This window comes from Corynebacterium felinum, assembly GCF_030408755.1.
GTDB classification, from domain to species: domain Bacteria; phylum Actinomycetota; class Actinomycetes; order Mycobacteriales; family Mycobacteriaceae; genus Corynebacterium; species Corynebacterium felinum.
Genome location: NZ_CP047209.1, coordinates 749,188 through 1,210,560, shown reverse-complemented (window position 1 = coordinate 1,210,560; position 461,373 = coordinate 749,188). Strand labels below are relative to the sequence as shown.

The following is a 461,373-nucleotide window of genomic DNA, read 5'->3' as shown; positions in this document are numbered from 1 at the left end:
ATCTAAGTTCTGCAGCATGTCACGAATCGCCTCAGTATCCACACCAGTAGGAACCTGCTCCAGCAGCACCCGCAACGATTCCCACGCCAACTTCAACGAACGCGGCAAAATAAGCGCAGCAATCACCAGCGACGCAACCGTGTCAGCCCACGGCACGGAGAAACGCAGCATCGCCAAGGCCGCCACGATAACCGCAACGGAACCAAAAAGATCCACCAGCACGTGCAGATACGCACCACGAATATTCATGTTGTCATGGCTATGCCCATGCAATTTGATCGCACCAAAAATATTGGCGACCAATCCGATACCACCAACAATGAGCATCATGGTGGCATTAATTTCCTCCCCCTGGTTCAGGCGCATAATAGCCTCCACCACAATCCAGATGGAAATCACGGACACACTCGCCGCATTCAGTAATGCCGCCACCACTTCAATGCGGCGGTAGCCGAATGTTGCCTGCGCACTGGCTGCCTTGCGGGCGAACATGATGGCAATAGCCGCGACGAATAGTCCGGTGGAATCGGACAGCATGTGCATCGCATCGGAGATCAACGCCAAGGAGCCGGATAAGTACCCGCCCACAAGTTCGGCGACGAAAATGGTGGCGGTAAACCCGAGCACTACAAACAGTGCTTTGAGGGAATCAGGGGCGTCGTGGCTGTGATCATGCCCGTGACTGTGTTTATGCCCGTGACTGTGTTTATGCCCATGATCGTGGTCGTGCGAGTGGTCGTGAACATGCGTATGGTCATGGTCATGGTCATGATCGTGATTGTGGTTGTGGGGGTTGGTGTTTTTCGTGAACTCAATTCGGTTGCCCATGAGATCCCACTCTCCTTCGAGTGTTCGGCGCCGCCTTTTCGCAACACTATCGGCCCGGTTAAGCCGCGCTTGAAGTTGGGTATCAATCGCGTGCTGCGCTTCCATAGTTCTAACCTAGCCCCTATTTTCAATTAAGTCCACTTATTGAAAACGTGTGCTTGCTACACATTTTCCGCACACGTTCATTCTTGCCCTAGAACCATAGGCGCTCATGGAAGCAATTTTCAGCAACCGGCTAGGCGTATTGGAAAAAAGTTTTCAATTAGTTGAACTTCAAAGTTTAAAGGAACTTAGCCTCTGCCCTGCACACAACCCCCAACCCACACACTTGTGCCCGCATATAAACAACTACTACTGACGTTCAGCTGCGCTGATTCCCCGCAACATTCGCCTCAATCTTGTGCCACATCTCATCAAAAGAACGTGCAATAAGCACCTCTTCATCGCACTCATGATCCACGCACACCAACGCACCCATCGGATAATGAGGATTGCTAAGATTCAGCAAAATCGGGGTATGAATCTCCCCTTCTGCTAATCCCACAAGAAACCCCCATCCAGGCATCTCCCACCGTTGCATCAAATCCACTGCCTCATCATCAAGGCTGAGATTACTGATTCTTCCCGTCGGCGTTCCATTGCCATACAACTTATTGAGACTACAACCCAATTCATGATCATCACGTAGCCGACCAGCGCGTTCGTACAATGATCCACCGCCACATGCTCGGATTACTTCCTGATACTTCGCTGGAAGCTCAAACCCGATCCGCGCTTGAATCTCCTCAATCCGTACTTGATCACACGGCTACCCCTGCACAATAAAAATGTCATCCCACATAACTCAACCCTTGAAAATCCATCTGACCTACTCATGAATCTTCATCGCTGGAATTGTCGGCGATATTCGCTTCGATTCTCTGCCAGAGCTCATCAAAAGAATGAGCGATAAGCACTTCCTCATCGCATTCAAGATCCACGCACACCAGCGCACCCATCGGATAATTGGGATTAGTGAGATTCAGCAAAATCGGGGTGTGAATCTCCCCTTCTGCTAATCCCACAAGAAACCCCCATCCAGGCATCTGCCACCGTTGCATCAATTCCATCGCATAGCCATCAAGATCGAAACCAGTGATTCTCCCTTCCGGAGTTCCATTGCCGTATAACAAATAAAGACGACAACCCAATTCATGATCATCACGCAGCTTGCCAGCGCGTTCGTATAGTGCACCACCGCCACATGCCCGGATTACTTCCTGATACTTTGATGGAAGCTCAAACCCGATCCGTGCTTGAATTTCCTCAATCCGTACTTGATCACACGGCCGCCCCTGCACAATAAAAATGTCATCCCACATAACTCAACCCTTGAAAAATCCAGCTGAACCACTCATGAGGCTTATTCTTTCGATTTTTCAGCGACATTCGCTTCGACTTTCTTCCAGAGCTCATCAAAAGAACGAGCGATAAGCACTTCCTCATCGCATTCAAGATCCACACACACCAACGCACCCATCGGATAATTGGGATTAGTGAGATTCAACAAAATCGGAGTATGAATCTCCCCCTCATCGAGCCCAACAAGAAATCCCCACTGAGGCATCTCCCACAGTTCCATCAAATCCATCGCGTAGCCATCAAGATCGAAACCAGTGAGAGCTCCTTCTGGTGTACCATTGCCAAACAACATGTAAAGACGACAACCTAACTCATGATCATCGCGAAGACGATCAATATCAGAGTTCAATACCCCACCGCCATAGGCGCGAATAACTTCCTGATACTTTGATGGAAGCTCAAACCCGATCCGTGCTTGAATTTCCTCAATCCGTGCCTGATCACACGGCTGCCCCTGCACGGCAAAAATGTCATTCCACATCGCTCACCCCTTGAGAAAACCAGTTGAACCGCTCATGAGTCTTATTCTGTCGATTTTTCAGCGATATTCGCTTCGATTTTCTGCCAGAGCTCATCAAAAGAATGAGCGATAAGCACTTCCTCATCACATTCAAGATCCACACACACCAACGCACCCATCGGATAATGAGGATTGGTAAGATTCAACAAAATCGGAGTATGAATCTCCCCTTCAGCTTCACCAATAAAAAATCCCCACTGAGGCATCTCCCACAGTTTCATCAAATCCATCACATGACCATCAAGATTGATATTTGTGAGTCTTCCAGCCAATTGTCCATTGCCATACAAACTATGAAGGCGACAACCTAGCTCGTCATCATCGCGCAGCTGACCAGCACGTGAATAAAGTGTTCCACCGCCACATGCCCGGATTACTTCCTGATACTTGGCAGGAAGCTCAATCCCGATCCGCTCTTGAATCTCCTCAATCCGCGCCTGATCACACGGCTGACTGTGTTTAATAAAAATGTCATTCCACATTTCCCAAACCCCTAAAAACTACATGCCACTTATGAGACTCAACTGCTCGTATTACCAGCGATATTTGCTTCGATTTTCTGCCAGAGCTCATCAAAAGAATGAGCGATAAGCACTTCTTCATCACATTCAAGATCCACGCACACCAGCGCACCCATCGGATAATTGGGATTGGTGAGATTCAGCAAAATCGGGGTGTGAATCTCTCCTTCAGCTTCGCCAATATAAAATCCCCACCCAGGCATCTCCCACAGTTTCATCAAATCCATCACGTGACCATCAAGATCGTAACCAGTGACGCTCCCATGCGGTGTTCCGTTGCCGTACAAAAATTCAAGACTACAACCTAGTTCATCATCATCACGCAACTTGCCAGCGCGTTCGTACAGTGCCCCACCGCCACATGCTCGGATTACTTCCTGATACTTCGCTGGAAGCTCAAACCCGATCCGTGCTTGGATTTCCTCAATCCGCGCTTGATCACACGGCTGCCCCTGCACAATAAAAATGTCATTCCACATATTCCAAACCTTCCTTAGTTTTATTTCGTACTTCAGCCCCAAATGGAAAAGCCGCCTGTATGCCTCGCGAAATCATGGAGATCCCTAGGTACGAGTTGCATCCGCCCTACATCTTGGTGGTGATGCCAAGTTAATTTATGATCACGACGATACTCTTTAGTAATACCTACTTGCTTGTCACAGTAACTGAAATGACTGCTACGTGTGGTTCCAGCGTACTGCAGATCCATCACCAAATCAGCGGGCCTACCATTAATTTCATGCACAAAATCATCAAAAATAGGGAATCCTTCATCCGTGAACCGAATTGTTTCACCATAGGCTTTATGTAAGTGATCTGGAAGCCTCAACGTTTCACCAGCCGCCCTGTAATTTATTGGGAGCCTACCATTAATACGCTGAACCGTTTCTTTGATCGGGCAGCTCGCTAAACCAAAGAAATCAATCCACGTATTAGGGTTGTGGACATAGCCTTGAGTGGTAGCAATTTTGGGCGTGACGCCGAGGGGGTCTTGGGCGTTGTATACCCCTGAGTCTGGTTGGTAGTAGCGGAATCGGTTGTAGACCCATCCGGATTCTTCGTCGCGGTACTGCCCGGCAAAAAGCAGTGGGCTGTGGATATCACCGCGCCATGTTCGCACGCCGAATAGGGTTTGATCTGCTATCCCCGCGATAGCACCGGTCTTTGGGTCAATGATCTCTTGCGGGGCTCCAGCAAGATTTGTGATGATGGCATAAAACTCAGCATCAATTTTCTCCTGCGACCACCGAGCAGCAGGGTTCTCGTAGTTGTGTGTTCCCTTTAAATGGGCTTGGGCTAAAACCTGCCCAGTGCGGGGATCATGAACCCACATGCGGCTGCTGTGGGTATCGGAGGTGATTTCATGCTCACCTGTGAGTTGGCTGCCGATGTGGCCAAAAAGCACGGTGGTGATTATTTCACCAGTGTGGGTATTAATAGTTTCTTTCGCCACGCGCCGGCCAAGCCCATCGTAGCGGTAACGATACCCCACCGAAGGGGTATCGGAACTATGAAAACCAACCGGTTGGGTTGAACTACCGGCATAGTAGAACGTACGCACCAACGGTTTTTTCGAGATCCGTTTCGTAATGGTGGTCACTACCCTGCCGAAACGATCATACTGATACTGTGTACGCCCGACTCTGGTGGGCATCGTGCCGGAAAATTCCATCGCTTCAGCATGATCACGGGATAGCGGGATTTGGCTTGCCGAGTCCGCGACATTATGCCCACTGAGCATACCGGCAGCGGAATACTGGTATTTCTCACGGCTATGCGCTACCGGGTGGGTTGCTGGTGTGAGGTTTTTGCGCACCCCCACAACCTGCCCGAAAGCATCAAGATCAAAACCAATCCCACCACGCAGCAGATCATCAATACCTGTGAGCGCGTTATCCGCCCGCCAGCAATACCGCCTTGCCGTGACCTGGCGCATATGCCCCTCAGCAAAAGAATCCAGCACCTGCGTGTGATCAGCAATCACCCTGCCACGGGAGTCAAAACCAAACTCACGCAGCACCGAATCAATTACCACTCGGTTACGACGACCAGCCTGGTCACTGCCTAACTGACAAACCCCCACCACTGAGGCAAAATCATCGCCGGTATCTAACTGGACTTGATTAATCTCACCTATCTCATCGCGCTGATAGCGGGTAGATACCACCGCACCGGTCGGAAGAACATGCGAAATCGCCGCCACCGTACGTTCAGGGCTATAGGAAAACACAGTGTCAAGCACCTGACCACCAGCACAGGTAGTGGTTTCTTGCACCAACCGGCCAAACTCATCGTAGGTGTAGGCAAGACGGGCATCGCCATTAACAATCGAAGAAACCCGCCCTTGTGGATCATACGAATACGTTGTTACCCGCCCAGCATCAGAAATTTGCTGAATAACCCCATACGCATCCATATGCACCTGATACTCACCAGCCGCAGTACTTGTAATCGCGGTGCGCCCATCGGCACTCGTGCGATAACTAGTCACCCGCTGGTTATAGTCACACTGCTGCGCCATCACCCCATCGCGGTCGTAGTGGAAGCTCCACAGATTCTGATCCGCGTTTAGCAGCCTAATAGGCTCCATTTGGGTGTTGTATTCCACGGTTGTTTTCGCACCGTTTTCATCGATGATCTCAACCGGCCGGTCAAAAACCGTATACCGGATCTTCTTCGTCTCACCGATCTCGTTGGTTCGACTTACAAGGTTTCCTTCACCGTCATAGCTAAACACAACACTGCTGTGATCAGGATGAACAATCTCAACCGGCCACCCCGCGGGGGTATAGCGCATAGTAGTCATCGCCCCATGAGGGTCAGTAAAACTCACCGGATGCCCACAAGCATCTAACACCCACGAATACTTACGCCCTACTGGGTCAATAACCTCGCGTTTTCTGCCCGCATCATCACAGATGACAACAGTTTTCTGCCCACGCTGGTCAACCACGGCACTTGGCACAATACCGGTTACCCGCAGATCATACTCAAACCGTGTCACCGCCCCATCAGGCGCACTAACCTGCGTGATACAACCACACTCATCAAGCTGATACTGCGTAACCAAACCTGCAGTATCAACCACTTCCACCGGCACACCCCAAGCCCCTGGGCGGATAAGCTCACAACGCCCATCGTCATAACGCACCGCAGTTTGAACCCCATCAGCATTAAACTCAGTGGTTGTCACCGCCCCAGTACTACTGGTGTGCGAGATCACCTGGTGATAATCGTTGTACGCAAAATCCTCAACGAAACCCTCAGCAGAAACAATCCGCTACACATCACCATCAGCAGTCGAACGAATCACCACAGGACGCAACTGCCCTAAAAACTCATCTTCCAACCACTGCTGCGGAATCGCCCACGAATGATCATCCCGCGGCCCACACCGGCCCGCACCAACCACACCAGCAGCCTCTAAACCATGCGCACACACCGCCTGATACAACGGCAAAGACAATAACCGATCAAAATACTGCTCAATCATCGCCTCATCAGCAACCAACGGGTCACACTGAAACTCACCAGCAGCCTGAATACCCACAGCAACCACCCCACCAGCAGGCGCATCCACCCCCGTATCCTCACACCAAGCAATCACATTGGGCATCAACCCGCCCGAACCTACCTGAGCACACACCCGCCCCTGAGCATCGAAACGATACAAATACCGCACCCCATTACGATCCGACCAACCACACACCCGCCCCTGAGCATCGTAGTCATAACTCAACACCCCCTGATGCGAATTTATCACCCGAATCAACTGCCCATGCTGGTTATATTCATAACGAATCAGCACCTGCGCATCCTGACCAGGCGCACTCACCGCTAACTGGCTAATCAACCCAATAACCGGATCGTAAGCACAATCAACCCTAGTGCCATCACTGCGCACCAACCCCGTACACCACCCCGTAGACTGATCCCACTCATACTCAACCCAATGCCCCAAATGATGCACAACCGCCGAAAGACCAATCTCAACCCCCAGGTCAAAAACCTCCGCCACACTAGACGGCGGCGCATCACGACCAACCATCGAACCCGACGTCGGCGCTGCAGCATCAATAACCCCAACACGACAACTACGCCCCATCAGATGCGCATAATCCCCCTCATCAGGCCGATCCCCCTCAACGCACTCATAAACACGAAAAACATAACACACCCCCTTTTCCACATCCCGCACCCGATACGCACCATCACCAAACGACAACAACCACCCCCGCCCATCAGCACGCACCTCCGAACCATCAACCGGCGCAGCAGGAAACTCCAACACCGCCCCATCCGGAGCAAGCATCGCCACCGAATCAACCCCCACCTCTAAACGAGTATCCAAACACGACACCCACCGACGCCCCAACTCATGAGACGAAAACGCATGCCGATCCACCACAAGCGGCAACACCCCATCAACAAACACATCCACCGCATAATCAACCATCGCACCAGTAGCCACATCCACCGGATCAAACATCGTCTTCACCCGATCCACACCCCGACTAATATGCGCCCCCACCTTCGACGACACATTCGCCGCCACACTACTTGCACGATTAGCCAACCCCGCAGCCTTCGAACCAAACCGACCCGCCCGCGCTAACTTCGCCAACCCCCCAACAGCACCACACGTAGCAAGATCAAAGAAAAACTCACCCCAACCAGCCTTACCCGAAGCCGCCAACAACCCCTTCAAACCAACACCCACCCCCACCAACACAGCCCCCACCACATTCAACCCCGGAATAAACAACAAAATCCCACCAATAAGCTGCAACGCATCAGAAATCAGGCTCAGAATTTTAGAGTTGTCCCGAACAAAATCTTTAATATTTTCCCACTGCTCCCCCAACCAGCTGGGATTTTCCTCAAAACGCTTCCGCGCCTGCTGTTCAATGGCAGCAACTTGGGCACGCACCCCCGCACCCAGCACATCTTTAATGGCTTGTGCCTCAGCCTTTTTTGCCTCCCACACTGATAACGCTGACTGATACGTTGCTTGTGCGCGTGCTAAATTCGCCTGCGCAAGCGCCTGAGTTTCCGGAGTAACCGCCGCCGCACAAGCAGCCTCAGCATTATTCACATCCACCACAGCCGCATTCACCGCACCATGGGCAGTCATCGCCGCACCCCGGAGCGTGCTCATGGCAATCTTTTGCTCAGTCAAAAGGGAGCTATACCTACTCAATGCCTCAGCAACACCCACATGCGCTTCACCCGTTATGGTGAGATGATCAGGGAAATCGGAATTAATCAACTTCCGATACTCATCACCCTCAGTGCCAACAAAACCCCCATCATTAATCCCGCGTAATTGCTCCGCCGTGTTTAAGGCTGATTCGCCAAAAGTTCTCCACTTGAGTGCCGATGCTCCCACAAGCCCTGGGCTACCCCCGAGATGAAAAATAGGACGAACGAAAGTAGAAAAAGGAGGCAGCAATGGGACGGGCATGGTCTTTCCTTGAGTAAATCCGAACGAAAAGAAGCACTGCAGAAATTGTGAATAGTCATTTCTTGCTGCCACACATAGTAAACCGAAAATAGCGATCTACCACCGCTAAAATACATAAAAAATGTTAATAATATTTGCCCAATTTTAGGGTTGGAATTTTAGAAAAACCACCCAGGATGCGAACTCGCTTTCAAAAATTTCGGATATGGCCTGCACACTGCAGGTGGTAGACACTTAGGAAAAATATCAAGAAAATTGAATGTTTAGTCAACAAATCAAAAAATCTCCCTAGCGAAGTGTTGATCACTGGGGAGATTTTTTAGGGGCTTCTTTTAAGCAGTGGCATCCAATGGGTTCTTCACCCACGACATCAAATCGCGCAGTTTGGTGCCCACCTCTTCGATCTGGTGGTTAGCATACGAAGCGCGCAGGGTCTCCAGCTCCTTGTTGCCACCCTCAACGTTGGCGATCAGGCGCTTGGTAAAGGTGCCATCCTGGATATCCTTGAGGATCTCCTTCATGCGCTCCTTCGCACCCGCATCAATCACGCGAGGACCAGACAGGTAGCCACCGAACTCAGCGGTGTCAGACACCGAGTAGTTCATGTTGGCAATGCCACCCTCGAACATCAGGTCCACGATGAGCTTCAGCTCGTGCAGGCACTCAAAGTATGCCATCTCAGGCTCGTAGCCAGCCTCAACGAGAACCTCGAAGCCAACCTTCACCAGCTCTTCTGCGCCACCGCACAGAACTGCCTGCTCACCGAACAGGTCGGTCACAGTCTCAGCTTCGAAAGTGGTAGGAATAACGCCGGCGCGAGCACCACCGATAGCAGCAGCGTAAGACAGGCACAGGTCGCGAGCTTCACCCTTAGGGTCCTGGGCAACAGCGATCAAGCAAGGAACACCCTTGCCATCAACGAACTGGCGACGAACCAAGTGGCCTGGGCCCTTCGGGGCAACCATGCCAACAGTGATGTTGTCTGCTGGCTCAATCAGGCCGAAGTGGATGTTCAGGCCATGGCCGAACAGGACCGCGTCGCCGTCTTTGAGGTTTGGTGCGATATCTTCCTTGTACACCTGAGCCTGGGTGGTGTCAGGAACAAGGATCATGATGACATCAGCCCACGCTGCAGCCTCAGCGTTGGACTTGACCTCAAAGCCAGCCTCCTGCGCCTTCGCTGCAGACTTGGAGCCTTCGCGCAAGCCGACAACAACCTCAACGCCAGAATCGCGCAGGTTCTGAGCGTGCGCATGACCCTGGGAACCATAGCCCAAGACAGCAACCTTGCGGCCCTGGATCAGGGAGAGATCAGCGTCAGCATCATAAAGCAGTTCGATAGCCATGAAAGAAATGGGACCTTTCTCAAAAGGAAATGTTACAGATATTCAATATACCACAGAATGAGACAGAAAAAGCCAATTGTCTCATTCTGTAAGATTTTTAGCGGTTTTGGGGTGCCATGGTCTTCGGACCACGATGCAACGCAATCTGACCCGAAGAAATCAGCTCACGGATCCCAAACGGCTCCAACACATCAAGCAAAGCACGCAGCTTACCCTGAGTACCAGTAGCTTCAATCACCACCGACTCCGGGGCGACATCGACCACGCGAGCACGGAAAATATTAGCCGCATCCACCACCTGCGGACGGTTAGAGGCATCCGCAGAGACCTTCACCATCATCAACGCACGCGCAATAGTGGTCTCCTCAGCCAAACGCACCACCTTGAGCACCGGAATCAACTTATTCAGTTGCTTTGTGATCTGCTCGATCGCAACCTCATCCGCATCCACCACAATGGTAATACGGTTAATCCCCTCAGTTTCGGTCGTACCCGAAACCAAAGACACCAAGTTAAAACCACGGCGGGTGAACATCGCAGCAACACGCGAGATGATGCCGTCAATGTCCTCAACCAACACACTCAAGATATGGCGGGAAAAGTCAGTCTGTGCCATCGTAAATCAGCGTCCTTCTCGTTAGATCTGCTCGGTCAGTTCTTTTTCGATCACGCAAGGATCAGCCTCAAAGAAAGGCCGCAGACCACGGGCGTACTCGATATCGGAATTGGAATGCCCTGCAGCAACCATCGGCCACACCTGAGCATCCTGGCCCACAATGAAGTCAATCACCACAGGACGATCATTGATAGCACGCGCCTTCTCAATAACCTCCTCCAGCTCTTCCTCCTTAGTCACACGGAACGCTGCACAGCCCTGCGCCTGAGCCAAACCAACGAAATCAGGCATGTACTCGTTCTGTTCGCGCAGCTTGGTATTGGAATAGTGTCCGTCGTAGAACAGAGTCTGCCACTGGCGCACCATACCAAGGTTGCCGTTGTTGATCAGCGCCACCTTGATGGGGAAACCTTCCACAGCGGCAGTGGTCAATTCCTGGTTGGTCATCTGGAAGCAGCCATCGCCGTCGATAGCCCACACTTCTTTTTCAGGAGCTGCCGCCTTTGCACCTAATGCTGCCGGAACCGAGTAGCCCATGGTTCCCAAGCCGCCAGAGTTTAGCCACGTACGTGGCTTCTCGAAATCAACAAACTGTGCAGACCACATTTGGTGCTGGCCCACACCTGCGCAATAAATGGCGTCAGGGCCGACGAGACGCGACAGGGTTTCAATCACATGTTGCGGTTCCAACAAGCCGTCATCGGTGCGGGCATAGCCCCGAGGGAAACGGCTCTGGAGGTCCTTCAAATGAGCCATCCATTCGGAAATGTCGAAACCATCAGCGCCAACAACAACCTTCTTGGAGAATTCCTTCAGCAGCGCGTCGAGTACTTCGCGGGCGTCGCCCACGATGGGGACATCAACGGCGCGAATCTTGCCGATTTCGGCGGGGTCGATATCGGCGTGAATCACCTTAGCCATCGGCGCGAAGGACTTTGTGCAGCCGGTGACACGGTCGTCGAAACGCGTGCCGATGGCGATCAACAGGTCACTGCCCTGCATTGCGCCCACAGCAGGAACCGTACCGTGCATACCCGGCATGCCCATGTGCAGCTCATGCGAATCAGGGAAAGCACCCAAAGCCATCAGCGTGGTCACAACCGGAATGCCGGTGTGCTCAGCGAAAGCCATCAATTCAGCGGAAGCATCAGCCTTAATCACGCCGCCGCCAATATAAAGGACTGGGCGTTTGGACTCCGCAATCAGCTTGACTGCTTGCTCAATCGGGCGCGAATGCGGGGTGGTCACCGGGCGATAACCCGGCAGGCTCATCTTGGGCGGCCACACAAAGTCAAGCTCAGCAGCTTGAATATCCTTAGGAATATCCACCAACACCGGGCCTGGGCGACCAGTGCTTGCCAAATGGAAAGCCTCAGCGATCATCTGCGGAATCTCTTCCGGCTCCGACACAATGAAATTGTGCTTGGTCACAGGCATAGTGATACCGCGAATATCCGCCTCTTGGAACGCATCGGTGCCCAGCATGTGACGACCCACCTGACCGGTGATCGCAACCAGCGGCACCGAATCAAGATAAGCATCGGCAATAGGGGTGACCAAGTTGGTTGCACCCGGGCCGGAGGTAGCAACGCACACACCAACTTTTCCGGATACTTGGGCATAGCCGGTAGCGGCATGACCTGCACCTTGCTCATGGCGCACCAAAACATGGCGCAGCTTAGTGGATTTATACAGGGCTTCATACAGCGGAAGAACCGCACCACCGGGCAGACCAAAGACAAGGTCGGTGCCCAGCAGTTCGAGTGTGCGCACGATCGCGTCGGCGCCGTTCATACGCTCCGGCTGTGCTGCCCGGTTGCGTCCAGCAACCGAAGCAGGGGTGGGATGAGAGGAAGCTGCCACGACTTCTGTACTCCTTGCTCAGGGAAGATCAAAGATTTATCAAAGTTTTCAAAACGAGATCGAAGCGGAAAGTCACCCCAAGGTGGGTGTGAGTGGGTGGGCGGTCGCTTACTGAACTCCAGAATGGGTGAGGATGAGCCATTACAACAAAAACCCCCGTCCTAGCACTTGTGGTGCTGTGGTAACGAGGGCGTTTGATTACGTGACTTGGACTTTAGCAAGCCGCATCGGCAAACGCCGCGTCGGTTACCACGAGTACAAGTCGAATAATGTTCATAGGGTCACATAGTACAAGCAGTTTCCCCACACACCACATTTTACCCCCTTGGTGGAATTAATTTCGCAGGTCAGATAAGTAAATACCCCACCCCCTCATATGCACAGTATGCTGGGGCATCATGCTGCTTATTTCCTATATTGCGCACTCCATTTGGTCCTGGATCGTTGATCCAGGCTTAAGCCTCGCCTTCCTCATTTTATGCATGTTCCTCATACCCCGTGCGGGGAGGTTGGCGATGTACATCATCACCAACAAGGTGGTCGATGGGCAGGAGGCGGAGCAAAAGTCGCAGCTCGCCTTTGCTGGCGTGGCGGTCTATGTCGCCCAGATTATTTGCTATTTCCTGATTTTTGTTGCGATGTTGCAGCAATTGGGCTTCTCCCTAGCCGGTGCCGCTATCCCCGCAACCGCTGCCTCAGCTGCGATTGGTTTGGGCGCCCAGTCGATTATTGCGGACTTCCTTGCCGGCTTCTTCATCTTGTCGGAGAAACAATACGGTGTCGGCGACTGGGTTCGTTTCGAGGGTGGCGCTACAAATATTGAAGGCACAGTCATTCAGATCACGATGCGTGCAACGCGGATTCGCACGCTTGCTGAAGAAACAGTCATCATCCCGAATTCTAAAGCTGGGGTGTCCATCAACAACTCAAATCACTGGTCTTCAGCAGTGGTGATCATGCCACTTCCCCTGCTGCAGGAAGCAAACATGGAAGAGACGTTGAGCAGGGCAACTGACGCAGCACAGCGGGCGTTGCACAAAGAGGGCGTTGCTGATGTGATTCTCGGTCCGCTTGCGGTGCATCCCGCAGTGGGGATTAATCCGCCCAATACGCTGGGGTTGCCGTGGACAGTCAATGTGCGTTTCCTCGCTCAGGTGAAACCAGGCTCGCAGTGGCTGGTGGAGCGCGCAATTCGAGTGAGCATTATTGATGAATTCTGGCCCGAATATGCCACCTTCACTATCAGCGACGTGGCGAAGCAGGGACAGGTTGATGCTGACGTCGCTACGCTTGTCGACGCCGATCACCGCCATGTACTCACGCAGGCGCACGCCGTATCGACGTCGTCACCGCAAACTCCCGTTCCCGTCACCGCACCCGCGGGCACGCTCAGCCCAGAGCAAGCCGCCAAGGTGACTGAACGAGGGTTGCTCACTGCCCATGACCCCGCGGTGCCGAATCGGAATGCGGAAGACAAGACCTTCGATGCTGGCCCAACCCTCGGGGATGCGCGTGATGGCCACGACGACGATACAACACAGAACAACTCAGGATCGAACAGCGCCGAACGAAACAGCACGGACTCTAACAACCACATGGAGCCGCGTGTGAAAGGGTGGGAACGTTTCTTCTCCGTGGGCGGACGCACGAGGGTGTCGACAACAATTCTGATTGTGATAGGCATTGCCATCCTCACTCTCAAAGTGCTGACGTTTAGCTCGGAAGGGGAAGAAAACCCCAATGGGTGGTTGGCGCCGAAATCTTTCACCTTCCCCACCCCCACCACTGTTGCACCCACGCCCGTAGTTCCGCAGAGCGAAACCCTCCCCAATGTTTCGGATACGCCCAGCTTAACGCCGATGTTTAAGCCCGACTCGACTGCCACGAACGTCCCCGCCCCTGACCCAGGCGCGCCGGAATCGTTACAGCCTGCCCCTGCTGCCCCAACTGCCGCAGATGGGAGCGCTTCCGCCGTGCCGAACCCTGCGGGGGAAGAAAACTCACCCCCATCTATTAGTATGAATCCTCATGAGCAGGAAACGCGCTAATACCCCAGACCCGCACGATACCCCGGATTCATCAATCACAACGTTTGCCCCCGACCGCACACACTTGCTGGCGGCGGCGATCATGGTGGGCATCCTGCTGTTGGTTATTGGCGCAGATCCCCTCAAGTTATTCTGGTTGCTGATCATTCCTATTCTTTTCATTGTGTGGGTGCTGCGTTCGCGCACTACCGTCGATGAACACGGCATTACCGCCACCTACGCTTTCGCCCGACCACGCACCGTGAAGTGGGAGGAGTGCCAGGGCGTAGGTTTTGCTGGCTCCAAAGCTGTTGCCCACACCCTTAGTGGTGAAACCTTCAGCCTGCCAGGTGTGAGCTTCAATTCTTTGCCACAGCTAGAGGAAGCTTCCAAGGGCCGCATCCCAGACGCCCTTACTCAGGCACGTACGGCTGCCGATGACAAAGTTGTGATCGTGCATAAAGATGGCCGTCAAGTGCTGATGAACAAAGAAGACTACGAAGCACAAAACAAGGACGAAAAATAATATGTTTCCCCTGCGTTCACGCGTGACCACTGTCGGCCGCAACGCCTCCGGCGCCCGCGCTTTGTGGCGAGCGACCGGCACCAAGGAGCACGAGTTCGGCAAGCCCATTGTTGCCATTGTGAATTCCTACACCCAGTTTGTACCAGGGCATGTGCATTTGAAGAATGTTGGCGATATTGTCGCTGATGCAGTGCGCAAGGCTGGGGGTGTTCCCAAAGAGTTCAACACAATCGCTGTTGATGATGGTATCGCCATGGGACATGGGGGCATGTTGTATTCCCTGCCGTCGCGTGAAATTATTGCCGACTCGGTGGAGTACATGGTTAACGCGCATACTGCGGATGCCATGGTCTGTATCTCCAACTGTGACAAGATCACCCCGGGCATGCTCAATGCTGCGCTGCGTTTGAATATTCCGGCCATCTTTGTCTCCGGTGGCCCCATGGAGGCAGGGAAGGTTGTGGCGGTTGATGGTGTCGCCCACGCCCCCACCGATCTGATTACTGCGATTACCGCCTCGGCTAACTTAGATGTTTCTGACGCGGATTTGGCCACTATTGAAGAATCAGCCTGCCCCACCTGTGGTTCTTGTTCCGGCATGTTTACCGCGAATTCGATGAACTGTCTGACTGAGGCATTGGGCCTTTCCTTGCCGGGAAATGGCACGACTTTGGCTACTCATGTCGCCCGCAAGGCCCTGTTTGAGCAGGCTGGTGAGATGATTGTGGATATGTGTCAGCGCTACTACGGCGAAGAGGATACCTCGGTGCTCCCACGCAATGTGGCGACCAAAGCGGCGTTTAGAAACGCTATGGCATTGGACATGGCCATGGGTGGTTCCACGAACACGATCTTGCACACCTTGGCTGCAGCCCAGGAAGGTGAGGTCGATTTCGATTTGAGCGATATTGATGAGCTCTCTCACCGCATTCCTTGCATTTCCAAGGTGGCACCGAACGGTAATTACCACATTGAGGATGTGCACCGCGCGGGTGGCATTCCTGCAATTTTGGGTGAGCTGCGTCGTGCTGGCTTGTTGGATGAGTCGGTGCATACGGTTGCTTATGACACCGTTGATGGTTGGTTGAACGATTGGGATATCCGTGGGGGTAAGGCGATTGATCGCGCGATCGAGCTGTTCCACGCCGCCCCAGGTGGGGTGCGCACCACGGAGCCGTTTAGCCAGAACACTCGCTGGGAGTCGCTGGATATGGATGTGGAAAATGGCTGCATTCACGATATTGAGCACGCGTATTCCCAAAACGGCGGTCTGGTAATTCTGCGGGGCAATATTTCCCCTGATGGTTCTGTGCTCAAGACTGCTGGTGTGGACGAGGAACTGTGGGAGTTTACTGGTCCTGCGCGGGTCTGTGAATCCCAAGAGGATGCAGTATCGACCATTTTGAAGCGGGAAGTCCAGCCCGGTGAGGTTGTGGTGATCCGCTACGAGGGACCGTCGGGTGGTCCTGGTATGCAGGAGATGCTGCACCCTACCTCCTTCCTTAAGGGCGCTGGTTTGGGCAAGGTCTGTGCGTTGATTACTGATGGGCGTTTTTCTGGCGGTACGTCGGGGCTTTCGATTGGCCACGTCTCCCCTGAGGCAGCGCATAAGGGTGTGATTGGTTTGATTGAAAATGGTGATTCGATCACTATTTCGGTCAAAGATCGCATTCTGCAGCTCAATGTTGATGCAGATGAGCTTGAGCGGCGCCGTGTTGCGCAGGAGCAGCGGGATAATCCGTGGACTCCGATGCAGCGTGATCGCGTGGTGTCGAAGGCACTGCAGGCGTACGCGAAGATGGCAACCAGCGCTGATAAGGGCGCTGTGCGCAACATCTAGTTATCCCCCTGCCATTTTCTTATTTTTCAAGGTGCGGTTTTTCCCACGTGAAGCGTGTCCTCGATGTGCTTGTGGGAAGTGTCAGCATCGGTGCCCCTGGCGTGTGCTTGTCGACGTCGGGGGCTTTGCCCGTGTGTGGTGGCCGAACTACTGCCCACTCGCGTGGGGGTACTAAGGTGAAGGGGAAGAAAAAGGGCGTTCGAATTGCTTCCATCTGTTCAGGGGCATGTATCAAAGTTCTAAGGACTGTTGTTGAAAACCAAGATTGTGACACTTGTTGGCTTTGTGTGTTCGATTGCGATCATGCTGTATCAGACTTTTGGTCACACTGGCCATATCGACATGATTGTCTATCGTGCTGGTGCTCATGCTTATCTTGATGGTCTGAGTCTCTACGATGAGCCTTTCGATGCTTATGATTTGAAGCTGCCGTTTATCTACCCGCCGTTTGCTGCGTTGTTACTGAGCCCTTTCACCGTGATGAGTGAGGCTGTGGCGGGTTATACCATGGTGGGTTTGTCCGCCCTGCTGCTTTTAGTATGCGTGTGGTTTGTGGCCAAGCATGTGTTCCCTCAGCATGCGTTGCTGGTGACTTCGTGGGCGTGGGGTTTGGGTTTGATGTTGGAGCCGGTGCGCCATAATGCTGGTTTTGGCCAGATTAATATGTGGCTTTTGGCTTTGGTGTTGCTTGATATTGTTCCGCGTAAACGGGTGATTCCTCAAGGCTGGTTGATTGGTGTTGCGGCGGCGATCAAGCTCACCCCTGTGGTGATGTTGTTTGTGTTCCTCATTAAGAAGGATGTTCGGGCGCTAGTGTCGGCGGCTGTGGGTTTTGTGCTGGCCACCGCAGCGGGAATGGTGCACAATCCGAAGCAAACGTGGGATTTTTATACCCACGCCCTTTTTGTGATGAATGATAATTCCAAAATTGGGGTCAATATTGCCTATATTTCCAACCAGTCGATCAAGGGTGTACTCACGAGGCTGTGGCCATCTAATGAAGCTGCTTCTTTAGCAAGCTCGACTATTTCGTTGTTGTGGCTGATTGCTTCCCTGATTGCGGTTGGGGTGTTCTTTTTCCTCATCCGCGCGTTGCTGCGCCAGGGGAAATTTTTTGAGGCGGCTTTGGCCAACAGTGCGCTCATGCTGTTGATTTCCCCGATTTCCTGGTCGCACCATTGGGTGTGGTGGCCGGTGTGGCTGATGGTGATTTTCTCCTATGCGTGGACATTAAAAAATCAGGGCTTGAGAAACTTTGCCCTGATTATTACCTTCCTGATGCTCACCCTCCCACCGCACTGGTGGTTGGGTGACCCGACTGGGGATCAGGATTTCCAGCAGACGTTGTACATGAAGTTGTTCATGGATGACTATTTCTTCTGGAGCATTGCGCTAACGGCGGTGTTAATTAAATGGGTTCGTGGCCGCACCGAACCACCACAAGGCGCAGGCACCACCGATGCCGATGAGAGCGAAGATCCAGCTGCTGATAAGCGGGCGCTTGACCCAGCTGCGTGAGATATCGAAGGAGAATACACCTGGCCCTGTAAATTGCAGGGCCAGTGCGATGACAACCAGCATGAAACCTAAGATCATGGTGTCGGGCAGGTTAGTCCAGTTGATGTTTTCGACACGGTTGGTTTCGTGCAGCGCCATGAAGGTGGTGGAAACTGTAGCGATGGCTGCCGCTACTGGGGTGACCAGGCCGAAGAGCAGGAATACGCCGGCGAACAGTTCCATTGCGGGGATGGCAACGCTTAAAAGGTCGGGGGTGGCGTAGCCGGAAAATTCTTGGGCAAGTTCTTTGACTCCCCCATTGAGGAAAAACGCGCGGATGGCATCGCCGATGAGGAATGTGGCAAAACCGATCCGTAGTACGAGAAGGCCTAGGTCAATGGTGCCGCGTTTATCTTTCGGCTCCACCGCGACTGCTTCGACCACCACTGGTTCTTCTTCAACCACAACCACTGGTTCTTCTTGAGGTTCGGGGACGGGCGCCACAGGAACCATGGGCTTTGCAAAATCCGCGTCATCGTAGGCGGTCACGGGCGCATCGGAAATGAGTGTATCGCCGGGGTTGGTGAGCTGTTCCGGCGGGCTTTGGGGGAATACTTCCGTGGCAGCATCTATTTCAGCGTTGGTGAAGTCTTCAGGCGTGATCCGCTTCGGGGCGGCACGCCCGGCGCGGGCGTAGACGTCGGTTGTGGCGTCGCCACTGACCGCTGGGCTTTGGGCTTGCGGGTCGTAGGTGGGTACGTCGTCGTCGAGTTCGGTGGCCCGGTCTGGCTTCATATTTTCGCTCATACCTATCAATAGTATGTGAAATTACTGAACCTGTGTCGGTGGCGCGCATGTGCTGAGCGCGGTTGCGAGGGCATTTTTCTCCGCATTCGTTATGGCTAATCCATACACTTTTTTGATTTCTACCTGCCTGCGTGCGTATTCGCAGTGATAGGAATTATTAGGTGGTAGCCATGTTGCTGCGGTTTGTGCCAGCTTGGAGTTGTTTGCTTCCCGCAGTGTTGTTTGGAGGTTAATGGGGTCGTTGGCGAAGTCGCGTCGTTTGTTTTCGTCCCATGTCCATGCGCCGGCGTACCAGGCGTCGCCGAGTGCCACGACGTGGTCGATGGGTACGAGGTCGCTGGTGCCTTGCCCGCGTTGGAAGGTGTGGTGTTGGCCAGTGTAGGGGTCGGTGAAGTGTCCGGAGATGACAACGCAGTCGCGGGTGCCGGGTTTGTAGCGTACCTCTTCGAGGTCGCGGGCAAGAATATCGTTGCGGGTATCGCAGCCGTTGTGTCCCCCGCCGACGGTGACGTCGTCGCTCCAGCGTTGTCCGAAAAGTGCCCGGTCGTAGCGTGGTGCTTCAGGGTCGAAGTCGCGCACTGTCAGGGATTCGAGGTCGGCGAAAGCGGGATCTGTTCCCACTGGTGGCACTTCGGGAGTGTCTGGGAGTGGTGGTGGGGGTTGAATGTCGGCGCCGTGGTTGTTGCTGAAGGGCCGATCCTCGATGGGCAGGTGCGAGTATTGGCAACTGGCGAGCACCAGTGCCCCGATCAGAACCGCGGGCCAGGCGGAGAGGATCACAGATTTTTTCACCGCCTCATTCTATCATATGTTCGAATACATGTTCGCAGCCGCTTGTTGGACGGATTCCGTGAGTCGTTCAAGCGAGGGGGATTCAAGCCGCCAGCGCTGCCAGTAGAGGGGAACTTCGAGAACTCGATCGTCGAGCAGGACTATTTCCCCAGCTTCGAGGAGGGGTTTGGCGTCTTGGATGGGCAGCAGTGACCAGCCCAGCCCGACGCGCGTGGCTTCAACGAAGGCTTCTGCGGAGGGGATTTGGGAGATTCGGCGGGTATTGGGAAGTTGTTCGACTCGCCCGCGAAGGTCTGTGGTTTGCAGCTGATCGCGGGGCCCGAATCTTAAGGCGGGCATTTTTTCCCAATCCACTACCCCGTTGTTGGTATAGCGGTCGAGTAGCCAGGGGTTGGATACGCTAACGTAGCGCATGGAGCCTAATTCAATGGAGTCGCAGCCTGAGACGGGTGTTTTTTCTTTGGTCACGGCACCGAGCGCGTCGCCGCGGCGTAGGAGGTTCAGTGAGTGCGATTCGTCTTCGATGCGCAGTTGCAGGGTTGCTTGGTCCCAGCTGGCGACGTCGGCAAGCACGGGCTTAAACCAGGTTGCCAGCGAGTCGGCATTGACGACCACACTCAGCGGCACTTTCGCGATGCGTCCGCGTAGTGCGGCCAGCGTTTCTGCTTCGAGTAGAGCCATTTGTCGGGCTGCTTGAACGAGTACTTCCCCAGCGGGTGTGGCGGTGACGGGGGTGCTGCGGCGCAGGAGTACTCGTCCTGCTTCTTTTTCGAGTGCTTTGATGCGTTGACTGACTGCGCTGGGGCTGATGCCGAGGACGGCTGCGGCGATCTCGAAGCTGCCTTCGTCGACGATGGTGAGGAGGGTGTGCAGACGAATCGGATTCATGAAGCAATTCTAAACCAAGTTTAAAAGATGTAATTTTACTTAACCTCGTTGTGGGGTGAAGACTGTACTCCATGAGCATTATTGTCGCTGGTTTTCTGTTGGGACTTTCCCTCATTGTCGCTATTGGACCCCAAAATGCCCTCATTATTCGCCAGGGCATTAAACGGCATGCCGTTATCCCCGTTCTTTTAGTGTGCATGACCAGCGATATCTTCTTAATCCTCGGCGGCACCGCCGGGGTGGGCGCATTGATCGAAAAAGCACCGATCGCGCTGGTGATTTTGAAGTATTTGGGCGCTGCTTATCTTGCCTGGTTCGGCTTCTCCTGCTTCCGCGATGCTTTCAGCCGCCGCGGTTCGAGCATGGTTGTCGATCACAGCGATGAGATCGAGAGTTCTACCTCGATTGATTCTGATCTTCCAACTACCGGCGGTGGCAGCGTTGCTGTGCAGACACGCACGCAGACCCGCACCTGGGTCAAGCCGGTGCTGGCGGCGCTTGCTTTTACCTGGCTTAATCCGGCCGCATATATTGATGCGCTGATCATGCTCGGTGGTATGGCGAATCAGCATGGTGAGACTGGGCGTTGGTATTTCGCTTTCGGCGCGCTGCTTGCCTCTGCTACCTGGTTCCCGCTGCTCGGTTTTGGTTCAAGCTACTTCTCTGATGTCTTAGCTCGCCCGAAGGCGTGGCGGATCATTAATTTCACGATCGGCTGCATCATGGTTGTCATGTGCGCCCGCGTTCTCATGCACTAAACGCCCCACGCTCCCCCCCACCCTGCTACTAGCTGCGAAGATCTGTTCTTCGCAGCTTTTGCCTATCGACGTCGCCACGACGATCACCAGAACACGGCACCGTTTGCCCCTGCCGCCTAAGGTTGGGGGCAGAAAGCACAATGCCTGGTGTGCAGCAAAACCACTGTGGTTTTGTTACACACCAGGCGCAAAGTGTATGACGTCAACGATGTTAAGAGTTGAGCTTCTTGGCGATCAGCTGATTCACCTGACCGGGATCAGCCTTGCCGCGAGTAGCTTTCATCACCTGGCCGACAATCGCACCAACAACCTTGGTGTTGCCTGCCTTGTACTTCTCCACAATGTCAGGGTTGGCCGCCAGCGCTTCATCGACAGCAGCCTCGATGGCGCCGTCGTCACGCACAACCTCCAAGCCCCGCTTGGCGATCACCTCATCAACATCGCCCTCATCGGCCAGCACACCATCAACAGCCTGGCGAGCCAGCTTATTAGTCAGCTTGCCCTCGTTGATCAACGCAACAACTCGGGCAACCTGAGCTGGGGTGATATGCAAAGCCTCAAGCTCCACACCAGCCTCATTCGCCTTCTGGGCGAGGTAAGAAACCCACCACGAACGCGCCTCACCAGAAGTGGTGCCCTGTTCAACAGTGGCAATGATCAGCTCAAGCGCACCGGCGTTGACAAGGTCGCGCATTTCGGCGTCGGAAAGCTTCCACTCCTCCTGGATGCGAGCCTTACGCACCCACGGCAGCTCAGGAAGGGTGGCGCGAATCTCTTCAACCCACTCGCGAGGAGCAATCACAGGCGGCAGATCAGGATCGTTGAAGTAGCGATAATCCTCCGCCGTTTCCTTGATACGACCCGAGGTGGTCGAACCGTCAGCCTCCTGGTAGTGGCGGGTCTCCTGAATAATCTCCCCGCCTGCCTCGATCACAGCAGCTTGGCGCATCATCTCGTAGCGCACAGCCTGCTCAACGGACTTCAGCGAGTTAATATTCTTCGTTTCGGTGCGGGTACCGAACTCGGTCTCTCCAATGCGGTTCAGCGAGACGTTTGAATCCACACGCATCGACCCCTGATCCATACGCGCATCGGAAACACCCAATGCCTTCACGAGGTCACGCAGCGCAGAAACATAGGCCTTCGCAACCTCTGGAGCACGCTTACCTGCACCAATGATGGGCTTTGTCACGATCTCAATCAGTGGGATACCCGCACGGTTGCAGTCGACGAGGGAGGAAGTGGCGCCGTGGATACGTCCGTCTGCGCCACCGAGGTGGGTGAGCTTGCCGGTGTCTTCTTCCATGTGGGCGCGTTCGATTTCCACGCGCCACTCAGTGCCGTCTTCAAGGACGACGTCAAGGTACCCGTTGTAAGCGATAGGCTCGTCATACTGGGAGATTTGGTAGTTTTTAGGCTGGTCTGGGTAGAAGTAGTTTTTGCGCGCGAAGCGGGAAGACTCAGCGATTTCGCAGTTGAGTGCGAGACCGATCTTGATGGCCCATTCAACGCCTTTGGCGTTGACCACGGGCAGTGCGCCGGGCAGGCCGAGGGAGACGGGGTCTACGTTGGAGTTGGGTTCCGCGCCGAAATGTGCGGAGGAGGCGGAGAACATTTTTGTTTCAGTGGCGAGCTCGACATGGACTTCCATGCCCATTACTGGCTCGAATTTCTCCAGGACTTCGTCGTAGTCCATCAATTCGTCATAAGCTGCAGTCATAACGAATAACTATACCCTGTTGCGCACCCTATTCTTATAGTGGTGTGTCCTTGGGTTTGTTTATCTGTACCCACCTACAGCAGTGAAGGCGTGAAATGATGGTTGGTTCGTGTGTTACTCGTGAGCAGGCGACTGTGTTGCTCAAGCAGATCGCATCGGATTCTGCCCAGTTGCGTGACGATCAATGGTTCGCAATTGATGCTTTAGTCAATCAGCGCTCCAGGTTGGTGGTGGTCCAGCGCACGGGCTGGGGAAAGTCCGCAGTGTATTTCATTGCGGCGAAGTTGTTGCGCTCCCAAGGGTGCGGGACAACGGTCATTGTGTCGCCGTTGTTGGCATTGATGCGCAATCAGGTTCAGGCGGCATCACGAGCAGGTATTGTGGCTGCCACAATCAATAGTGCGAACGTTGAGCAGTGGGAATCCATTCAGTCTCAGGTGGAAGCTGGCGTGGTGAATGTGCTGTTAATCTCGCCGGAGCGGTTGAATCATCCTGAGTTTCGTGCGCGCATGCTGCCGCGTTTAGCTTCATCGGCGGGGATGGTTGTGGTGGATGAGGCGCACTGCATTTCGGATTGGGGGCATGATTTCCGCCCTGATTATCGTCGCATTCGCGATGTATTAGCAGTGTTAGATCCTCGTACACCGGTGCTGGCGACGACTGCGACGGCGAATGATCGAGTGGTGGCGGATGTGCGCGCCCAGCTGGGTGAAAATACCCCTGTGTTGCGTGGGGGTTTGGGGCGCGAGTCGTTGTTTTTGTCTGTGGTTGAAGTGGATGATCGCACGACCTGGATTGCCTCCCACCTGGGGGATTTTGCCGGTTCGGGCATCATTTATTGCTTGACGGTGGCCGCGGCTGAGGATCTGGCACGTGCTCTTTCCGCTGCGGGGTTTCAGGTGGGCTGTTATACGGGGCGCACTGAGGCCGGTGAGCGGGTGGAATTAGAGGCGAAGCTGCTATCCAATGAGGTCAAGGCATTGGTGGCAACCTCGGCACTGGGCATGGGTTTTGATAAGCCGGATTTAGGTTTTGTGATTCATCACGGCTGCCCAAGTTCACCCGTTTCCTACTATCAGCATATTGGTCGCGCGGGCCGTGGCACGGCGCATGCACAGGTGGTTTTGCTACCGGGGCGGGAGGATCGTGAGATTTGGGAGTTTTTCGATCACGCGTCGTTTCCTGATGAGGATACTGTTCGAAAGTTGTTGGCTACGTTGGAGAGTGCTTCCGCACCACTGTCGACTCCGGCGGTGGAAAAGCATGTTGATTTAAGTCGAGGCAGGCTGGAGCAGGCTTTAAAGGTGCTCGATGTTGAGGGGGCGGTTTCTCGGGTTGCGCAAGGGTGGGTGCGGGATGAAAGCTTTCCGCCGTTTTTCTACGATAGTGCCCGTTTTGCGCAGTTACAGGCGATGCGACGCCTAGAGCAGCAGGCGATGATGGAGTATGTTCATCTTACTTCTTGCCGTGAGCTGTTTTTGCGCCAGCAGCTTGACGACGCCACCGCAACGTCTCCGTGTGGTCGCTGTGATAATTGTCGCCAGGTATTTTTTGATAGTTCCATTGATCCGTCGATGCGTGCGCTCATTGATACGCACCGTCACACCCCTGGTGTGGAGATTGCGGTACGCAAGCGGTGGCCGGAACGTTCAGGGGCGCTACAAGCGCTGCGTGGAATTCGGGTGTTGTGTCGTATCACCGACCTTGGTTTGGGACCCAAAATTCGTGAGATTTTCCGCGAGCACCAGTGGGAACCAGTTTCCCCGTGGGCGAAAGACCCGGTGCTTTCCGCCACGGTAAATGTGCTGAAAAATTGGAATTGGGACACCCGCCCGAGCGTGGTGGTGGGTCTGAGTTGCGCTGACGGTGCACGCGATCAGTTGGTGGATCGTTTTGCCAGCCAGGTAGCACACATTGGCCGTTTGCCTTATCTAGGGCTTCTCCCCTTAAGCACGGCCGCAACGCCAGTGGTCGCGCAAAATTCGGTGTTTCGGGTGCGCGGTTTAGAGCGATTGTGGGATTCTGCTGCCCTCTCCACCTTCATTCCCGAGGATATTCCCCTTGGCCCTATTCTTTTAATCACCGATCAGGTGGATTCTGGCTGGTCGCTTACCGTGGCTAGTGAATTACTGCACGAACACACTTCTCGTGAGATTCTGGGTCTCGGTTTAGCGGCCAGCCATTAGCCCCACTAGAGGGTTACTTGCGGGCAGGTGATTTCCCCGTTGTGGGTGTTGAGTCCACGGGCGAGGTGGGGGTCGTCGGCAAGCGCTTGCTCCCACCCCTTGTTGGCGATGGTGAGAACGAAAGGCAAGGTGGCGTTCGTCAGCGCTTCGGTGGAGGTGCGCGGTACTGCGCCTGGCATGTTGGACACACAGTACATGCGCTTGCCTGCGAGATCGAACACAGGATCGTCGTGGGTGGTGGGGTGCGAACCTTCGAAGCAGCCACCTTGGTCGATTGCAATATCCACCAGCACGGAACCGTCGCGCATGGTCTCAATCATTTCTTTGGTCACGAGTTTCGGTGCGGCCGCACCGGGGATGAGGACGGAACCGATGACAAGATCCGCGTCGCGTACGGCGGTGGCAATATTGAGCTCATTGGAGGCGAGTGTTTTCAGCTGGGAACCATACTGCGATGTCAGCTGGCGCAGGCGTTGAAGATTGATATCCACAATGGTGACTTTCGCCCCCATACCAAGGGCCACTTTCGCGGCGTTTTCGCCAGCGATTCCAGCGCCAATGACCACAACGTTAGCCGGCAGTGTGCCAGGCACCCCACCCATGAGGATGCCAGATCCCCCAATCGGGCTCATCAGGTGATACGCGCCGACTTGGGTAGCGAGTTTTCCTGCGACCTCACTCATCGGTGCAAGCAGTGGCAGACCGTGGTCGCTGGTAACAGTTTCATAGGCGATGGCGGTGATGTTGCGCTCCAGCAGTGCGCGAGTCACCTCCGGTTCGGCGGCGAGATGCAGATAGGTGAAAAGGATCAGCCCTGGGCGCATCAGTGGAAATTCGGATTCTTGGGGTTCTTTGACCTTGACGATCATCTCGGATTGTTCCCACACTTGCTTCGCTGAATCAACAAGGGTGGCTCCAGCGTTTTCATAGGCTGTGTCATCAAATCCGGAGGCAACTCCCGCCCCCGACTGGACAAGGACGGTGTGCCCTTTTTTCTTCAGCTCGCGTGCGCCTGCTGGGGTAAGGGCGACGCGGGCTTCATTGGTTTTTACTTCCGTGGGGCATCCAACGATCATGGTGCGAACAATCTCCTCGCTGCTTGGTGTAGCTATACGGTGTCTAGCCACGATCCTAACCACAGATAAGTGCGCTACGCCACAATTTAATAGATCTTTTCTCTAGACCACAGCAATGCGCACACCATGCAATTATGCTTCATTCCTACCGCTCACACCCCTTATACTGCCTTTTCTCACGCTACTGAAACACCTACCACTCACATAAGGAGGGGTAACTTTTTTTCTACCCTCACTCCCCTGCCCTCAAACACCAGCGCGTGCATTCGAGTCGTACTATGATCACCTTTCATGAGCGATGCCGTGTGTTGCGCCTTTACCGATCGTGCTAGTACTAGCGCTGGCGATTCTTATCGCCTCTCCCAAATCCCCCTTGGTTCCCTGACAATCACCTCAGGTGCGATTCGTGCCTGCGACCCCTTTGTCGATATCGAGTCATCGCTTCAATTCCCCGCTCCGAATGGGACTTTCGAGGTGATTGTAACCATCGCGCATATCACTGAGGGTAAAAAACCGCATCTGCGGGAGGCGTACCTCAGTCTCATTTTTGATCCTGCCCCCGCCACTCGTTTTACTGCCGCCACCCCACTTGGTATCCACAATGACCCCACCAAAACAGGTGGCTACTATTGTGTTGCTGTCGACGCAGGCACGATCGCCTTTGTCGACGCGCACGCGGCTATCCTCATGATCGAGCGCGTCGAAGCCCAAGGGCTGGATTTGTGTGACGATATCCTCGACTCCAATCAACCTGATTCGTGGTTTAACCTTTTGTTCAATCCCGATCATTACTGTAAAGGGAGTGCCAATATTCCACTGCCCTTCTTTTCCGGCGGAGAAAATATTGTCCTGTGTAGCTCAGGGTGGGGTGACGGCTATTACCCTGTTCTTGCGGGATTCGATGCGCAAGGAAAACTCCTCAGCTACCACATTGATCTCCAAGTGGTGAACACTCCCGCTTAAGTCATAAAAAATCGCCCTCCCCCTTTTTTCAAGGAGAAGGGCGATAAACACGACACTCCTAGCAACTAGTTTTTCAAGGAGTTTTCACAAGCCGTCGCAGCCACCCCTGCAACCTTCAACGTTTCCGTGTGGGTTGAGGAGAAAAATGGGATTGCCGAACCTGGGCTTAGTGTAGGCAACAGCGAACGGGTGACCGTCATAGTCGCTTCCACCTCACCGAAACCGACGTCCCCAACGGGCATGTCCATATAGAAACCGGACTTGTGGAAAGTCTTCGACCCCTGTGCGCCCGTGGCGGTATTCTTCCACTGCACCGTCGCAGAATTGAAGGGGAACAGCTTATTGGGGTCGATGAAAAAACGAGCAGTTGAGCTTTGGACATTCAAGTCGCGAATACCAAAAGTTGCTACTTGCGTAGCCTTGCCGGAATCATCTGCACGTCCGCACCATGAATTACCAAAGAACTTGATGGTATGAACCCCACCAGTGGGGTGTGCCATCGGCACTTCCGTAGATACTTCTTGCGCAGTCGCCACAGACTGGGACGCAAAGACCACGCCGGCAGCAATCAACACTGCCGAGACTTTGTGCTTCATTGTCATCGCATCTTTCCTTTCGTTTGAAAACCAGCACAAAGAAATTAGGGCTGGGGCTTACACGTCGCTGGGTCAGGGTTGATCATGATTGTCTCGTTATGAGTCACCGACAACCACGGCAGCGAAGAATTCGAAAACACAATAGGCAGCAGCGAACGAGTCACCGTGAAATTCACTTCCACAGGGCCAAAGGAAGAACGCATTCCCTTCACTTCAATCTCCGAACCCATCGATCGCACTGACACATCCTCAGTTCCACCGGTGTTAATCCCCCGCCAACTTACAACTGCGGAATTAAAGGGGAAAATGCCGCTGAGAAGGGAGGAAATTCCACCTTGTGTTTTCGCGTCTTTATCCACAGCTTTCACACTGAAAATCTGGTAAGCACCATAGATTGTGTTTCCATCACGCTTTTGCTGAAAACACTCCACATTATGTGTGAACTCCACCGTATGCGTCCCCCCGAGCGGGTAGGGCATCGGCACTTCTTTAGCCATCGCCGAAGGCTGCGCAAGAGTACACAGCCCAATGACAGCAGCCATGGCCAGCGTTTGAATACGACGTAGATTCATCCAACGCTCCTCTCTGAAGAAATAGGTTTCATTAATTATTTCGCCTATTACACAGATAGTGTTACTCAACAAAAATATCCCCCTGTCGAGCACAATGCCCTTCAGAGGGATTACAAAAAACGACGTCGAAACGCTTAACCAAATAATGCCTGCGCAGTGCGGTAACGGCCAGCCGAAACAGTCTTGAGCTGACCCACAGCTTCTTGCAGATCAATCAGCTCAATGTGCTCGCCACGCAAAGCCACACACTTGCCAAAATTGTCGTTGTGGCACGCACGGGCAGCGTGCACACCATAACGAGTTGCCAGCACGCGATCGAAAGACGTTGGAGTTCCGCCACGCTGAATATGACCCAATACCGTGGTGCGCACATCGTGACCTAGACGCTTCTTGATTTCGTCACCAATAACCTGACCAATCCCGTTGAAGGTCTGGTGACCAAACTGGTCCACCCCACCCTCAGCGAAATCCATCGTCCCAGGCTTGGGCAAAGCACCCTCAGCAACCACGATGATGCCGTATTTCTCACCCATCTGGAAGCGACGCTCCATAGCCTTACAAATCTCGGCGATATCAAATGGGGCTTCAGGGATCACAATGTAGTGAGCACCGCCAGCCATACCGGCATGCAGCGCAATCCAACCAACGTGACGGCCCATAACCTCAACAATCATCACTCGGTTATGCGACTCCGCAGTGGTGTGCAAACGGTCGATAGCGTCAGTGGCTACCGATACTGCGGTATCAAAACCGAAGGTGTAGTCGGTACCATTGACGTCATTATCAATAGTCTTAGGGACACCCACAACCGGAATGCCATTATCTGACAGCCACTTCGCGCCTTTGAGCGTACCCTCACCGCCGATCGGGATCAGGGCATCAATTCCAGCATCCTCCAAATTCTCCTTGATCTGCTCAAGGCCATTTTTGAATTTCTCTGGGTGCAGGCGACCAGTACCCAAAATGGTGCCGCCGCGAAGAAGGATTCGGTCAATGCTTTCGTCGTCGTACAACTGCACGCGACGATCCTCCATCAATCCGACCCATCCATCCTGATAGCCAACAACAGTAGAACCGTATTCGGTAGCGGTACGCACAATACCGCGGATAACAGCATTCAAACCGGGGCAGTCGCCGCCGGAAGTCAGAGTGGCAATACGCATGACTTCAATCCTAGACGATCCGCCCCAAAATGTCCGATCGGTAATTTAGCTTTGAGCAGGAGTTTTAACAGGATGTGAATTTTCTCGCACAATGGCTTGGTTTCTAAACTGCGAAACCGCCGCCAAACCCATCACTAGTACTACCACCGCCGGGATCAGCGATTGGCCCATCGCTGTAGTAATTGCCTGTGAGCTGGCAATACCGTGTTGCATCGCGGCGCCGATCACTGCGGTGCCCATGACGGAACCGATCTGGCGTGTGGTGTTGTACACACCTGAAGCGGCACCTACTTGAGTGATAGGTAAATCACGCAAGCTTGTCGCCGAATTCGGCGACCAAACAAAACCGTTACCAAACCCAAGTAAAACAACAGGAAGCAAGATCCACCAGAAGCTTATGCCCTCCCGCATGACCACGACCAACGCCACCGATGCAGCCAACATGAAACTAAAACCTGCCACCGACAACACGCGAGGATCCAAGCGATCCGAAAGCTTGCCCACAAAAGGCGCACACACGCCGGACAGCACAGCCATTGGCACCAGCATAAAACCAGCCTGCTGCGCTGAAAGCCCATGACCCTCCTGCAGGAAAATCATAATAGGCAGCATAATTCCGGCCACCACAAAGCTCATCATGGAAATAGAGAAGGAACCAAGAGAAAAGTTGCGGTTGCTAAAAATAGCCAGGGGAACCAGTGCATCAGCGCCACGGGAGGATTGCAGTTTCACAAATACCACAACCAGCACCAGCCCAAGCACCAGCAGCGCCCAGATCCATGCGGGCCACGACAATTCCGGCCCCTGTTGGATGGCAAAAATCAATGCGCTCATGGCCACGATCGATACAATAATGCTGCCGAAATCAATTGACCGTGCCATCTGTGGCATCGTGGGAACCCACATCGATACCAGCACGAGTGACACGACACCAATAGGCACGTTAATGAAGAAGATCCACTCCCAGCCGACCTGAGCTACAAGCACACCACCTAAAATTGGGCCGATCAAGGTAGCCAAACCAGCCACCGCGCCCCACATACCCATGGCAGCGCCGCGCTTTTCGCGTGGGAAAATACGGTTGATCACGCTCATGGTTTGTGGGGTCATAATTGCCGCGCCCAAGCCTTGGACTGCGCGGGCCACAATCAGCCATTCCACGCTTGGGGCTAAACCACAGGCTAAAGAACTTAAAGTAAAAATCACCATGCCCACCAGATACACGGTGCGCTGGCCAAATCGGTCGCCCATTCGGCCGGTCACCAGCAATGGGACAGCAAAAAATAGAAGATAAATGCTTGAAACCCACACCACCTGGTTTAAGGAGGCGCCGAGTTCAGTTTGAAATTGCGGGGTCGCTACCGCCACAACAGTCTGGTCCAACAAAATCATGAAGAACCCAATGCACAATGCGGCAAGCGCTTTCCACGCTTGTTTCTCAGAAACCTGAGTTTGTTGTTTATTCACCGCGACAATCTTACACCCCCAACCCTTTCACCCCAGCCAAGCGTAACCTAGCCTCACTACCCCGATCGAACCATTGCCAGGGGCACAAGCACACCCCACACCAGCCCCATAAATTCTCCTAATCCTACTCACGCAGATGGAGCCGACGTCGTGACGCGATTCGCAGTGCGCTGGCAACTGAGCCAAAAGTCAAGATCAAAGCAAGCCGTGACCGTGACTACAACACGCGCTTGCCCTCCACGCTGGCCCAGAGCGCACCGCTTGCCCACAGTACTGCGCACACAACAGCAAGGCTGTAAATGCTGGCAAAGCCCAAGGCCACAGTCGCAGCAGCAAGACCCACCGGTTGGGCTAGAAGATTAATTGCCCCCATGAGTGAGAACGCACGCCCGCGCAGCTGCTCCGGCACAGATTCGGTAATAAACACATTTTGCAACGGCGTAACAAAACCACTGCCCAACCCCGCAAGCACCATGCCAACAATCACAATCCAGGTGACATGCAGCACCGCCATCCCGGCGAAGGCAAGCGTGTACAAACCCATGCCGATCCACCAGCGCTGCAGCGGCGACAGTGAATCCATTTTCGCACTGATCACACCACCGACCATCAGCCCCACCGCAAAGCCCGACATGGTTGCACCCAAGCTGGCGGGGGCATTAATGGATTCGAAGTGGGCGGGTAAGAAAATCAACAAATACGGAATAACAAGAATTTCCGCGATGCCGTTAATGATCGCCATCATCCGCACCGGTGCGCTTTTGAGCACCGCTGTCCACGCCCGCCAACCGGAGAATACTTGCTGCTCTTCCTCCTCGCTACTACCGGTTGCCGTTAAGCGCAGCGCGAATGTCAGCACCGCCGCAAAAAGCGAACACCCCGCCGTAATCCACAACACAGAGGTCAGAGGCAGGCTTGCCATCAAAATGCCGCCCAACGCTGGGCCGAGCAAAAAACTCACGCCCGTGATCGCCTGCATAATGCCGGCCACCCACTCAAGGCTTTTGCCTGACGACGCCGCCACATCACCCATCAACGCGTTACGCGCCGCAAAACCCGGGATGTCCCCCACCGCGCCATAGATACCAATGATCACCAGCCACCACAGGTTCAAATCCCAATACTGGTCCACCGCGATGACCGCCACAATACTAGAGGCAGAAATAACATCGGAGATCACACTCATAGGTTTGCGGCCGACAGTATCAATCAAGTGTCCACCCACAATCGCCACCACAACTGTGGGGATACCAATGAGTGTGGCCACCAAACCCGCAGCAGCGGGATCGCCGGTGCGCTGCAGCACCAACCACGGCCACACTAACGTGGCTACAGCATTGCCGAAATTAGAAAACGCAGCTGAAGCCAAATACAGCCACGCGGTGGCAGGGAAGGTTGTGCTTTTCATCAACGCAAAAACTCCAGTGAACACAGGTAAATAAAAATGCTCCACACAGCATAACCGTGTGAAGCATTTTTACCACACTGAATATCACCTATTCAGATTGGTTTTAGCCAATGAAGTGCTCCTGGCCAGGAACAGAATCAGGAAGCTTCAAACCAGGGGTGATCTCAGACGCTGGAACCAAACCGAACTTCTCCAAGCCCTTGCGCACATGCTCAGCACCGTCAATGTTCAGCGGACCAGAGGTCCACATAGCATAAGGCAGGTTGATAAAGCGGTTTTCCTTCACAGCCGGAAGATCCTTGGTGGCTGGGTGCTCCTTGAGCATCTTCACCTTCTCCTCAAACTCCTGGCCTGGGTACTCAACAAACACGAACACATCAGGGGTGTTGGAGGTCAAGTGCTCCCAACCAACAGTGGTCCAGGTGTCTTCAACATCCTCAGCTGCATTCTTGGCACCAGCAGCCTCCAAGATAGCCTGTGGCGCACCAAACTTACCGGAGGTGAAGATGGTGTCCGAACCGGAGTCGAAGAGGAATGCAACAGGTGCCTTCTCAGGCTGATCCGCATCCTTGAGGGCCTGGAGGCGAGCGTCCTGATCCTCAATAACTTTCTGAGCGGTATCCTCGTTACCGGTGATCTTGCCGATGTTCTCCAAGTCGGTGGTCACAGCGGTCCAAGGGTCGACAATGCCACGCTTGGTGGTGCCTTCCTGGCGGCAGGACTCCGTAAGCAGGTAGGAATCAATGCCCTGCTCCTTCAAGGTATCTGGGGTGAGGTTCTTGCCCTCGTTGAAACCATAGTTCCAACCAGCAACGTAAATATCAGGCTGCTTGGACACGATTTCTTCCAGGGAAGGGTATTCCTTGGCTACGTCGTTGAGATCTTCTGCATCCTTGCCGTACTTAGCCTTGAGAATATCAAGGTCGCGCTGCACGGAGGAGACGTACTTGATCTTGTCGCGGGCACCTGTCGCCAGCACAATGGAGATGATGTTACCGTCGTTGACAAAAAGGTTGTCAGCCTTGGTGAAGGTCACTTCTTCACCACAGTTGGTCACTGTAATGCCCTCGGATGCAGCCTGAGTGGTAGCGGTCGATGCGTTATCGGCGGCATTCGAGCAGCCCGCCAACAACAGGGAAGAAATACCGAGGACTACGAGAGTCTTTTTCATAATGAAAAGTGAATCTTTCTTTCTAGAGCGAATCAACGATGATGTGCGTTTTGCCCGCTACTGTGAGCAAATGCGCCTCAACATCGAAAACTTTTCGCACATTGTCAGAGGTCAACACGTCGGATGGATTTCCCGCGGCCAGCATGGCCCCCTCATGGAGGACGACCACCTGGTCAAAGTGGGCTACGGCTAAATCCAGATCGTGGATAGTAGCTAAGATGGTGCGGCCGGATTCCCGCAACACCTTCAGTAAGTGCAACTGATGATGCACATCAAGATGGTTCGTCGGCTCGTCCAACATCACCATATCGGTGCCTTGGGCAAAACCGCGAGCAAGAAGCGCTCGACGCCGCTGGCCACCCGAAAGCTGATCGCACGGACGCTCAGCTAAATCAGACAAACCAACCAGTGCGAGTGCATCGGCAACAATTTTCTGTTCCCTCTTGCCACCAATCTCCCAACTTTTCAGGTGTGGGAGACGACCCAGTGCCACCATTTCGGAAACTGTCAGATCTCCCGGTGGGCTTTCTTCTTGGCCAACCAAGGTGAGTTGGCGGGCACGCTGGCGCGGGCGCATCGAATGCACCGACACGCCGTCGTAAAGCACCTGCCCAGCAAGAGCCGGGGAAATGCCTGCAATCGCTCGCAACAACGTCGACTTACCAGCACCATTAACACCCACAAGGGCAGTCATAGTGCCTGGTTCAACGGTGAAGCTAACATTAGTAAGGAGCGGAATTTTATTAAACCCCGCTGCGACGGAACAAATGTCAAGTCGGCTCATGACGCACTCCCAAACTTGTATCGTCCACGACCCATCAGCAGCAGGAACAACGGTGCACCAAGCACACCAGTGACTACGCCCAGCGGAATTTCTTGCGGCGGCGCCGAAATGCGGGCAATCACATCAACCCACAACAAAAACAGCGAACCCGACACCATGGCAATCGGCAACAACCTGCGATGCAGCGAACCGACCAACATGCGAGCCAAATGCGGGATAACCAGGCCAACAAAGCCGATACCACCAGCAACCGCAACCATCGCACCCACAAGGAGCGCTTGAATGAAAAACAACACTTGACGCAAAACAGCCACATTCACACCCAACGCTGCGGCCGTATCAGGACCAGCAGCCAAGGCATCAAGGCTATTAGCAAGGAACATCAACACAACAAACGCCAGGAGCACCACCAGCGCAGGAAGTAAAAGTTTGTTCCATTGCCCACCTGCTACTGAACCCAGCATCCAAAACATCACGCCTTGCGCCGCTCGTGCATCAGGACCTTTGAACACAAGAAAGCTCGCGAGAGCAGAAAACGCTGAGGAGAGAACAACACCGGTCAAGATCAGGCGCAGCGGTGTCAGCCCGCCCTGCGCAACAGTGATCGCATAGACCGCGGCCGTCGCCCCCAAAGCACCCAACAAGGCGCCAACGGAGAGCGAATACAGGCCGAAAGAGGAGAAAACTCCCAAAGTGATCACGGCAGTGGCACCAACCGATGCGCCCGAAGACACACCAAGAAGATACGGATCAGCCAAGGGGTTACGCACCAACGTTTGCATCGCAACACCAGCAAGCGCCAAACCGGCGCCCACAATGATTGCCAGCAAACCACGTGGGGCACGAAGCTCCCACACAACGGAATCAATAGCCTGGTCAGGACCTTTTCCGCCACTCAGATGCGCAGCAACCACCTGCCACACTTCAGTTCGGGAGTAGTCGACAGAGCCAAACGTTAAGGAAATGACGAAACTTAAAGCCACCAAAGCTGCCAGCACAACAAACAGTGCCGGAGTAGCAAGCCGCCTTCCAAGGGTGCTCAACGTGAGAAACTCCTTCTGTGGATATTTTTTGGTCCAGCTTTAGAACCAAATTTCAATTATCCCCCATTTCGCAGATGAAGTTCAACCTTCCGAACACCTTTGTTAAACACCACCACTTGTGGAGCCTGAAAGAAGAAACCCTCTGGCAGAACACGATGTTTCTTCTCTTTCAGGATTTTTCTTTTTCTTTACCCTTTTCACATGACAAAGCAGGTAGCCTTGGGTGCATGACGTACGCATTGAAAAAGGCCGATGAGGTCAATACAGCAGCAGTGGTAACTACGGGTCTTATTGGGGGTTGGCTTACTGCCCGCGAAACAGGAATCCGCCCGTTAGGTGGTGTAATTCTTGCCGCCGCGGGTGGTTGGGCTGCACGTTCGTGGGCAGCAAAGGGCGGCGTTCCACTTGCCGCAGGTTTGACCACAGCCTATGTGGCTGCTTTCGGCCTTTCCCACCCACTGGCTAAAAAGATCGGCGCGTGGCCTGCGGTAATCACTGTAACTGCCGCTGCAGCTGGTGCCGCCTATATCCTGTCTGACGTCAAGGAATAATCCACTTTTTCTTCACTCCGCGCACGTGTAGTGCGCGGATTTTTATTCTCTCCCCCGCATCATGTGTTCTCTTAGTTCGCGTGGTTGATCAGCCCATAGTGCCACTTCTGTCACGAATGACCAGCGTTGTTTGTTCCACCACCAGCGTTCATGCGGGACACGGATGGGGGTGTTGAGGCGAAGAAGGAAATTGGTGCCTTCGCTCGTTCCTAGGTTCAGCCGCGTATCGACGATCCCTCGACGTTGATCATCATGCCCACGCACATACCCACACCAAATAATAGTGTTGAGTGGAATAGTTCCAAGAAGAATACCACCCTGCCTCAGTACACACTCTTGCTGAGTGAGATAACTAGGCCGTATGCAATGTTGCGCCACGTAGGCCCAAAAAATAATAACCCCGTACACAGAAAGCAGGAAAAGGATGAGGCGTAACTTTGGGTTAGTGAGCATGAGTTCGATAACGACAATCTCAATGGCACTCGCCACTGTAATCGCAATGGGGAGTGTCAATTCTCTCCCCTGCCGTGACACAACCAGTGCACCTTGAGGTACAAGAATGTGCCCGCGTATCCAACGAACAAGATCACTCAGAAGTCGCAGTTCTTTCACAAGCAGTCGGACTGCTGGATGTGTGGCAAGAACCTTCACAAGTACATTCATTGCCACTGCCCTAAGAATTGTGACAGTACCTGCTCCACCCGCGGTTCTAGTTGCATATCGGGCAGGGAGATATCGACGCTCCCTTCGACGAGTGTCTCAGCCACCCCGCGCATCCAACCCTGCTCATAAGCAACGCGGAATTCTTCTACCATCTGATCAATATCGACTGACGGCTCTTGCATCAGTGTCGCCCACGCCTGAAGAAAGCGGGTCGTGCTTTGTTGGATCTGCGGATGTGCAAGATTCTCACGCAGTACCTGCCATGTCGCTGGAGTTGTCATTCCACTCAGCGCCATCACTTCTAGAGCTGTAATTTCCTGATCATAGAGATGCTCATCCGTGATAAGGGCGCGAAGGCTCTCCCGTACATCACTGGGAATCCCAACCGTATGAGAACTGAGGCGCTCGAGGAATTTTTGCTGCTGAACAAGCTGTTGGATGCGTGATTGGATGAGTTCACGCGCCTGATCCAACGCAGTGTCACTCGTGACCAAAGAAAGCGGAACTCCCGCCTGCACTAAGGCACGAATGCGTAAAAGTTCAGCGAGATCCGCTATCCCATAGTTACGGTACCCATTACTGTCACGCGGCGGTTCATCCAATACACCTTTATGGTGATAGTGGCGAATAGTGCGCACAGTACAGTGGGCTGCACGTGCAAGCTCGGAAATCCTCATACCACTCATTGTGAACTATGACGTTAGGTCAAGGTCAAGAGGGCAAAAAAAAATTTGGGAAAACAGGAAAGCCTTTAAACTTTGACCGCTACCGCCCCAATAACAGCATGTGGCATCTGAGTCCGGATGGAAGAAAACAACCGCGCTGAGGCTAAAAGGGAGTGGGAAAAACCCCACCACGGTTAGCGCTTTCTTCCGCCACACACCACCATTGAAGGCAGTATTAAAGGCTTCCTGCTTCCCAAAAAATACCCCGCCACGGTTTCATTGACTCACCTCACACTCAAAAATGTGCGTAAAGGCCACAACGATCGTGGACCCAGGACGCAGGCTGACAGAAACTGCGCCCCGCTGACATTGATCCACTTTGTGCAGTTGGGTGCTACATCCCTTACACATTGATCATTTTTGAATAGTTCACCGTGGTGGCGTAGCACGCAGTAGCATCTTCCCTCTGACTAAAGAAAGATAGACCTGCTGATGCGTTGAGTATCAGTGTTGCGCCTAAATCGCGAGGCCCACACTAAAGGTCACGAGCTGGTCGGTCTTCGGACTCGGTGGATCTACCCCATGTTCCCTTGAACCTTCCCAGCCTATGGAAAAGACCAGTGGTTTCTAAAAAATGAGAACATGAGTCCCCACTCACCGCTGCGCGCCAGTCCCCGGGCTTTCACCGGGCGTTCCCAGGGGCAAAAATACACACAATTTTTACCCCACCAGCTCACTTCTGAGTGCAGTTAGACATTTTAGCAACAACGTTCACCACACTGAGTGAAATCACCCCCGCCTTGGGCTTTGTCAACTCGTCGCAAAGCAAGAAAACACCATATCCCACACAGCCTTGACAGGTGCCGACTGGAGCACATGCGGCAACGCCTCAACACAAACACTGCGCGATAGTCCCGCAACAGGTACCACCTCAACCCGATCATCCCGAAATGCCCGCAACGCCAACTCCGGCAACAGAGTCACCCCCAGCCCGGCAGCAATCAGCGCTTGAACCGCAACGAAATCATCGCTTGCATAACCCAGCCGTGGATTCACCCCCACCCCCGAAAGCACTCCCAACATATGACTTGTGCACTGCTGACAACCAGTCAGCCACGTAGCCGAAGCCACATCGCGAACGTCCTTCACCCCCTGACCCACCCCACGTGGTGTGACAAGCATCAAGTTTTCCTCAAACAAAACCTGCGCCTTCGCCCCCTCCTCTTCGGGATATCGAAACGTCAACGCTATATCCACCTCCCGCCGTTCCAACATGCGCCGAGCCTGCTCAGGTTCTGCATCAACCACATCGAGTTGAATGTGCGGCATCGCCACAATCAACTCCGGCACCAACACTGCCATGGCGGAAGGAAAGGCAGCCAGTCGCACCAGCCCAGTATCCGCCCTGCCCACAGCACGTAACTGAGTTTCAGTGTGGGCTAACTCAGCAAGAATGCGCGCGCCCCGCTCAGCTAACAGTTGCCCCTCTTGAGTCAGTTCTAGGCTGCGCCCATTTTTTACCAACAGCCGCACCCCGCACTCTTTGCTGAGCTGTTTGAGGTGGTGGGACACGGTGGGCTGAGAAATCCCGAGCTCATCGGCGGTTGCTTGGACATTGCGTTCGCGGGCGAAGGCGACGAAGACTTTGAGGCGCTCAACATCAATCACATCGACTAAATTAATGCGTTTAAAAGAAAATATCCATTAGACCTATCTTTTGGCGCAGGTCACACTAGGAATATGGCCAACAGCACACACATTTCCCTCGACCTCATCCACGCCGCACATGAGGAATACCTCCGCCACCTGCCACCCACCTGCTGTTTTAGCTACCCCATGCTCAACAAGCACACTGGGCGCACCATGGTGCTCAAGCACGAAAACACCCAACCCACCGGTGCCTTCAAAATCCGCGGCGGCATCGCACTGTTCGCACTCCGCGGACCCAACCAACTCGGCGACGGGGTCATCAGCGCCTCCACCGGAAACCACGCCCAATCGATCGCGTATGCTGCACAGATGCACAATACGGACTGCACCATTGTGGTACCCGAATCCACCCCCACCGAACGCATTGAGGGCATCGAACTTCTCGGATCGAAAGTTATTGCCCACGGGGCGGATATGGCCGAATCTATCGCTTATGCGAAGCAAACTGCGCTGCGAGAATCGCTGAGCTTCATCGCCCCCACTGAACCTGAAATTATTGCCGGTCACGCCGGTGTCTATCTTGAACTATTCGCTGAACACCCCGACTGCGATGCCGTGTATATTCCCATCGGTTCCGGCTCCGGCGCAGCAGGTGCTTGCCTCGTACGCGACGGGCTTGGGCTCTCCACTGCCGTGATCGGTGTACAATCCGCCCTCGCACCTGCCGCCCACATCTCCTGGCGCACAGGTGAGATGAGCACCGCCCCCTCCCGCACCCGTGCGCTTGGGCTTGCCACCACCTCCTCATGTCCGCGTACGCAAGCTATTATGCGCGCAGGTTTGCACGACTTTGTGCTTGTCGACGACCACGCAATCGACCAGGCACGCGCACTGCTTGCTACCTGCGCACATACCCTCGCAGAAGGGGCGGGCGCAGCAGCACTCGCCGGTGCATATGAGCTCGGCGTTGGTGAAAAAGTCGGAATCGTTATAAGCGGAGGCAACGCCACAGCACAGGAACTCGCAACCCTCCCCCAATGGGGGTAGATGATTGACTATTCCGCGCCGGAGATATTAATTCTTGAAAAGCACCGTCACCGTCAATTTTTCTCGAAAGGAGTAGCCATGTTGAATCAGACAATCAAACGCCAGTATTCCCAAGAACCTACTTCTTTCGCGGTGCTTTCTCTGCGCTAATTTTTCACTACTGTGCGCCGCGAACCTTTACGTGTTCAGCGGCGCTTTTTGCTTGAGTGCCTCACTTTTTTAGCCGCTGATCACTCAACGTCTAAGAAAGGATTAGTTTTTCAATGTCTCGAAAGAGCTTTGATCGTCATCTCAAGCCACACAAGCCGCAGGTTGTTAGCTTTGCATCACTGGTGGAGGACTCCACGCTCGAGCAGGCTCAGCAATTAGCCGCGTTGCCTTTCGTGCATGAGCATGTTGCGCTGATGCCGGACGCACACACGGGGCTTGGTTCCTCTGTGGGTACGGTTTTCGGCACCATCGATGCCGTGATTCCTGCAGCAGTTGGTGTCGATATTGGGTGTGGCATGATCGCAGCTTTGACCCAATTTACTGCCGCCGATCTTGAGGGGAAGGATCTCACCGTCTTGCGCCAGGCGCTTATCGACGCCATCCCCATGTCGGCGGGCAACTACAACGACTGGGAGTTACAGCCCACTGCTAAAAAGCGATGCAGTGAGCTCGCTGAGCTGGCCGAGAAGGATAATGTGGATCTTTCCCATTCGAAGAACTGGCGCCAACAGTTGGGCACTTTGGGTGGTGGAAACCACTTCATTGAGCTGTGTCTTGATGAATTAGATCGTGTGTGGATGTTCCTCCACTCAGGTTCCCGAGGAGTCGGCAACAAGATTGCACGCAAGCATATTGCCAAGGCGCAGAAGCTCATGCACCAATGGTGGATTCCACTGACCACCAACGATCTTGCCTATTTCGTTGCTGGGACCGAGGAGTTCAATGAGTACATCAAGGAGCTTAACTGGGCACAACGCTTTGCGCTTCTAAACCGCGAGGAGATGATTGATCGCTTCACCGATTGTCTTGCCACGTTTATGGGGGCAGATGTGGAGATTATCCAGCGGATTAACTGCCACCACAACTACACCACTCGCGAGCAACACTTCAACCGCACGGTGTGGCTGACGCGAAAGGGTGCGGTTCGCGCAGATCAAGGGCGTCTTGCGTTGATCCCAGGCTCCATGGGTACCGCCAGCTACGTGGTTGAGGGTAAGGGCAATGCTGCCTCAATGAATTCCGCACCCCATGGGGCGGGCCGGAGGTTCTCACGGAACGAGGCGCGGCGCCGTTTTACTCTTCAGGATTTGGAGAAGCGAATGGAAGGCATTGTCTACCGCCCAGGTTCGGAGTGGATCGACGAGATTCCCGACGCCTACAAGGATATCGATCAGGTGATGGAAGACTCCAAAGACCTGGTGGAAATCAAGCACAAGTTGCGCCAAATTCTAAACGTCAAGGGAACTTAATTTTCGTTACCATCGGTAATAGGCCAATGGTAACGAGGATGAGCCACCATGATTGAATTTGTTATTTGGGTAATCCCTTCCTTTATCTACGCTTTCGTGCAAAAGCGAAAGCGTGAGTGGGAAAGTATCCTGCATAGCCTCGGCGCCACATGGGGTGATAAGAAAAGCCACGCCATTGGGCTTGGGATTTTCCTCCTCGTCTGTGTACTCAGTGCTATTGTTTTCCAGCTCATGCCAGAAGACGTGTTTGGAAGTTTGGGCGATTCATTTACTCGCGTGACAAGTATCGGCGCGGGCATTGTTATCGCATTGCGAGCATTTGGGGAGGAAGTCTTCTTCCGAGGATTCTTAGGCGGGTTCTTGATGCGCCGCCTCGGCTTTCTCGCAGGTAATACCCTCCAAGCGGTTATATTCCTACTCCCCCACCTCTCACTGCTCATTCTTAACACAGGACTATGTCCAATTGTTGTGTTGCAGTTCTTCCTGGGGTGGGTTCTTGGCTGGTTACGCCATTACTCAGGGTCTTTCCTCCCCGGCGCGGTCGCCCACATGGCTACGAATATAGCTGTCACCTTTTTGGTATGAGTTTTATATTTGGGCCATGGATTGGGACGAGTACGAAGATTTTCTTGAACGAGATCACAAGGTACCCGAGCCTTATCGCAGGATTGTAGTTGATGGTGTTTTCCACGATGGGTTTTAGCCCTTGGCTATGATTTCCGCATTGTTTCCCCTGATTTTATGAAGGAATTAGCAGACAAACGTTTTGCCGACTGGTTAACTGTAAAACCTACGATTGTGTGCTTTACCTCGATGCCTCGTTTGCGTACTTTATTTTTTACGTGTTTCGAAAGGTATAACCGCCCCATCTGTGTGGATATGTGGGGCCAGAGGATGAGGGTGAAATAAGAAAATCTTGGTTCGTAGATAGTAAAAGGTCCATTGCTTGAAAGCAGTGGACCTTTTACGTTCGAGTTTTTTTACTTTTGCCCAGCTTCAAAAGCTGCGCCCACCTTGTACAGGCGGTCGTCAGCAAAGGCAGGGGCCATGATCTGCAAACCAACAGGCAGGTTGGTATCAGGGGCCAAGCCTGCAGGCAGGGACATACCGCACAGGCCGGCGAGGTTCAACGGCAGGGTGCACAGGTCGAAGTTGTACATTGCCAGCGGGTCGGAGATCTTCTCCCCCAGCTTGAAAGCGGTGGTTGGGGTGGTTGGGGACACCAACACGTCACACTTTTCATAGGCTGCGGCGAAATCCTGGGCGATCAGGGTGCGCACGCGCTGCGCCTGCAGGTAGTACGCGTCGTAGTAGCCCACCGACAGTGCGTAGGTGCCCAAGATGATGCGGCGTTTGACCTCAGGGCCGAAACCTGCGGCGCGGGTCAAAGCCATGACCTCTTCCGCAGAGCGGGTTCCATCGTCGCCCACGCGCAGGCCGTAACGCATGCCGTCGAAACGCGCAAGGTTGGAGGACACCTCACAGGGAAGGATCAGGTAGTAGGCAGCCAACGCATCATCGAAGTGCGGACAGTCAACCTCTACTACTTCTGCACCCTGGGCCTGCATCTGTGCCACAGCTTTGTGGAACTGCTCCAGCACACCAGGCTGGTAGCCTTCGCGGTCGAATTGCTTAACCACGCCGACGCGCACGCCGCGCAGATCGCCGTTAGCGCCTTCACGAGCTGCCGCCACTACTGGGGCGACCGGGCGGTTCACGCTGGTGGCGTCGAAACGATCGTGGCCTGCAATGACCTCGTGCAGTAATGCCGTATCTAACACGGTGCGTGCCGTAGGGCCACCTTGGTCGAGGGAGGATGCGCACGCAACAAGGCCGTAACGAGAAACGGTGCCGTAGGTAGGCTTCACACCCACCGTGTTGGTCAGTGCGGCTGGCTGGCGGATCGAACCACCGGTGTCAGTACCGATAGCAAGCGGTGCTTCACCGGAGGCTAGTGCTGCGGAAGAACCGCCGCCGGAACCACCGGCAGTGCGCTCAACATCCCACGGGTTGTGGGTTGGGCCAAAGGCGGAGTTTTCGGTGGAAGAACCCATAGCAAACTCGTCCATGTTGGTCTTACCCAAAATGGGGATGCCAGCCTCACGGATTTTGCGGGTAACAGTCGCATCATAGGGGGCAATGTAGCCCTCAAGAATTTTAGATGCGCAGGTAGTTGGCGCATCCGTGGTGGTGAACACGTCTTTGAGTGCTAGTGGGACACCAGCCAGCGGGGATGCTGGGGCTTCACCGGCATCGAGAGAGGCGTCGACACGCTGTGCTGCCGCGAGTGCTTCCTCAGAGCCGACGTGTAGGAATGCGTGAATGTCAGCATCAATGTCCGCGATGCGGTCGAGGTGCGCTTGGGTGACCTCAACTGCAGATACTTCGCGCGTATGAATTTTCGCAGCCAGGTCAGCGGCGGTCATGGATGTCAGTTCGTTGGAGCCTGGTGCCCCAACCAAGTATTTGTTGCTCATGAAAAGTTACTCCCCCAAAATCTGTGGTACGACGAAACGTTGCTCAGCCACGTCAGGTGCCTGATCAAGGGCCTGCTCGGCGGTGAGGGTCTTTTCCACCACATCCTCACGCATAGTGGTTTGGATCGAGTGGGGGTGACTCATTGGCTCAACGCCCAGGGCGGCAACTTTTTGCACCGCCGAAACGTTTGAGATGATCCCGTCGATCTGCTCAGCAAACCGATCAAGCTCCTCATCGCTTAACGCTAGGCGTGCGAGTTTTGCCAAGTGGGCGACTTCGTCGCGCGAAATCTCAGGCACTTTTAGTCTTGTCCTTACTTTCGAGGGGGTGTTGAAACATTTTCGCAGGCATCATCCAGCCGATACAAGCTTATAGGATACCCCAGTAAAAAATTCAAAACTCCCACGCCACCAAAAGGCGAGCATAAGCTGACAATCTTTGCACCAACTCACCCCCTTGAACACACACGTAGGCTTAAATGTTCGTAGAATGTGCCCTTGATACTTCTCGTTCAGATGAAAGGCTGTGATATTCGGTGATGTACCTCATCCGAGTGCTGCTACCCGATACTCCGGGTAGTTTGGGACTGCTAGCCGAAGCGATTGGTGCCGCAGGTGGCGATATCCGTTCCGTGGATGTTGTCGAAGCATTCCTCGACGGCACGGCCATGGATGACATGGTGGTCAATCTCCCCGCAGGCACCATGGCTGATGTGCTTATTTCCGCAGCCCATACCGTCGAAGGTGTAGAAGTGGATTCCATTCGCCCCTTCTCCGGCACTGTGGATCGGCGCGGTCAGATCGAAATGCTTGCCGACGTCGCCGGCGCCTCCACACACTCCGATGCGATCGCAGCATTAGTGGATAAGGTCCCCCAAGCGTTGACATCCAACTGGGCGATTTTGCTTCAAGACGGCAACCCCGTTGCCCGTGTCACCGCTTCTGAGGCTGCCCCCGAGGATGATGGTTCGCGCCCCTCCCAAATCGGTATCGAGCGCGCCCGCATTTTGAACCCCGATTCTGATTTCTGGGTTCCTGCTACGTGGTGGTTGCTGGATTCCTCCCTCGCGGCCGCACCGTTGGGCAAGTCGGGGTTGGTACTGATTGTTGGCCGTGTTGGTGGCCCCGATTTCCTCCCCAGTGAGGTGGAGCACATGGGCCACTTCGGCACAATTTTGCACCGTATGCTGCGGGACTAGCCAAGTAGTTCCACAAATTGTTCTTCGTTGAGGATGACAAGGCCCAGTTCGCGGGCCTTTGTCTCCTTCGAACCTGCGTTTTCACCGACCACCACGTAGTCGGTTTTTTTCGACACTGATCCGCTGGCTTTACCCCCGCGGGCAATGATGGCTTCTTTGGCGGAGTCGCGGCTGAAGTTTTCCAGCGTTCCGGTGACCACGATGGTCTTTCCGGCGAGTGTTTGCTCAAGCTGTTCGGTTTCTTCTTCCTCCATGGTCACCCCTGCTTTCGCCCATTGGTCGACGATGCCTTGGTGCCAGTCCACCTCGAACCATTGCTTGAAGCTGGTGGCGATCACAAGCCCAACGCCTTCGGTTTCCGCAATGTCGTCGACGGCGGCTTCCCGCATTGCTTTCAGTGAGCGGTAGCGGGTGGCGAGTGCGCGTGCGGCGATGGGGCCGACGTGGCGGATAGATAGTGCCACGAGCACTCGCCACAGGTCGGTGTTTTTCGCTGTGTCGAGGTTTTTCAGCAGCTTTTTCCCGGTCGCGTTCAGCGTTCCTTTTTTCGTGGTAAAAACGCTGGTGCGCAGCAAATCTTCTTCTCTTAAGTCGAACAGTGCGCCCTCGTCGATAAGCACTTCGGACTCGATGAGGTCGATCGCAGCTTTCTCGCCCAACGCTTCGATGTCGAACGCTCCCCTGCTTGCAACATAGGCAAGGCGGGCGGAAAGCTGGGCTTTGCAGGAGCGAGTGTTGGGGCAGCGCCAGTCGAGGTCGTCTTCTTTTTGTGGCGCCAGCGTTGCCCCGCAGCTCGGGCAGGTGGCGGGGAATACGAATTCTTTTTCCTCGCCTGTTCGCTTTTCGACGACCGGGCCGAGGACCTCCGGAATGATCTCGCCAGCTTTACGGATCACCACCGTATCCCCAATCAGCACGCCTTTACGCTTGACTTCTGTCTGATTGTGCAGCGTAGCCATCGCTACGGTGGAGCCTGCCACGTAGACCGGTTCCATGACCGCAAACGGAGTCACACGTCCAGTGCGGCCGACGCCGACTTGGATGTCGAGAAGTTTTGTCATGACTTCTTCTGGCGGGTATTTGTAGGCAATCGCCCAACGCGGGGCACGCGAGGTAGCACCCAATCCACGCTGTTCGGCGCGGGAGTTGACCTTCACCACAAGACCGTCCATCTCAAAGATGGCTTCGCCACGCTTCTTTTCCCACTTCTCAACAGTTGCTTTTACCTGATTCGCAGTCGTGACAACCTCGGTATACGGGCTAACTGGTAGACCCCACGCCGCGAGAGCTTCATATGCTTGCGACTGGGATGTTGGCGAAAACCCCTCCGCGTGCCCAATACCGTGGCAAATCATGCGCAGCTTGCGTCGGCGCACCGCCTCTACATCTTTTTGCCGCAACGACCCCGCTGCCGCGTTTCGTGGGTTCGCGAAAGGCTTCCCCCCTTCGAGTTGGCGCTGTTCATTAACCAACCCGAAATCCTCTACGGCGATAAACACTTCGCCACGGACTTCCACCACCTTAGGGATGGCAAACTCTGGGTGCTGCGTCAATGTATGTGGGATATCAACGATCACCTTCGCGTTTTCCGTCACATCCTCACCTACTCGCCCATCACCGCGTGTGGCGGCGCGCACTAAGGTGCCGGATTCATAGACCAATGACAGTGACAATCCATCGATTTTGAGCTCAGTAATGTATTCCTGAGCTGGGGTGCGTTCCAGCCACTGGGTGAGTTCCTCCTCGTTGAACACATTATCGAGGCTCATCATGCGTTCGAGATGCTCAACATTTGCGAAGGAGGACCCAACGGGGGCACCTACTTGCTGGGTGGGGCTTGAAGGAGTGGCTAGTTCTGGGTGCTCTTTTTCCAGTTTTTCCAGCTGCGCATATATTTCGTCGAATTCCGCATCGGTGATTTCGGGGGTTTGGTTGTAATAAAGTTCACGGTGGCGGATAACTTCAGCTGCAAGTTTTTGCCATTTTTCTTGCACCTGTACCTCAACATTAGTCATGGTGTACAAGTCTAGTGTCTGCCATGTTATGTTTCGCAGTTACTCTTGTATCCATGAGTTCTTTCGACCCTTTGAAAGTTTTGAGCTTCGATCTCGAAACCACCTCCGCCAACCCTTTTGAAGCACGTATCGTCACCTCCGCTCTTGTGCGCATTGATTCTTCCGGATCGCATCCCTATGAAATGTTGGCCGATCCTGGTGTGGAAATTCCTGAACAGGCGAGCAAGGTGCACGGTATTAGTACCGAGTATGCCCGGGAACACGGTCGCCCCCACGATGATGTTGTGCAGGAGACGATTTCTACCATTGAAAAAGCGTGGGCTGATGGATACACGTTGGTTGTGTTTAACGCCCCCTATGATCTGACTGTTTTGCATCGGTTGGAGCCGAAGTTTTTGGTGCGTGGTCCCGTTTATGATCCGTTCGTGATGGATAAGATTTGTGATCGTTACCGCAAAGGCCCCCGCACGTTGACCGCGTTGAGTGAGCACTATGGGGTCAAGCTTGATAATGCCCATGAAGCAACTGCTGATGCGTTGGCGGCGGCGCGTATTGCATGGATGCAGGCGAAGCGGAACTATGCCACGGAGATTAGCTCTCGCAGTGTGGAAGAGCTGATGGAGTTTCAGGCGGTGGGCTACCACGAGGTGCAAACCGGTTTTGCTAAGCATTTGGCGGGCAAAGGTAAAGATGCGAGTACTGTTAATACTTCCTGGCCTATGCAGTCGTTCGAACACAGGAACAATTAATCAAAAATTTAGCAGGTTTTCTCTTGAAAATATAGAACAAGCGTTTGTACAATAGTGGTAGTTGGAAGTAGTTTTTCTACCAGTATTTACACGGTTAGGTTCTTATATTTTCAAAAGGAGGAGTAATGGAACCCTGCTACTCCTGCTTGAATCCTTCGCATGAGGTTTCAGCACTGACTGCCGAAGTGAATCGAATGAATTTTCTCCGCTGGGAGCCGTTGAGTCATGATCTTTTAGATAAAGATGTAGATGCCTATTCGCGGCTTTTGGCGGCACGCACGGGCGTGTCTGCCCGGATGGCATGTAATTACGTCATGGCTTTTCATACGCTTCGTCAGTTCCCTCTTGTCTTGGGGTTGCAAAGGCAGATGTGGCTGCTGGATTTGCCCCGAATTTCGCTGGTGTTTAATCACTTATGCAGCGTGGATGAGCGCCATTATGAGGTTATTGATGCGTGCTTGTATCACTTTTTGTGTCCCACAAAATATGATCAGGAGCTTCCATCCGCACGTGAGATTATTAAGCATGTGAATGCGATTCTGGCTGATCTGTTCGGGGTGGACAATCTTGATGGGGTTGTCGCTCGTGAGCCGAAGGGTGTTCGACTTTCAGATGTCTCGGAAGGGCGCAGCAGCCTTGAGATCACAACTGATTCGGTGACGGGTCGGGCGATGTGGGCGGCGTTGAAGTCAGTGGCGAAGCGTTTTTCAGTGAGTCTGGAGGAGGCTGCACGCAAGATTTTCTTTGACGGTCGCGATATCGATGTAAAAGTTGTTGTGCATGCACATCGATTGGAAGGCACTGATGATCTTTATGTTCCCGGTGCTGGTTTTCTCAGCACTGAGGATCGGTCGCGGTGGGTTCCGATTCAGCGCAGCATGGATGGTGTTGAGGATAAGGTTTCGTGTGCTTATCACACCCCGGACGATATGAAAGCGTTCATGGATATGCGTGATGGTCAGTGCCGTGGCCCTAGTTGTTCACGAAGGGTTGAGGATACGGATCGGGATCATTGGCACAATTTCACTGGCGCCAATACGCAGGTGTCGAATCTGGTTTCTTTATGTAGACGATGCCATAACTTAAAGTCAGCCGGTACATTGAGCTACGCCCTGAGGGCTGATGGTGCGGTGTCGTGGACGTTGCCGGATGGTTCTACGTCCACAAACCTTGCTGTGCCGCGATCACGCTTGTTTGGGCAGACTTTTGCCCAGCGTATCGAGTCGCGGGCTGAAAACCTTCGCACTTTCGTCCAGCTGCTTAGAAGTCACGCGCTAGAGTCTCATCCACCTGACGAATAGCAGCAAGCATGCGGGCGGTGTCAAGGAGGTTGCTGCGCGTGCTGGCGTTGGTCAGATCGAGGGCACGGGGTTCGATGCTCAAGCAGTCAAACAGACGGGAGATTGTAGAAACGGTACAGGTGGGTTCGACAGCCAGCACCGCATCCATTCCTGAGGAATAGAGTTCGCCAAATAGGTCAAGTTTTTCGGTTCCTGTCAACTCAGCGAGTGGGAAAACGAGTGTGTGGGGTTGGGCTATGCGTGCCACGTGAAGGTGGTTGGTTGCTAGTTGCTTAATTCCAGCGAGCCTTTCGCCAAGCACTGTGGCAGGCACCGGTGCGATGACGTCGAAATCGCTGGTGCCTGGAATTTGCCCTGCCTCAAGTTCGCTAAGGAGGGGTTCTTCGTATTGGCTGGCCAAAGATTCAGCAAGCACTTCGGTGATATCCCTCAGCGCTCCTTTGTCGGTGACAGCAAGATGCCCATTGGGCAGTTCTACCTGTGCGGCTAGGCTCCACGGGCCGAGCGCGGACACAAAAAGGTTCGTCGTGCCCCAGAGTTCTTCGAGTCGGTCGAGTTTCCGGTCGAAACTATCCCAGAGGCGGTGGTTGGGTGAATGGCTCAGTCGCCAGCCTCGTGGCCCGCGTTCGACGGGTAGTTCGCGAAGCATGGAGCAGGTGAAGGCGACGAAGTCTTCGCCACGGGGAATGGTGCGGAGTGTGGTTTCGGAGGCGATGACGTCTGCGGCTTCGTCGAAGGTTCCAGAAAGTGCACCGGTGTGGAAGATCACGATGCTGTTCCGCAAATGGTGCCGGAGCCGACCACAATGTCGCCGTCGGGGTCGGGAAGGTAGATCACGGCAGCTTGTCCCCTCGCCACACCACTGAGTGGCGTACGTAGTTCGATGGTCATCTTATCGCCGTCGATGCGGACAGCGCAGGGGGCAACGGAGCCGTGGGCGCGAACCTGGACTTCGGCGTCGAAACGCCCAGTCATGGCGGGGTGGAGATACTTGAGACGATCGGCGTAGATAGTGTTGACGACAAGATCTTCTTTCGCCCCCACGACCACGGTGCCGGTTTCGGCGTCGATGTCGGTGACGTAGCGGGGTTTGCCGTCGGTGGCTGGTTGCTTGATGTCAAGCCCTTTGCGCTGACCGATGGTGAAGTTCCACGCACCGTCGTGTTCTTTGAGTTTGCGCCCTTCGGTGTCCACGATCATTCCCGGTCGCAGCCCGATGTGGCGCCCGAGGAAGGCTTGGGTGTTGCCGTCGGGGATGAAGCAGATGTCGTAGGAGTCGGGCTTGGAGGCGACTGAAAAGCCGAGGGCTTTAGCTTCTTCGCGGATTTGTGGTTTTTCGGTGTCGCCGACGGGGAACATGCAGTGTGCGATTTCGTGTGCCCCTAACACGCCCAGCACGTAGGACTGGTCTTTGTTGGGGTCGATGCCGCGGCGCAGGTAGCCGTCCTCCCCAAGGCGGGCGTAGTGCCCGGTGACTACTGCGTCGAAGCCGAGTGCGATGCCACGCTCAAGCAGGGCTTCGAACTTGATTTTTTCGTTGCAGCGCAGGCAGGGGTTCGGGGTTTCACCACGGGTGTAGGAGTCGACGAAATCATCGATGACGTCAGCTTTGAAGCGGTCTGAGAAGTCCCATACGTAGAACGGGATTCCAAGCTTGTCGCACACGCGGCGGGCGTCTGCTGAGTCTTCCAGCGAGCAGCAGCCGCGGGATGATTCGCGCACGGCTTGCGGGTCGCGGCTGAGTGCTAGGTGCACGCCGACAACCTCGTGTCCGGCCTGGAGTGCGCGTGCGGCGGCGACGGCGGAATCGACGCCACCGCTCATTGCTGCAAGTACTCTCATTGTTCTCCTCTTATGTCATCGGGACTTATCTACTTTAGTATTGACTTCTCGTGGGTAGAAAACGAGAAACTATTGCAGGGACGTATCAAACCTCAACGGGCGAGGTTGAGGTGCGGGTTGATCCGCACGGGGGCTATGAAATTTTTGTCAACCACGTGCCAAGTTCGCACATTAGTGACGATCCTTTAAGGCTTGAGTACGAGTACATGCGTTGGATTGTTGCGTTGTGCCCACTCATCGAGCAGCGTTTCGACGTCGACAAGCTGCGTGTCACGCATTTGGGCGGTGGGGCGTGTTCCCTCCCCCGCTATTTCGTGGCGAAATATCCGCGCTCCCGCAACTCTGTTGTTGAGCTCGACAGTGAGCTCACCCAGCTAGTGCGGCAATGGTTCCAGCTCCCGGCAGCACCGCAGTTGAAAATTCGTGCGGGCGAGGCGAGAGCAGTTGCCGATACTTTTGTTCCGCAGTCGCGCGACGTCGTGATTCGTGATGTGTTCGCCCAGGCTGTCACCCCCGATAATTTGTGCGAGCTGGCATTTTACCGCCAAATTCATGCATCATTGTCCGACGGCGGACTCTACATCGCAAACTGTGGCGATCATAAGGACCTCAAGGGTGCCAAAGCAGAGCTACGGGGCATGGCGGAAGTTTTTGCTCACCTTGCCGTCATTGCAGATCCTTCGATGTTGAAGGGACGCCGCTACGGCAATATTATTCTGGTTGGTTCCGATAAACCTGTGCCTGTTCTGCCGGAAATTACGCGCGAACTGCTGCAAGGTGGGGTTCCTGCGCAGATGAAAAACGATGAGTGGGTCCGTGCATTCATGGTAGGGTGATGAGAAAGGGGACATTATTTTTTCAAGCTGTTGAGGAGACGTATGCGTCGGATTGCTTCCACCCTAGTTCTTATAAGCTGCTTGGCGGGAGCTCCTGTCGCCTCGGCTTCGCCCATGCTCATCACTAAATCCGACCGCCCCGAAAAGGGCGAATTTAATGATGACAAGTGGCGGGCACGCATCGACAGCCTCAACCGAATCCATAACGATGAGCGGATTGCTGAATACTCTATAAAGTCCCCTTCCATGTTGGGCCGTGAAATCCCAGTGGTGGTTCTCAAGGCGAAAGATCCGAACCGCCCTGTGATTTATCTCCTCAATGGTGCCGGCGGTGGGGAGCAGTCTGTGTCGTGGGTGACTCACACTGAGGCGCTCGATTTCTACTGGAAGAAGAATGTCAACGTTGTTATTCCTATGCGTGGGGCGTTTACCTACTATGTGGACTGGGTTCGCGACGCCCAAGGCACTGAGTACGCCAAGGGCCCACAAAAATGGGAAACGTTTCTCACCAAGGAGCTTCCTTCAGAGATTGAGCCTGAAATTCAGGCTGACCCGAACAACCGTGGCATCGTCGGCATGAGCATGTCGGCCACCTCTTCCCTACTGCTGGCTGAACGCAATGAGGATTTCTACAATGTGGTCGGATCATATTCCGGTTGCGCAGCCACCTCGAAAGCTTTCCCTTCCCTGTTCGCCAATTTCACCATGGAACGTGACGGGGAGACCCCAGAATCGATTTGGGGTCCACTGGGCTCCGATACCAATATTGAACACGATGCGCTGATTCAGGCTGAGGGCCTGCGCGGAAAAACAATCTACGTATCCAATGGCTCGGGTCTGATCTCTGACCGCGAGTTCTACGACAACATCAAGATCAAGGGCGAAAAGTGGATTGAGACCCTCGCCTCCTCTTCCGAAGTCACGGTCGTCGGTGGGATTATCGAGGCCGCAACAAATGCATGCACTCATGATTTGAAAGCCAAGCTCAACCAGCTCGATATCCCCGCCACCTTCAAGTTCCGCAATACCGGTGTGCACACCTGGTATTACTGGGAAAAAGACATGAAGGATTCTTGGCCGGTGTACGCCAAAGGCTTCGGAATTGACGCTGAAGATGACGAGCCAACCACCGCTGGGGCTAAGGTTCCTCTCAAGGTAAAAGACAACCTACCTTTCGAGGACCCCTCTCAGGCTGAAGAAAACTCCCAGAAAGACTAGGCCATGCCCGCTTGGCGGGCAATGGCGACCGCCTTCGGTAACGCTTCGATCAGCTGGGCTACCTCATCTTCAGTGGTGGTGTAGCCCAAACTGATCCTTAGCGTACCGCGGGCGGTTTTTTCATCAACGCCTTGGGCCAAAAGCACCCGCGAGGCCCGATTCACACCATTAGCGCAGGCAGAACCGGTCGCGAGTGCGAAACCTTGAGAATCTAACAGCATGATCAAACTATCGCCCTCAGCACCAGGAAACGACACATTAACATGCGTTGCCAACGAATGCTTCGGGGTGTTGAGAATAGAATCCTCAGGTAATGCAGCAATGATCATGTCTTTAAGCGCCGCTAAGCGCTGCTGTTCTTCATCCATGGTGGCAACAACCTCAGTCAATGCTGCGGCAAAACCACACGCGCCAGCGACATCCACTGTTCCGGAACGAATACCGCGCTCCTGCCCACCGCCATGAAACAGTGGGGCGGGTGCTGGACTGCGCTTGGCAAGCAACACCCCCACCCCACGTGGGCCACCGAATTTATGCCCACTCATCGCGAGGCTGGCGGCACCTAAAGCATGGAAATTAATGGGAACTTTTCCCACCGCTTGAACCGCGTCAACGTGCACTGGTGCATCGGTAGCAGCGATGATCTGCTCTATTGGCTGGATGGCGCCTGTTTCATTGTTGGCCCACATGCAGCTGACTACCGCCGCTGGCTGTGCCAGTATGTTGTGGGGATCGTGGACGAAACCTTCCCTAGTGACGGGAAGCAAGTCCACATCACCAAGGAATTGGGCAGTTTCGTACACTGCGGAATGCTCAATGGCACTGATCACAACTTTTGAATGCGGACTGATCGCGTAGAAGCCTTTCAGCGCAATATTGACCGATTCAGTGCCACTGGCGGTGAAAATTACTTCGATCGGGTCGCAGCCAAATACTTTCGCCACCGTTTCGCGGGCGTCGTCAAGCAAGCTTCGCGCTCGACGCCCCAGCGCGTACTGCCCAGATGGGTTCAGCGCCGAGCTTGCCTCAAGCCACGCATCTTTCGCACTTTCACGCATCGGAGTAGTGGCTGCATGATCGAAGTACAACACCGCGTCTAGCCCCGCTTCTTCAATTCCTCAATCACACGAGGAACAACCTCATGCACGTCGCCCACAACACCCAAATCAGCGATCTGGAAGAAAGGCGCATCTTCATCATTGTTGATCACAACAATCTTGCGGGCAGTCTGCATACCAGAGGTGTGCTGGATTGCACCGGAAATACCCAAACCAATGTACAAATCTGGGCTGACTGTCACACCAGTCTGGCCAACCTGGAATTGTGGGCCATACCAGCCCAAGTCCACCGCATCGCGAGTCGCGCCAACAGCAGCATCCAACACATCAGCCAAAGGCTCAGCAACGTTGCTAAAGCCCTCCGCAGAATCAAGGCCACGGCCACCCGCAACCACGACCTTCGCCTGCGCCAAATCAGGGCGATCACCCTTCGGCGCTGGGGTGAATTTGGTCACGGTCACATCCTTCACCGTGGCAGCTGGTAGCGCGAAAGTGCTCACCACCCCAGCACCAGGGGTCGGCTTCGGCTCAACCGCACCAGGGCGCAGAGTGTAAATCGGGCTGTTACCGCCAACTACTGCGGTGACTTCAATGGAATCACCAAAAATGCTCATCTGTGCGGAGCGATCCGCATTAATGCCCACAACATCGCACAACACACCCGAAGCCAAACGGGCAGCGAGGCGACCAGCAATCTCATTGCCGTGCGCGCCAGCGTCAATAATGATGGGAGCAGGAGCACTCGCGGCCAGCATCGACAGCGCATCCGTTTCCGGCAGCACGATTCGAGACGCCACATCAGCGCCCTCAGCTGCCACAATCTGATCCGCACCCAACGCAGCAAGCGTATCGACGAGCGGAAGATGCGCCCCTTCAGTACCCACCACCACGGCGGTGACCGCCCCGAAAACCTTCGCTGCAGTAATCAATTCCGCAGTCGCAGCTGCGACCTGATCCCCAGTGTATTCCACCAAAACATAAGCATTAGACATGTTCAAACTCCTCAAGGCTTGAAAAAAGTATTAAGAATTCTTAATGAAATCGACGATCTTTTCTGCCTGAGTCTGAGCATCGCCATAAATCATCTCACCCTGGCTGCGCGTAGGACGTGGCACCGCCGTCGATACGCGAGTTGCAGCACGCTCCAAGCCCACATTCTCAGCCGACACCCCAATTGCAGCCAAGTCCCACACCCGAATCTCAGCCTTCTTCGCCGCCATAATTCCCTTAAAGTTCGGGTAACGGGGCTTATCAGCCTTATCAGTAACAGTCACGATTGCGGGCATAGCAGCCTCGATAGCGAAATCACCATCGCGAGTCTCACGGACGGCCTTGACCTGGCCGTCGGCAAGTTCAACCGACTTGCAAGATGTTAAGGCAGGCTGGTTACGGTACTCGGCAAGAATGCCCGGCAGCGCACCCATCGCACCATCAGACGATGCAACACCGGCAACAATCAAAGCCACGTCAGGGATTTGATTCAGCGCATTCGTCAACGCCCACGCAGTACCCAACACATCAGAACCAGCGAGCGCATCATCAACAACCTGCACAGCGGAATCCGCACCCATAGCCAATGCCTTGCGCAGTGCCTCTTCCCCCGTACCAGCAGACAATGCCACAACCTCGTAGCCTGCATGTGCTTCCTTCAACCGCAAAGCCTGCTCAACTGCAAACTCATTAATCTCATCAAGCACATTATCCACGCTGTTACGGTCCAACGTGAAGTCAGCTTCCAAGCTCTTCACCGACCACGTATCTGGAACACTTTTGACCAACACAACAATCGCTGGCATCATCGCCCTTTCTCAATAATTCGTACTAAAGAAGACAGTTTAGCCCGCAACCTCGCTCACGGCAGCATGACGAAACTCACGTGCCCGACACACCAACGCCACACCCTGAGTTCCAATGCGTGTAAGCACCACCGTCATTGGGGTCTTCCCCTTCAACGCCAACTTTTTGCGCAACGTATCCGGATCACAATCAACACCACGGACCAAAATTTCAATAGTCCCAGCGTCATGGGCCTTTAAAGCCGCTTTGAGTTTCTTCATCGGGACAGTCTCAATGTATTCGAATCCACTCCGCCCCAGTGGAATTTCATCCCCCGTGAGATACGCAATCCGCTCATCCAACATCCACAAACCCTCACGATGCGCATAATGACGCACCAACCCGGCGCGCACCACAGCACCATCGGGATCAAGAATATATTTCCCTGGTTCGCCCGCGCCGACGTCGTCAGGCAATGCATCAGTCACCGTATCAACGCCGGAATTGGTGATCATCACAGCTTCGCGGCGATGCCCTTCAGACAGTGCGCCGCTATACAGGCATGCCTCTTTCACTCCCGTGGTCGTACTGACCACGCTAACAAGGCCATCCCATTCGGAAAAATCAATGCCCGGTGCGCATTTGATCGCTAACAGCGCCTGAGGGTGCGCGTTGATCAGGTCTGGGAGCGGCGGAAGGAGATCCTCGGGTTTGAAAATCCTGCGCCCTTTCGCTCGGCGCGCAGGATCAGCGATCACAATATCCGCACGCATAGCTGGTTGCAGTGCATCCGCGATATGGAAGGGAGCGGAAACATTATGCTGCGCCATGAGGATGCGCGAAAGATCTAAATCTGAACCATAATAGTTCAGTTTTTCCTCTACACACGCGTGCGCTTCGGTACCGATAGAGCAGGTCACGTCATGAACAAGCGCATCGGGGAAAAGACGGGCAATGCGACGGGCTCGCACCTGTGCCACAGCAGGTGGGGTTGCCTGTTGCATCGACTCGTGGCACATCAGCCAGGAATCGGGAAGTTTATGTGCGCTACGCGCTTTCGCTAATTCAAAGGCAGCGCGGCCGAATTTGCCGAAAGCGCGACGGAAAAACTCTGCGTCTTCAATGGCTGAACGCGCGGATAGTTCGCGGTCACTAGGGATCTCGCAGGTGCGTAAAAATCGAACTTCGTCTGGGCTTAAACTCATACATTCAACCGATTCGGAGGGGTGTAATTAAAAAATTCTGCATAGCGGGGATCATCCACCGGATTGCCCAACACAGGTTCAATCACAGGGTTTTCTAATGCTGCTAACAAGGATGCAACCGTATCATGCTGGCTTAACAACAACAGGTGCGCCCAGGTAGGGATCACAAGGCGCAGCAATCCAGCCCGCCACCCATCAAGAATCAAGGAAGGACTAAACCACCCCGTTGATGCTGCTTCCCGTGTGCAACCATCAGGTTCTTGTCCATCCGGTAATTGTGCGATAAAGGAATACATGTCGAATTTGACTGCATCTTCTTCTGGGCTCACCCAGCGTGAACAGGGGTGAAGGAGGTCTGAGCGGGCCACCAGATCATTGCGCTTGAGCACCTGCGAAAATGACAAGCGGTGCGATTCTAAAGCAAGACGCTGCGAGTGGTACGGGGTGGCATCGGCAATCAGTGAACCATCAAGATGTGACGCGAGCAGCGTTCCCGATTCTTCAAAAAGCTCTCGACCTGCGGCCATCACTAACGCGCGAGCTTTTCGACGATCCGTGCCCAGTACTTGCGACCATTGGTCGGGGGTTGGCCCGAACCAAATAGATTCGTCATCGGTAGCGTCCACATCACGGCTGTCCACCCCACCTCCAGGAAACACTGTGGCATTGGGAAAAGTGGGCATCGAAGACACACGCTCCTGGACATACACCTCAAGACCGTGCTCAGTATCGCGCACCATCACCACGGTGACAGCAAGCTTTGCGCCCTCGTATCCCACAACCGCCTCAGACATGAGACTCTAACTCCCCTAGCTGCTTAAACCATCAGTGCTGCGTCGGGCAAAGAACCGGCCATCAATCCTATCGACCTTAATTGGTTGATGGAAGGCTCGACTCAGATGTTCACTGGTCAGCACATCATCAATCAAGCCCTGAGCCACCACGTGGCCGGCGTCGAGGATCATGGCGTGAGTAAATCCGAAAGGAATCTCCTCCACGTGGTGGGTGATCATCACCATGGCTGGGGCGTCCGCATCTAATGCAAGCTCGCCGAGATAACCTACGAGGTCTTCGCGTCCGCCCAAATCCATGCCGGCACCTGGCTCGTCGAGAAGCAATAGTTCGGGGTTGGCCATCAGTGCACGCGCAACCAAAACTCGCTTACGCTCACCTTCACTTAAGGTGCCCCAGGTGCGGTCGGACAGGTGTGCGGCACCAACCTGTTCTAAAATTTCGTCAGCGCGGGACACATCAAACTCTTCGTATTCTTCACGCCACCGCCCCAAAATAGCGTATCCTGCGGAAATAACGAGGTCGCCTACTTTTTCGTCCACCGGAATGCGGTTAGCCAACGCGGCAGAGGATAGGCCGATCATGCTGCGCAGGTCACGCATATCTGTGCGACCAATTTTTTCACCCATAATCCAGGCCATACCCTTTGATGGGTATTCTTCGGCGGCGGCAAGGCGCATCAATGTGGTTTTACCTGCACCGTTCGGGCCAATAATGACCCACCGTTCATCCAGTTCGACCTGCCACGTCACTGGCCCGAGTAGTGTTTTACCGTCGCGGATAAAATGGACGTCTTCAAAATCGAGGAGGAGGTCAGGATTGCGCAGGTCAGAATTTGTCATAAGCACCATTGTGTCTTAAATCCTTAAACTCGTGTGGAATTGACACAGCATGACTACGCTTGGAAGAAAGATTTGAGTTTCAACTTCTTAAGAAAGTGATGTTCACTATGACTGGAAGACTTGCGATCGAGGATGTCCGCCCCCTCATCTCCGGCCGAGCATACCCGTCGAAAGCTGTGGTCGGCGAGCTCATCCCTATCAGCGCTCAGGTGTGGCGGGAGGGCCATGACGCTATTTCTGCAACGCTGACCGTACAGGGCCCAGCATCATCTCATATTGCCGCTTCGCCGATGAAGATAACGATGCGCCAAGACCCTCACAATGTTGATCTGGTTCACGCTTTCTTCATCCCCGATGTCACGGGTGACTGGTCTTTCCATGTTGAAGCGTGGAGCGACCCCATGAAAACGTGGCGCCATGCCGTCACCACGAAGATTGAAGCGGGACAATCTGTCACTGAACTAGCTAATGATCTGGAATATGGTGCACAGCTGTTCGAGCGTGCTGCGGCTGGTTTGAGCGAAAACCTTCAACGCAGTGCGTTGCTCGCTGTGGCCAAAGAGCTGCGCGACGAGACCGCACCCCTGCGCACCCGTGTGGCCCCTGGCTTATCGGTTGAAGTGACGGAAATTTTGAGCGAAAATCCTCTGCGCTTGCTGGTAACTAGTGGGGATACGCACAAAGTGCTGGTGGAGCGTCGCGATGCGCTGGTCAACTCGTGGTACGAGCTGTTCCCCCGCTCTACTGGTGGCTGGGATGATGAAGGCAAGCCGATCCATGGCACCTTTGATACCACTGCTGCGGCGCTCGATCGGGTCGCTCGCATGGGCTTTGATACTGTCTACTTCCCCCCTATTCACCCCATTGGGGAGGTCAACAGGAAAGGCCGCAACAACACCTTGACGCCGGAGCGTGACGACGTCGGCTCGCCGTGGGCGATCGGTTCCGCGTACGGCGGGCATGATGCCACCCACCCCGAATTGGGCACCGTGGAGGATTTTCAGCGCCTTCTTGCCTACGCCAAGAGCTTGAATCTTGAGATCGCGCTTGATCTTGCGCTTCAGGCTGCCCCTGATCACCCGTGGGCGAAAACCCATGAGGAGTTTTTCACAGTGCTTCCTGACAGCACGATTGCCTATGCTGAAAATCCCCCGAAGAAGTATCAGGATATTTACCCACTGAACTTTGACAATGATCGCCATGCAATTTATAACGAGATTTATCGTGTGGTGAAGTTCTGGGTGGACTTGGGCGTGCGCACATTCCGTGTGGACAATCCGCATACTAAGCCTGCAGATTTCTGGGAATGGCTGATTAAGAAGATCCACAAGACCCACCCTGAGGTCATTTTCCTTGCCGAAGCCTTTACCCGACCAGCCCGGTTGTATGGCTTGGCCAAGATTGGTTTCTCCCAGTCTTATACCTACTTCACATGGAAGGTCAGTAAGCATGAGTTGAAAGAATTCGCTCTCGAAATCGCACGCATGGCGGATGTGAGCCGACCACACCTGTTTGTGAACACTCCCGATATTTTGCACGAGTCTTTGCAATATGGGGGCCGGGCAATGTTTGCTATTCGTGCCACTCTCGCTGCTACGATGTCTCCGCTGTGGGGCATGTATTCCGGTTTCGAGCTCTACGAAGGAACTGCGGTTGCCCCCGGCTCGGAAGAATACCTCGATAGCGAAAAATATGAGCTCAAACCGAGGAATTTCGATGTTGAGGATACCCTCGAACCGTATATCACAGCGCTCAACCGCATTCGACGTCAATGCCCTGCCCTGCAGCAGCTGCGTCAGATTCATTTCCACCACACCGCCAACGACCAAGTTCTCGCCTACACCAAGGTCGATCCGGTCACCGGCGATGCCGTATTAGTTGTGATCAACCTCGATCCACTCAACCCACAAGAAACAACGGTGGAATTGGACATGGATAAGATCGGGCTTCCCCGCAACGCTGCATTTACCGCCCATGATCTCATCAGTGATCAGCAATTCCCGTGGGCTCAAAGCACCTATGTGCGCCTTGACCCTACAAAGGACGTCGCCCATATTCTTGCATTGCCGCAAGTAACCGGTGATGCATTAAGCAGCATCCGTAGGCGGGAAGCTGACGACTACCGCCCGTAGTTTATTCCTCTGCACAAATCCTCCCCAAACAGTAGTGTGGGGAGGATTTATTCATGTCAACCCTGTCACAGCAATACCGGCATGATTTTCACAACCATTAAGAAAAAGCGCGTCGATTTTTTGAAAATTGTGCACAATACACGGTAAAACTGCTCCATTTGGCAGGTTTGCTACCCGAGGAAGTAGATTTCATTAAGATTTTTCTAAGCTTGACTGCGCCATAAAGTTGCAGGTTATTGAAGATCGTGCCCAGTGGTTGATTGGCAGATAAATTAAAGATAAGAGTATATTAAGAACTATTAGTTCAATAAAGCAAAGCTATGAAATTCCAGTTTTGCTCTCAACCGATTGGTTCTTAATGTTGTACCCCAGCCGTATGCGCACCCTCAGCGCAGCAGTGTTCATCTCCCTCGGAATGTGTGCCACCACTACCCTTTCCGCAGCGCCTGCTTTCGCATTCGCCCCCCTGATCGCCGGTTCCTCCCACTCCAGCAGCAACCCAAGTATTCCTGTTGCTCTCCCTGGTGTTCACCGTGAGATGCCCGCAAATCACGACACCACTCACGCCGAACAGGAAACCATTCGCCTGCTGAATGAAGAACGCGTCCGACGTGGAATGCGACCTCTGCAAAGCACCGGCTTTCACGCCGACCTTGCCCACCAGCACTCTGGCTTCATGGCAGGTTCTGGCGAATTCCACCACAGCACCCTTCCTGAGCGCTACTATGTGGGCGAGAATATCCTCATGGCTAACTACTTGCGCTGGGATTCTTGCTTCAAGCTGTGGCTGAATTCCCCTTCGCACCGCGACAATATGCTCAATCCCGCTTTCACCAAGATTGGGGTTTCAATTGTCCCTTCGCTGGATGGCAATTACTACGCCACGATGATCTTAGGGTACTAAGCAAAGAAGCTTCTCAGCGCCTGTGGGTTGGGAAAAATTGTGATTTTTCCCAACCCACAGGCGCTTTCCTGCATTTTTTCTTCATGAGCAGCGGTGAGTCGGGTGCAATAACAAGCGAAATAAATCTGCTACCACTGTAGGGTTAAAAGTGTAGATCTGACCATCATTTTCGAGAAAAGAGCGTGCAATGGGGTTTCAGCCTGTCTCACATACTGCTATTGACGATCACGACCGCACTCTTCTAACGCAGTGTCGCCACCATGACCCGCACAGTATTTATGGCTGCCACCCTGACGAGCAGGGCAATTTTGTTGTTCGCACTCGTCAGCTTGGTGCGCACAAAGTTGAGATTCTCGTGGGCACGAAAACACCCAAGGTTGTTGAATGTCAACCAATTGGTGACGATATCTTCGTAGCGGTTATTGATTCCCCCGAGTATCAGCTTCGTGTCACCTGGTCAGAGGAAAACACCGTCGTTGTGGACGATCCGTACCGCTTCCTGCCCACCTTGGGTGAGCTGGATATCCACTTGCTCCGAGAAGGTCGCCATGAACGCTTGTGGGAGGTTTTGGGCTCTCGCGTTCGCACTGTTGATGGGGTGAGCGGCGTGTCTTTCGCGGTGTGGGCTCCGAATGCAGTGGGTGTTGCTGTGATTGGTGATTTCTGCGGATGGAATCCCAATCAGTTCCCTATGCGTTCTATGGGCGAGTCGGGTATTTGGGAGATTTTCATCCCTGGTATCACTGCGGGTGCGGTGTATAAGTACGCCATCCATACTGGCGAAGGCTGGCGTTTGGATAAGGCAGATCCAGTTGCGCGCGCAACGGAGGAGCCGCCTCGGACGGGTTCGGTGGTCACGGAATCTTCCTATGTGTGGAAGGACTCCGAGTGGATGTCGCAGCGTGCCACCATCGATTACATGTCTACCCCGATGAGCGTCTATGAAGTTCACCTAGGTTCGTGGCGCCAGGGCTTGGGTTATCGTGAGCTCGCGACTGAGTTGGTGGCCTATGTGAAGGAGATGGGCTATACCCACGTGGAGTTCATGCCGGTGGCGGAGCATCCTTTTGGCGGCTCGTGGGGTTATCAGGTGTCCGGTTATTATGCGCCGACGGCGCGTTGGGGTACCCCAGATGAGTTGAAGTTGTTGATTGATGCGTTCCACGCTGAGGGCATTGGTGTGATTATGGACTGGGTTCCTGCACACTTCCCGAAGGATGATTTCGCTTTGGGCCGTTTCGATGGTCAGCCGTTGTATGAGCACCCTGATTGGCGCCGCGGTGAGCAGCAGGATTGGGGCACCTACGTTTTCAATTTCGGGCGCAACGAAGTCCGCAACTTCCTTGTCGCCAATGCTTTGTATTGGCTGGAGGAGTTCCACATTGATGGTTTGCGTGTCGACGCCGTGGCATCGATGCTGTATCTCGACTACTCGCGCAAGGAAGGTGAATGGTTGCCAAACGAGTTTGGCGGTCGTGAAAATCTTGAGGCTGTGCAGTTCTTACAGGAGATGAACGCAACAGTTCATAAGAATCATGCAGGTGTGTTGACCATCGCTGAGGAGTCTACTTCGTGGCCGGGTGTGACTACGCCTACTGATTTCAATGGTTTGGGCTTCAATTTGAAGTGGAATATGGGCTGGATGAACGATACTCTGGTTTACTTCAAGCTCGACCCGATTCATCGTTCGTGGCATCATAACGACATTACTTTCTCTTTGGTGTACGCATTCTCTGAGAACTATTGTTTGCCGTTTAGCCATGATGAAGTTGTGCATGGTAAGGGCTCATTGTGGGCTCGCATGCCCGGTGATGCGTGGAATAAGGCTGCGGGGTTACGTACCTTATTTGCTTATATGTACGCTCACCCTGGTAAGAAGCTTCTTTTCCAGGGCCAGGAATTTGGCCAGGTGTTGGAGTGGAGTGAGGCTCGTTCGTTGAGCTGGGATGACATGGTTGGCTGGGAAGGCGAATACCATGAGACTTTGCAGCAGTTATCGAAAGATCTGAATCGTCTGTATTCCACTTCCCCAGCGTTGCATACGCAGGATCACTCCCCTGCTGGTTTTAGTTGGGTGAAGTCTGACGATGCGGCGAACAATATTCTCGCTTTTGTCCGCTATGGTCTTGATGGCGAGAAGATGTTGTGCGTGTTTAACTTTGGTGGAACCTCGATTGACAACTACAAGTTTGGTGTTCCTGAGTCCGGTAACTGGCAGTGTGTGTTGAACACGGATGCTGGTGTGTATGTGGGTACGAATGCGATTCTGGAGCAAAATGTTGCTGCATGGGATACCGGTTGGGATGGATACGATCATTCGATCACTGTGAACATTCCGGCGATGAGTGCCCAGTACTATCGATGGACTGAGCTATAACCAAAGAAACCCCAACTATAGTGACTAGTTGGGGTTTCTTTTATGTTAGTTCTTAGGAATTGCCTTTCCGCCTGGTGCTACGCCTTGCACGTTCTGCTCTTCTTGCTTCGGTGCAGGTTTTGCCCCTGGAATAAGGTTTCCAAAGTGTGGCAGCTTGAACACGTTAGCCAACAGCCCGATGATGCCGGCGAGTGCTGGTACGAGAAGCAGCAACCACAACCACTTATTATCGGATGACGAGGAGGACCCTGGGTTTCCTGGCAGCACTGGGGTCTCGTTTGCGGTGTTGGTCAAGGTCACCTTCACGTTGTTTTCGCTACGGATGGTCACCTCAGCACGCTTGCCGTTGTCGAGAATCTTGACTTTGCTGGTGTCTTCACCGTCAGCTGCTGCGAACTTCGGGGTTCCGAAAGTAACGCCATCAACGGTCGGAAGGTTGATCTCTTCCAAAGTCACCACGGTGTCGCGTGGCAGAGTGATCGAACCAGCCTTAGTGTCACCCAGTGGGATTGTGAGTTCTTCAGTCTTGGATTCGCCACCGAGAGTATACGAAGCCTTCACGGTGAAGTTTGCATCCTTCAGCTTCTTGCGAATCTCTTCGGTTCCGTTGAAGTCCTTGGTTACTTCGAAGGAGCCGCGCTTCACACCCTCAATAGTGCCGTCGACACGCTGCTCACGCCACACGCGGGATTCGTAATCTTTGCCAATACTCAGGCGAATGTGGTTCGAGGTGATCTTGGTGTTCATGTCGCCTGCTGGAGCAATGTTTCCATCGGCGGTTTCCGACTGGTAGTACATGCGGTAGAACTTATCGGCACGCCATCCGCCCGCTGGTGGGACCAGCTTGAAGGTGAGAGTGCGACCGTCGGCAGAAATTGTCTCATCAGTGAAGACATTCTCTACGTATTCATCGTTGTCGAGGTTGCAATAACCAGGAAGCTGACCGTTAGGGTTGCAGTCCGACGCACGCATACGCAGGGTACCTGGCTTGAATTTGTGTGGAACTTCACCGGTAAGCTGGTCGGTTACTTCAATTGGCCCGGTTTGTCCATGCAAATCCTGACCTGGCAGATTGATGTTCCATTGTGCGGTTTTACCATCCCAGGTGTACCAACCGAACTTCTGGAAATTCAGTGCTTGATTGCGATCCTGTGGCCCCACACCAGTCCCGCCTGGCAAGGTTGGTTGAAGCTTGATCTTACGATCGCCTTCCACAACAACATCAACCTTATTATCATCCAATTCGGAATCAACTTGCAGTGCACTGCCTAGGGTTCCATGGACATCGTCGTGGTTCTCGAAAGTCTTGTCAAAGGTGCACAAAATATAATGTGCGGTTGCTTCGTCCACAGGCACTGTATCGCTGTGAACCTCACAGGTGCCACCATTAACTCCGTTTGCACCCTTCAATGGGAACGTGTCGTTGTTGTACATCCGGAAGAAGGGTGGATACGAGACTTTGAACTTCTGTCCTGCTTTCACACCTTCTGGGGCACTCCATTTGACGTCAAAAGTGGCAATCCCCCATTGGCGCAACGGCTGATCGCCTTCAGGATTGGTGACCTTAACGCTATCAATGTTGATTTTTGCACCATCCGGCAATTGTGCAGATGCTTGAGGCACCGCAAAAGAACCGAAGGCAACAGCACACACTACAAGGGGTGTAAAAATACTGCGCTTCATAATCCCTTCCCAAGGTAGAAATCACATACTTCAACTATCAATCAACTACGTAGACTAATACCTCGAAAAAAGTTGTTGATTTGCACTTATTGTTTTTTACCCCCATAACGTACAAAACAGAAAAAACGTCTTATATGAAACACTATATAATCTAAGGTTTCTTAATTTTCAACCTGCATTTATAAGAAGGTAAGTTGCCATAAGATAGCTTCATAATTTTTTCCCTTGAGTTTGACTCACAGCCCCAGAATTACCCCCATTCGCAGGCGGGAGGAATCAGTGAAGCTTCAAGCAACGCCCAGAGCAGGTATATAGGGACTATTTCTTCTTTATTTGTGCATAATCTGGGTAACCTGACCATACAGGTGAGACCGGCTCAACGGTATCACCATAGGCGGTGCGGGCAGTACGAACAAATACCGGAATGGCAGGTAAGTCCTCCGCAAGGCGCTGTTGAGCTAACTTGAGATAGCCTGGATCCGATGAACGAATCGCTTTATCCACCATGTCATCAACATACGCACTGGAATATCCCGTGTCATTTCCCCACCCTTGAGTGCTGTAATTCATGGCAATGAAATTGCTCATCGAGGGCGTGTTAAAAGTCCACCCTGTAACATATGCCCCGTACATGGTTTTTTCATGATAATGGTACCGGTATGTGGCAAAATCTGGCCATGGCGCGGCTACTGCCTCAATGCCTAGGGTGGAGTTGAGCTGTTTCACGGCTGCCTCAACCCAGCCTTTTGCATCCGAATCCCAGGAGTAATTAATAGGGAAAGCACCAGTAAACTTTCCGTAGGTCGCATCGGCTTGGTTCCACAAGGCTTGCGCCTGTTGGGCATTGTGGCTCAGAATTCCTGGTTTCGAAACCTGATAGCCGGGCATTGATGGCGAGCCGAAGCCAGTGGCTGGCACCGCAGCATTCTTCAGGGCAAAGGTGCTCAGCGCCTTTCGGTCGAGCGCGAGGGAGAGTGCTTGGCGGCGCAGTTTACCTTCCTCCCCTGACATGTGTGGCATATCGGCGCGGATGGAAAGTTCAATGAAGCCAGCAGCAGGCGAGACTTCAACTGTTGGTAGATCTTTGACGAGTTTGACTGGAATATCGTCGAATACATCGATCTGACCATTATTCAGCGCATCGCGTGCGAACTCTGCCCGCGGGAAGAACGTGAAGTGAAGACCCGTGTTACGCAGTTCCTGTTGCCGTGCAGGATTAGCTTTCAATTTCAGGTTTTTCGTCCGATTGTATCCTTCAACGATATAGCGACCGTTCGCTTGAGGTGCTCGGGCAAATTCCTCCATGTCACGAAAAGCACTGTCGGGAAGTGGCATGAAAGGCGCCAAGCCTAAGTTTTGAGGGAATAGACGATCGGGTTTCTTCAGATCAATCTGGATTGTGTAGTCATCGATCTTACGAAGCCCGCGTAAGCTCTGAGCGCCTTCTTCAAATCCGTCGATAGCGTGAAAAGCTTGGGCGTTTTCTTGACGCTCGCGCACAACATAGTTCCATGCGTCAATGAAGTTGTGTGCTTTGATCTCACTGCCGTCGAAAAATCGTTGGTTCTTCTTCAGTGTGATGACATAGCGCCGGTCACCTTCGAAGCTAATCTTCTCAGCGACCGCATTTTTCACAGTCCCGTTAGCAGCGTATTCAACTAAACCGGTGTAGAGAAGTGATGCGTATGGTCCACGGGTCAGCTCACCGGGCAGAAGTTTTGATGCCGGTGGTTGCGCACCCACAGTGATGATGTGTGGGTCAGTAGTGGGGCTTGATGCACAGCCTGCTACAACACTAGCTGTAAGCAGAAGGGCAAGAATACGCATGTGAAATGTCCTCATTGTCGATGCTGCATGGGGAAGGAAAGAAACACGAGTGTGTTTTAATACAGTGCCGAAGCCATTTTGCTGCGGGCTTCGACAACGATGGGATCTGTGGGGTCAAAGAGCGCAAAAAGTTCCACGAGTCGCCTCCGGACTGTTTCTTTGTCGAGAGCGAGCACGTTAATGAGTCGATCGAAGGCTGCTGTAGGTGCCCCTGCTGCAATTTCAGCGTCAGCTGCGGCAAATTGTGCGTCGATATCTGTCGGGTTTGCTGCTGCATTGGCAATGGGATCTACGTCTGATTCTGCTTGCTGTAGGCGATGGAGAAGTCGCGCATTATCGCGTGCTTGGGCAGCCATGAGGTTTTTGGGTTCTTGGGCCAAAATTTCTTCATAGACGTCAATGGCTGCTTGGAAGTCTCCCCTATTCAAGGCGTCGGTTGCGGGCGCAAAACGAGGGTCTTCGGGTTGTTCTTCTTTTGCGCCGAGAAGCTGGTCGCCTACTGCGTTAATGACTGCTTCGCTCCACTGTTGGAGGGCTTCGAGTGGCTGTCCACCTTCAAAGTTGGCGATCGGTTGCCCCGATGCGAGTGCGACTACTGTGGGTAAGCCTTGAATGCCGAACATGCGTGCCACGTCGGGTGTTTCGTCGGCGTTGATATAAGCGAAGACGAAGCGTCGCTGGGCTTTATGCGCAAGCTGTTCGAAGTCAGCTTTGAGTTGCTCTGAATCGGGGCTGCGTGGGGTTCCGATGAGCACGATGACGGGGACTTGTGCGGATCGTTTGATGAGTTCTTCTTCCACATTGTCCATGGTCAGTGTCACGGTTGTGGGAATAGAAGAGGTGTTGGCAGCGGTGCGGCGTAGTTCGGCTTGTGCTTTTACTTCGCCGAGGTCGATGGCACCGGCGAGAAATCGGTGAGGGGTAGTCATAATAGGGTGTGATTCTGCGCTTTCCTAAAGTGTGGGGGTGGTGAGGTGGCGTTCGAGAGATTCGATTTTGCCTGTCAGTTGCCCGGTGTAGCCTGGGCGGATGTCCGCTTTGAGTACAAGTCCGACGCGAGGTGATACTGCAAGCACTGCTTCTGTTGCTTGCTTGACGACGCCCATGACCTCGTCCCATTCCCCTTCGATGAGCGTGAACATGGCGTTGGTTTCATTGGGTAGGCCTGATTCTCGCACGACTTTGACGGCAGCGGCCACCGCTTCACTCATTTCCGCTTGGGCGTTGGGAACTTCGGTGGGGGCTACAGAAAAGGCAACAATCATGGCAATATTCTACATTCTTTCTAGTAACTTCCCCGTTTGCGTGTGACGCCGTGTATCTCAAACATGAATCGGTTGCTGGGACAAATCTCACATGCAGGGGTAGCAGGCGAAGCAGGACACTAAAATAACAAGGTATGAGTCCAGATTTTCACGCAATTGATATTCCCCACGAGCTCGTTGTCTGCCTTGACCACGTAGGCATCGCGGTTGCTGATCTTGATGCAGCTGTTGAGTTTTACCGCAGTGCTTTTGGTTGGGTCAATCACCATCAGGAAACCAATGAAGAACAGGGTGTTGTTGAAGCCATGGTTGGCCCGAAGGGTCTGAAAGAGACCGACGGCATGATTCAGCTTTTGGCTCCACTGAATGAGGAGTCCACCATTGCGAAGTTCATTGACAAGAAGGGGCCAGGGCTGCAGCAGATGTGCCTGCGCACCACCGATATTGAGGCATTGTCTGAGCACTTGCGTCAGCAGGGTGTTCGTCTGCTGTACCCAGAACCAAAGAAGGGCACCGGTGGGGCAAAGATTAATTTCGTACACCCTAAGGATGCCGGTGGTGTGTTGCTTGAGCTTACTGAGCCTGTCTCTAGCGAATAAGGTTTCGTTCAGTCCCCTCACCGTGTGAGGGGACTATCGGCGTTCCCAACAGGGCTTATGCCAGTGGCGTCGATCGTCGCCACGACCTTCTGGCCACGCAACAACATGGGTGATTCCTGGGGGAATGTTTTGGTTGCAGCCAGGGCAAATATAGAATTTTTTTGCGGTGTTACTGCCCATAATCCGCATGTGGTATTGCTCCCCGTTAGTCCACCGTGGACCGTCGACTAGCCGCGTGCCGAAAATGACTGCACCGTGTGCGGGAAGTTCGCGTGCTGGGGTGATGTTTGTTCTGCGATTTTTACGGCCCATGGTTACTTAGAACAGTCGGAGTTCAGTGGATTCAATTCCGCGCAGAGTGTCGTAGTCAAGAGTGACGCAACGAATCCCGCGATCCTCAGCCAACGTACGTGCCTGTGGTTTGATTTCTTGAGCTGCGAAAACACCCATCACAGGGGCCAGCAGTAAGTCGCGGTTAAGCAGATCAAGGTAGCGGCTAAGCTGTTCCACGCCGTCGATACCGCCACGGCGTTTGACTTCCACAGCCACGGTTGTGCCATCAGCATCGTTGCACAGAATATCCACCGGACCAATAGGTGTCGGATACTCACGACGGACTAACGAATAACCCTCCCCCAGCGTTTCAATATGCTCAGCTAAAAGCTCCTGTAGGTGCGCCTCCACGCCGTCTTTAACCAATCCGGGGTCCACGCCAAGTTCGTAAGAAAGATCGGAATGGATAGCTTCGAGGGTAATACGCAGCTGTTCCCCTTTTTTGTTTTCCACCACCCAATAGGCGGCGATGTCGGCTGCGTCTTCCGTTGCGCCTTCAGGCTTGTCTAGCTCAGTTAACGTGCACGGCGGGGTCATCCAGTTCAGCGGTTTATATGCGCGGTCGTCCGCATGGATCGAAACGGAACCATCAGCTTTGACCATCAGCAGACGATCAGCAGAGGGAAGATGGGCCTCAAGGCGTCCCACATAATCAACAGAGCAACGAGCAATAACTAGGCGCATGAATAATTACCCTAGTCGAAAAGCTCAGATTAGTGCTTATTTCGCATCCGACGGCGTAGTTCGCGTGGGCTCATCTTGTCGGTGCGTGCATCGGGTGCAGACTCGATCCACGCAACAAAAGCCATCCGCCCGTGCGCTGACATTTGTGCTTCATAAGCCACGGCGTCGTGAGTGAATTCAAAAATAGGTTCATTAAACGGCAAAAACGACGCCTCTTCTCGTGTGGCTTCACGTTGACCTGTCAGTTCAACGGAAAAACGATTAAAGACGCCGTCTGGGAATGGGCTTAAGGATCGAAGCTGATAGAATTTCAACTCTTTACCTTCATATCGTACGAGACCATGTCGCCAGCCATGATTACCGGTAGCAGGAAGTCGGCGAATAATAGCGGAAGTACCCGAGGAGCGCAGGGTGAAAAAACGCCACGCCGCTAGTGCTCCAGCCGCGAAGAAGACAAGCAAAAGTAGCCACATCAAAATTTGGGGAATGATAGACGACATGATGATCTCTTTCGTCGAAAGTGGAAGTACACATCGGGGCGCCGACTCAACAGCACGGATTGATAAAAGATTCTACGACGAAGTCCCCCCAAAAGAAACTTTGGGGGGACTTCAAAGGTTTGAGGGAGCAGTACGTCCAGTATAAATACTAGGACTCTGCGCTACGGCGTACTGCCTTCAGCTCGGCCTCAGCACGTGCCTTGGTAAGGGAATCACTATCGCCCAGCGCAGCCTCGGCGCGAGAGGTATCAACCTCATCAGCCCAAATTGCGTAATCGGCGAGAATGGTCACCTTATCCTTAGATACGGAGAGGAAACCACCCTGAACCGCAGCAACAAGCTTGTTGCCTTCGGTCGGACGGATGGTCACGACACCATTCTCGACCAGTTGGCCGAGCATGGGTTCGTGGCCGGGCAGCACGCCGATCTCACCTTCAGTGGTCTGCGCGGTAACGATGCTCGCGGTACCTTTCCACAGCATGCGCTCCACGGAAACCAGTTCTACGGTGACATCAGCCATGTGCTTTGCCTCCCTCTTACTTCGCGGTGAGCTTCTTGTATGCAGCCTCGACGTCGTCCAAGCCACCCAAGCCGTTGAAGGCCTGCTCTGGGTAGTGGTCGAAGTCGCCGTTGCAGATGCGCTCGAAGGCGTCGATCGTGTGGGACAGTGGCACGTAAGAACCTGGGATACCAGTGAACTTCTCTGCGACGAAGAAGTTCTGGCCCAAGAAGCGCTCGAGGCGGCGTGCGCGCTGAACGGTGATCTTGTCCTCTTCAGACAGCTCGTCCATACCGAGGATGGCGATGATGTCCTGGAGTTCCTTGTTCTTCTGCAGAATGTTGATCACGCGCTGCGCAACTGCGTAGTGGCGCTCACCAACGATGCTTGGCTCAAGGATACGAGAGGTCGAGGTCAGTGGGTTCACTGCAGGGTAGATACCCTTCGAAGCGATACCACGGTCGAGCTCGGTGGTTGCATCCAAGTGAGCGAAGGTGGTTGCAGGGGCTGGGTCGGTGTAGTCGTCAGCAGGCACGTAAACGGCCTGAAGAGAGGTAATCGACTTACCCTTGGTGGAGGTAATGCGCTCCTGCAGGATACCCATTTCGTCAGCCAAGGTTGGCTGGTAGCCCACGGCGGAAGGCATACGACCCAGAAGGGTCGAAACCTCAGAACCAGCCTGGGTAAAACGGAAGATGTTGTCGATGAACAAAAGCACGTCCTGGTGCTGAACATCGCGGAAGTACTCCGCCATGGTCAGGCCGGACAGCGCCACGCGCATACGGACTCCTGGAGGCTCATCCATCTGACCGAACACCAAAGCGGTGTCCTGCAGAACGCCCATCTCTTCCATTTCCAGGAAGAGGTCGGTGCCCTCACGGGTACGCTCACCAACACCTGCGAAGACGGAGGTACCGGAGAACTCGCGTGCGATACGAGTAATCATCTCCTGGATAAGAACGGTCTTACCCACACCTGCGCCACCGAACAGACCAATCTTGCCGCCCTTAACGTAAGGGGTCAAAAGGTCAATAACCTTGATGCCGGTTTCGAGGATTTCGGTCTTACCTTCGAGCTGGTCGAATGGCGGTGGATCGCGGTGGATACCCCACTGCTCACCGTCGCGGCCGAGGCCTGGCTCGTCAAGGCAGTCGCCCAGTGCGTTGAAGACGTGGCCCTTGACGACGTCACCAACAGGCACCGAGATTGGCTTGCCGGAGTCTACGACGGCTGCACCACGGACGAGGCCGTCGGTAGGAGCCATAGAAATGGTACGAACGAGGTTGTCACCCAAGTGCTGGGCAACCTCAAGCGTAATGGTCTTGGCGACTGCTTCGAGGGTGACCTCGACAGTCAGCGCGTTGTACAGTGCCGGTAGCTCGCCACGCGGGAATTCCACGTCGACGACCGGACCGATGACGCGCACGACGCGGCCGGCGGTTGCCGCCTGCTGCGTGTTCTGCTCTGTAAGAGCTGTGGTCATAATCTAGTCACTTTCTCCGCTTTCGGCGAGCGCGCCAGCGCCACCGACGATCTCTGTGATTTCCTGAGTGATCTGAGCCTGACGAGCCTGGTTTGCGATACGGGAAAGATCCTTGACCAACGCGGTAGCGTTATCGGTTGCGGACTTCATCGCATTGCGACGGGATGCCGACTCGGAAGCAGACGCTTCCAAGAACATGGCATACAGGCTACGGGACACATACTGAGGCAATAAAGCCTCAAGCAAAGTGTCGGCGTCAGGTTCGAATTCGTAATCTGGTTCTGGCTGGCCAGCGTCGTCCAGAATACCCTCGCCGTGTGGGATCTCCTCAGTGACAATCACTGGCTCGATCGGCAGCAGCTGGTGTGCGCGCGCAGTCTGGGTCAGCATGGATTCAAACTCGGTGTACACAACGTGCACAGAGTCGAAGCCTTGAATCTCAGCCCCTTCTTCGCTGTTTAGACCCTCACGGTACTTAGCGGTGCCCTCAGAACCGGCCAAGAAGCCGTCAACGAGGTGCTGGCGAACATCGTGGGTTGCATCCCAAGAAGGATCTTGGGAGAAGCCAGTCCACGCGCCAGCATAATCGCCGCCACGGAAGTTGTAGTAGCCAACGCCCTTGTTACCGGTGATATAGCGAACGACTTCGTAACCACGGTCTTCAAGAAGCTTCTGCAGTTCGGCAGTCTTCTTGAAGACGTTGTAGTTGTAGCCGCCACACATACCACGGTCGGAGGAAACAACGAGAATAGCGGCACGTTTGCCGTTCTCGCGCTCACGCAGCATCGGGTGGTCGAGGGAGCTAGCTGAGGCCAGACGTTCCATCACGTTGTGGATTTCGGTGGCGTATGGCTGCGAAGCTGCCACCTTAGCCTGAGCCTTCGTGATGCGCGATGTCGCGATCAGCTCCTGGGCCTTGGTGATCTTCTTAGTCGAATTGACCGAACGAATTCGGTTGCGTAGTTCGCGAAGACTTGCCATTGGTTAAACGCCTCCCTTCTTTTCCTTGATGATTGTCATGAAATAAGAGCCTTGCCCTTACTTCTTAACCGTCAGCTGATTCTTCTTGACCTGTTCTGCTGGCAAAGCATCCACCTCAGCTTCGTTGATCACTGGGGTGCCATCGGTGGTCTGGAAACCACGCTTGAATGCTTCAGTCTGTGCAACCAGGGTGTTCTGAGACTCCTCGGACAGCGCAGCGCCACCAGCGATTTGCTCAAACACCTCAGGGGCTGCAGAGTGCAGGTGATCGTGAAGCTCTGCCTCGAAGCGACGGATATCAACGACGGGAACGTTGTCGAAGTGGCCTTCGCCAGCGAGCCAGATGGAAACGATCTGGTGCTCAACAGACTGTGGGGAGTTCTCGGCCTGCTTCAGCAGCTCGACCAGGCGTGCGCCACGGTCCAGCTGAGCCTTGGATGCAGGATCCAGGTCAGAAGCGAAGGTTGCGAATGCTTCCAGGTCACGGTATGCGGCCAGATCCAGACGCAAGGAGCCGGAAACCTTCTTCATACCCTTGGTCTGCGCAGCACCACCCACGCGGGAAACGGAAACACCCACGTTAATAGCTGGGCGAACGCCCTGGTTGAACAGGTCGGACTCCAAGAATACCTGACCGTCGGTGATGGAAATCACGTTGGTAGGGATGAAGGCAGACACGTCGTTAGCCTTGGTTTCAATGATCGGCAGAGCGGTCATCGAACCTGCACCCATGTCGTCGGAAAGCTTTGCAGCACGCTCCAACAGGCGAGAGTGGAGGTAGAAGACGTCACCTGGGTAGGCCTCGCGGCCCGGTGGGCGACGCAGCAGCAGGGAGATAGCACGGTAAGCCTCAGCCTGCTTGGTCAGATCATCGTAAATCACCAAAACGTGGTAGCCCTGGTACATCCAGTGCTGGCCCAAAGCTGCACCAGCGAAAGGTGCCAGCCACTTGAAGCCTGCAGAATCGGATGCAGGAGCTGCAACGATGGTGGTGTACTCCAGTGCGCCGTGCTCTTCCAGAGTCTTACGCACTGCGGCAATGGTCGAGCCCTTCTGACCGATAGCCACGTAGATGCATCGCACCTGCTTGGTCTTATCGCCGGACTCCCAGTTTGCCTTCTGGTTCAAAATGGTGTCGATGCAGACTGCGGTCTTACCGGTCTTACGGTCACCAATGATCAACTGACGCTGACCACGACCGATTGGGGTCATGGCGTCAATAGCCTTGATGCCGGTCTGCATTGGCTCACCAACGGGCTGGCGCTGCAGCACGGAAGGTGCCTGCAGTTCGAGGACGCGGTCCTCTTCAGCCTCGATGGCACCAAGGCCGTCGATGGGCTGACCCAGCGGGTTGATGACGCGGCCGAGGAACTTATCGCCGACCGGGATGGAGAGGACGTCGCCAGTCCTCTTTACTTCATCGCCTTCTTTAAGTGTCTCGTAGTTACCCAGAACCACAACACCAACACGGTCGGTGTCAAGGTTCTGCGCGACGCCGATGACGCCGCCTGGGAACTCGAGGAGCTCATTTGCCATTACAGATGGGAGGCCAGATACCTGGGCAATACCATCAGCGGTGGAAATGACCACGCCGACCTCCTCACGGGAGGCCTCCGCGGAGTAGCTCGAGGTGTAGTTCGCAATCGCGCTACGGATCTCATCGGAGGAGATCGTAAGCTCCGCCATGTTCTTCCTGCTCTCGGTAGTTTCTTCCAGCAATTTCTTCAAAATCTTCTTCGTCGTGTTTTAGACGAGGTTCACGCGCAGACGCTCGAGCTTACCCGAGGTGCTGCCATCGATTACTTCGTCGCCAACGCGGATAATCATGCCACCGAGGAGGCTGGGATCAACCTCAGAGTGGATGCTCATCGCACGACCGTAAATGTGCTCTAGCTTGCTTGCCAGTGCCTGGTTCTGCGAGTCATTCAACGGCGCTGCCGAAACAACGTATGCGACTTCGCGGCCCCACAGGGAGGCGGCGAACTTCGACACAGCGTCGATGTCGTCAATAGCGTTTCGCTCTGGGCGGCCAATGACTTGGAGTGCAAGGGCTTCAGTTACTGCAGTAACCTTGCCGTACAACACCTTCGCCAAAAGATCGCGCTTAGCGGCGCGGTCTGCACTGCGGTCGTCGAGACGCAAAGTCAGCTGGGCTTCCTTATCGAGGATGCGCGACAGGCGGAAGAGTTCATCCTCAACCTGCAACAACTGACCCTGCTTATCAGCAGAGCGCAACAGTGCTTGGCGTCCCAATTGGACCAAACCAGCGCGGAATTCGCGAGGGGTGGACCACACCTGGCGAGCTGCAGTAATCAACAGCTCTAGGGTTGCTTGGGAAACCTTTCCGGCGAACACAGCAGAAACCAGACCAGTGCGCTGCTCTGCCGTCAACGAAGCATCAGCAACAGCGATGCGCAGTGCGCGATCACCGTCGAGCGCATCGACGACGTCGAAAAGCTCAGCGCCAGTCTGAGCGGCAACAGCTACGGCATTGTCTGCCTCTTCGATAACAGTATCGAGATAGGAGGAGACGACTGCCAATGCGTCGCGGCTTGCTGCGTGCATAAAGGGTGCCTACTTTCCTGCCGGGGAGACGGTGTCGAGTTCAGCCAAGAAGCGATCAATGGTGCCGGAACGCTTAACGTCCTCGGACAGCTGCTCACCCATCAGGCGCTCAGCAAGGTTGATAGCATTCTGACCCATCTCGCGGCGAAGCTCAGCAACAACCAGCTCACGCTGTGCTGCCAGCTGCTTCTCACCAGACTCGATGATTCGGTTACTCTCCTCGGTAGCCTTTGCTTTCATATCAGCTTCAATCTGCTTGCCCCTTTGGCGGGCTTCTTCGCGGATTTCTGCTGCTTCGGCACGGGCTTCGGCGAGCTGAGCATTGTACTTCTCAAGAGCGGCCTTGGCTTCAGCCTGTGCGGTTTCCGCGCGCTGAATGCCACCCTTGATCCGGTCCTCACGCTCGGTCAGGACTTCCTGGAACTTCGGGAGAACGAGCTTCCAGAAAAGAAGCCCAACAACAACGAGCACTACGGAAGACCAGAAGATGTCATAGTTCGCTGGGAGCAGAACGCTGTTGGAGGACTCCAAAGGGAGCCCCTCGCCCGCAGCCCAAATATAAGAGGCGTTCGTCATGAATCTCTAGCTTTCGTGTGTCGTTGGGTTATTAGAGGATGAAGCCGGCTGCAAGACCAATCAGAGCCAGGGCCTCAACGAAAGCGATACCCAGGAACATGGTGGTGCGGAGCTGGCCAGCCATCTCAGGCTGACGTGCCATGCCCTCGAGAGCCTTGCCCACGAGGATACCGATGCCCAGACCTGGGCCGATGGTTGCCAGGCCGTAGCCGACGGTAGCGATGGAGCCGGTGATGCCAGCAGCTTCCTGAGCCAGGATGACTTCGTTCATGAGAGTGTCGTTCCCTTTCTAGTTACCCAGCGTGTTGTGTGCTGGGCGTGGAATTGTGATTTTTAAGACTTGCGGTGATCCAGTTGGATGCACTATTTGGGTCAGTGTTCGTCAGCGTGCAGCGACAGTTCGATGTAGACCGCAACCAGCAGAGCGAAGATATACGCCTGAAGGAAGATGACCAACATTTCGAACAAGCTGAACGCAACGCCTGCAACGATCGTGAATGCAGACAGAGCAGTCCAACCATTCAACTGCCAGAAGAAGAAGTTGGTGGCAGAGAAAAGCAGAACCAGAATGATGTGTCCAACCAACATATTTGCCATCAGACGGACAGTCAGAGTGGCAGGGCGCAGGATGAAGGTGGAGAGAATCTCCAGCGGAATAACCAAGATGTGCAGTGGCAGTGGCAGGTTAGGAATAACTACCGAGCTCTTCACATACTTGAAAAAGCCATACTTCTTAGCACCTGCATAGATGAAGGCCAAGTAACCGAATACTGCCAGAACCAGAGGCATACCAATGCGTGCGTTCGGGGAAATATTCAGGAATGGAATGACCGATGGCACATTCATGAACAAAACCACGAAGAAGATGGTGGCCAGAACCGGAAGGAATCGGCGCCCCTCCTTCTTACCGAGGATTTCTTCTGCGATGTGGATTCGGACAAAATCCAGCATGATTTCGCCAACGTTTTGCAGACCCTTAGGAACAAGCTTCGGGTTACGCATAGCAACGAGGAAGAAAATTGCTAGAACCGCTGCCATCAGCAGGCGGACGAACATCAGACGGTCGATTGTGAACCAGCCGTTCGCCACATCGGCGAACCAAATGGCATCCGGGAAAAATTCGTGCTCCAAGGAGGGTGCATGGAATTCACCCTTCATGGACAGTAATGTAACGCTCAGCGTTCTCTCCCGTGTTCGGGCCGCGTGATCTTTAGTGTATGAAAAGACCCGCGGTGCGATGGACGTCTATAAACTCTCTGTGGCCACCATGGACTCCGTCGCACATCAGCATGGCAACCACAGGGGAATTGTGGTGGAATATCGCCACAAGGCACAAATATTCCATATAAACCCAACGATTAGAGTAGCAGCCTGAACCCCAGTTTTCCCACATGTCTCTCCATCCGTTTTACCCCCGCTGGTCAGAATCCCTCATCTGTGCCCCTTAGCTGCATTTACATTGCAATTGTAAGCTCCATCACAACAGTCGACGGGGGTAGTTTTCTTTTGCCCCTTTTGGTCTGACGAGATCAAAGTTGATCAACAATCTTTCAACAGCCCCCGCATTTCGTCACCCCCAATAAATAACCCCTTCCTTGCACCTTGCTTCTCGTGAGATAAACAAAAAATCACGAAAAAACAACGATCACAAGAAAGGGGAATACAAGCATTCGTGCAGTATCGATTACACGCGCACCGTTAGCTCACATAAGTAACCTTTGAGGTGATGACACCGTAGACTTCACAGGCAAGCACGACTACCAAAGCGGCCACAACAGTGACAAATAACGCGATGTTGTCATAGAACGTGAGGTCGCGAATGAAGAAAAATACCGCGAAGACCAAAACAATCTTCAGCAACCAGCCACCAAGCACGACAGCACCCGTGGTGGACGCATTCGTACCGGAGGTCACGAGAACACTGAAGACGGTCATCAATACGAATCCGCCGCCAATGGCAGCCCCGATGAGCACACCGTAGATACCTGGCAGATCCCGAAGCCAGCCCCAAAGACCAAGGGAGGCCACGGTGATGATGACGAGCGCGATTGAGCCAAATTTCAAGGCCCGTACAAGAGGACGACGCTGATCGTCATACTCGCTGAGCTCAGGGGTGCGTGCAGGGCTGTTTTGCTGGGTATTTTCAGTCACAATGCCACAATCGTATTAGGTTTACCCCCCTTTATCAACTGTATGTTTGCGCGTTCGTTCGGCGCTCCAATTGAGCGCGCCGAACTGGCGCCCAGGTAATTGTGAGAGCCACGAGAATCGCAGCGCTAATGCCCAGACCTGCTGCCAAGGGGGGCACGATGGAGAAGGCAACTGCACCGAAGGCCACAACTGAGACCCAGAGGTAGAGCACTAAAACCACGCGGCGGTGGGTGTGCCCGAGTGACAGTAGTCGGTGGTGGAGGTGCATTTTGTCGGGAGCAAACGGTGAGCGCCCTTGCAGTGTTCGGCGTACCACTGCCATGACAAGGTCGAGCAATGGGACCAAAACGGCGGCGAATACCACGATTATCGGCGACATCAAGGCCACCACATCCACTGCCCCATACAGGCTCATGTTGATTTTCCCTGAGGCGGATGTGGACGCTGCCGCGAGCAAAAGCCCGATGAGCATGGAACCTGAATCGCCCATAAAAATGCGGCTGGGTTCAAAGTTGTGGGGCAGAAATCCTAGGCAAATGCCTACCAGTGAGGCGGCGATGATGGCCGGAGGATAGGCCGAGACCATGCCTCCTTGGTCGTGGAGGATGGTCAGGGAGAAGACGAGGATCGCTCCCCCACCGATCATTCCTAGCCCTGCTGCTAGTCCGTCGAGTCCATCAACGAAGTTAATGGCGTTGATCAGCGTAACAGTGAATAGGACGGTGATAATCGTTGAGGAGAATGTGTCCAGTAGAACTGTGGTGCCATCCCCGAAGGGGACGTAGGCTAAGGTCCAGCTCACGCCCAGCAAACTCATGATGATAGCGGCGAAAAATTGCCCCAAAAGTTTGGTGATCGCGTCGAGTTCGAGTAGGTCGTCAAGAACACCGACTATGACGATAGCGAATCCGGACCAGACCACCGCACTCATTTCTGGGGTGATCGGCTGAAACCCTCTAGTCAAGGCTGGGAGCTGGTCTGCGAGGAAAACTGCGCAGATAAATCCGGTAAACATGGCCACTCCCCCGAGCCTGGGCTTCGGCATGGTGTGGACGTCACGTTCACGAATTTCTCCCATCACGCCACTGCGAACCATGACATTTCTGATGATTCCAGTGGTGAGATAGGTCAGTGCCGCCGCGACAAGGATGACCAGTCCCAGTTCGCGTAGCGGTACTCCAGCTACTCCCGATCCCATTTAGCGCAGGCTTTCCGCTTCGACTCCGAGGACTTCGGCGATTCGTTCTGCCGAGATTCCGCCTTCGCGCAGCAGGCGTGGGCGTTCGCCGGACAGGTCAATGATGGAGGATGCCACTCCGACGGAACATTCTCCACCGTCGAGGTAGACATTCACAGCGGTTCCGAGTTGTTCCTTAGCGGCCTGCGCGGTGGTCGATGGGGCGTGACCAGAGATGTTTGCACTGGAAACGGCCATTGGGCCAGTTTCGCGCAGCAGTTCGATGGCTACCGGATGCAACGGCATGCGCAGCATGACGGTACCGCGGGTGTCGCCGAGGTTCCACACCAGGGATGGGGCTTGCGGTACGACGATGCTGAGCGCACCTGGCCAGAATGCTTCGATGAGGGTGCGCAGGCGTTCGTCGTAGGAGTGTACGAGGCCGCGGGCGGTTTCCCAGCTTCCGACGAGGACTGGTACTGGCATGTCGGGGCCGCGGCCTTTGGTTGCGAGGAGTCGTTCCACTGCGGCGATGTCGAAGGCGTCGCAGCCGAGACCATAGAGGGTGTCGGTGGGAAGGACGACGAGGCGGCCGGATTTAACCGCGCTGACTGCTGCTTTAATTCCAATGGCACGGTTGTCGGCCGAGCCGCAGTCATAGATTCTGCTCACTGTTTTTCTTTCTGTTCTATTATCTCGTGTGTGACCTATCCACGTGCACTGTGTGTTGTTGCAGCGTAGTTACGATCAGGTGCACTGGTGCAGAGTTTACTGTGTTGGAGGGTTAGGTGCTTATTCCTTGCGGCCTTTTTAGGTTGCTGGGGAATAAACGGCACTGACAAAGCGTGGTTTATCTGCGTAGTCGCGGTGTCCGGTGATGTTGCTCATTGCGTGCTGCGCCAACACGTCTTTGACGGCTTCTTGGGTGGAGTCGTCGTGTTCGATCATGATCACGCCGTTGCTTCTAAGGCTGGGTATTACTGCTGCGACCATTGTGGGGATAAGGTCCATGCCGTTAGCGCCACTGAATACTGCCATGTGCGGGTCGGCGTAGACTTCTTGCTCAAGGTCGAGTGTTTCGGGCACGTAGGGCGGGTTGCTGACGATCATGTCCATGCCGCGGAGCATCGTTGTACTGACATCCCCGCGCACGAGGCTGATGTTGCTGTAGGGTGCCACGTTGGTGCGGGTATAGGGCAATGCGTCTTCGGAGAGTTCGATGGCGACGACGTGTACTTTCTCCCCGAGCGCGTGGGCAATATAGGCTGCTAGCGCTCCTGATCCGGTGCACAGGTCTGCGACTAATAGTTGCCGTCGGTGCTTTTGATAGAGTTTTTTAAGCGTGTCGACGGCGTATTCTGCAAGCAGTTCCGTTTCCGGTCGCGGGATGAATACGCCTGGCCCAACGCGCAGCTCGAGGGGGCCGAAAAAGGCGCTCTGGCAAATGTGTTGGAGTGGTTCGCGCGTGGCTCTACGCTGGATCAGCTGGAAGTAGTCGGGGGCGAAGGTGTCGACGTCGACACGCTGAAAGCTAAGTTCAAGCGGTGTGCAGCCTAAAAGGTGTGCGGCGATGAGTCGGGCGTCGACGCGTGGCGAAGCCACCCCTGCATTTGCAAGGGTGGCTTCGGCTTGTGCAAGGATTTCGCGCACGTTACTCCGCTTCGAGTCGCGCCGCCCGCTCCGCTGCACGCAAGGCGGTGAAGAGATCGTCCATGTCACCGTTGAGGACAGAGTCAAGGTTGTTTGCCTTGAAGCCAATGCGGTGATCGGAGATTCGATTCTCCGGCCAGTTGTAGGTGCGGATGCGTTCGGAGCGGTCGAGGGTGCGGATCTGTGCCGCGCGTCCTTCCGCTGCTTCCGCGTCAGCTTGCTCTTCGGCGAGTGCTTGGAGTCGTGCTGCCAGCACCTGCATGGCGCGTGCCTTGTTTTGGATCTGGGAGCGTTCCTTCTGACAGGTCACCACGATGCCGGTGGGCAGGTGGGTGATGCGCACTGCGGAGTCAGTGGTGTTCACTCCCTGGCCGCCCTTACCGGAGGAGCGGTAGACGTCGATGCGCAGATCCTTGTCATCGATTTCAACCTCGCCTACTTCGTCGGGTTCTGGGTAGACCAGAACACCGGCAGCGGAGGTTTGGATGCGGCCTTGAGATTCGGTCACAGGCACGCGCTGAACGCGGTGTACGCCGCCTTCGAACTTGAATACGCTCCATGCACCATCGCGAGATGGCTGCTTCGAACGGATAGACAAGGTCATGTCCTTGACTCCGCCGAGGTCGGATTCGGAAAGATCCAGCACTTCGGTGGCAAAGCCGTGCTTTTCGGCGTAGCGCTGGTACATGCGTACCAGTTCGCCAGCGAACAGTGCAGCTTCTTCGCCACCGGCGCCAGCCTTGACTTCCATGACGATATCGTCGCCGTCGTGGGGGTCGCGAGGAGCCAGCAGGTCGGCGAGTTGTTCTTCCAGCTCGACGATTTCGGCGGCTAGGCGTTCGGCTTCCGCTTTGAATTCGGAATCTTCGTAGGCCATTTCTACGGCGGCTTCGTGATCCTCGCGGGCTTGAACCAACTTGTTGTTGACGTTCATGATGGGCTGCAGTTCAGAGTAGCGCTTGGAGAGCTTCCTAAACAGTGCCTGATCACCCATGGTTTCAGGGTCCGCCATTTGGGCTTCGATGCCCTGGTATTCGGAGACGATATCGTCTACGGCAGATACGTGTGCAGCCACTAATTACTCCTCCTCGGCGTCTGCGGCCATGATGGACGACGATGCGACCTGAACCATGAATTCACGGTTGTTCTTGGTCTTCTTCAGCTGCTTGATCAGCAAATCAATGGCCTGCTGGTTGTCGAGGGCAGAGAGGATTCGGCGCAGCTTGTGCATGATGCGGGCTTCTTCAGGAGCCAGCAGCAGTTCGTCCTTGCGGGTGCCGGAAGGATTGACGTCGACCGCTGGGAAGACGCGGCGCTCTGCGATCTTGCGGTCAAGCTTGAGCTCGGCGTTGCCGGTGCCCTTGAACTCTTCGAAGATCACGGTATCGCCTGCAGAGCCGGTTTCGACCATGGCGGTGGCGATGATGGTCAGCGAGCCGCCATCTTCGATGTTGCGGGCAGCACCCAGGAATCGCTTGGGCGGGTACAGCGCGTTGGAATCCACACCGCCGGAAAGGATACGGCCAGAAGCTGGCGAGGAGTTGTTGTAGGCGCGACCCAAGCGGGTAATCGAGTCGAGAAGAACGACAACATCTTGGCCCTGTTCCACGAGACGCTTGGCACGTTCGATGGCCAGTTCTGCAACTGCGGTGTGCTCTCCTGGTGGGCGGTCGAAGGTGGAGGAGATGACTTCACCCTTGACGCTGCGCTGCATGTCGGTGACTTCTTCGGGGCGTTCGTCGACAAGCACAACCATCAGGTAGCACTCTGGGTTATTCGTCGCGATTGCGTTGGCAATGTTTTGCAAGATGGTGGTCTTGCCGGCCTTTGGTGGGGAAACGATCAGCGCGCGCTGGCCCTTACCGATGGGCATGATCAGGTCGATCACACGGGTGGTGAGGATCTTCGGATCAGTTTCGAGGCGCAGACGCTGGTTCGGGTACAGCGGGGTGAGCTTGTTGAAGTCCGGGCGTGCCTTTGCTTCTTCAACGGTCATGGAATTAACGCTGTCGACGCGCACCAGTGGGTTGTATTTTTGACGGTTGCGGCCACGGTTGTAGTGTCCGCGCTGTTCGCCGCCGTCGTTCATGCGAACGGCACCGACGATGTGGTCGCCGGCACGCAGGCCTAGGCGGCGAATCATTTGATTGTTGACGTACACGTCTGCAGGGCCAGCGTGGTAGCCGGAGGTACGTACGAATGCGACGTTGCTATCGACGATGTCGAGGATACCTGCGACATCTTGGAGGTTTTCTTCGCGCTCGTCGCGGTTGTCGCGGAAATCGCGATCTTCGTTGTCACGATCGCGCCCACGGCGGTTACGGCGGTTGCGACGCTCGTAGCGATCAAAACGATCCCCTCGCTCGCCACGTCCGTGGCGCTCACCGCGTTCTGCACGCTCAGTGCGCTCGGTGCGTTCGGTGCGCTCGGTGGCAACCGCAGCTGGTTCAGTGGTGGTCGCGGTAGCGTCAACGACAGTAGCGTTAGCGACCTCGGTGACGTTTTCTTCGTCTTTCACTGGTCGATCGTGGCGACGTCGTGCTTCACGCTCTTCACGACGCGCACGGTTGCGACGAGCCCGGCGCGCTGCGGAGCGGGACTCGTACTTCGTTTCAGCGGTCTCGCCCTGATTCTCAGTGCTTTCTGCTTCGTCGCGGGCAGCTGGTGCCTCGCTGAGGGCGGTTTCAGCTGGCTCGACGGTGCTGGTGGGGGAAGTCTTGGTTACCCGACGACGCCGTGGGCGTGAGTCTTCAGCTTCCTGGTTGTCGTGGGCTGGGGTGTGTGCAGCTTCGGCAACATTTTTTGTTACTCGACGCCGTGGCTTGGATTCTTGAGCCACTTCCTGTGATGGTGCGTCGGCGTCGCCAGCTGGGGTACTCGCCTGAGTTGTGGTGGCGCGCTTCTGGGTTGTTTTTTTCGCAGGAGCAGCCTCGGCTGATCCTGTAGTGGCACCGCTGATTGCGGTAATCAGGTCGCCCTTACGCAGGGCGGAAACACCTTTGAGCCCCAGATCTGCAGCCATTTTACGCAGTTCTGGTAGGCGCATTGCAGCGAGATTACGCGGTGCGCCGGTATCTGTTGTGGTCACAGATTTCCTTTCAGTTTCGCTTTCCGTCCACCTACTGCACAGCCTTTTCTATAAGGTGCACGCAGGTGCTTTCAAGCGGAAAGCTCCCAAATGAGGTAAGAGTCCAACCCCTGTCGTTCACGCAGCTTCACACGCAAAACTGATGCGTGCGTATAAGGCCGCGGCTTTGAGGGGCTTCGACAGTATTCACAGTCACGTTGTTGTGTGAAGTAGTGGAGGCGAACAAATTTCACAATCTCAAAATAAGGTTCAAGCAGCCTCACCCTCACGCTCTCATCAAAAAACACACCGAGTATTTTTCTCGGGCATCTGCGGCGTTAAAGGGGGCTTGTTTCAAAGATTGGACTGTTCACCAATCAGTGTAGCGCACGTAAGGATTCTTGGGAAAAGCTGGCGCGAAGTTTTTATTAAAAAAATTTTTTTATCGTTGTTCAATCACACTCCTCCCACTCCCCATTCCCTCAAAGGGAACTGAGTTTTTCCTGCGCCTTACTCTTCTCCCTTGTCTCCTGCACACAGTAAGTGGGCGACGTCGATACGCGTGATATGTTCGCGCACAAGCAGAACGTTGTCGGTTTTCGCAGCAAGGCGCACAGCAGCGCTTGACGTTCGCGCAACCGAATTCCTTGGTGTTAAAGGTTGCTAAGGTGAAATCATGTTCTCAACTATGCAAGATTTACCCTTGAATCTCTCGCGCATCCTCACTCACGGCGCTACTGCTTTCGGACACACGAAAGTAACCACGTGGGAAGCCGATAAATTACACGAAACAACCTATTCCGAAATTGCCGCCCGCGCAGCAGCCTTAGCGCACGCGCTGCGCGATGAATTAGGTATTACCGCCGACCAGCGCGTAGGCACGTTCATGCACAACTGTGCAGAGCACCTTGAATCCTTATTTGCGGTTGCGTGCATGGGTGCGGTGTTTAACCCTTTAAATAAGCAGTTGATGAACGATCAGATTGCCCACATTATCAACCACGCCGAAGACGAGGTTATTATCGCTGACCAGCGACTAGCCAAGCAGCTTGGGGTTATCCTTGAGCGGGGTTGCCCGACTGTGCGCGCTGTGGTTTTTATCGGCAGGGCTGATTATTCCCCTGCCGCGCGTTTCATCCCCGAGCACATTAAGTGTTACTCCTACGAGGCGCTTCTCGACGGCCGATCCACCACCTACCATTGGCCAGTGTTGCCCGAAAATACCGCAGCAGCACTGTGCTATTCGACTGGCACCACCGGAGCACCCAAAGGAGTGGTGTATTCACACCGCTCAATGTATTTGCAGTCCCTTTCGCTGCGCACCACCGACTCTCTGTCGATTTCGCATGGCCAGTCTTTCCTCTGCTGTGTTCCGATCTACCATGTTCTATCCTGGGGCGTGCCCATTGCCGCATTCATGTCCGGTACCCCGTTAGTTTTCCCCGGCGCTGACATGTCGCCGGAATCCTTAGCGCAGCTGATTGCCACAACGCATCCACGAGTGGCCAACGGTGTGCCCACGGTATGGATCCAGCTGATGGTGTACTACATGAATAACCCGCCTGCACGTATGAGTTTGCAGGAAATCTTTTCCGGCGGTTCGGCTGTGCCACCGATTCTGATGCACATGTGGGAAGAACGCTACGGCGTGGATGTCATCCAAGTGTGGGGCATGACTGAAACCTCCTCGATCTGCTCTGTCGCCCGCCCACCCACAGGAGTTTCTGGTGAGGCACGCGAAGCGTATCGGATTAGCCAGGGCCGCTTCCCCGCTTCTGTCGAATATCGTGTTGTCAACGACGGTGAAGTCGTTCCTACAACGGACAGAAACCACGGCGAAATTCAAGTGCGGGGCAATTGGGTTACTGGCTCTTACTACCACTCCCCTTCAGAAGAAAGTGGCGGATCGGCACACACATTCCGCAATCACGCGGTTGATGATGCGCCTGGCCAATTTACCGCCGATGGTTGGTTACGAACAGGTGATGTGGGATCGGTAACCTCTGATGCTTATTTGACCATTCACGATCGTGCGCGCGACGTTATTCGTTCGGGCGGCGAATGGATCTACTCCACCCTGCTTGAAAACGAAATCATGGGCTCGACAGAAGTAGTCGAATGCGCGGTGATCGGATATCCCGATACCAAGTGGGGCGAACGCCCCTTGGCAGTCACGGTTGTCACCGAAGGCGTTGAACGCACGAAGGAAACCGCGGAGCGATTGCGCGCTGAGTTGAAGGATTCATTCCCTTCGTGGATGCTGCCGGAGTATTGGGCGTTTGTGGATGCAATCGATAAAACCAGTGTGGGTAAGTTCGACAAGATTGATCTGCGCGAGCATGTGGCTAAGAATGAATTTGACGTCATTGCTTTGCGTGGCCCTGGGCGTCGCCTCGGTGAAGAAGTGTTGGATTCCGACCCACATTCTACCCCCTCAGATACCCCCAATCCCACGCCCATGTGATTATGACTCCCATTAAGGTGTGATACAAATCTCCCTTTTGAGCTGCGCTTACTGCTGTTAAAAATATTCACCTCCCCCGTAATGGGGTAGAACCTTGTGCCACACACTATTAAAAATGGAAAAACATGGTTTTATCACACAAAGGAACTGGACTAAGCTTTGAAAAACACTGCTTAGCCCCCGGAAGAACTACCTTCGGGCAGTCCTTCCCCTTGTGAGAGTCTTTTACCTATGACAAATAACGGCCAGCTCAAGCCCGCTACCGACCTCTTCCCGGAGGCCTTCCGGCTGAGTCACAAGCAACGCATCGTGCTCGATGTGCTTGCAACTTACCGTGAGGGCGCACGGGTCACAGATATTGCGGACCATCTGGGCATGCACATTAATACCGCCCGCAGACACCTCGACGAGCTTGTAGAAAAAGGCGCGGTGCACACCATGTCCGCCCCCAGCAGCGGTCGCGGTCGACCATCGCTGATCTATAAAGCGCGCGTGCCCGACAATCGTATTGTTGCCAACGAATACTTGTCCCTGATCCAGGTTCTTGGTCAGCATTTGGATGCTACCGATTCTGAAACTATCCAGAATTTGGGTCAACAGTGGGCAAAGAAAATGGCTGCCTCGTATTCTTCCGGCCTGGAAGGTGTCAGCGAAGGCGAAGAGTACGAATTTGAAGATCTTGTCGCCAATCTCACCCGCATGGGCTTCGACCCTGAGGTGTGCACCGGCGCCAATGGTGAAGTGAGTGTCTGTATGCACTCCTGCCCATTCATCGACGATTCCGGCTCGCCAGGCGAAGCAATCTGCGATTTGCACCGCGGCATGATGTTGTACCACACCAGCCGTTCTGGCCTTGAGGCACGCCTGCTTCCGCTGAAAACCGGCGGCTCCTGCGTGCTCGAAATTCACCAGCCAGATCCACACACCACAGTGGCAGATCACGCACTCTACGACATCGACACTGAATGTGAAAACGCCAGCTAGTTCACCACCGAACTAGCTGGCGCTAGTATTTTTAGCTACTCACTCGCACCCACGCATGGGTGGCGGAGTCTTGCTGTAAGTACAGAATTTCATCAGGGGCAATAGTCACACTTCCCTGCGCCCCCAGCGCAGGCGGGCTGCCTTGACTACTACCGGATTCCTCTATCTCTGCACACAGGTTAATCACCGAGTGTTTTAAAGTGTATTCTTTCGTATCCCCGTGGGCATTGACGGCAAGGATACTGCGGTTTTCATCACCCAGTTCCTCCCGCGAATTCGGGCACCACAACGTGAAACTATCAGCTTCGGGGAATATCTGCCCCAAGGTGATTTGGGTGTGCTCGACTTTTCCTGCAAGATGTTTTTCCACTGGGGATCGCCCAACCATCACCCAGCTTATACCGACGATCACCACCGCCACGATCAGAAGCACACCAATGACTATTCCCGTTGCTGTCTTTTTCATAGCCTCCACCCTAGCCAACCGGTGACCGCCACGGCAGACAAGTCAGAACATTCCAAGCCTTTTCACACCTTTTACCCATCCCACACCCACCAGGCAAGCGGAATTCAGACACGCGCATACTTGCAGGGGTAAAGCACGAAACCCGCCTAGTCTCACCACAGTGATCAAGGCGGGCGTGAAAAAGTTAGAAGTTTAGGCGTCGACTTTTACTTCAACAGGGCCTGCAACCTCCAAGTTGAATACTCGCAAACCAGCGTCGCGAGCTTCCTGCAGAATCTTTTCCTCCACCGGCTCAGTGGACAAAATCATACACGTCGGACCTGCACCAGACAGGTAGGCTGCGTACCCACGGTTACGCAAACGATTCACCCACTCGGCGGTCACAGGAAGCACGTCGGCGCGATAAGGCTGGTGCAGCCGATCCCTCGTGCCTTCCCACAGCAATTCAGGATGGTGCTGCAATGCAACAGTCATCACAGCGCAGCGCGACACATTAAAACGCGCATCCACGTGAGTTACATCCGAAGGCAAAACCCGACGTACAGCCTCAGTGGATGCATGGAAATCAGGAACCAACGCAGTAGCAATGATCTTCTCATGCACCGGCACCGTCACTGCCTTATACTGTGGCTCCGTGCGCCCATCAACTGGCACCTCAGTCCACGACACCACCGCATTACCCAACACAGAGGCAGCGGCATTATCAGGATGACCTTCAAAAGCAGAAGCCAGCTGCACCACCTGTGCCGCGGAAAGTGGGAAACCAGCCAGCCCATTTCCAGCAGCAACACCCGCAACAGCAGCAGCGGCCGACGAACCCAACCCACGCGACTGCGGAATCGTGTTATGGCAGACCACACGCAAACCAGGAGCATGAACATCAGCCGCCTTCAAGGCGCAGCGAATAGCCTTCACCACCAAATGGGAGCCATCAAGCGGGAGCTCGCCTTGACCTTCACCAAAAACCTCAACAACAAGGCCAGAATCAGTCACTTCAACTTCAACGGTGTCGTAAATCGACACGGCCATACCCAAGGTATCAAAACCGGGACCGAGGTTCGCAGAGGAACCAGGAACAGTCACAGTGACTTTTTTCCCTACTGGAAGTTCACTCGCCATCGTGACTCTACTCCCCTGCCAAACGCAACACAGAATTCACAGCCAACACCGCATCGGTTGCCGCCAACGCCTCAACCGTCCGAGCCAAATCAGCCTCGCGGGCAGCATGGGTGACCAAAATCAGGCGAGCGTGCTCACCCTTTTCCTCCTGACGCACAGTGCGCAACGAAATCTGATGTTCAGCAAAAATCTTGGTCAGCTCAGCCAACACGCCGGTACGATCCACCACATCCATATCGATGTGGTAGCGGGTTGGAACATCACCGAAATCAGCAATCGGCAGATTCGCGTAGGTGGATTCACCCGGTGCACGGCCACCAAAAACCTTATTGCGGGCAGCACCAACAATATCGCCCAACACCGCTGAAGCAGTAGGGTTACCGCCAGCACCATTGCCGTAGAACATCAGGCGGCCAGCGGCCTCAGCTTCCACGAAGATCGCGTTGAAGCTCTTAGTAACACTCGCCAACGGGTGATCGTGCGGAACCAGGGTGGGGTGCACGCGAGCAGACACGCTTTCCTTACCCTCGGCGTCGATAAGGCGCTCACAAATTGCCAACAACTTGATGGTGTAGCCAGCAGCCTTCGCCGCCGAAATATCATCAGCAGTGATCTTAGAAATGCCCTCACGGAACACATCATCGGCCGTCACACGCGTGTGGAAAGCCAAGGATGCAAGAATCGCGGCCTTCGATGCAGCATCATAGCCTTCAACATCGGCGGTAGGATCAGCCTCCGCATAACCCAGGCGGATCGACTCAGCCAAAATCTCATCGTAGGAAACACCATCGGTATCCATCGCATCAAGAATGAAGTTAGTGGTGCCATTGACGATGCCGGACACGCTCAGAATGCGATCACCTGCTAAAGAACGACGCAACGGACCAACCACAGGAATAGCAGCAGCAACCGCAGCCTCAAAATACAGATCCACGCCTGCTGCATCCGCAGCCTCAGACAATTCAGCGGAGTGCGCAGCCACCAAAGCCTTATTCGCAGTCACCACAGATTTACCGGCGCGCAAGGCCTTAAGCACCAGCTCGCGAGGATAATCAATACCACCGATCACCTCGACAACAAGATCGATATCCTCGCGCTCAATAAGCCCACGTGCATCATCGGTGAGCAACCCCAGCTCATCGGCGAGGGAACCGCGATGCTTTTCCTTATTAGACACGGCAACGCCTTTCACTTCCAGCGGGCCGCCTGCGCGATGCGCAAATTCGTCAGCATTCTCCACCATGAGACGCAGCACCTGGGAACCAACGGTTCCGTATCCCAAAATAGCGACGCCTACAGAAGATCCAGCGCCCTTTCCGGGATTGAAATGGCTGACAGCTGCGTTCTCGTTCATGAATGACTCCTTCGACGAAACATGAGTAAAAGTTCTCGGTCTAGCTGGCACAACACATAGAAACACTTCCTCTTTTTGGAAAGGAAACAGACCATGCGGTACGCATTGGTAGCATTCTACCCGACCGATTGAGTTTTACCCTCGTTAAGGTGCACACTTTTATTCACCCGCACCACCAACCAAGGTAACCCGCAAAGCGTGAGCGCCCCACCTGCCACACCAGTGTCACACGTTGAAAATCCCGCACACAACACTGCTCCCTCGTCCCACCTCTGGTGATTTCAAGGAAGCAGTGTAAAAAGTACCGCGAACTCTACACTTCGAGCGCGAGGTAATCCTCAATAGTCTCGCGACGTACCATCAAGCTGGCCTGGCCTTCTTTCACGCTGACAATCGCAGGACGCATCATCATGTTGTAGCGCGAGGACATGGAATAGCAATACGCACCCGTTGCCGCCAACGCCACCAAATCACCGGTAGCAATATCATCCGGCAACTTTTGGTCATGAATCAAAATATCGCCAGATTCGCAGTGCGAACCCACCACGCGGCTTGGAATCTCTTCGCCCTGGGTCAGGCCGTTGACTTTGCGGATGTCGTAGACGGCGTCGTAAAGCGCTGGGCGAATATTGTCGCTCATACCGCCGTTGACGGAAATGTAGCGGCGGGAGAAATTATCCTCCACCGTCACATCCTTGACCGTACCCACGCGATACATAGTGACAGTAGACGGGCCGGCAATCGCTCGGCCGGGCTCCACCTTGATCGTGGGAACCGGAACGTTGAATCGTGCCGCATGCTTTTCCACCCGGCTCAGCAAATCTTGGGCCACGCCGACCACATCCAGCGGGGTTTCTTTCTCCAAATATGCGATACCGTAGCCGCCGCCGAGATCCAAGATATGGAATTCCTCCCCCACCGACAGCTCATCCATGATGCGGCCGTAGAGCTTGAGCACACGCTCTGCCGCCAAAGAGAAACCTTCCGCGTCGAAAACCTGGGAGCCAACGTGGCAGTGCAGGCCAACCAAGCGGAGGTTCTCCAATTCCACGGCGCGCGCGGCTGCCCGAAAAGCAGAACCAGAAGCAAGTGAGAAACCAAACTTTTGATCCTCATGCGCGGTCGCGATGAACTCGTGCGTATGCGCATCAATACCAGGTTTGACTCGCACCAGCACATCTTGGACAATGCCCAAGCTACCGGCTACAGCATTTAGCTCCTCGATTTCTTGGTGGGAATCAACCACCACATGCCCGACACCGTTGCTCACCAAGGCATGCAGGAAAGCATGATCTTTATTGTTACCATGTGCAGCAATTCGCTCAGCGGGGAACCCTGCATTCAGTGCCACCAAAAACTCGCCATGCGAAGCGATATCTAGGCACAGTCCTTCTTCCGCAACCCAGCGGGCAATGCGGGACGTAAGAAACGCCTTAGAGGCATAGTGCACGTGCTCGCCACCGCCGAAAGCCACAGCCATGTCGCGGCAGCGGGAGCGGAAGTCATCTTCATCGACAACCATCACCGCGGTGCCAAACTCCTCGGCAATCGCAGGAAGGCTCACCCCAGCGATGCTGACGCTGCCGTCTTCTTCACGTCGGGCGTTTCGGGGCCAGACATGTGCTGGCAGCGCATTAAAGCTCATCGGTTTCCTTTTATGTCAATGTTTGGTCGAAGGTAGCCCCACCAACGCACATAAGCAGACAGTTCAGGCTGAACCTAGACTGTGCTTATCGTCAGCGATGGTGGGGTTCGTAAGTTACATGCGCTCTGGTGCGCTGATGCCAAGCATCTCGAGGGCGTTGCGCAGAACCTGGCGGCTCGCGAAAGCCAGCGCGAGGCGAGCTGTGTGAATAGGCTGTACTTCTTCGCCCTGCTTCGGCAGGATCTGGCAGTTGTCGTAGAAACGGTGGAAAGTACCGGCCAAGGCTTCGGCGTAGCGGGCAACGCGGTGTGGTTCGCGCAGTTGAGCAGCAGCCTTCACGATGGCTGGGAACTCACCGAGGGTGCGGATCAAATCGCCTTCACGCTCATGGGCGAGCAGGGAAAGGTCTGGGTTTTCAGCGCTCACGCCGAGTTCTTCCGCCTTGCGTGCGATCGAGCACAAGCGCGCATGCCCGTACTGGACGTAGTACACAGGGTTGTCGGAAGATTGGGAGGTCCACAGCGCAAGATCGATATCGAGGGTGGAATCGGCAGAGGAGCGAATCATTGCATAGCGGGCACCATCCACGCCGATTGCTTCCACGAGGTCGTCGAGGGTAATGACTGTTCCGGCGCGTTTGCTCATCTTGATCGCTTCACCGTCGCGCACAAGGTTGACCATCTGTCCGATGAGCACCTCAACCTGCTTCGGGTCGTATCCCATGGCGGCGGTGGCGGCACGCAGGCGGCTGATGTAACCGTGGTGGTCTGCGCCGAGCATGTAGATAGCAAGGTTGTGTCCGCGCTCGAATTTGTCGGCAACGTAGGCAATATCGCCGGCAATGTAGGCGGCATCGCCGTCAGACTTGATCACAACTCGGTCTTTGTCATCACCGTAGTCGCTCGACTTCAGCCACCATGCGCCGTCGTTGAAGTACAGGTTTCCGTTGTCCTTGAGCTTATCGACGGCGCGATCCACAGCACCGGACTCGAACAGGGAGTTTTCGTGGAAGTACACGTCGAAGTCGGTGCGGAATTCGTGTAGGGATGCCTTGATCTGTGCGAACATCATGTCCACGCCTTCGGCGCGGAAAGTCTCGCTCATCTCGGCGTCGTCAAGCTCAAGCGCATTGGGCACACGCGAAAGCACGTTCGCCGCGATTTCCTGAATATATGCTCCACCGTAGCCGTCTTCCGGGGTAGGTTCGCCCTTCGCTGCGGCGATCAGGGAATTGGTGAAGCGATCAATCTGGCGACCGTGATCGTTGAAGTAGTACTCGCGAGTGACCTTCGCACCACACGCAGTTAGGATACGACCCAGGGCATCGCCCAGCGCTGCCCAGCGGGTGCCGCCGAGGTGAATAGGACCGGTTGGGTTCGCGGAGACGAACTCGAGGTTGACCACTCGGTCAGCGAGGAAATCTTGGTGCCCGTAGGTATCGCCTTGCAAAAGGATGGTCGACACGATAGTTCCCTGCGCGCTTGCGTCGAGACGAATGTTAATAAAGCCAGGACCTGCGATTTCGGCAGTTGCAATGCCATCGGTTTCTGCGAGCGCTTCCGCGAGTGCAGTTGCTAGTTCGCGAGGATTTAAGCCGACTTTCTTCGCCACCTGAAGCGCAAGGTTGGTTGCATAATCCCCGTGCTCAGGGTTGCGGGGGCGCTCAACTACTACCTGCTCGGGCAGTGCCGCGGTATCAAGCGCGCGGGCATTGAGGACCGCAACGGCGGTGTCTTTAATCAGTGCAGAAAGATCGGCTGGAGTCATAAAGGGGAATTCTATCCCACAACTATTTCTACTACCACATGGAGTATCGCCCGCGGTGCGGAGCAAGAAGGAGAAAAAAGAAAAGCGCGTGACACAAGGTGGCACCAACACCCTTAACAAACCTTAAAAAATGTAGCCACCACCGCTGTAATCCACAGCGCCTTCAGCCAACAGCCATCGCCCGCTTGCACCTTGTCTAGCCCAGCACTCCCGCACTCCACCATGATGCTTGGGCCACAGTACGTCGATTGGGGATGGCCCACAATTGCGTGGGGGAAAGTTTTCTCCCCAACACTCTCCCCCCATGAGGCTGGTTATAAAGCATTTTGAATGTGGGCTACCTCACATTATATGCACGCCTTAGCACACATCAAACGAAAACTCTGCGAATGTTCCATTCCTGAAAACGTTCAACAATATAGTGGTCATCGCCACTTTTCCCCACTTTTGTCAGCTCCCGCACCAGAAAATCCCCATCCATAGCACATGTACTACCCTGTTTTTTCTGCTTTTTCCGATTTCCATCACACCGATTCATAGTCCAAGCTAGTGGAGGAGAAAGAAGTCTTTTCAACCGGACTATCCACCTCATACGCCTGTGGGCTACCAGCCCACTCCATACCGCAGACGTACGTGAGACGTTCGGAATCAAGTTAAAGGGCTTCTTTATAGGTGCGCCAAAAATCAGGGCCACCGACTAATTTGCACGTTCCATATAAACCAACCACAACACTCAAAGGAGTTGCAGTGAACACCTTTACCGCTGTGACCGACGCAGTGGGTGGCAGCCTTGGCCTTTCCGCCTTGGTAGCAACCATCCCACTGTTGGCGTTCTTCATCATGCTCATCGGCGTCAAAGCCCGCGCGCACACCTCTGCGGCGGTAGCGACGCTTGCGGCAATCCTCGTCGCCATTTTCGGCTTCAACATGCCCACCGATCTGGCTATCGCTTCCGCTCTTCGCGGTGGCCTGTTCGGCCTATTCCCTATCGTATGGGTGATCGTGATGGCGATCTGGTTCTACCAGATCACCGTTGCTTCCGGCCGTTTCGAAGATCTGCGCCGCACCTTTGACAAGCTTGGCGACGGCGACGTGCGCATCCAGGCAATCCTCATCGCTTTCTGCTTCGGTGGCTTGCTCGAAGCACTCGCCGGCTTCGGCGCCCCAGTGGCCATCACCGCAACCATGATTCTGGCACTGGGCGTCAAACCACTGAAGGCTGCAACCGTGGTTCTTCTGGCGAACACCGCACCTGTCGCCTTCGGTGCCGTGGCTATTCCAATTACCACCGCTGGTGAGGTTTCCGGCCGTAGCTTGGAGCAAACCCTCAACATCGCCGCTATCGTCGGCCACCAGGCACCACTGATCGCCGTGTTCGTTCCTGCTATTCTCCTGTTGATCCTTGACGGCACAAAGGGCCTGAAGGAAGCATGGATCCCAGCGTTCATCATCGGCATTTCCTTCGCTGTTGCTCAGTGGGCAACCTCGAACTTCTTCGCCTACCAGCTCACCGATGTCGTCGCGTGTATCGCGTCTTTGGGCGTTGCATTCGTCTTCCTGCGCTTCTGGACCCCACGTGGCATCGAAGAGATGCGTCAGCGCATGGATCTGCCACCTGCAGCCACCTCCGAGGAGCTGCCTGCCCGTCGCGTCTGGATGGCCCTGATGCCGTATGCTGTTGTGACCGTCATTTTCGGTATTGCCAACCTCGGCTCCACCATCCCAGCTTTGCTGAAGACCCTGAAGGTTTCCTTCGCATGGCCACTGCTGTCTGAGCGTCTGGTCACCGCCTCTGGCGAGCCAGTAAAGTCCGGCTACACCTTCTTCCTGATCCACAACCCAGGTTCTTTGCTGCTGATCTCCGGCATCATCGTCGCTATTGCTTACGCTGTCTTCAACGAGAATGGCAAATACTCGCTGACCTTCGGCCAGGTTGCCCAGGAGTTCGGCTCCGTGTGGTACCGCATGCGCTGGTCTGCTGTCACCATCATGCTGGTTCTGGGCCTGGCTTATGTCATGAACTACTCCGGCCAGACCATTGCAATTGGTCAGTACGTTGCATCGCTTGGCGCTATCTACGCATTCTTGGCACCAACCCTAGGCTGGGTGGGCACCGCCGTGACCGGCTCCGATACTTCCGCAAACGCACTGTTCGGCAAGATGCAGGTCACCGCAGCTGAGCACGCAGGGCTGAACCCTGACCTGATGCTGGCCGCCAACACCACTGGTGGTGTTGTGGGCAAGATGATCTCCCCACAGTCGCTCGCTATTGCAGCAACCGCTGTTTCCATGGAAGGTCGCGAGTCCGACATCTTCAAGGCTGTAGTTGCCTGGTCCTTCGGCTTGCTGCTCGTTGTCTGTGCTCTCGTTTACCTGCAGACCAACATCTTGAGCTTCATGGCTCCTGTGGTTCACTAAACACCACACAGGCCACGCGCACTGATAACAGTCGCAGATCACGTGGCTAAAATCCGGGCCCACCCTCCCGTTTCCTTTCACGGATACGCGAGGGTGGGCCCGTTTTCTTCTACCCCCATCGCCATACCTTGAAGCTCGACAGTTCACACGAGCGTAAAGACGACGTCGTCAAGCATCCGGCGCTCAAATAGACGTCGAAAAGCCGAGGAAACTTCATTGCGCGACGGCGCACTCAGCTAGCGCACAGCAGCTCAAATTCCCGCCTCACCCTCACAAGAGGCGAAGAAAGTGATACCCATTACCCGCCAACCAGCCTTTTGGATACCCCCGCATTTTCGGCGTCTCAGATAGACGTCCATGAAACAACCATGAACCAACATTGCCCCACATTGTGGAACATTCGGGATTTTTCCTATTTACGTAACACTAGTGTTACCTATATCGGCGCAGCTTGTGGGGTGAATTTGCTTCCTTATTCACTAGGCTTTTACCGACTTTTTCGGGTACATTGGATGTATATCTTTTCCACATCGCTGTCCGCCTTCCCATGTTTGAACCTTTTTGGTTTATCATGTCGCGCTTCTTATGAGTGGCAATGGGCTGGTCGTCGTAAAGCTAAAAGACACAAATTCCTTAAAATTTTAATCAAGGAGCTAAAGCAGATGAGAGTTGCGCTCTTCTCGACCTGCATCGGTGACACGATGTTCCCCGATGCAAACAAAGCAACCGCGCTTATTCTGTCTCGGCTGGGCTACGAGGTAGTCTTCCCGAAGTCACAGACTTGTTGCGGTCAGATGCACGTGAACACTGGCTATCAGAAGGAAGCCGTCGGCCAGATTAAGAATTATGTCGACGCATTCAATGATCCTTCGATCGATTATGTTGTCTCCCCTTCCGGTTCGTGCGTCGGCGCAGTCCGTGAGCAGCATGAGCATGTGGCGAAGCGTTATGGTTCCGCCGCACTTGCTGATGGCGCTGCCACCTGTGCGAAGAAAACTCTTGACTTGCCTGAATTCTTGATTGATGTGGCTGGTGTCGAGAATGTGGGTGCGTTCTTCCCCCATAAGGTCACCTACCACCCTTCTTGCCACGGTTTGCGCTTTTTGAAGCTGGGCGACCGCCCTTACCGTTTGCTGAAGAACGTGGAAGGCCTGGAGCTGCTGGAACTTCCTAACAAGGAAGAGTGCTGTGGTTTTGGTGGAACGTTCTCGTTGAAGAATGCTGAGACTTCTGCGGCTATGGTGTCGGATAAGTGCCGCAACATTGAAGTTACTGGCGCTGAGTATGTCACTGGTGGCGATTCTTCCTGCCTGATGAACATTGCAGGTTCTTTGTCTCGCCAGCATGTGGGTATCCGCGCTGTCCATATTGCTGAGATTCTGGCGTCCACCAAGGAGCACCCTTGGTCGCCTACCTCGGCTGCTTACTCGAAGGAGGCAATGCTGTGAGCGTTTCACTCGGAACCCCAACCATGCCGCCTCGCGCCTCGGATCTTTCGAACTTGCGCGGTGATCGTTCCTTCCCGAAGAACGCTCACGACGGCCTGAACAATGTGACCCAGCGTCGTAACCTGACCAAGGCCACCACCACTATTCGCAACAAGCGCCAAGCTGTCATTGATGAGATTGATGACTGGGAGGCGTTGCGTGAGGCTGGTTCGACCACCAAGCGCCATGTGATGGCTCACCTTCCTGAGCTGCTGGAGCAGTTCGAGGCGCAGGTTACTGCTCGTGGTGGCCATGTGCACTGGGCTCGCGACGCCGTTGAGGCTGGCAAGATTATCACCGAACTTGTGCAGGCTACTGGCGAAAAGCGGGTAGTGAAGATCAAGTCGATGGCAACCCAGGAAATTGCGCTGAATGAGCAGCTGGAAGAAGCTGGGATTTTTGCGCAGGAAACTGACTTGGCTGAGCTTATTGTTCAGCTGGGTGAGGATAAGCCTTCGCACATTCTGGTTCCTGCTATTCACCGCAACCGTGCTGAAATTCGTCGTATCTTCTTGAACAAGATGGATCACATTGACGAGTCGATCACCTCGGAGCCTGCCGAGTTGGCTGAGGCTGCTCGTGTGTACTTGCGTCAGCAGTTCATGGAGGCCAAGGTCGCTATTTCGGGCGCCAACTTTGGTATTGCTGAGACTGGCCACGTCACCATTGTGGAGTCTGAAGGCAACGGCCGTATGTGCTTGACCCTGCCTGAAACGCTGATTTCGGTGATGGGTATTGAGAAGATTTTGCCGACGTTCCGCGATTATGAGACGTTCTTGCAGCTTCTGCCTCGCTCTTCTACCGGTGAGCGCATGAATCCTTATACCTCTTTGTGGTCCGGTGTGACTGAGGGCGATGGCCCGAAGAACTTCCACGTGGTGTTGGTGGATAATGGCCGTACTGCTGCCATGGCTGACGAGTTGGGCCGTGAGGCTTTGAAGTGCATCCGTTGTTCGGCGTGTTTGAATGTCTGCCCTGTCTATGAGCGTGCCGGTGGCCATGCGTATGGTTCGACCTATCCTGGTCCTATTGGTGCGATTTTGACTCCTCAGCTGACTGGTATTGATGATTCTCACGATCCGAATGGCTACTTGCCTTACGCTTCTTCGTTGTGTGGTCGCTGTAATGAGGTCTGCCCTGTGAAGATTCCTATTGTTGAGAATCTTATTGAGCTGCGCCATAAGAAAGTCTCTGCCCATAAGCCGAAAATTGAGGCTGGCCTGATGGGTGCTATGAAGTTGACGTGGGGTTCTGCTGCTTTGTGGAATACCGCTACTCGTTTGGTGTTCATGGGTCGCGTTTTGGGCGGTTTCGATGGCAAGATTACGCATTTGCCTTCGTTCTTGTCCGGTTGGACGAATATTCGTGACACTGCGGTTCCTGCGAAGAAGTCTTTCCGCCAGTGGTTTGAGTCCCCTGAGGCTCAGGCGTTGTTGGCTGAGGCTCGTGAGCAGGGTCTTCCGCTAAATAAGCTCAGTGAGCAGAAGGAGAAGTAATCATGGATGCTAAATCTGAGATTTTGTCACGCATTCGTAATGCTCACGTTCTGTCGAACATGCCTGAGGACGTTGAGATTGTTCGTGAGTACAATCTGGACGAGACTTCGAAGTATTCGCGTGAGCAGCTGAAGGAGATCTTGATTGATCGCCTGCTCGATTATAAGGCGATTGTTCGTGAGTCTGATGAGAAGTCTTTGCCTGCAACGTTGGCTGAGATTTTGAAGGAGCGGGGCGCACAGGAGATTCGTTTCGCTGAGGGTCTAGATCCTGCTTTGTTCGCTGATTTTGCAGGCACGGCTACCGCGGATGATCATTCTGTGGATCCACGTACGTTGAACGATGTGGATGCTGTGGTGACCGATTCTCATGTGTCTTCGGCTCAGACTGGCACTATTTGCTTGGAGTCGAATGAGCTTTGTGGTCGCCGCGCGTTGACGTTGGTGCCAGATTGCCACGTGGTGATTGTGCGTATGGACAATGTTGTTTATGGTGTGCCGGAGATGATCGGCCGTTTGGGTCGTACGCGCCCGGTGACGATGATTTCAGGTCCTTCGGCTACGTCGGATATTGAGCTTAATCGTGTTGAGGGCGTTCATGGTCCTCGTACATTGATCTGTGTGATCGTGGATTAAGTCTTCGCTGTGGGGGTCTCCGCTTCGTTGTGTGAGACTCCCTCTCGCTTTGTGATTTCTGCACGTATGGTGCTAGAATTACAAAGCTGTTAGCCCTCGTAGCTCAGTGGATAGAGCATTGGTTTCCGGTACCAAAGGTCGCAGGTTCGAATCCTGTCGAGGGCACTTTTTGGTTTTTCACACTCCCCCAACTTTCACTTTCCCCTTGAAGGGATCGTAGTGAAGGTTGGGGGTTTTGCTTATGCTCACGAATGGCGTTAGTACGCATTGTCGCAATGCTCTGCCCCCTAAGCTCCGCTGTTGATTGCTTCAGCATTCACCACAAACCTCACGCAGCCACATGCTCATCCTTTCCCATGCACATACTGTTTCGCCCCACGAGGCGTACTGTCGGCAAAACGAGCTCTCATAGCGTCGCATCGGCACACACGAGCATCTCCCACGTCCCATACGCACACGGAACTCCTAGGGCACAGAACTTAGCTTGATGCACCACCCATCAATCCCCCCACGCCCGTCACGCCCCTATTCTGGCCCATGCCCCTCACAATCAACGCAGGTGCGCTCCCTGGCAGGCTGCACGAGGGCTATCTACAAGCAAGGATAGAGCTCCACGGCGCTAACAGAGTGCGTGACGACGTCGCCAACAGCGCACCTTGACGGTTTCCGCCCAGTCGCCCGCAAAGGAGTCCGTGACAGGCTACTGACCCACTGGTGATATATAGCCATATCGCAAAGCTTCCGCCTAGGAAGGTGTATCACAACGGGATATTCAGCATATATCACCCACAAAAACACCACAATCGAAAAACAATATGACCTGCAACTTTGGTCTCGTAATGAGTGAAGAACACGCCATAGAAATACATAAGAGACTTAACATATACAAACTAAATTGGAATAAGTAATACGCTTCAATATACATTCCGGCAATGCGACCGGCGTAAATCGCAAATAATGAATACCTAAAAGTCCTATAAGGTTCCTAATAAAAACCTGCCACGTTGGCCAATTGTTTTAAACAGATTTTCTAGTGTAAATTTAGCCGCACGAGTGACTAGCATATCACTTATTGAAAATAGGTGATGCAAAAAACAAATGCAAACGAAAAGTTACGAACAATAATTGCTCACGCACGCCCCATCAACGCACGATTCTTTTACCAACCCTAACCACAGCGCTACTCTTCGAAAATAGTTTATGAAACAACAAAGCCAATTTTAAAGCCCTACCCCCTATCACCCCCGCACTGAGAAGTTAAGCTCAAACTGGCTGCACAGACACTTCCCCAATCCCCCACCCCCTCATCTCGCCTCCGCAAAAAACCCACCCTTCACTGAAGGATGGGCATTTACTCTTATACACCCCAACGGTGCACTTCTGCACGCTGTTAGCGCGGCATGATCAACCAAGCCGCTAGGTATGCGATTACCTGTGGGCCAGGCAAAAAGATCGAACAGATGAACAAAACGCGCAGTAAAGTCACGTTCCAGCCGTACGTTTCCGCCACTCCGGATAACACACCGCCAAACCACTGTTGAGTGCTTGAACGGCGAAGTTCGCGACGAATCATCGGCGTAGTGTTGTTTTCCATGTCAGGGCCCTCCTAGAAAAGTAAGAAACAATGGGATCTCTTCCCACTTCTTCCATCATGGCCGAGGTTGACATGGCAGAGCATCGGGGAATCCCCTGAATAAGACCCTGATCTTTCCTTAGGAAGCCTAGCAGGAGGTCGCGCCTATATCCTTGCGCATAATGTTTTCCAGATATTCCGTCACTGGGCCCTGAAGCTCTGGGGTGATGGTGTCAAAGACCAGCTCACGCACGGATTCCACGTGGCTTGGCGCTGCTTCGATAAGGCGTCGTTTTCCTTCATCTGTCAGGTCGATCAGGATGCCGCGTGCATCTCCTGCGTAGCGGCGTTTTTCAACTAAACCTCGCTTCTCCATGCGCGTGACCTGGTGGGAGGTCCGTGAGCGGTCCCAGTCGAGCGCGGCACACAGATCGCGGAGGCGCATTTCTTCGTTCTCAGCCTCCGACAAGCTCACCAGAACCGCAAATTCACTACTGGTTAGGTTGTGTTCGATCTGCAGCACACGCTCGTTATAGTGTTGTACTTTTCGAACAGCGTTTAGCATTAAGCGCCAAAACTTCTGTTCGTCATCATTTAACCAACGGGGTGTAGTCATAAAAGACATAATAACGTGCAGGAAATGATTTTTAAAGCTCTCGCACAGCCTTGGGGCGTTGCGGAGAAATTTAGATAGGTATCTTTTTCAATAAAAAGGAAAATGGCTTAATATAATTAATTTTACATTAATATCGACATGCTATTGAAAATCTCTATCGCATAGATCATGGAAACCCGTAGCTACTTGCATGTATAAAATAACCTGCATCACATTCTTTGAAGATCCTTAATGAAATACTCCCGACTTACCCCCACTCCCTGATAGCGAACTGGGGCACACGTTAAGACAAATATTTGCTGTTTCTTAGAAAGGGAGTTGAAGACTGCGGCCATGGAATCAAGGCGCTCATCATCAGTTGAACCCAACACATCATCAAAGAAAACTGGCAAACCATGCTCAGCCACCAAACTCGACACAGCCAGTCGAATAAGGATCTCCACTTGCTCTTGGGCACCGCCCGAAAGATTCTTCTTAGAAACCCGCACCCCCTGCTGTGTCCGAGCGAGCACCTGTAAATTTTCGCTCAATTCAAAAGACACATCTTTGCCAAAGACCACACGCCCAAGCATCTGAAGTTTGTGCATGAACGGTTCCGCGTAGCGTTCCCTAGCATGGCGTTGGTGCTTGGCTAAAACATCGTAGAGCAGCGCTGCTGCGCGGGCGCGGGCGCTGAGCACCTCGTAGCGACGCTGCGCCTCTGTGCGCTCATTGCGGGCTCGATCATAGTCGGCAGCCACGCCTGTGGCTTGTTCAATGTATCCAGCCATGCGGTCGAGCTCGCGTTCCGCTGAGCGAATTTCTGCTTCACAGTTCTTCACTTTCGCCTCCGCAACCTCAACGAGCTTGCGTTTATGCTCCGGATCTAGAGTGTCCACGCAACGCTGGATTTCTTCACGTGTGCTGCGTGCTTGTGTGAATGCTGCTGTGGCGTGGAGAAGATTCTCTTCCAGTTGGGTGCTGCTGAGCGCTTTTTCTTCCTCATGCAGACTTAGTGTTTCCCGATCAAGGATTGCGCGGCTGGTCCCCAGTGCGTCTTGAAGTTGCAATACTTTGATCTGTGCTGGGGATTGCTCGAATGTTTCCAGTTCACGATCAAGCTCATCACGTTGTGTTTCAGCGTGAGTGAGTGTTTCTTCAGCTGCTGCGATCTCCGCGTTAATCTCATCGAGGCTGCGTCCGCTTGCCTCACAAGCTTCACTTGCATCGCGGGCGATTTCTTCCTCGATCTCGCTTCGCGTGCGTGACTTCAGCAAGGCTTTGATGTGGTCGTTGATGCGGGCGAGCTGGGATTCGGCGTCGACACGCTGCTTGGCGTGTTCAAGATCGTCAACATCGAGCTCAGTGCACAGTTTCTCCCACTCATCTTCAGCTTTCTCCAGTTCGTGAAGACCCAGGCCCGCTCCAGGGGTGATTCGTGCTGTCACCTTCCCGATAACGATTGACGTTTCGCTGGTGATAGGAAGCTCATACGGCTCAGCGTCGATGTGCTGAGCACTGCCGTTGAGCGTGATTGTGGTTGCATCATCGGCATAAAGCGCAAGGGTGGTTGCTTGGACGCTGACTTTGATGCGCACTTCCTTAAGCTTTTCGAAAGCTGCTTCCAGGCGGGCGTAGTGTTTTTTCGCTAGCGGTTTGCGAGCGCGTAGAGGTTCTGCTTCGTTTTCGAGCTCGTCGATGGCCTTGATCAGTGCCCGGTTTTCGGCGAGTCGATGTGTTGCCTGCGCTGCACGTTGCTCATTTTTCAGTGCGGTGAGGGTTTCGCGGGCAGCTTTTGCGTGCGCGATTGCTTCGTTGCGGGTGTCTACGACTCTCTTGCGTGCGCGTTTTTCGGCTTCAACTTTTTCTAAGGCTGGTTCGAGTTCAGCTTCATGGCTGGCAACTTGAATGCGCAGGCGCTCGATTTCTTTTTCTTTCTCGACCCGGCGCGTGTGTTCGGTGCGGGCGTGTGTGAGTGCGAGTTCAGCTTTTTCGTAGGTGTTGGTGGCGGTGGTGAGTGTGGTTTCGAGTTCGGTGATTTCGCTCAGTTCGCTGCGGTAGTTGTCGAGTCCGTGGCGTAATTCGGGCAGGCGTGTGCGGGCGAGGTCGCGTTGTTTTTCGATGCGTGTGTGTTCAGTGACGTAGTTTTCGAGTTGGTTGAGTGCTTCTAGGCAGGTGCGTTCCTGTTCGTGGGCAGTGTTGAGGCGTTCTTCGGCTTCTTTGAGTATGCCGGTGGGGCGGTTGTTTTTGGTGAAGTAGGTGAGTTTTTCTTTAAGCGCGGCGTCGATGAGGCTGTTGCCGGTGTTGGGTGTATCGATCTCCGCGTGGGTGTTTGTGCTGGTGTGGCTGCGTAGCACTTGTTCAAGCGGTTGGATTTCGGCAAGTGCAAGGTCGTGGAGCATGTTGTCTTGCCGGTTGAACATGGCTGCGTAGAGGGCGTCGTCGATGTGTTCTGTTTTCAGTTGTGCGAGTTGTTTTTCTGCTTCTTCGCCGCTGTAGGTGCGGTTGTCGATGGTGATGAGTGTTTTGGGGCTTTTGAGGTATTGCTTGTCGAGTTCGATGATGTGTCCGGCGAGTTCGATGCGCAGTTTTACTCTGGGCGGTTCATCGTGGTTGAGGGATTTGATTTCTTTGATGTGGCTGGCTTTGGAGGTTGATTTGGTGTTAAGGGCGGTGTCGATTGCTTCGAGGATGGTGGATTTGCCGGCTTCGTTGGGTCCGGAGATGACAATCAGCCCGTTGGTGGGTAGGTCGGTGAGTGTGAGGTGGGTGATTCCACGGAAGTGGAAAATTTCGATTTCGTGGATGCGCATCGTTTTTCCGTCTCGTCGGTGTTAGTGGGTTTTGGCGTTGAGTCTGAACAGGAGTTTGAGGGCGTCGGTGGCTTCGGGGGTGTTCATGGCGCGTAGTTCGTCGAAGCTGTCGCTGGCGAATCCGTGCAGGTTGAGGGTGGCGATATCGTCGTCGCTGGGTTCGATGTCGAGGTCCATGAGGCGTTCGCGGGGGTAGAGTGCTGCAAAGAGTAGTTCGCGGTTGGCTAGGCCTTCTTCGAGTTGGCGCATGGTGTCGATGTCGATGCGGCCGGTGAGTGCGTATTTGATCACGCAGCGGTCTTTGTTGGGGTGGTTATCGAGGTAGGTGAAGAAGTCGGCGAGTTCATCTGAGTTGTTGATTTCGAAGGTAGGGGCGCTAAATGTCCAGGTGCCGACTTCTTTTTCGGTGACTGTGACCGTGGTCTGGGCTGATTCAGCGGTTGACTGGGGTTGCTTGTCGACGTCGACAATGAGCACCTTGCCTGCGTTATGTTCGCCCGTCCCCGAGGGGTACTCGTAGAAATCGGTCGGTTCGGGTGCGCCGGAAAACCAGACGCGGCCGGTGGAGCCGACGGGTTCGGCGGAGTGGGTATCCCCTAATGCGAGATAGTCGATGCTGCCGTCTGAGATTTTTGATTCCACGAGCGCAAGGTCAATGAGGTCGAGTTTGTCGGCGTTACCGCGGGAATGTACTTGGCCGTGTCCGATTGCGATGCGGATTGTGTTTGTGGGCTCTAGGGGTGCAAGAGCGTGGGCAACGAGGTCGGTTTGGGCGCTTTTCGCCTTGTAGGGTGCGCCGACGATGCTCACGCCGTCGATAAGCTCACGCTCCTCGAAGCTGTCGATCACATGAATGTTCTCGTGTGCTTGTGTGTGGAAGAACACGCTGTCCGCAGTCAGCGGATCGTGGTTGCCCGGCAGTAAAACGACGGGGACAGGCAGTTGTGCGAGCGCTTCAATGGCTCGGTCACGCACCCGCGCGTGAATGCTGTTGTGTTCAAATACGTCGCCGGCGATCACGATGAACTCACACTCATTGTCTACGGCAACGTGCCCGATGCGGGCGATGACATCTTTGCGGGCTGCTTCAAAGCGTGGCTGCGCCTCAGCGGAGAGAAACCACCGAGTCATCCCGATTTGCAGATCCGAGGTATGCACGAAACGCACGTGTGTTCTTCTCACCTGAGTGAAAGTATCCTCAACCACGAGTTTGTCTCCCTTTTCTTTCCCTACACCACCGATGCTCAGAGTATGGTTTTCCTCCCTATAAGCATCGCATGGTCTTCGTGTTGTTCACCTGTGCACAAGCTTTTTAAGAATTGAGCAGATAGTCGAAGAGATCCTCCAAATCGGAAACCGCCCGTAGCTCATCGACGGGTCCGTAACTGATCATCCGCATCGCCTGATACAGCAGCGTGGTGTCGGAATCGTCCAACACTGCATGCGATTTCATGCTCGGAATAGTGGGAAGTTGCCCGCCATCCCAAAACTCTTGCGGATTAATGCCGACCTTTTCTTTCAGCAACTCCTGGGCTAGGCGATCGACCTCATCAAAGTTCAACCCCCGAAGGCGCAGCAGCAATTCCGGATCGGCAGCGATCATCTCCATGGCACTAAAAGCGGTGGCCACGGCGTGTTTACATACGTCTGTTTTATCTGGGCAGCTGCACCTACTGCGGTAATCAAACGCGCCAGATGCGAGCAGAAACTGCAGCGGTAGCGGATCGATCTCACCCGCGCGGAGATTACTCAGACCATTCGGGTTCGCCAGCAGTTGGCTAATAAAGGTTTTCTCATCATCTTTGTCTCGGTGCGGAAAAATCAAGGACACCTCGAATGGTAGGTTCTGGGAACCTTGCACCTCTGCACTGATCACACCATTTTTGAAACTGACGTTTTCCACGTGCTTTCCACGCGCATAGATCCGGCCGCGGGCAAGCCGACCAGATTCACTACGCTCCTCAATCAACCTGCGCAGCAATAACACGCCGGGTGCTTGACGAGTCGAACGAGGCAGTATCGGCTGTGCAGGCTTTTCTACTTCCTCTTGGGAAGCTACGCGCTGCTTGGCTCGGAAGTTTGCGTAAATAACGTTATCGTCGCGGACTCTTTTCCGTGGCGTCATCAGTGCCTACCTCCTAGTTTTCATCCATGCGCGTGTACTCTAACAGTTCACTGAGCTGCTGATCGCTCAACTCCGTGATCCACCCTTCGCCCTGTGTGACCATCGTGTTAGCCAGAATCGACTTGCCGGTAATAATGTGGTGGATCTTCTCCTCCAACGTACCGGCCGTAATCAACTTGTACACCTTGACATCTCGGTCTTGACCAATGCGATAGGCACGGTCCGTGGCTTGGTTTTCCACTGCCGGGTTCCACCACCGATCCACATGCACCACAATATTGGCCGCGGTGAGATTCAAACCCGTACCGCCGGCCTTCAAACTCAACACCATTGCCGGTGGGCCGTCTGCTGACTGGAAAACATCCACCATCCGATCACGCGCCGACTTCGACACCTGCCCATGCAAAAACGGAATATCGCAGCCATACACAGCCTCAAGGTGAGGCAATAAAAGATCACCAAACGCTTTGTACTGGGTAAAAATCAGCACCTTCTCGCCACTAGCTCGGGCGAGATCAATGATCGACATCAACTCCTGGACCTTGCCGGAACGGTGCTTACCTTTAATGGTGATCGCGGAACCATCACCAAGAAAATGCGCGGGGTGGTTACAAATCTGCTTAATCTTTGTCAGCGAACTTAAGATCAAACCTTTACGCTTCATGCCCTGCCGGGATTCAATCGCCTGGCGCAGTTCATTCACATAAGCCTGATACAGTGCGGTTTGCTCCTGCGTCATCTCCACGGTGACAATCTGCTCCTGCTTCTCCGGCAAATCCGAAACAATAGCCGGATCAGACTTCAACCTGCGCAAAATAAACGGCTGGGTCAGCTCTTTCAGCTTCTCCATCACCACTTCGTCTTGAGTTACCTCAATAGGCTTAGCAAAGTGATTGCGGAAAAACGACACCGACCCCAACATGCCAGGATTACAAAAATCCAAAATCGCCCGAAGCTCCAACAACCTATTCTCCACCGGGGTACCGGTCAGCGCGATCCTGTGCTTCGACACCAAAGAACGAACCGCACGCGCCACCTGCGTGGAGGAATTTTTAATATGCTGCGCCTCATCCAGACTCACTCGCTGCCAAAACACCTGGGAAAGTAGCGGAAAATCCCTCGTTGCTGTGCCATAAGATGTGACCACCAGATCGTATTCGGCAAACTCCGCTAAACGCTCAGTACTGCTAATCCGCCCTGCCCCATGATGCACCAGCACCTTGAGCGAAGGAACAAACTTCTTCGCTTCCTTCGCCCAGTTACCCACCACTGAGGTCGGCGCCACCACCAGCGAAGGACCATACGCTGGCGAGGTAATACCATCGGATTGTTCACCGCCAAGCGCGCGAAGATCTGGCACGTCAATGCTGACTTCGGCGTCTTGTTGTTCCGCTTCTTGCTTCTCCACAGCATGCAAAGCCAGCAACTGCAAAGTTTTACCTAAGCCCATATCATCGGCCAAAATCCCGCCAATATGCTGGGTGGACATCCAATACATCCAATCCACGCCACGATGCTGGTACTCGCGTAGCCTCGCATGCACAGTCGATGGGATGTCAACTGGCTGGGGTGCTGGAAACTCCGGCTGATTCCCCTGGCCTAACACGGCTAGTTGCCACTTTGGGCCACGGAATTCAAGTGGCTCAGTGGGTGAGGATTCCAAGGCAAGCTGGCGTAATTCAGCTAGGCTCAAGCGCCCGCTTAAATCCTCAGGCTGGTCAAGGGTGGCGGAAAGAGCTGCGATGCGTTGCGCTAAGTACTCTTGGTCGGCTGGCGACTTCGATAGTTCCTTCAGCGTTGAAAGACGCTTGATTTCTTGCTCAATGTTCTTGCGTTGAGTACCAGCAAATTTCGCCACATATGCTTTGACATTTCTCAACGAGTCGGGGTCGGCAATCACCCAGTTGCCACGAAGCTGAATCAGCGTCGATGAGGAGTTGACCAGCGCTCGCATTTCCTCTTCGGTCAGTTCGACGTCGCCAAGCGAAATGCGCCAGTCAAAATCAACAATGGAGTCAAAGCCGACCCTGCTCACACCCGTATCTTCAGTGGGAACGGACACATTGACTCGTGCTTTGGCTTCTTGAGTACTCCACGCTTTGGGCAAAAGCACAACAATGCCAGCATTGCGCAACCGCGCCACATTATCATTAATGAACTCAAGCAGTTCGTCAATAGTAAGGAAGACATCAAAATCACCATCGATAGCACTCGGCACCGCCGCCCGAACACCGGCGCTGTAATCGTTGCTTAAGAAGCGCGAAATGAACATTGCTTCGCGCCGAATCCCATTGACCCGAAAACGCGTGGTGGAATCGTAATCTTTCATCCGGACCGGAACAGGGGCATCAATGCCACTTTGCACCTGAACGCGCACCGGCCACAGCACATCCTCAGCACTGAGCACATCGTCTGGTTGATTATTGATGCGGCTATCGATCACCCGGGTGGGGACATCTGCTTTCAGCCGGTCGGGTTCTTCAACCTTAATCACCAATTTGATATCGACAGCAGTAATTGAATCTTTCCACTTATTCAACGCCCCCACCAACGCCGCACTGCCACGACGCAACGGTGCTGAACTGAGCAGGGCATGACTAAACTCGTGCCATTCAGTGGCACGCGGTTGTTCAAACAGTGGTCTGAGCAAGGAATTGGCAATCCAGTGCGGGAGCTCTTCAGCCATGTCTTCAGCAACATTCGTTCCGCCGTTGGCGGTCAGCACCCCTGGGGCGGCGTGTGTCATCTGCGCAAGCCATCCGCGTTCACCCAACCCGCTGGCCAGCTGCCAGGTGGGGTACCACTGGTTGTCGAAATAGTTGAGTTTAATGGTCAACCGCCCAGCTTTGACGAACTCCACCAGCCCGCGGTACATGTGCGCCAGCCATTTAAGATCAGGTGCGAGATTGGCCAGCTGGGTTGGGGTTGCGCTCAGCTCATTGATGAGCGCGACGTGGCTGAGCACGCGCACTGCCTGCTCCGGTGCGAAGGCAAGCGTGGGAATGTGCAGCTTAACTTCCCTTCCCTTCGGGGTGACAAGGGTGGTGTTGACGCTGTGGCGAAAGTTTTTGCCCCGGATGAGTGCATCGATTGCTGGCGGGAACACGTCGGGCGCTACTGAGTCTGGGGTGACTATTTTGTGCCCGTCCACTTGCTCGATCCACAAGTGAAGGCCCGAGTTCTTCAGCCACAGTCCGTGAAGCAAGTGGGTATTCATGTACATAGTTCTACCAAACGCCCCTTACACACCCAGCACTTATGCTTCGAACAATTTTTCCAATACTTCACCAAGTGTAGCTAAAGATCCTGCATATAAGCATTTCCCTCACCCATCTTCACCCCAACCTATCGCTCACCACCCTTTTTTGCCCTGCAGTAACACTGCCGCCGACAGCGCCCCCTTTGCATGACCATAAACATTCCCCGCCCAGAATCTGCAGCATAAACACTACCCCCTTCTCCCCCTGTTTCCCCAAGCGTTAGCTGTCAAGATACACAAAAGCTTCTCATATTTTCCCCATTTTGCCCCATAGCATGATCTCATCTCTGTAAGATACACCACAATAATTGAATAGCAGACCCTAACCCTGCGAGCATTTTTGCTGATCAACACCGTTTTATTTCACACATCCACAGCCGCAATATTTCATGCACTTTTATGCACATTATGCATTTTCCCTACCTCGGGCGCTACCCTTGGATGCGCGAAAGATTACGGAAATACCCTCACCTTTTCTCAAATTTTAACCCCAGTGTGATGCGGCACGTGTGAACTCAGCGGGAAGCGCGTGTTCTTACAGCCAGTTCGTGGCGGCCCTTTTCTGCAACCACCTTGTGCCTGCGGGGAGATTTTTCTGTTTTCCCACATGCCTTGTTTCTCACTTGTAGTGCACTGTGCCTGATTTGCATTGCCTGTTTTTGCTAGTCGACGCCGGTGATCGAAGGCCCAAAGCATCCAACGGTAGGCTTTCTTTCTTCGCGCGATTTTCGTGCACAACTTTTACTTCTCAACCTTTTAAGGAGGTGGATGGAATCCATGTCGGACCATACATGGTACATCTTGGCCATCATTATCTATATGGGCACTATGCTCGCGATCGGTTACTGGAGTTACCGCCAGACGAATCAGTATGACGATTACGTTCTTGCTGGCCGTGGGTTGAATCCCTTTGTGGCTGCAATGTCGGCGGGTGCTTCTGATATGTCCGGCTGGCTGTTAATGGGCTTGCCCGGCGCGTTGTTTGTCACTGGCATGTCTGAGTTATGGATTGCTGTCGGTTTGGTGGCGGGTGCGTGGGCGAACTGGAAATGGGTTGCTCCGCGTTTACGTTCCTATACTGAGGTTGCGAATGATTCGGTGACTATTCCGTCGTTCTTTGAGAACCGTTTGGGTGATAAGTCTCGTGCGCTGCGCATGGTGTCGGCAATCATTATTGTGGTTTTCTTTACCTTCTATGTCTCCTCGGGCATGGTGGCTGGTGGCCGCTATTTCGAATCGACGTTTGGTGGGGATTATCTTGACGGCATGTTGATCGTGGCGGGCATTACCGTGATGTACACCTTTATTGGTGGTTTCTTGGCTGTGGCCTATACGGATGCTGTGCAGGGCACGATTATGTTTGCGTCGTTGATTGTGGTTCCTGTGATGGCGTTGCTGTATTTGGATGATCCTTCGTCGATCTGGACGTGGGCGACGAGCAATGATTATGGTCCTTATACTTCTGGTGAGGGTAATCCTGGGTATTTCTCGATGATCACTGGGGTGTCGGCTGCTGCGATTATTGGCAATATGGCGTGGGGTTTGGGCTATTTCGGTCAGCCTCATATCATTGTGCGTTTCATGGCTTTGCGTTCGGCGAAAGATGCTCGTACAGGTAGGTTCATCGGTATTGGTTGGATGATGTTCTCGATTGCCGGTGCTACTTTTGTGGCGATTGTTGGTACGGCGTTCTTTGGGCAGAATCCTGATATTTCGATTGTGGATCAAAAGTCGTTTGAGACGATCTTCTTGGATATGGGTCGCGTGTTGTTCCATCCACTGATTGGCGGTTTGATTCTGACTGCGGTGTTGGCTGCAATTATGTCGACAATTTCGTCGCAGCTGCTGGTGTCTTCAACCTCGTTGATCGAAGATATTTATATGGTTTTTGCTAAGAGCAAGCCGAGTGAGCGGATTTTGATTAACTTGTCGCGTACTGCGGTGGTTGCGGTTGCTGTGATTGCTGGCGTGTTGTCGATCAATCCTTCTGATTCAATTCTTGGTTTGGTTGGTTTTGCGTGGGCTGGTTTCGGTGCCGCGTTTGGCCCGCTTGTACTACTGAGTTTGTACTGGAAGCGTTTGAATGCCAGTGGCGCTTTGGCGGGCATGGTCACCGGTGCGGTCACTGTGTTTGTGTGGGGTTCAACCTCATTGGGCGATCTGATTTACGAGATGGTCCCTGGTGTGATTGTCTCAACCGTTGTTACTGTTGTGGTCTCGCTGATGACGAAGGAGCCGGACGATCGCATTCAGCAAGAGTTTGCCTCAGTAGCGCAGAAAGCTTCTTAATTTCCACATTGACCCCGCTTCGGCGGGGTTTTTCTTGTGCTTGCTGCAGCAGACTTTTGCTTATCGACGTCGCCAGCATCGGCCCCAGCGAGAACACGTGGGGTTTTCGAGGGGTTTAGGCCGAGCAACCATGCTCAATAACACGCAGGAATATAGTCTCTTCAACACCGCGATGTCCACTACAGCCATGTGATCAGGAGGAGGAGGAGGAAAAATAGCCTGCCTATTAATGTGTAGGTATTGATTCAAAAATACTGATTCGACTTTCAGCACAGTTGCCAAAAATTCACCTGCGGTTTTACCTGTAGCACTTTCTCTATGTCGAATCAATATTTCCCAGAGAGTATCCCCGCACCACGTGGAGCACACACAGGAGCGTTGCTCTTGTGGCACAGCGCATGGAAACGAGCCGAGTCGACGCAAAATCAGTGGGAACGCACGGGCTGATTTTTCAGTCTTATACAGTATGAGACTTTCACCGATTCGCTACGAACCCACCGTCCCACTCGTTCCTGTTGTACTGATCAGCGTCACGGTTGTGCTGATTGTGCTTGAGATTCCCTTTGGATTCGCGCCGAAAAACCTTGACGCAGTCCCCACGGTTGAACAACGGGTGCGCATCTTAGGTTATGAACGTGAGCAGTTTGGCAACGGCTGGGACGTAACATTAGCGGGAAGCTGTGACACGCGCCGACAAGCATTGGCGCAACAATTCGGTGGCGGGAGTTGCTACGACCCTGACCAGCCACTTGCAGGCATCGACCCCTACACGGGGAAAGAAATCAGCACCGATGAACCCATCGAAGTTGACCACATCTTCCCCCTGCGTGCCGCCTGGGATCTCGGGGCGCACTCATGGAGTAGGCAACGCAGAATAGAATTCGCCAACGACCCACTAAACCTCGTTGCAGTATCCAAAGCAGCAAACCAGAAAAAATCCGATCATCTACCCTCCCGTTGGGTGCCGGAGAATACGAAAATCCATTGCGAATATTTCAACCGTTTGGTTGATATTTGCCTAAAATACCAGCTCCCGCTCCCCAAGAAGGATGTGGCGGTCATGCGCAAAGCACGCTGCGTGGGATAGGGTAAGAGATTGGTTTTTTAATTTTTATCCCACTGATGTGAAAGAGAGCGTTGAAAATCGTGGGTTCTATCATTGTTTTGCTGCATATCCTTGCCGCCGTTTTGTTCCTTGGCCCCATCACCGTTGCAGTCTCCACCTTCCAGGTACAGGCACTGAAGGCAAAAGATGGCGACGAGAAGGCAATGGGTGCCATGCAGGTTCTTCATAAGACCACCCAAACCTACGGCATGTTGTCACTGCTTGTCCCACTGCTAGGGTTTGCTGTCATGTTCACCGGCGATTTCTGGTCGGATGGTCGCTTCCACGCCTCGATTGCGCTGTCGATCATCGCGTGGGGTCTGCTGCTCTTTGTTATTTCCCCGAAGCAAAAGCAGATGATGGGCGCGCTGAAGTTGCTGCCTGCCGATGAGCAAGCTGAAGGCGAGTTCACTGTTGCCGATTGGGCAAAGGCGAAAAGCCAGCTGTCGATGTTCGGTGGCATCTTCTCCCTACTGTGGGTCATTGTCGCCATTTTGATGATGCTGCCTCGCATCACCGGCGCATTTTAGTTTCGACCAAAGCTAGGGCAGGTTCAAACTACATATCCAACAGCCGATAGATACATTCGACAACAAACCCTACCCCTTAAATGGGGTAGGGTTTGTTGTGCTTTTCTCAAGCTTTTCTCAAGTGCAAAAACACCACACAACCACCATTTTTACCCAAGAAAACCTATGAATGAAGAAAGTTTCATACGGGTTTCATAATAGCTTCACTGCAAGCAACGAAGATGGACAGTGTCGCCAAAGAGTTGGCCACACGGTCAAGGCGGCCCCCAACCACATGCGATTGCGTACTACCTTCCCAAGGTAACTCTCAGCATGTGGGTGGGGTACACCACTAATCCTCTGGGTCTCAACGTTGAAAGGAAGCTTTAATCATGCAGAGCACTCAAGCCTCATTACGCAAACGCATGGCTCTGTGGTGTATGGTAGCCGCCGGACTATCACTAGTAGCGGGGCTTCTAACCGCACGCAGCCTCTTGATGGTATCCATTAACGAAGAGGCCCATCGAGAAATTGCGCAAGAAATTTCAGAATTTCAAGCATTCGTTGCAGCTGCAGAGGGAATCGATAGTACTGAAACACTTGATCCCTCTGTCGCGGCCGAACTCCTTCCACGGTATCTCAGCAAACAGATTCCTGATGATAACCAGGCACTTGTAGGAATTATTCACGGAAAAATCGTCGGGTTAAAAAACGCTCCGAACCCTCTTAGCCCCGGATTAGTTGCTTCTTTAGACGGCGCAACAGGAGTTGCTCAAGATCCTCTCTATGGTGACATCCACTGGGCCAAAATCGAGTTGGACTCCGCCAGCCTCGTCGTAGCTCAGTTCATCGATAAACAAGTTCAGCAAATCCATTATGTTCTTGGCATCGTCCTAGCTATAGGTCTCGTCGGAGTTGCGATTTGTGGATTCTTGGCTTGGATAATCTCTGGTCAGTTTTTCCACCCGCTTGCGCAGCTACGCCAGGCCATCATCGAAGCCGATAGGGACGATTCACGACTTGATGTGGACAGCATCAGTGGATTGGAAACACAAGATCTGGCCGCAGTAGTTGATGTAGCCCTCGAACGTGCACGAATTAGAGCAAAAAATGGAGGTGAATTCTTGTGACGATGTTAATAACACCTGCCTCATCCTCACAACCAGAATTTCCGCAATTACCAACTCCGAAGCGACCTCAACCCAAATCCATCTTCATCACGATCATCGGAATCGTGTGCGTAGCCGCATTACTTTGGGCACCAAGTGCCTTAGATGGTGCCGCGCGACTAACACTAGCGGTATTCGTAGCTGCTGTATTCTTGTGGGTTTTTTCAAAAGTTCCAGACACTTATGTAGCCTTAGGCGCTGCTTGTCTTTTGGTTATTTTAGGAATCATCAATGTAGATAAGTTCTTCCAACCCCTAGGTGACGAAACAACTTGGCTTCTCATTGGGGCATTCGTAATCGCAGCAGCAGTTACGAAAACCGGTTTGGCTCCTCGTGCTACAGCATGGCTGTGTTCTGGAGTTAAAAGCCCTCGAGCTCTGGTACATTTACTCACTCTTGCAATCGTGTGTACAGCCTTTATGATTCCTGCTACCTCAGGGCGTGCTGCACTAATTCTTCCAGTCTTCTTGGCGATTGTCCCAGTATTGAAAAATACCCATAACTGGCTGATCGTAACCTTGTCTATTGTTTTGCCTAGTGTAGTTCTACTATCGGCGGTGGCGAGCTTTATTGGTGCTGGTGCTCACTTAATCACCGCGCAGATCCTCGAAGAATCTGGTTTCGGAACCATTACTTTTACGCAATGGATGCTTTACGGTTTACCACTGGCAATCGTCGCAAGCCATATCTCAGCTGAAGTAATATATCTAGCGACATCGAACAGGAAGCAACGGAAAAGCACACTTTCAATCAGCGAGTATGATTTTCCTCCACAACCTGCAAGGTCATTGCAGGAAAGCCGCACATTAATCGTACTCGGCATTGCAATAGCCCTGTGGTTGAGTGAATCCCTGCACCAAATCCCTCCCGCTTTGGTTGCGGTTATCTGTGCGCTGCTGATTACTTCTCCGCGTTTCGGAGCAGTCGAGCTGAATGAGGCAATCAAAAAAGTTCCCTGGTCTCTGTTGCTGTTCATGACAGCTACCGTCGCTATTTCACACGCATTGAAAGAATCTGGTGCTGCTGAAATTATGGCTCATGCGATTTTTGGCCGATTGCCTACCGGATCAGCCGCTCAATGGGCGTTTATTCTTGCAGTGATTGCCATCTCTTCAGCGGCGCATCTACTCATCCAGTCGCGGTCTGCACGCAGCGCAGTGTTAATTCCGATCGTTATTTCATTGGCTTTGCCGCTTGAACTTAACCCAGTAGCGGTGGCATTTATTTCCACTGCAGCTTCAGGTTTTTGTCACACGCTACCAAGTTCAGCTAAACCTCTGGTCATCTTTTATTCAGAAAACAACGAGGAATTCCCCAGCTTCACGCAAAGCCAACTCATGCGAATTTCCTTCATATTGTTTCCCTTCCATATCGCGACGATCGCACTTTTCGCATTCTGGATCTGGCCATTGATGGGACTGCATTTGACTCCATAGACAAAAACACTCCCAAATTTCATTTCCCCACATTTTCCATCGTGCACTATTTTTCTGCACACGGCCCTTAGAAAGGTTTGATTTTTATGACTATGTATCTACCCGAACGTATTTTGATCGCCCCTTCTGGCTTCAAAGAGTCCTTAACTGCTGTCGAAGTTGCAGAAGCTATTTCCTGTGGTATTCGGCGCGTCTTGCCAACAGTTCGCATCGATTCATTCCCCGTGGCAGATGGCGGCGAAGGCAGTATCGACATTCTAGCCACACGCCCGGGTACCAAGGTACACAAAATCAATGTGCAAGGTCCTGTTGGTGCTGAAGTATCGGCGCAGTGGTTGGAATTTGTTGACCATGGTATTGCCGTAGTTGAAATGGCACAGTCTGCTGGTTTATCCCTTGTTCCCCGTGATATGCGTGATCCCGGTGCCACCTGTACTTACGGTGTTGGCCAGGTCATTGCGGATGTGCTGAACAACGGTATTCGTTCAATTGTGGTTGGTTGTGGTGATTCCGGTACCTCTGATGGTGGCGCTGGTGCGTTGCGTGCTTTAGGGTTACGTATCCTCAATTCCGAGGGCAATGAAATCGCTCGCGGTGGCTCGGCTTTAGTGGCCGCAGCAGAGTTGGACGTTACCAACATACATCCGGCACTTGCTGAGTCCGAAATAGTACTGGCGTGCAATATGCATAACGTGCTCACTGGGCCCCAAGGGGTGGCACGAGTGTTTGGACCTCAGAAAGGTGCTAGTCCAGAACAGGTGGAAGTGCTCGATTGTGCGTTGGAAACATGGGCTTCACTTCTGGAACATACCTTTAACCCTTCCTCCGATCTAAGGGGAGCCGGTTCCGGAGCTTCTGGCGGTTTAGGCGCTGGTTTAATGGCAGTAGGAGCAACGGCTAAGAATCGCTTTGAGGTACTTTTAGAAGACTTGCCTGCTGGAACGAATGCAGGTTTGAGTGACTTGATTAGGCAGGCTGATTTAATTATCACTGCTGAGGGAGCGATCGATTTCCAAACACCCAAAGGTAAGGTTCCTGCCGAAATTGCCCGACGTGCGCAACTCATAGGTGTCCCAGTTTTGGGTTTGGCAGGCACGTTGGGTAAAGGTGCACCGAAGGTACATGAGGTTGGAGTCGCTGCAATCGAGTCAATTATGACTTCGCCTATGGCACTTGAAGATGCCGTGGAGAATGGCAAGGATTTGCTTATCGACGCCGCAGAAAGGTCTATGCGTATGCTTCAGCTCGGCAGTGTTCTCGCTGCTCGCAGCGAAGATCGCCAGTTTGATCGGTACAAGTCTCGCTCCGTGGCTTAGGACGTTTAAGGCTTGTTGTTAAGCCTAATTCAATCACTAGAAGCGCAAATGTGATAATTTGTGTCCCATAGTTTATTTTCTGAGAGGTCTACTATGTCTACAGCCGTGAAAAAGTTTGCTCCTTTAGCGGGTGTACTTATTTTGTTAATCATTGTGGCGTTGGCGGGTGCGGCTTTATCTTCAAATAAAAAGCCTCCCACCTTGGATCCCACTGCGTTGAGCATTCGGGTGAGCTCGACTGAAAAGACCGCTCCAACGGAGCAGCCACTGGAAACTGTTGATGCCAACGACCCCACTCCATTACCTGCAGAACCTGTGCAGCAAGTACCTGCTCCAGCTCCGGCTCCAGCTCCCCCAGCAGCTGTTCCACAGAATGTTGTTCCTCCTGTCATTCATGTGCCACAGTTACCGCCAATTCAGGTACCTCCGATTCCCCCTGCTTTTGTGCAACCTCAGGCACCATTGATGTATCAGGATGTCGATGACATGGACGACGATTGGGACGACGACGATTAAGGTGAAATTAAAGCACTTTACTGCCTCTATTCGCTGGCGCATTATGATTTGGATCATTGTTGTGGTCTTTAGTGCGCTGGCGTCAATGGTGTTTCTACAAGATACAGTTCGCCGAAGCCAAGTTCATACTTCAGCGAACGCTTCCGTTGAAAAGGCTGTTTTGGAGCTTCGATCTTTTTCTGATAATTTCGGTCAAGATTTTCCAGATTCTCGATCATTGTTGGAGAATTTCCTCCGACGTGAGATTCCCGATAGAAATGAAGTTCTAATTGGTGTCGTTGATTCGCATTTAATTCAACAGCAGGGTTTTAAGTCTTCAGAGAAACCTGCTGTTTTGTCTTTGGATGAACAATTGTTGCGATCAGTCATTGCTGATGTTAGTTATAGTGGAATTACCAGCACTCCCGAGTACAAGAATGTGCATTGGGGGAAGGTTCCGATCGGAACTGAAATGCATTCCAATCAGGAACAAAACCAGGTTTTCTACCGAACTGATTATTTGTTAGTTTTAGTTTTTACATCTGCACGTTACGATGCTGTTGCTCAAGAAACCAAGTTGTTTGCCGCTTTGGGTTTTTTAGGGCTTTTACTCTCCGCCGTGATCGCTTGGCTCGTTGCTGCTCAAGTTTTAGTCCCAGTGCGGGCATTGAGGGATGTAGCTGCCCAGATTTCTGATTCCGATTTAAAAACTCGAGTACCAGTGCATGGAGATGATGAGATTGCGCAGTTGGCTCGAACTTTTAATCGCATGTTGGATCGGATTGATTTGGCTTACGCGGCTCAACGCCAATTCGTTGATGATGCCGGCCACGAACTGCGCACTCCGATTACGGTGGTGCGGGGGCATTTGGAGTTGTTGGAATCGGGCGATGCTGCGCAGCGAACGCGGTCGATTCAGCTGTGTACTCAAGAGTTGGATCGTATGACCCGTATGGTCAATGATTTGCTCACACTTGCCATTGCAGATGCAAATGCCGCTGATTTCTTGCATTTGGCACCGTGTGATTTGTCTGAGTTGAGTATCAGTTTGGATGATAAGGCTGCGATGTTGTCTCAGGGGCGCACTGATTTAGTGGCGATTGCCGAAGGTGTGGTTCTTCTTGATGCTGAGAGGGTGACGGAGGCAGTGTTGGAGTTGGTGCGTAATGCGGTGAAGTATACGGATGAGGTAACTCCAATTTTGTTGAGTTCTTCTCTTGATGAGTCTGCGCAGACGGTGAGTTTTTCTGTGCGTGATTTTGGCCCTGGTGTGAAGCCGGAGGCTAAGGAGAATTTGTTTAAGCGGTTCCGCCGCGGGCAGCATGAGCAAAGTGATAAGGGTGTGGCGAAGAAGGGCGCTGGTTTGGGTCTTTCGATTGTTTCGGCTATTGCTCAAGCGCATGGTGGCCATGCGTGGGTGGAGTCTGTTGAGGGCCAGGGGGCTACTTTTGGTATCACTTTGCCTGTACAGTCGGCTGATGATCCATTTTTCTAGATTACTTTCCGCTAAAGATATAAGCTTTTCATTGTCTGCCTTTTAGTTACAGGCATGGGAAAGTTTGAGTATTTTTCTAGGGGACGTTGATGAGCCGTATTCTGATTGCTGAAGATGATGACGATATCGCTGAGTTTATTGCGCGTGGTTTGGAGTCGTCTGGATATAGCTGTGATGTGGCTACGACTGGCCCTGAGGCTTTTGCCACGATCTTGTCAAATGATTACCAGTTGGTGATTTTGGACTTGGGTTTGCCCAATATGGATGGCACTGATGTGTTGAGCCAGTTGCGTTCGTTGGGGGTGACTATTCCGATCATTGTGCTTACTGCCCGTACGGGTTTGGATGATCGGATTCGTACGCTGGAGGGCGGGGCGAACGATTATATGCCGAAGCCGTTTCAGTTTGCTGAGTTGTTGGCGCGTGTGCGTTTGCGTTTGAGTGATTATTCTCCGGCGAAGTCTGAGTCGGCGGCGTCGACTAGCCAGCTGACGCATAAGGGTTTGGTGTTGGATTTGCATACGCACCGGGTTCAGGTGGATGGCAAGTGGAAGGATTTGTCGCGGCGTGAGATGGGTTTGTTGGAGACTTTTATGCGCCACCCGGGGATGGTGCTGTCGCGCGCGAGTTTGCTGAGCCAGGTGTGGGGTTTGGATTTTGATCCGAGTTCGAATGTGGTTGATGTGTATATCAAGACGTTGCGGAAGAAGATTGGCCCTGAGCGTGTGGAGACTATTCGTGGTTCTGGCTACAGGTTGAAGTAGTTAATGGTGGTGGCAAAAGATGCCACCACCATTATTTTTTTAGCGTTGGTCGCGGGGTTTGAATACGTCCGCGCCGATCACGCGTGGGACTACTTTGGGTGCATCACCTAGAAGGTCACGCAAATTCCCTTCCCGCTCAGCTTGCTGCAGTATCCCTTTCACACCACCGCGTCGTGTGCGTGGTGTAGTCCGCCGACGATTCTCACGACCCCCACCACCACTGGCACCCCCAGCGCCAGCACCACCCATGGGTGCCCCACCCATCATTGTTGAGCCCCGACCTGAAGAACCAGCAGCACCAGCCCCCGACGACCCCTGCCCAACATTCGACCCTGTACCCGAACCTGAGCCTGTTCCCCCGCCACCTACGTGGCCACCCCGGCTCGAACCAGACCCCGAACCAGACCCCGACCCGGAGCCTGTTCCGGAGCCTGTTCCACCCGCGTTTCCGCGAAGCCCACCAGCATTATATGCACCACCTGCACCGGAACGAGAACCACCACCACTGTTACTGCCACCAGCTCCCACTCCGCCTGATGAGCCATGCCCACCTGCAACTGGTGCACCCCCAACACCATAGCCTGTACCTGAGCCGACTCCAGCACTGGTGCCACGACCGCCAGTACCATGCTGGTTGAACGCACCAGACTGGCTACCAGCAGTATTCACTCCACCTAGTCCACCGGCACCTGCTATGGGGTTCATTCCACCTGGTCCACCGGTATTTGGTCCCCAGCTTGTGGTGCTTGCGCCGAGGCTGTTTGCCCCACCGGGGTATTGATGCATATTCAAGGGGTTGACCACATTCGGGTCAAACCCGAGCGTGGCTTGTTGTGATGCGACAGTATCTAGCACCTGTTCTGCTAGTACGTGTGGTTCAATGCCCATCCCTGTGGCAGTCTGTGAGGTTCGCATGATTCCTCCTCCTGCATATCCTTGGCTTATTGCAGCTTGTGATTGGCCACCACCGGTACCGGCAGATGTAGGTTCCATGAGATTGCGGATTACCGGCATCGCTGCTGTGATGCTTGTTGATAGTGCTTCTTTGAACCCAATTAGATACATTTCTTCGGCTTGCTTTTTTATTAATGCACCGACTTGGGTTGTTTGCATTGCTTCAAGGGAGGCGATAGCTGCCCCGACAGCGGATGTAAATGAGGGTGCGATCATGGCAAGCTGTGATACTGACTGTGACATCAGTCCTGCGTTATGTGCGAAATTTGCACTGGCATTCGCCATTTCAATGATTCGTGGTGCAGCGGCATCAAATACCTCTCCGCGGTTTGATGCGGTCATATCAGTAGCAACCTGCCGTAACTTGGTGCTCATATCTGATAAATCAGTCGACAGGTTCGCCCATGTAGCTGCAGCATCCAACGCCCCAGCATTGTTCGTTGACATCAGCCCTGATAATAACTCCTGAAGCGATGAAGCTCGTGAGGTCACAGGCGTAGGAAAATCAAAGGCTTCAAAACCAAGCTCCGGGCGTACCGGATACCTAACCCCAGAGACCTGCGGTGTGCCACCATTTTCAACAGCATCAATCGCTTCAGCGAAAAACCGATCCATCCCAGATAACGCATCTAAATTCGCGTGAAGATTCCGCCCCAACCACTGCACCTGGCGTTTTAAGGCGGCCATCATCTCTTTTGCGCTACCAACAGAGCCTTCCAGTACCTGACCATGATAGCGGCCCATCTGATCCAAACCACTCACAGAAGAAAAACCATCAAGCAGACCAGTATCCTTAAATGCTGAACCTATTGCTGCAAAGTCGTGAATAGATCCCAACGCGTCGATACTCTCGACGAGTTGCTGAACATCAATATGTAGTGATGTCATTTGTATCCTCCTTTAACTCGAATTTTTTGTAGGACTTCAAAAGCCCTGCGGCAAAGCTCATCCCGCCCAAGTGACTCTTCCCAAGCATTGGTATAAACCACGCTCAAACGGCCATGGGTGGTACTAACCGCAGCACTGCAGTGCTTATCTTCATTGCCAATCTCATTGAAATACACCCGATCATCCGCATCTGGGAACGTCGCATCAATCATCAACCCACGGGATCTAATCCCTTCAAAAGTCACAAAATGTGTGTCGATGTTATACACACCGAATTGATGAGGGACTTGCATGCCACAATCAATCAACGACCCATCGTGACGTGTCCGACCCACTTTTTTAGCCCTAGTTCCGCGAGATCATCAGCAGTGAATTCATCGCAGGGGTTATAGAGTTTTTGTGTTCGATCCATCGGATCGAACGCTTCCACGTATTCACGATCCGGTGGAAGCGGAATCATCGACGACACTGACGCTGGCTGTGTTGTTTCAGACGGCAGCGCTGTCTGCTGTGTTTCAGGCGCAACAGTCGATGCTGCGCCAGCATCAGTGCTGACACTGTTATCCGCGCAGCCAGATGTAAACACGCACGCAGCAACAAGCACTGGGATAAAAGCTGTACGTAGATTCACGTATTCTCCTCTCCAAGTAGAAAACACTCGTCTTAGCCGAGGCGCCAACAAAACGCCTCTATTTATATGAGACTGAAAAAACACCTTTTGCGTTCCCAAACGGGGGTAGCCCCAATTGCCCCCGCTGCTGTCTCAGGGTAAAAAATCACTCGTAACCGCCCTTGACCCGCAGTTTTTGTAGTACTTCATAAGCCCTGCGGCAAAGCACGTCCCGCCCAAGTGGCGTACCCCCAATGTTGGTGTACACCACGCTCAGGCGCCCATGAGTGGTACTAACCGCAGCATTGCAGTGCTTATCTTCATTGCCAATCTCATTGAAATACACCCGATCATCCGCATCTGGGAACGTCGCGTCAATCATCAACCCACGGGATCTAATCCCTTCAAAAGTCACAAAATGTGTGTCGATGTTATACACACCGAGTTGATGAGGGTTTTTCATGCCACAATCAATCAACGACCCATCGTGACGTGTCCGACCCACTTTTTTTAGCCCTATTTCCGCGAGATCATCAGCAGTGAATTCATCGCAGGGGTTATAGAGTTTTTGTGTTCGATCCATCGGATCGAACGCTTCCACGTATTCACGATCCGGTGGAAGCGGAATCATCAACGACACTGACGCAGGCTGTGTTGTTTCAGACGGCAGCGCTGTCTGCTGTGTTTCAGGCGCAACAGTCGATGCTGCGCCAGCATCAGTGCTGACACTGTTATCCGCGCAGCCAGATGTAAACACGCACGCAGCAACAAGCACTGGGATAAAAGCTGTACGTAGATTCACGTATTCTCCTCTCCAAGTAGAAAACACTCGTCTTAGCCGAGGCGCCAACAAAACGCCTCTATTTATATGAGACTGAAAAAACACCTTTTGCGTTCCCAAACAGGGGTGTCCCCCAATTACCCCCACTGCTGCCTGTAAGAGCACTGCCTGCTGAGCGGAACTTTTCTTGATGGTTATTAGAAAAAATCGGATGAACCAATCACTACCGGGGCTGAGTCTCAAGCCCCTTGGATTACACAGTGATGGCGCACATCGTCTTGTTTGATGCGCGCCAGCAGTGATAGTGAAGGGGTGTTGTGGTGGCGTCGATACGCACCACTCCCCCTGCTCCAGTCCCCCGCAGTACTGGATATACACTCATTTCCCCGCCACTTGGTTCAGTATTGCTACTGATGTGAAGGGGTGAAAATAAGAACAAGGGCTGGGAGTGTACAACTTGATTCGTTGTATACTTCCAGCCCTTAAGCTTTAATTAGAGACTAGTCGCGCCAGCCACGGTCGCCACCGCGGTCACGGCCACGTCCGCCGCGATCGTCGCGGTCACGGCCGCCACGGAAACCGCCGCGTCCACCACGATCATCACGATCACGGCCGCCACGGAAACCACCGCGTCCGCCACGATCATCACGATCACGGCCACCGCGGAAACCGCCGCGTCCGCCACGATCACCGCGGTCGCTGCGCTCAGCACGATCCATGGAGGCACCAGTGGTGTCGCGTTCCATGGAGATCAGCTGGCCGGAGATGCGGGTGTCGCGCAGGTTGTCGAACACGGAGGATGGCAGATCCTTGGGCAGTTCCACCAAGGTGTGGTCGACAGCGATGGTGATGCGACCGAAGTCCTTATTGGACAGGCCACCCTCGTTTGCCAAAGCGCCAACGATGGCACCTGGGCGCACGTGCTGACGCTTGCCCACGGCAAGACGGTACACAGCCATGTCCTTGTCGGAGCGTGCGAAACGGTTGCCGCGCTCGCCACGGACACCGCGGTCGCCACGACGGTCGTCGCGGTCAAAGCGGTCGCGTCCACCACGACGATCGTCACGATCGAAACGGTCTCGGCCACGGTCGCCACGATCACGGTCGCGGCGCTTCTCAGCTGGCATTTCCTTCAGCAGGAATTCATCGCCGGCGCGGGCCTGGGTGGCCAGTGCAGCTGCAATATCTTCCAGCGGAACGTCATGCTCTTCAGAGTATGCCTTGACCAAGGAGCGGAAGATTGCTACCTGGGAATCTTCGAGGGATGCGGTGATGGAATCGGCGAACTTTTCCTTGCGGGATGCGTTGACTTCATCCACGGTTGGCAAGTTCATCTCTTCCAGCGGTGCGTTGGTTGCGCGCTCAATGTTGCGCAGGAAACGACGCTCACGTGGGGTGACGAACAAGATTGCTTCACCGCTGCGGCCTGCACGGCCGGTACGGCCGATGCGGTGCACATACGATTCGGTATCGGTTGGGATATCGAAGTTCAACACGTGCGAGATGCGCTCAACGTCCAGGCCACGTGCCGCGACGTCGGTAGCAACAAGGATGTCGAGACGGCCGTCCTTGAGCTGGTCGACGGTGCGCTCACGCTGTGCCTGAGCGATGTCACCGTTGATGGCGGCTGCGGAGAATCCGCGTGCGCGCAGCTTCTCAGCCAGCTCTTCAGTTTCGTGCTTGGTGCGCACGAACATGATCATGGCCTCGAACTCGGTAACTTCGAGAATGCGGGTCAGTGCGTCCAGCTTGTTGCGGTGTGCAACGTTGAGGAAGCGCTGGGTGATGTTGGTGTTGGTGCGGGTTTGCGACTTCACCTGGATTTCGCGCGGATCATTCATGTACTCGCGGGAAATGCGGCGGATGCTGTTTGGCATCGTTGCGGAGAACAGTGCAACCTGCTTGTCATCTGGGGTGTCTTCCAGAATGCGCTCAACATCTTCCTGGAAGCCCATGTTGAGCATCTCGTCTGCTTCGTCGAGCACGAGGAAGCGCAGGGCGGAGATGTCCAGGGAGCCCTTTTGCAGGTGGTCGATGATTCGACCTGGGGTGCCTACAACGATCTGCGCACCGCGGCGCAGGCCGGACAGCTGGATGCCATATGCCTGGCCACCGTAGATGGGCAGGACGGAGATGTTTTCACCGAGGTGATCGGCGAAAGATTGGAAGGAGTCTGCCACCTGTAGGGCAAGCTCGCGGGTAGGTGCCAGCACCAGTGCTTGGGGGTGGCGCGTTTTGGCGTCGATACGCGACAAGATGGGCAGTGCGAATGCTGCGGTCTTGCCGGTACCGGTCTGCGCGAGACCCAGGACGTCGTGTCCTTCTAGCAGTACTGGGATTGTTTGCGCCTGGATAGGCGATGGGGTTTCGAATCCGACCTTTGCCACAGCCTTCAGTACGGCTTTTGGCAGACCCAAATCAGCGAAAGTTGGGCCCGCTGGCACTGCTGCGGTTTCACCTTCTGAGTCACTCTGGTCTTTTTCTTCGTTGTCTACGTCTTCGGTAGAGCCGGTGGCCTCAGAAGTGTCCGCAACCCTGGCGTCATCTTCGACCAGTACCTGTTCAAGGGTGACTGGTGCGTCGACTGCCTGCGAATTTTCCTGAGATTCCGACACAATATTCTCATCCAGCTCAATCGCGCCGCTGGTAGCGTCATCGGTAATACTCATTGCTCGTCCACGTTACGCTACCAAACGCCCTCACCGCGAATTTAGTGACCAGCGTCCTACCTGCACTAATTTGCTACCCGCGCCACCACCGCCCCGCTCGCTTATCGACGCCAACTCCCCCACCGCAGTTTCGTGCCACACTACCGTGCTCAGCGTACGCTTTTCGACGCCATCCAGCCACACACTCCCCAATATCATAGAACAAAAATACGAAAAAAATAATTAAAAATACAGTTAATACATATTTTGTCCGTATTTTTATTCGCTAAGCTGGAGAAAAAGTTTCGATGGTTTTCTACTCTGATTCTGTGTGGTTGCGTTGTACTAGGAAGGGTTGAAGGTATGAGTTCTAGCGTTTTTGTTGATTCGAAGTTCAGTACTGCCTGTGGTGTTAACACTTTGCGTGGTTCTTTTGGGAAAATGGCGGGTGTGAATAGCAACGAAAACCTCCCGCTTTTGTCTTCTCTTGAGATTTGCGCTGGCGCTGGCGGTCAAGCTTTGGGCTTGGAGCGGGCTGGTTTTTCGCATGCCGCCGTTGTGGAAATTGATAATTGGGCTGCAGAAACTTTACGTTTAAACCGCGCGAAGGCCGGCCCCCACGGTCCGTGGCCTGTGTTTGAGATGGATGTGCACGATTTCGATGGTGCCGCCTATACAAACTCGATTGATCTTTTCGCCGGTGGGGTCCCTTGCCCACCGTTTTCGGTTGCCGGTAAGCAGTTAGGTGCAGAAGATGAACGCGACTTATTCCCCCGCGCGTTGGAGCTAATCTCCCAGATCAATCCTCGTGCCGTGTTGCTTGAAAATGTGAAGGGCTTGGCGCAGAAGCGTTTTGATTCTTACCGTCAGGAAATCATCAGCACACTTGACGCTCTGGGCTATTCCGTTTTCTGGCGTTTGGTCTACGCCTCCGATTTTGGTGTGCCACAGTTGCGTCCGCGCTTCATCCTCGTCGCGCTCAAGCATGAGTATGCTGACTATTTTTGCTGGCCGGAGCGTGTTAGCGACCCACCTTCGGTTGGTGAGGCTTTGGAGAAACTCATGGGTGCTAATGGTTGGCCTGGCGCAAAACTGTGGGCGCAGCAGGCAACTTCTATTGCTCCAACGCTAGTGGGTGGTTCGAAGAAGCATGGCGGACCTGATGTGGGGCCGTCGCGTGCACGGGAGGCGTGGAAGAAACTTGGGGTCAAGGGTTCTTCTATTGCTGAGGAGCCACCGCATGAGGATTTCCCTGTGGGCGATGAAGATAATTTGCCTCGACTCACGGTCCCTATGGGTGGTGTGATTCAGGGTTTTCCTGAGGATTGGCAGTGGGCTGGTGGCAAGACTGCGCAGTGGCGTCAGGTGGGTAATGCGTTTCCCCCACCGGTTGCTGCGGCAATTGGCTGCGCGATTCGCGATGCACTGCATAAAGTGGAACTTGCCCAGGATCAATGCCCTGCGGCTGCTTCTAGTATCCCGATTTTCACCTAAGGCTGTTGTGCACCATGTCTGATCTTTCATCTTCTTCTGTTCCTGCCCCAGATCCTGTTTCGTTGGAGTTGGCTCAGAAGCTGATGGATTTTGATCCTGATGGCGTGTTGTGTGCACGGGCGATTCGTAAAGCTTTGGATTTAGTTTATGACGGCCAGCATACGGGGCGTTTTTCGATTGATCAGGTGACCAAGACTGAGGCTGCCCATGTGGGTTCTTTGGTTGAGATTTATTTGCGCCGTGCTCTTGATGGGTTTCTTTCTGACGGTGTTCAGATGGATTTCGCTATTGATGGTGTGGATGTCGATTGCAAGTATTCGAAGCACCCGTTTGGCTGGATGATTCCACGGGAGGCTCTGGGGCATTTTGCCGTGGTGGTTCATGCTGATGACCGTACAAGCTACTGGCATTTGGGTTTTGTTCGGATCACTGAGTCGATTTTGACTCAGGGCAAAAATCGTGACTTGAAGCGTTCGATTACTGCAAAAGGTAGGTCTGCTATCGCTTGGTGTTGGCAGGCGAACTCTCTTCCAGAGAATATTTTGTTGAAGCTTCCTCAGGATGTGGTGGATGGAATTATGGGCCAACCGAGTGGTGCCAAGCGCGTGGATGAACTTTTTCGCCGCACGTTGGGGCGGATTGTTTCTCGCAATGTGATTGCGACGGTGGCCCAGCAGGAGGACTATATGAAGCGGGTACGCTATAACGGCGGTTCGCGTTCCCGGCTTGCACCTGAGGGGATCATCATTTTGGGTGGGGACTATCTCGCGCACCGCAAGATCGCCGAAGACCTCAACATTGTTGTGCCAAACCACGGCGAAATGGTCGCTATTCGCTTAAGCTCCAATTGCAACCCCACTACCCCGCACACAGCGATCATTAACAACACACACTGGTGTGTTGCTTCTGAAAATGATCTCATTGAGTCAGCCCCAAAAGTTCCAAATCCGTCATCCCGAAACTAGGATCTGTAAGTTTTGTACAAACAGGCTTTCCACGACGTAGAGTGCATATCATAACTGGGCGATCCTATTTCGGGGTTGTACATCCGCACTCACAAATGCTAAATCGCACCCCGCCCCCTTGAAACTTTTTTCGAACCATGCAGTCCACAAAACGACTGCGAACACGTCTCTATCCTTCCTTCAAACTAAGGTATTCTCTAAACATGTCAATTTGTGGAGTTGAGTTATTCGCTGGTGGAGGAGGCCTGTTGCTTGGGTCCTCATTAGCCGGAGTCGAACATTTGGCAGCAGTGGAGTGGAACCACTGGGCATGCCAAACTATGCGCGAAAATGCAGCAGCTCAGCATCCACTTGTAAGTGGACTCAATGTGATTGAAGCCGATATTCGCGAAGTAGATTGGGATTCCATTATCCAATCTCGCGAAGTTGACCTAGTGACCGGAGGACCTCCCTGTCAACCATTCTCGTTAGGGGGACTTGCTAGAAGCTCTGACGATTCACGAGACATGTTTCCGCCTGCAGCTAACGTCATTCAAAAGCTCCGCCCTAAAGCTTTTGTTTTCGAAAATGTTAAAGGTCTTACCCGCCCATCATTCGCCGACTATCTGGAATTTATCAAACTACGTCTTACTTACCCCGACATAGTTGCCCGTGAAGATGAAAGTTGGAGAGACCACTTCGCTCGGCTACAACGAGAACATACTTCTACTCGTTCAGAATCCAGTTACAACCTCGTGACTACACTCGTGAATGCTGCGGACTTTGGCGTACCCCAGCACAGGCATCGCCTATTTATCGTAGGTTTTCGTAATGATATCGATGCTAATTGGGCTTTTCCATCGCAAACCCATAGCGGCGGATCACTCGCTTTAGCTCAATCTACTGGAAAATATTGGGAAGAAATGGAAGTTCCAACTTCAGCACGGATCACTATTAGGCGTAAACCTGTGGATGATGGACTTTTACCGTGGGTTACAGTGAGGCAAGCACTCCAAGGACTACCCGACCCTCGATCGGCTGCAGGGAAAAAGAGTAGCAAATGGCTTGATCATGATTTTAAAGACGGTGCACGTTCCTATCCCGGACACACGGGGTCGCCACTGGACTCCCCTTCAAAGGCATTGAAAGCCGGCGTGCATGGAGTACCTGGAGGTGAAAATATGATCCTGTACCCTGACGGCTCAGTCCGCTATTACACAGTACGCGAAGCCGCCCGAATTCAGACTTTCCCTGATGACTATGCATTGCACGGAGCATGGACTGAAGCACTTCGTCAGCTAGGGAATGCTGTTCCAGTCCATCTAGCTCAAATTGTTATGTCTAGCGTGGTGTCGCACCTTGAGTCAGCAACTTCAGGAGAACGGAACTTGAAAAATTACACTCAGCATCTGAAGGTGGTCTAAATTGAAAGCATTTGATCCACTTTCTTATGAAAATTTGGAGAAGTCAATTGCCATTGCCCTTGACAACCAAAAAATCCATCGACTAGATAAATTGGAACAGTTTGAGGGAGCCGGTGTATATGCTCTCTACTACACAGGAGATTTTGAACCATATCGACTTCTTGCAGAATCCAATCGCAAACTCCTTGGATCGTGGGCAATATACATCGGCAAAGCAGAAGCAGAAAACGCTCGTAAGGGATCAGCTGACTACTTCAATGAAGCAGCAGGAACAAAGCTCTTTAAACGCATTCTAGACCACCGCAAATCCATAGCTGCTGCTACGAATCTTATTGTTCAGGATTTTTGGGTTAGGGCCCTACCTGTCATGCCGACTTGGATACCACTTGCAGAAATTATCTCTGTGCGGCTACATCAACCTCTTTGGAATAAGATAGTTGATGGTTTAGGAAACCATGATCCAGGCAGCGGTCGATATAAGGGACAACGACCCCGCTGGGACACACTCCATCCTGGAAGAAAATGGGCAACCCGATTAAACGATCGAAATGAAACCGCCTCAGAAATCTCTAGAGAAGCAGAGAAATACTTAAATGAGGTGGGAGACCCGTTTTCGAGAGTTGAAAACGAAATAGCCCATTCTTTTGAATAACCTTCATTCACAAGCAGTCTGACAACTATTGTTTTGATAGCGTTGTCGTTCAACTACATCGGTCTCCCAATAATTGTCAGACTACTTGTGAATGGTTTCTAGGAAGGATTCATGAGTATGGAAGTTCATGTTGTGGCTTCGTCGTTTACCCCCGCGCAGCAGCGTGAGATTGCGTTGCGTTATGTCAAGCTACGGCGGGGTGAGAAGACTCCTTATGCTGAAAGTTTAGGGCTGCGTCCGCATGTGATTCGGAAGTGGATTTCTGCGTTGGCTGATGGTGATCTCGACAATGAGCGTTTTCCCCGTAAGACTGGGAGTATGACAAAGCGTGATATTTCAGAGGTACAACGACTCCGAGAGCTTTTAGCCCAGCAGCAAGCCCAAGCCGAGCGGGAACAGGAAAAGTTGGTTCGTAAGCTTGCTGAACATAGCGCTCAAGCTGAGCGTGATCGGAAAGAATTTGCCCGCCAACTTGCATTAAAAGATGCTGAGGCTAGTAAGTGGGAAAAGGCTGCTGATGCGTTGGGAAAAGCTATTGCCGTCTTGCACGATCTTGGCGAGCCACACGGCAAGGCGGAAAAATCCTCACAGTAGAACAACAAGAACGTTTCGATGCGTTCGTAACCGAAGATCTTTCCTTGTTCTACGCTTTGGTTGATTTGACCATACCGAAAACACGATGCCACAAGCTTACTGGGCTTGCGCCTTCTAGCCTGCATGAACGCCTTCATCCAGGCTATCGACGCAAGCACAACCCCACCCCGCATCGGTTGCGGCGTAAAGACGTGATGCTCACAGACCAGGAACGTACACTGATCTGCAAACAACTTGATGCCACACCAGAAGTACCCATCCAACAGGTGTACTACCAGCAGTGGGATCACGGGCAGGTCTTGGCAAGTTTAAGCAGCTACTACCGTATGTCAAAGACACCTACGTGTGTCAGCCGTGGACCTAAAACCACCGCTGTGCGTGTGAGTAAAACACCGCGGACAACCCCGCCACAGCTTGTTGCGACCAAACCGTATCAAACCCTGGTGTGGGATATCACCACACTGCCACTACTTACACGAGGGCACAATACGTATCTGCACTGTGTTGTGGACCTGTATTCACGCGCCATCGTCGGATGGGGTATTGATGACCAGCCCAACACCACTGTCGCCGAAGAAATCTTCACCCAGATCATCGCCACTGCTACCAAACAAGGCCATCAGGTTGAAATGATCCATTCCGATAACGGGACTTCAATGAAATCAAGAAAAATGCAGCAATTCTGCCAAACCCATGGCATTGTTCGATCACATTCACGCCCACGCATCAGTGACGATAACCCCCACGTGGAATCATCCTTTGCCACCTTGAAAAACGATCCCACCTACCCGAAAGTTTTCGAGGATAAAAACCACGCCCGAAACTGGATACGCACCTGGGTAGACTACTACAACACCACACGCGCGCATTCAGCACTCGAGTTTTTCACCCCACACCAAATACTAACCAACACCTGGAAAGGAACCTGGGCAATACGCAACTCCGCCAAACAACGGCTCTACGAACAAAACCCCACACGATTTAGACACCAACGCCCACGCGTACGCACGCCCGAACCTGAGGTCTACTTCAATCTCACCAACACCCCCGAGCACCAAGGAAACACAACCCTCATCAACGAATTAATGCAATAACACACACCTACAAAACACCCCCAACTACCCCCAATTTTCACAAGTAATTGACAATAAGCGCCGCACCTATACACTCACCACTTGTTCTTAGGAATCAAATCCAATCTTGAAAAAGCTTGCGATGCGAAGCAGCAGGCCGTCCTTGCCGCCGTTGGCGTCAGATTTTTGTACGGCGCGGCGCATGAGGAAAGTAAGGGGGAACGTCAAAGGCTCAGGAGGGATCGGGATGGGCAGCTTATTAGCCATCTTCAACCGCGTGCGTGGCGTATCCAAGCCCTCCAAAAGATCAAGCATCGTCTCAGCACCAAACCTGGTTGCGCACACGCCCAAACCGGTATAGCCAGCGCTATAGGCAATCGTCTTCTGCTTATTCACCCAATGGAACGCCACCAATTGGGTCGACATATCAATCGCGCCACCCCACGCATGGCTAAACCGCACACCCTTAAGCGCAGGGAAGGTGGAATAAAAGTGATCAGCCAGGCGCATAAACGTCTCATAGCTTTGATCCTGCGAATCCTTCACCTGACGCCCAAAGTGATACACCGCATCCCAGCCCCCAAACAAAATCCGATTGTCTTGCGTCTTGCGGTAATAATGAAACTCCTTGCCGGAATCAGTAATGCCGTTACGCTTCGTCCAGTCGATAGACTCCAATTGCTCCTGAGTCAAGGGGTCCGTCACGAGCGCATAGTCATAGATAGGCACAGTAAACAACTGCAGTTTTTTCACCAGTGCTGGAAAAACATTAGTAGCCAACGCCACCTTCTTCGCAGTCACAACCCCCTCAGGCGTATGCACCAGAGTACATTTCGCCCCAGAATTGAAAGATTCTTCAAGCTCAGTCACCTTTGTGTTTTCGTAAATCTTCACACCCAAGCTGCTGGCGGCGTCGGCAAGCCCCCACGCCAGCTTCGCAGGATGCACAAAAGAATAACCCTCCAACTTCTTCATCGCCGCCAAATACAACGGTGACTGCCCATGACCATGCTTCGAATCAAGATCAATTAGCAATTCAGGCTTCGCAGTCACACTCGGCACCTGATGCGGCTCCGTAGCCACCACCATCACACCAGTATTCTCATATTCCGCATCAATACCGAACTGCTCAATTGTGCGCTCCAACGCAGCAAAATTTTCAGCCGCCAACTCACGAATGATATTTAATTCATCAGCAAAATGCAGACGCCCATTTTCCTCACCATGAGTAAGTTCAGCCTCGCAAAACCCACCGTTGCGCCCGCTAGCAGCCCACGCGATGCGCCTTTTCTCCAACAACACCACTTCCCACTCAGGATGCCGCTGCTTGGCAATCAGCGCAGTCCACAATCCACAAAATCCCCCACCCACCACAACAAGATCAGCCGCCAAATCAGTACTCAAACTCAACCGAGCCGCCGGACGATCTTCACTATCCAACCAAAAAGGAGTAGACGAAGCCTCAGCCAATGCCGCAGCCAACATCGCCGAATCATGCTGCAACCGCTGAGAATAAGACGTTAGCGGAGTAGGCTTTCGAAACTTTTCTATCGGGAGGACACTGAGCAGTGCGCGGACGAGGTTTTTCGACATCGTAGAAACTCTCCTAGAATCATCTCATGCAAATCTCACACCTTATTTAGGGCATTAAAACCACAGGTGGGATGTATATTTCTTGAGTACTGGGGGTGATGCATGGGGTTAAAAATCCCCAATCCCCACCACCCACCCTAGCGCAGGAATCACACCCATGTATAGGGTGGGCACCATATTCCCGTTCACAGGCAAACACACACGCAAAAATGAGAAATAAGCGCATATCACACGCGGTTTTACACAGTGTTGATCGGCTGCTGATCGGGCGTACACACTGTTCATTTCACACACCACATTTTCCAAGAGAGGTGTCCTAATGCAAACCCAGCTCTATATTGACGGAAAGTACGTTGATTCCTCCGACGGGAACACAACACCCATCACCAGCCCCGTCACCGGTGAAGTCATCGCCCAACTATCCGTACCCACCGAAGCAGACCTCAACCACGCAATCGCCGTGGCACGCAAAGGACAAGCACAATGGCGCAAGGTGGGGGTATGGCAGCGGGCAGAAATCCTGCACAAAGTTGGTGATCTCATTGCAGCCAACCGCGAAAAACTATCCCATCTGCTCACCTTGGAACAGGGAAAACCCATCACCGAATCCTATGCCGACGTTGATGAAACCGCAGTTTTGTTCCACCTGCACGCCGAAGATGCAGTGCGGTTGCACGGTGAAACCCTACCCACCCATGACACCAATAAGCGCATGTGGACCTTCTACCAAGCAGTAGGAACATGGGCAATCGTCATCCCCTGGAACTTCCCAGTGCTCATGTTCTCCGAGTTCGCAGCCCCTGGTCTTGCCACTGGCAATGCACTGGTTGTTAAACCCCCAACACATACCGCACTGACCTTGCTCACAATGGTTGAGATTTTGGAAGAAGCAGGACTTCCACCCGGTTTGGTCAATATCCTCCCCGGTGAAGGTGACTTCGGGGCGAAGCTGGTCGCCCATGAGGGTATTGATGCGATCGGATTTATTGGTTCCTCCGCAACTGCGGAGAAGATTGTCAAAACAGCCGGTTTGAAGCGGTGTATCATTGAAGCGTCCGGAAATGGGCCGGTGGTGGTTTTGGATGATGCTGATCTTGCCAAAGCCGCTCAAGCAGCCGTGGTTGGCGCATATTACAACGCGGGCCAAGTGTGCTGCGCTACCGGTCGCGTGTTGGTGCATCGGAATGTGCACAAGGAATTTGTGGAGGAAGTGAAGAAAGCCGCCGCAGAAGCCGTGCTTGGTGATCCTTTCGATGAAAAGACCACCCTTGGCCCCATGAATAACGAACGCACCGCAAGCAAGGTGGATGAGCATCTGAATCAAGCGCGTGAGTTGGGCTTCGATATTGTTGTGGGCGGCAACCGCAGCAAAGACTTCCCCACTGACCTCTACTACGAATTCACCGTGGTGGATAACGTGGATGAAAAGAGTTTGCTGAGCACGGATGAAACCTTCGGTCCTGTGGTTCCGATCATTGTGGGCGAAGACGATGAGGATCTTTTGCGCTTGGCTAATCAAGACGCACTTGGCCTGCAGGGCGCGGTGTTTACGAAAGATTTCGCCCGCGCATACTACTTTGTGGAAAACATGCGCACCGGCCAAGTGATTGTCAATGACAGCAATGGTTATTGGGATATCAACATGCCCTTCGGCGGTGTGGGCGGAACCCGCACCGGCTGGGGTCGCATTGGCGGCAAGCACACCCTGCTCGACATGAGTGATCTACGCACAGGTGTGATTGATCTCAGCTGATCAGATAATGCTCGTGGTTTTCCATAGCTTTCTGAGACAGCACACAGGGCCTGATTCCTTTTTGTCATATCGGAGTCAGGCCCTTGATTAGTGTTGCGTGTCTAGCTCACAGTTTTCGGTGGCATCGGGGCACCGGCTGGGGGCAGGATCTTCGGATACTGCTTGGAGATAGGTTGGGTGGGGGTCTGCTGCTGTTCAGAGCTGTTGGTGGGGGTGGCGATGGTCACGGCGTCGACACAGCGCTTCTGCACCGCAATTGCAGCAACGAGAATGATCGCATAAATCACGATGACTACGATCACAGCGGAAACCACGCTCAACGTGGCGGCCTGGCCAATCGCAATACCAAACCAGCCAAAATCAGCATCGCCGAACGTAGTATTCGCACCACCGAACTCACCCAACACACCCAGCAAAATGGACGGCAGGAAAGTGATCAGTAGACCGTTGGCGAACGCGCCCAGCATCGCACCGCGGCGACCACCAGTCGCATTGCCATACACGCCAGCAGCACCACCGGTAAAGAAATGGGGCACCAGACCAGGCAGGATCAAAGCAAGACCAAAGGCGGGGTTGAGCCAGAACGATAACGTGGCAAGCCCCACAAGGCCGCCGAGGAAGGAGAAAATGAAACCAATCAGCACAGCGTTTTGCGCATAAGGGAACACAATCGGGCAATCCAGTGCAGGGATAGCACCAGGCACCACCTTCGCCGCAATACCCTGGAACGCAGGCACCAGCTCACCAAGCACGGTACGCACACCGAAGAGGATGACTGCCACCGCGACACCGAATTGGAGGCCCTGAGTAAAGGACTGCACAAGGTAGTTACCGACCGAAGAAGCACCGTTATCAAACGCGGTGAACGCCTCCTGCGACCCGGCGCGCACCATGAACAAGATGGCAAGCACGATATACATCAAGGCCATGGATAGTGCGGTGGAGACCATGGAGTCGCGGAGGAAGCGGAGTCCCTCAGGCAGTTTCATGTCTTCGGTGGATTTGCTGTTTTTGCCGACTGCTTTGCCCACGCTGGCGGCGGTGATGTAGCCAAGGGTGCCGAAGTGGCCGATGGCGATGGAGTCGTTGCCGGTGATTTTGCGGGTGAAGGGGTGTGCGAAGGCGGGAAGTGAGACCATGAGGATGGCGAGTCCGATGGAGCCAAGGGTGATCGAGAGCCATGGGCGCCAGCCGGCGGTGGCGAAGATGATGGTGGCCATTGTGGCCATGAAGAGCACGTGGTGGCCGGTGAGGAAGACGTAGCGTAGTCGGGTGAACCTCGCCAGGATGAGCGAGATGCCGAAGCCGATGATCATGATCCAGGCGACTTGGGAGCCGTATTTTTCTTGGGCAATGCCGACGATTGCTTCGTTGGTGGGCACCACGCCTTGGGCGCCGGTGGCGCCGGTGATCATGGCGCCGAGGGGTTCGAGGGAGGCGACAACGAGTGAGGCGCCGGCGCCGATGAGGAGGAAGCCGAGTGTGGCTTTGATTGCGCCGCCGATGACTTGGCCGGTGGAGCGTTTCATGGCGGCAAGGCCAATGGCGGTGATGATGCCGATGAGGAAGGCGGGGACGGAGAGGATTTCGTTGACGAGGAATCCGGGGATGGCGGTGATGATGTCCATTGTGTGCTCCTATTCGACGACGTAGAGGCTGCGCATAGCCTGGTCGATTTCTGTCATGGATGTGAAGTCGCGGATGATGCGCACTGGCACGCCGACATCACCGAGTGCGTGCGCGATTGCTTCGGAGGTGAGGATGGCGTCGGCTTCTTTAGCTTTGCCTTTTGCGGAAATGGTGTCGGTTGCTTCGACGGTGAGGTGTTTGTTCCAGCCCCAGCGAACGAGCAGGTCGTCGAGGGTGTTTTTCAGAAACAGGGAGGTTCCTAGCCCGTTGCCGCACACGGTGAGGATTGTGCCTGTCGACGCCACGGCGTCGGAAGTGTCAGCTGCTGCGGTTGTGTGCGCTACCGCTGGTTTTTCTTCGGTAGCTGGCGCTGTTGGGGTGGTGTCGGCGTTGAGTGCTGCCATGAACTCATCGGTGTTGTCGGCGTCGAAAAGCGCTGCCTTGCGGGCAGGATCGCGCAAGATGCGGGCGATGTGACGCATGGCAGCTAAATGCCCGGAACTATCGGTGGCGCACAGCGCGAAAATGAGGGTGACGGGATCGTTATCAGGGTGTCCGAAGGTGACGGGCTGGGCGAGGCGAACCACAGACAGTGCTGTAGTGTTCACGGCTTCGCTGGGGCGTGCGTGTGCAAAAGCGAAACCTGGTGCGAGCACGATGTAGGGGCCTTTGTCGATCACAGTGTCGATCATGGCTTGGGTGTACTCGGCGGTGGCGAGGTTGTCTTTTTCTAAAAGCCGGCCGGATAAGGTGATGGCCTCCTGCCAGGTGTGTGCCTGGGCATCAAGAAGCACGCGTGTGGGTGCTAGGAGGGTTGAAAGTGTACTCATGTGCGCCAGTCTAGCCCAGTTATGCACGCTTTTACCCATGCTGAGCTGGGATAACAATATTCATTATCATTTATATGAATGAGATAATGCGCTACTGAAAAATCTACTAACCCAACACCCGCCTCACACCAGGAAAAACCAAAGACACCGCAGGGAAAATTCCTAGCCACCTTTAAGTGAGGACGAAGATGCAGTGCGCACAGCAAGCGTCTCCCTACCAAACAGCCACTGGAAAGCAGCCGCGAACAAAATCACAGCAGTCACACCAAACGCAGCAGCAAAACCATAAACCTGCGCGATCGAACCAACCACAATAGGGCCTAGAATCGCACCCAAATCCGCCGACATCTGATAACTCGCCAACACCTTGCCGCCATCACGATCTTGGCCGATAATGTCCGCTATCACCGCCTGCGTCGGCGGATAAAAAATACCCGAACCCACACCCGCACACACCGACAACACCACCACCGCTGCAACCGATGTAGACAAGCCCAGCAGCGCAGTAAAAATCGCACTCATGCACAACCCCGCAATAATCAGCGGCTTGCGCCCCACCCTATCTGCCCACTTACCCGAAAACTGCAACGCACACGCATTACCCACCGCATAGGTTGTCAAAATAACGCCCGAAAAATACGCGCCCTGCTCAAAAGTAGCGAACGCAAACAACGGAATAATCGCCAACCGCACCCCAAAATTCGCCCACCCATTAGCAAAAGCAGCCACCATCCCTGCACGATACGCCCGATCCGCCAACGCCTCACGCACCGTCATCACCGCACGCGAAGGCGCAGCCGCGGGCGAAAGCCCCATCGAATGCGGCAGGCGGAAATACACAACCGCCGCCGCAAGTGCCAAAAACACCCCATAAATCACAAACGGCCACCGCATACCCAACGGTGCTAACACCGAACCCAGCAACGGACCGCAAATCGAACCCAACAGAAAACCAGTCGAATATGCGCCCGAACACCGCCCCCGAATCGCAGGCGGCGACAAACGCACAATAAGCCCCATCGCCGATACCGTAAACATAGTCGAACCAAAGCCCGCAATACCGCGCAAAAGCACAACATGGACATAGTCACGCGCCACCGCCACCAGCGCCGTGGTCACAGCAACAATCAGCAAACCCCACACATAGGTCTTGCGGGAGCCAACAGTATCCACCAACTTCCCCGCCATCGGGGCAAACAACAAGCGACTACCACTAAAAATAGACACCACCACGCCAGCCGCTGCCATCCCCACCCCAAAACTGGTAACAAACTGCGGCAAGATCGGGGAAATAAAGCCAAAGCCCAAGGCGACAATGAATGCGGCAAACACGAGCGTCTTAATCGACGCCGGAATCGCATAACTAGGGTCAGCACAAGAGTTTCGTTTCGTTCGCAGCACAGCTTCATCCTATTCCGCGAAGGAGAAAAAGCCCATTAAAGCGTTCGAAAAAGTTGGCATAATCGAACACATGTTTGCTAGTGTGGGGCTTGTATGTTCGACGCTATTTCTAGGGTAGAAAACATGAAGATTCTCAACGGCCGCTTTTCGGCCCCCACCGCACAAGAAATCACCGATACTCGCGACGCGATTCGCAGCATGATCGCCCACCCCCGCTCGCTCGCGCGACCCGCCGCGAACTGGATTCCGCCCTATAAAAACCTTCACCAACGCGCACACTGTGTTTTCGTCACCCGCTACCGGGTAGGCAAAGATGCACAAAAAGCGATCGCGGAATTTCACCCCGGCCCCGCTGCCGCCTATCTAGTCACGCTGCGTTTCCGCACCTCAGGGCCCAGGATTGGGCTGGGATACGCCACCGATTGGGTTGCCAAAATTGTTGGCACCCACAATATGCACTGCGTTCACGAACTCCACGAAGGCGCCGACCCCACCTTCTGCTGGGTAGTGGACGGAAAATTCCGCCCACTGCCCTCCCCCGCGTGGCTTTTTACTCAACAACAAGCTGCGTAACCGGAACCTTCGGCAACACCACATCCTGGTGGCTGGTCATAATCACAGCCGGCACTGTGCCGGACACAGGATGTGGGGTGGAAAGATTATGCTCAATAATCTCGCACAGCTCACCTATACGGGCACCCGCCCCCACCTCCGGTTCATCCAACAACACGATATCCGGCTGCCCATAAAACGCCTTGAGCATGTGGGCAATCCGCAAATCAGCAGGTGCCAAATCTAGCGGATGCTGATCTGGGTCCAGACCATAACGGCGGGTGAGAGCATCGATCGATTCTTCCCCACACGAGGGCGCGGTTTGATTCTGCGCGCAGATAAACTCCCGCACTGTTGATTCCAGCACCTGATCCTGTGGGCGCTGCATCGCCATGTTTACTGTGAAGCCAAGCTTTGGGTGGGTTGTAAGAGTGTGCAGCAGAGTGGATTTACCCACCCCGTTTTTACCCCGCAGCCACAGAATCTCACCACGGCGCGGTTCAAAGCGCACCTTCGGGCTGGAAAAAACAATCTCAGATGATCTCAACAGCCGCTTGCGCTTATGCGTGCCCTGTATTTCGGGTAGTACAAGAAGTTCACCATGCCCGCCAGGAATATGCGAAGAGGTACTGATTGTGTGCGGGACAGGCGAATGGGAGTGGTAAAGATAGACCGTGCCGGGATAGTGTTCAAACACCTCCTGCACTCGGGTACGAGTTGGTTGGTCGAGCCCATGAAAAGGATCGCAGACAATAACAATCGGCGCCCCGATAACAAGAACGCAGGCAAGCGCCACGAGTCTGGTGTGCCCGCCGGAAAGATGTTGCGGGTTTTTACCCACAAGACTTTCCATACCCAGCCGTGACATGATCCCCATCACCGCTTCGTGCATTTCCGCGCGCGCCATGCCGCGTTGTTCAAGGGGGAAGGCAATTTCTTCTTCCACTGTGGTGCGCAGGTAGCTGATATGGCTGTGCGGATCAGGGTTGAGCAGTACCGCTGACGGTTTTTCTGCATGATAAAGCGCCACTGCATCAGCGTATATTTCAGTACCAGTACGGGTAATTAACGCCATGCCCACACCACCGCACAGGCAAGAATGAGTATCAGTGGCCGTGCAAGTTTTTCCAGCCGATGATCTGGCACGGGGCGATACACACTGCGTTGTCCTGGCTGGTCGATACCTGCCACTTCGAGAGCCAAGGTGCGTTCCGGGGCGGTGTTGAGCACGTGAATCACAGTGGGGATCAGCACGGTAGTAATCGCGTTGATGATGGTAACTTTGCGCCCCTTGATCTGGTTGGCAAGGCGCACAGTGCGGTAAATGCTGTGGCCTTGGGGCAGAAATTGGGCGCAGGAACCGATGATGAAGGAGATTTTGTGGTTGAGCCTGCTGGCTTGGAGCGCCTTGCTTAAGTCGGGAACGCTCATCAGGCACACTCCTGCCAGCATGGATGCCATGATTGCGGTGAAACGAAAACTTAAGTGTGTTGCACGCGCAAGCCCTTCAGCAGTAACCAGTGGCATCAGTGGTGTATCGCCAAAGGGGATGTGAATGATGCTGATCGAAGCTGCTACTGGTGCGATGATAGCCAGCGCGGTGATAAGAAAAGATACCCCTCTGGTTGCCGCCACGCCTGCACTTAGTGCGCTGATGGTCACGATGGCGAACACGATCGGGTTGTCGGTTCCCAGCACGACAATCCAGGCAGCGGCGATGATACTTAAGGTGGTCAGTGGGTTGAGTTTCATGCCTGTGGTCGAAGTCGGGTCGGCAGTTTGTGCAGGGTGGACCAGACGATGAAGAAGACGAGCGCCTTATCAAGCGGGTCTGAAAGTAAGGATTGGAGGGTCACTGCCTGAAGCAGGGAGCTTCCCATTTCGCGAAACAGTGCCACCATGGCACCAGTGCCCACACCGGCGGTGCCGCCGTAGACGAAAGCGGCGACGGGTGCGGCACAGCATGCTGTGATGACACCCACGGCGAGGCCGCCGAGGATGACGCGAACAATGTGGGTGCCGGTTCCGTTTTTCAGCACGAGCCCGGCCAGCAGGCCGACGAGTCCTGCGATTCCGGCGAATGGAAGGGCGGCGGGGTTAAACAGTGCCCACACCACGCAGCTCATCACACCAGTGGCAAGTCCGGCGATTGGCCCTGCGAGTGCCGCCACGAGCACCGTTCCGATGGAATCGAGGTATAAAGGAACGCCGAGTGAACCAGTCAGCTGTCCCGGAATGATGTTGAGCACGAGTGCGAGCGGGATGAGGGAGATGGTACTGGCGCGCAGTTTCGGGATGGTTGCAGCGATCAGCAGGACTGCACCTACTGTGTAGCCGATCAGGGTAATGAGTGCGGGGTTGCTGCCGGTTGTGGAGTCCCATTCCACTGGGCGGGTGAGTACGAGGTAACACCAGGTGGCGGCGATTGTACTACAGCCTAGGCTGAGCAGAATTTTGTGTGACATGTGTAGTGCCCCATTGTTGTGTGTTGCGTTTGAGCCCACGTGTTTTCGCTATGTCACCTCGCGAAAGTCACTGTGGGGGAGTTTTCACTGTTGCTGATGCTAACGCACAGTGTTGTGTTTTGCCAACACCTGTATGGCGCGCAGGAGTTCTAAGTGTGCTTGTTCGATGTTGGCGTTGGTGATTAAGCGTGCCGACGTCGGCCTACCCCAGTGGTTTTTGAAATCAGCGATCGTGGTTCCGCGGAGCAGTTCGGATTCGGCTTCGACATCGATGCTGACATCGGTGTGTTCAACCTCAATGGTGCCGAGTGCGATCATACAGGTGAGAAGGTCGTGGATTTGGGCTTGGTAGCCTTCTCCTTGGGCTTGGTGGAATTCGAAATAGAAGCGTAGTGCGTCGGGGAGGAATTCAACGGCTCGACTGGTGCCGAGTTCTGCAATAAGCGTGTCGAGTATTTCTGGGGTGATGAGCATTTGCTCGGTCACGCCTAGAGAACACACGGTGATTGGTGCGGATGCTTCGGCGGCGGCAAAGACTTCTTTGGCGGCATGGGGGTCGACCCAGCTGTTCCATTCGGCGGTCGGTGTGGTGTTGCCTGGATATAGGTATGCCCCGCCCATGAGGGTGAGGTGTGCGGGCCAGGTGCCGCCGCGCAGCCAGGTGGCAAGATTGGTGGCGGGACCTGTGACGATCAGGTGGGTAGTGTTGGTGAGGTTGTGTCGCCACAGTTCGCGCCAGTCTGGATACAGCTCAAGCCCGGCAGTTGGTGCGTGATAGTAGCCAAGGCCTGTGTCCCCGTGGGTTTCGGGGGTGGTGGTTAATTCGACGATAAGGGGGTGGGGTTGGCCTACTGCGACGGGGATTTCGGGCAGGTTAAGTAGGTTGAGGATGTGGCGGCTATTGAGTGCGCATTGGTGTGCATCAACGTTGCCTGCGGTTGTTGTGACTGCTTTGAGTGTGATTTCGCCTGCGTGGTGGAGTGCTGCGAGGTAGACAAGGGCTAGTGAGTCGTCGATGCCGGTGTCACAGTCGAGGATTACTGCTGGTGGGTGTGAGGTCATGGTTGTTTTAAGTTGCATGATCAAAGCCCCACCGCGGGTGTGTACAGGGTGGGGATTTATTAGGCGGGTGTGTTAGTTTTTCTCGTCGTCGAACTCTTCGTCTTCGTCGAAGTAGAATTCGTCGTCATCTTCGTCGTCGGCGCCGAATAGGTCGTAGAAGTCGACTTCTTCTTCGTCTTCAACGAGGCTGCTCATTTGTTCTTCCCAGGATTCCGCTTGGTCGGCTGCGAGGCTAAGTACGTCGAAGAGGCGGTCGAAGTCGGTGAAGTCGCCGAGTTCGAGTACTTCTTTGTGCCCGAGCACTAGGTATTCGAGTGTGTCGTCGACCATGAGTTGTATTTCTTCTTCGCCGAATCCGGCTTCTTGGGCGCGGTTGGCGATGTCGATGATGGCGGTGTCGACTAGTTCGTCGAATCCTGCACCCATGGTGATGAATGCGACGTGTGCGGTTGGCACGCCGTCGATGACTTCGAAGTCAACTTTGATCAGTCCGGCGTCGGTTACTGGTGCCCAGACGGAGTCTTCGTCGACTTCGTCTTGTTCGAATGTGAGGTCTTCGATGCGTTCGTCGGTGCCTTCGATGAGGTCGCGCATGACGGTGACGATTTGGTCGGTCGCGACGTAGCTGGCGACGGTTTTCACGGCGTCTTCGACTGAGAATACAACGGAGGTGAGTACGGCGTCGTAGTCGTCGTCTTCTGCGGTGGCGATGTAGACGTTTGCTGCTGGCAGGAGGGGGTCGATTTCAACGAATTGTACTTCGAGGTCCGAGGAGATTGGGACGAATAGAATGTCGTTGTTTACGCGGGACTCGATGCCTTCGGTGTCGAGTGCTGCGGCAAAATCTTCGAAAAAGCTCACGGTGTTTAACATCCTTCGCATTGCGGCATTGAGTACGAACGCTTCCAAGCCTAGCGTGTATTCCCCAAAAATTTCGCCCCCACGATGAAAACTTGGTGCTGTGTGGGGGTTGGGGGTTAGTACATTTCGGCGGCGGCGATGAGTCCGGCGTAGCGTTTTTCTTTGGGTTGCCTGGGGCATGAGGTGCAAAATTCTGCGCTGGGTGAGTGGTATATCATGCAGCAGCTTGCCCGATGGGCGATCACGTAGTCGGGTTCTTCGCCTGCTGCGATGGGTACGATTTCGCCGTCGACGATTTGGTCGAAGCGTGGTGCGGGCAGCTTTATCGACGTCGCTTGCTGTAGTCCTGCGTGCAATCTGGTGGCAACGTCGAGGGCTTTGAGTTGTTCAAAATCTTCGTTACCTGCGCCTATTGCGGGTTGGATGAGTCCGTCGGCGGCTACTGCCCACAGGGGCGCGGGCCGGATGCCGGTTAAGGTGCAGATACTTTCAATGACGGGTGCAAGAGATATCCCCATATTGTGCGCACTTGTTTCGTAATCATCAGCCAAAGCGTGAGGTCGAAAGCCAAACCAGTAGCCTTGGTCGTCGCGGCTGAATAGTTGCCCACTTCCCCACCCCAGATCGGGGATTGAATCTGTGAGCACCATGGCGGCAACGCTGGGTGATGCGACTGACCCAATGAGGGAAAACAGCCATACTTGGGCAGCATGCCCGGTATCGGGCATGTCGAAAAGGTCTTGGCTTGCATGAAACGCCTTTCCCAGTGTTTCGGGCGTGCACAACTGTGAAGTAGTCAAAACTTCATAGGCACGTTCACTATCCACACAAGGCTCGTAGCGCGGGATTGTGCGTAGCACTTGGGCTAAAGCTGCGTCAACGCTCACTGTTTTCCTTTTCTTTCACCACTGCCTGCGATGTGTCCACATCAATCCAGGTCATCAATGCCCTATCCATCTTTCCATGTTCAACCCGAACAGTAGTACCACATCCCCCGACATGAATTCCCTTGTTCTGACCATCACTATCGCGAGAAATACTATTGCCCTTCAACTTCTTACCCGATTCTTGTGCTTCGGAAGCCGTTTCTTGTTTGGGATCTGCTTCAATATTTTCTTGCGTTTCAACACTGCCAGCGCTTTCGATCACCTTTAAAACTTCCGGATCTTGCTCCCATGACGCAATGAGATCAGGTATTGCGTTAGCTAAAGTAACATCGCTTCCCCTCCGGAAGCACACGTTTCCCCGATACAGAAGCAGAATACACAATAAAGAAAAAGAAAAAGCGAAAGTAAAAAACAGAAATGCGATGTGAATATTCCAATATTCCACGGCAAATCCAAGGGGGTTGATCACACCATCAGGCCAGGTTTTATAGTCGAAGTATACCAAATACAAAAGTGGGTACGAAACACCAGACAAGACAAGTCCAATTGCAATAAAAGCATAATTCATTAATTGCCGTTTTTTAACGCCACCGTGAGAAAGTAGCAAAGATTTAAAGGGGAAAATGCTCGAACTGTCATCCAACTAATTGAAATTCCTGTTTTCGAAGAATACGCAGACAAAATAGCCTTATACACCTTTACAGCCTGCTGCTCGCTTGCCTTGAAAAATACGACAGGAGCAGCCAGCCAGAAGCAAATCACAAAGCCGGATCCTAAAAGCATTCCCAAAAACATAACCAACAATTGTCGAAGTGTAAAATCCCAATGATAGATACAGTTTCCAAAAACATACAGGACTACTACGAAGTAAAACATGACAGCACTTATTAACCGAAGGATATGACCTTTCCCAATCGAATAACGTGCCAACCCTGCGGGAATCACCCCTTCTAGCCCAAACCGTTCCCTGAACCGTTGCACACCAGGCATATTCCCTTGTCCTTGAACCGCAACCATCATAGCTTTGATTGAAAGCTCGTTGACAGACCCCATTGTTTCGGATTCTCCTCTACCACTCCGACGCTTCTCAATAAGCTCTTTGATTCGCTCCAGAACATCCCGACTAGTCAGCGAGGATAACAAGGCAATACTATGCATAAACAGGCAGAAAAGTACCAGAGCTAAAATCGGAACAAGCCCGTGATCCACGCGGTAAATTAGTGCAAAAATGTCCACAATGAAAAGTGGAGCCATAATGAAAAAGTAAAAATAGCAGTCTTTAAAAAATGTGGCTGTGACATAGCTATTGTTATAGCCGACTATGTCGAGAACTCTAGTCGGATCTTGAGCACTTTTAGCACGCATATCATTAAGTTGCCCTTGAAGAAACTCGTTCACTCGCTCTAGCTTCACATTCAAGGCAACAGCTGGTGTAAATATGATTCCAAGGATTGTTAAAAGGTCATTCCCGCTGACACCTAGGGGATTTGCTGGATAGGCATAGTGGGACAGAAATGAAATAACGATAAATACGCCAGTCTCAATAGCGAGAAAAAACCCGATATCTTCTACGCTTGGAAAGATCCTCATGGTTTCTTTGCGCGATTCTTGTTGCTTTTCTCTCTGCTTTGCCATGAGTTTTTCTCCTGAAAGTTCGTGGCTTTCTTGACAGAATTGACTCATTCAATTGTACTCAGCAGGGCGGGTGAAAATCACTGCTTTTTCTTTGATTTTTCTTTCTTCTTCTTTTTCTTAGGCTTCTTCTTCGGTGTGCTCGAAGGAGGGTTAGGGTCTGGGGTGTCAGTGGTGAGCTCGTTGGGGTCGTTGCCCCACTGCAGCATGTTGTAGTTCTCCCAGGCCACACGGCGGGCTTTGTTCGGGTCGAAGAGCAGGTAGGCGGTGGTGTCGAAGATTTTTGTGGCCCGCCCAGGGGTAGTGTCGCTGGCGGGGCGGTAGGCGGGCCAGCTTGGAGGTGCTGTGTTATTTGTGGTGTCCGCGCCATTTGGGTTGCCACTGTGGATGAACTGGGCCCAATGCTGCTGCATTGTGGTTTTCAGCTGGGTGAGATCATCCCAGCCGCCCAATTTGGCAAAAGTTGCGGCCTTAGATCCCTCCAAATCACCAAACACTGGGCTTAATTCCGCGGTGTGGGCAGCGCCCACACCCAGCCACTTTAAGGCGGCGGGGGCGAAATCGAAACGGTACATCCATGTAGGTGCGGTCAGTGCGTGCGCGGAGGCAACAATTACGCTCGGGGCCCAGAACACGCCATCGGCAATCAGCTGGGCATAATCGTTGCGCTTGGTGCAGTTGTTATAGAAGCTCATGATTGTTTCCGCAGCATCGCGGTCATAGCCTTGGAGCATTCGCCATGCCGCCTCAGTACGGGCGGTCGGGCGAAGAAACAGTGATTTTGCAAGCGATGTTTCGTCCGCGTTCGTCCCAATCATGAGCGGAACTTTGTGCTGCTCCCCGGCGCGGAAGATGGCGATGGGGTGGTCGTGGAGGAGTTGATTATCCACGGTGACTGAGTAGCAGGAGTTGAGGTTGAGTAGTTCTTTGCTGCGCCACAGCATGGATTGACCGGCATTAATGAGGTTTTCCAGTGGTAGTTCGCGTAGTTGGTCGAGTTGTGGTGGGTTGTCAGGGTCGAACCCGGCGCGGCTGATGAGTTCGTGTGCCCAGAAGTGGGATTGAGCATAGGAGTGCACGGCGGCGGCGGGGGCTGATTGGGCGATGGCGCGGTGGAAGAGTCCTTGGGCGGCGGGCACACACATGAGGGTCAGTACGGCTTGCCCGCCGGCGGATTCGCCCATGATGGTGATGTTGTTGGGGTCGCCGCCGAAGCGGGCGATGTTGTTTTTGATCCAGCGCAGGGCTAGGAGGTGATCCCAGATGGCGGGGTTGGCAACACAGTCGTCGCCGAAGTGGGTGTAGTCGAGGTAGCCGAGTGCGCCGAGCCGGAAGTTGAGGGAAACGTAGACGACGTTCATTGCTTCCACGAGGTAGTGGCCGCGGAGGACTTGTTGGTGGGAGGACCCGTAGATGAAGCTGCCGCCGTGGAAGTACACCACGACGGGGAGTGTGTCGGTGGTGTCGGGGCGCACGATGTCAAGGTTGAGGCAGTCTTCGCTGCCTTTGATTTTTTCCCCTGGGCTTAAGGTGGGTTGGGCGGCGATGGCACCGTAGTGGGTGCAGTCGCGCACCCCTGCCCAGGGTTGGGGTGGTTTGGGTGCGCGGAAGCGGTTTTTCCCGGAGGTGTCGGCACCGTAGGGCACACCCCGCCATGTGGTGACGTTGACGGGGATTTCAAGGCGTAGTCCTTGAATTTTTCCTGACGTGGTGTCCACAATCAGGTCGTCATCGCCCGTGTGCTGGGTGGTGCCGAGTGAAATTGTGGGTGGTAGTGGTGGCTGGGTGGGCAGAATGTGGTGGATGTCGCTGGTGGTTTCGTGTGGTTCCGGCTGGTTGCGGGGTACTCGTTGGGCGAGCTGGTTGAGCAGTGTTTTTGCTTTTTCTTCGGTGCGGGTTTTGGGGCTTAAGCCCCAGTCTTTTCCTAGGCTCATGCGCGTACTGGGGCGCAGGGTGGGGTGTACAGATTGTCCTGCTTTCGCTGTGTGGTGGGCGGGTGAGGGTGACGGGCGGGTTGTGGGGGCGTCGAAAAGCGCGCGGCGGAAGGTGGCAAGGCGGCGTGGGAATCGTCGTGCGTCCACGCCCACGTTGCGTCTGCGCAGGCGATTGTAGGCTTTGTCACCCATGTCCTCTACAGTAGGGGTTTATGGTCAACCGCGTCGACAAAAATACAATTTTGTGCATATCTTTAGCCGCCCGCCCCTCCAATCACGGTGTGCGTTTCCACAACTGGCTCTACGAGCGCTACCAGCTCAACTACCTGTATAAAGCGGTTGCGCCGGTCGATATCACCCAGGCTGTTGCGGGGATTCGCGGGTTGGGGATTCGCGGCGCGGGGGTATCGATGCCCTACAAGCAGGATGTGATGGCGCTGATCGATGAGATTCACCCTTCTGCAGCGCGTATCGACGCCGTCAACACCATCGTGAACACCGACGGGCATCTGGTGGGCTACAACACCGATTATGTTGCAGTAAAGCAACTTCTTCACACCCACAACGTTGAGCCCACACTCACCGTCGCAGTACGCGGATCAGGTGGCATGGCTAACGCTGTGGTGGCTGCACTCGCGGATCACGGTATGCGCGGAGTCGTCATTGCCCGCAACATTGATGCAGGCACAGCACTAGCCCAACGCTACGGCTGGCAGCACGACACCCAAGTGCCCCAGGATGCCGAGATGCTCGTCAACGTCACCCCGCTAGGGATGGCGGGGGCTGAGGAAGATGTGCTTGCCTTTAGCGAGGCGGAGATTAGCCGTGCTACCTGGATTTTTGATGTGGTGGCCTATCCTGTGCGCACCCCGCTGATTCAAGCTGCGGAAAAGTTAGGTAAAAAGATCATTCACGGCGGCGAAGTGGTGGCCTTGCAAGCAGCTGAACAATTCCGTCTCTACACCGGCATCACCCCCAGCCAGCAGGATGTGCTGGCAGCCGAAGACTACGCACAAGCCCCCTAAAGCCTGCAGTTCAACGCGCAGACATACTGCATACACCCACACTGCCACACTAGGGTGTGGACTTTGCCACCGCGATAACCCTTGTCGCAGTTTTTCAAGGCTGGTACTAAGGAAACTAAGCCACCAACAAGCGTGGGACGCTCGCATTCCCCACACCATATCCCCCTGATAAAAAAGGGGATGTGGGGTATAAGAGTATCGACTCACAATCTTTTCTGAGGTAGTAAACAATGCCCAAGATCAGCGTACGCCCAGCACAGGATGCCGACTTCCCCACCGTTGCCGAGCTGTTCCACCAATACCGCGCGTTCTACGGCTTCGAGCACACCGACACTGAGAGACTCAAAGCAGAAGAATTCCTCCGCCGACGCTTTAACCTGCACGAATCCACTGTGTTGGTTGTTGAATTCAAAGACCACATTGCCGGGTTTTGCCACTACTACCCCACTTTCGACTCCCTCGCACTGACCAGCAGCTTGGCCTTGCATGATCTTTACGTCGAACCGAAATTTCGCAACCAGGACTGCGGGATACGGATGATGGAAAAAGTCATTGCCACGGCTAAAGCCCAGCAGTGCGACCAGATTAGTGTTCAGGCTCAACCCACCAATGTCATTGCGTTGGCACTGTATTCATCCTTTGGCTTTACCCAGAAAACTCGCAGCGATGAGTTAATCACACTTACGCTCGATCTTCATTCTTAAAAACACGACGTGAACTGGTGTTTAAGCCAGAGCGCTGATACTTTTGGCGGTGTGGGACTAGTGGGAGAATCGTTCGCCTGAAGCGAATTTTCTTTTCTTGGATCTCTGTGGCACATTAAGGTGGTTTTCATGCCCAGAAGGGTTTGTTTTGGAAAAACCCTGTTTTAATTTCTTCATTTCTTTCCTCAACACCGAAAAGGTACCCACCACCATGTCAAAGCCAGCCCGCACCGACATTGTCACCGACGTCTTTCACTCCAACTCGCACGCCATCCTGGCCGAAAAAGGCCCCGTGGCCAAGGTACTGATCAACGCATTAGACAAAGCCGCCACCATGCAATCAGGCTTCATCACCAAATACGTTGACTCCCTCACCGCCAAAGACTCTAACATCGACAGCGTTCAAAAAACCCTTGACAAGCACTTCCTGCTCACCGTCACCGGTTCCGGTGCGGGCGCCGGCAGTGCTGCCGCCGTCCCCGGCATCGGTTTCCTCACAGGTTCTGCAGCCGTCAGCGCTGAAAGCCTGCTTTTCCTCGACGCCGCCGCCTTCTACGCCATCGCTTCTGCCTACCTGCGTGGCATTGACATCTCCGACCCGGAGCGTCGCAAAGCAATCCTGCTCATCGCGGTACTCGGCTCCGAAGGCACCCTCCTAGCCGATACCGCCTTCAACGGCGACTCCGCCATGAGCATCCTCAAACGCTCCAGCGGCGCAAAACTCACCGAACTCAACGGATTCCTCTTCAAAACCGCCGCCAAGAAAATCTCCAAATCCGTCCGCCTTGCCTGGCTTGGCAAACTCATGCCACTCGGCATCGGCGCCGTCCTCGGATCCATCGCCAACCGCAAAATCGGCCAGAAGGTCATCGAGCACGTCCACACCGCACTGCGCTAACACACCCACCAAAAAAACACTCATCCTCTGGGTCTTTCGCCAGCAGCTGGCACCCCCCCGGAGGATTTTTTTCTGCCCAACACCAGCCCCCTTCTACCGCACACAAAAGGGCACAGCGCAGCTGGCGACGTCGATACGCGAAGCGTGTAGGGTACCGGCAGTAAGATTGTGCCTAACCCGCACAGCCCCCTTCACACACCCTGCCCTTTAAAACACCAAGGTGCACGGAAGAAAGCCCACCGTCGATGACACACAGCCCACAGCACACCCCTGCACGCCATTCCACCTTCACAAGACTCCTACGCGAAGGATGGAAAAGCCCCCACCTTGTCATCCTCGCCCTCATCTCCACCATCTGTGTCACCGCCTTCGACGCCCTCATCCCACTGATCGCCGGAACCACCATCGACGCCGCCACAGGGGCACAAACCGCACGCACACACCCCGACACCATCACCCAACTCACCGCCTTACTCATCGCAGTAGCACTCGGCCGCTACCTCGTCCAATTCGGGCGACGCTACCTCGCCGGGGCACTCTCGCACACCCTGCACTTCCAACTACGCACACGCATCGCACACACCCTGCTACGCCTCGATGGCCCCAGCCACGACGAACTCAGCACCGGGCACATCGTTACGCGCAGCATCTCCGACCTCAACGCCGTGCAAATCATGGTCGCCATGGCCCCGCTACTTTTCGGAAACATCGTGCAGGTCATCGTCACAATCTGCATCATCTTTGTCATCTCCCCACTGCTGTGCGCCATCGCCGTTGCCATAATCCCCATACTCGTCGGACTGAGCATCTACTCCCGTAAAGTACTGTTCGCCAGCACCTGGTCCGCGCAACAAACCCTGGCTGACATGAACAGCCACATCGAAGAAACCCTCAGCGGTGTACGCGTAGTCAAAGCCTTCGCGCAAGAAGAACGCGAAACAAACACACTCACCCACAACGCCGGCAAGGTCTACCAACACATGATGCGCACCGCACGCATCTCCGCCCGCCTCAAACCCCTGATGCAGCAACTGCCCTCCATCGCACTCGTAATCACCATCGGCGCTGGCGGCTACATCACCTACACGGGAACAATCACCATCGGCACCTTCCTCGCCTTCAGCGTGTACATGACAGCACTGACCTCCGTCGTATCCATGCTGGCAGGCATGGTCGTGCAAATGCAGCTCGGGCTCGCCTCCGCCCAACGCGTCTTCGACATCATCGACATCACATCCCCCACCCAACCAGCCGCGCTGGGTGCCGCAAACACTCCGAGCATTGGCGCGCACGCTGCTTCTGTTCACGCTGCTGCACCCGACACCGTCGATGCGGGCTGGGGAATCGACATCTCCCACATCAGCTACACCAACGTTCTCACCGACCTGAGTATCACCCTTAAACCCGCCACACGCACAGCACTCGTCGGCCCACCCGGCAGCGGAAAAACACTCCTCACCTACCTACTTGGCGGGTTCTACCAGCCACAATCCGGGCAGATCACCCTCACTAACGCCGACACCCACCTCCCCTACAGCACCCTTCCGCCCGCTGAGATCCGCAAACACGTCACCTGCGTATTCGACGACCCCTTCCTGTTTTCCACCACCATCCGCGACAACCTCGACTTCGGCCGCGGCTTCAGCGACAAAAAGCTTTACGACGCCGCCCGCATCGCCTGCATCGACACCTTCATCGACTCCCTACCCAAGGGCCTCGACACCCCCATCGGCGAACGCGGACACCGACTCTCCGGCGGCCAACGCCAACGCATCGCACTCGCCCGCGCCATCCTCGCCCAACCTAAAATCCTCATCCTCGACGACACCACCTCCGCCGTCGACGCCACCACCGAAGCACAGATTTTCACAAACCTCAGCACCCATTTACCCCACACCACCATCCTCATCATCGCCCACCGCCACTCCACCTTGGAATACGCCGACCACATCGCAATACTCGACCACGGCACGATCGTCGGCAGTGGCACCCGCGAAAAAATGCGCACCAACCCCCAACTGCGCACACTGATGAACGAAAGCCTGAACACACCACTCAGCGATGCAAAAACACCAGCCCAAACAACCCCCACGACCAGCGAACCCAGCTGGGAAGAACTCTGGCCCGAGACCCCACCTACCCCATCTACCTACGACACCGCTTCGAAAGCAACTATGTCACGGGGAGTCAGTAGCAGCAAGGGCACCGTCACCGCTGGAGTAGGCACCCAAATGGCTGGAGCCATGCCGAAAAACCCACAACTTGTCGCCTTGATTGACAAACTTCCCACTTTCACAGACACCCCACCCCACGGCGGCTACGACCACTTCAGACAACCCCTCACACACGTTGACGCACGCACCCTCTTCGGATCAGTCAAACACCTCATCGCCTTCGTCATCGGCCTTTATATCATCGGAGTACTCGCCGGACTCGGACTTCCCTACCTGATCAAAATCGCCATCGACTCCGGCATCCAACAATCCAACCCCACCGTGCTCCTCACCGTCTCCCTCTACGGCCTTGGGCTCGTCACCATCGCCTGGGCCAGCATGGTCGGCACCACCATCCTCACCGCACTCACCGGCGAACGCCTCCTCTACGAACTACGCATCCGCTGCTACGCCCACCTCCAACGACTCGGCCTCGACTACTACGAATCCACCACCACAGGTGCACTCATCACCCGCATGAGCACCGACATCGACTCCCTCAACAGCTTCCTCAACAACGGGCTGAGCACCGCCATCGTCGCCGTAAGCACCTTAAGCGGCATCCTCATCCTCCTCGGTGTGACCTCCCCACTGCTTTTGAGCATCGCACTCACCGGCGTCCCCGTCATCGCAGTAGCCACCTACTACTTCAAAAAAATCTCCAGCCGACTCTACACACGAGCACGCGAAGAAGTATCCGAAGTCAACTCACTCTTCCACGAAACCATGACCGGGCTACGCACCGCCCAAATGCTCAACCAAGAACACCTCCTACTCACCCGCTTCAGCACCGCCGCCAACACGGTAAAAAAGACCCGCATCCACGCCCAAACCGCAGTCGCCGTCTACTTCCCAGGACTCAACGCCACAAGCGAAATCATCCAAGCCATCGTACTCGGCATCGGCGCACACCTCGTAGCCCACTCCACCCTCGACGTCGGCATCCTCATCGCCTTCCTGCTCTACCTCGACCGACTCTACGGACCCATCCACAACCTCTCCCAAATCTACGACTCCTACCAACAAGCCCGCGTCGGATTCACCAGAATCACAGACCTACTCTCAACCCCCGCCAGCGTCACCGACGACAACGCCGAAGCATTCGACGTCGACACGCTTGCACACGCAGCAACCCAAGCAATCAGCCTGCACAACGTGCACTTCAGCTACCCCAACCACACAACCCACACCCCGGCACTCAACAACATCAACCTCCGCATCACACCTGGCACCACCGTCGCCATCGTCGGCGAAACAGGCGCCGGAAAATCCACCATCATCAAACTCATCGAACGCTTCTACGACCCCCAACACGGGTACATCGCAGCCGACAACCACCCGCTGACCACCCTCCCCCTACAGGGGTGGCGCGCACAGGTCGGATTTGTACCCCAAGAAGCACACCTATTCAACGGAACCATCGCCGACAACATCGCCTACGCACGCCCTGACGCCAACAAAAAAGACATCGTCGACGCCGCCCGCCGCGTCGGCGCCCTGAACATCTTCGCTGGCATCGACGGCGGACTGAACGCAACCGTCGGACAACGCGGCAACGCCCTGTCATCCGGACAACGACAACTCGTCGCCCTCGCCCGCGCCGAAATACTCCAACCTGCACTTTTGCTTCTCGACGAGGCCACCGCCACCCTCGATCCAGCCACCGAAGCCGCATTCCTCACCGCTTTAGACAAAGCAACCCACAACCGAACAGCCATCGTTGTTGCACACCGGCTGGCAACCGCGCAGAAAGCCGACAGAATCCTTGTCATCCGCGATGGCTGTATCGTAGAAGATGGTACCCACACTGAATTACTTTCTTTTGGGGGTATTTATGCCACAATGTGGGCAGCAACCACTAAGAAAAACACCAGCTCACAGGAATGTTGTGAAACCGAACACAATGAATCTGAGAATTGGCCCAAATTCGATTATATGTAGCGGAATGTAACCGCTACCCTGTAGTGAGCTATTAAAGTGTGAAAAGACGTATACTCTCACAAAGAAATGAGGCGAGCACCTGCCGTGAGCAGCGCTAGTACTTTCGGCCAGAATCAGTGGCTGGTAGACGAGATGTTCCAGCAGTTCCAAAAAGATCCACAATCCGTGGATCAGGAATGGCGAGAGCTTTTTCAAAAGGGCGGCGCACCCGCATCCGCAACGACGCCTGCACCACAGGCGAAGGCCGCAAACGAGCAGCCAGCCCCCGCACCAACCAATGGTTTAGCCGGTTCCACCGGAACTCCCAACCCAGTGGCCATTGCTACCAAGGCCGACCAGCACCGCGAAGATGCTGTAACCAAGGAAGCCAAGAAGCAGGCAGCCGCTAAGAAGCTGCAAAAATCCCCACTGTCCCGCGCAGGCGACCTACCTGAAGCTGGCGAAAAGGCACTCAAGGGCATTTTCAAGGCAATTGCCAAGAACATGGACGAATCCCTCGAAGTTCCAACCGCCACCTCCGTGCGCGACATGCCAGTGAAGCTGATGTTCGAAAACCGCGCGATCATCAACGAACACCTGCAGCGCACCCATGGCGGTAAGGTTTCCTTCACCCACATCATTGGTTACGCACTGGTCAAGGCCATCATGGCCCACCCAGACATGAACAACTCCTACGATGTGATCGACGGAAAGCCAACCGTCATCACCCCGGAGCACATCAACCTGGGCCTCGCCATCGACCTGCCACAAAAAGACGGCACCCGCGCACTCGTGGTTGCTGCCATCAAAGAATGTGAGAAGCTCGACTTCGCCACCTTCGTGGAAAAGTACGAAGATATCGTCAAGCGTGGTCGCGAAGGTAAGCTCACCATGGACGACTTCAGCGGAGTCACCGTCTCTTTGACCAACCCAGGTGGTATTGGCACCCGCCACTCCGTTCCACGCCTGACCAAAGGCCAGGGCACCATCATCGGTGTTGGTTCCATGGACTACCCCGCAGAATTCGCAGGCGCGTCCCAGGACCGCCTCGCAGAGCTCGGCGTCGGCAAGCTGGTGACCATCACCTCCACCTACGATCACCGCATCATTCAGGGCGCCGAGTCCGGTGAATTCCTGCGCTCGATGAGCCAGCTGTTCGTCGACGACGCATTCTGGGATGAAGTGTTCGCCTCCGTCCAAATTCCTTACACCCCCATGCGTTGGGCACAGGATTTGCCAAACACCGGCATGGACAAGAACACCCGCGTCATGCAGCTGATCCAGGCCTACCGCTCCCGCGGCCACCTGATCGCCGACACCAACCCACTGCGCTGGGTTCAGCCAGGCATGCCAGTGCCTGACCACTCCGACTTGGAGATCGAAACCCACGGCCTGACCCTATGGGATCTCGACCGCACCTTCCACGTCGGTGGATTCTGCGGCCAGGAAACCATGACTTTGCGCGAGGTCCTCTCCCGTCTGCGCAACGCCTACACCTTAAAGGTCGGCTTCGAATACACCCATATCCTCGACCGCGACGAACGCACCTGGCTGCAAGATCGCCTCGAGAAGGGCATGCCAAAGCCAACCCGCGCTGAGCAGAAGTACATCATGCAGCAGCTCAATGCAGCTGAGGCTTTCGAAACCTTCCTGCAGACGAAGTACGTGGGCCAGAAGCGCTTCTCTTTGGAAGGCGCTGAATCCCTGATCCCGCTGATGGATTCCGCTATCGACACCGCCGCAGGCCAGGGCCTGGACGAAGTTGTCATCGGTATGCCTCACCGTGGTCGCTTGAACGTGCTATTCAACATCGTGGGCAAGCCACTGGAGACCATCTTCACCGAGTTCGAGGGACACATCGAGTCCAAGGCTGCTGGTGGTTCCGGTGACGTGAAATACCACCTTGGTGCTGAGGGCAAGCACATCCAGATGTTTGGTGAGGGCGAGATCAAGGTTTCCTTGACCGCTAACCCTTCCCACCTGGAAGCTGTCAACCCAGTGATGGAAGGTATTGCGCGCGCAAAGCAGGACTTGCTGGATAAGGGCGAAAATGGCTACACCGTCATGCCTCTGCTGCTACACGGCGATGCTGCTTTCGCTGGTCTGGGTATTGTTCCTGAGACCATTAACTTGGCGCAGCTGCGCGGCTACACCGTCGGTGGCACCGTGCACATTGTGGTCAACAACCAGATTGGCTTCACCACTACTCCTGACTCTGGTCGTTCCAGCCACTACGCTACCGATATTGCTAAGGCGTTTGGTTGCCCTGTCTTCCACGTCAATGGCGATGATCCTGAGGCTGTTGTGTGGGTTGGTCAGCTGGCTACCGAGTACCGTCGTCGCTTCGGCAAGGACGTGTTCATTGACTTGATTGCTTATCGACGTCGTGGCCACAACGAGGCTGATGATCCTTCGATGACCCAGCCTCGCATGTACGAGCTGATCGACGGCCGCAAGACCGTTCGTGACCAGTACATTGAGGATCTGCTGGGTCGTGGCGAGCTGTCTAAGGAAGATGCTGAGAAGGTTGCCCAGGACTTCCACGACCAGATGGAGTCTGTGTTCATTGAGGTAAAGGAAGCTGAGAAGAAGGCTTTCACTCAGCAAGAAGGCATTACCTCCGCGCAGGAGCTGCCTCATGGTTTGGAGACCAACATCTCCAAGGCTGATCTTCTGGAGATCGGCCAAGCCTACTCCGATAAGCCTGAGGGCTTCCAGTTCCACCAGCGTGTGGCACCTGTGGCCCAGAAGCGCTTGGAGTCTGTCACCGAGGGTGGCATTGACTGGGGCTGGGGCGAACTGATCGCATTCTCCTCCTTGGCTAATGGTGGCAAGTTGGTGCGTTTGGCTGGTGAGGATTCCCGCCGTGGTACCTTCACCCAGCGTCATGCTGTTGTATATGATCCCACTACTGGTGAGGAGTTCAACGGCCTGCACGAGCTCGCTGAGAAGAAGGGCAATGGCGGTAAGTTCCTTGTGTACAACTCCGCTTTGACCGAGTACGCGGGCATGGGCTTTGAGTACGGTTACTCTGTGGGTAACCAGGATGCTGTGGTTGCCTGGGAGGCTCAGTTCGGTGACTTCGCTAACGGCGCCCAGACCATCATCGACGAGTATGTTTCTTCCGGTGAGACTAAGTGGGGCCAGACTTCTTCTGTGATTTTGCTGCTACCTCACGGCTATGAGGGCCAGGGCCCTGACCACTCTTCTGCTCGTATCGAGCGTTACTTGCAGATGTGTGCTGAGGGTACGATGACTGTGGCTCAGCCAACCACTCCTGCGAACCACTTCCACTTGCTGCGCCGCCACGCTTTGGGTGGTTTGAAGCGTCCGTTGATTGTGTTCACCCCGAAGTCGATGCTGCGTATGAAGGCTGCTACCTCTTCGGTGGAAGAGTTCACTGAGGTGAAGAAGTTCCAGTCGGTGATTAACGATCCTCGTTTCTTCGACCGTGATGGCAATAAGCTTGCTGATACCAGCAAGGTGAAGACCATCATGTTGGTTTCCGGCAAGCTCTACTACGAGTTGGCTAAGCGTGCTCAGAAGGATAAGCGCGACGATGTCGCTATCGTCCGTATTGAGATGCTGCACCCAATTCCATTCAACCGTTTGAAGGATGCATTCGCGTGCTACCCGAATGCTCAAGAGGTGCGTTTCTGCCAGGATGAGCCTGCAAACCAGGGTCCATGGCCGTTCTTCAATGAGCACCTGCCTAACCTGATCCCAGGTATGCCACCTATGAAGCGCGTATCTCGTCGCGCTCAGGCTTCCACCGCTACCGGCCTGTCCAAGGTCCACGCTGTGGAGCAGGAAGCTTTGCTCAATGAGGCTTTCGCTGACTAAGCGATTTTCCCTTTGTTGAAAGCGGGGTGAGGAATAGTTCCTCACCCCCCTTTTTTTTTAATGCCCAGCCCTCGAGCTGACCTAGACGAACTAGTGCATGAATCTCCCTTTGGGTTGCTCGACCTTTCTGGTTTTAGACCCCGGATTTTGCGCCCATTGGAAGCAAAAGGTCGAACTGACTGTGTGCGTGGATGCCCCAGCCCCTTCCCGTGTATTGCCTCCGCTTTGGTTGCTCGACCTTTCCAGTTTCAGACCCCTGATTTTGCGCCCATAGGAAGCGAAAGGTCGAACGAGAAAACACAAAAAAAGGGGGGATTCCACCCCCACACACCCCTGCGACAATATAAGAAACTCTTACTAAAGATGCGAACCTGCTACAGGTATGTTTCCATCACAAATATGAACACCTTCTACTACACAACCATCCTCGGACTGAACGAACCAGCAATCCCCTACAACCACCTGCTCAACCTGCGCAAAAACCTAAAACTACCCCCACGCATCTTCCGCCTTGCACCCACCAGAGCAATCAACTTCCCCACCTTCAGCGCACTAAAACCCAGCACCCAAAACCTACTACGCTGCTATGCCGTAGCCTCAACGACCCGCAGCGCAGTACTCACCGGAAGAGCAGCAGCCTGCGTACTCGGCATCCCCTTTATCACCAACACCAAAACCCTACCCACCATCCACCTGACACTCCCGGGAAAAATGAAACCCCCAGCACAAAACAAACGCAACAAACACGCCACCTACACCTCACGGCTACTACCCGAAACAGACATCATCGAAGAAAACGGCATCCGCACCACCACAATCACCCGCACCTTCGTTGACCTCGTAGCCCTAGAAACCGATGAAGATATCGCCATGACCTTCATCGAAGCAGCCTTTCACACCAAACGCATCACAAAAAACCAAGCACTATACGAGCTGAAAAACATGCCAGCCATCCACGGCAAACCCCGCGCACACCAACTACTAAAAACCGCACGAACCAACAGTGAAAGCCTCTACGAAACCAAAGCACGCCGCCTCATCGAACACGCCCAACACTACATCCCAGAAATCACCAGCATCGACACCCAAGTAATAGTCAACAGCTACCGCATCGACATAGTCGTCAACGGATTCATCGCCGTCGAAATCGACGGACGGTTCAAAACCCGCAACAACCTCAACGCCCTAGAAAACGAAAGATTCAGAGAAAAACACATCCAAAACCACGGCTACATCATCATCCGCTACCACCCCGACGAAATAGACCCCAGCCTAACCAGAAACGACATCCCCAACCTCCACCTACTAGACCACCCACTAATCCGACACATCCACACAATACTGACCAACCACCACAAACGCGCAGCGTAGTCAAGGGTGAGTGGGGTGGGCTATTTGAAGGCAATTCCTTTTTCGTTGAGAAATTCCCGCACGGCATCAGATGAGGAGCCGATTTCTTTGGCGCGCTTGACCAAATCGCCGAGGTCTTTGGTGGTAATCGATCCGGACACCACGTTGAGTGTGCCGCGTTCTTTTCTGTCAAGCACTGGGACGCGATACACAGGCACGATATGCTCCGGCAGACCCGATTTTGAATGGGCACACCCAATAGCGTTGGACGGGTCAGTAGCGTTGACGTTATCTGACAGCGACTGCATTACTGCCTCATACACTTTCTCCCGCGCCTCATCCCTGTCATAATCATTCGCTTTAATTTCTAAGCGAAGCTCTTTCGCGCGAGCAGTATTCATCCTATACAGCATGTCGCCGGCGCAACTGATCACCAGATCTGCCGATCCATAAGGCAATCGGCCAGTTCCCTGTTCCGTCCCCACACGGTCAAGGCTGAGTGTAGCTTGGCGTCCGCTGCGCTCCAATCCTTGCTTATACAGTTCCCCCAGCACTACTTGTTCAAAAGAATTCGAACGCACCGAAATCACCACAACCTTGGAGGCTTCCGGATTCACATCACGATGAGGCTCAAAAACATCCAAGTAGTTCCCATTAATAAGAATCGCACCGGCGGCCATAGCCACGGCAATGCCCACACCTAAAGGCCGACCTAGCGGCAGCTTCATGCCTTAACCTCTACTTTGTTGTTTCTTCCACGCCACAAACTAACGGCATAAGTTTTTTCCTAAGTTTAACCTTTAGCGCGTCCACCTTGGGCGACGAACGCACCGATTAAATCGCGAGCCTTAGGCGCGACAGACGGCGTGCAGAGGACGTCGTAACGCGTCGCCACAATCTCCGTCGTCGAAGCAAAATCCCGCTTCCCCTGCTGCGCCGCATACTGCGCAGCCGACAACCCAGTATAAAAAACCACACCCAAGCTCATGCCCAGCAACAAAGACGACGCCCACTGGCCCGTAACAATGCCCATCATCGTGCCGAAGAACAACCCCAGCCACGCACCCGACGCCGCACCACCAATAAGCACCCGCCCCCAGGTCAAACGGCCAAGAACCTTCTCGACTTCCATCAAATCAACGCCAACAATCGTCACTTCTTTCACATCAAATTTGTTGTCGCTGAGCATATCCACAGCCGCCTGCGCCTGCTCATAGGATTGAAAAGACCCCACCGGCCACCCCTCAGGGCGCTGGCGGGCGGACGCAGACTTCGCGGGAAACATAGAAGACATGGCTGCTCGGAAACTTCCTCTCACATACACAACAACGCACCAACCATGCACTACGGTGCACACTTTTAGTGTTGGCACGAACGAAACTCCATTCTAACCAAAACCATGAACCCCCACCCAGCAGCGCACCCGCATACCCCAGCCTTACCTGCAATTAAGGGTGTGCAGTAGCAACGACTACACTTAAACTTTATGAGCGAAATTACACGAGTCTATGCAGGTCGCCTTGCAGGTATGATCGTGCGCGGCCCCGAAACTGACGTCATCGGTCGTGTACGTGACGTCGTGGTCAACATCCGCCCCTCCGGGCACACGTCCCGCGCCTTGGGCCTCGTTGTTGAAATGACAAACAAGCGCCGCATCTTCTTACCCATGCTGCGCGTGGCCAACATCGACCCCCACGAAATCATGTTGGTGTCCGGCTCTGTGTCTCTTCGCGCCTACAAGCCCCGCACCGGCGAACTCGCCATCATCGCTGATGTGATCGGCTCCAAAGTGCATATCGACGATCCCGAACTGGAAAAGCTGCACTCTAAGCCGGTGGAAGTCGCCGATATTGAGCTCGAACGCACCCGCACCCGCGACTGGGCGCTGTCTGCCGTAGCTGTGCTGGGTGAGCGTGGCGGTTTCGGGCGTCGGCCTGATCTGTATATTGTGCCGTGGAAGCATGTGCACGGCATCACCGCTGCGGGTGTCGGTATGTCAGATGCCGCTGCTGAGCTGATTGCCGAGTTCGAGGATATGCGCCCAGCCGACGTCGCCTCCGCGCTCTACGAGCTGCCTGAGACTCAGCGTGTGTCCGTTGCCAGCGAATTCGATGATGAACGCCTAGCTGACGTGTTGCAGGAAATGAGTGAGGATCGTCAGGCTGAGCTGCTTGAAACCCTCGACATTGAGCGTGCCGCCGACGTTTTGGAAGAGATGGATCCTGACGACGCCGCCGACCTGCTCTCCGAACTCGACAACGAAAAAGCCGACGTGTTGCTCGAATTGATGGACCCCGAAGAGTCCGCCCCCGTGCGTCGTTTGATGAGCTTCAACCCCGACACCGTGGGTGCACTGATGACCCCCGAACCGCTGGTGCTCACTCCCCAAACCACGGTGGCAGAAGCTTTAGCGCTTGCCCGCAACCCCGATCTTCCCACCTCGTTATCGTCGATGGCATTCGTGTGTCGCCCGCCCACAGCGACCCCAACGGGTAAGTATTTAGGTTCCGTGCATCTTCAGCGTTTGCTGCGCGAACCCCCCTCAACATTGGTGTCAGGTATTTTGGATCCGGATCTGCCGCCGTTGTATGCCGATGACTCCCAAGAAACAGCTGCTCGCTATTTCGCAACCTACAATTTGGTGTGCGGGCCTGTGATTGATGATGATAATCACTTGTTGGGTGCTGTTGCGGTCGATGACTTGATCGACCACTTGCTCCCCGATGACTGGCGCGATACCGGTATCCGCCCTGATGGTGACCCACGAAAGGAGGCCTAAAGCACGTGGCTGATCTTGATACCCCCCGCTTGATGGGCAAACGCAGTTTTTTCAAGCTTGACGACGACACCGTGGGCGCGCACGCAGAAAAAATCGCGCGTTTCTTCGGTACAGGTCGTTATTTAATGTGGCAGACCGTCTTCGTTGTCATTTGGGTACTGCTCAATCTTGGTGCTTTTTGGTGGCAGTGGGACCCCTACCCCTTCATCTTGCTCAACTTGGCCTTTTCCACCCAGGCAGCCTATGCCGCCCCGTTAATTCTTTTAGCGCAAAACCGCCAAGAGGACCGCGATCGCGTGTCCTTGAACGAAGATCGACGTCGCGCGTTTGAAACAAAGTCAAACACTGAGTTCATCACCCGCGAGCTGGCTGGTTTGCGTATCGCCATCGGCGATCTGGTCACCCGCGACTATCTGCGCCACGAGCTGGAAGATCTGCACTCGATGCTGGAACGCATTGAAGCCAAGCTTGACGACGAGGTTGCTGAGCGTACCGCGTTCCGCCACCAACAAGGTGCCGACGACGCCCACGAAGACCTCAACGACCCCATCCAAGGCCGAGGCGGCCAACGCCGCAGTTAGCCTACCGTAACCACCGCCACTATCCTTGTGCACAAGCACTTTTTACACCGCTGGTGCTCCAGAAATGTTTTTCAACGAAAGACCATAATTTTCTATGACAACGATTACTGAACAGGCAGTTCGCCAGGCGCTTTCGCGGGTTGAGGACCCCGAGATTGGCAAGCCATTGACTGAACTGGGCATGGTGAAATCAATTGCGATCACAGGCAACGATGTGCATGCCGAAATCTACCTCACCATCGCTGGCTGCCCCATGAAAAACACCCTTGTGAACAACTCTAAGGCAGCTATTGAAGACATCCCAGGGATTGGCACGGTTACCGTCACCACAGATGTGTTTAGCGATGAGCAGCGCCGTGAACTTCGCCAGAATCTTCGCGGTGGAGTTGCAGAGCCTGTCATTCCCTTTAGCCAACCTGGATCAACTACTCGTGTCTTCGCAGTATCGTCCGGTAAGGGCGGTGTGGGTAAATCCTCAATGACCGTCAACCTCGCGGCAGCTTTTGCCGCACGTGGATTGAAAGTGGGCGTATTAGATGCCGATATTTACGGCCACTCCATTCCCGGCATGCTCGGTTGCACCGAACGCCCCCATGCAATTGACGACATGATCATGCCACCAACCGCGCATGGGGTGAAACTGATTTCTATCGCACAGTTCGTGGAAGGCAACGCACCAGTGGTGTGGCGTGGCCCGATGCTGCACCGCGCTATCCAGCAGTTCTTAGGTGATGTTTTCTGGGGCGATCTGGACATTCTTCTTCTTGACCTGCCACCTGGAACTGGTGATATTGCAATCTCGGTGGCGCAGCTGCTTCCTCACGCAGAACTACTTGTGGTTACTACCCCGCAGGCCGCAGCGGCCGAAGTTGCGGAACGGGCAGGCACCATTTCGCTTCAAACACATCAAAAGGTTGCTGGTGTGATTGAGAATATGGGCGCCATGGTGCTTCCCGATGGCAGCATCATGGAGGTCTTTGGTTCCGGTGGTGGTCTTGCTGTTGCCCAGCGCATTTCGACGCTGACTGGCACGAAGCTTCCGCTCTTGGGGTCGATCCCACTTGACCCGAAGCTGCGTGAAGGTGGCGATTCTGGTGTTCCTATTGTGATTGGACAGCCAGAATCCCCCACTGCTGTAGCGATTGCCCAGGTGGTTGATCAGTTGGTTACTCGCCGAGAATCTTTGGCCGGTAAGTCCTTAGGCTTGGGCGTGACCAAGAAATAGCTCCAAAAGCTGTGCGCTGCCTGCACGCAACTCAGTGCAGAAAAAAGAGCTTTCCTTTCACCAGCATTATGCGCGGTTATCAAGGAAAGCTCTGAATTTTTTACGCCTCTAGGTAATATCATCCCAGCTAAAGTTACGATTCTGCGGCCCAGTGTGTGGGGGCTGTGGAACATTAGGCTGCGGAGGCGGCGAAACCGAAGGGGTGTGTGAGGCTTGTGGCGTACCTAGGGTTGGACGACCGCTTAAACCGGAGTCGAGCTCATCCTTGGAGAACATCTTCTTCGGATCAAAAGCATCGGCGAGTTTTTCATCACCGTCTAAGAACGCTTTCGTGAATGCAGCCTTCGGCCCCATACGTTGGAGAGACGCCAATTGCGTAATAGGGGCTCGAAGCTCTTCGAACTCGTTTCCAAATTCTCCGTTAAGCTCTGCCTTTGCATTATTAATGGCGCGGCGGGCGGCAAAAATTGCCGCGCGAACGTCTTCGATAACACCGGGGAGGCGCTCGGGGCCAATGATAATGAGGGCAAAGATCAGGATGACAAAGATCTCTGACCAACCAATGGAACTAAACACAGCAACAACCTTACCTTGATTGCGCGCTAATGCCACTTAAGTGAGCGAAGCTTTCCCATTAAGGAATCGGTGCGGTTGGGGAATATGTCGTCTGCGCAGGGCCCATCGGCGGAACAGGATTGGGCGATCTGGTGCAGGCGCGACAGTAATTCGTGGCTGACTTTCACTTCTTCACAACAAGATGCCTCTTTGAGCCGCTGTGAGGCGCGGCGTTGCTTTTCTACTTCACTGCGGCATTCCGTGCAGTGCACGAGGTGGATGCGGGCGCGGTGGGCGGCTGCTGGGGAGAGTTCGTTATCCACCAGTGCTGCTACGGCTTCGGGGTTGAGGTGGTCGACCGTGGTGAAGCTGCGTACGGTGGCCGAGATTTCAATACTGATTCGAGTTTTGGGACGTGGTGGCACTGTTGGTTCCTGCATGAGATTGCGATACCTCCTCGTCACTGTTCCCAACACCACAGAAGTAGTGCTCAGTTTTTCTTTTCGTTTATCTACTTTTCCAACGGGTAGGTGGGGTAGATAGTTCCCGTTATAGACAAAAAACTCGCCATGTGTTGTCTTCATGGCGAGCACCCCTCCCCCATGACAGAAGAAAGCCTGCATTCATAGGGTATTAAGTGTAGCTGGGCAGTAGGCGTTGCGCATCGGCGTCGATAGCTGCTTTTGCTTCGAGATTAGCGCGCAGTTGGGAGCGCCCGCGGTGGATGCGGGAACGCACCGTTCCCATTTTGACGCCGAGGGTGGCGGCGATTTCGTCATAGGTCATTCCAACAACGTCACACAAAACTACTGCGACGCGGAACTCGGGAGCGAGTTCATCGAGTGCCGCCTGGAGCGCTGGGTCGAGGTTCGCATCACTGTAGGCTTGTTCCGGTGTCATATCTGTACCGGGGACTCGCTCATAGTCTTCGGGCAGCGATTCCATGTGAATTTTTGCGCGGTGCCGTGCAACGTCGAGGAACAGGTTTGTGGTGATGCGGTGGAGCCATCCTTCGAAAGTTCCCGGTTCGTATTTGTCGAGAGATCGGAAGACTCGCATGAAGGTTTCTTGGGTAAGATCTTCAGCATCGTGCTGATTTCCACTTAAACGGAATGCTAGGCGGTAGACACTGTCTGCGTGTTCAGCTACTAGCTCCCCCCAGCTGGGCATAGCGCCGACTCCAGCATCGAACGCCGCGGTTCCTACTAGCTGCTCTGGCGCAGCAGTATCCTTGGCGAAAGAATCCGTATTCATGTGTCTGATTGTGCCCGATCGAGCTGCTTATTTCCATCAATCCAGCTGTGAGTTCCCTGTCAGTGTTTCTACACAGATGGTTTTCTTTCACATCCACCTCATTTTTCACTATGGAAACTTCTGTCACTTTTTGAGTTTTAACCCCGCATCACCCCTCATCCGACATCTATGCTTAAGGTTGTGACTGTCGAACTTCGCTCCTATATTGAATCCACCACTGCTGATGAGACTGTGCTGGCGAAGGCTTATGAAGATGCCTCAGAATTCGGCCTTGCTGTTCCCGATTTTATGACGGGCCAACTTCTGACCACTCTTGCCACTTCATGCCAGGCACAGGGCGCAATTGCTGTGACCCCTGCGGCGAACGTGGTGGGTTTGTATCTATTGAAGGGTTTGGCGTCTACTGGCATTTTGACTTGCATCGATCCTGAGCCTGAGCATCAGAAACGTGCGAAGGAAACGTTTAGGTCTGCCGGTTTCAGCCCTTCGCGGATTCGTTTTTTGCCGTCGCGTCCGCTTGATGTGATGGGTCGACTAGCTAATGAGGCTTATCAAGTTGTGTATGGGGAGGTATCCCCGATTGATTTACGTGCGTTTATCGACGCCGCCTTGCCTCTGCTTTCTGCAGGCGGTTCGTTGGTGCTTCCGGATGTGCTTTTCGACGGCACATTGGCGGATGAGACACGCAAGGATCGTGACACACAGGCAGCCCGTGAAGCTGATGAGTATGTTCGTTCTCTTTCGGGTGTGCATGTGACTCGTTTGCCTTTGGGGGCGGGCATGACGATTGTAACGAAAGCCCTGTAGCGAACTTTCAGCACGGTGGTGGCAGGATAAGCCACCACCGTGCTTTTTCACGCGTTGATCGCATGAGTGACACTTGCTCAAGGGAAAACCCAAGGCCTGTGCTCTGGCCTTGGGTTTTCGAATAAGTGGAGATTACACCACGGTGTTTTTGCCCACGACGACAACACCACCAGGGCTGATGGCGAAACGTTGCGCATCGCGCTCATGATCGACACCGATCAACGTGCCATCGGGAACAACCACATTTTTGTCCAAGATAGCGTGGCGCACCACAGCGCCCTTTCCGATGCGCACACCGGGCATGAGAACAGAACCCTCAACTGTGGCGCCTTCCTCCACCATCACATCCGTCGACAGCACCGAATTACGCACCGTAGCAGCGGAAATAATGGAGCCTTGTGCAACCATCGACGACTGAGCGATACCGCCTTGAACAAACTTGGCAGGAGGCAATTCACCCAAATCGGTGGAGCGGATCGGCCACTTTTGGTTATACAAGTTGAAGATTGGGTGCACCGAAATCAAATCCATGTGGGCTTCATAGAACGCATCGATCGTGCCCACGTCGCGCCAGTAGCCACTGTCGCGTTCGGTCGAGCCTGGCACCTTGTTGTTGGAAAAGTCGTACACGTGCGCCTGATTGCGGGCCACGAAATACGGGATGATGTCGCCACCCATATCGTGGGAAGAATCCGGATTGACTTGGTCTTCTTTCAGGGCCTGGATGAGATCTTTCGTGGTAAACACGTAGTTGCCCATCGACGCGTACGTCATGTTTGGATCGTCAGGGGTACCTGGAGGATCTTGAGGCTTTTCCAAAAACTCAGTGATGTTGCCGTGCTCATCCGACTGGATACAGCCAAAAGCCGAAGCTTCGGAGCGGGGCACCCGAATACCCGCGACAGACACCGCCTTGCCGGAGGCGATGTGTTCTTCCACCATCTGTTCCGGATCCATGCGGTAGACGTGATCGGCACCGAAGACGATCACATAGTCAGGTTTTTCATCATCAATGAGGTTCAACGATTGCAAAATCGCATCCGCTGATCCCAAATACCAGTGCTTGCCAAGACGCTGTTGCGCTGGCACGGTCGCAATATACTGGCCGGTTGGGCCCGTGAACTGCCATGCCTGCGAAATATGCCGGTCAAGAGAATGAGACTTGTACTGTGTGAGCACACAGATCTTCATGTACCCAGCGTTGACCAGATTTGACAGCACGAAATCGATAAGTCGGTAGGTGCCGCCAAAAGGCACTGCAGGCTTAGCGCGATCCTCAGTCAGAGGAAACAGCCGCTTGCCCTCGCCGCCGGCGAGCACAATTGCTAAAACGTTTATTTGATTCCTCACACTGCTAAATTTATCTGCCTTTTGGCAATCTCGCTCACTAATCCCCCAATTGCGACACACAACACCCAGCGAAACAAAGCTCAAGGGGCTAAATTTGGGTTTATGAAAGTTGCAATGATGACCAAAGAGTACCCCCCAGAGATCTACGGCGGTGCCGGCGTACACGTCACAGAACTGACACGATACATGCGCCAACTCGTCGACGTCGACGTACACTGCATGGGCGCACCGCGGGATGAAGCGAATGTGTATGTTCACGGCGTCGATAAGCAGCTAGAAGCAGCAAACCCCGCTATCCAAACCCTCTCCACGGGGCTGCGCATGGCTCATGCCGCAGCAGGGGCAGACATCGTGCACACCCACACGTGGTACACCGGTTTAGGTGGGCATTTAGCAGGCGAACTGCACGGCATTCCGCACGTGGTCACAGCCCACTCCTTGGAGCCGGATCGCCCGTGGAAGCGTGAGCAGCTCGGTGGCGGCTACGAGATTTCGAGCTGGTCAGAGCGCAATGCAATGGAATATGCGGATGCCGTGATCGCGGTGTCGGCGAAAATGAAAGACGCAGTTCTTGCCGCCTATCCGCGTATCGACGCCGACAAAGTGCACGTTGTACTCAACGGCATCGACACCGAACTGTGGCAACCCCGCCCCACCTTCGAACACGGCTCCATACTGACAGAACTTGGTGTCGACCCCACACGCCCGATCGTCGCATTCGTTGGACGCATTACCCGCCAGAAGGGTGTCGAACACTTGATTAAGGCTGCGCGCAACTTCGATGAGGATATTCAGCTCGTGTTGTGCGCGGGTGCCCCCGATACCCCCGAAATTGCCGCACAGATCACAGATTTGGTCACGCGACTGCAACAGGAACGTGACGGAATCATCTGGGTTCAGGACATGCTTGGGAAGGACAAAATTCAAGAAATCTTAAGCGCCGCGGATGCTTTTGTCTGCCCTTCCATTTACGAACCTTTGGGCATTGTGAATCTTGAAGCCATGGCCTGTGGCACTGCTGTCGTTGCTTCCGATGTCGGCGGTATCCCCGAGGTTGTTGTTGATGGGCACACTGGCACGTTGGTCCACTATGACGAGAATGACACCGCCACCTTTGAGCACGACCTTGCCCAGGCAGTCAATGCTATGGTTGCCGACCGTAAGCTCGCTCACGCCTTCGGACTTGCGGGCCGGAATCGTGTGGTGGATGAGTTTTCGTGGGCTCGTATCAGTGAGCAAACTGTGGATATTTACCGCAGCTTGATCTAAAAGCGGGGTGTTTGCTGGCGTTCTGCACGATTCGGAAAATACTACTACCCTAGGGTGGCAGTGCTCAAGAGTTTTTCTCAGCCAACCTTCAACCTCGTGTCAGCCCTGTGTTGTTTGTGGGTGTGGTACACCACCACCCCCACTGTGCGACCTTATGCCAGTGAAGCACGAGTTGGATGATGACACGGTTTTTTCAAAGATTGTGGCTGTGAAGCAACAGTGGGCACTGGCTCTAGGTGAAAAAATTTTGTGAGGAGTTTCATGACGCACCGGCCCGAACTGCATGTCACCCTAAGCGAGGGGATTCTCGACGCACCAGCGGGAGCGCTGTTTGATGGATACTCGTGGCATCTTTTTAACCAATATCGCCCCGATGCTGAATCCGGCTGCCGGTGGGCACATCAGGTTTCTCACGGCAACCCCTTCTCTTTTGAAATTTGTGACGATGTGCTCGCCCCCGAAGGCGACGAGATTTCCTTACGTGCCGGATCAGTCACCGCTGTCGGTGAAGATGTCACCTTGTATTACACCTCCGTTTCGGACAACGGCCGGTGCATTCGTATTGCACATATTCCGGAAATTACGCTCACCACGGAAACCATTGGTGAGGAAGAATTCTGCCTCGATATCCATGTGGAGAAACTGGATGAAACCGTAGGCGATTGTGAAGGTTTTGATCGTTTCCGCTCGCCGTGCGTAGTCCCGAACCTCAACAAAGAAGGCTGGCTGATGTTGGCGGTGACTGGTTCCGCCGACAACCCCACCTTAGTGATGTTGGAATCAGACGATGGCCGAAAATGGAACTTCCTCGGACCCTTAACGCTCACAGGTGATGCGGGGCTGACCGATTCCCCACTCGTTGCGCCACGAATTGTGCGGCTGAAAGATGAAGTCGATGGGGAAATCTATGATGTTTTGATTGTCACCATTGAGCATAAGGGCATTGATGTATCCGGCTATTTGGTGGGACGTTTAGAAGGAACGACCTTTGAGGTTCTTGCACCGTTTAATCGGATTGATCATGGGCACGATTTCACTCGTCCGCGTAATACTAACCGCCCTTCCTCGGCGATTGACATGGCTACGCGTTTCGACGAGGCCTACCTGTTTGGTCTGATGAATGGTGTCGGCCGGATGGATCGTGCTGAGCATCATCATTCGTTTAGTTGCGAGGGGTGGGCGAACTGTTTATCGCTTCCACGGCGTGTGAGTTTGCAAAATCGTCGCCTCTATCAAACCCCATTTCCTGGTATTTTAGCGGCCATTGAAGAATCTGATGAGGCCTCGATGTGGACGGGCATTTTTGAGGTGCCTGAAGGCGAGTCGCTGACTGCTGAGCTCATCGATTCCACTGGCCAGGTCTCCTGCACCATTACCCACTATGGGGATCGTTTGGAACTGGATCGCTCGATGAATACCCACCACCACGGTGATGTGGTTGCTATCGCACCCCTGGGCGAAGGTGACACGGATGCCGTGACTGTTATCGCCGATGGTTCCACTGTGGAAGTGTTTGCCGACGGTGGGCAAGTAGCCTTAGCTAGCCGCGTGTATTTCAATGGGATTTGCGAAGAATTCCGCATTGAACACACCGATGGGGTGACAGTGGAACGCTCTACCGTGATTGAACCTACCGGGCGCATTTCCCGTTTGATTCACGAATTAGAAGACGAAGGCGTGGTGCGCTAAGTTTTCTCGCCATGTTCAGCACCCTGAAGTACCGTGTACTTCAGGGTGCTTTTCTTCCGCCCCTCAAAAAGGTGGTGTGTTTACAGCTGGCTTAATCGAGGCATGGTAGAAAGCGCAGGGCTGAAAACACTTAACCCAGATTTTTCATGGGGTGGGTTTGGTGGTGGTGGGTTGGGGTGGTGTGTTTGTGGGGTTGGTTGGGGCACCTTCGCCTTTGGTTGTGGTTTTCAATGGCAAGGTGTACGTCCGTGTTTTTGTGGTGGGGTTTTGTGGTGGGGTGCCTGCGGTTGGCTGCCGGTGGTGGGGTCTGCTGCGTGTTGTGGTTGAGGGGGTTAGGTTTTTCGTTTTTTAAGGGGGCGTAGGAGGTTTTGGGTGTATTCCATAAGTGTCACCAGTGTGGGGGTGTGTGTGCTTTGTTGATCGAGGTGGAGGTATATGCGCCTGCTGCTTGTCGTGATTTTTGCAGAGATTGCAATAAACCTTGCTCGAATGGTTTTTGGTGCCCATGTCCACCACGGGTTGTCGGATTGATTTCGTTTCTTGTTGTTGCCGCTGTTGTGGTTGTTGTAGTGATGGTCGAGTAGTTTTGTCCAGGTGAGAAGTTGGTGGGCTAAGGTTATGATGAGACACCAGATTTGGTTAGCTTTGAACTGGCAAAACGGTAGTTTTGCAAGGCCTTGATCTTTGGCGTCTTTGATGTGTTGTTCGCATAGTGATCTTTGGCGATAGTACTGGTCAATGCGTTGAATATTGCAGTTGAGGTTTGTTGCGCATAATTGGGTGCGTATGCCGAGTTGATTGAAAATGCTGTGTTGGCACCCTGCGTGGGGGGGATTCTATCCGTGCGATCACGCGCATCGTGGTGGGGTAATCAGTAAGAAGGTTCACCAGTGGTTTGTCATCTTCTAGGTGTGCGGTTTGTAGTAGTCCGGTGATGTCTTCAAGGAAGTGTTGGTCATCAAAGCTGATATCCCCATTGCCACGCACAATTGGCACACGGGTGTTACGTAATGATCGATAATCTGTGTGACTAGTTGCTTCGTTACCGGATCTGATGTGCTCATTGAGGAGGATACTTGCTGTAGGTGAGGGTGAAAAGCCAACAACATAACCGAGGTCATGGTCGTCTAAGGAGCTAAGGAATTGTTTTGTCCCACCAGCACTGTCAGCACGGATAACAAGTCGTTTGCCCCAAGGTTTGCCATCGCTGTGATCGGGGAGAGCGGTCAGGATTTCTTTGACAAGCTGGCAATGATCATTAGCGGTGTTTGCTCCCGCGTTACCTGGGCGAAGCAGACAGGTTAAAAATTCCCCACCAGTTAACCCTACGCTGGTGTAGTCGATAAAAGCACATAATGGGTGGAAACCAAACCCCTTCTTATAGGTAGGTGCGGCTTTTTCCTTGCCAGAATGCGCACAGATCAGTGTCGCATCAATATCTACTATCAGGGGTTTGTCTACTGTAGCGAGCTTATGTGGGGCTTGATCGCCCAGCAGGTTCCATAGTGTGCTACGGGCGTATTTGATCGCGTGAAGGAATTCTTCACGTATTTTATCGCTGGTGTCTTTATGCTCTGTCAGTCGCCGCCACAGGGTTGATACCGACGGCAATGGCTGAGACGATAATGCTGTCGAAACAGAATCTAACAAGTTGATGTCTTTAACATCGTCACCACCAGCAATTAACGATAACGCTAACCCAGTACACGCATCACCAAAAGTATGTGTTAACCGTTGCCGTGAGAAAACACGATCAAGGCTGGCACCAATCCCGACTAATTGAGCTACATGAGCAAAGGGTAACACCCCCGCGCGGGAAACAAGACGGGTGCAGCTGGCCATCATAGGGGTGTATGTAGTAGTCTTCACCATGAAAGTGCTCCTTTTCTGCTTGGAATAAAGGCTTAACAACATCTCTATTCTAGCAGGTCAAGAAGCACTTTCTTTACTTTTTACACACCTTTTAAGCCCCACCCCATGAAAAATCCGGGTTAAGGCTAAAGCTAGTGCCATTACCAAAGCTTGGGATAGAAAAACCCACAAGGCTCCAACGTGTGCTAAAAGCACACCGGCGACAAAAATTCCTAGTGGTGCCAGGATCATTCCGAATACTCCGGAGGCAGAAAAGACCTTGCCCACATCCTTCTCTTCGGTGACAGCCACCGTGTAGGACGTAATCGCTGAGTTTAATGCCGGTAGGGCAAGCCCAGAAATGATGACAAGTATGCCGGCGGACCACGGGTGTGCACTACCTACAATCAAGCCGAGGGTGGTGAGTACAAACATGCTTAATGCGATGATCAGCAGTGTTGAAAGGCGCACAGTGCTGCTTAAGCGCGCAGCTAGTGGCGCACCTAGAATGACCCCCACCCCAAAGCAGGATAACAGGATGCCAATGATCCACGAATCCGTGTTCTTTTGCTGAAATACCGTCAATAATACGAAAGACATGGGTACAACCCCAAGGTTGGCGATGGAGGAAACATACATGAGGTGGCGCAGCGCAGTATCACCGAAAACAAGCCTGAACCCGTATTTGACCTCAGTAAAAAATCGTGGAGCACGTGTAGTATCTTCTGCCCCTGGTGTACACGCATCGCGTACCTGTGGAACACACAGCGCGGCTACGCAGTGTATGGCTGCCTGAATGCCCAAGGCCGCTGCCCCACCGAGGGAATACAGCGCACCACCTATCGGGTTTCCCACAAGTTGGGCTGTGGAACTGCGTGCTTCGGTAATGGAGGTGGCTGCACCTAGTTCGGCTGTGGGCATGATTCTTTTGAGCACCACAAATTCGGCTGGGCCATCAATGGTGGATATGGCTGCAACGATGATCGACAATAAAGCGATGATATAAACATTCGCCACCTGAAAATACAAGAGGAGTGCTAATGCTCCCCAGAGGAGGAATTCGGCACCAAAGCTGGCTTTGAGTAGAAGTGAAGGGTTGATCCTATCGGCAATCGCACCAGAAAAGATGGCGCTTAAGGTGCGTGCAGCAAGGCACAGGGCGCTGATCAGACCAGCAAGAAAAGGGGAATTGTACACAGTGAGAATAGTCAGCGGAATAATCACATAAGAAATGGCCAAACCCAATTCATTCAGCACATTTGCTGCTTGCAATCGCGCAAAGGCAGGATTGTTTTTCACAATATTCATCTCCGCTACCTTTCATAATCTTAAACACCCATCAATCGTGTGTTTGCAATGTATCAAAAATAGCGAATAAGCAGAGGGAAAATCTTCAAAATACCCCCTGAGAATCCACCACTCCCCTTCGCAGCTCAAAAGCCCCCATGCTGACAGCTGTCGAGCATTGGGGGCATAGAATAGCCTGCGTATCCTATTCTGGTGGCACGATGAACAACACCACCAAGGGATTTTTAGGCTTTGGTGAAACGAGTGACAGTAGCGCGGGCAGTTACCGCCATGCTGCTGGGTAAGGTGGCAATACGCTCAGCCAAAATATCGGGGTGAATGTGGCGGGCTGAGGGGCTCATCCCGATCTGGGTTGCGATCGAAGCCTGGTCGAGGTTCATCACAAACTCCACAGTCTCTGGCTCCCCCACCGGAACGAGGTGGCCGGAAGCTTGAGCGATCATGCGATCAATCTTGCCTTTTTCCACATCAATAATGCCCAGTGGTTCACGCAGTTCCGACAAGTGGCCCACGTTCGGGGTCATCACCACAACCTCGCCTTGGGGCTTGAGCACACGCGCAAATTCGCTTGCGTTGCGGGGTGCAAATACTACGGTGATGGCATCAACCGAGGAATCTTGAATGGGCAGTCGTGCCCAAGCATCAGCAACCACTGCACCTACGCGCGGGTGGCACTTTGACAGCAGCTTTGCTGCTGGGGTGGAAACATCGATGCCCACGCCGCGTGCACCTTCAATCGAATCAAGCACGTGGGAAAGATAATATCCGGTGCCTGCACCAATTTCGACGATCACGGGTTCTGCACCCTCGGGGACTTCCGCATCGTCGAGCACGTCAGCCACGGTGTGGGAGATAGCTTCCACGAAGGGCGCGAAGTGGCCGCGTGAGAGGAAGGTTTCGCGGGCGGCGATCATGTCGGAATCATCACCGCTGTAGCGCAGGCCCTTGCCCGCGGCGAGGGTGACGTAGCCTTGGCGGGCAACATCATAAGAATGACCGGACTCAGACACGAGGCGGCTGAACTGATCAACCCCAGAAAGTGGGCTGCCGTCGATGGGGTCTGCGAGTACGTCAATGACATGAGAAAGCACCGGTTGTGGCTTCCTTCCTACAACTGTGAAGGGACAAGAAAATGTGTGCGCTTCATCTTAGCGCAGTTAGGCTTAACACCGGTACAGTCCTGCACGATAGTCATTCACCAGCCCACCAAGATGCACGCGCCCTACGATTACATAACAGGTGGGAGTTCGACTATGCACACACGTGGAGGTTTCCACCCCAGCAAGTCTTGTTGCTGGGGTGGAAACCTCCACATGAGTTGTTTGTTATTGGCTGACTTGGCGCAACAGTTCGGCCAGTTCGGCAGCTTCGTCCCTGTTGAGTTCGATCACGAGGCGGCCGCCGCCATCGGTGGGGATGCGCATCACGATCTTTCGGCTTTCCTTCACCGCTTCCATCGGACCGTTTCCCGTTCGGGGCTTCATCGCAGCCATAAGTTGTTCACCAGTTTCTTTTTCAACAATTCGGCGCAGAGAATACGCTCACTTTGCCTATTATACTCCCGATTCACTCAGCTTGGCCTCAGCTGCAGCTAACTTAGCGAGGAGATCAGCGATCACAGCATCAACTTGGGCTTTATCGTATCCCTGTTTGGCTGTAGTGAATGTGAGCTGCTCAAAGTTGCCTTCGTCGATAGCGCGACGGTTGTTTTCCATGACATCAAACTCCTCTTCAACAGGTTTATTCCCACCCCCGAGAATAAGCGTGGGTTTAAAAAGTGCGTAAAAAAACCAGGCGAAAAGCACGGTGAGGATGATCATTCCAGCGCCGAGCGACACTGCCGTGATGGTTGCTGCTGAGTTCATGACCTTTCCTTTTCACAGAAGGGTGTGGAAGGGGGCGGGAAAAAGGTGTCGATGTGGTTCAGGGGTGGGCGGTAGTTCATGGTACCGATTCCCGCCTTGCTCAAGATTGTAGCTGCCACAATATCTGCCATGTCGGCGAGTTCGTGTAAAGGTCGGTTGCGATGCACCCGCGGCGGGAGTGGGACTTGGGTGGGGTTGGCGGCGTCGATAAGCAAACCCACTTCGACACCGTAGCCCGGCGCGAATTCGGCGCCCAGCGCGAAGCTGCGGCGGATGGCGTATTCGCCAGCGAGGGGTTGGTGGATGTGGGACAGGTGCGGGAATAAGTGTTTAAGCAGGGGTTTTGCGCAGAGTTCGGTGACGCGGCCCCCGCCGGTGGCCTGTCCTTGGTAGGTGCGGGTGTAGTGTGCTTTGACGAGGTCGATTGCGGGGTTGGTCAGTGGTTGTGCGAGTGCGTTGATGGATTCTGGGCTGAGCTTTTCGACGTCGGCATCGACGAAGACGATTGCTTCTGTTTGTGCTGCGTAGACGCCACGCCAGAGTGCTTCGCCTTTGCCGGGTTGGCAGGGGATGTGCGGGAGGATCTCGCGCCAGTTGTATACGCGTGCGCCGTGGTGTTGTGCGATGCTGGCGGTGTTGTCTAACGAGTCGGAGTCGATGACGATGATGTCGGTGGCCTGTGATTGGCAGGCTGCGTCAACGACGTGTGCGATGGTTTTTTCTTCGTTGAGTGCGGGGATGATGACGGTGAATTTCATGCAAGCCCTCGGGTGACGTTTTTCGGTGGGGTGTGCCCTGCGATGGCGGCGGTCATGTAGATGACGTCGGCGGTTTCTTTGACTTCGTGTGCGCGAAAGGCTGCCACGCCTTTGCTGGCGGCCCAGCAGGTGGCGGCGAGGGTGCCGGGGAGGCGTTCTTTTATCGGGCGGTTGAGTGTTTCGCCGATGAAGTCTTTGTTGCTTAATGCCATGAGTACTGGCCAGCCGGTGTTGACGATGGTGTCGATGTGGCGGAGGAGTTCGAGTCCGTGGTGGGTGTTTTTGCCGAAGTCGTGGGTGGGGTCGATGAGTATTTTGTTTTCGGGGACGCCGAGGCCAACTGCGCGTTCGGCTTGGCGGGTGGTTTCGTCGATGACTGCGACGGTGATGTCGTCGAATCTGACGCGGTAGGGGCGGGTGCGGGGTTGGACACCGCCGGTGTGGGAGCAGACGTAGCCGACGTGGTAGTGTCCGGCGACTTCGGCGAGTTCGGGGTCGTGTCCGGCCCAGGTGTCGTTGATTAAGGTTGCGCCTGCTTCGATGGCAGGTGCTGCGACTTCGGCGCGCCAGGTGTCGACGGAGATGGTGATGTGGGGGAAGGTGTGGGAGATGGTGTGGATGAGGGGGACGACGCGTTCGATTTCTTCCTCGGCGCTGACGTATTCACCGGGCCCAGCTTTGACCCCACCGATGTCGATGATGGTGGCGCCATCGTCGATGACCTGTGTGGCTCGGGCGAGTGCTAAGTCGAAGGATTCGGTGGCACCTTGGTCGTAGAAGGAGTCTGGGGTGCGGTTGATAATAGCCATCACTGCGGCACGCCCGTTGTGGGTGAACGCGCTGGTGATCATGGTTAGATAACCCCGTTGGCGGCGTGGGCGTCGCGGATGTAGTCGATGGCTTCGTCGATGGAGTCGGTGAGCAAAAACAGGTTCATGTCTTCAGCGCTGATCATGTTTTTAGCCACGAGCTGGTTTTTAAGCCAGTCGACAAGCCCAGACCAGAATTCGGTGCCGATGAGCACGATGGGAAAGTTGGTGACTTTGCCAGTTTGGACCATGCACATCACTTCAAAGAGCTCGTCTAAGGTGCCAAGTCCGCCGGGCAGGCAGACGAAGGCTTGGGAGTATTTGAGGAACATGGTTTTCCGGGCAAAGAAGTAGCGGAAGTTGAGCCCAAGGTCGATGTATTCGTTGAGCCCTTGTTCGTGGGGCAGCTCGATACCCAAGCCGACGGATAGCCCGTCTGCTTCGAATGCTCCGCGGTTGGCGGCTTCCATCAGCCCAGGCCCACCACCGGTGATCACGGCGTATCCGGCGTCGGCAAGTGCTTTGCCCATCTCGCAGCCAAGGGCGTAGAGTTCGGTGTCTTCTTTGGTGCGGGCAGATCCGAACACGGTCACGGCTTTGGGCAGGCCGTGGAGGGCGTCGAAGCCGGCGACGAATTCACTTTGGATGCGCAACACCCGCCACGGGTCGGCGTGCATCCAGTCATGGTCGGCACCGAGTTCGAGCAGCCGCTGATCGTAGGTGGATTCTTGGGGCTGCCCCGATTGACGCAGCAACACCGGACCGCGCAGCATGTGGGTGTTTTCTGCTAATTCCCGCGCCCGCTGCTTTGCTTTCTGAAGTTTTTCTGCGCTTTTGCCGTTAGTAAACATTATTTCATTCTTCTTTCGCATTAATCCCCGCCTTTGTGGCACCACCGACGTGCGCAAACTGCACACGCGGCGCTAGGCAAGGTTCACGGTGTGTTCTTTTAGCTTATCGACGCCGCCAGGATCAGCGCAGTAACTTTCACCACCGGCGAACAAAGGCGACCAACACACAGCGCTCACTTTCATGTCCGCTGCAAGCTTTCACACATCCACCGCCACCCTACTTATACTGCAGGCGGTGTGCTACCCCGAAGGTAGTCCAACAGCACCTGCGAAACTTCAGTAATCATCTCCACCGGGCACTGCTCGTCCTTCTTATGGCAAAAACTCGGATCTCCCGGGCCAAAATTCACAGCGGGGATTCCCAATTCACTAAAACGCGCCACATCAGTCCACCCATATTTTGCCCGCACCTTCCCACCGGTAGCAGCAATCAGCTCTTGGACAACTGGGCGATCCAAACCAGGGCGAGCACCCGGAACCGCATCATCAACCTCAAAACGCACACCTTCCGGAAGATCCAACACCTCCAGCATGTGCTCTAACGCCTGATCGACACTACGGTTCGGGGCGAAACGGAAATTCACAAACATCCACGCCTCATCAGGAATCGTATTCGTGGCCACCCCTGATTCGCAGTGCACAATATTCAGGCCCTCGTGGTAGAGACAATCGTCGACAAGCACTTTAGTAGCCTGATATGCCGCAATATTACTGATCACAGGGGCAAGGGCATGCATAGCATTCTTCCCCAACCAACTACGAGCCGAATGTGCCCGCACACCCGTTGCCACCACCTTCAACCGAATCGAGCCCTGACAACCCGCCTCAATCATCGACCCCGACGGCTCCCCCAACAACGCCACATCCCCCACCAACAACTCGGGGCGCTGGGTGTGCACATGCCCCAAACCGTTATATACACTCGCAACCTCCTCCCCCTCATAACATACCAACGTCAAGTCGTAACGCAACGCCGGATCAGCAGCAAGACGGGCAAACGCATTCAAATACACCGCCAGCCCCGACTTCATATCCACCGTTCCACACCCAAACAACGTATCTCGACCCTGATCATCCAACCCACGCGTGGAAGGAACATTGCCCGCAATCGGAACCGTATCGCAATGCCCCGCCAAAATCACGCGCTGACCCAAGCCCCGATCAGTACGCGCCACCACAGTATTACCCACACGATCAACCAGCACACCATCTAGCTGGCGCAACGCATGCTCAATCGCATCCGCAATCGTCTTCTCCTCATGGCTTGGACTTTCAATATCCACCAAAGCCGCAGTCAACCCCACAGGGTCACAGAAAAGATCAACAACAGGGAAAGACAGTTCAGAATTAGCCATAAAAACCAAGCTTAGCCAAAACCTCCCTCCCAAAACCTGCCATCAACCCCTCACACCCCCACACACTCAAACCCCACCCACCAACACATCAGACAACCAAAGAAATAGCTGTACTACACTAGAAAACATGACAAGCATCGGTGCCCAAGGTGTAGGAATAGCCAATATCGCCATGACAGGAGAAATCCTCGACACCTGGTATCCCACACCCGAACTCATCACCGACCCCACCATCCTCCACCACCCCCACTTCCACACTCACAGCACCCGACTCGGCGCCCAAGACCTCCCACCCAAGCTCCTAAGCCTCGTCAAACTCGACGACCAACGCCTCGTCGAACAAGTCGCGATCCGCACCACCATCCGCGACCTCAACGAACCACCCACCGACGCCCACGACGTCTACCTACGCCTGCACCTACTCTCCCACCGCCTCTGCACCCCCGGCGAGATCAACATGGATGATGCCATCGCCATCCTCAACACTGTTGTCTGGACCAACAAAGGCCCCTGCCTCCCCGACAATTTTGAACACATGCGCACCTCACTGCGCTCCCGCGGACTCATCCACGTCTACGGCATCGACCCCCTCCCCCGCATGGTCGACTACGTTGTCCCCTCCGGCGTTCAAATCTCCGAAGCTGAACGCGTCCGCCTCGGCGCCTACCTCGCGCCGGGTACTAGGGTGATGCGGGAAGGTTTCGTCTCGCACAACGCCGGTACGCTCGGCCCCTGTCGAATCGAAGGCAGAATTACTTCTGGCACTATTGTTGGTGAGCATTCCACCCTGCAACTTTCTTCTTCGCTGATTAGCTCGAAACCGGTGCAGATGCGGGTAGGGAAGAATTGTAGTTTCGGCATTTCCGCCACGGTTTTGGGCTTGAGCTTAGGCGATAATGTTCATATTGGCCACAAGGTTGTTTTAGACCCGCACACCCCCATCCGCATGGGACACAGCAATGAGGTTGCCCCCGCGCGCTTTATTGAAGGCACTTCACATCTTTCCATTGCTTACGAGTCCGGTTTTACCGAGCCAGTAGCGCGCCCGCTGAATCCGGATAATCCTGCCGTGCAGGTGACGGTATAAACCGCAGGTTTTTGTGGGAAGTTGCACACAGTCACAGGAATAAAGCGATCGTGTCATAAGCTCCTATGAGTGTTTTTCTTCTCCCCCCTTTCCTTGAGTGCTGCCATGGCGTGATGGAGGTGTATGCGCTCATTGCACTAGAAGGTGGGCAAGCACCGCAGAAGTCCACAGCCCTAACACAGCAAATGTGCGCAATTTTATTGCGGGTTTTTAGTACTTATTGGGTACTCGATGTGAGAAAACTTCCACCTTAGCGATAAGGTGTGAAGTTATGACTTCAAAGACGCAAGAAACCGGTTTGGGAACGGGGTTGAAAACTCGCCACCTGACCATGATGGGCTTAGGGTCCGCCATTGGTGCGGGCCTTTTTCTCGGCACTGGTGTGGGTATTCAGGCTGCTGGCCCCGCCGTGATTTTTGGCTACATTTTCGCTGGCGCCATCGTGGTGTTGTTCATGCAAATGCTAGGTGAGATGGCTGCCGCGCGCCCCAGCTCCGGCGCTTTTTCTGTTTATGCGGAGCAGGCGTTTGGGCACTGGGCTGGTTTTACTTCCGGCTGGTTGTACTGGTTCATGCTCACCATGGTGATGGGCGCTGAGATGACTGGTGCGGCTGCGATCATGGGGAACTGGTTTGGGGTTGATCCGTGGATCCCTGCGTTGATTTGCGTCACTATTTTCGCGGTGATCAATCTTGCCAATGTGAAAGGTTTTGGCGAGTTTGAGTTCTGGTTTGCGTTTATCAAGGTTGCTGTGATTATTGCATTCTTGGTTATTGGCGCTCTTTTGGTGTTTGGTTTGCTGCCTGGCACTGAGTTTGTGGGTACCCGCAATTTGGTGGGCAATGGGTTTATGCCGAATGGCATTTCGGGCATTGCTGCAGGTTTGTTGGCTGTGGCTTTTGCGTTTGGTGGCATTGAGATTATTACGATTGCTGCTGCTGAGTCTGAGAATCCGGCCTCCTCGATTGCTACTGCTGTGCGTTCGGTGATTTGGCGTATTTCCCTGTTCTACTTGGGTTCGGTGTTGGTGATTATTACACTGATTCCTTTTGAGTCGATTCAGGGTGCGTCGAGTGCTGCGGAGTCGCCATTTACCATTATTTTGGCGATGGCGAACATTCCGTATGTGGTGGGTTTTATGGAAGCAATTATTGTTCTGGCGTTGCTTTCGGCGTTTAATGCCCAGATTTATGGCACGTCGCGCCTGATTTTCTCTTTGGCTAAGCGTGGCGATGCCCCGAAGGTCTTTTCTTATATTTCTGGCCAGTCGGTTCCTAGGGCTGCTGTGTTGTTGTCGATGGTGTTTGCGTTCGCGTCTGTGGGTTTGCAGTATTGGAATCCACCGGGGCTGCTGACCTTCTTGCTCAATGCTGTGGGTGGCTGCTTGATTGTGTTGTGGGTGATGATTGCCGCGTCCTGGATCAAGTTGCATCCTGAGTTGGTGCGCACTGGTGAGATTACGTCTGTGCGTATGGGCGGGCATCCGTGGTCGGCTGTTGTGTGTCTGATTTTGTTGGGTGCACTTGTGGTGTTGATGCTTGTCGACGCCAACTCGCGTGGCCAGATTTATGCGGTTGCTGTGTTGTTTGTTGTGGTTGTGGGGTTGAGTTTCCTCACGAAGAAGAATAAGCATTCCACGGTTTCTTAATGTAGTTTTTGGTCAAGGGGCATGGCTGCTTTGTGTGGGTGGCCATGCCCCCTGTGTGTTCCTGATTGTGAAAAAGAAAGTAAACTATCCAACCATGACTTCTTTTACTGCTACTGGTCTGGCTACCATTCATGCCAATGGAACTGTTTTAGATGCCTGGTTCCCTTCGATTACTGCGAATGAGCAGCCTGTTTCTGCTGGTACTTCCATTATTGATGAGGCACCTGCGGAGTTCGCTGCGCTTGTGGGCACTGATGAGGCCCGTGAGACTTCTCGTGTTGTGATCACCACCAGCATCGCTTCGGTGGATGATGCTCCTGTAGATGCTTATGACGCGTATTTGCGTTTGCATTTGCTTTCGCACCGGATTGTCAAACCTCATGGTGTGAATCTTGATGGCGTGTTTGGTTTGTTGGCCAATGTGGTGTGGACGAATTTCGGCCCGTGTCTTCCTGCTGGTTTTGAGTTGACTCGCGCAAAGTTGCAGGCGCGTGGCCCTGTGACTGTGTACTCGGTGGATAAGTTCCCCCGCATGGTTGATTATGTGCTGCCGACAGGTGTGCGCATTGGTGATGCTGATCGTGTGCGTTTGGGCGCACACCTGGCTGAGGGCACCACTGTGATGCATGAGGGTTTTGTGAACTTTAATGCGGGCACCTTGGGTTCTTCCATGGTTGAGGGCCGTATTTCGGCGGGTGTTGTTGTTGCTGATGGCTCTGATATTGGTGGCGGCGCATCGATCATGGGTACCCTTTCGGGTGGCGGCAAGCAGGTTATTTCGATTGGTCAGCGTTGTTTGTTGGGTGCGAATGCCGGTGTGGGCATTTCGCTTGGCGACGACTGCGTGGTCGAGGCCGGCCTGTATGTAACCGCTGGTTCGAAGCTTGTGGTTCGCGGCGCAGTGGCTGCGGCACTGGCAGTTGAGGATGGCGCGAGCATCAAAGCTGTGGAGCTTTCGGGGGCGAATAACATTTTGTTCCGTCGCAATTCCATCACCGGCGCTGTGGAAGCAACCTCCTGGAAGTCTGAGGCTGTGGAGCTAAACTCCGCACTTCACGCTAACTAATAATTCTTCTTCCCAAGGCCTCGTGCATTGCGCACGAGGCCTTTGTGCTTGCGACACCTCTGAGCACAACTCGACCTTTTCTTCTCCCACACGCCGTTTTCACTCGATGCCACAGACAAAGGTCGAGTATTCAACCGCTGCGGTAGCGAACAAACGAAAATTGTGTTGCTCCCTTGTATCTGCTGACTTTTGCACAAACGAGGTATAGGCAACCGAATTGAAATACATTATCTTCAACAGCACTAGGCGCAGCTCTTGGCGGTGTGATGAGAATTAGCCACCCCAATCGGTTGCCGTACCCCACCGTGACATTCTATGGAAATTATCAGTTAGAGATAGAGCAAGTGCTACACACAAAACCGCAGGTCAATTTTTAGCCCATGCGCTGAAACTCTAACTATTAATTTTGAATCAATCCATACACATTTATAGGCACATCGCCTAAGGGCGATATGCCTTAACCAACACACCATTTTCCGTGTGGTAGCCCCCAGCCCAGACTTGAAAATCCAGGCAGCCTTGCCACAACTCGACCTTAAGCTACCCACACCCCGCACATTCAGCCAAAGAAACAGAAAAGGTCGAACTCCCCTTAGATGCGTTCAATCCCCAAAGCGGGTGACATTCATCCCGGCAGGCAATTAGACCCCCTTGACCCTATGTAAAAAAAATTTCACGGTGGAGCTTAAAATTTTTCACCCTCACTCCCCCACCTGAAAGCACGCAGATTGCCACAGCACACCTTTCGCACACCTTCTGCGTAGCCCTTATCACTTCTGACAATCACCCCCATCAGCACCACCCAAATACATAAGACTTTGCTATTTTACCTAAGGTAAATTTCAGCTACTTTGCGGACTATAGGCACGATCCCCACTGCCCTTTGATCACGCAATAAGCAGCCTTAGAGGAACAAGAACCAGCATGCCTTCGCACCTTAACCGGGCATTACTTTCGTTTGTGCCTCAGTACTTTCTCATGGTCTATTTCCCTTTTTAGGAGCATGTATGAAGAAAACACTTATTTCTTCCCTCACAGCCCTCATGGTTTTTAGCTTAAGTGCTGTACCTGCCTCGGCAACGATCTCCACAACGGTGGAGCGAATCGGACAAGACTGCCGCATCAACGTAACGGCCCCTGAAACCGAAGGGAAACTTGGATACTCCACTTATCTAACTCCTGAAGGCGTTGACAAAATGCTGGCGCGTTATAAAAGATTCGAAAAGGAAAATCGCTCTCCTAATCTTGAGGAAACCACAATAATCGCGGCTCTTGAGGAGTGCAAGAAACCTGCTCCTGCGGAGAAAAGCAACGCTATCAGCGGCATCATCGCCGCTGTTTCTGGCCTAGCAGGCGCAATCATTGGGGCGCTCGTGGCTGTTTTCGCATTCGTTCCGGCGCTGCGCAACATCATTAAGCTGCCGTAAAGCACAAGCGGGTATCGCCGGTTTTTCACCAACAATACCCGCTTTCACCTCTAACAACCCGCCAAAAGAGCAGCAATCTGTAAGTCGTCAACCGGCTCATCAGTGGTTGCCACCCCATGGGCTTTCGCCCACCAGGAAAGCAACTCACCTTCGGTGACTTTCTTCGATAGAACACTCATCTCCGCCCTGACAAGATCAAGCGCAACCGAACGTCCTGCGCTGTACCCACCACGACGGGTACCTAGGGAAGAATCCAGCCACACCAACTCAAACGTGTCTAGGTCAACCACAAATGGGATCGCACTGGTGGAAGGAACCGTCGGTGTTGCCGCAGTGATCACGCTGCGAGGCTCAAACAATTTCCCTTCCATGCCGGAGCCACGCACCATTGCACCAGCGAAACTATCCACCTTGCTCAACAGTCCCGCGCCGAAAGAAATCACCGAGCAAATCGCATAGCGGGCATGAGGGAACCGCTTGCGCAGCACTTTCACATCGATATCGATGAACTCGCAGCCACCGTTGGGGGCATTGACAATGTCGCCTGAGTGAACGATCGCATTCCGGAAACGTTTCTCCGAATGGTTGGTGTAGTCGACAAAGCCAATGCGGTTCTTCAACGTGGCATCCGCAAGCACCACGCCCAAATCCACATCACCGCCATACCAATGTATAAACATGCGGATGTTCCCTGAGTTCTCATCTGCACGTTCATTGTCCACATCATCCCACAGCGCGATTCTCTCGCCACGCTTGATCACTGAAAGCCCAGTTGACGTGTCACGTTTAACCAGTTCCACCGGCACATTCGACTTGCAGGCCACCGCTGCTTCCGGTGCGCTAACCAGCGCAAGGCGCGCGGTAATTGCTTCCTGAATCCGAAGATTCACCTTCGCAAGCACCATGGGAAGAACTTTGGTCGCGTCGACTTTCTGCAGCACATTACCCTTACCTGGGATTTTGACTACTTTGAAGGTGTCCTCCCGCGTGCGCAGGTGGTTCAGCACAGAAATCAGGGTGCTCAACCGCACTTTCGGCGCCGCCTGCTTCAGCGCAGCGTCCAATGCAGCAACATTGTCCTGCCAGCCCAGCGTGCGCCGCGCCCCAGCAAGGCGCATGAGGTGATCGAGTCGTCGAATCAAATTTCCGGGTTGCTTCGACAGTAATGTGCACGCGGTGATGATATCGCCGTCGACAAGCGCCTGCTCAACGAGCGCATTGGTGGTGCGAAATTTCACATTCTCGTGAATAATATCGAGCTGTGTGCGCGGCGCATTCGGCTGCGCATACGGGTGCAGCACACGCATCACTTTCCGCCACACTTTGCGACGCCGAAACAGCAAGTCCAGATCAAACTGCCGCTCACGCCGCGCCAACGCATCGAGGATTACCCGCCGCTTCGCCTGCGGCACAGACCGCAGGCGCACATCCTGCAACAGACGAGCACCAGAACCGAAGCAGCCAACAATCAGCCGCAACAAATCATCAGCATTGCGAACCTTTGTCACACCCACATCAAAAACACCTTGAACACCGATGCTCGTCAACGTCTCGCAGGCTAGTCCAAAGTTTTCACTTGAGGAAAAATCGGTCATCTCAAAAGCAACAAGCGAATCCTCCTCCAGCCACAACGCAAGATCAACAGCAAACTCCGCATCCTGCTCACTCAAGCCCACAGCCTGACCCCACAACCCCGCTAAATCAGCAACCGAAGGCTTCAGCAACCGCAGTGGCTTAAGATCAGCAAACGTGGCATTCGGGGTGCGCTCAAACTCACCGCGCAACGCCGGCAACAGCGCACCACTAGTGATGTAATGCACCAACTGGTCAAACAGCAGCTGCGCCGAGGAAGTTTCGATAACCTGCTTGGGGAAACCCGGATACATGGGAATCCACGCACGATCAGCGCCCACAACAATCGCCGCATTATAAATCAAGGTATTCAGCTCTAGTACATCAAAGCGCAGCAAATCGGTGGGATCAGCGAGAAAACCGAGATTCATCAACTCACAGGCACAAGTCACAGCCTCAGCAAGACTGCACCGTTGCTCCCCTGCACCCCCTGACGCAATAAACCCTTGACGCAGCATAGCTACCGTGCTCACAAAAATCCTCCTCACCGACTACTTGAATAATGAACGCACCGATGAAAGCATAAGCATTTTCAGGGCATGAAAAATGGGCCTTTTCATCGAAAACGCAACCGCACACTATGCGCGGCAACACCTTCTATAGGTGCGTGGACAAGCGAAAACGCTGCCTCTGCGTTCGAGAAAAGGCCCATCAAAATTAAGGAAGGGTTCCTTTAAGGAAATCGGCCCCCGTGGGGTCATATCACAAAATGAAGTAACGAGAACCTAGTCAAAAAAATGAGCCTTCAAAGAAACCCAGAAGTACAGAATAACCCCACCAGTGTTGTGCCCGCAAGGCTTTAGACATATTTTTCAAAACTTACTTGATTATCAGAAAGTCTCCATGCCGCCGTTTGCCACCCCACACACGGACATGAAACAGTTTTTGCAGCACGCTACGCACTCATGAGGGTGCTCATTGACCTAGTGAGAACCTCATTGACATCCCTTGAAATACTCAGTGGCCGATCTACCTAAGGTAAACCAGCCACCGGAATTAGCGCGGTACGTGTTTCTCAACGCCGCCACTTCACCTCCAACCATAAAGGGTAGAGTTCTACAAATCAACAGGGGACGGCGCGAGGGCACCACCTATGAGAAGAATCTACCAAAGACCAATGCCCTACAGCGGTATCTAGCGACGTTGGGTAGACACGTGACATGCCGGTGGGAGGAAGGCGCTGTCAGCTTTATGACACTGCGGATTTGGGGGATTGCATTAGCAGTCTCTGCATACCAAGGTCAAAGCTTAGAACACTGATAAGAGTACTCATGTTGCAATACAGAAGCAGCACAAGCAGGAAAATTTAAGAATCCCCAGCGAGCTTGTGAGCGTGAACGTGATATTGTGCGCAAGGTTGTCTAATGCTTTCGCGTCAAATGAGACGCTCCACACGAACTTTCCCCGTCGGAAAACCTCTGCCGGTTCCGTGTTGGTGTTCACTGAGTTTTAGACTGAGGCAATGTTAGACTCCGCCACAATCTTTGTCTTGGGCTGTTTGCGGAAAGTCCACACCTTATTAATGAAGAAATTCACTGGCATCGACACGAAAATCGCCACCACGGAAGCCCAATAGAACTTCGTTCTCAAACCAGTAGAATCATCAAAAATATGCTCCGGCAAGCCCATTGGGGACTTCGGATTCATCAGCAAAGTCAGCACAACCAGATTCACCACGAAAGCCATCACGCCCGTGAGCAAAAAAGGGAAAAAGCCGCGCAACCAGCCCATACGAGTTCCCTTGAAAGTCCACATCCGGTTGAGCTGATAATTCCACGTATTGGCCACCAAGAAAGCCAGAGTCATAAAGACGTGGTACCAGCGGACGTGAAACTGCGAACCAAGGAGATTAAAAAACGCATCATGCTCAGTAATCTTCCACGCAGCCCAACTCAACTTTTTCGCCACATACAAAACCAGAAGGTTGACAACAACGCCAGAACCGCCCACCATGCCAAACTTGATGAACTGAACCATGTTGCGCCCAAAGCGCTGTGTGCCGCTCACGAAACAGCTGTTCCTTCCTGCGATGCATTAATCAAACCCTGTACACCTTACTCTGCACGGAAGCTGCACCGTGAATCAGAAAACCGAGGCGCACAAGGATCATCAAACTCTAGCGTAGTTGCCACAAGAAGCAAAGGTTGGGAAAAATCATACAAATCACGACCCCGCACAACCGGATACGTATCATCACCACGAATCGGGGAACCAAAATGATTGCACAAAACGCGAAGCTGATGAGTATGCCCCGTCACAGGCGACAAACGTAAGTGATACGGTGAGCAACGCTCAACAAACGTCTTAGTCACCACACCATCATCATGCACACGCACCTGAGGATCACCTGCCCTTTTCATCATGGGCAGCTCAACCTCACCCACAGGACCCGACCAAGGCTGAGAAAGCTCAGCCTGATACGTTTTACGCACCAAACCTGGGGTTTGAAACAACCGCTGATACACCCCACGTGTTGTCGGATTAGTAGAACACACCACCACACCGGCAGTGAGCACATCTAAACGATGCAGCGGTGTGACATGCGGATTATCCTCCTGCACCCGAAGTCTCGTCTGCAAAGTATTCACCACCAGACGGCCATTCGACGTCGTCGGAAGAAAATGGGGCTTAAATGCCACCAAAAAATGCTCATGGCGAAACAACACCCGGTGGGAAAACGGAATCTCTTGCTCCTGCGGTACCCCAGGCCACCACCACGCAGGAATCCGACCCGGCAGCGCCACACCATTAGCCAACGGTTCTAAAGGCGCAAAGGGGCTATCCCCAGCGGCAGCAGCCACATACTCCCCCACCGCAGGAACCTGCCCCTCCAACACCACCTTGCGCCAACTAATACCCTGACGCGGGATCGGCCTAGTGTGAACCAAGGCGCGTGGCGAAGGCGTCGATACGCTCGTCAGACTCAGTCAACGCAACCCGCACAAACTGCGTACACTCAGGGCCATAAAACGCGCCAGGCGCAACCAAAATACCCCTCTGCGCAAACCAATCCACCGTCACCCAACAATCCTCACCCCTAGTCGCCCACAAATACAGGCCAGCCTCAGAATCAACAACCTCAAAACCAGCCTCAACCAACGCCCGCAACAACACAGCCCGGCGCGCAGCATAACGCAACTTCTGCGCAGCTTCCTGATCATCATCATTCAACGCCGCGGTCATAGCAGCCTGAATAGGGCCAGGAACCATAAGCCCAGCATGCTTGCGCAACTCCGTCAGCTCCGCAATCAAACCCTGGCAACCCGCCAAGAAACCGGCACGGTAACTGGCCAAGTTCGAGGTCTTCGACAAGGAATGAATAGCGATGAGATTGCGACGATTATCCCCACACACGCGCTCATCAAGCACGGACAAAGCCTCGCCTTCCCACACCAGCCCGAGATAGCACTCGTCAGAAGCCACAATGACATCATGAGCGCGCGCCCACTCCACCAGCTTCTTCAGATGCGCTTCACCCAGCACCTTACCTGTCGGGTTCGACGGCGAGTTGACGAAAACCAGATCGATATCTGCAGGGTTATCCAACTCCCACGGGCTATCACTGCGCACCGGTTGAGCACCCGCCAGCAAAGCCGCCACCTCATAGGTTGGGTAGGCAATCTCAGGAATAACCACTGTCCCACGGCACCCAAGCAAAGTTGGTAGCCAAGCAATAGCCTCCTTCGTGCCAATCACCGGCAACACACCGCGAACATCATGCGCGTTATAGCGGCGCGAAAGCGACTCGACAATAGCCTGACGCAACTCAGGAGTGCCAATAGTCTGCGGATAGCCAGGTGCGGTGGAAGCCTCCATCAGCGCCAACTGAATGCCCGGTGCCACCGGATCAACCGGCGAGCCCACCGACACATTAATAATGCCCTCGGGGTGAGCCTGAGCTTTTTCTTTCGCTGGGGCAAGCGTATTCCAAGGAAAGTCTGGGAGGGTGGAATTAAGGGCAATGCGTGCCATGATGGTGGGAAAATCCCTTCTGATGAAAAGCCAGCAAAAACAACACAAGAAAGTAGCCGAAAACGAAACGATTTCAGCGCCCGAGTGTCACTCCACTGCGAGGAAATAAGTGGTGGTGGGAAGAAAACCGCACACGGAAAAAGGATTCAGCGCACTGTTTCCCCTCGAAGTTTCATGCTAATACTTCCACCACATGGCAGGGAAGTATGCACAGCACACAACCCCCGTGCAGGGGATGAACAACACCGAGGAAAACTCGCGGAATCGTTGTGATCATCCTGCACGAGGGCTGTGCGATTGTCCGTTTCATGCTCACAAACACTCATGTAATGCCAGCAAGAAACGTGGTGAATTTATTTAGGCTTGTGGTGGCAGTGCTTCGACAAGTGGTGCATCGAAGTCTTGCGGCCCTAGTTTAGCCGCACCGCCTGGTGAGCCGAGTTCGTCAAAGAATGCGGCGTTCGCATCATTGAAGTCAATCCACTCGTCAGGAACATCGTCTTCATAGAAAATCGCTTCGACAGGGCAGGCGGGCTCGCATGCCCCGCAGTCCACGCATTCATCCGGGTGGATGTACAGCGAACGCTTGCCTTCGTAGATGCAATCCACTGGGCATTCTTCAACACACGCCTTGTCCATGACATCAACGCAAGGCTGTGCAATCGTGTACGTCATTGGTGATCCAACTTCTCCAAAAAATTTTTGTGTTTCTGGGTAGATAATCCCTGTGTTGGGCTCACGAGGGAATGGGTTAAAACAGGTGGTTTAAAAATATGATCCGACCTATTATGTCACTTCTTGCTCATCACAGGCCAACTACCCCCAGCCACTCCGGCAAAAATCAATAGAATGCTGCGGATATTTGAACCAACTAGTTGATCCCCGCTCAAACCTTCGGCCATGGTCAATAAAAAGAATCCCCCCAACCATACCCACAGCGGTATGAGTGCTAGTGCTGTTTTCTTCGTCCACAACAGTGCTGTTTTCGTCAGCACCATGGTGAAGAAAAATGCCACAGGGATGGTGTACGGCACTGCCACCCCACCAATCCACGTGCCCAGATACACCACTTCCAACAACACTGAAATGAGGGCCCCGATCGACAACCACATCAAACCAAAGGCAACTTCGGCCTTCGTATGGTGGGAATACGTGTGCTTTTCGGTAATGGTGAAATCATCAACCATACCGGTATTTCCCTCATCCCCACGCGGGGTTTGTGCTGAGTTATCCACGTGGCAGAACCTCACAAGGCTGGTTGTGCTCGCAGTGGTGATTGTCAGAATCCGGCCCGCACACTAGCGCAGCGAGTGCTTTTTTCATGCCCTGATCATAATTGCCACCAAACTGGTAGTGCTCAAAGCGCATCACAGGTTGCGCAATCATATTTGACAGGCAGAAAGTAGCCGGCGCACGTTCTGGGTCACAACAAGCAGCAAACGCCGCCTGTTCGCGGGTCTCACATGAGGAGCCATCGGCAATCCACAGTTGGGTGGGGTGTGCCTTCATGGCCGCAATTTTCGCCGCAAGATCGACATCATCAAGTCGGATTTCAAGATCACTGTGCTCAACACAGGCGATATCCCCAGGCTTTGCTGCACGCCACCCCTGTGGTGGAACAATCACCGATAACCCCTCTTCGAGGCGGGTCTTATCAGTAACTGCCCACAGCACAGGAATCTCCCCTGCTGCTTGGTGGGTGATTTCGTGGGCGCGAATATGATCAGGGTGCCCATATCCCCCATCGGGACCATAGGTAATCAACACATCAGGCTGAATGTCGGCAACGATGGTGCGCAATTGCGCTGCTGCCTGATCCCCCGAGTGAACAAACGCCCGCGGGTGGTTGTTTGCGGCATCCCCCACCATGCCCGAATCACGCCAATAGCCTGCCCCACCAAGGAAAATCCCCCGAGCATTTAACAGCGCAAGTGAAGCGTGAAGTTCGCCGATGCGGAATCCACCGAGCTGGTCCGCATGATCGGCCACAAGATGGGAGTAGGTATCGCCAATAACCTCCCCTTGTTCACCTAAAGTGCAGGTCACTACCCACACTGTGGCGCCCCTTCGACTTAAATTCGCCAGCAAACCCCCTGTCCACAACGCTTCATCGTCGGGGTGGGCGTGGACAGCAACGATCCGTGTGCCCACGAGGTCGGTGTGGTGCAGGCGATTATTCATGAATCCTCCAGGTGTGCAATGAGCTCAAGCCCTTGGGCCAATCTTCCAGTTTCGGTTCGGGGCCAACAATGCCGTGACCTAAAACTTCGAGGCGTTTATCCCGAGCAACAACGGTACGCAATGCTTGTTCTTCTTCCAACTGGCCGATCAAGGTGGCAAGTTCATCAGCACCTACTGTGCCGGCAAAGTACTCGTCAATGCTCTTTTGTAGGTCTGGATCGCAGAATCCGGACTGGTTCGAACCCAACACTCCTGTGGCGGGGCAGGCGTAGCGTTCCGCTAACAGCGCACCATTGGTAGCTACCACGACATCAACGTCGCCGTGAGGGATCTGGCTGCGCATGAGCTCATTCATGTCCGCTTGCACCAACTGTGTCACAATATTGTATTTTGCCAGCTGGTAGGAGAGAGTTTTTGCGGCGTTAAAGTCGACTTCCCGCGCCGGATCCACACCGATAATCACAGGTCGCGAAAGGGAGTAGAGGCGCAAGTTTTCAAAGCTGGGTTCGGGGTTGCGTCGAGCAACATCAATGTCCACGTCGCGGCCGAATGCGAGTCGCGAGAGCAATCCGGCGTCGATAAGCGAACGCAACTCTCGGCGCAACAGGGGGTCGAGATGGGTGTTGGCAACAACTTCGAGCGTGTACGCGTCTGGTTCGATGCGCACTTGAGTGTCGGGGATGAGATCGTAGGCTTCCCTAGATGTTTGCGTGGGGCTGACGTCAAGGAAGCTGACTTGGCCCGTTTCCAGCATTTCGACACCTTGGACGGTGCTGCGGATTTCACGGAAAGTGAGTGTTTCCACCCGCGCGGGTTCTTTGCCCCACCAGCGGTCGTTGCGGTGCAACGTGATCACGCCGCGTTGCCTATCAATGGAGCGGACTAAAAATTTGCCTGCTGCTGCGGGTATCCCTTGGGCGAGTACTTTGCTAAACGCTTCACCGCGCAGCAAATGCGCAGGTAGAAGTGATTGGAAGAGCCCTTGCCAGTCGGCGTATTCTTTCTGAAAATCGACGAATACTGTTTTGCCCGCGCCCGCTGATCGGATAGCAGAAATCGCCCGGTAACCGCTGGGGTTCAGGGTGCCGGCACTGTTGCGCATTGACGCCCACAAATATTCAAAGTCGGCGACGGTAATGGGGGTGCCGTCGCTCCACTGCGCTTCTGGGGCGATATCGTAGCGGATGGTGAACACGACGTCTTTTTGCTTCTCGACGTCGGGGGCGAGGCGTTCAGCTTTCAACAGCAAGTCATCGTTCAGCTTGCCCGCAACGAAAGCGCTCGGAAGTACGAGCGAAGCGAGTGTTTGGGTGAAGCGGGAATCGTCGACCAAAAGGTGCGGGTTGAACCCATTTTGGATTTGGTCAATGCCGATTGCTAGTTCTTTCGCTTGTTTTTTCGGCTGCGCTGGCGCGGTGGAGGTGGTGGAATTTTTTACTTGCTGGGCAAGTGGGTCTTCCACGGGGGCTGGCCCTGGTGCGGCAGAGCACCCAGCCGCACAGAAGAGGGCCAACGACACAACAACGCCCACGCGCTTTTTTCTCATGCGATTATTCTACTGAACTGATTTACTCTTGCCACGAAGCACACCACGATCACCTCACGTGATCCTCAACAACGGCGCGGCCCGTGCGGTTTCCACTTCCTTCTCCCCTGTCTCCGGCAGGCAAAGCACTGCCTCGATTTCTTGTGTGGCTCTATCCACCAAGAAGTTAGGAAAGTAGGCAGCGTGGCACCTATCGGCGAGCAGCGTGTACTTCGGATCAAAAACTTTCATTGTATTCCTCCTCACAAGACTCAACCGCACAGTGACTCAACGAAACTGTGGCTCTACACCACATACTAGGCACCAGATCTAGCGGATGAAACCCAAAGGAAAAACATTAAAGAACTTCACAACCTTCTGTTAAATACGTGTTCGAATAAGCAGTACTTAACCGGTGCTCACTCGGCGATACTCCCAGCACAGTCAACTACAAATACCTTGCACAAATCCCCATTTTCCGCGCCGCTTCCCACACAAAAATGCCTGCCACCGCAGGGGTGACTTCACAGCCACTAAGAACACAACAGGGGCGAACCACCAGTGGTGAAATGTTAATAAAACCTTATAAACTCCACCCATCTGGGGGTATATATGGGGACTTTCCTGTGATTTTTGCACAGGAAAGCATCGCTGAAGGTCATCTTATTAGCATCGACTTATAGATCTAATAGTTAAGGGGAATCGCCCCCTCCCTGAAATACAAGCCCACACCATCAAAAAAGGAATCCCCCATGAATATGCTGCCCTTTTCCACCTTCACCCCAGTGCCCCGCACACACCGTACGAGAAAACGCACGCCGTGCATCCGACGTCGATACGCATTTTCAGGCAGTCAAGCGCACTCACTTCCCCCACCTTTTCTTGCAGCATAAACACGTCACACCTACTTCGCGTACACCGCACTCACGCTTTTTCAACCATTCCCCCACATCGAAAGGAGTGTTGACCATGCACACAGCACTTTCGCGCACATTCTCGCGCACACTCATTGCACTTATCGCCGCTCTTGCGCTGATCACCGTCATCGTTCCCCACATCGCATTTGCGCAGGAGACCACCTACCCGCTGTGGGTCGGCGGAATCCAGGTCAGTGACGCAAACAAAAATGACGTGCTCGGTGATGGCACCGTTCGCTACGACTCAGACACATCCACCATGCACCTGAACAACGCGAGCATCCTCAACGACCAAAACCCCAGCGAGCCTGGCGAGCACACACGTTCAGCAGTACACACCACTGTTAAAAAGCTGACCGTCAATGCCACAGGATCCAATACGATCACAGTCATCCCTACACACCCTTCAAGCCAGGTATTCACCCAAAAATCAGGGGAGGATTCCACCCTTTCATTCACCGGCAACGGCACAATCGCGATGGAAATGAAATCGCCAGCAAAACCCTACCCCTATTTCAACATCCCCAGCTACGGGGTGTACGAAGCAGAAGGGCACACCATTTTCGCAGGCCCCGACATGTCCTTCCATGTTGCAGGGGGCACGACAAGCGCAGCTTTAGAAAGCGACAGTGGCATCACGGTGAAACAGGGAGCAATCCACGCCCACGCCGATGGCGGATATCGCGGCATCACCACTGTGCACACGAATGGTGATTTGCGTATCGACGGCGGATCACTGACCGCACTCACCGGCGACATCAGCCACAAGAGCACGCGCGTCGGTGGTGATTACAAGTCAATTTCCGTCAAGCCTGACAAACTTTTTGTTCTCAAAGGCGTGCTCATTGCGAAAACTCAAGACATCCTCTTCAGTGAGCACGTACAGATTCGCGAAAGGCAAAGAGTATTTGTCAATACCAGCCACTTAGAAGAAGGTGCCCAGCCGTGGGATCGCGTCACCATTCTTGGCGGCACTCACTCCCCCTATCGCTATATCCGCATCGAGGGTGTCAATAACATCACCCCACCGTCGACAACTGCACCGACGGCACAGCCCAGCTCCACCAGCCCCACACCGGCACCAACCAGCACAGAACCCCTACCCCCAACAAGTGCTGCGCCCACAACCGAAACCAGCAGCACAGCACCCACCACCCCTAGTGCGACTCCCCCAGCCACAACAGAGCCTGCACCAAGCACGACAGCTACGCCGAGTACTACACCTGCACCCCCAACCCCACTGGAGCAGATTCGCGCGCTGCTGCGAGCACTACTAGCATCACTGAAAAATCTTCCCCTGATCTCACTGCTTCTTCGTGTATTCAGCAGCTAAACTCAGCTGGTAAATACTGGTGCAGGTGGTGAATCTAGCACACAAGGTGCGCTACCTTCACAAAGTAAGAACCACGGTAAAAATTTTCCGTGGACACTAGCCGAGGAAAATAGCCCCGTGGCGGTGGGGAAACAGTAAACACCTACTGTTTCCCCACCGCCACGGGGCTAAAAAACTTGAAAGCACACTCACGTGCATCCAAGTACAACGGTGAGGTTTTACTTGTTGCGGTTCTTCTCGCGGGAACGTGCACGACCACGCTCAGTTGCGTTCAAAATTACCTTGCGCACGCGCAGGGACTCAGGAGTAACCTCAACACACTCGTCCTGACCACAGAATTCCATCGCCTCATCCAGGGAAAGAACGTGCGCCTTGGCCAAAGTAACGGTGGCATCAGCGTTAGCCGAACGCATGTTGGTCAGCTTCTTTTCCTTGGTGATGTTGATGTCCATATCCTCATCACGGTTATTAGCACCAACAACCATGCCTTCGTACGCTTCCATACCTGGCTCAACGAAGAAGTTGCCACGGTCAGCCAACTGCTGCAGGGCGTATGCGGTGATCTGGCCGGAACGGTCAGCAACCAGGGAGCCGGTCGCGCGATCCTTGATCTCACCAGCCCATGGGCGCAGTTCGATGGAGTAGGAGTTAGCGATACCTGCACCGCGGGTTTCGGTGAGGAAGGTGGTGCGGAAACCGATCAGGCCGCGGGCTGGAACATCAAATTCCATGCGCACCCAGTCGCCGGACAGATTCGCCATGGAGGTCATCTGGCCCTTGCGGGTCGCCATCAGCTGAGTAACAGCACCCTGGTGCTCAGATGGAGTGTCGATCACCATGTGATCGTAAGGCTCGTAGACTTTGCCGTCGATGGTTTGAGTCACAACCTGTGGCTTGCCCACGGTCAGCTCGAAGCCTTCGCGACGCATGGTCTCCACCAGCACGGACAGCGCCATTTCGCCACGACCCTGAACTTCCCACGCGTCAGGACGCTCAGTAGGCAAAACACGAATGGAGACGTTACCGATCAATTCCTGATCCAGACGAGCCTTGACCACACGAGCGGTCAGCTTGTCGCCGCCACCGCGACCAGCCAATGGGGAGGTGTTCACACCAATGGTCATGGAGATAGCTGGCTCATCCACGGTGATGCGTGGCAAAGGCACGGGGTTGTTGATATCAGCCAAGGTATCGCCAATCATGATGTTGTCGATACCGGAGATAGCAGCAATATCGCCGGCGATCATCTCTTCGTCAGTCGACTCACGGGTCACACCCACGGTCTTGAGAAGCTCAGCAACCTTCACGTTCTTCACATGCTGGTTACCTTCCTCATCGTAGTGAATCCACGCAACCTGCTGGCCCTTCTTCAACGTACCCGCGTGGATACGAACCAGCGCAATACGACCCAAGAAGGAGGAGGAGTCAAGGTTGGTCACGTGTGCCTGCAGTGGCGCATCCACGGTTGCGGAAGGCTCTGGCAGTGCGTCGTAGATAACGTCGAACAGGGCCGTGAGATCTTCCGCGTCTGGCACGTTGCCATTACCTGGGTTCTCAGTCGACGCTTTGCCTTCGCGACCAGAAGCATAAAGAACTGGAAGGTCAAGCAGCTGCTCAGCAGCTTCTGCAGCCTCATCGTCATCGAGGGAGCTTGCCAGCTCAAGCAGCAGGTCTTGAGCTTCCTCCACAACTTCGTCGATACGTGCGTCAGGGCGGTCGGTCTTGTTCACCACGATGATCACAGGCATCTTTGCGGCCAAAGCCTTGCCCAGCACAAAACGGGTCTGTGGCAGTGGACCTTCAGAGGCGTCGATAAGCAAAACAACACCGTCAACCATGGACAAACCGCGCTCGACCTCACCACCGAAATCGGCGTGGCCGGGGGTGTCAATGACGTTGATGATCAGGTCGTTGCCGTCCTTGCCCAAACCCTTGCGGCGGATCGCGGTGTTCTTGGCGAGGATGGTGATGCCCTTTTCCCTTTCAAGATCACCGGAGTCCATGACGCGGTCGGTGACTTCGCCGCGGTCGCCGAAGACGCCGGATTGCTCCAGCATGGCGTTGACAAGGGTGGTCTTGCCATGGTCGACGTGGGCGACAATGGCAACATTACGGAATTCTGGACGGCTCAAAAGAGTGCTCCTAATTATTAGGAAAGAAAATTAACGTTACAACCCTACTAAAAATAGGAGCTTCGTGCGACATTGACAGGTAGCAATAAGGCGAAAATCACAACAGGCACGCCACAGATATCTAGCAGACTTTCTCACAGTCACAACCTGTGCACTACGCAGCCACAACGCATACACAGTCGAAACCTTCATCCACCCCACACCCACCTCGACCGATCCCGCGTCTACCGCACCGGTGCGCGATGCAGCTCGCTGCCATAGCTTCGCCATGCAGCTCACACGCAAGCTGCGCCCTTCCTTCTTGTCTGCGAGCGCCCACCCCTGAACCCTTTAGCACCCCTTGACAGAGTTACAGATGTGACTATTGTTAAAAAAGTATATTTTTGTTAACAGTGGGACTTGGTGTGTGACCGCGCGTGAGTACGCGCCAGCCCCAGCCTTATGCGTGCACACTCAAGCGCACACATAACGCCTGCTTATCGACGTCGAACCGCGCCCCACAGTCACCCACCACACCCCCGCATGTAACATTTTCGCCCCGATAAAAGATGAAAAATCATATGAAAAAACCCGTAGCATTCCTCCTCAGCCTTGGCTTGTGCTTCCCCGTAGCAGCCCCTGCTGCACACGCTCAGCCCAGCCCGGCCCAGCTTTCATCTTTATCTTCGATGGGCTTAGGCCTCGATCCGGCGACGATTGAATCCTTAAACCCCCTGGACGATTTGGGCCGACCGAAGCAGCAGTACCTCGATCAGGCACGCACTTTCGCGAAAACAGCTCCCCTGCCGGAGCAGTTCCGCAATGCGATTTTAAGCGCCGTGGCCTTCTACGAGGGTGGCGGAAATGGCGGGGTGGAAGTACCGCAGACTGGCCCGAAGTTTTTTCAGTTCCACTGGCCCACTGTTGCTACCAACTGCATTGGTGGCTCTTTAGATTCCGTGGGCTCTGGAATTGCCGTTCCTGGCCCTTCCCCAATCCCAGCACCGGGTGCGAAGGATGGTGAAACGGCCTTTGTGTTTACCGCCCTTGGTACGGGTGCGGTGCGCCAATCACAGATGAAGGTGCATTGGGTGAATTTGTCTGAGTTGCGTATGGGGCAAATTTCTTTGTCTGACCATGGGCTTAACCCTCAAGGTCCTGCCACAGTGACGGGCACTGCGGTGACTGGCAAGGGCACGATTGTGGCTGTAATGGAAGGCAGCGTGGACACGATAGAGAAAGAAAGCGACGCTCGCTGTTCTTTCATTCCAACCGCTGCTGTTTTTGAGGTGAAATGATGGTAGATCTGCATCCTATTAAATGTGAGACTTTCGATCCGAAGTCGAAGACCAACGTGGATCCTAAAGGGTTCCGCCGTCAGGTTGATACCTACCGCGAAACTCCTTTTGGCCTGTACATGGCCAGGGGTGCAGATCACCCGAAGTTTGGCTATTTGGAATCGTGGTTATTGCCGGAGTTGGGGCTTCGGGCAAATATTTTCCACTATCGCGATGGTGTTGTGGATCGTGAAGATATTTATATCGATGTTGTCGATATCAATATCGAAGATGGGGTGTGGACTACTCGGGATCTGTACGTGGATCTTGTGTGGAATAGTGGCGACAGCATTGAGGTGGTGGATATTGATGAGCTTGCTGCCGCAACGTCTGCTGGTTTAATTTCTGCCGACGACGCGGAGAAAGCCATCGAGTCTACTTTGGCTGCAGTGGAGGGCATTACCCGTTATGGTGATAATCCTTCTGCATGGATGAAAGCCAAGGGTATTGATATTGATTGGGCCGATACGGTCACTCTTGTCCCCGCGCCTTAGCAACACACATATAAATTTTTAGGTAAACTTGCTCCCCATGGTCACCGTCTATCACAATCCTCGTTGTTCGAAGTCGCGCGCCGCTGTGGCGTTTGTTGTAGAACAGCTGGGCGAAGCGAATGTGACTATTGTTCGCTATTTGCAGTCCCCTCCGACTGCTGATGAGTTGCGGGAGCTTCTCCGCCGCGCGAATCTTCGCGCCCATGATGCTATTCGCACGGGTGAGGCTGTGTATGCCGAGCTTGGTTTGAATCAGTCGTGTTCGGAGGATGAGTTGATTGCGGCGATGGTGTCTCATCCTATTTTGATTGAGCGCCCTTTCGTGGTGAGCGATAAGGGTGTTGTTCTTGCACGTCCAACCGAGAAGATCGCCGAGGTTTTGTAAATGAAATTGCTGAAGAAGTTGGTTGCTGTGGTCGCTCTCAGCGCCGCGACTTTCGCGAGTGCGCCTGCTGCGCATGCGGTGATGGGTGGCCGAGTGAACACTCATGACAATGTTGCGTTGATTTTGTTGGGCGGTTCCCTGTGCACGGGCACTGTTGTGGCCCCTGACTGGGTGTTGACTGCCCGCCATTGTGTGCACCAGGGCCAGTCCTTGATCCGGATTAATAACCAGAATCATTACCCCACTCAGGCTATTTTGCACCCGAGTGATGATATTGCACTGTTGCGTTTGAATCATCCTACTCAGGTGGCTCCTGCTGTGTTGTCTGATACGCATTTGCAGCCTGGTGAGCGTGGTGAGGTTGTTGGTTATGGTTCAACCCAGGGCACGATTGCTACTGCTGCTGATGCGACGGTGCAGCGTCGTGTGCATAATCTTCCCGCCCCGTTGGATCGAGTGACGGTGATTGAGTCGCAGGTGACTCGTGGCCGTATTGTGCAGGGTGATTCCGGCGGCCCGCTTTTCGACGACGCCGGCAAGCTCGCCGCTGTGCAGTCGGGCACCACGCAGCCAGGTACGGTTGCGTTCCATACTCCTGTGGCTGAGCATGTGAACTGGATTTCTCGCCATGCTGGTTTACCCGCTGTGAGGGTGTTGGATGCTCCTGCACCGAATGTGGATGCGCGTGCCTTCCCAACGTTGATTCCTGCACCGAGAGTTCCAGTGATTGGCAACACCGTGATTGAAAGTTTGCTGAATTACAATTTCGATTTGCGGTTCATCCCACTGCCCGCTTTAATCGTGGGGTCGAGCTAAAAATTTTCACTGAATAAAGGGAAGCAGCCTGCTTAGTTGCTTCCCTTTGTGCTTGTATTCACCCTCAACAATGAAGGCCACCAGCACCGCAGCTTGCAGGAGACTAGTTTTCTACAAAATCCGCAGCACCATGGTTGTCGATATTGAAAAGCGCGTAAGAACACAAGGGTGAATGCTCTTACGCGCATTACTTTCGAACGAGTGCTAAATATTGAGCCCTAATTCGATACCCAACCCTGGGACCGAGTTGATCAAATCGCGGGTGTAGTCCTGCTTGGCATAGAGGAACAACTCATCAGTGCTGCCCTGCTCAACCACTTTGCCCTTCTGCATCACAACCACCTCATCGGCGGTCTGACGCACCACAGCAAGATCGTGAGTAATGAACAAATAGCTCAGGCTCAACTCATGCTGAAGATCGGCAAGGAGCTGCAAAATCTGATTCTGCACCAACACGTCCAACGCCGACACAGCTTCATCCAACACCACCACTTCCGGTTTCAACGCCAACGCACGCGCAACCGCAATACGCTGACGCTGACCGCCCGAAAGCTCATTAGGGAAACGGCGCATCGCCGACCGCGGCATAGCCACCATATCCAGCAGCTCCGCCACACGATTCTCACGCTCCTTGCGGTCACCCACCTTATGCACCAACAACGGCTCCTCAATACAGCGATAAATCGAGTACATCGGATCCAAAGAACCATACGGGTTTTGGAAGACCACCTGCAGCTTACGGCGCATATCAAACAGTTCTTTATCCCCCAACGTGGATAAATCCGTGCCCTTATAAAACACCTTGCCGGAGGTTGGATCGAGCAGATTCAACACCATATTCGCCACCGTGGACTTGCCGGAACCCGACTCACCCACCAGCGCCAAAGTAGTGCCCTTCTTCAAGCTGAAGTTCACATCGTCCACAGCTTTAAAATCACTGGAACCACGAACCTTAAACACCTTGGTGAGGTTTTCAACACGAATAATCTCCTCACTACTGGTCGGATGCTCAGCAGTAAGAAGCTCCGAGGACTCCAAGCCCTTCTTCTGCGCGGACTGGATACGTGCCGAAGCCAACGAAGGAGCAGCCTTCACCAAACGCTGCGTGTAAGGGTGTTGAGGATTACGCAAAATATCCAGCGACGGACCAGACTCCACCACACGACCACGGTGCATCACCACAAGATGCTCAGCACGCTCAGCGGCCAAACCAAGATCGTGAGTAATGAACAAAACCGCAGTACCCAACTCCTTGGTCAACGAACCCAAATGATCCAAAATCCGCTTTTGAACAGTCACATCCAATGCAGAAGTTGGCTCATCGGCAATAAGCAACTTCGGGCGGGCAGCCAAACCCATACCAATTAAGGCACGCTGGCGCATACCACCAGAAAACTCATGAGGGTACTGCTTGGCACGCTTAGCAGCATCCGGCAAGCCTGCTTCCTCAAGCAAAGTGGCCACACGCTCATCCATCTGCGCACTGGGCACCACATTATTAGCCCGCAGCGCCTCCTTGATCTGAGTACCCACCCGCCACACGGGGTTTAAGTTACTCATCGGATCTTGGGGCACCAAACCAATCTTCGCACCCCGGTAGCGCACCATTTCCTTCTCCGGCAGGTGCGTAATATCCGCACCGTCGAAAATGATCTGCCCACCGGTAACCTTGCCAGTACCGGGAAGCAAACCAATAATGCTCATCGCAGCCGTGGATTTACCAGAACCCGATTCACCCACAATAGCCACAGACTGACCGGGATAAATCGTCATATTGATGCCTCGAACCGCCTCCACCGTACCGGTGGTGGATTCGAAAGAAATCCGCAGATCTTTCAGTTCAAGCAGTGGCTTTAAAGTGCTATTTTCTGTCATCGCTTCTTCCGTGCCTTTGGATCGAGGGCATCGCGAACCACGTCACCCATCATGATGAAACTCAACACCGTTGCACCCAGCGCCATCGCTGGGTAGAACAGCACCATTGGCTGTGTACGCAACGAGGCCTGCGCCTTAGCAATATCCCCACCCCACGAGACAATGGTGGGAGGAAGACCAATACCAAGGAAGGACAACGTTGCCTCCGCCACAATGAAAGTACCCAAAGCCACCGTGGCATACACGATGATCGGGGCAGCCGCATTGGGCAAAATATGAGAGGTAAGAATCTTGAAATTCGACGCACCAACCGCACGAGCAGCGGTGACAAATTCCTCATTCTTCGTTGCCAACACCGCACCGCGAGTAATACGAGCAATAGAGGTCCAACCAAACAAGGTCAAAACCAACACCACCGTGAAAATGGTGCGATGCTCTTTAAACATCTGCATCACCACAATGGCAGCCAACACCAGTGGAACCGCATAGAAAATATCGGTCAAACGGGACAACAACGCATCTAAAATGCCACCGAAATAACCAGCCAATGCACCAATGATCGTGCCCAACACCACCACCGACACAGTGGTGAGAATACCCACCAAAACGGAGGCGCGGGCACCATAAACCATGCGGGAGTAAATGTCACAGCCTTGACGGTCAAAGCCGAAAGGATGATCAATCGAAGGCTTAGCCAAACTATTGGAAAGCTCACAGAACCGCGGATCGGTGGAGGTAAACAGCTGTGGGAAAAGCGCCAAGGAGACTGCAATGAGAATCAGTGCGGCCGATACCCAAAACAGTGGGCGGCGACGCAAATAGCGCCACGCCTCACCCCAGACACTCGTAGGTGCGGATTCATCAGCAACGGCGTCGACAGCGCCCAGACCAGTCTCGTCATCTTGTGCCACAAAGCGCTGCTGGCCGGGCAAAATCTTGTTCTTTTCTTCGTTATGCATAGCGGATCCTCGGGTCGAGAATGGCGTAGAGCAAGTCCACGAGCAAGTTAGCCACAATGTACACAATGACCAAAACCGTGGTAAAGGACACCACCGTGGTCGGTTCACCCTTCAAAATTGCTTGGTAGATAGCACCACCAACACCGTTAATGCCGAAAATGCCTTCAGTGACAATCGCGCCACCCATCAGCGCACCAAGATCAGCACCAAGGAAGGTCACCACTGGAATCAGCGAGTTACGAAGAACATGGCGGCGAGTTACTGTCGCACCGTCAAGGCCTTTCGCACGGGCGGTGCGCACATAATCAGCACTGAGGCTTTCGGTAACCGACTGCCGCGTTAGTCGCACAACGTATGCGAAAGAAAGCGCACCCAGCACGATGGCAGGCATGAGGAGATTCTTAAACGTTTCGTTCGGCCCCACTGTAGGCGGCAAGATACCCCATTTCACACCTACGAAGAATTGGAAGACGAAGCCGATCACGAAGGAAGGCACAGCAATCACAAACAACGAGGCCACCAACACCGTGGAGTCGAAGAAACCACCCCGGCGCATACCTGCGATCACGCCGAAAAGCAGGCCGAAGATTGCTTCAAAGGCCAAGGCCATCAGCGCCAGTTTGATGGTCACGGGGAATGCGTTAGCCATGGCTTCAGCCACGGGACGGCCGGAGAATGTGGTGCCGAAATCGAGGGTGAAAATTCCCTTGATGTACAAAAGGTACTGGATGATAAAAGGTTTATCCAGGTTGTATTCCGCCCTGATGCGATCCCGAGCGGCATCGGAAAGACCCCGATCGCCGCCCAGTGCTTCCACTGGGTCACCGGGCATTAAAAACACAAGAGCATAAAGTAGCAACGTTGCGCCAAAGAACACGGGGATCATTTGGAGCATGCGTCGACCAATGTAGCGAAGCATTGAAGTCGCGGTCCTTTCAAAGTCTCAAGCCCCGCGTGAGCACACACTACTGGGTGCTTGTCGCGGGGCTTAGAGGATCAAGGCATTAGCCCTTGGTGATGTTGTAGTACACAGGTTGGGAGTTCCAGCCGAAGACAACGTTGCTCACGCCTTCACCGTAACCACCGGTGACGTTGGAGTACCACAGTGGGATCACTGGGAGATCCTTGAGCAGGACTTCTTGCGCTTCGTTGTAGAACTTCTCACCAGCTTCTGGGCTCTCAGCAGCAGCGCCCTGCTTCAGCAGCTCATCGAATTCTGCGGAGGAGTAGTCACCATCGTTGGAGCCTGCGCCGGTGCCGTACAGTGGCCCGAGGAAGTTAGCCAAGGATGGGTAGTCGGCCTGCCAGCCGGTGCGGAATGCGCCCGAGATGGTGCGTTCGGTGACGTCCTTACGCAGCGACTTGAAGTCTGGGTAGGGGTTACCCACAGCGTCAATGCCGAGGGTGTTCTTGATCTGGTTGGTCACAGCATCAACCCATGCCTGGTGTCCGCCATCGGAGTTGTAGGAGATGGTGAAGGAGCCGGTGAACTGGCTCATTTCATCAGCCTTCGCCCACAGTTCCTTCGCCTTTTCTGGGTTGAATTCCAGAACTTCGCTGCCCTTGAGGGAATCGGTGTGACCTGGGATCACAGGGGAGGCGAAGTCGGTGGCTGGGGTGCGGGTGTCTTGGAAGATAGCCTTGGTTACTTCAGCGCGGTTAATCGCCATGGAGATCGCCTGGCGGCGCAGTACGCCTTCTTCACCGGAGAAGTGCTCCAGCTTCTCTGGGATGGTGAAGGACTGGAAGATTGCCGCTGGCTGGTTCACCGCACGATTGCCCAGCTCAGAGTTGAAGGTGGCGAATGCGGAGTCTGGGATTGCATCCAGCACATCGAGGTTGCCTGCCAACAGGTCAGCGTATGCAGAATCCTGAGATGCGTAGAAGACCAGCTTCAAGCCGTCATTCTTTGCCTTACGTGGTCCGTCGTACTTCTCGTTAGGGACCAGAACCATGTCCTGGTTATGGTTCCAGGTTTCCACCTTGTAAGGGCCGTTGCCGTTCGGGGTTTCACCGAAGGCGTCCATATCCTTGAATGCCTCATCAGGCAGTGGGTAGAAGGCGGAGTAGCCCAAACGGCTTGGGAAGTCCGATTCTGGCTGGGAAAGTTCGATGGTGAAGGTCTTGTCGTCAACAACGGTGAGGCCTTCGAGCTTCTTGCCTTCCTCATAGCCTTTGATGGGCTCGAAGAAGTAGGCGCCCAGCTGGGAGTTTTCGACAGTGTAGTTCCATGCGTCAACGAAGTTATGGGCCTTGACAGGGGTGCCGTCGGCGAAGGTGATGCCGTCCTTGAGGGTGACCTTATAGGTCTTGTCGCCTTCGAGTTCGACGGATTCAGCCATCTCGTTGTGGGTCTTGCCCTCGGCGTCGTAGTAGAACAGGCCGGAGTACACGAGATCAACGATGCGTCCGCCACCGGTTTCGTTGGTGTTACCGGGGATCAGTGGGTTTTGTGGTTCGCTGCCCCATGCAGTGACGTAGTTGGTACCACCGGATTCCTTGGATCCGGAAGAGGAGCTGTTCGATGAACCGGAGTCGTTAGAACATGCGGCGAGGCTAAAAGCCAAGGCTGCGGTTGCGCCCAGTGCCAGAGTCTTCTTCAAAGACATTAAGCAGACCTTTCGTCGATGTGGTGTATTTCGATCCGGTTTACTCACCTGCGGGTTTTGCTGGTGAATGTAGATATGGAGGATCTGATACTTGTGCTTTGAAGCACATCCTATAGGGTGACCCACATCATGTGAAGTTAAATAAGTTAGCCATTAAACATCAACACCCCCGCAGTGTCGCCCCACCACTTTGTTTCCTCATCTTGAGCGATTGCACTACCCCCGTTGATGCACCATTGTTTTCAGCTGGCACCTCGCTTGGCTCTTGTCAATCGCTGTAATTTCAAGGGTTTTGTGTCATGTGCTGAGGAACTCGATGGGATAACGTGTCGCTAATTCGCCCACTGTGGCCATGTGTATGTCTTCTTGTGCTGCCCACATGTGCCAGTACTCGGCGTAGTCGGGGTCGCGGCGAAGCGCGCGACGTTTGCGTTCATCGGCATCGAGTTCGAGCACAATCAGTCGGCAGTGGGCGCTCAGTTCTGCAGGGGACAATGCTACTGTGCCTTGGTGTTGTGTGACGTCGCGCATTTGCTTGGCGTGATGTAGGGAATAGTGGTAGGCGGCGTGAATGTTTTCTTCGGTGATCGCCCCTACTCCTTCGATCACAAAGTCAGTGCGGTGAGGAAGGGCGACCCATTCTTTACGGCAGTTATTGTCCCAGTCCCAGCGCCAAAACCCGGGGTTAATCGGATCGAGGACGTCGCGGGCAACCATGCGGCTTGCTTCGGCAAGCCCTGACCAGCCGGGGTAGATATCATCAAGGTGGATGACGTCAAGGCCTAAGGTGGACGCATACGTGGTTTTTCCGGCGCCGCTGCGCCCATCGATGAGGTAGATCATGCGCCGAGAAACTTGAAGTATCCGGTGACTACTGCCACGGTGATTGCGATGATGGAGGCGAGCAGGCAGACCACAATGAGGATAGTGTCGCGGGTATTCCAGTGGGATTGTCGTGCATAGGTTCTCCTCGGGTAGGCCCCGAAGCCGCGGGCTTCCATGGCTGTGGCGAGTTTTGCTCCCCGTCGTAAAGCTACAACAAGCAGCCCGAAGGTGAGTGTGATGAATGCGCCGGATCTGTCGATGCCGCGGGAGCGGCGAGAGCGGCGCATGGATTCCCAGTCGCGGCGAAAAAGGCTGATCAGTCGCCCGCCGGCCACTGCGGCGATGACAAAGCGGGGTGGGAGTTTGAGTTGTTGATTCAGGCTATCACCTAATTCGGTGGGGTTGATGGTGCCCAGAAGGACCACAACGGGTAATGCAACGGCGAGTACGCGCAACATGATGGCAAAGCCAAGCTGCAGGGAGTTGTCTGTGACGTGGGCGAAGAGGAAGGAGAAGTACTCTGTTCCTTCCGGTCTGCCGTACAACATCATGGAAATGCCTGCAATGGGGGTGAGCAGGAAGATTGGCCATGCTCGTGCGCCTAGTTCTTTCCAGTTCATGCCCACGAGTGGTGCACCGATGAGGGTGAGTGCGAGTGCAATGCTGGCGCTGACTGCATCCACGCTGAGTAACAGTGGGGTGGTGAAGACAAAAAGGGCGATGATCCGGGCAAGCGGGTTGAAGGTGTTGATGTTGGTCATAGTCGGATTTCCTGATCTGCCATGGCGGCGATAAACAGTTCGTCGTGGCTGACGGAAATAACAGTGGTACCGGTGTTTGTGAGCTCGCGCATCAAGCTCACGAGCTCGATGAAGGTGCTGCGGTCTTGACCGAACGTGGGTTCGTCGAAAAAGAGTAGGCCTGGCGCATTGATCAGTGCGGTGGCGACAGACAGGCGGCGTTTTTGCCCGCCCGATAAGGTAAAGGGGTTGGCCCTAGCGAGGTGCTCGAGCCGTAGGCGGTGGAGGATTTCTTCGGCTTTCGCTTCATCCTCGGGTGTGTAGGTGGCAGCGCGGAAGAGTTTTTTCTGCCGCACCCCGACCAACAATTCTTCGCGGACGGTGCGGGCAACAAATTGGTGTTCGGGGTCTTGGAAGACGTAGCCGATGCGCTGAGCAAGCTGCGCTGATTTCCACTCGTGGAGGTCCTGCCCCAGGCCTTGCGTGATGTCTGGGTGGTACTCGATGTTGCCTGCGAGTGGTTTTTTCAACCCCGCAAGTGTGAGCATGAGAGTGGTTTTTCCGGCACCGTTTGCCCCGGTGATCACGGTGGATGCCCCCAGCGGGATCGTGATCGGCGGTACTGCTTGTGGCCTGGTCCAGCCGATTTCAAGTTCGTGGGTGGTTACAGCGTTGTCGGTCGTGGCGCTGATCTTTTCAACAGGGGGGAATGTGGGGTCATGTCCTGGCATCCACACGCCCTGGTCGGCCAGCATGGCACCGTGTGTGGCGGTGACTTCCGCGACAGGTCCGTCGGCGGCGATAACGCCGTCGGCAAGCACGAGTGCACGCGTTGCCAGCTTCGCCCAGGTTTCGACGCGATGCTCAACCACGATCACGGTTGCACCACTACGCTGCGCTACCTGCGTGAGTGCGGCAACAACTTCGCGCACCCCCTGCGGGTCGAGGTTGGCGGTAGGTTCATCGAGCACAATAATATCCGCGCCCATTGCGATCACCCCGGCAAGGGCGAGGCGCTGTTTTTGCCCGCCAGACAGCTCAGCGGTGGGATGGTCAAGGGGACAGTCAAGCCCGACCGCATCGAGGGCAGCGCGCACTTTCGGCCAGATTTCTTCCCTCGGGATGCACAGATTTTCGCACCCAAACGCCACATCGTCGCCGACAGTTCCAGCAATAACCTGGGAGTCGGGGTCTTGCATCACCATGCCCACAATCCCCGTTGTCACAATCTCGCCTGTGCGTTCGCCTTCGTCTGCACCTAACACCCCAGCTAGGGCGGCAAGCAAGGTTGATTTTCCCGAACCCGACGCCCCGAGCACCAGCACCCGCTCCCCCGCCTCAACGGTGAAATGAAGATTTTTTAGCGCTTGCTTTTTCCTACTTGCATGCCGAAAGCTCAACCCACGCACCTGAATCCGCGCAGTGTTGCCACCCGCATGCACCCCCGGCTCATCCTGCCCCGCACCGTCCATCCCCATGTACCTCTCATCAAAAAATTTTTTCCAACGCTACTTGCCCCCGCACATCCTGCACGCAGAACTTATTGCGTATCGACGCCACCACCTACTCCCCCGTTATCGCACCGACGTCCACGACAACAGAAAGCAGGAAGCAACACCTCCCCACACGCACCCCGCAGCAGCCTACGCGACTGAAGAAAAATCACGCGCATGCATTTCACGACGCCTGAAAAAAACCAGCAGCCTTAAACCAGTTGCGTACGCTCACGCCCAGCAGCGAAACGATCCAACGCACCCGTTGATGCCAACGCCTTGACCACAACAAAACCAACCACACCGGCCAACACAGCGCCAGAAACAGCCAAGGAAACATAGTACGTAGCGTTAAACGCAAAGGTCTTTGCAATATTGCCGAAAAGGAAAAATTCCAACAACCACGCACCAGAAGCAGCACCAACACCCGACAGCATTGCCACCCCAGCCCCGAAACGACGATACATAAACAGAGCAAAAATCAGCTCAGCGCCCAACCCTTGGGCAAGACCGGAATAAATAGTGGTAATCCCCCACTGGTTGCCAATCGCCGCAGACACACAGGCGGCAAAAACTTCAACGAATATGGCTGCGCCGGGTTTGCGGATAATCAGGCCACCGAGCACGCCACCGAGCAGCCAGATGCCAACGGCGATGCCGCCGAAACCTGGGGTGACTGCGTTGGCAGCTTCGTACCAGGCTCCGCCGATGGAGTTCCATACCCAGAAAATCAGGCCGAGTGCGGCTCCGAGTACTGGTGCGATGACAATATCAATAGTGCGCCACTTCATAGTGGTTATCTCTCTTTCTCCCTAGCGCTGGCATTACGCACAGATCAGGTTCAAACGGTGTAATCTCAGCACCCTCGTATTCGAGGGGCACCCAGAGAGACTTAAGCCTAACCTATTCGGTGTTTAAGTGGAAAGAGCATCAAGTGCCAGCCTGTGTCCCACTGCTTCCAGCCCGACCCGCTGCGCCATGCGCACCACCGCCCCTACTTGGGCATCAAGTTCGCTTTCTTTGCCTGCCATGATGTCGCGCTGCATGGAGCTTGTCGACGCCGGGTCTTGGGCGTCGGCGAATGCGAGAACCTGGTTGACGGCGTCATCAGGCAGATCGACGTTGTGGGCACGTGCGGTGAGATAGATTTCGTGCATCAGGTTCGCAAGGGATTTTCGGTAGGTGGTGCGTACCTCGCCGAGGGGTTTGCCGGTCAGTGCCCCGAGGCTGCCGAAGGTGGTGACAAACATTGCTTTCATCCACACGTCTTTCATGATGTCCGCGCAGACCACGGAATCGATGGGGGTTCGATCAAGCAGCGCGTGGAGCTGCTCCACAACATGCTGCGTGCGCGGATCAACACTGCCGTAGGTCAGCGACTGAATATTGCCATCGTGGTGGCAGATACCTGGACCTTGATTGGTGAAAAAGCCACGAACCACCGCGGGAATCACTCGATGCGTGCCAAAACGATCGAAGGCAAGCTGAGGCATTTCCACGGAATTTTGAGTCACCATCACCACCGCATGCTCGGGTATAGAATCGGGGAGGAAAACCTCACCGATGCTCTTCGTTGCCACAATAATCAGGTCAACATCGCCAACCTCTTTCAGGCTGGCGGCAACGGGAACTGCGACTTCACGGGTTATTTCAGGGCTGAGTAGTCGCACTGGATTGCAACTGAGGTGCTCATATGTTGCCCCGCGGGCGATCAGGGTGACATCCGCTCCTTCATGAAAAAGCCACCCACCAAACCAGCAGCCCACAGCACCTGCGCCTATAATTGCAATCTTCATAGTCCCCATAACTATCACGAGTATGTGCATGTGCGCATTAAGATAGGGGAATATTTGTGTAATGAACGCGTTTGTTCGCCCCCGCCCTTTTTAGTTGAGGAGTCCTTATGCCCGGTGGCCTCGCAGCCTTGCTTGACGACGTTGCCCTGATTGCAAAAACCGCTGCTGCAAGCGTTGATGATGTGGCGGCAGCAGCTGCCAAAACCTCCACCAAAGCAGCGGGAGTGGTGATTGATGACGCCGCCGTAACCCCACGTTTCGTCCAAGGTGTCACCCCCGCCCGGGAGCTGCCCATTATTTGGCGGATCACGAAGGGGTCGTTGTTTAACAAGCTCATTATCATTTTGCCCATTGCTTTGCTGCTCAATGCGATAGCCCCGTGGCTTTTAACTCCGATCCTGATGCTCGGTGGAACATATTTGGCCTTTGAGGGTGCCGAAAAGGTGTGGGAGCATATCTCCGGCCACCACCATGGGGAGGACGATGATGGGCCGAAGGATGAAAACGCGCTGGTGCGCGGTGCAATTACCACAGACTTGATTCTGTCGGCTGAAATCATGGTGATTAGCCTTAATGAGGTTGCCGATCAAAGCATCTGGATGGAGGCTGCGGTGCTGTTTACTGTGGCTATTGCGGTGACTGTTGCGGTGTATGGCGCTGTGGGTTTTTTGGTAAAAATGGATGATCTTGGTCTGAAGATGATGGCGAAGGATTCTTCCACTGCACGGCGTTTCGGGCGGGGTCTTGTGCAGGCGATGCCAAAAATTTTGTCGGTGATTGCCTTCATTGGCATGTTGGCCATGCTGTGGGTTGGTGGCCATATTTTGTTAGTCGGCGCGGATGAGCTTGGTCTGCATGCCCCCTACCATTTTGTGCATGGTTTGGCTGAGAAAGCTCACCATCTTGGCGGGTTTGTGATGTGGCTGATTGAGACCTTCTTCTCCCTGATTACTGGCTTGATCGTGGGTGCGATCGTCGTTGTGATCATGCATCTTATTCCACGCAAGAACAAGCACTGAGCATAATTTTTTAGCAGATGGCCCTGACGTTTTTCGCCAGGGCCGTTTTTCATTCCCTCGGGTGTTGTGCAGGTATATGCAGCCTATGTGCCCCAACCCACCCAAAAAATCACACACCTATCAATACGTAAAGATTGATTCAAACTAACACTTAGAGTTTCAGCACAGATAGCAGAAATTGCCCTGCGGTTTTATGGGTATCACTTGCTCTATCTCTAACTGATATTTTCCACAGAAGCCCCCCCCCGAACCTTTACCACTTATCCACCCCAACCCACAACACACATGTACCAGCGCAAAAGCCCACACATTCCCACCCAGCACTACCGGAACCCCAAAGCGCCCATCCGTACCACAATCCCCATTTCCCAAGCCTCGACACAAAGTAGGCACAAAAGCATTAGCGGACATGACCACCAAGAAAAAGAATCCCATTAACACAGAAAAATTTAAGGAAAGCATGGTTTTTACCCCCAACTACCACCCATACCTCACACGATTCAACACACCCACACACCCGCAAGCACACAAGGATCGCCGCCACCCAAGGTTGCTGAAATGTATACATTTTTGTTCATATACGCCCGGCCCACACAAGCAACTTCGCTTATATCGAACACTAATTTTTAACAATGACCAGTGCTTTTGCACACAAAACACAGCCCCAGTTGAGGGTAACCTAAAGATCAAACCCGCCCCGCATCACAGCTGCTAAACGACACAAATGATCATTAAGAAAGCTAGGTCACACTTCAATCCAATGGAAGGCTTACCTAACGCTTGCTAGGCTCACCTTGGTTTTATTTATTTCTTAGTGAAAGGATCAGCTTTCTTATGCATGCTCCGAAATGGCGTCGTGCACTCATTGCGTCCGCAACCGGCGTTTCCATGCTGCTGGCCACCCCAGGGATGAATGCGCTGGCTCAACCTGATGTCTCCTCTCAGGACGAAACCCCTGTAAGTGATTCTTCCTCCGTTGGCGTTGAAACTGAAAACGCAGTTTCCGCTGACCCAGCTCCCGCCACCACTGGCGACGAAGAAGATGCTGAATCGGCGGAAAACTCTAACACCGAGGCTGAGGCTGCCACCAGCACAGAGAAAGCCGCCGACACTCCTGCTGCTGAAGAAGAAAACGAAGATAGCACCGCAACACTTGTTCGCGAGGCTTTTGTTCGCGTCGACGGCTCAACCGTCGTAGCTTGGTGGGCACCGGTTGAAGATGCGAACCACTACACAGTGAAACTTTTAAATGCGCAAAACAACGCTCAGGTTGGCGAAGCTTCCCACACTGTGCACAATACCGAGTACATTCACAACGTTCCAGCGGGCACCTACAAGGTTGAGGTCACCGCATGGACCAATGATTCTCAGGTCAACACCCCCTTCTATTCTCAGTCGCTGACGGTGACTAATGAACGCACCAAACCTGCTCAGCCGAACGCTCCATTTGTGGAGTTCATTGGGGGTAATCAAGCGCGGGTTCAGTGGTACCGCAATAGCAATGGCGGCTTACCAATCCTGCACAGCACGGTCACATTGACCCCAACTGATTCCACCGACCCAATCGTGGTCAAAGTCGATGGGGACGAAGAACGCGCCACCGTTTCAGGTCTGGTTGTTGGTAAAACGTACAAAGCAACAGTCGTGGCCACCAACGCAGCTGGTAGCTCTGAACCTTCGGAAGCTTCCGCCGAGATTGTCGCTTCCGAGGATCCTCGTGATCTGCAGCTCAGCGCTACACCACACTTGATCGATTCCACCGTTAATAACGAGATCACGGTAACAGGTAGCGGCTACACCGGTGGCGCGGTGAAAGACGGACTCTACATTGTTGTTTGGGATACAAATAAATGGGTCCCTGGTTCTCGCCCTTCTGCGTCTTCCTCTGCACATTCCTTGAGCTTTGAGGTCAAGCCGAATGAGATCAACAACGGCTCCTTCACTAAGACGATCACCATCCCAGCAAACACGTTGCTTCTTAACCGCGGTATCGAATACCAGATTGGTACCGTGGCTGGCGGCACTGCAGTAGCCACTGATCGTCGTGCAGATAAAGCAGTTCCGCTTTCCTTGAGGGCACAGCCAGTAACCTCCGTTCATGCCGTTCCAAGCGACAAGAATAAAGTTACAGTCACTTGGGGTCGCCCAACCGATAGCCGCGCAACAAGCTATCGCATCAAGCTTTACGACGCTTCAGTAACCCCCTATAAATATGTCGACCAAAAAGACTTGGGTTACCAGCTTGGTCGGGCTGAGTTCTTCGATGTAAAGCCAGGCAACTACATTGTTGGTGTCTCTGCAGATATTTCTACAACGTTCTGGGATTCAAAGTACTCTCAGGAAGTGTTCTCTCGGCCTTTCGTTGTTGAGAAAGAAAAGGCAATCCTCCCGAGTGTTCCGGCACGACCGCATCTTCAGGCAGGTGCAGTTCCCGGATCATTGACCGTATCCTGGGTGGATGTCAACAGTGGTCGAGCCGACCGCGCAAGCAGCTACACCATTGTTTTCTCCAATGGCACAGAAACTAGGGTTGAAAAGGCAGGACAAGAAGATTCACAGCTAACCTTCACTGGTTTCGGACCGGGTTCGTGGACTGCTACGGTGACCGCGCACAATGCTGCTGGCGCTTCGGCTCCTTCGGAGCCTACAGCTGCGGTTGTTATTGCAAAGCCTCCTGTGGTGCGCAATCTTAACCTCAAAGTTTCGCAGGATCTGATTGATACAAAGAAGGCTTCTACAGTCACTGTCACTGGTTCCGGCTACACCGATACTGACACTATCAAGCTTGCTATTGTGCCAGCTGAACTAGAAACCCCTAAGTTGCTGGAAACTGACGTTCAGGTCGTTAACGGCCAGTTCACGCACAAACTACAGATTCCAGCAAATACTCTGGATCCAACCAAGAAGTATACTGTTCTTTCCTTCAAGGGCGATGAGTATAAGGAACGTGCGCTGTTGAAGCTTGCTGACCCCGCAGTCGCAAAGCCACAGCTGATTGCTGATAACACGATTGTTTTCGCTGATCGCGAAACGAAAATCTCCGTGACCGGCTCCGGGTATGTCGGCGACGGCGCAGCCAACGGCACCTATGTTTTCGTTTACGACACCTCAACGTGGAAGCCAGGTACTCTCTTGAACACCACAACGAAACTGGCTGCCCAAGTTCATGTGAATTCTGCCCGAATCCGCGATGGCCGCTTCTCTACTGCACTGAGCATCCCAGCTGGAGCTTTGGAAAAGGGCAAGAAGTATGCGATCGGCACCTCTGCTGCACATGCCTTGTCGCAAACCGACCGTACTTTGGACTTCTCTTTGCCACTGACTGTGCAGTTCCCAGAAGTTAAGCCTTCGGTTGTGCCGAGTGCGCAGCCTTCGGTTACTCCTTCGAAGCCTGCTGAACCAAGCGCGCAGCCTTCGGTTACTCCTTCGAAGCCTGCTGAACCAAGCGCGCAGCCTTCGGCAACTCCTTCGAAACCTGCTGAACCAAGCGCGCAGGCACCAAAGCCATCGACCCCGGCGGAGCCAAAGCCAAGTGCTGAGGCACCAAAGCCAAGCGCGCAAGCACCGAAGCCTTCTGCAGCACCAAGCTCGCAAACACCGAAGCCATCGCAGGCGCCAAGCACGACGTCGCAAAAGCCTTCGACGAGCCCAAGCAGCACCAGCCAAAAGCCAGCTGAGCCTACCGAAAAGCCGTCGGCAAGCCCTTGGGTGATCGTGGCTAGTGTTCTCGGTGTGGTTGCGGCGATTGCTGCAGCACTCGGCGCTGTAGCTGCACTGTTCCCCGAAGCAGTGAACATGCTGAAGTCGCGTCTGGGATTCTAAGCCTTCGACCTCATGTGGTAGCAATGCCGCATGTGTCACAATGATGTGCCGCCCTTCCCCCTCGTACACACCAGTGTTTGCAACCTTCGAGTGCGACGACACGGTGTGCGCAAGAAGGGCGGCACTTTCTTGTTGATTCCCCCAAACTGAACCTCTCACGGTTTTATGTGAAGAGATCGTGAGTTACACAAGGAGAGTTTTCATTATGCGTGTGTTTCGCGCAATTCTTGCAAGTCTGATCACAGCGGCGTTGATCCCGCTCAGCCCCGCCTTCGCCCAAACCCCAGTCGTGAATCAAGGTGATTTGATTCTCGTGCAGGATTCGCGCGGTATTAGCTACAACTGCACCGCCGGATACGTGGATAAGAAGAATGCGCGGATCTGGACAGCTGGGCATTGCTCCCACCACGGGTCGATTGTGTACAACGAGCAGCGGGTGGCCGTCGGCACGCTCAAGCACCGCTACAACGTGAGCGAAAACGTCGATCATTTGCGCGGCGAAGAGCGCAGAAAAGCAACAGCCGACTACTTCTTCCACGACATTTCCTATGTTGACCTGATCGACCCCGCAATGGCGGGCGCAAACACCTACTCCGGGGACCGCCCTTATACCCCCACCGCAGGTGAGCAGCTGTGCAGATTCGGGGCAACCACACGCGCAGTTTACTGCGCATCCATCTTCAACGTCACCGACCACCTCATTTATGTTGCCAACCTCAACACCCAAGGTGGGGATTCAGGTGGGCCGGCCTGGGTGCCCGGCGAAGGCTACGTGGGACAGGCAGTAGGGGCATTTAACTTCACTAACCGCGAAGGCCGCAGCCTGGTCATGACTATCATTCACCGCGAAGACCTGGCACAAATCGTGCCGCAGCGCACCGCCAGCGAAGGCTTCGAGCACTACATTCCCACAGAAAACGAGCTGCTGATCAACTCCTACGCGATCCGCAACGCCAACACCGTCTTCGGACGGGACTTGCCTGACGCCGACGAATTCGCCCGCATCCTGCGCCGACACGAGCAAGAACTCAAAGCAGCCGAACAGCGAGTCGCCGACGCTGAAGCGAAACTGCGCGACGCTTCCAACGCCCATGCCCACGCCCACGAACTCGCGGCCGCGCGTGCGGAACTCGACGCACTCAAACGCAAGCTTGCCGACGCCGACACCACACAGCGCGAAAAGAACCAGCTTGCAACACAACTAGAACAGGCGCGCGCCGAAATCACCAGCCTGCGCACCCAGCTCAACCAAGCCAACGCCAGCAACACCGAACGCGCAACACTCGCCCAAGCCCTGAAAAACGCCCAAGAAGAACTCACCCGCCTCAAAGCCCAGCTTGCCGAAAGCACCACCAACAACACAGCCACAGACCCTGCAGAGCAAGACAATCAGGCGCAACTGCGCGCCGAGCTTCACGCTGCCCAAGAACAGATCGCCGCGCTCAAAGCCGAAATTGCACAACTAAGCACACGCCCTCAGAACCCTGATACCAGCGATCCTGGCAGTGCGGGCGATCGCGACAGTGCAGGCGATAGTGGCGACAGCGCTGATGCCAGCAACCGTGCGCTTGAACAACTGCAAGCCAAACATGACAAGCTCAAGAAAGAAAGCACCATCGGAATCATCGTGGCAATCGCCGCAGCCGTGTTCGGTTTGATCGCAGCATTCTTCGGCTGGTTTGGAAAAGGACTAAAAATTCCCACCTAAATCACCCCCGACCAGCACTGGGGCCTAAAAGCGCCCCTCACAAGCACTTTTTCTATCACCTATCACTAATCCCCCAAGAGTTAACTCATCCTTGGGGGATACGAGAATTTACTCAAACTTTCATACCAGTAGGCAAACCTTGCCTATAATATTAAACATTTCCAATTTCACAATGGCCCACAGCGCTGGGCACCCCCACAAAACCACAAAATTGTGTGTGAAAGAAGAACTATACCCTCATGCGTCATCCTCGCCTCACCGTTGCCGCAGCCCTCGGCACTGCCACAGCCCTTGCTAGTTCCCTCACCGAACCCGCAGTCGCCGAAACCCCCATCCCCATTGTCAACCAAGGCGAACGCATCTACATCCAAAACACAAACGGGCGCGAATTCCAATGCACAGTAGGCTACGTCGACCGCGACAACAGCCGACTCTGGACAGCCGGCCACTGCGCCCCCAACGGGTCGCAAGTATTCAACCATGAACACCAACCCATCGGCGTACTCGAACACCGCTACAACGTGAGCGAAAACGTCGAACATCTCCAAGGCGACGCACAACGCCAAGCAGTATCCGACTACTTCTTCTACGACCTTTCCTCCATCACCCTCACACACCCCGAAAGCGCCGGTGCCAACACCTACTCCGGCGACCGCACCCACATCCCAGAAGTAGGCGAAGAAGTGTGCCGCTTCGGCGCAACCAGCAACCAAATCTATTGCGCAGTCATCTTCAACGTCACCGACCACCTCGTCTACGCCGCAGACCTCAACACACAAGCCGGCGACTCCGGCGGCCCCGCCTGGGTACCTGGCCGCGGCTTCATCGGCCACGCCGTCGGCTCCTTCAAATACCGCACCAACCGCGGGCGCGAAGTCGCCATGTCGATCATCCACCGCGAAGACCTCGCCAAAATCACCCCAGAATACAACGCCGAACTCGGCTTCAACCACTACAAACCCACCGAAGACGAACTGATCAAAAACTCCTACGTACTGAAAAACAAAGTAGACAGCTTCGGCAGCAACCTGCCTAGCCCCTCAGAATTTTCCAAAATCCTGCGCCAACACGAAAAAAACATCAACGACGCCAACAACCGAGCCAACAAAGCCGAAAACGCTCACCAAGACCTCGTCAACAAAACCAACCCCGAAGCCTACGAACGAGAAATCAAAAAACTACACGAACAACAGGCACAACTACGCCAAGAATCCAACACCAACCTCATCATCGCAGTCGTAGCCGCAGTAGCCGGATTCGTCCTCGCCGCCCTCGGTTGGCTCATGCCCCGCCACTTAATCCCCGGACGTTAAAACACCCACGCATCCTCCCCCACCACTGTGTTTAAACCTGCGCACCGGACTTTGAAACACCCAGCACGAGTGAAACAAAGTTCGGTGCTTATTCTTACCCACACCTTAAAAGAACGAGCGCTCGATACACGCACCTCAGTGCCCCCGGCGTCGACACGCTAGTGTTGAAAAACTTCTCCATTTCCGACTATCACAAAAACCATGCACACACCATTTCGCCTCCCCATCCCACACACCAACGCCTGACATACCTCTATCTCAGCCTGGCAAACAAAGAATTTCGTCTCGCGCTTAGCCTCGCCGCACGCGGATACGTCACCCAGCACCGGCACCACCTTTGACGATCTCCCCAGCAACCTTGTGTGCCAAAGCATCCCCCACCCCGCAAGCACGCACCATAGAAGAAGCATACGAAACACTTCTAGCAAGGATCGCCACGCAGCACACGGCGTACTCAGAATCGCGCCTTGCCCCCGTGTACTTTGACTCCCCAGAAAAAATTGTAGCCCTCGTTGAGGAAAAGCCCTCGATGACCAACACAATTATCTCCAGAGAACTGCTGATTTGGCTTACGTTACTCGACCCAGAAAGTGGCGTGAAAGTGGGACTTGAACAAGCCTCACTTTTTCTGCACAAACCAGAACGCCGCATCTACCAACTCACCAGCAGTGTGCTGTACAACCTCGCCTTTATGGTCTTACTTCACGACCCACACAAAGAAAGCGAAGACTGTGACTTACTCGCCAGTGGTGTTGCAGGCCTGCGCAAACGCTATTCCAACCGCAGTTCCCTCAAGAGTTACCTCAATGAATACCTCTCAGACCTAGGGCTTTAGCCCCTCAGGGTTTTCCAACACCCAATGGTCACGCAGCGCAGAAACACCACCCGAGCTTGAAGATGCACCCCAGTGTTTTTATGATCGAGTAGGGTGCCGGGTTTCCCGGCAGCCCTCTCACACCACCGTACGTGCGGTTCATCGCATACGGCGGTTCCTTACACCAATACAGAGTATTGACTGTGCTTATAGTTCCAATACGCCACGGCTGATACGAGGTTCTGGTCATTCCAATACGCATTAGTAAGCGTGGTTGTAAGCACCCACGAGCCAGCGATACGCCAGTAGGACTTACTGGTATTAGCCCACTCATAGGCCTTTTGTTTATCCACACCCAAGCGGCAGAGGTTCCGTATCCGCGTTCGGATACGTTTCCACTGCTTCCATACGCACATCCGCAGTCGACGACGAAGATGCTCATCCAGCCGGTTAAGAAACACCTTCGCATCCGCCAACGCGAAATAACCAAGCCATCCACGCAAATATTTGTTTAACCGGTCAATGCGATACTCCATCGACACCGACCACGATCTTGCCGTAAGCTCTTTCACTCGGGCTAAAACCCTCACCTTCGTGGCCTTAGTAAGTCGAAACCGATACTGATCACCACGAACCAGATAGAACCCATAGCCTAAAAGCTCCGCCTTAATCGCATGACAAATAGTGGACTTCTCCTGATTAACCCGCAGCTTTAACTTCCCCTCCAGAAACTTCCCAGACTGGGCAAGCGCACGCTGCGCAGCACGCTTGGAACGAACAAAGACCCGAATATCATCAGCATAACGAACAAACTTCGTGCCCTTAGATGCAAGATAATGATCAAAATCATCCAACATGATATTGCTCAACAACGGCGATAACGGTGACCCCTGCGGAGTCCCTGCATCACTACACCGAACAACACCATCAGCCATAATCCCAGCGTTTAAATACGCCCGAATAAGCTTCAACACGCGCTTATCGTCAACCTTACGAGCCACCCTCGACATCAACATGTCGTGATTAACCGTGTCGAAATACTTCGACAAATCAACCTCAACAACCCACACATACCCCTCGTTAAGAAACCCACGTGCGGTCTTTAACGCCATATGTGCGCTACGTTGAGGCCTGAAACCAAAAGACACAGGCACAAACCCCACATCAAAGATAGGCGTAAGTACCTGCGCGATCGCCTGACAAATCACACGATCAACAACAGTCGGAACACCAAGCATACGCCAACCACCCGAAGGCTTTAGGATCATCACCTCACGAACCGGCAACGGCTTATACGTTCCCGCGTCAAGACGCTCACGAATGCCACTCCAGTGTTCGCGCAGATAAACGTCAATATCCTCAACACCTACCCCGTCCACACCAGCAGCACCCTTATTCGTCTTAACCCGCTCTAATGCAGTGCGGAGATTGCCACCTGAAAAGACTTGATTCCACAGATCAGCACCCGCACCAGTTGACACTTCCCCTACATCGGCAGACACACAACTAAGCACACCATGGCTATCGTCGGGATTCACCCTATCCTCCCCATAATGCCCACACACACGTGGTTGGCAGCTTTCACCGTTATGCATAACTACAATCCAGGTTCCATACTCAACAATGTAAAGTTCAGTCCTTCCTCGCTCACCCACCATAAGGGCTACCGCGGACCGCGGTGTCTCCCACGAGTACTATGACCTCGGCTGACTCCTACCACACCAACCCACAACAGGGCTTACCACACCTACTTGGCATAGTCTGTGACAGGCCTCCCCGATTAAGAACATGCTCTTTCCTCCTACAACCGCCACATCTACGCACTAACCACTTCGATGGAACGGGCTTCGACTTCTTCGGCAGCCTTACCCAGATCAGCGCGCCTTATATGTGATTCGTATACCTCGGTGCAGGATTTCGCTTGAAGCTTCCTCCCCACAACACCTCACGATGCTGCAGTTGCCATCAGCTACATAGTTAAACCACCTTCACTATCAGGGACTCACACCCTTAAGAACATGCCCATGTCGGGCGAACCGAAAGCGGGAGGTCTAGGTTTTCACCAAGGCCTCCCGCTTATGAGATTAAGGTGAGTTTTTCACCCCTTCTGTGCGCCAAAAAAGCTACACGTTGAACTTGAACTCCACCACGTCGCCATCGACCATGACGTAATCCTTGCCCTCCATGCGGACCTTGCCCTGGGCCTTGGCCTCAGCCATCGAACCGGCCTTATCGAGATCCTCGAAAGACACAATCTCAGCCTTAATAAAACCGCGCTCAAAATCAGTATGAATAACACCCGCCGCCTTCGGCGCAGTATCACCCTGATGAATAGTCCATGCGCGAGACTCCTTCGGACCAGCCGTCAAATAGGTCTGCAACCCAAGAGTGGCAAAACCAGCCTTCGCCAAAGAATGCAAACCAGGCTCAGTCTGCCCCACAGACTCCAAAAGTTCCAAAGCCTCATCTTCATCAAGCTCCAAAAGCTCAGTCTCCGTCTTCGCATCCAAGAACACGCAATCAGCAGGAGCCACAAGCTGACGCAACTCCTCCTTCTTCGCCTCATCAGTGAGCACACCCTCATCAGAGTTGAACACATAAAGGAAAGGCTTCGCCGTCATCAAATGCAAATCACGCACCAGAGCCAAATCAATCTCGCCGACCTTAGCCGCAGAGAACAACGTGCGACCATCTTCGAGGATTTCCTGCGCCTTCTTGGTCGCAGTCACGGCGTCGACAAGCTCCTTGTTCTTCTTCGCCTCCTTCTCAAGGCGCGGAAGAGCCTTCTCAATCGTCTGAAGATCCGCCAAAATCAGCTCAGTATTAATCACATCAATATCAGTGTTCGGATCCACCTTGCCATCAACATGGATCACATTCTCATCAGAAAACGCACGAACAACCTGACAAATCGCATCCGCCTCACGAATATTGGCAAGGAAGGCATTACCCATACCCTCACCCTCACTCGCACCCTTGACAATGCCAGCAATATCCACAAAAGACACAGTGGCAGGCAAAATACGCTCAGAACCAAAGATCTCAGCAAGGCGAGTCAAACGAGAATCCGGCAACTCCACCAAACCCACATTGGGCTCGATCGTGGCGAACGGATAGTTCGCAGCCAGAACATCATTGCGGGTCAGGGCATTAAAAAGGGTGGACTTGCCCACATTTGGCAGTCCGACAATTCCAAGAGTTAAGCTCACGGTTTTTCATAGTAGCACCTCACCCGGATTACCCCACCCCATCCCCCACTTCCCAAATAATGGGATTAGATTTCCCATTTTTGGAATGTTAGTTATACAATCTGCCGTATCGAAAGTTCTAGACCGAAGCCTTTACCAATAAGGACACCCCCTCATCGGCCAAGACACTTCACACACCAAGGCAACGTGCGCACACACCCACACCCCTGCACACGAAGCACCACTGATCACCCAACCCACCGACGATCAGAAAACCTCCACATCCGCCCCACCAACACGAAGAAAGGCGTTCTCCTCATGGCACACTCGGTAGACCCAGGCCAAAGAAGGGAAACATTCTCCACCCGCTGGGTATTCATCCTCGCAGCAATCGGCTCAGCCGTCGGTCTCGGCAACATCTGGCGCTTCCCCTACATCGCCTACGAAAACGGCGGCGGAGCCTTCCTCGTCCCCTACCTCATCGCGCTGCTCACCGCAGGCATCCCACTACTGTTCCTCGACTACGCACTCGGACACCGCTACCGCGGCTCCGACCCGCTCATCTTCCGCCGCATCAAGCGCTGGGCAGAACCTATCGGATGGTTCCAAGTAGGCATCTGCTTCTTCATCACCATCTACTATGCAGCCATCATCGCATGGGCAGCACTCTACACCGTCAAGAGTTTCAACAAGGTCTGGGGCGACGACCCCAACACCTACTTCTTTGAAACCTTCCTCCAAATGGACGCATCCCAGACCTTCTCCTTCGACTTCATTTGGGAAATCTTCATCGCACTGGCAATCGTCTGGGTAGCAGCCATCGCCGTCCTCGCCGTCGGCGTCGACTCCGGCATCGGCCGCATCTCCAAAATCTTCATGCCACTGCTGACCACCCTATTCCTCATCGTGGTCATCCGCGCCCTCTTCCTCGACGGTGCAGTCAACGGCCTCAACGCATTCTTCACCCCGAACTGGTCAGTACTTGCCGACCCCACCGTCTGGGTTGCCGCCTACGGACAGATCTTCTTCTCGCTTTCCGTATCCTTCGGCATCATGATGACCTACGCCTCCTACCTCAAGCCACGCACCAACCTCACCGGCACCGGCCTTGTCACCGCCTTCGCAAACTCCTCCTTCGAAGTTCTCGCAGGCATCGGCGTGTTTGCCGCACTCGGCTTCATGGCCCTCCAGCAAGGTGTCGGCGTCGACGAAGCAGCCAGCGGCGGCATCGGCCTGGCATTCATCGCATTCCCAACCATCATCAACCAAATGCCACTAGGCGGAATCTTCGGTGTGCTCTTCTTCGGTTCCCTGACCATCGCCGGCTTCACCTCCCTGTTCTCCTTGTTTGAGGTTGTTGTCTCCGCCGTCAAGGACAAGCTGAACCTGCCACGTAAGACCACCGCAATCTCCGTGGGTGTGCTCATGGCAGTCCTGTCGCTGACCCTGTTCTCCACCACCGCAGGTTTGGTCAACCTCGACATCATGGACAAGTTCACCAACAACGTCGGTATTGTTGCGGTCGCACTGATCATCATCATCGTCCTCGACTGGATCCTGCGCCGCATCGACGAAGTCTCCGGACACCTCAACATGGTTTCCTCCTTCCGCGTAGGAATCTGGTGGCGCATCTGCGTAGTCAACATCACCACCCTGGTTCTGGGCTTCACCCTCTTCCAAGAACTCGTATCCCTGATCAAGGAACCCTATGGGGGCTACACCACCGCGCAAGTGGCCATCTACGGTTGGGCAGTAGTCGGTGTCATCGTCGGTGCCGGATTCATCATGAGCATGCTGTCTTGGCCAAAGGGTCTGCCAATCGACGGCCCACCGGGATCCGACTTCGGTATCGAACCGGAACTCGAACGAATCCCACAAGTCCCCCGCCAATTCAACCCAAATGAGCGCCGCATTGCCGGCTTCGCCATCGAACAATACAAATAGGAAGCGAGGAAAACTCTCATGAGCGGAATTGCTCTCACAATGATGCTGTTGTTCATCGTGGTCATCTGGGGCGGCCTAGTGGCAACACTGATCCACCTGCAGCGCCACCCCGATGACATGTCGGGTCAGCTCGGCACCAACGATTTTGCCACCGACGAAGTCCTGATCGCCCAAGAAATCCGCACCAACGGTAACGGTGAGCAATCTTCGGATAATGCTGCCGAGGAAAACGTAGCAACACAAGCATAAAGTTTCAGGTTGAGATAAATTTTCCCAACTCAAGGGGGCTGTGTGGGTTCGTCCACACCGGCCCCCTTTCTTTGTGCCAAGATGGAGTTTGTGACTAAACACAGCACCACTCACACCAGTTCCCACGAACCCGATCCTGCGCACAGCACGCAAAATGAAACCACTGCGCCTGAGCGGTTTGTAGATTCTGCTGAGGCTGCCGAAGTTTTCGAACAGTTGCAGCCCGATGAAGATGCAACCGTGCACATCGACCGTGCAGAAATTATTGCGGCAGGTATCAAAACACTCGCCGCGTGGTGTTTGCGACTTTTGATTATTGCCGCAGCTGCGTTCGTCGCCTGGTACATTTTGCGCCAAGTATGGCGCGGTGCGCTGCCTATTGCTTTGGCTTTGATTGTGAGCACGGTTTTGTGGCCACCGGTCTCAGCGATGCGGAAGGTGGGTGTTCCAGCTGGCCTTGCCGCATTGGTGGCTATTCTGGGCGCTTTTGGCAGTTTCGGTTTTGTCATTTGGATGATTGCGCCTAACGTGGGCAGACAGTCACAAACCTTGTATTACCAAGCTTTTGAGGGTGTTCAGCGCCTTCAGCTGTGGCTTCAAGGGCCGCCACTGAATTTAGATTCTGATCAGCTTTCTGAGCGCATCAATGCGGCTGTGGGATGGCTGCAACAACAGGGTGGTTTGATTGCCAGCGAGATTTTCTCTGGGCTTGGTGTGGCCACGTCAGTGCTTGTCACTTTGGGTATCGTGATGGTGCTTACCTTCTTCTTCCTTAAAGATGGGGATAAGTTCCTGCCGTGGTTGCGTGGAATGGTGGGCAAACGTGCTGGCTGGCACCTGACTGAAATTTTGACCCGCAGCTGGATCACCTTGTCTGGTTTTATTCGGGCACAAGCCATCGTTTCCGCCGTTGATGCTGTGTTCATCGGTTTAGGTTTGGTTATTTTGGGTGTCCCGATGGCCTTTGCGCTTGCAGTGCTTACGTTTATTGCCGGTTTCATCCCCATCGTGGGCGCTTTTGTCGCCGGTACGCTCTCGGTACTGGTAGCGCTAGTTTCGCTGGGCCCTACCAAGGCAATCATTGCTCTGATTATTGTGTTGGTTGTGCAACAGATTGAGGGCAATGTGTTGTCCCCGTTGCTGCATTCGCGTGCGATGAATCTGCACCCTGTGATTGTTCTAGTGTCTGTGACCGTGGGTGGTTCTTTGTTCCACATTGTTGGTGCGTTTTTGGCGGTGCCTGTTGCTGCCATGATCGCTGTGTTGTTGCGCTATTTGCACGATATGACTGCGCTTCGGGCGGGTGAGAAAACTGCTGCGGAGATTGAGTTTGCAACCACTGCTGGTTCGTTGACGGGGTTGTGGGGTGAGGCGATTGGCCGTCAAATGATTGCCGATCGGTTGGCCTCGCGTAGTCACGAGAGTGATTCTTCCGATGGTTCGCGGGGTGATGAGGCGTTCTTTGATCGGCATTCGGTGCTGGAGATGATTAATGATGCGCCGAAGAAGGTGGCACGTGTCTTTAAGAAACCAAAATAATAGTAAGATTTACAAACGTGTCTACTCTTAGCCCCAAATCTCAGGCCGCACCCTTTTATGGCATTCCTCTGTGGCTTTCCCTTGCTGCGCTTGTGGCGGGTCTCAGCGCAGGGGTTGTGTTTACTACCAGCTCAGGTGTTCTGGGCTGGGCTTTCTTAGGGGTTTTCCTGGCCACTGTGGTGCTTGTGTCCCTACTTACGGAGCCACGTGCGCTGTTTTTGATGGTTGCGAGTATCCCGCTTTTGTTCAGCATTGCCATCGTGGTGTGTGGCTGGTTTTTGGTGGAGATGGGTTCTGGTAATCATGAGGGTGGCCTCAGTGCAACCCAAAAAATTACTACGATTTATCCTTTGTTGCAGCACTTCCCTGTGCTTGCGGTAGGTACGTTGGCTGCAGCTGTGATTTCGGGGTTGCGTTTGGCTTTGCATAAACATAATGCGAAAGCTGCGCATGAGCGTGAGTTGCAGTCTCGGCGTGAGGCTTCGACTCGCAATGAGCAGACGGTGGAGCAAGCAACTCGGGCACGTTCACGGGTGCGCCATGCTGCTGCTGATGATGCCCAGTCCGTGACTGTGGAGGAGTTGTTGCAGCGTAACCGGAAAGGTTCGCGTCGTAGCCGGAAACTGCAGTCGAGCGTGTCGACGCCCTCTCCTGCCGCCCCGAACGCAGAGGTTGTTGCTCCTCCACGTCCAGTTCGCAAAAAGCCGCAGGCGCAGCAGGCTACGGAGGGGCCTCGGGTGCGCCAGCAGGCTCAGCGTTCACCGCGACCTCACCCCCAGCAAAGCCAGCAAGGTCAGCAGCCTCAACGCACACCGCGTCCTGCTGCCCAGCAAGGCCAGCAGGCTCAACGTTCACAGCGGCCTAACGCCCAACAGGCTCAGCGTCGTTCTGCTACTAGTGCGCAGCCACGTACAGAAACTTTTGCGGCACGACCTCAACGGGAGGGACAGCCTGCACGCCCTGTGCGTCAGCCTCGTTCGCAGTCAGCAGCTGCTGGGTCTGCTTTGCCCCCTAAGCCTGTGGTAAAAAAGCGGGTGCCTCAGCAGTCGGCGCAACCAAAACCTGGCGTCAAAAAAGCTGTTCGGAAAAACCCTGGAACTCCAGCTCAAGGCCAGGTGCGTGCGGGACAAAAACCTCCAGTTAAGCGGGTGGTGAAGAAAACGACGCAGGCACCAAAGCGTCGTTCCCGTTTCGATGATGATTTGTACTCTGATTAGACCGTGCAGTTTTCAGTTGCGTTTCCTGACTCCCCATAGTTCATCCCTGTTCAGGTATGGGCTGTGGGGAGTCGGCGGTTTCGCAGTTTGAGTCTTTTTCCTGCAGAAGTGTTCTTGCTTCTCATGCGTTGCTTAAAATCAGCACAGTGCAACTGTGCGCACCTCATGGGAGGAAACTCTGCTGCTCCTTTAGTCGTAATAGAGCCGATTTTTTACTACATCTGTGGGGCATTGGCGGGCAGGTGGTGCTAATCCCCCACAAGGTGTGCTGATGAGTCGAATGCAGGAATGGAGGTTCGTTCCGTGTTTCTGTGTGCTTTGTGCACCTTAGCGAGGTGTTCTTCTCTTCGCACACAGTGATTTCGAAGGCAAAAGCCCCCTTGTAGCCTCAACAAGGTTTCCACGTATGTGTCAACTGTGTGCTGAAAAGGGGGCTTCATTCTCTTGAGAGTTTAGTTGCGGGGTACGCGCAGGTCGCGTGGGAGTGCGAAGGTGATCTTCTCTGCTGCGGTGCGGACTTCTTCAACCTCGGTGTAGCCGCGTTCGGCGAGGAATGCGAGCACTTCTTGCACAAGGATTTCAGGCACGGACGCGCCGGAAGAAATACCGATGGTGTTTGCGCCTTCAAGCCATGCTTCGTCGATTTGGTGCGCGAAATCCACAAGGTAGCTGGCTTTTGCTCCTGCTTGCAGTGCCACTTCCACTAGGCGCTTGGAATTGGAGGAGTTTTGGGAGCCCACCACGATCACAAGGTCAGCGTTCTCCGCGATCGCCTTCACCGCCACCTGGCGGTTTTGGGTGGCGTAACAAATGTCGTCGCTCGGTGGGTTTTGCAACTGCGGGTACTTCTTGTGCAGCAAGTCCACGATCTCCATAGTTTCGTCCACGGAGAGAGTGGTTTGGGACAGCCACACGAGCTTTTCTTCGTGCTGCAGGAACTCTGGTAGTTTGTCCACGCCTTCCACGCCGTCGACAAGATGCGTGATGTCTGGTGCTTCGCCGGCGGTGCCTTCGACTTCTTCGTGTCCTTCGTGTCCTACGAGCAGGATTTGGTAGCCGTCGCGGGCGAAGCGCTTGACTTCGTTGTGCACCTTAGTCACGAGTGGGCAGGTGGCGTCGAGGGTTTTGAGGGAGAGGCGTTCGGCTTCTTCATGCACTGCGGGGCTGACCCCGTGTGCGGAGAAAACGAGGTGCGATCCTTCTGGGACCTCGAAGGTTTCGTCGACGAAGATGGCGCCGCGTTCAGCGAGGGTGTCCACAACGTAGCGGTTGTGCACGATCTCCTTGCGAACATAGACTGGGGTGCCATACTTCTCTAGTGCACGTTCGACGGTTTCGACTGCGCGGTCGACGCCGGCGCAGTATCCTCGGGGTGCAGCAAGAAGCACTTTCTTGAAAGAAGTCATAATTTATCATCCTAATCCAAAAGGAGAACTTACCCGAAGTGGCAGCTACTACCACGCCTGAGGCGGCTTGGCCGGTTCGTGAGCTCAACTCCAAAGTGAAGGGCTGGATTGAGCGTCTGGGCCAGGTCTGGGTTGAAGGGCAAATCACCCAATATAAGGCGAATCCGAATTGGAAGCTGTCTTACCTGACGCTGCGCGACCCTGAAGTTGAGGCGAGTGTGCAGATTACATGCCCTACTCAGTTGCTTGCCGACGTCGCCGAGGGCGATCGTGTGGTCGTGCTAGGTAAGCCTTCGTTCTACGAGGGTCGGGGCAGTTTTTCTTTATGCGTCACTGAGATCCGCCAGGTGGGTTTGGGGGCGATGCTTGCGCGCATTGAAATGTTGCGCAAACAACTAGCTTCTGAGGGGCTTTTCGACGCCGACCGCAAGAAACCACTCCCCTTCCTGCCCAACACTATCGGGTTGATTACCGGCCGCGGTTCCGCTGCTGAGCGGGATGTTCTTTCGGTGGCCCATAATCGCTGGCCAGATGTGCGTTTCACGGTGATAAATACTGCGGTGCAGGGCGCTCGTGCAGTTCCGGAGATTGTTCAGGCTTTGCAGGAATTAGACGCAGATCCTTTCGTTGATGTCATCATCATTGCCCGTGGTGGCGGGTCGGTGGAAGATTTATTGCCGTTTTCGGAAGAAGCGTTGCAGCGTGCTGTTGCTGCGGCGAACACGCCTGTGGTTTCTGCGATTGGGCATGAACCCGACAATCCAATCTTGGATAATGTCGCCGATCTTCGCGCGGCTACCCCAACAGATGCGGCTAAGCGGGTGGTTCCTGATGTTGTCGCGGAGCGCGCGCTGATTGTTGAGCTGCGCGCCCGCGCCATTCAAGCGCTTCGGGGTTGGGTTTCTCGTGAGTTAGACAACCTCACAGCGTTGCGTTCCCGGCCCGTGCTGGCTGATCCCATGTTGCCGATTCAGGTGCGCCGCGAAGAGATTCAGCGCGCGATTTCTTCCTGCCGCAGGGAGATAAGCCATAGGCTTCGTGCTGAATCCACTCAGGTTGCGGCATTGCGCAATCAGGTTTCCGCGCTGGGCCCGTCCGCGACTTTAGCGCGTGGTTATGCTGTGGTGCAGGTTATTCCGCGGGATGGCACTCCACCTGAGGTTGTGATGGGTATTGATCAGTCTCCGCCCGGTTCGCAATTGCGTATTCGTGTATCGGATGGTTCGATCACCGCGGCTGCGATGCAAACGAAACCCGCGCATTAGTTTCGAGTCTTTGGTCTTGTAATTCCTAGTTGTGTCGGGCGTGGGGCGTATACGCCCGCTATAGTTGCAGTTTGATTGTTAAGGAAGTTTTTTTAGCTATGTCTACTCATGTTTTTGGTCAAGGTACCGGCGAGAATGCATTCAGCCCAGTGGAGTCGTTGAGCTATGAACAAGCACGCGATGAGCTTGTTGAAGTCGTGCGCATTTTGGAGTTGGGCCAGATGGGTTTGGATGAGTCGTTAAAGTATTGGGAACGTGGCGAAGCTCTCGCCGCCCATTGTGAAAAGCACTTAGCTGGTGCGGCGTTGCGTGTTGAGCAGGCAGTGAACGCACACAACACCACCTCTAGCACCAACGCTTAGGCTGAAGCATTTAGTTTCGTGGAGTATTTAGTTTCTTTTTTCACGCCGCTATGGCCATGGCACTGACCTTGTGAAGGTGTCGTGGCACTATTGCGACTATTCCAGTACCACGAGCTCTTGAGCTCCCCTTGAGCTGTGTGTTACTTGGTTCTTCCTCCCAACCGATCGTATCGCGATTCCTTCAAAGTGAACACTAGACGCGAAATCGTTTGCACTTGTGTGTGAGGTTTCTCGACCTTGCCGTGTGAAGGAATAGTCACGATTGCGGTTGGTTTCGGTTTAGTTGAGTATTCACGCTGAGTGAGAAATTGCGCAGTGACACAACCGAACGCAGGCGAGATATTGCTGGTACATTCGCGCGCGAAGTATTACTCGTGCATTTCACATCTGCGGCAAAATAAGCGAATCACAAAACCCTGCTACTTCACAGCAGTTTCACAAGCACTGAAGCCAAGTGCAGGGCATTTGCCTTATGGAGATCACAAGGACGAGGGCAGCGGCTGCGCCTTAATCGTGCGCGCAATAATGTCATTAAACTCCGCTTGCGTTGCAGCACCGGTGTACACAACACGAACATCACCAAGATCAATGATGCGCAGGTCACGCACGTCACGCTCATCCGAATGGAAAAGCTCAACCTTAATGCCCTCGACATCATAAGAGTCAGTGAGCTGGCGGGGATGCTCATCGAAATTCTCCACCACATCTTTCACCGATACACTCGTCTGAGTCATCTGCACATAACCGGTCTTGCCCACAACCCAACCAACGACGGGTGCAGGCTCACCTTTCACAGCTGTACGACGAGCCGAATTTGCAATCCACCCCTCAGGTGCTTCCGGCAAGCGCACGGGGAAACTCATCGCACGAGCCTCCAGCCCAAAGAAAACGGAAGCATCAACCTCCTGCACCGGGCCGAACTCTGGGTTCCCACGGCCATAGGAACACATGCCCGTAAAACCCACCGTCACCGCCATCACCACAATAATTGCTGACAAGGACAGCACGATATCGCGACCCGACTGAAAAATTCTTGGTTTCTCTTCCGCCATGGCAACCAGTATTCCACGATTTGAAGCACACACAAAGCAAAAGCCGACGTTATGGTTTCAGTCTCAGAAAACCCCAAAATCACCCCTAATTGGGGGCGAAGAATCCGGCACTACTTCGATGGGAATGCAACAATATAGGGAGCCGAACGCACACCAATGAAGGTATGCACAACGCGCAGGTAGAAAAATCCGCCCATAAATCAAGGAGGCTTAAGCTTTCCATGTCTGAACTCCACTCTGGTATCCCAGATCGCAACCTCGCTCTTGAACTCGTCCGAGTCACCGAAGCAGCCGCACTCGCATCCGGGCGCTGGGTAGGCCGAGGCAAAAAGAATGAGGGCGACGGGGCCGCAGTTGATGCCATGCGTAAGCTAATCAACTCCGTTTCCATGCACGGCGTCGTAGTTATCGGCGAAGGCGAAAAAGACGAAGCCCCAATGCTCTACAACGGTGAAGAAGTTGGCACCGGTGAAGGCGCAGAGGTCGATATCGCAGTCGACCCCATCGACGGCACCACCCTCATGGCAGAAGGTCGCCCGAACGCTATTTCCGTGCTCGCAGCAGCAGAACGTGGCACCATGTTCGACCCCTCCGCAGTGTTCTATATGAACAAGCTCGCTGTCGGCCCTGAGGCAGTCGGCATGGTCGATATCACCGCACCAGTTGCCCATAACATTCAGGCAGTGGCTAAAGCCAAGGGCATTTCCAACTCCGACGTCACCGTGGTTGTCCTTGACCGTCCTCGCCACCATGACCTGATCCGTGACATCCGCGAGGCTGGCGCGAAGGTTCGTCTCATCCGTGATGGTGACGTAGCGGGCGCTGTTGCAGCTGCCCAGGAGTCCAATTCTGTCGACATGATGATGGGCATTGGTGGCACCCCTGAGGGCATCATTACCGCGTGCGCGATGAAGTGCATGGGTGGCGAAATCCAAGGCATGCTTGCGCCAAAGGATCAGGAAGAAGCCGAAAAGGCACGTGCCGCAGGCCACGATCTTGATCGCGTGCTCGGCACCCACGATTTGGTCGCCTCCGATAACTGCTACTTTGTTGCCACCGGTGTGACCAACGGCGATATGCTGCGCGGTGTTTCCTACCGCAAGAACGGCGCAACCACCCGCTCCTTGGTCATGCGCTCCAAGTCCGGCACTGTGCGCTTCATCGAATCGGTGCACAAGCTGGCAAAGCTGCAGGAATACTCCGTTGTTGATTACACCCCTAAGGTGTAACACCCCCGCATAAATGCACGTGTACCCCCTCGTGTGTTCTCGCACGTGCACACAGTGGGGGTGCACCCTGGGAAACCTGCGTTTCCCTGTGGCACTGTGGCCATGAGCTCGCACACAATTGTCATCTCCCGCACAACTTTGTTGATGTGGCAGAAAATAGGCGCTGGCCAGCACCAAAGCCTACTGTAAAGGTGATTCATTTCACTGTGTGGAGTTTCTTTGCCCCTTTGCCACACTTGACGAGATTTTTAGTACATACTTGGATAGTGTTGGGCACACATCGCCCGCAGAAAAATTCCCCCTAACAGCACCTCCTATTCCCCCGCTTCACTTTCGTACCCCCTCTCTTTCTTGCAGTTCCCGCCAGAAAACGCCACTTCTTGAGTTGGCCTCGAGGAACACGAACGGTTGCAAAGGAATACTTGCTGCAAGGACTACCTCCTTCACGGGATTTTCCAAAGCGATGATGTACGCACACTGACAAAGCCGCACAGTTTGAGCACGCTTGCACATACACACACGTATCCCTGTACGCTTCGTGCTCTCGACAGTTTTTCAAAGGTTGGATAACGTTTATGACTGAGTACCGCATCGAACACGACACCATGGGTGAAGTCAAGGTTCCCGTCAACGCCCTCTGGCGTGCACAAACCCAGCGTGCCGTCGAGAACTTCCCCATCTCCGGCCGTGGCCTTGAAGCCGCACAGATCCGCGCCATGGGCCTGCTGAAGGCAGCCTGCGCCCAGGTGAACAAGGATCGCGGATTGCTTGATGCGAAGCAGGCCGACGCCATCATCGCAGCCGCTAAGGAAATCGCCGACGGCAAGCACAACGCTGAATTCCCGATCGACGTATTCCAGACCGGCTCTGGCACTTCCTCGAATATGAACACCAACGAGGTCATCGCATCCATCGCGAAGGCTAACGGTGTGGAGGTACACCCTAACGACCACGTCAACATGGGCCAGTCTTCCAACGACACCTTCCCGACCGCTACCCACGTTGCAGCTACTGAAGCTGCCATCAAGGATCTCATCCCAGGCCTGAAGGTTCTGCACGAGTCCTTGGCTAAGAAAGCTGAAGAGTGGAAGCACGTGGTCAAGTCCGGCCGCACCCACCTGATGGATGCTGTTCCAGTAACTCTGGGCCAGGAATTCGGTGGCTACGCACGCCAGATCGAAGCGGGCATTGAGCGTGTTGAGGCTTGCCTGCCACGTCTGGGCGAGCTGCCAATCGGCGGTACCGCTGTGGGCACCGGTCTGAACACCCCAGCTGACTTCGGCGCTAAGGTCACCGCTGAGCTGGTGAAGCTCACCGGCATTTCCGAGCTGAAGGAGTGCGTCAACCACTTCGAGGCGCAGGCTAACCGCGACGGCTTGGTCGAGTTCTCCGGTGCTATGCGCACCATTGCTGTTTCCCTGAACAAGATTGCTAACGACATCCGTTGGATGGGCTCCGGCCCTCTGACCGGTTTGGCTGAGATTCACCTGCCTGACCTGCAGCCAGGTTCGTCCATCATGCCAGGTAAGGTCAACCCAGTTCTGTGCGAAACCGCTACCCAGGTTGCAGCGCAGGTTATCGGTAACGATGCTGCTGTGGCATTCTCCGGTTCCCAGGGCCACTTCGAGCTCAACGTGTTCATCCCAGTGATGGCTCGTAACGTGCTGGAGTCCGCTTCCCTGCTTGCGAATACCGCTCGCCAGTTCGCTACCAAGCTGGTTGATGGCATCGAGCCTAACGTGGAGCGCATGAAGACTCTGGCCGAGTCTTCCCCCTCGATTGTGACCCCTCTGAACTCCGCAATTGGCTACGAGAACGCAGCCAAGGTGGCTAAGACTGCACTGAAGGAAGGCAAGACCATCCGTCAGACTGTTATCGACATGGGCTTCGTTGATGGCGAGAAGCTCACCGAGGAAGAGCTGGATAAGCGCCTCGACGTGCTGGCAATGGCCAACACCGATCGCGACTAATAACGCATAAGCGCTCAACGCCGCGCACACGAGTGTCATCGTGTGTGCGGCGCATGTATCTGTCGCATAAGCAACGCCCTCACTTTGCAGAATGGCAAGGTGGGGGCGTTGATACTTGTGGAGGTAGGTTTTCTATGCTCGATTGCTTAACAGTTTCTCCATGTTGTCTCGCGAGCCGTCGATATAGTCGCTGAGAAGATCCACAGCTTCTTCAACCTTTCCTTGCTCCAAGAGCGACAAAATGACCTGATTCTTTTTAATAAATGGCCCGTGAACGCTCTCATTTTGCCCAGACGTCATGAATACCAAGCGTGACAGAGCCAGAATGTTCTGCCCTCTGTGGAGCATCAGTTCATTTTCGAGCGATTCGAAAATAGCAAGGTGGAACCGGTTGTTGGCAATGGCCACATCGTCCCAGTCCCCCACAGCAATCGCAGTGGACGCGTGCTCACACGCTGTGCGCATGGCAGCAAGACAGCGATCGGCGGAATCGGTGCGGCTAAAAATTTCACGCAAGCAGGCTGTTTCAAAGACGCGCCGGTACTGGTAGAGGTCGTGCAGATCGTCGGGAGTGAATGATCGTACAAACACGCCCCGGTTTGGGTAGTGCACTAAGAGTCCGTCTTGAATGAGGAGACGGAATGCTTCACGAAGTGTGTTGCGTGATACTCCATGTTTCTCAGAAACCGCAATTTCAGAGAGTTGCTGGTTTGGTTTCAGTTCACCGTCAAGAATCGATCGTGAAAGATTCTGAGAAAGTGCTTCCGCTGCTGTGCGTGCGCGGGTTGTGTGGCGTTGCATTTTCAATGTCGCTTCCGTCTCCTGAGAAACCTGTAATCAACTGCAACTTTAGGCCGTTAAGCAATGTGTGCAATCTTCTTCTTACATCGCTGTAGCAACCCTTTCGTTACAGGTGTTCTTATTTTAATGCCACCATCCGCATAGTTGATACCACAACCTTAGGCCCTACCCCCACTACCCCCACCCTTTCATTTTTGTTGCAAAAGATATTCAGTAAGGGTATAGCACTACACTTGTGCACCTTTATTGCAACCTTGCTCCAAATAGCCTTCCACTATCACCATCCCCCGTGCACACGCGGAAGCACTTTTCATTCACTAGGTAACTTTTTGCACTCAGTGCACTTTTTGTGTTTTACTGGATCAGTGACCAGCAATGAACACATTCCTCTCAGGGAATTAAAACGTCGCAAGACTCTCGCAGCCATTGAATTGCATGCGACCAAACTCGTCGAAGAACGCGGTTTTAAGAACGTCACAGTCGACGATATTTGCGCCGCAGCCCAGATTTCGAAACGCACATTCTTTAACTATGTGGATTCTAAAGAAACAGCAGTCCTTGGCAGCCCCCTTGCCATGCCGGGCGAAGAGGTTCGCGAGAAGTTTAAAAACACCAAACACGATAACCTCGTGCTTGCCCTGATTGATTTCATTGTCATTGATGTCATTGCGATGGAGAAAAAGAGTTTAAGCTCTGCCGACGTCGCCGACCTGGTCGAAAGGCGCAAGCGCATTCGCCTCGCCGATAGAACTATTGGGCTCGACACCCATTACGTGCAATACGAAGTCTTTGAAGCTCTCGTCGCATTGACGGTCGATTACCTCACGGTTCACCCTGAATGCCGCAAGCTCAGCGAGGATAAGATTTTTCAGGAGGCTTTAGCCACTGTTCTCATGGCTACCTCAGCGGTTCGCCAGGGTTTCCGCTTGTGGCTCTCCCCTGATAACGACTGTGAGCTTCTTGATATGTGTCGGGAATCCCTTGAGATGCTTCGCAGCATCCTTTCTTAACTTCTCTTTCTAAGGAAACACTACGAATACGAACACTCCCGTCGCCACTATGAGTGACGACGCTACTTATACACGTCCACTTTCCCCTTCCGCCCCTATTCGTTCCGTTGGTGTGATCATCGCGGCTTTGATGCTCTCGACGTTCATGAGCTCGTTGGGGCAAATGATTTTTGCAACCGCCTTGCCCACCATTGTTGGTGAGCTCGGTGGTATCAACCACATGTCATGGGTGATCACAGCCTTCCTTTTGGGGCAGACTATTTCTTTACCCATTTTTGGCAAACTTGGCGATCTGCTTGACCGCAAGCCTTTGTTCATTGGGGCAAATGCCCTTTTCGTCCTCGGTTCTGTACTGGGCGCTTGCGCCACCAATATGAGTGTGCTGATTGCTGCTCGCGCTTTACAGGGCATTGCCGGTGGCGCGATGATGATTCTGTCGCAAGCTATCACTGCTGAAGTCACCACTCCGCGTACCCGTGGCAAGTACATGGGCATCATGGGTGCTGTTTTTGGTGTCTCCAGTGTGCTCGGCCCAGTATTGGGTGGTTGGTTCACTGATGGTCCTGGCTGGCGCTGGGGTATGTGGCTGAATCTGCCACTTGGTCTCATTGCTATTGGTGCCATCATGTACTTCCTTCATCTTCCTCGAAAAGAGCAGAAGTTCAGCCTGGACTGGATGGGTACTGCAACCATGGCTATTGCCACGACTGCGCTCGTGCTTGTGGTGACCTGGGGTGGACATGAGTATGACTGGTCCGATCCAATCATTCTGGGCCTGATTGCTGTCAGTGTTGCTTTTACTGCCTTGCTGATTGTTGTGGAGCTGCGTGTTGCCGATCCTCTGATTCCGCTGTCAATGTTTCGCTACCGCAATTTCACGCTCACGACCCTTGCGGGCATTGCTGTAGGTGTGTTGATGTTCGGCTCCATGGCTTATCTGCCAACCTACATTCAGATGGTGCATCACATGAGCCCAACAAATGCTGGTTTGATGTTGATCCCGATGATGTTGGGCATGATCGTCACCTCGATTGTTGTGGGTAACGTTGTTACTCGCACTGGTAAGTACAAGATTTTCCCCATCGTGGGTCAGATTGTTATGGCTGGTGCGTTTTTCCTTCTGGGTTCGCTGACTCCTGAGACTTCTCTTACTGTGTTCGGCTTGTATCTGGCTATTTTGGGTATGGGTTTGGGCATGAGCATGCAAATCTTGGTGCTGATTGTGCAAAATACTTTCCCACTCGCACAGGTGGGAGTTGCTACGGGTGCGAATAACTTCTTCCGCCAGGTTGCAGGCACTGTGGGTTCGGCTCTGGTCGGTTCGATGTTCATTTCGCACCTGCATGACAAGTTGGCTGTGAATGTTCCTCAGGCGTTGGCGCAGATCGGTGATCCCGCTCTTGCCCAGCAGCTAGGTGGCGGTAATAGCTTGACCCCTGGCATGGTTGATTCACTGCCTGAGCTTTTGCAGAATGCGATTGGCTTAAGCTACAACGATGCGTTGACTCCGGTCTTCGTTATGCTGGCTCCGCTGAGCTTGGTTGCGATGTTCGTGTTGCTTTTCGTGAAAGAAAACACGCTGCGCGAAACTGCGTAGTTGTCGCTTTAACCTCACACCCCCTTGTTCGTGCTCACGTGTTTTACTGTGATCATGAACAAGGGGGTGTTGTGTGCGCTGGGGGTTATGAGGTGAGTGCTGCTGCTTCTTCGTTGCTGATGTCAGGTTTGGGCAGGAGTTTTTCGTAGATGTCGGTGTCGCGCCATTGTCCTGCCATCTCCCCGTAGGTCATTTTTGCGAGGTGGCGTAGGGTTCCGACTTTTTCAAATCCGCGGGATGTGTGCAGCCTGGCTGATCCGGTGTTTTCGGGGAAGATCCACGAATGGATGGCCCATTTGCCCATGCTTTGGCAGGTGTCGATGAGGGTGTCGAGCAATGCCCCTGCGACTCCGCGTCCGCGTGCGTCGGGGTGAATGTAGATGGAGTCTTCGACGACGCCGTGGAAGACGCTGCGGGAGGAGATGGGTGCGGCTGTGATCCAGCCGAGGATTTTATTGTCGTCGGCGTTTTCGCAGGCGACGAACATGGTGCCGGGGATTTTGGAGTTTTCAAATTTTTCCCAGCTGGGTGCTTCGGTGTCGTAGGAGGCGTGGCCGGTTTCTAACCCCTGCAGATAGATGTGCTGCACTTGCCCGTAGTCGGTGCGGCGCAGTGGTCGGATGTGAAAGTCGGGGTGTGTCATGTTCCCCAGTTCTACCGAAAGATCACCGATTTTTCACTTCGCTGCCTGTGATCGTGGTCTAAATCATCACAGGCTGCGGTTGTGAATTGTGTTTAGCGCCCGCCGCGTTTGCCTCCACGCTTGGGTGTGTGTTTTCCACTACGGTGGGGCTTGGTTTTTGCGATTGCTTTGCCTGCGGTGTTTTTTGTAGTTTTGCTGGTCTTTTTCTCAGCCCCGTGTGTGGTTGTGGGTGCTGATTGTGCGCTGTTTGCTTGTCGACGTCGTTGCTTAGCGAGTGCTTTTTCCCGCGCTGTTTTCTTCGGCTGGGCTTGGCGCGAAGAATTGGGGGTTCGTCCTTTGGCGATGCCCACGAAGTCTTGGATCGCTTCGGAGTCGTTGTCTTTCTTCCACACCAATGCGATGCGTGTGGGTTGGATCTGAGAGCTGTGGAAAGGGCGGTGTTCGATCTGCTTGGCTGAAAGTGTTTTGATCAGCGGGCGGGGGGCGATGGCCACACCAACATTGGCTGCCACCACCTGAAGGTGGGTGCGCAGCTGTGCCACGTCTACGCCAGTTGTTGCGGACATGCGGCAGTGGACGATCTCTTCGGTGATGTCCTCGGGTGTGAGGGCGTCGAGAAGCGAAAGTTCGTGTTCTTTGGGCAGTGCGATTCCTGGTTGCTCTTCATAAAGTTCAACGACGTGGAAGCTGGAATCTATGCGTTGATCGGGCAGGCGCACGAGCCCGAGTTCAGCTTCGCCTGTAATGACCAGTGCGGTCGCATCGTCGCTGGCTACGGAGCTAATTTCCCCGTGTCGGGTGCGTTCGGTGAAACGATTGAACCACTTATCGGGTTCCGTACCCGTGACGAAGCTTAAACTCAACATAGTAGTTAATGGTACCGTTATGGCTGTGAATGAAGAATCTGTACGTACCCAGCCCGCGGTTTTAGCCTCGGCAACTGCCATGAAGCCTCAAACCGCCGCGAAGAAGCTTGGCATCTATTTGCCAGCCACGCCAGAGGAGTTCCAGAACAACGCCCTTGGTCATGACGAGTTCGTTGCGCTGCAAACCAACCCTCCGCAGTGGCTGCAGGAATTGCGACGCACCGGCCCACACCCACGCCCTGTTGTGGCGCAGAAGCTCGGCATCACCATTGCCGCATTGAAGCGCAATGATATGGACAAGCCTTTGACCACTGCCGAAATCAAGGAGCTGCTTGCCAACCAGCCTGAATGGTTGCGCACTGCACGCACCCAGCTTGCTCAGGCGCGCGCCGAAGGTGACTGCGAGGTTACCGAGGACTAAGTATCCTTTAAGGCAAACACTGCCCTGCTTTTCATTCCTTCCACCATCTCACAGCTAAAGTGAGGAAAGGTATGAAAGCAGGGTTTTTCTTATTCACCCCAGCGTATGCAATGTTTTTGAACATTGACCACAAACGTTCGTGGTCTCGTTCGGGTTTCTCTCGCGTGCGGGGTTCTTTGGGTTAGTCTTCCAGAAAGCTGTTAGTTGACGTCTCGTAAATCAATGCCAAAAACCATGCGCATTTGGGAGCGGAAATTTTCACTCCACCGAACATCTTCCGGGGTACAGGGCATGGTCATCCGTTTTCCCCGCTGATCGGGGTGTGTGACCGAGTAATGCTTTTTGCCTAACGCAACCACAAACCCACGGCTTTCGAGTAGCTTCTTCATTTCCTTCGGCGTGGAGGGTAACGGTCCTCGCTGGCTGGGGCCTGCTTTGAGTCTCTTCTTCCGTTGTTTGCGCACCACTTTCCGTTGCACTCGATTCGCCTTCGACTGAGCAGTGGTAGCGCTGTGCTTATCGGCGGGAAAGACTTTCAGAACCACAGTCCGGTCGATATCGACGATGAAGTCGAAGCCTTCGGCTTTATAGCGGAAGCTATCACCCTCCCGAATCCAGCTGGTGCTGTTCGCCACAGCAGATCGCAATTGGTCTTCGGTCATCCCCAAATGTTGCGCTCGATAGAGTGCACTTTCACTCAGCCTAATCTCATCGGGCTCAAAGCCTAGTTCGCTTCCATACGCTCCCATATTTTGGGCAAGCTCATGCTTGATGCTTTCCAGTTCTTCCGCACTGACGGTGGAAACGGGTTGATTCGCAGCCTCCGCGGCCCCATCTGGCGCAACGGTAGTGCCATCAACACCTTTTTCTCGTTCCGCCCCGGCGCGCGCAGGTGCGTGGTCGCTGGGCTCGGATTCAGGTGCAGAGTCGGTGGCGCTGTGTGGAGTTGGAGGGGTCGTTGTGGTGTCTGGTTCTGGGGCGAGTTGTTCGGCTGCTGCTTGGGTGGCGGCATAGATGAATTCGCGTTTTTGTTGTAATCCGAGCCGCCAGCCGAGGGCGTATCCAGCGATGATTGCGAGGGAGAGAACTAGGAAGAGCATTCTGTGGTCACTTCCTGTCCGTAGGGGTGATGCTCATAACTAGGCTGCCTTGGGGGTTGAGTTGAACTGTGACGGTGTTGAGGTGGTATTCCCATCGGTTATTGGGGAGTCGGATTGGTTCTATTGTGTCGAGTTGTGTCAGTAGTTCAGCTGGATCGATGTCGTAGTTAGGAAGTACAAGTTCAATGTCGCGCGTGTACTGTGCTTGGGAGGGTGTGTGGGGTTTGCTGTAGCCGACGCTTCTACGTTTCGGCATCGCTTTCGGGGTGGGTTTCGGTGGGCGTGCTGGCGTAGACGTGCTATCCGCAGATGGTGCTTGCCCACTGTGTGCAGGCAGGGCGCTTGTTGGTTTCTTATTGTCGGTTGCAGGGGTGTTGTCATCCAAGCTAGATGTTTCGGTGCACGTGGACTCGGGAGGAACATCCACAGCTATGCGGATTCGGCTGACGTCACCGTGGCGCAATGCCGCAAAATAGCCAGCCCCGGCAGCTATCACAAAGCACACCACAATAAGCACCGCCCCAACAGTGATCTCCATGGGTGCTCGCCCCCCTCTCATCTCCTCACCTAAAAAATTTCGACATAAACACTAAGGTGACCCCCATCTTAGAGCACTAACTGCACAAGCGAAGCACCCGTGAATTAAATCCCCCAACTGGCTGACCCCATCTGTGCGCCTGCGCCCCCTTCATACACAGGATTTTTGATGAATTCACCCGAGCAAAAACTCGCGCACCTGTGCGAGCCGATCCGGATTGGTTGGGGGAGCTAATCGACGCCCATCACTGCACACAATTTCTGTCACTGCCGTCCACGAATGCAGCGCATTGCCCACCCATACCGGGTACTGCGCTAATTGTTCCACCGACACCTCGCACTCGGTTACATCCACAAGCTGCATTGTGCGCCGCAACGTCACTGAATCCAGCACGCCCCACTGACGCGGAGCCACGCACATCTGATCGTCTTGCCACCACGCAAGCACCCCGTAGCAGGTTTCTTTCGGCAGCCTAGTGGTAGCGTCGAGAAGCAAAGCATCATCGCAACCATGCGCACGCGCGTGGGCATGAAGCACAGCAAGAGCATCCAAATCCCAGCCCTTGATCTCGGGGCGCTCACGCGGATCGTAGTCCTGCGGAACCCACAATGTTGTGGTGCTTCGACGCGGCGGCATGGAGCGTAATCGCAGGTACACCGTGTGGGTATCCACATGAAATTCTAGGCGCGGAAAACCATAACTCACATCCGCAATCGCTTCCTGTACGCAGGAAAGGCTGATGGTGCGCCCACACGCCCGCGCAAAACGCGCCACATGCAGATCCAATCTGGCAACGTGGCCGAAAGTCACGGGGAATGAATCGATGATCACCCGACCCGACACCTCATCATCAGAAGGAACAAAGCTGGTTCCATCAAAGACGAGGAGATCAATATCGTCCATTTAGATCTCCTGCCCTATCAAACGCAACAACGGTGTGGCCTTTGTGAGGGTCTCCGCGTATTCTTCCTCCGGATCAGACAACGCCACAATCGCACCCCCAACCCCGTACGTCAAACGATCCCCGTGGATAACAATGCTGCGGATCACCATCGACAAATCCATCGCACCATCGACACCGAAATACCCCACAGCACCGGAATAAATGCCGCGGGGGGCTTTCTCTAGCTCATCAATGATGTCCATGGTTCGAATCTTCGGCGCACCAGTCATCGATCCCCCAGGAAAAGTCGCCTTCAGCAGATCAACAAGGCTGTATTGTTCAGCAAGCTGGGCTCGGATGGTACTGACTAGCTGGTGCACAGTGGCAAAACTCTCCACCGCAAACAGCGGCTCAGCCTTAACCGTCCCCGGCACCGCCACACGCGACAGATCGTTGCGCACCAAATCCACAATCATCAGATTCTCCGCGCGATCCTTGGCATTCGTAGCCAAATCTAGGCGCAAACGTTCATCCTCTTCAGGTGTTGCACCCCTGGCACGAGTGCCCTTAATGGGGCGCGACTCCACCACGCCAAAGCGATCACACTTTAAAAACCGCTCTGGCGAACTCGACAATAGTGCTAAGTCCCCAAACCGCACTAGGGCCCCTAGCGGGCTTGGATTTGCTCGGCGAAATTCCCCATAGCTTGCACACACATCACACGTATCAATCTGCGCCGACAGTTGGTTTGTTAAACACACCTCATAGGATTCGCCCGCAACAATCGCCTCATGGCAGGCATGAATCAGATCAATATACTCATCCTTACTAAACCGCGCCTTGACAGGCCCCACCGACAAAGCCCCAGCGCCACGCTCAGTAACTGGCGCATCAGAGTCCATGAGCGCTACAAGCTCTTCTTTCATCTGCCTCGCCCACGCAACCTGCTGCTCAATAAGCTCAGGAGAATCCTGATCCACCAAGTACAGCACATGAGTGCGCATGTTCCTATGATCAATAGCGATCATCCGATCAGCAAAAAACAGCTGAATATTCGGTGTCGGTGCTTGGTGCGCTGCACTACCACCACACTCCGCCTTGAGCTCATAGCCCAAATATCCCACCAATCCCAGATTAAAGCCCAACCCGAGATCAGCCACAGCCGAAATATCAGCGCGCACCAGAGAGTTTTCCAGCACCGAGAAACCATCACCGCTGACAGTCGAACTCAACGGGCCACCAGCAACACCCACATAACTCATGCCACCATCAGCATGCGCATGATCGCTGGCATCCAACCAAAAAGGCGCATCCGCAGCAATACGCTGCGCATCCACACACCCCTTCAAACTCAACGCCTGCACACTCAACGAGGACGTATTCCTTAGTGTGGAAACATCGCGACCGGGATGTGCCTGGGTGCTGGTGGCGGCGTCGTCACGCACAGCACCAGTGCGTGCCCCAGCACCGCCACGATGCCGGCGATTATAGTCACGTGCCAGCGCCAAAAAATTACGCACCAACACATGCCCATCAAATCCCCCCACCGACTCAGGATGAAACTGCACACCCCAGATCGGTCGCAGCTTGTGCTCCAACGCCATCACAATGTTATCCCGCGACGTAGCCGTCACGCGGAGCTGCTGAGGAATCGGATCGGCAACCAACGAATGATAACGCACCACTTCAAGCGGCGAGGTTAGCGATGAAAACAGCCCCGAACCCTCGTGCGTAATCAGATCTGTCTGCCCGTGCACCGGCAGCGGCGCAAGCGCAGTCCCCCCGCCGAAGGCATAGCAGATCGCCTGATGCCCCAAGCACACGCCCAACAACGGAGTCGTCGTCTGAGCAATAATCGCAAGCGTCGAACCAATATCGTCCGGGTTGTCCACCCTGCCGGGGCCTGGCGAGCACACGATCGCATCAAAACTGTTCGCAAAATCCACGCTCAACGGTTCGCGGAAATCGACAACGGTCGGCGCGCTGTTCGTTTCGTCCTCAATATAAGCCACCAAATTGTAGGTGAAGGAATCACGGTGATCTATTACAAGGACTTTCACACACAAAAACCTTATTCACCCACACACCCCTTAGCAACACGACAACGCCCCTAGCTGCGCATCTGAGCAGGTAGGGGCGTGAAATCCAAAAATCAGGTCGCTGCTAGACCAGCTTCCACTCTTCCAAACCGTCGTAGAGTGGGTACTGCTGCGCAAGCTTGTCGACGCGCGCACGCAGCGCATCAATAGCCGTTGCGCCAGTCAGCGCCTCAGCGATGATATCGGCAACCTCAGTAAACGCTGCCGCATCGAAACCGCGAGTAGCCAGCGCAGGAGTACCGATACGCAGACCGGAAGTGACCATTGGTGGGCGTGGATCGAAAGGAACCGCGTTGCGGTTGACAGTAATACCCACCTCATGCAGCAAATCTTCAGCCTGCTGGCCGTCCAGCTGCGAGTTACGCAGATCCACAAGCACCAAGTGCACGTCCGTGCCACCGGTGAGTACATCCACACCGACCGCTGCGCAATCAGCGTGAGTCAAACGCTCAGCGATGATCTGCGCCCCCTCGATGGTGCGCGCCTGACGATCCTTGAACTCTTGGGTTCCAGCGATCTTCATAGCCACAGCCTTTGCCGCAACCGCATGCATCAGTGGACCACCCTGCTGGCCTGGGAATACAGCAGAGTTAATCGCCTTCGCGTACTCCTGCTTTGCCAAAATCAGACCAGAACGAGGACCACCCAAAGTCTTGTGCACGGTGGTGGACACAACATCAGCAAAAGGAACTGGGCTTGGGTGCAAGCCAGCAGCAACCAAACCAGCGAAGTGAGCCATATCGACCCACAGTTTCGCGCCCACTTCATCAGCAATAGCGCGGAAAGCAGCGAAATCCTGGTGGCGAGGGTAGGCAGACCAACCAGCGATCAGAACCTGTGGGCGCTCTTCAAGCGCCATGTCACGGACTTTGTCCATGTCGATGCGGAAGGTGTCGGGCTCAACACCATAAGCGGCAACTTCATACAGTTTGCCAGAGAAGTTCAGGTGCATACCGTGGGTCAGGTGCCCGCCGTGTGCAAGCGACAGACCCATGATTTTCTCACCGGGCTTCGCCAATGCCATCAGCACAGCAGCATTTGCCTGCGCACCAGCATGTGGCTGCACGTTGGCGAACTCTGCGCCGAACAGTTCCTTCGCACGATTACGTGCAAGGTCTTCGACAACATCGGCGTGTTCACAACCACCGTAGTAGCGGCGCCCTGGGTAGCCTTCAGCGTATTTGTTGGTGAAAACCGAACCTTGAGCCTGCAGTACTGCGCGAGGAACGAAGTTTTCGGAAGCAATCATTTCTAGGGTGTTACGTTGGCGAGAAAGCTCACCGGCAAGAGCGCCCGCGACCTCAGGGTCGAGTTCTGCAAGCGGTTGGTAACGGATGTCATTCGTCATGAAGGACACTCACACCTTTCGTTGTTGTGCATACGTGTTGAGCCCACCCTCCTGGCCATAAGTACTTCAGACACCTTTATGCGTTGAAAAGTTCCGTTGCCTACCACCGAGGAAAGTACTCACCGAAAAGCATAACCGAAAGAGTGAAAAAACTTGGGGTCAGACCCATTACCCACCAATAACCGACAGGTCAAAGCCTTAATTGGTTGAAAAATCCACTATGGGGCAACCACAAAGTACCAAGGCATAGCTATGCCACACCTCGCTTCCAACTGACCAAAGTGTGGCAATGATTAACCAGCAGACAGCTTTTTTCTCATCCAAAAGTAGTTTAACGCCAGGCTCACAGCGGTCAAGCAACAGCTTGTGAGGAAGACTTGAATGAAAGCCGAAGTACCTTTCAACTCAGGATCAAGTGCAAAGGCAGGCGAATTAAACGCAAGACTGAAAGTCATCAGCGCATAAGGCACAAAGAATCGCAAAAGTGCACCTATAGAGTTTGAAATAGCGACAAAGCTCAAGATGGACAGACCTAAGCAAACGCCAACAGATGTTGCAAACCCTCGAAAGACTAGTGCTAAGAAGTTCTGTAATGCAGCGACTGAAATCAAGGCAACAAACGCCAACACATTGCTTTGGAAAAACCCTAGCCCGGATTTTTCATGGGGTGGGGCTTAAAAGGTGTGTAAAAAGTAAAGAAAGTGCTTCTTGACCTGCTAGAATAGAGATGTTGTTAAGCCTTTATTCCAAGCAGAAAAGGAGCACTTTCATGGTGAAGACTACTACATACACCCCTATGATGGCCAGCTGCACCCGTCTTGTTTCCCGCGCGGGGGTGTTACCCTTTGCTCATGTAGCTCAATTAGTCGGGATTGGTGCCAGCCTTGATCGTGTTTTCTCACGGCAACGGTTAACACATACTTTTGGTGATGCGTGTACTGGGTTAGCGTTATCGTTAATTGCTGGTGGTGACGATGTTAAAGACATCAACTTGTTAGATTCTGTTTCGACAGCATTATCGTCTCAGCCATTGCCGTCGGTATCAACCCTGTGGCGGCGACTGACAGAGCATAAAGACACCAGCGATAAAATACGTGAAGAATTCCTTCACGCGATCAAATACGCCCGTAGCACACTATGGAACCTGCTGGGCGATCAAGCCCCACATAAGCTCGCTACAGTAGACAAACCCCTGATAGTAGATATTGATGCGACACTGATCTGTGCGCATTCTGGCAAGGAAAAAGCCGCACCTACCTATAAGAAGGGGTTTGGTTTCCACCCATTATGTGCTTTTATCGACTACACCAGCGTAGGGTTAACTGGTGGGGAATTTTTAACCTGTCTGCTTCGCCCAGGTAACGCGGGAGCAAACACCGCTAATGATCATTGCCAGCTTGTCAAAGAAATCCTGACCGCTCTCCCCGATCACAGCGATGGCAAACCTTGGGGCAAACGACTTGTTATCCGTGCTGACAGTGCTGGTGGGACAAAACAATTCCTTAGCTCCTTAGACGACCATGACCTCGGTTATGTTGTTGGCTTTTCACCCTCACCTACAGCAAGTATCCTCCTCAATGAGCACATCAGATCCGGTAACGAAGCAACTAGTCACACAGATTATCGATCATTACGTAACACCCGTGTGCCAATTGTGCGTGGCAATGGGGATATCAGCTTTGATGACCAACACTTCCTTGAAGACATCACCGGACTACTACAAACCGCACACCTAGAAGATGACAAACCACTGGTGAACCTTCTTACTGATTACCCCACCACGATGCGCGTGATCGCACGGATAGAATCCCCCCCACGCAGGGTGCCAACACAGCATTTTCAATCAACTCGGCATACGCACCCAATTATGCGCAACAAACCTCAACTGCAATATTCAACGCATTGACCAGTACTATCGCCAAAGATCACTATGCGAACAACACATCAAAGACGCCAAAGATCAAGGCCTTGCAAAACTACCGTTTTGCCAGTTCAAAGCTAACCAAATCTGGTGTCTCATCATAACCTTAGCCCACCAACTTCTCACCTGGACAAAACTACTCGACCATCACTACAACAACCACAACAGCGGCAACAACAAGAAACGAAATCAATCCGACAACCCGTGGTGGACATGGGCACCAAAAACCATTCGAGCAAGGTTTATTGCAATCTCTGCAAAAATCACGACAAGCAGCAGGCGCATATACCTCCACCTCGATCAACAAAGCACACACACCCCCACACTGGTGACACTTATGGAATACACCCAAAACCTCCTACGCCCCCTTAAAAAACGAAAAACCTAACCCCCTCAACCACAACACGCAGCAGACCCCACCACCGGCAGCCAACCGCAGGCACCCCACCACAAAACCCCACCACAAAAACACGGACGTACACCTTGCCATTGAAAACCACAACCAAAGGCGAAGGTGCCCCAACCAACCCCACAAACACACCACCCCAACCCACCACCACCAAACCCACCCCATGAAAAATCTGGGCTAGTGGATCAACCCCATTAATTGAAAGCACTACGCCAGCCAGAACAGTGAGACTGCAATAAATAATATGCATCACCGCTGCAAGAACTACCGTAGCAATCAACTTACGCACCAAGAGCAGCACCACACTCTCGTTTGAGAGTATGAGCGCATTCCAATGGCAAGGTCGCTTGTCATCATTCCAGATAGTTGCGCTAAAAACACCAACGGAAAGTGAAAAGAAGAGCAACGTGTAAAACAACCCCGTCTGCGCAGTAAAGGACTGCCAGCCATTCTCAAATTGGTCGAGATTATTCCCATAGTTGATCACACCAATGGCAACAGTCAGTATTGGCACAATGAGGCAAACCAGCCAAACGGGCGATCTCTTGATTTTGAACAATTCTATAAGCACTGAAATTTCCTCACACTTCTTTAACAAACTTCAGGATAAGAATATAGGCAATAAAGAAGGAAAACAGCACGAAGAAAAATACGTGCATCCAATTCGTTTGCACAAGCACAACACTTCCATCGACCATGCGGACGGGGGAAGTATAGGCAAAATATGCCCAAGGAAACAGATAACTCAGTGGCAAGGAAACAAGCATGAACGCTGCCGCAAGGAAGGAATTAATCATGCCAAAAACAATCGTAAACACCTGATTTTTACTTGCTATTGCCACCACGCAGGAAAACAGGTAGAAAACGATGCCCACAATCAGAATTGCGGAATAATAGAGCCACCATTCACTACCAATTGGCGCGGTAATACCACAAATTTTGCCAATCACAATGGCGCACACCAGTTGAGTAGTCGCAGCGAGGACTAAGTAACCGATCGCAACAATAACTTTTGCATTAACAGCCCGGAGTGGACTAATTCCCGACATCGCCAGTAAAAACCAACCTTTGTGGTCAAATTCGTTCTCCACCTGCTTGCTTGCAACTACGGCTGTAAACACTGGCCAGACGAGTGCGCCGAAGAATGTTATCGACAACAAAACCGAATGCCATGCAAATGGAGTAGAGAGATTATCTATGGGAATCGAACCGCTGAGTAGTGAAAAAGTAGAAAGAATTGCAATGACCAGCGCAATGGATAGCGACAGGATATACAGTCGCAGCTTTTTAGTCTTCACCACCTCAGTGACTAACAAATCAATCATCATAGTGCCTTTGCCGTGATAGCCATGAAGACATCTTCAAGGCTTTCTTGTTGTCGGGAAATTTCGTGAATTGCGACACCAGCGTTAATTAGTCGCTGACAAACATCGTTGATATCCGCGTTCATCACCGATGGAATGACCGCCCCACCCCTGACAATTTTTGAATCGACAAAAATCTCCGCCACACTTTCAGCATCGGGCGTGCGGACAAATAGTGAATTAGCATAAGAATCAATAAGCGCGCCCCGTTCACCCTGAAATACAAGTTTCCCCTGTTTGAGCACACCAAAATGGCTCGCTATTTTTTCAACCTCTGCCAAGATATGTGAAGAAACCATGATCGTCGTACCACTGTGCGCTAATTCCTGAAACAGCTGCCTAATCTCGTCAATGCCCGCCGGATCAAGACCATTAATTGGTTCATCCAGTACTAGAAGTTTTGGCTTACTAACTATTGCCAACGCGATACCCAGACGCTGTTTCATACCCAAAGAATAATGCCCAACTTTTTTATCTTTGTTTGGAATAAGTCCAACTTTGTCCAAAGCCCAATACACATTGTCAGCCGGAAGTTTCAGCAGTCGCTGTACGACTTGTAGATTTTCCACCCCTGTGAGCTGACTGTAGCCTGGGGGTTCTTCAATTAATCCGCCGATCGTTCCGATGAACTTCGCACGCGTTGCTGGATTTAAGGCTTGGCCATTGATTTTAATGTTCCCTGCAGTTGGAGCACTCAAGCCTAAGAGCATTTTCATTGACGTCGTTTTGCCTGACCCATTCGGTCCAAGAAATCCGTAAATAGACCCTCGGGGTACCCGCAGATTAAGATCATCAATAATTTTTTTACCCTTGATTACTTTACTGAGATTTTCGGTATGAATAGCAAGCGCTTCCATGTTTCTTCCTTATGCGATTGTGTCATTCTCGTATTGGCATGCAAGACGATTGAGCGCCTACTTCCCCCTCAGGACACAAGCTTTTCCCAGTAGCACTTACAGCAAATAGTGGCACTGAAGGAAGGGGGAATAGGATCAATCTTTAGTTTGGGTCTATCATAGTTATTTTTCAATCACAGCGGTAGGACTTTTCGCTTTATCCCAATGCGAAGGACCTATCGCCTTCAGTACACCTGATACCCCGTTTTTCCTTAATTTACTGGGGATATTTATCCTAACTAATTGCACCTGTTTGCTGCATGCTTCACAATTCCTCTATGAACTTCAGCATCCACTATTGTCACGTCTATGTATTCGCTGTTCGACTATCTCCGTAATTTATGGGCTTAGTATTCGCATTGATACACACAGCTAGAAGTGGTGTAGAGATTTGCTGCACTTGTACGCAGTTGGCAGAATGATATCCTATGGCTAAACCCCACGACTCCAGCCCCTACTTGGATTTCGACCGCAGCTCCTGGCGCGAGCTGCGTAAGTCTTTTCCCCAAGTACTGGCAGAAGAAGAAGTCGAACAGCTGAGGGGTTTAGGCGAAAACGTTGACCTCAACGAAGTTGCCGAAGTCTACCTCCCCCTGTCGCGTCTGATTCACCTGCAAGTTCAGGCACGCCAAGAGCTCACCGCGGCCACCGAAACCTTCCTCGGCGAACGCAGTCAACATGTGCCTTTCGTCATCGGCATTGCTGGATCAGTTGCTGTGGGCAAATCTACCACCGCCCGCCTACTACAGGTACTGCTGCAGCGCTGGCCGAGCCACCCCCACGTCGATTTGGTCACCACCGACGGTTTCCTCTACCCCGCCGCTGAGCTGAATCGGCGCGGAATCATGCGGCGCAAAGGCTACCCCGAGTCCTACGATCAGCGCGCCTTACTGCGCTTTGTTACAGATGTAAAATCCGGCAAACCCAATGTGCAAGCCCCCGTCTACTCCCATACCCTTTACGACCGAGTTCCAGGTGAGTACATCACTGTCAACCGCCCCGACATTCTCATCGTCGAAGGACTCAACGTGCTCCAAACTGGGCCGACGCTGGTGATTAGTGATCTATTCGATTTCTCAGTGTATGTCGACGCACGCACCGAAGACATTGAGCGCTGGTACATCGAACGATTCTTGCAGCTGCGTTCGACAGCCTTTCGTGCCCCCGATGCGCACTTCTCACACTATGCGGAACTGCCTGACCAAGCCGCGATCCAAGAAGCCCGCGATATTTGGCAAACAATCAACCTGCCCAATCTGGTGGAAAATATTGTTCCCACGCGCGTCCGCGCATCCTTGGTGCTGGCAAAGGGCGCAGATCACAGCGTCAAACGGGTGCGCATGCGCAAAATCTAACACCCGACACTCCTGCGCTTATCGACGTCGCCAGCACGCGTTGCCCTACAGGTGCTGGATCACCTGAAACTCCACGCAGACCACATCAGTGCCCGCCTCAAGGCGGAAATCATCACAACCAAGGGCCGTGCGAAAGTCTGTCGACTCCCAGAACTCTCGATGCGCATCGCGCCATTGCTCCACTGTTGCAAAACCCTCACCCTCCCCAATCACATGGGAGAGACTCACCTGAGCACACGGGCAAATACGCACTCCCACAACCTCAGTAATGCAAACAGGTTGTCCTGCTGAATCCACCACCACTTCCCGATCGCCCACGGCTGGAAGGGAATGCTGGAGCTGTTCATACTCAACAACAAGCGAACTTGTGGTGGTTTTCTCCCCTGCCACAATGGCTGCGACTAGGCGATCACGCAACGGGCCAGGAAAGGCATACTCCCCTCGTGGAAGCTGGGAAAAGTCAACGCAAGTATCGTCCACGATGATCCTTTCTCTTCTGTGCAGCGCTCTCCAAGGTGGGATCACCCCAAGGATTGTGTGCTTTTACTTTCCAAAACGGCGTGACCGTTTAGAGTAATCTCGCAGCGCACGCAGGAAATCGAGACGCCTGAATGCCGGCCAATAAGTATCGGTGAACCAAATTTCCGAATAAGCTGCCTGCCAGAGCATGAACCCCGACAAACGTTGCTCACCTGAGGTGCGAATCACCAAATCAGGATCTGGTTGGCCGGAGGTATACAGGTGGGAAGAGATGGATTCTGGGGTGATTTTCGCAGCCATATCCTCAGGCTTGGTGCCTTGAGCAGCTTCCGCATTAATCACTTCGCGGACTGCATCCACGATTTCTTGTCGGCCACCATAACCGACTGCCACATTCACGATCACGCCGGTGTGTCCGGAGGTTTTCTCCGCGGCTGTTTGAAGACGAGCCGACACATGCTCCGGCAAAAGATCGAGGTGTCCGACAAGACGCACACGACAATCACGCATGGGGTCGGAAAGCTCATCCACCACATCCCCGATGATATCGAGAAGCAGCTGTAATTCCTCGTGCTCGCGGCTCAAGTTTTCGGTGGACAACAGGTAGATGGTGACCAGTTCGATGTCGGTGTCTTTACACCACGAAACCATCTCACCGATTTTTTTCGCACCCACCCTATGCCCGTGGCTGACATCAATGAAGCCAGCTTCGCGAGCCCAGCGTCGATTGCCGTCGCACATAATTGCCACATGGCTGGGCTGTTTCACCCCGGAAATTTCACGGAGAAGACGCCGCTCGTATGCGGGGTACAGCAATTGCGGGAGTGAAAATTTGATCACGTTAGAACCAGTGCTTCTTCCGGCGATCCAAAACGCCAGCTTCAGCCATAGCCTTATCCAACGTCTCTGCATCGAAAAGATCCAGGCCGTGCGCTTCAGCGAAGAGGCGACGGCGGTTCATACGCGAATAGCGGCGGTGGAAAGCCCAACCAATAAAAAGCACTGCGACGACAAGTGCGATCAAAACGAACCAACCAATGGGTGAAGCTTTACCGAACTCACTACCGACAGGGCCCGCGCCCTGCTGTGCCATGAAAACGACGGTGTTGATATCCAACGGAATTCTTCTTTCACTTTCGACAACGGAAGCCACCACCCAGCCACAACCCGCTACCCCAGTCTGACCTGGATTTGCGCCCAGATCAGGCAAGCTGCAGCAGACTGCCGTGGCTAGAGAAGGCAGTAATCACACTCTTAAAACCTTGATTATATCTCTACTGCGTGCACACACCAGAGATAATCCATTCACACGCCACAACACAGCAGCACCGAGTGCTCAACGACACTACAGCCTTGAAGCATTCAACTCTGCCGATGGCGAAAGGTTAGCTCAAACCGGCGAACAGGCAATCTTCAGGGAACGTGGTGGACACGCGTGTGCGTGCTAGTTCAAATTCCTCCGTGGGCCAGTACTTTTTCTGCACCTCAATGGGGGTTCCGAAAAACGTTCCGGCCGGGTCGATTTGGGTGGCATGGGCACGCAGCGCTTCATCACGCTGTTCAAAATACTCAGAGCATTCCACTTGGGTGGTCACTCGCAGCATGATGTCACCCTTGTGTGCTTGCCAGCGTTCCAATATCTCAGAGTAAGGGCTGGGCTTACCGTCAGCAATGGCTAAATCATGGAACATTTGAAGCCGTTGGCGGATAAAGCCGTGCGTGTAGTACAACTTCTTCGGTTCAAATGCTTCACCCAGATCGGGGCGATAATCGGCTTGTCCGGCGCGTTCCCACGCAAGCATGGACACTTCGTGCACCTTGAGGTGGTCGGGATGTGGGTAGCCGCCGTTTTCGTCGTAGGTGATGATCACGTCGGGACGAAATTCACGGATGGTTGCTACTACTTTGGCCACTACTTCTTCAGTATCGGCAAGCGCGAAACAGCCTGCCGGAAGGGGTGGCAGCGGATTGCCTTGAGGCAAGCCGGAATCTTCATAGCTGAGCCATTTGTGGCTCACCCCCAGTGCAGCGACTGCGGTGGCCATTTCTTCCTTGCGCACCGCAGAGATGTTTTCTAGTACACCAGGTTTATTCATCGCGGGGTTGAGGATATCGCCGCGTTCACCACCGGTGCATGTGAGAACCATAACGTCGTGGCCTTCAGCAACGTAGCGGGCCATGGTTCCGGCGCCTTTGCTCGATTCATCATCTGGATGCGCGTGAATCGCGAGAAGTCGCATCGTTTTTATTCCTCACTCTCTTGGAAAATTCACATTGACGCTATGCCCTACGCAAAACCCCCGCAACACAAATTTTAGGGACGCATCAACGAAATTTCGACTAAGTCGTATTCAGACTAGTATAGGAATTAGCTGTGCGTAACTTTCATTCAGGTTTCCGCACCTCACCCAGCAGCGCTATGCCCCGTGCCCTGTCCGAAAATGATCATCAGTTGAGCATTTTCGAATCTCGCCTTCGGCATATCGCTTCATTCCGTTCTTACCAAAGGAGACACCTCGCGTTGTCTACTCGGCCTCATCCCCAGTCTCGTGCCCGCTATTCTGGTGCCCCGTCGGGGCAAGAATCCACCATGTCGGGAAAGCTCGTCGCCATTTTTGTTTTGGTGTTGGTGGTTGCTTTCGCGGTGGCTTTTGCTAAGTTTTTGCGCACGACGGATCAGCAGCCGGTGAATATTACCTTTGCTTCGGCCAAGCGCATCGACGATAGTTCCATCAAGGTTGTCGCCGATATTTCCCGCAAGGATACTTCTAAGCCGGCCTATTGTATTGTTACTGCGTTGAATTACGAGATGGCCGAGGTGGGTCGTCGCGAAGTGTATATCCCCGCCGGCGGGCTTGAGCTTGCGCGTTGGGAAATCGATGTTCCCACTAGGGAGCCTGCGGTCTCTGGCGGAGCGTATGGCTGCAGTGACACCATCCCGTTCTATCTCACTGAAGCAAAAGCTTCCCAATAGTTTTCTTTTCCTTCACTTGCTGCACGCATCTGGGGAATGTGGCGTGTTTTTCTCGGCATGACTGCCACGTTTTCTTTAACTGTAGATGTGGTAGAATTCGCAACAGTATTTTTCATCGGCCCCATGGTTGCAGGGGCCGCTACCATTTTTCACAGTAGAAGCAAAGGGTTTGTAAGTCATGGCAGACAACCAGAAGCAGTACATCACTCCTGAGACCAAGGCAAAGCTTGAAGAAGAGCTCAATGCACTGATCGCTCACCGCCCTGTTGTTGCGGCTGAGATTAACGAGCGTCGCGAAGAGGGCGACCTGAAGGAAAACGCTGGCTACGATGCTGCCCGCGAAATGCAGGACCAGGAAGAAGCTCGCATCAAGCAGATTTCTGAAATTCTGGCGAATTCCACCACGGAGCGTTCCGGGATTGTGGAGGGCGTTGCCAATGTTGGTTCCGTGGTTCACGTGTACTACAACGGGGATAAGGACGATAAGGAAACCTTCCTGATCGGTACCCGCGCTGCAGCTTCTGATAATAAGGATCTGGAGACTTATTCCGAACAGTCCCCTTTGGGTGCGGCGATTTTGGGTGCTCAGGAGGGTGAGACACGCGAGTACACTGCACCGAATGGCAATGTTATTACCGTGACTATTGTCTCCGCAGAGCCTTACGATTCCGTGAAGGCCGCAACCCTGCGCAACGACTAGTATCCCGCCTTGACCAGCACGAACTCTTTTCAACGGCCCCGCTTGCTCGCTGCTTGCGTGGCCGTTTCCTCAGTTTTGGTTGCCTGCAGCCCGCCGGGTGAGCAGGATTCTGCGCACAAGGTGCAGACTGCGACGCACGCTACTGCGCTTCCTTTCGCGTTGAGCACAGGGACGCATAACGCGGGCCGTGCCCACATTTCCTCGCTTATCGACGCCGCTGCCAGCTCCCCCACTCCGTCGCGGAGCAAGCCAGGCATGATTGACTGTTTGAACCCTCCTTCGGTCAAGCCACAGTTCTTCCATGTTTCGTGTTCCGATGACTCGCAAATGGTGACTCAGATTTCGTGGAAGTCGTGGTCTGATTCTTCCGCTGAAGGCACGGGGCTGTTGAACGGTCGGACTGTCGATATCGTGTTCTCTCAGCCGAGTGAGACTACTTTCGGATGGATTTTTAGCCGCATCACCATTGATGGTTCTCCACTTCTTGCCTATCAATTAAACACCCCATAACGCATTTCATAGATACACACGTGCCCTCGTCTCCTTTCACAGGAAACGAGGGCATGCGTATGCTCCGTGCACATGGAGCGCACGCTGAAAAATAAACCCCTTCATCACTGAAGGGGGTTGAAGGCTTAGATTAAGCTACTTAACGGTTTTGGAAGTAGCTGAGCAGGCGCAGGATCTCGGTGTACAGCCACACGAGGGTCACTGCCAAGCCCAGCGCCACACCCCAAGCGTTTGCAGCTGGAGCGCCCTGACGGATCATCTTTTCAGCAACATCGAAGTCCTGTAGGAAGCTCATTGCTGCCAGACCGATGCAGACGAGGGAGAAGATGATGGCGAGAGTGCCGCCGTCGCGCAGTGGGTTACCGAAGCCCAGCATGGACATCAGGAGGTTGCCCAGAACCAGAACTAACACGCCGATCATTGCGCCGGTGAGGATCTTGGTGAAACGAGGGGTGACCTTCACAGCACCTGACTTGTAGGCGTACAGCATGCCCAAGAACACGCCGACTGTTGCCAAAACAGCCTGACCGATCATCTGACCGGCGTTTGCATTGCCCACGGACCAGCCGGAGAGCAGGAGGGAAAGACCACCAACAAACAGACCCTCGAACACTGCGTAGACGATGGTCACTGGTGCGGATGCGAACTTCTTGCCGAAGGTCGCAACCAGAACGGTGATCAGACCGCCGATTGCGCCAACCATGGTCAGAAGAATTGCCAGCGGCTGGGATACATAAATGGCGATGCCGAAGTTAAGCACTGCGAAACCAACAATGATGGCGAGAGTGATACCGGTTTTGGTCACAACATCATCGACGGTCATAGGGCGCTCAGAGGTTACTGGCGTCTGAGAGTACTCACCCATCGGATTGTGCATACCTTGGTGCAGATCACCGTAGTAGTTCGTAGCCGAACGGGTGCTGGAAAGAGAGTTGAGAACCGGGTTGCTGCTACGCATTGGTAGTAACACTGTCCTTTCGCCAAAACCTAACGTTATTTTGCAGTAGTTTCCCTCACCCATAATTGCTACCGGAATCTTGAAAAGCATTACTGCTGCCAAGAATGAAAAACCGTGTGCGTTGGGTGAGGAATTTACACGGAAACTACTTCTTCAATTAGTTCAACGATAGTAGCAACTATTTAGTTCCCAATAAATTCAGCGCTCACAGGAACTAATCGTGCCCGCAGTGGCTCTTCAAGCGCAGCAAGGCTTTCTTCAACCCCTGTCAACAGTGCACGGTTGAGCGCACAAGGTTGCGTTTCATCAAAACCAACAGGCACCGGCAAGGCGATGGAACCAGCGGCAATATCGAGCCTGGTTTGAGTCCCTGCCAAAATCGTGACAGTTTCCCCTTGGCCCATAAAGCGACAATAACCAGGGGTAGTCACGGTTGCCGTACCCACAGCGATCCACAACACAAGATCGCGCTCCGCGCGGGCGAAGACTGTAAGCGGATCAATGGTCGGCACATCAATGCGCACGCTGTTAATAAACGCGGCAGGAGTGGTGCCGGTGTGGCGACGAAACGCGCGAGTCAAACTACTGGTGGCATCAAAGCCAACGCGGGTGGCCGCATCAGCGATTGTGCGTCCGCGAGCAAGCATGTCAGCCGCGCACGCCACCCTGCACGCAGCGCGCCATTCAGAAAACGGTAGGCCGGTGGATTGGAGGAATTGGCGCTGCAGTGTGCGCGCACTGACATGATAGTCCTGCGCAAATTCCATCAGTGACGCCCGCTCTGAGGGATTAGCAACCAACCGTTGCGCAACAGCACGGGCGGCAGCACCTGTGGGAAGGCTTGGCGCAGCGAATCGGGACGCATCCACGAGTGCTGACAGTGTGGGACTTAACGTCTGCTCCCCAAGTACGCTGCGGGAGTACTCGGCGATCATGCGCCGCTCCCAGTCGGGCCCGAGGCTGAGCTTACGGGTGGGGCCGATCAGGGTGGAATCAGGGAACTTCAAACTAAGGATGCTTGCTTCTGCCGAGGCTGTGACGATTGCGCCTTGAGGCGCGATGATCAGGTCGCCGGCTGCCACATGAAGAATGCGGTCGGGCGCGTTAATGACCGCTCGACCGATACGACACCACAAAAGAATAGCTGGATTAATATTGTCCACGTCCACTATTGTGGCGAAGATTCCCCATTTACGCAATACCTATGTTTCGTTATTCACCCAACTAATACCCCCACCTTCTACGCATGAACGCATCAATAAAAAGTATGAGCCGGTGGATCCCTCTCCCCGAAGGCCAAGTATGGGAGAAGAAATCCACCGGCTCCGTCGAGCACATGGAGTGTTTGCTACGCCAGCTTTGTGGCGGTGTCCGAAAGCAAGAAGGGTAAGTCCAAAAAGGAAGTGCTGTGTTTTTATGCGACAGTGCGGTGGCTGAGTCGAGCAAATTGTTCAGGGGCTTGAATTCGACCTGTTGAGTATCCACTGCGGCTGCGATGCGATTCCCGAATATAGTAGGAATGCGCTGCCTCATAAGGGTTCAGATCGCTGAGGTAGTAAACATCCGCGGTATTCAAATCCCGAGTGTTGAAAAGGTCGCCATGGATATCGGTGCTGTGAATGTCGGTGTTGCGTACTGCTGCGGTCATGATCTGCTCCCTCAAGTTGTTGTATGTTGCTGGCGTATATACGCCGTGTATTTTGTTTTCTCCCTCACCCCGCGGGATATGGTGGTCGACCGCGGAGCATGGAAGATTTTGTTGATAGTTGCGTTCTGCTTGAAGCAACTATCAACGAATCTAAAGATCAAATCTTGGCAATTGTTGCATTGATGCTGTCAAGTAGCTGTGAGTTCGTTCGAAAACTGTTGTGACCCACAAAAGTCCAGTTCACAACCTGTTCACACAGACTAAATCCCCAGGAAAAACCACCATAAACTATCGGACAAATTAATTCCATCGAACCACTAACGGTAGGAAAAAAATATTGGTCTACCAAAGCCTGAAACCGGCCCTACATAAGCAACCAAACATAGCCCGCCGCCCCTGGTAGGTATGGGATGAACATTCGATCCCCAAAAGAATCACAACCAACTACGAAGTTGAAATTATGGCAATCCCTGCCAAATCAAGATCTTGCAGCACCCCACTTGACACCAGGGTATGCGTAAAACGTTTCGTATTGATCCACAGAGCCAAGAAGAACTCTAACCATAAAGTGTTTTCGCTACACTTTCGGAACCTTGCTAACAAAAGATCCTAGCAGTGTGAGGAGGTTCACAAAGCGCTTTTTGCCCGTCACGTCCCTATGGAAGATAGGTAATTAACCTCGAAAAGACCAGGTGAGGGACGTGACGGTTAAGAAAATGAGCGAAACCTTTCTACCTGCAAAATCTTCATTCAGGCTGTGCTTAATGTTCTATCACTGCGGACTTGTTACCGCTTTAAACAGCTGTCGAAACTCAAACGAAATGTAAGCAAGGGGACGTGACGTCGCAGGTCAAACGGCATTTTCACCTGGACAACTAGTAAAAGATCGCTCATACTTGAGGCAAGTTACCTGTAAATGAAATTCGCACTTTCTAATGGAGGAAAGACTATGTTATTTACCCTTGACATCTCAGGCGAATACTTCGCTTTGCACACCAGCGCCGAACTGTTTATAAGCCTGTTTATCAGCTCGGCCGTTCTGAACCGCGACAACTCAAAATCCGATATAGCCAAATGCGACCAGTTGGCCGATGAAGGAAAGGCACAGAATGATCATGATCACAACCAAGCACTAGCGCAATCGGAAAAAGCACTCAAAGGTGCGTTTACCGTCAGGAAAGGTAGAAAATTTCGGATTGGCTTGCACACCTTACGAAATAAACATCGAAGGAGCAAAACAAATATGAACGCACAACCCGCTTATGTCTCCTACAGTCCCGTATGCGGAGCATGGCTCGGCGAAATCACCTCAGAGCAAGTACAAATATGGGGCGAGTGCATTTGGAACTGCGAGCGCGATTGGGGTCCGTGTGAATGCGAAGACTACCACTGCTATGTCGACGAGAAGATTATCGTGACAGCTCCAGGCGCTACGAATAATAAGTGGATGGAAGGCTTGACTCCCAAGTTAATAGCTAAACTCTGGGAAGATCGCGGGAACTTCAATGTACCAGTAAAGGTTTTTGGCACTGGCGAGGTTTTGAAAGCTATCACACAAACAGGGCAACCAGCCCTTGTTTTTCGAGTGCATGTTTTCCGACGAGAAGATGTCGACCATTACAGGCCACAACAGGGTCTACTCCGGATGTTTCAAAGCATCTTCAATGGCACGCGCGGAAACCGGAAATGGACACATACGGATTGACGCTAATCTTTTTCAATGTAGCAACTCTTCTTGCGCAACGCGCGTCAGCGATCTTTTGCAGGACTAGCCCGGGCGCGACCCCCGAAAAGTAGACACATTTAAGCGGTGATTGCTGAGATAGATTTTAGCGCAAATGCTTGCGCTTCAAAAGTGTTGGGGGCGCAGTATTTCAAGTAACTGTGCCGACGTGTGGTGTTGTACCTGACACACCAAGAAAACACTTCTTTTCGACATTGGAGCATGGTGTCAAAGACCTTCCGATCTTGAAGGACTTCACGTTTTAATGTGGCATTAAACGACTCTGCAAGCGCGTTATCCGCACTCGTGCCAACACCACCCATGGACTGGGTCACTCCAAGAGATTTACATTGCTGTTGGAAAACCTGTGAGGTGTACACACTTCCATGATCTGAATGGAAAATCGCACCTTTTAGTGACCCACGCTGGTCTTTTGCCATGGCGAGTGCTTCACCAATAAGATCAGTGCGCATGTGATCAGCTAACGCAAACCCGGTGAGTTTACGGGAGAAACAATCAATAACTGTGGCCAGATACATATTCCCACCACCTTTAATCGGTAGGTAGGTGATATCACCCACATACACTTTATTCGGGCGATCAGCAGTGAAATTACGCGTGACCAGATCCGGGAAAACACTGCGATCTTTCCTGGAAATAGTGGTTTTGACCTTGCGTTTTTTGCTGTACCCACGCAGATTCATCGATGCCATCAACCTAGCAACACGTTTATGATTAACAGGCTCATACTGATCGGAAATTTCAGCCGCGATACGTTTCGCCCCGTAACAGCCATTGAACTGGTTGAACACAGAAAGAATACGCACCGCCAACAACGAGTCCTCGCACGTTTTAGTGTTACGAACAGCACGAGCTTTGCGCCACTTGTAAAACGATGAGGCATTAAGTTTCAGCACCTCACACATCCGCTTGACCGAATAATCGGTTCGATGGTCTTCGACAAACTGGAAGCGGATCACCAATTTGTCTCTTCCGCGAAATATTTAACAGCCTTACGCAAAATATCACGCTCTTCAGTCATTTTACGCAGCTCACGCTCAAGCTCACGGATACGTTCAGCTTCAGAAATTGCCTGAGCTTGCCGCTTTTGCACCGCAACACGAGAACGCTTACCAGTGCCCAAATCCTGACCCACGTATGCAGAGATTGCCGATTAATCCCCAAATCAGCAGCGGCCTTCGCTAGAGACAGTTCCGAGTTCTCATAAAACGCAACAGCGTCACGCTTGAACTCATCTGAATAAAACCTTGGCATAAAACTACAGTACCTTCCTCCCACCTCATACAAGCGGGAAATCAGGTGTCTACCAAACGGGGGTCAGGTCCCCCTGCAACGCATTTTGCATATCGACGTCGCAACCAACCTTGTGATTTACGCCCCCAGAGTTGCTGATACGAAGGGGGAAGATCGAGTAGGGTGCCGGGTTTCCCGGCAGCCCTCTCACACCACCGTACGTGAGGTTCATCGCATACGGCGGTTCCTTACACCAATACAGAGTATTGACTGTGCTTATAGTTCCAATACGCCACGGCTGATACGAGGTTCTGGTCATTCCAATACGCATTAGTAAGCGTGGTTGTAAGCACCCACGAGCCAGCGATACGCCAGTAGGACTTACTGGTATTAGCCCACTCATAGGCCTTTTGTTTATCCACACCCAAGCGGCAGAGGTTCCGTATCCGCGTTCGGATACGTTTCCACTGCTTCCATACGCACATCCGCAGTCGACGACGAAGATGCTCATCCAGCCGGTTAAGAAACACCTTCGCATCCGCCAACGCGAAATAACCAAGCCATCCACGCAAATATTTGTTTAACCGGTCAATGCGATACTCCATCGACACCGACCACGATCTTGCCGTAAGCTCTTTCACTCGGGCTAAAACCCTCACCTTCGTGGCCTTAGTAAGTCGAAACCGATACTGATCACCACGAACCAGATAGAACCCATAGCCTAAAAGCTCCGCCTTAATCGCATGACAAATAGTGGACTTCTCCTGATTAACCCGCAGCTTTAACTTCCCCTCCAGAAACTTCCCAGACTGGGCAAGCGCACGCTGCGCAGCACGCTTGGAACGAACAAAGACCCGAATATCATCAGCATAACGAACAAACTTCGTGCCCTTAGATGCAAGATAATGATCAAAATCATCCAACATGATATTGCTCAACAACGGCGATAACGGTGACCCCTGCGGAGTCCCTGCATCACTACACCGAACAACACCATCAGCCATAATCCCAGCGTTTAAATACGCCCGAATAAGCTTCAACACGCGCTTATCGTCAACCTTACGAGCCACCCTCGACATCAACATGTCGTGATTAACCGTGTCGAAATACTTCGACAAATCAACCTCAACAACCCACACATACCCCTCGTTAAGAAACCCACGTGCGGTCTTTAACGCCATATGTGCGCTACGTTGAGGCCTGAAACCAAAAGACACAGGCACAAACCCCACATCAAAGATAGGCGTAAGTACCTGCGCGATCGCCTGACAAATCACACGATCAACAACAGTCGGAACACCAAGCATACGCCAACCACCCGAAGGCTTTAGGATCATCACCTCACGAACCGGCAACGGCTTATACGTTCCCGCGTCAAGACGCTCACGAATGCCACTCCAGTGTTCGCGCAGATAAACGTCAATATCCTCAACACCTACCCCGTCCACACCAGCAGCACCCTTATTCGTCTTAACCCGCTCTAATGCAGTGCGGAGATTGCCACCTGAAAAGACTTGATTCCACAGATCAGCACCCGCACCAGTTGACACTTCCCCTACATCGGCAGACACACAACTAGGCACACCATGGCTATCGTCGGGATTCACCCTATCCTCCCCATAATGCCCACACACACGTGGTTGGCAGCTTTCACCGTTATGCATAACTACAATCCAGGTTCCATACTCAACAATGTAAAGTTCAGTCCTTCCTCGCTCACCCACCATAAGGGCTACCGCGGACCGCGGTGTCTCCCACGAGTACTATGACCTCGGCTGACTCCTACCACACCAACCCACAACAGGGCTTACCACACCTACTTGGCACAGTCTGTGACAGGCCTCCCCGATTAAGAACATGCTCTTTCCTCCTACAACCGCCACATCTACACACTAACCACTTCGATGGAACGGGCTTCGACTTCTTCGGCAGCCTTACCCAGATCAGCGCGCCTTATATGTGATTCGTATACCTCGGTGCAGGATTTCGCTTGAAGCTTCCTCCCCACAACACCTCACGATGCTGCAGTTGCCATCAGCTACATAGTTAAACCACCTTCACTATCAGGGACTCACACCCTTAAGAACATGCCCATGTCGGGCGAACAGCAACGAAACCCTCGCAGTTACTGCGAGGGTTTCGTTGTATGGTGCCCCCACTGGGACTCGAACCCAGACTGAATTGATTTTAAGTCAACTGCCTCTGCCGATTGGGCTATGGGGGCAACGAGAAACTATCTTAATCCACAACACAACCAATAACTAAAAATCAGCTCCGCTACCCCTCCCCCGCCACTAATGCTGCGCATTACAGCGGTGTGGGTGGGGGCGTCGATACGCTAAAGCTCGTGAGTGGAAATCAGCTGACTAATAATACCATCCAAGATATCTTTCTCACTAATAATGATCGTAGAAATCCCAGTCTGGCGCTCAATCATATCTAAAATCCCATTCACCACCATCGCGCCACCAGCGAGCACGTCAGCGCGACCAGTGTGCACCACTGGGTTCGCACGCCGCTCCGCCGAGGTCAAAGAAATAACCTGCTTCGTAAGCACCCGCAGCGCATCGAAACGCAAATGCGCATCGTGAATCGCACGGGGATCATAAGCCTCCAACCCCAACGCCAACGCCGCAATGGTCGTAAATGTCCCAGCACAGCCCACAAAAGTTTTCGCCTGCGCAATCGGAACAATCAACTCTGTTTGCGCAATGCGCTCGGCCACAAACTCTTCAGCAATTTCCAGCTCAGTAGCCGTCGGCGGATCTGCACGCATAATGCGCTCAGTCAAGCGCACACAACCCATCTGAGCCGAATGCGCACCAAGAATCTCACCATGAGCGTCACCGACCACAAACTCAGTCGAGCCACCGCCCAAATCGATCACGCACAACGGACCTGGCTCATCAGTCAGATCCGCAACCGCACCGATAAACGACAAGCGGGCTTCCTCATCACCCGAAATAACCTCAGCAACCAAGCCCGGCTTAATTTCAGACAACAATGACGCAGTCATGCGGAAAAACACATCGCGATTCGACGCATCCCGCGTTGCCGACGTCGCCACCATGCGCGCATCGACAACCTTCTCCTGCTTCATCAGCTCCACAAAACGCGCCAACACCACACGAGTGCGCTCAATAGCCTCCGGATCTAATTGACCCGTTGCATCCACCGATTGACCCAAACGCACAATCTCCATCGTGCGCAGAACTTCCTTCGTTTCCTGACCATCAGCATCAACAATCAGCAACCGAAGCGAATTCGTACCACAATCAATCGCAGCAAAACGAGGCATAACTTTACAAACACTCTCTGTACAAACCACCGCAACCACAAACCAGTGACTCACAGCGGCGGGAAAACAACAACGACAGTTTTTTTAAGAACCCGGAACTTCAGCATGACTGAAATCAAACTGATCGATATCAATGCCCAATTCAGCACACGTTGGCCAGTCCATGGGGACTGCAGTACCACGCAAGCGACCATGCTCTGCCGCCAACGCAACAGCCTCAGTACCCAAACGGAAATGATCAGGCCCCTCAGCAAGAGCATACGCAATCAGCACATGCAAACACTTGACACGATCAGGCATCCCGCCACCGGAGAAATCAGTACCCAAATCACCCAGCGCATTACGCTTAGCCAAGAAATACTCATGGGCAGCCAAGTAATCCTTAGCCAAATCCTCATCCTCCTGCAAACGCGCTGTCATCCACCGCATCACATGCGCAACCTCCAGACGCGACGCCTCCGCAGTCAAGCGAGGGTCCGTCAAGTAGTACAACGTGGGGAAAGGAGTACCATCATCCAACCGCGGTGCGGTCATCACAACACCAGGGGCACCGTCTGGGCACCGGTAGGAAATCTCCAACACACCACGGGGCTCACGGCCCAGCTGCTGGGCTACCGCAGCACGATCTGCATCAGTTACGCTCATGGGTTGTCATTCTAGCCCATGGTCGAACAAACACCCCAGACCACACAAACCCACCAACCCCCGCACACCTTGGGCACACTACTGGGCCCCAGGTGCCGGGATATCCTCAGCAGCAGGGTTGGCATCAGGCGCTAAAGGCATATGCGTATCAGGGATTTCTTCCTCCTCAACCTCAGGAAGAACCGACACTGAATCCCACAATTTTTCATACCAACTCAATTGCTTTGCAGACTCAGTGAGAGATTCTGCAGTCTGGCGCGAGTTTTCCAAACCGGGATCAACAACACGAAACGCAATTTCACCGGGTTCAATCACACCCAGACGAATACGTGCTTGCTCACGCACATACTCATCAGACTGATACTTCTCAATTTCAAGCTGCATGCGATCTTTACGCTCGGTCAACTGCGCAATCGATGCATTCAACCGCGTGATCTCGCTACGCTGCTCCATATAGTTACGCAAAGGCACGATGATCATCACCAAAACTGCGATCACCGCCAGGAAAATCACGAAGATGGACGGCGCACTCAACTTCAACGTCGGAGCCTTCACCACTGGGGTCCGACGCTGCTTTTCGCGGCCTGCAATAGGAACCGCCCGTTTCATCCGTGCCATAGAATTCCTCATTCTAACAACGAATCCCCCTTCACCGCGCCAAGTTTCAGGCGAGTCAGCAAAAAGTGACACTCATCGCCCCCAAACCTCAAGCACAATTCCACCACAAACGCCCCCCCTTCTCGTTTCCGCAAGTAGTCACATACAGCACAAAGGCGCACCTTAGCAGGGAAGTGCCACCGCATGAAAACACGCGTCGACACTCACCCCACGGTGCGCCTTCAACAAAAGCTGCAAGTATAAGCGGCCTTAAGATGCAGGCCACTAACTTACGTTCATCTAGCCCTGAAAACGAGGGAAAGCGGAACGGCCTGCGTAGACGGCGGCGTCGCCAAGCTCCTGCTCAATACGCAGCAGCTGGTTGTACTTAGCCACGCGCTCGGAGCGGGCCGGAGCACCAGTCTTGATCTGGCCGCAGTTGAGTGCAACAGCCAGGTCAGCGATGGTGGTGTCCTCGGTCTCGCCGGAACGGTGCGACATCATGGTGCGGTAGCCGTTGCGGTGAGCAAGCTCAACAGCATCGAAAGTTTCGGTCAGAGTACCGATCTGGTTGACCTTCACCAGCAGTGCGTTCGCAGCCTTCTTCTCAATGCCTTCCTTCAGGCGAGCTGGGTTGGTGACGAAGAAGTCATCGCCAACGATCTGCACCTTGTCACCAATCTTTGCGGTCAGTGCGGTGTAGCCCTCCCAGTCATCTTCCTGCAGAGGATCCTCGATGGAAACGATGGGGTACTCAGCGATCAGCTGCTCGTACACTGCTGCCATTTCCTCAGCAGTGTGCTCGCCACCCTCGAAGTGGTACTTGCCATCCTTGAAGAACTCAGAAGAAGCAACATCCAAAGCCAAAGCAATATCAGTGCCTGGCTTCAGGCCAGCCTTCTCAATTGCCTCAACGATCAGGTCAAGAGCTGCGCGGGTGGACTCCACGGAAGGAGCGAAACCGCCCTCATCGCCCAGACCGGTGGACAGACCCTTGGACTTAATCACGGACTTCAGGGAGTGGTACACCTCAGCACCCATGCGCAGCGCCTCAGCAAAAGACTCAGCGCCGATGGGGGCAATCATGAACTCCTGAACATCCACACCGGAGTCAGCGTGTGCGCCACCGTTGACAATGTTCATCATTGGAACAGGAAGAACGTGAGCGTTAGGGCCGCCGATGTAGCGGTACAAAGGCAAATCCGCAGCGTCAGCAGCAGCGCGAGCCACAGCCATAGACACGCCCAAAATAGCGTTTGCGCCCAAGTTAGCCTTGTTTGGGGTGCCGTCCAGCTCGATCATGGTCTGGTCAATCAGACGCTGGTCGTCAGCTGGGATACCAGCAATAGCGTCAACGATCTTCTCGTTGACGTTTTCCACAGCCTTCAAAACGCCCTTACCCAAGTAGCGGTCGCCACCATCACGAAGCTCATGAGCCTCGTGGACACCGGTGGATGCACCGGAAGGAACGCCAGCGATACCGTGGGAGCCATCCTCGAGGAAAACTTCTGCCTCGACGGTGGGGTTACCGCGAGAATCCATGATTTCGCGTGCAAAAACGTGCATGATGTCAGCCACTGTCAAAACTCCTATTTGGTTGAAGATGAGATAAGGCGCCGATGACCCCCTGCATCACCACAGTGTGCTCCTTCAGCACTCTGCTGCGAGCACAACAGACAAGGCGTGGTGCATGCGGGGATTTCAGCTGTGAAATTGTTCGTGAGCACGGAAACATTGTTTTTTGTGAGAGCATTTTTGGTTAGTTGGTTTTTAATTCCACTTAACCGTGGGGCACTCACGCTACAACCGTGAACCACTCCCAATTATGCCAACTTTTTGCCCCTCACAAACCTCCACGAGGGTGAAACTTTCCACACCCACCTATGAAACAGCTCACACACCATGTGGATTCGCGCAGCTCAACACAGGTTTACCACCTGTGAAGCAAAGCAAAAACAACCAAAAATCTTGTTCGATCTCACACAGCAGGCTGGCGAAGAGCATAGGAAGCCGCCGCATTTCGCACCTTCAGCACATACTCTTGCGAGTTGTTATAGGCACGAATAGCCGCCGTCCAACCTTCCGGAGTGGACATATCCCCACGACTACACAACAGATTGGCTGCCGATAGAGCAGCATCGTCAATTTGATTCGGATCTGCGCGCCCATCCCCATTGGCATCCCGCCCATACTTCGCCCAACTAGTAGGAATGAACTGCATGGGACCTACTGCCCGATCAAATTCAGTATCCCCATCCAACTTCCCACCATCAGTATCGCGAATCAGCGCAAAACCCGGGGAACCATCAAGCGCAATACCAACGATCGGAGGATGAATAAACCCATTTTCGTCAATGGAACGGGCATTGAATAACTCACCGGAATAGGTACCGTGGCGCGTTTCCACATACCCAATACCCGCAAGCGTGGTCCACGCAATATTGCACTCCGGCCATGCATCCTTAGCAATCAACTCCGCATTGGCATAGGCCCGAACCGCAGCTGAAGAAATACCGGTATCAGCGGCAATAGGATCAGCCCAGAACTGGAGTTTGTCACTGGTACGCCCTGGTGCGTGAACATCGATAGGTGCGACGATTTCACCACGCGCCGGAGGAACATCTTCAGGAATAGGTTGCAACTGCTTAATCGGCGCACCCCCTTCAAGGAAGGACAAGCTCCACCCCACGAAGGATACGACGAGAATGACTGCGAGAATTACTCCCAATCCACATCCTGCTGCCTTGCGTAAGCCTTGACCCATGACGAGGAATTGTACCCAAACCTTCCCCACAACAGTTAGTCACACTATCCACACCAAGCCAAACCTCCCCCACCACACCACCTAAGCCCCATACCACAGCCACCACACCCTCACACTCGCCCCACAGTAGCCATCCCCCAAGACCTGACCCGGCAGGGGAAAAGCAGTCGAGACCACGAGAAAATCCCCCCAAATAGCCAACCTATTACTATGGGGCAGATTTATTCACAATAACACTTAGAGTTTCAGCACAGTAGGCAGAAATTGACCTGCGGTTTTGTGGGTAGCACATACTCTATCTCTAACTGATATTTTCCTACTATGGATTCTCAGCCGCAATTCACATACCGACAGGACCCACCACGCCTGAGATGAGGATGTAACTGCTGAGACCATCCAACTGGGCAGTTGCTACCCACTCAATGCACGAGAGCTTATGAGTGTTTACCTTGCTGCCACAGCAGCTCTTGGCGCTCAATCTCCACCATTTCATCCGTGCCATCGAACAAGTAGGGGGAGCGCTTTTTCATCTTATTGACAAAACTCAAAGCAACATCGGAAAAATCAAAACTGCCCCGGCGCGCCGCGATTTCCGCATGGAAGAGGATTTGGAGTAACACATCGCCTAGTTCGGAACACAGGTGCTCATCGCTGGCGCCATCAATAATTGCTTCGATCAGTTCGGTTGCTTCTTCTTCCATATAAGGGATCAGAGAAGCATGAGTTTGGGTACGTTCCCATTCCCCGAGCTGGAGAGCGCGTTGCATGGTAGCAACGGCCTGCCCCACGGCGTCGGCACGCGAAGGGACCTCGATGAGGGTGGCGCCGCTGGTGAGAGCTTTTTGTACTTCTTCGTGGAATTGTTGGGTGCTCACTAGCCAGCGCGCATGGCCTGGGGAGACGATATCGCCGAAATTCCAGCGCACAGTGATAGGGACTTCGTCGGTGAAGTGGATTTCCCCCGCGATTTGGGCGACGAGCTCAAACGGGAGCATGGTGGGCCAGCGGGGGTCGAGGAGTAGTACGGTATCGGAGGAAGTCCACATGCGTTTCATAGTAGAAGAAATCGCCGACAACTGAGAAAAGGCGCACAGTGGACATATGCCGCCCACCCAGTAAAAGGGCTGCTCAGGGGTAGTGTGTTGCCGGAAACATTGTCATTTAAAGCCAAGAAAAAGCTTTAAATTACATAAGTGTCATTGTGTGGCTGGGCACACACTAAAAGGTGTGAGGCACAGACGCATACACACAATCGTCAACCTCACACCTTCTTCCCTCCCCTCCCTAGCGATCACGCCCAGGGAGGTGACGCGGATATGCAGCGTAACAATCACCACGCACCCACGCTACCTGGGAAACCACAAGACATGAGGGAAAGGAAGGCATACAGCAGCAGACTAATCCACGCTTGCAGGGACCTTTCGCTGTTCCTGACCGTTATAGGCAGACAGCGGACGGATCAACGCATTCGACTCATTCTGCTCAACGATATGCGCAGTCCAACCGGTAATACGCGCCATCACAAACAGTGGCGTGAAGAACTCCACATCAAAGCCGAGCAAGTGATAGGCAGGACCAGAAGGGAAATCAAGGTTTGGCTTAATGCCGGTACGCTCATCCATAGCCGCAGCCATTTCCTCGTACATCTTCACCCACTTCTCACCGTCATGCTTGACTGCAAGCTCACGGAATGCAGCCTCCATAGTAGGAACGCGGGAATCACCCTTCTTGTACACGCGGTGGCCAAAGCCCATGATCAAATTCTTATTATCAAGGGAATTATTTACCCACTCACGAGCCTTCTTTGGATCATCAATCTCCAACATGGTGTGCATCACTGCCTCGTTCGCACCACCGTGCAGTGGTCCCTTCAGCGCACCAATTGCAGCAGTCACCGCCGAATACGTGTCACTCATCGTGGAGGAAACCACACGCGCAGTAAACGTTGAGGCATTAAAGGAGTGCTCCGCGTACAGAATCATCGACTTATCAAAAGCCTCCACATCCGCACGATCACACACACCCTCACCGAAGACCATGTCGAGGAAGTTTTCCGAGAAGCCCTTCTTGGTGGAAGGCTCAATGAAATCCAAACCGCGACGACGACGAATATCCAAGGCCACAATCGTCGGCAGCTTCGCCATCAGCTCAAGAGAGGAACGACGAATATGATCCGAATCCTTCGTATACGCCTCAGGGTCCTGGGCACCGATATAGGACACTGCCGAACGCAGCACATCCATCGGGTGGCAGCTCAACGGCATGGAACGCACCAGATCAATCAGGCCACGGTCGATACGACGCAACGCCTTCTCACGAATCGAGAAACGACGCAGCTCATCAGGGCTCGGAAGCTCCCCGTTCCACAGCAGGTACGCAACCTCCTCAAACGAGCAGTAGCGGGCCAGCTCCTGAACCGGATACCCGCGATAGGTCAGCGAGTTGGTCTCCGGAACAACCTTCGAAATAGCGGTGTAGTCAACAACAACACCATTCAAACCTTTACGAATCTCGGGTGCTTGAGTATCAGACATAGAAATTAACTCTCCTTCGAGTATGTGAACAATTTTTGGTCAAAGACATTGAAATCCTCATAGCGAAGCAACTCATACAGCCGCGCACGATGCTGCATACGATCGAGCCACTCAACCTGAGTGCCGGTTTCTGCGATATCATCTAAAGCGTTTTCCACCTGGCCCATCGCAATACGCAAGGTTGTCACCGGATAAATCACCGCGTTATAGCCAATCGACTCCAACTGCGACGCAGACAGCAGCTCAGACTTGCCAAACTCCGTCATATTCGCCAGCAGCGGGGTATCCACCGCATCGCGGAACTTCTTAAAATCGTCGGCGTCTTTCAACGCCTCGGTGAAAATCACATCCGCGCCCGCATCCGCATAGGCCTTCGCACGCTCAATCGCCGCATCAATCCCCTCAATACCAGCAGCGTCCGTACGCGCACAGATCACAAAATTCTCATCCTGACGCGCAGACACCGCAGCACCAATCCGGCGAATCATCTCATCAGCAGGCACCACAGCCTTGCCATCCAAATGCCCACAGCGCTTCGGATTCACCTGATCCTCCAAGTGGCACCCGGCGGCGCCAGCCGCCTCCAATTCCACGATGGTGCGGGCAGCGGACATCGGTTCGCCGAAGCCAGTATCGGCGTCGACAAGCACAGGCAGATTCGTCACCCGCGCAATCTGATGGGTACGGTGTGCAACCTCAGTCAACGTGGTCAAACCAATGTCCGGCAAAGCAAGATCAGCAGCAACCACAGCGCCCGAGATATACACCCCCTCAAAACCCTTCTGCTCAATCGCGCGCGCTACAAGCGGGGAAAACGCACCGGGGATGCGGCAGATCTTCTGCGCCGCAAGCGCTTCGCGGAAAGCGTGTCGACGCCGTGCTGGGGCGACAGTACTAAAGACACTCACAGCAGCCCCTCAGGTGTGGAAGGAGCCTTAGCCAGCACATCCGCTTCAAGCACAATGTTGAGCTCGCCTAAATCATCCAAGCGTTCAATATTGTCAACAGCCTTGAGGAAACGATCCTGCTCAGCCTTCGTCACCACACCCTCAGCCAACGTGCGGAACTTCTCCTCGTACTGCGGGCGGGCAAAGGGGCGAGCTCCCAGCGGATGAGCATCCGCAATCGCAAGCTCATCAACGATTACAGTGCCGTCCTTCATGCGCACCTCAGCGCGGCAACCAAAGGCCTTCTCGTTCGGATCTTCAGCATGGTAGCGGCGAGTCCACTCTGGGTCCTCCACCGTACTAATCTTGTGCCACAACTCGATCGTCTCAGGGCGATTAGCGCGCTCTGGGGCGTAGGAATGCTCGTGGTGCCAGGTACCATCCTCCAAAGCCACGGCAAAGATGTACATGATGGAGTGGTCAAGCGTCTCACGCGACGCCTTCGGATCGAACTTCTGGGGATCGTTCGAACCAGTACCAATCACATAATGGGTGTGGTGCGAGGTGTGCAGAACAATCTCCTCCACCTGGGAAAGATCGGAAATCTTCTCCCGCATGCGGCGCGCGAGATCAATCGGTGCTTGGGACTGGTACTCCGCGGAATGCTCCTTAGTAAACGTATCCAGAATTGCGCGCTTCGGCTCACCTTGGGCAGGCAGCGGAATAATATATTCGCGATCCGGACCACCCAAAAGCCACGCGATTACACCATCTTCGCCTTCCCAAATCGGGGATGGTGCGCCCTCGCCACGCATCGCGCGGTCAACTGCCTCGATACCCATCTTGCCCGCAAACGCCGGTGCGAAAGCCTTCCACGAAGAAATCTCGCCCTTGCGGGACTGGCGGGTTGCAGTCGTAGTGTGCAATGCCTGGCCAATAGCCTGATAAATCACATCAACCGGCAACTTCAGCATGGTGCCCAAACCAGCCGCTACGGAAGGGCCCAGATGAGCCACATGGTCGATCTTGAACTCGTGCAGGCACATGCCACGCACCAAATCCACCTGAATTTCATAGCCGGTAGCCAAACCGCGGATCAGATCCGTGCCGGACACCTTCTTATGCTGCGCTGCAGCAAGAATAGCTGGGATGTTATCACCTGGGTGAGAGTAGTCAGCGGCGAGGAAAGTATCGTGGAAGTCCAACTCGCGCACGGCAACACCATTGGCAAAAGCAGCCCACTCAGCAGAGTAATTTCCTTCAATGCCGAAGACCTTTGCACCCCCGGTGCTCACCTTATGCGCTTCGGCCTGACGACGCGCAACAGTCACGGGACGGCGAAGCACAGAGGCCGCCGACACCGCAGCATTATCAATAATGCGGTTGAGGATCATCTCCTTGGTGTCTTCAGGAACTGCAACAGGGTCAGCCGCAACCTGGGCGATTAAGAAAGCAAGGTGTTCCTCGCGGGGAAACTCTTCTGCTGAACGACGTGTTTTTACTACATGATTTTCCATAATCTTTAGTACCTGTCACTCCTTTGTATGAACCCCCACCTGCGGTTGTGAACAATCCGGTTGTGGGATCTTAATGGGGCATCAACGGGCCGTAATGCGCCTTTATCCCTGAATCTTTCCCACACTCTGTGTGTGCACTTGGCAGTTTCGTGATTGTCTCTGCGTGACGTCTGGCCTTGACCTAGCGCAACAGCGTGCGAATGCTGATGGCTGCGCGATGGCAAAGTGTAAGAGGTTGTAAGAGACGTTCAAGGAACTTTCTTAAAGATGCACGAGGGGAATAAATGGGGATTGTTCAGGAATTGACACTCACGACCCTCCCACCCACTTTCGTGGGTAGTAATCAAAAATTGATTAATCACTACGGTAGCGCTTCGGGGCAGGTGGCAACAGGGAAAAATCTTGCAAAAATTAGTGTCCTTTTTCTTCGCATCTGCAAATAATGCAAAAATGCGACGTGGGTCATGTTTTCACGGCACAATGGAGGCCATGGAAAAGATTTATGCGGGGGCGAAAATTCGGACACTTCGCCGCAACCTCGGGCTCACACAACACGCAATGGCGCGCGCAGCAAACCTTTCAACCAGCTACCTCAACCAACTCGAAAACGACCAACGCCCACTCACCACCACCGCAATTTCCAACCTCAGCAAGGCTTTTTCCCTCAACTCCACCTACTTCTCCCCCGAAACAAACGCCCGTTTTGTCGCAGACCTTCACGAATCCTTTTCCACAGCAGGCTTAAGCGGCGCCAACCCTGAAGATCTCCACGATCTCGCAGCCCGATACCCCGACCTTGCCCGCGGAATCGTGCACCTCGCCCGCGCACTAACCGACATGACCACTCTTGTCCACATCCAACAACGGGAAGGAAAACCCCTCCCTCCCACCCTCGGGACAGAAGATTTCGCTAATTTTGCAGAATCTGAAACCTACCCCACATCTAACCCCCAGAAACCGTACTTTCAATCCCAATCCATGGTGTACGAGGAAGTACGCGACTTCTTCTACGAACGTCGCAATCATATTTCTGAACTCGATACGTTGGCAGAAGAATTCGCCGCAAGTTTAGGCCCTGTTGGTATGCGCGTCACACGACTGACCGCAGCTTTAGATAAACGTGGAATCAGCGTGAAATACAAAGCACACGACGATGGCCCGCGGCGCATCTTTATCAACCAACAAGTCCGTCTCCGCATTGATCTCACAGAAGCTCAGCAATGCTTCGAATTAGCCATGCAGTGGTGTTACCTCGTCCACGACGCCCTCATCGATACCCTCGCCCGCGACCCTCACTTAAGCCCAGAAGCCCAGAAACTCACCCGCGTGGGCTTAGCCCAATACTTCGCCGCCGCAGTGGTCATGCCCTACTCAGAATTTTTGCGCACCGCGAAAGAAAACCACTTCGATATCGACCGTATCCGCAGCCATTTCGGCACAAGCTTCGAAACCACCTGCCACCGCCTTTCTTCACTCCAGCGCGAAAACAACGAAGGCATTCCCTTCTTCTTCATCCGCACCGACCGCGCAGGCAATATTTCAAAACGCCAATCAGCCACCAGCTTCCACTTTTCCCGCAGCGGTGGTGCCTGCCCCAAGTGGGTAATCCACCGCGCCTTCGAAACACCAGGACGCATCATCCGACAGGTTGCCCAAATGCCTGACGGGCGCACCTACCTCTGGATTGCACGCACTGTCGCTTCCACCCCACGCAGCTTCAGCATGGAACGCACCGAGTTCGCAATCGGATTGGGCTGTGATATTGAGCAGGCAAAAAATTGGGTCTATTCCAAAGGATTAGAACTCGCCCCCGAAGCCGCCACCCCTATCGGCGCTGGTTGCCGCATTTGCGAAAGGGACAATTGCCACCAGCGTGCATTTCCAGCTCTGGGGCTCCCCTTGGATATTAATGAGAATTTCTCCCCCGACTTACCGTACCGGCCACGACTATAACCCCGTAGATATTTCCTGGACGCAGCATACATCAACGTTTCGTATCAAACGTACTGCACACCATGAAAACCATGATCTGACCGCCAGATAAGGCCACATACTTATCCGCACCCCCACACTAGGTGCAGCCACACACAATGCTGGTGTACCAAGATCTGCCGCAGTTTTCACTCAGGTGGACCTGTTGGTGGCGTCGCAAAGCAAAAATGCTGCACATAAACACTACGTGCTAACCGCACCCAACAACGCTAGGGGCTGATCGTGAAACCATATGCGAGGAAACAGTGGCACGCAGTACACACTCCGAAAAAAACACCTTGTAACCCAAAAGTCCCTAGGAATGATCGTTCAAGACCATTCCTAGGGACTTACTCATTCACACTCCCCCACTGTAATGGCTGTGGGGAGTATGAAACAGAGCAATTAAGGATTGATGACCAGCAGCAAATCTCCGCCTTCAACCTTGGTTGGTTGAACCAAGACGATGCGCTCGATAGTGCCAGCGACAGGAGCAGTAATCGTCGCTTCCATCTTCATCGCTTCAATAACAGCCACAGGAGCACCTGCCTCAACGGTATCGCCCACCTTCGACGTCACCGTCACCACACCAGCAAACGGTGCTGCAACATGGCCTGGGTTCGAAGCATCAGCCTTCTCAACTGCAGCAACATTCGACTCCACCGAACGATCGCGCACACGCATCGGACGAATCTGACCATTGACGTTGAACACAATGGTGCGCATACCCTTCTCATCAGGCTCAGAGATCGCATCCAAACGAACCAGCATATGATGAGAATCGCCCAACTGAATGTGTGTTTCCTTGCCCTCAACCAAACCGTAGAAGAACTCACGGTCAGTCAACACAGAGGTATCACCGAAACGACGGCGGTGCTCAGCAAACTCCTCCGCAGGCTTCGGGAACATCAAACGGTTCAAGCACGCTCGGCGAGTAGCAGCATCCTCACTGGACAAAGCCGCAGCTTCCTCCTCCGGAACTTCCGTTACCGCACGAGCCGGTGCACGACCCTCCAGCGCCTTGCTGCGCAAAGGCTCAGGCCAACCACCAGGAGGAGTACCCAATTCACCATTGAGGAACGCAATCACGGAATCTGGAATGTCATACTTCTGAGGGTCCGCAGCGAAATCCTTCGGATCAACGCCCGCACCCACCAAGTGCAACGCCAAATCGCCCACGACCTTAGACGAAGGCGTCACCTTCGTTGGGCGACCGAGCATCTCGTTGACCGCAGCATAGTTGTCTTCAATCAGCTCGAAACGATCAGCCAAGCCCAATGCCACTGCCTGCGCACGCAGATTCGACAGCTGCCCACCTGGAATCTCATGGTGGTACACACGGCCAGTTGGGCCAGGAGTACCAGACTCGAATGGCGCATACATTTGGCGTACAGCTTCCCAGTAAGGCTCCATGTCGGAAATAGCATCCAAGCTCAAGCCGGTATCGCGTGGGGTGTTGGCAAAAGCGGCAACAATAGCCGACAAAGAAGGCTGCGAAGTCGTACCCGACAACGGAGCGGATGCACCATCGACGGCGTCGGCGCCAGCATTAGCTGCAGCCAAGTAGGTAGCCAACTGGCCGCCTGCAGTATCGTGCGTGTGCACGTGAACAGGCAGATCAAATTCCTTGCGCAATGCTGTGACCAGCTTCGTTGCGGCAGCAGGGCGAAGCAGACCAGCCATATCCTTAATAGCTAAAATATGCGCGCCGGAATCAACAATCTGCTCTGCAAGCTTCAAGTAATAATCCAGCGTGTACAGCTTCTCATTCGGATCCACCAAGTTACCGGAATACGCCATGGCAACCTCAGCAACGGTCGTGCCGGTCTCCAGCACAGCATCGATAGCTGGGCGCATCTGGGATACATCATTCAGCGCATCAAAAATACGGAAGATATCCACGCCCGTGCGTGCAGCTTCCTCCACGAAAGCCTTGCAAACAGAATCAGGATATGGGGTGTAGCCAACAGTGTTACGTCCACGCAGCAACATCTGAATATTCACATTCGGCATCACATGGCGCAGCTCAGCAAGGCGCTCCCACGGATCCTCATGCAAGAAGCGCAAAGCAACATCGTAGGTCGCGCCACCCCATGCCTCCACGCTCAACAGCTCCGGAGTCAGATGGGAGACGTGGCGGGCGGCGTCGACAAGCGCAGACGAGCGCACGCGCGTTGCCAGCAGCGACTGGTGAGCATCACGGAAAGTAGTATCCGTCACCGCAAGCGCAGACTGCCGACGCAGCGACTTAGCGAACTCCACAGGACCCAAATCGCGCAGCATATCGCGTGAACCGCGACGCAACTTACCCAAAGCAGGCAGCTTATCGACGGCGGCACCAACCGCAGGAGGCGCACCATGCGGGCGGTTAACAGTGACATCCGCCAAGTAATCAAGAATCCGACCCGCCTCATCATCGGCAGGAGGAGCAGACAACAGCCACGGGTGATCAGCAATGAACGAGGTAGCCACACGCTTCGACGTGAAATCAGGCTCACGCAGCAACGCACGCAAGAAGCCGATATTTGTCGACACACCCGACACCGTGAACTCAGCCAACGCACGCTGAGCACGGCTGACCGCAGTGGCAAAATCAGCGCCACGGCAGGTCATCTTCACCAGCATCGAGTCGAAGTGTGCCGTGATCTCACCACCCAGCTGAGCCGCGCCGTCGAGACGCACACCAGCACCACCTGGGCTACGGTACGCAGTCACCACACCAGTATCAGGACGGAAACCGTTATTCGGATCTTCAGTAGTGATGCGGCACTGCAACGCAGCACCCTCAGTGTGAATTGACTCCTGAGTCAAGCCCAGCTCTTTCAGCGTAGCGCCCGCAGCGATCTGCATCTGCGCCTTCACCAAATCGACACCAGTAACTTCCTCAGTCACAGTGTGCTCAACCTGGATACGCGGATTCATCTCGATGAACACATAATTGCCCTGCTCATCGACCAAGAACTCGACAGTACCCGCACCGGTGTAGCCGATCTCCTTACAGAACTTCACCGCATCATTACAGATCTGCTCACGCAGCTGCGGATTCAAATGCTGCGCAGGAGCGATCTCCACCACCTTCTGGTGGCGACGCTGCAACGAACAGTCACGCTCAAACAAGTGAATGACATCACCAGTGTGATCGCCCAGAATCTGCACCTCAATGTGCTGCGGATTAATCACCGCACGCTCAATGTAGACACGAGCATCGCCGAACGCCGACAACGCCTCACGGGAAGCCTCAGCAGCAAGAGCAGGAAGCTCCTCTGGGCTCGGAATGAAACGCATGCCGCGTCCACCGCCGCCGGCAACAGCCTTAATGAACAGCGGGTAGGTCTGCCCCTCAGCCTGTGCGACGAGAACATCAATATCGTCGCTCGCTTCGGACTCGTTCAAAGTTGGCAAACCTGCGCGACGAGCAGCAGACACAGCTGCGGACTTATCGCCAGTCAACTCCAGCACTTCTGGGGAAGGGCCAATGAAGGTGATGTTATGCTCAGCGCACTCGCGTGCAAGCTGCGCATTCTCAGACAAGAAGCCGTAACCTGGGTACACGGCATCAGCGCCAGCCTCATGAGCCGCGCGAAGGATCTCATCGATATCAAGGTACGCCTTAACCGGCGAACCCTCCGTACCAATGCGATAGGCCTCCGTAGCCATGGAGCGGTGGAAGGAATTGCGATCCTCAATAGGGTAGACAGCGACGGTTTTCGCGCCGATTTCGTATGCTGCACGGAATGCTCGAACTGCGATCTCGCCACGGTTGGCGACAAGAACCTTGTTAAAGCTTGCTGGTTTAGCGTTTCGGGTCATGGGATTGAAAGTGAACCTTTTCTAAAGAAACTGTAAGTGATGCTTGTCACGATTACGTTGCTTAATATAACCCGATCGCACAACAATTAATCAAGGCTTTGGAAAAAATACGCAATACATCACAAGCCGAAGCGATAAAATTCACAACTTCCACCCCCTGTCACCACCACATTTCCGCGGGTTTAGCTGCATTTCACAGTAGATTGTAGAACACACCCCTGATTACCCCCATACCGCGTTCTCTGTCATTTCTGGCATCAAAACCCAACAAATTCCGCACCCAAGAAAGTGTTTAACATACACCTTAGCCACCCCCGTTTATGATGAGCGCTGCAGCCACCACTCCCTCTCCCTCGCTCACCTTCCCCCACAAAACGCCACAACAGAACAACTAACTCGAGTTCACCCCTCGGCGCCACATCCCACTGCCCACCATGTCAACCACCAGTCTGCATCACATTCGCACGTGAAGCCGACATGGAATAAATCAACAATAAAAATCGCATTGTTCATCGCTTGGAAACAAACACAAAGAAGGCTGTAAAATTTTAACCAAAATCACGCCACCAGCACTGCATAATATTAGTTTTGTATTGAATTATGTACTAGAGTTGACGCGGTGAACGTGACTGAAACATCTTCGGCCAACCGCACCCACACAGTGCGCGTATGGACCCTCGTGGGCATCATTATCGGATCCACTATCGGCTCCGGAATCTTCGCCCTCCCCCAAAACATCGCCTCCGTAGCAGGACCCGGCGCGATGCTCATCGGTTGGGTAATCGCAGGCATCGGCATGCTCAGCGTCGCCTTTGTCTTCCACATCCTCGCCCACCGCAAACCACACCTTGATTCTGGTGTCTACTCGTATGTGCGCGCTGGTCTTGGCGACTACATCGGATTCACCGCCGGCTGGGGTTACTGGCTGGGCTCAGTCATCGCCCAGGTAGGCTATGCAACACTGTTCTTCTCAACACTGGGGCACTATGTTCCACTTTTCGACGCCGACCATAACCTCCAGCAAGCCTTCGCTGTTTCTGTTCTCACGTGGCTGATCTTCGGTGTTCTAGCCAAGGGCATTAAGCAAGCGAAGATCATGAACGCCGTGACCACCATTGCAAAACTGGTTCCAATCATGGCCTTCATTGTGCTGGTCGCATTCCTCGGCTTTAGCTGGGAGAAATTCACCTTCGATTTCTGGGCAACCGCCTCTCACGTGTCTGTTTTTGAGCAGGTTCAAGGAATCATGCTCTTTACCGTGTGGGTGTTCATCGGCGTCGAAGGCGCAAGTGTGTATTCCAAGCAGGCGCAAACCCGCTCGGATGTGGGCCGTGCAACAGTTTTTGGTTTCGTGACTGTTCTGGTTTTGCTCGTCACCGTTGCTACTTTGTCCTTCGGTGTTTTAAGCCAACAGGATCTAGCTGCACTTCCTGATAATTCCATGGCAGGTGTTCTTGAAGCGGTGGTGGGCCCGTGGGGTGGCGCTTTGATCTCGCTAGGCCTGTGTTTGTCTGTTCTCGGCGCTTATGTCTCTTGGCAGATGCTGTGTGCTGAGCCCATTGCCATGATGGCTTTTGATGGTCTTCTTCCGAAGAAGGTGGGCGCAATTTCGGTTGCAGGTGCGCCATGGGTTGCCCAGTTGATTTCCACGATTGTGATCCAGTTGTGCGTGATCATCTTCTATCTGAACGAAACCACATATGTGTCGATGGTTCAGCTTGCCACCGTTTTGTACCTGCTGCCCTACATTTTCTCTGCCCTGTACCTCATTTTGCTGTCTACCCGCGGCAAGGGCATTACCCACCCGCATGCTGGTGAGCATTTTGATGATTCCGGACCTGAGGTTTCTGGCCGCGAAAACACCCGCCATCTTCTAGTTGGCTCGGTTGCGTTTATTTACTCCATGTGGCTGATCTACGCTGCTGACCCGGTTTTCGTTCTCTTCGGCGCATTGGCCGTGTTGCCTGGCTTGATTCCGTATGTATGGACTCGCCTTTACCGCAAAGAAAAGGTGTTTAACGTCTTTGAAATGTTCGTGGTAGCTGTCATTATCGTTGCCGCGATCGTGGCGATTGTTGGCCTTTCCAACGGTTCGCTGTCGTTATAACAGTCTTTAACGCACAAACCCCCGTATGCTCTTGCTCAAAAGTGTGTCTCACCTTTTCACGAAGAACATGCGGGGGTTTTCGCCTATCCATTCACTTAGTCACGCAGCCTAAACCGCCGACGACGCTCCTCACGACGTTCATCCTCATCCATATCTGACAGACGACGTCGCTTCGTTGCCGGACGGGCATGCCCCTCCTTCACAAGGGCAGCTGAGTTCGGACGAGTCTGAGTGCGCGACTGCACCGCAGGCTTTTCCTCTACTGAAATTACAGAAGACTTCCGATCATAAGCCCCCGTGCGCACATCAACTTTCTCCAAATCCCACATATCTGCAAGGAAATCTGCACACCATTGGATCAAATCAACATCTCGAAGCTTAGGATCGGTAACCGCACGGCCTGCACGAGGCATCGAAATTTGAATGGCCTGCGCGGCAGCGCGATAGGTTGAACCTGGATACAAGCGCTTCAAACGAACCTGCTTCGAATCGCTCAGCTCGACAGGATGCACCTTAATACGAGTACCCTGAACCGCAATATCACCAACTCCCGCCTGACGTGCCACGTGACGCAATCGTGCTACCGACAACAGTCTCAAAACTTCATCAGGAAGCGGACCGAAACGGTCCATCATCTCTTCCCGAATACTCTTCAAATCATTCTCAGACTGACTTGTGGCCAGCTTTCGGTACAGCTCCAAACGCAAACGCTCAGCACTGATATAAGACTCTGGAATGTGGGCGTCGACAGGCAAATCAATCCGAATCTCCTTCGGCCCCTGTTCAGTTGCGTCAACGACCTTCCCATCTGCCAAAGCTCGATACGCTTCAACAGCCTCGCCGACAAGTCGCACGTACAAATCGAAGCCCACGCCCGCGATATGACCTGACTGCTCAGCACCCAAAATATTGCCAGCGCCACGCATTTCCAGATCCTTCATCGCCACGGCCATGCCCGCACCTAAATCATTATTTTGGGCGATTGTAGCCAAACGATCGTAGGAATTTTCCGTCAGCGTCGCACCCTTGGGGTACAAGAAGTACGCATAACCACGTTCACGAGAACGCCCCACACGCCCGCGCAGCTGATGGAGCTGCGACAAACCCATATGGTGAGCATTCTCCACAATCAACGTATTCGCGTTGGCAATATCAAGACCGGTTTCAACAATGGTGGTACAGACCAACACATCAAATTCCCGATCCCAGAACCCCTGCACGGTTTTTTCAAGAAGTTCCTCATTCATCTGTCCATGAGCAACCACAATCCGCGCCTCAGGCACGAGCTCACGAAGCTCCCGCGCCTTCTTCTCAATATCTTTCACCTTATTGTGAACATAGAAAACCTGACCATCGCGCAAAAGTTCACGACGAATAGCAGCGGCAATCTGCTTTTCTTCCTGCGCGCCCACATACGTCAAAATAGGATGACGATCCTGCGGAGGCGTAAGAATCGTCGACATTTCGCGAATCCCCGCCATGCTCATCTCTAACGTACGAGGAATCGGTGTAGCCGACATCGTCAACACATCCACGTGACTGCGCATCGCTTTAATGTGCTCTTTATGCTCCACACCAAAGCGCTGCTCTTCATCGACAACAACCAAGCCTAAGTTTTTCCACTGCACACCCGTTTGCAGCAAACGGTGAGTGCCAATCACCACATCAACACTGCCGTCGACAAGCCCCGCGAGTGTTTCCTTCGCCTCCATCGCGGAGGTAAAGCGTGAAAGATTGCGAATAGTGACCGGGAAACCCGACATACGCTCGCTAAACGTAGAAAAATGTTGCTGCGCCAACAATGTTGTCGGCACCAACACCGCAACCTGTTTGCCATCCTGGACCGCCTTAAACGCAGCACGCACCGCTACCTCAGTTTTGCCGTAACCAACATCACCAACAACCACACGGTCCATTGGAACCGGCTTTTCCATGTCCTCTTTCACAGACTCGATTGCGAGCATCTGGTCTTCAGTTTCCACATAAGGGAAATTGTCTTCCATCTCGCGCTGCCACGGGGAATCAGGCGCAAAAGCATGCCCCGGCGCGGCCTGGCGTTTCGCATAGAGCTGAACAAGCTCACCGGCGATTTCGCGCACAGCTGCGCGGGCTTTCTTCTTAGTATTCTTCCAATCCGAACCGCCCATTTTGGATAAGGTAGGTTTTTCGCCACCAACGTATTTGCTCAAAAGATCAAGCGAATCCATGGGCACGTACAACTGGTCCGCAGGCTGCCCGCGTTTAGACGACGCATATTCCAAAACGATGTACTCACGGCGAGAAGTTTCATCCCCTGTGGTGATGGTGCGTTCTGTCATCTTTAAAAACCGGCCGATGCCGTGAGTTTCATGCACCACATAGTCGCCAGTTTTCAACGCAAGCGGATCAACACGGTGACGCTTTTTTGCTTTTCGACGCTTCGCCTGTGCGATATCGCCTACTCGGTTACCCGTGAGATCAGTTTCGGTAATAACGATCAGAGGAAGCGCCGCACCATCTTTGTGTTTGCGCACCTTTGGAAACACAAGGCCGGCATGGGATAATGCTTGATACAACGTGACTTCGCCCGGAGAAGGTTCCCAACCAGGAGTGGCCACTTTCGTGCGAATCCCCTTGTCCCCGAAGCGCTCCACCATACGTTTAATTGCACCGTGCGCTGGTGCAATAAATGCAGCTCGCCCGCCATCTAAAGTGTGGGCTAACAGCATCGCCATCATGTCATTGATCTTCTCAACATCACCACGTGGCGCGGGAGCTGGATCAAACTCTAATGGAAGCGTGTCAGATTCATCAGCTTCAAACATTCCCGGTGGGGCAAAAGTCCACCAAGACTGGCCGGCATTGAGCGCCGCAATTTCCAACGATTCATACGAGCGATAATTGGATGCCGAAAGATCCACATGTTTGCTGGCAACTGGTCCGTCAGCCCCCATCGCTGCAGCTTCCCAGCTTGCCGCAAGAAACTCAGCATCCGTTGCTTGTAAATCCGCGATCCTCCTGCGAATCTTCTCCGGGCCAATGGCAATCACATGAGTGCCTTCAGGCATGAGTTCAGCTAGGGTGACAAAATCGGTATCAACTAGCGCAGGAATTAACGCTTCCATTCCATCGGCAGGCTGTTTATTCGCAATTTTTGTTAACAACTCCTGCAGAACTGGGTGCCCTGCTACTTCATGTGCAAGATGAGTCGCACGTTGCGCAATGTCATCAGTGATCGGTAATTCCCGCGCGGGGAAAATATCAATGCTGTCTAATTCCCCCTCAGAAAAAGCCCGCTGGTCAGCAACCGAGAAACTGCGGATTTCGGTGATCTCATCACCCCAGAATTCCACTCGCACAGGCTGCTCGCTCGTGGTGGGAAAAATATCAAGAATACCGCCACGGACAGCAAACTCACCTTTCTTCGCCACCAAATCAACGTGCTTATAGGCTCGAAAAACTAAAGCCTCAACCACATCGTTGAATTCTTTTTCAGCCCCTAAGTCCAAACGTAAAACTTCACGGCCAGCAACAGTGCGTGGAACAGGCTGGCACAAACCACGAGCAGCCGTGACCACAATCTTAAGCTCATCGAGCTGATTTAAAACTTTAGCGCGGGCACCAATAACATCCGCAGCAGGACTTAAACGCTCATGTGGCAAGGTCTCCCATGCAGGAAACCACGCCACCTTATCGCCATACATGGCTTTAAGCTCAGCGCACAGATCTTCAGCCTCACGCCCTGTAGCTGTAACAACAAGAACAGGAGCATGATGAGCTAAAGCCCCGATCGCCCATGGGCGCGCTTGATCAATACCTGTAATATGAAGAGACTTCTGCCCCACATGGCTTATAAGGCCTTTAAGTTTAGGGTCAGTAGCTGCAACTTTGAGCAGCCCACGCAGCATTATTCCTGCTCCTTTTTCCCGAGTGTCACTGGTGCTGCGTCGATATTACTCAACTTGGGAGACCGCTCCATACCTGCCAACCCATTCCAACACAGATTCACAATATGGGCAGCAACTTCTTCCTTGGTAGGACAATCTTCATTATCACGCTGATCCAACCACCACTGTGCCGTCATGCTCACCATTCCAACAAGAGCCTGACCATACAAAACAGCGGTTTCTGAAATGAGACCAGAGCGCTCGAAAGCACGCGCGAGAATATGGGAAACTTGGGCAACGGCGTCGTTTAGCAACGTAGAGTACGAACGGTCTGTTCCCGGCTGCATATCCCGCACCAAAATTTGAAAACCGTCTGTTTCCTCCTCCACATACGTCAACAACGCTAAAACAGCCTGTTCAATGCGAGTACGGGAACGCCCCGTTGCTAGAGATTGGGTCACAACCTGCTCCAGCCGGTTCATTTCGCGATCGACAACAACAGCATAAAGCCCCTCCTTACCCCCGAAGTGTTCATAAACCACAGGCTTAGAAACGCCGGCACGGCCTGCGATTTCTTCCACACTTGTGCCCTCAAAGCCCCGCTCAGCAAACAAAGAGCGCCCAATAGAAATAAGTTGTTCCCGGCGCTGCTTGCCGGACATACGCTGTCGAACCATACCCACTACCCTAGCCTTTCTTGCCGATTTCGCTTCATGTGACCCCAATGTTGTATAGTGTTTAAGCGTTGGTGAGCATCACTATCATCATCTACAGTTGTGGGTGATCGTTGGTGCACATAACCACATTTCCCTGTGGTGTAATTGGCAACACTCCGGTTTTTGGTACCGTCATTCAAGGTTCGAGTCCTTGCAGGGAAGCACTTTTACCCCCGCTGCGTGTTTTTCGCAGCGGGGTTATGCGTTTTTATGTTGCAACACAGCAACAACCGAAGCCCCACAACACACACTGACTGTCCCAACTAGACCAACAGTGACCAAGGCACCCAGGTGCGTCAACCACTCATATCCAGTCCCCTGCGCCAACCATGTCGCCCCCAAAGCCAACGTACCCACGGGGAAAGTCAAAGCCCACCACCCAGGGCTAAAAGGCATCCGCAAATAAAATCCACGCAGTGTCACCACTACGGCTAAGCCCACGAGTGGGATACCTACGACAAACATCAGCCACCCATACAAATTGGCCATGACATGAACCTGCCCACCGTATATTTCAGCAACAGCGCCGTCAGTTCGAAACGCAAGCGCTTGGGCGGCCGCCGTCGATTGACCCACCACCCCCAAAGGGATCCACGAGGATGCCGAGGCCGGGATCGGAATAGGGGCAATGACAAAATGCTGCTGGTACGCGCGAAAAAAGATGAGAACACCAACAAAAAATGACAAATAGAAACATGCAGTAGAAACCATGTGAATAGTCACAGCCCACTGCGGGCTAGAGACACCGCTAAGTCCCGCACCAGTCGTCGCCGACACCATCGGTGAAACAACAGCCAAACCCCACACCGGAGTAGGCGCACCCCGATCAACCCCAATCAACCGGGCTGAAAACCCCAAAGCTGTGGCCACTCCAATAATCGTGGCGCACCACCACATCACCGCATCTATCGCCCACGCTAAATCCGCATAGGCTGGCCACTGCGCAGAAACCACCAAGGCAGTAGCCGCACCAATAGACAACATGCCCATCGAAACGGTGGCTAAAAACGGCATCGTAGAAAACTCGCGCACGCTATCCCACCACACACGAATATTCCAACAACTAGCCACAACAAGGCCAAGAAAAATACTCCACGCCACAATCAACACTGCGACCGCCGCCATTGACGCACCGGGGATACGGGACTCATGCAGCTGAAGTAAGGACGCTAAGATTCCTGTCCCCATCGTGGCAGGAAACCACGCAGGACCGGCAGGTGGCAACGGAAGAGTGCGGAACTTATTCACGCACCCTATTGTGAAACCCGCGGCCCACTATATGCAAACGTGTACTTAATGTCCATGCAGGCCACGCACGTTTCGTGGATCTTGGGTATAGGCTGTATCCAACTCAGGAGATTCACCTTTATTGATCATCATGAATTGCCCCATCATTCCCTGATCCTCGTGATACAGCATGTGGCAGTGATACATGTAGGGGTAGTGACGATTACGGTATTGCCCAAACAACACACCAAGTTTTACCGTCACCCCCGGCGGAATCGTCACCGTATCCTTCCAGCCGTAGGCATCAAACTCCACATCAGTGGGACTGCTCTCCAACACTTGGAAAGCACAATTGTGCACATGGAAATTGTGAATCCAATCCGAATTGCCGTTGGTCACCCACCAAATCTCTGGATCAGAATGATCAATAGCAAAATCTATTCGATGCATGTCCATTGCCTGACCATTAATTTCAAAGGTGTTCAGCTCAAAACTTCTCTCCCTGGCTTCACTAAGATCCACAGGCGCCGCCGCCGAAGGATCTAAAACTGCGGGCACACTAGCACCATCATCATGCCTGCTTGTTGGCGAATGTGTCGTGCCACGAATTGTCACGAGCGTTGCCGTTTCCTGCAATTTGAAATCTGGCACCATCACACCTTTAGGAACCCCCAAATTGTCTGGAAAGCCTCCACTGACCAGTAATACTGTTTCTTTAGGCTGGATCTCCACCACAATTTCGTTGCGTTCACCAGGCCCTAAACGAACCGAATCCACTTTCCTCGGCGACCCCAGCAAGCCCGTATCAGAAGCAATACTGTAAAATCTGCGCCCATCCGAAAACCCAATATTATGAAAACGCATCGTCGAAGCATTAAGCAATCGAAAACGAACCTTTCGCGTGGTTGCTTGAAACTCCGGATCGACAATGCCGTTGACAAAAACCTTCTCGCCTTGCAGCCCCACAGTCAGATCAAGGTTTTCATCCAATTGGCCATCACTGGTGAAATTCGCATCCATAATGACCACGGGAATATCGTCAACACCATAGTCTCGTGGCAGATCTAGAGTATCTTCAACGTCATCATCAATGATGATCATCCCCGCCAACCCCCGATACGCCTGTACCCCAGTCCTGCCATGAATATGCGGGTGGTACCACAACGTTGCCGCTGGCTGTTCCACTCGAAACTCTGCACGCCATGTTTCATTGGGCCGAATCGGCGAATGGGGTCCACCGTCCATCGGCGCAGGAAGCAACATCCCATGACAGTGGATGGCGGTATCTTCAGGCAATCTATTTTCACACTCTATAACGCAATCCTCCCCACGCGACAAGCGAATAGTCGGGCCCAAAAACGGCCCATTAAAACCCCACGTGGTGGTATTTATATCCGGCAAAATCTGCGTTGATCCCACAGCCGCAACCAATCGATGCACACCCTGTGACGGCGTCGATACGCTCGGAATAGGCAACGGCCGCAACACCGGTGGCGCTGGCGGAAGTGACGGCGCAAAATCACCATCACCATCAGCGGGCTTTTTCGAATCGATCGTGCACGCTGCAAGCATGCCCACTGTTGAAAGCAAAAACAGGCGACGACTTATATTCGAAGAAACCCCAAACACCACTCAACCTACCTCTTTGCAAAGAAAACAGGCGCAAAACGTGCGCACTTTCGCAGTCCAGCTTATTCCACACACTAGGCTTGAGTGGATAATCATCCAGAATTTCTACTTTGAGGGAGTAACACGTGAGCGCACACAACACAGCAGTCGTCGTGCTAGCGGCAGGCGCAGGAACTCGCATGAAATCCAAGCTACAAAAAACCTTGCATTCCATCGGAGGCCGAAGCTTACTCGCGCACTCCCTCTACTCCGCCGCCGGAATCAACCCCGATTACATCATCCCTGTCATCGGGCACGGACGTGAGCAGGTTGGCCCCGCCGTTGAAGCACTCGCCGCCGAGTTCAACGCGCAACAGCACACGTCAGCACAGATCATCACCGCCATTCAGCCGGAACAAAACGGCACCGGACACGCCGTACAGTGCGCAATGAGTGCACTGGAAGGATTCGACGGCACCGTTGTTGTGACCAACGCCGATGTACCACTGTTGCGACCAGAAACTCTGCAATCGCTTGTCGACGCCCACACAGCCGTGCCCACCGCTGTTACTGTCCTCACTGTAGTCATGGATGACGCAACCGGCTACGGCCGCATTGTGCGCAACGATGAAGGTGAAGTCACTGCCATCGTTGAGCAAAAAGATGCCGATGCCCACACGCTGGCTATCCGCGAAGTCAACTCCGGCGTTTTCGCCTTCGACGCCGACATTCTGCGCACCAGCCTTGGGCAATTAACCACCAACAATGCCCAAGGCGAGCTATATCTCACCGACGTCCTAGCGATCGCCCGCAGCCAAGGCCATCCTGTTCGCGCCCACCATGCCGAAGACGCTCGTGAACTCGCAGGTGTCAACGACCGTGCACAACTGGCCCTCGCAGGCAAAGAACTGAACCGGCGACTCGTCGATAGGGCAATGCGCAACGGTGCAACCATTATCGACCCCGAAAGCACATGGATTGACGTCGATGTACGCATCGGCCAAGACGTGATCATTCACCCCGGAACTCAACTCCATGGGGCCACCATTATCGGTGATGATTGCATCATCGGCCCCGACACCACCTTAACCAACATGGTGATTGGTCAAGGCGCACAGGTGATCCGCACCCACGGTTCAGATTCCACTATCGGTGCACGTGCGACTGTTGGACCATACACCTACATCCGCCCTCACACTCACCTCGGTGAGGAAGGCAAACTGGGTGGTTTCGTTGAAGCAAAGAACGCCACCATTGGCAAAGGTTCTAAAGTTCCTCACCTCACCTACATCGGCGATGCCACTGTTGGTGAAGGATCAAACATCGGCGCGTCGAGCGTTTTCGTCAACTACGACGGTGTAAACAAGCACCACACCACTATCGGCTCCCACGTTCGCACCGGTTCTGACACCATGTTTATCGCCCCTGTCACTGTCGGCGACGGCGCTTACTCCGGTGCGGGAACAGTCATTCGCGACAATGTTCCCCCTGGCGCATTGGCTATTTCGGGTGGTCGGCAACGCAACATCGAAGGGTGGGTTCTCACAAAGCGCCCAGGTACCCCTGCGGCGGAAGCAGCAGCCCGTGCCCTTGCCGAATCTGAAACTGCAAACCCACAGTCAGATGAGCAGTCCGAAGCTTAAAAATGAAGCATGCGCGCAGCTTTTCAGGTGAGTGCACGTCGATAACCTCACATGCTCAGTAATTTCTTCGCGTAAAACGCACAAACACAGTACTGTTATATGCGGAAAGTTTGCATCTCCCCCATCATGGGAGCTCACCCACTTTCCGCACCCCCTTTAACTTCGTTACCCTCACCAAGGAAGGTTAACTCCTGCAATGACCGCCACCAAGTGGAGCGAACCCAAGAAGAATCTCATGCTGTTTTCGGGTCGCGCTCACACCGAGCTCGGCGAGGCAGTAGCCCGTGAACTCGGCATTGAGCTCACACCAATGACTGCCCGCGACTTCGCAAACGGTGAGATCTTCGTCCGCTTCGAAGAGTCCGTGCGTGGATCCGATGCCTTCGTGATTCAGTCTCATACCCAACCACTGAACAAGTGGATCATGGAACAGCTGATCATGATCGATGCCCTCAAGCGTGGTTCGGCAAAGCGCATCACCGCAATTTTGCCGTTCTACCCTTATGCCCGTCAGGACAAGAAGCACCGCGGCCGTGAGCCTATCTCCGCCCGCCTCGTGGCAGATTTGCTGAAGGCTGCTGGCGCTGACCGCATCGTGTCTGTCGATCTGCACACCGACCAGATTCAAGGTTTCTTCGATGGCCCAGTTGACCACATGCATGCCATGCCGATCTTGACCGACTACATCAAGTCCAACTACTCCCTCGATAACATCGTGGTTGTATCCCCTGACGCTGGCCGCGTAAAGGTAGCGGAAAAGTGGGCTAACACCCTCGGCGACGCTCCTCTGGCATTCGTGCATAAGACCCGTTCCACTGAGGTTGCTAACCAGATTGTCGCGAACCGTGTTGTGGGCGACGTGAAGGGTAAAACTGCCGTATTGCTCGACGACATGATTGACACTGGTGGAACCATCGCCGGCGCTGTCGGTGTTCTCCGTGACGCTGGCGCTGAAGATGTGATCATTGCCTGCACCCACGGTGTGTTCTCCGATCCTGCCCGCGAGCGTCTCTCCCAGTGTGGCGCGAAGGAAGTTATCACCACCGATACCCTTCCTCAGTCCACTGAAGGCTGGGAAAACCTCACAGTGCTGTCTATTGCTCCACTGTTGGCAAAGACCATTCATGAAATCTTCGAAAACGGATCTGTCACCGATCTCTTCGAAGGCCAAGCATAATTCTGCGCCGCTTTTGAGCCCTCACATTTTATGTGAGGGCTTTCTCTTTACTAAGGGTGTTATACCTTGATGCAGACTCTGAGCGAAGATCTCCACGCGCTTGAGCTTTCTTTGCGGGCTATATCCAATGATTCTGTTGCGCAAAAACAATCCGCATACATGCGCAATTTGTTCTCCTTCCTCGGTGTGCCCACTCCTGCCCGACGGCACAGTACACGCGAGTTTCTCCGCACGTATGCTCAAGCAGACAAAGCCAGCATTATCGAGGCAGTTACTCACCTGTGGGATTATCCGGAACGCGAGTTTCAATATGTGGCTACGGATCTTCTCGCACGCCACATCCGATCGAAAATGAATCTATTTACCCACGATGATGTGCCTTGGCTCAAAGAACTAGTTGTCACTCATTCATGGTGGGATACAGTCGATTCTTTAGATACAGTTGTCGGTGCGTTAGCCACAGCCCAACAAATGCTTGCGTGGTCTACTGACGAGAACATGTGGGTCAGGCGAGTCGCCATTGACCACCAACTATTGCGCAAAGATGCAACTGACACTGCACTTTTATCCGCGATCATTGAAAACAATCTGGGCAGTAACGAGTTTTTCATCAATAAATCAATTGGGTGGGCACTGCGCGACTTTAGTAAAACCGACCCCGCATGGGTGAGTAAATTCCTTGCCACACACCACTTTAGCCTTGCGCCATTGAGTGTGCGCGAAGCATCAAAATATCTTTGAACTTTTTCCAGCTCTTAGCCACTGAGTGCTGCGATTGTGCTCCAAGTTGGGAGCATGTCATTTTCTGTGGTAGTCTTTTTACGTCTCGGCGAGGGCTGCGCACACCGTGCATAGCCGTTATCGACGCGATAGTTTTTCTCACATGCTTATTTTCAAGCCTTGCGAAGACTCGACGACGACATCGAGACCGCAAGGCTTTTGTTGTTTGCGGTCATCTTCCCCCCTTTTTTGAATTTTACTTTTGTAAGGAGTGAACAATGTCTGCAGAAAACATCATCATTGCAGCAGCCCCACGTAACGAGTTCGGTAAGGGTGCTGCACGTCGCCTGCGCCGCGACGTTCGCGTTCCAGGTGTTGTCTACGGCCTGGAGCTGGAAACCCCTATCCACTTCCACGCTGACCTGCTTGAGATTCACGCACTACTGCGTCGCCACGGTTCCAACGCTGTGTTCGAGCTGGATCTTGAGGGCGAGAAGCACTTGGTTATGGTCAAGCACGTTGACCAGAACGTCATCACCTTAAACGCTGACCACATCGACCTGCTTGCTATCAAGCGCGGCGAAAAGGTTGAGGTTGAGGTTCCTGTTGTTCTTGAGGGCGAGACCGCTCCAGGCACCCAGCTGGTTCAGGATCTGGACGTCATCTTGGTCGAGGCAGACGTTTTGTCTATCCCAGAAGAGATCAAGCACTCCGTTGAGGGCCTTGAGGCTGACTCCAAGGTTTTGGCTGGCGACATTGTTCTGCCTGCAAAGACTACTCTCGTTGCAGACGCTGAGGCTGTTGTTGCAACCGTGAGCATCATCGAGTCGAACGAGGAAGAAGCAGAAGCTTCTGAATCTGAGGCTGAAGAGTCCGCTGAGTAATTCGTACTCTCCCCCTTCAACAATATGAAGGATAAGTGGAGGTTCCCTGTAACCGTTGTGTCAGGGAACCTCCTTCTTGCTTTTCCATACCGATTTCAAGAAAGATAGCGATATGACGTTTCTCATTGTTGGGTTGGGAAACCCTGGGGCGGAATATGCTCGCACACGCCACAACATTGGTGCAATGGGGGTTGATGAACTCGCAACCCGTGCCTTCCCAGTGGCGGCAACGTTGAGCATTCACAAACGATCCCGTGCACTCGTTGCTGAGACGCGGCTCAACGATTCTCACGTGATTCTGGCGAAGCCCTTGTGTTTTATGAATCTTTCCGGTGGTTCGGTGAAAGCGCTCGCTGATTTCTACAAGATCCCACCTTCGCGCACCATCGTGCTTTTCGACGACCTAGAACTAGATTTCGGAGTGGTTCGGCTACGCCCAGGTGGAGGCGATCATGGGCACAATGGCTTACGTTCAATTACGAAAGCCCTAGGAAAAGACTACGTCCGCGCTGGAATGGGTATTGGGCGTCCCCATGGGCGCATGGATGTTGGCAGCTTTGTGCTGAAACCTTTTAGCAAAAAAGAACAGGCAGAATTACCGTTTATCTGCTCGGATGTCGCTGACGAAGTAGAACGTTACCTCACCACTTGCGCGCTTTAAGCAAAGCTGCACGCAACGCATGATCATCAAGTTGGATTGCCCCCTGTTTGCGCAAACGGTGCATCACCGTGGGGCACTTCATGCACCGCGGCTTCGACTTACAGCATTTAGTTTTACACTTGCCATGTTCTAATTGACGGCGGATGTCACGCATTTCCGAATTACTCTTTGTGCTGGGATAAGCTAAAGACGCCTGCGATAATGCCAGCGAAAACGCTTCCCCCACCAAAACCGCTGCCTCCTGCTTTGAATCCACAACGGTGGCAGAATATGAGAATTTGTTGCGTGAGCCCATAGCGATTAAACATAGCACAGCCTAAGCTAGGTTGACTAGGAGTTAGCCCCCATGAAAATTGCCACCATCCGTCGCACTAATGCCACAGCCACTGTTGTGGTGGACTCCCCTACGACCGGAAGGCTGATTCCAGGTATTTCCTCTGTTCAGGAACTACTTCAATCGCCAACTTGGCGCACAATTGCCGAGTCAGCCTCGCAGCTTATACATTTTGCCCCGCAAGATCTCGCACCCGTTATCCCCCGTCCTGAGAAAATTATTTGCGTTGGGCTCAATTATGCTCAACACATTCGTGAGATGGGGCGCGAGTTACCAGAAGTTCCTACCCTTTTTATCAAATTCGCCGATGCGCTTACCGGCCCTTTCGATACCGTCACCATCCCAGAGTCAGCTGCAGCATGCCTTGATGCCGAAGCGGAATTAGCTGTCATCATTGGATCAACAGCGCACCGTGTTTCCGCCGAGGAGGCTCACTCTCATATTGCGGGTTATGCCCTCATGAACGATTACACGCAGCGGGATTGGCAGCGACGCACGCTGCAATTCCATCAAGGAAAAAGCTACTTCCGTTCTTCAGGTTTCGGCCCGTGGATGACCACCGCAGATGCCTTTGATCCCACGCGTGCGCACCGTTTGACCTGCCATTGGGACCAAGAGCTGTTTCAAGAAGGTTCCACAGATGATTTAATCTTTTCGTGCGCTGAACTCGTGAGTTTTTGTTCCCAGATTTATCCGCTAAATCCAGGAGACGTCATTGCTACCGGAACCCCACATGGAGTGGGGTTCGCGCGGGAACCACAGCGATTTATTCGCTCTGGCCAAACTGTACGGATAGCCATCGAAGGGCTCGGCGAAATTGCTAATCGCACGGTTATTGTGCCAGATACTCAATAATCTTCTTTGCCTTTTTACTGCGAATCGGTTTCGTGTTCTCACCGACGAGACAGTAGGCAAATTCTTTGCTTTCGGCTAACCCCTTCATCATGGTTCCGAGCTGTGGATAGCTAAACGGGAGATCGTCATGGTGCTTCGACCACCATGTCTCCATTCCACGGGCATAGCGTCCCGAGAATGCTCGTGTACTGACAGTATTACCACCGGATTTAATCAAACGTCGGTTGTGTTTGCTCGTTCCGGCCTCTTTGGCACGCAAGAACATAGAACCAGTTTGCACAGCCTTCACACGTTTAATATCCAGAAATTCCTTCACATCTTCGGGGCTTCGCACTCCACCCGAGGCCACCAATGGAAGGCGCACTTGTTTCGATACTTTCTTGACAAGTTCACGTGTACGCAACTCGTTCGGAGTCTTCTTCGGATCCCACGTCAAACGATGCCCACCGGCTTCACAGCCCTGCACCACCAGCACATCCACCCCTGCCTTGCTGGCCAGCTTCGCCTCCGCCACACTTGTAACATTCACCCAAACCTCAATCCCCCGAGCATGACATTGCTTGACTTTCTCAGGCTCAATGCATCCAAAGCTCAAAGAAACCACCGCGGGTTGGGCATCCAAGACTGCCGCAAATTTCTGCTCGAAGTCGAAAGAATAATCAGCAGTGGGTGGAACAAAAGGATAGGCCATATTGTATTTATCGCAGCCGGCACACAGCGCATCATAAACATCAAACACATCGGATTTCTTCGGCTTGGTATCTTGCGGATAAAACAAGTTCACACCGAATGTGCCAGATACTTTCGCCATTTCTTTTTTCAAGCGCTTCGCCGACGCCGTCCCTGCAGCTAAAAAGCCTAAACCTCCAGCGGCTGCGACCGCGTTAACCAATTCCGGTGTTGTCGGACCTCCCGCCATGGGAGCAGCAATAATAGGCACACGTAACGAGTTCAAAACGCTCATGTGCGCCATTCTATCGGTTTATGAGAGTATTACAGGCATGTTGTGGGATGTATTAAAAAAGTTGTTCTCCAATTCAACGCCTCGCTATCATCGTCCAGAGAAAGCGGAATGGCTCATTGTGGGACTGGGCAATCCAGGCGCTGACTATGCCCACACACGCCATAATGTGGGCTATATGGTGATAGACCAGTTACTTGAAGAACATAAAGCCACTCTTCAGCCGATCAAAGGCATGCCCGCCTACGTGGCTGAAGCCAGTATTGGCGGCACACCAACATTACTCGTGCGTTCGACCACGTATATGAATACCTCCGGTGAAGCTGTTGCTGCCCTTGCCCAAGCGTACGATATCCCTGCAGACCACATCATCCTCATTCACGATGAACTCGATCTCCCACACGGAACCGTGCGGCTAAAAAAGGGCGGAAATGAAAATGGCCACAATGGGCTCAAATCCACCACCGCCCTTTTAGGCACAAGAGACTATCTGCGCGTTCGAATGGGCATTTCCCGACCACCTCAAGGAATATCAGTCCCCGACTATGTTCTCGGCCCTATTACACACGATGATGCTCTCGAATCCATGATCACCACAGCTGCTCACGCCGCACACGTGGTAGTCACCGAAGGGCTGAGCAAAGCGCAAAATATCATCCATTAAAACGCTAGTCTGCGCTGGTAATTCGTCTTGCAACTGCAAAAGCAATCATGCCCATCAACAGGCTCATCAACCCAATTCCCAGTGCAAAGCCTTCACCCATCCCCATACTCTTAGACACCGCCACAGTTGTCACATCTGGTTCCATAGCCGGAAGTGAAGCACCTGCAGCCGCGGCAGGAACCTGCTCAACAGGTGTCTTTGGTGCATCAGAAATTTCTGCCTTGGGCTGCGCAGGTTTGGCTGCATTTCGTTTCCCAGCCTGCGCTGGAGCACGCGACGCCTGAGAAGCACTTAACGTTGGCATATTTCCTGATACCACCCGAGGCTCTGATGCGGGAATCGACACTGGTGACGCTACCGGTGCCGCAGAAGTTGGCTGCGCATGTGAGTGTGGAACAGGATCAGTGTTGTCATTCGGTGTAGAGGATAACGCGGCGTCAGATGAACGAGGGGAAGCCAGCTTTGCCTTTATCACCTCATCAGCAGCTTGATTGAGCTTGTGGAGCTTTGGATCTAGTCCTTTAAGCGCATCATTGATCGGCTTAGCAGAAATATCCGACGCTTTATCCTGTGGCTTGCGACGTTCTGACGGCCGCCCCGGGTCACAGCTAGTCGGGTCCGCTGGACGCTGGAAATCCTTCTGAAAATCCAAAGCCTCGCTATCAACCGGATCTGTTTGCTCCCTTATGGAAAAATCTGCACGAGCCTGTTCAATAGCCTCAGCCCCCACTAAGAAGGTCACAGAGAAATCAGCTGGGGTGGAATCTTCACAGTTCACGCCGTGATACTCCCCCACATAACTGAAAACAACATCGTATCGGCCTGGCTGGGTGAAAAGAATACCCGAATGCACATGGCTATTGAGAGGAAACTGCCATTCCTTCTTCAGATCATCACTATCTAAAAGCACTGTGCCATCAGAATCCAACCCTGCCTGCTTCCACAACACAATGCGCCCATCAGCTGGCGACTCAACCGACTTCAACATCAGTGACACATAATCTGACTGTGTGAGGTTCTCAGGCATAACGCCAAGAGTGGAAAAACCAACCCACGGCAATGAATCCACCTGCACTTCGGGAAGATTCCACACAGGTGATGGCAAATCAAAACCCAACTGCGCAGAAATCCGAGACGGTTCCACTTCCGCTAGGCTTGGAACAGCAACCAAAACTGTGCCCGATGCGCGGAATGCGGACGAGGAACCACTGATGGAACCATCATCCCTCATGCGCACCAGTGGGTAGCCGTCGATAAGCTGCAAGTGAACATCTTGATGATTGTTCACAACCAAGAACCGCTCATTCGACATAATATTGCCGCCAACCTCAGTTCCCACCGCCACAGCAGGCACAAGTGCGCTTGGGGAAAAGGCAAGAGCAATCGCGAATACTACAGCCACACACGCACGCTTTTTCATGATCTCCGCCTTCCAAAAGCACCTTGCGTCGGGCTAAGCAACCACGCACAAAGGAAAATGATAGTCAATACCAAAACGATAGTAGCACCGGTTGGCAAGTCAATCGCCCACGAGAAATAAATGCCAACCACTGCCCCCACAACACCGATAACGGAGGCGAGCACCATCGTAACCTTCAAATTATCGCTGAGCAGTCGGGCTGTCGCCGCAGGCGTGATCAACAACGCTAAGACCAAAATATTGCCAATAGTGCGCACACTCATCACCACTGCAGCGGTCACAGCTAAATAGATCACCAAGTCAAGAACAAAAACAGGAAGATTCATCGCACGGGCAGTCTCCCTATCCAACGCCACCGCAGTCAGCTGCGGCAACAAGAAAACCACCGTAGTGACAATGAGAACGCCCGCCGTCGCAGCAAACGTAATATCCCCATTCGACACACCTGTGATCGAACCAAACAAAAAATTATTCAAACTTGCCGTATAGCCCTGTGTTCGGGAAATAACAACCAAACCGAGAGCGAAAGCCGCAGCGAAGAAAATACCAATCACTGCATCTTCGCGCACACGACGCCGCTGCGAAAAAACAGCAACCAGCACAGCAACAGTCGCCCCAGCCACAGCACCACCAAGCAACACCGATGTTTGCAACGCGAAAGCAATGGCTAGTCCTGGAAACACTGCATGTGCCACCGCATCACCAATAAACGACATGCCTCGAAGCACAACAAAAGTTCCCACCACTGCACACACGATCGCCGAGATCACCGACATCAATAAAGCTTTGGGAAGAAAGCTCAACGCCGGGTTCGTGAGATCGTGGAGAAAGTCGAGAAAAGAAATATCGATCATGAAATATGTGCTCCCACAAGGGTTAGTAGCGGCGAATTCTGTCCAACTTGGAAGGTATCCATCCAGATTTCCTTATCCCCGAGATCACGAGGCGCTGCATCAGCACGAATACCGGAGCGGAAAAGAACAAGACGATGACACGAGTTCAACGCCTCACCCAGATCATGGGTACACATGACAATGGCGGTGCCTTGGGCTGCGAGTTTTTCAAAAAGCTCCGTCAACTGCTCAGATGTGGGCATATCCAAACCTGTAAACGGCTCATCCAACAACAACACCTTCGGACGCGTCGACAAGGCACGAGCCACTAACACCCGCTGGCGTTGCCCACCGGACAACTGCCCAATTGGGCGCGATGCCAGCTGTGTTAAACCAACGCGCTCACACGCTTCATCCACTGCTTCCCAATCCTGGGCATTCGGACGAGCAAACCACCCATGCATTCCTGTGCGCCCGTTGAGCACAGTATCGCGAATACTAATAGGAAAATCCCACGCAAACTCATGGCGTTGGGGCACATACCCAACTTTTTTTCTGATATGTCGAACATGAGTCTGGCCGTCCACGCACACAGTCCCTGTGGCGGGAACCAAACCCAAAATGGCCCGCAGAAGTGTGGTCTTACCAGCACCATTGGGTCCAATCAGGCCCACGAACTCGCCTGAATCGAGGCTGAAATCAACATTGTTGAAGATTTCTCGACCCGAAAGCTTCACACCTAATTGTGTCGCTTGAAGAAGACTCACGCGTTGTCACCGCCAGTGCTCTTCTTTTTCTTAGAAGGCTGCGCACTCATGGCACGGAACACAACAACAAGGCTCACAATCACAAGAAGCGCTACAACACCAATCAATCCCCACAATGCAAGCTGGTTATCACCTTGGGCAGGTGCGTTGGAATCACCAGTGGGGTTTTCTCCTTCAGCTGTGGTCAGGAATTCGCCTTCCCACTGCGTGGCTTGTGCTGCCGGTAGATCCTCAACTTCGCCAACTGCGAAGGTGAGCACACGCGTTACCTCATGGGTTTTCCCATCGTTAAGCTCAGCAGAAATCTTGATCGCAACATTATGAATACCGGCTTCGGTGAAAACCCAGTTCGCGTGAGTATGAGTGTTCAGCTCCACCCACAAATCTTGGGCTGATTTATTCGCTGAAGTCCATAACAGCTGCGGTTTTTCAAAGCCACCGTTTTGTAAGAACAGTGTGAACTGGCCAGGGCCTTGATGCCCTACAAAGGTCATGGTGACACCGCGAACAGCAGAATTTACAAAGGCTGGTGATTGGGTAGACCACCCCAACCACGGCACACCTACCTGCTCAACTTGGGGCACAACCCACACTTTTTGGCCAGGTTTAGCCCCAACGAATCCGAAATCATCGGTGTTGGGCAAGGTTTGTTCAGCCTTGCTGTCTACAACAAAGAGCACATCCTCTGGCTTGCGCCATACGGCTGGTACTTGAGTATCGTCACGAATATACGCATCGAAAGCTGAATCTTCATAAGGCACCATCAAGGGACCTAGATCGGCATGTCCTTGCGTAAAGTTGCTCAACTCACCCGCTGGCGCAAGTGGTTCGTCGGCGTGAACAATTTGGTTGAGATCACCAGCATGAGAAACGATTGGCGTAGAAAGTGTGCTCAGTGAAACCGCGAGAAGGCATGCGGCGAGTGTGCGTGGAATCTTTTTCATGATCGTTACTTCCCTTTCTTGTCGTTATCGTTAGCTAAACAGCGCACCAGTTCTGTGGTATTTGTTCGCATCAGGTCAATGTAGTTAGTGACATGCTCGTCGAGGGTGTCACTGCGGATGGTGCATACATCGACCGCAAGCCGTGCTGCTGTTTCACTTAGAACTCCGGCACGTCCTGCGAGTTTAGGTTCGAGGAATACCGCTGGTACATGAAGGTTTTCGAGTGTTCGTGTCAGTGCAATAACGTCGCGGGGACTCGGCTCAATTGCGGGGTTGGGGGTGACGAATCCTGCCACGTTAATGTCGTATTCTTTACCCAGATAGGCGTAGCCGTCGTGGGTGGTAACCAGATGTCGGCGGCTGCTAGGAATGGTGTTGATGCGTTCACGCATCCACGTATCCAGTCGGGATAGTTCATCAACGTACGCGTCTGCTTGGTCACGATAATAGGTGCGCCCTGCTTGGTCGATGTTCGTTAGTTCGTCTTGGATGACCCGAACCATGGCGATGGTGTTTTTCACAGAATGCCACAGGTGGGGGTCGACTTCACCGTGAACGTGCTTGCCCAAAACTGCTTGGGGTAGCAAATAGGTTTCGTCGCCAGCATTTCCCAAGAACCTAAAGGTTGGGTCTCCGGGGATTTGTTGAAGCACAGTGGAGGGCACAAAAATCACGGTGCTATCGGGGTCGTAGTCGTAAGAAGTATTGGTGCCTGTGGGTGCATCGCCACGAATGAGGATTTTTTGTTGATCCAGATCTGCAGTGATATCGATGTGCCCACCATCGACCACTGTGGGATTGGCAAGTGCAGTCGCGCTGTGGGGGTCGACGCCAACGGCAATGGTGATTTTTTGTGTCCCCACATCTTTCATTCCACTCGGGGTATCGAGGGTTGCGTTAAAGGTGAGTTCGTACACGCCAGGTGCGCTGAACGCCCAGGAGACGTGGGTGTGGGCGTCAACAGGCAGAGTTGTGGAGTCGTCGCGATTGATGCCATCACGAGTGTTAAAGAGCACTTCGGGCACGCCAAATGTGCTGGTGACATAGGCTGCGGCTGCGCCTGGCCCGTCAAGGTGTGTGAGTTGGACGCGTACACCTGAGGTGCGTTGCGCTCCGAGTTGTTCGCCGGTTCCACCGATGCGCATGCCGAGCCAAACTGTGTCGAGTGCAATGTTTTCCACGAGTGGAATAAGCTGCGCACCGTGACGTGGGGATTCCTCAGCGAGTGCGATGAGGGGGACGTGTTCAAGTCTGGATTCGGCTGCTGTTTTCAGTAGTGATTGCTGTTCGAGAAGCAAGCCGTTGGTGAAGACAATGTCGGCGTTGGCGATGTTGCGTACGCTGCGCAGACCAGGTTCGAAGGAGTGCGGGTCGCTGCCGGGTGGCATGAGAGATGTGACATGCGCACGATCGCCTGCGACGTGTTGAGCTAGGTCGGCGATGATCGGGGTGGTTGCGACGACGTCGATAGTGTTATTGCTTGTCGACGGCGTGTAGTCGGCTGCGGCATGTCCACCGCAGCCGACAAGCAGGGTGCTTACTGCACACAACCCCACAATTGCGTGTGTGAGTTGGTGTTTATGCATCCGTATGTGCCTTGTGCTTCCGACTATTTAAAGCATTCATCAATGTGGTGCTTCCTGCTCCCATGACAAAGAGCCCAAGCCCTAGGATGACGTATGGCAAAAAGCGCACAATGCGTTCTGCAAGTGTGAGCTCAGCTTGAAGGCTGGTGGCTTTGAGCGCTTGTCCTTGTGCGTTTAAAGCTGACTGTGCGTCTGGAACAGCATTGTTGTTTTTCGCTTCTGCATCCGCAGGGCTGTTCGCCCCTGGTGTGGCTTGCTCGACAGGTGGGAGTTGTTGAGCTGCTTCGAAACCGGCATCGCAGTTGTTGCCGTTGGGGTTAATAGCTGCGCCGATATCGAAGTGGCCAGATTGTGCACCGGATCCTACGTGGAACACAATGGTGTCTGTGGATGCTGCCTGACTTCCGTCTTGTAGTGTCACTTGCTGACGAATCGAGACATGGTACGTGCCTGGCGCCCCGAAAACCCAGTTCGGGTGCACATGTGAATTCGCCGGAATAGTGTGTGTTCCTTGGGCTTGATTATTTGCCCCGCGGAACCATTCCTGCCCCACGATGGTTCCAAGTCCGCCTTGGCTATAGACCACCATGGGGCCTGGTCCTGTAAAACCAACGAGCTCCCATGTCACACCGCCTTGGGTGTGTGCCAGCATTGTGGGGTGTTGCGTGTTTGAGCCAAGCCACGGAACATTGGGTTCTTGAGTAGATCCAATCATCCATACTTTTCCTTGCGGCACCGGCCCGATGCTGACAGGTAGTTCTTTTTCGGACGCTGATCCTAAGTGGAAGGCTAGTTCGTTAAAGTTGCGCCATGTGGCTGGCACGGTTGTGTCGTCTTTAATCATGGGCATGACAGTCGGCTCGCACTGCTGTGCGGTGCCGCCACTGCGCGCCTGATTGGGTTGCGCAGCCACATGCCCACCAGACTGCACTGTGGCACTATTGCTGTTTCCTGCGCCTTGAGGTGTGCGAAGAATCTGTTGGTTGTTCTGACTATTGGGCGCTATCTGCGGTGCGGTGGTGTTTTCGTTGCGTGACTGTCCAGGATTCCCACCTGTGTTTTCACCTACTTGCCATGTGTAGGTTGCGGTGTTGGATTGGGAGCCATTGCCGTGCGCTGTTACCTGCATGCTGTAGGTGCCAGGTTTGGTAAATGCCCAGTTCACATGGCGGTGAGCTGGTGTGTTTTGTTTAATCACACTTCCGGTTGTGAGGGTGAATTCTCCCCCTTCAGCGATGGGGTTGATGGAGTCGAACCCTTGTGTTTCAAAGATGTAGATTTCGCCAGGCCCTGTCACGGAGTCGAAGTGAAATTCGATAGCAGAGTAGCCTCCCTGGCGTACCGCCAGGGTGTCCCATCCTGGCCATAATTTTCCGGCTTCTTGCGATTGGGGAAGAAAATAGGTGGGTTGCCCAATGGCTGATACGCGTTCGGTGGCATCAGTATATGTGTTGGCGCCGACGACGAGGAGGACGTTTTCGGGTTGTTGGATGACTCCCCCACCGGTGATGTCTTCTTTGAGCACTAGTTCGAGGCCACCGTCGGTTGCGCGCACGGTAAAGAGATCGACGTGACCTTCGTTGAATCGGATGGATTGGGCGAGGGCGCGTGGGCTTAAGACTGTTAGGAATATCAGTGCTATGAGCAGGGCTACTGTGCGGGGTGCGCGTGGGTTCATGATTCCTTAGGCGGCTTAAAGATAGTGATTATCGTTTTAAGGCTAGAATGCGGAAAACTCCGCAGCAAAAACGCACCCTCGTTTCAGGGGCATTTTTGCTGTGGAGAGTATCCCGTGTGTTTATTTAGAAACGTGGTAGGCCACGGAGTCCGCCGCCCATGAATGCTGCAACAGCGGCACCGATCACACCTAGTACAGCGATGATGATGGCGATGATGCCTCCTGTTCCCAGCGAGCTACCTTTCGGTGGCTTCGGTGTGTCGCTTGGACCAGGTTTGCTTGTTTCACTTGGGGTTTTGGGGTCGGCCACTACTTCCCAGGTGTAGGTCACTTCTTCGGATTTCAGCTCACCGGTTTGTGCTTCCACTTTCATGGTGTACTTGCCGGGCTTGCTGAATACCCAGTTGAGGTGCTTGTGGTTGGGGGCGGTAGTGATGGAGTCGCCGTCGCTTAAGTCGAGCCCTTTGTCATCGGTGATGGATTGGGGGATGAACTTGTTGTTTTGGTCCACATTTTGACTATCGAGAACGAAGGCGAAGACTTTTCCTGGCCCTTCGATGTTTTTGAAGGTGAACGTGACGTTTTCTCGTGGGCGGATTTGGGTTGCTTCCCATCCCGCCCAGACGACGTCTTGCGCTTGTGCTTGTGGAGAAACTGCAAATCGCCCGTCAAGTTCAGCGACGTTGGTTTTGCCACTAAGGTCGATCCATGCTTTGTCGATGAGTTTGAGCACAACATCTTCTGGCTTACGCAGCGTTGGTTTTCCTGCGTTGAGCACGTTGCCATCGGCGAGTAGAAGATTGAGTTTGTCGCTTTCTACAGTTGGGTAGAGAAAGTCGACGTGCCCTTTGGTGATGACCACTGGAGTGTCGGCTGCTGTAGCAATACTGCCACTGGCTGCGGTGGCAAAGACGGTTGCTACAGCAATTGTGCTGCGACGAAGTGTGTTCTTCATCTTTTTACCTTTCTTAGAAATTATGGACGGAGTCCTTTGATCAGGTTGTTGATCATTCCCATGATCGTGGGGTTAAATGCTGCGGCAACAAGCCCACCGATGACTGCGATAACGGATATCACGATGGCAGCGATTGCCCCACCGGAGAGTTTCTTGTCATTGTTTGCTGGTGGGGGTGTTGTGTCGCTGGTTTGACCACCTGTTGCTGGCGGGCTTACCGACGGCGGGGTGGTGTCTCCGCCATCGACTGGTGGGGTTGTTGCTGGTGGCTGTTTGCCGCCAGCCCACACCCGAGTGACTTCTGCGCAGACATCGCTGCTTTCGAGGCCCACCGCGTAGGTCATTCGCTTCGGAGCGGAAGAGATAGACTTTCCATCTTTGGTTTTCGCGGAGTAGTAGGTATCGAAGGTGTAGACACCAGGCTTGGTCATCAGCCAGTTCACATGCACATGCGAAGCACTGGTGATCTCCACAGTGGAATCAGATGCCTTGGAATTCATCAAAACCTGCATATCCGAATTCAGGTTTTTATCCTTGAACAGTGCGAAAACGGCACCTTCAGGCATCGAAACTGGATCCATATGCAGAGTGACTGGACCTGAAAACTCATTCATATCCAAAGCTTCAGTGTTATATCCCGGCCACAGAATATCGGAACGCTGAACTTCAGGTGCCAAATAGACCTTGGTTCCTGCAGGACCGATGAAATCGAGCTTCGGATTCAAAAGTAACCGTGATCGTTCAGTCAAGGAATTCTTTCCTAAGACGTTAATAACTGAATCAATTTCACGCTCTTGCGATTGAAGGGATACGATCGCCGTATCGTCCTTAATGACTGCCTTAAGTGCACTGCCTTCCTTCTTTACCAATAGGTCGGTATGCCCCTTATCGAGCAGAACAGCCGATTCGCAACGAGAAGCACTTGGAGGAACCGAAGGCACCGTTGGTGGAACAGGCGTTGCAGCAGGTGACTGCTCATCGACCTTCAGCTGGAAGGTGGGCACAACAATTGGCTCATTCACCTCAAAATCGAGTGCCTTGTCCATTTCAAACACCGTCGTGGTATTCGCAAAAGTGGAATGAGGAATGAGCTTGAAGGTTGGATAGTTCCCCTCAATATCGCTGTGGACGAAATACATCGAGCCCTTACCATTGACGATTGGTACGTTGTAAGTATCGCCACGCGCCCCCTTCTTGGAGCCGTACGTAACCGCCATCCAACCATCGAAGTTCGGATCAGCGACCTGCACCGAGAGTTTCACACGCTTGTAATCATGATCCGTTTCCTCTTGATCAAATCGAGCAGACACGTTCGCTGCTCCCGGCGCGTAGCTGGCAGAATCCATTGGCACATTGCGTGGGTCATTGACCTCAGCCATGAGTGCATGATTGCCCGATTCACTCGTCACTTCGGCGGTGCTGCGGAACGTGCGATTGAGCACTGGGGAAATCCAACGGGCACCGTTTTCCCCTTCAGGGGTGAATATAGCCTGAATGCCCGATGCTTCTGTGCCAAAGAGCTCATCAAAAGACGCTTGCCCGTTCTTCACCTCAATGTCGGCAAGATGAAAGCCTTGATTCAGAAGGGTGAGCGTCCCGTTAAGCGTTTTATCTTTCGCTTCGAAGGTCACTAACTCAAGGTTCTTATCGCCATCGCGAACCTGCTTTGCTTGACGATCCGCTTGATATGGCTGGATCTTTAAGACATAACCGGCGTCTTGGAGGTTGCCTTCAAATGCTGCATCAAACCGCTGTTGAAGTCCTTGGGTTTTCTCTGCTTTCGGTTGTGTACCGCCGATCTGAACCGCAACAGTTTTCTTTTCAGTAACGAGCTCACCATTGGTCTTCACCGCAGAAACACGATAGGTAAGTTCATATCGGCCGGGTTTGGAAAAGACTGTGTTGTTGTGGGTGTGATAGTTCGGTGAATCAATGGGGAAAGAACGAGGTCCAGTTGCAGTAGAGCTCATCATTCGAGCTAACAGCTCCTCCTCATATTCCTCATCCAAGGCATAGCTAAACAGCTCGACAATGCCAGGACCTCGGACACTATCCAAGCTCATCGAAACGATCTTGTCGCGAAACTCCTCCAAAGGCAGTGGCCCAGAACCAAAGCCCCAGAATATTGGGTGATTGCCAGTGCCAGCGACTACTGGCGCAAGGTAGAAAATATCTCCTGCTTTCGCGCCACTGAAATCTTCGAATAGCTTGTGGTTTGGGACTTCGAATTGGTACAGCTGCGGACCACCAGGCTTTTCACCAGTCCCCCATCCCTTGCCGGTATACAAAACGACGTTTTCAAAATCTTTGATTTGATCGTGCCCATGGCTAACTTTCAAATCAAAGCCTCGGTTGGCGTCCCAAAACGCTTTCGGCGCATCAACGTGAGTGGAGGTGACAACAAACTTGCCATCATCAGGGCCAGCCCAAGCAACCGCTGGATTAATAATGGAAAAAGCGGTAACAGCCGCAAGTATTCTTAAAGCGTGTGGGCGCATTTCTAAGTTCAAGCATCTTTCTGAGGTCGAAGGCACGAAACCTTAATGAAAACAAACGCCATTAGATGGCATAAGCAACACAGTAGCCGATTGCAAATGGTTTGCAATAACTATCGGGGAATAATTTTCAACAATTTGAACTAATGGAAACCCTAGAGAAGAAAAGCCCAGCACTCGGTCAAATCCACCGCCCACACAACTACCCCCAAGTACCCCCAAAGGGGTGCAAAACTATAACCAACCCTTCGCACGCATTCTCGCCGCATTCATCAATGCATCCACCCCGACGTCGATAAGCATCACCAACTAAAGAGCACACCGCCCTATGTACTATCCTTAATCTTCATGAGCTCATCCCCGCATGCCGTTTCCGAAGCATCACGTCGCCGCACCTTCGCAGTCATCGCACACCCCGACGCAGGTAAATCAACCCTGACTGAAGCACTAGCGTTGCATGCGCACGTGATCAACGAAGCAGGTGCCGTCCACGGCAAAGCAGGGCGCAAAGCAACCGTCTCCGACTGGATGGAGATGGAAAAAGACCGCGGTATCTCCATCGCATCCTCTGCCCTACAGTTCGAATACGCACCCGAAGGGTACACCGGCGAGCCATACATGATCAACCTCGTCGACACCCCAGGTCACGCAGACTTCTCCGAAGACACCTACCGCGTCCTCACCGCAGTCGACGCCGCAGTCATGCTTATCGACGCCGCCAAAGGCCTCGAGCCCCAAACACTCAAACTATTCCGTGTATGTAAAGCCCGCGGACTACCCATTATCACTGTCATCAACAAATGGGACCGGCCAGGTCGCACCCCACTCGAACTCGTCGACGAAATCGTCGAAGAAATCGGATTGCAGCCCACCCCCCTGTTCTGGCCAGTAGGCGAAGCAGGCGACTTCCGCGGACTCGCACGCATCAACAACGACGGCGAAACTGAAGAATACATCCACTTCCTACGCACCGCCGGCGGCTCCACTATCGCACCCGAAGAACACTACAGCCCAGAAAGCGCACGAGAAAAAGAAAACGGTGCTTGGGAAACTGCCGCCGAAGAAGTAGAACTACTCGCCGCCGACGGCGCACTCCACGATCAAGATCTCTTCCTCGACTGCACCACCTCACCACTGATCTTCGCCTCTGCCATGCTCAACTTCGGTGTACACCAAATCCTCGACACCCTCTGCGCGCTTGCACCCGCGCCGCGCGGACGTAACTCCGACGAAAAAGCAGCCGAACAAGCAACTGGAGCATTCGACGCAGCACGAGAAGTCGGCGACGAATTCTCCGGAGTCGTGTTCAAAGTACAAGCTGGAATGGACAAAAACCACCGCGACTCACTCGCTTTCATACGCGTGGTCTCGGGCGAATTCGACCGTGGCATGCAAGTCACCCATGCCCAATCCGGACGTAGCTTCAGCACAAAATACGCGCTCACAGTTTTTGGCCGCACACGCTCAACCGTCGAAACCGCCTACCCCGGCGACATCGTCGGCCTCGTCAACGCTGGATCGCTTGCCCCCGGCGACACCATCTACGCCGGACGAAAAGTCCAATACCCACCAATGCCACAATTCGCCCCAGAGCACTTCCGTACACTCCGCGCGAAAAGCCTGGGCAAGTACAAGCAGTTCCGTAAAGCCCTCGACCAGCTTGCCGCCGAAGGCGTTGTGCAAATCCTCCGCAACGATGCCCGTGGCGACGCGGCACCAGTCATGGCGGCAGTCGGCCCCATGCAGTTCGAAGTGATGATGGCGCGCATGGAAAACGAATACAACGTCGAAACCGTCGCCGACCCAATCCCTTACTCTGTGGCTCGTCGCACCACACCACAAACCGCGCCAGAGCTGGCCAAACAGCGTGGCGTAGAAGTATTTACCCGTACTGATGGCGAACTCGTAGCGCTCTTCGGCGATAAGTGGAAACTCGCATTCATCGAAAAAGAACACCCCGAATACGAACTATTCCCCATGGTTGCAGACTAGAACCATTCCAGAATCACCCAGCCCCTAATGGACGCTTAGCACTAAGCCTATTAGGGGCTTTCCCACCCCCAAAAGTAGGTAATTGGGAACGGAATGGGCACATTTCAAGTCTTTATATATATCTGCGAATCTCTCCGCAGACCCCACTTTCACCCCCATCTACGGAAGGAATAGCCATGACCACACACAGCTACCGATGCGAAAAATCCACCAACGCACTTCGGCTCCGCAAAGCGAAAGAAATCCGCGAAGACCTCGAAGAAATCGCCACTACCCCCAACAATGATGAAGGCATTGCGCACCTCGTCGATGGATTCGGCATCTCCCCCGCCACTGCAATGGCATACATCAACTCCATCCAGCTGATCGAAACACATGCCCCCGCACTCTACGCCTATTTCTACGAGCAAGCCCTGTTCCCCATCGAGCACATCGTAGGCTTTTGCAAACCACTATTGGCCATCACGCCGAAGCAGCTTGAGACAATTCAAGACCAACTGATTGAATCACTCAAACCCAACAAACAAGACCAACTGATTCCTCAGCCAGGCTCACTTCGCTCCCGAGTTGCCCGCCTTCTCCCGCAGCTAGTCGAAGGCTATACCCCACCTGTGAAAAAACCACGTCGCCAAGGCATCAGCATGCGCCTTGACAAGGCGCACAACTGGCACTTCACCGGCATCTTGCCCGAACAGTCCATCGCCCCGATCCTCAGCCACATTCACGCAGTATCCACACATTTTTCATGGACGCCAACCCAAGCATTCGAAAAGATTCTCATTGACTATTTAGGGTCACGCAACACCGCAACGATCCTAGAAAAACTCACCCAAACCCACAGCACAAGCACCTTCACCGAGACTTCTACGCAGCTTGAAGCATCCCCACTCACCCCCACCGACCACTCCTCCCCAAATAGAAAACATGACAACACCTTGGAATCAACGACAAGCATGAGTGCGTAAAGAACAAGATCCTCTGTCAACTCTAAAGGTTGCCCTCTAGAACGAGCAGTAATTAGATTTTGCGAATATTTGTCCCTACAGTGTCTGTATGCTTTCTGCACTCGTAACTGGGTTTACCGCCACCTTGGCTCTCATTGCGGCTATTGGCGCCCAATCCTCCTACGTACTCCGCCAAGGCATTCTGCGCGAACACGCAGTTTTAGCAGCATCCGTCTGCGTCATCGTCGATGTACTCTTCATCGCAGTCGGCGTCGCAGGGGTAGGTGCGCTTATCCAATCGATTCCTTGGTTGCTCACTGTGTTCCGAATTCTCGGTGCCATCTACCTTCTTTGGCTTGCCTCACACTCGTTCCGCAGATTTTATCGGCCCCAAACACTCGGGGAGATGGATCCGAAACTCCGACGCCCAGCACCTCAAGTGCTCAAAGACATGCTGGCGATCACCTTGCTCAACCCAGGAATGTATGTTGATCTCATGCTTATCGCAGCACTCGCGAACGCCTTCGAAAGCAACCGTTGGTGGTACTACGTTGGTGGAATTGGAGCTTCCGCCACGTGGTTCTATGGAATCGCAACGGCAGGTGTACTTCTTACCCCACTTTTGCGTGGACGACGTGCATGGCAGCTCCTTGAATTATTCACCGGCTGCGTCATGGTGTTCGTCGCATGGCATCTTTGTTTACCACTGTTGACAAGCCACTAGGACACCCTACTGAGATTAAGCGCCGTCACACGGCATGTTTCCTCATGCGTTTTTTGCGAGACTAAAGGTGAAGCGCTCCCATAAGAACTAAAACAACACCGACGATATAGCCTGCAACCTTATTTACTCGTTCTTTGTTCGATCGCATCGCCTCAAAACCACGACCAACGGCTGAGTTTGGCTGCTTACGAACCATTCCCACCATGACTGCGGTCGCAAACGGCAGCGAAAGTGCAAGTGACGCGTAAAAAATCATGCCCACATAGCGGGTAGCCACTGAAAAATCACCAGCGCTCAAAACAGCAATACCGGCAAAAAATGGGGCCGAGGTCGCCGATTGCACGAGACCGAGTACAAAACCCGCAGCGAAAGTTTTCACAGTAGGGGTTTGTAACGGCGGCAGTAATTTGTTTGTGATCGCGGTGGTATCCCCACCACGAATCGTCATGCCAATGCTCATCAGACCAACAACGATCAGGATAATCCCAAAAGCTGGCGATTCCACCAGCTGTTTGATCGGTTCACCAATTCCATCAAAAACAAACATTGTTGCCAGCGCAAGGATAAATACGCCCATCCAGTCACCGGCAATCAGCAGCGTGGCAATCTTGGGATATTTGGCAGTACGTGGAAGCATGACGCCAATTGCTACAACAACTCCGATCAATAACACATTGAGAGAATCGAGCAACGCATACGTAACTGCATGAAGCATAAAGACAAGCTTTCGTTAAACAACACTGGACAACTCACCCTGTAGAAAGTGAGATACAACGTTTGAAGAAATTATGGACACAACCAAGCTTCGTTAAGACTGCCACAATGCAGCCCCATTTTCGACCCTTATGAAGTCTATCCTTTCGATGACCGCTCCGCGTTACTGTGTCTCACTACCCCCGAATGCGCCGTACCTAGTGCTTTAAATGACATTTCTACCCCCATTCCAAACACCTAAGTCCGTTTATCAACTAACATGACGGGGGGTGAATCACAGCTATGACCGCGCAGGTAGTGCACCATATGTGTTACTTTCACTGCAAAGTTCAGGCTGTGTGTCTTTCACTGTCTCCCCCGACCTCGGCGGGAACCATACTTATTTTTGAATCACCTTATATTAAGGATCGGACTTAGCTCATGGCTCAGGACTGGAACGAAAAACTCGAATCCGCCCAGAAGATGCTCCCTTTGATCGGCAAGCTGCACCGCACCAACAACGTGGTCACTTCCGTTTTTGGCCGCCTGCTTATTGATGTCACCGACATTGACATCATCAAAGCCCACCGCTACTCGCGCCTCGCTACTGATAAGGAACTGTCCCCACAAGACACCCTTCCGGTTTTGGAGGCGCTTTCTGATTTAGAGCTGGGTACGGCGTCCATCGACTTGGGGCGTTTGGCCGTCAAGTACGCTGAGGTGGGTGGCGATCTCACCGAATTCCTGAAGAACGAGTTGGCTGAAGTTATCGGCACTGGCGCTGACGTTGAATCTCGCGACGTCGTCCTCTACGGCTTCGGTCGCATTGGTCGCCTGCTTGCCCGTATTCTCATTTCGCGTGAGGCTGCCTATGGCTCCGTGAAGCTGCGTGCTGTTGTCGTGCGCAAGAATGGCGACAAAGACCTCCAGAAGCGCGCGTCTTTGCTACGCCGCGACTCAGTACACGGCGCTTTCAACGGCACCATCACGGTCGACGAAGAAAATAACGTGATTTGGGCTAACGGAACCAAGATCCAGGTCATTTACTCCAACGACCCAGCATCTGTCGATTACACCGAATACGGCATCAACGATGCAATTGTGGTGGACAACACCGGCCGTTGGCGTGATCGTGAGGGTCTGAGCCAGCACTTGCAGTCAAAGGGTGTATCCCGCGTAATTCTTACTGCCCCTGGTAAGGGGGACTTGAAGAATGTTGTTTATGGTATCAACCACACCGACATTACTGATGAAGATGCGATCATCACCGCCGCATCGTGCACTACCAACGCAATCACCCCTGTGCTCAAGGTAATCAACGATCACTACGGCGTGAAGTATGGACATGTGGAAACTGTTCACTCATTCACCAACGACCAGAACCTGATCGATAACTTCCACAAGGGTGAGCGTCGTGGACGCGCAGCCGGCTTAAACATGGTTTTGACCGAAACTGGTGCTGCAAAGGCTGTGTCTAAGGCTCTTCCTGAGCTGGAAGGAAAGCTCACCGGCAACGCTATTCGCGTTCCTACCCCAGATGTTTCCATGGCAGTTTTGAACCTGACCTTGGAAAAGGAAACCACCCGCGATGAGATCAACAAGCTGATGGATCAGGTTGCGTTGCATTCCAACCTGCGCCAACAGATCGCCTACATTCACTCCCCTGAGGTAGTCTCCACCGACTTCGTTGGTACTACTCACGCAGGCATTGTTGATGGTCTGGCAACCATTGCAAATGGAAATCACCTTGTTCTCTACGTGTGGTACGACAACGAATTTGGTTACTCCAACCAAGTTGTCCGCATTGTTGAAGAAGTAACGGGTGCTCGCCCAAAGGTTCTTCCTGCGCGTATCGACCAGCGTGAGCTGTAAGAAACACAAATAGATAAAGGTGGGGCTGATATTTATCAGCCCCACCTTTAACCCTTGCAAGTTTTATGCGAATGCGAGCACTCCACCAAGAGTGACAAGCATGACTACAAGCGGGATGATAACAGTAACCACTGCAACATCTTTGTAGCTTTGTCGATGGGTCATTCCACACACAATCAGCATCGTCAAGATGGCACCGTTATGCGGGAGGGAATCAAAAGAGACCGACGCCATGGCGGTAAGTCGGTGCATGATCTCAAGATCAATGCCTTGAGCAATTGCCATATTCTTTAACTCTTCACCGAATGCCGCTAGCGTAATAGACAAACCACCCGAGCTAGATCCGGTAATACCTGAAATAACGGCTGCTGACATGGTCGATACTGCCAGTGCATTCTCCGAAATGGAAAAAATACCTTCTTTAACAGCAGCGAATGCAGTCAGCGACGCGACTACTGCACCGTAGCCTACCTCTGAAGCTGTGGTGAAAACCGGTAAAACTGCATTCTTTGCACCATCAGAAAGCTCGTTGAACAATCGCGCGATTTCGTTAAACTTCATCAGGAATATCAAAATGATCGCGGTTGCAAGACCTACCACAACGGACCACACACCAATTACTTGATCAAGTTTGACTCCACCGAATTTCTCTTCTGCCAGGTAAGAGAAATCAAGTTTCTTTGAAATGACGTATACGAACAAATAGTTCATTGAAATCACCACAACGATAGGGAGTAAACCCAAAAAACCACGCACAGCGACATTACCTTCGGAAGCCGTGCTGTGTGCATTATGCGAATGAGATTCATCATGATCGGCGTTTTCAGCAGCAATCATTGCAGCCGTTACCGAGCCTTTTCCTGATGCAGGAGCTTCGTTGAGTCGGCGAATTCGAAATTCAAGCCACGCCATTCCCAGCACAAACATGGCCACGGCCGCAACTAAACCAATACCCGGCGCGGCGTAAGAATTTGTGCCGAAGTATTTTGTGGGGATGACGTTGTGGACTTGTGGAGATCCAGGCAGGGCCGCGAGTGCGAATGTGATTGTTCCGAGTCCGAGTGCTGCGGGCATGAGACGTCGTGGGATTCCTGCTGAGCGGAAGAGTTCGACTGCGATAGGGACGATACTAAAGGCGACGACCCATGCTGAGACTCCCCCGTAGGTGAGTAGTGCTGTCGCAATGACAGTTGAGAGCATTGCTCGTTTGGGGCCGAAGAGTTTGGTGATTCCGCGTGCTAGGTCAACTGCAAGGCCGGAGGATGTCATGAGTTTGCCGAATATTGCTCCCGCAAGAAAAAGCGGGAAGAAGCTGACGATGAATTTTCCAAGCGCTGGCATGAATATTTGGGTGTATGTTGCCAGCAGTGGTGCTCCAGAGAAAATCAGGGCAACGAATGCGGCGATGGGTGCTACGAGAACAACGGAGTGTCCTCGATATGCCAGTCCCATCAAGACGAACAAGGAAAGCACGATGCCAAAAAGTGCTAGGGCCATGCGTTCACCTCTTTTCACAACTAGAAGTACGGTACAGGTGATTATCGTACTATCAAGCTTGCCCACAGTGCGCACATTTTGAAAAGAAATACCTAGCCATGAGATATTTTTTAAAAAAAACCTGTGAGATATTTAGTTCGTATCAAAACTATAAAGATTCAAAGCATGTACAATGCCACAGGCCTAAGATGTCGCCTTTTGCCAAAATTTGCACGTCAGTGACCCCACTTACATATACTAATGGGAAGCGACGTGCGCCATAGGCATATTAGTTGCGTTCAATCTGTTTTCTCAGCAGTCTTCACATTTGTAAAGAAGGGATCGCTATCGGTGAACGCCTTCCGGCTTGGTACCCGACACATTTCCGACCGTCCACCAGTCATGGTGTAGAGAGCTTTTCATCATCTCAGTTGGCGCATTTTTTCAAGCGCTCTTTCATGCATATCTTCTCCCCTTTTTCGATGAAGGAGTTATCTTTACTATGGCTACTGATGCCTATACCCCCGTTTCCAATGCCTCCGATCTTGATGGAGTTGTCGATGCCGCAGTTGCTCGCGCGAATGAATGGCTTCGTTTAACCCACGAAGATTCTAATAAGAAGGAGGCTGCGGCTACTGAACAGCTGGCAGCATTGGTGCGAGACGAAGATGGCATTGCTTTTACGATGGGCTTTGTTGATCGTGTCGCACGTCCTGTTGATAATGCAGTGGCTTCTAAAGAATTATCGAAATTGGCTTCGCCTGTGCGCGGAAAGAAGTTGCCAAGCTTCATTGGCCAAGTCGATAAAACGATGGTCGCTGCTGGTTCGCTCGCTGCCCCGCTTCTTCCGAATGTTGTGATGCCGCTGGCGCGTAAGCGTCTGCGACAAATGGTCGGTCATTTGGTTCTTGACGCCGAGGGCAAAGCGTTGAACGCAAAGCTTGATGAGGCAAAAGAGCGTGGCTACCAGTTGAACCTTAATTTGCTCGGTGAAGCTGTGCTCGGGGAGCAGGAGGCGAAGAATCGATTAGAGCGCACGAGGCAGCTGCTTCAGAATCCTCGCGTTACTTATGCCTCGATCAAGGCTTCGAGTGTGTGCGCGCAGTTGAATCCATGGGATATTGAGGGCAATACGCAGCGTTTGAAGGATCGTCTCCGCCCGTTGTATCGGGAAGCAAAGAAGCGTACTCCTCATGCCTTCATCAATTTGGATATGGAGGAGTATAAGGATCTGCATCTAACCATCAAGCTCTTTACCGAGCTGATGATGGAAGATGAGTTTTTGGATCTTGAAGCTGGCATCGTATTGCAGGCCTACTTGCCGGACACGTTTGAGGCGCTCGTTGAGTTAGCGGATTTCGCTTCCCGACGTCGACAAGCTGGCGGCGCAAAGATCAAGATTCGCCTTGTCAAGGGCGCAAATCTCTCCATGGAACGTGTTGATGCGCAGCTGCATGATTGGCCGCAAGCTCCGTATTTAACAAAGGAAGACGTGGACGCCAATTACATCCGCCTGCTCGATTATATTATGCAAAAAGAGCATGCCGATAACGTTCGTATTGGTGTGGCCAGCCATAATTTGTTTACAGTTGCCCTGGCAGTTGAATTGGCTGCGGTGCGGGGTGTTGAGCAACAGCTTGATATTGAAATGTTGCAAGGCATGGCTCCTGCTCAGGCTCGTGCGGTGCACAAGGTTGTTGGTGGCCTAATTCTGTATACCCCAGTGGTGCATGCTGAAGATTTCGATGTGGCTGTTTCCTATTTGGTCCGCCGATTGGAGGAAAACGGGGAGAAGCAGAACTTCTTGCATGCGCTGTTCTCCCCTGGTTCGGAACCCATGGCTGATCAGCAGCAGCGTTTCCGTGACGCGGTGGCTGCTCGGTGGTCTACTTTTGCTGGACCTAACCGTACCCAGAACCGTTTGGTGGAGTCTGGTGCTCAATCGGGTACTTTACCTGGGCGGTTTGTGGGTGAACCGGATACCGATCCATCTCTTGCGCACAACCGTCAGTGGGCGCAGGAGGCATTAGCAAGCGATCCTGGCACTGTTTCGTCACCGCGAATTTCAGATGTCGAAGTTATTGATGCTGCGGTTTCGCAGGCTGTGAAGCAGTCCGAGTCGTGGTCTGCGCTTTCGGGTGAGCAGCGTGCTGAGGTACTTACACAAATGGGTCATGAGCTTGCCCGCGATCGGGGCACGCTTTTAACTGTGATGGCTCACGAGTCGGGTAAGACTGTTGCTGAGGCTGATCCCGAGCTTTCGGAAGCAATCGATTTTGCGATGTATTATGCGCAGTCAGCTCGTCAGCTTGATCAGGCACATTCGAAGTTCACTCCTTTTAAGGTGGTCGTGGTTACCCCGCCGTGGAACTTCCCTGTTGCTATCCCGCTTGGTGGTGTTTTTGCAGCTCTAGCTGCTGGCGCTGCCGTGATTATTAAGCCTGCCCCTCAAGTTGTTCGGTGCGCAGAAGTGGCTTTGGCTGCGATTCATCGTGCGTGCGATGCTGCTGGCGTTGATCGGGATATTGTTCAGCTTGTCAATGCAGATGAAGCTGATGCTGGTCGCGCTTTGGTATCGCATCCGGACGTGGATTCTGTGATCCTTACTGGAGCATCGGAAACTGCTCGCCTTTTCCGTTCGTGGAAACCAACAATGGTGCTGAATGCTGAGACTTCAGGCAAGAATGCCATTATCGTCACCCCGTCTGCTGATCCTGACCTAGCGGTTGCGGATGTGTATCGTAGTGCGTTTGGTCATGCCGGCCAGAAGTGTTCTGCTGCCTCCCTTGTGATTTTGGTTGGTAGTGTCGGAAAGTCGCAGCGTTTCCTCGATCAGCTTATCGACGCCACCAAGACGTTGAAGGTTGGTTACGGTACTGATATTTCCACCACGATGAATGGACTGATTGAGCCACCTGGTGAAAAGCTACTGCGTGGGTTGACCACCCTTGAGCCTGGTGAGCGGTGGCTGGTGAAGCCTGAAAAGTTGAATGAGGAAGGTACACTGTGGAGCCCTGGTATTCGCGATAATGTGCAGCCTGGTTCTTGGTATCACACCCATGAGTGCTTCGGCCCTGTCCTAGGGATTATGCGCGCGGATTCGCTAGAGGAAGCTATTGAGTTCCAGAATTCGACAGGTTTTGGCCTGACCGGTGGCCTCCATTCGTTGGATGAGGAGGAAATTGAGTACTGGACGCAGCATGTGGAAGTCGGAAACGCTTACGTCAACCGTGGTATTACGGGTGCAATCGTCGAGCGGCAATCGTTTGGCGGTTGGAAGGATTCGGCTATCGGTACTGGGGCGAAAGCAGGCGGGCCAAATTATGTGGCCCAACAAGGTCGCTGGGAGGATGGGGATCTCTCCCAGATCCCACCGACGTCTCTTGAACCAAAGATTAAGCGAGCGCTGCTTGCTGCGTGTTCTTCAGCAGAGTTGAGCCAGGAAGACCAACAGTGGCTGCACGCTGCGATGCATTTGGATGCTCTTGCGTGGCGGGAAGAATTTGGTGTAGAGCATGACCGCACCGCGTTGGTGTGCGAGTCCAATGTGTTCCGTTATCGCCCGCTTCTTCAGCCACTTGAGATTCGTATTGGTTCCGATGCTCAGTTGCGCGATATCGTGCGTTTGTCCCTTGCAGCTGAATTGACTGGTTCACCCATTCGTTTCAGTGCTGCACCCGAAATTGCCACAGATCTGGCTGCACAAGGTATTACGGTGGATTCAGTCGGAGGCTTGGACTTCCTTGATGAAATTCGACATTCTTCTGGTCTCCGCATTCGCACGGTAGGTAGTGTTGATGACGCTGTGTATGCTGCTGCTGCGGAATCTAACTCGGTAGTGATTGATGGTCCGGTGCTTGCTGATGGTCGTCGAGAACTCCTCTCCTTCCTTATGGAGCAAGCCGTGGCGACTACTCGCCACCGCTTCGGTGTGATTAATAAACACTAGGTCTACGTCCAAAGCTGGTGGATGGTGCAATTTCGCACCATCCACCAGCTTTTTCATTTAACTATATTGCAGGTCAGGGTATATAAATGCAGCTGGCATCTGAAGGTTTGTACTGCACGCACTGCAGAAGCTGAGAAAGGCCGGTAGCCTTTAAGATTGGACCAATACGTTAATAAGTAAAGTTGAGAATTTATGACTGGTATTCGTGAATCGAAGAAAGCTGCAACACGCCGAGCGATGGCTTCGGCTGCTGCTGAAATTGCTAGTAGTTCGGGTATCGAAGCAATGAGCGTCGCCGCGATCACTCACAAGGCCGGTGTTTCCCAACGAACTTTTCATAACTATTTCCCAGTCAAAGAAGATGCCGTCGTCGAGTTTGTGATCGAGTGCGTAGATGATCTTTTGACCACAGTGGACGCCACAAATAACCCTACGGTGACCTCCTTGGTTGAGGCTGCAGTTTTGGTGCACTTAGACGTACCAGATGAGCAGTTGAATTCGTTTTATTCCCTTCGCGCTCTTCGCAAACAGTTTAATCTCCACGCACGTGATCGCTATGTGATCAAGACCAAGCAGCTACGTCAAGTAGTCCTTGAAAGAGTTGCCCAGCTGTATCCCGATTTACCCCCGCTAGCAGTGCATGCCCAACTAGCCGGTGCGGTTGCTGTTGCAAATACTGCATTGCGTTACTATTTCATTTACCACCATTCTGATGGCCCAGACAAGGCTAAAGAACTAGTCACCGAAGCCTTCAACCAGCTCCGTTCCTGATATCACTATTTACTTCTCACTTTCTTGGAGGTCACTTAAGTGGCTGTCGCGCTTTCTTCACCCACAAGTGTGGATGATGTACTCAACGATGGATTCCTCTCATGCCTGCGCCGAGACGAAGGGCTTTCTCGCTTTTGCGGTGAGAATATCCATATTGGATTTGTTCGAAACGACGCTGGCTATAGTGTCACGTTGTCGGGGAACAAAAGATCAGTGGAAGTCACTGGCACGATCATTGGAACGCTCAGTGCTACACGTGATTGTCTTGAGTGGTTAGAGCCTTACCCACAATTTGAGTTCCTCGACACTGCTTCCCCCGATTCTGCACTTCAGGCTGCCCAAACTATTTTCGGGCCCGGAAATCTCTACCTCGTGCCCCATGACGATGGTTCAGCAGACATCGTGATTGTGTCTTTCGAGCAACAGCCGCATCTGCTGCTCGATCTGAAAGAAACCCTCATTCGTGGCATTGCTCGTCTGCCTAAAGAACTCAGCCTTGAGCGCGCCCTCCTCGGCTTTGCCGCCTTGGAGAATCTACCTGTCAGTGTGTCCGACGCAACGATTGCCTTTGACCGCAACATTGTCGTGGATCTTCAACAGCGCCGGATAGTTTCCCCACTTGATATTCATCAGGTTGTTGCTGATTCTTTCTACCTGAGTGTTGAACACCAACTATTCTTTGATGGTGTTCATGGTAACGCCCGCGTTTCTTTTGATGCAACAACCTCGACTGCCACCGTTACTACCAATCAAGGATCTTTCCAATCGCATGGGATCATTGTGGCCTACATTTCCCATGGACGTTGGTCTTTCGCTTATGGTTCAAATCCGAAACTTCAGCGCCTTTACCAATTCGCACACGAGTTTGCCATCCCCGAGCTTCTTGAATCCACCACGGTGGACAACGCTCAGACGCTAGGCCTTGACCATGCAGCAAAACGGATCCTTCGACACTGGACCCATGTGTTCATCAATGTGTCCCCCGATACCAATGCACTACTTCTACTCGATGCCCCGCAGCTTCGACTCCCCGCCCCTAGCCCCCACGCGCAACAAGCAGTGTGGGCTGTAGCTCTACCTGCATCTGTCGATGCTGAGCGTGCCCGCACTGCTTATTCTGAACTACGCGGAATTTAAAAACTAACCCCGCACAATCGCCCGATATTTCTTAGGATCCACCGACTCCACGGTCGGTGGATTCCAGGAAGCATCACGTGCTTTATCCACAAGAACAGCGCGAACGCCTTCCACAAAGTCAGGCTCGATACGAATAACCTCACCCAATTTGCGCTCGCATTCCAATTCCTCGCGAATATCTGAGCATTCTGCTGCAACTGCCATTAACTCCGTTGCAGCAACCAAGGCAGATGGGCTTGACGCTGCAATATGCTCATACACCATGTTTGCGAAAGACTCGTTTCCATGATTCTTCACCGCATCGAGTACCTGAGGCCACGAACCGTGCACAAAGGTTGCTTCGATATCATCGATCCATTTCGCCAGTTCTGATTCTTCAGCAACCTCGGTGGCATAGTCAGAAAGGGCAGCGTCAATTCCTTTTTCAATGATTGCTTGGCGCAACGATTCCATATTTTCGGACGAAACGAAATCAGTCGCAACACCTGACCACAGCATATCCGCAGGGGACAAACGCCAACCGGTAGTCACTAAGAACAGTGCAAGCGCTGGTGACGCGTATCCTTTGCCCCCGACCATGCGCTGCAGCATGAACGGAACTCCTACATCTGGGATGTAAGCAATTGCCATTTCCGGCATCGCAGCGAACGCCTTCTCACTGACCACACGATGAGACCCGTGAACTGAGATCCCTAAACCACCACCCATAGCCACGCCGTCGATAAGCGCAATATAAGGCTTTGAGAAGTGATGCAGATCACCGTTCATTTTGTATTCGTCAGCGAAAAATTTATCAGCCAACTCAGGGGTACCGCTTTGTACAGCATCTCGCGCATAGCGAACATCCCCACCGGCACAGAACCCTTTGGGCGAGTTCGAATACACAATTACCTGGGAAACCGCATCGTCATCTGCCCACGCCCGCAAGCACTCATCGATAACGTCGATCATCTCTGGGTTCAGTGAATTAAGTGCGCGTGGTCGATTCAACTCCAACACACCAGTGCCGTTCTCAACACGGCTAATAATGAGCTTCTCAGAAAAATCCGTCATTCCCCAAGTGTTGCACATCACTGATTAGCTCGCCACCCTTTTCCGATCACAAAAATTAGATGCAACCAGTTTTCACATTTTCGCATCGCATTGCCCTCGCAGAGTAGGGTAATTGTTCAGCAACTCCCATCAACACGATAAGAAAAGGGTGCACATATGACGATCACTCAGGAATTCAAGCTAGTCGTCTCCGACATGGACGGCACCCTTCTCGACGAAAACCACCAAATCCCCGACGATTTCTGGCCCATCCTGCGCCGTATGCACCAGCAAGGCATCGCCTTCGCCCCCGCATCTGGGCGACAGTTGTACACCCTGCTCAACCAGTTCGAGCTCGCCGAATGCCCACTATCAGTGATCGCAGAAAATGGGACCGTCATTTACCACCATGGCGAAATCATCTCCACGACCACAATCGACCAGCACAGCACTCACAACATCATCGATTTGGTCGAATCTCACCCCGAAATCGACTGGGGACTCGCACTGTGTCGCACCGATGGAGCCTTCGTCAGCCGCACCGATGAACAATTCTTAAGCGAAGGCACGCGATACTATGCGCGACTAACACACATCAAAAATCTTCACGACGCCGTCAACGACCAGGTCATCAAACTTGCTCTCTACAGTTTCGAGGACGTTCAACTACGCGCTGAATCGCTGCTGCGCGAAGCCACCGACAACCTTGCTATCGCGGTATCTGGCAAGCACTGGATCGATGTCATGAACCAAGAAGCCAACAAAGGTCGCGCACTAGAAACACTCGCAACCCACATGGGAATCAACATCAGCGAAACTCTCGCATTCGGCGACTACCTCAACGACTTTGAACTCATGCAAACCGCAGGTACAACATTTGCCATGGAAAACGCCCACCCCAAACTCAAAGAAATAGCCGATCACATTGCCCCGACCAACACCGCACACGGTGTGGTCACGACCTTGGATCGGCTATTCCCAGAGAACTAAAACTCTCGCATTCTACTTTTCAAGCTTCGACGCTACATCCGGAACATAACGGAAATCTTCCTTAGGAGGACGCTCATAGTCACGCTCAGACTGTGGGCGCTCTGGGATTTCAGGGAGAGGACGATCAATCTTTTCATAAGGAATCGACGACAAAATGTGGTTAATCACGTTAATGCGTGAACGCTTCTTGTCTTCGCTCTCCACAATGTGCCACGGCGCCGAAGGAATATCGGTGTGAATAAACATCTCGTCTTTCGCCCGTGAATAATCCTCCCAACGGGTAATCGACTGCAAATCCATCGGCGACAATTTCCACCGACGCAACGGATCATTCCGGCGAGATTTAAACCGAGCAATCTGTTCTTCGTCAGACACAGAGAACCAGTACTTGAGCAGCATAATCCCATCTTCCACGAGAAGGCGCTCAAAAATAGGGGCTTGGTGCAAGAACCGGCGATACTCCTGGGATGTACAAAAACCCATCACCCGCTCAACACCAGCGCGGTTGTACCACGAGCGATCAAAAATGACGATCTCACCCTTCGTTGGCAGCTTTTCCACATATCGCTGGAAATACCACTGCCCCTGCTCCCGTGAGTTCGGGGCAGGCAAAGCCTCAATACGACAGGTACGAGGATTCAAATACTGAGTGATCCGCTTAATCGCAGAGCCCTTACCAGCAGCATCACGGCCCTCCATGAGGATAACCACTCGCGCACCAGTCTCAACAACCCACTGTTGCATATCAACGAGTTCTGCTTGGAGTCGCTTCAGCTCATCCTCATAAGCCTTCTTCTTCAATGATTTCGGCTTCGAGGAGTCGGCTTTCTTCTTTTTCTTCGACATGCCTACAAATCTAGCGCGATTATCCCCCCACTGCAGCGCTTTTCGACGCCCTATCCCCGCAGATGAGGGCGTCGACTAGCAAAAACTTCAGTCAACCCGAAATTCCGCCATACGATCCCACTCAACCTTACCCGGGATCAGCGTATTGATAATCGTCGGAGTCTCCACCAAATAGGTAGGAATCTCACGACACGCACGCTGGAAATGCTCACTACCCACATGCGCTTCAGCCCCATCGTCATGGAAACCCTCGACCAAAATAAACTCAGCAGAATTTTCTGGATCCACATACCACTCAAAGAAAATATTTCCTGCTTCCGCCCGAGTCGCCTCCGTATACCAACCGATATCGTCGAGGAAAGACTCAGCACACTCTGGGCGCACCTTGAACTTCACATTAATCAAAATCATGAAGCCCATTCTAACCCAGCCTAACCCCACAGAATAACCCCCACAGCACCAATCCGCATCCCCACATCCGCCCACACCCCAAAAACTGTGGATAACTAGCCCGCTTTTCAAGTTATCCACAAAAAACACCGCGCCACAACACGCATCTGTTGCACAACCGCACAAACCCACCTAACGTCCGAACTATGAACCCCCTCCAAGAAGCACTCACCCAACGCCTACGAAACGAGGCGCAACTTCTTGAGCTCATCAGCACCACAAACCCCAAAAAAGAAGACCTCGCCCGCTGGGGAGGATTCTCGGAGAAAACCGCAGCCCGACTACTCTGGATCACCCGCACGCTACCCACCTGGGTATTCCACACCGCTGCGCGCACCCACCACATCGGTATCGCAGCCCTCGATGCCATCGCATCGGGCATCAACAAACTCTGCAACCCCGACGTCGATAAGCATGCCCTCATCCGCGACTACCTCACCCACGCTGACACACTCAGCGTCACCGAACTCGACGCCCACATCCGCACCCACCTCAATCAACTCAACAAAAACCACACCATCCCCCGCAAAGCACGACTCGCATTCAACGCCAACCCCGACGTCAACGGACACTGCTTCCTCCAAGGAGCAGGCCCAGCAGAACTCGTCGCCCAAATGCGCACCATCCTCACCCGCGACGCAGAAGAAATCCGACGCGCCCACCCCAACACCGACATGAAACTCTCCGAAGCCATGTTCAGCGCGCTCGCACACAAAATCCTCTCCGAACGAAACACCGACAACAACCACGACCCATACCTCCCCTACCGCCCCTGCTACGTCATCGCCTGCGACCCCACACTGCGCTACCACAGCGACGGAAAAGTCATCACCACCGACGGCTCACTCATCAACCTCACCGACATCGTCAACCAAGAAACCAGCACATACGGCTACGCCATCGCCTACACCCTCACCGAAGGCGGCGACTACGAACACGCCGGAACCTGGGGACTCGAACGATTCTTCAACAACCACCAACGATTCATCGCCACCATAGAAAACCCACTCTGCGCCCACCCCGGCTGCAACCGCCCCGCCACCAACTGCCAAGGACACCACATCCACGCATGGTCGCACGGCGGAGCGACCACAAACTGGAACCACGCACCCCTCTGCGCCCCACACAACGCCCAAAACGACGACACAAACACCCACCACAACGGACGCATCGAACGCTGCCCCACCACCGGAATACTCGGACTCAAACGCCACCCCACAAGCGAACTACAATTCAACAACCTCCCCGTCGCACGCAAAGGCATCCGACGCTGGCTCGCCCAACTCAAACAAAACGAATAAACCCCCACACCCCACCAAGCCTTGCAGCACCCCACACGCTGCAAGGCCACACAGGCATGCCTGAAACTAGCCCTCCAGCATCTCCCCCAACTCCATCCACTCCATCTCCAAGGCATCCACCTCATCGCGCACCGATTTCGCCTCTTCTCCGAGAGAAGTCAGCCTCGCAACATCCGTCGCGCAGTCAACCATCTCTTGCTCCAAGGAATTAAGCGTGTGCCGAAGCTTATCCATCTTCCGCTCAAGGGCCTTCATATCTTTCTCAATACGGCGCTGTGTTGCTGAATCGAGCCCTGACTTTTCCTCTGGCGCTTTTTTCTCCGAGGATTTCTCGGAGAAGTTAAATGCGCCTTGCGGTTGCGCCGCTGCTTGAGCTTTGCGGGTAGCGAGGTATTCTTCGATTCCTCCTGGCAGGTTGGTTAATTTTCCGTCACCGTAGAGTGCCCATGTGGTGTCTGCGATGCGTTCGATGAGGTAGCGGTCGTGTGAGATGACCACAAGTGTGCCGGCCCAGCCGTCGAGGAGTGATTCGAGTTCTTGGAGGGTGTCGATGTCGAGGTCGTTGGTGGGTTCGTCGAGGAGGAGAACGTTGGGTTCGTTCATCAGGACTCGTGTGAGTTGGAGTCGGCGTCGTTCGCCACCGGAGAGGTCTCCGACTGGGGTGCGTTGGCGTTTTGCGCTGAAGCCTAGTCGTTCGGCGAGTTGTGATGCTGAGAGTTCTTTTTTGCCGAGTTGGATGTAGCTGGCGACTTCTTCGACGGCGTCGATTAGCCTGAGTGTGGGGTCGAGGTCGTCGAGTTCTTGTCTGAGCCATCCTAGCCGGACGGTGCGGCCTTCGATGCGTTTTCCTTCTGCGAGGGGGTGTGCACCGGCGAGGGTTTTCAGGAGGGTGGTTTTGCCGGAGCCGTTGACGCCGACGAGGCCGATGCGTTCGCCGGGGCCGAGTCGCCAGGTGAGGTTGTTGACGAGTTCGCGTCCGTCTGGGGTGGTGATGGTGGCGTCTTCAAGTTCGATGACGACTTTGCCTTGGCGTTGTTTGGCAAAAGCCATGAGTTCGACACTGTCGCGTGGTGGTGGGACGTCGGCGATGAGTGCTTCTGCTGCTTCGATGCGGTATCTGGGTTTGGAGGTGCGTGCTGGTGCGCCGCGGCGGAGCCATGCGAGTTCTTTGCGGGCGAGGTTTTGGCGTCGTTGTTCGGTGGCGTCGGCTTGGCGTGCGCGTTCGGCGCGTGCGAAGGTCCAGTCGTTGTAGCCGCCGTCGTAGGAGTCGACGCAGCCGTCGTGGACTTCCCAGGTTTTGGTGGCGATGGTGTCGAGGAACCAGCGGTCATGCGTGACAACAACGATGGCGATGTTGCGTTGGAGGAGGTAGTCGGCCAGCCACTGCACACCTTCGATATCGAGGTGGTTGGTGGGTTCGTCGAGGATGATGAGATCAAGTTCTTTGACGAGGGCTGCAGCGAGGTTAACGCGGCGACGCTCCCCGCCGGAGAGGGAGCCCACCTTTGTGTCGAGTCCGAGTTGCGCTACCCCAGTCCCGGAGAGGACGTCGCGTACTTTTGCGTTGGAGGCCCATTGGTAGGTTTCGAGTTCGAGTGGGGCGAGGACGATGTCTGCGATGGTGGCGTTGTCGTCGAGTTCGGCGCGTTGGGTGACAATGGCCATGCGTAGTCCGGTGTTGTGGCTGACGCGTCCTGAATCTGGGGGTTCGATTCCGGAGAGGACTTCGAGCAGGGTGGTTTTTCCGCCGCCGTTAAGCCCGACGACTCCGATGCGGTCGCCGGTTTGGATGCCGAGGCTGACGCCGTCGAGTAGCGTTTTCAGCCCGAATGTTTTGGTGACGTTTTCGAGGTTGATCAGGTTCGCCATTGTTTAGTCTTTCAGGGTTGCGCCCGCTGCTGGGCCGGTGGTGACGGTTGCTTTGCCGATTGTGGTGAGTTCGTTGGCTACTTCGAGGGCACTTTCGGCGCTGTCGCATAGGAAGGCGCAGGTGGGGCCGGACCCGGAGACGATGCCTGCGAGTGCCCCGGCGCGTGTGCCGATTTCGAGGGTGCGGCGCAGTTGTGGTTGTAGGGAGAGTGCGGCTGCTTGCATGTCGTTGTGCATCGCGGCTGCGAGCGTGTCGACGTCGCCACGAGCGAGCGCTTGTTGTACTGCTGTTGTGTCGAGGTGTGGGGTGCGGGAGTTGAGGGTGTCGAGTTTGCGAAAGACTTCTGGGGTTGATAGTCCTTCGGCGGCGAAGGCGAGTGCGAAGTGGTAGGTGCCGCGTGTGAGTACTGGGGTGAGTTCTTCGCCGCGTCCGGTGCCGAGTGCGACCCCTCCGAGAAGTGTGAAGGGGACGTCGGAGCCGAGTTGGGCGCCGAAGTGCATGAGTTGTTGTTTGCTGAAGTATCCGCCGAGTAGTTCGTTGGTGGCGATCATGGCGGCTGCGGCGTCGGCGCTTCCTCCTGCCATGCCTCCGGCGGTGGGGATGCCTTTGTGTATTTTGAGGCTGATTCCCGGAGAGGGGATGTTCGTTTCGGCGTGGTGTGTGTCGAGGATGAGTTGTGCTCCGCGCCAGGCGAGGTTGGTGTTGTTTTCGGGTACGCCTGGGGTTGGGCAGGTAAGTTTGGTGACTCCGTGTCCTTCGGTTTCTGTGAGGGTGAGGGTGTCGTGGAGTGCAAGGGAGCAGAATATGGTTGAAAGGTCGTGGTAGCCGTCGTCACGCAGCGTGCCGACGCCGAGGTGGAGGTTGATTTTTGCGTGTGCGGTTGCCTGAATTTCGCGCATGTTTCTTAGTGTCCTGCTTGTGCGAGGGTGACGTAGTCGTTGACGCTGAGTTTTTCACCTCGAAGGGTGGGGTCGATGCCTGCTGTGGTGAGTGCGTGTTCGGCTTGGGCTGCGCTGCCGTAGTGTCCGGCGAGTGCTGCGCGCAGTGTTTTGCGGCGTTGGAGGAAGGCGGCGTCGACGATGGGGAATACTGTGGTGCGCAGTTCTGGTGGGTAGGGGCGGGTGCAGTCGATGCGTACGAGCCCGGAGTCGATTTTGGGGGCGGGCCAGAAGACGTTTTTGCCGATGTTTCCGGCTTTGCGGACGTTGCCGTAGAAGGAGGCTTTGACGCTGGGGACGCCGTAGATTTTGGTGCCGGGTTGTGCGGCGAGTCGGTCGGCGACTTCGGCTTGGACCATCACGAGGACGCGGGTGATGGTGGGGAAGGTTTCGAGGAGGTGGAGTAGGACGGGGACGGAGACGTTGTAGGGCAGGTTGGCCACGAGCGCGGTGGGGTTGTCGATGTCGTCGGCGGTGATTGTGAGTGCGTCGCGGCCGATGATGGTGAGTTTGTTGCTTAAGTGTGGGGCGCGTTGGGCGATGGTTTCTGGGAGTTGCTTAGCCAGCCTGGGGTCGATTTCTACTGCGGTGACTTTTTCGGCTTCGTCGAGTAGGGCGAGGGTCAGTGAGCCTAGCCCTGGCCCTACTTCGATGACGTGTTGGCCGCTGCCGTCTTCGAGGCCTGCTGCTGCCACGATCATGCGAACGGTGTTCGGGTCGTGGAGGAAGTTTTGCCCTAGTTTTTTGGTGGGTGAAACGTCCAGTTTGTCCGCGAGTTGGCGGATTTCAGCAGGGCCGAGAAGAAAGTTGTCCATGGGTAATTAATCTACCCTGCGTCTTTAGCCTTTCACTAACTTTATTTCCATGCTGGGTTGTGCTCGAAGGCGAATCGGTAGTAGTCGGCGTGTTCGAGTTTGCTTGCGGCTGCTTCGTCGACGATGAGGGTGGCTTTGGGGTGCAGTTGGAGCACGGAGGCGGGGCATACGGCTGCCAGTGGGCCTTCGACTGTGGCGCAGATGGCGTCGGCTTTGCCTTCGCCGGTGGCTAGAAGGAGGAGGTGTTTGGCTTCGCTAATGGTGCCGAGTCCTTGGGTGAGTACGTGGATGGGTACTTCTTCTGGGGAGTCGAAGAAGCGGGAGTTGTCTTCGATGGTTTGTGGGTGCAGGGTTTTGAGTCGGGTACGGGAGGTGAGTGCGGAGCCGGGTTCGTTGAAGCCGATGTGGCCGTCGGTTCCGATTCCGAGTAGTTGGATGTCTACTCCCCCAGCTTCTTTGATGGCGTGGTCGTAGGCGATTCCTGCGGCCGGGATGTCGTCGGCGGTGCCGTCGGGGCTGTGGACGTGTGCGTCGTCGATGTCGATGTGGTTGGTAAATTCGCGGCGGATGGTGGCGTAGTAGCTTTGGTCGTGTTCTTTGGCTAGGCCGACGTATTCGTCGAGGAGGAAGGCTTTGGATTGTGCGAAGCTTAATCCTTCTTCTTTGTGGCGGCGGATGAGTTCTGTGTACATGGCTACTGGGGTGGAGCCGGTGGCCAGGCCTAGGGTGGCGCCTTTTCGGGCGTATTGTTCGAAGATGTCGGCGGCTAGTTGTGCGACGTCCTCGGCGGTGGGCAGGATGATGATTTCCATGAATGTGGTTGTCTTTCTTAAGTGATGAGGTTTCCTAGGCGGTAGACCTCGGAGATGGTCAGTGTGTCAGACATGATGATGAAGTTGGCGTCTTTGCCTACTTCGAGCGCACCGGCGTTGGTGCCCAACAGTGTGGCTGCGTTAGTTGTGAGGAGGGGGATCATGTCTTCGAGTTCCCAGCCGCAGCGTAGGTGTCGTTGGAGTTGGTCGTGCAGGACGGAGGTGCCGCCTGCAATAGCGCCGCCTTCGGTCAGGCGTGCTACTTTGTTGTCGACGGTCACGGGTAGTGCGCCCAAGATATAGGAGCCGTCGCCGAGTCCGGCTGCGGCCATGGCGTCAGTGATGAACATGGCGTGGCGTGGGGCGGCGTTTCGTACCATGTTGACGATGTCGTCGTCGAGGTGAACGCCGTCGGCGACGAGTTCGACTGTTACTAGCCCCTGGGTGGCGGCGTCGAGAAGCGCTGTCGCTGCCCCTGGGTTGCGGTGATGTATCTGGGGCATTGCGTTAAACAGGTGGGTGGCGGTGATGGTTGCGCCGCGTTCGAGGGCGTAGGAGATGATGTCCCAGCAGGTGGTGGAATCTGCGTCGGTGTGGCCGAGGGAGACGATGATGTTGCGCTCGGCGCAGATGTCGACGAGTGCGCGTGCGTTGGCGGTTTCGGGGGCGAAGGTGATGGAGCGGATGTGTCCGCGGCCACGGTCGGCGATTCGTTCGAGCATGTCGGGGTCGCCGGGGATGATGGCTGCGGGGTCTTGGGCGCCGCATTTGCATATGTTCACAAACGGGCCTTCGAGGTGGATGCCGAGGATTTCGCCTTCCTCGGTCAGGTCCGCAAGGATTTCGGTTTGTTTCAGCAGGACGTTTTCGGTTGCAGAAACGAGCGAGGCGAGCATGCTGGTTGTGCCGTTGCGTGCGTGGAAGCGCGCTGCTTTGCGGCATCCGTCGAGGTCGGAGGTGGGGAATGATTCCCCTGCCCCGCCGTGGTTGTGGATGTCGGTGTAGCCGGGGACGATCAGCGGTAGGTCACCGGTGTCTTCGCGTGGGTGAATGTGGGTGATCACACCGTCGGTGACGGTCATGTCGCTGGCGGTGATGCCGTCGGCGGTGACGATGCGGCCGGAAAAGTGGGTGGACATGTGCGTTCTTTTTAGAGGGTGGTTCGTGCAAGATAGGCAGCGCCCACGAGTGGGGCGTTGGTGCCGAGTGTTGCTTGGTTAACGGGGATGTCGCTTAAGGAGTCGAGTAGTCCGGAGTAAAATCCGTCGCGGAAGGGTTTTAAGGTTTCTGGTAGTGTGCCTACTCCCCCGCCGAGGATGACTGCGTCGACATCATAGGCGTTGACGAATCCGGCAATTGCTTGTCCGACGCAGTACTGTGCGCTGTCAAAAAGCGTGATTGCCTTGTCGACGCCGTGACGATAGTCCGCCATCACTTCATGCAGGCTGGGCGCACCGTAGGCTTCGGACATGCTTGGCCCGGCACCGACGCTTTCGATGGGGGCGCAGCCACCAAAGGGGGTGGGGCCTAGCAGGTAGGCTATTTCGCCGCGGCTATAGTGCGGGGAGTCGATGAGGTTTCCGTGTGTGATCAGTGCGCCACCGATGCCGGTGCCGATGGAGACAAACAAGACTTCTGTGAAGTCGCCTGCACCGTAGATGGCTTCGCCGAGCCCCATGACGCGTACGTCGTTGTGGATGGCGGTGGGGTATCCGGTGGCGTTGTGGATGTGGGTATACAGGTCGGTGCCGGCCCAGCCGGGCATGGTGGATCCTGCGGAGAGGATTTTTCCGTGTCCGACAACTCCGGGTGCGCCGATTCCGATGCGGCTGATGCTGTGGTTATGGGTGCGAGCGTAGTCTTTAATATCGGCGATGGCGTGAAGTATTTCGCCAAGGACGACCTGTGCGCCTTCGTCGGCGCGGGTGGGGCGGGTGTGTCGGTGGTAAACGGTTACGGGGTCGGTGTCGAGGATGAGACCGGCGGCGATTTTGGTGCCGCCGATGTCGAGTGCGATGGTGGCCATGGTTGTGGTGGGGGTGTCTTTCGTTGGGGAAAAACCTTTTAGGTGTCAGAGTTTTCGAGTTTTGCTACGAGTTCTCTCAAAGGGAGGTAATGTTGGTGGACTGCGTGGCGGAATGCTTCGACGTCGCGGGCGTCAAGTGCGCGGACCATGTCGGCGTGAAATTCGATGGTGCGCTCGTAGTCGGCAGAGACATCGAGGTTGAGCGTGGGTACGGTTTGGTCGTGGATTTGCCAGAGTGCATCCGAGAGTTCGCGGATGAGGGTATTTGAGGTGGGTTCGAGCAGGAGTGCGTGGAATTGGCGGTCTTCTTTGGCGAAGTTGCCGTGGTCTTCGAAGCTGGAGCGCATGTTGGCGACCACGCTGAGTAGTTCGCCTAGGGTTTCGGGGGTGTGTACTTCAACTAGTTCGCGTGCCAGGGAGGATTCGAGTGCTTCGCGGGTTGCTACTACTTCAAGTAGGTGGCTGGCGGAGTTTTGGGTGTCGAGGGTCACGCGTAGCACCATGCCGCGTACGAGCGGGCTCATGCTCATGGTGGAGATGAAGGTGCCTTGTCCTCTGCGGATTTCGACGATGTCGAGGGATTGCAGGGTGCGCATTGCTTCGCGGACGGAGCTGCGGGAGCAGTCGAGTTCTTCACACAGGGTTGTTTCCGAAGGCAGGACGTCTCCTCGACGAAGGCCATGGTCGCGGATGTAGCGCTCGATTCCTTCGACGGCTTGCTGGGTGGTACTTGGAGCCATGGGAGCTCATCCTTTCTCATTCTTCGGAGGTTTTGAGGTGAGGTAAAGGCGTTGTTTACAGGGTCTTTACCCGTTGTTACTTTTCAGTCTAGCGAACCTCACCTTCGGCTTTGTGTGGTGTATGCTCTCTTATCCTTGTGTAATAGCTTCTGTAAACCAGCGGGTGATGGTGGTGGGGTGGGTGATCGCGGTGCCTACACAGGCTGCGTGGATGGGTCGTGCGAAAACTTCGGCGAGGTGTTGGGGGGTGTGGATGCGCCCTTCGACGATGATGGGTGTCGTGATTTTCTCGCAGAGCAGGTCGACGAGTTCGAGGTCGGGGCCTACAGTTTTCTCCCGCTCGCCGGTGTATCCGGCCAGTGTGGTGCCGATGAGGTCGGCGCCTGCGTCTTCGGCTTTGAGTGCGTCATCGAGGCTTCCGCAGTCGGCCATCACTGCGACTCCTGGGAATTCGTGGTGCAGTGCTGCAACGGCGTCGGCAAAGCTTTCCCCGCCGAGTCGTTCACGTGAGGTGGCGTCGATGGCGACGATGTTGGCTCCGGCCAGCGCGCAGGCCCTGGCGTGGGCTGCGGATGGGGTGATGTAGACCCCTTCGTGGCCGTATTTGATCAGCCCGATGACAGGGACTTCCACTGCTTGGCGGGCAGCGGAAATATCGACGACTCCTTGGACGCGAACAGCTTTGGCCCCACCTTCCACGACTGCTTGGCACATGCGTGCGGTGACTTCTGGGGTGCGCAGGGGCTCGCCGGGGTAGGCCTGGCAGCTGACGATGAGGCCTTTAGCTTGGGCGATAATACTTGCGCGGTCAGTTGAATTACCTGTGCTCATGAGTAGTTCCTTGAAGAAGGTGGGGGGTTTTAGCTTGTCGACGCCGTGGTTACGGCAAGGTGTGAGCGTGCGGTTAGAGCACGTTGTTGGCGCGGAGAATCTCGGCGATCTTGTCGACCGCGTCGCCGCTTTGGGTGCGCACCGGCGCTGGCATGGTGTTGCTGTTAAACACGCCTTGCAGCATCAGTGCAGTTTTGAAGCTGCCTACACCGGCGCCGAATCCTTGAAGGTCGGTGGGGGCGAAAACGATCCGCATGATATCGGCGAGGCGGTCTTGTTCGCTTTTGACGGTGTCCCAGTCCCCTGCTTGGTAAGCATTCCATTGGCGCACATAGCCTTCGGGATCGATATTGCCAAGTCCAGGGACACAGCCATCGGCACCGGAAAGGTAAGCGCCGTCGACCACAACCTCGTGTCCGGTGAGGATGGTCAGTGGGTGGCCTGCGCGTTCGTTGTCTTGAACGAGGAAGCGGAAGGAGACGTCATCCCCGGAGGAGTCTTTCACACCTGCAAGAACACCTTCTGTTCCCAGTTTCACCAGCAGGCTGTGCGGGAGTTTGGTGTGCACGCACACGGGAATGTCGTAGGCGAACAGTGGAAGGTCAACGGCCTCGTGGATGAGTCTGAAGTGGCGTTCGACTTCTTCCATTCCTTGCAGCGCATAGAACGGAGCGGTGACCACAATCGCGTCTGCGCCGAGTTCTTTGGCAACCTTGGCGTGTTCGATCACGCGGTTGGTTTCGGTGTCGATACAGCCGACGATCACTGGTACGCGCCCTGCGTTGAATTCGATGGCCGCTTCGATGATTTCTTTGCGGCGCGCATCGGTGGAAAAGACCACTTCGCCGGAGGAGCCGAGCACGAACAGCCCGTGGCATCCGGCGTCGATAAGCTTGTCAATCAGCCGCTTGTAGCTGTCACGGTCGAAGGAGCCGTCTTCATTCAGCGGGGTTACCAGTGGAGGAACAACGCCACGAAAATCTGGGTGAACGGAAGTCATAAGTACACGCTTTCTCACGAATGTGGTGGGTTAGAGGGAAATGGGAGGGACAGGTCCCCTCCCCGATCCCCCTCGTGACTATATAAAGGCACAAGGGGGAGATTATGCAGTATGGGCGTTAGGAGGAGAAATTCTTGTGCGGTTCTTGCACAAGCGACGGCACCGCAGACAGCAGCATCTTGGTGTAATCGTCGTGGGCGTTGCGGAAGATATCATCGGTGGATTGCTCCTCAACAACCTTGCCCTTATACATCACCGCAATGCGGTCGGAGATAAAGCGCACAGTATTAATATCGTGGGAGATAAACACCAAACCCAGACCCAACTTATCTTTCAGCTCGGTGAGTAGGTTCAGCACCTGCGCACGCACCGACACGTCGAGCGCAGAAGTAGGCTCATCGGCGATGATCACATCCGGTTCGAGAACCAGCGCACGCGCGATTGCCACGCGTTGGCGCTGACCGCCGGAGATTTGGCGCGGGAGCACATCGAGTGCCGATTGGGGCAGGCCCACCAGATCAAGGAGTTCTTTGACTCGGTTTATGCGGCTTTCCGGGGTGCCGATTCCATGCACGCGCAAAGGGTCAGTCAAAGCGTCGCGCACAATCATGCGGGGATTGAGGGCGGTGGCGGGATCTTGGAAAACCACCGACACTGCGCGACCGATTTCTTTGCGGCCTGCGGCGTTAAATTTCGCCGGCTCGCCACGGAAGAGCACGTCGCCTTCGGTGGGTTTTTGCAGGCCCACCATCACCCTAGCGGTGGTGGATTTACCGCAACCGGATTCGCCCACAATACCGAGTGTTTTGCCCTTGAATACTTTCATGGACACATCGTTGACGGCATGGACTTTATCGGGACGAAACAGCTTGCCCGTGCGGGAGGTGTGCACCACGTGCACGTTTTTCAACTCGATGACGGGAACAGAGTCGTGTGAAGTCATGTCTACTCCTTAGTTATCTTTCTGCTCCGAGGTCTTTGTGAACTCTGGTAGTTCGGCATACCAGTGCTGTGGCCCCACCTCGACCATGACCGGTCGGGTATCCAAACCGATAGTTGGGTGCGAGGAACGTGGTGCAAAGCGGTCGCCGGTGACAAATTCGCGTGGTGAAGGAACGGTACCTGGCACTTGGTGGAGGTGGCCGGCTCCAGATTCGATCGACAAAACTGCGCCCAACAAACCTTGGGTGTATTCGTGGGTGGGGTTGATCATCAGCTCAGGGGTAGGTGCCTGCTCCACAATCTGGCCTGCGTACATCACAGTCACGCGGTGCGACACCGAGGCCACCAGGGCGAGGTCGTGGGAGACGAAGACCATGGCGAATCCCAGCTTTTGCTGCAGCTCGTGGAGCAGATCAATTACCTGCTTTTGCACGGTCACATCCAAAGCGGTGGTCGGTTCGTCGGCAATAACCAGCTTCGGGTCGCGGGTCAAGGCCATGGCGATCAACACGCGCTGACGCTGACCACCGGACAGCTCGTGCGGGTAAGACTTTAAGGTGCGAACCGGGTCCAAGCCAACCAGTTCCAGCAGCTCTTCAGCGGTACGGGTGCCGCCACGTTTGGTTAGCTGAGCAATCTGGGAGGAGATCAGCATGGAAGGGTTGAGGGAGCTGAGCGCATCCTGGTAGATCATGGCGATTTCGTGACCGCGCAGCGCATTATGTTCCTTATGCCCCATGCCCACAAGATTTTTACCTTCAAACAAAATCTCGCCGGTGATCTCAGCGGTGTCGGGCAACAGACCCATCACTGCCATGGAAGTAATGGACTTACCGCAGCCGGACTCACCCACCAGCCCCATGGTTTCACCAGGGCGCACTGAGAAGGAGACATTATCGACAATGGCCACATCGCCGTGCGCAGCAGGGAATTTAATGGTCAGGTTGCGCACATCCAACAGTGGGGGCTGTGCAGCTTGGTCTGGGCTGAGCACCAAACGATCATTGCGAGCCAGCTCTGAGGTACGCAGTGCTAAAAGACGCTCGTTTAAGGAGTCCTTCTGCCGGGTGTGAGCAGCAACGATCTTGTCGTTGGCGCGCTCGGTCTCCTCCGCCGTAGCCTGAGCGGCCTTGGCGTTCACCCGTGCACGCGGTGCGGCAAGCGCGTCGGTCAGCCCCTCGCTGAGCACGTTCAGCGACAGGGTGGTGATGAGGATCATCAAGCCGGGGAAGAAGGTGGGCCACCAGTATCCGGCGGTCAACAGCTGCTTGCCGTCAGCGAGGATATTACCCCAGGAGGGATTCGGTGGCTGCACACCAGCCTGAATAAACGACAGGGAGGCTTCCAGCACGATGGCGTCTGCAACCAGCACTGTGGCAAAAACCATGATGGGGGCAATGCAGTTGCGGGCAACGTGCTTGAACAGGATCCACCAGGTTCGAGCGCCCATGACCTTGGTGGCTGAGACGTAGTCTTCACCGAATTGGGAGAGCACGTTGGCGCGCACGATGCGCGAAAGCTGTGGGATATAGAGGAATCCGATGGCGAAGACGATCACGCCGATAGACTTGCCCAAAGCGGCAACGAACACGGCAACGAGTGCGATGCCGGGGAAGGACATGATGATGTCGAGCACGCGCATGAGGACTTCGGAAACAACCTTGCCTGCGGTAGCAGCGATCGAACCGAGCACTGCGGCGATCACCAGTGCCATGGCGGTCGACAGCAGGCCGATGGCCAGTGAGTAGCGGGCGCCGTAGGCGACGCGGGCGAAGATGTCACGGCCGGTGGCGTCTGTGCCGAACCAGAAAACGGAGTCGGGTTCAACAACGGGCCTGGTGGCGGCGTCGGCACGCTCTGCGCCGACAATGTCGGACTCGAAGGGCAGCGAGGTGGCTAGGGGGTCGAATTTCGCAATCAGTGGGGCGAAGACTGCCATGAGTATGACAAGTAGCAGCACGCCAATGGCGATGCGGGAGCCGATGGGCAGTCGGGATTTGTTCAACCGGAGTCCGGGAACGCTGAGCTTTTCAGTCATCTTCTTGCGAATCATTAGACGCTCCTAATGCGCGGGTTGACCAAGACGTAGAGGAGGTCAACGACGATGTTGATGAGGATAAAGGCGATCGAGACGGTCAAGGTGACGCCTTGAACGAGGTAGACATCGTTGCGGGTCACGCCGTCGAGAATGAGCTGGCCCATGGCTTGGATGTTGAAGATGATCTCAATGATCACTGCGCCACCCATCAGGTAGCCCACGCGCAGACCAAGCACGGTAATCGGGGTGATCAGGGCGTTGCGCAGCACGTTGCGCCCAATCACGATGTGCTTCGGGATACCTGCGCCAATTGCGGTGCGCACGTAATCTTTATCGAGCTCTTCAACCATGGCGGTGCGCACAACGCGGGTCAGCGATCCGGCTACGGGCACGGCAAGGGCGAAGGAGGGCAGCAACATGTTGTTGATGTAGGTGCCGGGGTCTTGGGTGAAGGGAACCCAGGAGTTAATCAGTGCGGGGAACCAGCCGGTACCAGAGGGCACGGTGCCGAATGCTTGGATGAGCAAGATAGCCAACCAGAAGGAGGGAGTTGCCAGCGCTGCAATCGATAGCACGCGGATGAACTGGTCGGGCCAACCGTCGCGGTAGAGTGCTGCGATGACGCCGAGGACGAATGAGATGCAGACTGCGATGATCAAACCGACGAAGGTCAGTTGCAGGGTGATCGGGAAGGCGTAGGCAACGAGTTCGGTCACTGAGGTGTTGCCTTTGGATGTTCCGAGATCAAGGCGTAACAGTCCGAGCAGGAAGTGCCCGTAGCGAATCAGCATGGGCAGATTAAGGCCGTGTTCTTCGCGGTAGGCTTCGAGCGCGTCTTCGCTGGCGGCTTCACCGAGTGCGAGTCGAGCGGGGTCGACTGGGGAGAAAGACATGACGAAGAAGACGAGGAAGGTCACGCCCAAGATCATGATGGGTAGTGCTACTAGCCTTCGACCGATGAGTCGGATGAGATTTGACACAGCAGGGATGCTCCTTTCACAAGAAACGAAGCTTAAATGAGGTGTTTTTTAAAAAAGTATTTGTGCTATCTATTAGCCGCACTGTCGCAGGTCATACGCTTTTCGACGGCGGGGTAAACGTTTTATGAAATTGTGCGCACTCCTCCCCTCCCCTAGTGTGCACAAGCGAATTGAAGGCGTGCCAGGCGGAGGGAAGGGTGGAAAGTGTGGAAATGAAAGTGAAAAACCGCGGGGTGTTCAGCTAGGACTTCGCACTGTGTGGAAAGGAGGTGTGAAGTCTTAGCTGATTGGGTCCACTAGCAGGAAACTAGAAGCCCCGCCCCGCGGAAATCTATTGTTTTCTCCTGGTTAAAGGAAGAGTGTTACTTCAGTCCAACATCAACAAAGGACAGGCCGGTCAGCGAGATCGGCTCGAAGCCGTCAAGCGCATCGGCGTTCCATGCAGATGGGCTCTTGCGGTGGAACAGTGGGTACAAAGGCACCTCATCGGAGATGAGATCGAAAATCTCGTGCCAGAGTGCTTCCTGATCCTTGCCTTCTGCCTCGGATGCCTTGCCCAGCAGCTCCTGAACCTTGTTGTAGGAATCGGTGCCCTTCCAGTGCATACGGCCATCGGTCCAGGTATCACCTGCGTACCACCAGCGCAGCAGAAGGTCGGCGTCGGCACCGAAGACGGATGGGTCACCAGGGGCGATCACAACATCCCAGGAGTTGTCCTCGGCGATCTGGGTGTAGAGGTCAGAAGACTTCATTTCGGTGAAGTTGACCTTCACGCCTGCAGCTTCCACCGATTCCTTGATAATGGCGGTGCAAGGACGAACCCAGTCGTGGTCGGTGACCAGCATCTTGATTTCCTTCAGGCCGGTCTCAGCGAAGTATTCTGCTGCTTTAGCTGCATCGAGCGCGTAAACGGTGGAAGCCTTCTTGTAGGCTTCATGGTTTTCTTGCACGAAGCAGGTTGCTGGCGATGCCTGGTTCGACATGCCTGTCTTGATCACCTTGTCCATGTCGATGGAGTACAAGATGCCCTGGCGGTTCTTCAATTCCTTCATGGAGGAGTTCTCACCATTGTTGAACATGGCGAACAGCAGACCGAAGCCCTGAACGGATTCGACGTTCGCTGAGCCCTTGACCTGATCGATGGACAGGTACGGAACAGAGTCGATGGCCAAAACGGACTTGGATTCGATGGCGTTGGTGCGGGTTGCCGCATCTGGGAGGATCTTCCAGATCATCTTCTCAGCCTTGGCTGGGACTGGGCCGTTGTAGTCGGCGAACTTATCAAAGATCACCGTCGAGGTTGCTGCACCGTTGTCGATCATCTTCCATGGGCCGGTACCCACTGGGTTCGCATCGAAGGCCTTAGCATCAGCTTCAACAGCGGCCTTTGGAACAATCTTGACCACTGCTAGGCGTTCTTTGATCAGGGAGAATGGGTGGTTCAGAGTGAATGCGACAGTGGTCTCGTCCTTGGCTTCAACCTTTTCAATGAAAGGAATGAAGGAAGCGTACAAAGACTTATTGTCTGGGTTGAGCACGCGCTCGAAGGAGAAGACTACGTCTTCAGCGGTGACCTTTTCACCGTTGTGGAAGACTGCACCATCGCGCAGCTTGACCTCGACGTTGGTGCCATCGACCGTTGGCTCACCTGCGGCCAGTGCCGCGTAAACGGTGCGGTCTGGGGTTGGCTTGATCTCGTAGAGACCTTCCAAGGTGTGCCAGTTAGCGGCAACAGTCAGCGCCGAAGTGGTGGTCATTGGATCGTAGCCGTTGGTGCCGAGTTCGTAGGAGATACCTGCGGTGATCTCGGTTGCGCCGGATCCAGCAGAATCCTTAGCGGCGGTGCCCCCAGCTGGTGCGGACTCATCCTTGGAGCCACACGCGCTGACAGTGGCGGAAATACCTGCAGCAGCAGCGAACACGCCGGCCATCTTCAAAAAGCCGCGGCGGTTCATTCCTTCAGCGGTATTCGTCATGTTCCAACCTCCTAAGAGTTGAGTTGTCGGACGTCTGATGTCTGAATGTGAGTGTACTAAACAACTCTGCTTTATAACAATGGAGCTACGTCACAGACGTCCTCTTCAGTAATGCGGGTTACAACACAGCATCCCAAAAACTTACGATACTGCAGGTAGCACTAGGTTTGCCAAATACCCCAAGCCCACACCAAATACCCCCTACCCCCACCCCCAAGACTCAGGGCGGCACCATCAAACACTGTGGATGCAAACATTTCGGACACATCCAAAGCCCGAATTAACCTCCAGTTATTCCATCACCCAGCACACTTAACAGTGCCTTCCCCCCTTGTGAAAGACAGCCACCACCCAACCTTGTGTACCCCCATGAATCACATCAGCAGCACACCATAAGCAAAACCCACAGCATAAAGCCCGTGATTTTTCTCATCACCGACTTTGTGCTGTGGGTTTTTCATAACGCTTGACACTCTCAGCCAAGCAGTACAGGAACTTTTAGCGCAAGCCCATCTTCGCAGTACACGCAGGCCACGCGCCCCAACCCTGCACTTTTTGCACACGCTGAGCTACTGCGATCTGCTCTTCACGTGTGGCCATATGCGCCATCGGGGCGAACTCGCCACCACCGAAACCAAGCCAGGTCGACGGCGTAAACTGCAAGCCACCGTAGAAACCATTACCGGTGTTAATCGACCAGTTGCCACCAGCCTCACACTGCGCGAGAGTATCCCAGACAGAACCACCAGCAACGGCAGGTACTGTTGACACCTTCGTACCGCGGGAAATCTTGGCAGGAACCGAAGGAGTAATAACCTCTTCGCGAATAATCTCATTCGATTCCTCAAGGCCATTCACCTTCACCAGCTTGCGGGTGACATTGCGCTGGCCAACCACGCCTTCAGCCTCAACCTTTTCCAGCCCCTGAAGCAGCTGTGGATCTTCGGAGATAATAGGCTCAGCCTGGTAATCCTCCACTGCGGCAATCTCTTCTACCGTCACGCGATCCACCTGGATCTTCGTGTTGTGGGAAATAGTCTCATCAAGAGCAGGGAAAACGCGGTCATGCTCCCCCAGTTCCAGCCCGCGGGCGCTTAAAACATCAGCCACGGTGTTCGCGGCGATCGAAAAGTGGGCGACCTTTCCGGCGTCGGCAAGCGAAATGATCTTCGGAGTGGTGACTTGGATGCTTTCGCCATTTTCAGCAAGCTTCGCAGTTGCCGGCTTGCTCAAGCTCAGCGCCTTCACCGCGGAATCCACACCATCCATCTGCTCCACCAATTCCCCCACGGTGGTTGCATTCGTCTTGATGGTTTCCTTCTTGCCATCGACCACAACGGCCACATTCTTCGCCGTGCGCACCGAAATATACTCATCATCGGTGATTTTCTGGCTAGGCGCAGGGGCAACAATATCCTCAGCAGAAACGCTAATGCCCGCCTGCTTCAGCGCCGCATCAACGGAACCCGCCAAAGTAGTGATCTGGCGAGTTTCACCGTTGACATCAATAGTGACATCCTTGGTGTTTTGCACAACCCAGACACCGCCGACAGCGACCGTGGCAACCACGCCACCAAATGCGAGACGCGCCGGAATTGAACGCGCTGGATTCACGCTGTTAATTCGAGATTTCTGATGGATACCCATTCGCAATACCTCACTACTTCATGCCACTACCGAGTGCGAAAGCCACGACGTGGACAGTGGAAGCTTTCGAAAATGTTTAGCCGAGAATTTCTTTCACGGATCTAGCGCTCCTTATCCCTACCCCAACAGTCATGACCAGCCCGTGCCCCGGATATCACCGCCTCGCGCGGGATCTGGAACAAGTCACTGGTTTCGCCTGTGAGAATAGGAAGAAAAAGCCCAGCAAAAATGTCAACAAATATAACAATACGGTAACAATAGGCTTGTTGTCGAGTAAACGTGTAACGCTGTGATTATTTTCAGCACCAACCCATCGCCTCATCAGTCACAATTTTCACACGCGTTAACAGCAGTGTCGCGTCCTGCCGCATTTTTGAGTGAACTAACTCACGCAAGACCATAGATGCGATCAAAATTACGGCTGACACATTCAGCAAAATCCTCCACTTTTACCCCGCGAACGTCAGCAATCACCTGTGCCGTGTGACCAATCAACGCCGACTCATTACGCGCACCCCGATACGGCTCCGGCGTCATATACGGTGCATCCGTCTCAATCACAATCTGCTCAATCGGGGCAGCTTTCGCAATAGCACGCAGCTCATCATTACGCTTAAACGTCACATTGCCAGCAAAACTCAACACATAGCCGCGTTCAAGCGCAACATCAGCCACCGCCCATGGGGAGGAAAAACAGTGCAAAATCGTCTCCACAGGACGCGGCGCATCACCAAGCACCCGCAGCAAATCCTCATCCGCTTCCCGGTTGTGAATCATCAACGCCTTACCCGACTCGCAGGCAAGATCAATATGCCACCGCAACGCCTCCTCCTGCACATCAAGCGCGGCAGTGTTGTGAGGATCGTGCTTAATCCAATACGTATCCAACCCCGTTTCACCAATAGCAACACAGTTCGGATCACAGGCCATCGCCCGCAAGTGCGCGCGCGCATCCTCATCAAGCTCATGCGCACGAGTGGGGTGAATAGCACAGGCCGCAAACACATCTTGATGTCCAGTCGCAGCTTCCAGCGCTAACTGCGCCTCCGCCAACCCATCGCCGACCGTACACACGCGACGAACCCCAGCCGTGCGGGCGCGATCCATCAGTGCTGCAACCTCCTCCGCCGTGCGCGCACCACAACTAGCAAGGTGCGTGTGCGCATCTGTCAGATTCGGAATAAAGGCCGCAGGAACGGGCGTGGGACGAGGCTTTTTCTTCGACATACTCACACACTCTATCGATGAGAAGACACCACACCAAAGCACCCCTTGATACAGCATGCACCCACAGCAGGTTCGCACCTGCACCCAAGCCCAAAAGTACAGTTCAGAGACTGTTTCGCAGCTACTCCTACAAACCGGCCCATCGCCCCCGCAGACAACACTCGACCTTTTCGCACGAAAGCGTGCCCAATACCCCCTTCACAAGCCTCAAGGTCGAGTAAGCAGGGCTAGTGTTTTCATGCCCGCTGCACTCTCCGCCCGCACGGTAGGGGACTATTAAAGAAAACACCGATTTTTTTCCTACAGGAAGGTGCTCGCAGCGCCAGAATCAAAAGCCTATTTATACGCGCGGGTTGATTCAACCTAACTCTTAGAGTTTCAGCACAGAAGGTAAAAATTGACCTGCGGTTTTACTGTTAGCACTTGCTCTATCTCTAACTGATAGTTCTGTGAGCACTCGGCTCAGCTGGGGCTTCAATAAGGCTGGCGAATCGGATGTGCGGGAAGACTAGGGGAAGGCTGCGGGGAGGGATTATGGGATTAGGAGCCAATCAGCATGTAACGGCTGTGCCGTGAACCTACTCCCCACCCCGCCTCTTCCACCCATAGCACTGGGTCAAAGCACAGAAAAACGGCAGCACATCTAGTGTTCTACTGTGCTGCCGTTAGCATTCGAAGTACTACTGGCTAGTAACAGGTGCCCAGGCTGGGCCGGTCTGGGCAAGCTCTGGGTCAAGTTTGGCAATCAGTGGCTTCGGCTTGCTCAAAGGCGTACCTGGAACCACATCCACACGAGCCCATGTTGCCTGCTGGGCAGTGTAATCACCGGTGATAATTGGGTAGCTGCTTCCCGGCTCGGGAATACCCACGCCTACTGGTTCAACCGGCATGTCGTCGCTGACGTCCACCACAGTTGGGGTGGCCGCCCAGATGCCTTCGCGCCCTAAGGTTTCATGCACCGACTGGGCAATATGCGGCAGGTATGGGGTTAACAACACATTGATGTCGGACACAACCTGCATGGCCGTCCACAGCACAGTGGCCAAGCGGGTGGTCGCGGACTCGTCCTTCGCCAGCTTCCACGGTTCCATCTCAGCAATATAAGCATTAGCTTCGCCCACCACATGCATGGCGTGAGTAATGCCCTGCTTGAAGCGCGAATGCGCCAATGCATCGCCAACGATATCGAAAGCCTCGGCAGCCAGCGCCAGAATCTTTTCATCAGCAGGCTCCAGTGGACCAGGAGTAGGTACGGCACCAAAATTCTTGTGCGCCATCGACACGGTGCGGTTGACCAAGTTGCCCCAGCCATTAGCCAGCTCGTTATTCACGCGGCGAACAAATTCATCCCAGGTGAAATCGGTGTCGTTGTTTTCCGGCCCTGCCACTGCGATGAAATAGCGCAGCGGATCAGCGCCGAACTCGGCCAGGAAATCCTTCACGTAGATCACAACGCCCTTAGAGGAGGAGAATTTCGAGCCCGACATGGTCAAAAATTCCGAGGACACAACCTCAGTAGGCAAGTTGAGTTCACCAAATTCGTGAACATCCCCGCCCTTAGCGCCCTTACCTTGGTAGCCCAAAAGCTCCGCCGGCCAGATCTGGGAGTGGAACGTGATGTTATCTTTACCCATGAAGTAGTACGACTTCGCCTCAGGGTTAGTCCACCACTGCTTCCACGCATCAGGACTCCCAGTGCGCCACGCCCATTCAATAGAGGCAGACAGGTATCCAATCACCGCGTCGAACCACACATACAGCTTCTTCGAAGGATTATCCTCCCAGCCCTCCACCGGGATTGGGATACCCCAGTCGATATCACGGCTCATGGCGCGTGGGCGCAAATCCTCCAACAAATTCAAGGAGAACTTCAACACATTCGGGCGCCAATCTTCGCGCTGCTTCAGCCACTCCCCCAACGCTTCAGCAAGCGCAGACAGATCCAACAAGAAGTGTTCAGTCTCAATGAACTTCGGGGTTTCACCATTGATCTTCGACACTGGGTTGATCAGATCCGCAGGATCAAGCTGGTTACCGCAGTTATCGCACTGGTCGCCGCGGGCACCATCAGCACCACACAGTGGGCAGGTACCCTCAATATAGCGGTCTGGCAACGTGCGACCAGTCGAAGGAGACACCGCACCAAAGGTGGTTTCCTTAATCATGTAGCCGTTTTCATACAAACCCTTAAAAAGTTCCTGAACAACAGCGTAGTGATTCCGCGTAGTAGTGCGGGTAAACAAGTCATAGCTCAGACCCAAACCGGCCAGATCTTCCACAATCTGGCGGTTATAACGATCAGCCAATTCCTTAACCGAAATACCCTCTTTATCAGCCTGCACCAGAAGCGGAGTTCCGTGCTCGTCGGTGCCCGAAATCATCAACACATTCGCACCCGACATTCGCTGGTAGCGGGCGAAAACATCTGAGGGGACACCAAAACCGGCCACATGTCCGATGTGACGCGGCCCGTTGGCATAAGGCCAAGCAACAGAAACGAGCACATTATTCATAAGTTCATACCCTATCACGTGCAGCTAAGGCCCCATCATAGAGTTCCTTTTTGCTCACCTTGTGCTCATCCGCCAACTGTGCACACACAGCTTTCAGGCGCTCGCCCGCCTCCACGCGCTGCACAGCCTCGGCAATCAACTCAGTTACATCCGTCACTTCTTTGCGCACCACGCCCTCAATCACGCAGCTAATCTCACCCTTAAGGCCACCTGCGGCCCAGTCGGCAAGCTCAGCTAAAGTACCCCGCTTGATCTCTTCATAGGTTTTAGTCAGCTCCCTAGCCACGGCGGCGCGACGATCAGGGCCGAGCACCTCTACGGCGTCGGCAAGCGTGTCTGCGATGCGGTGTGGGGATTCGAAAAAGCACACGCTGCGTGCTTCGGTGCGCAAAGTTTCGAGCCACGCGATTCGCGCCCCTTTTTTACGGGGTGCGAAACCATCGAAGGCGAATTTGCCCACCGCAAGCCCGGACAGCGCTAACGCTACTGGCACTGCGGACGGCCCTGGGAAGCAGGTAATGTTCACGCCTGCATCGTGTGCGGCTTCGACCAGCGGGAAACCGGGGTCGGACACCAGCGGCATTCCCGCGTCGGTGACAACCACGACTGTTGCGTTGCGCGCTAGTTCGATCAGTTGAGCCACGCGCGATGCTTCGTTGTGATCAAAGTTGGAGATAATGGTGCCGCGAATCTCTACCCCCAGCGCTTGGGCGAGGTTGCGGGTGCGGCGGGTGTCTTCCGCGGCAATGTAGTCGGCTTCTGCCAGCGCCTGCATGAGTCGCGGCGTTGCGTCCGCAATGTTGCCCAGCGGGGTGGCCGCTAGCACGATGCCGGTCGGGAGTGGGGGAAGTTCCGGCAGTGCTAAGAAATCAACATTCACAAGCTTTCAAGCTCCTTAAAAAAATTTTTATGCTCGCTTATCCCTTTGTACGTTACCGTGACACAGCACGAAGGCGTCGATTCGCACCCTGTGCAGATGCTTATCGACGCCGTTACATGCTTGTGGCGATTGTGCGGTTTACTTCACGCGGTCTTTCTTTTTACCCAGCCGCTTTTTCGTTTTCGTCCGCTCCTTTTTCACATGTTCGAGGTGCAGGCGTCGTTCACGGGCAAGCCTGGTGGCAAATCGCTGCTGCTCGCGGTAGTCAAGGTAGATTTCATCGTTGCGTAAATCCTTGATGAGGGCGAACATCAGCATAAAAATCACGATCAGGAATGGCGATGCGGCGATAATTGTGATGTTTTGCAGGTTCGACAGGACATCATCCCCACCAGTGATCAGCATGGTCATGCCGATCAACGCCACCAACATACCCCAGGCGGCGGAGACGTATTTGTTCGCGTCAGTCTGACCGTTCTGGCTCATCGAGCCCATCACTGTGGCAGCGGAATCAGCGGATGTAATAAAGAACGTGGCCAACAGCAGCACCGCAACGATACCCACGATTTGCCCACCGGGCAGGGTGTGAAGCAGATCAAAGAGCTGGTTTTCTGGCTTACCCTCACCGAAAATCGACTGTCCGGCTTGCTCTAAGTGGATTGCGGTTCCGCCGAAGATGGCAAACCACACCACGGAGACTGCCGATGGAACCAACATCACGCCAATGAGGAATTCCCGAATCGTGCGACCGCGAGAAATACGCGCGAGGAACATACCCACGAAAGGTGACCAGGAAATCCACCAAGCCCAATAGAAGATTGTCCAACCGCCCAACCATTCACCGGCAGAACCATCCGCCGACTCGGCGGTGCGCCCAATCATTTCAAAGAAATTCGACAAATAGGCGCCCAGTGAACCAGGCAGGAAATTCAAAATGGTGACGGTCGGGCCCAAAACGAACACGAAGAGGGCAATAAACGCAGCCAAAATCATATTGGCGTTAGATACGTACTGAATTCCCTTGCCCACACCCGACATTGCGGAGATCAAAAACGCGAGAGTCAAAATGGAGACGATCACGATAATGGTCGACATTTGAGGCGACTCAATAATCCCTGCGGCTTTCAAACCTGCACTAATTTGCGTCGCACCTACGCCCAACGAGCAGGCGGTACCGAAAATCGTGGCAATAATGGCCAAAATATCAATGATGCGCCCCGGCCACCCCTTGGCACCATACTCACCAAACAGTGGGGTGAATGCGGCGCTGAGCAGCTGTCGACGCCCCAAACGGAAGGTCGAGTAGGCGATCGCGAGACCAAAAATTCCATAAATTGCCCACGGGTGCAGCGTCCAGTGCAGCAATGTCGACGACATCGCTTTACCCACGTTCTGCGCCTCATAGCCTGGCACGCCGCTGCGATAGTGGCTCAACGGCTCGGATACGCCGTAGAACATCAAACCAATGCCCATGCCGGCGGCGAACATCATCGCAATCCAGCTGACAGTGGAAAACTCAGGCGCTTCATCGTTTCGCCCCAGTTTGATGTGGCCAAACTTACTAAACGCCACCACAATGGCGAACACTAAAAACACAGTGGTGCCGAGGATAAAAGCCCAGCCAAAATCTTCAATCACTGTGGTTAAGGCCGTTTTAGCGAAGCTGGAAAAACTATCCGCCCCAAGTAAACCCCAGGCGACGACGGCGGCCACGATGCTAAACGCTGGGATGGAGACTTTCCAGTCAATGGTGGCTTCTTCATCTTCACCTTCGAAGACTATCTCTTCATCCGGTTTTAACACCTGCTCTTCGATCACTGCGGTGCCTTCAAGCATTTGGGCTAATTCTTGAGTTGCGGTCGGCACTTCATGCACCCCCGCCGCCATTTCCCCCTCGGTGGATACACCAGCACAAGATTCAGAATATTCACTACTTTCTGCGTTTGCCGTCATTGCCCCCAACCCCTGCCTATGCTGCGCATGTGTTGTACCATCCCCCTTGGCTGGCTCAGGCACACACGGAACCGAATTTATTGATTTTTCCATATATCCACCGTGCGTCATACTTTGTGGTTTCTGCAACAATACTGCCTCCAACCCAGGTCTAAAACCCGCGTATACAGGCAAATGTTACCCACTTGTGATGCGCGAAAATCCGCAGGCACCACCTACTACACGAGACGATCGATAACCAAAACATCACAATCTCATAACGATTAGCGCTGCTGCAGCGTGCTACGCCTGCGTGCGACTATCCGGCGTCGAAAAGCGACAGCCCCTAAAATAGACAAGGTGAGTATCAGCACACCTTATAGTCCGACGTTCGCGGCCCCGCCGAAACCTCGCCTGCGCCGCCACCATTGGAGCAGGACAGACACCATTACAAGCGTTGTCATCTTCTGCTGGGCACTGATCACCCGCTTCGTCGGGCTGAGCACTGCGCACGTGCACAACACCCCCGTTTTTGATGAAAAGCACTACGCGCCTCAAGCGTGGGACATCGTCAACAGCTGGATCAACCCCCTGCTTGGGGGCATTGAGTCGAATCCCGGCTACGGGCTTGTTGTTCACCCGCCGCTCGCGAAACAGCTTCAGGCTTTGGGCGAAATGATCTTCGGATACACCCCGCTGGGGTGGCGTTTTGTCGCCGCTTTATTTGGTGCGGTGCTCGTTGTGCTGATCATGGATATAGCTAGGCAGCTGAGTCGTTCGACTTTTGTTGCCTCCGCTGCGGGTATCTTGGCGCTTTTCGACGGCGTTTTGCTGATCACGAGCCGTTACGGAATGCTCGATATCTTCCAAACCTTCTTTATTACTGCCGCCTGCTGGGCTTTGGTGCGCGACTGGCTACAGGTGTCATCGCTGATGACAAATACCGGTACGAGCCGCTTGGGTCCCCGGGTAGGGTATCGCTGGTGGCGTTTTACAGCCGGTATTTTCCTCGGTTTAGCGTTGTCGGTGAAATGGTCTGGCCTGTATTACATGGCGTTTTTCGGTGTTGTGTGTGTGATTTTAGATATTCGTACCCGCCACCGCGCAGGCGTTGCCTCACCTATTTATGGTGCGCTTGTTCGCGATGCCTTCAAGGCTTTTACCCACCTGGTTATTGTGCCCGTGTTGATCTATGTTTACAGTTGGCGGGCGTGGTTTGCGACCGAAACCGCAGTGTATCGCCATGCTGCTGTGGATGGAACGATCGATTCCAACTCCTTGCTTCACTTACTGCCTGAGAGTGTAGCTGGCTGGTTTTATTATCACTCAAGTGTGTTGAAGTTCCATGCTTCGCTCACTACTTCAGCGGGCCATGACCATCCTTTTGATTCCAAGCCATGGGAATGGCTTATTGGTGGCAAGCCGATTCTTTATTATTCCGCGAATGATCTGCACTGCCTGGGCACATCGTGTACCCGCATGATTTATCTGTTTGGCACCCCTGCTTTATGGTGGCTGACTGTTCCCCTGCTTGCATGGGCGTTGTGGCGTTGGCTTATTCAGCATGAGTGGACGCTTGCGCTGCCTGTCACGTGTTTCTTGGCGGGTATTGTGCCGTGGATGATTGGCTATGACCGCCAAATGTATTTCTTCTATGCTGCACCTTTAGCCCCCATGCTTATCGTTTTCGCAGCACTGCTTTTAGGAACAATTCTTAACCGCTACAAAAATAAAGGCATCTGGATCGTGTGTGGCTATCTGGGCTTAGTGGTTGCACAATTTGTGTACTTCTCCCCCATTTTGTACGGATACTCGGTACCCACCACCGTTTATAACTCGTTGATGTGGTTCGACTACTGGCGTTAAAATACGTCTGCAGTAATGCTTGAAAAAGTGTTTTCCCTTTGATTAAAAACACCTGCACTTAAAAAATATTGTGGCAAGGAGCACTGTTTTCCCAACGCATATGCCAAATAGTAATCTCACTGCCACTAAGAGCGCGTGGCAGTGAGATTACTCAAAAGCACTGGGCATGTAGAAATTCACTCCGTGTTTATGCTGGGGTGGTGTTTTGGGCTGCGCTGTATTCTTTGGCGGCACGAGAGCCGAGCACCACTTGCGCGCCGGCGAGTGCGAGAATACAACACACGCCTGCCAGAATGAACATAGCAAGCGTATCATCTGATGCGCGGGTAAAAGCTAAAATAGCAACGCCAATACCTTGAAGGAAAGTAACAGCTGCCATCGCATAATACAACTTCCACACCCGCTGGTTTGCCGCACGGAACGCTTCCTCACTTGCCATCGTGGCGGGCGTGCGCAGCCCAGCCCACCAATTCCTTTTCAAGCCAGTGCGTGACGCATGGCCGATATACGCTATCACCACACCAGCGACAATCATATTTGCAGCAACGAAATAAAACACAACCAACCTCCCAGCCGCTTGCTGTGCGCCCAATCACACAAAGATGTTTTGCCCCAGAATACATAACAAACACAATGGCAATCAAGAGCGCAAGCCCCCACACACCCCGAGGGTAAAGAGGGTGGCACCACGACGTCGACACGCGCAAAGACACGACGACCGTGCAAGCAAAGCGCGGCAATGTTAGCGCAACGACTTCAAACCAAACTCAATCAGCGCCCACCCCTTATCGCTGAGCCAGCACCACAACAGCACAACCACCGAAACAGCAAGCAACACCAGCTGAATCAACGAATCAAAACTCAGCTCACCGAGCACAATCTCACGCACAGCGAAACCAAAACTAAACATCCACAACGCGCCATACAATGGCAATAACCCCGACACAATCCGGGTCTGCCAAGCCGCAAACAACAAGCCGAAACCTAAAGCACAACGCATCGCGGCAGCCTCAACCAACAACCGGGAAAAAACAGGCTCCCACTCGCCCACCCCAGAAACACCCAACAGCGAAGTCGCCCACAAAACCCACATCACGCCCACAAGCACCATACCCACGCGCGAAAAAGCCACACCCAAGGCGCGAGACGCAGCCTGCTTCCGCCACGTCGGCTCCACCCCCGCAATAATCACATCCGACAAATCAGGGATAGCATCCGGGCGTGCCTCACTTAAATTCATGCGCCGGTTTAAAAACGCAGCCTGCTCATAAAAAGCGCGACACTGAACACACGCCTCAAGGTGTGCGTCAATAACATCATCCTCTAAAGGAGCAGGTTCGCCATCGAGGCGGGCAGAAAGGGCAGCTTGTATGCGGTCACAACTGATCATTACGAGTGAGTATCCAATCGACGCTGGCGCGTCCCGATCCGAACACCACGATCATCAACAACGAGAAAATGATCAACATGACATATTCGAACCCGCCATTGTGGATAAAAAATCCTGAATTAAGATGAACAAAATAAAAAGCGGCAAGCATCAAAAGAGCAAGAGCACCCGCGATAAAAGTCGTTAACAAACCAACAACAAGCAGCGCCCCACCCAAAAGCTCCGAAAAAGCGGCAAGATAGGCAGAAAGCTTAGGTTGGGGAATTCTCATTGCGGAGAACTGTCCGGTAGTTTCGGTAATTCCAACAAGAAAAAGCTTCTGGAAACCGTGCGCTACAAAAATAATCCCTAAAACCGTGCGAAACACGAATAGGGCAATGTCTCTCATGATGGGTTTGTCCATATATTAGCTCACTCGTCGGGTGGCCATTTCCGTGTGGTTGTGGCCAGTAGGGTTGAGATAATCATTGATATCAACAGTGTCGAGAACAGTGAAATCAGGCGATTCATCATCGATCTCAAGCACAATCGCACCAGGTCGGCGCAGGCGACTCGGGATACCCAATTGGGTGTCATGAATATTACGAACTCCCAAACGGGCGCGGCGAAGCTGCTGGATACGACGATGGCGAAGCGCATTCTCCGCTTTCACCTGAGTACGCAACGCATACAGGTAGGTTGCGCTCAAAGCCACAACCACACCAGTCACAGCCCAGTACACACCGCCGAGCATCGTACTGACACCAAGGGCAAGAATCAGTACACACGCCAAGCCCACGAGTGTGCGCTGGCGACGCTTCTGCCTGCTCAGCGCACGCGCACGGTCAGCATCCGGGTCGTAGCCGCCGCGGCCACGACGGTGCGCAATATAGGCGAGTTCTTCCTCAGTGAGCTCCTCGCTGGTGTTGTCCAGCGTATCGACGTCGTCCTCACCCTCATCTGCATCCGCAACCGCAGTATCGGGGTAGAGCAAATCTTCCGGATCAATATAGGACGTATCAAGCGTGTAGTGGGTTTCGTCGTCCAGATCCTCAGAATCACCCTCATCCGCAACATCGGCCTCAACGATCAACGTATCGTCAAGATCCTCCTGATCCAACTGCTCATCGCAGTCATCGTCGTAGTGCAGCGTGGAATCCTCATCAACCAAGGAATCCTCCTCCGCCGGTAGCCCACCTGTGGCAGTTGCCTGCGCAGGGCTGAGCTTCAGGCGACGGCGTCGCCGCACAGGAGCCGAACCACCGGTGTGAATCACGCGTGTTTCGGTCAGTGCTTCGCCAGCTTTGCGAATTGGTTTTTGGGCACGCAAAATCCAAGGTGCGAGAACAAAGATCCACAGCACGACTATTATGATGAGGCCAATGAGTCCGGTCACAGGTGATCGCCCTTTCTACGTAGTCTATTAAGCCTATTGTTACTGGTGGGATTTACCTAATAGGCGCGCCGGTTAGCGGAAGTGTTTTTGAATTTTGCCCGCTGCCATCAATCTGTTCGTGGCGGTCGTAGGATAATCATCGCGGGTAAGGCCTAGCAGTATATGATCACGCCACTGCCCATTAATATGCAGATTTTTCCGCAGATAGCCCTCCTGCTTAAAGCCATTAGCCATGAGCACTTTATTACTTGCATGATTATCCGGCAAATGAGTAGCAGTCAAACGATGCAACCCCACGCGGGCAAAGGCATGATCAATACCCAACGCGCAGGCAGCCGTTGCCACTCCCTTGCCGGTATGCGCGGAAAACACCCAATAACCAATCCACGCGTCTGAAACAGTGCCGTGTTGAATATTGCCAATCGTCAATTGGCCGGCGAATTCACCATTCAGCTCAATCACAAAAGGCAAAAGATGCCCAGCATATGCACTTTGCCGCAGGTTAATATACATTTCCCGCCACGCCTGCATGCTGTGGGCTTTCTCCCAATACGTTCCCACCGTAGGTTCAACAGGTTGAAGATGATGCTGGTCATAGATACGCATTTCCGACCACAAATCACCATCGTTTTTCTCTAACGGGCGCAGTCGCAACCGTTGATTGCGTACGGTGATCGTGGGGGTATATTCCAGCCAGCCCGGGTGGTGCGGGTGCCGTGGACCTAGCGCGGGTTGTGCGCGATGAAAAAGCCGAAACATTAGCTTTGCTGGTTTAAAAAGAGCACTTCAACTACGTCGCCCGGCCGAATTTCGGTGACGTTGGCCGGAATTTTGATCATCGCATTGGCGTCGGAAAGCCCTGCAAGAAGGTGCGCCGGAGCCCCGTTCGCACCGCCAAGGCCCTCCACAAGATAATCCTGGGTTTGCGCATCCCGCATCAGCCGCGCCCGAATATAACCGCGCCTGCCCATCTTGCTACCCACGTGATTCAGCGCACGCGCCCGCACCGTGCGTCGCTGCGCGCTCCGCTTGCCCAAACTCAACCGCACAAGGGGGCGGATAAGAACCTCAAAAATCACCAACGCGCTCACCGGGTTGGCGGGCAGCAAAAACACAGGGGTTTGGCTGTCGCCCAGCAAACCGAAACCTTGAACGCTGCCTGGGTGCATGGCAACACGGGTGGTGTCGATCTCACCGAGTTCGTTGAGCACTTCCCGAATAGAGTCGGAACCGGAACCGCCCACCGCACCCGCAATCACAATGATTTCGCTGCGCAGCATCTGCGATTCAATGATCTCCCGCAAACGTCGCGGCTCACCAGCGGCGATACCCACACGGTGCACGTCCGCGCCCGCATCGCGGCCTGCGGCAGCCAAGGAGTAGGAGTTCACGTCAAGGATTTGGCCAAGCGAAGGATCACGGTCGATATCAACCAGCTCATGTCCGACCGAAATAATCGACATCCGCGGGCGAGGATACACCAACACTTTCGCCCGCCCGACAGCAGCGAGCAAACCGATATGAGCTGGTGAAAGGATCGCCCCTTCGGAGACAGCCACATCACCTGGGCGAATGTCGTCGCCTTGTTTACGCACAAACTCGCCGCTGCGCACAGGGCGTAGTGCGGTCATGCGTTTGCGTCCGCGATCAGTCCACGCGAGCGGGATGACGGCGTCGGAAAGCGTAGGTAAGGGTGCACCAGTGTGCACCCTGACTGCTTGTTTCGGCTGGAGCCGCAATGGGCGTCCACTGCCGGCGGCAACTTCACCGACAACGGGCAGAGACACTTCGCTGGGCTTATCGACGGGTTGCCTCGGGTCGCGCCCAAGCCCGCGCTCACCCCCAACATCGACTGCGCGGACGGCATAGCCGTCGATAGCGGCTTGGTCGAAGCCTGGCAGCGGTCGGGTTGCTTGGACTTCTTCGGCGCACATGAGCCCGAGCGCTTCGGCAATGGCGATGCGTACAGGCTCAGGTGTCATCGCCGCTTGGGTGATGAGGGCTAACTGTTCCTCAACTGAGCGCACAGTAAATGTCCTTTGATGTTTTTTAGGCGCCGTGCTCTTCGATGATCTCTCGTAGCACTTTCTTCAGATGCGGGCCGTAGGTGGGATGGGCGAGGCCGAAGTCCACAACGGCAGGAATGTATCCGCCGGGGTTGCCAAGATCATGGCGCTTGCCCTCGTGGACAAGGATGTGGACTGGGTGGCCTTCTTCAATGAGTAATGCTACCGCATCGGTGAGTTGTAATTCGCCACCCGCACCCGGAGTGATGCGCTTCAAAGCATCAAAGATCGCTCGATCCAGCAGGTAGCGGCCGGTGGCAACAAAAGTGGAAGGCGCGGATTCGGCATCTGGTTTTTCCACCATGCCACGGACTTTTTTCACACGGTACTCGCCGTTGTAATCAGCTTCTTCAATATCGAATACGCCGTAGTTGTACACGTCTTCTTGAGGTACGTCGAATGCACACAGCACACTTCCACCGAGCTCATTGCGTACTTCCACCATTTTTTCCACCACGCCGGTGGGCAATACGAGATCATCGGGGAGCATGACTGCAACAACATCTTCATCGTCGTCGAGTACAGCTTCAGCAAGGCCAACAGCATGACCTAGTCCTAGAGGTTTTTCCTGTTCAACGGCAACTGGGGCGGGTAGTTGGGACGCGCGACGCACTTTGGCTAGTTGCTCTTCTTTACCCCTGGCACCCAGTAGTTCTTCGAGTTCTGGGAAGGAATCAAAGTGCGCGAGCACTTCTTGTTTCTTTGGCGCGGTGATGATCGCCAAGCGGGTTGCCCCAAGTTGGGCTGCTTCCTCGGCTATGAGCTCGATACCTGGGGTGTCGACAACAGGGAGGAGCTCCTTCGGTACAGTTTTGGTTGCTGGCAGGAATCGCGTGCCCATGCCAGCAGCGGGAACGATTACCGTTTTAACCTGAGTCGAAGAAGATGAAGAGGGCTTAGTCATGAATACAGTTTAAACCGCAACATCACAGACCCACACCCCAACACCCTTAGCCATGAGCTGATATTTTTCTTAATAATGAACAAAGATAATCCAAAAAAATCCCTGCGTAAACAGCTGATTCAGGATCGAACACACCTCAACCCACTCTTAAAAGAGGGAATGGACGAGCAGATTTGTCAGCTGTTGATTTCTCTTATCAAACAAAAAGACTGGCTTAGAGTAGCAGCTTTTGTGCCTAGCCCCACCGAGCCCGGCTGTGGCATGGTCGCCGCCTTAAGCTCGATCACGGATCAACTATGGTTACCCACGTGCCTCCCCCACTACACCCTCGGTTGGGGGCAATACACGGACGAAAGCTCCCTTAGCCCCGGCGCCTACGGTTTACTTGAGCCTAGATATGTGACCGACGATAAGGATATTCTTCACACACTTGATGCAATCATCGTTCCCGCCGTCGCCATGAATATCCACGGCGGACGTTTGGGCAAGGGGGCGGGCTTTTACGACAGGGCATTAGAAGGCTGCACCACCCCCACGGTCGGGGTGGTCTATGAGCACGAAGTACGTGAAATTCCCATGGAAGATCACGACATGCGCTGCGATTTCATTGTGACCAATCACTGCATTCGCACCTGCACGCAGCCACTCCCACCTACATCCAAGTAAGCATAGCTTATTCACGCTATGCGCTCACCTTTTCTTCTGCTGGCAACCACGCACGAGCACAAGCTCAGACTCGAAAGTGTTGCTTTACTCGGACAGATGTTGGGGCAGTTGGGAACGCAATCGCCAAAAATCCAGTCTTATATAGTATGAGACTATTTTCTTTCCCCAGCGTTGTTCGTCAGCCAGGTATCGTGCGCACCTATGCTTTACGACGCCTCATCGCCATCAGCTTTATCCTTCTGGCCCTCGCGCTGCTCCTGCACGATGTCCACCAACCGGTCAATCAGGTGTACGTTTATCGAAATTCTCTTGAGGCGGGGGCACGGATCACCGCAGCGGATGTGGAATTAAAAACTGTGCCTAGCGATATGGTGCCGGATAATTCACTACGAAATTCTCAGGAAATCACAGGCAGAATTGTCGCTGTTGCCCGCCGCCCTGGAGTGGTTGCTACTGAGAGCGATTTCGTCAATATTCGTCTCGACGGGCATTCTGTGGCGCACACCATAAAAAATTCTTCCGGTGAGCAACTAAATATGATACCCATTACGCTTGCCGATCCCGCGCTCGCCGCTTTTATCGCACCAGGTGATGAAGTAAGCGTGGTTTCCCACGATAAAAATTCACTGGAACCGATAACCATTGCCACAGGTGGGAGGGTTGTTTTCGCGGCTAATTCCACCCACGACATACCGATTTTGCAGCCCGGTTCGGTGCTTATTTCCCTACCTGAGTCGGCCGCGCATGCGGTGGCCGCTGCGGCGCTGCATCAGCCATTGACTGTGGTGGTCACGGGGGCGCGAGCACAATAAAAAATTATCCAACAATAGCTTTAGGGTATAATTGGGACCACTGTGTCGAGAAGGCTGCAATTGTTTTCTTCGCAGCTTTCGCTCACTCCCCTATTCTAAGAAGGAAGTATTTATTATGTTGAAAGGTTTCAAGGATTTTATCCTTCGCGGCAATGTTATTGAACTAGCCGTCGCCGTTGTTATCGGTACTGCATTCACCGCTATCGTTACCGCTTTCACCGACCACCTGATTAACCCACTGATCGCATCTGTTGGTGGCGCAGATGTTTCCGGCCTTGGTTTCCACATCATTTCCGGTAACGACGCTACCTTCTTGGACTTCGGCGCAGTGATCACCGCAGCTATCAACTTCATCATTGTTGCGGCAGTCGTCTACTTCATCCTGATCATGCCAATGAACAAGGTCAACGAGGCGTTGGCTGCACGCAAGGCTGTTGATGAGCCAGAAGAGGAAGAGAAGGCACCAATTGAGGTTGAGCTTCTTTCCGAGATCCGCGACCTGCTCAAGCAGAACAAGATCTAGTCTTTGTCTTACTCTCGCACCTATTCGCAGGTCGCTCTCACCGATCTGTGAATAGGCGTAAGAAGTGTTGATGATCAGCACACCACACCTCCTTCCACACAGTGTTCGCACTTCACATCGCGACTAGCACTGAATGTGCAAGGAGGTGTTTTCTATTTTGCCCCGTGGTGTGGGGGCTTTTGTTCTTCATAAAAGTCACGACTAAAACCGCGTTCTTCACGTTCTGCTGAATTGTGAAACAGCAGGGTGGTTGGTCGATCGGCTTCACGATCGTAGTCGTGGGCGTCGCTTAGGCGAACGAATCGGCGTCGAGGCACAGTTAGTGCACCTCAGCTTGGCGAAGTTGATCCACCAAGTGGTGAACGAGTGGGGTGAGGGTGGCCATTCCGTCGCGGATGGCGGCGCGTGAACTAGCGAGGTTGACCACCACGGTGGAGCCGGAAACACCAGAGATGCCGCGGGACGTGCAGGCATCGACCGATCCGCAGGCAAGCCCAGAGGAGCGCAGTGCTTGGGCAATACCCGGTACTGCCTGGTCGAGCATGTCGCGAGTCGCTTCAGGGGTGTGATCCCGCGGACCTACACCGGTGCCACCGATGGTGACTACGAGGTCTGCACCACCGATAACACCGGCTTCGATACCGTTGCGAATTTGGGAGTGCTCGGCAGGCACACGAAGGATTCCATCTACAACGAAGCCGCCTTCGTTGAGAAGTTCCGCCATGAGCCGATCGGTGTTGTCGTGTGGCTCAGGGTCGATATCGGTGACCAGTACAACGAGTGCGCGTCGGGGCGCGATGATGTCTGCTTCAGCCTCTTGGGTGCGGAAGAACTCTGGGTCGGGCTCGCCAATGTCGTTGAGTTTTTCTGTCGCCTGAGACAGTCCGAGAACTTCGTTGGAATCCTGCATTGTTGCCTCCTAGCGCAAGGGAGAATAGATCGTACATTTTCGTTGCCGAAAATGTCTGAGTGAGGTTAAGTATTTCTCCCCAATCTACTCGTTCGTCAGCGTGACCACTACCTCTCGTTCATTTTCACCCCGCTGATTGGTGACTTTCAGGGTGATTTCCTGCCCAAAGTCCGAGGAGCGCACCCCCGCAATTAAGGCGTCGGCGCTATCAATGAGCCGGTTGCCGAGCGCAACAATCACATCACCGGGTTTCAGGCCTGCGTCATCGCCTGGCCCGCCTGGAGTGACATCTGCAACGAGAGCGCCGCTGACCTTGGCGTTGCTTGCCAGCTGAATGCCGATCATGGGCTGTTTCGCTTCACCGCGTTCGATGAGTTGCTGTGCTACGCGTTTCGCGAAGTTGGCGGGGATTGCGAAACCAAGGCCAATCGATCCTGCGCTTTCATTGACGGTATTCAGGGAAGCGATCATGGAGTTGACACCGATCTGGTTTCCGTTCATGTCCACCAGCGGTCCGCCGGAGTTACCGGGGTTGATTGCGGCGTCGGTCTGGATGGCGTCGATAAGCGATGACTGTCCAACATCGTTGCCGCGCGCACGCACAGGGCGGTTCAACGCGGAGACAATACCGCTGGTCACGGTGGCAGAAAGCCCCAGTGGGGAGCCGATTGCGACGACTTCCTGGCCGACTGCAAGCTGGCTGGAGTCGCCGAAATTCATCACCGGCAGGTCGACCGCATCGCGCATTTTCACCACAGCGACGTCCGTATTGGGATCGCCGGCGATGAAGTCAGCGGTGTAGCGACGACCGTCGTTCAAGCTGACGGTGATGGCAGAGTCTATGCCTGAAGCCATCTCCACAACGTGGTTGTTTGTCAGGACGTAGCCGTCGGAAGAGATGATAGAACCGGAGCCCTCCGACACACCATCGAGGCTGATCACCTTGATCGATACCACTGCAGGCAGGACTCGGGCGGCAACCTCCTGCACTCCCCCTGCCACAGCTTGGGGCGCGGTTCCCTGATTCACCGGCGCGTTAAGGTGATCTAACACACTGCTTTTCGACGCCGTATCCGTGCTGTGTTGATTCACTACGAGCCCAGTCACGGTACCGGATCCAATCGCGGCAACCAGCATTAATGCCATCGCGGGAACTAAACCGATAGTGCGCTTCCGTGGCTGCTCTTCTGCTTGTGGTTGCGGTGGGTTAAAGCTGGCTGCTTGATTGTGTGCCGGTGCTGGTTCTTGCTGGGATGCAAAGGTGCGGGTGGAATAGCCAGCCTGTGCCTGCGTTGTGGGGGTTGGTGTTGGGGGCACTGGTTGTGTGCGCGATGGTTCCTGCACGTGTGACCCAGAGTTATTCTGATAAGGATTGTGGACCCGTTCAAAATCCGTAGTGTTCCACGTCTGAGTAGCAGGTGAAGCCTGGGTAGCGGATAAATCAGGCTGTGCAGGTTGTTCAGGCTGCGTCACTGGTACTTCGTCAGTGCTGAACAAAGAGCCAGCAGGCTTGTCTGCCTGTGGGTGTGGTTGGAGTTCAGGCTGCGATTCATTGGATGAATGTGCAGCTGGTTGAGGGGTTTGGGGGGAGGAAGAACCGTACGTGGAGTTGGTGTGAGGGGTGTTGTGGAGATTGTCATTTTCGTTCATGCACAATATCTTGCCTGCTGCAGATAGAAAGAGACTGGAATGACTCTAAATAATTCCTGTGAATTCTTCGCAGTTTTGCCCAGAATTGGTCACTGTTTTCATTCGTAGCCCCCGACACTGGGCGACATACGCATAAGGAGTGCGCCCACATGAGCAAGAGCACTCCCCTTTTTCGGCCATGCGCGGGCTATTATTTCCCGATTGACTTATGCCGATTGCGGAACATGTCCGCGCGACTAAACTTTGGACGCGACTCATGGGCATTCACCACCAGTTCATTGGTGCGTTCCAGATCGTCAGCGCTCGGCGAACCCGGCAAAATGACCCTAAATAGCGCGCCACCGTCATCTGACTCTTCAGCGGTAATCACGCCACCGTGGCGAGTGACAACTTGGCGCACAATAGCCAGCCCCAAACCAGAACCAGGCATCGATCGTGCCTGAATGGAACGGTAGAAGCGTTCAAACACTTTTTCCCGGTCCTCTGGAGGAATACCTGGACCTGAGTCAGCAACTGTGATTTGGATGTGACCATCGTTGAGATTCTTCATCTCAACCCTGACCACGCCGTCGGCAGGCGACCACTTTGCCGCATTATCCATCAAATTAACCATCACGCGCCCCAAACTGTGGGCATCACCAAACATGAACCACGGTTGCAGATGCAAACGAAACTCCACATCGGGGCGCCGCCTGCGCACGCGATCGAGCGCGGTCTGGGAAATCTCCGCCAAGTCCACCTCTTCGAGGCTGCGCTCAGCGGCGTCTTCACGGGCAAGATCAACGAGGTCACCAATGAGAGTGGACAACTCTTCCATTTGCGCCAACACGTCGAATTCTAGAGCCTTCTTTTCAGACTCTGGGATGTCCGGCGAACCTGGCTGCTGCATCATCATCAACAGCTCAATATTGGTGCGCATTGATGTCAGTGGCGTTTTGAGCTCGTGACCTGCATCGGCAACGAGCTGAGCTTGACGCACGCGGGATTGATCCAACGCGGCAAACATCTCGTTAAACGATGCCGTCAGACGTGCCAGTTCGTCGCGTCCAAGCACCGGAATTGGCTTCAGCTCTTGGGTTTCGGTGACTTCATCGACCGCCTCTTGCAAACGCGCCAACGGTTTCAAACCAGCCGAAGCCACGATAAAACCAGTGGCGATAGAGAGCAAAAAGCCCAAACCACCAAACGTCAGTAAAGCCAAACCCAAGGTAAGAATAAGACCTTGAGTCTCCGTCATATCGCGGGCGACAATAACCTTGGTGCCCTTTTCATTCGAGGCCATGAAAACCCGCTCACCATTAACGGTATCCACCCGCTGGACAGCTTCCGTGGATGTCGAGAGCAAGGGAAGGTCATCGCCGGCAATAAACGTCCACCCTGGCAGCTGAATTGCTAGACGTGTGCCTTGGTTATGGTCCCGGAAATACTGGACTTCGTTTTTCACATTGGCGAAAAACGCTGGATCTTCGGTACGTGCCAGCATCGATACTGCTTTTGTACGCAGATCAGAATCCAACGAGTTCGTCAGTGTCATTGACACAGACCAGTAGGCAAGGGCAGTCATCACGCCCACAACCACACCCACCATTGAGGCGGTAAGAATCGTCACACGCCACCGAAGGGAGGCGTGCCTTCCCCAACCGTCTTCAACGTGATCAGCGTAATCCCCCGACTCATGCACTACAGGTGAAGAATCAGGGGATGAAGGCCTTCTTAAAATCACGGAGCAGTATCTCGCAGAACGTAGCCGACACCGCGAACCGTATGAATCAAACGTGGCTCGCCTTCCTGCTCAGTCTTACGGCGGAGATAACCGATGTAGACCTCAAGCGCATTGCCGGAAGTTGGAAAATCGTAGCCCCACACCTCTTCCAAAATGCTGTTGCGTGACAGCACACGGCGAGGATTAGTCATGAGCAACTGCAGCAACGCAAACTCGGTGCGTGTCAAGCTGATCGTGCGGTTGCCACGAACAACATCGCGGGTTTCTGGGTTCAAACGCAAATCCGCGAATGTCACCTCCGTTTGGTTGCCCACAGCGGTGGACTCAGCGGCAGCGCGACGAAGCAACGAACGCACACGCGCCAACAGCTCTTCCAAAGCAAAAGGCTTAGGCAAGTAGTCATCCGCGCCGGCATCAAGACCAGCCACGCGATCAGAAACTCCATCACGAGCAGTCAGAACAAGAATGGGGCGATCATCGCCGTGGCTGCGCAAATGGCGGCACACTTCCAGCCCATCCTTCTTCGGCATCATGACGTCTAGGATCACCAAATCAGGTTGCTCACGCTCGATTACCTCCAGCGCTTGCTCACCGTCTTCCGCGGTGGCAATTTCGTACCCGTTAAACGTGAGCGAGCGGCGAAGGGAATCCCGTACTGCCTGCTCGTCATCAACTACGACGATCTTCATATTTACCTTTCACCACCACACCGTTAACACTCGATGCCGTGGGGTTGGGGCCGATGATTATGAACACAATAATGCATGTGTGCGTACTTTATAGCAAAGTACGTGCAAAAGCAGCACCCATACACACCGTGTGCGAGGTCATACTAAACTCACTAAAGTTTAACAGCTATTCACCGACAACTTTCCATTGAAAATGTCAGAAATAACGAATGCCATTATACAAAAAACCCAACCATAACCAGCCAAAATAGACTGAAAAATGGTTGGGGATTGTCTAAGATTTTCGAGGTTTTAACCTATAAAAATATTAGAACTGCTCGACCTCGACGAGACCCATGTGAGCTGCCTTGACCAGACGGCGTGGGATGCGCACGGTCTGACCGTTCACCTTGACCTCCATGAGGGCAACGTTGTCAGCTTTCCACTGGGAACGACGGGAGCGGGTATTCGAACGGGACATACGACGCTTTGGAACTGCCATTTCTCTTTCCCTCCTTAAGCCTTCTTGGTGCGGCGGGCCATGCCACCGAAACGACGCTGGAACTTCTCAACACGGCCAGCGGTGTCCATGACACGCTGTGCACCGGTCCAGAATGGGTGGGACTCGCTGGTGACGTCAACGACGATCAGCGGGTACTCGTTGCCATCTTCCCACGTGACGGTACGGTCACTGGTAGCAACGGAACGGGTGAGGAACTGGAAACCAGTACCTGCATCCTGGAACACAACCGGATGGTAATCCGGGTGGATGTCCTTCTTCATAATTCTCCGATTCCCTCAGGATTGAAACTTCAGGTCGCTTCGACGAAAAAATCAACAGGATACTTTCCCTAAGATAAGAAGGTATCGTTTCGACGATCGTGCCTGAGTTGGGTTTCGACATGCTTACAATAACAACTGTCCCAACCTTGATTGTCCATGCCGCTTCTTGGCCGCCAACCACACAAAACACAACTACAAGGTACATACTCGTATGGTTTGGAACACAAGAGTGCAGTAATTAAACACTTAAGGTCACAACAACTTGGGAAATACTACCAGCATAGGACTACACAAGGAAATCCTTGGATAGAAAAAGTGCCACACATCACCGTTGCAACTAAGCTTCAATTCGCACCACACGCTGCGCACACACCCATTCCCCCACCCCTTGCAAGTAGTTGGCACAATTTCTCCCCCCACCCCTACCACTACCCAGCTGCACAGCACGGTACCGTAGAGTCCTTTTAAGTTTCAAGGGCGCGTTTCTTAAAATTTTCCCCTCCCTGCTGGGGGCAGGCAGCACCCACACCCTGCCCCCGTGAACACCGGCGTCGATAAGCAAAATCCTAGTTCACTTCAATTCGCACAGTTTCCGTTACTCACATCCCACTGTGCAGATTAGGCAAATTGGTGAAAAACAGGTATGGTTGTCCATTGCTGTTGTCGAAATTGTTCGTTATATCGCCCCCGATCATCTTGCAGTTGCAGGTTGAACGTAAGGGCGGCTAGGAGAAAGTTTTATCCATGTCGGCTATTTGCCAGGTTACGGGACGCAAGCCGGGTTTCGGCAAGTCTGTCTCGCACTCGCACCGACGCACCTCCCGCCGTTGGAATCCCAACGTGCAGCGTCGTAAGTTCTTCCTGCCCTCTGAGGGCCGTACCATTGTTTTGAACGTATCCACCAAGGGTTTGAAGGTCATAGACCGTGACGGCATTGAGTCCGTTGTTGCAAAGATCCGCGCACGTGGGGAGAAGATCTAAACAATGGCACGTAATGACATTCGTCCAATCATCAAGCTGAAGTCTACGGCTGGCACCGGTTACACCTACGTCACCCGTAAGAACAAGCGCAATAACCCTGATCGCATTACCTTGAAGAAGTACGATCCGGTAGTCCGCAAGCACGTCGAATTCCGCGAGGAGCGATAATCTATGGCTAAGAAGTCCAAGATCGCCAAGAACGAGCAGCGCAAGGAAATCGTCGCCCGCTACGCGGAGCGCCGTAACGAGCTCAAGGCAATCATCAAGAACCCTAATACCTCCGACGAAGATCGTTTGGATGCGCAGTTCGAGTTGAACCGCCAGCCACGCGACGCTTCCCCAGTTCGTGTCCGCAACCGCGATGCACACGACGGTCGCCCACGCGGTTACCTCCGCAAGTTTGGCCTGTCTCGTGTTCGTATGCGTCAGATGGCTCACCGCGGTGAGCTGCCAGGCGTCCGCAAGTCCAGCTGGTAAATTTCGGGAGTATCTAATGAAGCGCACCAATATGAAGAAGGCGCGGATGGAGCAGTCCCGCCGCCCAAAGAAGAATCCTCTCAAGGCTCAGGGCATTGAGAAGGTGGACTACAAGGACATCAACACCCTTCGTCAGTTCATCTCTGATCGCCACAAGATCCGTTCTCGTCGCGTGACCGGTCTGACTCCGCAGCAGCAGCGTCAGGTCGCAACCGCAGTGAAGAACGCCCGCGAGATGGCTCTCCTGCCGTTCACCAGCCGTTAAGTCTGGGTCGGTTAACGCTTCCCCACACCTCGCCTTTGTTCTTGTCAAACGCGTGGGGATGCGATGACAGCTTTTAAACACCCAAACCATTTCCTTGTAAGGAACTGGTTTGGGTGTTTTGTTGTGTGCCGTCTGCGCCTTAAGGTTGGGGGTTTTGGTGGGGCGGGCTGCTAAGATTTTGTTCAGTTCTTGATTGTCTGATCCTGGTGCCCCAAGTGTGGCACGGTTGTTTTAAGGGGGATGTGTATGCTTCACGCGTCGTTGGTTGAATTGGCTTCCCAGGCGCCGTTGTGTCAGGATGCTGCGACGGTTCGGGGTGTATTGGCGGAGTCGCAGGATTTGATGCGCAATGCGATTGAGCATAATGAGTCGCCGCAGGATTTGGTGATCTGGTTTTCTCGTGTGGTCACTGATGTGTTGCATTCGGACGGGGTGAAGTCGCTGACCTCGGGTGCTGAGTTGGTGTTAACTGGCGCTGTGGGGCGTGGTGATGCATTGCCGAGTTCGCCGATTAAGTGGCTCACTGTGGGTGATGAGGGGGTCGATTCCTCCCCGTTGAGCGCGTTGATTGCGCAGGCGGGTTTGGTTCCTGATGAAACTGCGTTCGGGGTGCGGGCGCGTACGCGGCGGCAGTGGATTCAGGCGATTCATACTGCGGATGGTCCGGGTTTGGCGGTTTTTGCTGATGCGGGTACGTGGTGTTTGCGTGAGGTGTTAAAGCTTGAAGATCCGACGGTGTTGTTGCGTGAGGCGTTGAGTCATCGCCCGCCTAGGGTTCAACTGGATTCGGGGTTGCCGGATTATTCGGTTGCGGTCGATATTCGTCGGGGTTTGTTGTATCCGGTGATTGCGTTGGCTCGGTGGGCTGGTGTGGCTGCGCGGTCGACGGAGTTTTCGACGCGGGCGCGACTTGAGGCTGCGGCTTCGAAGCAGGTGTTGACGCGGGCGCAGGCTGATTATTTGGCTACTGCGTGGAATGCGGGCTTGAGCTTGCAGTTGCGCCGGTTTGCGGATCGGGTTCATCGTCATTCGACCACGGCGAGTGCGTTGCCGGCTATTCAGCGCAGTATCTATGGGGCGTCGGCGCGGATGGTTTCGGATGTGGCGTATTCGCTTGCTGCAGCGAACGATATATCATTGGATGTTTAGGTGTTGTTGGAATAGTTAGGATCGGTGTGCTTTGGCTGGTGCAGTTGGTCGCCCTCGCAAAAATAGTCCACGCCGTCGTGGTTCTACGGCACGGGAGGAGATTCTTGATGCTTCCGCTGAGCTTTTCACAACCCAGGGTTTTGCTACGACGTCGACGCATCAGATTGCGGATGCTGTAGGTATTCGTCAGGCGAGTTTGTATTATCATTTCCCGTCGAAAACAGAGATTTTCTTAACGCTGCTGACGTCGACGGTTGCGCCTTCGACGCAGTTGGCTGCTCGTTTTGGGGATTTGGATTTGCCTGCGCCGATGCGGTTGTGGGCGTTGACTGCGGCTGAGTGTCGCTTATTGTTGTCTACTCGTTGGAATGTGGGTCGGCTGTATCAGTTGCCGGTTGCTAGTTCTGAGGAGTTTGAGAGTTATCATCGGCAACGTACACAGTTGCGGCAGATTTTCTTTGATATTGCTGCTGAGATTGTTGGTGCGGATGATCCGCGTGCTGATTTGCCGTTCCATATTGCGGCGTCGGTGATTGAGATGCGTGCTAATGATGGGGTTGTGCCGTATCCGATGTCGTTGGATTCGCTTCCGGATGTGGCTATTATGCTTGCCGACGCCGCCTTGACGGTGTTGAATACTCCCCTGCCTGAGAATCGGGTTGAGGTCACCTTGGGTTTGTTATCCCAGGATTCTGAGTAGCGTTATGCCCGGCTGACGATGCGGTGGGCTTGGGCGATAAGGGGTGCGTCGACCATTTCACCGTCGAGTTTGAATGCGCCTGGGTGGTTGGCGGCTTCGGCGATAACGCGCTGGGCCCAGCGCAGTTGTTGGGGTTCTGGTGCATAGGCTTTTCTGATCGTGTCCACTTGGGTGGGGTGGATGCAGGCGGTGGCGGCGAAGCCGGAGCGGGCGGCGTCGGCAGCTTCGCGGTAGAGCCCTTCAAGGTTGCGGAAGTCCGCAAAGACGGCGTCGATGCTGGCTTTGCCCGCTGCCGCTGCATGGATGTGCATGAGTGCGCGACTCAGGCGCATGGTGTCGCGGTAGGTGGGGGTATCTTTTTCGTCGCTGTGGTAGCGCGAATGTGTGCCGCCAAGCATAAAGGTGAGGTCTTCGGCACCCCAGAATAGCGCGACGACGTCGTCATGCTGCGCGATTTTTTCAACGGCAACCACCGCTTGTGGGGTCTCAACCATGGCGATAACCTCAAGGCCCGCGAGCTCTTGAGGGATGTGGTTGTAGATTTTGGGCACCATAATGGTGCCATACGGGGTGGTTTTCACGAATGCGACATCATCAAGGAAGTGCGGATCAGTGGGGCCAACCACCCGAACGATGGTGCGTTGGGGGTCGAGTCCACAGTCAGCAATTGTGGCGTATGCCTGTTCCCTGTCGATATCCCCTGCCCCATCTTCGAGATCAAGGATGACCATATCTGCTTTCGCAGCTGCCTTGGGCAGAATGTCAGGGCGATTAACGGGGGCAAACAACAACGCGGGGCCTGGAATGGTGAAAGTCATAATGGCTTCATTTTCACATAGTTTTGCTTACCTCCGCGCCACCACCATTACCCCCACGCTACCCCCATTTTGCACGTGGTTGTGTTTGTCCGAACGACTTAGCGATCGCTTGAACTTGCGTGTAAAAAAGTTCACCCACACCTCCCCCTAGCGCTTTTGTTCGCACACTCTCCTCACACTGTGACAAGCACCATCAGTAGCACTTTTAATGAAACTTTAAGTTATGAGCAGAGTTGTCATTAAGCTTTTATTTACGCGACATTTTCCAATAATCCCAGTTCAACCAGAACAGCCCTATCCCCATCCGCCATCGCCCACCCCACATATAGGTAAGATTAACCTATCAATAATAAGTTGCATCAAACTGAACATCTTGAAGCTACTGTCGCTATTGGCATGTATTTACCCCACTTTTCCCACAGGTAAAAATTGCTTTACTTCCGGTTTTTCCACTATAAAACCCATAGTTTAACTATCAACATATTTACAACAAGATACCTATACCACAACTTAAACTAATGGAAACGACTGTGGTTGCAGTCAAAATCAATAACTATTTATAATCGTGCTCATACCCCCTTGACGAAGGGGCTACCACCTATATAGCTCCTTAAAAAAATAAGAATCCTCCTTCGATCCCCTAGTTAGGAAGGGACTGGAACGATGAATCGACAGTGTCGATTGAGCACAACTACCGCTTCAAACCAAAGCTTTTTTAAACTTTTTATCGCACTTGTAGGCAGTATTGCCCTTGTTGCTAGTGGCATTCTCGTTGCCCAGATATCACATGCACCCTTAGCGCATGCAGCGCAGTGTAAAGGCCGGTGGAATAATCTCACCTGGAAAGACGGACCAAGCATCAACAATGGCGTCTTTACTTCCCGCAATGGATTCGCCATTGCTACTTTTGATTGGGAAGCCGACGCCAATGCTCAAAAGGGCGACACCATCGAACTAGAGTTGCCGCAACAACTCACCACCGCTGAGCAGGCCCCATTCAATCTCTACGATGAGGCAAACGGTAACGTCATTGTTGCCCGTGGTTCGTGGTCGGGCAAGAAGCTCACTATCACCGTGAGTGAATTTGCCGATCAAAAGTTCAATGTGCGTGGCAAGGCTGAAGTTGCATTGAAATGGGACCACTCCAAAATCACGCCATCTGTAGGGTTTGATGGTGATCTCCAATTCACAGGGTGCAATAGCAATGGAACGCTCAAAGGAAAGATTGGCCCTCTGGGACCAGGTGGCTCGACACACGATAATCAAAAGGTCGGCACCTATTCCGGTTGGAATCAAGATGCACAGGGTTATGTGACACAATGGAGCATCGGAGTTTCGGCTGTTGATACTAATAACCAGCCTATTTCAGTCACCGACACGGCTCCAGATGGCTGGAAGTTTATCTGCGACGGAACGAAAAATGGCGGATATAGTCCAGTTGCAGTGCAAACTTTTGTCAATCGTCAACCGGTAGTGCATCAAGTAATGACCTCCGACGGAAACGTTCAAGCAGGTACTTACTACAACGTAACTGGCGTGGCTCATGAGGCACTTCCCCAAGGACACGGGTTCTATTTCCACTGCACTCCCGAAAAAATTACCGTGAACTTCAACTACGGTATTCATCCCTCAGTAGGACCGATCATTCAAGTCAAAGCTGTCTCGCCACAGCGCCCTACCCCCGGTAGCGTGATTACCAATACAGCTGAAATTGGCGGAAAACCCTATGTCGGACAGGTTTTCATTCCTCGACAGGGTGGCTCGGGTACCGGTGAAACTGGTGGCTTTACGGTGAAAAAGCTTGTGCAAGGAGTATCCACAGAAAAGGAATTCAACTTCCACTATGAATGCCACCCGAAAGCAGGTTCCACCCCTGCTGCCAAGACTGGTGATGTGAAAGTCAAGCACAACCAAGTAGTCCATGTTGGCGACCTCGATAAAGGCCTGACCTGTACTATCACAGAAACAGATGCCAGCGTTGATGGGCTAAACCCTACAACGAGGTGGACTGTCGACGGCATGCCTACAGAATCGGTATCGATCGAAACACGCCATAAGCACGAGTCTGCCATCGACGTGGTTGCTGTCAACCGCTTTGCACCTCCAGTCACACCTCCAGTCACGCCTTCAGCCATACCTTCAGCCACACCTCCTGCTCCAGAGCCGAAAGTTGGTGGCTTCAAAGTGAAGAAGGAAATCACTGGTAACGCCGCTGAAAAATTCACCAACCACACCTTCACATTCACCTACACCTGCGGTGACAAAACCGGTGAGCTCACCATCACCGGTGCCGGTGAAGCCCAAGGACCACAAGACATTCCCGTAGGCACCATCTGCACAATCAGTGAAAAAGAAGTGGCCGTATCTGAAGGTATCAACTGGGTGCACACCATTGCCCCGTCTGCTTCTGTAACGATTAGTGAAACTGACCCACAGTCGGTCACAGTCACCAATACGTTTACTAAGGCTGAACCCAAGACTGGCACGTTCAAGGTGAAGAAGGAAATCACTGGTAACGCCAGTGCAGACTTCAGCAACCGCGTGTTCACTTTCGACTACACCTGCGGTGACAAAACCGGTGAACTCACCATCACCGGTGCCGGTGAAGCCCAAGGCCCACAAGACATTCCAGTAGGCACGCAGTGCACGATCGTCGAACGCCCAGTTACCGACCTCAACGCACACGCCTGGACTGCCACATACCAACCCACCGACGGAATCACCATCACCGAAGGCCAACAGCCAACCCTCACCGTGACCAACACCTTCACAAAGCCTGAACCCAAAACAGGCAACTTCACAGTAAAGAAGGAACTCACCGGTAACGCTGCTGAAAACTTCAACAACCACACCTTCACATTCACCTACACCTGCGGTGCACAAACAGGCGAACTAAAAATCACAGGTGCAGGCGAAATCCCAGGCCCAGGCAACATCCCAGCAGGCACTGAATGTACGGTCGTCGAAAAGCAAATCACTGTGCCAGCAGGAGTGACGTGGACGCACAACATCAACCCCACGCAACCAGTCACCATTCGGGAAAACGAAACAGCACTAGTGAAAGTCACCAATACTTTCACCACCACCCCGCCTGCACCCGGCAGCAGTGACAATGGACGCTGGTGGATCTTCCTCATCAGCATCCCGCTTCTTGGCGGACTCATCAGCCCGCTTCTGCCACTACTGTCTTCGACCCCAACCCCGACTCAGAACGTGCTGGCAGAAACACCCCAAGCACACAGCCAACACACCCAACCGCAGAAGGGTCTACCAAAAACCCCACAACCTGCACCTCACACACAACCAAAGAAAGGACTCGCGAACACCGGTGCAAACACCAGCATCATCCTATTCTGGGCACTGATCAGCATGCTTCTCGGTCTAACATTTATAACCACCAGAAAGAAGAAGCAACACTAACCAACCCTCGCCGCAACTATTAAGTCCGGGGAACACAAAACCCTCCTTGTGTACAAAGCTCAACAAGGAGGGTTTTAAAATATCCGCAGCTTAGTGCGCGAAGTGACGAGCACCAGTCAGATACATGGTCACACCAGCAGCGTTCGCAGCCTCAATAACCTCAGCATCACGAATCGAACCACCAGGCTGAACAACTGCGGTGACCCCGGCGTCGGCAAGAATCTGGAAACCATCCGCAAACGGGAAGAACGCATCAGAAGCAGCAACCGCGCCCCGCGCACGCTCAACATCACCCGCAAGAGTGTTGGCGCGTTCAACGGCCAGTTTGGCGGCGTCGACACGGTTAACCTGCCCCATACCAACACCAACAGTGCCACTATCACGCGAAAGCAAAATCGCATTAGACTTCACCGCACGCACCGCACGCCACGCAAACTCCAACTCAGCAAGAGTCTCAGCATCAGCAGGCTCACCAGCAACAAGAGTCCAGTTAGCAGGAGCATCGCCCTCAGCATCAATCACATCGCGCTCCTGAACCAAAATGCCACCAGAAATCTCACGACGCTCAAGCGAAGAAGTCTCAGGAGCCTGCGCAACAAGAATACGAATATTCTTCTTCTGCGCCAACACCTCAACCGCACCCTCCTCATAAGAAGGAGCAATAATCACCTCAGTGAAAATATCAGTAACCTGCGAAGCCATCTCCACAGTCACCTCACGATTAGCAGCAATCACACCACCAAAAGCAGACACTGGGTCACACGCATGCGCATTGCGGTGAGCCTGCGCAATCGAAACATCACTCACAGCAATGCCACAAGGATTCGCATGCTTAATAATCGCAACACACGGACGCGCATGATCCCACGCAGCACGCCACGCAGCATCAGAATCCGTGTAATTGTTATAACTCATCTCCTTACCATGCAACTGCTGAGCGCCCGCCAAACCAGTCCCATCAGAATACAAAGCAGCAGACTGATGCGGATTCTCACCATAACGCAACACAGTTGTGCGCTCGTAAGTAGAACCGACCCACGCAGGGAACGTCTCAGACGCATCAGCAATCTGAGCACCCATCCACGTCGCCACAGCAACATCATAAGAAGCAGTATGGCGGAAAGCCTCAACAGCCAAAGCAGTACGCTCAGCACGAGTAAAACCACCACTCGTGAGAGCCTCAGCAACACGACCATAGTGAGCAGGATCAACAACAACCGCAACAGAAGGATGATTCTTCGCCGCAGCACGCACCATCGAAGGCCCACCAATATCAATCTGCTCCACACACGCATCAAAATCAGCGCCGGAAGCAACCGTCTGTGTAAACGGATACAGGTTGACAACTACAAGTTGGAAAGGCTCAACCCCCAACTCCTGCAGCTGAGCAAGATGATCATCCTTACGGGTATCAGCAAGAATACCGGCATGCACCCTCGGATGCAGAGTCTTCACACGACCCTCAAGACACTCAGGGAAACCCGTCAACTGATCAACAGGAGTCACATCAATACCGAGAGCCGAAATCTTAGCGGCAGTAGAACCAGTGGAAACAATCTCCACACCCGCACCATCAAGGGCACGAGCAAGCTCCTCAAGCCCAGTCTTGTCATAGACACTAATAAGTGCGCGTTTAATTGCCTTGCGATCTTCACTCATGGGTGGAAGACAACCTCTCTATTATTCTCTCCTGCCCATGACCACGGGCGAAGGAGTCCAATACTGTCACAATGAGCTTGCGCTCAACCTGCTTAATCCGCTCATGCAGGTCTGCTTCGGTTTCACCTGGCGCAATAGCCACCGATTCCTGGGCAATAATCTTTCCGGTATCCACACCCTCATCAACAAAATGAACAGTGGAACCTGTGACCTTCACACCATAGGCAAGGGCATCACGAACCGCATGCGCCCCAGGAAAAGCAGGCAACAAAGCAGGATGAGTATTAATAATCCTGCCCGCAAAAACATCAAGGAATTCCTTGCCCAGAATCTTCATAAAACCCGCGGACACAACCAAATCAGGGCCATAACCACGCACAACCCGAGCCAACTCCTCATTCCACCGACCCCTATCAGCACCCTTGACCAAGGGAACAAGCTCAGTGGGAATATTGGCAGCCGAAGCGCGGGTCAGCGCATAACAGTCAACGTCTGCAACGACGGCAGCTACGCGATAAACCCCTTGATTATCGATAATTGATTGTGCAAGAGTGCCCGACCCGGAGGCCAGCACCACAATACTCAATGGCTGAGGTGATTCTTGGCTGGTCACAAACAGTCATGTTAGCCGGTAAGTGCCGTGTCAATCTACTTTGGGGGAACCAGCCCCACCAAGAACACACAAAACCCACAAACAACCCAAAACCACTACAACTCGACCTTCACAGTTTAACGCCGCAGAATCCAATCACTGCGAAGCATAAAAGTCGAGTTCTAACGGGACTTCGCATCCCATGTGATGCAGCTTAAGTGTGATTACTCGACCAATTAGTATGTGAACCCATGAATCCACAACCTTAGGAGCATAAAAGTCGAGTCATCCTCATCCCTATTGGGCACAACACACTCCCAAAGTTAAATCCGCCTGAGGTTTCTCGACCAATCCACACCAAGCTCAAGATTTTCAGGACCCAAGTGCGAAACAGTCGAGTAAACACCTTTAGCCAATACAAGCAACCATCTCATGCAAAACCCACACTTGAGGTTTCTCGACTAATTCGCGCTGGGACCTATGAATCCACAACCTTGGGAGCACAAAAGTCGAGTCACCTTCATCCGTATCGGGCACAACACACTCCCAGGATCAAACCCGCCTGAGGTTTCTCGACCAATCCACACCAAGCTCAAGATTTTCAGGACCCAAGTGCGAAACAGTCGAGTAAACACCTTTAGCCAATACAAGCAACCACCCCATGTAAAGCCCACGCTTGGGGTTTCTCGACCAATTCGCGCGTGTACCCATGAATCCACAACCTTGGGAACACAAAAGTCGAGTAACCCCAATCCGTATCGGGCACAACACACTCCCAGGATCAAACCCGCCAGGGGTTTCTCGACCAATCCACACCAAGCTCAAGGATTTCAGGACCCAGAAGCAAAACAGTCGAGTAACCCCCTGGGCGAAAGCCTGTATTGACAAGCTTCAGTGAAACCAGGAAGTGAAGTTATCCACAGGGCTTGGTGGGAAAAGGAGTTATCCACAGGTTTGGGGAGGATTTTTCACTCTCGACATGCGAACCTGCTGAAGGTGTGTTCTGATAAAAATATGACCACCAATTCCTACAACATCACCTGTGGGCTAAATAACCCCCTCCCATTCCATGCATTGATCAACCTGCGGAAAACCACACACGACACCACAAGCAGCATCACCAAACTAGCCTCAACCCAAGCAATTAATTCTGCGGTTTTTCACCGTCTAGTACCCAGCAGACGCAATCTGATGCGCTGCTATGCCGTAGCGTCAACATCACGTTCGGCAGTCTTAACCGGCAGGGCAGCCGCCTGCGTGTTAGGCATCCCCTTTATCTCAAACACCACTGATTTTGTCACCGTGCAGCTTACTCTTCCCGGCACCATGAAACCCCCAGCAAAAAACCAACGCAGCCCCTACGCCACCTACACATCCAGACTGCTACCGGAAAAAGACATCATGGAAGAAAACGGCATCCGTGTCACCACTATTCCACGCACATTCGTAGACCTAGTAGCTAAAGAAGAAGACGAAGACACCGCCATGACATTTATCGAAGCAGCGTTTTACCATCGGAGGATTTCTAAAATCCAAGCATATGCAGAGATTAAATCCATGCCCAGCATCACAGGCAAACCCCGCGCCTTAGAGCTATTAGCAACTGCACAAGAAGGCAGCGAAAGCCTGTATGAAACCAAAGCACGCCGCCTGATTGAAAGCGTATTCGACCGCATCCCTGAACTGACCAGCATCGAAATCCAAGTACCAGTCCAAAGCTACCGGATTGACATCGTAGTCAATGGATTCATCGGGATAGAAATCGACGGCAGAGCTAAAACCCGCAACAACTACCACGCGCTTGAAAACGAACGCTACCGAGAAAAAATCATCCAAAACCACGGCTACATCATCCGCTACCACCCAGAAGAAGTAGACCCCAGCCTAAATAGAAACGACATCCCCAACCTCGACCCCCTCAACCACCCCATCATCTACCAACTACGCAAAATACTACAAAACCACCACAAACGCACAGCTTAATCCTGCTTTGGTTCGTCTTCTGGTTCGTCTTCAACAGGTTCTTCGTTAGGAGTATCTTCTGGTTCATCTGCAGGATCTTCCGCGGAGTCTACTTCTGGCTCTGCTTCCGGTTCTTCTTCTTCTTCTTCTGCTTCTGGTTCTGGTTCTTCAGTAGCTTCTTCAGAAACTTCTACTTCACCATGCTCAAAATCCTGAGGCTGCTCACCATCATCACCAACCTCAGCCGCAGGCAACGGTTCGGCAAAAGGAGATGGGGTGGGGGCGTCGACACGCGAGCGAGAACGCCTCACAACAGCCGTCACACCCGAAGTCACCACAGCCACCACCAACATAAAAGCAGCCACAAACACCGACGAAATCAAACGCGGGCCCGTCGCCCCATACACACCCAACTGCCCCGACGTCGCCTGAAACAGCACCATCGAAAACACAAAAACAAAACCCACCAAACCAGGCACCTGATACAACCGCGGAACCCGCCGCACCACCGCAATCATCGCGGCAACAATCGGAATCACCAACAACGCAACCCCAGCAGGATGCGCCGACTGCGGCAACGCAGCAAACAACGGAATCGGCGGCAACGGAACAAGCGTAGAACCAAACACCGACACAGCCCCACTACCCATCTGAAACTCCGAACCCGACACCAACGCCACCGCCGAAATCGCAGCATTCGGAAACGCCGCCACGCACACCCCCACAACCGCAGCCACACCCGCCGACGAATAACCGGCCAACGACTCCGCCACCGCCGCATGATGCACAAACAGCGACACCACCACAACAACAGCAGACAGCACCACCACAGCAGCTAAGAAATACAAAGCAGTAATAGCCTGAGCAACCAACCACTTGGGCAACCCCATGCGACCACACAACGCACGCCACAACTTACGCGGCATCCCCAACACCATCGCCGAACCGTGCAACACAACAGTTTTGCCCACAGCCACAGCAATATTAGGTACGCCCACATCGAAAACTTCAGACGCATCCAACAACATCGCAGCAGCCGTTAACGTCAACAACGACGGAATGCCCACAACACACACAAAGAGCACACCCAAATCCGCCAAGCTCACCCTATGCCGTACCGCGCGGCGTACGCGCACAGCAATCACCCACGCAAAAAGCAGCGCAGGAAGCAGCGGAAGCACCGAAAAATCCAAGTCAGCGCCATGCACAGGCAGCGCATTCAACAACAACCAACCCATGGCGATCGTGGCAGGTAACGCCACCATCGTCGTCGATGTGGACAACAAAACCACCAGTGACACCGAAATAATGGCCACCACCGCAACAGCATGCGGAACCAACACAACGGGCAGGAAAGTACGCATCTTCGAAGAAAAACGTGGCGGAGCCTGATCAAATTCCGCCGCCGCCGATTTCCTCGCACCCGAACGGAAGCCGCCCCCAGGGCGGGAAGCAGCAACTCCCGACTGGCCAGCGGGACGACTGCGCTTCCGGCGCGTAGGACCAGAACTGGGGCTTGACTTCTTACTCATTCCCCTAGTTTGCCATTACAACAATGCGCACTGATGAATAGACTCGACCCTTTTGCTTCACAATTGTGATCAAATTGTGATCACCGAAGGAAAGGTTGAGGACAATTGATCACTGATTAGGAAGCAGTGGTTGGTCACCTCACGAGATAAATTCACCGAAAATAGGGGGGAAATTATGGGGGGAGTGCTTAATCACACCAGCAACAGGCTGAGAAGTTACCTAAATAAAATCTAAGAGACATCAACTTTGATGACCTGCCAATTCTTGGAATTACCCCTATTTGCGTGTACCTTTTCTAAGATATGTAACGCTGAGGCATGCAGTAAAGAAATGAAACATTTTTCATCAATCAGGTTGCCGCCTGTCTGACTTCCGGCTAGTGTTACATTTCGGAAGATAACGAAGTGGTTACGATCGAGACGAAAGTGTAACACCATCTTCACAGAAAAAACTTCACAAAGCTTCACTTCCTTCTACAGGAAAGAAGCATTGGGAACGTTTCTTCTTAGCTCATTGAAGCTTCACCCAGTGAGCAACTCGATCGAAACCCCACCGAGAAAACTTATCAAGGGAAGTAGGCTTCAATGCACGAGATGCGACCACGTACTGGTGGCAAGCACCGCAAGCAGACCACCCCTGTCAAGGGGCGCGTGGCTTTCGTTGCCGCCGCCACCGGCGTTGTATCCACTGCCGGTGCGTCCGGCGCAGCACTCGCCCATACCTCCGAGGCGCAGACTGTTGATATCCAGCTCGCCTCCAACGACCTTCCAGCACTCGGCTCCTCCGCGCCACAAATCCTCGCGTTTGCCGAGTTCAAGCCAGTGGTCAACCTCACCGACCAGCTTGTTAAGGCCGTAGAGTATTCCGCAAAGCTTGCAGAAGCTGACCTGGAGGCACGTACCCCTAAGCCAGCTGTCGTCCGCCCAGCCGAAGGCGTATTCACCTCCGGTTTCGGTGCCCGTTGGGGCACCATCCACGCAGGCATCGACATTGCCAATGCAATTGGCACCCCTATTCTCGCCGTCATGGAAGGCACCGTGATCGACTCCGGCCCAGCTTCAGGCTATGGCAACTGGATTCGCATCCGCCACGATGACGGCTCTATTTCTGTCTACGGCCACATGGAAACCCTCAATGTTTCTGTTGGTGAGCGCGTCCAGGCCGGACAGCACATCGCAGGCATGGGTTCGCGTGGTTTCTCCACCGGATCTCACCTTCACTTCGAGATTCACCCAACCGGCAGTGGTGCTGTTGACCCAATCCCATGGTTGGCTGAGCGCGGTATCGTGATCAACTAAGCGTTAACACTTTCACTAGCCCTGTCTTTATTCCATACCCAATCCCCGCAGCTTGAGCAGTCGGCTTTGGGGTGTGGATCAAAGATAGGGCTTGTTTGCATTCGCCCCCACCCCTCCTTCTCCCCTACCTTCCCCTTTTCCTTGTGCACACCTGATTGTGCATGAAGGTTAAGGGGTTTCTTCGTTGTGGTTTACTTTCATGTTTCGGCAGGCAGGGGGTTTACACAAAATATGTAGACCCACAGGCGCCAGTGCGAAAATTAGGTACCCTCTTTACAAGCCGATAGTTACCGAGTAACCTTTGGGGTAGGTTACCGAGTAACCAATCCCCGTATTGTTCACCCTTTGACAGCTTAAACAGTACAAACACCCCTATATCCCCGACACTTCCACACTGTCACCCCCTCCTTCCCCCCCCTTCCCCCTCATAACAAACGAACCACCTCACATTCCAACCGGACACACTATTTCTAATAATCCCCGTGATACATGTACGAAAGGAGCGCTCTTTATGTCCATCAAACACGCATTATTGGCGCTACTGTCCGATCAGCCACGTACGGCTAACGGGCTGAAGCAAGAGTTTCATAAGACAACGGGTGATACTCAACCTCTCAATATGGGGCAGGTTTCGCAAACGTTAAGTCGTCTTGAGCGAGACGGCCTGATCACCCAGGTAGGTGTGGTTACTGGCCCGTCTGGGCATCAGGCGTGCAGCTATCAGATCACTGATTCGGGGCGTTCTGCCGTCCAGGCGTGGTTTTCTTCACCTGTGGAGAAGGCGTTGAGTGATCGCGATGAGCTGGTAACCAAAATTGCTTTCGCGGTGCATAATCCGCAGTTGGATGTTATTGAGATTCTCGATACTCAACGTAACGCTATTTTGTCGCAGTTGCGTGTGCTCAATAAGCAGGCTCGTGAGGTGGCGCAGTCGCGTAATCCGCAGCGGCTTGTGATTGAGCGTCGCATTTTTGATCTTGAAGCAGAAGCACGCTGGCTTGACCGCGTCGAATCACTTAAAGGAGCACACTGATGAGTACTTTCCCTGTTGAACTTGATCGCGTGAGTTGTGTTTTTGGCACTGCTGAGCATCCGGTTGTGGCTTTGAATGATGTGAGTGTGCATGTGTCGCCGGGTGAGCTTGTTGCGGTGATGGGTCCATCGGGTTCGGGTAAGTCGACGTTGCTGAATGTGGCTGGTTTGTTGCAGCGCCCTTCCTCCGGCAGGGTGCTTATCGACGGCGTGGATACCTCCACGATGTCGGATAAGAAGACTGCGCAGTTGCGTCGTACTCATGTGGGTGTGGTGTTTCAGCGTTTTAATCTGATTCCTACGCTCACTGTGGGTGAGAATATTGCCTTGCCTCTTGAGCTTGAGGGGCACAAGATTTCGTCCATGCGCCCATCGATTGAGCAGGCTCTTGCCGAGGTGGGTCTTGAGGGGCTTTATGATCGTTTCCCCGAGGAGATTTCCGGTGGTCAGGCGCAGCGGGTGGCTATTGCGCGGGCGTTGATTGGGCCACGCAAGGTGTTGCTGGCCGATGAGCCCACTGGCGCGCTGGATACGGCTACTGGTGATGAGGTGATGCGTATTTTGCGTGATCGTATTGATCACGGTGCCGCAGGCATTGTGGTGACCCATGAGCCACGTTTTGCGGCGTGGGCAGATCGCGTGGTGTATGTGCGCGATGGAAAAATTAGTGCGAAGGAGTTTTAACAAATGTCTGTTCTCCTTGCCGCTACGCGGCCAACAATTCGCGATATCAAACAGTCGTGGTGGCGTAGTTTCGCTGCGGTTGTGTTGATTATGCTTCCGGTGGCTTTTTTGTCGTACCACAGCCATATGCAGAAGTCTGCCGATAAGATTTATAGTTTGTCTTCTCACGAGACCACGGTTAGCTACCGTGGGGGGAACTGTGAGCAGGATTTACAGGGCCTTGATTTTTCTTGCGATGGCTCGACAAGTGGTCATCTGAGTTCCGAGACGGTAGCGGCTGCTGTAGGCAAGGGGGCTACGGCTGATCTGGAGCTTACTGTTACAGCTCACGCACAGGTGGGCGATCGGGACATCACTCTTGAAATTCAGCAGCGTTCGGGTGCGTGGGCTATCCCTGGTATGCCTGAGCTGAAGCCGGATGAAATTGTGATTAACCCTACTCAGGCGCAGTCGTTGAACCTGGGGGTGGGCGATACGCTTAAGGTGACTGCGCTTGAGCCCAGCACGGATTATTCTGTTTCCTACGAGCCGATCAAGAATTTCGAAGGCGAGATTCCGGTTCTGCCTTTGGCGCAGCCGAAGGAATTTACTGTTGTTGGCATTAGCCCGTATTGGACCGCGCTTGTCACACAGCCAGCATTGGTTGATCCTCAGGCAGTGGATGCCTCCTTGTATCCCACGTGGCTTATTTCTGAAAATTCCCCTTTGTCGTGGGCGGATATTACTCGGTTGAATGCGCGAGGTTATGTGGTTCGGGCGCACAGTGTGGGTTCTCATCCGCAGGCGGTGGCGGATGAGGATATGTATCCGGCTTACCGCGCTGATCTTGATCGTTTGCAGGAAGAAGCCCGGTATTCCGTCGATGATCAAGAGTGGGCTTTTGATATCTTTGCCGGTGTTCTTCGGGCCATTGGGATTATTTTGCTGTTGATGCTGATAAGCCCAGTGTTTGCTTTGGCCTCGTCGCGGCAGTCGAAGGTGTATTCGTTGATGCGTTCTCAGGGCGCGTCCAAAGCCCATGTGCGCATCGCTGTGTTTGCTTACGGTGCGGTTGCGGGGTTGGTGGGTGCGACTGCAGGTGTGCTCATTGGCGCAGCATATTTTGTGTATTCCTGGAAGCAAACGTATGTTAACTGGCCGTTTGTTTTCGATATTCGCGCTGCTGCACTAATTTTTGTCGCTGCTGTTCTTGGTGCGATTGTCGCGTCGTTTATTCCGGCGATTGTCGCTGCTAGGGGTTCGATTATGGCGGGTGTGGAAGGCGCCCAGCCGGATCGGTTGCGGCGTTGGCGCTGGTGGATGAGTATTGGCCCGGTGGGTGTGGTGGTGCTGCCTGCGCTCTTTTTCTTCCTGTACCATAACACGCTCGATGAAGGCATGTGGTTTGGTAATTCTGAAGTGGTCGCTGCCTTCATTTGGATTGTGTTCGCTGTGTGCATTATCGGCAGTGTGCTGTGTCTGTTGGCTTCGGTTCCTGCGCTTATTTTTGCCGCTGGTTCTCTCTCAGCGCCGTTGTCGGCGAAGTTTGCGGCTCGTTTGGTGCGTCGTCAGGCGTTGAAGTCGACGGCGATTGTGGCTGCGATTATTGGTTTGGTGTGGGCTGTGACCACGATCAGTGTGATGGAGAAAGCGCAGTCTGATAGCACCCATGAGCTGAATGCGCAGACTTTTCATCCCCGTTCTGTGCTGCTGCACGATTCGTGGCATAAAAATCAGCAGTCCGCATCGCTGCGCCCTCATGAGCTAGGTCGTGGCGTTGGTGTGCTTGATGCTGATACTTCGCGGGTGTTGGATCTGGTGCGTGCACATCATGGTCACGGCCGGGTGATCCGCTACTATCAGCCTCATTTCGATAAGCGGCATCTGTCTTTGCATCTTGAAGATGGTTGCGCTGAGCACGTCGAACAGGTTGCTGTCAACAATCTCAGCGCCACAGATTCCCGCCAGTTGCTGGATCCGGACTGGGCGAAGCGTTGCTATTATATGCTGCACGATCTGAAAGCTTTCGCGCCCTATTCTTCCTATAATGAGTCGAGCTTTATCACTGGCGGGCCGGAGATTCTCGATTTGCTTCAGCTTAACGACGTCGATAAGCAGCGTGCACTATCCACGCTTGCGCAAGGCGGGGTGTTAGGCTCGCGCGAAATCAGCCCGCAGGACACCGCAACTTTTAAACTCAGCATTTCGGTAGATCCCACACTGTTGTCTCAGGCTGGGGAAGATTCTCAAGAAAACACGCAGTCGACGACCTTAACTTTGCCTTTTGCTAACGTGTTGCCTGCCCCATTTGCGGGGTGGATCATCAGCCCGAAAGCGTTAAGCGAGTTCGCCAACAACGGCAGTGATGTCTCTCTAATCCCAGGTGAGGTTGTCTTTCTTGCCGATTCTGATCTGCGATACTCAGATATGATTGCACTTGCACGCGTGCTGCACGAAGAAAATTTCGCTGGAGTCAGCTACCCTGTGGAACCTTCCAATCCTGTGCCCACGTATGCGATCCTGCTTGCCATTGCTGTGCTGGTGGTGATTGGGTTGATGATTTTGCTTTCGGCAAGCAACGTCCGACGCCACAATGAGCAGCTCTATGCCCTCGGCGCACCGGTATCGATGCTGCGTGCAATCGGTGCGATGTACGCGGGAATCACCGCAGCGCTCGGTACTGTCATCCCAGTGATTTTGGGGCATATCACTCCCCTGTTGGTGGGTAGACCCGATACCAAGGATGTCAATGGTGCAGTACTGAGCCGCAACATGTGGTCGGAATTTAGCCCAGATTGGTGGATTATTCTCCTGATGTGCGTTGTCGTACCGCTGGCTGCTGCGGGCTTGGGCTATATTTCTACCCGACCGTCTTCACTCGTGGCTTATCGCCAAGATTAAGCACATAACTAACCTACCACCAGCGCTTTTGGCGAAAAAACTGGTGAACGCTGAGCGGGGCTTGAAGCATTTCGTAATGCTTCAAGCCCCGCACTTATTTCCATATTTTTCAAAAAATACCAGCTCATAGGGACTTTTTACGCACCCCTGCTTAGCTCGCCGAAGTCGCGTGTCTTTTCCTCCAGAACACCACGAGCGAGAATGCACTGACACCAGGAGAATTTTTCCGCGCCCTAACAGTCACGCTTAGATTTGTGTCCAGTGAAAAACACACAAAACCAAGTTCACTCGACCTTTCCTATTCCTCGTGGCTGAGAACATAGGTTTATTCACCAATAAGTCGAGCAACCGTGCACACCCCCTCGTGAAAATCTGCCATCCCACCGGCTGGCCTTACCACAACTCGACTCTTTCATTCGCAAGAGCCCGTATTCAAGGAGTGGCGATGAATTGGTCGAGTTTCCCCGTGCGGCAGGTTCTGCTGAGGGGTGTGCATGGCTTATGGGAATTGAGAAAACTCGACTTTTCTCTACCCAAGGAGCATGAATCTGTAGGCTCCCACAAAAAAGGTCGAGAAACCTCATCCACAACAGTTGTCAGTGCCTAGCTATCTAGTGCAAATTCAGGTAACTCGACTCTTTTACTTCTGACAACGCGGATTCATAGGCCCACGAACGAAAAGGTCGAGCAACCTCACTCCCTCGCCCTCACGGTAGATAAACAGTGCGCTGAGCAAGGATGTGGGCACGTTCGACTTCTTCACATTCGAGGACTCTGTGGCGGGTGCAAATTGGTGGAGCTTCCCCCGCGCGTAATAGTGCGTGTGGAGGGGCACAACGTTGGATGAATTGGAGAAAACTCGACCCTTTCGCAGTGCACCTCGCACGTTCATGCGCCCGGTGGAGGAAAGGTCGAGTTTTCTCGTTTCAAGAGGGGTCGATTTTGTAGCGGAAACCTTTTTCGCCAGTGTTGGATACAGCTACATCGTTGATAAAAATCAGCGGGGCCCAGAACACATCTCAAGATGTGCTCTGAGCCCCGCTGGTATTTTCCCCGCACGCAAAACTGCTGTGCTCAGGGGAATTTCTACAGTTTTTCCATGGGCACGCCACCAATAAGCATGAGCCGAACGGTTCCGGAAGATCCAAAATCAATCATTACGGAGGTGCGTGGGCCCGCCCCGTCAACGGAGAGTACTTTGCCCAAACCGTATTTGGCGTGGTTCACTCGATCCCCCACTGCTAGTTTCAGTTCGTTGCCTTGTGCGCGTGGTGCGGAAGGAATCGTAGTTTCGCGCTTGCGCAGTCGCGGGGGTGTAGTCGCACGAGGCTGCTCTGCGTTATAGCCACGCGAGCTACCTTGGAAATAGTGCGAGGTGCGCACGCCACCGTAGTCGTAGCCGACATCATCGCCCCACGCGTAGACGTCAGGTTCTACCCGACGCCATTCGATAAGATCTGTCGGAATCTCACCCAAGAAGCGCGACGCAGGGTTGGTCACGGCATTACCCCAGGAGGAGCGTAACAGTGCGCGACTAATATACAGTCGCTGCCGTGCGCGTGTAATGCCGACATAGGCGAGGCGGCGTTCTTCTGCGAGTTCGCGGGGGTTGCCCAAGGAGCGCATGTGTGGGAATTGTCCATCTTCCCAGCCGATGAGGAATACCACTGGGAATTCCAAACCTTTGGCGGTGTGCAGGGTCATTAAGGTGACTACGCCTTGTTCGGTATCTGGGATCTGATCGGCATCGGCTACGAGTGAGACTTTTTCCAAGAATGCTTGCAAAGATCCGGCTGCAGGTTCTCCAGCCACAAGGCTTGCGTTTGCTTCGCTGTCAGGATCGCTTTCAGTACTGTCGTTTTCTGTCCCCATGCGCTCGTAGGCCAGTTGGTTGGCGGCTTCGGAGGAAAATTCGCGGGCGACGACCACGAGTTCGTTGAGGTTGTCTAGCCGTGCCCCGTCTTGGGGATCGTTGCTGGCTTGTAGTTCTGCGCTGTAGCCGGTGGCATCGAGGATGCGTGAAACCACGTCCCCGATATCGGGCATGCCGGTAACGTCGTTGACCATCTGCTGCGATTCGCTGCGAAGTGTGTCCATGAGTTCAACGAACCCCGCGATGGAGTTTTTCGCGCGTGCTCCCAGCATGGAGACTTCGCCTGCTGCGGCTGCACGTAGTGCTTGGGCGAAGGAGACTTGGTGGCTTTCCATGTGTAAACCGACACAGGCGATGGCTCGATCACCAATTCCGCGGCGGGGGGTGTTAATGATGCGGCGCAGCGATACTTCGTCTTCTGCGTTGTCTAAAATCTTCAGGTAGGCGATGATATCGCGGATTTCTTTACGTTCGTAAAAGCGTGTGCCGCCCACAACTTTGTAGGGGATTCCGCTGCGCATAAATACGTCTTCGATGGCGCGGGAGGAGTTGTTGGTGCGATACATGATCGCCATGTCGGAATAGTCCATGCCACTATCGGCCAAGGTGTCGATTTCGCTTGCCACGAAGCGGGCTTCATCATGTTCGTTATCGGCTACGTAGCCAACGATTTTTTCACCGTGCCCGTGCTCGGTCCAGAGGTTTTTCTCCCGCCGGTTTTCGTTTTGAGCAATCACTGCGTTTGCGGCCGACAAGATGGTTTGGGTGGAGCGGTAGTTTTGCTCCAGCATGATGGTGGCCGCTTGCGGGTAGTCGCGCTCGAATTCTTCGATATTGCGGATGGTTGCGCCACGGAAGGCGTAGATCGACTGATCGGAATCACCCACCACGCACAGTTCACTCGCCTGCTCCCCGCTGCCTACCAGCAGGCTGACGAGTCGGTATTGGGCGTGGTTGGTGTCTTGGTATTCGTCGATGAGCACGTGCCTGAATCGGCGGCGGTAGAACTGTGCCACTTCTTCGTGTTCGCTAAAGATCCGCACGACTTCGCCGATCAGATCATCGAAATCGACGGCATTGGCGGTGCGCAAGCGGCGCTGGTACTCCAGATACACATCAGCGATGGTTTTGTTGAAGGGGTTTTTCGTCGATTCTGCTTCGGCCAGTGCTTGGTCAGGGTCAACGAGTTCGTTTTTCAGATTCGAAATCGCGGTCGCCAACAGCCGTGGTGTGAAGCGTTTGATGTCGAGTTGGAAATCTTTCGCGATCATGCCCAATAATCGCTTGGCATCGTCGGAGTCATAGATGGTGAAGTTGGTGTTAAGACCCGACACCAGTGGTGCTTGCTCACGCAAGATGCGTACGCAGGTGGAGTGGAATGTGGACACCCACATGCGTGATGCGATGGGCCCGACGAGGTCGGCCACGCGCGTGCGCATTTCTGCGGCGGCTTTATTGGTGAAGGTAATGGCAAGTATTTGCCCTGGGTGTACCCCACGGCAGCGCATGAGGTAGGCGATGCGCCTTGTGAGCATGGCGGTTTTACCAGAGCCGGCACCTGCGACGACGAGAAGGGGGCTGCCTGCGTGTTCCACTGCTTGGCGTTGTTGTGGGTTGAGGCCTTCGACGAGTGCGGAGTCGGGAACAACTGGCGCACACGCACTGGTACTCGCTGTTGGTGCCGCAGTGTGCGGGGGTGTGTGCAACGGTTCTTCGGGCGGTAAGGGGGCGTCGAAAAGCTCTGCGGCATCCGCATAGTCGCGATCGCGTGGTTCTACATCGGGGAAGTCGGCGGGCATGTCCGGTTCTTCGGGCGGCGGTACCGGCTCGAAGTAGTCGGCGAACAGGTCGAGTGTCTGTGCTGGTTGCGCGTGCGGTAGGCTGCTGTTTCCCTCGTGTGGGGCGTCGGTGTGTGGGCGTCGGGCGGAGAAGGGTGAGTTCGTGGTGTCCATAGTTCTTTCTAACTTACAACGTGGGGTGAACACGCGCGGTTTTCGTGTGTGATCAGTGTGCGAAAGTATCGTTGTGTTTTCTTTAACGTTGCTGGCTCTATCGTGGCACAATAGTGGGCATGAGCGCTGATCAGCCTGTGAGTGAAGAATTCGAGATTCGTTTCCCGTCTGGTACGGATGATCCTTTGTCGGATGCTGAAATTCAGCAGTATCGGGAGGAAATCAATCGTCTTGATCGGATTATTTTGGATGCGGTGAAGCGTCGCACTGATATTTCAAAGGCGATTGGGAAGACTCGCATGTCTTCGGGTGGGACGCGGCTGGTGCATACGCGTGAGGTGGCGATTGTTAATCAGTTCCGTGAGGAGCTGGGTGATGAGGGTCCGGGTCTTGCCCAGATTTTGTTGCGGATGGGGCGCGGGCGTCTCGGCTAGGGAGCGCGGTCGTGTAAAGGCGCGTGTGTGCGTAGCGTGCGCTGTGTGCGTTGCGCACTGCTAAAACTATGGGATTTCCCACGTTATGGGCGTCCGATCGGGCATTGTGGCTAGTGTGTGCACTACTTTAGAAGTTGGGTGTTGTACCCCCTTCCTGTGTTGCCCGCATGCGTGTTGTGTAGGGTTTTTCAGGTTTTGTCTTTTTGGTAGTTCTTCAACAGAAATGGAGAGTTCTAAATGTCACTCGACATCACTGCTTCCCCTGCGTGGGGCGAATTGGTTGAGGCGCAGCGTTCGCTTGCTGAGACGTCGTTGCGTTCGCTGTTTTCTACTGATCCGGCTCGCGCACAGAAGTTGAGTTTTTCGGCTGCTGGTTTGCATGTGGATCTCTCCAAGAATTTGCTTGACGACGCCACCTTGGCCGCTCTTTTAAAGGTTGCGGATGCAGCGCAGTTGCGTGAGCGTATTGAGGATATGTTCACGGGCGTTCACATTAATAACACTGAGGATCGTGCGGTGTTGCATACTGCTCTTCGTCTGCCGGTGGAAGATGATCTGGTTGTTGATGGCCAGGATGTGGCTGCTGATGTGCATGAGGTGCTGGGGCGTATGCGTGATTTTGCGACGTCTTTGCGTTCGGGTGCGTGGCGTGGTTATACCAACCACACCATTAAGACTGTGGTCAATATTGGTATTGGCGGTTCTGATTTGGGCCCTGCGATGGCGGTGAAGGCGCTGCGTACTTACGCTACTGCGGGTATTACTGCGAAGTTCGTGTCCAATGTGGATCCTGCTGATATGGTTGCGGTTCTTGACGAGTGTGATCCTGAGTCCACGTTGTTTGTGGTGGCGTCGAAGACGTTTACTACTCAAGAGACGTTGGCTAATGCGCATGCTGCGAAGCGTTGGTTGGTGTCGAAGTTAGGCGCTGAGGAAGCTGTGGCGAAGCATTTCGTGGCGGTGTCGACGAATGCGCAGAAGGTTGCCGAGTTCGGTATTGATACCAAGAATATGTTTGGTTTCTGGGAGTGGGTTGGTGGCCGCTACTCGGTAGATTCTGCTATTGGTTTGTCGCTGATGGCTGTGATCGGCCCATTGGATTTCATGCGTTTCCTTGAGGGTTTCCACGCAATGGATGAGCATTTCCGCACGACTGAGTTCTCCCAGAACATTCCTGTTCTGATGGGTCTTTTGGGTGTGCTGTACACGGATTTGTTTGGTGCTGAGACGCACGCTGTGTTGCCGTATTCGCAGGATCTTGGCCGTTTCCCTGCGTATTTGCAGCAGTTGACGATGGAGTCGAATGGTAAGTCGGTGCGCCATGATGGTTCGCCTGTGACTTGTTCGACGGGTGAGATTTATTGGGGTGAGCCTGGTACGAATGGCCAGCATGCGTTCTTCCAGTTGATGCATCAGGGCACGAAGTTGATCCCTGCGGATTTCATTGGTTTCGCGCGCCCGAAGCAGGATCTGCCGACGGCTTCTGGTGAGGGCAGCATGCATGATCTGTTGATGAGCAATTTCTTTGCTCAGACTAAGGTGTTGGCTTTTGGTAAGACTGCCGAGGAGATTGCGGCTGAGGGTGTCGCCCCTGAGCTGGTTAATCACAAGGTGATGCCTGGTAACCATCCAACGACGACGATTCTGGCGCAGGAGCTCACCCCTGCGGTACTGGGCGCATTGATTGCTTTGTATGAGCACATCACGTTTGTTCAGGGCGTGATTTGGGATGTGAATTCTTTCGACCAGTGGGGTGTTGAGTTGGGCAAGCAGCAGGCGAATGATTTGGCTCCTGCTGTCAGCGGTGAAGTTCCTGCCGATTCCGGTGATTCTTCCACCGACGCGCTGATTCATTGGTACCGCGCGCACCGCGGCTAGTTTCAGTATCTTCAGCGCGCTATTGTGGGCGGAGGTGGATGTATCCACCCCCGCCCACTGCTTTTTCTTCCCTCTTTTTCTCGCACTCAATTTTGGCTGCTCATCAGGGCTTTTATGTCGCAGACGCACACTTTTCCCTGATTCTTTTTGCACGCACTTGTGCCTTATTGGCCCCTTGTTCAAAGCTTCGGTAAGTATGTATTGCCCATCACAGGCTACACTCACGTAGTGACAATAAACACAGGCGTTCTCTTTTAGAATCTCAAGGCTGGTGTGTAGCTGTGACTCATATTCTCTACATTATTTCTGCCGCACGCTCTCCTCAGGCTGTGCGAAATATGGAAAAAGACGATTTCAGCTTCTCGCCTGTGTGGATCACTGAGAAAACAAATACTCATGATTTTGGTTCTGATCCGGTGCGTTTTGTCGATTCACTCGCCGATTATGCTGCCGTGGCACAACAAGCTGTAGCTCTTGGAAGTAGCTATGCGATTACTGGTGTGGTGAATCCTTTTGAAACCGGCGCACCCGCTGCTGCTCTCGCTCGCGCCAGCTTGGGATTGCCAGGCCCCACTGTGAATCAGGTTATTAACTTCAGTAACAAATACGCAATGAAAGTCTTGTTCCGTAACGCAGGGCTTCCTACCACCGATTTCGCCCTGATCGAGTCCCAGGATCAGCTGCGCCACTCTTGTCAATCCTGGGGTGGTTCCGCTGTGGTCAAGCCACTCTACGGTGGTGGCAGTGCTGGGGTTATGCTGCTTAGCAGCGGCGATATCGACGAGTGTGTTCAAGAGCTTTCACTGCCGGTGCTTGCCGAACGTCCCTGTGCTATTGCTACGGAATATCATGTTGACTGCTACGTCAACGATGATGAGCGCACTTTTATGGTAAGCAAATATTTCCAACCGCAGCTTCACAGTGTGACACAACAGCAAGGTTATATGTCGTTGATGTTAGCCCCGACAGATCCGCGCGTCGATACGCTTTTGAGTCTGCATCAACAGTTGATCGATCATTCTGGGATTAGCCATGGGGTGTTTCACACTGAGTTTTTCGAGCTGGAATCAGGTGAGTTCCTGATCTCCGAATCTGGGTTGCGCCCTGCTGGGGGCGCGATTCCGCATGTTTTTGAAAAAGTCACGGGAATCGATCTGTATCGCGGGCATCACAGGGCGCAGACTGTTCAGCCAGGCTACCGTCCTCCGCATTCATCTGGGCATTCCGGGTTGTTGTGGGGTCATTGCGCCTTGCCTTTAAACGGGTTGAGTCCGCGTGTGCGCGAACAGATTGAGGCTATCGATCAGGTGGTCGACGTACGCGAAAATCCTGTGTCTGCTACTGGGGCTTTCTTGTCGGCAAGCAATGGTGGGTTTGTGTTTTTCTGCGCCCCTTCGCATGCTGAGCTTGTCGACGTCGCATCACAGTTACATGTTTTACTCACCGCCGCTTGATTAAAGGTACACACATGGCTGATTACACATTCACCTGGGAGCCTCATGCCTCCCTGGCTGCACAACATTTAAGCGCTAAGGATTATAAGGAGTGTCGGGATAATTTTTATCTCAGCCCAGCGTGGCTCGATTTTGCTGATACTGATCAACTTGCGCAGGGGCTTTACGGTTCCAGTCCACACTGCGCTGGGTTGGTTGTTCATTCTTCGCCTCAGGAGAACAACCCCTATTATTCGCCGGGCATTATTTTTGGTGGTCGCCGTGGCTATCATTCATCGGTGCCTCCTGTCCCGGATCTTCGGGCGGCAATGGGCAGTGCCTTAGAAAATCTAGGTGTTTGTGATACTGATGCCATGGCGTGGACGTGGCCGTATCTTTCAGCCCCAGATGCGCAAAAGGTAGCCGCCGCGTGGGAAGGTGCGAAGGTATTTTTCGCAGGGGCTGAGTGTTTCATTCCTTGCGAGGTTGAATCTTTCGATGATTTTATTAACCAGTTGCCTACGAGTCAGCGGCGCACAAATTTCCGGAGGGAATTGCGTTCCTTGGCAGAGTCGGATTTTCGCGCCTGTGAGCTTGATGGGCACGAATGCCTCGCCCAGGTGGAGCGTTTGGGGTGGTTGCTGAGTCAGGTGCAGACTCGCTATGGGCATAACCATAGCCCAGAAGCTATGGCTGCTATGTTGAGCAGGCAGTTAGAGGCTTTAGGCTCTTTTGCGCGAGCTTTTTGCTTGCGTGATCCCAGCGGGCAGATCAGTGCTTTTAATCTCTCCTATGAGTATGAGGGTGCTCTGTGGACCAGGGTGGTTGGTTTCGATTACGAACGCACTCGTGGTTTTCCCGCCTATACGGCTGTTGCTTTTCGTGCGCCTGTGCAGGCCTGCTGTGATTTAGGTTTGGATCGTCTTGAGCTTGGGATGGAATCATTTCATGCCAAAGTGCTTAGAGGCGCACAGGTTCGACCACTGTATTCGGTAGGGTTTGAATCCCAGCCGCGTACTGTCGATCCCGCTACCATTACTGCGGGTCTGCCTCAGCGGGAAGCTCAAGAGTTTGAACGCAGCATTGCCGAGTATCACCAGTGGGGTTGCACGTGACACCGCAGAAAATTCTTGCGTCAGCGCAGTTTATTTCCGCCTGTGGTGCGGGTCTTAATTTAAGTGGCTTCGCACTATTTTTCGTCACAGTTCGGGGTTTTAGTTCCACAGATATTGGTCTGGGATTAGGGCTTGCTGGTCTGCTCGGGTTTTTCGCCGCTGTTCCTTTGAGTGCACCGGCTGATTCCATGTCGCCTGTCACATTGTATGTGCGGCTTAGCCTGATCTCCGGGATGACGGTTGTAGCTTTATCCTTTGTCCACGCATGGTGGCTGTTTGTGCTGCTGGCTGGGCTCCAGGCAGGGTTGCGTCAAGCAATGGGGGCTGTGATGCTGGTAATAGTTGGCGATCTTCTAACTAGTGAGCAGCGCACAGTTTTTATGGCAAAGCTGCGAGTGTTGCGCAATGTTGGTTTTTCTATCGGTGCTGTGGTGGCTTCGTTTATTTTGGTGGCGCAATCGGCTGAAGTCAGGCAGCTTCTCGTTGCGGTTCCAGGGCTTGCGTTAATTGCTTCCGTGCCGCTGCTGGCGTGTTTGCCGCGCACTTCTTCGCATTCGACTGAGGTGAAGGCCGTGGGTGCGGGCTTGCTTTCCTCTTTACGTGCGATCCGCAGTGGAGCGTATGTGGGGCTTGCTTTTGTCACGGTGCCGCTGATGTTGTTTAATGGGTTGCTCATTTTGGCGATTCCGATGACGGTGGACAAGGTGAACTCGATTCCCACGTGGGTTGCTCCAAGCTTTTTCATAGTGAATACTGTGCTCGTTGTTGTGGTGCAAACGCGCGTTGCTCATTGGTCAACAACTGTGTTATCAGCTGCGCGGTGTTTAATGGCAGCGGCTGTTTTCCTTGTGTGTGCGCTGGTGGGGATTTCTGTGGTTTTGTTCATCCCCGCGCCTTCCTTCCCCACTGCGGCTGGGTTGTTGCTGCTCACCGTGGTGTTTATTACAGCGAGTGAGGTGTTGTTTTCCGCAGCGCTGTGGGAGTTGTCTTATTCTTTGGCGCCTGAATCTAGCCGCTCGGCGCATCTCGGTGTTTTCGGGGCGACTGGGTCTTTGCAAGATGTTGTTGCTGCACCTGTGATCGGGGCGTTGTTGGCTGCCCCCACAGTGCTTTCTTTCGGTGTTGTGGAACTAGCAGTTGTGTGCTGTGCTGTCGGCGCGTGGTGGTGTATTGCGACGCTGATGCGCACCCAGACGCAGCGTCCGTCTTCCCTGTAAACACTCATGTGCTGTCTTGCTGCGTGCTTTTTACGCGTGTCGACGTCGCCATCACGCGTTTCCTGACAGTGCACTGTTTGCGTAGACGATGGGGCGAGGACATTGTCCCGCTATAAGCTGTGCACAGGCTGGCAGTTCGGGCACCACCAGATGATGCGTTCAAGCTCGCCTTCATCACCTGAGCCTTTCATCCCGCCTAATTCGGCTTTGGTGATCAGGGTGCCGCAGCGCCGACAAGGCTTGTGGTTGCGGCCAAACACATAGGTTGATTCCCCGGCGCGCCGTATTCCTGTGGTTACTCTTAGGGGTGCGAGGCGGTTGGCCCACATGAGTTTTCGGGTGATGGTGAGAATGTGGTCGATGTCGACTGCGCCGACGGGTGTTGCTGGGTGGATTCCTGCGATGTAGCAGATTTCGGCGCGGTATTCGTTGCCTACTCCGGCGAGGTTTGTTTGGTCGAGTAGTGCTGCGCCGATGCTGCGTTCGGGTCGAAGGTTCAGGCGTCGTTTGGCTTCGGTGTGGTCGAAGGTGTCGGCTAAGACGTCGGGGCCTAGGTGTGCGATGGGTTCGGGGTAGTTCGTGGTGGGGAATATGCGAACAAATCCGAGTGAGTGTCCTACGAGTTCAATCGGGGTGTGCGCGTCGGCCAGGTGGAGGATGACTCGGGCGGTGTGTGCGGGTTTGCGCCAGCGGTCACCCGCACGGTGGATGGCCCATGTTCCTTCCATTTTGAGGTGGGTGTGCAAGATGAGTGGCCCGAATTGCATGAAGAGGTGTTTTCCGTAGGGCCAGACTTTTTCGCAGGTTGATCCGCTGAAGTCGGCGAGTGCGAATCGGGGTACTCTGATGTCGGTTGTGGTGACTTCTCGCCCTGTCATGAATTGGAGTCGGTGGGCGAGTTGGTAGAGGGAGTCGCCCTCGGGCATTACATGCTCACCATGGGTGTGTAGCCTGCGGGGATGCGGTTGCTGTCGACGATTTTCTTGCCGAAGGGGAAGCAGGTGACGGGGATCATTTTGATGTTGGCGATAGCCAGTGGGATGCCGATGATGGTGATGGCTTGGGCTACTGCGGTGGTCAGGTGCCCGAGTGCGAGCCAGAATCCGGCGATGACAAGCCAGATGATGTTGGCCAGCCCGTTGAGTGCGCCGGTTCCGCTGGTTTTTGCAACCACAGTGCGGCCGAAGGGCCAGAGTGCGTAGTTGGCCATGCGGAAGCTGGCAACACCGGCGGGGATGGTGATGATGAAAATGCAGGCGATAATTCCGGCGATGAAATAGCCGAGAGCCAGCCAGAATCCGCCAAAGACAACCCAGATGACATTCAGTAGTGTTTTCATAGTTTTAAGCCTAGTGGATTCTCTCCTGTACGGATTGTGGATCTGGTGTGCGGTCAGCGGCGATAAAAAGGTGAGCGGCGTTGCGGGAAACGCTCAGGGGGATAGGATGAGTGGGGGTGATCGTCGGCGGTGATCTCCTCCACGGCGTCGCTTAAGCTGCGCCCGCGGCTGCGCGTGGTTGCAGGTGTTGAGCTCTGCGATCGTGGTGCGATGATGATGCCTTTCGGGCTTATCGACGCCCCCGCCTGGCGCAGCTGATCTACTAGTGGTGAGTTCAATGCAGCGCTCCCATTGATTTTTTCGACCACCAGCCTGGTCTTCAGTGTTGCGCTCAGCGCAGAAACGATCACTTCAAGGGCGGGTTGAGGTGTATCAACAAGGGTGAGGTGTTTTCCGCCGCGCGTGACATGGGCGGCGAGTAGGCCGTCGATAAGCACGACCAGTGCCCCAGCCGCGCGGGTGGGTCCTTTGACAGGCCACGGCACTGCCGCCCCATAAGGGTTGGCGGGGTCGGCTGCGGCAAGAACGTAGACGCTCGGAGTCTTCGCCCCCGACGGCCAGCCTAAACCATCGATGCTGTCGTCGTGCCCGCGCAACCGGTCGACTACTGCTGGGGTGGAAAACTGGGCAGCACCTAAACCCTCAACAAAAAGCCCGCGCATGGCTTTGCCGGATTCTTCAAACTGGGACAATACTTTGTAGGCAAGCTGGAACCCGCCCACAATATTCTCAGTCTGCACGCTGCCGCGGGTCACCACCCCGTAGCGATCCAGCAGGTTTTCACCCACAGTATACGCCCGGGAAGTCGCAGTAGACTGTGCGCTGATCACCATCCCCCAGCGCCCCAACATATCCGGCGGGGTGGGGTTTGTTCGACCCATCGATGCCCCTGTACGAAACCTCGTTGCCCCACGCGTAGTCGCGCGGCTGCGATTCGGGGTGCGACGAGCCTTATGCGCGGTAGTTGCACCGCCTGCAAGGCGCGCCCGAAGAGGAGCGAAACTGTCGGGACACAGCAGCGAACGTTCAAACAATCCCCACACGGCAGCACCAAGTTCACTATCACTGGCGTGCCCTGTGACAAGACCGAGATCCTCCGCCCCCACAGCCTGCTTAATCTGCGGATAAAGATAACTTCCACCTTGGCGCACGAAATCTAGAACCTGCCGCTGCAGACTCGTCAACCCCACCTCATCGTCTTTATCTGCCGTGACAATATCTGAGGCCAAGTCCGCAGGTAACAGCATCACCCACGGATCACCAGGACCTGCCTGCCCACGGCCTACCACCACAATCTCACCGTTATGGGTCAACTCATCCAAATCCGCGGGATTATAGTGACGCACCCTACTAGGCAAAACCCACTCCTCCCACGCACTAGCAGGCAACGCCACCCCAGCCAGCTGCTCCAACACGGCATACAGCCCATCAATCCCATAGAGTTCACACTGCCCACCCACGCCTGCCACCTGCTGCCACGAGCACAGAAAACGAGCAAACGCCGACTGCGACACCGGCTGGGTTTGGGCCCGCGCCTTCGCCAACGAACGGCTACGAAGAATTTTCAGCACATCACTAGCCACATACTCCGGCTCATCCACCCCGCTTCGATAATGCCCCTCCACCACCGCTTTTCGGTTCATCAGCACACCCACCACAGTGTGCGCCACCGAAGCCGACAACCCAAAAGCTTTCTGCACATCACCCAACACGAACGGGCCACGCGAACGAACCCACCGCCCAACAAGCTGCTCCAACGCATCAGCAATAGTATCAACCTGCGCCGGAACCCCAGGAGGCACCGGAACACCCAAACCATCACGCAACAGGGCAGCATCCTGAGTCAACGCGCAATGCTCCACACCGTTAATCCGCACCCGCATCACCCGCCCAGCCAACACACTCGACACCAACACGTCCATGTCGACGTCGAAAAGCACATGCGCCTCCACATCCGCAACAGGGCCAAGAACACGCAACACATCCACCAACTCCTCTGGAGTACGCGCCAACCGATCCGGACTCACCCTCCGCAACTGCGCATCCACCTCGGCGATAATCTCCGGATCCAACAGATCCCGCAACTCCACCGTCCCCAATAACTTCGCCAACAACGACGGATCAAGCGCCAAAGCCGCAGCCCGCTTCTCCGCAAGCGGACTATCCCCCTCATAAATGAACGCACCGGTGTAATGGAACAAAATCGACGAAGCAAAAGGCGAAGGCTGCTGAGTCGTCACCTCCACAATCCGCACCCGCCGCGCACGCAAATCCTCCAACAACTCCTTCAAGGAGCCAAGATCATACACATCCTGCAAACACTCACGAACAGCCTCCAAAATAATAGGAAAACTCGGATACTTCCTCGCCACATCCAACAACTGGGCAGCCTTCTGCCGCTGCTGCCACAAAGGAGCACGCTTACCCGGATTCTTCCGCGGCAACAACAACCCACGCGCCGCACACTCCCGAAACCGCGACGCAAACAACGCCGAATTACCCACCTGCTGCGTCACCACATCCTCAATTACATCAGGATCAAGCAAAAACAACGACGCATCAGGATCACGATCCTGCTCAGGAAGACGCAACACAATCCCATCATCAGAACTCACCGGCTGCGCATCAATCCCCCACTCCTGACTAATCGCAGCACCAACCGCCAACGCCCACGCCGCATTCACCCCACGCCCAAAAGGCGTATGCAACACAACCCGCCAATCCCCCACCTCATCACGAAAACGCTCCAACACCAGCGTCTTCTCATCCGGAACAATACCCGTAGCCTCAACCTGCTCAGCAACAAAACGCACCACATTAGCACGAGCAAACTCATCTAAACGATCCACCTGACTAGCAACAGAAGGATCCGCCGCAAGAGCGCGTCGAAAAGCACCCACAGCCTTCCCCAACTCCGCAGGACGACCCATCTGATCCCCCAACCAAAACGGCAACCGACCCGCATGCCCAGGCGCAGGACTAACCAACACCTGATCACGATTAATCTCCTCAATCCGCCAACTCGACGCACCCAAAGTAAACACATCCCCCACCCTGGACTCATACACCATCTCCTCATCCAACTCCCCCACCCGGCGCGCACCCGCCTGACCCCCAAGCACATACACCCCAAACATCCCCCGATCCGGAATCGTCCCGCCCGAAGTCACAGCAACACGCTGCGCGCCGGGTCGCGCCTTCATCATGCCCGTAATCCGGTCGAAAATAATGCGCGGTTTCAGCTCAGCGAAATCGGTGGAAGGGTACACGCCGCTGGCAAGATCAATGACCGAATCGAACACCTCGCGCGCAAGAGTGCGGTAAGGATAAGCCCGGGTGACGGTGGCGTACCACTCCTCCACATCAATGTCTTCGACCGATACTGCGGCAATAGTTTGCTGCACGAGCACATCAAGAGCGTTGCGCGGCACTTTCAGCTCCTCAATAAGCCCCTGCCGCATGCGCTGCACCGTGACCGCACTTTGAAGCAAATCTGCGCGGTGCTTAGGGTAGAACACGCCATGGCTGGTAGCACCCACAACATGCCCAGCGCGGCCAACACGCTGCAGCCCCGACGCCACCGAAGGAGGCGATTCGATCTGGACCACCAGTTCCACGGCACCCATATCAATGCCAAGCTCAAGAGAGCTCGTAGCCACGACAGCACGTAAGTTTCCTTCTTTCAGCAGACGTTCAGTCATGGCGCGTTCGTCTTTACTCACCGAGCCATGGTGGGCGCGGGCAATGACATGCGCGGCATCAACCACTGAGTCGGATTGCGCCATCATCTGCGCGGGAATCGCGCGTTGCGCTGGGGTATTAAGCGAGTCGGGGTCGATGTGGAGGGTATGCAGCTCATTGAGACGTGCGGTTAGTCTCTCCGCGCTGCGTCGGGAATTGACGAAAATGAGCGTGGACCTGTGCGCCAAAATGTCCTCATAGAGGCGTTGTTCGATATGCGGCCAGATAGATCCTTGCGCTGCATCTGTATCTCGACGCGGGTCTAAAAGTTGTTGATGAGTTGCGACTGTTGGGAATGCACGGTCGGCTAGAGCGAGGAGATCGTCATTGTCATCACCATTATCGTCATCACTGTCAATCGGAAGCGGCGTGGCGAGCCCATGCGGGTCGTCGAAGGTAAATTCACCAATAGTTGAGCCCAGTTCAGGGGCAGAAAGATCCGACATGTCCGCAACAGGAACGCGCACCTGCAAATCCCACTGCTTATGAGCTTCAGGATTAATAATCTGCACCGGATGTGCCCCACCTAAGAATTGAGCAACTGTTTCAAGCGGGCGCACAGTTGCCGACAAACCAATGCGTTGCAATTTTCTGTGCGCGGAAAAACCCGCCCCCTCACCGTTGTGCTGTGCGCTGCTTGTGCTGGTTGCGTTGTCGCTTCGTGTTACTAATCGCTCCAGCCGTTCCAAGGTCAGCGCTAAATGAACGCCACGTTTCGTTCCCGCCATGGCGTGGATTTCATCAATAATCACCGTGTGCACGGTGCTTAAAATCCCCGCCGCCTTCGAGGTGAGCATCAGATAGGCCGATTCTGGAGTGGTAATCAAAATATCTGGTGGCCTGCGCACCTGGGCAGCGCGCTGGGCGGCAGGGGTATCCCCTGAGCGCACACCAACGGTAATGTCACAGCTATCGAGGCCAAGTGCTTGGGCGGTGCGGTTAATACCCACCAGTGGGGCGCGCAGGTTGCGTTCGACATCCACACCGAGTGCTTTGAGTGGGGAAATATAGAGAATTTTCACCCCAGCACCTCCGTCTTTTCCGTGGCGTTTAGCAGCAGGTGTGAACGTGGCAACAGTGTTATTGACCACAGGGATGTGGGTTTGGCCGGGAGCGTCGACGAGTGAATTTAAGGCCCATAAGAATGCGGCCAAGGTTTTACCGGAGCCCGTCGGCGCAACCACAAGGGCGTTTTCACCTGCAGAAATAGCCTCCCACGCCGCGAGTTGCACAGGGGTGGGTTGGGCAAAGACATCCTGAAACCAAGTAGCCACCTGGGGTGTGAATCGGGCAAGAATACCCTGAGGGCTTAAATTGTGGTTATTTGCGTTCACTTCCACTTTCCCCAACCAACTAGACTATGAAACTATGACTGCTCACATTGATGATGCCACTTTGACCTACCGTCTTGCTAAGGGTACCGGCGACATCCTCAAGGGTGTCCGCACCGTCGGCGTGTTACGTGATCGCGCACTCGGCGACGCCGGTGATGATCTCGCCCAAAACTGGATTGCTCGGGTGCTTGAGCAGCACCGCCCCCATGATGGTTTCCTTTCGGAGGAGGCCGCCGATAATCCTGAGCGCCTCGGCAAGGAGCGCGTGTGGATCATTGACCCCCTCGACGGTACCAAGGAATACGCCACCGGTCGCCAGGATTGGGCTGTACATATCGCACTCGTTGAAAACGGCATTCCCACCCACGCGGCTGTTGGCTTGCCCGATTTAGGTGTGGTGTTCCATTCCGCTGAGGCTCGCGCTGTCACTGGTCCGTTTGCCCAGCGGATCGCAATTTCCCATAACCGTGCCCCACAGGTAGCTACCCATATTGCTGCGCAACTAGGGTTTTCCACTGAGCCACTGGGCTCTGCTGGCGCAAAGGCAATGCATGTGTTGCTGGGTGACTATGATGCCTACATTCATGCTGGTGGCCAGTATGAGTGGGATTCGGCTGCACCTGTGGGTGTGTGCAAGGCCGCAGGTTTGCACTGTTCGCGACTTGATGGTTCAGAGTTGACCTATAACAACAAGGACACCTATCTGCCCGATATTCTGATTTGCCGCCCCGAGTTGGCTGATGAGATTTTGCAGATGGCTGCTGCTTTCCGCGAAGAACACGGCAGCTACTGATCCGCCACTCATTTCACGATCCTTACTCGCGCCTTTAGTTCCCGCTTTGATCCTGCTCAGGATTTGTGGTGCGCACCCCACAAGGTGCCTGCACCCTAGGGTGTAGTTATCTGCGATGTGCAGGCAAAGGTTCTGTGTGCTTCAAGCCACGTGCGTGTGTTTCTTTCACAAACACCACAGCACGTGGCTGTTGTCGTTTATGTTTACCTTCGCCACCATGGGTTTCGCAGTGGCTGGTCCTCAGGGCATGTGACTTCTCTGTGCACCGTGTTGCTCATTGTGAAGGATGCGGAATGTTGTCACATAGGTGTTCTTCGATCGGTGCCACTACTATTGTTCGCATGACCGCAATCGCCACCCCTTATGAAGATTTGCTCCGCACCATCATGGCTGAAGGTACACACAAGGCCGACCGCACAGGTACGGGAACAACAAGCCTTTTTGGCCGTCAGATTCGTTTCAACCTTGCCGAGTCTTTCCCGTTGATCACCACAAAGAAGGTGCATATGCATTCGGTGGTGGGTGAATTGCTGTGGTTTTTGCAAGGTTCGTCGAATGTGCGCTGGTTGCAGGACAACAACATTCGTATTTGGAACGAGTGGGCAGATGAGAACGGCGATTTGGGCCCGGTCTATGGGGTGCAGTGGCGTAGCTGGCCCACCCCGACGGGTGAGCATATTGATCAGATTTCGCAGGCGTTGGAAACGTTGAAGAATAATCCTGATTCGCGTCGCAATATTGTTTCTGCGTGGAATGTGGCGGAGATTGAGAATATGGCGCTTCCACCGTGCCATTTGTTGTTCCAGTTGTATGTGGCCAACGGCACGCTGTCGTGTCAGCTGTATCAGCGCAGCGCAGACATGTTTTTGGGGGTTCCTTTCAACATTGCTTCGTATTCGTTGTTGACGCACATGTTGGCGCAGCAGGCGGGTCTTGAGGTGGGTGAGTTTATCTGGACTGGCGGCGATTGCCATATTTATGACAATCACCGTGAGCAGGTTTTATTACAGCTCAGTCGTGAACCGCGCCCGTATCCGCAGTTGAAGTTGAATAAGGCGGCTGATTTGTTCTCTTATGATTTTGCGGATGTGGAGATTGTTGGTTACGATCCGCATCCTGCTATCAAGGCGCAGGTGGCGGTGTAACGTGCTGAAGGCTATTTGGGCGCAGAATCGTGCTGGTGTGATTGGTGATGGCGAGGATATGCCGTGGCATGTGCCGGAGGATTTGGCGCATTTTAAGAAAGTGACGTTGGGTGAGCCGGTGATTATGGGGCGGCGTACGTGGGAGTCGTTGCCGTTGAAGCCGTTGCCCGGCCGGGAGAATTTTGTGCTCTCCTCCCGCGCTCCCGGCGCGTGGTCGCAGGGTGCTACTGTGATTGATTCTGTGCCTAATGCTGGTTGGATTATCGGTGGGGGTCAGGTGTATGCTGCAACTCTTGGGCAGGTCAGTCGCATTGAGCGCACGCTTATCGACGTCGATACTGATCTCGGTTCCCGCGCAGTCTACGCCCCTGAGATTCCTGACAATTTTGTGTTGGAGTCGGAGTCGGAGTGGATGGTGTCGACGTCGGGGGTGCGTTACCAGTTTCAGACGTGGGTTCGCAGCTTTGCCTAATATGTAATTCTTGATGATTTTTTGAAAAGAGACTATGAGTACTAATCACATCACTGTGTATGCCACGACGTGGTGCCCGTTTTGCAAGCGCCTGTTGGCGGATCTTGCGGAGAAGAATGTTCCTTTCGACGTGATTGATGTCGATGAGGATGCTGCTGCTGGCGAGTGGGTGAAGTCGGTGAATGACGGTAACCGTGTTGTTCCTACGGTTCGTTATTCTGATGGCACTCATGCCACCAATCCCCCAGCGCGTGCAGTGGAGCGGAAGCTGGCGCAGCTTCGTTAATCCAGTAGCTCATAGAAAACCCTTGCCCTTGGAACGTGATCCTTGGGCAAGGTTTTTGCTTATTTTAGGTTTAGGCGTGTTCGTCGAGTTCGCGAAGCAGATAGGTGTCCATGATCCACCCGTGGGTGGTGCGGAGTTGTTTTTTCAATTCTGCGAGTTCTTCGCCGATGTCTTTGACATATCCTGCTCGTAAGACTTGGTGTTCGGTGCCGAGGTAGGCACCCCAGTAGATGTAGGTGTTGTCGCTAAAGTTTTCTAGCCAAGCATTTGCACCATCGAGCATGACTACACAGTTGCGTCGGTTGTGCGCACTGGTTGTTTTGAGGTTGCGCCCTGTGGTGATGTGGATTGCTTCGCCGATGCGGTTGAGCAGGAGTTTGTGCGCTGCCGTGAGTACTTGGATTGCGGTGATTCCTGGGATTACCTGCACATTCATGTTCAGGTTTTCGTAGGTTTCCATGTGTTCGATAATCCGCAGGGTGGAATCGTAAAGGCTGGGGTCACCCCACACAAGGAAGGCGATAGTGTCGTTCTCGCCTGAGTGGGTGCGGATCGCCTCGGCGAGGAGTGCTGCGCGTTGTTTGTGCCAGCGTATGACTTCTGCCTGGTAGTTGTCGGGGTTGCGGTCGCGTTCAGGATCGGTGATGGAATACAGGGGTGTGCTGGGCGAATGGGTGTCGATGATGTGCTGGCGCAGGGCTAAAAGGTCAGCTTTGGTGTCGCCTTTATCGAGGGCGAATACTGCCCTGGCATGGCGAAGCCCCGAGATCGCTTGAAGAGTAAGGAACTCGGGGCTTCCTGCACCTATGCCAATAACGGATACAGTGCGCATTAGTGTGTAGAATCCTCACATTGTGGGCGTTGGGTGTGGTTCCGGTGGGAATTGGGTCTTGATACCCCCACTATGACAAGTGCTTATCATAGTCGGTTTGGTGTGCCTTCTCCACGCGGTTACACGGTGTGGGTTTGTCCCAGTGTGAGCTTTCTTTTTATGGTGGTTTATTCGTCGATTGCACTGTAGCCCAGATCTTCATGGTCTTTCGTGGACAATAGTGAGTTCACGTAGGAGTAGTCGATGGAAATCTGCTGGTGCAGGTAACGATCGCAGGCGGCGGAAAGCTGTTTCGCGTCGAATCGGTTGAGTGTAAGCAGACGCTCAATCGGGTTGCCTTCTTCGTCGAGAAGCTCCAACACGAGAACATTTTTTCCGTCTTCTTCAACAAATGAAGCGGCGACAGATCGGCGGTTGACATCGTGGAATATTGGTTGCTTGACCATGATGAGGCTCCTTCGCACTGTGGGTAGCGGTTTTGCTTAGCGAGCTTCACTTAAGGCAAATATAAGGCTCTAGCTTGGAAAAGTGCCTATTGTGGAATATCGCCGAGCAAGGTGGTTACCTCCAGAGTAGACGTAATTTGCTTTTCGCGTTCAAACTCGTTATGGGGGTAGTGCCAGTTGCGCCTTTCCCAAGTACAACGGCTATGAACCTGTACGAACTTCTACCCCTGTTGTACTGTTTCAGATTTCCTTGCGGGCGCATATTTCAGGTACTGTATCTTTTCGGATTACTCCGCTGACAGCGGTTGTAAATCTGTTGCCCTAGTAGCTCAGTGGATAGAGCACGGCTCTCCTAAAGCCGGTGTCGGAGGTTCGATTCCTCTCTGGGGCACTCTTGTCCTCAGTCGCGTCATAGTTGACAACTCAGTCGCGTCATAGTGGACATAACCGGAAGTTGCTGTTCTGAATTTTTGGGCAGTGACTGTCGGTTATTTTTTGTGTTTTTTCCATGTTGGTTTTTGGTAGTCGCGGGTTTCGTCGATGACGTGTTCGGTGAGTATTTCTCCGGTGTCTGTGAGTGCTGTGGTGATGTGTTTGTCGACGACGACCATGGTGACTTTTTGTCCGCTGTAGGCGCGTGTGATGCCTAGGTGGTAGAGCTTGCCTGCGTAGCGTCGTGTGACTCTTCCTGCTTTGTCGACTTTGTCTTTTCTGGTGCGCGATTCTTCATTGGTGTGGGTGTGTGCGGTGCTTTGGTGCGGGGTTGGAGACCGGCTCCGCCGCTGGTTTCGTATCGGTGGATGAGGGTGTATACCCATTGGCGTGAGACTTTGAAATGGCGCGCTGCGGCTGCAACTGTGTTGCCTTGTTTAAGGACGTAGGTAATGATCGCGAGGTTTCGATTCGGACTATTCATATGTCAACGATGACGCGACTGATCTGTCAAGTGTCAAGACCTCTGCCCTTGCATGCCAAGTGTCAACAATGACGCGACTGATCTGTCAAGTGTCATTAAGAAAAACCCAGAACAGAATTGTCAACTATGTCATGACCACAGACACTCTCTGGGGCACTCTCTGGGGCACTTTTTGCAAATAAGGAAAGAACCCCCGATAGTAGCTAACATAGAAATAGCCCTAAGCAGGGGTTTCTTTTGTTTATTTGCAGCCCTTCTTATAAGACAACAACGCCAAACACAAACAAATTGACACAGTCTGCAGAGTGCAGATGGTTATCAAAGTTTTTGCACAGGGATTGGGGGTAATGCATTTTCTGGGATGAACTCCTGCTCCGCATCGTCTTTAGGATCAATCCACGTGCACTTGTACGGCAACTTGCGCAATATCTGGAAGAGTTCTCGGTGCAGCTCATATTCACCTTCACGCACCGTAATCAGAGTGTCCCAGCAATCACCATCATTACTGATATCAAAGATGCAACCCACAGTCTTTCGCCCCGTCGCGAAAAAATTAAAAATTTCATGACTTTCGAACCACGCTTCTTCAAATAAAGCCTCTGCCATGAAGGCATCCTTCACAACGTGCAATGGAGCTTGCGTACTTAAGAAGAAACTATTACTCATCGACTGAGCACCTCCTCATAACCATCTTTTCGAAGAAATGATTGCCTGACCGATCCCCACATTCCGAAGATTTGAGGACACAAGTCGTGCGTCTTTGACAATCGGTTCCTTGTCCTTCGAATACATACTACAGTCAATAACAGCCTGCCTAGCTCTATTTTCTCTTCACAACAACCAAGACTATTTTTCAATTCACTCTGAGGCACTTTGTATTCAATATCGTCAGCGGATTTTGCTGTCATTAAGAATCATGACACCCCGCCTTCCATAAAAAGCCAACCGGCTCCCACCCGAAATGCAGACCCCTAACAATCCACGCGGTCTCTGTTCACGATTAATAGTTTAATCTTCAGGACACCCCTGCAAGAGTGACCTGCGGTTTTACAGACAACGCTCACGCTATCCCATCAGCGTTATTCACTCATTATTGATTCGCCATCTGGTCAAATACATCATCGGGCAAGGCTTTGATGTACTCAATCCTGGCACGAATAGCTGCCTCCAAATTCGCCAGTGACAAAGTTACCGACGGCTCAACGAACTTACCTTGGCCCGCCTCAGCAGTTAGCAAGGCCACGACGTCATAGTTCCCTTCCTTCACCATGCGATCAAAGAAAATGGTGTAACGATCGATATACGATGCCCCCTCAAAGACAGGGTCTGCCGGGAACGGCATCCCAGTCGGGATCTTGACTGGTTCGAGGGATTTCGGGGCGCGTTCAACAAACATGACGAACCCAAACCAGGGTTTAAGATGGCCGAACAACCCTCGTTCTACTGCCATTTGGCAGTCAGCTGCGAGGCCAAGCGCTTCTTCCGTTCGGTTATTGAAATTGTTACCGAACGAAGGACCACGTTGAGACTTAAATTCCATAGCAGCGATAAGCGCTCCTCGATGTAACACGATAAGGTCCCAGTTTTTCGCTGGACGGAAATACGCGGGCAAGTGGTTGTGCCCCTTGGTGCGTACCTCAAGCTCAATGTCACTGTCGCTTTGCCAAATGGAAGCGCACACATCTTGAAATGCGTTCATCTGTTGCCCGCCAGTAACCGCTGCGCGATACCCTGTGTCTTTGACACCTGTTGCCCTGCCTTGGCGTGCTTGCTGAAAACTTAGCCCTTCCCAGTAGCTTCGTACTGCAAGTTCCCATGTCTTCTTTGGTGTAAAAGAGCTTTTTCCCATTCAGATAGTTTAACCGAAGGTAAAAGCAGGGATCTCATAGAGACGCTCCGCCACACGGGTCGCAGCTTCGCGATCCCCGGCCCGGAATGCCAGACGAAGACGCTCAGCATCATCTGGACTGATTGATCCTGAGTTGGGAAGGGCAATTTTTCGCAAATACTGCGCTTGGAATCGTAGAGTTCCACCACGCATTTTCACGCCGTATGCTGAGATAAAAGCTTCTGCAATGTGGGAGAGCAAAATGCCACCGAGAACTTCCATATCCCAAGTCTCAGAGACAATGTAATACAGATTATGATGTGGGTAATAGCCTCCAGGTTCGAAAACCGGAGTGATTTGTGCCTTCATGTCTTGCAGAAGAAGCTTTGGTTGCTGGGCTAGGCCAGGACGGACCTTGTCAATTGTTTTGAACCACTGATCCGGAGTCTTGCGGGCAACATAGCGCTTTTTAACTGCGTCATGCTGTTCTAACGTATTGATCAGCTGAGGATACTTTTCAGGGTCAACGAGATTCCCGTTTTCATCCCATGGATTGAGCATGACCTTCTTTGGCTTATTCAACTGACCAGAACGAATATCATCTGCCATAACGAGAGGCAATAGTCGATCAGGTTCAACATCGATATCTTCCGATGCATTCACAATATAAGCACCATCTGCGCCTGTCGCAACACCAATCCCGACGCGTGTACTTTCATCTGCCCCCAGCGCCGGGAAACGCTGCTGTAGCTCTTCCAACTGCAAGATAGTTGCCGGAGGTGCAGATGGCCAGAAATCGTCAGTATCAAACCATCGATCAAGACGGGCGCCTTCCCAATGACCCCCTTGTGCCTGCTGCTTCCCAGAAGCAACAAACGCGAGCGCTTCACGGGCAGACGATTCGTTGAACTCAGCAGTTGTGTCAATCACTGTTGGTCGGGTGTCCTTGGCAGTTCCGATAACCGTAATCGCTGGATAAGCTGACACCTCCGCTTCAAAGGCATCGACGTCGTGCATCGACCACACCGACTCCATCGCATATGACTTAGTAACAAGATGACGAAGCTGCTTCCCATAAGCGTTACGCATCCAGCGATCAGCACAGATAAAGCCAAGTTTTCCGCCGGCAGCCAGTAATGACAGCGCGCATTCATAGAAACCAACATAAATATCTGCCCGCCCAGCCATGGTCTTCCACAGCGCTCTGTACTGACGTTCCACGTGATCTTCGAGATCATCGCTACGAATGTACGGTGGATTTCCTACAATAATGTTGGCTTGTTCTGTATGGAACTGGAGGAGGAAATCACCCTCATGAATCCACGATTCTGCAAGCTCCGCTGCGAGAATCGGTTCAACACCGTGGGTAGCTAGGGCTTCTTGCGCAACGATCCGCGAAGTTCGTACATGAGATTCTTGAAGATCCCATCCACAGATAATACCGCGTAACTTCCCCGCCTCGATTCCGTGACGGTTCGCGCTCTCAATAAGGCGTTCTACAAGCGGTCCGATAAATGCCCCTCCACCGACAGCGGGTTCAATTACTCGCAACCTAGAAAGATCCTTGTCGATTGTATAACCAACGAGGTCAAGGATTGCTTCCACGACCCATCGGCGGGTAAATACTTCACCATAATTCTTCTGAGTATCAGTCATGCGCAATCACCTTACATACGGTACCTGACATCAAGGTTCTGGCTGATCGAAATATCGATGAATGCGGAAGAAATTGAGCGCATAACCGTTGACCTGTTTGTGCCTATTGCCTGCAAGATTAACACATCGTTCGCAGCATTGCTCACGTACCCGTTGAGTACTTTAGCCTGCGGATATAGATCAGATTTTCTTCACACTCCACCTCGAATGCGCTCGGCACTTGCACGAGCTCATGACGCGATGCTCCCAGTAATGCTATAACATAGAACACGAATATATTTTCGATCCCGACGTCTCCGAATGCTACCTTTTCGAGGCAAGCCAGAGCCTGCACCCCTCTTCGATTCTCAAGCGCCGTGGACTGCTCGCATCGTACGTAGAGAGACGAAGCCAGATACAACGCTGGCCCAGCCAGATCACCTCACGCTGCCTTACACGAACGAGGAAAGTCGAGAGGACCAAGGCGTAAGAGTACTACCGATCAAATATCCGTACCGGCATTGATTCCAAGCTCGGACTGTTAGGGCAGTTCCTGGATGCTGGGCTGTACGAGGAGAAGGCAAGAGTTGTCACCTAGGATCAGGTTCAGGTCTATAAGTTCGGTGTCCACATCCGAGGTGGTAGCGGTCGAGATGTACCGGTTGAAATTGAATTTAAGCAAGTGCCAAAGAATCTTGCTATCGAGGAATCAGGCCGCTGTAACCGCGTTGGACTGAAAGACGCACCTGGAACCACTCACGTTGAGTGGTTCCGGACGGGGCTCACAATCATTCAGTAGTGTTAAAGGCCGCATTTTAGGGCTCAACTTCGATAAAAGCACTTTTGTCTTGCTCCCCACAAGCGAAGGGATTAAGGGCCAGAATGGTTCCTCGTCTATTTCTCGGGAATTGCGCGATATTCTCGGTAAATCCGCTTTCGTCGCGTAGCTTACTGATCCGTTCGTAGCTGCCACACGCAAACTCGCGGCTCGACAACTTAGATCATGACTGGCTAGGAGCTGGTTCGCTGCATCCTCAGCCAAAATCCTGACACTTGCCGATGCAGTACTCACTGTCATTCGACAGTCCAGCTTAACCCTGCCTCTGGACAATTTCCTACGGAGGAAGATGCTGTGCTGTCCAAATGGATCGCCGGAGACCGCGTGTTCTCTTGCAACGTTGAGCCAGATGCCACTATCGTTGCCAACGGCTTGTACCTACAGCAGCATGAAGGCGAATCTAACGACATGGACGCACCAGCGTTTCTCACCCGAATCATCAAAGACTGGGTACCTGTGATAAATGGCTAACCCAGAATTGAGTATCGGTGAGGCCTTGGTTGGTGACGACTCCAACTATTCACCAGACGAATTGCTATACCGCCAAGTAACACCCCACACTTAGCTCAGAGACGAAGAAGTTGAAGAAGTTCCTGCGTCACACGCATTCGGCCCCAGAAAAGTCGATAAAGAAAAACCGTCTTATTCAAGGCAGTCTAACCGCTCACAAGTCATTTGAGATTGGCACCACTCAAACGCGAACGGCACCTCACGTCTGCGACTTAAGGCATTAGTGCTGGAAACTGTAGACATAACTGGCAGTTCCTGTTGCAGAAAAATGCTCAGTGACTGCCGTTTTTCTTATTCCATGACACGACGCCGGAGCATTGCCCGCAACCCACCCCACGACAAGTAGCCGGCAACACACCTAGCCTTAGCGTGGTGCAAAAAATCACGGAGTTTAGTTTTCAAAAGTTAGGCTTTTTTCGCGCTAAGATTGTCAGAATGTTTCACAGCGTTGAAAGCCCAGAAGTGCTGCACATGGCCGCAGGGCTCGTCGAATCTGGACCACTCGTCTCCTTCGCCTGGATCATGGGTGCAGCGTGTCTTGCGCCTTTGCTCTCGTGGCTGACAGGTAAGCGGATCCCAGCGGTTGTCCTTCTTATTGCCTTCGGCATTATTATTGGCCCGCACTGGCTGGACTTGGCCAACACGGAAGGTGGTGTGGGGCTTGTGAAAGAACTCGGGCTCGGCATGCTTTTCCTGCTTGCTGGCTATGAGATTGATCCGACTAATCTGCGCAGTAAGGAGGGGCGCTCTGCATCCTCCACGTGGATTGTGTGTATGGTGCTGTCCTTCGCTGGTGCTTATGTTTTGTTGAGCCCGGAGAACACTGCCACTGCTATTGTGCTGGCTATTGCGGTGACTTCTACTGCCGTCGGTACGCTTATGCCGATCATGAAGCAGCAAGAGATTCTGGACAAGCCGGTGGGCAAGTCTTTGCTTGTGCATGGTGCGTTGGGTGAGATTTTCCCGATTCTTGCCATGGCGTTGCTGCTGTCGGCGCGGGCTACGTGGATGACTGCTTCTGTTTTGCTTGCTTTCTTCCTTATTGCTGCGGTTGTTGCTGCGATTCCGAAGACTGTTAAATATTTGGTGCCGTGGATGGGCCGTGCCATGGTCGATTCGGCGGGTTCGACTAACCAAACGGTGGTGCGTTTGGTGATTTGGTTGTTGGGTTTGCTCATGGCGATTGCTGCGGTGTTCGAGCTTGATGTGGTGCTTGGCGCGTTCGCGGCTGGTTTTATTTTGCGTCAGATTGTTCCGGAAAAATTCCACACTGCTTTGGAGCAGCGTCTTGATATCGTGGGCTACGGATTGCTTATCCCTGTATTTTTCGTGTGTTCCGGCATGGGTATTGACCCGGCTGCGGTGATTGCTAATCCGTTGATCCTTATTGCGCTGGTCCCGCTGATCTATATCACTCGTGGTTTGCCTATTTTGCTGCGTGAATTGTTTGTCGATACTGGCTCGAAATTGTCTACGAGGCGGGAAAAGGTGCAGCTTAGTTTGTATGCGGCGACTGCGCTGCCGATCATTGTGGCGGTGACGGATGTGGCTGTCGCTTCTGATGTGTTGAGTGCGACCAACGCGTCGTTGTTGGTTGCGGCTGGTAGTGTCACTGTTTTGCTCTTCCCGCTGATTGCGCACCTGATTCAGCCAGCTGCTGAGCGCAGCAAACTTTAAGCTTGCGTGACGACGTCGAATTCGGCGTCGTCACGCATGCTTTCATCACCCCCTTCGTCTGTGGAGGGGGTTTTCGCGTAATGAAAACACGAGGGGTAGAAAAATTTTCTTAGCTCTATGCTGCGCAGATGCACGTGGGTGCGCGTTCAACCGTTCCCACAAACACACAGAAGCTGTTAAGGTTGTTATCTATTGTTACAGATGTGACTAAAGCTTTAGGAGTTTTCCCACATGTCTTTCCTCAACCGCAAAACAGCGCTCACAGTCGCAGCACTGACCATCACGGCCAGCCTCGGCTTCACCACCATCAGCCCTACCACCCCGCACGCTGAAGCACTCGGGCCTGTTCTCGGAACCGTCCTCGACTACTCCGCAGGCGTACCCTCCGGCGCTGCGGTACGCCAAGCAGGACACATCGGCACCGTCCGCTACGTCTCCCACCGACGCCCCGGCGCGGAATGGATGAAAGGTAAACCAGTCGGCATCGCCGAAACCCGCGACCACGCAGCGAACGGCCTGAAAACCGCCTCCGTTTACCAGTTCGGCAAAGACGCAACCGCCGACTGGAAGCGGGGCGCGGCAGGCGCAGCGATCCACGCGCCTCAAGCAATCGCGCTGCACCGCGCCGCCGGTGGGCCCACCGGACGCCCGATTTACGTGGCCATCGACGACAACCCCACCCATCAGCAATACGTCACCCAAATCCGCCCCTACCTGCAAGGTTTTAACACCGCGCTGCGCGCAGGTGGGTACTCCATGGGCATTTACGGAAACTACAACGTGATCGAATGGGCTACCCAAGACGGGCTCGGCTCCTACTTCTGGCAGCACGACTGGGGTTCCAACGGGCGCATCCACCCCCGCACCACCATTCATCAAGTAGCCGGATGGCAAACCACTGTCGGTGGCATCCAGTCCGATGTAAACAATGTTTACCAAGCCGACTGGGGTCAGTGGACCCCAGGGCAAGCAGGTACCCCACTTCCTCCTGCAGCACCCGCAGTGCCCACTAATCCTGCCCCACCTGCAGCTAATGGACATGATGTACTCAATCGACTTGACGGGGAAACCCTCAACAAGCTTGGCACCGCACTATCGGGCATGAGCTCCCAGATCCCCGGTGGCCACTCACTGCCTGTTCCAAGCGCAGCGCAGATTGATATGGCGCTCAACATTGCCAAGCATTCCAGCTAAACGCTCATCACACACATCCCGCCCCTGTACACTTCGTACATTCCGCGCTTTAAAAGCGAGAGAACGAAGAAAAAAGGGCGTAAGACATGGCAGGCAACAGTCGTTGCCTGCTATTTTTTTTAAGAATGATAACCCGCCAGTGCCGCATGCGTTAAGGCGGTGAGTCGCGCAGCATCACCGGGTGAATAGGCCACCACCACAAAGTCAGCACCAAACGATGCGGAACTGTGATTCTGATGATTATCCGACCATCCCCACTTAGTGCCCTGGACTCGAGGTAGAGTTGCGGTGCCATAATTTTGGGGCTTGCCGTCGCTGGCAATAGGCGCTGATGTACGCAACGCATTCAGCACTGGCCCATTCGGGTTTTCCCGCATCAGCGATGCCAAGAAAAAGGCCATGTCATAAGTCGACGTAGTGGAAAAACCCCAATGCGGTGCGGCGTGGGTATTCCGCAAACCATACGTCCGTGTCGCCCACGCAATCGAATCAGGGTAGCGGGCATACAATTCTGAGGCCGCAGCATCATCAGAACGCTGCAGCATCATCGTCGCTTTCTGAAAATCCGCCGCATGCCCATGCGCGAACACGTAATGCGCAATCATCATCTTGACCAAGCTTAAACCTGGAATGCGGGCATGCTCGCCCGGTGAACCTACATGCATGGCGGATGCGAGATTGACGTACGTAAGCTCAAAACCCGGGCTGGACATACGCGGAGGTGCTGCAGGTGTGTAAAAGCCTGCGAAATTGACACCCCCTGGCGCAGCAGGCTGGTGGCGGGCTCGTGCACCGGGGAAGGAGTGATCAACCGCCCCATCGACCATAGAGCGCACATGGGCAGCCGTGGCAGGATCTGCATGCCGTTCAGCGAAACCGACAATCTGGTCGCGAACATTCCACACCTGGTCTTCTAGGTGGGCATTCCCGCTGGACTGCGCTAAAGCTGGCGCTGGCGAAAGTACAGCCACACAACACACACTTGCAATAACACGTCGATACATGGACAACGTCATCCTCACTATATTCTCCCTCCCCACTGCTTTCGTGCCATCGTAGCTGCTTTGGTGCATTACTTCTTGAAAACAGCTGATGTCGTCATTTCTGATGGCTCTGAAGCCGACGAAGCACCGGCTGATGCTGATGGAGTTGTTTTTATCGTGGGCTTTGTTTTTTCGCTTGTGTTCAGCGGCGTCGCGGATGGTGATGGTGATGGGGCGGAAGTTGACGCTGCGGCTGCTGGACGCTGGCCAAGCAGCTGATAGCGCACGAGTTTGGTTAATGCATCGGAATCACCATAATTACTTGCCACAGCAACAAAATCGGTGCCGAAAGTCGCCGTCGAATGCAGATCTTTATCGTTCGACCACGCGAACTTTGTGCCAATCGCGCCGGGCAAAATCGACGTACCAAAATTCTGCAAAGTCCCGTCCGCCGCGCGATCATCCGAGTTGGCCATCGCCACCAGAATTGGGGCGATTGGATTTTCTTTGATCACTTGAGCTAAGAAATACGCAACATCATATGTCGTGGTCAGGCTATATCCCCATCGCCAATCAGCCACGGTGGATTGAAGATTATATTTTTCAATGACCCAGCTAATTGAATCGGGATATTCTGCATAAAGCTCCTCAGCGATAGTGTCATCAGAATCGGCAACCATTTTCATCGCTTTATACTGATCATCCGTTTCGCCTGAAGTAAAAACATAATGGGCAATATAGAGTTTGACCAAGCTTAATGCCGCACGGCTTGATCGCTCATTTGCCGTACCAATTCGGCGTCCAGTGCTCAAATCCACATAGGTGATCTGGTAACCTAGGCTGTCTTCAAGCGACGTGTCTGGGGTTGGGGCGTCAAAGCCGCGCAAGGAAATCTGGCGCGCGGAGTCTTTGCTGTCCTCCGCGTGCGTTACCCACGATGCTGCAGGTTCTTCGGCGGGGTGCGAGGCACACCCACTGGCCAACCCCAGCGTGCACACGCTGGAAACAAGAGCTAGACGACGCCACCAACCACGTTGCCTCCACCCCCACTGTGAGCGTGGGCGGAGGGTACTCAGCCTGAGGCTGAAACCAAAAGACATGAATCAAATAATAGACACCCAAATACAACTTAAGCAAACATACAATTTCCCATGTGAGGGCATTTTTTACCCCCATATATCCGCCCACAACACACCCGCGTTGAGAACGGGAAATACCCCTCCAGCAGAAGTACTACCAGAGGGGCATGTCGCCAGTTTCTTTAGTTATTGACCCCCAAGCGCCCGTAGCTAGATCAGCCGGAGCACTGGGGGCCAATTCTTTAGTCACTCGGATGGATGCATCACGGTGAAGCGTGAAAGTGCACTCACTGTTTAGTGATCAACAGCTGCTTCAACACCAACACCAGTCAGGGAGCGAACTTCCATCTCTGCCTGGAGATCATCCAAGTTGTCAGGCGTACCCAGCATGGTGCCGATGTAACCAGCCAAGAAGGCCAGCGGGATGGAAACCAGACCAGGGGACGACAGTGGGAACCACGCGAAGTCGATGTTCTCACCGAGCATGGAGGTCTTCGCGCCAGACACAGCTGGGGAGAAGATGATCAGGATCAGTGCGGCACTCAAACCGGTGTACATGGAAGCCACAGCACCAGCGGTGTTGAACTTCTTCCAGTACAGCGACAGCAGGATGGTTGGCAGGTTAGCGGAGGCTGCGATTGCGAAGGCCAAAGATACCAGGAAGGCGACGTTTTGACCCATGGCGAGAATACCCAGCACAATCGAGAGCACACCGATGACGATCACGGTAATGCGGGAGACGCGAACCTGCTCCTCTTCGGAGGCCTGGCCGTTGCGCAGCACTGCGTTGTAGATATCGTGAGCAACCGAAGCCGAAGCGGTAATTGCCAGGCCGGCAACCACGGCAAGAACGGTCGCGAATGCCACTGCAGAAATAGCAGCCATGAAGATCGGGCCTGCCAGTGCCAGTGCCAGCAGTGGTGCGGCAGCGTTTGCGCCACCAGGTGCAGCCAAAATCTTGTCCGGACCAACCAGAGCGGCAGCGCCGTAGCCCAAGACGAGGGTCATCAGGTAGAACGCGCCGATGAGGATAATCGCCCAGGTCACGGAGCGACGAGCTTCGGTAGCGGTAGGCACGGTATAGAAGCGCATCAACACGTGTGGCAGACCAGCGGTACCCAAAACCAGGGAGATACCCAGGGAGACGAAGTCGAGCTTAGAAATTTCGGTCTTGCCATAGCGCAAACCTGGCTCCAGAATCTGAGTTGCCTCGTAGCCCTTCTCCACAATTGTCTGAGAAGCGCCATGGGTTTGAACAGCCATATCGAACAGGGAGGTCAAACCACCCTTGACAGCGATGAACACCAGCACGGTCATGATACCGACGCCACCAACCAGCAGCACGGCTTTAATCATCTGCACATAGGTGGTGCCCTTCATACCGCCGATGAGCACGTACAGGATCATCACAATACCCACGACAGCAACCACGATGGCCTGCTTGCTAAATTCATGAATGTCCAGCAGCACCGACACCAGGGAGCCTGCGCCAGCCATCTGAGCAATCAGGTAGAACAGGGACACAAACAAGGTGCCGAAAGCCGCAGCCACACGCACTGGCTTCTGGCGCAGGCGGAAGGAAAGAACATCCGCCATGGTAAAGCGGCCGACGTTACGCAGTGGCTCAGCAACCAGAAGCAGAGCAACCAGCCACGCAACGAAGAAGCCAACAGAGTACAAGAAGCCGTCGTAGCCGTTGAGAGCAATAGCGCCAACGATACCGAGGAAGGATGCTGCAGAAAGGTAGTCACCTGCGATAGCAAGGCCGTTTTGCTTACCGGAGAAGGAAGCACCGCCGGTGTAGAAGTCGGATGCGTCCTTGGTGGACTTACCTGCGCGCATAACCACTGCCATGGTGCCCACGATGAACACCAAGAAGACGGCCATGTTGAGGATCGGGTTGCCGGAGCTAGACTCCTGTGCAAGATACGTAATATTCATGTCGATTCCGCCTTAGCCTTCCATCTGCTCGCGAATCGCAGCTGCCTGCGGTTCGATGTTCTTGTTTGCGTAGTTGATGTAGATCCAGGTGATCAGGAAGGTGGTTACGAACTGTGCGAAACCAAAGAGAACACCAACGTTCACGGAGCCAAAAACGCTTTGCCCCATGAAACCGGGGAAGTAGATGGCGGTGATGACATAGACGATGTACCACACGAAGAACGCTACTGACATCGGGAAGGTAAAGCTGCGATAGGTGGAGCGCAGCTTGGCAAATTGCGGGCTGGACTGCATATCGCGAAACTCTTGTGCAGTAGGCTGGCGCCGCTGCGGTGCTGATTGAGCACTCATGAAAAACTCGCTTTCTCATCAAAAGCCCCAAGCCAACGCATGTGTTGTTGTACCTCACACTGCTTGTCGTTGCATAACAACGGCCTCACGCTTCTCATGTGTAGCGCTTAATGCCATTGATCACGTCCGCCGGGGCGGGACAACTGTGGTGACTTGTGGGTCTTGGTGGAACTGTGGTTCACCCACTCCCCGCCACATGGATACTTTTCTCGAACGGAGAAACGGACGGAGGGCGAAAGAACCCTTAAAAGAAACTGGCGACCCAGTGGCACCGAGACCATAATCCGGCCACTTCTGCGAAGTTAGCAAAATCCTTTCACAGATGTGCCGACAGTCACACCTACTGCGTCACACAGAAGAAGTTACCCAACTCACATTGCAATAGTGAAGCCCTTGGCGATCTCAGTGCACCAAACCCTCAACAACTACCCCCAACATTGCGTTTAAACTCGGACTTTAACCCAAAATGGAGCACCCCCGCCACTTACCTCAAATCACCTTTGCTAATTTTGCTAACCCAAAGTTTGCAAACTTTTTAGCACTCATGCTCCCACTTTTCACCGCATCAACTCCCCGCACCACCGCCGAAGCTTTGCGACTCTTCGCAACAAAAATCCCAAAAAATCCAAGAATAAACCCATGAAAAACTCCCAACCCGATTTAGTGAAAAATCAGGTTGGGAGCACAAATAGTGTGCGTGCCCGCACACACTCCTATCTGCCCTGGAACTTCGGCTTACGCTTTTCTTGCCGCGCCAGCCGCGCCTCAGCAGCATCCTCGCTTGCCCAACACTGTTCATACAACTCTTGTTCCGCAGCACTCAGCTCATAGGTATGGTCGCACCCATTAAGCACCAACTTCACATGGCGCATCGCCAGCGGTGCCAGCGAGGAAACCTCGTGCGCAAACGCTAAGGCCGTATCGGCGTCGCAAAGCTGAGTAGCAAAGCCCACAGTCACAGCCTGCTGCGCGCCCACCCGCTGATGTGCGATAAGCATATTACGAGCAACCGCGCCACCGAGCAGATCCCTCGCACGATTGAGCGTCCAAGCATCAAGGGCAAAACCCAGCGCCGCAGCCGGAACCGCAAACCAGCCTTTCTCCCCCACTAAGCGCAGATCGCACGCCAGCGATAACTGCGTACCCGCACCCACGGCGGGGCCTTGCACATCCGCAATCACCGGCACCGGTGTGGCAACCAGCGCAGCAAGCATCTCATGCAACGCCGCATGAAATCCCCCACCGTACACACCGCCTTGAGCCTGCTCATCGCTTGACGACGTCGGACCTAAATCCGCACCCGCACAAAACGCACTCCCCTCGCCCCGAATCAGCACAGCACGCACAGAATCATCTAATTCCCGCACACACTCTGTGATGCGTCGACACAACTGCGCATTCAAAGCATTACGCTTATCAGGGCGATTAAGCGAAAGAATCAGCACCTGCTTATCACGTGTTACCAGCAAATCCTGATCAGTCGACGTCAAAGTCACAGTTGAACCCATTATTTCTCCAGTCATCACATTGTCGCATCAGCATTAACGCCCTCTGTTAATAAAAATTGCACACAGCGCTAAAGTGCAGCACGCAGATGCACGCGGCATGGACAACACCGCACTTTGCACTTTCGCGCTGCACAATGCACTCAAACACGCACCCACTGTGCCCGGTGCTCAGGCAGCTGGGTGCGGTGGCCTTTAATCGTCGCCTGGATACAGGTCAGGATCAGCGAACAGTCGGCCGCCGCCTGGTGCATCATCCAGAGCAGTCAGCGCCTGCATCTGAGAATCGTCAAGCTCGAAATCAAAAATCTGCATATTCTCCGCCTGGCGTGCAGGTGAAGCCGACTTCGGAACCGACGACGCCTGCAACTGGTAAATCCACCGCAACGTCACCTGGGATGGTGTCTTGCCCAGCTGTTGTGCAATCGAGCACACCAGTGCATGATCCAACGCACCGCCTTGTGCCAGCGGCGACCACGCCTCCGTCACAATCTTGTGCGTGGCATGAAACTCCCGCAACGGGGCTTGACTAAAACCGGGGTGGAGCTCCACCTGATTGAGCACAGGGGCGATACCGGTGGCAGCAATGATCGCGCTGAGCTGTTCAGCGTTGAAATTCGCGACCGCAATCGACTGCAGCTGCCCCAGTCCCTGCAGCTTCGCCAGCCCCTCAAAGGTTTCAACAAAAGCCCCCTTCTTGGGCCATGGCCAGTGCACCATATAGCAGTCGAGGTAGTCCATGCCCACTCGACTCAATGAATCCTGAAAGGATTTCTGCGCCAACTGCTCCCCATGGTGGTCGTGCCACAGCTTAGAAGTAATGAATAGCTCATCGCGCGTGACATCCCCTGCAGCAATAGCATCGGCGATCGCACGCCCTACTTCTTCTTCATTGCCGTAGATTACCGCCGTATCAAAGTGGCGGTAGCCAAGTTCAATGGCGCTTCGAACAGCTGTGATCGCTTCTTCCCCTTGAAGTTTCCACGTGCCTAAACCCATGGCGGGCATTTCCGTGCCATCGTTGAGGGTGATGGAAGGGATTAGTGTTTCAGTCATACACACCAGTTGTACCCGCTTTCACCAACCTAGGGCAGTCAAAACTGAAAAAACGCCCACATCGGGGGAGTCTTTCAGGCTAGTGTTAGCCCCATGACTCGCATTTCAGCCCACGAACTTATCCACGATGTCCTCGACCCCGGCACGTTCATCAGTTGGGATAGCCCACCACAATATGGCCCGATTTCCGATGATTATCGGGCTTCGTTGGCACGGGCACAAGAAAAATCTGGGGTGGACGAAGCAGTGGTCACAGGCGAGGGCTACGTGTGTGGCACTCGGGTTGCGTGCGTGGTCAGCGAATTCGACTTCCTCGGTGGTTCCATTGGGGCGGCCACCGCGCGCCGGATTGTCACGGCGATTCACAAGGCAACCGAGCTTAGACTTCCACTGTTAATCTCCCCCTCGTCGGGTGGAACTCGCATGCAGGAGGGAACGCCTGCCTTCGCACTGATGGTCTCAATTACTACTGCGGTGTACCGCCACAAAGATGCCCACCTGCCTTTTTTGGTGTATCTGCGCAACCCCACCACAGGTGGTGTGATGGCTTCGTGGGGTTCGGCAGGTCACTTCACCTTCGCGGAACCTGATTCCCTGCTGGGTTTCTTAGGGCCGCGGGTAGTCGAGCTGACAACGGGAACGCCGATCCCTCACGGGGTGCAAAGTGGTGAAAATCTCGCCCGCCACGGGGTGATTGATGGGGTTATTTCCCCTCAACAGTTACGCACCGCAGTGGGCAAGATCGCACAGGTGCTACTGAGCCCGCCTGCGACTTCTAAGCCAGTTGTTGCCCACATCGAGAATAACCAGCATGCGAAGTCGGCCTGGGAGTCTATTCAGGCAACTCGCGATCCGCAGCGCCCGGGGTTGCGGGACTTATTTCAGGTGATCGGTGCGGATCAGATCATTGAGCTTTCTGGCACCGGCGATGGTCGTACCTCCCCTGCTATCCGGGTGGTGTTGGCGCGGATCGGGGGTCGTCCGGTTGTGGTGATTGGGCAGGATCGTCACGCGCAGCCACCGCTTGGTCAACATCCGCTGGGGACTGCGGCGTTGCGTTTTGCCCGGCGCGGTATTGCTCTTGCCCAGAGCTTGAATATTCCGTTGATTTCTGTGATTGATACCCCCGGCGCGGAGTTGTCGCAGGCTGCTGAGGAAGAGGGGATGGCCGGTTCGATTGCGCGTACGTTGGGTGAATTGGTTGATGTGGATGTTCCCACGGTGTCTGTGATTTTAGGTCAAGGCTGTGGGGGTGGTGCGTTGGCGATGTTGCCTGCCGATAAGGTGTTGGCGACGAGTAATGGGTGGTTGTCGCCGTTGCCGCCGGAGGGTGCGTCGGCGATTATTTATCGGGATACGGTGCATGCGCCGGCGATGATGGAGGAGCAGAAGGTCAGCGCCCAGGCGTTGTGTGAGGCGGGGATTATTGATGGGATTATCCCCGAGGTTCAGGATGCTGCGCATCAACCGCAGGTGTTTGCTGCTGCGGTGTTGGATCATGTAGCTCATGCGTTGTGGGAGTTGGAGACGAATCCGCAGCGGGTGGGTCGAGCGCAGCGTTTTGCCCATTACGAGAAGCTTGTCGACGCCTTCACCAGCGTCACCTAGCTGTTGCGGGTTGAGTGTGGGCTGGGGTGGAAAAAGTAAAATCCACACCTGATCTCAATCCAATCCTTGTTCCTAGCTTTCACTTCGGTGAAAGGTGCGGTCAAGGAGTTTGAGATCTGGTGTGGATGTGTGTACCGATTGTGTTGTCGGCGGGGGTGTTTTAGCGCGCGTTGAGCAGGTCAATCACGAACACGAGGGTGCGGCCGGACAGTGGGTGTCCCCCACCGGCTGGGCCGTAGGCTGCCTCTGGGGGGATGACCAGTTGGCGGCGGCCGCCAACCTTCATGCCAGGAATGCCTTCCTGCCAACCAGCGATGAGACCAGCGAGGGGGAATTCGATGGACTGTCCACGATCCCAGGAAGAGTCGAATTCTTGGCCGGTTTCAAAGTCGACGCCCACGTAGTGAACCTCAACCATGCCACCTGGCTGTGCTTCGACGCCTTCGCCGACGACGAGGTCGGTGATGACTAGATCTTCCGGCGCGACACCGGCTGGGATCTCAATTACTGGCTTCTCCATAAAGGAAAACACTCCTTAAATACTCAAGGGGGACTGTATGCACCTTACCTGCGGTTATGCAGGGGTGCATGGCGTGTAGGGCAATAAAAATAAGGCCTGCTACACATACTTCCCATCTATTGTAGTGGGTTTGTGCGTAACAGACCTTATTGTGCAGCTCACATGAGGCTAAAACTTATGGGCGCTCGGAGCGTGGAACGACCTTGCGCTGGGTTTCACCGGTGTAGATCTGGCGTGGGCGGTTGATCTTGGTGGTGGTTGCCAACTGCTCGCGGTACTGTGCGATCCAGCCAGGGAGGCGGCCGATAGCGAACAGGACGGTGAAGAAGTCGGTTGGGAAGCCCATGGCGCGGTAGATCAGGCCGGTGTAGAAGTCTACGTTCGGGTAGAGCTTGCGCTGGATGAAGTAGTCGTCGGAAAGTGCGATCTCTTCCAGCTTCATGGCCAGATCCAGCAGGTGGTCGCCACCGAGGTGCTCAAGGATCTCGTGTGCGGTGTCCTTGACGATGGCTGCGCGTGGGTCGTAGTTCTTGTACACGCGGTGGCCGAAGCCCATCAGGCGGACGCCCTTTTCCTTGTTCTTCACGCGGTTCATGAAGTCGGTTGCGTCGCCACCGTTAGCGTCGATCTCTTCCAGCATTTCCAGAACAGCCTGGTTAGCGCCACCGTGCAGTGGGCCGGACAGTGCGTTGATGCCGCCGGCGATTGCGACGAACATGTTGGCCTGTGCGGAGCCGATCATGCGCACGGTGGAGGTGGAGCAGTTCTGCTCGTGGTCAGCGTGCAGGATGAGCAGCTTGTCCAGTGCCTTTGCAACAACTGGGTCAACCTCGTATGGCTCGGTTGGGTAACCGAACATCATGCGCAGGAAGTTCTCACGTGCGTTCAGGGAGTTGTCCGGGTACATGTACGGTGCACCCTTGGACGCGCGGTATGCATAAGCGGCCAGCATTGGGACCTTGGCCAGCAGGCGGACGGTTGCTTTGTCCAGCTGGGATTCATCCAGTGGGTCGAGCTGGTCCTGGTAGTAGGTGGAGAGAATGTTGACGGAAGAAGCCAGCACGCTCATGGGGTGTGCGTTGCGTGGGAAGATGGAGAACTGTGCCTTGAAGTCCTCGTCCAGCAGGGTGTGGTGGCGGATTTCGTTGTTGAACTTCTCCAGCTCTTCCTGGTTAGGCAGCTTGCCCTTGATCAGCAGGTAAGAGACCTCGTTGAAGGTTGCGTTTTCTGCCAGGTCAGCAATGTCGTAGCCGCGGTGACGCAGAATGCCTTGATCGCCATCGATGTAGGTAATCTTCGACTCGGTCGAACCGGTGGAAACATAGCCTGGGTCGAAGGTGACCAAGCCAGTTTGTGCCAGCATGTTGCCGAGAACTACGCCGTCATTACCTTCAGCAGCCTTGATGATGTCCATCTCGAACTCGCCGCCTGGGTAATGAAGTACTGCCTTGTTGTTGTCAGTAGCCACAGCTTCCCTTTCCTCTTTTATTACGTGTATGTTGATCCTCCTTCTCTGTACAAAGCTGGAGGTATCGTGTTTGTCGTTTGAAGGCTTCAATAAAAGCCTCTGTGCACTCATCGGCTTCTTTATGAAAAGAATGCTTTGAGCAGCTTTGACGAAAGTCTTACGCCTTCGCTGAGAGCAGCTTCCCACAGACTACAAGCTAAGACTGTAGTTCGCAGAATGTGTCAGCAGGAATTGTCCCATGAAAAGGTCTTAAGCTTTGGTGATCTATCTCTTAGGAGATTCCACCGGAACGCTTCATCAAAGACTCAGTATTGAATTGTTGAGTTCAACGGGGGTCACCCACACCCTGTGAATTCTTTCATCGCACTGGGGTTGTGAGCAGCCTATTTTTAGTCCTCGACCAGTGTTCACCCCAGTGCAATTTTCTAGAGTGTGTGTAGTCGATAGCGCTGCCCTTGTAACCCGCGTGGGGCACTGCACAGTGTACCAAATCTTGTGATTACCACTACAGCGAATACGTGTGACCAAGAAATTTGCTGGTCACCAACCGAAAAGCCACCCCCACTTTCCCCCCTTCGCTTCGCAATCTTCGCAAATGTGCCCTCACCGAAGTGGAAGTTGCTTTACATACCTGCACCCGCCTATGAGCCGTGAATGCAGCTGGCGAGTTGTGCTCGTTTCTTTCAGAGATCCCCACGGTGATCAGCATTATGCGCATCCCCCGCTCACACACAGTCGCGCATTGTGCGCTCTGCTCATTCTCACCTTGAGCTTCCGTGCTGTATTCTTCACGGCATTCGCAAAGAAGCTGCACTTACCGATTAAAACATGCACGTAGCACAACAGATTCCCCTTACCTCATACGCTCATGCACTCTTCGCACTGCGTTGTGCAGTCGCCACTTCAAGCGCCATCGGGGCGCCTCGCTGATTTCCCTTCAGATGTATTATTCGCAAGCAGCGTGGTGCAGCAGGCAGGACGCGGGGAGAGAAGAAATAAAATACGCCTGTTCATTTATAACAACACAGCAGGTGAGCACCTGACCTTCCCCCTCGCAAACGCTCGCACCTTTAGCTGTTTAAGCAAGTGTCTTTAGTTCTAGACTGAGCTTCTCGTAGGTGTATTTGTGGGGTGGGGGTAGTGGGGGATAAAAGAGTGATGAAACACAGCAACGCACACTTTATTAAAAATGGCGGTACTATTAACTCACCCTTCATGCACATGGGCGCGGTCGTGCACATTGTGCTGTGAAACAGCCACCAACGTGAGTTATGGCATCCTCGCTGTGAGGTGCTGATGTTTTTGTTGGTGTTACTGCTCACCAATTTTTGCGTCTTCTTTAGCGTTCATGCTCAGCGTGATGGGATTTTCCCTCCTGATCGTGATCGTGCAACGCACCTTATGTGTGTTTCCACGGTTGCTTGAGAAGAAAGCGTGACTATGAGCGATTCTTTCCCTACTTTGCCGACTCATGTGATTCCTAAGGACCCTCGTTTCGGATGTGGCCCTTCCAAAGTCCGTGATTCACAAATCCAAGCAGTGGTAAACGGGGCGCAGAACGTAATCGGAACCTCTCACCGCCAGCCAGCAGTCAAGAATGTCGTCGGATCAATCCGTGCAGGGCTTGCTGAACTTTTCCAGCTGCCTGAAGGCTACGAAATCATCCTCAGCCTCGGTGGTGCTACTGCGTTTTGGGATGCAGCAACTTTCTGCTTGATCGAGAAGAAGTCCGGTCACCTTTCCTTTGGCGAGTTTTCTTCCAAATTTGCAAAGGCTTCCGCTGATGCCCCATGGCTTGACGAGCCCACCATTATCAAGACTGAGCCAGGCACCGCACCCGCACCAGTTGCTATGGACGGCTGCGACGTTATCGCTTGGGCTCACAATGAAACCTCCACTGGCGCTATGGTGCCTGTGGTTCGCCCCGAGGGCAGCGAAGAAAGCCTCATTGTTATCGACGCAACCTCCGGCGCAGGTGGCCTGCCGGTAGATATGTCTCAGGCTGATGTTTACTATTTCTCCCCACAGAAGTGCTTTGCTTCCGACGGCGGCCTGTGGTTTGCTGCCATGAGCCCTGCAGCTATGGAACGTATTCAGAAGATTTGTTCCTCCGACCGTTTCATCCCAGCGTTCCTCAACCTGCAGACCGCTGTTGATAACTCCTTAAAGAACCAGACCTACAACACCCCAGCGGTATCGACCCTGCTCATGCTGGATGACCAGGTGAAGTGGATGAATGCCAACGGTGGCCTTGAGGGCATGGTTGCACGTACCACTGCGAGCTCCACCACCTTGTACTCTTGGGCAGAAAACCGCCCAGAGGCAACTGCGTATGTTGCGGATCCACAGCAGCGTTCGTTGGTTGTGGGCACCATCGATTTTGATGAAAGCATCGATGCAGCAAAGCTGGCGAAGATCCTGCGCGCCAATGGCATTGTAGATGTTGAGCCTTACCGCAAGCTCGGCCGCAACCAGCTGCGTATCGGCATGTTCCCAGCTATCGACCCAGAAGATGTGAAGCTTCTGACCGAAGCTATTGATTTCATCCTTGATGGTGGTTACGCGAAGGCCTAAAACCTTCACCTTGTGCTGTTTAGACAGCAACGCCCGCTTACGTGTGTAAAGTAAGCGGGCGTTTCGTGTGTGTACAACCCCCACTTACGTGGGAATTTACGATATTGTTGAAGAAATTATTGCAGGTTTTGCACGCATCGGTCGTATTCTTCCCCCCGGCAACTTCGATAGGAGCTCACACTCATGAAGGAACTCTTCTTGGTCGAGGCCGAGTCCACCCCTACCTCGCTTGTGTTCGTCGATCCCGAATCCGAACAGCAGTATTTTCTGGTGGTCACCGACACTTTGCGGGACGCATTTGCCCAGCATTCAGCAAATACTGCAGCGCAGGCGCACGCCCTTGATTCAAGCAGTGATGTTTCTTCCGTTGCCCCGCGTGATAATTCCGCACTTGGCGATCTTCACGGTCCTTCTCTCGTGGTGTCCGTACCAGAGAACGCTGATGAGCAGGTACACGCGACAAATGACGGTGGTGTAGACACTCCTGTTCAGCAGGCACCGAAGCCAGAAGCTTCTGCCTCTTCGGAGGTAGCGTCGCAAAGCGCGGAGGAATCTTCTGGTGAATCTCCTGTTTCCTACTCCCCTAGCCCAGATGCGTCCACTGCATCCACTGAGTCGGTTGCGTCGGCTGATTCAGCTTCCGCAACGTCGTCGGTAGCGTCTGCACCAACTCCTGCAGAATCTCACGCTGATAAACGGGAGATTGATCCTCGCCTGTCGGCACCGCTGAAGATGCGCCCGCGTGAGATTCAGGAGCGTATTCGCGCTGGTGCCACGGTTGCCGAGTTGGCCGAGTTAAATAATGTGACAGAAGCGCGCATTGAGCCGTACGCGCATCCTGTGTTGCTGGAGCGCACACGCATGGCGGAGATGGCCAAGCGTGCGTTCCCCGTGCGTGATGATGGACCTGCGAAATTATCGTTGTGGGAGATTCTTGCCACCGCCTTCGCGGCGCGTGGTCTTGATCTTCTCACCTCTGAGTGGGATGCGTACCGTGATGCGGCGAATCAGTGGGTCATTCAGGTGAAATGGGACGCTGGGGTCACTCAGAATGTTGCTGAGTGGAGTTATTTGAAGCATTCCGCGTCGAATGCGACCGCCGTTGCTCGTAATTCTTTGGCTGCTGATTTGATTGATCCGGATTTCATTAAACCTGTGCGCAGTCTCACCGCCGTGCACTCCCCTTCCCCAGCGCCGTCGATCGAAGATACCCAAGATATTCCTGTCATCGATGAGCAAGCGGATGTTGCGGAAGCGACGGGGGAAGATTTTCAGCAGCGTAGTCGCCCGGAACACGATGCTCAGCAAAGGGCGAATAGGCGGCGTCGTAAAGCTGTCACCCCGCATTGGGAGGACGTGCTGTTGGGTGTGCGCACGAACACGAAGCGCCCGCGTAAATAGTTTCCCCCCTGCGCGTGACTGGTGTGCTCGCATTCACCCTGTGTACGCCGGATTGTATGCGTATGGTGAGTGCGGTTTCAGGTTTGTTAAGGATCGTTTGAGGGATGTAGAACGTCGATGGGTTTAAGCAGAAATGACATGGTGTTGACGCTGTGGTTCGTCACAGCTGCACACCCAGAAAAGATCATTGCGATGTCGCCGCGTGCTGACCGCGGTTTCGGCCGCAAGCTGCTGGCCATGCTGAACCCACGGTGGCAGGTCACTCCGATCGGGCAGTTTTCGCTGAATCGTTCTGCGGCGCCGTCTGCTGGCGAGTTTTATATCGCGGCGTTTCCCGGCATTAGTGTGATTCAGATGGTGTTGCCTGATAGCACGTTGCTTTCGACTCTCGACGAGCGTTTTGTGCGGGCGATTCCGGCTGCTGATGTGTACGCTTGCGGCATTAATGAGGAGTCTGGGTTCGGCGGTTTCGCGCACTGGCAGGGTATGGCGCTCAAGCGGGCGTTCGCGGCGAAGCGTGATCGGGTGTATGAGGATATTGGTCTGGTTGAGCCGTTTGAGCGCCCGTTTTGGGCGGGTGATTGTGCTGATTCTGCCCGCGGCATTGCGTTGCCGTTTAATCCTCATGCGATTGCGAAGGCTGCTGAGAGTGCGTGGCTGGGTTTCGATCCTGCTACTAGCCCCGATATTAATGTGGTGGGGTATGCGGTTGATGGTCGCCCGGAGCCGAAGATGCATTCATCTGCGGCGAAGGATGTTGGGAGGATTGCAAGTCAGGCGTCGGCGAAGTTGGGGATTGGGTCGAAGCGGCGCGGCTACGATGACTACGAGGGCTTCGATAGTGAGGCTGACGTGGATGATGATCTTGATGATGTGGTCACGGATTTGTGTTCTGTGACGTCAAAAGGCGTTGCGTTGATTCGCCAGGTGGGTGCGAAAGTTGGGCGTAAGGTTGTGCAGTTTAAGCACGCTGTGGGCCATAAGCTGCGTTATAGTGATCGCCCTGCTCAGGTGGATCGTCGTGATTCGCGCTCACCGCTGCGTTCGACAGGTAGTGAGGGGTTGACGGATATTGAGGATATCGCAGAGGATCTCTAACTTTTTTAAGCGTGTCGACGCCGAAACCTAGCCCCCATTTCCCGGCGCGGTTGTGCAGGTGGTGGAGGTTTAGTTGTGGCTCAGGCTGCGTAGTCGTTCGTAGAATGCGATGGCTGCGGCGGTGGCAAGGTTGAGGCTATCAGTGCCTTCAGCCATGGGGATTTTTGCGCGTTGGTCGGTTGCGCGCATGGCGTGTTCGGTAAGCCCGGGGCCTTCAGCGCCGACGAGGAGCGCAACCTTGTGGTATGGTTTGCCACTGGCGTCGCTGAGTGCGTCGGCAAGGTGGTCGGCTTTGTCGTCGGGGGTCAGTGAGACGATTCTAAAGCCTTCGTCTTTGAGTTGGGTTAGTCCGTGTTGCCAGTTGGTGTATTTGCCTTCAAAGTGGGCAAATGGGGTGCGCAATACATGCCCCATGGAGACGCGCACCACACGGCGGTAGAGGGGGTCGGCACAGCCGTTGCCGAAAAGCACAGCGTCTACGCCCATGCCTGCGGCGTTGCGGAACATCGAGCCGATGTTTTCGTGGTCGCCTACTCCTTCGAGAACGACGACGGTGTTCGCGCCGTCGATAGCTTCAGCGATGGAAAGGTCACCTGCTCGATCCGCGGAGGCAAGTAGGCCACGGTGCATGTCGTAGCCTGCGAGTTGAGCGAGGGTGGGTCGGTCGATGGAGTAGATGGGGATTTCAGCTGTGCGTGCACGGTTGTCGGGGTCGGCGAGGAATTTTTCCAGTTTGTGTGGGAACCCAATGATGGCTCGTAGGGGAAGCGGGATTCGATGAGCCTGCCGATCACGAGGGGACCTTCGGCGATCACGAGCCCTTTGCCACCGGGAAGATCGGGACGATTGTCGGAGTGTTTTAAATCGCGAAAGTCGTCTACGCGGGGGTCTTCCGGATCGGTGATGTGGGTGATATCCATAAGCATCTAGGGTACGGAGGCATCCACGGTTTAAACAAAACTCATCCCCCACCACAACACACACCCAACTCGACCTTTCCCCCACCACCACAGCAGAATCCGGAAGGATCTCATAAAAAGGTCGAGTTTAAGGCGTACTAGACACAGAAGGAAGCCGATATTTGTGCCCACAAACTGTGACTTCCCTTTCCCGCACGATCAGCGATGGTGAGCAGGCGGCGTCGATAAGCACACAGCACCACCTCCCCACAATCGGATAACTCAGCTTCCCCACCACCACACACCCAACTCGACCTTTCCCCCACCACAACACCAGAATCCGCACACCCACCGCAAAAAGGTCGAGAAACCCAAAGCAACACCACCCTGCAATCAGACAACTCGACCTTTCCCCCACCACCACAGCAGAATCCGGAAGGATCTCATAAAAAGGTCGAGTTTAAGGCGCACTAGACACAGAAGAGAGCCGATATTTGTACCCACAAACTGCGACTTCCCTTTTCTCGCACGATCAGCGACGGTGAGCAGGCGGCGTCGATAAGCACACAGCACCACCTCCCCGCAATCGGACAACTCGACCTATCCCCCACCACAACACCAGAATCCGCACACCCACCGCAAAAAGGTCGAGAAACCCAAAGCACCACCACCCTGCAATCAGACAACTCGACCTTTCCCCGCGACAACACCAGAATCCGGAAGGATCTCATAAAAAGGTCGAGTTTAAGGCGCACTAGACACAGAAGAGAGCCGATATTTATGCCCACAAGCTGCGACTTCCCTTTCCCGCATAATCAGCGATGGTGAGCAGGCGGCGTCGATAAGCACACAGCACAAAGGGGTGTGAGCAATGCCCACACCCCAAAAAGCCCTACAACCTGCACCACCAGCGCCGGAAGTAGACAATGAAAACTTAGCCGATCGAGTTCAAAATTGGGTCAGCGGCAAAGAACACCAAGAACAAAGCAGACAGCAGCCACATAATCCAGTGAATGCTCTTCGCCTTACCTGCAGCAGCAGTCATCAGCACGTAAGAAATGAACCCCACACCAATACCATTAGCAATGGAGTAGGTAAACGGCATGATCACAATCGTCAAAAACGCAGGAAGTGCAATCGAGAACTGGGTGAAATCAACATCGCGGATCTGCGAAATCATCAACGCACCCACCACAACCAGCACAGGAGCAGCAGCCTCAATCGGAACAATCGAGTACAGCGGGGTTAAGAACATCGCCAACAGGAACAAAATACCCGTCACCACATTCGCAAGACCCGTACGCGCACCATCCGCAATACCCGCAGCGGAATCAATGTAGACAGTATTCGACGACGACGACGCCAAACCACCCACAACAGCGCCCGCACCCTCAACAACCAGCGCAGCCTTCATGTTCGGCAGATTGCCATCCTTATCAGAAAGATTCGCCTGCTTACCCAAAGCAGTCATCGTGCCCATAGCATCGAAGAAGTTCGCCAACACCAGCGTAAACAGCAACAACGTTGCAGCCAGAGCGCCCACGCGAGTGAAAGCACCGAACAAAGAAATGTCGCCCACAATAGAAAGATCAGGCAGCCCGCCAATCGACTCAGGCAAAGTAGGAACAGCCAAAGACCACCCAGTCGGCACAGGCTTACCATCAACAAACGAAGGACCAGCACCGGTAGCAGCTTCCACAATCATCGCAATAATCGTGGTCGCAACGATGCCAATAAACAGCCCGCCACGCACCTGGCGCACCACAAGCATGCCGCAAATAATCAAACCGACCACGAAAACAAAGGTTGGCCACGAAGCAATAGAACCATTCGTGCCCAAAGACACAGGAACAGTCGTGCCCGCAGCATCCGGGATGCGGCGCACGAAACCGGCATCAACGAGGCCAATCATGGCGATAAACATGCCAATGCCCACACCCATCGCAGCCTTCAGCGAGGTAGGAATAGCATCAAAAACAGCGGTGCGGAAACCCGACACCGCCAACACCACGATGATAATACCGTCTAAAACGACCAAACCCATGGCCTCTTGCCAAGTCAAACCCTCGACAGACACCATGGTGACAGCAACCAACGTATTAATACCCAAGCCGGTAGCAATACCGAATGGGTACCGTGCAACAACACCGAACAAAATAGTCATACACCCGGCAGCCAGCGCGGTAGCCGCAGCAACCTGCGGCACACCAAGGGTCTTGCCGTTCACGTCGGCGATAGTGCCGATAATCAGTGGATTCAGAATGATGATGTACGCCATTGCGAAGAAGGTCACAACGCCGCCGCGAACCTCCGTGCCAATGGTGGAGCCCCGCTCCGTGATGTGGAAGAAACGATCCAAGGCACTAGCCGGCGCCTTCGCCTCCACAGTGGATTCAGCCATGTTCTCTCCAAAAGATGTGGGCAACTTCGAATTTTACAAAGGTAATCAAGCCATGTGGACTCACACTAAACTTTCTCTACCGACTAAAACAATCCCACTTCACCTGCATTTTTAACAAACGGAAACCCCCAAAAGTGGCACATTTAACATTTGATTTGCCACACGAATAGCCCCCTTTTGCCACAAATGCTGGTATAACCTCCATGCTCAGAACCTCACTCGAAACCCCTCTCAAAACCCCGCTCCCCCCCCGAAACGGCTGAGCTTCAAGTTACTTCACGTACGATCACGCCGTGATGATGCCACCTTTCAATTACGCTCCCCGCGATGCATCTTCGCATTCTGTATCCCGTTTCTTTATCCCGTGTTCTCCCCGCATGCCATCCATGACATCACAGTGGCGAACCTCAGGCCCATCCCCTTTGTGGCCCTTGTGTGGCGCTTAGCCCACGGTGATGTGAGGTTCATACCAATGGGGTGGGGGTTAGACCTGATCGATGTCGACTTCCACGATCGACTCATCATCATAGGGTTGCGCCTGCGTCACACCCAGTGGTGTGGTCGGCGGGGTGGCGGAATGCGCACCGCAGCCATAATCGTGGGCAACAACCGTCTCATCAGCTGAATACTCATTCGCACAAGCACCAAACGCTGGCCCCACCGGCTGTGCAAGCGGCAAATAAAACGCGCAGCTTAAGCACTTGAGGGTGGACTTTTGCGCAAACTCAGAATCAGGACCGAACTCGCCGCTTTGCCACCTCGCTAATGCTTGGTCTAAGCCTTTCTTCGACAGCATCAGTGGCTGCTCGGCATTGTGCTTTTCGACGTCGGGCATATGCTCGACTACCTCGGCGGACTCCGACGCGCTGCTGGTCAAACGCTCATCCCCTGGCCGCGGCGGCATCACATCACCGGGGCCCAAATCACCTGGCAAAATCCGCTCGTGATATGGCACCCACTCAGGTGCTTGCAGTGCTTTCCCACCAGGAACGAGCGCAAGTTCTGATACTGTCACCCATGTACTGCCTGAGGCGCAGGCGACAACGGCATTCCACTCCCAGCCGGAGTAGCCAGGAACATCCGCCTCAAAACGATGCGTGGCAACATTCTTCCCAATAGCAGTCACGCCGATGTGACGGCCCACATCGCCTTCGTTCAGATCCTCCAACGCGGCCTTCGCAATGTTTTTCGCGAGCGGGCTTAACAAAGGCGAGGTACTTTTTCGGTTTCGGGTTCTTCTACGTGGCACGCCACCATTATTCCTTATCTTTCTTCCCGACTCTGCATCAGGAATAGTTATTCAGGCATGATAGTGGATATGAACAGCACAAAACTCCCAGCCCCACGTACCTTTCTTGGCAGCAAAATTTTCCCCGCACTTCTTTGTGCCGCAACTGGGCTTGGCATCAGCGCCTGCTCCAGCCCGACGAACACTACACACAGCACACAGGTACCGTCTAGCACACACGAGGTATCCAGTGCAGCCGACAGTGCTATTCCGCGGCTGAAGGTTCATATCGAAAACACCCTTCCCTTCGACGCCACCGCTTTTACCCAGGGGCTTGAGGTTGATGGTGATCGACTCCTAGTCAGCACTGGTTGGAAAGGGGAATCCCGAATCTTCCACCGTAGTCTCGACGGTGTTAACACAGATGAGCACAACCTCGATCCCGAGTTTTTCGGCGAAGGCTCCACACGCTTTAACGACGTCGTTTGGCAGCTGACGTGGCAATCCGGTGTTGCATTCAAACGTGACGCCGAAACACTCGTTGAACTTCAGCGAGTCACCTACCCCGGCGAAGGATGGGGCTTATGTTCCTTCAACGACACCCTCGTCATGAGTGACGGCACCAACGAACTTCGCTTCCTCAACGGCGACACCTTTGAAGAAACCAGTCGCATCGCAGTCACCCGCGCCGGACTACCCGCCACCAGCCTCAACGAACTCGCCTGTACCACCGACAATGGTGTGAACTATGTGTGGGCAAATGTCTTCTTAAGCACCGACATCTACAAAATCAATGCCACCACAGGCGTAGTTGAAGCCATTGTCGATGCCTCCGACGTACCCAACAACGCCACCGATGACCCCAACCATGTTCTCAACGGAATTGCCGCAATTCCTGGCACCGACAAGTTCTACATCACCGGCAAACGCTGGCCAGACCTCTACGAAGTCCGATTCGTGAACGCACAACCTTAAAAAACACACCTTAGTAATCAAGGGGGATGGTATACCGGCTTTACTCAGCATTCTTCCCCAATCGTCCCCATTCTTCCCCCACTGCCACCACGAAAAAGAAACTGAAGGCTAGGATTAGGATCCATGAAGGCGAAAACACGCAAAACTATCATCCAGATTTCAGGTTTAGTAGCAGCAGTAGCAGTCGTCGTTGTTGCATCTGTACTCTTCCAAAACTGGTGGAACAACCGGCCTGGACCAGAACCCCGCGACGTAGCCATCCAGGCAACCATTCAGGATGACACAACCGACGTTTTCCCCTTTAGCATCTGTGAACCCGGAGTGGAATGCGAAGAAGCCGCCCCCACCATTCTCAAACTCGGCGCCGACGAAACCATGAAGCTTGTTCTGCCCAAGCACGTCTACGATCATGATTGGTCACTGCTGAAAATCTATGATGACCCAGCAGCCAACGATGAACACTACTTCGGGGCATACGAGCAACAAACCGTTGACATCAAAGGCAGCGCCGAACCGGTAGAGAAAAACTCCACCACCCGACCCCAACTCGTTGTGGTGGAGGTCAAAGCTGTCATGATTGGCCACGACGCTAACGGTGTGGAAACCCCCTACACCACCACGTGGTCTATTGGCTTTGATTCGCCAGCCACGAACCCTTAACAAGTCTCGCAATCACATCACTCACGTTTCATCGTGTATTCAGTGCACCCCCTGTGTGATCAACGATTGTTCACACAGGGGAATGCGGTGGGAGAAAAACAGCGAATGGTGTTAGAGAAGAACGAGACTTGAAGCACAATCGGCCCCTTCCTTCTGATTCACGATCATCAGAAGAAAGGGGCCGAAGGTATTATGCTGCAAGCAGTTTACTTTTTAAAGTGCACTAGACGTCGAGTTCAGCGGCCACAGCACGCAAGATCTCAGCAATCTTCTTCGCTTCTTTATGGTCCGGATAGTGCCCATTGGTCAACTTCGGCTGGACCTGATTTTCCAGCAAATACATCAGGTCGCCGATCATCGAACCCAGCTCCTCAGGGGAATGCTTACGCTCAGCCTTTGCAGGCTTTAGACCTGCCACCTTTGGTGGATCCACCAAAACGACACGCAAAGCCTGAGGGCCCTTCACTCCTGCGCCGTAATCGAACTCAATGCGCTGGCCGCGGTGGAGCTCAGTTACGCCCTTAGGCAATACAGCATTACCAACGAACACGTCCTCGCCATCCGGGTTGGATACGAAACCGAAACCACGCTCGGAGTTGTACCACTTCACCTTGCCGATAGGCATTGCCCTATCCTTCCTTTCCGCAAACAATCATTGACAGGAACAGACTTCACAGACTGTGAATTAATAAGAATACCCTCATTTAAAACTGGTTCTACACCCTCAATACCCCACTCCACACAAAGAACTACTATGCTCCGCCCAAGTATGGAGAATAAGGACAAGGAAGCTACGAGTACAGCATCAATGATGAATAACCGCTCCCACACCATGAGGCGATCACCGCCAGTGTCACTAGTTCTTACCATCGCCCTAGGCGCAAAGGGTTGTTCATGCTGGAGGTCAGCGTTGAAAAAGTGATTATAACTACTGCCGATACCCCTCATGCAGACGGGGGCAAAACGGGGGGTTTTATAACGATTTAACAACATCTTTGCCCCACTGACGGCAAACTCACAGGAAACCGTTATATGGTTCTCCTATCTGCATAAACGGCGCTATTTTTAGAAAATAAGCACGCTTTCGACGGCGAAAAACGTGACAATTTCGTTACCAATCGGCTAGGGTATCAAATCGTAAGCACTACAGCGGTACACGCTGGTTTTACACAATCGACAAGTTCACAGTGAAACTCCAGTGAAAACTCCACCGCGCAGCGTCCTGGTTCATTGCCACAATTTTGGTGGTCATGCACTCACGATGTGCGGGCAAGGATTGTATGAGGCGCTTCCACCTTCATGCCCCTTGGAATCTTTTAGCTTGGGCCCTCAACCCGCTTTCCTTGCTTCATGGTGTTTATCAAGTATCCCATCATGATCATGATGGGTGGTGCTTTAAAAAATACGTCCATTGAGTGTGCGTGGAACTTCTACACACACTCGTTACATATATCGCCAGCAAGCGTTCCAAGGGGCTAGGCACGATGCCACAAGCACATTGCCATAGCCGCACATCGCGACTATGAGCAAAAATTGTGCAGGCAGCGGTCGTGAACAGGGAACTTCCACGCTCCCGCGCTACGAAAAGCAACGTCGTTGTTTTTCACAGCAATGGGAAAAGGATTTTTCAGTCCATCACCGCACACTTGTAGTACTGAGTCTGCAAGGATCGTTGCCGAAGATTCGACGCCCATGGTCGTTTCTTCTAAAAAGGTGGCCAACGAGAGGATTTTTCTACACTATGGCACGACACGCACGTAAGACTGCATCTACCTTTACCAAGTTTGCAGCAACCACGGTCGCAGTCGGAACCGCCTCCGCTCTGTTTGCACCTACTGCTTCCGCTGCCCCTGATTCCGACTGGGATCGTTTGGCGCAGTGCGAGTCCGGTGGCAACTGGGCAATCAACACTGGCAACGGCTACCACGGTGGCCTCCAGTTCGCTCCTTCTACTTGGCGTGGCTTCGGCGGCGGCGAGTTCGCCCCTTACGCCTACCAGGCAAGCCGTGAGCAGCAGATCGCTGTTGCCGAGCGTGTTCTGGCTCGCCAGGGATGGAATGCATGGCCTGCATGCTCCCGCAAGCTGGGTCTGAACTCCGCACCAACCCCACGCAACGTTGTGGCTGGCGCCCCTGCACCTGTTCAGCAAGCCGTTGAGGCTGCAGTAGCACTGTCTGCTAACGATTCCTCCGGTTCTTCTTCCGCACTGGCCTCCGATGCCGTGTATTCCCTGATTGTTGAGCGCTTGGGCGCTTACGGTCTGAAGGTTCCTTCCGAGGTTGAAGCGTACTACCACGCTCACCGTGAGAACTTCAACGCGTTCTACACCGCTAACCGCGACATGATTGATTCACTGTTCCGCGCTTAAAATCTGCGGCGAAAAATTCACTCGCGCCCTCCCCCCCCCACAATGCTGGGGATCTGGGAAGGGCGCGTTGTGCATTTACCACCCCCATATTGGGGTGGGATGGATTATGTGACCTTTCGCCCCTCAATCACCCCTGGGGCTACAGAAAAGCGTCAAGGGGGCTTGGGCGCTTTCCTAGCCACTACCTGCATTATCAATGCCCTATGTGTCTTGTGCGTGAAGTGTCACATACTAAGAGATCAGACAAATCTTCACAACTTTGTTAATGGCTGTTTGCTAATAATTTTATCACTTTAAGCTGCAAACAGCTGACGTGGCGCAAGATTTAGTGTGTAATAACCCACATCGTTAAAAGAGAGTGATGTGGAACTCCCCGTCTCTGTGTTAGCGCCGTGGATAGAAGTACCTATTCAGCCTTTGAGCATTACACGACACCGCCTCGTGGAGGTGCCAGACCTGGTGGCACCACTTTGACCCTTCACAAGGTTGGAGCCTGTGATGATCAATCCGCGCATAGGTAGCTAAGCTACAGCTTTTTCTCCACGGCACGCATAGGGGATGTGGGCAGTGACACGCACACAACGACCTTGAAGAAAGGCGTGTTTGCATATGTCAACACCTAATCAAGCGAAACATGTTCCGACACCGGAGGAATTCATCGCGATGAGTGAGTCCGCGGAATTTACGCGCTTGCGTAAAACCTTCCGTGGTTTCGCTTTCCCCTGCACCATTGCATTCTTGGCGTGGTACATCTTCTACATTGTCACCGCGACTTTCGCCACCGATTTTGTGCAGACCAAGATCTACGGCGCGATCAACATCGGCATGGTTTTGGGTTTGGCTCAGTTCTTCACCGCTGGTGTGATCACGTGGGTGTATGTTCGCTTCGCCGATAACAAGATTGACCCCGCCACCGAGGCCATTCGTGCCACGATGGAAAACCCTCAGCGTAACCAGGAGGCTTAAACACTATGTCGACTCTGACTTTCGCCCAAGACACGATCGATACCGGTAATCCACTTCTCAATATCGGCGTTTTCGTTTTGTTCATCATCGGTACATTGACCGTGGTGATTCGTGCAACGCGCAAGACCTCCCAAAAAGGCTCCGACTTCTACACCGGTGGTGCTTCTTTCTCCGGTTGGCAAAACGGCCTGGCTATTGCTGGCGACTACCTTTCTGCTGCGGCATTCCTCGGTGTGACAGGCGCTATCGCCCTGTATGGCTACGACGGCTTCCTGTACTCGGTGGGCTTTTTGATCGCGTTGCTGGTGGCTCTAGTTCTGGTTGCTGAGCCTTTACGTAACACAGGCCGCTTCACCATGGCTGATGTGTTGTCCTTCCGTTTGAAGCAAAAGCCCGTGCGTACCGCCGCTGCTATCTCCACCTTGTCTATTTCCTTGTTCTACTTGATTGCGCAGATGGCCGGCGCTGGTGGTTTGGTGGCGCTGCTTCTGGGCATTTCTGGTAAGACTGCTCAGGCTGCTGTGGTTGCTGTTGTGGGTATCTTGATGATTGTCTACGTTCTTTTGGGTGGCATGAAGGGCACCACCTATGTGCAGATGATTAAGGCAGTTCTGTTGGTGTCTGGTTCCTTGGTCATCGCTGGCTTAACCTTCTACTACGTTGGTGGTGGCTTCAACGCCACGTTGGAAGCTGCAGTGGCGAACCACCCTAAGGGTGAGTCTGTGCTCGGGCCTGGTTTGAAGTATGGTGCCTCGAACCTCACCAAGATGGACTTTGTATCCCTCGGTTTGGCACTGGTCTTCGGTACTGCCGGCTTGCCACACGTTCTGATGCGTTTCTACACCGTTCCCACGGCTCGTGAGGCACGTCGTTCCGTCACGTGGACCATTGGCATCGTGGCCTTGTTCTTCCTTTTGACCGTGGTCATGGGTTACGGTGCCGCAGCGCTAGTCGGCCCAGAAACTATCAAGGCAGCCCCAGGTGGCGTGAACTCTGCAGTACTTTTGCTGTCTGCTGAGGTCGGTGGGCCTATCTTCATGGCTGTGATTTCCGCCATTGCTTTCGCAACCATCTTGGCAGTTGTAGCCGGGCTTGCTATTACCGCTTCGGCTTCCGTTGCACACGACCTATACAATTCGGTGTTCCGCAACGGCCAAGCTACTGAGGAGGAGCAGGTTCGTGTCTCCCGTATCACCGTTGTTGTGATCGGTGTGCTCGCTATCGTGCTGGGAATTGGCGCCATGGGCCAGAACATTGCCTTCCTTGTGGCGCTTGCCTTCGGTATTGCCGCATCCGCTAACCTGCCCACCATCATTTACTCGCTGTATTGGAAGAGGTTCAACACCACCGGTGCGTTGTTCTCCATCTATGGTGGTTTGATCACCTCCATCGTGTTAATCGTCTTCTCCCCTGCAGTTTCTGGCGCTGAAACCTCCATGCTGGGTGCAGATATCAACTTTGCCTGGTTCCCGCTGACCAACCCATCGATTATCTCGATCCCAGCAGGCTTCCTGCTTGGCATCATCGGTAGCCTGATTGGTCCTGCAGATGAATTCAAGGCAAAGACTGCCGAGATGGAAGTTCGTTCCCTCACCGGCGTCGGTGTGGAGAAGGCAGTTCAGCACTAAGCTTTGACGTTCCATATATTTGCATAAAGCTCCCCCGCAGTAGTACTGCGGGGGAGCTTTATGCTTCTATCTCTATGCCACACCCAATCACGGCATAGTAAAACGAGAGGGAAGTCTCTTGCCCTTAACCACTATTCAATGGTGTGGACGAAACCGCCCCCTCGTTTCAGGGGATAACCGAATCAGCTACTTGTTGATCCGAGTATATGGGTGAACGTAACCGAGTTCCTCAACTGGGACTGGGAATTCAATGTCACCGTAAGGGCTGTTAGCACCTACGAACTTTGCAGTGAATTCAGTAACGTAGTGGCCACCGCCAGGAACCTCGGCTGGCCAGCCCGGATCGACATAACCTTTTTTCTCCATATTTGCCATGCCCTCTATTCTTCCAAAAACTGCACGCAAAAGCACCTAGAACACCGACTAAACTTATCCAAACCATGACTACACGAACCCAATCTGCCCCAAAGCCCCTAGATTTTGCCACGTGGTTGTCCTCCCTGAGTGACTCGCAGCTTCACACAATCCTGAGTAATCGCATGGATGTATGTCACCCTGCACCCCCGGGGATTTCTTCACTAGCTGCGCGTTTGCAGCTTCGCGCGTCGCTGGGGCGGGCCGTAGTGAAGCTCAGTGCCCGCCATATTGCGGTTGTGGAAGTGCTCGCACGCCTCGGGGGTGAGATAGAACCTGTGGCTAACCCCGACGTGTGCGCTTTACTCGGCGAATTCATGGACAACAGCGACCCCAAAGACATTGCGCGCACCGTGGAAGATGCTTTAGAAGACTTAAGCCAAAACGCTCTCGTATTCCCTTCGGCTGCAGGTTGGCAGATCGCACCTGAGGTAATGCAGGCGTTTCCACCGAGTTTCCAATTACTTCCAGATCCAGAGGTGCCTACTGGTGCGGCTCTCGAGGCGTTGATTGCGGGACTGGAGGATAAGCATCGCAAGATTCTTCTCACCTTGCAGCATTCAGGAGGTGTGGGTACCACGCGGGATGCGGCGATCGATGCAGATCCTACGCGCCCGATTCCGCAATTGATTGCGCAATCTTTGCTTCTTCGGGTGGATTCCACCACGGTGCGTCTTCCTATGGCAGTCCGCAGGGCGTTAACTGGGGATCATGCTGCGGTTCTTCCCTTGACTAATCCTGTGGATTCCTTGAGCAATAAGGAAGCACTGGTGGAAGAAAATGAAACCCAACGTGCTGCTGGTACTGCGCTGGAAGTTGTGCGTTTGGTGCGAAGCTTGGTGGAGTTTGTTGAATCATCGCCACTGCTGTTGCTGAAAGAGGCGACTGTTGGTGTGCGTTCACTGCAGTCGCTGGTGAAAGCGCTGGATTGTGATGAGCTTACTGCGCTGCGGGTGCTGGGTTTAGGTATGGCAATGGGGGTGGTTGCTCGCGGTGTTCCTGATGATGACACGGGTCTCGGAGATCAGGTGCTTGCCAGCACCACGTTGGCGGAAGAGTTTTTGGGAAGCCCTGTGCATGAGCAGTGGGCGTTTATGGTGGAGCGGTGGTGGAATAATGGCACGTTCGCGCCTTGGCTGGTCGGTTCTACAGACGAGGCTGGTAAACCACTGCGCGCGCTGTCGGCTGCCACCGTGGTGGAGAAACTTCCGAAGACGCGTTCCTTGGTGCTCTCAGGTTTTGAAAATGGTGCGTTGAGTTTTGAGCAGTTGCGCAGTGTGTTGGGCTATTGCTATCCACTCCATATGGTGCAGTTGTCGGCGTCGTTGGTGTCGCAGCTGGTGCAGGAGGCTGTGTTTATAGGGCTGGTTGTTCAGCGCGGGGAACTCTTTGTGCCCACTCAGCTTCTGCTTGAACTGTTGTGTGGGCATGACATTCGTCCGTTCACGCTTGCGGCAGCCCCTCATGAGGTGGAGTATGTGATCCCGCAGGGTGATATGACTGTGTTGGCGCCTGGGCCGTTGACGCCGAAGGTTCATTCGCAGCTGCGGGTGATTGCCGATGTTGAGTCGCAAGGTGTGGCGTGTGTGTACCGTATTTCGGAGGCATCGATTCGTCGTGCGTTTGATGCAGGCTGGAGTAAGGCTGATTTTGTTGCGTTTTTCGCAAACCATAGCGTGGGGCAGATTCCGCAGACTGTGGAGTTTTTGGTTGATGATGTTGCTAGGCAGCATGGTCAGGTTCGGGGCGGTATTGCGCTGTGTTATGTCCGTAGTGAGGATCCCGCGTTGCTGTTGGAGGCGTCGCGCTGTGCTGCAGCTGCAGAGATTGGGTTGCGGGTGATTGCGCCGACTGTGGCTGTGTGTCAGGTTCCTTTGGGTAGGGCGTGCGAAGTGTTGCGGGATGCGGGTATTCATGTGGTTGCTGAGAATGATGCGGGGGTGCGCGTTGATGTCCACCCGAAGCCAATCCGTGTGGCAGTTCCGGTGGTGAAGTCTCCTGCACCGCGGGTGTGTGATGATGAGGCACTGGTGCGTGCGATGAGTGCTATCCGGGGTGCGGATGCGGCAGCTTTGGTTGCGAAGACTGGTGTGAAAGCGCAGGTGCAGGCGGGGGCGTCGATAAGCGTGATTAATGCTGCGATTCGGGCGCGTCGCAAGATCACGATTGGGTTTGTGGATCGCCAGGGTGCTGCAACGCAGATTGTGGTGACTCCGATTACGGTGGCGGCGGGCGTGGTGTCGGCGGTGGATGAGACGACGGGGCAGCTGCATCAGTTTCCGTTGCATCGGGTCACACAGGTCGTTGTTGAGGCGGGGGTAGAATAAGGTGTTTGCTGCGCAGATTCGGATGCGCGGCTGAAAGGTGGAGTGGTTTAGTGGTGATGAATACTTTTGGCGCGCTGATTGTGCAATCAGATAAGACTGTGTTGCTGGAAGTTGATCATCCGCACGCGGCGCAGGCGAGGGCAGCTCTTGCGCCTTTCGCGGAGCTTGAGCGCGCACCCGAGCATGTGCATACGTATCGCATCACTCCGCTTGCGTTGTGGAATGCGCGTGCGGCCGGCCATGATGCGGAGCAGGTTGTGGATATGTTGGAGACGCATTCGCGCTTCCCTGTCCCCCAAGCATTGCTTATCGACGTCGTTGAGTTGATGTCCCGTTATGGCAGGGTTCGTTTGCACAAGCACCCGGCGCACGGTTTGGTTTTGGAATCTGCTGAACCCGCGATTTTAGCGGAGATTTCGCGCCATAAGAAGATCCAGCCGATGTTGGGTGCGCAGATTGATGCGGAAAATATTGTGGTGCACCCCTCTGAGCGGGGGCGTTTAAAGCAAGAGTTGCTGAAAGTCGGCTGGCCTGCTGAAGATCTCGCGGGCTATGTTGATGGCGAAGCGCACCCCATTGAGTTGAGTTGTGAAAAAGAACAATGGGAATTGCGCGACTACCAAAAGAATGCCGCTGATTCTTTCTGGGAGGGTGGCTCTGGCGTTGTCGTGCTGCCCTGTGGCGCGGGCAAAACTATGGTGGGTGCGGCAGCGATGGCGCGGGCACAGTGCACCACCCTCATCTTGGTGACCAACACTGTTGCGGGGCGTCAGTGGCGCGATGAGCTGCTGCGCCGCACCTCATTGAGCCCTGAGGAAATCGGTGAATATTCCGGTGAGAAGAAAGAGATTCGCCCTATCACCATTGCTACCTATCAGGTTGTGACCCGAAAAACGAAGGGGGAATACCGTGCGCTTGAGCTGTTTGATTCCCGCGACTGGGGTTTGATTATTTACGATGAAGTGCATCTTTTGCCCGCACCGGTGTTTCGCATGACCTCGGATTTGCAGTCACGGCGTCGATTAGGGCTCACTGCGACCCTTGTGCGCGAAGACGGACGCGAAGGTGATGTGTTTTCCCTCATCGGGCCGAAGCGTTACGACGCCCCTTGGAAAGACCTCGAAATGCAGGGTTTCATCGCAACCGCCGAATGCATCGAGGTACGCACGACCCTCACCGAAGCAGAGCGCATGGAATATGCGCTTGCGGAAAGCCACGAACGGTACCGCTTCGCTGCCTGTGCACACACAAAAATGCACACCATCAGGCAGCTGCTTGAACACCACAGCGGCGACCAAACCCTGATTATCGGCGCATACGTGGACCAACTGGAACACATCGGTGCCACCTTCAACCTGCCTGTGATTGATGGTAAGACCAGCACGAAAAAGCGCGAGCAGCTATTCCAGCAGTTCCGTGACAACGAAATTACCACCTTGGTCGTGAGTAAGGTCGCGAACTTCTCTATCGATTTGCCCGAAGCAACTGTGGCGATCCAAGTGTCCGGCACCTTTGGTTCCCGCCAAGAAGAAGCCCAACGCTTAGGCCGACTTCTGCGCCCGAAGAAAGACGGCGGTGAAGCTTTTTTCTACTCTGTTGTCAGCCGCGATACCATCGACACGGACTATGCTGCGCACAGGCAACGCTTTCTCGCTGAGCAAGGCTACGCTTACCGCATCCTCGACCACGCGGATTTACCCGTATTACTTACAACAATGAAGGAGCAAGGCCATGAAAAATTTTAATTTTAGCGTCGATAATGAGCACGCTAAGAAAAATAATGAGCTGCTCAAAGACACCAAACGCCTGCAAATATCAGCAGCCTTGTTCGGTTTCATTCTGCTCGGTGTGGGCTACGGACTAAGCCATGTTTACCCTGGCACTTTAGGCACGATTATCATCGGCACCTTTGCAGTGATGGCAGTGGTCAGCTTTGCACTCATCTTCGTCATCCCTCGACAGGTAGGCACCGCCGATAAGCTCTATGCCACCTATGAGTTGTGCCCTGCGGTGATCGCTGAAGTGAACCCGCGCGACATGGTGTTACTTGCGCTTGTCAATATAAACGCAAACCGTGAAGGTGAACCTCGATGGGGTCTTGCAACGCGCACGATTACCCGCCTTGAAGGGCACAATCGCAAGAAGGGTGAGCGCGTGCCTTCCGTGGCAGTAACGGGGCGTCGCAGTGTAAAAAGCCAAGAGGTCTGGGATGAAATTTCCCCGATGCCCATTGCGTGGGGAACAACTGATGCGACTGTGATTAAAGAAGCGACAAAGACGATTCCTTTCGAACAGTGGAATCTTCTGGAAAAGAATGTGTCAAAACTCGATCAGGTTAAAGCAACCCGCTTCAACCTTCTTCCATTGTAAAAACATCAAAAAACTCCTCCTGACCCCGGTGAAATGCGGCCAGGAGGAGTTTTTTCTTGCGCTTTATTAGAACACTGGGATGCCAGGGATAGCGTGGCCTACGAGCAAACCACGGCTGATCAGTGCCTGAATAACTGTCAAGGTCATAGCAACCGATGATCCAATGGAAGAAGCAATATTAAGAAGGATCGGAATGATTCCAACCGCCGACAAACCGTCAGCGCCCTGCGCAGATGCTGGGGCTGCGGTGAGAATGGACACGACAGCGGTGGTCGACACAGCTGCGAAAGTATTACGAACAAACTTCTTCATTTAGTCTCCCAACTACTACAGGGGTAGCAAACTGTTTAAGAAAAGCACATCTGATGCACTTGCTAGGAAACTACCATGAGTCAGCTGGGAATTTGCTAAAAATACTTTTCAACACCCCCGCCTCTCACTGAAGTGACACTCCCCCACCATGAACAAACCACGGCTATGAGCATGTATTTTTCAATCTACCGTTCCGACAAGAGTTCAAGAAAACCACCAACACACGGGGGTAGCACATTAAATACCTTCGTTATGTATACACATGAATAATCCGGCCAGCCCGAGCAGGAGATCAAAGCACGGGGTAGCCGGAGTGACTGGACAATCAGCCTAATTTAGAGTGCTGGGTAGTTAGGGATGGGGGGAAGGCGAAGGTAGCCGCGGTGGACTGCAGAATTGTAAATAACGCCAACAATTGCCCAGAACACTACGAAGGAGGCGATACTGGAAAGAAGAGCCATGGCACAAAGCCCTTTCAGGTGAGAGCGCTTAAGTATGACAAGCGCAAATGGAGACAGTGGACAACACTTACAAACGCTAGAAACTACCGTTTGCAAGGACAAACCTAGTGCAAGAAACCGTATGATCCCTGCACAAGGCTCTGAAAAAATATTCGCACAGCTACAGCCGACCAGCAAGGGAAACGAAAAATAATACCCCCAACAAAATAATTTTCTTATAATACTTTTTTAACAATCCCAGTTCAGTTCGAGTTGAAAATTCTCAGCATTAAGGTAAAGGGGGTAATTATGTGTGTCATGTGACACAGGCCTGAATAAAGGTCTGGGGACGCACAAAAGCCCACCCTTTGGTGGGGGTGGGCTTTTGTTGTGAAGTTTTTGGTCGGCGGTGTCTTACTCTCCCACAAACTCCCGTTTGCAGTACCATCAGCGCTGTCGGGCTTAGCTTCCGGGTTCGGAATGGGACCGGGCGTGTCCCCGACGCTATGACCACCGACACATTTTTTTGGGTTGTGTGTGTTGTGGGTGTTTGTGTTGTGTCAGTGACTGTGTAGTGGACGCGGTGTTGTGTTTTGTTTGTTGTGTTTTGTGTTTTGTTTTGGGGTTGTTTGTTGGTGTATTAGTACCAGTCGTCTTCTCACATTGCTGTGTTTGCAACTCTGGCCTATCAACCCGGTAGTCTTCCGGGCACCTCAAGTGAAACCTCATCTTAGAACAGGCTTCCCGCTTAGATGCTTTCAGCGGTTATCCCTTCCGTACGTAGCTAACCAGCTATGCCACTGGCGTGACAACTGGCACACTAGAGGTACGTCCGTCCCGGTCCTCTCGTACTAGGGACAGCTTTCTTCAAGTTTCAACGCGCGCGGCGGATAGAGACCGAACTGTCTCACGACGTTCTAAACCCAGCTCGCGTGCCGCTTTAATGGGCGAACAGCCCAACCCTTGGGACCTACTCCAGCCCCAGGATGCGACGAGCCGACATCGAGGTGCCAAACCATCCCGTCGATATGGACTCTTGGGGAAGATCAGCCTGTTATCCCCGGGGTACCTTTTATCCGTTGAGCGACACCACTTCCACTCGTAGGTGCCGGATCACTAGTCCCTACTTTCGTACCTGCTTGAGTTGTCACTCTCACAGTCAAGCTCCCTTGTGCACTTACACTCAACACCTGATTGCCAACCAGGCTGAGGGAACCTTTGGGCGCCTCCGTTACTTTTTAGGAGGCAACCGCCCCAGTTAAACTACCCACCAGGCACTGTCCCCAACCCAGATCATGGGCCAAGGTTAAGGTGCTCAATCCGATCAGAGTGGTATTTCAACAACGACTCCACCACACCTAGCGATGCGGTTTCCTAGTCTCCCACCTATCCTACACAAACCGAACCAAACACCAATACCAAGCTATAGTGAAGGTCCCGGGGTCTTTTCGTCCTGCCGCGCGTAACGAGCATCTTTACTCGTAGTGCAATTTCACCGGGCCTGTGGTTGAGACAGCAGGGAAGTCGTTACGCCATTCGTGCAGGTCGGAACTTACCCGACAAGGAATTTCGCTACCTTAGGATGGTTATAGTTACCACCGCCGTTTACTGGGGCTTAAATTCTCCGCTTCGCAACACAAGTGTTGCTAACAGGTCCTCTTAACCTTCCAGCACCGGGCAGGCGTCAGTCCGTATACATCAACTTCCACGTTTTCGCACGGACCTGTGTTTTTAATAAACAGTCGCTTCCCTCTATTCTCTGCGACCACCACCAGCTCAACCAGTTTGTCACCAGCAGTGGTCCCCCTTCTCCCGAAGTTACGGGGGCATTTTGCCGAGTTCCTTAACCACAGTTCACCCGAACGCCTTAGTATTCTCTACCTGACCACCTGTGTCGGTTATGGGTACGGGCCATATATGCACTCGCTAGAGGCTTTTCTCGGCAGCATAGGATCACCAACATCCCCACACACATGTGGGTACGCATCACGCCTCACCCTTCTATGCAGAACGGATTTGCCTATTCTGCGGGCCACACGCTTACACCACAATCCACTAAGTGGCTTGGCTACCTTCCTGCGTCACCCCATCACTTGACTACTACCCACTCAGATCCCACGCACGCGCACACCAACACTACAAGTAGTAATCAGTGTGTTTGTGGGTGGTTAGTATCATGGATTCATCATTGGGCGCGCATATACGGGTACCAGAATATCAACTGGTTGTCCATCGACTACGCCTGTCGGCCTCGCCTTAGGTCCCGACTCACCCTGGGAAGATTAGCTTGACCCAGGAACCCTTAGTCATCCGGCGGACATGTTTCTCACATGTCATTCGTTACTCATGCCTGCATTCTCACTCGCACACATTCCACACCAGCGGTTACCCGGGTGCTTCAACACGTGCACGACGCTCCCCTACCCAACCAACCCCAAAAGGAGTTGATTGCCGCGGCTTCGGCGGTGTACTTGAGCCCCGCTACATTGTCGGCGCAGAACCACTCGACCAGTGAGCTATTACGCACTCTTTCAAGGATGGCTGCTTCTAAGCCAACCTCCTGGCTGTCTTCGCGATCCCACATCCTTTCCCACTTAGTACACTCTTAGGGGCCTTAACCGGCGATCTGGGCTGTTTCCCTCTCGACCAACGGAGCTTATCCCCCGCAGTCTCACTGCCGTGCTCTAACTTCACCGGCATTCGGAGTTTGGCTGACATTGCTAAGATTGTGGTCCCGCTCAACCAACCAGTAGCTCTACCTCCAGGAAGAAACACACGACGCTGCACCTAAATGCATTTCGGGGAGAACCAGCTATCACGGAGTTTGATTGGCCTTTCACCCCTACCCACAGCTCATCCCCTCAGTTTTCAACCTAAGTGGGTTCGCGCCTCCACAGCATCTTACTGCTGCTTCACACTGGCCATGGGTAGATCACCCCGCTTCGGGTCCAGGACATGCCACTAACTCACCCTCATTAGGATTCGCTTTCGCTACGGCTACCCAACACTGGTTAACCTCGCGACATGCCGCTGACTCGCAGGCTCATTCTTCAAAAGGCACGCCATCACCCAAACAAATCAGGCTCTGACGGATTGTAAGCACACGGTTTCAGGTACTATTTCACTCCCCTCCCGGGGTACTTTTCACCATTCCCTCACGGTACTTGATCCGCTATCGGTCACACTAAGTATTTAGGCTTACCGGGTGGTCCCGGCAAATTCACAGCAGATTCCACGAGCCCGCTGCTACTCGGGTATCCAACAACACAACACAACATGCTTTCACGTACAGGACTCTCACCTTCTACAGTGGGCGATTCCACACCACTTCCGCTAACACATCATAAATTATGCCCAGGTGTGACAGCACCTAGAAAGTCAAACCCCACGACCCCGCACACGCAACCCCTGCCAGGTATCACACGCATACGGTTTAGCCTCATCCACGTTCGCTCGCCACTACTAGCGGAATCACAATTGTTTTCTTCTCCTGCGGGTACTGAGATGTTTCACTTCCCCGCGTAAACCCCCACACCAGCTATGAATTCACTAGTGGGTAACTACACATAACTGCAGCCAGGTTTCCCCATTCGGACACCCTCGGATCAACGCTCTATTGGCAACTCCCCGAGGCTTAACGCAGCCTTACACGTCCTTCATCGGCTTAGCATGCCAAGGCATCCACCGTGTGCTCTTACTCAAACAACACACCAAAATGACAAAAAACACTAAGACAAACAAACACCACACACAAAAAAGAGAGTGTGTGAACATCTGTCATCAAAAAAAATTAAGAATAAAGATAAAAATGCTCGCGTCCACTATACAGTTCTCACACAACACACCAACACCAACCACCACCACAACCCCCACAAGGAGCCACAGCAATTACTGATATCGGCCACCAGGAAAACACACATGTCATCCCAGACACCCAACAGCATGCCAACACACACATATAATTTTTTTGCTTGAAGTATCACAATTTTGTTACCCCGTGTGATATCTGATCACACACAAAGCGGGTTTGCTCCACCCGGATTTATAAAAAATATAGAGCTCACACAACTGTGTGAAACAAAAAGCTCCTTAGAAAGGAGGTGATCCAGCCGCACCTTCCGGTACGGCTACCTTGTTACGACTTCGTCCCAATCGCCGATCCCACCTTCGACAGCTCCTCCCAAAAAAGGTTAGGCCACTGGCTTCGGGTGTTACCAACTTTCATGACGTGACGGGCGGTGTGTACAAGGCCCGGGAACGTATTCACCGCAGCGTTGCTGATCTGCGATTACTAGCGACTCCGACTTCATGGGGTCGAGTTGCAGACCCAATCCGAACTGAGGCTTTCAGCGATTCGCTCACCCTCACGGGCTGGCAACGCGTTGTACCGACCATTGTAGCATGTGTGAAGCCCTGGACATAAGGGGCATGATGATTTGACGTCATCCCCACCTTCCTCCGAGTTAACCCCGGCAGTCTCTCATGAGTCCCCACCATAACGTGCTGGCAACATAAGACAAGGGTTGCGCTCGTTGCGGGACTTAACCCAACATCTCACGACACGAGCTGACGACAACCATGCACCACCTGTATACAGACCACAAGGGAAACTACATCTCTGCAGCCGTCCTGTATATGTCAAGCCCAGGTAAGGTTCTTCGCGTTGCATCGAATTAATCCACATGCTCCGCCGCTTGTGCGGGCCCCCGTCAATTCCTTTGAGTTTTAGCCTTGCGGCCGTACTCCCCAGGCGGGGCGCTTAATGCGTTAGCTACGGCACAGAAGTCGTGGAAGACCCCTACACCTAGCGCCCACCGTTTACGGCATGGACTACCAGGGTATCTAATCCTGTTCGCTCCCCATGCTTTCGCTCCTCAGCGTCAGTTACTGCCCAGAGACCTGCCTTCGCCATCGGTGTTCCTCCTGATATCTGCGCATTCCACCGCTACACCAGGAATTCCAGTCTCCCCTACAGCACTCAAGTTATGCCCGTATCGCCTGCAGCTCCGGAGTTAAGCCCCGGTATTTCACAGACGACGCGACAAACCACCTACGAGCTCTTTACGCCCAGTAATTCCGGACAACGCTTGCACCCTACGTATTACCGCGGCTGCTGGCACGTAGTTAGCCGGTGCTTCTTATACAGGTACCGTCACAAAAGCTTCGTCCCTGTCGAAAGAGGTTTACAACCCGAAGGCCGTCATCCCCCACGCGGCGTCGCTGCATCAGGCTTGCGCCCATTGTGCAATATTCCCCACTGCTGCCTCCCGTAGGAGTCTGGGCCGTATCTCAGTCCCAATGTGGCCGTCCACCCTCTCAGGCCGGCTACCCGTCGACGCCTTGGTAGGCCATTACCCCACCAACAAGCTGATAGGCCGCGGGCTCATCTCGTACCGAAAAAACTTTCCACCACCAACACTAAATGATGGTCCTATCCGGTATTAGACCCAGTTTCCCAAGCTTATCCCGAAGTACGAGGCAGATCACCCACGTGTTACTCACCCGTTCGCCACTCGAGCACCCCAACAAAAGCTGAGGCCTTTCCGTTCGACTTGCATGTGTTAAGCACGCCGCCAGCGTTCGTCCTGAGCCAGGATCAAACTCTCCACAAAAAACAAGAACAAAAACTATTCCTGCCCAAGGCTCGTGAAAAGCCCAACCAAACCGGCAAAAAAACAAACAACCAGCCCACACAACACCCAACCCAAAAGCCAGGCACCATGCGAAAATGATTGAAAAAAACAAAAAAAGACAACAACCTCCCCCAACCCGACGGGGCAAAAAACGGGGAAGGCAAAAGAATCGAATCATCAATCCCGTCATCCAACAGCAAACAATTTAACAAGCAAGCCACACTTGCCGGCCAAACCCACCATCAAACAACAAAACCAACAACCCAAACAAAAAACAAAAGTACATTGGCACACTATTGAGTTCTCAAACAACACAAACCACATAAAATCCTAAGACCAACCTGTGATTTTTGTTTCCGTCGCTCTTGGCGACTCAAATTAATTTACACACCCCACCACACAAGTACAAACTCGCAGTACAAGCCCTCAAAAGAACAAGTGCTAACAGTGCTAAACGTCGACACCTACACGCTAGACACATTCTTATAGTTCGATAGTTGTAGACAGTATCAATCAATCTATGTTAGGTTAGCTACAGCTGTACTAATTTAGGTGCGGTTTTGCAATGTTCCTGTAATTCTTAGAGGTGTTTATGCGTTCTCCTTATCGTTTTCTTCTCGCATCGACCGCGTCGGTGGCCCTCGTAGGTGGATTGACTGCATGCTCGAACAGCGATACTTCGTCTACTTCTGCAACTACCTCGGCTGCTGATTCAGCTCAGAAACAGTCCAGTGACGATACTTTGGTGATCTATTCAGGTCGTAGTGAAGACTTGGTGGCACCACTGATTGAGATGTTCGAAGAGAAAACCGGCATCAAAACTGAAGTTCGATATGGAAAAACTGCTGAACAAGCTCAGTTGCTGTTGACCGAAGGTGAGAAGTCACCAGCTGAGGTCTTTTTCTCCCAAGAAGCTGGCGCTTTGGGCTTAGTGGGCGATGCAGATTTACTTGCGCCTCTTCCTGCCGAGGTTTTTGAATCCGTTCCCGCTAATTTCTCTTCTTCTGAGAAGAAGTGGGTCGGTGTTACCGGCCGTGCTCGCGTGGTTGCGTACAACAAAGACAAGGTCCAAGAGTCCGACGCACCTGACACCATTGATGCACTGGTGGATCCGAAATGGGCCGAGCAGATCGGTGTCGCTCCCGGTAACGCTTCGTTCCTTTCCTTCGTCACCGCTATGCGTGTAGAAAAGGGTGACGATTTTACTCGTGAGTGGTTGCAGAAGCTTGTTGACAACAAGGTAAAGACCTACGAGAAGAACACTGGCATCCTTGAGGCAGTAAATAGTGGCGAGATTTCGCTCGGTCTGATTAACCACTACTACTGGTACTTGGATGCTGCTGAGAAGGGTGCTGAGAACATGACCGCTCAGCTGAAGTTCGGTAAGCCGGGCGACTTGGCTTCCCTCGTGAACGTGACTGGCGTTGGTGTCACCAAGAAGGCAGAGAAGGATCCTCAGGCATTGGAGTTTGTGAAGTTCCTGCTGTCAGAAGATGCACAGAAGTACTTTGCCACCGAGACCTACGAGTATCCTTTGGTTGCGTCTGTGTCCGCACCAGAAGGTGTTCCAGCGATGGATCCAACGTCGAACCCTGATTTCGATTTGTCCAAGCTGTCATCGGTAGATGAGACTGCAGCGATGATTGATGAAGTTGGCTTGACCTTCACCAAATAAGTTGTAGTGACTACTTCACAACGGTTTCTTTTAGGTTTAGCGATCTGCGCAGCTGCATTAGTGGCCGCCCCACTTTTCTTCCTAGTCGCAGAGTTGATGACCGCTCCTTCTGGGGCGGTCATCCGCGCATTATCCCGCCCCAATACTGTTTCGCATTCGCTTAATACTTTGTATTTAGTGGCAACGGTGGCTGCGGGTTCGCTGCTTTTGGGTATCTCCACAGCTTTTTGCTTGGTCAGAGTTGCGCTGCCGCTTCCCCGACTGTGGTGGATAGCTGCAACATTGCCACTTGCGATTCCGTCCTATGTAGCTGGGCTATCGTGGGTTTCCGCCACAGATCTACGCGGTTTCGTCGGCTCTTGGCTGGTATTGGTTCTAGCAACCACACCGTATGTCACGCTGCCTACCGCTGCTGCTTTTCGACGCGCGGACCGTGGCATCGAAGACGTCGCTCGGACGCTCGGTACAGGCCCTGTGTTGACTTTTATTCGCATGTCGCTGCCCCAGGTAATGCCCGCCGCTGCGGCTGGGGCGTTGTTGGTCGCGCTTTATTGCTTAGCCGAGTACGGGGTGGTTTCCATCATGCGGTTTCCTACCCTAACCCCAGCCGTGCAAACCGCGTTTTCCGGCAGCTTCAATAGGACTCTTGCGATCGTTTTGTCTGCGCTTTTAGTGCTCTTGGCAATCATCGTAGTAGCTTGCGAGCGGCTACTGAGGCAGCCGGTAACAGCGACTCGAATTACGCATGGCAATAGGCCACCACATTCTCTTCCGTGGTGGGCTACCGTAGGTGTCTGCACGTGGCTATTGGTAATTTTTGCTTTGAGCGTTGGGCTACCCATTGGGGAACAGCTGTACCGTTTATCTCTGAGTGTGGCGCAACGTGAATTCGAGGGTATGCGTCTGCTGACTGCGTTAGGTACAACCGTTGCGCTTGGGCTTATTGGGGCTGCACTTGCCACCGCGTTGGCGTTGCCCATTAGTGTGCTGGCCGCGCGTCGTAAAGCACAATCGGTGGCTGTCATTGAGACGGTAACCTACATCGGGCACGGCTTACCCGGAGTGGTGTTGGGCTTATCGATGGTTTATCTTGCCCTAAAGTTCCTGCCGTTTTTGTATCAAACGATGCTGCTGATGGTCGTAGCTTATGCAATTATGTTTGTTCCTAAAGCGATGGGAAGCACCCGTACTGCTATCGCCCAAGTTCCCACCACCTTAGAAGATGCTGCACGCAGCTTAGGTCGTAATCCCCGTCGAACATGGCTAGAGGTCACGGCGCGGTTGTCATGGCCGGGTATTGCTTCCGGCGCGCTGATCGTTGCTGTGACAGTGATGAAAGAACTGCCGGCGACGTTGATGATGCGTCCCATTGGGACCGATACGTTGGCTACCAGGCTTTGGCAGCTTAGTGATATTAACGCCTACGGTGCCGCCGCTCCCTATGCCTTGGCATTAATCGCCGCAGCTAGTATTCCGGCATTAATGCTGGCCGGTTCCCCCGAATCAGATAGGTAAAATCGTGACCCCTGCCCTTGTGTTAAAAGACGTCTCCGCCGTATACCGTAATTCACCGCGTCCGGTGGTCGATAACGTTAATCTGCAGCTTAAAACAGGCGAGTTACTTGCCATTTTAGGTCCCAGTGGTTGCGGTAAAACTACGTTACTGCGGGTGATTTCAGGGCTCATGCCTGCATCGGGCGGCACCATCGAACTTGGTGGAACCACGGTTGTCTCCGCTAACACCAATATTCCGCCGGAGCGGCGACGAATCGGGCTAGTCCCCCAAGATGCAGCTTTATTTCCGCACCTTACTGTTGCTCAAAACGTCGCATTTGGGCTGGGCAAACACCCGAATAAAGCTGCGCGCGTTGCAGAAATGCTTGAGCTTGTCGACGTCGCCGGCTTGGCGGATCGCAAACCCGCGCAGCTGTCGGGCGGGCAAGCTCAGCGGGTAGCACTTGCGCGTGCACTCGCGCCCAACCCCGCGCTGGTGCTTTTAGATGAACCGTTTTCTGCACTGGATGCTGCATTACGTACGCGGCTGCGGATGGATATCGTTGCTATTTTAGCCGCTGCGAATGCTTCAGCTATTTTGGTGACCCACGACCAGGATGAGGCTTTGTCGATGGCGCATCGGGTCGCTGTGATGAACGGTGGGGTAATTGCGCAGTGTGGCACTCCCAGCGAGGTCTATAACGCACCCACATCTGAGTGGGTCGCGCGTTTCTTGGGTACTTGCACGGTTCTTGACGACACTCTTGTCGTGCGACCCGAACAAGTCAGCCTGAGTTCTACCGAAGAATCTGGTAATTTTGCCGCGACCATTCGTTCCATCGAGTTTCTTGGCCATTCCACCATGTATGTGGTCGAACGCGGTGATGGGGTGAGGTTAAGCTCCCGCTGCTTAGGTGCACCGAGGTGGCAGCCAGGTGATACTGTGTCGGTTCACCTCGCAGCTGATCTCCACCGTTTAAGCTAAATCAGCTCGTTTGGGCTTGTCGACGTCGTGGGCTGTGTCGTAGTTTTGTTGCTGTTGCGAAGGCCTTAGCGCCTTCGCTTAGTATTTTTTTTGGACTGTTTATATGTGAAAAGCCCACCCTTTGGTGGGGGTGGGCTTTTGTTGTGAAGTTTTTGGTCGGCGGTGTCTTACTCTCCCACAAACTCCCGTTTGCAGTACCATCAGCGCTGTCGGGCTTAGCTTCCGGGTTCGGAATGGGACCGGGCGTGTCCCCGACGCTATGACCACCGACACATTTTTTTGGGTTGTGTGTGTTTTTGGGGTGTTTGTGTTGTGTCAGTGACTGTGTAGTGGACGCGGTGTTGTGTTTTGTTTGTTGTGTTTTGTGTTTTGTTTTGGGGTTGTTTGTTGGTGTATTAGTACCAGTCGTCTTCTCACATTGCTGTGTTTGCAACTCTGGCCTATCAACCCGGTAGTCTTCCGGGCACCTCAAGTGAAACCTCATCTTAGAACAGGCTTCCCGCTTAGATGCTTTCAGCGGTTATCCCTTCCGTACGTAGCTAACCAGCTATGCCACTGGCGTGACAACTGGCACACTAGAGGTACGTCCGTCCCGGTCCTCTCGTACTAGGGACAGCTTTCTTCAAGTTTCAACGCGCGCGGCGGATAGAGACCGAACTGTCTCACGACGTTCTAAACCCAGCTCGCGTGCCGCTTTAATGGGCGAACA

At 53.8% G+C, this 461,373-nt stretch carries 385 protein-coding genes, 4 tRNA genes, 5 rRNA genes, 3 pseudogenes and 1 riboswitch (2 of these 398 cut by a window edge); of the genes and pseudogenes, 152 read left to right on the top strand and 245 right to left on the bottom strand.

Features of this window, described 5'->3' with window-relative positions; translation table 11 throughout:
• The 11 genes and pseudogenes from CFELI_RS05305 to CFELI_RS05255 all read right to left on the bottom strand — a co-directional run.
• Nucleotides 1-933, bottom strand: the 5' portion of a protein-coding gene (locus CFELI_RS05305; protein WP_310128678.1) for a cation diffusion facilitator family transporter. 261 nt of this gene lie to the left of the window's left edge; the window shows 933 of its 1,194 coding nt (coding positions 1-933); its start codon is at nucleotides 931-933; the stop codon falls past the left edge of the window.
• 256 nt (nucleotides 934-1,189) lie between these two features.
• A pseudogene (locus tag CFELI_RS05300) lies at nucleotides 1,190-1,624 on the bottom strand (SMI1/KNR4 family protein); the annotation flags it as partial.
• A 76-nt stretch (nucleotides 1,625-1,700) separates the two neighbouring features.
• Complete coding sequence (locus CFELI_RS05295; protein ID WP_277105451.1) at nucleotides 1,701-2,189, bottom strand: SMI1/KNR4 family protein; 489 nt, start codon at nucleotides 2,187-2,189, stop codon at nucleotides 1,701-1,703.
• 41 nt (nucleotides 2,190-2,230) lie between these two features.
• Nucleotides 2,231-2,710, bottom strand: a complete 480-nt coding sequence (locus CFELI_RS05290; RefSeq protein WP_277105452.1) for an SMI1/KNR4 family protein — start codon at nucleotides 2,708-2,710, stop codon at nucleotides 2,231-2,233.
• Nucleotides 2,711-2,751: 41 nt separating this feature from the next.
• Nucleotides 2,752-3,231: an SMI1/KNR4 family protein gene (locus CFELI_RS05285; RefSeq protein ID WP_277105453.1), complete on the bottom strand. Its 480-nt coding sequence runs from the start codon at nucleotides 3,229-3,231 to the stop codon at nucleotides 2,752-2,754.
• A 38-nt stretch (nucleotides 3,232-3,269) separates the two neighbouring features.
• Nucleotides 3,270-3,749: an SMI1/KNR4 family protein gene (locus CFELI_RS05280; RefSeq protein ID WP_277105454.1), complete on the bottom strand. Its 480-nt coding sequence runs from the start codon at nucleotides 3,747-3,749 to the stop codon at nucleotides 3,270-3,272.
• 32 nt (nucleotides 3,750-3,781) lie between these two features.
• Nucleotides 3,782-6,463, bottom strand: coding sequence for an RHS repeat-associated core domain-containing protein (locus CFELI_RS05275; protein ID WP_277105455.1), 2,682 nt, complete (start codon nucleotides 6,461-6,463; stop codon nucleotides 3,782-3,784).
• A gap of 87 nt (nucleotides 6,464-6,550) precedes the next feature.
• Complete coding sequence (locus CFELI_RS05270; protein WP_277105456.1) at nucleotides 6,551-8,734, bottom strand: RHS repeat domain-containing protein; 2,184 nt, start codon at nucleotides 8,732-8,734, stop codon at nucleotides 6,551-6,553.
• Between the two features lie 332 nt (nucleotides 8,735-9,066).
• Entirely contained in the window at nucleotides 9,067-10,080 is a 1,014-nt protein-coding gene (gene ilvC / locus CFELI_RS05265) for a ketol-acid reductoisomerase (protein WP_277105457.1), read from the bottom strand.
• Nucleotides 10,081-10,177: 97 nt separating this feature from the next.
• Complete coding sequence (ilvN, locus tag CFELI_RS05260) at nucleotides 10,178-10,696, bottom strand: acetolactate synthase small subunit (RefSeq protein WP_277105458.1); 519 nt, start codon at nucleotides 10,694-10,696, stop codon at nucleotides 10,178-10,180.
• Between the two features lie 21 nt (nucleotides 10,697-10,717).
• The gene (locus tag CFELI_RS05255) at nucleotides 10,718-12,559 is read right to left on the bottom strand and encodes an acetolactate synthase large subunit (RefSeq protein ID WP_277105459.1); all 1,842 of its coding nucleotides are present in this window, start codon (nucleotides 12,557-12,559) and stop codon (nucleotides 10,718-10,720) included.
• Nucleotides 12,560-12,957: 398 nt separating this feature from the next.
• Here CFELI_RS05255 and CFELI_RS05250 point away from each other — a divergent pair, with 398 nt between their 5' ends.
• The 4 genes from CFELI_RS05250 (at nucleotide 12,958) to CFELI_RS05235 (ending at nucleotide 18,470) form a co-directional block, all read left to right on the top strand.
• Nucleotides 12,958-14,607, top strand: a complete 1,650-nt coding sequence (locus CFELI_RS05250) for a mechanosensitive ion channel family protein (protein ID WP_277105460.1) — start codon at nucleotides 12,958-12,960, stop codon at nucleotides 14,605-14,607.
• Nucleotides 14,588-15,112: a PH domain-containing protein gene (locus tag CFELI_RS05245; protein WP_277105461.1), complete on the top strand. Its 525-nt coding sequence runs from the start codon at nucleotides 14,588-14,590 to the stop codon at nucleotides 15,110-15,112. Before CFELI_RS05250 ends, CFELI_RS05245 begins: the two co-directional genes overlap by 20 nt.
• Before the next feature lies 1 nt (nucleotide 15,113).
• Entirely contained in the window at nucleotides 15,114-16,952 is a 1,839-nt protein-coding gene (ilvD, locus tag CFELI_RS05240; protein ID WP_277105462.1) for a dihydroxy-acid dehydratase, read from the top strand.
• 252 nt (nucleotides 16,953-17,204) lie between these two features.
• The gene (locus CFELI_RS05235; protein ID WP_277105463.1) at nucleotides 17,205-18,470 is read left to right on the top strand and encodes a glycosyltransferase family 87 protein; all 1,266 of its coding nucleotides are present in this window, start codon (nucleotides 17,205-17,207) and stop codon (nucleotides 18,468-18,470) included.
• Here the strand turns inward: CFELI_RS05235 and CFELI_RS05230 are convergent.
• The 3 genes from CFELI_RS05230 to CFELI_RS05220 are packed head-to-tail and all read right to left on the bottom strand — an operon-like array spanning nucleotide 18,357 to nucleotide 20,936.
• Nucleotides 18,357-19,244 carry a DoxX family protein gene (locus tag CFELI_RS05230; protein WP_290259690.1) on the bottom strand — a complete coding sequence of 296 codons (888 nt, stop codon included), beginning with the start codon at nucleotides 19,242-19,244 and terminating at the stop codon, nucleotides 18,357-18,359. The genes CFELI_RS05235 and CFELI_RS05230 overlap by 114 nt on opposite strands.
• Before the next feature lie 33 nt (nucleotides 19,245-19,277).
• The gene (locus tag CFELI_RS05225; RefSeq protein WP_277105465.1) at nucleotides 19,278-20,048 is read right to left on the bottom strand and encodes an HNH endonuclease family protein; all 771 of its coding nucleotides are present in this window, start codon (nucleotides 20,046-20,048) and stop codon (nucleotides 19,278-19,280) included.
• A gap of 12 nt (nucleotides 20,049-20,060) precedes the next feature.
• Nucleotides 20,061-20,936, bottom strand: a complete 876-nt coding sequence (locus CFELI_RS05220) for a LysR family transcriptional regulator ArgP (RefSeq protein ID WP_277105466.1) — start codon at nucleotides 20,934-20,936, stop codon at nucleotides 20,061-20,063.
• Between the two features lie 71 nt (nucleotides 20,937-21,007).
• Here CFELI_RS05220 and CFELI_RS05215 point away from each other — a divergent pair, with 71 nt between their 5' ends.
• Nucleotides 21,008-21,694: a LysE/ArgO family amino acid transporter gene (locus CFELI_RS05215; RefSeq protein WP_277105467.1), complete on the top strand. Its 687-nt coding sequence runs from the start codon at nucleotides 21,008-21,010 to the stop codon at nucleotides 21,692-21,694.
• Nucleotides 21,695-21,905: 211 nt separating this feature from the next.
• Here CFELI_RS05215 and gatB read toward each other — a convergent pair whose 3' ends face one another.
• Nucleotides 21,906-23,414, bottom strand: a complete 1,509-nt coding sequence (gatB, locus tag CFELI_RS05210; RefSeq protein ID WP_277105468.1) for an Asp-tRNA(Asn)/Glu-tRNA(Gln) amidotransferase subunit GatB — start codon at nucleotides 23,412-23,414, stop codon at nucleotides 21,906-21,908.
• A 95-nt stretch (nucleotides 23,415-23,509) separates the two neighbouring features.
• Here gatB and CFELI_RS05205 point away from each other — a divergent pair, with 95 nt between their 5' ends.
• Nucleotides 23,510-25,600: a RecQ family ATP-dependent DNA helicase gene (locus tag CFELI_RS05205; protein WP_277105469.1), complete on the top strand. Its 2,091-nt coding sequence runs from the start codon at nucleotides 23,510-23,512 to the stop codon at nucleotides 25,598-25,600.
• 5 nt (nucleotides 25,601-25,605) lie between these two features.
• On the opposite strand, the gene ald is transcribed toward CFELI_RS05205, so the two are convergent.
• Nucleotides 25,606-26,676 carry an alanine dehydrogenase gene (gene ald / locus CFELI_RS05200; protein WP_277105559.1) on the bottom strand — a complete coding sequence of 357 codons (1,071 nt, stop codon included), beginning with the start codon at nucleotides 26,674-26,676 and terminating at the stop codon, nucleotides 25,606-25,608.
• A 291-nt stretch (nucleotides 26,677-26,967) separates the two neighbouring features.
• Between ald and CFELI_RS05195 the strand changes: the two genes are divergently transcribed.
• Nucleotides 26,968-27,639, top strand: a complete 672-nt coding sequence (locus tag CFELI_RS05195; RefSeq protein ID WP_277105470.1) for a DUF4241 domain-containing protein — start codon at nucleotides 26,968-26,970, stop codon at nucleotides 27,637-27,639.
• 65 nt (nucleotides 27,640-27,704) lie between these two features.
• On the opposite strand, the gene CFELI_RS05190 is transcribed toward CFELI_RS05195, so the two are convergent.
• From CFELI_RS05190 to CFELI_RS05155, 8 genes are all read right to left on the bottom strand, one after another.
• On the bottom strand, nucleotides 27,705-28,241 hold the full coding sequence (locus CFELI_RS05190; protein WP_277105471.1) for a hypothetical protein: 537 nt from the start codon (nucleotides 28,239-28,241) through the stop codon (nucleotides 27,705-27,707).
• A 38-nt stretch (nucleotides 28,242-28,279) separates the two neighbouring features.
• Nucleotides 28,280-28,807: a hypothetical protein gene (locus CFELI_RS05185; protein WP_277105472.1), complete on the bottom strand. Its 528-nt coding sequence runs from the start codon at nucleotides 28,805-28,807 to the stop codon at nucleotides 28,280-28,282.
• A gap of 134 nt (nucleotides 28,808-28,941) precedes the next feature.
• Complete coding sequence (locus CFELI_RS05180; RefSeq protein ID WP_277105473.1) at nucleotides 28,942-29,970, bottom strand: 6-phosphofructokinase; 1,029 nt, start codon at nucleotides 29,968-29,970, stop codon at nucleotides 28,942-28,944.
• A gap of 45 nt (nucleotides 29,971-30,015) precedes the next feature.
• Nucleotides 30,016-31,446, bottom strand: coding sequence for an MDR family MFS transporter (locus CFELI_RS05175; protein WP_435383799.1), 1,431 nt, complete (start codon nucleotides 31,444-31,446; stop codon nucleotides 30,016-30,018).
• Nucleotides 31,447-31,654: 208 nt separating this feature from the next.
• Entirely contained in the window at nucleotides 31,655-32,845 is a 1,191-nt protein-coding gene (locus CFELI_RS05170) for an MFS transporter (RefSeq protein ID WP_277105475.1), read from the bottom strand.
• Nucleotides 32,846-32,948: 103 nt separating this feature from the next.
• A complete protein-coding gene (locus CFELI_RS05165) occupies nucleotides 32,949-34,016 on the bottom strand; it encodes an ABC transporter substrate-binding protein (protein WP_277105476.1) in 1,068 nt (355 codons plus the stop codon).
• 22 nt (nucleotides 34,017-34,038) lie between these two features.
• Entirely contained in the window at nucleotides 34,039-34,800 is a 762-nt protein-coding gene (locus tag CFELI_RS05160; protein WP_277105477.1) for an ABC transporter ATP-binding protein, read from the bottom strand.
• Nucleotides 34,797-35,843, bottom strand: coding sequence for a FecCD family ABC transporter permease (locus CFELI_RS05155; RefSeq protein ID WP_277105478.1), 1,047 nt, complete (start codon nucleotides 35,841-35,843; stop codon nucleotides 34,797-34,799). The genes CFELI_RS05160 and CFELI_RS05155 overlap by 4 nt, the downstream gene beginning before the upstream one ends.
• Nucleotides 35,844-36,070: 227 nt before the next feature.
• On the opposite strand from CFELI_RS05155, the gene CFELI_RS05150 reads away from it, so the two are divergent.
• The gene (locus tag CFELI_RS05150) at nucleotides 36,071-36,394 is read left to right on the top strand and encodes a hypothetical protein (protein ID WP_277105479.1); all 324 of its coding nucleotides are present in this window, start codon (nucleotides 36,071-36,073) and stop codon (nucleotides 36,392-36,394) included.
• 42 nt (nucleotides 36,395-36,436) lie between these two features.
• Here the strand turns inward: CFELI_RS05150 and CFELI_RS05145 are convergent, their stop codons facing one another.
• The 3 genes from CFELI_RS05145 to CFELI_RS05135 form a co-directional block, all read right to left on the bottom strand.
• Complete coding sequence (locus tag CFELI_RS05145) at nucleotides 36,437-37,057, bottom strand: hypothetical protein (RefSeq protein WP_277105480.1); 621 nt, start codon at nucleotides 37,055-37,057, stop codon at nucleotides 36,437-36,439.
• Nucleotides 37,054-37,734 carry a MerR family transcriptional regulator gene (locus CFELI_RS05140; RefSeq protein WP_277105481.1) on the bottom strand — a complete coding sequence of 227 codons (681 nt, stop codon included), beginning with the start codon at nucleotides 37,732-37,734 and terminating at the stop codon, nucleotides 37,054-37,056. The genes CFELI_RS05145 and CFELI_RS05140 overlap by 4 nt, the downstream gene beginning before the upstream one ends.
• A 522-nt stretch (nucleotides 37,735-38,256) precedes the next feature.
• Nucleotides 38,257-38,470: riboswitch (cobalamin riboswitch) on the bottom strand.
• A gap of 62 nt (nucleotides 38,471-38,532) precedes the next feature.
• Nucleotides 38,533-39,390 (bottom strand): LysR family transcriptional regulator, encoded by an 858-nt coding sequence (locus tag CFELI_RS05135; RefSeq protein ID WP_277105482.1) that lies wholly within the window; start codon nucleotides 39,388-39,390, stop codon nucleotides 38,533-38,535.
• A 72-nt stretch (nucleotides 39,391-39,462) separates the two neighbouring features.
• On the opposite strand from CFELI_RS05135, the gene CFELI_RS05130 reads away from it, so the two are divergent.
• The 3 genes from CFELI_RS05130 to CFELI_RS05120 all read left to right on the top strand — a co-directional run bounded on the left by CFELI_RS05130 (nucleotide 39,463) and on the right by CFELI_RS05120 (nucleotide 42,464).
• Entirely contained in the window at nucleotides 39,463-40,419 is a 957-nt protein-coding gene (locus CFELI_RS05130; RefSeq protein ID WP_277105483.1) for a threonine ammonia-lyase, read from the top strand.
• Between the two features lie 263 nt (nucleotides 40,420-40,682).
• Complete coding sequence (locus CFELI_RS05125) at nucleotides 40,683-41,879, top strand: RtcB family protein (RefSeq protein WP_277105484.1); 1,197 nt, start codon at nucleotides 40,683-40,685, stop codon at nucleotides 41,877-41,879.
• 48 nt (nucleotides 41,880-41,927) lie between these two features.
• Complete coding sequence (locus tag CFELI_RS05120) at nucleotides 41,928-42,464, top strand: CPBP family intramembrane glutamic endopeptidase (RefSeq protein WP_277105485.1); 537 nt, start codon at nucleotides 41,928-41,930, stop codon at nucleotides 42,462-42,464.
• A gap of 395 nt (nucleotides 42,465-42,859) precedes the next feature.
• Here the strand turns inward: CFELI_RS05120 and gatA are convergent, their stop codons facing one another.
• Nucleotides 42,860-44,356, bottom strand: a complete 1,497-nt coding sequence (gene gatA, locus CFELI_RS05115) for an Asp-tRNA(Asn)/Glu-tRNA(Gln) amidotransferase subunit GatA (protein ID WP_277105486.1) — start codon at nucleotides 44,354-44,356, stop codon at nucleotides 42,860-42,862.
• A 6-nt stretch (nucleotides 44,357-44,362) separates the two neighbouring features.
• A complete protein-coding gene (gene gatC / locus CFELI_RS05110) occupies nucleotides 44,363-44,656 on the bottom strand; it encodes an Asp-tRNA(Asn)/Glu-tRNA(Gln) amidotransferase subunit GatC (RefSeq protein ID WP_277105487.1) in 294 nt (97 codons plus the stop codon).
• A gap of 236 nt (nucleotides 44,657-44,892) precedes the next feature.
• On the opposite strand from gatC, the gene CFELI_RS05105 reads away from it, so the two are divergent.
• Nucleotides 44,893-45,555: an ACT domain-containing protein gene (locus CFELI_RS05105; RefSeq protein ID WP_277105488.1), complete on the top strand. Its 663-nt coding sequence runs from the start codon at nucleotides 44,893-44,895 to the stop codon at nucleotides 45,553-45,555.
• On the opposite strand, the gene ligA is transcribed toward CFELI_RS05105, so the two are convergent.
• Entirely contained in the window at nucleotides 45,552-47,570 is a 2,019-nt protein-coding gene (gene ligA / locus CFELI_RS05100; RefSeq protein ID WP_277105489.1) for an NAD-dependent DNA ligase LigA, read from the bottom strand. The genes CFELI_RS05105 and ligA overlap by 4 nt on opposite strands.
• Before the next feature lie 53 nt (nucleotides 47,571-47,623).
• Between ligA and CFELI_RS05095 the strand changes: the two genes are divergently transcribed.
• Together CFELI_RS05095 and CFELI_RS05090 are read left to right on the top strand one after the other, a co-directional pair.
• Nucleotides 47,624-48,319, top strand: coding sequence for a 3'-5' exonuclease (locus tag CFELI_RS05095; RefSeq protein ID WP_277105490.1), 696 nt, complete (start codon nucleotides 47,624-47,626; stop codon nucleotides 48,317-48,319).
• A gap of 125 nt (nucleotides 48,320-48,444) precedes the next feature.
• Nucleotides 48,445-49,620, top strand: coding sequence for an HNH endonuclease signature motif containing protein (locus CFELI_RS05090; protein WP_277105491.1), 1,176 nt, complete (start codon nucleotides 48,445-48,447; stop codon nucleotides 49,618-49,620).
• Here CFELI_RS05090 and CFELI_RS05085 read toward each other — a convergent pair.
• Nucleotides 49,580-50,389, bottom strand: coding sequence for a uroporphyrinogen decarboxylase/cobalamine-independent methonine synthase family protein (locus tag CFELI_RS05085; protein WP_277105492.1), 810 nt, complete (start codon nucleotides 50,387-50,389; stop codon nucleotides 49,580-49,582). The genes CFELI_RS05090 and CFELI_RS05085 overlap by 41 nt on opposite strands.
• Nucleotides 50,386-51,462, bottom strand: a complete 1,077-nt coding sequence (gene mnmA / locus CFELI_RS05080; protein ID WP_277105493.1) for a tRNA 2-thiouridine(34) synthase MnmA — start codon at nucleotides 51,460-51,462, stop codon at nucleotides 50,386-50,388. Before mnmA ends, CFELI_RS05085 begins: the two co-directional genes overlap by 4 nt.
• Nucleotides 51,463-51,512: 50 nt before the next feature.
• On the opposite strand from mnmA, the gene CFELI_RS05075 reads away from it, so the two are divergent.
• Both CFELI_RS05075 and CFELI_RS05070 read left to right on the top strand, forming a co-directional pair.
• A complete protein-coding gene (locus tag CFELI_RS05075; protein WP_277105494.1) occupies nucleotides 51,513-52,298 on the top strand; it encodes a spermidine synthase in 786 nt (261 codons plus the stop codon).
• Nucleotides 52,299-52,340: 42 nt separating this feature from the next.
• The gene (locus tag CFELI_RS05070) at nucleotides 52,341-53,516 is read left to right on the top strand and encodes an alpha/beta hydrolase (protein ID WP_277105495.1); all 1,176 of its coding nucleotides are present in this window, start codon (nucleotides 52,341-52,343) and stop codon (nucleotides 53,514-53,516) included.
• On the opposite strand, the gene CFELI_RS05065 is transcribed toward CFELI_RS05070, so the two are convergent.
• The 6 genes from CFELI_RS05065 to CFELI_RS05040 are packed head-to-tail and all read right to left on the bottom strand — an operon-like array spanning nucleotide 53,513 to nucleotide 59,198.
• On the bottom strand, nucleotides 53,513-54,607 hold the full coding sequence (locus tag CFELI_RS05065) for a cysteine desulfurase family protein (RefSeq protein ID WP_277105496.1): 1,095 nt from the start codon (nucleotides 54,605-54,607) through the stop codon (nucleotides 53,513-53,515). The two genes, CFELI_RS05070 and CFELI_RS05065, sit on opposite strands and share 4 nt — an antisense overlap.
• A gap of 5 nt (nucleotides 54,608-54,612) precedes the next feature.
• Complete coding sequence (locus CFELI_RS05060) at nucleotides 54,613-55,566, bottom strand: electron transfer flavoprotein subunit alpha/FixB family protein (protein ID WP_277105497.1); 954 nt, start codon at nucleotides 55,564-55,566, stop codon at nucleotides 54,613-54,615.
• 30 nt (nucleotides 55,567-55,596) lie between these two features.
• Entirely contained in the window at nucleotides 55,597-56,370 is a 774-nt protein-coding gene (locus CFELI_RS05055; RefSeq protein WP_277105560.1) for an electron transfer flavoprotein subunit beta/FixA family protein, read from the bottom strand.
• 39 nt (nucleotides 56,371-56,409) lie between these two features.
• Complete coding sequence (locus CFELI_RS05050; RefSeq protein WP_277105498.1) at nucleotides 56,410-57,555, bottom strand: THUMP-like domain-containing protein; 1,146 nt, start codon at nucleotides 57,553-57,555, stop codon at nucleotides 56,410-56,412.
• Entirely contained in the window at nucleotides 57,552-58,349 is a 798-nt protein-coding gene (locus CFELI_RS05045) for an NUDIX hydrolase (RefSeq protein WP_277105499.1), read from the bottom strand. Before CFELI_RS05045 ends, CFELI_RS05050 begins: the two co-directional genes overlap by 4 nt.
• A gap of 15 nt (nucleotides 58,350-58,364) precedes the next feature.
• Nucleotides 58,365-59,198: an ABC transporter ATP-binding protein gene (locus tag CFELI_RS05040; RefSeq protein WP_277105500.1), complete on the bottom strand. Its 834-nt coding sequence runs from the start codon at nucleotides 59,196-59,198 to the stop codon at nucleotides 58,365-58,367.
• A gap of 98 nt (nucleotides 59,199-59,296) precedes the next feature.
• On the opposite strand from CFELI_RS05040, the gene CFELI_RS05035 reads away from it, so the two are divergent.
• The 3 genes from CFELI_RS05035 (at nucleotide 59,297) to glgB (ending at nucleotide 64,602) form a co-directional block, all read left to right on the top strand.
• Nucleotides 59,297-61,321, top strand: coding sequence for a maltotransferase domain-containing protein (locus CFELI_RS05035; protein ID WP_277105501.1), 2,025 nt, complete (start codon nucleotides 59,297-59,299; stop codon nucleotides 61,319-61,321).
• A 358-nt stretch (nucleotides 61,322-61,679) separates the two neighbouring features.
• Nucleotides 61,680-62,225, top strand: a complete 546-nt coding sequence (locus CFELI_RS05030; RefSeq protein ID WP_277105502.1) for a CAP domain-containing protein — start codon at nucleotides 61,680-61,682, stop codon at nucleotides 62,223-62,225.
• 187 nt (nucleotides 62,226-62,412) lie between these two features.
• Nucleotides 62,413-64,602, top strand: coding sequence for a 1,4-alpha-glucan branching protein GlgB (gene glgB / locus CFELI_RS05025; protein WP_277105503.1), 2,190 nt, complete (start codon nucleotides 62,413-62,415; stop codon nucleotides 64,600-64,602).
• A gap of 45 nt (nucleotides 64,603-64,647) precedes the next feature.
• Here glgB and CFELI_RS05020 read toward each other — a convergent pair whose 3' ends face one another.
• The 4 genes from CFELI_RS05020 to CFELI_RS05005 form a co-directional block, all read right to left on the bottom strand.
• Nucleotides 64,648-66,285: an Ig-like domain-containing protein gene (locus tag CFELI_RS05020; protein WP_277105504.1), complete on the bottom strand. Its 1,638-nt coding sequence runs from the start codon at nucleotides 66,283-66,285 to the stop codon at nucleotides 64,648-64,650.
• 318 nt (nucleotides 66,286-66,603) lie between these two features.
• Nucleotides 66,604-68,112 (bottom strand): ABC transporter substrate-binding protein, encoded by a 1,509-nt coding sequence (locus tag CFELI_RS05015; RefSeq protein ID WP_277105505.1) that lies wholly within the window; start codon nucleotides 68,110-68,112, stop codon nucleotides 66,604-66,606.
• 56 nt (nucleotides 68,113-68,168) lie between these two features.
• On the bottom strand, nucleotides 68,169-69,041 hold the full coding sequence (locus CFELI_RS05010; RefSeq protein ID WP_277105506.1) for a tetratricopeptide repeat protein: 873 nt from the start codon (nucleotides 69,039-69,041) through the stop codon (nucleotides 68,169-68,171).
• 24 nt (nucleotides 69,042-69,065) lie between these two features.
• On the bottom strand, nucleotides 69,066-69,377 hold the full coding sequence (locus CFELI_RS05005) for a thiamine-binding protein (RefSeq protein ID WP_277105507.1): 312 nt from the start codon (nucleotides 69,375-69,377) through the stop codon (nucleotides 69,066-69,068).
• 134 nt (nucleotides 69,378-69,511) lie between these two features.
• On the opposite strand from CFELI_RS05005, the gene mce reads away from it, so the two are divergent.
• The gene (gene mce / locus CFELI_RS05000; protein WP_277105508.1) at nucleotides 69,512-69,976 is read left to right on the top strand and encodes a methylmalonyl-CoA epimerase; all 465 of its coding nucleotides are present in this window, start codon (nucleotides 69,512-69,514) and stop codon (nucleotides 69,974-69,976) included.
• Between the two features lie 33 nt (nucleotides 69,977-70,009).
• Here the strand turns inward: mce and CFELI_RS04995 are convergent, their stop codons facing one another.
• The 17 genes from CFELI_RS04995 to rho form a co-directional block, all read right to left on the bottom strand.
• The gene (locus CFELI_RS04995) at nucleotides 70,010-70,288 is read right to left on the bottom strand and encodes an Rv1322 family protein (protein WP_277105509.1); all 279 of its coding nucleotides are present in this window, start codon (nucleotides 70,286-70,288) and stop codon (nucleotides 70,010-70,012) included.
• Between the two features lie 6 nt (nucleotides 70,289-70,294).
• Nucleotides 70,295-70,993, bottom strand: coding sequence for an endonuclease NucS (gene nucS, locus CFELI_RS04990; protein ID WP_277105510.1), 699 nt, complete (start codon nucleotides 70,991-70,993; stop codon nucleotides 70,295-70,297).
• 29 nt (nucleotides 70,994-71,022) lie between these two features.
• On the bottom strand, nucleotides 71,023-71,493 hold the full coding sequence (locus CFELI_RS04985; protein WP_277105511.1) for a DUF2550 domain-containing protein: 471 nt from the start codon (nucleotides 71,491-71,493) through the stop codon (nucleotides 71,023-71,025).
• Nucleotides 71,494-71,641: 148 nt separating this feature from the next.
• On the bottom strand, nucleotides 71,642-72,013 hold the full coding sequence (locus tag CFELI_RS04980; RefSeq protein ID WP_277105512.1) for a F0F1 ATP synthase subunit epsilon: 372 nt from the start codon (nucleotides 72,011-72,013) through the stop codon (nucleotides 71,642-71,644).
• Between the two features lie 16 nt (nucleotides 72,014-72,029).
• On the bottom strand, nucleotides 72,030-73,475 hold the full coding sequence (gene atpD / locus CFELI_RS04975) for a F0F1 ATP synthase subunit beta (protein ID WP_277105513.1): 1,446 nt from the start codon (nucleotides 73,473-73,475) through the stop codon (nucleotides 72,030-72,032).
• Nucleotides 73,476-73,478: 3 nt separating this feature from the next.
• Nucleotides 73,479-74,456: a F0F1 ATP synthase subunit gamma gene (locus CFELI_RS04970; RefSeq protein WP_277105514.1), complete on the bottom strand. Its 978-nt coding sequence runs from the start codon at nucleotides 74,454-74,456 to the stop codon at nucleotides 73,479-73,481.
• Between the two features lie 57 nt (nucleotides 74,457-74,513).
• Nucleotides 74,514-76,142, bottom strand: coding sequence for a F0F1 ATP synthase subunit alpha (gene atpA / locus CFELI_RS04965; RefSeq protein WP_277105515.1), 1,629 nt, complete (start codon nucleotides 76,140-76,142; stop codon nucleotides 74,514-74,516).
• A 60-nt stretch (nucleotides 76,143-76,202) separates the two neighbouring features.
• On the bottom strand, nucleotides 76,203-77,021 hold the full coding sequence (locus CFELI_RS04960) for a F0F1 ATP synthase subunit delta (protein ID WP_277105516.1): 819 nt from the start codon (nucleotides 77,019-77,021) through the stop codon (nucleotides 76,203-76,205).
• Between the two features lie 9 nt (nucleotides 77,022-77,030).
• Nucleotides 77,031-77,597: a F0F1 ATP synthase subunit B gene (locus CFELI_RS04955; protein WP_277105517.1), complete on the bottom strand. Its 567-nt coding sequence runs from the start codon at nucleotides 77,595-77,597 to the stop codon at nucleotides 77,031-77,033.
• A gap of 31 nt (nucleotides 77,598-77,628) precedes the next feature.
• Nucleotides 77,629-77,868, bottom strand: coding sequence for an ATP synthase F0 subunit C (locus CFELI_RS04950; protein ID WP_259286723.1), 240 nt, complete (start codon nucleotides 77,866-77,868; stop codon nucleotides 77,629-77,631).
• 101 nt (nucleotides 77,869-77,969) lie between these two features.
• Complete coding sequence (gene atpB, locus CFELI_RS04945) at nucleotides 77,970-78,755, bottom strand: F0F1 ATP synthase subunit A (protein ID WP_277105518.1); 786 nt, start codon at nucleotides 78,753-78,755, stop codon at nucleotides 77,970-77,972.
• Nucleotides 78,756-79,295: 540 nt separating this feature from the next.
• Nucleotides 79,296-79,751, bottom strand: coding sequence for a Cg1360 family ATP-synthase-associated protein (locus CFELI_RS04940; protein WP_277105561.1), 456 nt, complete (start codon nucleotides 79,749-79,751; stop codon nucleotides 79,296-79,298).
• Nucleotides 79,752-79,782: 31 nt separating this feature from the next.
• Nucleotides 79,783-80,946, bottom strand: coding sequence for an MraY family glycosyltransferase (locus CFELI_RS04935; RefSeq protein ID WP_277105519.1), 1,164 nt, complete (start codon nucleotides 80,944-80,946; stop codon nucleotides 79,783-79,785).
• Nucleotides 80,947-81,597, bottom strand: coding sequence for an L-threonylcarbamoyladenylate synthase (locus CFELI_RS04930; RefSeq protein WP_277105520.1), 651 nt, complete (start codon nucleotides 81,595-81,597; stop codon nucleotides 80,947-80,949).
• Between the two features lie 138 nt (nucleotides 81,598-81,735).
• Entirely contained in the window at nucleotides 81,736-82,575 is an 840-nt protein-coding gene (locus tag CFELI_RS04925) for a N5-glutamine methyltransferase family protein (RefSeq protein WP_277105521.1), read from the bottom strand.
• Between the two features lies 1 nt (nucleotide 82,576).
• Entirely contained in the window at nucleotides 82,577-83,650 is a 1,074-nt protein-coding gene (prfA, locus tag CFELI_RS04920) for a peptide chain release factor 1 (protein WP_277105522.1), read from the bottom strand.
• A gap of 3 nt (nucleotides 83,651-83,653) precedes the next feature.
• Nucleotides 83,654-85,663, bottom strand: a complete 2,010-nt coding sequence (gene rho / locus CFELI_RS04915) for a transcription termination factor Rho (RefSeq protein ID WP_277105523.1) — start codon at nucleotides 85,661-85,663, stop codon at nucleotides 83,654-83,656.
• Between the two features lie 655 nt (nucleotides 85,664-86,318).
• Here rho and CFELI_RS04910 point away from each other — a divergent pair.
• Nucleotides 86,319-88,106 (top strand): long-chain fatty-acid--CoA ligase, encoded by a 1,788-nt coding sequence (locus tag CFELI_RS04910; protein ID WP_277105524.1) that lies wholly within the window; start codon nucleotides 86,319-86,321, stop codon nucleotides 88,104-88,106.
• Nucleotides 88,107-88,337: 231 nt separating this feature from the next.
• On the top strand, nucleotides 88,338-89,090 hold the full coding sequence (locus tag CFELI_RS04905; RefSeq protein WP_277105525.1) for a helix-turn-helix transcriptional regulator: 753 nt from the start codon (nucleotides 88,338-88,340) through the stop codon (nucleotides 89,088-89,090).
• A gap of 31 nt (nucleotides 89,091-89,121) precedes the next feature.
• Here CFELI_RS04905 and CFELI_RS04900 read toward each other — a convergent pair whose 3' ends face one another.
• The 5 genes from CFELI_RS04900 to argS form a co-directional block, all read right to left on the bottom strand.
• The gene (locus CFELI_RS04900) at nucleotides 89,122-89,556 is read right to left on the bottom strand and encodes a hypothetical protein (RefSeq protein WP_277105526.1); all 435 of its coding nucleotides are present in this window, start codon (nucleotides 89,554-89,556) and stop codon (nucleotides 89,122-89,124) included.
• 192 nt (nucleotides 89,557-89,748) lie between these two features.
• Nucleotides 89,749-90,675 (bottom strand): homoserine kinase, encoded by a 927-nt coding sequence (thrB, locus tag CFELI_RS04895; RefSeq protein WP_277105527.1) that lies wholly within the window; start codon nucleotides 90,673-90,675, stop codon nucleotides 89,749-89,751.
• Between the two features lie 7 nt (nucleotides 90,676-90,682).
• Nucleotides 90,683-92,029 carry a homoserine dehydrogenase gene (locus CFELI_RS04890; protein WP_277105528.1) on the bottom strand — a complete coding sequence of 449 codons (1,347 nt, stop codon included), beginning with the start codon at nucleotides 92,027-92,029 and terminating at the stop codon, nucleotides 90,683-90,685.
• Nucleotides 92,030-92,342: 313 nt separating this feature from the next.
• Nucleotides 92,343-93,674: a diaminopimelate decarboxylase gene (gene lysA / locus CFELI_RS04885; protein WP_277105529.1), complete on the bottom strand. Its 1,332-nt coding sequence runs from the start codon at nucleotides 93,672-93,674 to the stop codon at nucleotides 92,343-92,345.
• Nucleotides 93,675-93,788: 114 nt separating this feature from the next.
• Nucleotides 93,789-95,441 carry an arginine--tRNA ligase gene (argS, locus tag CFELI_RS04880; RefSeq protein ID WP_277105530.1) on the bottom strand — a complete coding sequence of 551 codons (1,653 nt, stop codon included), beginning with the start codon at nucleotides 95,439-95,441 and terminating at the stop codon, nucleotides 93,789-93,791.
• A 747-nt stretch (nucleotides 95,442-96,188) separates the two neighbouring features.
• Between argS and CFELI_RS04875 the strand changes: the two genes are divergently transcribed.
• The 5 genes from CFELI_RS04875 to CFELI_RS04855 all read left to right on the top strand — a co-directional run bounded on the left by CFELI_RS04875 (nucleotide 96,189) and on the right by CFELI_RS04855 (nucleotide 101,642).
• Nucleotides 96,189-97,859 carry an L-lactate permease gene (locus tag CFELI_RS04875; protein ID WP_277105531.1) on the top strand — a complete coding sequence of 557 codons (1,671 nt, stop codon included), beginning with the start codon at nucleotides 96,189-96,191 and terminating at the stop codon, nucleotides 97,857-97,859.
• Nucleotides 97,860-98,521: 662 nt separating this feature from the next.
• A complete protein-coding gene (locus CFELI_RS04870) occupies nucleotides 98,522-99,307 on the top strand; it encodes a (Fe-S)-binding protein (RefSeq protein ID WP_277105532.1) in 786 nt (261 codons plus the stop codon).
• Entirely contained in the window at nucleotides 99,304-100,842 is a 1,539-nt protein-coding gene (locus CFELI_RS04865) for a LutB/LldF family L-lactate oxidation iron-sulfur protein (protein WP_277105533.1), read from the top strand. Before CFELI_RS04870 ends, CFELI_RS04865 begins: the two co-directional genes overlap by 4 nt.
• 2 nt (nucleotides 100,843-100,844) lie before the next feature.
• Complete coding sequence (locus CFELI_RS04860; protein WP_277105534.1) at nucleotides 100,845-101,477, top strand: LutC/YkgG family protein; 633 nt, start codon at nucleotides 100,845-100,847, stop codon at nucleotides 101,475-101,477.
• 92 nt (nucleotides 101,478-101,569) lie between these two features.
• Nucleotides 101,570-101,642 (top strand) — tRNA-Arg (locus CFELI_RS04855).
• 1,225 nt (nucleotides 101,643-102,867) lie between these two features.
• On the opposite strand, the gene CFELI_RS04850 is transcribed toward CFELI_RS04855, so the two are convergent.
• The 6 genes from CFELI_RS04850 to CFELI_RS04825 all read right to left on the bottom strand — a co-directional run bounded on the left by CFELI_RS04850 (nucleotide 102,868) and on the right by CFELI_RS04825 (nucleotide 111,800).
• Nucleotides 102,868-103,071: a PspC domain-containing protein gene (locus CFELI_RS04850; protein ID WP_277105535.1), complete on the bottom strand. Its 204-nt coding sequence runs from the start codon at nucleotides 103,069-103,071 to the stop codon at nucleotides 102,868-102,870.
• 127 nt (nucleotides 103,072-103,198) lie between these two features.
• A complete protein-coding gene (locus CFELI_RS04845) occupies nucleotides 103,199-103,666 on the bottom strand; it encodes a MarR family winged helix-turn-helix transcriptional regulator (protein WP_277105536.1) in 468 nt (155 codons plus the stop codon).
• A 209-nt stretch (nucleotides 103,667-103,875) separates the two neighbouring features.
• A complete protein-coding gene (locus CFELI_RS04840) occupies nucleotides 103,876-106,458 on the bottom strand; it encodes an AAA family ATPase (protein ID WP_277105537.1) in 2,583 nt (860 codons plus the stop codon).
• Nucleotides 106,459-106,479: 21 nt separating this feature from the next.
• Entirely contained in the window at nucleotides 106,480-107,664 is a 1,185-nt protein-coding gene (locus CFELI_RS04835; protein ID WP_277105538.1) for a metallophosphoesterase family protein, read from the bottom strand.
• 106 nt (nucleotides 107,665-107,770) lie between these two features.
• Nucleotides 107,771-108,583 (bottom strand): SWIM zinc finger family protein, encoded by an 813-nt coding sequence (locus tag CFELI_RS04830; protein ID WP_277105539.1) that lies wholly within the window; start codon nucleotides 108,581-108,583, stop codon nucleotides 107,771-107,773.
• 13 nt (nucleotides 108,584-108,596) lie between these two features.
• Nucleotides 108,597-111,800, bottom strand: coding sequence for a DEAD/DEAH box helicase (locus CFELI_RS04825; protein ID WP_277105540.1), 3,204 nt, complete (start codon nucleotides 111,798-111,800; stop codon nucleotides 108,597-108,599).
• An 819-nt stretch (nucleotides 111,801-112,619) separates the two neighbouring features.
• Between CFELI_RS04825 and putP the strand changes: the two genes are divergently transcribed.
• The 9 genes from putP (at nucleotide 112,620) to CFELI_RS04780 (ending at nucleotide 122,420) form a co-directional block, all read left to right on the top strand.
• Nucleotides 112,620-114,131: a sodium/proline symporter PutP gene (gene putP / locus CFELI_RS04820; RefSeq protein ID WP_277105541.1), complete on the top strand. Its 1,512-nt coding sequence runs from the start codon at nucleotides 112,620-112,622 to the stop codon at nucleotides 114,129-114,131.
• Between the two features lie 466 nt (nucleotides 114,132-114,597).
• Nucleotides 114,598-115,218, top strand: a complete 621-nt coding sequence (locus CFELI_RS04815; protein ID WP_277105542.1) for an HNH endonuclease family protein — start codon at nucleotides 114,598-114,600, stop codon at nucleotides 115,216-115,218.
• Between the two features lie 59 nt (nucleotides 115,219-115,277).
• Nucleotides 115,278-115,766 (top strand): DUF2269 domain-containing protein, encoded by a 489-nt coding sequence (locus CFELI_RS04810; RefSeq protein WP_277105543.1) that lies wholly within the window; start codon nucleotides 115,278-115,280, stop codon nucleotides 115,764-115,766.
• A gap of 371 nt (nucleotides 115,767-116,137) precedes the next feature.
• Nucleotides 116,138-116,875: a hypothetical protein gene (locus CFELI_RS04805; RefSeq protein ID WP_277105544.1), complete on the top strand. Its 738-nt coding sequence runs from the start codon at nucleotides 116,138-116,140 to the stop codon at nucleotides 116,873-116,875.
• Between the two features lie 2 nt (nucleotides 116,876-116,877).
• Nucleotides 116,878-118,350, top strand: a complete 1,473-nt coding sequence (locus CFELI_RS04800) for an SLC13 family permease (RefSeq protein ID WP_277105562.1) — start codon at nucleotides 116,878-116,880, stop codon at nucleotides 118,348-118,350.
• Nucleotides 118,351-118,436: 86 nt separating this feature from the next.
• On the top strand, nucleotides 118,437-119,666 hold the full coding sequence (locus tag CFELI_RS04795) for a glycerate kinase family protein (protein WP_277105545.1): 1,230 nt from the start codon (nucleotides 118,437-118,439) through the stop codon (nucleotides 119,664-119,666).
• A gap of 93 nt (nucleotides 119,667-119,759) precedes the next feature.
• On the top strand, nucleotides 119,760-120,182 hold the full coding sequence (locus CFELI_RS04790) for a hypothetical protein (protein WP_277105546.1): 423 nt from the start codon (nucleotides 119,760-119,762) through the stop codon (nucleotides 120,180-120,182).
• Nucleotides 120,142-121,656, top strand: coding sequence for a sensor histidine kinase (locus CFELI_RS04785; protein ID WP_277105547.1), 1,515 nt, complete (start codon nucleotides 120,142-120,144; stop codon nucleotides 121,654-121,656). The genes CFELI_RS04790 and CFELI_RS04785 overlap by 41 nt, the downstream gene beginning before the upstream one ends.
• An 89-nt stretch (nucleotides 121,657-121,745) precedes the next feature.
• On the top strand, nucleotides 121,746-122,420 hold the full coding sequence (locus CFELI_RS04780) for a response regulator transcription factor (RefSeq protein WP_277105548.1): 675 nt from the start codon (nucleotides 121,746-121,748) through the stop codon (nucleotides 122,418-122,420).
• Between the two features lie 39 nt (nucleotides 122,421-122,459).
• Here CFELI_RS04780 and CFELI_RS04775 read toward each other — a convergent pair whose 3' ends face one another.
• The 5 genes from CFELI_RS04775 to CFELI_RS04755 form a co-directional block, all read right to left on the bottom strand.
• Nucleotides 122,460-124,262 carry a hypothetical protein gene (locus CFELI_RS04775; protein WP_277105549.1) on the bottom strand — a complete coding sequence of 601 codons (1,803 nt, stop codon included), beginning with the start codon at nucleotides 124,260-124,262 and terminating at the stop codon, nucleotides 122,460-122,462.
• Nucleotides 124,259-124,597 carry a hypothetical protein gene (locus CFELI_RS04770; protein ID WP_277105550.1) on the bottom strand — a complete coding sequence of 113 codons (339 nt, stop codon included), beginning with the start codon at nucleotides 124,595-124,597 and terminating at the stop codon, nucleotides 124,259-124,261. Before CFELI_RS04770 ends, CFELI_RS04775 begins: the two co-directional genes overlap by 4 nt.
• The gene (locus tag CFELI_RS04765; protein WP_290259608.1) at nucleotides 124,567-124,893 is read right to left on the bottom strand and encodes a hypothetical protein; all 327 of its coding nucleotides are present in this window, start codon (nucleotides 124,891-124,893) and stop codon (nucleotides 124,567-124,569) included. The genes CFELI_RS04770 and CFELI_RS04765 overlap by 31 nt, the downstream gene beginning before the upstream one ends.
• Before the next feature lie 145 nt (nucleotides 124,894-125,038).
• Complete coding sequence (locus CFELI_RS04760) at nucleotides 125,039-125,674, bottom strand: DUF3558 family protein (RefSeq protein ID WP_290259605.1); 636 nt, start codon at nucleotides 125,672-125,674, stop codon at nucleotides 125,039-125,041.
• Between the two features lie 479 nt (nucleotides 125,675-126,153).
• Nucleotides 126,154-128,322 carry a DEAD/DEAH box helicase gene (locus CFELI_RS04755; protein WP_277105553.1) on the bottom strand — a complete coding sequence of 723 codons (2,169 nt, stop codon included), beginning with the start codon at nucleotides 128,320-128,322 and terminating at the stop codon, nucleotides 126,154-126,156.
• Nucleotides 128,323-128,742: 420 nt separating this feature from the next.
• Between CFELI_RS04755 and CFELI_RS04750 the strand changes: the two genes are divergently transcribed.
• The 6 genes from CFELI_RS04750 to CFELI_RS04725 all read left to right on the top strand — a co-directional run bounded on the left by CFELI_RS04750 (nucleotide 128,743) and on the right by CFELI_RS04725 (nucleotide 134,503).
• A complete protein-coding gene (locus tag CFELI_RS04750; protein WP_277105563.1) occupies nucleotides 128,743-129,795 on the top strand; it encodes a DNA cytosine methyltransferase in 1,053 nt (350 codons plus the stop codon).
• A gap of 14 nt (nucleotides 129,796-129,809) precedes the next feature.
• Nucleotides 129,810-130,760 carry a NaeI family type II restriction endonuclease gene (locus tag CFELI_RS04745; protein WP_277105554.1) on the top strand — a complete coding sequence of 317 codons (951 nt, stop codon included), beginning with the start codon at nucleotides 129,810-129,812 and terminating at the stop codon, nucleotides 130,758-130,760.
• Between the two features lie 203 nt (nucleotides 130,761-130,963).
• Nucleotides 130,964-132,163: a DNA cytosine methyltransferase gene (locus CFELI_RS04740; protein ID WP_277105555.1), complete on the top strand. Its 1,200-nt coding sequence runs from the start codon at nucleotides 130,964-130,966 to the stop codon at nucleotides 132,161-132,163.
• Between the two features lies 1 nt (nucleotide 132,164).
• On the top strand, nucleotides 132,165-132,815 hold the full coding sequence (locus CFELI_RS04735) for an Eco29kI family restriction endonuclease (protein ID WP_277105556.1): 651 nt from the start codon (nucleotides 132,165-132,167) through the stop codon (nucleotides 132,813-132,815).
• Nucleotides 132,816-132,926: 111 nt separating this feature from the next.
• Nucleotides 132,927-133,409, top strand: a complete 483-nt coding sequence (locus tag CFELI_RS04730; RefSeq protein WP_290258973.1) for a hypothetical protein — start codon at nucleotides 132,927-132,929, stop codon at nucleotides 133,407-133,409.
• A gap of 44 nt (nucleotides 133,410-133,453) precedes the next feature.
• Nucleotides 133,454-134,503: an IS3 family transposase gene (locus CFELI_RS04725; protein ID WP_290259046.1), complete on the top strand. Its 1,050-nt coding sequence runs from the start codon at nucleotides 133,454-133,456 to the stop codon at nucleotides 134,501-134,503.
• 87 nt (nucleotides 134,504-134,590) lie between these two features.
• Here the strand turns inward: CFELI_RS04725 and CFELI_RS04720 are convergent, their stop codons facing one another.
• The gene (locus CFELI_RS04720; protein ID WP_277105361.1) at nucleotides 134,591-136,075 is read right to left on the bottom strand and encodes an NAD(P)/FAD-dependent oxidoreductase; all 1,485 of its coding nucleotides are present in this window, start codon (nucleotides 136,073-136,075) and stop codon (nucleotides 134,591-134,593) included.
• 319 nt (nucleotides 136,076-136,394) lie between these two features.
• Here CFELI_RS04720 and CFELI_RS04715 point away from each other — a divergent pair, with 319 nt between their 5' ends.
• Nucleotides 136,395-137,828: an aldehyde dehydrogenase family protein gene (locus CFELI_RS04715; RefSeq protein WP_277105362.1), complete on the top strand. Its 1,434-nt coding sequence runs from the start codon at nucleotides 136,395-136,397 to the stop codon at nucleotides 137,826-137,828.
• Nucleotides 137,829-137,929: 101 nt separating this feature from the next.
• Here the strand turns inward: CFELI_RS04715 and ulaA are convergent, their stop codons facing one another.
• The 3 genes from ulaA to CFELI_RS04700 all read right to left on the bottom strand — a co-directional run bounded on the left by ulaA (nucleotide 137,930) and on the right by CFELI_RS04700 (nucleotide 141,688).
• Nucleotides 137,930-139,456 carry a PTS ascorbate transporter subunit IIC gene (ulaA, locus tag CFELI_RS04710; RefSeq protein ID WP_277105363.1) on the bottom strand — a complete coding sequence of 509 codons (1,527 nt, stop codon included), beginning with the start codon at nucleotides 139,454-139,456 and terminating at the stop codon, nucleotides 137,930-137,932.
• Nucleotides 139,457-139,465: 9 nt separating this feature from the next.
• Nucleotides 139,466-140,287: a PTS sugar transporter subunit IIAB gene (locus CFELI_RS04705; RefSeq protein WP_277105364.1), complete on the bottom strand. Its 822-nt coding sequence runs from the start codon at nucleotides 140,285-140,287 to the stop codon at nucleotides 139,466-139,468.
• 162 nt (nucleotides 140,288-140,449) lie between these two features.
• On the bottom strand, nucleotides 140,450-141,688 hold the full coding sequence (locus CFELI_RS04700; protein ID WP_277105365.1) for an MFS transporter: 1,239 nt from the start codon (nucleotides 141,686-141,688) through the stop codon (nucleotides 140,450-140,452).
• A gap of 123 nt (nucleotides 141,689-141,811) precedes the next feature.
• On the opposite strand from CFELI_RS04700, the gene CFELI_RS04695 reads away from it, so the two are divergent.
• Nucleotides 141,812-142,261, top strand: coding sequence for a hypothetical protein (locus CFELI_RS04695; protein ID WP_277105366.1), 450 nt, complete (start codon nucleotides 141,812-141,814; stop codon nucleotides 142,259-142,261).
• Here the strand turns inward: CFELI_RS04695 and CFELI_RS04690 are convergent.
• From CFELI_RS04690 to CFELI_RS04650, 9 genes are all read right to left on the bottom strand, one after another.
• Complete coding sequence (locus CFELI_RS04690) at nucleotides 142,239-143,315, bottom strand: ATP-binding cassette domain-containing protein (RefSeq protein ID WP_277105367.1); 1,077 nt, start codon at nucleotides 143,313-143,315, stop codon at nucleotides 142,239-142,241. The two genes, CFELI_RS04695 and CFELI_RS04690, sit on opposite strands and share 23 nt — an antisense overlap.
• Nucleotides 143,306-143,992 (bottom strand): energy-coupling factor transporter transmembrane component T family protein, encoded by a 687-nt coding sequence (locus tag CFELI_RS04685; protein ID WP_277105368.1) that lies wholly within the window; start codon nucleotides 143,990-143,992, stop codon nucleotides 143,306-143,308. Before CFELI_RS04685 ends, CFELI_RS04690 begins: the two co-directional genes overlap by 10 nt.
• Nucleotides 143,989-144,705 carry an ECF transporter S component gene (locus CFELI_RS04680; protein WP_277105369.1) on the bottom strand — a complete coding sequence of 239 codons (717 nt, stop codon included), beginning with the start codon at nucleotides 144,703-144,705 and terminating at the stop codon, nucleotides 143,989-143,991. The genes CFELI_RS04685 and CFELI_RS04680 overlap by 4 nt, the downstream gene beginning before the upstream one ends.
• A gap of 99 nt (nucleotides 144,706-144,804) precedes the next feature.
• Nucleotides 144,805-145,767: a nucleoside hydrolase gene (locus CFELI_RS04675; protein WP_290259591.1), complete on the bottom strand. Its 963-nt coding sequence runs from the start codon at nucleotides 145,765-145,767 to the stop codon at nucleotides 144,805-144,807.
• A gap of 72 nt (nucleotides 145,768-145,839) precedes the next feature.
• On the bottom strand, nucleotides 145,840-146,628 hold the full coding sequence (locus tag CFELI_RS04670; protein ID WP_277105371.1) for a hypothetical protein: 789 nt from the start codon (nucleotides 146,626-146,628) through the stop codon (nucleotides 145,840-145,842).
• Nucleotides 146,629-146,744: 116 nt separating this feature from the next.
• Nucleotides 146,745-147,515 carry a (2Fe-2S)-binding protein gene (locus CFELI_RS04665; protein WP_277105372.1) on the bottom strand — a complete coding sequence of 257 codons (771 nt, stop codon included), beginning with the start codon at nucleotides 147,513-147,515 and terminating at the stop codon, nucleotides 146,745-146,747.
• Entirely contained in the window at nucleotides 147,505-148,083 is a 579-nt protein-coding gene (locus tag CFELI_RS04660) for a hypothetical protein (protein WP_277105373.1), read from the bottom strand. The genes CFELI_RS04665 and CFELI_RS04660 overlap by 11 nt, the downstream gene beginning before the upstream one ends.
• Nucleotides 148,083-149,150: a hypothetical protein gene (locus tag CFELI_RS04655; RefSeq protein ID WP_277105374.1), complete on the bottom strand. Its 1,068-nt coding sequence runs from the start codon at nucleotides 149,148-149,150 to the stop codon at nucleotides 148,083-148,085. The genes CFELI_RS04660 and CFELI_RS04655 overlap by 1 nt, the downstream gene beginning before the upstream one ends.
• 77 nt (nucleotides 149,151-149,227) lie before the next feature.
• Nucleotides 149,228-151,273, bottom strand: coding sequence for a carboxylesterase/lipase family protein (locus CFELI_RS04650; protein WP_277105375.1), 2,046 nt, complete (start codon nucleotides 151,271-151,273; stop codon nucleotides 149,228-149,230).
• Between the two features lie 20 nt (nucleotides 151,274-151,293).
• On the opposite strand from CFELI_RS04650, the gene CFELI_RS04645 reads away from it, so the two are divergent.
• The 6 genes from CFELI_RS04645 to CFELI_RS04620 all read left to right on the top strand — a co-directional run bounded on the left by CFELI_RS04645 (nucleotide 151,294) and on the right by CFELI_RS04620 (nucleotide 163,055).
• On the top strand, nucleotides 151,294-152,106 hold the full coding sequence (locus tag CFELI_RS04645; protein WP_277105376.1) for a shikimate 5-dehydrogenase: 813 nt from the start codon (nucleotides 151,294-151,296) through the stop codon (nucleotides 152,104-152,106).
• Nucleotides 152,107-152,336: 230 nt separating this feature from the next.
• Nucleotides 152,337-152,810, top strand: coding sequence for a GNAT family N-acetyltransferase (locus CFELI_RS04640; RefSeq protein ID WP_277105377.1), 474 nt, complete (start codon nucleotides 152,337-152,339; stop codon nucleotides 152,808-152,810).
• A 211-nt stretch (nucleotides 152,811-153,021) separates the two neighbouring features.
• Nucleotides 153,022-153,708 carry a hypothetical protein gene (locus tag CFELI_RS04635; RefSeq protein ID WP_277105378.1) on the top strand — a complete coding sequence of 229 codons (687 nt, stop codon included), beginning with the start codon at nucleotides 153,022-153,024 and terminating at the stop codon, nucleotides 153,706-153,708.
• Between the two features lie 245 nt (nucleotides 153,709-153,953).
• Entirely contained in the window at nucleotides 153,954-157,862 is a 3,909-nt protein-coding gene (locus CFELI_RS04630) for an ABC transporter ATP-binding protein (protein WP_277105379.1), read from the top strand.
• 66 nt (nucleotides 157,863-157,928) lie between these two features.
• Nucleotides 157,929-161,684 (top strand): multifunctional oxoglutarate decarboxylase/oxoglutarate dehydrogenase thiamine pyrophosphate-binding subunit/dihydrolipoyllysine-residue succinyltransferase subunit, encoded by a 3,756-nt coding sequence (locus CFELI_RS04625; protein WP_374724723.1) that lies wholly within the window; start codon nucleotides 157,929-157,931, stop codon nucleotides 161,682-161,684.
• Between the two features lie 399 nt (nucleotides 161,685-162,083).
• Nucleotides 162,084-163,055 (top strand): putative endonuclease domain-containing protein, encoded by a 972-nt coding sequence (locus CFELI_RS04620; RefSeq protein WP_290259577.1) that lies wholly within the window; start codon nucleotides 162,084-162,086, stop codon nucleotides 163,053-163,055.
• Between the two features lie 20 nt (nucleotides 163,056-163,075).
• Here the strand turns inward: CFELI_RS04620 and CFELI_RS04615 are convergent, their stop codons facing one another.
• The gene (locus CFELI_RS04615) at nucleotides 163,076-163,762 is read right to left on the bottom strand and encodes a type 2 periplasmic-binding domain-containing protein (protein ID WP_277104792.1); all 687 of its coding nucleotides are present in this window, start codon (nucleotides 163,760-163,762) and stop codon (nucleotides 163,076-163,078) included.
• Nucleotides 163,763-163,827: 65 nt separating this feature from the next.
• Nucleotides 163,828-164,328, bottom strand: coding sequence for a YflT domain-containing protein (locus CFELI_RS04610; protein ID WP_277104793.1), 501 nt, complete (start codon nucleotides 164,326-164,328; stop codon nucleotides 163,828-163,830).
• A 192-nt stretch (nucleotides 164,329-164,520) separates the two neighbouring features.
• Here CFELI_RS04610 and CFELI_RS04605 point away from each other — a divergent pair, with 192 nt between their 5' ends.
• From CFELI_RS04605 to CFELI_RS04595, 3 genes are all read left to right on the top strand, one after another.
• Nucleotides 164,521-165,813, top strand: coding sequence for a magnesium transporter MgtE N-terminal domain-containing protein (locus CFELI_RS04605; RefSeq protein ID WP_277104794.1), 1,293 nt, complete (start codon nucleotides 164,521-164,523; stop codon nucleotides 165,811-165,813).
• Between the two features lie 32 nt (nucleotides 165,814-165,845).
• The gene (locus tag CFELI_RS04600) at nucleotides 165,846-166,394 is read left to right on the top strand and encodes a DUF1003 domain-containing protein (RefSeq protein ID WP_277104802.1); all 549 of its coding nucleotides are present in this window, start codon (nucleotides 165,846-165,848) and stop codon (nucleotides 166,392-166,394) included.
• Between the two features lie 94 nt (nucleotides 166,395-166,488).
• The gene (locus CFELI_RS04595) at nucleotides 166,489-167,619 is read left to right on the top strand and encodes an Mrp/NBP35 family ATP-binding protein (protein ID WP_277104795.1); all 1,131 of its coding nucleotides are present in this window, start codon (nucleotides 166,489-166,491) and stop codon (nucleotides 167,617-167,619) included.
• 108 nt (nucleotides 167,620-167,727) lie between these two features.
• Here CFELI_RS04595 and tatB read toward each other — a convergent pair whose 3' ends face one another.
• From tatB to sigE, 3 genes are read right to left on the bottom strand one after another with little or no spacing between them, the layout of a single operon-like run.
• Nucleotides 167,728-168,195: a Sec-independent protein translocase protein TatB gene (gene tatB, locus CFELI_RS04590; protein ID WP_277104803.1), complete on the bottom strand. Its 468-nt coding sequence runs from the start codon at nucleotides 168,193-168,195 to the stop codon at nucleotides 167,728-167,730.
• Nucleotides 168,196-168,221: 26 nt separating this feature from the next.
• Nucleotides 168,222-168,758 (bottom strand): anti-sigma factor family protein, encoded by a 537-nt coding sequence (locus CFELI_RS04585; RefSeq protein WP_277104796.1) that lies wholly within the window; start codon nucleotides 168,756-168,758, stop codon nucleotides 168,222-168,224.
• A 49-nt stretch (nucleotides 168,759-168,807) separates the two neighbouring features.
• The gene (sigE, locus tag CFELI_RS04580; RefSeq protein ID WP_277104797.1) at nucleotides 168,808-169,428 is read right to left on the bottom strand and encodes an RNA polymerase sigma factor SigE; all 621 of its coding nucleotides are present in this window, start codon (nucleotides 169,426-169,428) and stop codon (nucleotides 168,808-168,810) included.
• Between the two features lie 180 nt (nucleotides 169,429-169,608).
• On the opposite strand from sigE, the gene CFELI_RS04575 reads away from it, so the two are divergent.
• Nucleotides 169,609-170,235, top strand: coding sequence for an O-methyltransferase (locus CFELI_RS04575; protein WP_277104798.1), 627 nt, complete (start codon nucleotides 169,609-169,611; stop codon nucleotides 170,233-170,235).
• 132 nt (nucleotides 170,236-170,367) lie between these two features.
• Here the strand turns inward: CFELI_RS04575 and glgC are convergent, their stop codons facing one another.
• Nucleotides 170,368-171,585 (bottom strand): glucose-1-phosphate adenylyltransferase, encoded by a 1,218-nt coding sequence (gene glgC, locus CFELI_RS04570; protein WP_277104799.1) that lies wholly within the window; start codon nucleotides 171,583-171,585, stop codon nucleotides 170,368-170,370.
• 102 nt (nucleotides 171,586-171,687) lie between these two features.
• On the opposite strand from glgC, the gene glgA reads away from it, so the two are divergent.
• The gene (gene glgA / locus CFELI_RS04565) at nucleotides 171,688-172,854 is read left to right on the top strand and encodes a glycogen synthase (protein ID WP_277104800.1); all 1,167 of its coding nucleotides are present in this window, start codon (nucleotides 171,688-171,690) and stop codon (nucleotides 172,852-172,854) included.
• Between the two features lie 261 nt (nucleotides 172,855-173,115).
• Nucleotides 173,116-174,543, top strand: coding sequence for a GH32 C-terminal domain-containing protein (locus CFELI_RS04560; RefSeq protein WP_277104801.1), 1,428 nt, complete (start codon nucleotides 173,116-173,118; stop codon nucleotides 174,541-174,543).
• 332 nt (nucleotides 174,544-174,875) lie between these two features.
• On the opposite strand, the gene CFELI_RS13625 is transcribed toward CFELI_RS04560, so the two are convergent.
• The 10 genes from CFELI_RS13625 to dapE all read right to left on the bottom strand — a co-directional run bounded on the left by CFELI_RS13625 (nucleotide 174,876) and on the right by dapE (nucleotide 183,340).
• Nucleotides 174,876-175,283, bottom strand: a complete 408-nt coding sequence (locus CFELI_RS13625; protein ID WP_353959545.1) for a transposase — start codon at nucleotides 175,281-175,283, stop codon at nucleotides 174,876-174,878.
• Nucleotides 175,279-176,388, bottom strand: a complete 1,110-nt coding sequence (locus tag CFELI_RS04555; RefSeq protein WP_290259054.1) for a transposase — start codon at nucleotides 176,386-176,388, stop codon at nucleotides 175,279-175,281. The genes CFELI_RS13625 and CFELI_RS04555 overlap by 5 nt, the downstream gene beginning before the upstream one ends.
• A gap of 84 nt (nucleotides 176,389-176,472) precedes the next feature.
• Entirely contained in the window at nucleotides 176,473-177,702 is a 1,230-nt protein-coding gene (locus CFELI_RS04550; RefSeq protein ID WP_277104903.1) for an MFS transporter, read from the bottom strand.
• A gap of 224 nt (nucleotides 177,703-177,926) precedes the next feature.
• A complete protein-coding gene (locus CFELI_RS04545; RefSeq protein WP_277104904.1) occupies nucleotides 177,927-178,793 on the bottom strand; it encodes a methyltransferase domain-containing protein in 867 nt (288 codons plus the stop codon).
• A 234-nt stretch (nucleotides 178,794-179,027) separates the two neighbouring features.
• Complete coding sequence (locus CFELI_RS04540; RefSeq protein WP_277104905.1) at nucleotides 179,028-179,195, bottom strand: DUF3117 domain-containing protein; 168 nt, start codon at nucleotides 179,193-179,195, stop codon at nucleotides 179,028-179,030.
• A 60-nt stretch (nucleotides 179,196-179,255) separates the two neighbouring features.
• Complete coding sequence (locus CFELI_RS04535; protein WP_277104906.1) at nucleotides 179,256-179,567, bottom strand: hypothetical protein; 312 nt, start codon at nucleotides 179,565-179,567, stop codon at nucleotides 179,256-179,258.
• Complete coding sequence (locus tag CFELI_RS04530) at nucleotides 179,564-180,325, bottom strand: glucosyl-3-phosphoglycerate synthase (RefSeq protein ID WP_277104907.1); 762 nt, start codon at nucleotides 180,323-180,325, stop codon at nucleotides 179,564-179,566. Before CFELI_RS04530 ends, CFELI_RS04535 begins: the two co-directional genes overlap by 4 nt.
• The gene (folP, locus tag CFELI_RS04525) at nucleotides 180,322-181,176 is read right to left on the bottom strand and encodes a dihydropteroate synthase (protein WP_277104908.1); all 855 of its coding nucleotides are present in this window, start codon (nucleotides 181,174-181,176) and stop codon (nucleotides 180,322-180,324) included. The genes CFELI_RS04530 and folP overlap by 4 nt, the downstream gene beginning before the upstream one ends.
• A 2-nt stretch (nucleotides 181,177-181,178) precedes the next feature.
• Complete coding sequence (locus tag CFELI_RS04520) at nucleotides 181,179-181,907, bottom strand: LOG family protein (RefSeq protein ID WP_277104939.1); 729 nt, start codon at nucleotides 181,905-181,907, stop codon at nucleotides 181,179-181,181.
• Between the two features lie 299 nt (nucleotides 181,908-182,206).
• Nucleotides 182,207-183,340 (bottom strand): succinyl-diaminopimelate desuccinylase, encoded by a 1,134-nt coding sequence (gene dapE / locus CFELI_RS04515; protein WP_277104909.1) that lies wholly within the window; start codon nucleotides 183,338-183,340, stop codon nucleotides 182,207-182,209.
• Nucleotides 183,341-183,467: 127 nt separating this feature from the next.
• Between dapE and CFELI_RS04510 the strand changes: the two genes are divergently transcribed.
• From CFELI_RS04510 to CFELI_RS04495, 4 genes are all read left to right on the top strand, one after another.
• Entirely contained in the window at nucleotides 183,468-184,427 is a 960-nt protein-coding gene (locus tag CFELI_RS04510) for a 2,3,4,5-tetrahydropyridine-2,6-dicarboxylate N-succinyltransferase (protein WP_277104910.1), read from the top strand.
• A 271-nt stretch (nucleotides 184,428-184,698) separates the two neighbouring features.
• Nucleotides 184,699-186,075, top strand: coding sequence for an amino acid permease (locus tag CFELI_RS04505; RefSeq protein WP_277104911.1), 1,377 nt, complete (start codon nucleotides 184,699-184,701; stop codon nucleotides 186,073-186,075).
• A gap of 94 nt (nucleotides 186,076-186,169) precedes the next feature.
• Entirely contained in the window at nucleotides 186,170-187,141 is a 972-nt protein-coding gene (gene dapD / locus CFELI_RS04500) for a 2,3,4,5-tetrahydropyridine-2,6-dicarboxylate N-succinyltransferase (RefSeq protein ID WP_277104912.1), read from the top strand.
• Nucleotides 187,142-188,148: 1,007 nt separating this feature from the next.
• Entirely contained in the window at nucleotides 188,149-188,568 is a 420-nt protein-coding gene (locus CFELI_RS04495; protein ID WP_277104913.1) for a hypothetical protein, read from the top strand.
• 50 nt (nucleotides 188,569-188,618) lie between these two features.
• Here the strand turns inward: CFELI_RS04495 and CFELI_RS04490 are convergent, their stop codons facing one another.
• From CFELI_RS04490 to CFELI_RS04450, 9 genes are all read right to left on the bottom strand, one after another.
• On the bottom strand, nucleotides 188,619-190,673 hold the full coding sequence (locus CFELI_RS04490) for a TerD family protein (RefSeq protein ID WP_277104914.1): 2,055 nt from the start codon (nucleotides 190,671-190,673) through the stop codon (nucleotides 188,619-188,621).
• A 976-nt stretch (nucleotides 190,674-191,649) separates the two neighbouring features.
• Nucleotides 191,650-192,177, bottom strand: a complete 528-nt coding sequence (locus CFELI_RS04485; RefSeq protein WP_277104940.1) for a GtrA family protein — start codon at nucleotides 192,175-192,177, stop codon at nucleotides 191,650-191,652.
• Between the two features lie 77 nt (nucleotides 192,178-192,254).
• Nucleotides 192,255-193,001 (bottom strand): pseudouridine synthase, encoded by a 747-nt coding sequence (locus CFELI_RS04480; RefSeq protein WP_277104941.1) that lies wholly within the window; start codon nucleotides 192,999-193,001, stop codon nucleotides 192,255-192,257.
• A 73-nt stretch (nucleotides 193,002-193,074) separates the two neighbouring features.
• Nucleotides 193,075-194,172, bottom strand: a complete 1,098-nt coding sequence (gene dapC / locus CFELI_RS04475; protein ID WP_277104915.1) for a succinyldiaminopimelate transaminase — start codon at nucleotides 194,170-194,172, stop codon at nucleotides 193,075-193,077.
• Between the two features lie 357 nt (nucleotides 194,173-194,529).
• Nucleotides 194,530-194,847, bottom strand: coding sequence for a ferredoxin (gene fdxA / locus CFELI_RS04470; protein ID WP_277104916.1), 318 nt, complete (start codon nucleotides 194,845-194,847; stop codon nucleotides 194,530-194,532).
• Between the two features lie 116 nt (nucleotides 194,848-194,963).
• A complete protein-coding gene (locus CFELI_RS04465; RefSeq protein WP_277104942.1) occupies nucleotides 194,964-195,359 on the bottom strand; it encodes a hypothetical protein in 396 nt (131 codons plus the stop codon).
• Between the two features lie 40 nt (nucleotides 195,360-195,399).
• The gene (gene mshB, locus CFELI_RS04460) at nucleotides 195,400-196,353 is read right to left on the bottom strand and encodes an N-acetyl-1-D-myo-inositol-2-amino-2-deoxy-alpha-D-glucopyranoside deacetylase (protein ID WP_277104917.1); all 954 of its coding nucleotides are present in this window, start codon (nucleotides 196,351-196,353) and stop codon (nucleotides 195,400-195,402) included.
• Nucleotides 196,346-197,899 carry an ABC transporter family substrate-binding protein gene (locus CFELI_RS04455; RefSeq protein ID WP_277104918.1) on the bottom strand — a complete coding sequence of 518 codons (1,554 nt, stop codon included), beginning with the start codon at nucleotides 197,897-197,899 and terminating at the stop codon, nucleotides 196,346-196,348. The genes mshB and CFELI_RS04455 overlap by 8 nt, the downstream gene beginning before the upstream one ends.
• Before the next feature lie 54 nt (nucleotides 197,900-197,953).
• Entirely contained in the window at nucleotides 197,954-198,130 is a 177-nt protein-coding gene (locus CFELI_RS04450) for a hypothetical protein (protein ID WP_277104919.1), read from the bottom strand.
• Nucleotides 198,131-198,847: 717 nt separating this feature from the next.
• Between CFELI_RS04450 and CFELI_RS04445 the strand changes: the two genes are divergently transcribed.
• Nucleotides 198,848-200,128 (top strand): hypothetical protein, encoded by a 1,281-nt coding sequence (locus CFELI_RS04445; protein WP_277104920.1) that lies wholly within the window; start codon nucleotides 198,848-198,850, stop codon nucleotides 200,126-200,128.
• 218 nt (nucleotides 200,129-200,346) lie between these two features.
• On the opposite strand, the gene typA is transcribed toward CFELI_RS04445, so the two are convergent.
• Nucleotides 200,347-202,260 carry a translational GTPase TypA gene (gene typA, locus CFELI_RS04440; RefSeq protein WP_277104921.1) on the bottom strand — a complete coding sequence of 638 codons (1,914 nt, stop codon included), beginning with the start codon at nucleotides 202,258-202,260 and terminating at the stop codon, nucleotides 200,347-200,349.
• Nucleotides 202,261-202,820: 560 nt separating this feature from the next.
• Between typA and CFELI_RS04435 the strand changes: the two genes are divergently transcribed.
• The 4 genes from CFELI_RS04435 to CFELI_RS04420 are packed head-to-tail and all read left to right on the top strand — an operon-like array spanning nucleotide 202,821 to nucleotide 205,271.
• On the top strand, nucleotides 202,821-203,537 hold the full coding sequence (locus CFELI_RS04435) for an Rv1157c family protein (protein ID WP_277104922.1): 717 nt from the start codon (nucleotides 202,821-202,823) through the stop codon (nucleotides 203,535-203,537).
• On the top strand, nucleotides 203,537-204,070 hold the full coding sequence (locus CFELI_RS04430) for a ribonuclease FAU-1 family protein (protein WP_277104943.1): 534 nt from the start codon (nucleotides 203,537-203,539) through the stop codon (nucleotides 204,068-204,070). The genes CFELI_RS04435 and CFELI_RS04430 overlap by 1 nt, the downstream gene beginning before the upstream one ends.
• Nucleotides 204,071-204,107: 37 nt before the next feature.
• A complete protein-coding gene (gene arsC, locus CFELI_RS04425; RefSeq protein WP_277104923.1) occupies nucleotides 204,108-204,455 on the top strand; it encodes an arsenate reductase (glutaredoxin) in 348 nt (115 codons plus the stop codon).
• Nucleotides 204,456-205,271, top strand: coding sequence for a trypsin-like serine protease (locus CFELI_RS04420; RefSeq protein ID WP_277104924.1), 816 nt, complete (start codon nucleotides 204,456-204,458; stop codon nucleotides 205,269-205,271).
• Nucleotides 205,272-205,475: 204 nt separating this feature from the next.
• On the opposite strand, the gene CFELI_RS04415 is transcribed toward CFELI_RS04420, so the two are convergent.
• From CFELI_RS04415 to CFELI_RS04375, 9 genes are all read right to left on the bottom strand, one after another.
• Complete coding sequence (locus CFELI_RS04415; RefSeq protein WP_277104925.1) at nucleotides 205,476-207,146, bottom strand: dipeptide ABC transporter ATP-binding protein; 1,671 nt, start codon at nucleotides 207,144-207,146, stop codon at nucleotides 205,476-205,478.
• Nucleotides 207,143-208,105: an ABC transporter permease gene (locus tag CFELI_RS04410; RefSeq protein ID WP_277104926.1), complete on the bottom strand. Its 963-nt coding sequence runs from the start codon at nucleotides 208,103-208,105 to the stop codon at nucleotides 207,143-207,145. The genes CFELI_RS04415 and CFELI_RS04410 overlap by 4 nt, the downstream gene beginning before the upstream one ends.
• Nucleotides 208,098-209,024 (bottom strand): ABC transporter permease, encoded by a 927-nt coding sequence (locus CFELI_RS04405; RefSeq protein ID WP_277104927.1) that lies wholly within the window; start codon nucleotides 209,022-209,024, stop codon nucleotides 208,098-208,100. The genes CFELI_RS04410 and CFELI_RS04405 overlap by 8 nt, the downstream gene beginning before the upstream one ends.
• 85 nt (nucleotides 209,025-209,109) lie before the next feature.
• Nucleotides 209,110-210,714, bottom strand: coding sequence for a peptide ABC transporter substrate-binding protein (locus tag CFELI_RS04400; RefSeq protein WP_277104928.1), 1,605 nt, complete (start codon nucleotides 210,712-210,714; stop codon nucleotides 209,110-209,112).
• Nucleotides 210,715-211,011: 297 nt separating this feature from the next.
• On the bottom strand, nucleotides 211,012-211,557 hold the full coding sequence (locus CFELI_RS04395) for a nucleoside/nucleotide kinase family protein (RefSeq protein WP_277104929.1): 546 nt from the start codon (nucleotides 211,555-211,557) through the stop codon (nucleotides 211,012-211,014).
• A complete protein-coding gene (locus CFELI_RS04390) occupies nucleotides 211,554-212,300 on the bottom strand; it encodes an energy-coupling factor transporter transmembrane component T family protein (protein WP_277104930.1) in 747 nt (248 codons plus the stop codon). The genes CFELI_RS04395 and CFELI_RS04390 overlap by 4 nt, the downstream gene beginning before the upstream one ends.
• The gene (locus CFELI_RS04385; protein ID WP_374724768.1) at nucleotides 212,297-213,751 is read right to left on the bottom strand and encodes an ABC transporter ATP-binding protein; all 1,455 of its coding nucleotides are present in this window, start codon (nucleotides 213,749-213,751) and stop codon (nucleotides 212,297-212,299) included. The genes CFELI_RS04390 and CFELI_RS04385 overlap by 4 nt, the downstream gene beginning before the upstream one ends.
• 233 nt (nucleotides 213,752-213,984) lie before the next feature.
• Complete coding sequence (locus CFELI_RS04380; protein WP_277104932.1) at nucleotides 213,985-214,563, bottom strand: ECF transporter S component; 579 nt, start codon at nucleotides 214,561-214,563, stop codon at nucleotides 213,985-213,987.
• A 123-nt stretch (nucleotides 214,564-214,686) separates the two neighbouring features.
• The gene (locus tag CFELI_RS04375) at nucleotides 214,687-215,568 is read right to left on the bottom strand and encodes a 2-dehydropantoate 2-reductase (RefSeq protein WP_277104933.1); all 882 of its coding nucleotides are present in this window, start codon (nucleotides 215,566-215,568) and stop codon (nucleotides 214,687-214,689) included.
• Nucleotides 215,569-215,675: 107 nt separating this feature from the next.
• Here CFELI_RS04375 and CFELI_RS04370 point away from each other — a divergent pair, with 107 nt between their 5' ends.
• From CFELI_RS04370 to CFELI_RS04350, 5 genes are all read left to right on the top strand, one after another.
• On the top strand, nucleotides 215,676-216,587 hold the full coding sequence (locus CFELI_RS04370) for a DUF808 domain-containing protein (RefSeq protein WP_277104934.1): 912 nt from the start codon (nucleotides 215,676-215,678) through the stop codon (nucleotides 216,585-216,587).
• Between the two features lie 834 nt (nucleotides 216,588-217,421).
• Nucleotides 217,422-220,409: a fibronectin type III domain-containing protein gene (locus CFELI_RS04365; RefSeq protein ID WP_277104935.1), complete on the top strand. Its 2,988-nt coding sequence runs from the start codon at nucleotides 217,422-217,424 to the stop codon at nucleotides 220,407-220,409.
• 205 nt (nucleotides 220,410-220,614) lie between these two features.
• Nucleotides 220,615-222,117 (top strand): chymotrypsin family serine protease, encoded by a 1,503-nt coding sequence (locus CFELI_RS04360; RefSeq protein WP_277104936.1) that lies wholly within the window; start codon nucleotides 220,615-220,617, stop codon nucleotides 222,115-222,117.
• Between the two features lie 239 nt (nucleotides 222,118-222,356).
• Nucleotides 222,357-223,430 (top strand): hypothetical protein, encoded by a 1,074-nt coding sequence (locus CFELI_RS04355; protein ID WP_277104937.1) that lies wholly within the window; start codon nucleotides 222,357-222,359, stop codon nucleotides 223,428-223,430.
• 529 nt (nucleotides 223,431-223,959) lie between these two features.
• Nucleotides 223,960-224,265 (top strand): hypothetical protein, encoded by a 306-nt coding sequence (locus tag CFELI_RS04350; RefSeq protein ID WP_277104938.1) that lies wholly within the window; start codon nucleotides 223,960-223,962, stop codon nucleotides 224,263-224,265.
• A gap of 158 nt (nucleotides 224,266-224,423) precedes the next feature.
• Here CFELI_RS04350 and ltrA (CFELI_RS04345) read toward each other — a convergent pair whose 3' ends face one another.
• Both ltrA (CFELI_RS04345) and ychF read right to left on the bottom strand, forming a co-directional pair.
• The gene (ltrA, locus tag CFELI_RS04345; protein ID WP_290258958.1) at nucleotides 224,424-225,746 is read right to left on the bottom strand and encodes a group II intron reverse transcriptase/maturase; all 1,323 of its coding nucleotides are present in this window, start codon (nucleotides 225,744-225,746) and stop codon (nucleotides 224,424-224,426) included.
• Nucleotides 225,747-226,367: 621 nt separating this feature from the next.
• Nucleotides 226,368-227,453, bottom strand: a complete 1,086-nt coding sequence (gene ychF / locus CFELI_RS04340; protein ID WP_277105679.1) for a redox-regulated ATPase YchF — start codon at nucleotides 227,451-227,453, stop codon at nucleotides 226,368-226,370.
• A gap of 297 nt (nucleotides 227,454-227,750) precedes the next feature.
• Here ychF and CFELI_RS04335 point away from each other — a divergent pair, with 297 nt between their 5' ends.
• The 4 genes from CFELI_RS04335 to CFELI_RS04320 all read left to right on the top strand — a co-directional run bounded on the left by CFELI_RS04335 (nucleotide 227,751) and on the right by CFELI_RS04320 (nucleotide 232,381).
• Nucleotides 227,751-229,376 carry a sodium-dependent transporter gene (locus tag CFELI_RS04335; protein ID WP_277105678.1) on the top strand — a complete coding sequence of 542 codons (1,626 nt, stop codon included), beginning with the start codon at nucleotides 227,751-227,753 and terminating at the stop codon, nucleotides 229,374-229,376.
• Nucleotides 229,377-229,394: 18 nt separating this feature from the next.
• Nucleotides 229,395-229,625, top strand: coding sequence for a methionine/alanine import NSS transporter subunit MetS (gene metS / locus CFELI_RS04330; protein WP_374724722.1), 231 nt, complete (start codon nucleotides 229,395-229,397; stop codon nucleotides 229,623-229,625).
• 90 nt (nucleotides 229,626-229,715) lie between these two features.
• A complete protein-coding gene (locus CFELI_RS04325; RefSeq protein WP_435383798.1) occupies nucleotides 229,716-231,164 on the top strand; it encodes an AI-2E family transporter in 1,449 nt (482 codons plus the stop codon).
• Between the two features lie 17 nt (nucleotides 231,165-231,181).
• Entirely contained in the window at nucleotides 231,182-232,381 is a 1,200-nt protein-coding gene (locus CFELI_RS04320) for a DUF6542 domain-containing protein (protein WP_277105677.1), read from the top strand.
• A 452-nt stretch (nucleotides 232,382-232,833) separates the two neighbouring features.
• Here the strand turns inward: CFELI_RS04320 and CFELI_RS04315 are convergent, their stop codons facing one another.
• Nucleotides 232,834-233,787, bottom strand: a complete 954-nt coding sequence (locus CFELI_RS04315) for a 4-hydroxy-3-methylbut-2-enyl diphosphate reductase (protein ID WP_277105676.1) — start codon at nucleotides 233,785-233,787, stop codon at nucleotides 232,834-232,836.
• A gap of 38 nt (nucleotides 233,788-233,825) precedes the next feature.
• On the opposite strand from CFELI_RS04315, the gene xseA reads away from it, so the two are divergent.
• On the top strand, nucleotides 233,826-235,052 hold the full coding sequence (xseA, locus tag CFELI_RS04310; RefSeq protein WP_277105675.1) for an exodeoxyribonuclease VII large subunit: 1,227 nt from the start codon (nucleotides 233,826-233,828) through the stop codon (nucleotides 235,050-235,052).
• Between the two features lie 98 nt (nucleotides 235,053-235,150).
• Nucleotides 235,151-235,414, top strand: a complete 264-nt coding sequence (locus tag CFELI_RS04305; RefSeq protein WP_277105674.1) for an exodeoxyribonuclease VII small subunit — start codon at nucleotides 235,151-235,153, stop codon at nucleotides 235,412-235,414.
• Between the two features lie 479 nt (nucleotides 235,415-235,893).
• On the opposite strand, the gene CFELI_RS04300 is transcribed toward CFELI_RS04305, so the two are convergent.
• A complete protein-coding gene (locus CFELI_RS04300) occupies nucleotides 235,894-236,466 on the bottom strand; it encodes a DUF4245 domain-containing protein (RefSeq protein WP_277105673.1) in 573 nt (190 codons plus the stop codon).
• Nucleotides 236,467-236,687: 221 nt separating this feature from the next.
• On the opposite strand from CFELI_RS04300, the gene glpX reads away from it, so the two are divergent.
• Nucleotides 236,688-237,695 carry a class II fructose-bisphosphatase gene (gene glpX, locus CFELI_RS04295; RefSeq protein WP_277105672.1) on the top strand — a complete coding sequence of 336 codons (1,008 nt, stop codon included), beginning with the start codon at nucleotides 236,688-236,690 and terminating at the stop codon, nucleotides 237,693-237,695.
• A 575-nt stretch (nucleotides 237,696-238,270) separates the two neighbouring features.
• Complete coding sequence (locus tag CFELI_RS04290; RefSeq protein WP_277105671.1) at nucleotides 238,271-239,665, top strand: class II fumarate hydratase; 1,395 nt, start codon at nucleotides 238,271-238,273, stop codon at nucleotides 239,663-239,665.
• A 132-nt stretch (nucleotides 239,666-239,797) separates the two neighbouring features.
• Here the strand turns inward: CFELI_RS04290 and CFELI_RS04285 are convergent, their stop codons facing one another.
• A complete protein-coding gene (locus tag CFELI_RS04285; protein WP_277105670.1) occupies nucleotides 239,798-240,466 on the bottom strand; it encodes a GntR family transcriptional regulator in 669 nt (222 codons plus the stop codon).
• A gap of 365 nt (nucleotides 240,467-240,831) precedes the next feature.
• On the opposite strand from CFELI_RS04285, the gene CFELI_RS04280 reads away from it, so the two are divergent.
• Both CFELI_RS04280 and CFELI_RS04275 read left to right on the top strand, forming a co-directional pair.
• Complete coding sequence (locus tag CFELI_RS04280) at nucleotides 240,832-241,476, top strand: TetR family transcriptional regulator (protein ID WP_277105669.1); 645 nt, start codon at nucleotides 240,832-240,834, stop codon at nucleotides 241,474-241,476.
• A 49-nt stretch (nucleotides 241,477-241,525) separates the two neighbouring features.
• Nucleotides 241,526-243,073 carry an MDR family MFS transporter gene (locus CFELI_RS04275; RefSeq protein WP_277105668.1) on the top strand — a complete coding sequence of 516 codons (1,548 nt, stop codon included), beginning with the start codon at nucleotides 241,526-241,528 and terminating at the stop codon, nucleotides 243,071-243,073.
• Between the two features lie 85 nt (nucleotides 243,074-243,158).
• On the opposite strand, the gene CFELI_RS04270 is transcribed toward CFELI_RS04275, so the two are convergent.
• Both CFELI_RS04270 and CFELI_RS04265 read right to left on the bottom strand, forming a co-directional pair.
• Nucleotides 243,159-243,716, bottom strand: a complete 558-nt coding sequence (locus tag CFELI_RS04270) for a GNAT family N-acetyltransferase (RefSeq protein WP_277105667.1) — start codon at nucleotides 243,714-243,716, stop codon at nucleotides 243,159-243,161.
• Nucleotides 243,717-243,808: 92 nt separating this feature from the next.
• Nucleotides 243,809-244,582, bottom strand: coding sequence for a LysR family transcriptional regulator substrate-binding protein (locus CFELI_RS04265; protein ID WP_277105666.1), 774 nt, complete (start codon nucleotides 244,580-244,582; stop codon nucleotides 243,809-243,811).
• Between the two features lie 19 nt (nucleotides 244,583-244,601).
• Between CFELI_RS04265 and CFELI_RS04260 the strand changes: the two genes are divergently transcribed.
• Entirely contained in the window at nucleotides 244,602-245,003 is a 402-nt protein-coding gene (locus tag CFELI_RS04260; protein ID WP_277105665.1) for a DUF5997 family protein, read from the top strand.
• A gap of 200 nt (nucleotides 245,004-245,203) precedes the next feature.
• Here CFELI_RS04260 and CFELI_RS04255 read toward each other — a convergent pair whose 3' ends face one another.
• The 6 genes from CFELI_RS04255 to CFELI_RS04230 all read right to left on the bottom strand — a co-directional run bounded on the left by CFELI_RS04255 (nucleotide 245,204) and on the right by CFELI_RS04230 (nucleotide 251,600).
• A complete protein-coding gene (locus tag CFELI_RS04255; protein WP_277105664.1) occupies nucleotides 245,204-246,103 on the bottom strand; it encodes a hypothetical protein in 900 nt (299 codons plus the stop codon).
• Nucleotides 246,104-246,110: 7 nt separating this feature from the next.
• Nucleotides 246,111-246,641: a hypothetical protein gene (locus CFELI_RS04250; RefSeq protein ID WP_277105663.1), complete on the bottom strand. Its 531-nt coding sequence runs from the start codon at nucleotides 246,639-246,641 to the stop codon at nucleotides 246,111-246,113.
• 174 nt (nucleotides 246,642-246,815) lie between these two features.
• Nucleotides 246,816-247,544, bottom strand: a complete 729-nt coding sequence (locus tag CFELI_RS04245) for an aminotransferase class IV (protein WP_277105662.1) — start codon at nucleotides 247,542-247,544, stop codon at nucleotides 246,816-246,818.
• Nucleotides 247,545-249,584 carry an aminodeoxychorismate synthase component I gene (pabB, locus tag CFELI_RS04240; protein ID WP_277105661.1) on the bottom strand — a complete coding sequence of 680 codons (2,040 nt, stop codon included), beginning with the start codon at nucleotides 249,582-249,584 and terminating at the stop codon, nucleotides 247,545-247,547.
• A gap of 103 nt (nucleotides 249,585-249,687) precedes the next feature.
• Nucleotides 249,688-250,971 (bottom strand): serine hydroxymethyltransferase, encoded by a 1,284-nt coding sequence (glyA, locus tag CFELI_RS04235; protein WP_277105660.1) that lies wholly within the window; start codon nucleotides 250,969-250,971, stop codon nucleotides 249,688-249,690.
• A gap of 293 nt (nucleotides 250,972-251,264) precedes the next feature.
• Entirely contained in the window at nucleotides 251,265-251,600 is a 336-nt protein-coding gene (locus tag CFELI_RS04230; protein WP_277105659.1) for an ABC-2 transporter permease family protein, read from the bottom strand.
• 167 nt (nucleotides 251,601-251,767) lie between these two features.
• On the opposite strand from CFELI_RS04230, the gene CFELI_RS04225 reads away from it, so the two are divergent.
• Nucleotides 251,768-252,877 carry a transposase gene (locus CFELI_RS04225; protein WP_290259054.1) on the top strand — a complete coding sequence of 370 codons (1,110 nt, stop codon included), beginning with the start codon at nucleotides 251,768-251,770 and terminating at the stop codon, nucleotides 252,875-252,877.
• Entirely contained in the window at nucleotides 252,807-253,280 is a 474-nt protein-coding gene (locus tag CFELI_RS13620; protein ID WP_353959546.1) for a transposase, read from the top strand. The genes CFELI_RS04225 and CFELI_RS13620 overlap by 71 nt, the downstream gene beginning before the upstream one ends.
• On the opposite strand, the gene CFELI_RS04220 is transcribed toward CFELI_RS13620, so the two are convergent.
• From CFELI_RS04220 to CFELI_RS04210, 3 genes are read right to left on the bottom strand one after another with little or no spacing between them, the layout of a single operon-like run.
• Nucleotides 253,261-253,872 (bottom strand): ABC transporter permease, encoded by a 612-nt coding sequence (locus CFELI_RS04220; RefSeq protein WP_290259535.1) that lies wholly within the window; start codon nucleotides 253,870-253,872, stop codon nucleotides 253,261-253,263. The genes CFELI_RS13620 and CFELI_RS04220 overlap by 20 nt on opposite strands.
• A gap of 10 nt (nucleotides 253,873-253,882) precedes the next feature.
• Complete coding sequence (locus CFELI_RS04215; RefSeq protein ID WP_277104510.1) at nucleotides 253,883-254,629, bottom strand: ABC transporter permease; 747 nt, start codon at nucleotides 254,627-254,629, stop codon at nucleotides 253,883-253,885.
• Entirely contained in the window at nucleotides 254,626-255,522 is an 897-nt protein-coding gene (locus CFELI_RS04210) for an ABC transporter ATP-binding protein (protein ID WP_277104509.1), read from the bottom strand. The genes CFELI_RS04215 and CFELI_RS04210 overlap by 4 nt, the downstream gene beginning before the upstream one ends.
• 467 nt (nucleotides 255,523-255,989) lie before the next feature.
• On the opposite strand from CFELI_RS04210, the gene coaA reads away from it, so the two are divergent.
• Nucleotides 255,990-256,916 carry a type I pantothenate kinase gene (gene coaA / locus CFELI_RS04205; protein WP_277104508.1) on the top strand — a complete coding sequence of 309 codons (927 nt, stop codon included), beginning with the start codon at nucleotides 255,990-255,992 and terminating at the stop codon, nucleotides 256,914-256,916.
• A gap of 45 nt (nucleotides 256,917-256,961) precedes the next feature.
• Here the strand turns inward: coaA and CFELI_RS04200 are convergent, their stop codons facing one another.
• From CFELI_RS04200 to mca, 4 genes are all read right to left on the bottom strand, one after another.
• Nucleotides 256,962-257,396: an ASCH domain-containing protein gene (locus CFELI_RS04200; RefSeq protein WP_277104507.1), complete on the bottom strand. Its 435-nt coding sequence runs from the start codon at nucleotides 257,394-257,396 to the stop codon at nucleotides 256,962-256,964.
• Between the two features lie 63 nt (nucleotides 257,397-257,459).
• Nucleotides 257,460-258,236 carry an isoprenyl transferase gene (locus CFELI_RS04195; protein ID WP_277104506.1) on the bottom strand — a complete coding sequence of 259 codons (777 nt, stop codon included), beginning with the start codon at nucleotides 258,234-258,236 and terminating at the stop codon, nucleotides 257,460-257,462.
• A 1-nt stretch (nucleotide 258,237) separates the two neighbouring features.
• Nucleotides 258,238-258,489, bottom strand: coding sequence for a hypothetical protein (locus CFELI_RS04190; protein ID WP_277104513.1), 252 nt, complete (start codon nucleotides 258,487-258,489; stop codon nucleotides 258,238-258,240).
• 292 nt (nucleotides 258,490-258,781) lie between these two features.
• A complete protein-coding gene (mca, locus tag CFELI_RS04185; protein ID WP_374724721.1) occupies nucleotides 258,782-259,636 on the bottom strand; it encodes a mycothiol conjugate amidase Mca in 855 nt (284 codons plus the stop codon).
• Nucleotides 259,637-259,917: 281 nt separating this feature from the next.
• Between mca and CFELI_RS04180 the strand changes: the two genes are divergently transcribed.
• From CFELI_RS04180 to CFELI_RS04170, 3 genes are all read left to right on the top strand, one after another.
• Nucleotides 259,918-260,370 carry a DUF4307 domain-containing protein gene (locus CFELI_RS04180; RefSeq protein WP_277104505.1) on the top strand — a complete coding sequence of 151 codons (453 nt, stop codon included), beginning with the start codon at nucleotides 259,918-259,920 and terminating at the stop codon, nucleotides 260,368-260,370.
• A 178-nt stretch (nucleotides 260,371-260,548) separates the two neighbouring features.
• Nucleotides 260,549-261,070, top strand: coding sequence for a transcription elongation factor GreA (gene greA / locus CFELI_RS04175; protein ID WP_277104504.1), 522 nt, complete (start codon nucleotides 260,549-260,551; stop codon nucleotides 261,068-261,070).
• 57 nt (nucleotides 261,071-261,127) lie between these two features.
• Nucleotides 261,128-261,580, top strand: coding sequence for a hypothetical protein (locus tag CFELI_RS04170; RefSeq protein WP_277104503.1), 453 nt, complete (start codon nucleotides 261,128-261,130; stop codon nucleotides 261,578-261,580).
• A gap of 139 nt (nucleotides 261,581-261,719) precedes the next feature.
• Here CFELI_RS04170 and CFELI_RS04165 read toward each other — a convergent pair whose 3' ends face one another.
• Nucleotides 261,720-262,538, bottom strand: a complete 819-nt coding sequence (locus tag CFELI_RS04165) for a Bax inhibitor-1/YccA family protein (protein WP_277104502.1) — start codon at nucleotides 262,536-262,538, stop codon at nucleotides 261,720-261,722.
• 182 nt (nucleotides 262,539-262,720) lie between these two features.
• Nucleotides 262,721-263,692, bottom strand: a complete 972-nt coding sequence (locus tag CFELI_RS04160; protein ID WP_374724767.1) for a helix-turn-helix domain-containing protein — start codon at nucleotides 263,690-263,692, stop codon at nucleotides 262,721-262,723.
• A 113-nt stretch (nucleotides 263,693-263,805) separates the two neighbouring features.
• On the opposite strand from CFELI_RS04160, the gene CFELI_RS04155 reads away from it, so the two are divergent.
• A complete protein-coding gene (locus CFELI_RS04155; RefSeq protein ID WP_277104500.1) occupies nucleotides 263,806-263,928 on the top strand; it encodes a hypothetical protein in 123 nt (40 codons plus the stop codon).
• Between the two features lie 24 nt (nucleotides 263,929-263,952).
• Here the strand turns inward: CFELI_RS04155 and CFELI_RS04150 are convergent, their stop codons facing one another.
• A complete protein-coding gene (locus CFELI_RS04150) occupies nucleotides 263,953-264,186 on the bottom strand; it encodes a hypothetical protein (protein ID WP_277104499.1) in 234 nt (77 codons plus the stop codon).
• A gap of 916 nt (nucleotides 264,187-265,102) precedes the next feature.
• Between CFELI_RS04150 and CFELI_RS04145 the strand changes: the two genes are divergently transcribed.
• Nucleotides 265,103-265,891 carry a hypothetical protein gene (locus CFELI_RS04145; RefSeq protein ID WP_277104498.1) on the top strand — a complete coding sequence of 263 codons (789 nt, stop codon included), beginning with the start codon at nucleotides 265,103-265,105 and terminating at the stop codon, nucleotides 265,889-265,891.
• Nucleotides 265,892-265,989: 98 nt separating this feature from the next.
• On the opposite strand, the pseudogene CFELI_RS04140 reads toward CFELI_RS04145, so the two are convergent.
• The 12 genes and pseudogenes from CFELI_RS04140 to prpD all read right to left on the bottom strand — a co-directional run bounded on the left by CFELI_RS04140 (nucleotide 265,990) and on the right by prpD (nucleotide 279,405).
• Nucleotides 265,990-267,184, bottom strand: a pseudogene (locus tag CFELI_RS04140) (IS3 family transposase).
• A gap of 227 nt (nucleotides 267,185-267,411) precedes the next feature.
• Nucleotides 267,412-268,734, bottom strand: a complete 1,323-nt coding sequence (ltrA, locus tag CFELI_RS04135) for a group II intron reverse transcriptase/maturase (protein WP_290258958.1) — start codon at nucleotides 268,732-268,734, stop codon at nucleotides 267,412-267,414.
• Between the two features lie 576 nt (nucleotides 268,735-269,310).
• Nucleotides 269,311-269,387 (bottom strand) — tRNA-Leu (locus CFELI_RS04130).
• 114 nt (nucleotides 269,388-269,501) lie between these two features.
• The gene (locus CFELI_RS04125) at nucleotides 269,502-270,461 is read right to left on the bottom strand and encodes a Ppx/GppA phosphatase family protein (RefSeq protein WP_277104686.1); all 960 of its coding nucleotides are present in this window, start codon (nucleotides 270,459-270,461) and stop codon (nucleotides 269,502-269,504) included.
• 84 nt (nucleotides 270,462-270,545) lie between these two features.
• Nucleotides 270,546-271,106, bottom strand: a complete 561-nt coding sequence (locus tag CFELI_RS04120) for a DUF501 domain-containing protein (protein WP_277104687.1) — start codon at nucleotides 271,104-271,106, stop codon at nucleotides 270,546-270,548.
• A gap of 78 nt (nucleotides 271,107-271,184) precedes the next feature.
• Nucleotides 271,185-271,724, bottom strand: a complete 540-nt coding sequence (locus CFELI_RS04115) for an FtsB family cell division protein (RefSeq protein ID WP_277104688.1) — start codon at nucleotides 271,722-271,724, stop codon at nucleotides 271,185-271,187.
• A gap of 279 nt (nucleotides 271,725-272,003) precedes the next feature.
• Entirely contained in the window at nucleotides 272,004-273,281 is a 1,278-nt protein-coding gene (gene eno / locus CFELI_RS04110; RefSeq protein ID WP_277104689.1) for a phosphopyruvate hydratase, read from the bottom strand.
• Between the two features lie 400 nt (nucleotides 273,282-273,681).
• Complete coding sequence (locus CFELI_RS04105; protein WP_277104690.1) at nucleotides 273,682-274,467, bottom strand: lytic transglycosylase domain-containing protein; 786 nt, start codon at nucleotides 274,465-274,467, stop codon at nucleotides 273,682-273,684.
• A gap of 434 nt (nucleotides 274,468-274,901) precedes the next feature.
• Nucleotides 274,902-275,513 carry a MazG nucleotide pyrophosphohydrolase domain-containing protein gene (locus CFELI_RS04100; protein ID WP_277104691.1) on the bottom strand — a complete coding sequence of 204 codons (612 nt, stop codon included), beginning with the start codon at nucleotides 275,511-275,513 and terminating at the stop codon, nucleotides 274,902-274,904.
• Nucleotides 275,514-275,864: 351 nt separating this feature from the next.
• Entirely contained in the window at nucleotides 275,865-277,001 is a 1,137-nt protein-coding gene (locus CFELI_RS04095; protein WP_277104692.1) for a bifunctional 2-methylcitrate synthase/citrate synthase, read from the bottom strand.
• Nucleotides 277,002-277,006: 5 nt separating this feature from the next.
• Entirely contained in the window at nucleotides 277,007-277,909 is a 903-nt protein-coding gene (gene prpB, locus CFELI_RS04090) for a methylisocitrate lyase (protein ID WP_277104693.1), read from the bottom strand.
• Complete coding sequence (prpD, locus tag CFELI_RS04085; RefSeq protein WP_277104694.1) at nucleotides 277,906-279,405, bottom strand: 2-methylcitrate dehydratase PrpD; 1,500 nt, start codon at nucleotides 279,403-279,405, stop codon at nucleotides 277,906-277,908. Before prpD ends, prpB begins: the two co-directional genes overlap by 4 nt.
• A gap of 489 nt (nucleotides 279,406-279,894) precedes the next feature.
• On the opposite strand from prpD, the gene CFELI_RS04080 reads away from it, so the two are divergent.
• On the top strand, nucleotides 279,895-281,358 hold the full coding sequence (locus CFELI_RS04080) for a helix-turn-helix domain-containing protein (protein ID WP_277104695.1): 1,464 nt from the start codon (nucleotides 279,895-279,897) through the stop codon (nucleotides 281,356-281,358).
• Nucleotides 281,359-281,781: 423 nt separating this feature from the next.
• Here CFELI_RS04080 and CFELI_RS04075 read toward each other — a convergent pair whose 3' ends face one another.
• Nucleotides 281,782-285,186, bottom strand: coding sequence for a pyruvate carboxylase (locus CFELI_RS04075; protein ID WP_277104696.1), 3,405 nt, complete (start codon nucleotides 285,184-285,186; stop codon nucleotides 281,782-281,784).
• A gap of 625 nt (nucleotides 285,187-285,811) precedes the next feature.
• Here CFELI_RS04075 and CFELI_RS04070 point away from each other — a divergent pair.
• Nucleotides 285,812-287,293, top strand: a complete 1,482-nt coding sequence (locus tag CFELI_RS04070) for an amino acid permease (protein WP_374724720.1) — start codon at nucleotides 285,812-285,814, stop codon at nucleotides 287,291-287,293.
• A 95-nt stretch (nucleotides 287,294-287,388) separates the two neighbouring features.
• Here CFELI_RS04070 and mfd read toward each other — a convergent pair whose 3' ends face one another.
• Complete coding sequence (gene mfd, locus CFELI_RS04065; protein ID WP_277104698.1) at nucleotides 287,389-291,180, bottom strand: transcription-repair coupling factor; 3,792 nt, start codon at nucleotides 291,178-291,180, stop codon at nucleotides 287,389-287,391.
• Entirely contained in the window at nucleotides 291,180-291,836 is a 657-nt protein-coding gene (locus CFELI_RS04060) for a TetR/AcrR family transcriptional regulator (protein ID WP_277104699.1), read from the bottom strand. The genes mfd and CFELI_RS04060 overlap by 1 nt, the downstream gene beginning before the upstream one ends.
• Nucleotides 291,837-291,965: 129 nt before the next feature.
• On the opposite strand from CFELI_RS04060, the gene CFELI_RS04055 reads away from it, so the two are divergent.
• Nucleotides 291,966-292,037, top strand: a tRNA-Gln gene (locus tag CFELI_RS04055).
• Between the two features lie 36 nt (nucleotides 292,038-292,073).
• Here the strand turns inward: CFELI_RS04055 and CFELI_RS04050 are convergent.
• Together CFELI_RS04050 and CFELI_RS04045 are read right to left on the bottom strand one after the other, a co-directional pair.
• Nucleotides 292,074-293,123: a TDT family transporter gene (locus tag CFELI_RS04050; RefSeq protein WP_277104700.1), complete on the bottom strand. Its 1,050-nt coding sequence runs from the start codon at nucleotides 293,121-293,123 to the stop codon at nucleotides 292,074-292,076.
• A gap of 45 nt (nucleotides 293,124-293,168) precedes the next feature.
• Nucleotides 293,169-294,674 (bottom strand): multicopper oxidase family protein, encoded by a 1,506-nt coding sequence (locus CFELI_RS04045; protein WP_277104701.1) that lies wholly within the window; start codon nucleotides 294,672-294,674, stop codon nucleotides 293,169-293,171.
• 182 nt (nucleotides 294,675-294,856) lie between these two features.
• Here CFELI_RS04045 and glmU point away from each other — a divergent pair, with 182 nt between their 5' ends.
• The 6 genes from glmU (at nucleotide 294,857) to CFELI_RS04015 (ending at nucleotide 300,984) form a co-directional block, all read left to right on the top strand.
• A complete protein-coding gene (glmU, locus tag CFELI_RS04040; RefSeq protein WP_277104702.1) occupies nucleotides 294,857-296,353 on the top strand; it encodes a bifunctional UDP-N-acetylglucosamine diphosphorylase/glucosamine-1-phosphate N-acetyltransferase GlmU in 1,497 nt (498 codons plus the stop codon).
• Between the two features lie 196 nt (nucleotides 296,354-296,549).
• Nucleotides 296,550-297,530: a ribose-phosphate diphosphokinase gene (locus tag CFELI_RS04035; protein WP_277104703.1), complete on the top strand. Its 981-nt coding sequence runs from the start codon at nucleotides 296,550-296,552 to the stop codon at nucleotides 297,528-297,530.
• A gap of 69 nt (nucleotides 297,531-297,599) precedes the next feature.
• Nucleotides 297,600-298,271, top strand: a complete 672-nt coding sequence (locus CFELI_RS04030; RefSeq protein WP_277104704.1) for a DNA alkylation repair protein — start codon at nucleotides 297,600-297,602, stop codon at nucleotides 298,269-298,271.
• Nucleotides 298,272-298,528: 257 nt separating this feature from the next.
• Nucleotides 298,529-299,134 carry a 50S ribosomal protein L25/general stress protein Ctc gene (locus tag CFELI_RS04025; RefSeq protein ID WP_277104705.1) on the top strand — a complete coding sequence of 202 codons (606 nt, stop codon included), beginning with the start codon at nucleotides 298,529-298,531 and terminating at the stop codon, nucleotides 299,132-299,134.
• A gap of 112 nt (nucleotides 299,135-299,246) precedes the next feature.
• The gene (gene pth / locus CFELI_RS04020) at nucleotides 299,247-299,795 is read left to right on the top strand and encodes an aminoacyl-tRNA hydrolase (protein ID WP_277104706.1); all 549 of its coding nucleotides are present in this window, start codon (nucleotides 299,247-299,249) and stop codon (nucleotides 299,793-299,795) included.
• Between the two features lie 346 nt (nucleotides 299,796-300,141).
• Complete coding sequence (locus CFELI_RS04015) at nucleotides 300,142-300,984, top strand: fumarylacetoacetate hydrolase family protein (protein WP_277104707.1); 843 nt, start codon at nucleotides 300,142-300,144, stop codon at nucleotides 300,982-300,984.
• Here the strand turns inward: CFELI_RS04015 and CFELI_RS04010 are convergent.
• Nucleotides 300,962-301,948, bottom strand: a complete 987-nt coding sequence (locus tag CFELI_RS04010) for a nitronate monooxygenase (RefSeq protein WP_277104708.1) — start codon at nucleotides 301,946-301,948, stop codon at nucleotides 300,962-300,964. The two genes, CFELI_RS04015 and CFELI_RS04010, sit on opposite strands and share 23 nt — an antisense overlap.
• Nucleotides 301,949-301,985: 37 nt before the next feature.
• Here CFELI_RS04010 and pth (CFELI_RS04005) point away from each other — a divergent pair, with 37 nt between their 5' ends.
• On the top strand, nucleotides 301,986-302,609 hold the full coding sequence (gene pth / locus CFELI_RS04005) for an aminoacyl-tRNA hydrolase (RefSeq protein WP_277104709.1): 624 nt from the start codon (nucleotides 301,986-301,988) through the stop codon (nucleotides 302,607-302,609).
• Between the two features lie 4 nt (nucleotides 302,610-302,613).
• Here the strand turns inward: pth (CFELI_RS04005) and CFELI_RS04000 are convergent, their stop codons facing one another.
• The 8 genes from CFELI_RS04000 to CFELI_RS03965 form a co-directional block, all read right to left on the bottom strand.
• The gene (locus CFELI_RS04000; RefSeq protein ID WP_277104710.1) at nucleotides 302,614-304,029 is read right to left on the bottom strand and encodes a choice-of-anchor M domain-containing protein; all 1,416 of its coding nucleotides are present in this window, start codon (nucleotides 304,027-304,029) and stop codon (nucleotides 302,614-302,616) included.
• Nucleotides 304,026-304,883, bottom strand: a complete 858-nt coding sequence (locus tag CFELI_RS03995; protein ID WP_277104711.1) for an anchored repeat-type ABC transporter permease subunit — start codon at nucleotides 304,881-304,883, stop codon at nucleotides 304,026-304,028. Before CFELI_RS03995 ends, CFELI_RS04000 begins: the two co-directional genes overlap by 4 nt.
• A complete protein-coding gene (locus tag CFELI_RS03990; RefSeq protein ID WP_277104712.1) occupies nucleotides 304,880-305,629 on the bottom strand; it encodes an anchored repeat-type ABC transporter ATP-binding subunit in 750 nt (249 codons plus the stop codon). The genes CFELI_RS03995 and CFELI_RS03990 overlap by 4 nt, the downstream gene beginning before the upstream one ends.
• A complete protein-coding gene (locus CFELI_RS03985; RefSeq protein WP_277104713.1) occupies nucleotides 305,626-306,573 on the bottom strand; it encodes a choice-of-anchor M domain-containing protein in 948 nt (315 codons plus the stop codon). The genes CFELI_RS03990 and CFELI_RS03985 overlap by 4 nt, the downstream gene beginning before the upstream one ends.
• A gap of 5 nt (nucleotides 306,574-306,578) precedes the next feature.
• Nucleotides 306,579-308,159 (bottom strand): anchored repeat ABC transporter, substrate-binding protein, encoded by a 1,581-nt coding sequence (locus CFELI_RS03980; protein ID WP_290259516.1) that lies wholly within the window; start codon nucleotides 308,157-308,159, stop codon nucleotides 306,579-306,581.
• A complete protein-coding gene (locus tag CFELI_RS03975; protein WP_277105187.1) occupies nucleotides 308,152-309,837 on the bottom strand; it encodes a TIGR03773 family transporter-associated surface protein in 1,686 nt (561 codons plus the stop codon). Before CFELI_RS03975 ends, CFELI_RS03980 begins: the two co-directional genes overlap by 8 nt.
• Nucleotides 309,838-309,961: 124 nt before the next feature.
• A complete protein-coding gene (locus CFELI_RS03970) occupies nucleotides 309,962-310,792 on the bottom strand; it encodes a choice-of-anchor M domain-containing protein (RefSeq protein WP_277105188.1) in 831 nt (276 codons plus the stop codon).
• Between the two features lie 20 nt (nucleotides 310,793-310,812).
• Nucleotides 310,813-313,290, bottom strand: coding sequence for a choice-of-anchor M domain-containing protein (locus CFELI_RS03965; RefSeq protein WP_277105189.1), 2,478 nt, complete (start codon nucleotides 313,288-313,290; stop codon nucleotides 310,813-310,815).
• A 345-nt stretch (nucleotides 313,291-313,635) separates the two neighbouring features.
• On the opposite strand from CFELI_RS03965, the gene CFELI_RS03960 reads away from it, so the two are divergent.
• The 3 genes from CFELI_RS03960 (at nucleotide 313,636) to CFELI_RS03950 (ending at nucleotide 316,947) form a co-directional block, all read left to right on the top strand.
• Entirely contained in the window at nucleotides 313,636-315,279 is a 1,644-nt protein-coding gene (locus CFELI_RS03960; RefSeq protein WP_277105190.1) for a peptide chain release factor 3, read from the top strand.
• Between the two features lie 176 nt (nucleotides 315,280-315,455).
• Nucleotides 315,456-316,244 (top strand): hypothetical protein, encoded by a 789-nt coding sequence (locus CFELI_RS03955; RefSeq protein WP_277105191.1) that lies wholly within the window; start codon nucleotides 315,456-315,458, stop codon nucleotides 316,242-316,244.
• 88 nt (nucleotides 316,245-316,332) lie between these two features.
• The gene (locus CFELI_RS03950) at nucleotides 316,333-316,947 is read left to right on the top strand and encodes a LysE/ArgO family amino acid transporter (protein ID WP_277105192.1); all 615 of its coding nucleotides are present in this window, start codon (nucleotides 316,333-316,335) and stop codon (nucleotides 316,945-316,947) included.
• Nucleotides 316,948-317,008: 61 nt separating this feature from the next.
• Here CFELI_RS03950 and CFELI_RS03945 read toward each other — a convergent pair whose 3' ends face one another.
• Entirely contained in the window at nucleotides 317,009-317,662 is a 654-nt protein-coding gene (locus tag CFELI_RS03945) for a GAP family protein (protein ID WP_277105193.1), read from the bottom strand.
• Nucleotides 317,663-318,081: 419 nt separating this feature from the next.
• On the opposite strand from CFELI_RS03945, the gene CFELI_RS03940 reads away from it, so the two are divergent.
• Nucleotides 318,082-319,512: a glyceraldehyde-3-phosphate dehydrogenase gene (locus CFELI_RS03940; RefSeq protein ID WP_277105194.1), complete on the top strand. Its 1,431-nt coding sequence runs from the start codon at nucleotides 318,082-318,084 to the stop codon at nucleotides 319,510-319,512.
• Nucleotides 319,513-319,575: 63 nt separating this feature from the next.
• Here CFELI_RS03940 and CFELI_RS03935 read toward each other — a convergent pair whose 3' ends face one another.
• Nucleotides 319,576-321,009, bottom strand: a complete 1,434-nt coding sequence (locus CFELI_RS03935) for a GntP family permease (protein WP_277105195.1) — start codon at nucleotides 321,007-321,009, stop codon at nucleotides 319,576-319,578.
• A gap of 481 nt (nucleotides 321,010-321,490) precedes the next feature.
• On the opposite strand from CFELI_RS03935, the gene CFELI_RS03930 reads away from it, so the two are divergent.
• The 3 genes from CFELI_RS03930 (at nucleotide 321,491) to CFELI_RS03920 (ending at nucleotide 326,845) form a co-directional block, all read left to right on the top strand.
• On the top strand, nucleotides 321,491-324,937 hold the full coding sequence (locus CFELI_RS03930; protein ID WP_277105196.1) for a bifunctional proline dehydrogenase/L-glutamate gamma-semialdehyde dehydrogenase: 3,447 nt from the start codon (nucleotides 321,491-321,493) through the stop codon (nucleotides 324,935-324,937).
• A gap of 192 nt (nucleotides 324,938-325,129) precedes the next feature.
• A complete protein-coding gene (locus CFELI_RS03925) occupies nucleotides 325,130-325,708 on the top strand; it encodes a TetR/AcrR family transcriptional regulator (protein ID WP_277105197.1) in 579 nt (192 codons plus the stop codon).
• Nucleotides 325,709-325,921: 213 nt separating this feature from the next.
• Entirely contained in the window at nucleotides 325,922-326,845 is a 924-nt protein-coding gene (locus CFELI_RS03920; RefSeq protein ID WP_290259511.1) for a DUF6882 domain-containing protein, read from the top strand.
• A gap of 3 nt (nucleotides 326,846-326,848) precedes the next feature.
• Here CFELI_RS03920 and CFELI_RS03915 read toward each other — a convergent pair whose 3' ends face one another.
• Complete coding sequence (locus CFELI_RS03915; RefSeq protein ID WP_277105199.1) at nucleotides 326,849-327,898, bottom strand: enoyl-CoA hydratase/isomerase family protein; 1,050 nt, start codon at nucleotides 327,896-327,898, stop codon at nucleotides 326,849-326,851.
• A 156-nt stretch (nucleotides 327,899-328,054) separates the two neighbouring features.
• Here CFELI_RS03915 and CFELI_RS03910 point away from each other — a divergent pair, with 156 nt between their 5' ends.
• Nucleotides 328,055-328,867 carry an HAD family hydrolase gene (locus CFELI_RS03910; protein WP_277105200.1) on the top strand — a complete coding sequence of 271 codons (813 nt, stop codon included), beginning with the start codon at nucleotides 328,055-328,057 and terminating at the stop codon, nucleotides 328,865-328,867.
• Nucleotides 328,868-328,879: 12 nt separating this feature from the next.
• Here the strand turns inward: CFELI_RS03910 and ppk2 are convergent, their stop codons facing one another.
• The gene (gene ppk2 / locus CFELI_RS03905; RefSeq protein WP_277105201.1) at nucleotides 328,880-329,713 is read right to left on the bottom strand and encodes a polyphosphate kinase 2; all 834 of its coding nucleotides are present in this window, start codon (nucleotides 329,711-329,713) and stop codon (nucleotides 328,880-328,882) included.
• A gap of 87 nt (nucleotides 329,714-329,800) precedes the next feature.
• A complete protein-coding gene (locus CFELI_RS03900; protein ID WP_277105202.1) occupies nucleotides 329,801-330,124 on the bottom strand; it encodes a putative quinol monooxygenase in 324 nt (107 codons plus the stop codon).
• Nucleotides 330,125-330,309: 185 nt separating this feature from the next.
• Here CFELI_RS03900 and CFELI_RS03895 point away from each other — a divergent pair, with 185 nt between their 5' ends.
• Nucleotides 330,310-331,464, top strand: coding sequence for an HNH endonuclease signature motif containing protein (locus CFELI_RS03895; RefSeq protein WP_277105203.1), 1,155 nt, complete (start codon nucleotides 330,310-330,312; stop codon nucleotides 331,462-331,464).
• Between the two features lie 66 nt (nucleotides 331,465-331,530).
• Here CFELI_RS03895 and CFELI_RS03890 read toward each other — a convergent pair whose 3' ends face one another.
• The 18 genes from CFELI_RS03890 to CFELI_RS03805 all read right to left on the bottom strand — a co-directional run bounded on the left by CFELI_RS03890 (nucleotide 331,531) and on the right by CFELI_RS03805 (nucleotide 354,586).
• On the bottom strand, nucleotides 331,531-333,333 hold the full coding sequence (locus tag CFELI_RS03890) for an ABC-F family ATP-binding cassette domain-containing protein (RefSeq protein WP_277105204.1): 1,803 nt from the start codon (nucleotides 333,331-333,333) through the stop codon (nucleotides 331,531-331,533).
• Nucleotides 333,334-333,336: 3 nt separating this feature from the next.
• Nucleotides 333,337-334,233 carry a 4-(cytidine 5'-diphospho)-2-C-methyl-D-erythritol kinase gene (locus tag CFELI_RS03885; protein WP_277105205.1) on the bottom strand — a complete coding sequence of 299 codons (897 nt, stop codon included), beginning with the start codon at nucleotides 334,231-334,233 and terminating at the stop codon, nucleotides 333,337-333,339.
• A 5-nt stretch (nucleotides 334,234-334,238) separates the two neighbouring features.
• On the bottom strand, nucleotides 334,239-335,087 hold the full coding sequence (rsmA, locus tag CFELI_RS03880) for a 16S rRNA (adenine(1518)-N(6)/adenine(1519)-N(6))-dimethyltransferase RsmA (protein WP_277105206.1): 849 nt from the start codon (nucleotides 335,085-335,087) through the stop codon (nucleotides 334,239-334,241).
• Nucleotides 335,088-335,128: 41 nt separating this feature from the next.
• Nucleotides 335,129-335,899, bottom strand: a complete 771-nt coding sequence (gene nagB / locus CFELI_RS03875) for a glucosamine-6-phosphate deaminase (protein WP_277105207.1) — start codon at nucleotides 335,897-335,899, stop codon at nucleotides 335,129-335,131.
• Between the two features lie 17 nt (nucleotides 335,900-335,916).
• Entirely contained in the window at nucleotides 335,917-337,038 is a 1,122-nt protein-coding gene (locus CFELI_RS03870; protein ID WP_277105208.1) for an N-acetylglucosamine-6-phosphate deacetylase, read from the bottom strand.
• An 11-nt stretch (nucleotides 337,039-337,049) separates the two neighbouring features.
• Entirely contained in the window at nucleotides 337,050-337,925 is an 876-nt protein-coding gene (locus tag CFELI_RS03865) for an ROK family protein (protein WP_277105209.1), read from the bottom strand.
• 38 nt (nucleotides 337,926-337,963) lie between these two features.
• Nucleotides 337,964-338,665: a FadR/GntR family transcriptional regulator gene (locus CFELI_RS03860; RefSeq protein WP_277105210.1), complete on the bottom strand. Its 702-nt coding sequence runs from the start codon at nucleotides 338,663-338,665 to the stop codon at nucleotides 337,964-337,966.
• Nucleotides 338,666-338,794: 129 nt separating this feature from the next.
• A complete protein-coding gene (locus CFELI_RS03855; protein WP_277105211.1) occupies nucleotides 338,795-339,496 on the bottom strand; it encodes an N-acetylmannosamine-6-phosphate 2-epimerase in 702 nt (233 codons plus the stop codon).
• Between the two features lie 73 nt (nucleotides 339,497-339,569).
• On the bottom strand, nucleotides 339,570-340,496 hold the full coding sequence (locus CFELI_RS03850) for a dihydrodipicolinate synthase family protein (protein ID WP_277105212.1): 927 nt from the start codon (nucleotides 340,494-340,496) through the stop codon (nucleotides 339,570-339,572).
• Between the two features lie 118 nt (nucleotides 340,497-340,614).
• Nucleotides 340,615-341,439: an ABC transporter ATP-binding protein gene (locus CFELI_RS03845; protein ID WP_277105213.1), complete on the bottom strand. Its 825-nt coding sequence runs from the start codon at nucleotides 341,437-341,439 to the stop codon at nucleotides 340,615-340,617.
• Nucleotides 341,440-341,448: 9 nt separating this feature from the next.
• A complete protein-coding gene (locus CFELI_RS03840; RefSeq protein ID WP_277105246.1) occupies nucleotides 341,449-343,488 on the bottom strand; it encodes a dipeptide/oligopeptide/nickel ABC transporter permease/ATP-binding protein in 2,040 nt (679 codons plus the stop codon).
• A 2-nt stretch (nucleotides 343,489-343,490) separates the two neighbouring features.
• Nucleotides 343,491-344,456: an ABC transporter permease gene (locus CFELI_RS03835; RefSeq protein WP_277105214.1), complete on the bottom strand. Its 966-nt coding sequence runs from the start codon at nucleotides 344,454-344,456 to the stop codon at nucleotides 343,491-343,493.
• A 362-nt stretch (nucleotides 344,457-344,818) separates the two neighbouring features.
• A complete protein-coding gene (locus CFELI_RS03830; RefSeq protein WP_277105215.1) occupies nucleotides 344,819-346,432 on the bottom strand; it encodes an ABC transporter substrate-binding protein in 1,614 nt (537 codons plus the stop codon).
• A 498-nt stretch (nucleotides 346,433-346,930) separates the two neighbouring features.
• Nucleotides 346,931-348,079, bottom strand: coding sequence for a resuscitation-promoting factor (locus CFELI_RS03825; protein ID WP_277105216.1), 1,149 nt, complete (start codon nucleotides 348,077-348,079; stop codon nucleotides 346,931-346,933).
• A 387-nt stretch (nucleotides 348,080-348,466) separates the two neighbouring features.
• On the bottom strand, nucleotides 348,467-349,306 hold the full coding sequence (locus CFELI_RS03820; protein WP_277105217.1) for a TatD family hydrolase: 840 nt from the start codon (nucleotides 349,304-349,306) through the stop codon (nucleotides 348,467-348,469).
• Between the two features lie 680 nt (nucleotides 349,307-349,986).
• Nucleotides 349,987-351,819, bottom strand: a complete 1,833-nt coding sequence (gene metG / locus CFELI_RS03815) for a methionine--tRNA ligase (RefSeq protein ID WP_277105218.1) — start codon at nucleotides 351,817-351,819, stop codon at nucleotides 349,987-349,989.
• Between the two features lie 4 nt (nucleotides 351,820-351,823).
• Nucleotides 351,824-352,699 (bottom strand): 16S rRNA (cytidine(1402)-2'-O)-methyltransferase, encoded by an 876-nt coding sequence (rsmI, locus tag CFELI_RS03810; RefSeq protein ID WP_277105219.1) that lies wholly within the window; start codon nucleotides 352,697-352,699, stop codon nucleotides 351,824-351,826.
• A gap of 138 nt (nucleotides 352,700-352,837) precedes the next feature.
• Entirely contained in the window at nucleotides 352,838-354,586 is a 1,749-nt protein-coding gene (locus tag CFELI_RS03805; RefSeq protein ID WP_374724766.1) for a BCCT family transporter, read from the bottom strand.
• Between the two features lie 396 nt (nucleotides 354,587-354,982).
• On the opposite strand from CFELI_RS03805, the gene CFELI_RS03800 reads away from it, so the two are divergent.
• Nucleotides 354,983-356,497 (top strand): dolichyl-phosphate-mannose--protein mannosyltransferase, encoded by a 1,515-nt coding sequence (locus tag CFELI_RS03800; protein ID WP_374724765.1) that lies wholly within the window; start codon nucleotides 354,983-354,985, stop codon nucleotides 356,495-356,497.
• 187 nt (nucleotides 356,498-356,684) lie between these two features.
• Here the strand turns inward: CFELI_RS03800 and CFELI_RS03795 are convergent, their stop codons facing one another.
• The 7 genes from CFELI_RS03795 to CFELI_RS03765 all read right to left on the bottom strand — a co-directional run bounded on the left by CFELI_RS03795 (nucleotide 356,685) and on the right by CFELI_RS03765 (nucleotide 362,232).
• Nucleotides 356,685-357,056, bottom strand: coding sequence for an SdpI family protein (locus CFELI_RS03795; protein WP_277105221.1), 372 nt, complete (start codon nucleotides 357,054-357,056; stop codon nucleotides 356,685-356,687).
• Between the two features lie 183 nt (nucleotides 357,057-357,239).
• Nucleotides 357,240-357,887: a zf-HC2 domain-containing protein gene (locus CFELI_RS03790; RefSeq protein WP_277105222.1), complete on the bottom strand. Its 648-nt coding sequence runs from the start codon at nucleotides 357,885-357,887 to the stop codon at nucleotides 357,240-357,242.
• Nucleotides 357,874-358,290, bottom strand: coding sequence for a DoxX family protein (locus CFELI_RS03785; protein ID WP_277105223.1), 417 nt, complete (start codon nucleotides 358,288-358,290; stop codon nucleotides 357,874-357,876). Before CFELI_RS03785 ends, CFELI_RS03790 begins: the two co-directional genes overlap by 14 nt.
• Nucleotides 358,291-358,293: 3 nt before the next feature.
• Nucleotides 358,294-359,262 carry a divisome protein SepX/GlpR gene (gene sepX, locus CFELI_RS03780; RefSeq protein WP_277105224.1) on the bottom strand — a complete coding sequence of 323 codons (969 nt, stop codon included), beginning with the start codon at nucleotides 359,260-359,262 and terminating at the stop codon, nucleotides 358,294-358,296.
• Between the two features lie 72 nt (nucleotides 359,263-359,334).
• The gene (locus tag CFELI_RS03775) at nucleotides 359,335-360,021 is read right to left on the bottom strand and encodes a GNAT family N-acetyltransferase (RefSeq protein WP_277105225.1); all 687 of its coding nucleotides are present in this window, start codon (nucleotides 360,019-360,021) and stop codon (nucleotides 359,335-359,337) included.
• The gene (glp, locus tag CFELI_RS03770) at nucleotides 360,021-361,289 is read right to left on the bottom strand and encodes a molybdotransferase-like divisome protein Glp (RefSeq protein WP_277105226.1); all 1,269 of its coding nucleotides are present in this window, start codon (nucleotides 361,287-361,289) and stop codon (nucleotides 360,021-360,023) included. The genes CFELI_RS03775 and glp overlap by 1 nt, the downstream gene beginning before the upstream one ends.
• A gap of 22 nt (nucleotides 361,290-361,311) precedes the next feature.
• On the bottom strand, nucleotides 361,312-362,232 hold the full coding sequence (locus CFELI_RS03765) for a UTP--glucose-1-phosphate uridylyltransferase (RefSeq protein WP_277105227.1): 921 nt from the start codon (nucleotides 362,230-362,232) through the stop codon (nucleotides 361,312-361,314).
• Between the two features lie 75 nt (nucleotides 362,233-362,307).
• Between CFELI_RS03765 and CFELI_RS03760 the strand changes: the two genes are divergently transcribed.
• The 3 genes from CFELI_RS03760 (at nucleotide 362,308) to mscL (ending at nucleotide 364,233) form a co-directional block, all read left to right on the top strand.
• A complete protein-coding gene (locus tag CFELI_RS03760) occupies nucleotides 362,308-362,898 on the top strand; it encodes a 5-formyltetrahydrofolate cyclo-ligase (protein ID WP_277105228.1) in 591 nt (196 codons plus the stop codon).
• Nucleotides 362,899-363,044: 146 nt separating this feature from the next.
• The gene (locus tag CFELI_RS03755; protein ID WP_277105229.1) at nucleotides 363,045-363,710 is read left to right on the top strand and encodes an SAF domain-containing protein; all 666 of its coding nucleotides are present in this window, start codon (nucleotides 363,045-363,047) and stop codon (nucleotides 363,708-363,710) included.
• A 115-nt stretch (nucleotides 363,711-363,825) separates the two neighbouring features.
• Entirely contained in the window at nucleotides 363,826-364,233 is a 408-nt protein-coding gene (gene mscL / locus CFELI_RS03750; protein WP_277105230.1) for a large conductance mechanosensitive channel protein MscL, read from the top strand.
• A 152-nt stretch (nucleotides 364,234-364,385) separates the two neighbouring features.
• On the opposite strand, the gene CFELI_RS03745 is transcribed toward mscL, so the two are convergent.
• From CFELI_RS03745 to CFELI_RS03715, 7 genes are all read right to left on the bottom strand, one after another.
• Nucleotides 364,386-364,550, bottom strand: coding sequence for a hypothetical protein (locus tag CFELI_RS03745; protein ID WP_277105231.1), 165 nt, complete (start codon nucleotides 364,548-364,550; stop codon nucleotides 364,386-364,388).
• Between the two features lie 2 nt (nucleotides 364,551-364,552).
• Nucleotides 364,553-365,143, bottom strand: coding sequence for a MogA/MoaB family molybdenum cofactor biosynthesis protein (locus CFELI_RS03740; RefSeq protein ID WP_277105232.1), 591 nt, complete (start codon nucleotides 365,141-365,143; stop codon nucleotides 364,553-364,555).
• A gap of 84 nt (nucleotides 365,144-365,227) precedes the next feature.
• On the bottom strand, nucleotides 365,228-366,793 hold the full coding sequence (locus tag CFELI_RS03735) for a S1C family serine protease (protein WP_277105233.1): 1,566 nt from the start codon (nucleotides 366,791-366,793) through the stop codon (nucleotides 365,228-365,230).
• Nucleotides 366,794-366,983: 190 nt separating this feature from the next.
• Nucleotides 366,984-368,516, bottom strand: a complete 1,533-nt coding sequence (locus CFELI_RS03730; RefSeq protein ID WP_343899053.1) for a HAMP domain-containing sensor histidine kinase — start codon at nucleotides 368,514-368,516, stop codon at nucleotides 366,984-366,986.
• Nucleotides 368,513-369,205 (bottom strand): response regulator transcription factor, encoded by a 693-nt coding sequence (locus tag CFELI_RS03725; protein WP_277105235.1) that lies wholly within the window; start codon nucleotides 369,203-369,205, stop codon nucleotides 368,513-368,515. Before CFELI_RS03725 ends, CFELI_RS03730 begins: the two co-directional genes overlap by 4 nt.
• Before the next feature lie 307 nt (nucleotides 369,206-369,512).
• Nucleotides 369,513-369,686, bottom strand: coding sequence for a 50S ribosomal protein L32 (gene rpmF, locus CFELI_RS03720; protein WP_277105236.1), 174 nt, complete (start codon nucleotides 369,684-369,686; stop codon nucleotides 369,513-369,515).
• 14 nt (nucleotides 369,687-369,700) lie between these two features.
• Nucleotides 369,701-369,967, bottom strand: coding sequence for a type B 50S ribosomal protein L31 (locus tag CFELI_RS03715; protein WP_277105237.1), 267 nt, complete (start codon nucleotides 369,965-369,967; stop codon nucleotides 369,701-369,703).
• 744 nt (nucleotides 369,968-370,711) lie between these two features.
• On the opposite strand from CFELI_RS03715, the gene rpmB reads away from it, so the two are divergent.
• The 6 genes from rpmB (at nucleotide 370,712) to CFELI_RS03685 (ending at nucleotide 373,539) form a co-directional block, all read left to right on the top strand.
• Nucleotides 370,712-370,948 carry a 50S ribosomal protein L28 gene (rpmB, locus tag CFELI_RS03710; protein ID WP_277105238.1) on the top strand — a complete coding sequence of 79 codons (237 nt, stop codon included), beginning with the start codon at nucleotides 370,712-370,714 and terminating at the stop codon, nucleotides 370,946-370,948.
• A gap of 3 nt (nucleotides 370,949-370,951) precedes the next feature.
• Nucleotides 370,952-371,116: a 50S ribosomal protein L33 gene (gene rpmG / locus CFELI_RS03705; protein WP_006063179.1), complete on the top strand. Its 165-nt coding sequence runs from the start codon at nucleotides 370,952-370,954 to the stop codon at nucleotides 371,114-371,116.
• A gap of 3 nt (nucleotides 371,117-371,119) precedes the next feature.
• On the top strand, nucleotides 371,120-371,425 hold the full coding sequence (gene rpsN, locus CFELI_RS03700) for a 30S ribosomal protein S14 (RefSeq protein ID WP_277105239.1): 306 nt from the start codon (nucleotides 371,120-371,122) through the stop codon (nucleotides 371,423-371,425).
• 16 nt (nucleotides 371,426-371,441) lie between these two features.
• Nucleotides 371,442-371,690 carry a 30S ribosomal protein S18 gene (gene rpsR, locus CFELI_RS03695; RefSeq protein WP_277105248.1) on the top strand — a complete coding sequence of 83 codons (249 nt, stop codon included), beginning with the start codon at nucleotides 371,442-371,444 and terminating at the stop codon, nucleotides 371,688-371,690.
• Between the two features lie 240 nt (nucleotides 371,691-371,930).
• Nucleotides 371,931-372,839: a putative nucleotidyltransferase substrate binding domain-containing protein gene (locus CFELI_RS03690; protein ID WP_277105240.1), complete on the top strand. Its 909-nt coding sequence runs from the start codon at nucleotides 371,931-371,933 to the stop codon at nucleotides 372,837-372,839.
• A 31-nt stretch (nucleotides 372,840-372,870) separates the two neighbouring features.
• Nucleotides 372,871-373,539 (top strand): TetR/AcrR family transcriptional regulator, encoded by a 669-nt coding sequence (locus CFELI_RS03685; RefSeq protein WP_277105241.1) that lies wholly within the window; start codon nucleotides 372,871-372,873, stop codon nucleotides 373,537-373,539.
• A 2-nt stretch (nucleotides 373,540-373,541) separates the two neighbouring features.
• On the opposite strand, the gene CFELI_RS03680 is transcribed toward CFELI_RS03685, so the two are convergent.
• A complete protein-coding gene (locus tag CFELI_RS03680; RefSeq protein WP_277105242.1) occupies nucleotides 373,542-374,357 on the bottom strand; it encodes an HpcH/HpaI aldolase/citrate lyase family protein in 816 nt (271 codons plus the stop codon).
• Nucleotides 374,358-375,038: 681 nt separating this feature from the next.
• Between CFELI_RS03680 and CFELI_RS03675 the strand changes: the two genes are divergently transcribed.
• Nucleotides 375,039-377,777, top strand: a complete 2,739-nt coding sequence (locus tag CFELI_RS03675) for a DUF5979 domain-containing protein (protein ID WP_290259486.1) — start codon at nucleotides 375,039-375,041, stop codon at nucleotides 377,775-377,777.
• A 90-nt stretch (nucleotides 377,778-377,867) separates the two neighbouring features.
• Here the strand turns inward: CFELI_RS03675 and purH are convergent, their stop codons facing one another.
• Nucleotides 377,868-379,436 (bottom strand): bifunctional phosphoribosylaminoimidazolecarboxamide formyltransferase/IMP cyclohydrolase, encoded by a 1,569-nt coding sequence (purH, locus tag CFELI_RS03670; protein ID WP_277105244.1) that lies wholly within the window; start codon nucleotides 379,434-379,436, stop codon nucleotides 377,868-377,870.
• The gene (gene purN, locus CFELI_RS03665; protein ID WP_374724764.1) at nucleotides 379,429-380,055 is read right to left on the bottom strand and encodes a phosphoribosylglycinamide formyltransferase; all 627 of its coding nucleotides are present in this window, start codon (nucleotides 380,053-380,055) and stop codon (nucleotides 379,429-379,431) included. Before purN ends, purH begins: the two co-directional genes overlap by 8 nt.
• Before the next feature lie 987 nt (nucleotides 380,056-381,042).
• On the opposite strand from purN, the gene CFELI_RS03660 reads away from it, so the two are divergent.
• Nucleotides 381,043-382,011, top strand: coding sequence for a putative endonuclease domain-containing protein (locus CFELI_RS03660; protein ID WP_277103318.1), 969 nt, complete (start codon nucleotides 381,043-381,045; stop codon nucleotides 382,009-382,011).
• Here the strand turns inward: CFELI_RS03660 and CFELI_RS03655 are convergent.
• Nucleotides 382,008-383,522 carry a cell division protein PerM gene (locus tag CFELI_RS03655; protein WP_277103319.1) on the bottom strand — a complete coding sequence of 505 codons (1,515 nt, stop codon included), beginning with the start codon at nucleotides 383,520-383,522 and terminating at the stop codon, nucleotides 382,008-382,010. The two genes, CFELI_RS03660 and CFELI_RS03655, sit on opposite strands and share 4 nt — an antisense overlap.
• A 585-nt stretch (nucleotides 383,523-384,107) precedes the next feature.
• On the opposite strand from CFELI_RS03655, the gene CFELI_RS03650 reads away from it, so the two are divergent.
• From CFELI_RS03650 to CFELI_RS03635, 4 genes are all read left to right on the top strand, one after another.
• Nucleotides 384,108-384,821 carry a M23 family metallopeptidase gene (locus tag CFELI_RS03650; protein WP_374724719.1) on the top strand — a complete coding sequence of 238 codons (714 nt, stop codon included), beginning with the start codon at nucleotides 384,108-384,110 and terminating at the stop codon, nucleotides 384,819-384,821.
• 511 nt (nucleotides 384,822-385,332) lie between these two features.
• Complete coding sequence (locus tag CFELI_RS03645; RefSeq protein ID WP_277103321.1) at nucleotides 385,333-385,854, top strand: PadR family transcriptional regulator; 522 nt, start codon at nucleotides 385,333-385,335, stop codon at nucleotides 385,852-385,854.
• Entirely contained in the window at nucleotides 385,854-386,537 is a 684-nt protein-coding gene (locus CFELI_RS03640) for an ABC transporter ATP-binding protein (RefSeq protein ID WP_277103322.1), read from the top strand. The genes CFELI_RS03645 and CFELI_RS03640 overlap by 1 nt, the downstream gene beginning before the upstream one ends.
• A 3-nt stretch (nucleotides 386,538-386,540) precedes the next feature.
• Nucleotides 386,541-389,417: an FtsX-like permease family protein gene (locus CFELI_RS03635; protein ID WP_277103323.1), complete on the top strand. Its 2,877-nt coding sequence runs from the start codon at nucleotides 386,541-386,543 to the stop codon at nucleotides 389,415-389,417.
• A gap of 1,086 nt (nucleotides 389,418-390,503) precedes the next feature.
• Here CFELI_RS03635 and CFELI_RS03630 read toward each other — a convergent pair.
• Nucleotides 390,504-393,089, bottom strand: coding sequence for a UvrD-helicase domain-containing protein (locus tag CFELI_RS03630; RefSeq protein WP_374724763.1), 2,586 nt, complete (start codon nucleotides 393,087-393,089; stop codon nucleotides 390,504-390,506).
• A gap of 272 nt (nucleotides 393,090-393,361) precedes the next feature.
• Between CFELI_RS03630 and CFELI_RS03625 the strand changes: the two genes are divergently transcribed.
• From CFELI_RS03625 to CFELI_RS03605, 5 genes are all read left to right on the top strand, one after another.
• Nucleotides 393,362-393,676 (top strand): chorismate mutase, encoded by a 315-nt coding sequence (locus CFELI_RS03625; RefSeq protein ID WP_277103326.1) that lies wholly within the window; start codon nucleotides 393,362-393,364, stop codon nucleotides 393,674-393,676.
• A gap of 237 nt (nucleotides 393,677-393,913) precedes the next feature.
• Nucleotides 393,914-395,554, top strand: a complete 1,641-nt coding sequence (pgi, locus tag CFELI_RS03620; RefSeq protein ID WP_277103327.1) for a glucose-6-phosphate isomerase — start codon at nucleotides 393,914-393,916, stop codon at nucleotides 395,552-395,554.
• A 281-nt stretch (nucleotides 395,555-395,835) separates the two neighbouring features.
• Nucleotides 395,836-397,008 carry an ATP-grasp domain-containing protein gene (locus tag CFELI_RS03615; protein WP_277103328.1) on the top strand — a complete coding sequence of 391 codons (1,173 nt, stop codon included), beginning with the start codon at nucleotides 395,836-395,838 and terminating at the stop codon, nucleotides 397,006-397,008.
• A gap of 14 nt (nucleotides 397,009-397,022) precedes the next feature.
• Nucleotides 397,023-398,102 (top strand): GNAT family N-acetyltransferase, encoded by a 1,080-nt coding sequence (locus tag CFELI_RS03610; RefSeq protein WP_277103329.1) that lies wholly within the window; start codon nucleotides 397,023-397,025, stop codon nucleotides 398,100-398,102.
• Entirely contained in the window at nucleotides 398,099-399,319 is a 1,221-nt protein-coding gene (locus CFELI_RS03605) for an MFS transporter (RefSeq protein ID WP_277103330.1), read from the top strand. The genes CFELI_RS03610 and CFELI_RS03605 overlap by 4 nt, the downstream gene beginning before the upstream one ends.
• A 110-nt stretch (nucleotides 399,320-399,429) precedes the next feature.
• Here CFELI_RS03605 and CFELI_RS03600 read toward each other — a convergent pair whose 3' ends face one another.
• Genes CFELI_RS03600 through CFELI_RS03590 form a run of 3 tightly spaced genes read right to left on the bottom strand, consistent with a single transcriptional unit; the run spans nucleotide 399,430 to nucleotide 405,697 of the window.
• Nucleotides 399,430-400,245: a DNA-formamidopyrimidine glycosylase family protein gene (locus tag CFELI_RS03600; RefSeq protein ID WP_277103331.1), complete on the bottom strand. Its 816-nt coding sequence runs from the start codon at nucleotides 400,243-400,245 to the stop codon at nucleotides 399,430-399,432.
• Entirely contained in the window at nucleotides 400,245-400,658 is a 414-nt protein-coding gene (locus CFELI_RS03595) for a YccF domain-containing protein (RefSeq protein ID WP_277103332.1), read from the bottom strand. The genes CFELI_RS03600 and CFELI_RS03595 overlap by 1 nt, the downstream gene beginning before the upstream one ends.
• Before the next feature lie 53 nt (nucleotides 400,659-400,711).
• Entirely contained in the window at nucleotides 400,712-405,697 is a 4,986-nt protein-coding gene (locus CFELI_RS03590) for an Lhr family ATP-dependent helicase (RefSeq protein ID WP_277103338.1), read from the bottom strand.
• Between the two features lie 70 nt (nucleotides 405,698-405,767).
• On the opposite strand from CFELI_RS03590, the gene CFELI_RS03585 reads away from it, so the two are divergent.
• The 4 genes from CFELI_RS03585 to CFELI_RS03570 all read left to right on the top strand — a co-directional run bounded on the left by CFELI_RS03585 (nucleotide 405,768) and on the right by CFELI_RS03570 (nucleotide 408,429).
• Nucleotides 405,768-406,526, top strand: a complete 759-nt coding sequence (locus CFELI_RS03585; protein WP_277103333.1) for a 3'(2'),5'-bisphosphate nucleotidase CysQ — start codon at nucleotides 405,768-405,770, stop codon at nucleotides 406,524-406,526.
• A gap of 341 nt (nucleotides 406,527-406,867) precedes the next feature.
• Entirely contained in the window at nucleotides 406,868-407,671 is an 804-nt protein-coding gene (locus CFELI_RS03580; protein WP_277103334.1) for a thymidylate synthase, read from the top strand.
• A gap of 1 nt (nucleotide 407,672) precedes the next feature.
• A complete protein-coding gene (locus tag CFELI_RS03575) occupies nucleotides 407,673-408,143 on the top strand; it encodes a dihydrofolate reductase (RefSeq protein ID WP_277103335.1) in 471 nt (156 codons plus the stop codon).
• Nucleotides 408,144-408,177: 34 nt separating this feature from the next.
• Nucleotides 408,178-408,429 carry a mycoredoxin gene (locus CFELI_RS03570; RefSeq protein WP_277103336.1) on the top strand — a complete coding sequence of 84 codons (252 nt, stop codon included), beginning with the start codon at nucleotides 408,178-408,180 and terminating at the stop codon, nucleotides 408,427-408,429.
• Nucleotides 408,430-408,499: 70 nt separating this feature from the next.
• On the opposite strand, the gene cobF is transcribed toward CFELI_RS03570, so the two are convergent.
• Both cobF and CFELI_RS03560 read right to left on the bottom strand, forming a co-directional pair.
• A complete protein-coding gene (cobF, locus tag CFELI_RS03565; RefSeq protein WP_277103337.1) occupies nucleotides 408,500-409,261 on the bottom strand; it encodes a precorrin-6A synthase (deacetylating) in 762 nt (253 codons plus the stop codon).
• Nucleotides 409,262-409,428: 167 nt separating this feature from the next.
• Nucleotides 409,429-409,710 (bottom strand): cg0963 family protein, encoded by a 282-nt coding sequence (locus CFELI_RS03560; RefSeq protein ID WP_277103339.1) that lies wholly within the window; start codon nucleotides 409,708-409,710, stop codon nucleotides 409,429-409,431.
• Between the two features lie 315 nt (nucleotides 409,711-410,025).
• Here CFELI_RS03560 and CFELI_RS03555 point away from each other — a divergent pair.
• Nucleotides 410,026-410,098: transfer RNA gene (locus CFELI_RS03555), tRNA-Arg, on the top strand.
• A 97-nt stretch (nucleotides 410,099-410,195) separates the two neighbouring features.
• Here the strand turns inward: CFELI_RS03555 and CFELI_RS13680 are convergent.
• The 6 genes from CFELI_RS13680 to CFELI_RS03530 all read right to left on the bottom strand — a co-directional run bounded on the left by CFELI_RS13680 (nucleotide 410,196) and on the right by CFELI_RS03530 (nucleotide 414,253).
• Nucleotides 410,196-410,318 carry a hypothetical protein gene (locus tag CFELI_RS13680; protein ID WP_374724702.1) on the bottom strand — a complete coding sequence of 41 codons (123 nt, stop codon included), beginning with the start codon at nucleotides 410,316-410,318 and terminating at the stop codon, nucleotides 410,196-410,198.
• Nucleotides 410,319-410,353: 35 nt separating this feature from the next.
• Nucleotides 410,354-410,623: a helix-turn-helix domain-containing protein gene (locus tag CFELI_RS13615; protein WP_353959542.1), complete on the bottom strand. Its 270-nt coding sequence runs from the start codon at nucleotides 410,621-410,623 to the stop codon at nucleotides 410,354-410,356.
• 318 nt (nucleotides 410,624-410,941) lie between these two features.
• Nucleotides 410,942-411,289 carry a hypothetical protein gene (locus CFELI_RS03545; protein WP_290259473.1) on the bottom strand — a complete coding sequence of 116 codons (348 nt, stop codon included), beginning with the start codon at nucleotides 411,287-411,289 and terminating at the stop codon, nucleotides 410,942-410,944.
• A gap of 424 nt (nucleotides 411,290-411,713) precedes the next feature.
• Complete coding sequence (locus CFELI_RS03540; RefSeq protein ID WP_277103949.1) at nucleotides 411,714-412,472, bottom strand: PaeR7I family type II restriction endonuclease; 759 nt, start codon at nucleotides 412,470-412,472, stop codon at nucleotides 411,714-411,716.
• A 9-nt stretch (nucleotides 412,473-412,481) separates the two neighbouring features.
• Complete coding sequence (locus CFELI_RS03535) at nucleotides 412,482-414,107, bottom strand: Eco57I restriction-modification methylase domain-containing protein (RefSeq protein WP_277103950.1); 1,626 nt, start codon at nucleotides 414,105-414,107, stop codon at nucleotides 412,482-412,484.
• An 11-nt stretch (nucleotides 414,108-414,118) separates the two neighbouring features.
• Nucleotides 414,119-414,253: a hypothetical protein gene (locus CFELI_RS03530; RefSeq protein ID WP_290259470.1), complete on the bottom strand. Its 135-nt coding sequence runs from the start codon at nucleotides 414,251-414,253 to the stop codon at nucleotides 414,119-414,121.
• A gap of 965 nt (nucleotides 414,254-415,218) precedes the next feature.
• On the opposite strand from CFELI_RS03530, the gene CFELI_RS03525 reads away from it, so the two are divergent.
• The 3 genes from CFELI_RS03525 to CFELI_RS03515 all read left to right on the top strand — a co-directional run bounded on the left by CFELI_RS03525 (nucleotide 415,219) and on the right by CFELI_RS03515 (nucleotide 418,305).
• Nucleotides 415,219-415,395, top strand: coding sequence for a hypothetical protein (locus CFELI_RS03525; RefSeq protein WP_277103951.1), 177 nt, complete (start codon nucleotides 415,219-415,221; stop codon nucleotides 415,393-415,395).
• Between the two features lie 510 nt (nucleotides 415,396-415,905).
• Nucleotides 415,906-417,111: a cation:proton antiporter gene (locus CFELI_RS03520; RefSeq protein WP_374724762.1), complete on the top strand. Its 1,206-nt coding sequence runs from the start codon at nucleotides 415,906-415,908 to the stop codon at nucleotides 417,109-417,111.
• Between the two features lie 231 nt (nucleotides 417,112-417,342).
• A complete protein-coding gene (locus tag CFELI_RS03515; RefSeq protein WP_277103953.1) occupies nucleotides 417,343-418,305 on the top strand; it encodes a DUF1906 domain-containing protein in 963 nt (320 codons plus the stop codon).
• Nucleotides 418,306-418,424: 119 nt separating this feature from the next.
• Here the strand turns inward: CFELI_RS03515 and CFELI_RS03510 are convergent, their stop codons facing one another.
• The 6 genes from CFELI_RS03510 to CFELI_RS03485 all read right to left on the bottom strand — a co-directional run bounded on the left by CFELI_RS03510 (nucleotide 418,425) and on the right by CFELI_RS03485 (nucleotide 425,220).
• The gene (locus CFELI_RS03510; protein ID WP_277103954.1) at nucleotides 418,425-419,276 is read right to left on the bottom strand and encodes a serine hydrolase family protein; all 852 of its coding nucleotides are present in this window, start codon (nucleotides 419,274-419,276) and stop codon (nucleotides 418,425-418,427) included.
• Between the two features lie 101 nt (nucleotides 419,277-419,377).
• Complete coding sequence (locus CFELI_RS03505; protein ID WP_277103955.1) at nucleotides 419,378-420,388, bottom strand: hypothetical protein; 1,011 nt, start codon at nucleotides 420,386-420,388, stop codon at nucleotides 419,378-419,380.
• Nucleotides 420,389-420,661: 273 nt separating this feature from the next.
• On the bottom strand, nucleotides 420,662-422,308 hold the full coding sequence (locus tag CFELI_RS03500; protein WP_277103956.1) for a monocarboxylic acid transporter: 1,647 nt from the start codon (nucleotides 422,306-422,308) through the stop codon (nucleotides 420,662-420,664).
• 12 nt (nucleotides 422,309-422,320) lie between these two features.
• Entirely contained in the window at nucleotides 422,321-422,659 is a 339-nt protein-coding gene (locus CFELI_RS03495; RefSeq protein WP_277103957.1) for a DUF485 domain-containing protein, read from the bottom strand.
• A 713-nt stretch (nucleotides 422,660-423,372) separates the two neighbouring features.
• Entirely contained in the window at nucleotides 423,373-424,182 is an 810-nt protein-coding gene (locus tag CFELI_RS03490; protein ID WP_277103958.1) for an enoyl-CoA hydratase, read from the bottom strand.
• 177 nt (nucleotides 424,183-424,359) lie between these two features.
• Nucleotides 424,360-425,220 carry an aldo/keto reductase gene (locus CFELI_RS03485; protein ID WP_277103959.1) on the bottom strand — a complete coding sequence of 287 codons (861 nt, stop codon included), beginning with the start codon at nucleotides 425,218-425,220 and terminating at the stop codon, nucleotides 424,360-424,362.
• A gap of 93 nt (nucleotides 425,221-425,313) precedes the next feature.
• On the opposite strand from CFELI_RS03485, the gene CFELI_RS03480 reads away from it, so the two are divergent.
• Nucleotides 425,314-426,828 (top strand): carboxyl transferase domain-containing protein, encoded by a 1,515-nt coding sequence (locus CFELI_RS03480; protein ID WP_277103960.1) that lies wholly within the window; start codon nucleotides 425,314-425,316, stop codon nucleotides 426,826-426,828.
• 160 nt (nucleotides 426,829-426,988) lie between these two features.
• Here the strand turns inward: CFELI_RS03480 and fkpA are convergent, their stop codons facing one another.
• Together fkpA and CFELI_RS03470 are read right to left on the bottom strand one after the other, a co-directional pair.
• Nucleotides 426,989-427,348 carry an FKBP-type peptidyl-prolyl cis-trans isomerase FkpA gene (gene fkpA / locus CFELI_RS03475; RefSeq protein WP_277103961.1) on the bottom strand — a complete coding sequence of 120 codons (360 nt, stop codon included), beginning with the start codon at nucleotides 427,346-427,348 and terminating at the stop codon, nucleotides 426,989-426,991.
• Nucleotides 427,349-427,523: 175 nt separating this feature from the next.
• On the bottom strand, nucleotides 427,524-428,816 hold the full coding sequence (locus tag CFELI_RS03470) for a citrate synthase (RefSeq protein WP_277103962.1): 1,293 nt from the start codon (nucleotides 428,814-428,816) through the stop codon (nucleotides 427,524-427,526).
• Between the two features lie 1,440 nt (nucleotides 428,817-430,256).
• Between CFELI_RS03470 and serC the strand changes: the two genes are divergently transcribed.
• From serC to CFELI_RS03455, 3 genes are all read left to right on the top strand, one after another.
• Nucleotides 430,257-431,390, top strand: a complete 1,134-nt coding sequence (gene serC / locus CFELI_RS03465) for a phosphoserine transaminase (RefSeq protein ID WP_277103963.1) — start codon at nucleotides 430,257-430,259, stop codon at nucleotides 431,388-431,390.
• A gap of 183 nt (nucleotides 431,391-431,573) precedes the next feature.
• Nucleotides 431,574-432,791 (top strand): septation protein SepH, encoded by a 1,218-nt coding sequence (gene sepH / locus CFELI_RS03460; RefSeq protein ID WP_277103964.1) that lies wholly within the window; start codon nucleotides 431,574-431,576, stop codon nucleotides 432,789-432,791.
• Between the two features lie 117 nt (nucleotides 432,792-432,908).
• Nucleotides 432,909-433,889, top strand: coding sequence for a DUF6928 family protein (locus CFELI_RS03455; protein WP_277103965.1), 981 nt, complete (start codon nucleotides 432,909-432,911; stop codon nucleotides 433,887-433,889).
• Between the two features lie 69 nt (nucleotides 433,890-433,958).
• Here CFELI_RS03455 and CFELI_RS03450 read toward each other — a convergent pair.
• From CFELI_RS03450 to CFELI_RS03440, 3 genes and pseudogenes are all read right to left on the bottom strand, one after another.
• Nucleotides 433,959-434,809 (bottom strand): annotated as a pseudogene (locus CFELI_RS03450) (TrmH family RNA methyltransferase).
• A gap of 913 nt (nucleotides 434,810-435,722) precedes the next feature.
• Nucleotides 435,723-437,189, bottom strand: coding sequence for an NCS2 family permease (locus CFELI_RS03445; RefSeq protein ID WP_277103966.1), 1,467 nt, complete (start codon nucleotides 437,187-437,189; stop codon nucleotides 435,723-435,725).
• Nucleotides 437,190-437,673: 484 nt separating this feature from the next.
• Nucleotides 437,674-438,438, bottom strand: coding sequence for a DUF3027 domain-containing protein (locus CFELI_RS03440; RefSeq protein WP_374724718.1), 765 nt, complete (start codon nucleotides 438,436-438,438; stop codon nucleotides 437,674-437,676).
• A 69-nt stretch (nucleotides 438,439-438,507) separates the two neighbouring features.
• Between CFELI_RS03440 and CFELI_RS03435 the strand changes: the two genes are divergently transcribed.
• Together CFELI_RS03435 and CFELI_RS03430 are read left to right on the top strand one after the other, a co-directional pair.
• A complete protein-coding gene (locus tag CFELI_RS03435; protein ID WP_277103968.1) occupies nucleotides 438,508-439,392 on the top strand; it encodes a glutaminyl-peptide cyclotransferase in 885 nt (294 codons plus the stop codon).
• 123 nt (nucleotides 439,393-439,515) lie between these two features.
• Nucleotides 439,516-440,052 carry a DUF2771 domain-containing protein gene (locus CFELI_RS03430; protein ID WP_277103969.1) on the top strand — a complete coding sequence of 179 codons (537 nt, stop codon included), beginning with the start codon at nucleotides 439,516-439,518 and terminating at the stop codon, nucleotides 440,050-440,052.
• 223 nt (nucleotides 440,053-440,275) lie between these two features.
• On the opposite strand, the gene CFELI_RS03425 is transcribed toward CFELI_RS03430, so the two are convergent.
• A complete protein-coding gene (locus tag CFELI_RS03425; protein ID WP_277103970.1) occupies nucleotides 440,276-440,677 on the bottom strand; it encodes a cold-shock protein in 402 nt (133 codons plus the stop codon).
• Between the two features lie 1,116 nt (nucleotides 440,678-441,793).
• Between CFELI_RS03425 and CFELI_RS03420 the strand changes: the two genes are divergently transcribed.
• The 3 genes from CFELI_RS03420 (at nucleotide 441,794) to CFELI_RS03410 (ending at nucleotide 445,014) form a co-directional block, all read left to right on the top strand.
• A complete protein-coding gene (locus CFELI_RS03420) occupies nucleotides 441,794-442,420 on the top strand; it encodes a resuscitation-promoting factor Rpf1 domain-containing protein (protein WP_277103971.1) in 627 nt (208 codons plus the stop codon).
• A 663-nt stretch (nucleotides 442,421-443,083) separates the two neighbouring features.
• Complete coding sequence (locus tag CFELI_RS03415) at nucleotides 443,084-443,386, top strand: DUF485 domain-containing protein (RefSeq protein ID WP_277103972.1); 303 nt, start codon at nucleotides 443,084-443,086, stop codon at nucleotides 443,384-443,386.
• Nucleotides 443,387-443,391: 5 nt separating this feature from the next.
• Entirely contained in the window at nucleotides 443,392-445,014 is a 1,623-nt protein-coding gene (locus CFELI_RS03410) for a monocarboxylic acid transporter (RefSeq protein WP_277103973.1), read from the top strand.
• 186 nt (nucleotides 445,015-445,200) lie between these two features.
• Here CFELI_RS03410 and CFELI_RS03405 read toward each other — a convergent pair whose 3' ends face one another.
• Complete coding sequence (locus CFELI_RS03405) at nucleotides 445,201-445,389, bottom strand: hypothetical protein (protein ID WP_277103974.1); 189 nt, start codon at nucleotides 445,387-445,389, stop codon at nucleotides 445,201-445,203.
• Nucleotides 445,390-445,553: 164 nt separating this feature from the next.
• On the opposite strand from CFELI_RS03405, the gene CFELI_RS03400 reads away from it, so the two are divergent.
• The 3 genes from CFELI_RS03400 to CFELI_RS03390 are packed head-to-tail and all read left to right on the top strand — an operon-like array spanning nucleotide 445,554 to nucleotide 450,125.
• Entirely contained in the window at nucleotides 445,554-447,755 is a 2,202-nt protein-coding gene (locus CFELI_RS03400) for a helicase-associated domain-containing protein (RefSeq protein WP_277103975.1), read from the top strand.
• Nucleotides 447,756-447,811: 56 nt separating this feature from the next.
• Complete coding sequence (locus CFELI_RS03395; RefSeq protein ID WP_277103976.1) at nucleotides 447,812-449,500, top strand: DNA repair helicase XPB; 1,689 nt, start codon at nucleotides 447,812-447,814, stop codon at nucleotides 449,498-449,500.
• Nucleotides 449,487-450,125, top strand: a complete 639-nt coding sequence (locus tag CFELI_RS03390) for a DUF3239 domain-containing protein (protein ID WP_277103977.1) — start codon at nucleotides 449,487-449,489, stop codon at nucleotides 450,123-450,125. The genes CFELI_RS03395 and CFELI_RS03390 overlap by 14 nt, the downstream gene beginning before the upstream one ends.
• A 66-nt stretch (nucleotides 450,126-450,191) precedes the next feature.
• Here the strand turns inward: CFELI_RS03390 and CFELI_RS03385 are convergent, their stop codons facing one another.
• The 5 genes from CFELI_RS03385 to CFELI_RS03365 form a co-directional block, all read right to left on the bottom strand.
• Nucleotides 450,192-450,437 (bottom strand): hypothetical protein, encoded by a 246-nt coding sequence (locus CFELI_RS03385; protein ID WP_277103978.1) that lies wholly within the window; start codon nucleotides 450,435-450,437, stop codon nucleotides 450,192-450,194.
• A gap of 335 nt (nucleotides 450,438-450,772) precedes the next feature.
• Entirely contained in the window at nucleotides 450,773-450,898 is a 126-nt protein-coding gene (locus CFELI_RS03380; RefSeq protein WP_277103979.1) for a hypothetical protein, read from the bottom strand.
• A 380-nt stretch (nucleotides 450,899-451,278) separates the two neighbouring features.
• A 5S ribosomal RNA gene (gene rrf / locus CFELI_RS03375) occupies nucleotides 451,279-451,395 on the bottom strand.
• A 103-nt stretch (nucleotides 451,396-451,498) separates the two neighbouring features.
• A 23S ribosomal RNA gene (locus CFELI_RS03370) occupies nucleotides 451,499-454,585 on the bottom strand.
• Nucleotides 454,586-454,970: 385 nt separating this feature from the next.
• Nucleotides 454,971-456,489: ribosomal RNA gene (locus CFELI_RS03365) — 16S ribosomal RNA — on the bottom strand.
• Together the 16S, 23S and 5S rRNA genes form the textbook arrangement of a ribosomal RNA operon.
• Before the next feature lie 613 nt (nucleotides 456,490-457,102).
• Between CFELI_RS03365 and CFELI_RS03360 the strand changes: the two genes are divergently transcribed.
• The 3 genes from CFELI_RS03360 to CFELI_RS03350 are packed head-to-tail and all read left to right on the top strand — an operon-like array spanning nucleotide 457,103 to nucleotide 460,664.
• Nucleotides 457,103-458,185, top strand: coding sequence for an iron ABC transporter substrate-binding protein (locus CFELI_RS03360; protein WP_277104978.1), 1,083 nt, complete (start codon nucleotides 457,103-457,105; stop codon nucleotides 458,183-458,185).
• Between the two features lie 6 nt (nucleotides 458,186-458,191).
• On the top strand, nucleotides 458,192-459,700 hold the full coding sequence (locus CFELI_RS03355; protein WP_277104979.1) for an ABC transporter permease: 1,509 nt from the start codon (nucleotides 458,192-458,194) through the stop codon (nucleotides 459,698-459,700).
• Nucleotides 459,701-459,704: 4 nt separating this feature from the next.
• Nucleotides 459,705-460,664 (top strand): ABC transporter ATP-binding protein, encoded by a 960-nt coding sequence (locus CFELI_RS03350; RefSeq protein WP_277104980.1) that lies wholly within the window; start codon nucleotides 459,705-459,707, stop codon nucleotides 460,662-460,664.
• Between the two features lie 154 nt (nucleotides 460,665-460,818).
• On the opposite strand, the gene rrf (CFELI_RS03345) is transcribed toward CFELI_RS03350, so the two are convergent.
• Nucleotides 460,819-460,935, bottom strand: a 5S ribosomal RNA gene (gene rrf, locus CFELI_RS03345).
• A gap of 105 nt (nucleotides 460,936-461,040) precedes the next feature.
• Nucleotides 461,041-461,373: ribosomal RNA gene (locus tag CFELI_RS03340) — 23S ribosomal RNA — on the bottom strand (it continues 2,754 nt past the right edge of the window).

Coding starts and splice junctions, on each gene's coding strand:
- CFELI_RS05295 (WP_277105451.1), bottom strand. CDS start 2,189: ATGTGGGATGACATTTTTATTGTGCAGGGGCGGCCGTGTGATCAAGTA.
- CFELI_RS05290 (WP_277105452.1), bottom strand. CDS start 2,710: ATGTGGAATGACATTTTTGCCGTGCAGGGGCAGCCGTGTGATCAGGCA.
- CFELI_RS05285 (WP_277105453.1), bottom strand. CDS start 3,231: ATGTGGAATGACATTTTTATTAAACACAGTCAGCCGTGTGATCAGGCG.
- CFELI_RS05280 (WP_277105454.1), bottom strand. CDS start 3,749: ATGTGGAATGACATTTTTATTGTGCAGGGGCAGCCGTGTGATCAAGCG.
- CFELI_RS05270 (WP_277105456.1), bottom strand. CDS start 8,734: ATGCCCGTCCCATTGCTGCCTCCTTTTTCTACTTTCGTTCGTCCTATT.
- ilvC (WP_277105457.1), bottom strand. CDS start 10,080: ATGGCTATCGAACTGCTTTATGATGCTGACGCTGATCTCTCCCTGATC.
- ilvN (WP_277105458.1), bottom strand. CDS start 10,696: ATGGCACAGACTGACTTTTCCCGCCATATCTTGAGTGTGTTGGTTGAG.
- CFELI_RS05250 (WP_277105460.1), top strand. CDS start 12,958: ATGCTGCTTATTTCCTATATTGCGCACTCCATTTGGTCCTGGATCGTT.
- CFELI_RS05245 (WP_277105461.1), top strand. CDS start 14,588: ATGAGCAGGAAACGCGCTAATACCCCAGACCCGCACGATACCCCGGAT.
- ilvD (WP_277105462.1), top strand. CDS start 15,114: ATGTTTCCCCTGCGTTCACGCGTGACCACTGTCGGCCGCAACGCCTCC.
- CFELI_RS05230 (WP_290259690.1), bottom strand. CDS start 19,244: ATGAAGCCAGACCGGGCCACCGAACTCGACGACGACGTACCCACCTAC.
- CFELI_RS05220 (WP_277105466.1), bottom strand. CDS start 20,936: ATGAATCCGATTCGTCTGCACACCCTCCTCACCATCGTCGACGAAGGC.
- CFELI_RS05215 (WP_277105467.1), top strand. CDS start 21,008: ATGAGCATTATTGTCGCTGGTTTTCTGTTGGGACTTTCCCTCATTGTC.
- gatB (WP_277105468.1), bottom strand. CDS start 23,414: ATGACTGCAGCTTATGACGAATTGATGGACTACGACGAAGTCCTGGAG.
- CFELI_RS05205 (WP_277105469.1), top strand. CDS start 23,510: ATGATGGTTGGTTCGTGTGTTACTCGTGAGCAGGCGACTGTGTTGCTC.
- ald (WP_277105559.1), bottom strand. CDS start 26,676: ATGATCGTTGGATGCCCCACGGAAGTAAAAACCAATGAAGCCCGCGTC.
- CFELI_RS05195 (WP_277105470.1), top strand. CDS start 26,968: ATGAGCGATGCCGTGTGTTGCGCCTTTACCGATCGTGCTAGTACTAGC.
- CFELI_RS05190 (WP_277105471.1), bottom strand. CDS start 28,241: ATGACAATGAAGCACAAAGTCTCGGCAGTGTTGATTGCTGCCGGCGTG.
- CFELI_RS05185 (WP_277105472.1), bottom strand. CDS start 28,807: ATGAATCTACGTCGTATTCAAACGCTGGCCATGGCTGCTGTCATTGGG.
- CFELI_RS05180 (WP_277105473.1), bottom strand. CDS start 29,970: ATGCGTATTGCCACTCTGACTTCCGGCGGCGACTGCCCCGGTTTGAAT.
- CFELI_RS05170 (WP_277105475.1), bottom strand. CDS start 32,845: ATGAAAAGCACAACCTTCCCTGCCACCGCGTGGCTGTATTTGGCTTCA.
- CFELI_RS05165 (WP_277105476.1), bottom strand. CDS start 34,016: ATGAAAAAGACTCTCGTAGTCCTCGGTATTTCTTCCCTGTTGTTGGCG.
- CFELI_RS05160 (WP_277105477.1), bottom strand. CDS start 34,800: ATGAGCCGACTTGACATTTGTTCCGTCGCAGCGGGGTTTAATAAAATT.
- CFELI_RS05150 (WP_277105479.1), top strand. CDS start 36,071: ATGACGTACGCATTGAAAAAGGCCGATGAGGTCAATACAGCAGCAGTG.
- CFELI_RS05145 (WP_277105480.1), bottom strand. CDS start 37,057: ATGAATGTACTTGTGAAGGTTCTTGCCACACATCCAGCAGTCCGACTG.
- CFELI_RS05140 (WP_277105481.1), bottom strand. CDS start 37,734: ATGAGGATTTCCGAGCTTGCACGTGCAGCCCACTGTACTGTGCGCACT.
- CFELI_RS05130 (WP_277105483.1), top strand. CDS start 39,463: ATGGCCAACAGCACACACATTTCCCTCGACCTCATCCACGCCGCACAT.
- CFELI_RS05125 (WP_277105484.1), top strand. CDS start 40,683: ATGTCTCGAAAGAGCTTTGATCGTCATCTCAAGCCACACAAGCCGCAG.
- CFELI_RS05120 (WP_277105485.1), top strand. CDS start 41,928: ATGATTGAATTTGTTATTTGGGTAATCCCTTCCTTTATCTACGCTTTC.
- gatA (WP_277105486.1), bottom strand. CDS start 44,356: ATGAGCAACAAATACTTGGTTGGGGCACCAGGCTCCAACGAACTGACA.
- ligA (WP_277105489.1), bottom strand. CDS start 47,570: ATGACTAATGTTGAGGTACAGGTGCAAGAAAAATGGCAAAAACTTGCA.
- CFELI_RS05095 (WP_277105490.1), top strand. CDS start 47,624: ATGAGTTCTTTCGACCCTTTGAAAGTTTTGAGCTTCGATCTCGAAACC.
- CFELI_RS05090 (WP_277105491.1), top strand. CDS start 48,445: ATGGAACCCTGCTACTCCTGCTTGAATCCTTCGCATGAGGTTTCAGCA.
- mnmA (WP_277105493.1), bottom strand. CDS start 51,462: ATGAGAGTACTTGCAGCAATGAGCGGTGGCGTCGATTCCGCCGTCGCC.
- CFELI_RS05070 (WP_277105495.1), top strand. CDS start 52,341: ATGCGTCGGATTGCTTCCACCCTAGTTCTTATAAGCTGCTTGGCGGGA.
- CFELI_RS05060 (WP_277105497.1), bottom strand. CDS start 55,566: ATGTCTAATGCTTATGTTTTGGTGGAATACACTGGGGATCAGGTCGCA.
- CFELI_RS05055 (WP_277105560.1), bottom strand. CDS start 56,370: ATGCCAGCGATTGTTGTGTTGGTCAAAAGTGTTCCAGATACGTGGTCG.
- CFELI_RS05050 (WP_277105498.1), bottom strand. CDS start 57,555: ATGAGTTTAAGCCCAGACGAAGTTCGATTTTTACGCACCTGCGAGATC.
- CFELI_RS05045 (WP_277105499.1), bottom strand. CDS start 58,349: ATGTCTGAGGCGGTTGTGGGATACGAGGGCGCAAAGCTTGCTGTCACC.
- CFELI_RS05040 (WP_277105500.1), bottom strand. CDS start 59,198: ATGGTGCTTATGACAAATTCTGACCTGCGCAATCCTGACCTCCTCCTC.
- CFELI_RS05035 (WP_277105501.1), top strand. CDS start 59,297: ATGACTGGAAGACTTGCGATCGAGGATGTCCGCCCCCTCATCTCCGGC.
- CFELI_RS05030 (WP_277105502.1), top strand. CDS start 61,680: ATGTTGTACCCCAGCCGTATGCGCACCCTCAGCGCAGCAGTGTTCATC.
- glgB (WP_277105503.1), top strand. CDS start 62,413: ATGGGGTTTCAGCCTGTCTCACATACTGCTATTGACGATCACGACCGC.
- CFELI_RS05020 (WP_277105504.1), bottom strand. CDS start 66,285: ATGAAGCGCAGTATTTTTACACCCCTTGTAGTGTGTGCTGTTGCCTTC.
- CFELI_RS05015 (WP_277105505.1), bottom strand. CDS start 68,112: ATGCGTATTCTTGCCCTTCTGCTTACAGCTAGTGTTGTAGCAGGCTGT.
- CFELI_RS05010 (WP_277105506.1), bottom strand. CDS start 69,041: ATGACTACCCCTCACCGATTTCTCGCCGGTGCCATCGACCTCGGCGAA.
- CFELI_RS05005 (WP_277105507.1), bottom strand. CDS start 69,377: ATGATTGTTGCCTTTTCTGTAGCCCCCACCGAAGTTCCCAACGCCCAA.
- mce (WP_277105508.1), top strand. CDS start 69,512: ATGAGTCCAGATTTTCACGCAATTGATATTCCCCACGAGCTCGTTGTC.
- CFELI_RS04995 (WP_277105509.1), bottom strand. CDS start 70,288: ATGGGCCGTAAAAATCGCAGAACAAACATCACCCCAGCACGCGAACTT.
- nucS (WP_277105510.1), bottom strand. CDS start 70,993: ATGCGCCTAGTTATTGCTCGTTGCTCTGTTGATTATGTGGGACGCCTT.
- CFELI_RS04985 (WP_277105511.1), bottom strand. CDS start 71,493: ATGTCGTCTATCATTCCCCAAATTTTGATGTGGCTACTTTTGCTTGTC.
- CFELI_RS04980 (WP_277105512.1), bottom strand. CDS start 72,013: ATGGCTGATGTCACCGTAGAACTGGTTTCCGTGGAGCGCATGCTGTGG.
- atpD (WP_277105513.1), bottom strand. CDS start 73,475: ATGACCACAGCTCTTACAGAGCAGAACACGCAGCAGGCGGCAACCGCC.
- CFELI_RS04970 (WP_277105514.1), bottom strand. CDS start 74,456: ATGGCAAGTCTTCGCGAACTACGCAACCGAATTCGTTCGGTCAATTCG.
- atpA (WP_277105515.1), bottom strand. CDS start 76,142: ATGGCGGAGCTTACGATCTCCTCCGATGAGATCCGTAGCGCGATTGCG.
- CFELI_RS04960 (WP_277105516.1), bottom strand. CDS start 77,021: ATGCACGCAGCAAGCCGCGACGCATTGGCAGTCGTCTCCTCCTATCTC.
- CFELI_RS04955 (WP_277105517.1), bottom strand. CDS start 77,597: ATGACGAACGCCTCTTATATTTGGGCTGCGGGCGAGGGGCTCCCTTTG.
- CFELI_RS04950 (WP_259286723.1), bottom strand. CDS start 77,868: ATGAACGAAGTCATCCTGGCTCAGGAAGCTGCTGGCATCACCGGCTCC.
- atpB (WP_277105518.1), bottom strand. CDS start 78,755: ATGAAGGGTGAATTCCATGCACCCTCCTTGGAGCACGAATTTTTCCCG.
- CFELI_RS04935 (WP_277105519.1), bottom strand. CDS start 80,946: ATGGGATCGGGAGTAGCTGGAGTACCGCTACGCGAACTGGGACTGGTC.
- CFELI_RS04910 (WP_277105524.1), top strand. CDS start 86,319: ATGTTCTCAACTATGCAAGATTTACCCTTGAATCTCTCGCGCATCCTC.
- CFELI_RS04905 (WP_277105525.1), top strand. CDS start 88,338: ATGACAAATAACGGCCAGCTCAAGCCCGCTACCGACCTCTTCCCGGAG.
- CFELI_RS04900 (WP_277105526.1), bottom strand. CDS start 89,556: ATGAAAAAGACAGCAACGGGAATAGTCATTGGTGTGCTTCTGATCGTG.
- thrB (WP_277105527.1), bottom strand. CDS start 90,675: ATGGCGAGTGAACTTCCAGTAGGGAAAAAAGTCACTGTGACTGTTCCT.
- CFELI_RS04890 (WP_277105528.1), bottom strand. CDS start 92,029: ATGAACGAGAACGCAGCTGTCAGCCATTTCAATCCCGGAAAGGGCGCT.
- lysA (WP_277105529.1), bottom strand. CDS start 93,674: ATGAGCTTTAATGCGCTGCCAGCACATGTCTGGCCCCGAAACGCCCGA.
- argS (WP_277105530.1), bottom strand. CDS start 95,441: ATGACTCCAGCCGATCTTTCTGCACTGATTAAAGACACCGCCGTTGCG.
- CFELI_RS04870 (WP_277105532.1), top strand. CDS start 98,522: ATGAGAGTTGCGCTCTTCTCGACCTGCATCGGTGACACGATGTTCCCC.
- CFELI_RS04860 (WP_277105534.1), top strand. CDS start 100,845: ATGGATGCTAAATCTGAGATTTTGTCACGCATTCGTAATGCTCACGTT.
- CFELI_RS04850 (WP_277105535.1), bottom strand. CDS start 103,071: ATGGAAAACAACACTACGCCGATGATTCGTCGCGAACTTCGCCGTTCA.
- CFELI_RS04845 (WP_277105536.1), bottom strand. CDS start 103,666: ATGACTACACCCCGTTGGTTAAATGATGACGAACAGAAGTTTTGGCGC.
- CFELI_RS04840 (WP_277105537.1), bottom strand. CDS start 106,458: ATGCGCATCCACGAAATCGAAATTTTCCACTTCCGTGGAATCACCCAC.
- CFELI_RS04830 (WP_277105539.1), bottom strand. CDS start 108,583: ATGACGCCACGGAAAAGAGTCCGCGACGATAACGTTATTTACGCAAAC.
- CFELI_RS04825 (WP_277105540.1), bottom strand. CDS start 111,800: ATGAATACCCACTTGCTTCACGGACTGTGGCTGAAGAACTCGGGCCTT.
- putP (WP_277105541.1), top strand. CDS start 112,620: ATGTCGGACCATACATGGTACATCTTGGCCATCATTATCTATATGGGC.
- CFELI_RS04815 (WP_277105542.1), top strand. CDS start 114,598: ATGAGACTTTCACCGATTCGCTACGAACCCACCGTCCCACTCGTTCCT.
- CFELI_RS04805 (WP_277105544.1), top strand. CDS start 116,138: ATGCAGAGCACTCAAGCCTCATTACGCAAACGCATGGCTCTGTGGTGT.
- CFELI_RS04800 (WP_277105562.1), top strand. CDS start 116,878: ATGTTAATAACACCTGCCTCATCCTCACAACCAGAATTTCCGCAATTA.
- CFELI_RS04795 (WP_277105545.1), top strand. CDS start 118,437: ATGACTATGTATCTACCCGAACGTATTTTGATCGCCCCTTCTGGCTTC.
- CFELI_RS04790 (WP_277105546.1), top strand. CDS start 119,760: ATGTCTACAGCCGTGAAAAAGTTTGCTCCTTTAGCGGGTGTACTTATT.
- CFELI_RS04785 (WP_277105547.1), top strand. CDS start 120,142: ATGTCGATGACATGGACGACGATTGGGACGACGACGATTAAGGTGAAA.
- CFELI_RS04780 (WP_277105548.1), top strand. CDS start 121,746: ATGAGCCGTATTCTGATTGCTGAAGATGATGACGATATCGCTGAGTTT.
- CFELI_RS04775 (WP_277105549.1), bottom strand. CDS start 124,262: ATGACATCACTACATATTGATGTTCAGCAACTCGTCGAGAGTATCGAC.
- CFELI_RS04755 (WP_277105553.1), bottom strand. CDS start 128,322: ATGAGTATTACCGATGACGCTACCAGCGGCGCGATTGAGCTGGATGAG.
- CFELI_RS04750 (WP_277105563.1), top strand. CDS start 128,743: ATGGCGGGTGTGAATAGCAACGAAAACCTCCCGCTTTTGTCTTCTCTT.
- CFELI_RS04745 (WP_277105554.1), top strand. CDS start 129,810: ATGTCTGATCTTTCATCTTCTTCTGTTCCTGCCCCAGATCCTGTTTCG.
- CFELI_RS04740 (WP_277105555.1), top strand. CDS start 130,964: ATGTCAATTTGTGGAGTTGAGTTATTCGCTGGTGGAGGAGGCCTGTTG.
- CFELI_RS04730 (WP_290258973.1), top strand. CDS start 132,927: ATGAGTATGGAAGTTCATGTTGTGGCTTCGTCGTTTACCCCCGCGCAG.
- CFELI_RS04720 (WP_277105361.1), bottom strand. CDS start 136,075: ATGTCGAAAAACCTCGTCCGCGCACTGCTCAGTGTCCTCCCGATAGAA.
- CFELI_RS04715 (WP_277105362.1), top strand. CDS start 136,395: ATGCAAACCCAGCTCTATATTGACGGAAAGTACGTTGATTCCTCCGAC.
- ulaA (WP_277105363.1), bottom strand. CDS start 139,456: ATGGACATCATCACCGCCATCCCCGGATTCCTCGTCAACGAAATCCTC.
- CFELI_RS04705 (WP_277105364.1), bottom strand. CDS start 140,287: ATGAGTACACTTTCAACCCTCCTAGCACCCACACGCGTGCTTCTTGAT.
- CFELI_RS04695 (WP_277105366.1), top strand. CDS start 141,812: ATGAAGATTCTCAACGGCCGCTTTTCGGCCCCCACCGCACAAGAAATC.
- CFELI_RS04690 (WP_277105367.1), bottom strand. CDS start 143,315: ATGGCGTTAATTACCCGTACTGGTACTGAAATATACGCTGATGCAGTG.
- CFELI_RS04685 (WP_277105368.1), bottom strand. CDS start 143,992: ATGAAACTCAACCCACTGACCACCTTAAGTATCATCGCCGCTGCCTGG.
- CFELI_RS04680 (WP_277105369.1), bottom strand. CDS start 144,705: ATGTCACACAAAATTCTGCTCAGCCTAGGCTGTAGTACAATCGCCGCC.
- CFELI_RS04675 (WP_290259591.1), bottom strand. CDS start 145,767: ATGACCTCACACCCACCAGCAGTAATCCTCGACTGTGACACCGGCATC.
- CFELI_RS04660 (WP_277105373.1), bottom strand. CDS start 148,083: ATGAATTATGCTTTTATTGCAATTGGACTTGTCTTGTCTGGTGTTTCG.
- CFELI_RS04655 (WP_277105374.1), bottom strand. CDS start 149,150: ATGGCAAAGCAGAGAGAAAAGCAACAAGAATCGCGCAAAGAAACCATG.
- CFELI_RS04650 (WP_277105375.1), bottom strand. CDS start 151,273: ATGGGTGACAAAGCCTACAATCGCCTGCGCAGACGCAACGTGGGCGTG.
- CFELI_RS04645 (WP_277105376.1), top strand. CDS start 151,294: ATGGTCAACCGCGTCGACAAAAATACAATTTTGTGCATATCTTTAGCC.
- CFELI_RS04640 (WP_277105377.1), top strand. CDS start 152,337: ATGCCCAAGATCAGCGTACGCCCAGCACAGGATGCCGACTTCCCCACC.
- CFELI_RS04635 (WP_277105378.1), top strand. CDS start 153,022: ATGTCAAAGCCAGCCCGCACCGACATTGTCACCGACGTCTTTCACTCC.
- CFELI_RS04630 (WP_277105379.1), top strand. CDS start 153,954: ATGACACACAGCCCACAGCACACCCCTGCACGCCATTCCACCTTCACA.
- CFELI_RS04625 (WP_374724723.1), top strand. CDS start 157,929: ATGAGGCGAGCACCTGCCGTGAGCAGCGCTAGTACTTTCGGCCAGAAT.
- CFELI_RS04620 (WP_290259577.1), top strand. CDS start 162,084: ATGAACACCTTCTACTACACAACCATCCTCGGACTGAACGAACCAGCA.
- CFELI_RS04615 (WP_277104792.1), bottom strand. CDS start 163,762: ATGAAGCTGCCGCTAGGTCGGCCTTTAGGTGTGGGCATTGCCGTGGCT.
- CFELI_RS04610 (WP_277104793.1), bottom strand. CDS start 164,328: ATGTCTTCTATGTTTCCCGCGAAGTCTGCGTCCGCCCGCCAGCGCCCT.
- CFELI_RS04605 (WP_277104794.1), top strand. CDS start 164,521: ATGAGCGAAATTACACGAGTCTATGCAGGTCGCCTTGCAGGTATGATC.
- CFELI_RS04600 (WP_277104802.1), top strand. CDS start 165,846: ATGGGCAAACGCAGTTTTTTCAAGCTTGACGACGACACCGTGGGCGCG.
- CFELI_RS04595 (WP_277104795.1), top strand. CDS start 166,489: ATGACAACGATTACTGAACAGGCAGTTCGCCAGGCGCTTTCGCGGGTT.
- CFELI_RS04585 (WP_277104796.1), bottom strand. CDS start 168,758: ATGAAGACAACACATGGCGAGTTTTTTGTCTATAACGGGAACTATCTA.
- sigE (WP_277104797.1), bottom strand. CDS start 169,428: ATGAATACGGATTCTTTCGCCAAGGATACTGCTGCGCCAGAGCAGCTA.
- glgA (WP_277104800.1), top strand. CDS start 171,688: ATGAAAGTTGCAATGATGACCAAAGAGTACCCCCCAGAGATCTACGGC.
- CFELI_RS04560 (WP_277104801.1), top strand. CDS start 173,116: ATGACGCACCGGCCCGAACTGCATGTCACCCTAAGCGAGGGGATTCTC.
- CFELI_RS04555 (WP_290259054.1), bottom strand. CDS start 176,388: ATGATGGCCAGCTGCACCCGTCTTGTTTCCCGCGCGGGGGTGTTACCC.
- CFELI_RS04550 (WP_277104903.1), bottom strand. CDS start 177,702: ATGAATATTGTGAAAAACAATCCTGCCTTTGCGCGATTGCAAGCAGCA.
- CFELI_RS04540 (WP_277104905.1), bottom strand. CDS start 179,195: ATGGCTGCGATGAAGCCCCGAACGGGAAACGGTCCGATGGAAGCGGTG.
- CFELI_RS04535 (WP_277104906.1), bottom strand. CDS start 179,567: ATGAACTCAGCAGCAACCATCACGGCAGTGTCGCTCGGCGCTGGAATG.
- CFELI_RS04530 (WP_277104907.1), bottom strand. CDS start 180,325: ATGAAATTCACCGTCATCATCCCCGCACTCAACGAAGAAAAAACCATC.
- folP (WP_277104908.1), bottom strand. CDS start 181,176: ATGATCACCAGCGCGTTCACCCACAACGGGCGTGCCGCAGTGATGGCT.
- CFELI_RS04520 (WP_277104939.1), bottom strand. CDS start 181,907: ATGCTGCGCGGTCCGGTGTTGCTGCGTCAATCGGGGCAGCCCCAAGAA.
- dapE (WP_277104909.1), bottom strand. CDS start 183,340: ATGGCTAATTCTGAACTGTCTTTCCCTGTTGTTGATCTTTTCTGTGAC.
- CFELI_RS04510 (WP_277104910.1), top strand. CDS start 183,468: ATGACAAGCATCGGTGCCCAAGGTGTAGGAATAGCCAATATCGCCATG.
- CFELI_RS04505 (WP_277104911.1), top strand. CDS start 184,699: ATGACTTCAAAGACGCAAGAAACCGGTTTGGGAACGGGGTTGAAAACT.
- dapD (WP_277104912.1), top strand. CDS start 186,170: ATGACTTCTTTTACTGCTACTGGTCTGGCTACCATTCATGCCAATGGA.
- CFELI_RS04495 (WP_277104913.1), top strand. CDS start 188,149: ATGAAGAAAACACTTATTTCTTCCCTCACAGCCCTCATGGTTTTTAGC.
- CFELI_RS04485 (WP_277104940.1), bottom strand. CDS start 192,177: ATGGTTCAGTTCATCAAGTTTGGCATGGTGGGCGGTTCTGGCGTTGTT.
- dapC (WP_277104915.1), bottom strand. CDS start 194,172: ATGGCACGCATTGCCCTTAATTCCACCCTCCCAGACTTTCCTTGGAAT.
- fdxA (WP_277104916.1), bottom strand. CDS start 194,847: ATGACGTACACGATTGCACAGCCTTGCGTTGATGTCATGGACAAGGCG.
- CFELI_RS04465 (WP_277104942.1), bottom strand. CDS start 195,359: ATGGTTGATGATTTCACCATTACCGAAAAGCACACGTATTCCCACCAT.
- mshB (WP_277104917.1), bottom strand. CDS start 196,353: ATGAATAATCGCCTGCACCACACCGACCTCGTGGGCACACGGATCGTT.
- CFELI_RS04455 (WP_277104918.1), bottom strand. CDS start 197,899: ATGAGAAAAAAGCGCGTGGGCGTTGTTGTGTCGTTGGCCCTCTTCTGT.
- CFELI_RS04450 (WP_277104919.1), bottom strand. CDS start 198,130: ATGAAAGTTTTTGATCCGAAGTACACGCTGCTCGCCGATAGGTGCCAC.
- CFELI_RS04445 (WP_277104920.1), top strand. CDS start 198,848: ATGCACACAGCACTTTCGCGCACATTCTCGCGCACACTCATTGCACTT.
- CFELI_RS04435 (WP_277104922.1), top strand. CDS start 202,821: ATGAAAAAACCCGTAGCATTCCTCCTCAGCCTTGGCTTGTGCTTCCCC.
- CFELI_RS04430 (WP_277104943.1), top strand. CDS start 203,537: ATGGTAGATCTGCATCCTATTAAATGTGAGACTTTCGATCCGAAGTCG.
- arsC (WP_277104923.1), top strand. CDS start 204,108: ATGGTCACCGTCTATCACAATCCTCGTTGTTCGAAGTCGCGCGCCGCT.
- CFELI_RS04420 (WP_277104924.1), top strand. CDS start 204,456: ATGAAATTGCTGAAGAAGTTGGTTGCTGTGGTCGCTCTCAGCGCCGCG.
- CFELI_RS04415 (WP_277104925.1), bottom strand. CDS start 207,146: ATGACAGAAAATAGCACTTTAAAGCCACTGCTTGAACTGAAAGATCTG.
- CFELI_RS04410 (WP_277104926.1), bottom strand. CDS start 208,105: ATGCATAACGAAGAAAAGAACAAGATTTTGCCCGGCCAGCAGCGCTTT.
- CFELI_RS04405 (WP_277104927.1), bottom strand. CDS start 209,024: ATGCTTCGCTACATTGGTCGACGCATGCTCCAAATGATCCCCGTGTTC.
- CFELI_RS04400 (WP_277104928.1), bottom strand. CDS start 210,714: ATGTCTTTGAAGAAGACTCTGGCACTGGGCGCAACCGCAGCCTTGGCT.
- CFELI_RS04395 (WP_277104929.1), bottom strand. CDS start 211,557: ATGATCTACCTCATCGATGGGCGCAGCGGCGCCGGAAAAACCACGTAT.
- CFELI_RS04390 (WP_277104930.1), bottom strand. CDS start 212,300: ATGACCAACATCAACACCTTCAACCCGCTTGCCCGGATCATCGCCCTT.
- CFELI_RS04385 (WP_374724768.1), bottom strand. CDS start 213,751: ATGGACGGTGCGGGGCAGGATGAGCCGGGGGTGCATGCGGGTGGCAAC.
- CFELI_RS04380 (WP_277104932.1), bottom strand. CDS start 214,563: ATGAAGTGGCGCACTATTGATATTGTCATCGCACCAGTACTCGGAGCC.
- CFELI_RS04375 (WP_277104933.1), bottom strand. CDS start 215,568: ATGAAGATTGCAATTATAGGCGCAGGTGCTGTGGGCTGCTGGTTTGGT.
- CFELI_RS04370 (WP_277104934.1), top strand. CDS start 215,676: ATGCCCGGTGGCCTCGCAGCCTTGCTTGACGACGTTGCCCTGATTGCA.
- CFELI_RS04365 (WP_277104935.1), top strand. CDS start 217,422: ATGCATGCTCCGAAATGGCGTCGTGCACTCATTGCGTCCGCAACCGGC.
- CFELI_RS04360 (WP_277104936.1), top strand. CDS start 220,615: ATGCGTGTGTTTCGCGCAATTCTTGCAAGTCTGATCACAGCGGCGTTG.
- CFELI_RS04355 (WP_277104937.1), top strand. CDS start 222,357: ATGCGTCATCCTCGCCTCACCGTTGCCGCAGCCCTCGGCACTGCCACA.
- CFELI_RS04350 (WP_277104938.1), top strand. CDS start 223,960: ATGACCAACACAATTATCTCCAGAGAACTGCTGATTTGGCTTACGTTA.
- CFELI_RS04335 (WP_277105678.1), top strand. CDS start 227,751: ATGGCACACTCGGTAGACCCAGGCCAAAGAAGGGAAACATTCTCCACC.
- metS (WP_374724722.1), top strand. CDS start 229,395: ATGAGCGGAATTGCTCTCACAATGATGCTGTTGTTCATCGTGGTCATC.
- CFELI_RS04315 (WP_277105676.1), bottom strand. CDS start 233,787: ATGACTTCTTTCAAGAAAGTGCTTCTTGCTGCACCCCGAGGATACTGC.
- CFELI_RS04305 (WP_277105674.1), top strand. CDS start 235,151: ATGTCTACTCATGTTTTTGGTCAAGGTACCGGCGAGAATGCATTCAGC.
- CFELI_RS04300 (WP_277105673.1), bottom strand. CDS start 236,466: ATGGCGGAAGAGAAACCAAGAATTTTTCAGTCGGGTCGCGATATCGTG.
- glpX (WP_277105672.1), top strand. CDS start 236,688: ATGTCTGAACTCCACTCTGGTATCCCAGATCGCAACCTCGCTCTTGAA.
- CFELI_RS04290 (WP_277105671.1), top strand. CDS start 238,271: ATGACTGAGTACCGCATCGAACACGACACCATGGGTGAAGTCAAGGTT.
- CFELI_RS04285 (WP_277105670.1), bottom strand. CDS start 240,466: ATGCAACGCCACACAACCCGCGCACGCACAGCAGCGGAAGCACTTTCT.
- CFELI_RS04275 (WP_277105668.1), top strand. CDS start 241,526: ATGAGTGACGACGCTACTTATACACGTCCACTTTCCCCTTCCGCCCCT.
- CFELI_RS04270 (WP_277105667.1), bottom strand. CDS start 243,716: ATGACACACCCCGACTTTCACATCCGACCACTGCGCCGCACCGACTAC.
- CFELI_RS04265 (WP_277105666.1), bottom strand. CDS start 244,582: ATGTTGAGTTTAAGCTTCGTCACGGGTACGGAACCCGATAAGTGGTTC.
- CFELI_RS04260 (WP_277105665.1), top strand. CDS start 244,602: ATGGCTGTGAATGAAGAATCTGTACGTACCCAGCCCGCGGTTTTAGCC.
- CFELI_RS04255 (WP_277105664.1), bottom strand. CDS start 246,103: ATGCTCTTCCTAGTTCTCTCCCTCGCAATCATCGCTGGATACGCCCTC.
- CFELI_RS04250 (WP_277105663.1), bottom strand. CDS start 246,641: ATGGAGATCACTGTTGGGGCGGTGCTTATTGTGGTGTGCTTTGTGATA.
- CFELI_RS04245 (WP_277105662.1), bottom strand. CDS start 247,544: ATGGACGATATTGATCTCCTCGTCTTTGATGGAACCAGCTTTGTTCCT.
- glyA (WP_277105660.1), bottom strand. CDS start 250,971: ATGACGAATGACATCCGTTACCAACCGCTTGCAGAACTCGACCCTGAG.
- CFELI_RS04225 (WP_290259054.1), top strand. CDS start 251,768: ATGATGGCCAGCTGCACCCGTCTTGTTTCCCGCGCGGGGGTGTTACCC.
- CFELI_RS04215 (WP_277104510.1), bottom strand. CDS start 254,629: ATGATGATTGATTTGTTAGTCACTGAGGTGGTGAAGACTAAAAAGCTG.
- CFELI_RS04210 (WP_277104509.1), bottom strand. CDS start 255,522: ATGGAAGCGCTTGCTATTCATACCGAAAATCTCAGTAAAGTAATCAAG.
- coaA (WP_277104508.1), top strand. CDS start 255,990: ATGGCTAAACCCCACGACTCCAGCCCCTACTTGGATTTCGACCGCAGC.
- CFELI_RS04190 (WP_277104513.1), bottom strand. CDS start 258,489: ATGGCACAGCAGGGCGCGGGCCCTGTCGGTAGTGAGTTCGGTAAAGCT.
- mca (WP_374724721.1), bottom strand. CDS start 259,636: ATGCGACTTCTCGCGATTCACGCGCATCCAGATGATGAATCGAGCAAA.
- greA (WP_277104504.1), top strand. CDS start 260,549: ATGGCAGACAACCAGAAGCAGTACATCACTCCTGAGACCAAGGCAAAG.
- CFELI_RS04165 (WP_277104502.1), bottom strand. CDS start 262,538: ATGCGTAGCAGCAACCCGGTTCTCAACTCTCTTTCCAGCACCCGTTCG.
- CFELI_RS04155 (WP_277104500.1), top strand. CDS start 263,806: ATGAGCCGGTGGATCCCTCTCCCCGAAGGCCAAGTATGGGAGAAGAAA.
- CFELI_RS04150 (WP_277104499.1), bottom strand. CDS start 264,186: ATGACCGCAGCAGTACGCAACACCGACATTCACAGCACCGATATCCAT.
- CFELI_RS04145 (WP_277104498.1), top strand. CDS start 265,103: ATGAAATTCGCACTTTCTAATGGAGGAAAGACTATGTTATTTACCCTT.
- CFELI_RS04125 (WP_277104686.1), bottom strand. CDS start 270,461: ATGCCTCGTTTTGCTGCGATTGATTGTGGTACGAATTCGCTTCGGTTG.
- CFELI_RS04120 (WP_277104687.1), bottom strand. CDS start 271,106: ATGAGCGTAACTGATGCAGATCGTGCTGCGGTAGCCCAGCAGCTGGGC.
- CFELI_RS04115 (WP_277104688.1), bottom strand. CDS start 271,724: ATGGCACGGATGAAACGGGCGGTTCCTATTGCAGGCCGCGAAAAGCAG.
- CFELI_RS04105 (WP_277104690.1), bottom strand. CDS start 274,467: ATGGGTCAAGGCTTACGCAAGGCAGCAGGATGTGGATTGGGAGTAATT.
- CFELI_RS04100 (WP_277104691.1), bottom strand. CDS start 275,513: ATGTGGACTTCCTCCGATACCGTACTACTCCTCGACCCCCGCTGGCCC.
- CFELI_RS04095 (WP_277104692.1), bottom strand. CDS start 277,001: ATGTCTGATACTCAAGCACCCGAGATTCGTAAAGGTTTGAATGGTGTT.
- prpD (WP_277104694.1), bottom strand. CDS start 279,405: ATGGAAAATCATGTAGTAAAAACACGTCGTTCAGCAGAAGAGTTTCCC.
- CFELI_RS04080 (WP_277104695.1), top strand. CDS start 279,895: ATGGAAAAGATTTATGCGGGGGCGAAAATTCGGACACTTCGCCGCAAC.
- CFELI_RS04075 (WP_277104696.1), bottom strand. CDS start 285,186: ATGACCCGAAACGCTAAACCAGCAAGCTTTAACAAGGTTCTTGTCGCC.
- mfd (WP_277104698.1), bottom strand. CDS start 291,180: ATGCTGCGTGGGCTGCTCAAAGTTGCAGCTACTGACCCTAAACTTAAA.
- CFELI_RS04060 (WP_277104699.1), bottom strand. CDS start 291,836: ATGGTTCGACAGCGTATGTCCGGCAAGCAGCGCCGGGAACAACTTATT.
- CFELI_RS04045 (WP_277104701.1), bottom strand. CDS start 294,674: ATGCTTGCAGCGTGCACGATCGATTCGAAAAAGCCCGCTGATGGTGAT.
- CFELI_RS04035 (WP_277104703.1), top strand. CDS start 296,550: ATGACCGCCACCAAGTGGAGCGAACCCAAGAAGAATCTCATGCTGTTT.
- CFELI_RS04030 (WP_277104704.1), top strand. CDS start 297,600: ATGCAGACTCTGAGCGAAGATCTCCACGCGCTTGAGCTTTCTTTGCGG.
- CFELI_RS04025 (WP_277104705.1), top strand. CDS start 298,529: ATGTCTGCAGAAAACATCATCATTGCAGCAGCCCCACGTAACGAGTTC.
- pth (WP_277104706.1), top strand. CDS start 299,247: ATGACGTTTCTCATTGTTGGGTTGGGAAACCCTGGGGCGGAATATGCT.
- CFELI_RS04015 (WP_277104707.1), top strand. CDS start 300,142: ATGAAAATTGCCACCATCCGTCGCACTAATGCCACAGCCACTGTTGTG.
- CFELI_RS04010 (WP_277104708.1), bottom strand. CDS start 301,948: ATGAGCGTTTTGAACTCGTTACGTGTGCCTATTATTGCTGCTCCCATG.
- pth (WP_277104709.1), top strand. CDS start 301,986: ATGTTGTGGGATGTATTAAAAAAGTTGTTCTCCAATTCAACGCCTCGC.
- CFELI_RS04000 (WP_277104710.1), bottom strand. CDS start 304,029: ATGAAAAAGCGTGCGTGTGTGGCTGTAGTATTCGCGATTGCTCTTGCC.
- CFELI_RS03995 (WP_277104711.1), bottom strand. CDS start 304,883: ATGATCGATATTTCTTTTCTCGACTTTCTCCACGATCTCACGAACCCG.
- CFELI_RS03985 (WP_277104713.1), bottom strand. CDS start 306,573: ATGAAAAAGATTCCACGCACACTCGCCGCATGCCTTCTCGCGGTTTCA.
- CFELI_RS03980 (WP_290259516.1), bottom strand. CDS start 308,159: ATGCATAAACACCAACTCACACACGCAATTGTGGGGTTGTGTGCAGTA.
- CFELI_RS03975 (WP_277105187.1), bottom strand. CDS start 309,837: ATGAACCCACGCGCACCCCGCACAGTAGCCCTGCTCATAGCACTGATA.
- CFELI_RS03970 (WP_277105188.1), bottom strand. CDS start 310,792: ATGAAGAACACACTTCGTCGCAGCACAATTGCTGTAGCAACCGTCTTT.
- CFELI_RS03965 (WP_277105189.1), bottom strand. CDS start 313,290: ATGCGCCCACACGCTTTAAGAATACTTGCGGCTGTTACCGCTTTTTCC.
- CFELI_RS03960 (WP_277105190.1), top strand. CDS start 313,636: ATGAGCTCATCCCCGCATGCCGTTTCCGAAGCATCACGTCGCCGCACC.
- CFELI_RS03955 (WP_277105191.1), top strand. CDS start 315,456: ATGACCACACACAGCTACCGATGCGAAAAATCCACCAACGCACTTCGG.
- CFELI_RS03950 (WP_277105192.1), top strand. CDS start 316,333: ATGCTTTCTGCACTCGTAACTGGGTTTACCGCCACCTTGGCTCTCATT.
- CFELI_RS03945 (WP_277105193.1), bottom strand. CDS start 317,662: ATGCTTCATGCAGTTACGTATGCGTTGCTCGATTCTCTCAATGTGTTA.
- CFELI_RS03940 (WP_277105194.1), top strand. CDS start 318,082: ATGGCTCAGGACTGGAACGAAAAACTCGAATCCGCCCAGAAGATGCTC.
- CFELI_RS03935 (WP_277105195.1), bottom strand. CDS start 321,009: ATGGCCCTAGCACTTTTTGGCATCGTGCTTTCCTTGTTCGTCTTGATG.
- CFELI_RS03930 (WP_277105196.1), top strand. CDS start 321,491: ATGGCTACTGATGCCTATACCCCCGTTTCCAATGCCTCCGATCTTGAT.
- CFELI_RS03925 (WP_277105197.1), top strand. CDS start 325,130: ATGACTGGTATTCGTGAATCGAAGAAAGCTGCAACACGCCGAGCGATG.
- CFELI_RS03915 (WP_277105199.1), bottom strand. CDS start 327,898: ATGACGGATTTTTCTGAGAAGCTCATTATTAGCCGTGTTGAGAACGGC.
- CFELI_RS03910 (WP_277105200.1), top strand. CDS start 328,055: ATGACGATCACTCAGGAATTCAAGCTAGTCGTCTCCGACATGGACGGC.
- ppk2 (WP_277105201.1), bottom strand. CDS start 329,713: ATGTCGAAGAAAAAGAAGAAAGCCGACTCCTCGAAGCCGAAATCATTG.
- CFELI_RS03900 (WP_277105202.1), bottom strand. CDS start 330,124: ATGATTTTGATTAATGTGAAGTTCAAGGTGCGCCCAGAGTGTGCTGAG.
- CFELI_RS03895 (WP_277105203.1), top strand. CDS start 330,310: ATGAACCCCCTCCAAGAAGCACTCACCCAACGCCTACGAAACGAGGCG.
- CFELI_RS03890 (WP_277105204.1), bottom strand. CDS start 333,333: ATGGCGAACCTGATCAACCTCGAAAACGTCACCAAAACATTCGGGCTG.
- CFELI_RS03885 (WP_277105205.1), bottom strand. CDS start 334,233: ATGCGCGAAATTCAGGCAACCGCACACGCAAAAATCAACCTCCACCTC.
- rsmA (WP_277105206.1), bottom strand. CDS start 335,087: ATGGACAACTTTCTTCTCGGCCCTGCTGAAATCCGCCAACTCGCGGAC.
- nagB (WP_277105207.1), bottom strand. CDS start 335,899: ATGGAAATCATCATCCTGCCCACCGCCGAGGACGTCGCACAACTAGCC.
- CFELI_RS03870 (WP_277105208.1), bottom strand. CDS start 337,038: ATGTCCACCCACTTTTCCGGCCGCATCGTCACCGCCGACGGCATCACC.
- CFELI_RS03865 (WP_277105209.1), bottom strand. CDS start 337,925: ATGGCCACCATCGCACTCGACATCGGCGGCACCAAAATCGCCGCCGGT.
- CFELI_RS03860 (WP_277105210.1), bottom strand. CDS start 338,665: ATGGCTCCAAGTACCACCCAGCAAGCCGTCGAAGGAATCGAGCGCTAC.
- CFELI_RS03855 (WP_277105211.1), bottom strand. CDS start 339,496: ATGAGCACAGGTAATTCAACTGACCGCGCAAGTATTATCGCCCAAGCT.
- CFELI_RS03850 (WP_277105212.1), bottom strand. CDS start 340,496: ATGACTTCCGTTCACCCAGATTTTCGTGGCGTTGTTCCTCCACTGGTA.
- CFELI_RS03845 (WP_277105213.1), bottom strand. CDS start 341,439: ATGACTTCACACGACTCTGTTCCCGTCATCGAGTTGAAAAACGTGCAC.
- CFELI_RS03830 (WP_277105215.1), bottom strand. CDS start 346,432: ATGACGAATACCGCTGAAGGAATGAACCGCCGCGGCTTTTTGAAGATG.
- CFELI_RS03825 (WP_277105216.1), bottom strand. CDS start 348,079: ATGGGTATCCATCAGAAATCTCGAATTAACAGCGTGAATCCAGCGCGT.
- CFELI_RS03820 (WP_277105217.1), bottom strand. CDS start 349,306: ATGTCGAAGAAAAAGCCTCGTCCCACGCCCGTTCCTGCGGCCTTTATT.
- metG (WP_277105218.1), bottom strand. CDS start 351,819: ATGAATAATGTGCTCGTTTCTGTTGCTTGGCCTTATGCCAACGGGCCG.
- CFELI_RS03805 (WP_374724766.1), bottom strand. CDS start 354,586: ATGGCGGCGGGGGTGCATGAAGTGCCGACCGCAACTCAAGAATTAGCC.
- CFELI_RS03790 (WP_277105222.1), bottom strand. CDS start 357,887: ATGATCAGTTGTGACCGCATACAAGCTGCCCTTTCTGCCCGCCTCGAT.
- CFELI_RS03785 (WP_277105223.1), bottom strand. CDS start 358,290: ATGGACAAACCCATCATGAGAGACATTGCCCTATTCGTGTTTCGCACG.
- CFELI_RS03775 (WP_277105225.1), bottom strand. CDS start 360,021: ATGTTTCGGCTTTTTCATCGCGCACAACCCGCGCTAGGTCCACGGCAC.
- CFELI_RS03765 (WP_277105227.1), bottom strand. CDS start 362,232: ATGACTAAGCCCTCTTCATCTTCTTCGACTCAGGTTAAAACGGTAATC.
- CFELI_RS03760 (WP_277105228.1), top strand. CDS start 362,308: ATGAACAAAGATAATCCAAAAAAATCCCTGCGTAAACAGCTGATTCAG.
- CFELI_RS03755 (WP_277105229.1), top strand. CDS start 363,045: ATGAGACTATTTTCTTTCCCCAGCGTTGTTCGTCAGCCAGGTATCGTG.
- mscL (WP_277105230.1), top strand. CDS start 363,826: ATGTTGAAAGGTTTCAAGGATTTTATCCTTCGCGGCAATGTTATTGAA.
- CFELI_RS03740 (WP_277105232.1), bottom strand. CDS start 365,143: ATGCAGGATTCCAACGAAGTTCTCGGACTGTCTCAGGCGACAGAAAAA.
- CFELI_RS03735 (WP_277105233.1), bottom strand. CDS start 366,793: ATGAACGAAAATGACAATCTCCACAACACCCCTCACACCAACTCCACG.
- CFELI_RS03725 (WP_277105235.1), bottom strand. CDS start 369,205: ATGAAGATCGTCGTAGTTGATGACGAGCAGGCAGTACGGGATTCCCTT.
- rpmF (WP_277105236.1), bottom strand. CDS start 369,686: ATGGCAGTTCCAAAGCGTCGTATGTCCCGTTCGAATACCCGCTCCCGT.
- CFELI_RS03715 (WP_277105237.1), bottom strand. CDS start 369,967: ATGAAGAAGGACATCCACCCGGATTACCATCCGGTTGTGTTCCAGGAT.
- rpmB (WP_277105238.1), top strand. CDS start 370,712: ATGTCGGCTATTTGCCAGGTTACGGGACGCAAGCCGGGTTTCGGCAAG.
- rpmG (WP_006063179.1), top strand. CDS start 370,952: ATGGCACGTAATGACATTCGTCCAATCATCAAGCTGAAGTCTACGGCT.
- rpsN (WP_277105239.1), top strand. CDS start 371,120: ATGGCTAAGAAGTCCAAGATCGCCAAGAACGAGCAGCGCAAGGAAATC.
- rpsR (WP_277105248.1), top strand. CDS start 371,442: ATGAAGCGCACCAATATGAAGAAGGCGCGGATGGAGCAGTCCCGCCGC.
- CFELI_RS03690 (WP_277105240.1), top strand. CDS start 371,931: ATGTGTATGCTTCACGCGTCGTTGGTTGAATTGGCTTCCCAGGCGCCG.
- CFELI_RS03680 (WP_277105242.1), bottom strand. CDS start 374,357: ATGACTTTCACCATTCCAGGCCCCGCGTTGTTGTTTGCCCCCGTTAAT.
- purH (WP_277105244.1), bottom strand. CDS start 379,436: ATGAGTGAAGATCGCAAGGCAATTAAACGCGCACTTATTAGTGTCTAT.
- CFELI_RS03660 (WP_277103318.1), top strand. CDS start 381,043: ATGACCACCAATTCCTACAACATCACCTGTGGGCTAAATAACCCCCTC.
- CFELI_RS03655 (WP_277103319.1), bottom strand. CDS start 383,522: ATGAGTAAGAAGTCAAGCCCCAGTTCTGGTCCTACGCGCCGGAAGCGC.
- CFELI_RS03650 (WP_374724719.1), top strand. CDS start 384,108: ATGCACGAGATGCGACCACGTACTGGTGGCAAGCACCGCAAGCAGACC.
- CFELI_RS03645 (WP_277103321.1), top strand. CDS start 385,333: ATGTCCATCAAACACGCATTATTGGCGCTACTGTCCGATCAGCCACGT.
- CFELI_RS03640 (WP_277103322.1), top strand. CDS start 385,854: ATGAGTACTTTCCCTGTTGAACTTGATCGCGTGAGTTGTGTTTTTGGC.
- CFELI_RS03635 (WP_277103323.1), top strand. CDS start 386,541: ATGTCTGTTCTCCTTGCCGCTACGCGGCCAACAATTCGCGATATCAAA.
- CFELI_RS03630 (WP_374724763.1), bottom strand. CDS start 393,089: ATGCCCGCCGACTTCCCCGATGTAGAACCACGCGATCGCGACTATGCG.
- CFELI_RS03625 (WP_277103326.1), top strand. CDS start 393,362: ATGAGCGCTGATCAGCCTGTGAGTGAAGAATTCGAGATTCGTTTCCCG.
- pgi (WP_277103327.1), top strand. CDS start 393,914: ATGTCACTCGACATCACTGCTTCCCCTGCGTGGGGCGAATTGGTTGAG.
- CFELI_RS03610 (WP_277103329.1), top strand. CDS start 397,023: ATGGCTGATTACACATTCACCTGGGAGCCTCATGCCTCCCTGGCTGCA.
- CFELI_RS03600 (WP_277103331.1), bottom strand. CDS start 400,245: ATGCCCGAGGGCGACTCCCTCTACCAACTCGCCCACCGACTCCAATTC.
- CFELI_RS03595 (WP_277103332.1), bottom strand. CDS start 400,658: ATGAAAACACTACTGAATGTCATCTGGGTTGTCTTTGGCGGATTCTGG.
- CFELI_RS03585 (WP_277103333.1), top strand. CDS start 405,768: ATGACTGCTCACATTGATGATGCCACTTTGACCTACCGTCTTGCTAAG.
- CFELI_RS03580 (WP_277103334.1), top strand. CDS start 406,868: ATGACCGCAATCGCCACCCCTTATGAAGATTTGCTCCGCACCATCATG.
- CFELI_RS03570 (WP_277103336.1), top strand. CDS start 408,178: ATGAGTACTAATCACATCACTGTGTATGCCACGACGTGGTGCCCGTTT.
- cobF (WP_277103337.1), bottom strand. CDS start 409,261: ATGCGCACTGTATCCGTTATTGGCATAGGTGCAGGAAGCCCCGAGTTC.
- CFELI_RS13680 (WP_374724702.1), bottom strand. CDS start 410,318: ATGGTCGTCGTCGACAAACACATCACCACAGCACTCACAGACACCGGA.
- CFELI_RS13615 (WP_353959542.1), bottom strand. CDS start 410,623: ATGAATAGTCCGAATCGAAACCTCGCGATCATTACCTACGTCCTTAAA.
- CFELI_RS03545 (WP_290259473.1), bottom strand. CDS start 411,289: ATGAGTAATAGTTTCTTCTTAAGTACGCAAGCTCCATTGCACGTTGTG.
- CFELI_RS03540 (WP_277103949.1), bottom strand. CDS start 412,472: ATGGGAAAAAGCTCTTTTACACCAAAGAAGACATGGGAACTTGCAGTA.
- CFELI_RS03535 (WP_277103950.1), bottom strand. CDS start 414,107: ATGACTGATACTCAGAAGAATTATGGTGAAGTATTTACCCGCCGATGG.
- CFELI_RS03520 (WP_374724762.1), top strand. CDS start 415,906: ATGGCCGCAGGGCTCGTCGAATCTGGACCACTCGTCTCCTTCGCCTGG.
- CFELI_RS03515 (WP_277103953.1), top strand. CDS start 417,343: ATGTCTTTCCTCAACCGCAAAACAGCGCTCACAGTCGCAGCACTGACC.
- CFELI_RS03505 (WP_277103955.1), bottom strand. CDS start 420,388: ATGTCTTTTGGTTTCAGCCTCAGGCTGAGTACCCTCCGCCCACGCTCA.
- CFELI_RS03500 (WP_277103956.1), bottom strand. CDS start 422,308: ATGAATATTACGTATCTTGCACAGGAGTCTAGCTCCGGCAACCCGATC.
- CFELI_RS03495 (WP_277103957.1), bottom strand. CDS start 422,659: ATGAGTGCTCAATCAGCACCGCAGCGGCGCCAGCCTACTGCACAAGAG.
- CFELI_RS03490 (WP_277103958.1), bottom strand. CDS start 424,182: ATGACTGGAGAAATAATGGGTTCAACTGTGACTTTGACGTCGACTGAT.
- CFELI_RS03485 (WP_277103959.1), bottom strand. CDS start 425,220: ATGACTGAAACACTAATCCCTTCCATCACCCTCAACGATGGCACGGAA.
- CFELI_RS03480 (WP_277103960.1), top strand. CDS start 425,314: ATGACTCGCATTTCAGCCCACGAACTTATCCACGATGTCCTCGACCCC.
- fkpA (WP_277103961.1), bottom strand. CDS start 427,348: ATGGAGAAGCCAGTAATTGAGATCCCAGCCGGTGTCGCGCCGGAAGAT.
- serC (WP_277103963.1), top strand. CDS start 430,257: ATGAGCGATTCTTTCCCTACTTTGCCGACTCATGTGATTCCTAAGGAC.
- sepH (WP_277103964.1), top strand. CDS start 431,574: ATGAAGGAACTCTTCTTGGTCGAGGCCGAGTCCACCCCTACCTCGCTT.
- CFELI_RS03455 (WP_277103965.1), top strand. CDS start 432,909: ATGGGTTTAAGCAGAAATGACATGGTGTTGACGCTGTGGTTCGTCACA.
- CFELI_RS03445 (WP_277103966.1), bottom strand. CDS start 437,189: ATGGCTGAATCCACTGTGGAGGCGAAGGCGCCGGCTAGTGCCTTGGAT.
- CFELI_RS03435 (WP_277103968.1), top strand. CDS start 438,508: ATGAACAGCACAAAACTCCCAGCCCCACGTACCTTTCTTGGCAGCAAA.
- CFELI_RS03430 (WP_277103969.1), top strand. CDS start 439,516: ATGAAGGCGAAAACACGCAAAACTATCATCCAGATTTCAGGTTTAGTA.
- CFELI_RS03425 (WP_277103970.1), bottom strand. CDS start 440,677: ATGCCTATCGGCAAGGTGAAGTGGTACAACTCCGAGCGTGGTTTCGGT.
- CFELI_RS03420 (WP_277103971.1), top strand. CDS start 441,794: ATGGCACGACACGCACGTAAGACTGCATCTACCTTTACCAAGTTTGCA.
- CFELI_RS03415 (WP_277103972.1), top strand. CDS start 443,084: ATGAGTGAGTCCGCGGAATTTACGCGCTTGCGTAAAACCTTCCGTGGT.
- CFELI_RS03410 (WP_277103973.1), top strand. CDS start 443,392: ATGTCGACTCTGACTTTCGCCCAAGACACGATCGATACCGGTAATCCA.
- CFELI_RS03405 (WP_277103974.1), bottom strand. CDS start 445,389: ATGGCAAATATGGAGAAAAAAGGTTATGTCGATCCGGGCTGGCCAGCC.
- CFELI_RS03400 (WP_277103975.1), top strand. CDS start 445,554: ATGGATGTATGTCACCCTGCACCCCCGGGGATTTCTTCACTAGCTGCG.
- CFELI_RS03395 (WP_277103976.1), top strand. CDS start 447,812: ATGAATACTTTTGGCGCGCTGATTGTGCAATCAGATAAGACTGTGTTG.
- CFELI_RS03390 (WP_277103977.1), top strand. CDS start 449,487: ATGAAAAATTTTAATTTTAGCGTCGATAATGAGCACGCTAAGAAAAAT.
- CFELI_RS03385 (WP_277103978.1), bottom strand. CDS start 450,437: ATGAAGAAGTTTGTTCGTAATACTTTCGCAGCTGTGTCGACCACCGCT.
- CFELI_RS03380 (WP_277103979.1), bottom strand. CDS start 450,898: ATGGCTCTTCTTTCCAGTATCGCCTCCTTCGTAGTGTTCTGGGCAATT.
- CFELI_RS03360 (WP_277104978.1), top strand. CDS start 457,103: ATGCGTTCTCCTTATCGTTTTCTTCTCGCATCGACCGCGTCGGTGGCC.